General features: G+C 63.1%; 300 protein-coding genes, 3 tRNA genes, 2 other RNA genes and 1 pseudogene. 149 read left to right on the top strand and 157 right to left on the bottom strand.

Features of this window, described 5'->3' with window-relative positions:
* Window positions 1-217 precede the first annotated feature (217 nt).
* Window positions 218-3,157 (bottom strand): FAD-binding and (Fe-S)-binding domain-containing protein, encoded by a 2,940-nt coding sequence (locus tag HXS65_RS11170; protein ID WP_176493861.1) that lies wholly within the window; start codon window positions 3,155-3,157, stop codon window positions 218-220.
* A gap of 64 nt (window positions 3,158-3,221) precedes the next feature.
* Window positions 3,222-4,928: an L-lactate permease gene (locus HXS65_RS11165; protein WP_176493860.1), complete on the bottom strand. Its 1,707-nt coding sequence runs from the start codon at window positions 4,926-4,928 to the stop codon at window positions 3,222-3,224.
* A 412-nt stretch (window positions 4,929-5,340) separates the two neighbouring features.
* On the opposite strand from HXS65_RS11165, the gene HXS65_RS11160 reads away from it, so the two are divergent.
* From HXS65_RS11160 to HXS65_RS11150, 3 genes are all read left to right on the top strand, one after another.
* Complete coding sequence (locus HXS65_RS11160) at window positions 5,341-6,108, top strand: FCD domain-containing protein (protein WP_077379971.1); 768 nt, start codon at window positions 5,341-5,343, stop codon at window positions 6,106-6,108.
* A 77-nt stretch (window positions 6,109-6,185) separates the two neighbouring features.
* Entirely contained in the window at window positions 6,186-8,546 is a 2,361-nt protein-coding gene (locus HXS65_RS11155) for an ATP-binding protein (protein WP_167592950.1), read from the top strand.
* Window positions 8,543-9,988: a sigma-54 dependent transcriptional regulator gene (locus HXS65_RS11150; RefSeq protein ID WP_176493859.1), complete on the top strand. Its 1,446-nt coding sequence runs from the start codon at window positions 8,543-8,545 to the stop codon at window positions 9,986-9,988. Before HXS65_RS11155 ends, HXS65_RS11150 begins: the two co-directional genes overlap by 4 nt.
* A gap of 36 nt (window positions 9,989-10,024) precedes the next feature.
* Here the strand turns inward: HXS65_RS11150 and HXS65_RS11145 are convergent, their stop codons facing one another.
* From HXS65_RS11145 to HXS65_RS11135, 3 genes are all read right to left on the bottom strand, one after another.
* Window positions 10,025-10,732 (bottom strand): metal-dependent hydrolase, encoded by a 708-nt coding sequence (locus HXS65_RS11145; RefSeq protein ID WP_077379967.1) that lies wholly within the window; start codon window positions 10,730-10,732, stop codon window positions 10,025-10,027.
* A 247-nt stretch (window positions 10,733-10,979) separates the two neighbouring features.
* Window positions 10,980-11,522 carry a gamma carbonic anhydrase family protein gene (locus HXS65_RS11140; RefSeq protein WP_077379965.1) on the bottom strand — a complete coding sequence of 181 codons (543 nt, stop codon included), beginning with the start codon at window positions 11,520-11,522 and terminating at the stop codon, window positions 10,980-10,982.
* Window positions 11,523-11,689: 167 nt separating this feature from the next.
* On the bottom strand, window positions 11,690-13,033 hold the full coding sequence (locus tag HXS65_RS11135; protein WP_176493858.1) for a sodium-dependent transporter: 1,344 nt from the start codon (window positions 13,031-13,033) through the stop codon (window positions 11,690-11,692).
* A gap of 282 nt (window positions 13,034-13,315) precedes the next feature.
* On the opposite strand from HXS65_RS11135, the gene prlC reads away from it, so the two are divergent.
* Both prlC and HXS65_RS11125 read left to right on the top strand, forming a co-directional pair.
* The gene (gene prlC / locus HXS65_RS11130; RefSeq protein WP_084207739.1) at window positions 13,316-15,364 is read left to right on the top strand and encodes an oligopeptidase A; all 2,049 of its coding nucleotides are present in this window, start codon (window positions 13,316-13,318) and stop codon (window positions 15,362-15,364) included.
* A 172-nt stretch (window positions 15,365-15,536) separates the two neighbouring features.
* Window positions 15,537-15,788, top strand: coding sequence for a YheV family putative zinc ribbon protein (locus tag HXS65_RS11125; protein WP_141392221.1), 252 nt, complete (start codon window positions 15,537-15,539; stop codon window positions 15,786-15,788).
* 121 nt (window positions 15,789-15,909) lie between these two features.
* On the opposite strand, the gene sodC is transcribed toward HXS65_RS11125, so the two are convergent.
* Together sodC and metF are read right to left on the bottom strand one after the other, a co-directional pair.
* Window positions 15,910-16,479: a superoxide dismutase family protein gene (sodC, locus tag HXS65_RS11120; protein ID WP_084207737.1), complete on the bottom strand. Its 570-nt coding sequence runs from the start codon at window positions 16,477-16,479 to the stop codon at window positions 15,910-15,912.
* 159 nt (window positions 16,480-16,638) lie between these two features.
* Complete coding sequence (gene metF / locus HXS65_RS11115; protein ID WP_077379955.1) at window positions 16,639-17,490, bottom strand: methylenetetrahydrofolate reductase [NAD(P)H]; 852 nt, start codon at window positions 17,488-17,490, stop codon at window positions 16,639-16,641.
* A gap of 347 nt (window positions 17,491-17,837) precedes the next feature.
* Here metF and HXS65_RS11110 point away from each other — a divergent pair, with 347 nt between their 5' ends.
* The gene (locus HXS65_RS11110) at window positions 17,838-18,767 is read left to right on the top strand and encodes an AEC family transporter (protein WP_176493857.1); all 930 of its coding nucleotides are present in this window, start codon (window positions 17,838-17,840) and stop codon (window positions 18,765-18,767) included.
* 3 nt (window positions 18,768-18,770) lie between these two features.
* Here HXS65_RS11110 and HXS65_RS11105 read toward each other — a convergent pair whose 3' ends face one another.
* The 3 genes from HXS65_RS11105 to HXS65_RS11095 form a co-directional block, all read right to left on the bottom strand.
* Window positions 18,771-19,664, bottom strand: a complete 894-nt coding sequence (locus HXS65_RS11105) for a UDP-2,3-diacylglucosamine diphosphatase (RefSeq protein ID WP_176493856.1) — start codon at window positions 19,662-19,664, stop codon at window positions 18,771-18,773.
* A 139-nt stretch (window positions 19,665-19,803) separates the two neighbouring features.
* Complete coding sequence (locus HXS65_RS11100) at window positions 19,804-20,952, bottom strand: GGDEF domain-containing protein (protein ID WP_167592949.1); 1,149 nt, start codon at window positions 20,950-20,952, stop codon at window positions 19,804-19,806.
* A 210-nt stretch (window positions 20,953-21,162) separates the two neighbouring features.
* Window positions 21,163-22,638 (bottom strand): NCS1 family nucleobase:cation symporter-1, encoded by a 1,476-nt coding sequence (locus HXS65_RS11095; RefSeq protein WP_077379947.1) that lies wholly within the window; start codon window positions 22,636-22,638, stop codon window positions 21,163-21,165.
* Window positions 22,639-23,031: 393 nt separating this feature from the next.
* Here HXS65_RS11095 and HXS65_RS11090 point away from each other — a divergent pair, with 393 nt between their 5' ends.
* A complete protein-coding gene (locus tag HXS65_RS11090; RefSeq protein WP_176493855.1) occupies window positions 23,032-23,772 on the top strand; it encodes an aspartate/glutamate racemase family protein in 741 nt (246 codons plus the stop codon).
* 99 nt (window positions 23,773-23,871) lie between these two features.
* Here HXS65_RS11090 and HXS65_RS11085 read toward each other — a convergent pair whose 3' ends face one another.
* The 3 genes from HXS65_RS11085 to metK all read right to left on the bottom strand — a co-directional run bounded on the left by HXS65_RS11085 (window position 23,872) and on the right by metK (window position 27,219).
* The gene (locus tag HXS65_RS11085; protein ID WP_077379943.1) at window positions 23,872-25,143 is read right to left on the bottom strand and encodes a sodium:proton antiporter; all 1,272 of its coding nucleotides are present in this window, start codon (window positions 25,141-25,143) and stop codon (window positions 23,872-23,874) included.
* A 175-nt stretch (window positions 25,144-25,318) separates the two neighbouring features.
* Window positions 25,319-25,822, bottom strand: a complete 504-nt coding sequence (locus HXS65_RS11080) for a M48 family metallopeptidase (RefSeq protein WP_176493854.1) — start codon at window positions 25,820-25,822, stop codon at window positions 25,319-25,321.
* A gap of 176 nt (window positions 25,823-25,998) precedes the next feature.
* A complete protein-coding gene (gene metK, locus HXS65_RS11075) occupies window positions 25,999-27,219 on the bottom strand; it encodes a methionine adenosyltransferase (protein WP_077379939.1) in 1,221 nt (406 codons plus the stop codon).
* Between the two features lie 446 nt (window positions 27,220-27,665).
* On the opposite strand from metK, the gene tkt reads away from it, so the two are divergent.
* The 8 genes from tkt to HXS65_RS11035 all read left to right on the top strand — a co-directional run bounded on the left by tkt (window position 27,666) and on the right by HXS65_RS11035 (window position 36,622).
* On the top strand, window positions 27,666-29,660 hold the full coding sequence (tkt, locus tag HXS65_RS11070) for a transketolase (protein ID WP_176493853.1): 1,995 nt from the start codon (window positions 27,666-27,668) through the stop codon (window positions 29,658-29,660).
* 435 nt (window positions 29,661-30,095) lie between these two features.
* A complete protein-coding gene (locus HXS65_RS11065) occupies window positions 30,096-31,232 on the top strand; it encodes a type I glyceraldehyde-3-phosphate dehydrogenase (protein WP_077379935.1) in 1,137 nt (378 codons plus the stop codon).
* Entirely contained in the window at window positions 31,229-32,392 is a 1,164-nt protein-coding gene (locus HXS65_RS11060) for a phosphoglycerate kinase (protein WP_084207733.1), read from the top strand. The genes HXS65_RS11065 and HXS65_RS11060 overlap by 4 nt, the downstream gene beginning before the upstream one ends.
* 181 nt (window positions 32,393-32,573) lie before the next feature.
* Window positions 32,574-33,638 carry a class II fructose-bisphosphate aldolase gene (fba, locus tag HXS65_RS11055; RefSeq protein ID WP_077379931.1) on the top strand — a complete coding sequence of 355 codons (1,065 nt, stop codon included), beginning with the start codon at window positions 32,574-32,576 and terminating at the stop codon, window positions 33,636-33,638.
* A gap of 154 nt (window positions 33,639-33,792) precedes the next feature.
* Complete coding sequence (locus HXS65_RS11050; protein WP_084207732.1) at window positions 33,793-34,167, top strand: translation initiation factor Sui1; 375 nt, start codon at window positions 33,793-33,795, stop codon at window positions 34,165-34,167.
* A gap of 74 nt (window positions 34,168-34,241) precedes the next feature.
* Window positions 34,242-34,691 carry a YbaY family lipoprotein gene (locus HXS65_RS11045; protein ID WP_136939537.1) on the top strand — a complete coding sequence of 150 codons (450 nt, stop codon included), beginning with the start codon at window positions 34,242-34,244 and terminating at the stop codon, window positions 34,689-34,691.
* 34 nt (window positions 34,692-34,725) lie between these two features.
* Complete coding sequence (locus tag HXS65_RS11040; RefSeq protein ID WP_077379925.1) at window positions 34,726-35,646, top strand: nuclease-related domain-containing protein; 921 nt, start codon at window positions 34,726-34,728, stop codon at window positions 35,644-35,646.
* A 139-nt stretch (window positions 35,647-35,785) separates the two neighbouring features.
* Complete coding sequence (locus HXS65_RS11035) at window positions 35,786-36,622, top strand: RimK family alpha-L-glutamate ligase (RefSeq protein WP_084207730.1); 837 nt, start codon at window positions 35,786-35,788, stop codon at window positions 36,620-36,622.
* Window positions 36,623-36,726: 104 nt separating this feature from the next.
* Here the strand turns inward: HXS65_RS11035 and HXS65_RS11030 are convergent, their stop codons facing one another.
* The 7 genes from HXS65_RS11030 to HXS65_RS11000 form a co-directional block, all read right to left on the bottom strand.
* A complete protein-coding gene (locus HXS65_RS11030; RefSeq protein WP_176493852.1) occupies window positions 36,727-38,478 on the bottom strand; it encodes a BCCT family transporter in 1,752 nt (583 codons plus the stop codon).
* Window positions 38,479-38,828: 350 nt separating this feature from the next.
* A complete protein-coding gene (locus HXS65_RS11025) occupies window positions 38,829-40,166 on the bottom strand; it encodes a deoxyguanosinetriphosphate triphosphohydrolase (protein WP_084207729.1) in 1,338 nt (445 codons plus the stop codon).
* 227 nt (window positions 40,167-40,393) lie between these two features.
* Window positions 40,394-41,803 (bottom strand): nitrogen regulation protein NR(I), encoded by a 1,410-nt coding sequence (gene ntrC / locus HXS65_RS11020; protein ID WP_077379917.1) that lies wholly within the window; start codon window positions 41,801-41,803, stop codon window positions 40,394-40,396.
* Complete coding sequence (glnL, locus tag HXS65_RS11015) at window positions 41,800-42,879, bottom strand: nitrogen regulation protein NR(II) (protein WP_077380022.1); 1,080 nt, start codon at window positions 42,877-42,879, stop codon at window positions 41,800-41,802. Before glnL ends, ntrC begins: the two co-directional genes overlap by 4 nt.
* Before the next feature lie 313 nt (window positions 42,880-43,192).
* On the bottom strand, window positions 43,193-43,834 hold the full coding sequence (locus HXS65_RS11010; RefSeq protein WP_255304486.1) for a DUF4124 domain-containing protein: 642 nt from the start codon (window positions 43,832-43,834) through the stop codon (window positions 43,193-43,195).
* A 417-nt stretch (window positions 43,835-44,251) separates the two neighbouring features.
* Window positions 44,252-45,658 (bottom strand): glutamate--ammonia ligase, encoded by a 1,407-nt coding sequence (gene glnA, locus HXS65_RS11005; RefSeq protein WP_065392424.1) that lies wholly within the window; start codon window positions 45,656-45,658, stop codon window positions 44,252-44,254.
* Complete coding sequence (locus HXS65_RS11000; RefSeq protein WP_136939534.1) at window positions 45,651-45,944, bottom strand: hypothetical protein; 294 nt, start codon at window positions 45,942-45,944, stop codon at window positions 45,651-45,653. Before HXS65_RS11000 ends, glnA begins: the two co-directional genes overlap by 8 nt.
* Before the next feature lie 373 nt (window positions 45,945-46,317).
* On the opposite strand from HXS65_RS11000, the gene typA reads away from it, so the two are divergent.
* The 3 genes from typA (at window position 46,318) to rnk (ending at window position 50,209) form a co-directional block, all read left to right on the top strand.
* Window positions 46,318-48,126, top strand: coding sequence for a translational GTPase TypA (gene typA, locus HXS65_RS10995; protein ID WP_077379915.1), 1,809 nt, complete (start codon window positions 46,318-46,320; stop codon window positions 48,124-48,126).
* 626 nt (window positions 48,127-48,752) lie between these two features.
* Window positions 48,753-49,643: a WYL domain-containing protein gene (locus HXS65_RS10990; RefSeq protein WP_077379913.1), complete on the top strand. Its 891-nt coding sequence runs from the start codon at window positions 48,753-48,755 to the stop codon at window positions 49,641-49,643.
* A gap of 152 nt (window positions 49,644-49,795) precedes the next feature.
* Complete coding sequence (gene rnk / locus HXS65_RS10985; protein ID WP_176493851.1) at window positions 49,796-50,209, top strand: nucleoside diphosphate kinase regulator; 414 nt, start codon at window positions 49,796-49,798, stop codon at window positions 50,207-50,209.
* A 6-nt stretch (window positions 50,210-50,215) separates the two neighbouring features.
* Here rnk and HXS65_RS10980 read toward each other — a convergent pair whose 3' ends face one another.
* The gene (locus tag HXS65_RS10980; RefSeq protein WP_176493850.1) at window positions 50,216-51,673 is read right to left on the bottom strand and encodes a coniferyl aldehyde dehydrogenase; all 1,458 of its coding nucleotides are present in this window, start codon (window positions 51,671-51,673) and stop codon (window positions 50,216-50,218) included.
* Between the two features lie 293 nt (window positions 51,674-51,966).
* A tRNA-Arg gene (locus tag HXS65_RS10975) sits at window positions 51,967-52,043 on the bottom strand.
* Between the two features lie 145 nt (window positions 52,044-52,188).
* On the opposite strand from HXS65_RS10975, the gene HXS65_RS10970 reads away from it, so the two are divergent.
* Window positions 52,189-52,683, top strand: a complete 495-nt coding sequence (locus HXS65_RS10970) for a cytochrome c5 family protein (RefSeq protein ID WP_077379909.1) — start codon at window positions 52,189-52,191, stop codon at window positions 52,681-52,683.
* 13 nt (window positions 52,684-52,696) lie between these two features.
* Here HXS65_RS10970 and rep read toward each other — a convergent pair whose 3' ends face one another.
* From rep to pyrE, 4 genes are all read right to left on the bottom strand, one after another.
* The gene (gene rep, locus HXS65_RS10965) at window positions 52,697-54,778 is read right to left on the bottom strand and encodes a DNA helicase Rep (protein WP_077379907.1); all 2,082 of its coding nucleotides are present in this window, start codon (window positions 54,776-54,778) and stop codon (window positions 52,697-52,699) included.
* A gap of 75 nt (window positions 54,779-54,853) precedes the next feature.
* Window positions 54,854-55,327: a tRNA (uridine(34)/cytosine(34)/5-carboxymethylaminomethyluridine(34)-2'-O)-methyltransferase TrmL gene (gene trmL / locus HXS65_RS10960; protein ID WP_176493849.1), complete on the bottom strand. Its 474-nt coding sequence runs from the start codon at window positions 55,325-55,327 to the stop codon at window positions 54,854-54,856.
* 145 nt (window positions 55,328-55,472) lie between these two features.
* A complete protein-coding gene (locus HXS65_RS10955; RefSeq protein WP_077379903.1) occupies window positions 55,473-56,033 on the bottom strand; it encodes a YfaZ family outer membrane protein in 561 nt (186 codons plus the stop codon).
* 55 nt (window positions 56,034-56,088) lie between these two features.
* A complete protein-coding gene (gene pyrE / locus HXS65_RS10950; RefSeq protein ID WP_077379901.1) occupies window positions 56,089-56,763 on the bottom strand; it encodes an orotate phosphoribosyltransferase in 675 nt (224 codons plus the stop codon).
* Between the two features lie 86 nt (window positions 56,764-56,849).
* Between pyrE and HXS65_RS10945 the strand changes: the two genes are divergently transcribed.
* A complete protein-coding gene (locus HXS65_RS10945) occupies window positions 56,850-57,617 on the top strand; it encodes an exodeoxyribonuclease III (protein ID WP_077379899.1) in 768 nt (255 codons plus the stop codon).
* A 133-nt stretch (window positions 57,618-57,750) separates the two neighbouring features.
* Here HXS65_RS10945 and rph read toward each other — a convergent pair whose 3' ends face one another.
* Entirely contained in the window at window positions 57,751-58,497 is a 747-nt protein-coding gene (gene rph / locus HXS65_RS10940) for a ribonuclease PH (protein WP_077379897.1), read from the bottom strand.
* A gap of 198 nt (window positions 58,498-58,695) precedes the next feature.
* Here rph and HXS65_RS10935 point away from each other — a divergent pair, with 198 nt between their 5' ends.
* The 3 genes from HXS65_RS10935 (at window position 58,696) to HXS65_RS10925 (ending at window position 60,969) form a co-directional block, all read left to right on the top strand.
* Entirely contained in the window at window positions 58,696-59,559 is an 864-nt protein-coding gene (locus HXS65_RS10935; protein WP_141392226.1) for a YicC/YloC family endoribonuclease, read from the top strand.
* A 24-nt stretch (window positions 59,560-59,583) separates the two neighbouring features.
* The gene (locus HXS65_RS10930; RefSeq protein WP_176493848.1) at window positions 59,584-60,441 is read left to right on the top strand and encodes a DUF3883 domain-containing protein; all 858 of its coding nucleotides are present in this window, start codon (window positions 59,584-59,586) and stop codon (window positions 60,439-60,441) included.
* Window positions 60,442-60,540: 99 nt separating this feature from the next.
* On the top strand, window positions 60,541-60,969 hold the full coding sequence (locus HXS65_RS10925; protein WP_054556341.1) for an organic hydroperoxide resistance protein: 429 nt from the start codon (window positions 60,541-60,543) through the stop codon (window positions 60,967-60,969).
* A gap of 96 nt (window positions 60,970-61,065) precedes the next feature.
* Here the strand turns inward: HXS65_RS10925 and HXS65_RS10920 are convergent, their stop codons facing one another.
* Window positions 61,066-62,646, bottom strand: a complete 1,581-nt coding sequence (locus HXS65_RS10920; protein ID WP_176493847.1) for a BCCT family transporter — start codon at window positions 62,644-62,646, stop codon at window positions 61,066-61,068.
* Between the two features lie 340 nt (window positions 62,647-62,986).
* The gene (locus HXS65_RS10915; RefSeq protein WP_176493846.1) at window positions 62,987-64,567 is read right to left on the bottom strand and encodes a BCCT family transporter; all 1,581 of its coding nucleotides are present in this window, start codon (window positions 64,565-64,567) and stop codon (window positions 62,987-62,989) included.
* A 294-nt stretch (window positions 64,568-64,861) separates the two neighbouring features.
* Between HXS65_RS10915 and HXS65_RS10910 the strand changes: the two genes are divergently transcribed.
* Window positions 64,862-65,863 carry a GlxA family transcriptional regulator gene (locus tag HXS65_RS10910; protein ID WP_255304485.1) on the top strand — a complete coding sequence of 334 codons (1,002 nt, stop codon included), beginning with the start codon at window positions 64,862-64,864 and terminating at the stop codon, window positions 65,861-65,863.
* A 115-nt stretch (window positions 65,864-65,978) separates the two neighbouring features.
* Here HXS65_RS10910 and HXS65_RS10905 read toward each other — a convergent pair whose 3' ends face one another.
* The gene (locus tag HXS65_RS10905) at window positions 65,979-67,166 is read right to left on the bottom strand and encodes an MFS transporter (RefSeq protein ID WP_077379879.1); all 1,188 of its coding nucleotides are present in this window, start codon (window positions 67,164-67,166) and stop codon (window positions 65,979-65,981) included.
* Window positions 67,167-67,712: 546 nt separating this feature from the next.
* Between HXS65_RS10905 and gmk the strand changes: the two genes are divergently transcribed.
* From gmk to HXS65_RS10885, 4 genes are all read left to right on the top strand, one after another.
* Window positions 67,713-68,369: a guanylate kinase gene (gene gmk, locus HXS65_RS10900; protein ID WP_077380016.1), complete on the top strand. Its 657-nt coding sequence runs from the start codon at window positions 67,713-67,715 to the stop codon at window positions 68,367-68,369.
* A gap of 346 nt (window positions 68,370-68,715) precedes the next feature.
* Window positions 68,716-68,967: a DNA-directed RNA polymerase subunit omega gene (gene rpoZ, locus HXS65_RS10895; RefSeq protein WP_077379876.1), complete on the top strand. Its 252-nt coding sequence runs from the start codon at window positions 68,716-68,718 to the stop codon at window positions 68,965-68,967.
* A gap of 111 nt (window positions 68,968-69,078) precedes the next feature.
* Window positions 69,079-71,244 (top strand): bifunctional (p)ppGpp synthetase/guanosine-3',5'-bis(diphosphate) 3'-pyrophosphohydrolase, encoded by a 2,166-nt coding sequence (locus tag HXS65_RS10890; protein ID WP_077379874.1) that lies wholly within the window; start codon window positions 69,079-69,081, stop codon window positions 71,242-71,244.
* A 208-nt stretch (window positions 71,245-71,452) separates the two neighbouring features.
* Window positions 71,453-71,842, top strand: coding sequence for a RidA family protein (locus HXS65_RS10885; protein WP_077379872.1), 390 nt, complete (start codon window positions 71,453-71,455; stop codon window positions 71,840-71,842).
* Window positions 71,843-72,036: 194 nt separating this feature from the next.
* Here HXS65_RS10885 and HXS65_RS10880 read toward each other — a convergent pair whose 3' ends face one another.
* Window positions 72,037-72,924 carry an NAD-dependent epimerase/dehydratase family protein gene (locus HXS65_RS10880; RefSeq protein WP_077379870.1) on the bottom strand — a complete coding sequence of 296 codons (888 nt, stop codon included), beginning with the start codon at window positions 72,922-72,924 and terminating at the stop codon, window positions 72,037-72,039.
* 71 nt (window positions 72,925-72,995) lie between these two features.
* On the opposite strand from HXS65_RS10880, the gene HXS65_RS10875 reads away from it, so the two are divergent.
* Window positions 72,996-73,961 (top strand): hydrogen peroxide-inducible genes activator, encoded by a 966-nt coding sequence (locus tag HXS65_RS10875; RefSeq protein WP_077379868.1) that lies wholly within the window; start codon window positions 72,996-72,998, stop codon window positions 73,959-73,961.
* Window positions 73,958-76,099, top strand: coding sequence for an ATP-dependent DNA helicase RecG (gene recG / locus HXS65_RS10870; RefSeq protein ID WP_077379866.1), 2,142 nt, complete (start codon window positions 73,958-73,960; stop codon window positions 76,097-76,099). Before HXS65_RS10875 ends, recG begins: the two co-directional genes overlap by 4 nt.
* 79 nt (window positions 76,100-76,178) lie before the next feature.
* Here recG and yccS read toward each other — a convergent pair whose 3' ends face one another.
* Complete coding sequence (gene yccS / locus HXS65_RS10865) at window positions 76,179-78,431, bottom strand: YccS family putative transporter (protein WP_084207716.1); 2,253 nt, start codon at window positions 78,429-78,431, stop codon at window positions 76,179-76,181.
* A 202-nt stretch (window positions 78,432-78,633) separates the two neighbouring features.
* On the opposite strand from yccS, the gene HXS65_RS10860 reads away from it, so the two are divergent.
* Window positions 78,634-79,050, top strand: coding sequence for a DUF2780 domain-containing protein (locus HXS65_RS10860; RefSeq protein ID WP_077379862.1), 417 nt, complete (start codon window positions 78,634-78,636; stop codon window positions 79,048-79,050).
* Window positions 79,051-79,133: 83 nt separating this feature from the next.
* On the opposite strand, the gene HXS65_RS10855 is transcribed toward HXS65_RS10860, so the two are convergent.
* From HXS65_RS10855 to HXS65_RS10845, 3 genes are all read right to left on the bottom strand, one after another.
* A complete protein-coding gene (locus tag HXS65_RS10855) occupies window positions 79,134-79,490 on the bottom strand; it encodes a hypothetical protein (RefSeq protein ID WP_077379860.1) in 357 nt (118 codons plus the stop codon).
* A 178-nt stretch (window positions 79,491-79,668) separates the two neighbouring features.
* Window positions 79,669-79,944 (bottom strand): HU family DNA-binding protein, encoded by a 276-nt coding sequence (locus tag HXS65_RS10850; RefSeq protein WP_024952843.1) that lies wholly within the window; start codon window positions 79,942-79,944, stop codon window positions 79,669-79,671.
* A gap of 274 nt (window positions 79,945-80,218) precedes the next feature.
* Entirely contained in the window at window positions 80,219-81,403 is a 1,185-nt protein-coding gene (locus tag HXS65_RS10845; RefSeq protein ID WP_176493845.1) for an NAD(P)/FAD-dependent oxidoreductase, read from the bottom strand.
* Between the two features lie 79 nt (window positions 81,404-81,482).
* On the opposite strand from HXS65_RS10845, the gene HXS65_RS10840 reads away from it, so the two are divergent.
* The 4 genes from HXS65_RS10840 (at window position 81,483) to phoR (ending at window position 85,334) form a co-directional block, all read left to right on the top strand.
* Window positions 81,483-82,202: a chorismate lyase gene (locus HXS65_RS10840; protein ID WP_255304484.1), complete on the top strand. Its 720-nt coding sequence runs from the start codon at window positions 81,483-81,485 to the stop codon at window positions 82,200-82,202.
* A gap of 30 nt (window positions 82,203-82,232) precedes the next feature.
* Entirely contained in the window at window positions 82,233-83,114 is an 882-nt protein-coding gene (gene ubiA / locus HXS65_RS10835) for a 4-hydroxybenzoate octaprenyltransferase (protein ID WP_176493844.1), read from the top strand.
* 227 nt (window positions 83,115-83,341) lie between these two features.
* Window positions 83,342-84,031, top strand: a complete 690-nt coding sequence (phoB, locus tag HXS65_RS10830) for a phosphate regulon transcriptional regulator PhoB (protein ID WP_077379851.1) — start codon at window positions 83,342-83,344, stop codon at window positions 84,029-84,031.
* A 7-nt stretch (window positions 84,032-84,038) separates the two neighbouring features.
* A complete protein-coding gene (phoR, locus tag HXS65_RS10825) occupies window positions 84,039-85,334 on the top strand; it encodes a phosphate regulon sensor histidine kinase PhoR (protein WP_136939518.1) in 1,296 nt (431 codons plus the stop codon).
* 94 nt (window positions 85,335-85,428) lie between these two features.
* On the opposite strand, the gene cysZ is transcribed toward phoR, so the two are convergent.
* The 6 genes from cysZ to HXS65_RS10795 all read right to left on the bottom strand — a co-directional run bounded on the left by cysZ (window position 85,429) and on the right by HXS65_RS10795 (window position 93,132).
* On the bottom strand, window positions 85,429-86,157 hold the full coding sequence (cysZ, locus tag HXS65_RS10820) for a sulfate transporter CysZ (protein WP_084207711.1): 729 nt from the start codon (window positions 86,155-86,157) through the stop codon (window positions 85,429-85,431).
* A 186-nt stretch (window positions 86,158-86,343) separates the two neighbouring features.
* Window positions 86,344-87,069 (bottom strand): phosphate signaling complex protein PhoU, encoded by a 726-nt coding sequence (gene phoU / locus HXS65_RS10815; RefSeq protein ID WP_077379844.1) that lies wholly within the window; start codon window positions 87,067-87,069, stop codon window positions 86,344-86,346.
* Between the two features lie 256 nt (window positions 87,070-87,325).
* A complete protein-coding gene (pstB, locus tag HXS65_RS10810) occupies window positions 87,326-88,171 on the bottom strand; it encodes a phosphate ABC transporter ATP-binding protein PstB (RefSeq protein WP_176493843.1) in 846 nt (281 codons plus the stop codon).
* On the bottom strand, window positions 88,168-89,967 hold the full coding sequence (gene pstA, locus HXS65_RS10805) for a phosphate ABC transporter permease PstA (protein WP_176493842.1): 1,800 nt from the start codon (window positions 89,965-89,967) through the stop codon (window positions 88,168-88,170). Before pstA ends, pstB begins: the two co-directional genes overlap by 4 nt.
* Complete coding sequence (locus HXS65_RS10800) at window positions 89,964-91,994, bottom strand: ABC transporter permease subunit (RefSeq protein ID WP_176493841.1); 2,031 nt, start codon at window positions 91,992-91,994, stop codon at window positions 89,964-89,966. The genes pstA and HXS65_RS10800 overlap by 4 nt, the downstream gene beginning before the upstream one ends.
* 139 nt (window positions 91,995-92,133) lie before the next feature.
* A complete protein-coding gene (locus HXS65_RS10795; RefSeq protein WP_176493840.1) occupies window positions 92,134-93,132 on the bottom strand; it encodes a PstS family phosphate ABC transporter substrate-binding protein in 999 nt (332 codons plus the stop codon).
* Between the two features lie 388 nt (window positions 93,133-93,520).
* Between HXS65_RS10795 and HXS65_RS10790 the strand changes: the two genes are divergently transcribed.
* Complete coding sequence (locus tag HXS65_RS10790) at window positions 93,521-93,946, top strand: acyl-CoA thioesterase (protein WP_077379833.1); 426 nt, start codon at window positions 93,521-93,523, stop codon at window positions 93,944-93,946.
* 129 nt (window positions 93,947-94,075) lie between these two features.
* Here HXS65_RS10790 and HXS65_RS10785 read toward each other — a convergent pair whose 3' ends face one another.
* The 3 genes from HXS65_RS10785 to hexR form a co-directional block, all read right to left on the bottom strand.
* Window positions 94,076-95,176 (bottom strand): TRAP transporter substrate-binding protein, encoded by a 1,101-nt coding sequence (locus tag HXS65_RS10785; RefSeq protein ID WP_176493839.1) that lies wholly within the window; start codon window positions 95,174-95,176, stop codon window positions 94,076-94,078.
* A gap of 206 nt (window positions 95,177-95,382) precedes the next feature.
* Window positions 95,383-97,605 carry a DNA helicase II gene (gene uvrD, locus HXS65_RS10780; RefSeq protein ID WP_136939512.1) on the bottom strand — a complete coding sequence of 741 codons (2,223 nt, stop codon included), beginning with the start codon at window positions 97,603-97,605 and terminating at the stop codon, window positions 95,383-95,385.
* Between the two features lie 143 nt (window positions 97,606-97,748).
* Window positions 97,749-98,615, bottom strand: coding sequence for a transcriptional regulator HexR (gene hexR / locus HXS65_RS10775; protein ID WP_043331730.1), 867 nt, complete (start codon window positions 98,613-98,615; stop codon window positions 97,749-97,751).
* 166 nt (window positions 98,616-98,781) lie between these two features.
* Here hexR and HXS65_RS10770 point away from each other — a divergent pair, with 166 nt between their 5' ends.
* Complete coding sequence (locus HXS65_RS10770) at window positions 98,782-99,000, top strand: PA3496 family putative envelope integrity protein (protein ID WP_077379827.1); 219 nt, start codon at window positions 98,782-98,784, stop codon at window positions 98,998-99,000.
* Window positions 99,001-99,483: 483 nt separating this feature from the next.
* Here HXS65_RS10770 and HXS65_RS10765 read toward each other — a convergent pair whose 3' ends face one another.
* Together HXS65_RS10765 and HXS65_RS10760 are read right to left on the bottom strand one after the other, a co-directional pair.
* Window positions 99,484-100,851, bottom strand: a complete 1,368-nt coding sequence (locus tag HXS65_RS10765) for a sodium-dependent transporter (RefSeq protein WP_077379825.1) — start codon at window positions 100,849-100,851, stop codon at window positions 99,484-99,486.
* A gap of 406 nt (window positions 100,852-101,257) precedes the next feature.
* A complete protein-coding gene (locus HXS65_RS10760; protein WP_240704349.1) occupies window positions 101,258-102,085 on the bottom strand; it encodes a DUF72 domain-containing protein in 828 nt (275 codons plus the stop codon).
* 333 nt (window positions 102,086-102,418) lie between these two features.
* Here HXS65_RS10760 and HXS65_RS10755 point away from each other — a divergent pair, with 333 nt between their 5' ends.
* Window positions 102,419-103,111: a YitT family protein gene (locus HXS65_RS10755; RefSeq protein WP_176493838.1), complete on the top strand. Its 693-nt coding sequence runs from the start codon at window positions 102,419-102,421 to the stop codon at window positions 103,109-103,111.
* Here the strand turns inward: HXS65_RS10755 and rluF are convergent.
* The 22 genes from rluF to argC form a co-directional block, all read right to left on the bottom strand.
* Window positions 103,108-104,412: a 23S rRNA pseudouridine(2604) synthase RluF gene (rluF, locus tag HXS65_RS10750; protein ID WP_176493837.1), complete on the bottom strand. Its 1,305-nt coding sequence runs from the start codon at window positions 104,410-104,412 to the stop codon at window positions 103,108-103,110. The two genes, HXS65_RS10755 and rluF, sit on opposite strands and share 4 nt — an antisense overlap.
* A 169-nt stretch (window positions 104,413-104,581) precedes the next feature.
* Entirely contained in the window at window positions 104,582-106,429 is a 1,848-nt protein-coding gene (glmS, locus tag HXS65_RS10745; RefSeq protein ID WP_077379814.1) for a glutamine--fructose-6-phosphate transaminase (isomerizing), read from the bottom strand.
* Window positions 106,430-106,440: 11 nt separating this feature from the next.
* Complete coding sequence (locus HXS65_RS10740; protein ID WP_077379812.1) at window positions 106,441-107,220, bottom strand: DeoR/GlpR family DNA-binding transcription regulator; 780 nt, start codon at window positions 107,218-107,220, stop codon at window positions 106,441-106,443.
* A gap of 208 nt (window positions 107,221-107,428) precedes the next feature.
* Window positions 107,429-108,799, bottom strand: coding sequence for a bifunctional UDP-N-acetylglucosamine diphosphorylase/glucosamine-1-phosphate N-acetyltransferase GlmU (gene glmU, locus HXS65_RS10735; protein WP_077379809.1), 1,371 nt, complete (start codon window positions 108,797-108,799; stop codon window positions 107,429-107,431).
* Window positions 108,800-109,125: 326 nt separating this feature from the next.
* Window positions 109,126-109,548, bottom strand: a complete 423-nt coding sequence (locus tag HXS65_RS10730; RefSeq protein WP_054556360.1) for a F0F1 ATP synthase subunit epsilon — start codon at window positions 109,546-109,548, stop codon at window positions 109,126-109,128.
* Between the two features lie 29 nt (window positions 109,549-109,577).
* A complete protein-coding gene (gene atpD, locus HXS65_RS10725; RefSeq protein ID WP_077379807.1) occupies window positions 109,578-110,951 on the bottom strand; it encodes a F0F1 ATP synthase subunit beta in 1,374 nt (457 codons plus the stop codon).
* Window positions 110,952-111,007: 56 nt separating this feature from the next.
* A complete protein-coding gene (gene atpG, locus HXS65_RS10720; RefSeq protein ID WP_065392631.1) occupies window positions 111,008-111,874 on the bottom strand; it encodes a F0F1 ATP synthase subunit gamma in 867 nt (288 codons plus the stop codon).
* Window positions 111,875-111,941: 67 nt separating this feature from the next.
* Window positions 111,942-113,486: a F0F1 ATP synthase subunit alpha gene (gene atpA, locus HXS65_RS10715; protein WP_065392630.1), complete on the bottom strand. Its 1,545-nt coding sequence runs from the start codon at window positions 113,484-113,486 to the stop codon at window positions 111,942-111,944.
* Window positions 113,487-113,502: 16 nt separating this feature from the next.
* Window positions 113,503-114,045 (bottom strand): F0F1 ATP synthase subunit delta, encoded by a 543-nt coding sequence (locus HXS65_RS10710; protein ID WP_077379805.1) that lies wholly within the window; start codon window positions 114,043-114,045, stop codon window positions 113,503-113,505.
* A gap of 13 nt (window positions 114,046-114,058) precedes the next feature.
* Complete coding sequence (locus tag HXS65_RS10705; protein ID WP_065392628.1) at window positions 114,059-114,529, bottom strand: F0F1 ATP synthase subunit B; 471 nt, start codon at window positions 114,527-114,529, stop codon at window positions 114,059-114,061.
* A gap of 64 nt (window positions 114,530-114,593) precedes the next feature.
* A complete protein-coding gene (atpE, locus tag HXS65_RS10700) occupies window positions 114,594-114,842 on the bottom strand; it encodes a F0F1 ATP synthase subunit C (RefSeq protein ID WP_011508579.1) in 249 nt (82 codons plus the stop codon).
* Between the two features lie 100 nt (window positions 114,843-114,942).
* Entirely contained in the window at window positions 114,943-115,806 is an 864-nt protein-coding gene (gene atpB / locus HXS65_RS10695; RefSeq protein WP_077379803.1) for a F0F1 ATP synthase subunit A, read from the bottom strand.
* Between the two features lie 9 nt (window positions 115,807-115,815).
* Window positions 115,816-116,220, bottom strand: coding sequence for an ATP synthase subunit I (locus HXS65_RS10690; protein ID WP_176493836.1), 405 nt, complete (start codon window positions 116,218-116,220; stop codon window positions 115,816-115,818).
* Window positions 116,221-116,612: 392 nt separating this feature from the next.
* Window positions 116,613-117,578 (bottom strand): ParB/RepB/Spo0J family partition protein, encoded by a 966-nt coding sequence (locus tag HXS65_RS10685; RefSeq protein ID WP_176493835.1) that lies wholly within the window; start codon window positions 117,576-117,578, stop codon window positions 116,613-116,615.
* 18 nt (window positions 117,579-117,596) lie between these two features.
* Window positions 117,597-118,364, bottom strand: coding sequence for a ParA family protein (locus HXS65_RS10680; protein WP_077379799.1), 768 nt, complete (start codon window positions 118,362-118,364; stop codon window positions 117,597-117,599).
* 148 nt (window positions 118,365-118,512) lie between these two features.
* A complete protein-coding gene (gene rsmG, locus HXS65_RS10675; protein ID WP_176493834.1) occupies window positions 118,513-119,163 on the bottom strand; it encodes a 16S rRNA (guanine(527)-N(7))-methyltransferase RsmG in 651 nt (216 codons plus the stop codon).
* Window positions 119,160-121,082 (bottom strand): tRNA uridine-5-carboxymethylaminomethyl(34) synthesis enzyme MnmG, encoded by a 1,923-nt coding sequence (gene mnmG, locus HXS65_RS10670; RefSeq protein WP_077379795.1) that lies wholly within the window; start codon window positions 121,080-121,082, stop codon window positions 119,160-119,162. Before mnmG ends, rsmG begins: the two co-directional genes overlap by 4 nt.
* Window positions 121,083-122,472: 1,390 nt before the next feature.
* Window positions 122,473-123,219 carry an amino acid ABC transporter ATP-binding protein gene (locus HXS65_RS10665; protein WP_077379793.1) on the bottom strand — a complete coding sequence of 249 codons (747 nt, stop codon included), beginning with the start codon at window positions 123,217-123,219 and terminating at the stop codon, window positions 122,473-122,475.
* Window positions 123,220-123,313: 94 nt separating this feature from the next.
* Window positions 123,314-123,985 (bottom strand): amino acid ABC transporter permease, encoded by a 672-nt coding sequence (locus tag HXS65_RS10660; protein ID WP_077379791.1) that lies wholly within the window; start codon window positions 123,983-123,985, stop codon window positions 123,314-123,316.
* 157 nt (window positions 123,986-124,142) lie between these two features.
* Window positions 124,143-124,904 carry a transporter substrate-binding domain-containing protein gene (locus HXS65_RS10655; protein ID WP_077379789.1) on the bottom strand — a complete coding sequence of 254 codons (762 nt, stop codon included), beginning with the start codon at window positions 124,902-124,904 and terminating at the stop codon, window positions 124,143-124,145.
* A 206-nt stretch (window positions 124,905-125,110) separates the two neighbouring features.
* Window positions 125,111-125,464, bottom strand: coding sequence for an iron-sulfur cluster insertion protein ErpA (gene erpA / locus HXS65_RS10650; protein WP_077379786.1), 354 nt, complete (start codon window positions 125,462-125,464; stop codon window positions 125,111-125,113).
* A gap of 146 nt (window positions 125,465-125,610) precedes the next feature.
* Window positions 125,611-126,654 (bottom strand): N-acetyl-gamma-glutamyl-phosphate reductase, encoded by a 1,044-nt coding sequence (argC, locus tag HXS65_RS10645; protein WP_176493833.1) that lies wholly within the window; start codon window positions 126,652-126,654, stop codon window positions 125,611-125,613.
* A gap of 245 nt (window positions 126,655-126,899) precedes the next feature.
* On the opposite strand from argC, the gene HXS65_RS10640 reads away from it, so the two are divergent.
* From HXS65_RS10640 to HXS65_RS10615, 6 genes are all read left to right on the top strand, one after another.
* The gene (locus tag HXS65_RS10640; protein WP_375782213.1) at window positions 126,900-128,660 is read left to right on the top strand and encodes a chloride channel protein; all 1,761 of its coding nucleotides are present in this window, start codon (window positions 126,900-126,902) and stop codon (window positions 128,658-128,660) included.
* A gap of 189 nt (window positions 128,661-128,849) precedes the next feature.
* The gene (gene hemJ, locus HXS65_RS10635) at window positions 128,850-129,281 is read left to right on the top strand and encodes a protoporphyrinogen oxidase HemJ (RefSeq protein ID WP_084209561.1); all 432 of its coding nucleotides are present in this window, start codon (window positions 128,850-128,852) and stop codon (window positions 129,279-129,281) included.
* A gap of 14 nt (window positions 129,282-129,295) precedes the next feature.
* Window positions 129,296-130,135 carry a hydroxymethylpyrimidine/phosphomethylpyrimidine kinase gene (locus tag HXS65_RS10630; RefSeq protein ID WP_176493832.1) on the top strand — a complete coding sequence of 280 codons (840 nt, stop codon included), beginning with the start codon at window positions 129,296-129,298 and terminating at the stop codon, window positions 130,133-130,135.
* A 251-nt stretch (window positions 130,136-130,386) separates the two neighbouring features.
* A complete protein-coding gene (hemL, locus tag HXS65_RS10625; RefSeq protein ID WP_176493831.1) occupies window positions 130,387-131,679 on the top strand; it encodes a glutamate-1-semialdehyde 2,1-aminomutase in 1,293 nt (430 codons plus the stop codon).
* Window positions 131,680-131,807: 128 nt separating this feature from the next.
* Complete coding sequence (locus tag HXS65_RS10620; protein ID WP_240499628.1) at window positions 131,808-133,385, top strand: bifunctional aminoglycoside phosphotransferase/ATP-binding protein; 1,578 nt, start codon at window positions 131,808-131,810, stop codon at window positions 133,383-133,385.
* Between the two features lie 120 nt (window positions 133,386-133,505).
* Window positions 133,506-133,916: a hypothetical protein gene (locus tag HXS65_RS10615; protein ID WP_077379774.1), complete on the top strand. Its 411-nt coding sequence runs from the start codon at window positions 133,506-133,508 to the stop codon at window positions 133,914-133,916.
* Between the two features lie 149 nt (window positions 133,917-134,065).
* Here the strand turns inward: HXS65_RS10615 and HXS65_RS10610 are convergent, their stop codons facing one another.
* The 7 genes from HXS65_RS10610 to HXS65_RS10580 all read right to left on the bottom strand — a co-directional run bounded on the left by HXS65_RS10610 (window position 134,066) and on the right by HXS65_RS10580 (window position 140,070).
* Window positions 134,066-135,172, bottom strand: a complete 1,107-nt coding sequence (locus HXS65_RS10610) for a hypothetical protein (protein ID WP_176493830.1) — start codon at window positions 135,170-135,172, stop codon at window positions 134,066-134,068.
* Between the two features lie 266 nt (window positions 135,173-135,438).
* The gene (locus HXS65_RS10605; RefSeq protein ID WP_136939501.1) at window positions 135,439-135,927 is read right to left on the bottom strand and encodes a hypothetical protein; all 489 of its coding nucleotides are present in this window, start codon (window positions 135,925-135,927) and stop codon (window positions 135,439-135,441) included.
* A gap of 355 nt (window positions 135,928-136,282) precedes the next feature.
* Entirely contained in the window at window positions 136,283-137,119 is an 837-nt protein-coding gene (locus HXS65_RS10600; protein WP_077379767.1) for a CsgG/HfaB family protein, read from the bottom strand.
* A 27-nt stretch (window positions 137,120-137,146) separates the two neighbouring features.
* Complete coding sequence (locus HXS65_RS10595) at window positions 137,147-137,560, bottom strand: curli assembly protein CsgF (protein WP_077379765.1); 414 nt, start codon at window positions 137,558-137,560, stop codon at window positions 137,147-137,149.
* Window positions 137,561-137,638: 78 nt separating this feature from the next.
* Window positions 137,639-138,142, bottom strand: coding sequence for a CsgE family curli-type amyloid fiber assembly protein (locus HXS65_RS10590; protein WP_077379763.1), 504 nt, complete (start codon window positions 138,140-138,142; stop codon window positions 137,639-137,641).
* A gap of 11 nt (window positions 138,143-138,153) precedes the next feature.
* Window positions 138,154-138,819 (bottom strand): LuxR C-terminal-related transcriptional regulator, encoded by a 666-nt coding sequence (locus tag HXS65_RS10585; protein ID WP_255304487.1) that lies wholly within the window; start codon window positions 138,817-138,819, stop codon window positions 138,154-138,156.
* Window positions 138,820-139,419: 600 nt separating this feature from the next.
* Complete coding sequence (locus tag HXS65_RS10580) at window positions 139,420-140,070, bottom strand: LuxR C-terminal-related transcriptional regulator (protein ID WP_077379759.1); 651 nt, start codon at window positions 140,068-140,070, stop codon at window positions 139,420-139,422.
* A gap of 483 nt (window positions 140,071-140,553) precedes the next feature.
* On the opposite strand from HXS65_RS10580, the gene rdgB reads away from it, so the two are divergent.
* From rdgB to HXS65_RS10560, 4 genes are all read left to right on the top strand, one after another.
* Window positions 140,554-141,174, top strand: coding sequence for an RdgB/HAM1 family non-canonical purine NTP pyrophosphatase (gene rdgB / locus HXS65_RS10575; protein WP_077380010.1), 621 nt, complete (start codon window positions 140,554-140,556; stop codon window positions 141,172-141,174).
* The gene (gene hemW, locus HXS65_RS10570) at window positions 141,174-142,373 is read left to right on the top strand and encodes a radical SAM family heme chaperone HemW (RefSeq protein ID WP_176493829.1); all 1,200 of its coding nucleotides are present in this window, start codon (window positions 141,174-141,176) and stop codon (window positions 142,371-142,373) included. Before rdgB ends, hemW begins: the two co-directional genes overlap by 1 nt.
* Before the next feature lie 84 nt (window positions 142,374-142,457).
* Window positions 142,458-143,120, top strand: a complete 663-nt coding sequence (locus HXS65_RS10565) for an OmpA family protein (protein ID WP_077379755.1) — start codon at window positions 142,458-142,460, stop codon at window positions 143,118-143,120.
* A 240-nt stretch (window positions 143,121-143,360) separates the two neighbouring features.
* Window positions 143,361-144,995, top strand: coding sequence for a 23S rRNA (adenine(2030)-N(6))-methyltransferase RlmJ (locus HXS65_RS10560; RefSeq protein ID WP_084209556.1), 1,635 nt, complete (start codon window positions 143,361-143,363; stop codon window positions 144,993-144,995).
* A 136-nt stretch (window positions 144,996-145,131) separates the two neighbouring features.
* On the opposite strand, the gene HXS65_RS10555 is transcribed toward HXS65_RS10560, so the two are convergent.
* The 6 genes from HXS65_RS10555 to rpmH form a co-directional block, all read right to left on the bottom strand.
* Window positions 145,132-146,976 carry an ABC transporter ATP-binding protein gene (locus HXS65_RS10555; protein ID WP_255304483.1) on the bottom strand — a complete coding sequence of 615 codons (1,845 nt, stop codon included), beginning with the start codon at window positions 146,974-146,976 and terminating at the stop codon, window positions 145,132-145,134.
* Window positions 146,973-148,871 carry an ABC transporter ATP-binding protein gene (locus tag HXS65_RS10550; protein WP_176493828.1) on the bottom strand — a complete coding sequence of 633 codons (1,899 nt, stop codon included), beginning with the start codon at window positions 148,869-148,871 and terminating at the stop codon, window positions 146,973-146,975. The genes HXS65_RS10555 and HXS65_RS10550 overlap by 4 nt, the downstream gene beginning before the upstream one ends.
* Window positions 148,872-149,007: 136 nt before the next feature.
* A complete protein-coding gene (mnmE, locus tag HXS65_RS10545; protein ID WP_084209553.1) occupies window positions 149,008-150,426 on the bottom strand; it encodes a tRNA uridine-5-carboxymethylaminomethyl(34) synthesis GTPase MnmE in 1,419 nt (472 codons plus the stop codon).
* A gap of 215 nt (window positions 150,427-150,641) precedes the next feature.
* Complete coding sequence (gene yidC / locus HXS65_RS10540; protein WP_077379744.1) at window positions 150,642-152,306, bottom strand: membrane protein insertase YidC; 1,665 nt, start codon at window positions 152,304-152,306, stop codon at window positions 150,642-150,644.
* Window positions 152,307-152,424: 118 nt separating this feature from the next.
* Complete coding sequence (gene rnpA / locus HXS65_RS10535) at window positions 152,425-152,814, bottom strand: ribonuclease P protein component (RefSeq protein ID WP_077379742.1); 390 nt, start codon at window positions 152,812-152,814, stop codon at window positions 152,425-152,427.
* 11 nt (window positions 152,815-152,825) lie between these two features.
* Window positions 152,826-152,960 (bottom strand): 50S ribosomal protein L34, encoded by a 135-nt coding sequence (gene rpmH, locus HXS65_RS10530; RefSeq protein ID WP_043331656.1) that lies wholly within the window; start codon window positions 152,958-152,960, stop codon window positions 152,826-152,828.
* An 841-nt stretch (window positions 152,961-153,801) separates the two neighbouring features.
* On the opposite strand from rpmH, the gene dnaA reads away from it, so the two are divergent.
* The 4 genes from dnaA (at window position 153,802) to gyrB (ending at window position 160,288) form a co-directional block, all read left to right on the top strand.
* Window positions 153,802-155,289, top strand: coding sequence for a chromosomal replication initiator protein DnaA (gene dnaA, locus HXS65_RS10525; RefSeq protein WP_077379738.1), 1,488 nt, complete (start codon window positions 153,802-153,804; stop codon window positions 155,287-155,289).
* Window positions 155,290-155,437: 148 nt separating this feature from the next.
* Window positions 155,438-156,541, top strand: a complete 1,104-nt coding sequence (dnaN, locus tag HXS65_RS10520; RefSeq protein ID WP_077379736.1) for a DNA polymerase III subunit beta — start codon at window positions 155,438-155,440, stop codon at window positions 156,539-156,541.
* A gap of 224 nt (window positions 156,542-156,765) precedes the next feature.
* Window positions 156,766-157,851, top strand: a complete 1,086-nt coding sequence (recF, locus tag HXS65_RS10515) for a DNA replication/repair protein RecF (protein WP_077379734.1) — start codon at window positions 156,766-156,768, stop codon at window positions 157,849-157,851.
* Window positions 157,852-157,870: 19 nt separating this feature from the next.
* Window positions 157,871-160,288 carry a DNA topoisomerase (ATP-hydrolyzing) subunit B gene (gyrB, locus tag HXS65_RS10510; RefSeq protein WP_084209549.1) on the top strand — a complete coding sequence of 806 codons (2,418 nt, stop codon included), beginning with the start codon at window positions 157,871-157,873 and terminating at the stop codon, window positions 160,286-160,288.
* A gap of 150 nt (window positions 160,289-160,438) precedes the next feature.
* Here the strand turns inward: gyrB and HXS65_RS10505 are convergent, their stop codons facing one another.
* The 5 genes from HXS65_RS10505 to glyQ form a co-directional block, all read right to left on the bottom strand.
* Complete coding sequence (locus tag HXS65_RS10505; RefSeq protein ID WP_176493827.1) at window positions 160,439-161,368, bottom strand: alpha/beta hydrolase; 930 nt, start codon at window positions 161,366-161,368, stop codon at window positions 160,439-160,441.
* A 186-nt stretch (window positions 161,369-161,554) separates the two neighbouring features.
* On the bottom strand, window positions 161,555-162,067 hold the full coding sequence (gene luxS, locus HXS65_RS10500) for an S-ribosylhomocysteine lyase (RefSeq protein WP_077379728.1): 513 nt from the start codon (window positions 162,065-162,067) through the stop codon (window positions 161,555-161,557).
* Between the two features lie 138 nt (window positions 162,068-162,205).
* Window positions 162,206-162,835: a D-glycero-beta-D-manno-heptose 1,7-bisphosphate 7-phosphatase gene (gene gmhB / locus HXS65_RS10495; protein WP_077379725.1), complete on the bottom strand. Its 630-nt coding sequence runs from the start codon at window positions 162,833-162,835 to the stop codon at window positions 162,206-162,208.
* A gap of 377 nt (window positions 162,836-163,212) precedes the next feature.
* A complete protein-coding gene (gene glyS, locus HXS65_RS10490; protein ID WP_077379723.1) occupies window positions 163,213-165,282 on the bottom strand; it encodes a glycine--tRNA ligase subunit beta in 2,070 nt (689 codons plus the stop codon).
* A complete protein-coding gene (gene glyQ / locus HXS65_RS10485) occupies window positions 165,279-166,241 on the bottom strand; it encodes a glycine--tRNA ligase subunit alpha (RefSeq protein WP_103751491.1) in 963 nt (320 codons plus the stop codon). The genes glyS and glyQ overlap by 4 nt, the downstream gene beginning before the upstream one ends.
* A 170-nt stretch (window positions 166,242-166,411) precedes the next feature.
* Between glyQ and rfaD the strand changes: the two genes are divergently transcribed.
* The 3 genes from rfaD to HXS65_RS10470 all read left to right on the top strand — a co-directional run bounded on the left by rfaD (window position 166,412) and on the right by HXS65_RS10470 (window position 169,449).
* Complete coding sequence (gene rfaD, locus HXS65_RS10480) at window positions 166,412-167,368, top strand: ADP-glyceromanno-heptose 6-epimerase (protein WP_077379721.1); 957 nt, start codon at window positions 166,412-166,414, stop codon at window positions 167,366-167,368.
* Between the two features lie 153 nt (window positions 167,369-167,521).
* Window positions 167,522-168,541 carry a lipopolysaccharide heptosyltransferase II gene (gene waaF / locus HXS65_RS10475; RefSeq protein ID WP_176493826.1) on the top strand — a complete coding sequence of 340 codons (1,020 nt, stop codon included), beginning with the start codon at window positions 167,522-167,524 and terminating at the stop codon, window positions 168,539-168,541.
* Window positions 168,542-168,543: 2 nt separating this feature from the next.
* Window positions 168,544-169,449, top strand: a complete 906-nt coding sequence (locus HXS65_RS10470; RefSeq protein ID WP_176493825.1) for a hypothetical protein — start codon at window positions 168,544-168,546, stop codon at window positions 169,447-169,449.
* 150 nt (window positions 169,450-169,599) lie between these two features.
* Here HXS65_RS10470 and HXS65_RS10465 read toward each other — a convergent pair whose 3' ends face one another.
* The 3 genes from HXS65_RS10465 to HXS65_RS10455 form a co-directional block, all read right to left on the bottom strand.
* Window positions 169,600-170,733 (bottom strand): glycosyltransferase family 4 protein, encoded by a 1,134-nt coding sequence (locus tag HXS65_RS10465; RefSeq protein ID WP_176493824.1) that lies wholly within the window; start codon window positions 170,731-170,733, stop codon window positions 169,600-169,602.
* A 2-nt stretch (window positions 170,734-170,735) separates the two neighbouring features.
* Window positions 170,736-171,593: a glycosyltransferase family 2 protein gene (locus HXS65_RS10460; protein ID WP_136939488.1), complete on the bottom strand. Its 858-nt coding sequence runs from the start codon at window positions 171,591-171,593 to the stop codon at window positions 170,736-170,738.
* 156 nt (window positions 171,594-171,749) lie between these two features.
* Window positions 171,750-172,532 (bottom strand): 3-deoxy-D-manno-octulosonic acid kinase, encoded by a 783-nt coding sequence (locus tag HXS65_RS10455; protein WP_308483180.1) that lies wholly within the window; start codon window positions 172,530-172,532, stop codon window positions 171,750-171,752.
* A gap of 4 nt (window positions 172,533-172,536) precedes the next feature.
* On the opposite strand from HXS65_RS10455, the gene HXS65_RS10450 reads away from it, so the two are divergent.
* The 3 genes from HXS65_RS10450 to waaA are packed head-to-tail and all read left to right on the top strand — an operon-like array spanning window position 172,537 to window position 176,455.
* Window positions 172,537-173,700, top strand: coding sequence for a glycosyltransferase family 9 protein (locus HXS65_RS10450; RefSeq protein WP_077379708.1), 1,164 nt, complete (start codon window positions 172,537-172,539; stop codon window positions 173,698-173,700).
* Window positions 173,700-175,130 carry a bifunctional D-glycero-beta-D-manno-heptose-7-phosphate kinase/D-glycero-beta-D-manno-heptose 1-phosphate adenylyltransferase HldE gene (hldE, locus tag HXS65_RS10445; protein ID WP_176493822.1) on the top strand — a complete coding sequence of 477 codons (1,431 nt, stop codon included), beginning with the start codon at window positions 173,700-173,702 and terminating at the stop codon, window positions 175,128-175,130. The genes HXS65_RS10450 and hldE overlap by 1 nt, the downstream gene beginning before the upstream one ends.
* 2 nt (window positions 175,131-175,132) lie before the next feature.
* Window positions 175,133-176,455: a lipid IV(A) 3-deoxy-D-manno-octulosonic acid transferase gene (gene waaA / locus HXS65_RS10440; protein WP_176493821.1), complete on the top strand. Its 1,323-nt coding sequence runs from the start codon at window positions 175,133-175,135 to the stop codon at window positions 176,453-176,455.
* Window positions 176,456-176,632: 177 nt separating this feature from the next.
* On the opposite strand, the gene HXS65_RS10435 is transcribed toward waaA, so the two are convergent.
* Entirely contained in the window at window positions 176,633-177,409 is a 777-nt protein-coding gene (locus tag HXS65_RS10435; protein WP_077379702.1) for a DeoR/GlpR family DNA-binding transcription regulator, read from the bottom strand.
* Window positions 177,410-177,716: 307 nt separating this feature from the next.
* On the opposite strand from HXS65_RS10435, the gene HXS65_RS10430 reads away from it, so the two are divergent.
* Both HXS65_RS10430 and HXS65_RS10425 read left to right on the top strand, forming a co-directional pair.
* Entirely contained in the window at window positions 177,717-178,985 is a 1,269-nt protein-coding gene (locus HXS65_RS10430; protein ID WP_077379699.1) for a NupC/NupG family nucleoside CNT transporter, read from the top strand.
* 279 nt (window positions 178,986-179,264) lie between these two features.
* A complete protein-coding gene (locus HXS65_RS10425) occupies window positions 179,265-180,119 on the top strand; it encodes an outer membrane protein OmpK (RefSeq protein WP_077379697.1) in 855 nt (284 codons plus the stop codon).
* A gap of 119 nt (window positions 180,120-180,238) precedes the next feature.
* On the opposite strand, the gene HXS65_RS10420 is transcribed toward HXS65_RS10425, so the two are convergent.
* Both HXS65_RS10420 and rpiA read right to left on the bottom strand, forming a co-directional pair.
* Window positions 180,239-180,946 (bottom strand): DUF3157 family protein, encoded by a 708-nt coding sequence (locus tag HXS65_RS10420; RefSeq protein ID WP_170877494.1) that lies wholly within the window; start codon window positions 180,944-180,946, stop codon window positions 180,239-180,241.
* A 13-nt stretch (window positions 180,947-180,959) separates the two neighbouring features.
* Complete coding sequence (rpiA, locus tag HXS65_RS10415; RefSeq protein WP_077379692.1) at window positions 180,960-181,631, bottom strand: ribose-5-phosphate isomerase RpiA; 672 nt, start codon at window positions 181,629-181,631, stop codon at window positions 180,960-180,962.
* A gap of 256 nt (window positions 181,632-181,887) precedes the next feature.
* On the opposite strand from rpiA, the pseudogene ilvA reads away from it, so the two are divergent.
* Window positions 181,888-183,423, top strand: a pseudogene (gene ilvA, locus HXS65_RS10410) (threonine ammonia-lyase, biosynthetic); the annotation flags it as partial.
* A gap of 673 nt (window positions 183,424-184,096) precedes the next feature.
* Here ilvA and HXS65_RS10405 read toward each other — a convergent pair.
* The 3 genes from HXS65_RS10405 to HXS65_RS10395 form a co-directional block, all read right to left on the bottom strand.
* Window positions 184,097-184,825: a 5-formyltetrahydrofolate cyclo-ligase gene (locus HXS65_RS10405; RefSeq protein ID WP_176493820.1), complete on the bottom strand. Its 729-nt coding sequence runs from the start codon at window positions 184,823-184,825 to the stop codon at window positions 184,097-184,099.
* 22 nt (window positions 184,826-184,847) lie between these two features.
* Window positions 184,848-185,030: non-coding RNA, 6S RNA (gene ssrS / locus HXS65_RS10400), on the bottom strand.
* Between the two features lie 88 nt (window positions 185,031-185,118).
* Window positions 185,119-185,481, bottom strand: a complete 363-nt coding sequence (locus tag HXS65_RS10395) for a cell division protein ZapA (protein WP_077379686.1) — start codon at window positions 185,479-185,481, stop codon at window positions 185,119-185,121.
* A 259-nt stretch (window positions 185,482-185,740) separates the two neighbouring features.
* On the opposite strand from HXS65_RS10395, the gene HXS65_RS10390 reads away from it, so the two are divergent.
* From HXS65_RS10390 to HXS65_RS10375, 4 genes are all read left to right on the top strand, one after another.
* Window positions 185,741-186,382 carry a UPF0149 family protein gene (locus HXS65_RS10390; protein WP_077379685.1) on the top strand — a complete coding sequence of 214 codons (642 nt, stop codon included), beginning with the start codon at window positions 185,741-185,743 and terminating at the stop codon, window positions 186,380-186,382.
* A 152-nt stretch (window positions 186,383-186,534) separates the two neighbouring features.
* Window positions 186,535-187,878 carry a Xaa-Pro aminopeptidase gene (pepP, locus tag HXS65_RS10385; RefSeq protein WP_375782212.1) on the top strand — a complete coding sequence of 448 codons (1,344 nt, stop codon included), beginning with the start codon at window positions 186,535-186,537 and terminating at the stop codon, window positions 187,876-187,878.
* A 4-nt stretch (window positions 187,879-187,882) separates the two neighbouring features.
* A complete protein-coding gene (gene ubiH / locus HXS65_RS10380) occupies window positions 187,883-189,130 on the top strand; it encodes a 2-octaprenyl-6-methoxyphenyl hydroxylase (RefSeq protein WP_176493819.1) in 1,248 nt (415 codons plus the stop codon).
* A 157-nt stretch (window positions 189,131-189,287) separates the two neighbouring features.
* On the top strand, window positions 189,288-190,616 hold the full coding sequence (locus HXS65_RS10375) for a UbiH/UbiF/VisC/COQ6 family ubiquinone biosynthesis hydroxylase (RefSeq protein WP_176493818.1): 1,329 nt from the start codon (window positions 189,288-189,290) through the stop codon (window positions 190,614-190,616).
* A 138-nt stretch (window positions 190,617-190,754) separates the two neighbouring features.
* Here the strand turns inward: HXS65_RS10375 and HXS65_RS10370 are convergent, their stop codons facing one another.
* The 3 genes from HXS65_RS10370 to gpmI all read right to left on the bottom strand — a co-directional run bounded on the left by HXS65_RS10370 (window position 190,755) and on the right by gpmI (window position 195,166).
* Complete coding sequence (locus HXS65_RS10370; RefSeq protein WP_176493817.1) at window positions 190,755-192,152, bottom strand: S41 family peptidase; 1,398 nt, start codon at window positions 192,150-192,152, stop codon at window positions 190,755-190,757.
* 169 nt (window positions 192,153-192,321) lie between these two features.
* Entirely contained in the window at window positions 192,322-193,611 is a 1,290-nt protein-coding gene (locus tag HXS65_RS10365) for a murein hydrolase activator EnvC (RefSeq protein ID WP_167593070.1), read from the bottom strand.
* Complete coding sequence (gpmI, locus tag HXS65_RS10360) at window positions 193,604-195,166, bottom strand: 2,3-bisphosphoglycerate-independent phosphoglycerate mutase (protein WP_176493816.1); 1,563 nt, start codon at window positions 195,164-195,166, stop codon at window positions 193,604-193,606. Before gpmI ends, HXS65_RS10365 begins: the two co-directional genes overlap by 8 nt.
* Window positions 195,167-195,623: 457 nt before the next feature.
* Between gpmI and HXS65_RS10355 the strand changes: the two genes are divergently transcribed.
* The 11 genes from HXS65_RS10355 to HXS65_RS10305 all read left to right on the top strand — a co-directional run bounded on the left by HXS65_RS10355 (window position 195,624) and on the right by HXS65_RS10305 (window position 204,196).
* Window positions 195,624-196,043 carry a rhodanese-like domain-containing protein gene (locus tag HXS65_RS10355; RefSeq protein ID WP_077379673.1) on the top strand — a complete coding sequence of 140 codons (420 nt, stop codon included), beginning with the start codon at window positions 195,624-195,626 and terminating at the stop codon, window positions 196,041-196,043.
* Window positions 196,044-196,107: 64 nt separating this feature from the next.
* Complete coding sequence (secB, locus tag HXS65_RS10350) at window positions 196,108-196,611, top strand: protein-export chaperone SecB (RefSeq protein WP_176493815.1); 504 nt, start codon at window positions 196,108-196,110, stop codon at window positions 196,609-196,611.
* Window positions 196,612-196,811: 200 nt separating this feature from the next.
* A complete protein-coding gene (locus HXS65_RS10345; RefSeq protein ID WP_084209531.1) occupies window positions 196,812-197,558 on the top strand; it encodes a 16S rRNA (uracil(1498)-N(3))-methyltransferase in 747 nt (248 codons plus the stop codon).
* A gap of 203 nt (window positions 197,559-197,761) precedes the next feature.
* Complete coding sequence (gshB, locus tag HXS65_RS10340) at window positions 197,762-198,733, top strand: glutathione synthase (protein WP_077379666.1); 972 nt, start codon at window positions 197,762-197,764, stop codon at window positions 198,731-198,733.
* 111 nt (window positions 198,734-198,844) lie between these two features.
* On the top strand, window positions 198,845-199,750 hold the full coding sequence (locus HXS65_RS10335; RefSeq protein ID WP_077379664.1) for a TonB family protein: 906 nt from the start codon (window positions 198,845-198,847) through the stop codon (window positions 199,748-199,750).
* Window positions 199,751-199,765: 15 nt separating this feature from the next.
* Window positions 199,766-200,323 carry a YqgE/AlgH family protein gene (locus HXS65_RS10330; protein WP_176493814.1) on the top strand — a complete coding sequence of 186 codons (558 nt, stop codon included), beginning with the start codon at window positions 199,766-199,768 and terminating at the stop codon, window positions 200,321-200,323.
* A complete protein-coding gene (ruvX, locus tag HXS65_RS10325) occupies window positions 200,316-200,771 on the top strand; it encodes a Holliday junction resolvase RuvX (RefSeq protein ID WP_077379660.1) in 456 nt (151 codons plus the stop codon). The genes HXS65_RS10330 and ruvX overlap by 8 nt, the downstream gene beginning before the upstream one ends.
* 82 nt (window positions 200,772-200,853) lie before the next feature.
* Window positions 200,854-201,402, top strand: coding sequence for a bifunctional pyr operon transcriptional regulator/uracil phosphoribosyltransferase PyrR (gene pyrR, locus HXS65_RS10320; protein ID WP_176493813.1), 549 nt, complete (start codon window positions 200,854-200,856; stop codon window positions 201,400-201,402).
* On the top strand, window positions 201,399-202,451 hold the full coding sequence (locus HXS65_RS10315; RefSeq protein ID WP_077379658.1) for an aspartate carbamoyltransferase catalytic subunit: 1,053 nt from the start codon (window positions 201,399-201,401) through the stop codon (window positions 202,449-202,451). The genes pyrR and HXS65_RS10315 overlap by 4 nt, the downstream gene beginning before the upstream one ends.
* Window positions 202,448-203,713 carry a dihydroorotase gene (locus HXS65_RS10310; protein WP_176493812.1) on the top strand — a complete coding sequence of 422 codons (1,266 nt, stop codon included), beginning with the start codon at window positions 202,448-202,450 and terminating at the stop codon, window positions 203,711-203,713. The genes HXS65_RS10315 and HXS65_RS10310 overlap by 4 nt, the downstream gene beginning before the upstream one ends.
* Before the next feature lie 297 nt (window positions 203,714-204,010).
* A complete protein-coding gene (locus tag HXS65_RS10305; protein WP_136939473.1) occupies window positions 204,011-204,196 on the top strand; it encodes a 4-oxalocrotonate tautomerase family protein in 186 nt (61 codons plus the stop codon).
* A gap of 237 nt (window positions 204,197-204,433) precedes the next feature.
* Here HXS65_RS10305 and serA read toward each other — a convergent pair whose 3' ends face one another.
* The gene (gene serA, locus HXS65_RS10300) at window positions 204,434-205,684 is read right to left on the bottom strand and encodes a phosphoglycerate dehydrogenase (protein WP_077379652.1); all 1,251 of its coding nucleotides are present in this window, start codon (window positions 205,682-205,684) and stop codon (window positions 204,434-204,436) included.
* Between the two features lie 312 nt (window positions 205,685-205,996).
* On the opposite strand from serA, the gene xseB reads away from it, so the two are divergent.
* The 5 genes from xseB to HXS65_RS10275 all read left to right on the top strand — a co-directional run bounded on the left by xseB (window position 205,997) and on the right by HXS65_RS10275 (window position 211,866).
* Window positions 205,997-206,281 (top strand): exodeoxyribonuclease VII small subunit, encoded by a 285-nt coding sequence (gene xseB / locus HXS65_RS10295; RefSeq protein WP_176493811.1) that lies wholly within the window; start codon window positions 205,997-205,999, stop codon window positions 206,279-206,281.
* 26 nt (window positions 206,282-206,307) lie between these two features.
* A complete protein-coding gene (locus HXS65_RS10290; protein WP_084209853.1) occupies window positions 206,308-207,207 on the top strand; it encodes a polyprenyl synthetase family protein in 900 nt (299 codons plus the stop codon).
* 12 nt (window positions 207,208-207,219) lie between these two features.
* Window positions 207,220-209,142: a 1-deoxy-D-xylulose-5-phosphate synthase gene (dxs, locus tag HXS65_RS10285; RefSeq protein WP_136939472.1), complete on the top strand. Its 1,923-nt coding sequence runs from the start codon at window positions 207,220-207,222 to the stop codon at window positions 209,140-209,142.
* 188 nt (window positions 209,143-209,330) lie between these two features.
* Window positions 209,331-209,954 carry a glutathione S-transferase family protein gene (locus tag HXS65_RS10280; protein WP_176493810.1) on the top strand — a complete coding sequence of 208 codons (624 nt, stop codon included), beginning with the start codon at window positions 209,331-209,333 and terminating at the stop codon, window positions 209,952-209,954.
* Between the two features lie 607 nt (window positions 209,955-210,561).
* Complete coding sequence (locus HXS65_RS10275) at window positions 210,562-211,866, top strand: Fic family protein (protein ID WP_176493809.1); 1,305 nt, start codon at window positions 210,562-210,564, stop codon at window positions 211,864-211,866.
* Between the two features lie 167 nt (window positions 211,867-212,033).
* Here HXS65_RS10275 and HXS65_RS10270 read toward each other — a convergent pair whose 3' ends face one another.
* The gene (locus HXS65_RS10270) at window positions 212,034-212,732 is read right to left on the bottom strand and encodes a hemolysin III family protein (protein WP_077379642.1); all 699 of its coding nucleotides are present in this window, start codon (window positions 212,730-212,732) and stop codon (window positions 212,034-212,036) included.
* A gap of 134 nt (window positions 212,733-212,866) precedes the next feature.
* A complete protein-coding gene (gene ribA, locus HXS65_RS10265; RefSeq protein WP_077379640.1) occupies window positions 212,867-213,502 on the bottom strand; it encodes a GTP cyclohydrolase II in 636 nt (211 codons plus the stop codon).
* Between the two features lie 339 nt (window positions 213,503-213,841).
* Between ribA and hemE the strand changes: the two genes are divergently transcribed.
* The 7 genes from hemE to HXS65_RS10230 all read left to right on the top strand — a co-directional run bounded on the left by hemE (window position 213,842) and on the right by HXS65_RS10230 (window position 221,303).
* A complete protein-coding gene (gene hemE / locus HXS65_RS10260; RefSeq protein WP_077380000.1) occupies window positions 213,842-214,939 on the top strand; it encodes a uroporphyrinogen decarboxylase in 1,098 nt (365 codons plus the stop codon).
* A 56-nt stretch (window positions 214,940-214,995) separates the two neighbouring features.
* Complete coding sequence (locus HXS65_RS10255; RefSeq protein WP_136939468.1) at window positions 214,996-215,367, top strand: VanZ family protein; 372 nt, start codon at window positions 214,996-214,998, stop codon at window positions 215,365-215,367.
* Between the two features lie 271 nt (window positions 215,368-215,638).
* Window positions 215,639-216,502 carry a polyamine aminopropyltransferase gene (gene speE / locus HXS65_RS10250; RefSeq protein ID WP_077379636.1) on the top strand — a complete coding sequence of 288 codons (864 nt, stop codon included), beginning with the start codon at window positions 215,639-215,641 and terminating at the stop codon, window positions 216,500-216,502.
* A 413-nt stretch (window positions 216,503-216,915) separates the two neighbouring features.
* Window positions 216,916-217,941 carry an amino acid ABC transporter substrate-binding protein gene (locus HXS65_RS10245; protein ID WP_077379634.1) on the top strand — a complete coding sequence of 342 codons (1,026 nt, stop codon included), beginning with the start codon at window positions 216,916-216,918 and terminating at the stop codon, window positions 217,939-217,941.
* A 229-nt stretch (window positions 217,942-218,170) separates the two neighbouring features.
* On the top strand, window positions 218,171-219,361 hold the full coding sequence (locus HXS65_RS10240; protein ID WP_136939467.1) for an amino acid ABC transporter permease: 1,191 nt from the start codon (window positions 218,171-218,173) through the stop codon (window positions 219,359-219,361).
* 10 nt (window positions 219,362-219,371) lie between these two features.
* Entirely contained in the window at window positions 219,372-220,496 is a 1,125-nt protein-coding gene (locus HXS65_RS10235) for an amino acid ABC transporter permease (protein ID WP_084209521.1), read from the top strand.
* 78 nt (window positions 220,497-220,574) lie between these two features.
* Window positions 220,575-221,303 (top strand): amino acid ABC transporter ATP-binding protein, encoded by a 729-nt coding sequence (locus tag HXS65_RS10230; RefSeq protein ID WP_043331784.1) that lies wholly within the window; start codon window positions 220,575-220,577, stop codon window positions 221,301-221,303.
* Window positions 221,304-221,447: 144 nt separating this feature from the next.
* Here HXS65_RS10230 and HXS65_RS10225 read toward each other — a convergent pair whose 3' ends face one another.
* Window positions 221,448-221,984: a hypothetical protein gene (locus tag HXS65_RS10225; protein ID WP_176493808.1), complete on the bottom strand. Its 537-nt coding sequence runs from the start codon at window positions 221,982-221,984 to the stop codon at window positions 221,448-221,450.
* A 290-nt stretch (window positions 221,985-222,274) separates the two neighbouring features.
* On the opposite strand from HXS65_RS10225, the gene HXS65_RS10220 reads away from it, so the two are divergent.
* A complete protein-coding gene (locus tag HXS65_RS10220) occupies window positions 222,275-222,703 on the top strand; it encodes a host attachment protein (RefSeq protein WP_077379624.1) in 429 nt (142 codons plus the stop codon).
* A 147-nt stretch (window positions 222,704-222,850) separates the two neighbouring features.
* Here HXS65_RS10220 and HXS65_RS10215 read toward each other — a convergent pair whose 3' ends face one another.
* The gene (locus HXS65_RS10215) at window positions 222,851-223,798 is read right to left on the bottom strand and encodes a LysR family transcriptional regulator (protein WP_077379622.1); all 948 of its coding nucleotides are present in this window, start codon (window positions 223,796-223,798) and stop codon (window positions 222,851-222,853) included.
* Window positions 223,799-224,079: 281 nt separating this feature from the next.
* On the opposite strand from HXS65_RS10215, the gene HXS65_RS10210 reads away from it, so the two are divergent.
* Window positions 224,080-224,856, top strand: coding sequence for a ferredoxin--NADP reductase (locus HXS65_RS10210; RefSeq protein WP_077379620.1), 777 nt, complete (start codon window positions 224,080-224,082; stop codon window positions 224,854-224,856).
* A 191-nt stretch (window positions 224,857-225,047) separates the two neighbouring features.
* Here the strand turns inward: HXS65_RS10210 and glnK are convergent, their stop codons facing one another.
* From glnK to HXS65_RS10195, 3 genes are all read right to left on the bottom strand, one after another.
* Window positions 225,048-225,386: a P-II family nitrogen regulator gene (gene glnK, locus HXS65_RS10205; protein WP_024951507.1), complete on the bottom strand. Its 339-nt coding sequence runs from the start codon at window positions 225,384-225,386 to the stop codon at window positions 225,048-225,050.
* A gap of 150 nt (window positions 225,387-225,536) precedes the next feature.
* The gene (locus tag HXS65_RS10200) at window positions 225,537-226,784 is read right to left on the bottom strand and encodes an ammonium transporter (protein WP_077379618.1); all 1,248 of its coding nucleotides are present in this window, start codon (window positions 226,782-226,784) and stop codon (window positions 225,537-225,539) included.
* Between the two features lie 32 nt (window positions 226,785-226,816).
* Window positions 226,817-227,155, bottom strand: a complete 339-nt coding sequence (locus HXS65_RS10195; protein WP_065392452.1) for a P-II family nitrogen regulator — start codon at window positions 227,153-227,155, stop codon at window positions 226,817-226,819.
* 437 nt (window positions 227,156-227,592) lie between these two features.
* Here HXS65_RS10195 and HXS65_RS10190 point away from each other — a divergent pair, with 437 nt between their 5' ends.
* The gene (locus HXS65_RS10190; RefSeq protein ID WP_084209517.1) at window positions 227,593-227,967 is read left to right on the top strand and encodes an accessory factor UbiK family protein; all 375 of its coding nucleotides are present in this window, start codon (window positions 227,593-227,595) and stop codon (window positions 227,965-227,967) included.
* 86 nt (window positions 227,968-228,053) lie between these two features.
* Here the strand turns inward: HXS65_RS10190 and HXS65_RS10185 are convergent, their stop codons facing one another.
* Entirely contained in the window at window positions 228,054-228,332 is a 279-nt protein-coding gene (locus tag HXS65_RS10185; RefSeq protein WP_205632716.1) for a hypothetical protein, read from the bottom strand.
* 525 nt (window positions 228,333-228,857) lie between these two features.
* Between HXS65_RS10185 and HXS65_RS10180 the strand changes: the two genes are divergently transcribed.
* Both HXS65_RS10180 and HXS65_RS10175 read left to right on the top strand, forming a co-directional pair.
* On the top strand, window positions 228,858-229,115 hold the full coding sequence (locus HXS65_RS10180) for a hypothetical protein (RefSeq protein WP_176493807.1): 258 nt from the start codon (window positions 228,858-228,860) through the stop codon (window positions 229,113-229,115).
* 352 nt (window positions 229,116-229,467) lie between these two features.
* A complete protein-coding gene (locus HXS65_RS10175) occupies window positions 229,468-231,006 on the top strand; it encodes a YifB family Mg chelatase-like AAA ATPase (RefSeq protein ID WP_077379610.1) in 1,539 nt (512 codons plus the stop codon).
* Between the two features lie 28 nt (window positions 231,007-231,034).
* On the opposite strand, the gene HXS65_RS10170 is transcribed toward HXS65_RS10175, so the two are convergent.
* The 4 genes from HXS65_RS10170 to HXS65_RS10155 all read right to left on the bottom strand — a co-directional run bounded on the left by HXS65_RS10170 (window position 231,035) and on the right by HXS65_RS10155 (window position 234,845).
* The gene (locus tag HXS65_RS10170) at window positions 231,035-232,066 is read right to left on the bottom strand and encodes a DUF4105 domain-containing protein (RefSeq protein WP_176493806.1); all 1,032 of its coding nucleotides are present in this window, start codon (window positions 232,064-232,066) and stop codon (window positions 231,035-231,037) included.
* A gap of 10 nt (window positions 232,067-232,076) precedes the next feature.
* Window positions 232,077-233,228 (bottom strand): histidinol-phosphate transaminase, encoded by a 1,152-nt coding sequence (locus HXS65_RS10165; protein ID WP_176493805.1) that lies wholly within the window; start codon window positions 233,226-233,228, stop codon window positions 232,077-232,079.
* An 88-nt stretch (window positions 233,229-233,316) separates the two neighbouring features.
* On the bottom strand, window positions 233,317-233,847 hold the full coding sequence (locus HXS65_RS10160; RefSeq protein ID WP_176493804.1) for a hypothetical protein: 531 nt from the start codon (window positions 233,845-233,847) through the stop codon (window positions 233,317-233,319).
* Complete coding sequence (locus HXS65_RS10155) at window positions 233,835-234,845, bottom strand: alpha/beta hydrolase (RefSeq protein WP_084209512.1); 1,011 nt, start codon at window positions 234,843-234,845, stop codon at window positions 233,835-233,837. Before HXS65_RS10155 ends, HXS65_RS10160 begins: the two co-directional genes overlap by 13 nt.
* Before the next feature lie 282 nt (window positions 234,846-235,127).
* Here HXS65_RS10155 and HXS65_RS10150 point away from each other — a divergent pair, with 282 nt between their 5' ends.
* On the top strand, window positions 235,128-237,308 hold the full coding sequence (locus HXS65_RS10150; protein WP_176493803.1) for a malate synthase G: 2,181 nt from the start codon (window positions 235,128-235,130) through the stop codon (window positions 237,306-237,308).
* Between the two features lie 279 nt (window positions 237,309-237,587).
* Window positions 237,588-238,004: a PaaI family thioesterase gene (locus tag HXS65_RS10145; protein ID WP_077379595.1), complete on the top strand. Its 417-nt coding sequence runs from the start codon at window positions 237,588-237,590 to the stop codon at window positions 238,002-238,004.
* 27 nt (window positions 238,005-238,031) lie between these two features.
* Here the strand turns inward: HXS65_RS10145 and HXS65_RS10140 are convergent, their stop codons facing one another.
* Window positions 238,032-238,451, bottom strand: a complete 420-nt coding sequence (locus HXS65_RS10140; RefSeq protein WP_084209510.1) for a DUF423 domain-containing protein — start codon at window positions 238,449-238,451, stop codon at window positions 238,032-238,034.
* Between the two features lie 115 nt (window positions 238,452-238,566).
* Here HXS65_RS10140 and thiS point away from each other — a divergent pair, with 115 nt between their 5' ends.
* From thiS to HXS65_RS10120, 4 genes are all read left to right on the top strand, one after another.
* Window positions 238,567-238,767, top strand: coding sequence for a sulfur carrier protein ThiS (gene thiS / locus HXS65_RS10135; protein ID WP_077379591.1), 201 nt, complete (start codon window positions 238,567-238,569; stop codon window positions 238,765-238,767).
* Between the two features lie 67 nt (window positions 238,768-238,834).
* The gene (locus tag HXS65_RS10130; RefSeq protein WP_077379589.1) at window positions 238,835-239,668 is read left to right on the top strand and encodes a thiazole synthase; all 834 of its coding nucleotides are present in this window, start codon (window positions 238,835-238,837) and stop codon (window positions 239,666-239,668) included.
* Window positions 239,669-239,729: 61 nt separating this feature from the next.
* Entirely contained in the window at window positions 239,730-240,554 is an 825-nt protein-coding gene (gene trmB / locus HXS65_RS10125) for a tRNA (guanosine(46)-N7)-methyltransferase TrmB (protein ID WP_077379587.1), read from the top strand.
* A 128-nt stretch (window positions 240,555-240,682) separates the two neighbouring features.
* Complete coding sequence (locus tag HXS65_RS10120; RefSeq protein WP_255304482.1) at window positions 240,683-241,573, top strand: putative RNA methyltransferase; 891 nt, start codon at window positions 240,683-240,685, stop codon at window positions 241,571-241,573.
* A gap of 258 nt (window positions 241,574-241,831) precedes the next feature.
* Here the strand turns inward: HXS65_RS10120 and HXS65_RS10115 are convergent, their stop codons facing one another.
* Complete coding sequence (locus HXS65_RS10115) at window positions 241,832-242,761, bottom strand: AEC family transporter (RefSeq protein ID WP_077379585.1); 930 nt, start codon at window positions 242,759-242,761, stop codon at window positions 241,832-241,834.
* A gap of 228 nt (window positions 242,762-242,989) precedes the next feature.
* Here HXS65_RS10115 and HXS65_RS10110 point away from each other — a divergent pair, with 228 nt between their 5' ends.
* Both HXS65_RS10110 and HXS65_RS10105 read left to right on the top strand, forming a co-directional pair.
* Entirely contained in the window at window positions 242,990-243,583 is a 594-nt protein-coding gene (locus HXS65_RS10110) for a hypothetical protein (protein WP_077379583.1), read from the top strand.
* Between the two features lie 58 nt (window positions 243,584-243,641).
* Window positions 243,642-244,301, top strand: coding sequence for an SCO family protein (locus tag HXS65_RS10105; RefSeq protein WP_176493802.1), 660 nt, complete (start codon window positions 243,642-243,644; stop codon window positions 244,299-244,301).
* 424 nt (window positions 244,302-244,725) lie between these two features.
* On the opposite strand, the gene HXS65_RS10100 is transcribed toward HXS65_RS10105, so the two are convergent.
* Both HXS65_RS10100 and HXS65_RS10095 read right to left on the bottom strand, forming a co-directional pair.
* On the bottom strand, window positions 244,726-245,433 hold the full coding sequence (locus HXS65_RS10100) for an FKBP-type peptidyl-prolyl cis-trans isomerase (RefSeq protein ID WP_077379579.1): 708 nt from the start codon (window positions 245,431-245,433) through the stop codon (window positions 244,726-244,728).
* Window positions 245,434-245,566: 133 nt separating this feature from the next.
* A complete protein-coding gene (locus HXS65_RS10095; protein WP_176493801.1) occupies window positions 245,567-246,172 on the bottom strand; it encodes a TIGR02444 family protein in 606 nt (201 codons plus the stop codon).
* 128 nt (window positions 246,173-246,300) lie between these two features.
* On the opposite strand from HXS65_RS10095, the gene HXS65_RS10090 reads away from it, so the two are divergent.
* A complete protein-coding gene (locus tag HXS65_RS10090; protein WP_176493800.1) occupies window positions 246,301-248,235 on the top strand; it encodes an ABC-F family ATP-binding cassette domain-containing protein in 1,935 nt (644 codons plus the stop codon).
* A 3-nt stretch (window positions 248,236-248,238) separates the two neighbouring features.
* On the top strand, window positions 248,239-249,027 hold the full coding sequence (locus HXS65_RS10085; RefSeq protein WP_176493799.1) for a pseudouridine synthase: 789 nt from the start codon (window positions 248,239-248,241) through the stop codon (window positions 249,025-249,027).
* Window positions 249,028-249,037: 10 nt separating this feature from the next.
* On the opposite strand, the gene HXS65_RS10080 is transcribed toward HXS65_RS10085, so the two are convergent.
* Both HXS65_RS10080 and HXS65_RS10075 read right to left on the bottom strand, forming a co-directional pair.
* Window positions 249,038-250,261: a patatin-like phospholipase family protein gene (locus HXS65_RS10080; RefSeq protein WP_176493798.1), complete on the bottom strand. Its 1,224-nt coding sequence runs from the start codon at window positions 250,259-250,261 to the stop codon at window positions 249,038-249,040.
* Window positions 250,262-250,475: 214 nt separating this feature from the next.
* Window positions 250,476-250,925 (bottom strand): YqaA family protein, encoded by a 450-nt coding sequence (locus HXS65_RS10075; protein WP_375782211.1) that lies wholly within the window; start codon window positions 250,923-250,925, stop codon window positions 250,476-250,478.
* A 120-nt stretch (window positions 250,926-251,045) separates the two neighbouring features.
* On the opposite strand from HXS65_RS10075, the gene thiD reads away from it, so the two are divergent.
* Window positions 251,046-251,846, top strand: coding sequence for a bifunctional hydroxymethylpyrimidine kinase/phosphomethylpyrimidine kinase (gene thiD / locus HXS65_RS10070; protein ID WP_077379570.1), 801 nt, complete (start codon window positions 251,046-251,048; stop codon window positions 251,844-251,846).
* A gap of 169 nt (window positions 251,847-252,015) precedes the next feature.
* On the top strand, window positions 252,016-252,546 hold the full coding sequence (locus HXS65_RS10065; protein ID WP_254696393.1) for a chalcone isomerase family protein: 531 nt from the start codon (window positions 252,016-252,018) through the stop codon (window positions 252,544-252,546).
* Between the two features lie 160 nt (window positions 252,547-252,706).
* Here HXS65_RS10065 and dctP read toward each other — a convergent pair whose 3' ends face one another.
* On the bottom strand, window positions 252,707-253,798 hold the full coding sequence (dctP, locus tag HXS65_RS10060) for a TRAP transporter substrate-binding protein DctP (RefSeq protein ID WP_255304481.1): 1,092 nt from the start codon (window positions 253,796-253,798) through the stop codon (window positions 252,707-252,709).
* Between the two features lie 444 nt (window positions 253,799-254,242).
* Between dctP and HXS65_RS10055 the strand changes: the two genes are divergently transcribed.
* The 3 genes from HXS65_RS10055 to dtd all read left to right on the top strand — a co-directional run bounded on the left by HXS65_RS10055 (window position 254,243) and on the right by dtd (window position 256,873).
* A complete protein-coding gene (locus HXS65_RS10055) occupies window positions 254,243-254,905 on the top strand; it encodes a TRAP transporter small permease (protein ID WP_176493797.1) in 663 nt (220 codons plus the stop codon).
* Between the two features lie 124 nt (window positions 254,906-255,029).
* Window positions 255,030-256,304: a TRAP transporter large permease gene (locus tag HXS65_RS10050; RefSeq protein ID WP_077379566.1), complete on the top strand. Its 1,275-nt coding sequence runs from the start codon at window positions 255,030-255,032 to the stop codon at window positions 256,302-256,304.
* A gap of 119 nt (window positions 256,305-256,423) precedes the next feature.
* The gene (gene dtd, locus HXS65_RS10045; protein ID WP_077379564.1) at window positions 256,424-256,873 is read left to right on the top strand and encodes a D-aminoacyl-tRNA deacylase; all 450 of its coding nucleotides are present in this window, start codon (window positions 256,424-256,426) and stop codon (window positions 256,871-256,873) included.
* Between the two features lie 133 nt (window positions 256,874-257,006).
* Here the strand turns inward: dtd and HXS65_RS10040 are convergent, their stop codons facing one another.
* The 6 genes from HXS65_RS10040 to HXS65_RS10015 form a co-directional block, all read right to left on the bottom strand.
* Entirely contained in the window at window positions 257,007-258,053 is a 1,047-nt protein-coding gene (locus HXS65_RS10040; protein WP_240499768.1) for a TRAP transporter substrate-binding protein, read from the bottom strand.
* Between the two features lie 251 nt (window positions 258,054-258,304).
* Window positions 258,305-259,711 carry a TRAP transporter large permease subunit gene (locus HXS65_RS10035; RefSeq protein WP_077379560.1) on the bottom strand — a complete coding sequence of 469 codons (1,407 nt, stop codon included), beginning with the start codon at window positions 259,709-259,711 and terminating at the stop codon, window positions 258,305-258,307.
* Window positions 259,711-260,280, bottom strand: a complete 570-nt coding sequence (locus tag HXS65_RS10030; RefSeq protein WP_084209503.1) for a TRAP transporter small permease subunit — start codon at window positions 260,278-260,280, stop codon at window positions 259,711-259,713. The genes HXS65_RS10035 and HXS65_RS10030 overlap by 1 nt, the downstream gene beginning before the upstream one ends.
* 503 nt (window positions 260,281-260,783) lie before the next feature.
* Entirely contained in the window at window positions 260,784-261,620 is an 837-nt protein-coding gene (locus HXS65_RS10025) for an endonuclease/exonuclease/phosphatase family protein (protein ID WP_176493796.1), read from the bottom strand.
* On the bottom strand, window positions 261,620-262,264 hold the full coding sequence (locus tag HXS65_RS10020; RefSeq protein ID WP_084209502.1) for a thiol:disulfide interchange protein DsbA/DsbL: 645 nt from the start codon (window positions 262,262-262,264) through the stop codon (window positions 261,620-261,622). The genes HXS65_RS10025 and HXS65_RS10020 overlap by 1 nt, the downstream gene beginning before the upstream one ends.
* A 261-nt stretch (window positions 262,265-262,525) precedes the next feature.
* Window positions 262,526-263,209, bottom strand: a complete 684-nt coding sequence (locus HXS65_RS10015) for a cytochrome c (protein ID WP_255304480.1) — start codon at window positions 263,207-263,209, stop codon at window positions 262,526-262,528.
* A 314-nt stretch (window positions 263,210-263,523) separates the two neighbouring features.
* On the opposite strand from HXS65_RS10015, the gene yihA reads away from it, so the two are divergent.
* Window positions 263,524-264,213 carry a ribosome biogenesis GTP-binding protein YihA/YsxC gene (gene yihA, locus HXS65_RS10010; protein WP_077379554.1) on the top strand — a complete coding sequence of 230 codons (690 nt, stop codon included), beginning with the start codon at window positions 263,524-263,526 and terminating at the stop codon, window positions 264,211-264,213.
* Window positions 264,214-264,424: 211 nt separating this feature from the next.
* Here yihA and HXS65_RS10005 read toward each other — a convergent pair whose 3' ends face one another.
* The 8 genes from HXS65_RS10005 to argH all read right to left on the bottom strand — a co-directional run bounded on the left by HXS65_RS10005 (window position 264,425) and on the right by argH (window position 271,593).
* Window positions 264,425-264,874, bottom strand: a complete 450-nt coding sequence (locus HXS65_RS10005) for a hypothetical protein (RefSeq protein ID WP_176493795.1) — start codon at window positions 264,872-264,874, stop codon at window positions 264,425-264,427.
* 222 nt (window positions 264,875-265,096) lie between these two features.
* Window positions 265,097-265,819 (bottom strand): HAD family hydrolase, encoded by a 723-nt coding sequence (locus tag HXS65_RS10000; RefSeq protein WP_084209499.1) that lies wholly within the window; start codon window positions 265,817-265,819, stop codon window positions 265,097-265,099.
* Window positions 265,819-266,877 carry a tyrosine recombinase XerC gene (locus HXS65_RS09995; RefSeq protein WP_176493794.1) on the bottom strand — a complete coding sequence of 353 codons (1,059 nt, stop codon included), beginning with the start codon at window positions 266,875-266,877 and terminating at the stop codon, window positions 265,819-265,821. The genes HXS65_RS10000 and HXS65_RS09995 overlap by 1 nt, the downstream gene beginning before the upstream one ends.
* Window positions 266,874-267,665, bottom strand: coding sequence for a DUF484 family protein (locus HXS65_RS09990; protein WP_077379546.1), 792 nt, complete (start codon window positions 267,663-267,665; stop codon window positions 266,874-266,876). The genes HXS65_RS09995 and HXS65_RS09990 overlap by 4 nt, the downstream gene beginning before the upstream one ends.
* A gap of 70 nt (window positions 267,666-267,735) precedes the next feature.
* On the bottom strand, window positions 267,736-268,566 hold the full coding sequence (gene dapF / locus HXS65_RS09985; protein ID WP_077379544.1) for a diaminopimelate epimerase: 831 nt from the start codon (window positions 268,564-268,566) through the stop codon (window positions 267,736-267,738).
* Complete coding sequence (gene lysA, locus HXS65_RS09980) at window positions 268,566-269,837, bottom strand: diaminopimelate decarboxylase (RefSeq protein WP_176493793.1); 1,272 nt, start codon at window positions 269,835-269,837, stop codon at window positions 268,566-268,568. Before lysA ends, dapF begins: the two co-directional genes overlap by 1 nt.
* Before the next feature lie 59 nt (window positions 269,838-269,896).
* Window positions 269,897-270,118 carry a lipoprotein gene (locus HXS65_RS09975; RefSeq protein WP_077379540.1) on the bottom strand — a complete coding sequence of 74 codons (222 nt, stop codon included), beginning with the start codon at window positions 270,116-270,118 and terminating at the stop codon, window positions 269,897-269,899.
* Between the two features lie 80 nt (window positions 270,119-270,198).
* Complete coding sequence (argH, locus tag HXS65_RS09970; protein ID WP_084209847.1) at window positions 270,199-271,593, bottom strand: argininosuccinate lyase; 1,395 nt, start codon at window positions 271,591-271,593, stop codon at window positions 270,199-270,201.
* 282 nt (window positions 271,594-271,875) lie between these two features.
* On the opposite strand from argH, the gene hemC reads away from it, so the two are divergent.
* The 5 genes from hemC (at window position 271,876) to HXS65_RS09945 (ending at window position 277,517) form a co-directional block, all read left to right on the top strand.
* Window positions 271,876-272,823 (top strand): hydroxymethylbilane synthase, encoded by a 948-nt coding sequence (hemC, locus tag HXS65_RS09965; RefSeq protein WP_255303209.1) that lies wholly within the window; start codon window positions 271,876-271,878, stop codon window positions 272,821-272,823.
* Complete coding sequence (locus HXS65_RS09960) at window positions 272,816-273,751, top strand: uroporphyrinogen-III synthase (protein WP_308483178.1); 936 nt, start codon at window positions 272,816-272,818, stop codon at window positions 273,749-273,751. Before hemC ends, HXS65_RS09960 begins: the two co-directional genes overlap by 8 nt.
* Window positions 273,752-275,305 carry a uroporphyrinogen-III C-methyltransferase gene (locus HXS65_RS09955; RefSeq protein WP_136939445.1) on the top strand — a complete coding sequence of 518 codons (1,554 nt, stop codon included), beginning with the start codon at window positions 273,752-273,754 and terminating at the stop codon, window positions 275,303-275,305.
* Window positions 275,302-276,525 carry a heme biosynthesis HemY N-terminal domain-containing protein gene (locus HXS65_RS09950; protein ID WP_077379537.1) on the top strand — a complete coding sequence of 408 codons (1,224 nt, stop codon included), beginning with the start codon at window positions 275,302-275,304 and terminating at the stop codon, window positions 276,523-276,525. Before HXS65_RS09955 ends, HXS65_RS09950 begins: the two co-directional genes overlap by 4 nt.
* A 407-nt stretch (window positions 276,526-276,932) precedes the next feature.
* Window positions 276,933-277,517, top strand: a complete 585-nt coding sequence (locus HXS65_RS09945) for a DUF2780 domain-containing protein (protein WP_077379535.1) — start codon at window positions 276,933-276,935, stop codon at window positions 277,515-277,517.
* A gap of 139 nt (window positions 277,518-277,656) precedes the next feature.
* Here the strand turns inward: HXS65_RS09945 and ybiO are convergent, their stop codons facing one another.
* Window positions 277,657-280,116: a mechanosensitive channel protein gene (gene ybiO / locus HXS65_RS09940; RefSeq protein WP_176493792.1), complete on the bottom strand. Its 2,460-nt coding sequence runs from the start codon at window positions 280,114-280,116 to the stop codon at window positions 277,657-277,659.
* A gap of 427 nt (window positions 280,117-280,543) precedes the next feature.
* On the opposite strand from ybiO, the gene HXS65_RS09935 reads away from it, so the two are divergent.
* The 4 genes from HXS65_RS09935 (at window position 280,544) to HXS65_RS09920 (ending at window position 284,770) form a co-directional block, all read left to right on the top strand.
* On the top strand, window positions 280,544-281,500 hold the full coding sequence (locus tag HXS65_RS09935; RefSeq protein ID WP_176493791.1) for an ABC transporter substrate-binding protein: 957 nt from the start codon (window positions 280,544-280,546) through the stop codon (window positions 281,498-281,500).
* A gap of 155 nt (window positions 281,501-281,655) precedes the next feature.
* Window positions 281,656-282,624 (top strand): iron ABC transporter permease, encoded by a 969-nt coding sequence (locus HXS65_RS09930; protein ID WP_077379982.1) that lies wholly within the window; start codon window positions 281,656-281,658, stop codon window positions 282,622-282,624.
* Between the two features lie 49 nt (window positions 282,625-282,673).
* The gene (locus HXS65_RS09925) at window positions 282,674-283,777 is read left to right on the top strand and encodes an iron chelate uptake ABC transporter family permease subunit (protein WP_191236456.1); all 1,104 of its coding nucleotides are present in this window, start codon (window positions 282,674-282,676) and stop codon (window positions 283,775-283,777) included.
* 132 nt (window positions 283,778-283,909) lie between these two features.
* Complete coding sequence (locus HXS65_RS09920; RefSeq protein ID WP_176493790.1) at window positions 283,910-284,770, top strand: ABC transporter ATP-binding protein; 861 nt, start codon at window positions 283,910-283,912, stop codon at window positions 284,768-284,770.
* A gap of 87 nt (window positions 284,771-284,857) precedes the next feature.
* On the opposite strand, the gene ssrA is transcribed toward HXS65_RS09920, so the two are convergent.
* Both ssrA and smpB read right to left on the bottom strand, forming a co-directional pair.
* Window positions 284,858-285,212, bottom strand: a transfer-messenger RNA (tmRNA) gene (gene ssrA / locus HXS65_RS09915).
* A gap of 181 nt (window positions 285,213-285,393) precedes the next feature.
* On the bottom strand, window positions 285,394-285,870 hold the full coding sequence (gene smpB, locus HXS65_RS09910; protein WP_077379524.1) for an SsrA-binding protein SmpB: 477 nt from the start codon (window positions 285,868-285,870) through the stop codon (window positions 285,394-285,396).
* A gap of 162 nt (window positions 285,871-286,032) precedes the next feature.
* Between smpB and HXS65_RS09905 the strand changes: the two genes are divergently transcribed.
* Together HXS65_RS09905 and HXS65_RS09900 are read left to right on the top strand one after the other, a co-directional pair.
* Complete coding sequence (locus tag HXS65_RS09905) at window positions 286,033-286,470, top strand: type II toxin-antitoxin system RatA family toxin (RefSeq protein WP_077379522.1); 438 nt, start codon at window positions 286,033-286,035, stop codon at window positions 286,468-286,470.
* 72 nt (window positions 286,471-286,542) lie between these two features.
* Entirely contained in the window at window positions 286,543-286,851 is a 309-nt protein-coding gene (locus HXS65_RS09900; RefSeq protein WP_077379521.1) for an RnfH family protein, read from the top strand.
* Window positions 286,852-287,010: 159 nt separating this feature from the next.
* Here the strand turns inward: HXS65_RS09900 and HXS65_RS09895 are convergent, their stop codons facing one another.
* A complete protein-coding gene (locus HXS65_RS09895; RefSeq protein ID WP_077379518.1) occupies window positions 287,011-287,439 on the bottom strand; it encodes an outer membrane protein assembly factor BamE in 429 nt (142 codons plus the stop codon).
* Between the two features lie 78 nt (window positions 287,440-287,517).
* On the opposite strand from HXS65_RS09895, the gene fur reads away from it, so the two are divergent.
* Window positions 287,518-287,940, top strand: coding sequence for a ferric iron uptake transcriptional regulator (gene fur / locus HXS65_RS09890; protein WP_077379516.1), 423 nt, complete (start codon window positions 287,518-287,520; stop codon window positions 287,938-287,940).
* A 155-nt stretch (window positions 287,941-288,095) separates the two neighbouring features.
* Here the strand turns inward: fur and recN are convergent, their stop codons facing one another.
* Window positions 288,096-289,766, bottom strand: a complete 1,671-nt coding sequence (recN, locus tag HXS65_RS09885) for a DNA repair protein RecN (RefSeq protein WP_077379980.1) — start codon at window positions 289,764-289,766, stop codon at window positions 288,096-288,098.
* A gap of 364 nt (window positions 289,767-290,130) precedes the next feature.
* Here recN and grpE point away from each other — a divergent pair, with 364 nt between their 5' ends.
* The 3 genes from grpE (at window position 290,131) to dnaJ (ending at window position 294,219) form a co-directional block, all read left to right on the top strand.
* On the top strand, window positions 290,131-290,760 hold the full coding sequence (grpE, locus tag HXS65_RS09880; protein ID WP_077379514.1) for a nucleotide exchange factor GrpE: 630 nt from the start codon (window positions 290,131-290,133) through the stop codon (window positions 290,758-290,760).
* Window positions 290,761-290,976: 216 nt separating this feature from the next.
* Entirely contained in the window at window positions 290,977-292,899 is a 1,923-nt protein-coding gene (gene dnaK / locus HXS65_RS09875) for a molecular chaperone DnaK (RefSeq protein WP_077379512.1), read from the top strand.
* 168 nt (window positions 292,900-293,067) lie between these two features.
* Complete coding sequence (gene dnaJ / locus HXS65_RS09870) at window positions 293,068-294,219, top strand: molecular chaperone DnaJ (RefSeq protein WP_176493789.1); 1,152 nt, start codon at window positions 293,068-293,070, stop codon at window positions 294,217-294,219.
* Between the two features lie 133 nt (window positions 294,220-294,352).
* On the opposite strand, the gene HXS65_RS09865 is transcribed toward dnaJ, so the two are convergent.
* Window positions 294,353-295,378, bottom strand: coding sequence for an esterase-like activity of phytase family protein (locus tag HXS65_RS09865; protein ID WP_077379508.1), 1,026 nt, complete (start codon window positions 295,376-295,378; stop codon window positions 294,353-294,355).
* 210 nt (window positions 295,379-295,588) lie between these two features.
* On the opposite strand from HXS65_RS09865, the gene dapB reads away from it, so the two are divergent.
* The 4 genes from dapB (at window position 295,589) to greA (ending at window position 301,888) form a co-directional block, all read left to right on the top strand.
* On the top strand, window positions 295,589-296,395 hold the full coding sequence (dapB, locus tag HXS65_RS09860; RefSeq protein WP_176493788.1) for a 4-hydroxy-tetrahydrodipicolinate reductase: 807 nt from the start codon (window positions 295,589-295,591) through the stop codon (window positions 296,393-296,395).
* Window positions 296,396-296,971: 576 nt separating this feature from the next.
* Window positions 296,972-298,117, top strand: a complete 1,146-nt coding sequence (gene carA / locus HXS65_RS09855) for a glutamine-hydrolyzing carbamoyl-phosphate synthase small subunit (protein ID WP_176493787.1) — start codon at window positions 296,972-296,974, stop codon at window positions 298,115-298,117.
* Window positions 298,118-298,184: 67 nt separating this feature from the next.
* Window positions 298,185-301,415 (top strand): carbamoyl-phosphate synthase large subunit, encoded by a 3,231-nt coding sequence (gene carB / locus HXS65_RS09850; protein WP_084209488.1) that lies wholly within the window; start codon window positions 298,185-298,187, stop codon window positions 301,413-301,415.
* Window positions 301,412-301,888, top strand: coding sequence for a transcription elongation factor GreA (greA, locus tag HXS65_RS09845; RefSeq protein ID WP_077379500.1), 477 nt, complete (start codon window positions 301,412-301,414; stop codon window positions 301,886-301,888). Before carB ends, greA begins: the two co-directional genes overlap by 4 nt.
* A 252-nt stretch (window positions 301,889-302,140) precedes the next feature.
* Here greA and yhbY read toward each other — a convergent pair whose 3' ends face one another.
* Entirely contained in the window at window positions 302,141-302,455 is a 315-nt protein-coding gene (gene yhbY / locus HXS65_RS09840) for a ribosome assembly RNA-binding protein YhbY (RefSeq protein ID WP_077379496.1), read from the bottom strand.
* A gap of 175 nt (window positions 302,456-302,630) precedes the next feature.
* Between yhbY and rlmE the strand changes: the two genes are divergently transcribed.
* The 15 genes from rlmE to pnp all read left to right on the top strand — a co-directional run bounded on the left by rlmE (window position 302,631) and on the right by pnp (window position 318,869).
* Window positions 302,631-303,359, top strand: coding sequence for a 23S rRNA (uridine(2552)-2'-O)-methyltransferase RlmE (gene rlmE / locus HXS65_RS09835; RefSeq protein ID WP_084209486.1), 729 nt, complete (start codon window positions 302,631-302,633; stop codon window positions 303,357-303,359).
* Window positions 303,360-303,808: 449 nt separating this feature from the next.
* Window positions 303,809-305,812 (top strand): ATP-dependent zinc metalloprotease FtsH, encoded by a 2,004-nt coding sequence (gene ftsH / locus HXS65_RS09830; RefSeq protein WP_065392485.1) that lies wholly within the window; start codon window positions 303,809-303,811, stop codon window positions 305,810-305,812.
* A gap of 390 nt (window positions 305,813-306,202) precedes the next feature.
* A complete protein-coding gene (folP, locus tag HXS65_RS09825; RefSeq protein ID WP_255303210.1) occupies window positions 306,203-307,096 on the top strand; it encodes a dihydropteroate synthase in 894 nt (297 codons plus the stop codon).
* Window positions 307,093-308,445, top strand: a complete 1,353-nt coding sequence (gene glmM / locus HXS65_RS09820; RefSeq protein ID WP_077379492.1) for a phosphoglucosamine mutase — start codon at window positions 307,093-307,095, stop codon at window positions 308,443-308,445. Before folP ends, glmM begins: the two co-directional genes overlap by 4 nt.
* Before the next feature lie 173 nt (window positions 308,446-308,618).
* The gene (gene tpiA / locus HXS65_RS09815; RefSeq protein WP_136939438.1) at window positions 308,619-309,365 is read left to right on the top strand and encodes a triose-phosphate isomerase; all 747 of its coding nucleotides are present in this window, start codon (window positions 308,619-308,621) and stop codon (window positions 309,363-309,365) included.
* A 5-nt stretch (window positions 309,366-309,370) separates the two neighbouring features.
* On the top strand, window positions 309,371-309,757 hold the full coding sequence (secG, locus tag HXS65_RS09810) for a preprotein translocase subunit SecG (protein ID WP_077379488.1): 387 nt from the start codon (window positions 309,371-309,373) through the stop codon (window positions 309,755-309,757).
* A gap of 63 nt (window positions 309,758-309,820) precedes the next feature.
* Window positions 309,821-309,907 (top strand) — tRNA-Leu (locus tag HXS65_RS09805).
* Window positions 309,908-310,010: 103 nt separating this feature from the next.
* A tRNA-Met gene (locus tag HXS65_RS09800) sits at window positions 310,011-310,087 on the top strand.
* Window positions 310,088-310,210: 123 nt separating this feature from the next.
* Complete coding sequence (rimP, locus tag HXS65_RS09795; protein ID WP_077379486.1) at window positions 310,211-310,669, top strand: ribosome maturation factor RimP; 459 nt, start codon at window positions 310,211-310,213, stop codon at window positions 310,667-310,669.
* Window positions 310,670-310,745: 76 nt separating this feature from the next.
* Entirely contained in the window at window positions 310,746-312,239 is a 1,494-nt protein-coding gene (nusA, locus tag HXS65_RS09790) for a transcription termination factor NusA (RefSeq protein ID WP_077379484.1), read from the top strand.
* 28 nt (window positions 312,240-312,267) lie between these two features.
* Window positions 312,268-314,718 carry a translation initiation factor IF-2 gene (infB, locus tag HXS65_RS09785; protein ID WP_077379481.1) on the top strand — a complete coding sequence of 817 codons (2,451 nt, stop codon included), beginning with the start codon at window positions 312,268-312,270 and terminating at the stop codon, window positions 314,716-314,718.
* 27 nt (window positions 314,719-314,745) lie between these two features.
* On the top strand, window positions 314,746-315,171 hold the full coding sequence (rbfA, locus tag HXS65_RS09780) for a 30S ribosome-binding factor RbfA (RefSeq protein ID WP_065392581.1): 426 nt from the start codon (window positions 314,746-314,748) through the stop codon (window positions 315,169-315,171).
* Window positions 315,171-316,100 carry a tRNA pseudouridine(55) synthase TruB gene (gene truB, locus HXS65_RS09775; protein WP_176493786.1) on the top strand — a complete coding sequence of 310 codons (930 nt, stop codon included), beginning with the start codon at window positions 315,171-315,173 and terminating at the stop codon, window positions 316,098-316,100. The genes rbfA and truB overlap by 1 nt, the downstream gene beginning before the upstream one ends.
* A 98-nt stretch (window positions 316,101-316,198) precedes the next feature.
* The gene (rpsO, locus tag HXS65_RS09770; protein ID WP_065392421.1) at window positions 316,199-316,468 is read left to right on the top strand and encodes a 30S ribosomal protein S15; all 270 of its coding nucleotides are present in this window, start codon (window positions 316,199-316,201) and stop codon (window positions 316,466-316,468) included.
* 247 nt (window positions 316,469-316,715) lie between these two features.
* Window positions 316,716-318,869: a polyribonucleotide nucleotidyltransferase gene (gene pnp / locus HXS65_RS09765; protein WP_176493785.1), complete on the top strand. Its 2,154-nt coding sequence runs from the start codon at window positions 316,716-316,718 to the stop codon at window positions 318,867-318,869.
* A gap of 112 nt (window positions 318,870-318,981) precedes the next feature.
* Here pnp and HXS65_RS09760 read toward each other — a convergent pair whose 3' ends face one another.
* From HXS65_RS09760 to dksA, 9 genes are all read right to left on the bottom strand, one after another.
* Complete coding sequence (locus tag HXS65_RS09760) at window positions 318,982-320,163, bottom strand: acetyl-CoA C-acetyltransferase (protein WP_084209482.1); 1,182 nt, start codon at window positions 320,161-320,163, stop codon at window positions 318,982-318,984.
* A gap of 278 nt (window positions 320,164-320,441) precedes the next feature.
* Window positions 320,442-320,822 (bottom strand): aspartate 1-decarboxylase, encoded by a 381-nt coding sequence (gene panD, locus HXS65_RS09755; RefSeq protein ID WP_077379473.1) that lies wholly within the window; start codon window positions 320,820-320,822, stop codon window positions 320,442-320,444.
* A 99-nt stretch (window positions 320,823-320,921) separates the two neighbouring features.
* Window positions 320,922-321,776 carry a pantoate--beta-alanine ligase gene (gene panC / locus HXS65_RS09750; RefSeq protein ID WP_176493784.1) on the bottom strand — a complete coding sequence of 285 codons (855 nt, stop codon included), beginning with the start codon at window positions 321,774-321,776 and terminating at the stop codon, window positions 320,922-320,924.
* On the bottom strand, window positions 321,776-322,567 hold the full coding sequence (panB, locus tag HXS65_RS09745) for a 3-methyl-2-oxobutanoate hydroxymethyltransferase (protein WP_176493783.1): 792 nt from the start codon (window positions 322,565-322,567) through the stop codon (window positions 321,776-321,778). Before panB ends, panC begins: the two co-directional genes overlap by 1 nt.
* Before the next feature lie 181 nt (window positions 322,568-322,748).
* The gene (gene folK, locus HXS65_RS09740; protein ID WP_176493782.1) at window positions 322,749-323,246 is read right to left on the bottom strand and encodes a 2-amino-4-hydroxy-6-hydroxymethyldihydropteridine diphosphokinase; all 498 of its coding nucleotides are present in this window, start codon (window positions 323,244-323,246) and stop codon (window positions 322,749-322,751) included.
* 29 nt (window positions 323,247-323,275) lie between these two features.
* Window positions 323,276-324,676: a polynucleotide adenylyltransferase PcnB gene (gene pcnB, locus HXS65_RS09735; RefSeq protein WP_176493781.1), complete on the bottom strand. Its 1,401-nt coding sequence runs from the start codon at window positions 324,674-324,676 to the stop codon at window positions 323,276-323,278.
* Window positions 324,677-325,781: 1,105 nt separating this feature from the next.
* Window positions 325,782-327,281, bottom strand: coding sequence for a sigma-54 dependent transcriptional regulator (locus tag HXS65_RS09730; RefSeq protein ID WP_176493780.1), 1,500 nt, complete (start codon window positions 327,279-327,281; stop codon window positions 325,782-325,784).
* A gap of 128 nt (window positions 327,282-327,409) precedes the next feature.
* On the bottom strand, window positions 327,410-328,324 hold the full coding sequence (gluQRS, locus tag HXS65_RS09725) for a tRNA glutamyl-Q(34) synthetase GluQRS (RefSeq protein WP_176493779.1): 915 nt from the start codon (window positions 328,322-328,324) through the stop codon (window positions 327,410-327,412).
* Window positions 328,325-328,460: 136 nt separating this feature from the next.
* Window positions 328,461-328,898 (bottom strand): RNA polymerase-binding protein DksA, encoded by a 438-nt coding sequence (gene dksA, locus HXS65_RS09720; protein WP_077379460.1) that lies wholly within the window; start codon window positions 328,896-328,898, stop codon window positions 328,461-328,463.
* Window positions 328,899-329,173: 275 nt separating this feature from the next.
* Here dksA and HXS65_RS09715 point away from each other — a divergent pair, with 275 nt between their 5' ends.
* The gene (locus tag HXS65_RS09715; protein ID WP_084209477.1) at window positions 329,174-330,358 is read left to right on the top strand and encodes an aminotransferase class I/II-fold pyridoxal phosphate-dependent enzyme; all 1,185 of its coding nucleotides are present in this window, start codon (window positions 329,174-329,176) and stop codon (window positions 330,356-330,358) included.
* The gene (locus HXS65_RS09710) at window positions 330,358-331,224 is read left to right on the top strand and encodes a DNA/RNA nuclease SfsA (RefSeq protein WP_176493778.1); all 867 of its coding nucleotides are present in this window, start codon (window positions 330,358-330,360) and stop codon (window positions 331,222-331,224) included. Before HXS65_RS09715 ends, HXS65_RS09710 begins: the two co-directional genes overlap by 1 nt.
* A 33-nt stretch (window positions 331,225-331,257) precedes the next feature.
* Here HXS65_RS09710 and HXS65_RS09705 read toward each other — a convergent pair whose 3' ends face one another.
* A complete protein-coding gene (locus HXS65_RS09705) occupies window positions 331,258-331,632 on the bottom strand; it encodes a Rieske 2Fe-2S domain-containing protein (RefSeq protein ID WP_176493777.1) in 375 nt (124 codons plus the stop codon).
* 200 nt (window positions 331,633-331,832) lie between these two features.
* Here HXS65_RS09705 and HXS65_RS09700 point away from each other — a divergent pair, with 200 nt between their 5' ends.
* Complete coding sequence (locus tag HXS65_RS09700) at window positions 331,833-332,894, top strand: ChaN family lipoprotein (protein WP_176493776.1); 1,062 nt, start codon at window positions 331,833-331,835, stop codon at window positions 332,892-332,894.
* Between the two features lie 171 nt (window positions 332,895-333,065).
* Here HXS65_RS09700 and HXS65_RS09695 read toward each other — a convergent pair whose 3' ends face one another.
* From HXS65_RS09695 to HXS65_RS09670, 6 genes are all read right to left on the bottom strand, one after another.
* A complete protein-coding gene (locus HXS65_RS09695) occupies window positions 333,066-333,560 on the bottom strand; it encodes an acyl-CoA thioesterase (RefSeq protein ID WP_077379450.1) in 495 nt (164 codons plus the stop codon).
* 235 nt (window positions 333,561-333,795) lie between these two features.
* Window positions 333,796-334,410, bottom strand: coding sequence for a methionine biosynthesis protein MetW (metW, locus tag HXS65_RS09690; RefSeq protein ID WP_077379447.1), 615 nt, complete (start codon window positions 334,408-334,410; stop codon window positions 333,796-333,798).
* Complete coding sequence (locus HXS65_RS09685; protein WP_077379977.1) at window positions 334,403-335,596, bottom strand: homoserine O-acetyltransferase; 1,194 nt, start codon at window positions 335,594-335,596, stop codon at window positions 334,403-334,405. Before HXS65_RS09685 ends, metW begins: the two co-directional genes overlap by 8 nt.
* 270 nt (window positions 335,597-335,866) lie before the next feature.
* Entirely contained in the window at window positions 335,867-336,445 is a 579-nt protein-coding gene (locus tag HXS65_RS09680; protein ID WP_077379444.1) for a YggT family protein, read from the bottom strand.
* Window positions 336,446-336,614: 169 nt separating this feature from the next.
* A complete protein-coding gene (gene proC / locus HXS65_RS09675; RefSeq protein WP_084209472.1) occupies window positions 336,615-337,457 on the bottom strand; it encodes a pyrroline-5-carboxylate reductase in 843 nt (280 codons plus the stop codon).
* Between the two features lie 194 nt (window positions 337,458-337,651).
* Window positions 337,652-338,404, bottom strand: a complete 753-nt coding sequence (locus HXS65_RS09670) for a YggS family pyridoxal phosphate-dependent enzyme (RefSeq protein WP_077379440.1) — start codon at window positions 338,402-338,404, stop codon at window positions 337,652-337,654.
* A gap of 195 nt (window positions 338,405-338,599) precedes the next feature.
* On the opposite strand from HXS65_RS09670, the gene HXS65_RS09665 reads away from it, so the two are divergent.
* Window positions 338,600-339,631, top strand: a complete 1,032-nt coding sequence (locus HXS65_RS09665) for a type IV pilus twitching motility protein PilT (RefSeq protein WP_084209471.1) — start codon at window positions 338,600-338,602, stop codon at window positions 339,629-339,631.
* Window positions 339,632-339,835: 204 nt separating this feature from the next.
* Window positions 339,836-340,990 (top strand): PilT/PilU family type 4a pilus ATPase, encoded by a 1,155-nt coding sequence (locus HXS65_RS09660; RefSeq protein WP_077379436.1) that lies wholly within the window; start codon window positions 339,836-339,838, stop codon window positions 340,988-340,990.
* 106 nt (window positions 340,991-341,096) lie between these two features.
* Here the strand turns inward: HXS65_RS09660 and HXS65_RS09655 are convergent, their stop codons facing one another.
* Window positions 341,097-342,254: an anhydro-N-acetylmuramic acid kinase gene (locus HXS65_RS09655; protein WP_176493775.1), complete on the bottom strand. Its 1,158-nt coding sequence runs from the start codon at window positions 342,252-342,254 to the stop codon at window positions 341,097-341,099.
* A 183-nt stretch (window positions 342,255-342,437) separates the two neighbouring features.
* Here HXS65_RS09655 and tyrS point away from each other — a divergent pair, with 183 nt between their 5' ends.
* Window positions 342,438-343,646, top strand: a complete 1,209-nt coding sequence (gene tyrS / locus HXS65_RS09650; RefSeq protein WP_084209468.1) for a tyrosine--tRNA ligase — start codon at window positions 342,438-342,440, stop codon at window positions 343,644-343,646.
* Here tyrS and HXS65_RS17485 read toward each other — a convergent pair.
* The coding region (locus tag HXS65_RS17485) for a hypothetical protein (protein ID WP_218015073.1) at window positions 343,597-343,977 on the bottom strand (381 nt) is incomplete at its 5' end. The genes tyrS and HXS65_RS17485 overlap by 50 nt on opposite strands.

Below are 343,977 nucleotides of genomic sequence, written 5' to 3'. Positions count from 1 at the left end.
CGCCCGGAATTGTCAATCGATGATTTGGAAGCGGACTTCAAAAACATCAAACAAAACAATCACCTGCAAACCTCTTTTACCGCTGGTAACGCCATGCGTCCCCGGCAGCGGATGCGTACTTTACGCACGAACCGGGCTGAGGGCAAGGGCTTTTTCAAGAGATTGTCATCACGCTGTCACGGAGCGTCACACTCCCTTTTCTCCCTATCCTTGCCCTCTATCCTTGCCTTGATGCCGAGGCACGATCCACCAGGCCAAGAATCGACTGATAACTGAGCCCTGAGTGCTCACTCAGCCCTATCTCACAGGTGCGCGAGTTGGAGACACCATAGTCACAGTCGGCGACCACGTCCTTCAGCCCTTTCAGCGCCGAAGCATTGAGCTCCGGTGTCGCGAAGCCCTTGTCTCCCGCGAAACCACAGCAGGTGATCTCTTCCGGCACGACGATCTCGGTCGCACACTGGCGCGCCAGTGCCACGAAACGCTCCGCCAAGCCCATGCGAACACTGGAGCAGGTGACATGCACCGCGACTCTTGCCTTGAGCGGTGTGATCGAGAGGTGTGGCAATAGATAGTCGAGCACCAGCTGCACCGGCTCGACCAGCGTCAGCGATACCTCGAGATGTTCACGTGCGTAGGCCTGTGCCTGGGCGAGACACGGGCTGGTATCACAGAAGATCGGCAGATGCCCGCCATCACTCGCTTCCACCAGCGCGGCTGCCAACTCGGCGGCCTTGGCATCCCCGGCCTCGAACTGGCCCTTGGACTGGAAGGCCATTCCGCAGCACAGAGCATCCACTCCCTTGGGCAGAACGACTTCGAATCCCGCCTTGTCCATCAGGGCCAGCGCCATCTCGGTGGCGCTGCGCGGATCGATGTCGTCAGTGGCGACCCCGAAGACACGCGTGGCACAGGACGGAAAATAGACGACATGCCCATTGGGCGTCTCGTTGCGCCCCAATGGCTGCGCCAGACGTTTGAGATAGGGACGCGGAGCGGCGCCTGGCATGCTGGGAGTCCATTGCTGCACCCTGTCGCCGGAGACCTTGCGTGCGGCCTGAGTCAGCCGTCGCATGTTGCGCGTACCGACCACACCATGCAGCCCATCTGCCAGGCGCAAGACACCGCGCATGCCACTGGTGACATGGGTGAAGTGCTCGCCGGCCCAGTGCGCCACCTTCACCTTGCCCGGATGATCGGCACCGGCGTTCTCCTCGTGGCGCAGACCGCGGATCAGATCCCCGGTATTGATGCCGACCGGACACTGGGTCGCACACAGACCATCTCCCGCGCAGGTCTCCATGCCTTGATAGGCGTAATCCTTCTTGAGCGCCGCCAGCTGAGCGCGCTGCTCGTCCGTCGGCATATCGAGGGCGGCGAGTCGTGCGATCTCACGCCGGATGACGATGCGCTGACGTGGAGTGAGGCTGAGATTCTTCGACGGACAGACCGACTCACAGAATCCGCACTCGATGCAGCGATCCACCAGCGGGTCTGCTGCCGGGAGAGGCTTGAGGTTCTCCAGATGCAGACGGGAATTGCGCGTCAGGATGACTTCCGGATTGAGCAGATTGTCCGGGTCGAAAGCCTCCTTGATACGCCACATCAGGGCGTAGGCCTCCTTGCCCCACTCAAGCTCTACATAAGGTGCCATGTTGCGACCGGTGCCATGCTCGGCCTTGAGCGAACCACCGTACTCCTGCCCCACCAGCCGTGCGACGTCATCCATCAATGCCTGATAGCGCTCCACCTCGCCTTCACGCTCGAAGCCCTGCGGGAAGACGAAATGCAGGTTGCCTTCCAGGGCGTGGCCGAACAGGATCGCCTGAGGGTAGCCATGACGCTGGAAGACCTCCGTCAGCGCCCCGACCCCTTCCGCCAGCCGCTCGATGGGGAAGGCGACATCCTCGATGATCACGGTGGTCCCCAGGTCCCGTACCGCACCGACCGCCGGAAACAGCCCCTTGCGGATCTTCCAGTACAACGCATAGCGCTGCGCATCCTGGGTGAAGGCCCACGCTTCACAGGTCTCGATGCCTTCCAGCACGCGGGCGACCTCCGCCATGCGCGCCTCCAGCTCCTGCTGATGCGCGCCGCGCACATCCACCAGCAGCGCGACCGCCGCTTCCGGCAGGGTGCGCAGCACCTCCGGCATGCCCGGCGCGTCCTCGACGGAGCGCAGCGCCGCGCGATCCATCAGCTCCACCGCCGCGACCGGCGCCGTCTTGAGCAGCATGGTGGCGCGACAGGCCGCATCGATGTTCGGGTAGTAGACCAGCGCCGCCGCCTTGTGTGACTCCTCGATCACCGTGCGATAGGTGATCGAGGCGATGAAGCCCAGCGTGCCTTCCGAGCCGATCATCAGATGCTTGAGGATCTCGAGACCATCGGCATAGTCGACCAGCGCATTGAGGCTGTAGCCGGTCGTGTTCTTGAGGCGGTACTTGTGACGGATGCGCTCCGCCAGTTCAGGGTCCGCCCGCACATCGCAGGCCATCCTTTCCAACGCTGCCAGCAGGCCAGCGTGGCTTGCACGGAAGGCCTGTACGCTCTTCGGCACCGCCGTATCCAGGCAGGTGCCATCGGCGAGAATGACGCGAATGTCCTCCACGGTGCGATAACTGTTGTGTGCCGTGCCGCAGCACATGCCGGAGGCGTTGTTGGCCGCGATGCCACCAATCATGCAGCTGTTGATGGAGGCCGGGTCCGGGCCGATCTTGCGCCCGAAGGGGGCCAGCAATTGATTGGCACGCGCGCCGATCACCCCCGGCTGCAGGCGGATACGACTGCCCTGTTCCAGCACCTGCGCCCCACGCCACTCACCGCCCAGCTGGATGAGCACCGAATCCGTCAGCGCCTGACCGGACAGCGACGTCCCGGCCGCCCGGAAGGTTACCGGCAGCTTGCGCGCTCGGCACTCGCGCAGCACATGTCCCAGCTCCTGCTCGTCATGCACGCGCACCACCAGCTGCGGCACCAGGCGATAGAAGCTGGCATCCGTGCCGTAGGCCAGCGTCCGCAACGCGTCATGAATCAAGCGCTCAGCGGGAAGGTGCAATGCCAGCGCCTCGCGCAATGCCAGATAGGCAGCTGCACGCTCAGTCGCCGATGGGGTCTCGCTCAAGGCATCTCGTGCAATGGCGTCAGGAGCAGTCATGGCCAATCTCTTTTTGAAAAAACGGTGTGGATGTCAGTCAGGGCGGCATCACGAAAAGGCTCTGTCACTTGAGCAATGGGTCACTCAGGCCAAGCAAGTGGAACGCCAGCAAGCCAAGCACGCCAGAAGCCAACAGATAGTAAGCCGTCGGAATCGCCGTCATGCGCAGGGTGCGTCCCTCACGCCCCAGCAGGCCGACGGTCGCCGAGGCCGCCACCACATTGTGGATGGCGATCATGTTGCCGGCCGCCGCCCCGACCGCCTGCAGCGCCACCATCAGCGCTCCCGACAGCCCGAGCTGGGCAGCGACATTGAACTGGAACTGGGACAGCATCATGTTCGAGACCGTGTTGGAGCCGGCGATGAAGGCCCCCAGCGCCCCGATGCCGGACGCGAACAGCGGATACGCCTGACCGAGACTGTCGGCCACCACGTCCGCCATCACTACCGGCATCGAGGCCAGGTCGTTCAGATTGACGCCGGAGTTGATCAGGATGCGCACCATGGGAATGGTGAACACCAGCACGAATCCGGCCCCGACCAGCGTGCGCCAGGATTCACTGGCCGCCGCCACCAGCTGACGCGTCTGCATGCGATGCAGCATCAGGGTGATCAGTGCCACGAAGACCATGATGCCGCCCGGCAGGTAGAGCGGTTGTATCGACCCCGACACACCGCTGGCCCCCAGCAGGTCCGTGGCACTGAACTGCACGCTGACCAGCCACGCCTTGACGTCGCCCGACACGCGCGAGGCGACCAGCAGCAGCGCGATCAGGCCATAGGGCAGCCATGCCAGCCACAGTGGTAGCGGGCGTCTGCCGGCGGCAGCCATCTCGACCTCATCACGCTCCAGCGTCAGGTCGCCCAGCCAATGCCTGGGCCATTCGGCCTCGGGCGGAAAATCCCAGCTGTCCTTCGGCAGCAGAAAACCGACACGCGCCGCCGGCACCACGATGGTCAGACCGACCAGGGCGCCGATCAGTGACGGGAATTCCGGGCCGAGGAAAACTCCCGCCGCCACGTAGGGCAGCGTGAAGCACAGCCCGGCGAACAGCGCGAACGGTGCGATCGACAACCCTTCACTCCAGCGTTTCTTCGCGCCGAAGAAGCGCGTCATCATCACGATCATGAACAGCGGCATCAGCAGGCCGACGATGCCATGCACGATGGCGACTTCCGAGGTGATCAGCTGCAGGAAGGCCTCCCAGCTGGAATGATTCGCCAGCAGCTGCTCGCTGAGGCTGGCCTTGTCGAGGCCTGCGTTCACGCCGATCACGATCGGCGTGCCCACCGCACCGAACGATACCGGCGTCGACTGGATCATCATGCCCACCATCACCGCCCCCAGCGCCGGGAAGCCGATGGCGACCAGCAGCGGCGCCGCGATGGCCGCAGGCGTCCCGAAGCCGGAAGCGCCCTCGATGAAGCTGCCGAACAGCCAGGCGATGATGATCGCCTGTACGCGCCGGTCGGGACTGACGGTGGTGAAGGCACCACGGATCACCGCGATCGCCCCGGAATGCTTGAGGGTGTTGAGCAGGAAGATGGCGCCGAAGATGATCCACAGCACCGAGACGGTGACCATCAGTCCCTGCAGCGTGGAGGCCAGAATGCGCGTCAGCGACATCTGCCACACGAAATAGCCGATGGCAGCGGTGACGAGGAAGACCAATGGCATGGCGCGGCGCGCGGGCCATTGCAGGCCGACGAGCAGGATGCCCGCCAGCAGAATGGGGGCAAAGGCCAGCAAGGCCAGGAGGGGCTCGGACATGACGGAAACTCCGCAGGCGAATTGTTGTGATTGTTGTCGGGCACAGCAGTGAAGCACTCGGGGTTGGCGCACCCTCTGGTCAGGTCTTCACATAAATTGGTCATACCAATTTACCCTGCTGCACCTCGGCATAATCTAGGCGTCGCCCTCATGGCGGTCAAACATCATGAGCTGCCTGATATCTAGACATTGGTCAAAGCACCACCGCCCTTTAAAATTGGTATTACCAATTGCTGGCAATCCCAATCAGCCACGCGAGGCGTGGTTGTCATACATATTGGTAAGACCAATGTCGGCTGTAGCGCGAAGTCGCCACACGCCACACTGATTCTCGGTCGCGCCTCTTCTGCATGCCGCACACCGGCTTGCAGCACTCGGCGCCACCTTTCACTTCTGCCGCAAGGACACTTCCATGCGTTACGCCCCCGTCCGCCAACCCCGTATCGCCGATGTGCTCACCGAACGCCTCGAGAGCATGATTCTCGAGGGCAGTCTGAAGCCCGGTGAGCGGCTTCCTCCGGAGCGCACCCTCGCCGAGCAGTTCGAGGTCTCGCGACCGTCCGTGCGGGAAGCCATCCAGAAGCTGGCGGCGCGCGGGCTTTTGACCTCACGTCAGGGTGGCGGCACCTACGTATCCGAAGAGTTGGCGCGCGCCTGGTCCGACCCGCTCAGCGCGCTGCTGGGTCGGCATTCCGAGTTCAATCTCGACCTGCTGGAGTTTCGCGACGCCCTGGAAGGCATCAGTGCCTATTACGCTGCCATGCGCTCCACCCCGGCCGACAAGGAGATGCTGCGTCAATGCTTCGAGACGCTGGAGAAGAGTTTCGAGGGACGTGATCCGGAACTGGAAGCCGGCGCGGATGCCGCCTTCCACCTCGCCATCGCCGAGGCCGCACACAACGTGGTGCTGCTGCACTCGATGCGCAGCCTGTTCCAGTTGCTGGAGAAGAGCATCGTGGCCAACCTGCGCCACCTGTTCGAGAAGCCCGAATCGCGTCCGCGCCTGATTCAGCAGCACCGCACCCTGTTCGAGGCGATCATGGAAGGACGCGCCGAAGACGCCCGCAACGCGGCCCACGAGCACCTGGTGTTCGTCGAGGATTCACTGCTGGAGCTGGAGCGCGCCGAAACCCGTGCACAGCGTGCCCTGCGCCGTGCCCAGGCCATGCCGGAGCGCTGAGGGTGCAACGCTGATGGATCAGTGAGGGTGGCCGCCCCCCCCCTTCCCCTTGAGCCCTTGCCCAGAAAGGCCTGCCGATGAAGGACACGCGTCTGCCTCACCACTGGCGTCTGCTGCTGGCGATCGTGCTACCGATCGGTCTGATGCTGTGCGTCTGGCAGGCGGTGGCCGTCGCGCGCAGCCAGTCACTCGAGCGCCTGACCCATGAAGCAGACAACGAGTTGCGCCTGACCGCCGCCAGCCTGCGTGGTCAACTGAGCCAGCATGCCTACCTGCCACGGCTGGTCGCCGAGAACGATCAGCTGCGCGCCTTCCTTGATGCCCCCGATGACCCCAGCGCCGAGATGGCACTCAATCAACGGCTCGATCGCATGCGCGCGCTCGCGAAGGTGTCCGACCTCTACCTGGTCAACGACGTCGGCACCACCATCGCCGCCAGCAACTGGCGCTCGGCATCCACCTTCATCGGCCAGAACTATCGCTTCCGCCCCTATTGGAAGGACGCCATCGACGGCGGCGAAGCACGCTTCTACGGGCTGGGGACCAGTTCCGGCGAGCGTGGCTACTTCTTCAGCGCCAGCGTGGTGAGTCCCCGCGGGCGGCGCGGCGTGGTGGTGGCCAAGGTGCAGATCGCCGCGCTGGAAGCGGCATGGCTGGATCAGAATGCCGACATCATGGTCACCGACCCCCACGGCGTGATCTTCATCGCCAGTCAGCCCGACCGGGTACTGCGCACGCTGGACCCCCTCAGTGACGAGACCCGCAACCGGCTGCTCGACACCCAGCGCTATGCCAATCAACGCCTGCGCCCCCTGCGGCTTTATCACCGTGAAGCCTTGTCCGATCTGTCGACGCCCGAGCCGCCCTTGCGTCTCGACGCCGTCACCACGGTCGAGCTGCTGCAACTGACGCCGGGCGATCTCTGGCAGCACGCCTGGTTGAGCCTGTCACGCCCGCTGCCGGACATCGGCTGGCGCCTGCATGTGCTCAAGCCCCTGGCCCCGCTGCGCGGCAGCATCTGGCAAGCCGCCGGACTGGCCGCCGGTGGCTACGTACTGCTGTGCCTGCTGGCGGGGCTGGGCTGGCAACGGCTGCGCATCCTGCGCGAGCGGCGTCTGTTCGCCGAACGTGAACGACAGTCGCTCGCCGCCAGTCAGCAACGGGTGCGGGGCATCATCGACCGCACTCAGGCGGGGCTGTGCATCCTCGATGAACGTGCTCACCTGGTGTACCTCAATCCTACCGCCGTGGCGCTGTTCGGTTCGCCCTTGAGCGCCGATGCCTCACGGGACGACAGCCCCCGGCAGCCCAGCGCACGCGAAGGGCGTGACCTGCGCGAACTGTTCCTGCCGGCCGAGCGTGCGCTGCTGGACCACCTGACCCGCCCCCGCCCGATCGGGCCGCTGGAAGTGCATGGCCTGCGCAGCGGAGTGGCCGTGCCGCTGGAGCTGTCCTGCGCCCCGCTACCGAGCCCCAATGGCCCGCGCTGGCTGGTGACGGTCTTCGATGTCAGCGAGCGGCGCGCCCAGGCCGAGGCCCTCGCCCAGGCACGCGATGCCTTCGAGCAACGCGTGGTCGAGCGCACCCGTGACCTCGCTGCCAGCAATGCGCGCCTGAGCGCGGAAGTCGAGGAACGCACCCGCGCCGAGCGTGAGCTGCGCGCGACCCGCGATGAACTGATCCAGACCGCCAAGCTGGCAGTGCTTGGCGAGCTGGCCGCCGGCATCAACCACGAGCTCAACCAGCCGCTGGCCGCCATCCGCGCCTATGCCGAGAATGCCAGCGCCTTCCTCGCCCGTGCCCAGACACCTCAGGTCGAGAGCAACCTGCGCCAGATCACCGAGCTGACTCAGCGCATGGGCGAGATCAGCGCCCAGCTGCGCCAGTTCTCGCGCAAGAGTGGTGACCGCCTGGAAGCGGTCGACCTCGCCACCAGTCTCGACTATGCCCTGCGCCTGCTGCAGCCACGCCGTGATGCCCAGGCAGTCGACATCACGCGTGAGCAGAGCACCGCCCTGCCCAGGGTGCGTGCCGAACCGGTACGCCTCGAGCAGGTACTGGTCAATCTGCTCAGCAATGCACTGGATGCGCTGGCTGACAGACCGTCAGCGCCAGCCTGCCTCCAGCTGAACCTGCATGAACGAGCCGGCAGTGAAGGCACGCAAGTGGTGCTGGAAGTGCATGACAACGGCCCGGGGCTTGCGCCAGCCCAGCTGACACGGGTCTTCGAACCCTTCTATACCCAGCGCGCCGATGGCAAGGGACTGGGACTGGGGCTGTCGATCAGCGCGCGTATCGTGGCGGATCTCGGCGGCACCCTCGAGGCGCATCCCTCACCACTGGGGGGCGCACTGTTCCGGCTGACGCTGCCGGCGTCGGGCACGCCCTCACAGCCCCTTTCCCCATCCGCCGCCGCCAATTCACAGGAGCCGTCATGAGTGATGTCACGAATGCTGACATGCAGGTGCTGGTCGTGGATGACGAACCACATCTACGCGACAGCCTGAGCCAGAGCCTGATGCTGGCCGATTACCTCACCCGGCCGCTGGCCAGTGCCGAGGAAGCGCTTGAGATCCTGAACACCGAAGCCCCCTTCGAGGGCGTGGTGATCACCGACATCCGCATGCCGGGCATGGATGGTCTGAGCCTGCTGCGCGCTGCCCGTGAGCTGGATGACGAGCTGCCGGTGATCGTGATGACAGGGCATGGCGATGTCGATACCGCCGTCTCCGCCATGCAGGGCGGCGCCTGGGACTTCATCGAGAAACCCTTCGATCGTGAGCGGCTGCTGGACGGGGTGCGGCGTGCGGTGGCCGCCAGGCGTCTGGCGCTGGAGAACCGCTCGCTGCGCGAGCAGCTGGATACCCAGCGCAACAGCGCCGGGCCGCGCCTGGTCGGCAGCAGCGAGGTGATTCAGCGCCTGGATGCCCAGGTCTCACGGCTGGCGGCGGTGGATGCCGATACCCTGCTGTACGGCGAGACCGGAGCCGGCAAGGATCGCGTGGCCCGCTGTCTGCACGAGCGCAGTCTCCGTGCCAGCAAGCCCTTCGTGGCACTCAATTGTGGCGGCATGCCGGAAACGTTGATCGAGTCGGAGCTGTTCGGCCACGAAAAGGGGGCCTTTACCGGCGCCAGCGAGCGCCGGATCGGCAAGCTGGAACACGCCGACGGCGGCACCCTGTTTCTCGATGAGATCGAGTCCATGCCGATGTCGTTGCAGATCAAGCTGTTGCGTGTCCTTCAGGAGCGCAGTATCGAGCGACTGGGCAGCAATACACCGCGCCCCATCGATATCCGCGTCATCGCGGCCACCAAGCGTGACCTGCGTGAAGCGGCCAGCGCCGGCGACTTCCGTGAAGACCTCTACTACCGCCTGAATGTCGTCACGCTGTATCTGCCGCCACTGCGTGAGCATCGCGAGGATATCCTGCAGCTGTTTCGACACTTCGCCATTCTGGCCAGCGAGCGCACCAGTCTGGAGGTTCCGCCGCTGGATTCGCGTACGCTGCAGGCGCTGCTCGACCATGACTGGCCAGGCAATGTGCGTGAGCTGAGAAACTGTGCGGAGCGTCATGTGCTGCTGGGGGGACTGGAGGGCAATATCGGCGACAGCATGGCGGAGGGGCAGCCGCCGGGAGGGTCCACTGAACAGCGCAGCCTGCAGGCGGAGATGTCACTGGAAGAGAGCGTCAGCCAGGCAACCGAAGGGCAGGCACTGCCGACACGCATGGAGGCCTTCGAGGCCGCGCTCATCCGTGACGCGCTGGCCGCGTGCCGCGGGCAGGTCGTGATGGCCTGCGAACGACTGGGACTGCCGCGCAAGACACTTTACGACAAGCTCAAGAAGCATGGCCTGAGTGCCGAACCCTACCGGCGCTGAAGCGCATGGCGGGCTGCGGGAGAGGTAGCCGTCGTGTCAGACACCGGCCATCAGGCGAGACAGGCTGGCGCCGAAGACGGACAGCGGTCCCTGCAGGTGCATGATGTCCACCAGCACCGCCAGCGGCGGTAGCCAGGGAGTCATCGCGGCGATCACCGCCACCATCGCCAGCGAGTTGCCCGGCTCGCGGTAATCGAACAGCTTGAAGGCGGTGCCGAAACTTTTCTTGAGACGCGCTCCGACCATGTCGACGCTGTACATCTCATCCAGCAACAAATGGATCATGGCGCCGAACAACAGGGCGGCGCCCTGCCACCAGGCCTGCTCCTCACTCTGGCCGAGCAGATGCAGACTGGCGGCCGTCACGCCCAGCGAGCACAGCAATGAGGCCAGCAGGGAATGCCAGATGCCGCGATGGACGGTGAAACGCTTGAAGATGGCGCTGGCCACATAGCGCACGCCCAGATAGGTCGCGCCACCCGCCATCATCAGCGGCCCCGCCAGCAGGCGGTCCTGCAGCAGCAGCACGCAGGCCATGGTCGCCAGCACCGCAAACAGCGTGAACAGGATACGGATGGCGCGCGAGTTGTCTGAGTCGATGTCCGGCAGGATGCCACCGAAGGTCGTCAGGCTCGCCAGCGGCACACCCTCCGCCAGCGACCACAGGCCGCCTTGCCAGCCTGCCGCCGCCACGATACCGCCGGCAAAGGCTGCCACGGTGATATGGGTACGAAAATTGGCCATGAGATACGGGTCGCGAGCCCTCGACGATGTCACTGGACCAGTCACCACACGCTGGCACTGGATATATGTCCAGATTATGACGCAAGCATTTCATGAAAAACAATGGCTTGTCCGGGTTTGTGAGTGCAGATGCTGCCTCCACCGTCAACGCTCGGGAAATGCAGCCCCCGAAACGCGCACTCCCCCGCCAGCCTGGGCCGACGGGGGAGTGCTCATTGCTGCGCTCGGGGAACTCCTTGAAGGAGGTTCAGCCGGCGTAATCCTCAGCCAGATGCTGATCCTTCAGCTTGACGTAGTTCACCGCCGAATAGGTGAAGAACTCACGCTCGCTGTCCTTGATGGGACGCAGCGCACGCGCGGGATTGCCCGCATACACATGCCCGCCTTCGAGACGCTTGCCAGGCGGCACCAGTGCGCCCGCCGCGATGATGACCTCATCCTCCACCACCACACCGTCCATCACGATGGCTCCCATGCCGACCAGCACGCGGTCATGGATGGTGCAGCCGTGCAGCACGGCCTTGTGGCCGATGGTGACGTCGTCACCGATTTCCAGCGGATGGCCGCCCGGATTGAAGTCGCTGGCGTGAGTGATGTGCAGCACTGCCCCGTCCTGCACGCTGGTACGCGCGCCGATACGGATACGGTGCATGTCGCCGCGGATCACGGCCAGTGGCCATACCGAGCTGTCATCACCGAGGGCGACATCGCCCAGTACGACACTGCTGGGGTCGATGAAAACCCGTTCGCCCAGCCGCGGCGTCAGGCCCTTGAAGGATCGAATGCTCATGCCTTGCCTCCTGAATTAGGCCACCAGCCTACTGCTCCCATCGTCATGATGCCAATAGCGCGGCAGCCTGAATCGCGTTGCGGTTTGCTCGACGACGCTCATTTCCCCGCCTTGCGGCACCGCCCCTCCCGAGGACTAAACGCCCTGCTCACGTAACCCTTGGCGGCCTACTTGAAGAAGCTCCACCCCAGCACGACCAGCACCAGCGGAATCGAGATCCAGCGCAGCACCCAACGCCAGCGACGGAAGAAACGACGCGACGTCCCCAGCCCCGCCAATGCCAGATTCTGCGGCATGATCCAGCCCGCGAAGATGGCGATCAGCAGGCCGCCGATCGGCAGGAAGAAGTCCGGCGGAATCGTCGTCACCACATCGAAGGCGTTCATCTCGCCCAGCAGGTGCACTTCCTTGAGGCTCGAGAAGGACAGCACCGACAACAGGCCCATCGCCCAGACCGCGATGCCCACCGCCAGCGCGGCACGCCGACGTGTCATTCCCCAGCCCTGCAGCACCTCGACGATGGGCTCGGCGATGTTGATCGAGCTGGTCCAGGTCGCCAGCAGCAGCAACAGGAAGAACAGCGCCAGCAGCAGGCTGCCGCCCGGCAGATTGGCAAAGGCGATGGGCAGGCTGACGAACATCAGGCCGGGCCCGGAAGCCGGGTCCAGCCCCTGACTGAACACCGCCGCGAAGATGGCGATCCCCGCCAGCAATGCCACCCCGATGTCCAGCGCCGCCACGGCGATCGCGGCCGTCGGCAGACTCTGGCGCTCCGGCATGTAGGCGCCATAGGCCATCAGCGCACAGGCGCCGACCGCCAGCGTGAAGAAGGCATGTCCCATGGCATTGAGCACCACGTCCAGCGTGATGGCGTCGGGATTGGGCATGAACAGCCAGCTGATGGCGGGACCGAAGCCCGGAGTACTGATGCTGTAACCGGCCAATGCCAGCAACAGCACGTAGAGCAGCGGCATCATCAGGTTGTTGAGACGTTCGAGCCCCGAGGAGATGCCGGCGGCCACCACGCTCATGGTCATCAGCATGAAGACGGTGTGGTTGAAGGTCATGGTGACCGGGTCTTCCAGAAAGGCACCGAAGGAGGCGCCGATCTCCGGCGGGCTCATGCCGCTGAAGTCCCCCTTCAGTGAATCGACCAGATACTCGATCGACCAGCCCGACACCACCGAATAGAACGACAGGATGAAGAACATGGTGATGGCACCGAAGAAGCCCAGCCAGCGCCAGTTCGGCGTACGGCCAGCGCTGGTCGCCAGATGGGCGAGCGCCTGCATCGGCCCACGCCGACCGGCGCGACCGATCATGATCTCGGCCATCATCACCGGCAGGCCCAGCAGCAGCACGAAGCCGATGTACAGCAGCAGAAAGGCCGAACCGCCGTTCTCGCCCGTCATGTACGGGAAGCGCCAGATGTTGCCCAACCCGACGGCAGCGCCGGTGACGGCCAGAATGAAGGCGCGGCGACTGCCCCAGCGTTCGGTGGTTTCGCTCATGTCTGCTCTCGTGGTGAAGAATCGATAGTCAATGAAGGCTCATCAGGGGCTGCAAGATAGCAGCCGCGTCGTTCAGGGCCAATGCGGGCTCGGCTCGTGCGTCCCACGCGGAGAGGTCCGGGCCGCCTCCTATCGGGTCGATAGATTGAATAACACGCGCCAAGGCCTCACATTCTAGGTATCCCCGCGGCGACGGTGACACCGTTCTCGTGGCGCCTCCGATGCGCCAGTCTTCCTTTACCGTTCACCGCTGCCGCCCATCCGAATGACGCGAGGTACACGATGTCGATCAATCCCCTGCTGGAACGCAACACTCTGCCCCCCTTCGACACCCTCAAGGCCGAGCATGTCGAAGACGCGATCAGCGAACTGCTGGAGCACAACCAGCAGGAGATCGAGCGCCTGATCGAGGCCACCCGCGACGACACGCGCTGGGACAACTTCGCCGCGCCGCTGGAAGCGCTGGGCGACCGCCTGAGCCAGGCCTGGTCACCGGTCTCGCACCTCAACTCGACCATGAATTCCCCCAAGCTGCGCGAGGCCTATCAGGCCTGTCTGGCCAAGCTGTCGGCCTACTCCACCTGGGTGGGTCAGAACAGCGATCTGGCTGCGGCCTATCAGCGCCTTGCGGACAGCGACGAATTCGCAAGCCTCGATGAAGCCCAGCAGAAGGCGATCACCAACAGTCTGCGCGATTTCCGTCTCGCCGGTGTCGATCTGCCCCAGGACAAGAAGCAGCGTTATGGCGAGATCCAGGCGCGCCTGTCCGAACTCTCCAACACCTTCTCCAACCATGTGCTGGATGCCACCCAGGCCTGGCACAAGGATGTCGAGGAAGAGGCGCTGGCGGGCGTGCCGGAAAGCGGCCTCGCGGCGCTCAAGGCCAACGCCGAGGCCAAGGGGCTGGAAGGCTATCGCATTACCCTGGACTTCCCGAGCTTCTTCCCGGTGCTCAGCTACGCCGACAACCGCGAGCTGCGCGAGGAGGTCTACACCGCCTTCGTCACCCGCGCCTCGGAAAAGGGTCCCAACGCCGGTGATTTCGACAACGGTCCGGTGATCGAGGAGATTCTGGCCCTGCGTCAGGAACTGGCCAGGCTGATCGGTTTCGACGATTACGCCTCACTGTCACTGGCGACCAAGATGGCCGACTCGCCGGCACAGGTCATCAGCTTCCTCGAGGACCTCGCGACCCGCGCAGTGCCCCAGGCGCGTGAAGAGTTCAACGAGCTGGCGGCCTACGCCACCGAAAGCCTCGGCATCGATGACCTGCAACCGTGGGATGTCGGCTACGCCAGCGAGAAGCTGCGCGAATCACGCTACGCGATCAATCAGGAACAGCTGCGCCCCTACTTCCCGGCGCCGCAGGCCATCGACGGGCTGTTCGAGGTGGTCAATCGCCTCTACGGCATCACCTTCCAGCAGCGTGAAGTGCCGGTGTGGCACGACGACGTCAGCTACTACGAGGTGATCGAGAATGACACGCCGATCGCCGGCTTCTATCTCGATCTCTATGCCCGCGAAGGCAAGCGTGGCGGCGCCTGGATGGATGAGTGCCGCGTGCGTCGTCGCCGCGAGGATGGCAGCCTGCAGTTGCCGGTCGCCTATCTGACCTGCAACTTCACCCGCCCGGTGGGTGGCCGCCCGGCGCTGCTGACCCACGATGAAGTGGTCACGCTGTTCCACGAGTTCGGCCACGGTCTGCATCACATGCTGACCCGTCAGGAAGTCGCCGAAGTCTCCGGCATCAATGGCGTGGCGTGGGACGCCGTCGAGCTGCCCAGCCAGTTCATGGAGAACTTCTGCTACGAGCGTGAAGGGCTGGATCTGATCGCGCGTCACGTGGATACCGGCGAGCGCCTGCCCGACGACATGCTCGAGCGCCTGCAGGCGGCACGCAACTTCCAGGCGGCGATGACCATGGTCCGCCAGCTGGAATTCTCGCTGTTCGACTTCCGCCTGCATCACGAGCTCGACACGCCGTCCGCCGGCGATGTCCAGACGCTGCTCGACGAGGTACGCAGCAAGGTCGCCGTGGTCCCGGCGGTCGAGTTCAACCGCTTCCAGAATGGCTTCAGCCACATCTTCGCCGGCGGTTACGCCGCGGGTTACTACAGCTACAAGTGGGCCGAAGTGCTGTCGGCGGATGCCTTCAGCGCCTTCGAGGAAAGCGCCGTCTTCGACACCGCCACCGGTCAGCGCTTCCGGGAAGAGGTACTGGCCAAGGGTGGCTCGCGTGATGCCGCCGAGCTGTTCCGCGCCTTCCGGGGCCGTGACCCGCAGGTCGATGCCCTGCTGCGTCACTCCGGTATCGGTGCCCAGGCGGCCTGAGCCTCGCCCAGACGCCGATCTTGATGACGGCGCAAGCCTGATCACACACCGCTGTCCTTGCGCCCCTGACCTTTGCCGGTCGGGGGCGTATCATATGGCGCATCGTCCGCCTGACGCTCGCATTGCCCGGTGCCGAGCGGCCTGACACAACCAGATCCTGACTGGAGGCACCATGTCTACCATCAAGCGCTTCATCGCGGGTGCCGTCTGCCCACGCTGTGGAGCAATGGACCGCCTGCGCACCTGGGAGCAGAACGAGACACGCTACCGTGACTGCGTGTCCTGTGACTTCTTCGAGCAGCAGGCCATCGAGGAACCGCCCACCCTCGGGGAGCTGTCCACGCGCGTGAACGCGCCACGCGACGAGCCCGCGAGTGATGAGGTCCAGCCGGTGCGTATCCTGGACCCCGGCAAGCGGCACTGACCGCATGTGATATCGCGAGCCCCCCGTGGCATCCATGCTTGCTGCATGAAAAAGCCCCGCCAGATGGCGGGGCTTTTGCGTATCAGCTCGACGGACTGTCAGCTCGACTGGTCCACGGCTTTCATTTGACCACGCCGCAGGCAACGCGCGAGCCGCCACCACCCAGCTTGGGCGTATCGGTGTAGTTGTCACCGCCGGAGTGGATCATCAGCGCATGACCGCCGAGATCGCTCTCCTTGAGGCGCGGAGCCAACACCGGCAGCGAGATCTTGCCATCGGCATCGACGCTCAGCGCCGGAAGATCACCCAGGTGGCCATCGCCATACGGGCCCTGGTGGGTGCCGGTCTCCTCTGGGTCGAAGTGGCCACCTGCCGCGGCACCGGCCACGGCCTCACCGTCCTTCTCGGCGGGTTCGCAGCTGGCATTGGCATGCAGGTGGAAGCCATGGATGCCGCTTTCGAGCCCTTCGATCTTCGGCGTCAGCAGCAGACCATCAGCGGTGTCCTCGGCCATGATGCTACCGACGGTCTCGCCCACCCCGTCACTGCTGACACGATGCATTTCCACCTCGGTGGCCGCCTGGGCGACACCCCCGAACAACCAGGCACCCAGCGCCACCGCAGCGGCGCTCTTGAAGGGCTTTCTGGTAGATGACGCAAAGGATGCCGTGTGCTGTGTCTCGTGATTCATGAGCAATCTCTCCTTCACTGAGGCCGGCTTCACTGCCGACGCCTTGAGTGGCTTGCGGGCCGCTGTCGCAAGCGGCTACCCCTCAGACCTCAGGGCGAGAGACGTCACATTCAATGCAATTCTGCCAATGACTTGCCGCGCACGCCGGGCGAGCACACCTCAGCGAGAAGAGATCCCCAGGTTTTCCAGCACCTTGAGACACGGCCCGGCCTGGTTGAGGGTATAGAAATGCAGACCCGGCGCGCCGCCATCCAGCAGACGCTGACTCATCCGCGAGATCACCTCGGTACCGAAGGCCTGGAGACTCTCGCTGTCATCGGCGTAGCTCTCGAGCTGCCTGCGAATCCAGCGCGGAATCTCGGCACCGCAGGAGTCGGAGAAACGCGCCAGCTTGGTGTAATTGGTGATCGGCATGATGCCCGGGATGATCGGCTGCTGGATGCCCAGATCACGTGCTCGCTCCACGAAGTGGAAGTAGGCATCGGCATTGAAGAAATACTGGGTGATGGCGATGTCGGCCCCGGCATTCATCTTGCGCGCGAAGTTCTCCAGATCCATACGGTAGTTGTCAGCCTGCGGGTGACACTCCGGGTAGGCGGCCACCGCGATCTCGAAATGATCGCCGGTCTCGTCACGCACGAACTCCACCAGCTCATTGGCATGGCGCAGTTCACTGCGCGCGCCCATCCCGGACGGCAGATCACCGCGCAGCGCCACCAGGCGCTTGATGCCCTGCTCGCGATACTCGCCGAGAATCTCGCGCAGCTCACCACGGTCGCTGCCGACACATGACAGATGCGGCGCCGTGCAGATACCGCTGCTGCGCACGGACTGCACGGTATTGAAGGTGCGCTCACGCGTGGAGCCACCAGCGCCATAGGTGACCGAGAAGAATGCCGGGTCCAGCGCGGCCAGGCGGTCACGGACACCCATCAGCTTTTCACGTCCCACCTCGGTATTCGGTGGAAAGAACTCGAAACTGATGCCTGAGGGGTGTTCGCTGGCGCTCATGGGGCGGCCTCCTGGTCGGTCGTGTCCGGCATTGATGTTCTTGTGCCGCACACGTCGCGGTGTGCGTGCTGCCGTGTGGCGCTGCGCTGATGACACAAGCACGCGCACGGTGCATGTCATGCATCATGACCTGCGCCTCGATCCACGGCCAATGAAAGGTTTTCGCCTCAACATCAATATCATTCATATAAGAAACTGCTTTCTTATAACCACAACGCCTTACCCGGCTCACCTGCTGCGCGACACCCTCCCTGCAGCCCGAGCGGGCGCCGTTTTCAAGATGACGTCGGCACATGACTCACGGCATGATGGCTCGCACGCCCCGCCCCACTTCACAAGGAACCGTGATGGATCACCTGGATCTGCAGCAACCGCTCTGGATGCTGATCACCTTCGTTGCCATCGGCGCACTTTGCGCCCGCAAGCTGGCCATCGACCCACGCCCCATCGCCACCTTGCTGATCTACGTGATCGCGCCGCTGACCTTCTTCCGCGGACTGGTGCTGGGCGAGCCCTCCTTGAGCGATCTGGGTCTGACACTGGGCCTGTTCACGCTGTCGAGCCTCATCTGTCTGCTGGTGCGTCCACTGGCCGCGAAGTTCTTCCCGCCGCAGGAGGCCGCCTTGCTCGCCTTCTCTTCCGGCACCGGCAACACCGGCTACTTCGGCCTGCCGGTCGCGATGCTGTTGCTGCCGCCGGAAGGCGTGACCCAGTACCTGTTCTGCCTGCTCGGCATCACCCTGTATGAGTTCACGCTGGGCTTCTACGTCAGTGCGCGCGGGCAGTTCTCGATGCAGCAAAGTCTGGTGAAGATCGCGCGGCTGCCGCTGATCTACGCCTTCATGGCCGCACTGCTGGTCGGCACGCTGGGGCTTCAGGTGCCGGGGGCGGTCATGGAGGGGCTCGACTACTTCAAGTACAGCTACACGGTGCTGGGCATGATGATCATCGGCATGACGCTGGGGGGCATCAGCCTGCGCGAGGTCGACCCGCGCTTCATCCTGGCCGCGACTGCCCTGCGTTTCGTGATGTGGCCGCTGCTGAGTCTGGGCAGCGTGATGCTGCTGGGCAGCCTGTTCGCACTCGACCCGGTACTGGCGCAGGTCCTGCTGCTGCTGGGGGTGGTGCCGATGGCCGCCAATGTGGTCGTGCTGGCCATCGAGCTGAACATCCAGCCGGCCAAGGGCGCGATCGCGGTGATGCTGACTACCCTGGCGGCCCCGCTGATCATCCCACTCTACCTGTCATGGATGCTGACGATCAGCCGGCTGGGGTGAGGCTCAGGCCCCGGCCATCTCGGGGGTGACGGCCTCGGTGGCGGGTGGCACGGCCTGACGCGGCATCACATGACGCGGGGCGCTTTCGAGAATCTGCCCCTGCCAGTCGATCAGATGCAGTGCGCCGTCGCCATCTTCCGCCAGCGCAGTGCAGTGCTCTACCCAGTCGCCGTCGTTGCAGTAGAGCACGCCATCCTCGACCCGAAAGCCCGCCTGGTGGATATGCCCACCGACATAGCCATCCAGGCCTTCGAGACGGGCCTGGCGCATGGCCGCCTCCTCGAACTGGGCCACGTAGCGCTGGGCGACGCCACTGCGGCGCTTGAGCGCGCTGGCCAGCGACCAGTAAGGCAGACCGAACATGCCACGCGCGCGGTTGCACCAGCGATTGAGCGACAGGATGAAGCCGTGCATGCCATCCCCCAGCGTGAGCAGCCACGGCGCGATGCGCACATGGGTATCGAATTCATCGCCGTGGGAGACCAGCAGGCGACGTCCACTGCCCGTGGTATGAATCGCGCGCCGCTCGATGCTGACGTTGTGTAGCTTCAGACCGCACAGACGACGGAAGGCGGCATCGTGATTGCCGGGAATGTAGATGACCTCGCAGCCACTGCGTGCCAGGCGCAGTACCCGCGCCACCAGCGCCTGCTGGTCCTTGTCGAGCACCGCACGCTTGCGCATCGCCAGCAGATCCACGATATCGCCGACCAGATACAGACGCTCAGGGCGCACGCGCCGCAGCAGCTTCGCGAGCAGCGCCGCTTGACAGTCCGGCGTGCCCAGATGCACGTCCGAGATGAACAATGTCCGCACCTGGCCGAGTGACGCATGCCGTGGCGCCGCCTCTGCAGAAGACGCCGGAGAAGACGGGGGAGCGAAGTGCGGCACGGGCATGTCAGTTACCTCTGATCAATCACCTCGGGATCGGCGAGCGCAGACAGACATGGCTACGCCCCGGATTGCCGGACCAGAGTGACCGCGTGCGATGACGCCTCCATAACAGGACCATGACCGGGCGATGACAACCCGCCGCTCACGCCTGCTGATTGCTCCCCTTTACCACCGCATGCCGGCCGGCGCGCTTCTGGCGGTACATGCGATCATCCGCGATGTGGATGAGATCCTGCACGCTGATCTCGCCCTGCAGTACCGAGTCATGCGTGACCCGCCCGATGCTCACCTCGACCGGAAAGGCGATCTGCTCCTCGAGACGTTGCGCCTCCAGGTGATGCATCAGCTGATTCGCCGCCTGCTGACTGGCCATATCGCAGGCCCCGGGCAGCACGACCAGAAACTCGTCTCCGCCCAGACGGCAGGCCATCCCTTCCTCTCCCGCGGCCTGTGCCGCGCCTGCGGCGACCAGCTGGATCAGCCGGTCCCCCTGGGGATGGCCAAAGGTGTCGTTGACGTACTTCAAGCGATCGACATCCACGAACAGGATGGATAGACACCGGCGTTCTCGCAGGCTGGCGGCCAACGTCCTGTCGAGAAACTCGAGACCACAGCGGCGGTTGGGCAGGCTGGTCAGCAGGTCATGGTTGGCACGGTATTCCAGCTCATGCTGCTGCGTGAGCAGCTGCTGATTCATGTGGCTGAGCTCGGCGTTGCGCACCTCCAGTGCCCGGCGCAGCTTGACGGTACGCAGGAAGGTGGAGCTGCGAGCGTGCGCCAGCGCCGGCGCCATGATCATCGTCGCGATCATGTAGGCACCTCCCGCGCCGGCAAGGTCCTTGAGCGAGAGCGGGCTCAGCCATAGAAAGAGCGGCAGATAGCCCAGTATCAACGGCAGACTGCTGACCAGCTGGTACCGCCAGCCCCACACCAGCCACGCCGGCATGGCGATCAGCATGGAGGTCGAGAAGCTCAGGTTCCACAGCGATAGCGTGATGGCATCCTGGATCATCGTCGCGCCGAAGCAGAAATACAGATTGGCGCAGACGGCGCCGAGCAATGCGATATCGTCGGGTCGACGTGGCTGGCGACGCAGTAGCGTCACACACAGCACACAGACACCGAGAAGCAGGAAGCGCCCGAGCCACAGAGTCGGCCAGGCGTCAGGGACCTGGAAGTAATCGAACAGCAGAAAGCACGCCAGACCCGCCATCGCGAACAGCACGAAGGTATGATTGAGTCGCGCCCGATAATGGCGAGACTCCTCATCCTCCATCTCACTGCATGGCATGAGGTGATCATGGAACGACACGGCACGTCCTCTCGGAAAGCTGGGGCATGGCCTCATGCTACACCTGCCGCCAGCCTCCCCCTATCCCGACGGCTCGCGTCCCGCCAACGCTACTGCCACGTGTCCTGCCGGCGAGATGCACTCAGGGCCCGATACCGGGAAGGTACGGGCCCTGAGCGTCTCGACGTGACTCGCGCCTTTCGCCTGCGGTCAGACGACCTTGCCGCGTGAACCAGCAGGCACATAGATGCGCGCGGAGGCGGCATCTCCCAGCCAATATCCCGAGAAGATGCCATACAGCCCTGCCGCCATCAGGCCGCCGATGAACAGCGTGAAGTGGGTGATGTCACCCAGCGGCAGGAAGCTGATGACCAGCGTCACCGCCGAGGAGGCCAGCAACGCCTTGACCGCCGCGACATTGACGCCCTTCTCGAAGAAATACTCTCCCTGCGCGCTGTCGGTAAACAATGCCCGGGTGTTGATGCCGCCCTTGTGGATCAAGTAGTGATCGAACAGGATCACGCCATACACCGGACCGATGGCCGCGGCGAGAATGCCCACGGTGTACTGGATGATTTCCGGATTGTTGAACAGATTCCACGGCGTGATGAAGATGGAGCCGACGGCGGCGAGCATGCCGCCCATGCGCCAGCTGATGCGCGACGGCGCCACATTCGAGAAATCGAACGCCGGTGACACGAAGTTGGCCACGATGTTGATGCCGATGGTCGCCAGCACCAGGGTCAGGATACCCAGCGCCGCCGCGACACCGTTGTCGATGCGCGCGACAGTCTCCATCGGGTCATGCAGCATCTCGCCGAAGATGGGCTGGGTGCCGGACACCACTACCACGGTGATGACGGCAAACAGCAGGAAGTTGACCGGCAGGCCCCAGAAGTTGCCACGCTTCACGTCACCAGGCGTGGCGCAGTAACGCGAGAAGTCACCGAAGTTGAGCGTCGGACCCGCGAAGTAGCCCGCCACCAGGGCCGCGGCGATCACCATCTGCCACAGGGCATCACTGCCGGAGAGTGTCTTGCTGCCCAGCGTGAAGCTGATGTTGTCCCAGCCGGCCTGCCAGACGATCCAGCCCGCCAGCGCGAACATCACCACATAGACCGCCGGCCCGGCGAAATCGATGAAACGGCGCACCGCGTTCATGCCCCACCAGAACACCAGCGCCTGCAGCACCCACATGAACAGGAAGCAGTACCAGCCAAGCTGCGAGAGGCCGAGGTACTGGACCTCGGTCAGCCCCTCCAGCGACGGCACGTAACGCAGCAGCACCAGCATCAAGGCATGTGCCGCCAGATACGTCTGGATGCCGTACCACACCACCGCGATCAGCCCGCGGATGATCGCCGGGATATTGGCGCCATAGATGCCGAATGACTGGCGGCAGACCACCGGAAACGGTACCCCCGTCTGCTGGCTGGGCCGCGAGATCAGATTGGCGAACACCTGCACCACCAGAATCCCCACCAGCATCGAGACCAGAATCTGCCAGCTGGCCAGGCCCAGGGTGAACAGACTGGCGGCGAAGACATAGCCACCGACGCTGTGCACGTCGGACATCCAGAACGAGAAGATGTTGTACCAGTTCCAGTTCTGCTCGCAGGGCGCGAGGTCGTCGTTGATGAGCCGCTTGCTGGCGTTGCTCAGGTCAGGGGGAGTCTGGGGTGTCATTGTTGTCTCCAGAGGGGGCTTGGTGCCCGAGTGGACGTTCCGTCCGTGGGCCGGTCACGAGGCATCACGCCTCGCCATGCCTATCCCCCTATCAACAAGCATGCCAATGAAACACATGTTGCGGCTTTTCAATCTCCCAGCGTTTCCCCCAACCCCCGCTCTGCCTGCACCTCCTGCCAGTAGTGCCTCTCAAGCCGAAATCGCTGCCCCCTCAAGCACCATCGATTCCCCCTGAATTCGCCATATGCACCACCAGGGCGCACCAACGATGAAACGAACGTTGCTGAAGCGGTGATTGCCCGTCTGGCACGAATGCTGCTCACGTATTGACCATCCTGCTCGAACGTCTCACCCATCCCCGCGAGCCGAACCTCATCACAGGAGACACGCGCCATGTTGCGTCTCAAGGTCATCAATCCCAACACCAGCCAGGCGATGAGCCAGCAGATGGCGCACTCGCTGCAACGACAGCTCGCGGACGACGTCCGACTCGAGGTACTGACCGCCGAGCATGGCGCCCCCAGCATCGAGACGGCCGTCGAGGAAGCCATGGCGGTGGTCGCGCTGCTGAGTCTGATCGCCCGGGACAGAGAAGGCCTGCTGGACACGCCCCCCGCCGATGGCTATCTGCTGGCCTGCTTCGGTGACCCCGGCCTTGAGGCCGCCCGCGAACTGAGCCCCGTGCCGGTGATCGGCATCGCCCAGGCCGCCATGCACATGGCCACGCTGGCGGCTCCCTCCTTTGCCATCGTCACCAGCATGACCAGCACGCTGCCGATGTCCGAGCAGCTGCTGGAGCGCTATGCGATGCGTCCGCTGTGCAAGGCACTGCTGGCCTGTGACGTCCCGGTACTGGCGCTGTCCGAGGCGCGCACTCCCCCGCAGGCGCTGCTTGAGAGCTGTGAGCAGGCCAGGGCGAGCGGTGCCGGCAGCATCGTGCTGGGCTGCGCCGCGATGGGCCCGCTGCGCGACGCCATCGCTCGGGATATCTGTCTGCCGGTGGTCGACCCGCTGCTGGCGGGACGGGATCTGCTGCTGACATTGATGCGCCAGCCCGCCGTCACCCGCGCGGCACCGGGCGGCGAGGCCAAGCCGCTCAGCGGCGTCTTTGCCCGGGGGCTGGCCGCCCTCTGACCTGCCATTGCGATGCCCTTGGCTTGCCTCTCTCGACAGCAACGAAAACGCCCCCTCACTGCTGTCAGTGAGGGGGCGTTTCTCTTGGCAGGCTCTGACTCAATGCTGGTCGTGCGGCGCCTCCGAGCGAGAGCGATCCCCGACGACTGCGGTCACCAGCTTGCCGATGCTCAGGCCCTGCACGAGGATCGAGAACAGCACGATGATGTAGGTGGTGACCACCAGCGGCTCGCGGAAGTCACCTTCGGGAATCGCCAGGGCCAGTGCCACCGAGATGCCGCCACGCAGTCCCCCCCAGGTGAGCACGCGCGTGGTGCCGGCCCGGAAGGTATACCAGCGCCGCAAGATGCTCAGCGGAATGCCGATCAGCGCCAGACGCGAGAGCAGGATGACCGCCACCAGCGCCAGGGCGATGCCGATCGAGGTCAGGGTGATCGGCATCAGCACCAGCTCGAGGCCGATCAGCACGAACAGCACCGCGTTGAGGATCTCGTCGACCAGCTCCCAGAAACCGTCCAGATAGCGGCGGGTGTTGTCGGACATGGCGCCATCACGCGCCATGTTGCCGATGATCAGCCCCGCCACCACCATCGCGATGGGGCCGGAGACGTGCAGCGCCGAGGCCAGCGCGTAGCCGCCCAACACCAGCGCCAGGCTCAGCATCACCTCGACCTGATACTGGTCGATGCTGCGCATCAGCTGATAGACCAGCGCCCCCAGTGCCAGCCCGAGCAGAATCCCGCCGCCGGCTTCCTCGAGGAACAGGAGCCCCATGTGGCCGAGCTCGACCTCACCGCTGCCCGCCGAGGCCGCGCTCAACAGCGCGGTGAACAGCACCACCGCCACGCCATCATTGAACAGTGACTCGCCGACGATGCGGATCTCCATGTCGGCAGGCGCTCCGGCGCTGCGCATGATGCCGAGCACGGCGATCGGATCGGTGGGCGAGATCAACGCGCCGAACACCAGGCAATACAGGTAGGGCACCTCGATGCCGGCCCACTGGAACAGCCACCAGGCGGCGGAGCCGATCACCAGGGTCGAGACCAGCACGCCCAGCGTGGCCAGCAGGCCGATGGAGCGGCGATAGGCCTTCAGACGCGAGAGATCCACGTGCAGCGCACCGGCGAACAGCAGGAAGGACAGCATGCCGTCCATCAGCAGGCTGTTGAAGTTGATGCGCCCCAGCCAGTCTTCCGCGATGTCGGCCACGACGGTGGTCACCGCGAAGTGATCCAGCCCGATCACGCCGAGTGACAGCACCAGACCGATGGCCATCACGCCGATGGTCGGGGGCAGGCGCAGGACCCGGTGGTTGAACCACATGCACACGGCAGTGATGGTAATGAACAGTGCAGCGAGATTGAGCATCCGAAAACGATCCTTTGCAGTGGCGCCGATACCCTGGCGGGCATGACGTCCTTGTCATTCGTCTTTCATACGAGCTGGTGTGGTGAGCCACTCGCGTGGCCAGCAGCGCTGATCGTGACTGCCAGCACTGGCCGTGATTCCCAGCACTGGCCGTGATTCCCAGCACTGGCCGTGACTACCAGAGATCGCCGTGACGTTCACGGTGACAGAGATAGAGACGCAGCTCGAACTCACGTTGATGATACTCCGGCTGCATGTGACAGCAGAGTCGATAGAACGCCTTGTCGTGGGCCTTCTCGCGCAGATGCGCCAGCTCATGGACCACGATCATGTTCAGCAGCGGCTCCGGCAGGCGCCGAAACAACGACGAGATGCGGATCTCGTGCTTGGCCTTGAGCTTGTTGCCCTGCACCCGCGACACGAAGGTGTGCAGCCCCAGGGCGTTGTCGATGACGTGAATCCGGTCGTCATAGATCACCTTGCTGATCGGCGCCGAGCTGCGCAGGTACTGATTCTTCAGCGCCATGGTGTAGTCATGCAGCGCACGGGCCCCCTGCAGCTGATGTGGCTCGGGATATCTAGCGAGAAAGAAGGCTGCCGTCTTGCCCGACGCCAGCAGTTCACTCGCCTGCTGTTGGATCTCGGGGCCGTAGCCCTTGAGATAGCGTAGATCAGCCACTGGGCCTCTCTCCTGTTGCTGTCCCACAAAGGGTCAGACCTGCGTGTCAGTCGGGCTCGCGCCGCTAACGCTCCACCAGAGACAAGAAAACCCGCCGAAGCGGGTTTTCCTGTCATGACACTGAGCCGGTGGGGGCGAGATGCCCCTCCCCTGCCAGGCCTGTCGAGCTGACGACCTTACAGGCCGGCAGCAGCCTTGAGGCCAGCGGCACGGTCGGTCTTTTCCCACGGGAAGGCGGTGAAGGTTTCGGTCTTCTTCTCGCCGGTCACGTCGGTCCAGCTGTAGCTGTGCTCGAACGGCTCACGACCGAAGTGGCCGTAGGCAGCGGTCAGCTGATACATCGGGTGCGCCAGATCCAGCATGGTGGTGATGGCATACGGACGCAGGTCGAAGTGCTCGCGCACCAGCTCGACGATCTTGGCATCGCTGATCTTGCCGGTGCCGAAGGTGTTGATCGAGACGGAGGTCGGCTCGGCGACACCGATGGCGTAGGAGACCTGGATCTCGCACTTGTCGGCCAGACCGCTGGCGACGACGTTCTTGGCCACGTAACGACCGGCATAGGCGGCGCTGCGATCGACCTTGGACGGGTCCTTGCCGGAGAAGGCACCACCACCGTGACGGGCCATGCCGCCGTAGGTGTCGACGATGATCTTGCGGCCCGTCAGACCACAGTCACCCACCGGGCCACCGATGACGAAGTTGCCGGTCGGGTTGATGTGGTATTCGGTGGTCTCGGACAGCCACTCGGCCGGCAGGACCTGCTCGATGATCTCGCGCTTGACCATCGCGCGCAGGTCTTCCTGGGACACTTCCGGGTCATGCTGGGTGGACAGCACGACGGCTTCGACGGCGACCGGCTTGCCGGCTTCGTCGTAGCGGAAGGTGACCTGACTCTTCGCATCCGGACGCAGCCACGGCAGCATGCCGTTCTTGCGCAGTTCCGCCTGACGCTCCACCAGACGGTGAGCGTAGTGGATCGGCGCCGGCATGAAGGAGTCGGTCTCGTTGGTGGCATAGCCGAACATCAGGCCCTGGTCGCCCGCGCCCTGATCTTCCGGCTTGGTGCGATCGACGCCCTGGGCGATATCGACGCTCTGCTTGCCGATCAGGTTCAGGACACCACAGGTCTCGCCGTCGAAACCGACATCGGAAGAGGTGTAGCCGATATCCGTGATGACACGACGTACCAGCTCCTCGAGATCGACCCACGCGCTGGTGGAGATCTCACCGGCCACGATGGCCACGCCTGTCTTGACGAGCGTTTCGCACGCCACGCGTGCCTGCTTGTCGCGCGCGATGATGGCATCGAGCACGGCATCGGAAATCTGGTCGGCAATCTTGTCCGGGTGCCCTTCGGACACGGACTCGGATGTGAAGAGTGAGTATTCGCTCATTGGTCCTCGACCCTCTTTTCGGATGCGGGGATGATTCGGCCACTGACGGCAGATGGCTGCTTGAGACCGAGTAGAAACACGCTTGCGGCGCACGTTGAGGACTGACACAGACGGCCCGGCCTCGGGGGGGCGAGTTTACACGCCACTTATGTGAGTGCCTAGCGCCATGCGGACTGCACGACGGCCGTTTCGAGACCTTTTTGCCACAAGAAGGACACCAACCGGCATAAGTCAGCAAGACGCATGGACGGCTGCGGGGCCCGGATGCGATTTGCCGCGCCCCGTCATCTCGGTGACAATACTGGCCCGGAGATCGCGTACGGGCGAAGCTTCGTACGCACAAGGTTCACGCGACGCACTGTCCTTTCCGGCGCGCTGCGCACCACAGGCAGAACGCCGTGATTCATTGCCACACTCTTGACGCCCCGCAGGCGAGGAGCTATTGCATGCCTTCCCGTTTTGACCTGGCCAACGCCATCCGTGCACTTTCCATGGACGCCGTTCAGAAGGCCAAGTCTGGCCACCCCGGCGCCCCCATGGGCATGGCCGACATCGCTGAAGTGCTCTGGAACGACCACCTCAAGCACAACCCGGCCAACCCGAACTGGGCCGACCGTGACCGCTTCGTGCTGTCCAACGGCCACGGCTCCATGCTGCTCTACTCCCTGCTGCACCTCACGGGCTACCAGCTGAGCCTTGAAGATCTGCAGAACTTCCGCCAACTGCATTCCAAGACCGCCGGTCACCCGGAATACGGTTATGCGCCGGGTATCGAGACCACCACCGGCCCGCTGGGCCAGGGGCTGGCCAATGCCGTGGGCATTGCGATCGCCGAGAAGACACTGGCGGCGCAGTTCAACCGTCCGGGCCACACCGTCGTCGACCACACCACCTGGTGCTTCCTGGGCGATGGCTGCCTGATGGAAGGCATCTCCCATGAGGTCGGCTCGCTGGCCGGCACCCTGGGTCTGGGCAAGCTGATCGCCCTGTATGACGACAACGGCATCTCCATCGATGGGGAAGTCGAAGGCTGGTTCACCGATGACACCGCCAAGCGCTTCGAAGCCTATGGCTGGCACGTCGTGGCCAACGTCGACGGCCACAAGCCGGAAGAGATCAACGCCGCCATCGCCCTGGCCAAGAGCCACGACGACAAGCCGAGCCTGATCATCTGCAAGACCGTCATCGGCTTCGGCTCCCCGAACAAGGAAGGCACCGAGTCCTGCCACGGCGCTCCGCTGGGTGACGACGAAGTCGCGGCGACCCGCGAGAAGCTGGGCTGGACCCACGCACCCTTCCACATCCCGGAAGACATCTATCAGGGCTGGGATGCCAGCGAGCGCGGCGCCAAGCTCGAGAGTGACTGGGATGCGCGCTTCGCCCGTTACGCCGACGCGCACCCGGAACTGGCCGCCGAGTTCACCCGTCGTCTGGAAGGCAAGCTGCCGCACGCCCTGAGCAGCGAGAAGATGATCGAGGACGCTCAGGCCGCCGGCGACAGCCCGGCATCGCGCAAGGCCTCCTTCGAGTGCCTGAACCAGCTCGGCCCGCAGCTGCCGGAACTGCTCGGCGGCAGCGCCGACCTCGCCCCGTCCAACCTGACCTTCTGGAAGGGCGCCCAGGCGATCACCCGCGAAGACTTCAGCGGCAACTACCTGCATTACGGTGTGCGTGAGTTCGGCATGGGCGCGATCATGAACGGCGCCGGTCTGCACGGCGGCTTCATCCCGTACGGCGCGACCTTCCTGATCTTCATGGAATACATGCGCAACGCCGTTCGCATGGCCGCCCTGATGGGTCAGCAGGCCGTCTACGTCTTCACCCACGACTCCATCGGTCTGGGCGAAGATGGCCCGACGCACCAGCCGATCGAGCAGCTGACCAGCCTGCGCACCACGCCGAACCTGTCCACCTGGCGTCCGGCGGATGCCGTGGAGACCGCAGCCGCCTGGGATGCGGCCATCAAGCGTCACTCCGGCCCGACCGCGCTGATCCTGTCGCGTCAGAACCTGCCGCACCAGAACCGCGACAAGGCCCAGCTGGCCAACATCAGCCGTGGCGGTTACGTGCTGAAGGACGCCGCCAACGGCCAGCCGGAACTGATCCTGATCGCCACCGGCTCCGAAGTCGGTCTGGCGATGGATGCCGCCGCCGAGCTGGAAGCCGCCGGTCGCGCCGTGCGTGTCGTGTCCATGCCGGCCACCGACCTGTTCGATGCCCAGGACGCGGAATACCGCGAATCCGTGCTGCCGTCCTCCGTCACCGCGCGCGTGGCGATCGAAGCCGGGCATCGTGACTACTGGTTCAAGTATGTCGGCCTGAACGGCGACATCATCGGCATGGAGACCTTCGGGGAATCCGCGCCGGCTGGCGACCTGTTCAAGCACTTCGGCTTCACGGTCGAGAACGTGGTCGAACGCGCCAACACGCTGCTGGGCTGATCACCGCCTGACTCACCCCGTCGATGACGGAGTGGGATGCAGATCGACGCCGCCGCCTCCCGCTGGGAGCGGCGGCGTTTTCGTCTGTGCGACACTCGAGAAGCCCTCCACCGTCACCGGCTGTCGCCTGTAGTCGACGCGCTCCATGTCAGTCACAGCTTGATGACACGATTCATCCTGCATGAACGGTCATTCTCCGGCGATCCAGCCCTCGACAGACAGCGTGGATGGCGACTACACAACCCCTCCAGTTGGGTAGTGTGACTACGTGTTCTTAGACGAAAAAAACCAGAAATCAGGCGCTTGCGCGCCTTTCGCTCCCTCCGCCCAGCAAAGCGATGCGCTACCATGGACCCCCTGAAAAACACCCGGAACGAGACCTCATTGAGCCATCAGTCCCCTCTGCCCACCTCCGACGCCTCCCAGGAGGCCAGCATGCGTCTTCGCCAGGGGAACGCCCCCTTGCGAGTGGCCATCAATGGCTACGGACGCATCGGTCAGTGTGTGCTGAGAGCGCTGGTGGAACGTGAAGCACGTGGCGAGACGCTGCCACTGGAAGTGGTGGCGATCAACGAGCTGTCAGACCTGGACACCATCACCTATCTGACACGCTACGACACCACCCATGGCCGCTTCCCCGGCACGGTGGAGCAGCGCGACGGCCAGCTGGTCGTCAACGGCCATGCGATCAGCATCCTGTCCGAGGCCAATCCAGACTGCCTGCCCTGGCGGGCACTGGGGATTGACCTGGTCCTGGAGTGCTCCGGCAGCTTCAAGGACCGCGCCACCGCCGAGCGCCATCTGTCGGCAGGCGCGGGACGGCTGCTGTTCTCCCAGCCCGGCGATACCGACGCCGATGTCGATGCCACCATCGTGTGCGGCATCAACCAGTCGGCGCTGGCCCCCGCCGGGACAGGGCAGGACGCTGGCGGCATGCGCATCGTCTCGGCGGCGTCGTGTACGACCAATTGCCTGATCCCGATCCTCACGGTGCTGGAGCAGGCCTTCGGGCTGGAGCGTGGCGTAACCACCACGGTGCATTCGGCGATGAACGACCAGCCGGTGATCGACGCCTACCACCAGACGGACCTGCGCCTGACGCGCTCCGCGATGAGTTCGATCGTGCCGGTGGATACGGGGCTGGCCAAGGGCATCAACCGCCTGATGCCGCATCTGGAAGGACGCTTCGAGTGTCTGCACCTGCGGGTGCCGACCATCAACGTGTCCTGCATGGACATGTCCATCGAGGTGAAGCGCGACGTGAGCGCGGACGAGGTCAATGACCTGCTGCGCGAGGCCTGCGCACGACGCCTGCAGGGCCTGATGGGGTTGAGCGAGGAACCGACGGCGTCCATCGACTTCAACCACGATCCGCGCTCGGGTATCGTGGATGCGACCCAGACCCGTGTTGCCGGCGGCCGGCTGATCAAGATGCTGTGCTGGTTCGACAACGAATGGGGCTTTGCCAATCGCATGCTGGACGTCGCCACCCATTGGCACGCCTGCGAGATGACAACGCCTCTGGCGACGGGAGCTCTCTCCACCGATTCACGACCAAGGAACCCGTCATGAACGTGCAAACGATGACCGCCCTCGACCTGTCAGGCAAACGCGTGCTGATCCGCGAAGATCTCAACGTGCCGGTTCGCAATGGTCAGGTGACCAGCGACGCGCGTATCCGCGCCAGCCTGCCGACCATCACGGCGGCCCGCGATGCGGGAGCGCGCGTCATGCTGATGAGCCATCTGGGCCGTCCCACCGAAGGGCAGCCGGAAGAGCAGTTCTCTCTGGCACCGGTCGCGGCACACCTGGGCGAGCTGCTGGGCAGCCCGGTGCGTCTGATCACCGACTATCTCGACACGGCACCGGACGTCGCCGAGGGCGAGGTCGTGCTGCTGGAAAACGTGCGCTTCAATGCCGGCGAGAAGAAGGACGATGAAGCGCTGTCTCGCGCCTACGCCGCCCTGTGCGACATCTACGTGATGGACGCCTTCGGCACTGCGCACCGCGCCCAAGCCTCCACCCATGGCGTGGCACGCTTCGCCCCGGACGCCTGCGCCGGCCCGCTGCTGGCTGCCGAGCTGGAAGCCCTCGAGAAGGCACTCGCCGCGCCGCGCGCGCCGATGGTCGCCATCGTCGGCGGCTCCAAGGTCTCCACCAAGCTGGACGTGCTCAAGGCGCTGTCCGACAAGTGCCATCAGCTGATCGTCGGTGGCGGCATCGCCAACACCTTCATCGCCGCCGCCGGTTACAACGTCGGCAAGTCGCTCTACGAGGCTGACCTGCTCGAGACCGCTCGCGCGCTGATGGACAAGGTCGAGATCCCGCTGCCCACCGACGTCGTCGTCGCCACCGAGTTCTCCGACAAGGCCGAGGCCATCGTGCGTGACGTTGCCGACGTGCGTGATGACGAGATGATTCTGGATATCGGCCCGGACACCGCCTCCCGCTTCGGGGCGCTGCTCAAGGATGCCGGCACCATTCTGTGGAACGGCCCGGTGGGCGTGTTCGAGATCGACCAGTTCGCCAACGGTACCGAGAAGCTGGCCATGGCCATCGCCGAGAGCGACGCCTTCTCCATCGCTGGCGGCGGGGACACCCTGGCGGCCATCGACAAATACGCTGTCGAGTCCCGCGTGTCCTACATTTCTACCGGTGGCGGTGCCTTCCTCGAGTACGTGGAAGGCAAGACGCTACCGGCCGTGGCGGCATTGGAAGCCGCTGCAAGCTGACCCGGGCTGCGCTCGAATGGCGCAGCGACAAGGTCCTCATCGACTGTCCCGGTACCCTGAGCCAGCCACATGCCCGGGGTACCCGGTAACTGGGTCACGGTAACAGGGCCATCCTCTGCCTGCGGCACAGGGTGGCCAGACGCTACTCCCTTTTCCATTCCCCAAGAAGACAGGTGATGTCATGGCATTGATCAGCATGCGCCAGATGTTGGACCACGCAGCCGAGTACGGATACGGCATTCCCGCGTTCAACGTCAACAACCTCGAGCAGATGCGCGCCATCATGGAAGCCGCCGACCACACCGACTCTCCGGTGATCGTCCAGGCCTCTGCAGGCGCTCGCAAATACGCCGGCGCGCCGTTCCTTCGCCACCTGATTCTGGCCGCGATCGAGGAATTCCCGCATATCCCGGTGGTCATGCACCAGGATCACGGCACCTCGCCAGCCGTCTGCCAGCGCTCCATCCAGCTGGGCTTCAGCTCGGTGATGATGGACGGTTCGCTGGGGGAAGATGGCAAGACCCCGACAAGCTACGAATACAATGTCGATGTGACCCGTCGCACCGTCGAGATGGCCCACGCCTGTGGCGTGTCCGTCGAAGGCGAGCTGGGTTGCCTCGGCTCGCTGGAAACCGGCATGGCCGGTGAAGAAGACGGCATCGGTGCCGAAGGCAAGCTGGACCACGACCAGATGCTGACCGACCCCGAAGAAGCCGCCGACTTCGTCAAGAAGACCCACGTCGATGCCCTGGCCATCGCCATCGGCACCTCCCACGGCGCCTACAAGTTCACCAAGCCGCCGACGGGTGACACCCTGTCCATCCAGCGCATCAAGGAAATCCACGCCCGCATCCCCGAGACTCACCTGGTGATGCACGGCTCTTCCTCCGTGCCACAGGACTGGCTGGAAATCATCAACGAATACGGTGGCAAGATTCCGGAAACCTACGGGGTTCCGGTCGACGAGATCGTCGAAGGCATCAAGCACGGCGTGCGCAAGATCAACGTCGATACCGATCTGCGCCTCGCCTCCACCGGCTCCATCCGTCGTTTCATGGCCCAGAACCCGTCTGAATTCGACCCGCGCAAGTACCTGAAGGAATCCGTGAAGGCGATGCGCGACATCTGCATCGCACGCTACGAAGCCTTCGGTGCTGCCGGCCACGGCAGCAAGATCGACCCGATCAACCTCGAAGCGATGTTCGAGCGTTACCACCGTGGCGAGCTGGACCCGAAGATCAACTGATCTGACGGCCATGCGCACGACGGCATGAACGAAAGGCGGCCCGCAGGGGCCGCCTTTTTTTGACGCATCAGGGTGCCGCTGCCGACGCGCACGGGTATCCTTTCCTCAGACACCGCCGACAACGCATCATTTTTCTGGTACCGCAGGAGACATCATGGCCTCGCTCAAGGATCAACTTTCCGGGCTTGTCTATTCCACTGAACACGGCGCCACCTGCCCCGAATGCCGCCGCGCCGAAGCCGACTGCGAGTGCGCGGACCTCGCCGAGCGCGAACGGCTCGACAGCCTCGATGGCGTGGTGCGTATCCGCCGCGAGACCAGCGGCCGCAAGGGCAAGGGCGTGACCACCGTGAGCGGGATTCCGCTGGCGGAGAAGGAACTCAAGGCGCTTGCCAAGACTCTCAAGCAGCGGTGTGGCACCGGCGGCAGCCTCAAGGACGGTATCGTGGAGATCCAGGGCGATCACCGCGAGACGCTCAAGACCGAGCTGACGCGACGCGGCTATACCGTCAAGCTGGCCGGCGGCTGAACCTGCACGCCCCGGCATCCGTCTCATCAGACATCTCGGTTGGCGGCGTATCGCCGACCGCACAAGGGACCTCCATGCTGAAACTCTCCATGCCTCATCCTTCCCGCTCTCTGGCCATCGGCGCACTGCTGCTCGGCACGCTGGGGCTGGCGGGCTGCATGACCGGCCCTGACTTCGCTCAGCTGGAGGCACGCGTGGTGCCACAGCAGGCCTTCCAGGCACCGGGTGATGCGCTGCTGGAGGTCCGCCTGGTGGATATCTCCAGAGCCGATGCACCGGCCAACCTGATCGCCAGCACCCGCTTCGGCGGTCTGCGCCAGGGGCCTTTCCCAGTCAGCCTGCAATATGATCGCAATGCCATCGAGGATGGCCATCGCTATGCACTGCAGGCCGACGTGCGCAGTGACGGCAAGCTGTACTGGATCAATGACAGCGTGGTGCCGGTACTGGACACTACCCACAACGCAGCGCAGGGTGAGGTCGAGGTGCCGATCGTGCCGCTGCCACGTGCGCTGGGCCACTGAATACGCTCCCCTCTCCTGTAGATAGGACATCCCGATGGATTGGCTGGAATACCTGTTACCTGTCTTCTTTCTCACCCCGCTGGGCGCCATCGCGCTGGTGGTGCTGGGCATGCGCGGCCTGCATGAGCGCCGCATCCAGTCACCCCTGACCCGCCGCCAGCTGCGCGAGCCGGGCCAGAGCCTGCGAGACCGCCTCGATGATGCCTTCCAGTCATTGTTTCTCGATGGCGCACTGGGACCGCTCATCACCCTGAGCCCGCTGATCTATGGCATGGGACGCATGGTGTTCGGCGAAGAGCAGAACTGGCTGGAGTGGGCGGGCTATGGACTGGCCTGCGCGCTGTTCGTGTTGATCTTCGCGCTGCGCCTCACCCGCCACTTCCAGCGCATCCGCAAGTTGAAGCTGGGGCTGGCCTGCGAGCTGTCCATCGGCCAGGAGCTGGATCAGCTCATTCGCCCGGAGCAGTTGAGCAGCGTGGTCTATCATGACGTCCCCGCCGACGGCTTCCATATCGACCATCTGGTGCTCACGCCGCTCGGTGCCTATGCCATCCGCACCAAGGCGCGCTCGCGTCCGCTGGATGCTCTGGGAGCGATCAAGAACGAGGTCAAGCTGGAGGATGGGCGCCTGCACTTCCCCGGCGGGCGCGAGCGCAAGCCGCTGCGCGAGACACGCGTCGCGCGTGACTGGACTGCCGCCTGGCTCAAGCGCGAGTGTGGTGTCGAGGTACCGGTACACGGCATTCTGGCGCTGCCGGGCTGGCAGATCATCCGGCGTGGTGAACAGCGCAAGGGCGACCCGGACGTCGTCAATGGCGAAGGGCTGGCCGAGTGGCTCAGCACCCATTGCATGACCCCGGAGGATGGCTGCCCGGCGCTGGATGAGGCACTCAAGCAGCGCATCAACGAGGCGATTCTGCTGCGGGTACAGGCCGAACGCATGGAAACGCCCTAGGCCAGCGACTGGCGGCCTCCCATCCGCCCGTCACAAGGACTTGCCAAGCGGGCCGGCGCGACGTTAAATACGCGCCGGTCCAGCCCTGGCTCCTTGATCGCGCCATCGCAATGATGGCGCTTCTGGCGACATATCCCCCATGAAACTCATCACCTTCGACGCATTTCGCACCCTCGGTATCGCCGGCGTTCGCTACATCAAGCCGGAACGCATGCTGGATCACCTCGACGAGATCCGCGCCGCCGACATCCTGCTGTTTCCCGAATACTGGCAGATCACCACCTTGGTCTACGGCCTGGGAAAACGCATCTTCCCGAGCCTGCCCAGCTACGCCATCGGCCACGACAAGGTCGAGCAGACGCGCGTCTTTCAGGCCATCTGCCCGGACAATGTGCCGCCCACCGAGATTCGGGGTGCCAGCCGTCAGGCAATCGACGACATCGAGGCACGCTTCGGCTATCCGCTGATCGTCAAGGAAGTGAAGAGCTCCATGGGGGCCGGGGTGAAGCTGATCCAGTCACGTGGCGAGCTGGAAGCCCACGCAGCCGAGCACCCGGTGCTGTATGCCCAGCCGCGGCTGGATATCGATCGCGACCTGCGCATCGTGGTGGTCGGTGGCGAAGTCATCACTGCCTACTGGCGCGTCACGCCGCTGGGCGGCTATCGCTCCAATGTCAGTCAGGGCGGCGAGACGGCCTATGACAACATCCCGGCGCCCGCCATCGAGCTGGCGCTGCAGCTGGCCGAGGCGCTGAGTGTCGACCACGCCGGTTTCGATATCGCGATGGTCGATGGCCATCCGATGGTCTTCGAGTTCAATCGTCTGTTCGGCAACCAGGGCATTCAGGACAGTTCACGGCGTATCGGTGCCGCCATCAGTCGCTATCTGGCCCTCGACAATGACGACAAGGACCCGACGCCGCCGGTGCTGACACCGCGCCGCTCCCGCAGCGAGACACTGCAGGAAACCGCCTGAGTCATCGCCCCTGAGACTCACCAGCTCCGTCATCCAGACGACAGAAAGCCGCCCCGAGGGGCGGCTTTCTGTCGTCGGCGGCCTGATCCTTCAGGCCGGCCGGATCACAGTCGGGAAGGACGGCTGTGCGGGTCGCCTTCGACATGATCCTTGGGCGTGTCCTGCTGCGGCTTGCCCGCCGCAGGCACGTCCTCGTCCGGAATCTCCCAGGTGCCCTCTTCCGTCCAGGGGTCGTCTTCCGGGAATTCCTCGATATTGATCTCCTTGACCGTGTAATCCGGCTGATAGCGCAGGTCATAGTGCGCGGCGCGCACGATGGAGATGCACAGCAGCAACGCCACCGCCAGCAACGGCACGCCACCGATGATCGAGGCCGTCTGCAGGGTTTCCAGCCCGCCGACGAACATCAGCACGATCGGCATGAACGACAGCGCGAAGGCCCAGAAGAGACGGTTCCAGCGCATCGGCTCCTCATCCACTTCCTTCTGGACCACGGCCGCCAGGATGTAGGAGATGGAGTCGAAGGTGGTGGCCGTGAAGATCAGTGCCAGCAGCGTGAAGGCAAAGATCACCACATAGTCCAGCGGCAGGGTATGCAGCATGGCGAAGATGGCAGCGGTCGGGCTCTGCTCGTTGAGTATGGTCACCACGTCCAGCTCACCTGACAGCTGCAGGTACAGGCCGTAGTTGCCCATCACCATGAAGAACAGGAAGCAGCCCATGGTGCCGAAGAACATCGAGCCCGCCACCATCGCGCGAATGGTGCGACCCCGCGAGATGCGCGCGATGAACAGCCCCACGCTGGGCGCGAACACCAGCCACCAGGCCCAGTAGAAGATGGTCCAGTCCTGCGGGAAGTGGGTGTTCTCGAAGCCCTTGAACTCGGCGAACGGCTCAAGCCAGGTCGCCATGTGGATCAGATTGCTCATCACGCGCCCCAGCGCGTCCAGACCGGTATTGGCCATGAACAGGGTCGGACCTGCGATGAAGATGAACAGCAGCAACCCGACCGCCAGCCAGAAGTTGATATCCGACAGCAGCTTGATGCCCTTCTTGAGCCCCACGTAGGCGCTGTAGCCGAACAGCGCGGTACACACCAGCAGCACGACGACCTGGGTCATCAGCGACTTGGGTACGCCGAACAGCTCATGCACCCCCTCGTTGATCATCGGAGCCGCCAGACCGAGCGTGGTCGCCCCGCCACCCAGCATGCCGAAGACGAAGCTGATGTCGACCAGCTTGCCCAGCCAGCCACGCGCCAGCTTTTCGCCGAGCACCGGCATCAGCGCCTCGGAAATCTTCAGGACACTGTGGTGACGCACGTAGTAGAAGTAGGCGATCGGCACGGCGGGAATCAGATAGATCGCCCACGCCAGCGGCCCCCAGTGGAAGATACCGTAGGCGGCGGCCCATTCCGCGGCCTCCGGTGTCTGGCCTTCCACATGGAACGGCGGCGACTGGTAGTAGTAGACCCACTCGATCATCGACCAGTAGAGGATGGAGGCCCCGATACCGGCGCAGAACAGCATGGCCGCCCACGACACGATCGAGAACTCGGGCTTCTCTTCGGCGTCGCCCAGCTTGATCTGCCCGATATCACTGAAGATGATGTAGATCATGAAGCCACCGGCTCCGACACCCAGCATCAGGTAGAGCACACCCAGCTTGCTGGTGACGAAATTCTTGGCCGCCGATACCCACATCGCACCCTGCTCGGGGAAGATGACCAATGGCAACGTCACTGCCAGCAGCAGAAAGATCGAGCCGAAGAAGGTCGGCTTGTCGATCATGTCGAAGGCCTTCTCTGGCTTGTTCTCCGCGTTGTCAGCGGTTCCTCCGGGGGTTTTCTTGCTCATAAATAAGCCTCGTTTATCGTTATTGCCCTGCATGATAATAGCTTATCATGAATGAAAAGTGACCTGCGCGTTCACACTTCGTACAAAGCTAGTACAACAACCCGATAGGCTACGTAAAGAAAATTTACCGCTTGTCAGCGCAAGGACGTCACGCGAGACAGCAGCCGGCCAGGATGACGTCGACGGAGACATCGAGGAAAAGAGGGACGGAGGGAAAGCGGGAAAGGAGTTGCCGGAACAGATGGGGCGCGTGACCGGCAGGAGGCCGGCAAGGCAACGCGGAAATGACACGGCAGACCACGACTGCCCGGCACGGCTTGCCGGGCAGTCGTCATGCTCGAGCGGAAGGCTCAGTCGCCGCGCAGGCGGCCACCCATCTCCTGAGCGAGATCCACGGCGAAGTGATCGGTCATGCCGCCGATGAAATCGAGCATGCGCCGGTAACTGCGGTAGAGATCCCAGTCACGCGTCGGGGTGTTCTCGCCGATCAGCGCCAGCACGCGCTGATGCTTGAAGCTGGAGCGCCCCGTGGTGTGCAGCTCATGGGCAGCCCCGATGAAGGCTTCAAGCAGGATGCCCAGCGTGGTGTAGGCGCCGATTTCCAGCTTGGCCTTGCGCTCGTTGCGAAAGATCTTCTGGCGCGCCAGATTCTTGGCTTCCCGCACGCCCCAGCCGAGATCGGGATGACACAGATCCAGCAGGTCCTCACTGAGGGTGCCCGCCAGCAATTCCGCCTCATGCTGCACGAAGGCCTGGGCCACGTCATTGACCGCCCGCTCCATCGCCGCGCCCCTGAGGGCCGCCACCTTGCGCCGCTGTGACGTGCCACGCGCGACCATGTCGTCATACTCCCGCGGCGCGCCACCACTGATGCCGGTCAGAATCTCGTAGACCTCCTCGAACTGCAGTATGCCCATCTCGAGGCCATCCTCGAGATCGAGCAGCGCATAGCAGATGTCATCGGCGGCCTCGACCAGCCATGCCAACGGGTGGCGACACCAGCGGCCATCGTCACGCGCCAGCAGCCCGCAGCGCTCGGCCACCTGATCCAGCAGTTCACGCTCACTCTGGTAGCAACCGAACTTGCCGCCTGCCGTGGCGTGCTTCACCGTCCAGGGATACTTGAGCAGGGTGCCCAACGTCGCCGCCGTCAGGCGCATGCCGCCATGAAACTGGTTGTATTCGATCTGGGTGACGATACGAAAGCCCTGGGCGTTGCCTTCATAGGTGAGCAGGTCTTCGCGCTCGGCCTCGCTCAAGCCTGACAGACGCCCGTGGTCACTGGCGGCCTCTGCGGCAAACCAGTCACGGATGGCATATTCTCCGGCATGCCCGAAGGGTGGGTTGCCGATGTCATGTCCCAGACAGCCGGTCTGGACGATGACGCCGAGGTCGGCGGGCGTGACCCACTCGGGCAGATGGTCCTTCAACTTCTCGCCGACCATCATGCCTAGCGAACGCCCGACGCAGCCGACCTCCAGGGAGTGGGTCAGACGCGTGTGGATGTGGTCGTTGTCGGTCAGCGGGTGCACCTGGGTCTTGCGACCCAGCCGTCGGAAGGAGCCCGCGAACACGATCCGGTCGTGATCCTTGTGGAAGGGCGTACGGCCCATCTCACGCGATACGGTGCCCGGTGCGTCATGCAGGCGACTCGGCTCCAGCAGTCGTTCCCAGTTCATTGATGACATCAGGCAACTCCTTGGCAGGCGCCCGAGAAACGACGCCGGCGAGCAGACAACGGTGAATGACGGGCAGAAAAAAAGAGAACAGGGATTGTGGCACCCTGTTCTCTTTCTCTCCAGACCGCTGGGCGGTTCTCCTGTCCGCCCAGACGGTTTCTCGACCCGCTCAGGCGGTTCATCTCCCGCTCAGCCTGATGATAAGGGCGCTCGAGACTGTCTGGCGCCGGGGCGGCTCAATCCTCGGCCAGTGCCGGCAACAGCACCTTGAGCTTGCGCGTCAGCGTGTTGCGTCCCCAGCCCAGCAACTCGGCGGCTTCGCCCTTGCGACCGCCGGTATGCTTTAGCGCCGTCTCGATCAGGATGCGCTCGAAGTCGGGCACCGCCTCTTCCAGCAGATGGGTGTGGCCGGCGGCGAGCGCGCGGTCCGCCCACTCACGGAAGGCACCACGCCAGTCCCCGGACGCGGCCTCGGTGCCACTGACGTCACGCAGTTCCGGCGGCAGATCCTCGACCATCACCTCGCGGCCCGAGGCCATCACCGTCAGCCAGCGACAGGTGTTCTCCAGCTGACGTACGTTGCCCGGCCAGTCGAAGCGCGTGAGGTGCTTCTCGGCCGCCTCGGTGAGCACCTTGGGGTCCGTGGCCAGCTCGCGTGCGGCTTCGGCGAGGAAGTGCTGCATCAGGCGCGGGATGTCCTCACGGCGCTCTGACAGCCGCGGCAGGTGGACGCGAATCACGTTGAGGCGGTGGAAGAGATCCTCACGGAAGCGACCATCCTCCACCAACGCCTCCAGGTGCTGGTGGGTCGCGGCGATGATACGCACATCCACCTTGACCGGCGTGATGCCCCCCACGCGGTAGAACTCGCCATCCGCCAGCACCCGCAACAGGCGTGTCTGGGTTTCCGCCGGCATGTCGCCGATCTCGTCCAGGAACAGGGTGCCACCATCGGCCTGCTCGAAGCGTCCGCGACGCAGAGCGGTGGCACCGGTGAAGGCGCCCTTCTCGTGGCCGAAGAGCTCTGACTCCATCAGGTCCTTGGGGATCGCCGCCATGTTCAACGCGATGAACGGCTTGGCCTTGCGGGGCGAATGCTGATGCAGCGCCTGGGCGACACGCTCCTTGCCGGTCCCGGATTCGCCGTTGATCAGTACGGTGATGTGCGACTGGGACAGGCGACCGATGGCCCGAAAGACCTCCTGCATCGCTGGCGCTTCCCCGATGATCTCCTTGGTCAATCCTTCCGGCACCACCGCGGGGGCCTTGGATTCCCGCGCGTGCGCCACGGCACGCCGCACCAGCGCCAGCGCCTCATCGACATCGAAGGGCTTGGGCAGATACTCGAAGGCACCGCCCTGATAGGAGGCCACGGCACTGTCGAGGTCGGAATGGGCCGTCATCACGATCACCGGCAGGTCCGGATAACGCTCGCGGACTCGTGCCATCAGATCGAGGCCATCGATACCGGGCATGCGGATGTCGGTGATCAGCACATCCGGGCACTGGCGCATGATGCTGGCTTCTGCCTGATCCGGGCGCTCGAAGCTTTCCACCTCGAGGTCAGGCTGGGCCAGAGCGCGCTCCAGTACCCAGCGGATGGCGCGGTCATCATCGACGATACAGACGCGTGCAGTCTCGCTCATGAGGGATCTCCAGAAGTGCCGGCAAGCGGGATTAATAGTCGGAATTCGGTATGGCCGGGGCGCGAGTCACACTCGATCAACCCCTGATGCTGGTGCAGGATGCCCTGGGCGATGGAAAGCCCGAGCCCTGAGCCTTCGGCGCGCCCCGAGACCATCGGGTAGAACAGCGTCTCGCGCAGCGCCTCGGGAATGCCCGGGCCGTTGTCGCTGATCGCCAGCTCACAGACCAGACGATGGCGCTCATGACCCAGCGTGAACTGCCGCCGGGCCCGCGTGCGCAGGGTGATCTCCCAGGGCGCCTCATTGCCATCGGCTGATTCGGGCTGCGGCTGCTCGTTGAGGGCCTGGGTCGCGTTGCGCGCGATGTTGAGCACCGCCTGGATCAACTGGCCTTCATCGCCGATGACTTCAGGAAGGCTCGGGTCATAGTCGGCCGTCAGCTTGATGTGATGCCCTTCCGCCGCCAGCAGGGAGCGCACCCGCTCGGTCACCGAGTGGATATTGACCGGCGACTGCAGCGGTGGCCGATTCGGCCCCAGCATGCGATCGACCAGATCGCGCAGGCGATCCACCTCCTCGATGATGATGCGCGTGAACTCCACCATCTGCGGTTCCGGCAGATCGCGCTCCAGCAACTGGGCCGCGCCCCGGATACCGCCAAGCGGGTTCTTCACTTCATGCGCCAGCCCGCGTGTCAGCACCTTGACGGCTTCCTGCCGAGCGATCAGCGCCTCCTCGCGGGAGATCTGCATCAGACGATCACGCGGCTCGATTTCCACCAGCAGCTCATTGGCGCTGACCGGGGTCGCGGTGAAGTCCACCGTCAGCGGCTCGTTGGCCGCATTGACGATCTCGGCCTCACGCTGGGTATAGGGATGCTGTTCTTCCAGCGCCTTGCGCAGCACCTTGATGGGCTCTTCATCCAGCCCGGTCAGATGTTCAGGGGAGCTGCCCTTGACGCGCACCAGGCTGACCGCCAATAGCGTCTCGGCCGCCGGGTTCAGCCATACCACGCGCAGCTGTGCATCCAGCACCACCACGGCAGTATTCAGGTGTTCGAGCAGTCGTTGATGCATGCCTTTATCCGCCATTCGCAGTACGTCTCCCTGTTCTGCAATAACCGCGCCAGTCTGGTGCAAATGCCGCGTGCATGGCACCCGCGCCGATGCACCTCTTTCGGGCGTCGATTTGAAGCACCATTATGGTGCACCAAAGGATCGCACTGCCAACCCGATGCAGCAGACCTGCTCATCAGCGGGCGTGCTGCTGCATCGCGGGCGATACCGTTGCCAGACCTGGCGACAAAAAAGGCCACCCGAAGGTGGCCTGATGACCTGGCGCGCGAGTCACGTGTCGTTCGCAAGCCAGGAGGACTGTCACCCCCGTCTCTCAGCCACCCCCGGCATTGGCCGGGTTGTTGGGATTGCGCGGGAGATTGACGCTGGCGCGTTGCACGTAGACCACTCGGGGCTCGGTGGTCTGGCGCACTCGTCCGGAGGCATCCAGCAGCTCCGCCTGGATGACGTGCTTGCCACGCTCGAGCCCCGGCACCATGAAGACACTGCTGTTCATGGCCGATTGCGACGGCGCGCCATCCACGGTCACGCGTACCTTGTGCTCGGGACGCAGCTGCGGCTCGATGGCCAGGCGCACCGCCAGGTTGCCGGCCTGCCCCGTAGGCAGCGTCTCTTCATTGCTCGGGCTCTGGATGAAGAAGCGGGTATAGCCACGGAAGCTGACATCCACGGCAGGCGCGGAGGGTCGGCTACGGGAAGCGGTCTCGGACGGGGAAGATGACACGCCACGCGAAGCAGGCGCGCGCGAGGGAGCAGACTCGGTGGAAGGCACCACACTCAGCGGCGTCAGCTTGACCTTGCTGCCACCCGCCGGCTGATCACTGAACACCACGTTGCCGTTGGCATCCACGTGCCGGTAGACCTGAGCCGCCTCGAGCTCCGCCGAGACGCTGCTCAGGGCCAGCACCGCTGACAGGCAGAGACCGAGCGTCGTCATGCCGGGCAGGCGAGCCATCCGCCGCATTCCCTTGACCGGCAAGGACCTGCTGTCACCCACTGAACCGATGCCACGCGAAGAAGAAGTGAAGGGCCACATCCGGGAATTCCTGAAGAAGTCATGGGAAGCCAGAAGCGCGCATCCGCTCCTGCCAGTCGTGTCACTCACTCGGACGCTACCAGCGTGCCAGAAGTGACATATCCTGCTGCCAAGTTACAAAGCTTCCCGCGTTGATACCAGCCCTGCTTGTTGCGACGCGACTTTCCGCGACGGGTCACGGGTCCTGGACAGCCGGGAGTCAGCTCTTAGAGCACATGTCTCAGAAACGAGAACAGGGCCATACCTGTCGGTATGACCCTGTGTGTCTCGCCTCACGCATGCCCCGCGCTCAGACTGCTCCGGGCGGGGCCGTGAGCGACATGCGCCGTCGGTAGATCAGACGCTGTAGTACATGTCGAATTCGAGCGGGTGAGTCGCCATGCGCAGGCGCTGGATGTCTTCGCCCTTCAGCTCGAGGTAGGCATCGATCATGTCGTCGGTGAAGACGCCACCCTGGGTCAGGAACTCACGATCGCCGTCCAGCGCGGTCAGTGCCTGTTCGAGGCTCTCGGCCACGGTCGGAATGGACTTGGCTTCTTCGGCCGGCAGGTCGTAGAGGTTCTTGTCCATGGCATCGCCCGGGTGGATCTTGTTCTTGATGCCGTCGATACCGGCCATCAGCATCGCGGAGAACGCCAGGTACGGGTTGGCCGTCGGATCCGGGAAGCGAGCCTCGACACGCTTGCCTTTCGGGCTGGCGGTGTACGGGATACGGATGGAAGCGGAACGGTTGCGGGCAGAGTAGGCCAGCATGACCGGGGCTTCGAAGCCCGGCACCAGACGCTTGTAGGAGTTGGTGGACGCATTGGTGAAGGCGTTCAGCGCACGAGCGTGCTTGATGATGCCGCCAATGTAGTAGAGGGCCATTTCGGACAGACCCGCGTACTCGTCACCGGCGAACTGGTTGTCGCCATCCTTCCAGAAGGACTGGTGAACGTGCATGCCGGAACCGTTGTCACCGACCAGCGGCTTGGGCATGAAGGTCGCGGACTTGCCGTAAGCGTGCGCCACGTTGTGGATCACGTACTTGAGTTCCTGAACCTCATCGGCCTTCTTGACCAGGGTGTTGAACTTGACACCGATCTCGTTCTGGCCGGCGTTCGCCACTTCGTGGTGGTGAACTTCGACTTCCTGACCGATGGCTTCCAGGGTGTTGCACATGGCAGCACGGATATCGTGGAAGCTATCGATCGGCGGGACCGGGAAGTAGCCGCCCTTCAGACGCGGACGGTGACCCAGGTTGCCGCCTTCCGGCGTGGAATCGGTCGCCCATGCACCTTCTTCGGAAGAGATCTTGAACATCGCGCCGTTCATCTCGTTCTTCCAGTGCACTTCATCGAAGATGAAGAATTCCGGCTCCGGACCGAAGAAGGCAGTATCGCCCAGACCGGTGGACTTCAGATATTCCTCGGCACGCTTGGCGACGGAACGCGGGTCGCGCTCATAGCCCTGCATGGTGGCCGGCTCGATGACGTCACAGCGCAGCACCAGAGTGGTGTCTTCGGTGAACGGGTCAAGGAAGGCAGTGCCGTCGTCCGGCATCAGGATCATGTCGGACTCGTTGATGCCCTTCCAGCCTTCGATAGAAGAACCATCGAACATCTGACCATTCTCGAAGAATTCTTCGTCAACCGTGCGCGCCGGGATGGAGACGTGCTGCTCCTTGCCCTTGGTGTCGGTGAAGCGCAGATCAACCCACTTGACTTCGTGTTCTTCAATCAGGGCAAGTGTCTTCTCAGCCATGGTAATTCTCCGATGGAGCCGGCGGCTCGGTTGCAGTTGGTGTCAGCGTTGTCTGTTCAGGTCTTTCGTTGTCTGTCTTTTTTCTCATGGTCAGCCAATGGATGCCAGCCATGAAGAGGATGACCTGATAATGCATCGAGCGTGCCAGAATGAAGCACACCAGAACATCAACAACAATAACTAACTGAAAACAATGAAGAAATACATGCACCCAAAGATGACATGCTGGATTTTGCAGCGAGAAACATGACCCCACAAGGTGCAGAAAAGAGGATTGCGCAGGCACGAATTATCATATTGGTGCATCAAAAAATGCCCTGGCACCAATATGGTGCACGGCGAGCCATCAGGCCGATCTGACCGGTCGCATCAGCCTCACGCTGGCCGCGTCAATTCGAGAGAACTCGCTGTCGATGACGGTCTTTTTCGCTCGTGATCGTCATGGCAGCCCCTGGCCACAAGTTTTTTTTCATCTGTCACAAGCGCGCGGAAAAGACTTGAGAGACAATCATTTGGGCACTTCAGGCCAATCCATGGCCCTCACTGACCCGCCTCGTGAATGCACGATGCTGGCAGGAGGCATGCCATGCCCCCTATAATGCGCCCCAAATCACAAGCGCCCGGTACGCGAGCGCCCATTTTCCGCACAGGTTCCCGTCGTGATCGAGAAACTTCGCAACATAGCCATCATCGCCCACGTTGACCACGGTAAAACTACCCTGGTCGACAAGCTCCTGAGTCAGTCTGGCACCCTGGACCGCAAGGCCGAGGGTCAGGAACGCATCATGGATTCCAACGACCAGGAAAAAGAGCGCGGCATCACCATTCTCGCGAAGAACACCGCGATCCAGTGGAACGATTACCACATCAACATCGTGGATACCCCTGGGCACGCTGACTTCGGTGGCGAAGTCGAGCGCGTGATGTCCATGGTCGATTCCGTGCTGCTGCTGGTCGATGCTGTCGATGGCCCGATGCCGCAGACTCGCTTCGTGACCCAGAAGGCTTTCGCCCAGGGTCTGAAGCCGATCGTCGTCGTCAACAAGATCGACCGTCCGGGCTCTCGTCCTGACTGGGTCGTCGACCAGATCTTCGATCTGTTCGACAACCTGGGCGCGACCGACGAGCAGCTCGACTTCCCGATCATCTACTGCTCTGCCCTCAACGGCATTGCCGGCATGGATCCGGAAGACCTGCAAGACACCATGGACCCGATGTTCCAGTCCATCGTCGACATCGTCGAGCCGCCGAAGGTCGAGCTGGACGGTCCGTTCCAGATGCAGATCTCCGCACTGGACTACAACAGCTACGTCGGCGTCATCGGTCTGGGCCGCATCAAGCGCGGTTCCGTCAGCCCGGGTCAGCAGGTTTCCATCGTCACCAAGGAAGGCGCTGTCCGCAAGGGCAAGATCGGCCAGGTCATGACCCACATGGGTCTGGACCGCGTGCAGACCGACAAGGCGACCGCCGGCGACATCGTCTGCATCACCGGTATCGAGAACCTCGCGATCTCCGACACCATCTGCGACACCGCGACCGTCGAAGCGCTGCCGCCGCTGACCGTCGATGAGCCGACCGTCTCCATGACCTTCCAGGTCAATGACTCTCCGTTCGCCGGCCAGGACGGCAAGTTCGTCACCAGCCGCAACATCCGTGAGCGTCTGGACCAGGAACTGATCCACAACGTCGCCCTGCGCGTCGAGCAGGGTGAGACGCCGGAGAAATTCGTCGTTTCCGGCCGTGGTGAGCTGCACCTCTCCGTGCTGATCGAATCCATGCGTCGTGAAGGCTTCGAGCTGGCCGTGGGCCGCCCGGAAGTCATCATCAAGGAAATCGACGGCAAGAAGCAGGAGCCGTACGAAGAAGTCATCATCGACTGTGAAGAGCAGCACCAGGGCTCCATCATGGAAGAGCTGGGCTACCGCAAGGGTGAGCTGACCAACATGAACCCGGATGGCAAGGGTCGTGTGCGTCTGGACTTCATCATCCCGTCACGTGGTCTGATCGGCTTCCGTGGCCAGTTCCTGACCCTGACCTCCGGTACCGGCATCCTGACCAGCCGCTTCGATCACTACGGTGACCTGAAGGAAGGCGCAGGCGTCGAGCGTCGCAACGGTGTCATGATCTCCATGGTGCCGGGCAAGGCACTGTCCTACGCCCTGTACACTCTGCAGGAGCGCGGCAAGCTGATCATCGGTCACGGTACCGAAGTCTATGAAGGCATGCTGGTGGGTATCCATAACCGTGCCAACGACCTGGTCGTCAACCCGACCAAGGCCAAGAAGCTGGACAACATGCGCTCCACCGGCAACGACGAGAACATCGTGCTGACCCCGCCGATCCGCTTCACTCTGGAACAGGCGATCGAGTTCCTGGATTCCGATGAGCTGGTGGAAGTCACTCCGCTGCACATCCGTATCCGCAAGAAGTACCTGAAAGAGAACGAGCGCAAGCGCGCCAGCAAGTAAGACGCTGCCCGTGCAGCCCTCCACCCCAAGTGGAGGGCAAGCTTGAAACGCAAAAGACCCGCCTCCCGGCGGGTCTTTTGCGTTTCAGGCGTTAACAACGCCACTTCCCTAATACTCGAGCATGTCATTGCAGATAGTGCGTCGCCATTAGGGCCGGCAGTTTCCCCCCTCAAACGTCCGTTCCTTGGCCTAACGCGTTCTAACCTCTTAAATGTGAGTCATATCAAGCTTCTGTTGTTGCGCATATCGCAGTGCTGCTCTCTTCCACCCGGCGATAGTGGTTTTCGGATGCGCCAACTTGTTGCCCGTAATGGCCAGAAGCCGCAATAGAAAACTGGAACCTGTTTATATGGCAACAGATTATTTCAATGCGTCACTTTCATGCGACGCAATGAAGTCGCGCCTTTCGCGGACACTGGGGTCAACGCATCCGAACAGGTATCTTCTGCCGGAGCTTTTTTCATGCCTACCCAGCATTTAAGAAGTCCTCAGCCATCACAGGAAGCCCGGAACCGGGTCATCTTCCCGATCATCAATGACGCCTGCCACGCGTTGCCATTGCCAGGGCCCTCTCCAGCAATCTCGCATTTCGGCGCCATAGAAGACCCGTATGAAAGGATTCATCAATGAGCATCAAGGAACGCCTGGAAACCCTGCCCTGGGACACGCTGGCACGCTACCGTCTGATCGAGATCATCGCCCTGTGGGAAGGCCGCGTCACGTCACGTCATCTGGGCAACGCCTTCGGGATAGCACGCCAGCAGGCGTCACGCGTCATGAAGACCTATCGCGAGACCGTCGCCGAACACAATCTTGAATATGATCCCGTGATCAAGGGCTACCGCCCCTCCGCCAATTTTCACCCGATGCTGACGCGGGGTGAGGTGGATGAATATCTGCAGCTGCTCGGCAATCATGACAATCTGAATCCCCACTTCACCGGACTCGGACTCGGTCAGGCCAACACCGAGGCGCTCCGCTTGCCGTCTCGCAGCGCCAGCCCGCCCGTGGTCCGGACATTGATTGAAGCGGCCAGCCAGGGAGCACGCCTGGAGGTCACCTACGCCTCTTTGAACTCCCCTCAGGGGGAAGAGCGTATCCTGTGTCCACATACGCTGGTCTATGCCGCAGGTCGCTGGCATGTGCGGGCCTTCTGTGAGAAGAACCGGGCTTTTCGCGACTTCGTGCTGTCTCGATTCCGCGATGTCCCTGAGCTGTTCGGCGAGGCACTTGAAGGCAGTCAACGTGAATTCGATGACGGCTGGGAAACCCGGGTCACCCTGCGCCTGGGGGCAGACCCTCGCCTGACGCCAGATGAGCGTGGCCTGATCGAACAGGACCACGGCATGGTCGACGGCGAGCTTCACCTGCCGACTCGCGGCGCCCTCGTCCAGTATGTGCTGCGTGAGCTGGGCATCAATCCGGATTATCTGGATGAGTCGCCCCGTGCGCAGCAATTGGTGGTGTTGAATCATGCCGAGATCAGCGACTGGTTGTTCGTCAGCTCCAGCGCCTGAAACGATGGCTTGCAGGACTATCCAGCGCTGAGTGAAGTTTATATGATGACTTCTGCACACAGTCCTTCGCCTACCCGGCGGAGGGCTGTTTTTTTGGTAACTCGCCAGGCCTTGTCAGCAAGGCGCGGATACCACACCTGACAGGAGGTCACATGGCCACACTTCCCTCGATCATCATCAATCGTCTGGATGCCGAACGCCTCGAGCGCCTGATTGATCGCGTCTCGGCTGCCGACCGCCAGGTGGCGGAACAGCTTGAGGACGAACTGGAGCGCGGCGATATCGTCGAGCCTCACGAGGTGCCCGCCGATATCGTCAGCATGAACAGCCGCGTGGAGTTCACGGATCTGACCCGCCAGCAGACCCTGATACGCACGTTGGTCTATCCGCACGCCCTGTCAGACCAGCAGGATGGCCTGTCAGTACTGGCGCCTCTGGGAGCCGCTCTGCTGGGGCTGCGGGTCGGTAGCCTCATCGAGTGGCGGCTGCCGGATGGCAGCCTGCACGAGGTACGCATCGAGGCGCTCCACTACCAGCCGGAAAGCGCGGGCGATCTGCACCGCTGATACCGCCTAGCGCATCAGCAGGCGGCGGATCAGACCATGGATGGCGCGTGCTGCCGGCCCGTCGGCATAGGGCGGATACATCAGCTTCGCGCCATTCATGCGCCCCTTGGCAAAGACGCCCTTGGCCTTGCTCAGCGTCTGGAATCCTTCCCGCCCGTGGTAATGCCCCATGCCGGATGGCCCGATGCCGCCGAACGGCATGTCATCCTGCGCCACATGCAGCAGGGTGTCGTTCAGACACATTCCGCCTGCATGCGTGCCCTCGGTGACCCGCTGCTGTTCGTGCTTGTCGTGGCCGAAGTAGTAAAGCGCCAGCGGGCGTGGGCGCGCATTCACGTAGGCCATCGCAGCGGACAGCTCATCCACCGCCGCGTCCGGCAGCGCGACAATCGGCAGCAGCGGCCCGAAGATCTCCTCCTGCATCACCCGCATCTCATCCGTCACCTCAAGCAGTGCCAGCGGCGGCATCAGACGCTTCTCGACCAGCGCCGGGTCATCCCAGTCAGGGCTGTCGAGCAGTGGCCTGAGCGTCGCACCCTTGGCCAGTGCATCCTCGAGCACTTCCCTCACGCGCTGGTATTGACGCTGATTGATGATGCGCGAGTAATCCTGCGTCTCGGCGAAGCGCGGATAGAAGCGCTGGAAGCACTCCCCCAACGCCTGAACCAGCGACTCGATCTGATCTTCCGCACACAGCACGTAATCCGGAGCGACACAGGTCTGGCCGGCATTCATGCCCTTGCCGAAGGCAAGACGTGAGGCCGCCTCGCGGCGCTGCGCATCGTCCGCCATCAACTGGCGCGACATGATCACCGGCGACTTGCCGCCCAGCTCCAGCGTGACGGGGGTCAGATTCTCCGCCGCGGCGCGCATCACATGCCGGCCCACCGCCGTGCTGCCGGTGAACAGCAGATGGTCGAAGGGCAGTGCCGAGAAGGCCGCCGCGACCTCGGCCTCGCCGGTCACCACCGCGACCTGCGCTTCCTCGAAGGCATCCGCGAGCATGCCGCGCAGCGCCTCGGCGGTTTCCGGCGTGAACTCGCTCATCTTGATCATCACCCGATTGCCGGCGCTCAGCGCGCTGATCAAGGGGCCGATCGCCAGATACAGCGGATAGTTCCACGGCACGATGATGCCGGCCACACCAAGTGGCTGGTAGACGACACTTGCACTGGCTGGCTGGAAGGCGGCGCTGACGTGGCGCTTCGAGGGCTTCATCCAGCCCTTCAGGTGACGGCGTGCATGGCGAATGCCCTCGTAGCTCGGTACCAGTTCCGCCAGGCGTGTCTCGTGAGCACTGCGATGACCGAAATCTCGGCTGATGGCCGCGACCAAGGCCTCCTCGTGCGCCTTGAGCGCATCACGCAGCGCTGCCAGCCAGCCACGCCGCTCCTCGGCACTCGGCATCGGCGCGTGGGCGAAGGCTGCTCGCTGAGCGTCCAGCAACTCACGCATGCGAGCCATCTCGGCCTCTCCCTCGTGGTCTGATGAGGCAGTCGCAGCGTCGGAGGTGGCAGGCAGGTCGTCAACAGCACGGGGGTCTTCAGGGGAAGCAGGCGTCATGAGCGTATCCGGTGGGAGCTGTCGAGAATGACAGACGTCGTCGTGGCTCACTCCGTTTTAGAACACTCGTTTGATGGCGTCAAAGAAAGTCTGCACGACAGTCCACGCAAGCCAGAATGCAAGAAGCCCCCGCACCGTGAGGTGCGAGGGCTTCTCGGATGTCATCCTGCCGATCGGCCGATGACGGAATTCGTTGGCGCGCCCAGCAGGATTTGAACCTGCGACCCCTGCCTTCGGAGGGCAGTACTCTATCCAGCTGAGCTATGGGCGCGCATGCCATGGTTGCGGAGAACCAAGGCGCGCTTATGGTAACGTCTTGATTCTACGTTGTCGAGATATCACGCCCGTCACACGGTTGCCGCCCCCTCGGCCAGCGCTATACTGGCTCGATACACAGCCTTCAAAAGGTGCACCTCATGCAAGCTCGCCAGCCATCCGCGTCATTCCTCACGCGCTCATCCCTGCCGGTTTCCCTGAGCGCGATGCTGTTCAGCGTGCTTGTCAGTTCACAGGCGCTCGCCGCGGACAATTCGCATGACGCCATCGCCGAGCGCCTCAAGCCGGTGGGTGAGCTATGCCTGAAAGGTGAGAGTTGCGCAGGTGACATGGCCGGAGCGGGCCAACAGCCGTCTGCGGCGGCGGAGACTGACTCCGCCCGTGCTGCCAGCGCGATCGACGGTGAGAAGGTCTACGGCGGTATCTGCATGGCCTGCCATACCACGGGCGCGGCAGGCGCACCGCGTCTGGGTGAGGCCGGCGACTGGGAAGCGCGTCTCGCCAAGGGCGACGAGACGCTCTACACCCATGCCATCGAAGGTTTCAATGCCATGCCGGCCAAGGGCGGCAACCCGGCGCTGTCCGATGAGGAAGTGAAGGCCGCCGTGGACTATCTGCTCGACTCCGTGCGCTGACCCTCGAACGCGACTAACCGAGCAGGGAACGCAGGCCCGCGATGGCATCCCGTCCGCGGGCCACCTTCTTCTCCTGATCCTGCGGCTTGTCGGCACGCCCTTCCCACTCGAGATCCTCGGGGGGCAGCTCGTCCAGGAAGCGACTCGGCACACAGTCCATCATCTCGCCATAGGTCTTGCGCTGCCGGGCCAGTGTCAGCACCAGCGTGCGCCGTGCCCGCGTGATGCCGACATAGGCGAGGCGACGCTCCTCCTCCACCGTCTCCATCTCGATGGAGTTGCGGTGCGGCAACAGGTCTTCCTCCAGCCCCATCACGTAGACGTGCGGGAATTCCAGGCCCTTGGAGGCATGCAGCGTCAGCAGCTGCACACGGTCCGAATCGTCCTCCTCGGCCTGCTGCTCGAGAATGTCGCGCAGCACCAGACGTGAGATGGCCGCCGCGACATCACCGGTCTCGGTGTCACCGACCATCGCCTCGCTGCCCTCAAGCTCTTCCACCTCCTCCTGGGGATTGCCGCTGATCGACTTCTCCAGCTGGTCGATCAGGATCCAGACGTTGGCCATGCGCCGCTCGGCGATCTTGGGGGCACTGGCGTTCTGATACAGCCAGCCCTCGTAATCCACTTCATGAAACAGCTCGCGGATCGCGCTGATCGACTGACCGGCGTCCATCTCGCGACGCACGCGGTCCAGCGTGTGGGTGAAGCGACCCAGCCTGTCCAGGGCGCGCTCGCTGAGCTGCTCACGCAGGCCCATCTCGCTGCAGGCGGCGTAGAGTGACACGCCACGCCCGGTGGCGTAGTTGGCCAGCTTCTCCAGCGTGCCCGGCCCGACTTCGCGCCGCGGCACGTTGACGATGCGCAGGAAGGCATTGTCGTCCGCCGGGTTGATCAGCAGACGCAGATAGGCCATCGCGTCCTTGATCTCGTTGCGCCCGAAGAAGGAGGTGCCGCCGGAGAGCTTGTAGGGAATCTGATAGTGCTGCAGCTTCAGCTCCAGCAGGCGCGCCTGGAAGTTGCCACGATAGAGCACCGCGAAATCACGCCACTCGGCGCCTTCCTTGATGCGCCGCGTCAGGATCTCCCCCGCCACGCGCTCGGCCTCGGCCTCTTCGTTGCGATTCATGATGATGCGGATCGGGTCGCCATCGCCCATCTGCGACCACAGCGTCTTGTCGTAGACGTGCGGGTTGTTGGCGATCAGGGTGTTCGCCGCGCGCAGGATGATGCCGGTGGAGCGATAGTTCTGCTCCAGCTTGATCAGATTGAGGCGCGGGAAATCCTCGCCGAGGGTGACGAGGTTCTCGGGGCGCGCGCCGCGCCAGGCGTAGATCGACTGATCATCGTCCCCCACCACGGTGAAGGTCTGACGCTCCTGCATCAGCATCTTCACCAGCAGATACTGACTGATGTTGGTGTCCTGATACTCATCGACCAGCATGTAGTGGATGCGCCGCTGCCAGCGCGCCAGCACCTCGGGATGGTCACGGAACAGCACCACCGGCAGCAGGATCAGGTCATCGAAGTCCACCGCGTTGTAGGCCTTGAGATGCCGGTTGTAGGCCTCGTAGATCACCGCGGCGTACTGGGCATCTTCATCCTCGGCATGCGACAGCGCCGCCCCGGGCAGGATGAGGTCATTCTTCCAGGTGGAAATCTGACTCTGCACCGCATTGATCTGCTCGGCGTCGGTGTCGGCTTCCTTGTGCATCAGTTCCTTGATCAACACCTTGGCGTCATCGGTGTCGAACAGCGAGAAGCCCGGCTTGTAGCCCAATGTCTTCAGCTCGCCGCGGATGATGGTCAGGCCGAGGGTGTGGAAGGTCGAGACGATCAGCCCGTGGCCCTCGCGGCCCTTGAGCATCTTGCCGACTCGCTCCTTCATCTCGCGCGCCGCCTTGTTGGTGAAGGTCACGGCGGCGATGTTGCGTGCCTTCATGCCGCATTCCTGCACCAGATAGGCGATCTTGGTCGTGATCACGCTGGTCTTGCCGGAACCGGCCCCAGCCAGTACCAGACAGGGGCCATCGATGGCGCGCACGGCTTCCTGCTGGCGGGGATTGAGCTTGGCGAGGCGATCACGGATCTCGGTCATCACGGTGTCCTGCTGGGCGAGGAAATCAATCGAAGAAACATCTCTGGTGGTGCCGGGCACGACCGGGCAGCGCACTCAATCGAGCTGCACGGCCCCGGCAAAGTCGAGCTGACGCCAGCTTTCGTAGACGACGACGGCGACGGCATTCGACAGATTCATGCTGCGGCTGTCGGCCAGCATCGGCAGGCGCAATACCTGCTCGCGGGGGAGACTGTCGAGCATCGCCTGTGGCAGGCCGCGCGTCTCGGGGCCGAACACCAGCGCATCACCGGCCTGGAAGCTGGCCTCATGCGGCGCGGTGCGGCCCCGCGTCGAGAGCGCGAAGATCCGCGCAGGCTTCACGGTTGCGACGAAGTCATCGAGGCTGGCATGGCACTGCACACGTGCCCACTCATGATAATCGAGTCCGGCACGCCGCAGGCGCTTGTCCTCCAGCTCGAACCCGAGCGGCTCGATCAGATGCAGGCGAAAGCCGGTATTGGCGCACAGGCGGATGATGTTGCCGGTATTGGGCGGAATCTCGGGCTGATAGAGCACGATATCGAGCATGAGCGAACTCGCGGCAGATGACGAAACAGGGCGTTGGCAGGCCAGCATTCCCCTCATGGCAGCACCGCCCGCCAGGACAACGCAAAGCGGGCCCCGAAGGGCCCGCCATCTTACCGCAATGCGCATCCGTCGCGCAGGGCGAGAATCAGAACTGCAGACGCATGCCGACCAGCGGGCCGGAATCCAGCGTGCGCTCGTCACGGTTGTCGAAGTCCGCCTTCACCTTGCGGTAGCCGACATAGCCTTCGACGTTGTCGATGACCTGGTAGCGGGCGCGCAGACCGTATTCGTAGCTGTGCTCCAGCTCGTCGCTGGTCACGACGTTCGGGGTGACGTAGCCATAGCCACCCAGCGAGACGCGCGGCGCGCCCGGCAGGTAGTAGTAGCCATAGCCGCCCAGGCCCAGACCGCCGCCGTCACCGTGGTCGGTGTCGTACTGGCTCCAGCGTGCGCCGAGGCCCACGTCGTATTCGCTGGTGCGCTCGGTGCCCAGCAGCTGGACGTGACCGGCGGTGACATCATCGTGGTCATCGCTGGACAGGATACCGCCGCCGAGCTGGACGCCGTTGCTGATCTCGCCGTTCAGCTCGCCCTGGACGGCTTCACTGTTGAGGTTGAGATCGGCGTTGCCGGCGAGTGCCGGGGCGGACAGGCTAGCGGCAAGGATAGCTGCCGAAAGGCCGAGAATGTTACGGTAAGCTGTCATGTGCATGTCTCTCTACGTGACTGGGAAATGTGGTGTGCGCGGGTCATGAGCGCTCTCAGGCGCTCTGGAGACCGTACTGCGCACGATAGTCGCGGATAGCTGCCGCGTACCCAGACAGTTCCTGCTGTGCGTATTGCTCAAGATACTCCAGCACCTGGTCGAGCGTCACGATACTGACCACGGGCATGGAGAAACGTGCTTCCACTTCCTGGATGGCACTGTTCGCTTTCAGGCCACCCTGTCCATCCGGAGCACGCTCCTGACGGTCCAGAGCGATCACGACCCCCGCCGCCTTGGCACGCTCGGCGTGGATGATCTCCATCACCTCGCCGATGGCGGTACCGGCGGTGATGACGTCATCGATGATCATCACGCGGCCTTCCAGGGGCGCGCCGACCAGCGAGCCGCCTTCACCATGCGTCTTGGCTTCCTTGCGATTGAAGGTAAACGGCATGTCGCGCTGATGGTGGTCGGCCAGCGCGACGGCCGTCACGGCACCCAGCGGGATGCCCTTGTAGGCAGGGCCGAACAGCACGTCGGCCTCCAGGCCCGAGTCGACGATGGCGCGGGCGTAGAAACGACCCAGGCGCGCCAACGCCTGACCGGAGCGGAACAGGCCAGCATTGAAGAAGTAGGGGCTCACCCGCCCGGACTTGAGCGTAAACTCGCCAAACCGCAGCACGTCCTGCTCGATGGCAAACTCAATGAACTCCCGCTGGTAGTCCTGCATCCGATATCACCTTTGAATTCGTTAGCCATTTACCAAATCGTCTAAAGCTCGGGTATCATACAGGCGCGACGAACCAGGGACCACGTATGAAAATCGCTACAGTTAACGTCAATGGTATTCGAGAAGCGGTCAGCCGCGGCTTCCTCGACTGGCTTGCCAGTCAGGACGCCGACGTCGTCTGCATCCAGAACCTCAAGGCCAAGAGCTTCGAGCTCGACGACAGCATCCTCTATCCGGAAGGGTATGAAGGCTACTTCCTTGACGCCGAGAAAGACGGCTTCTCGGGCGTAGGCCTCTACTGCCGCCAGATTCCCAAGGCCATCATGTATGGACTGGGCTTCGAGCAGTGCGACAACGAAGGCCGCTACCTGCAGGCCGATTACGACCGCTTCAGCATCTGCTCCTTCCTGATGCCTGACGGCAGTGATCCGGACGCCAAGGGCGCCTTCATGGAGCAGTATCAGGAATACCTCAGCAAGCTGCGCCGCAAGCGTCGTGATTACATGATCTGCGGCACCTGGCATGTGGCCCACAAGACCGTCGATCTCGCCAACTGGTCCGACAACCAGATGACGCCCGGCTTCAAGCCGGAAGAGCGCGCCTGGATGGATCAGGTCTTCGGCCCGATCGGCTTCATCGATGCCTTCCGCGAGGTCAATCGCGAGGCTCACCAGTACTCCTGGTGGCCGGCGCTGGACAGTGACCAGCCGCGCGCCCGTCAGGAAGGCTGGCGCCTGGACTATCAGGTCATCGACCCGAACCTGCGTCGTCACATCAAGGACGCATGGATCGATACCGACGCGACCTTCAGCGAATTCGCACCGGTGATCGTCGAGTACGACCTCGAACTGTGATCCGTCGCGTCTCGCCTTGAGCGCTCGGCCTCGGGCCACCCTGCCAGTCGCATGATGTGCCATCCGGCACTGACGAAAACGCCCCCACCGCGCAAGCGATGGGGGCGTTTTCCGTCGGGTCCCGAAAAAGGACTCAGGCCTCGGCGGGCATGCCCAGCGCCGCACGCTGCGCGGCGAACAGCTCCGCTCCGGTCCGCTCGGCGAGATCCAGCAGCGCGTTGAGCTCGGCGCGATCAAAGGCTGCGCCTTCGGCCGTGCCCTGCACCTCGATCAGCCCCTTGCCTTCCGCCATCACCACGTTCATGTCGGTATCGGCCTTGCTGTCTTCCGGATAGTCGAGATCCGTGACCGGCACGCCCTTGTAGATACCGACGGACACGGCGCTGACCAGACTCACCAGCGGGTCCGTCTTGATCTTGCGCTCACGCTGCAGGCCCTGCAGCGCATCGACCAGCGCCACACAGCCACCGGTGATCGCCGCGGTACGCGTGCCGCCATCGGCCTGCAGCACATCGCAGTCGATGGTGATGGTGTATTCGCCCAGCTTCTTGAGGTCCACCGCAGCGCGCAGCGCACGGCCGATCAGACGCTGGATCTCCACCGTACGACCACCCTGCTTGCCACGCGCCGCCTCACGATCACTGCGGGTGTGGGTCGCGCGCGGCAGCATGCCATACTCGGCGGTCAGCCAGCCCTTGCCGGAACCGCGCAGCCAGCGCGGCACGCCCGCCACGACAGAGGCGGTGCACAGTACGCGGGTATCCCCGAACTCCACCAGCACCGAGCCCTCGGCGTGACGAGTGAACTCACGGGTCAGGCGGATCTCGCGCGGCTGCTCCGGGGTGCGGCCACTGGGGCGGATCACGTTGGCTTCGCTCATGGGGATTCCTTTGTTGCAGTCTTCGGGAGGCCAGAGTCTACACGCCACGCCCACGGGCGACGACCTTCACCGCACACCGGGCCGCCCGCCCGAGAGCACTGGGCGCTCAAGAGCGGCGAGCGTACACTTCAAGACAATCATCACGGACGCTTCATGCTCCGCCCCTTCTTCCCGACTGCCAACCGACAGGAGCACGTCATGGTCCACAGCATGACCGCCTTCAGCCGCCAGACCCATGAAGCCGACTACGGCACCCTGACACTGGAACTGCGCTCGGTGAATCAGCGTTATCTGGAACCGCACTTCCGCCTGCCCGACAGCCTGCGCGAACTCGAAAGCGCCTTCCGCGAAGGCCTGCGCAAGCGCCTCAATCGCGGCAAGGTCGAACTCTCGCTGCGCTTTGACGCCGAAGCCGGTGCCGACAGCCTCGCCGTCGATGCCAGACGCCTTGGCGAACTCAGTCGCGTGCTCGCCGAAGTCGGCCAGCACTGCCCGGACGCCCCTCAGCCCTCACGCCTCGCCCTGCTCGACTATCCCGGCGTACTGGTACGCGAAGGAGCTGATCAGGAGCGCATCAAGGCCGATGCCTTGAGTCTGTTCAAGCGCGCGCTGGACGAGCACATCGAAGGCCGCGCCCGCGAAGGCGAACGCCTCGCCGAACTCATCACCGCTCGCCTCGACAGCGTCGACAGCCACGTCGCCGAAGTCCGCCGCCTGATGCCGGACATCCTCGCCCGACAGCGTGAAACCCTGCTCGCTCGCCTCGAGGAAGTTCGCGCCACCCTCGAACCGCAACGCCTGGAAGCCGAACTGACCCTGATGGCCCAGAAGGCCGATGTCGATGAAGAGCTCGACCGCCTCGACACCCACGTCAGCGAAGTCCGTCGTCAGCTCACCCAGAAGGGCCCCATCGGCCGCCGCCTCGACTTCCTGATGCAGGAACTCAACCGCGAAGCCAACACCCTCTCCTCCAAATCCGTCGTCGCCGACACCACCCGCTGCGCCGTCGAGCTCAAGGTACTGATCGAACAGATGCGCGAGCAGATTCAGAATATCGAGTGATATCCCGCCAAAGGAGTTAGCCGGATGAGCAGACCCGAACCATGGAGTGGTGAAGAAGTCACAGCGATTGTCGAAACGTACAAGAAGATGCTGGTTGCAGAACTGTGTGGCCAGCATTACGTGAAAACAGACCACAATCGTGAGCTAGCCGAGAAATTAAATAATCGCTCAAAGGCTTCTATCGAATTTAAGCATCAAAACATCAGTGCCGTGCTACGAGATGCTGACTGCCCCTATATCAATGGCTACAAGCCGATGAGCAATTATCAGGGCATGCTGGTCGATGTTGTTGAGCGCCACCTACTTCGTACTGAGCTATTCGATCAGGCAGCACGCAATGCAGCAGACCGGCCAGTCATTGATGCGCCGGCCCCAAGAGATATTTCCATCATTGTCACACCGCCGGAATCTAAAACACCTCAGACCAGCGTGCAGGAAGCCAAACAGCGTTACACGACGCCCACGCCGGTTAAGCGCGACTACTTGGCACGAGAAGCCCGCAACCATGCACTAGGGAGTGCTGGCGAGCGCTTTGTGGTGGCCTTTGAAAAGATGCGCCTTAGAAAAGAAGGCCTGACATCGCTAGCCGAGAAGGTCGAGCATGTGGCGGAAACCCAGGGCGATGGCTTGGGCTATGACGTCCTATCCTTTGATGCGGATGGACGAGAGCGCTGGATCGAGGTGAAGACGACGGCATTCGCCAAAGAGTGCGCTTTTTTCATCACGCCAAATGAACTCAAATGCTCGCAAGCCAATCCTGAGCACTACCATCTTTTCCGCATCTTTAGCTTCTTAACCCAACCCAACATGTACTGCTTGAGGGGGGATCTTTACCCGCAATTGACGCTCAATCCGCAAAGCTATCGCGCACATCTACTGTGAATGGCTGGCTCCCGTGTCCTAGCAATTGAAACTCTGCCCCACAGCCACAATCTTGTCTGCATCCCTCGACTGAGGGCTTTTCCGCTCAAGGAGTCAGGCATGTCTATCGAACAAGTGCTGTACCGTGCAGAAGCCACCACCACTGGGGGTCGTGAGGGCAAGTCGCGTTCTTCCGATGGAGCGCTGGATGTCACCCTGAGCACGCCGAAGGAGCTGGGCGGTGGTGGCGGTGAAGGCACCAACCCGGAGCAGCTGTTCGCGGCGGGGTATTCTGCCTGCTTCATCGGTGCCATGAAGCACGTGGCCAGCACTGACGGCGTGACGCTGCCGGAAGGCCTGGAGATCACCGGCAAGGTGGGTATCGGCCAGATTCCGGCCGGTTTTGGTATCGAAGTGGCGCTGGATATCAGTCTGCCGGGCATGGACAAGGCCGAGGCGGATGCGCTGGTCGAGAAGGCGCACCAGGTGTGCCCTTACTCCAACGCGACGCGTGGCAATATCGATGTGACGCTGAACGTCAGCGTCTGATGACTGGCGACTGATCGCCAGACACGAAAACGCCGCCCCTCGGGGCGGCGTTTTTGATGGTGCGACACGCTCATTGCTCTCGAGCGTGCGAGCCGATCAGACGCCCTGCTCACGCGCCATGCGGCGGGCAATCAGCGGAGCGTTCCACAGGCTGGGCAGCAGAATCAGTGACACCGGCACGGCGGTGACGACGATGAAGGATTGCAGCGCATTGATGCCGCCATCGCCCATCGAGATCAGCAGCGCCGCGACCACGCCCATCATCAGGCTCCAGAACACGCGCACACCGCGCGGCGGATTGTCGTGGCCGCTCATCACCATCGAGACGGCGTAGGTCATCGAGTCACCGGTGGTGGCGACGAACAGCGTGGTCAGCACCAGGAACAGCACCGAGATGGTGAAGCCGAACGGCAGTTGCTGGGTGATGGCGATCAGCGCTGCCGGCAGGTTGAAGCCGGTGAACGGGCCGGAGACGCTGCCCGGGTTGCTCAGCTCGAAGGCGAGACCGCTGCCACCGATGATGGTGAACCACAGGCAGGTGACCAGCGGCGAGATGACCGCGATCAACAGCACCATCTGACGCAGGGTACGGCCACGCGAGATGCGCGCGACGAACATCGCCATCAGCGGACCATAGCCGATGAACCAGCCCCAGAAGAACAGCGTCCAGCCATTCAGCCAGCCATCGTCAGCACGGAAGGTGGACATGGAGACGAAGTCGCCGACGTAGCGCACCAGCCCTTGCGGGAAGGCATCCAGCAGGAAGCCGGTCGGGCCCATGATCAGGATGGACAGCAACAGCGCGCCGCCGAGCAGGACGTTGGTGCTGCTCAGGAACTGGATGCCACGGGTCACGCCGCTCACCGCTGACAGGGTGTAGATGACAGTCAGCACGAGCAGCAGGGTGAGCTGGGTCGCGTAGGTATCGGGAATGCCGAACAGCGCGTTGAGTCCATAGCTGACCTGCAGGCCGAGGAAGCCGATGGGGCCGACGGTACCGGCGACTACCGCCAGCACGCAGCAGGCATCCACCAGTGCGCCGACGGGGCCACGCATGACGCGGTCGCCGAACAGCGGATAGAGCAGCGTGCGCGGCTTGAGCGGCAGGCCCTTCTCGTAGTGCAGGTACATGAAGATGATGCCGGTCAGGCTGCCGAGCATCGCCCAGGCCAGGAAGCCCCAGTGCATGAAGCTCTGCGCCAGCGCGTTGTAGGCGGCATCGGCGTTGCCCGTCGGGGCATCGGCGCCGAACACCGGCGGCGGCGAGGTGAAGTGAGCGATCGGCTCGGCCGCTGCCCAGAAGACACCACCGCCCGCCAGCAGCGTGCACAGGATGATGGCCATCCAGCGCAGCGTCGAGATATCCGGCGCGGCGAGTCCGCCCATGCGCACCCGTCCGGTGCGGCCGATGGTCAGCACGATGGCGATGACGAAGGTCGCCAGCATCAGCGCTTGCCAGTAGGCACCGAAGTAGTGGGTCGAGACACCGAAGGCACTCTGGATGAGCGCGGAGACACCGTCGAGATCGACCAGTGCGGCGATGGCGAACAGCGCCAGCACGCCACCACTGATGATGAAGACAGGCCAGTCGATACCTTGCGGGGAGTGTGCGGAATCAGCGGGGGGAGTTACCGGTGTGGCGGAGCCGGACGAAACAGTCCGGGAAGAATCCGTCATTAGTCAGCCTCTGGGCATGATCTGAGTGACGGTGCAGTGTATCAGTCGAGACAGGAGGAAATAGGCGATAAGCGGTTGTTTTTACACCTATGTAACGCGACGTATCATCAAGCCTACAGCCGTTTTACATTCTTGGCGCGCCGTAACAAGACGCATCCTTCGAGTCGTGCCCCTTCGCGCCGCTTGTGCCCTCACTCCCTCTCCTCATGAAGACGCCGCCCTGGAGGGCGGCGTCTTCTTTCTCGTCATCGGATGACATGGCCCTGCCCATCCTGCCGGACGAATCATGCCGGGCGAACCATGTCAGCCAAAGTCATGTCGGATGAGTCATGAGGATGAATCAGAGTCCTTGCTCGCGGGCCATCCTGCGCGCGATGCCGGGCGCATTCCACAGGCTCGGCAACAGGATCAGCGAGACCGGCACGGCGGTGACGACGATGAAGGATTGCAGCGCATTGATGCCACCATCGCCCATCGAGATCAGCAAGGCTGCCACCACGCCCATGATCAGACTCCAGAACACGCGCACGCTGCGTGGTGGGTCGTCGTGCCCACTCATCACCATCGAGATGGCATACGTCATCGAGTCGCCAGTGGTGGCCACGAACAATGCCGACAGAATCAGGAACATCACGGACATGATGAAACCGAACGGCAGCTGCTGGGTGATGGCGATCAAGGCCGCCGACAGGTTGAAGCCGGTGAACGGGCCGGACACGCTGCCGGGATCGGCCAGCTCGAAGGCCAGGCCGCTGCCACCGAGAATGGTGAACCACACGCAGGTCGCCAGCGGCGACAGGAGAGTGATCAACCACACCATCTGGCGCAGCGTGCGGCCCCGCGAGATACGCGCGACCAGCATCGCCATCAGGGGCCCGAAACCGATGAACCAGCCCCAGAAGAACAGCGTCCAGCTGTTCAGCCACCCAGTGTCCGCGCGAAAGACCGCCATCGGCGCGATGTGTTTCAGGTAGTCCACCATGCCCAGCGGGAAGGCCTTGAGCAGGAATTCCGTCGGTCCCATGATCAGGATGAACAGCAACATCGCGCCGCCGATCAGCACATTGGCGCTGCTCAGGAATTGAATGCCGCGCATGACACCACTCACCGCTGACAGGGTGTAAACGGCGGTCAACATGGCCAACAGCACCAGTTGCGTCGTGTAGGTGTCGGGAATGCCGAACAGCGCGTTGAGCCCGAAGCTGAGCTGGATGCCGAGAAAGCCCACTGGCCCCACGGTGCCCGCGATGACCGCCAGCACGCAGCAGGCATCCACCAGCGCTCCCGCAGGTCCACGCATCACCCGGTCGCCGAACAGCGGATAGAGCAGCGTGCGCGGCTTGAGCGGCAGGCCCTTCTCATAGTGGAGATGCATGAAGACCACGCCGGTCAGGCTGCCCAGAACTGCCCAGCCGAGAAATCCCCAGTGCATGAAGCTCTGCGCCAGCGCGTTGTAGGCAGCATCGAGATTGCCCACGGCGGCGTCCGGGCCGAACACCGGTGGCGGCGAGGTGAAGTGGGCGATCGGCTCCGCCGCTGCCCAGAAGACGCCGCCCCCCGCCAGCAACGTGCACAGGATGGTCGCCATCCAGCGCGGCGTGGAAATGTCCGGCGCGTCCAGGCCACCCAGCACCACCCGTCCCGTGCGACCGAACGTCATGCCGATGGCGACAAGGAAGGTGGCGATCATCAGCGCCTGCCAATAGGCACCGAAGTAGGTGGTCGAGAGATCGAAGGCATGCTGGATGAGCGACGAGACGCCCTCGAGATTGACCAGTGCGGCGATCACGAACACCGCCATCACGCCACCGCTGAGGAGGAAGACGGGCCAGTCGAGGCCCCGGGAGGAAGCGCGGGAAACAGGGGTAGGGGCTGCTGAAGTTGCGGCGCCGGACGAAAGAGTCCGGGTGGTATCCGTCATTTATCTGCCTCTGGGCATGGTCTGATTAGCCGGGCAGTCTATCAGCCACACCCTTGGCATCGCTGTGACAAGTCCATGATTTTACTGCTGTGTTACGCGAAGTATCACCAAGCCCACAGCGGCATTACATTCTGCCCAACACAAGGACACCGGATTGCCACTCGCCGTGCCTGCCAACTCCTGAGAGGATGAAGCTGACACGTGAGGCATTGCCTGCCCCGCCCCCTCCTTCATCCGCGATAGTGCTCCCTCGATACCATGACATCGCCTCGCCGCCGTGATTTCACCCCCTCGATGAAACTGCGCAACCAGCGCCTGCTTCAGGACGTGACCTGCTCCCGGAGCGCACCGCTCGATGTGGCCTTCGTGCTGCTGGAGCACTTCTCCCTCCCCGCCTTCACCTCCGGGCTGGATGCGCTGGTGACTGCCAATCTGCTCCGTGACGATCCCTTCTATCGCCTGCACACCTGTGGCCTGAACGATGGCAGCGTACGCAGCGATCTGGGCATCGACATCATGCCCGGCCTGACGCTTGCCGAGCTGGACCCCGCCCAGTGCGATCTGCTGATCGTGTGCGGAGGCTATCGCGTGATGCTGGAAGAGATCCCGAAGCTCAACGACCTGCTGCGCCGTGCCGCCCAGCAGGGCTGTCGCCTGGGCAGTCTGTGGAACGGCAGCTACTTCCTGGCCTCGGCCGGGGTGATGGAGGGCCATCGTTGCACCATTCACCCCGAGAACGCGGCGCTGTTCAGCGAGACCTTCCCCGCGCTCGAGCTGTCCCGAGCCCCGCTGGTCGTCGAGGAAGCGCGTCTCAGCAGCGCCAGCGCCGCCAGTGCGCTGGACATGATGCTGGAAGGCATGCGTCAGCGTCACGGAGAGGATCTGGCGCGCAGCGTCGAGGAGATTCTGGCCTGCGAGCGCCCGGCCACGCCCAGTCCGTGGCATGTCGAGCAGACGCTGCCCGCACCGGACAGTCACCTTCCCGAGGCACTGCGCTCCATCCTGGAGTTGATGAGCAGCAACCTCGAGGAGCCGCTGAGCATGACCGACATCTCGCACTGCGTCTCCCTGTCGCGGCGCCAGATAGAGCGGCTTTTCACGCGACATCTGGATACCACGCCATCTCGCCATTATCTGGAGATGCGCCTGACACGCGCCCGCCAGCTGCTGACCCAGGGCAATGCCAGCATCACCGATGTCACCGTGGCCTGCGGCTTCGTCAGCACCACACATTTCAGTCACTGCTTTCGGGATTACTTCGGCATGTCACCAACGCGCGCTCGCCAGAGATGCTGACAGTCCCTTGCCACTGATGAGCCCCAGAAACGCAGAACGCCGCCCCGAAGGGCGGCGTTCTGCGTTGCGACGTCTTGTGCTCACGGGGCTTTCACGGCCTCGCTTCATGCACACATCAGGCGGAAGCCGTCTGCAACTCGCGGCGCTCATGGCGCTGCCCGAGCAGGAAGACGATCAAGCCGGCGATGGCCATGGCCACCCCGACCAGGCCGATGGAGGAGTGGGACGGGCCATACGCGAAGGCCAGGCCACCACACCAGGCGCCCAGCGCATTGGCGATGTTGAAGGCCGCATGATTGAGGGTCGCCGCCATGGTCTGGGCGTCTTCCGCCACATCCATCAGGCGCATCTGCAGCGCCGGTGCCAGGCCGATGCCCGTGCCGACCAGTCCGACGAACAGGATACCGCTCCAGACACCGTCGGCGGCGAAGTAGAAGCCACCCTGTACCAGCGCGCTCCAGATCAGCACGGCAGGAATGGTGCGCATCAGGTCGATGTCCGCAGCACGGCTGCCGATCAGGTTGCCGATGATGGTGCCTACCCCGAAGACGGCCAGCACCATCGGCACCAGATTCTGGGACAGTCCGGCCTGGACGTTGAGCGTCTCCACCGCATAGCTGTAGACACTGAACATGCCGCCGAAACCGATGCAGGCGATGCCAAGGGTATAGAGCACCCGCGGCTTGATCAGCGCGGCCAGCTCGGTCAGCGGCGTCGCGTTCTGATTGCCTGCCTGATAGGGCACGAAACCACGCACCAGCACGGCCGTCGCCAGCGCCAGCAGGCCGACGAGGAGGAACGCGGAATGCCAACCGAACAGACTGCCGAACCAGGTCGCCGCTGGCGCCCCGATGAGAATCGCCACCGTCAGCCCCATCATCACGCGCCCGACGGCACGGCCACGCTCGCCGGCAGGAGCAGCATCCGCCGCCACCAGTGCGGCCACCCCCAGATAGACGCCATGCGGCAGCCCCGCGATGAAGCGCAGCGCGGCGAAGCTGGTCAGTGAGGGGGCCATCAGGCTGGCCACGTTGCTGAGCGCGAACAGCAGCATCAGGCCGATCAACAGGCCACGCCGCGGCAGGCGTGCGCCAAGCGCAGAGATCAGCGGAGCACCGACCACCACCCCCATCGCATAGGCGCTGATGGCATAGCCGACCTGCTGGGATGACACCTGAAAGTCCGCGGCGATGTTGGGCATCAGCCCCATGATCACGAATTCGGTAGTGCCGATGGCAAAGGCACCGAGTGCCAGCGCCAGTTCGGCGATGCGCGGATGGCGCGCAACGGGGGAGGCAGACATGTCCGGGTCTCCTGAAACTTGAAAGGGGATATCACCCGTGTCCGTGCTCATCCGCAGCACCGCTGACAGGTGCAGGCCACGGATGGCATTGCCTGCGCATGGCTGGCGCTACGCAAGGCAAAAGACCGCGCGCCATTCATCATCTGCCAGAAAGGCGGGAATGAATGGCGCGCGGGACAGGTAACAGGTGATGCGCTCGTGCGTGGCGTCTCTCTTGGACGCCTGCTGCACGTCATGGCGCTGCTCTATCGTCTGGCAAACGGTATTGCGGCAACCCTCCTCAAGTTGCCTTGGGCGAGACGTCAGCAAACCGTGCGATCCCTCATGGGGCCGAGCCGACTCGCGGGCTGGCCGATGCTTGAGCGATCAATGAAATATACGACCATTGTTGCAGATAACGCCACGCCGGCCCAACCGATTCATCACGACAACTGTGGTGCCGGAAGTGCAACATCGGTACATGACACCGTCATGTCTGCCTGCAGCCCAAGCAGGGGTGAGTGTGCGATAATGCGCCGATTCAGCGACAGCAAGCGGATCCCTTCCATGTCTTCGACATCATCAGCACCCTCCACTGCCGCCAGCAACGCCCGTGGCACTCTCTACATCATTTCCGCGCCCTCCGGCGCCGGCAAGACCACACTGGTCAAGGCATTGCTGGAGCGCATGGACGGCATCGGCGTATCCGTCTCGCACACCACCCGCGGCCAGCGCCCGGGCGAGCAGGATGCCGTCAACTACCACTTCGTGGATGTCGATCACTTCAAGACGATGATCGAGCAGGGCGACTTCTTCGAGCACGCCCAGGTCTTCGACAACTTCTATGGCACCTCGCGTCCGGCGGTCGAAGCTCGCCTGAGCAAGGGCGAGGACGTCATCCTCGAGATCGACTGGCAAGGCGCCCAGCAGGTACGCGCCCAGGTGCCGGAAGCCGTCTCCATCTTCATCCTGCCGCCGTCGCGTGAAGCGCTGCTCGAGCGTCTGTCCGGCCGCGGTACCGATGGGGAAGACGTCATCGCCCGGCGCATGCGTGACGCCGTCAGCGAGATGTCCCACTACGACGAATACGACCTGATCGTCATCAACGATGATTTTACTCAGGCATTGGACGAGCTGTGCAGTCTGATCACCGCCGAGCGCGCACGCCGCCCGCGCGTCCAGGCGCGCCATGCCGCCCTGCTGGACTCCCTGCTCGCCGGATGACGCCCGTGCACGAAGTCCAGGCATGACAAGGACTTGTTGCGGCCTACGGTGCTGATCATGCGCGCTCTGGTCGCTTACGCCGCCGAGAGCGCGCCATGTCGCGCCACCGGATAGCGCCCTACTTGTCACGCCACAAGGGCGTCGAGTAGACTCGATTCCCTTTCAGAATCATTGGCCGCTGCGCTGTCTCGCCCCTGGCGGGCTGGCGCAGCGGCATTGTGCTTGCGTCGTGTGCGAGATACTGTCAGATGATCAGGGTATGCGGCCCCTAGCGGTCGCGGCACTCTGCGCTGATTACACGCCGACAGCGAACCCCCGAATATCCCGCTATTGAAGGTGCACTGCCATGGCCCGCGTAACCGTAGAAGATTGCCTCGAGAACGTCGACAACCGCTTCCAGCTGGTGATGATCTCCACTCGTCGTGCCCGTCAGCTGTCACGTGGCAGCCGCAACGCCCAACTGCCGTGGGAAAACGACAAGCCGACCGTGCTGGCCCTGCGCGAAGTGGCGGCAGGTCTGGTCAACCGCGACATCCTGAATGAGCCGGTCGAAGCTCCGATCCAGCGCAAGCCGGTGCTGCCGCAGATCGAGGACTGAGCCCCGGCTCTCCCTCTCCTGTACGTGTGCTGATCCGCACCTCCAACGTCGCGCCATCATGGCCATCACGCGGGGTGCGGGCCCGGAACCACCTTGAGCCAAGGCCGCTGAATGTTCACGATCGATGACCTGGCAGACCGCCTGGGCGGTTATCTTCCCGAGGAAGAGATCCGTCAGGTTAGGCGCGCCTTCTATTACGCCGAGCAGGCCCACGATGGCCAGCGCAGGCGTTCCGGTGAACCCTATGTGACCCACCCGCTGGCGGTGGCGAACATTCTCGCCAACATGCACATGGACCATCAGAGCCTGATGGCGGCCATGCTGCACGATGTCATCGAAGACACCAGCGTGACCTTCGAGGCACTGGCCGGCCAGTTCGGCGAGCCGGTGGCCTTGCTGGTCGATGGCGTCTCGAAGCTGACCCAGATCACCTTCGAGGACAAGGCCGTCGCTCAGGCCGAGAACTTCCAGAAGATGGTGCTGGCGATGTCCCAGGACATCCGCGTCATCATCGTCAAACTGGCCGACCGTCTCCACAACATGCGTACCCTTGGTGCCCTGCGCCCCGAGAAGAAGCGGCGCATCGCCCGTGAGACGCTCGAGATCTACGCCCGCGTCGCCAACCGCCTCGGTATCAACACCATCCGTGTCGAACTGGAAGATCTGTCCTTCCAGGCGCTGCACCCGATGCGCTCCGAACGCATCAAGCGTGCCGTCACCGCCGCGCGTGGCAATCGTCGTACCCTGATGCGCGAGATCCAGGCCAGCCTGCAGAACGCGCTGGAGCGCGATCAGCTGCCCGGCTCGGTGATCGGCCGTCAGAAGCATCTGCTGTCCATCTACCGCAAGATGCGTGACCAGCAGAAGCCCTTCAATGAACTGATGGACGTGTTCGGCTTCCGCATCATCACTGATGACGTGGACAGCTGCTATCGCATCCTCGGCGTGGTGCACAATCTCTACAAGCCGGTACCGGGACGCTTCAAGGATTACATCGCGATCCCCAAGGCCAATGGCTACCAGAGTCTGCACACCACGCTGTTCGGCATGAACGGCATGCCCATCGAGGTGCAGATCCGCACCCGCGAGATGGAAGCGATGGCCAACAACGGCATCGCGGCCCACTGGCTGTACAAGGCCGGGCAGACCGACCGTCCCATCGGCGCCGGCAGCCACGCGCGTGCCCGCGAGTGGGTACGCGGCCTGCTCGAGATGCAACGGCATGCCGGCAACTCGCTGGAATTCATCGAGCACGTCAAGAACGACCTGTTCCCCGATGATACCTACGTGTTCACCCCCAAGGGCGACATCATGGAGCTGCCGCGCGGTGCGACGGCGGTCGATTTCGCCTATGCGGTGCACACCGATGTCGGCAACAGCTGCATCGCCTGTCGCATCGATCGTCATCTGGCGCCGCTATCCTCGCCACTGGAGAGCGGTCAGACCGTCGAGGTCATCACCGCACCGGGTGCCAAGCCCAATCTGGCGTGGCTCAACTTCGTCACCACCGCCAAGGCGCGTTCCGCCATTCGCCACTACCTCAAGCATCAGCAGCGCAGCGAGTCCGTGGCATTGGGCCAGCGCCTGCTGATCAAGGCACTCGCCGGCCTGGACATCACCCTCGAACAGCTGCCGCCCCAGCGCCTGGATACCCTGGCGGCGGAGCTTGAGCTGGAAGGCGGGCGTGATGATCTGCTCGAGTCCATCGGTCTCGGTACCCGCGCCGCCTACAGCGTGGCGCAGAGCCTGCTGAACGACAGGATGAGTCCCGCGGCACAGCAGCCCAAGTTCTCGGCCAAGGATGGCAACGTCCAGCCGGAGGACAGTGGCATCGGGCCGATGCAGGTCAGTGGCGGCGACAGCATGGTCACCAGCTATGCACGCTGCTGCCACCCGCTGCCGGGAGAGCCCATCATGGGCCACCTGTCAGCCGGCAAGGGCCTGGTGGTCCATCGTCAGGAATGCAGCAATCTGACCGAGCTGGCCAGCGATCCGGAGCGTGTCTTCCCGCTGACCTGGGCCGAGCAGATCGAAGGCGACTTCACCGTCGCCCTGCGCATCGAAGCCCAGACCCAGCGCGGGCTGATCGCCGAGCTGGCCGAACTCGTCACCGACGCGGAAGCCAATATCGAACGCATCGGCATCGAGGAGCGCGACGCACACCTGGCCATCGTCAATCTGACCCTGGCGGTACGTGATCGCATTCATCTGGCACGCATCATCAAGCGCATGCGCAACCTGTTGCACGTGGAGCGCATTACCCGCGTCATCAGTTGATCGGATTCAAGGCCGCGTCGTTCGCCACCGGCGGGCGGCGCGGTTTTCGTTTTTGGGACTTCCGCAAGGTCGTCCATGGACACGACGGGCCTCTGCCCGGCACCTCGCCGAGACAGGCGAGCAGCGCACTCACAAACACAATCGCAATTCACTGTCACAAGGCAACTGGCACAAGACCAGTAGGAAAGACAGTCACAAGGAGCACAACATGAGCAATCGCGCGATCATCAACACCGACAAGGCACCCGCTGCCATCGGGCCGTACTCCCAGGCCATCAAGGCGGGCAACACCGTCTATCTCTCCGGCCAGATTCCGCTGGACCCGCAGACGATGGAAGTCGTCGAAGGCGGTATCGAGGCGCAGGCGCGTCAGGTGTTCACCAACCTGAGCGCCGTGTGTGAAGAGGCCGCCGGCAGCCTGGGCGACATCGTCAAGCTCAACCTCTACCTGACGGACCTCGATGACTTCGCTCGCGTCAACGCGGTGATGGAAGAGTTCTTCAGCGCGCCCTTCCCGGCGCGTGCCGCCGTCGGCGTCAAGGCACTGCCCAAGGGCGTGGCCTTCGAAGCCGAGGGCGTGATGGTCATCGGCGACTGATCACGGTGGATCTTGCCGCCTGACCTGCTGAAACGTGGTCTGCTGAAACGACAGTGCCCGCCCCGGAAACCCGGGGCGGGCACTGTCAGTTATCGGGCCAGGCAGCCCTGGCTCCCGGCGCCTCGACTTGTCCACAGCCGGTCAGGATGCGTCACGCGCGACCTCCTGTGGACAAGTCAATCGCCGTGCGGCGCTCAGCGTCCGGAAAGCTCGCTCTCCGGTACCGTCACGCCATGCTCCTTGAGCACCTCGGCATAGCCCTCGCGGAAGGTCGGGTAACGGAAGCGATAGCCACTCTCGAGCAGCAGCGCATTGCCGCAGCGCTTGCTGGAGCGACGCCGCAGCGGCGACTGGATCACCTCGGTGGATTCGACCTTGAGCTGACGTGCCAACCACGCCATCACCTCGTGCAGCGGTGCACCATCACAGTCGGTGGCCAGGTAGATCGGCTCGACCGGCTTGCCCTCGAGACTCAGTGCGATCAGGTGCGCCAGCACCCCCGCGCAGTCGTCACGATGGATGCGGTTGGAGTAGAGTGGCGGATTGCTGGCGGCGATGCGCCCATCGCGCGCCTGACGGATCAGCATGTCGCGACCCGGCCCGTAGATACCGGAGAAGCGCACCACGGTGCCATTGAGCGAGGAGTCGAGCAGGACCTGCTCGCCTTCCCGCATCAGCTGCCCCGAGAAGCTGGTGGCGTCGGTGGGGGACTGCTCGTCGACCTCTTCGCCTTCCTTCTGGGCGTAGACGGAGGTCGAGGACACGAAGAATACGCGTGTCGGCGGGTTGGCACGCGATTCCAGCTCCGCGACCAGCGCACGAATGCCATCGACGTAGGCGGCCCGATAGGCGTCTTCGTCGAAGTGGTCAGCGCTCAGCACGTGTACCACGGTGTCGGCATCTGGCAAGCTGGCCAGAGCACCTTCCGCGGTGATGTCCAGTGCCAGCGTCTCGATACCGAGATCCGCCAGCCTGGACACATCGCGTCTGACACCGATGACGTGCTGATCGGCCTTGAGCAGCTCGCGCGCCAGCGCGCTGCCAACGTCGCCACAACCGAGGATGAGACTCGTCTTCTTCACCTTTGCCGTGCTCCTTGGTAAAACGAATCGGTACCCACCGCATCCCAGGATGCCAGTTCCGGGCAGGAATCATGACTCTAACAGAACTCCGCTACATCGTAACCTTGGCCCAGGAGCGTCATTTCGGACGCGCCGCAGAGCGCTGCTTCGTCTCGCAGCCGACCCTGTCGGTGGCCGTCAAGAAGCTGGAAGAGGAGCTGGGAGTCGCACTGTTCGAGCGTTCCAAGTCCACCGTACAGGTCACACCGCTCGGCGAGAAGATCGTTCAGCAGGCCCAGCGCGTGCTGGAACAGTCCAGCGTGATCAAGGAGCTGGCCAATGCCGGCAAGGATCAGCTCTCCAGCCCGTTGCGCATCGGCGCCATCTATACCATTGGACCTTACCTGTTTCCGCATCTGGTGCCGGAACTGACGCGGCGTGCGCCGAAGATGCCGCTCTACATCGAGGAAGGCATGACCGGCGATCTGCGCCGCAAGCTCAGAAACGGTGAGCTGGACATCATCATCGTGGCGCTGCCCTTCACCGAAACCGACGTGCTGACCAAGACGCTCTACGAAGAACCCTTCGAGGTGCTGTTGCCGTCGGGTCACGCGCTGCTCGAACAGGACAGCATCGCCAAGGAGCAATTGATCAATGAGCGTCTGCTGATGCTGGGCGAGGGCCACTGCTTCCGTGATCAGATTCTCGAGGCGTGTCCGGCCATCGGCCATCAGATCAACAACCCCGAGAATACCCTGATCGCCGAGGGGGGCTCGCTGGAGACCATTCGTCACATGGTCGCCTCAGGCCTCGGTATCACCGTGCTGCCCTACTCGGCCACCGGTACCGGCCATTACGAGAGCGGCGTGCTCGAGACACGTCCCTTCAAGGACCCCGCCCCCAGCCGCAGCGTGGCGCTGGCATGGCGTGCCAGCTTCCCGCGCCCCAAGGCGATTGACGTGATCAGCCAGGCGATCGCCGAGTGCTCGACCCGCGCCCGCCAGAGCAACGAGAACGGCATGCAGGGTTCCGCTTCCCAGAGCCACGAACCGGCATGAGCAGGGCGGGCACGGACGCCTCATCTGCCGGGCCCGCCAGCGCCGGTGTCTTTGCCACCGGCGCGCTGGCGCAACCGCTGGACAGCCTGAGCGGGGTCGGCCCCGCGCTGAGCGAGAAGCTGTCGCGGCTGGGACTGGAGCGCGTGGCGGACCTGCTCTTCCACCTGCCGCTGCGTTATCAGGACAGGACTCGCGTCACCCCCATCGGCACGCTCAAGAGCGGCATGGAGGCCGTGGTGGAAGGCGAGGTGACGGCCTGCGACATCGTCAAGGGTCGCAGGCGCAGCCTGCTGGTGCGCCTGCGCGATGGCAGCGGCATCCTCAGTCTGCGCTTCTTCCACTTCTCTCCCGCCCAGCAACAGCAGTTCCAGCGTGGCCACAGCGTGCGCTGCTTCGGTGAGGCGCGTGCCGGGGCCACCGGTCTCGAGATCTATCATCCGGAATACCGTCTGCTGGGTCAGGGCGCGGCCCCGGTGGAAGACCACCTCACCCCCATCTATCCGGCTACCGAAGGACTCAATCAGGCGCGCCTGCGCGGCTTGATCGGCCAGGCCCTCAAGCAGCTCGAGGAAACACCCCACGAACTGCCGGACCTGATCCCCGAGGCCCTGCGCGCACGCTTTCGCCTGCCCGGGGTGATCGAGTGCCTGCGTTTCCTGCATGAGCCGCCGCCGGATGCGCCCGTCGATCAGATGAGTGACGGCGTGCATCCCAGTCAGCGGCGTCTCGCCCAGGAAGAACTGCTCGCCCATCAGCTGAGCCTGCGGCAGGTGCGAGCGCGCATCCAGCAGGATGGCGCCCCCTCGTTGAGCGCCAGCGGTGGCCTGAGCACCCGCTTTCTTGCCCAGTTGCCCTTCTCGCTGACCGGCGCCCAGCGCCGTGTGCTGGATGAGGTACGCCGTGACCTGGCGCGCGAAGTGCCGATGCTGCGCTTGGTGCAGGGCGACGTGGGCTCGGGCAAGACGGTGGTGGCGGCAATGGCGGCCCTGATCGCCATCGGTGGCGGCTGTCAGGCCGCCTTGATGGCCCCCACCGAGATTCTCGCCGAGCAGCACTATCGCAACTTCCGCGAATGGCTGGAGCCGCTGGGCATCGAGGTCGCGTGGCTGGCCGGCAAGCTCAAGGGCAAGGCGCGGCTGGATGCCAAGGCGGCCATCGCCGATGGCCGGGCACGCATGGTGGTCGGGACTCACGCACTGTTCCAGGCCGACGTGACCTTCCAGCGCCTGGGGCTGGCGATCGTCGATGAGCAGCATCGCTTCGGCGTGCATCAGCGCCTCGCCTTGCGCGAGAAGGGCGAGGCTGGCGGCCTGACCCCCCATCAGCTGATCATGACCGCCACGCCGATCCCGCGCACTCTGGCGATGAGCGCCTACGCGGATCTCGATCTCTCGGTGATCGACGAGCTTCCCCCGGGGCGTACCCCGGTACAGACCGTGGCAGTGGCCGACCCGCGGCGTCCCGAGGTGGTCGAGCGCATTCGCGCCGCCTGCGCCGAGGGTCGTCAGGCCTATTGGGTATGCACGCTGATCGAGGAATCCGAGGTGATGACCTGTCAGGCCGCCGAGGTGACGCGTGACGAGCTGACCGAGGCGTTGCCGGAGCTGTCCATCGGTCTGGTGCACGGCCGCATGAAGGCGGCCGAGAAGGCCGAGGTGATGGCGGCGTTCAAGGAAGGCGAACATGACCTGCTGGTGGCCACCACGGTGATCGAGGTCGGGGTCGATGTGCCGAATGCCAGCCTGATGGTGATCGACAACCCCGAGCGTCTCGGCCTGTCGCAGCTGCACCAGCTACGCGGGCGTGTCGGGCGTGGCAGCACCGAGAGCTTCTGCGTGCTGCTCTATCATCCGCCGCTCTCTCAGCACTCCAGGCAACGCCTGGCGGTGATGCGCGAGACCACCGACGGCTTCAAGATCGCCGAGAAGGACTTGGAGCTGCGCGGGCCCGGCGAAGTGCTGGGCACGCGTCAGACGGGACTGGCGGGGATGAAGATCGCCGATCTCGAACGCGACAGCGACCTGATCGCCCCGACCACCACCCTGGCCGACGCCATCCTCACTGAAGCCCCCCAGGCCGCGGAGCCCCTGATCCGCCGCTGGCTGGGGGAGGCGGCTGGCCAATACGGCGCCGTCTGAGCGCCCTGCCCACCTGTCCCCCAACGCACTCGTTCACCTGGTCACTCGTTCACCTGCCACTTGCCAGCCGCGCCAGCCCTCAGCTGGCGCGGCTGGCCTTGATCAGCTGGGTGCCGGCACTTTCCAGCGGCTGCAACAGCCGCAGCACCAGAATCAGCTGTGACAGCGCCAGGCGCCCGGTGGTGGACTCGACCTGCTCGATCTCGGCCTCCAGCGCCGCGATCTCATGATCGCTTTCCAGCGTGAGGGTGATCTCGCCGCCCGCCTCCAGCTGCTCACCCAATGTCGTCAGCTGCTGACTCAGACGCTCGCCATGGCGCAACAGCGTCTCGATGCCGCTGCTGGCGGACGAGGTGGATTCCAGCTCGCCACGATGCGCCGCCAATGCCGACAGATACCCCAGCGCGGTATGGGCATGGAGCAGGAAGCCGAAGCCCGGTTCCACGTCACGCCGGAAATGGCCCGGCTCCTTGCGCGCCGTCGCCAGCAGGCTCGAGAAGGCGGCGTCGGCATTGTGGGCATTGCGCCGCGCCAGGCGATAGGCCAGGTCATCGCGCTTGCCGTGGCGATACTGGGACAGCACCTCCCCCAGATAGCGCCCGCTGGTCTTGAGGCTGACACCGGCCTGACGATAGAGCTTGCGGCCTTGCCAGTCCGGCAGGATCAACACCACGGAAAGCCCCGCCAGCAGGCCACCGACCAGCGTATCGAACAGTCGCGGCCAGATGAGATCGAAGCCATCACCGACCTGGTTGAAGCAGGCCAGCACCATCAGGGTGATGGCCGCCGTCGCCAGGGTGTAGCGTGACCCGCGCGTGGCGAAGAACAGCACCCCCGCGACCACGGCGATGCCGGCCTGGAGGGTGGGGGCCGGGAACAGGCTGATCAGCGCCCAGCCAGCCAGCAGGCCGATCAAGGTACCGACGATGCGCTGAGCCAGGGTGCGCCGGGTATCGCCGAAGCTGGGCCGGCAGACGAACAGCCCCGTCAGCAGAATCCAGTAGCCCTGGGTCGGGTGGACCGCCAGCAGCACGCCATAGCCGGCCACCAGGGTCGCGGTCAGGCGCAGCGAGTGACGGAAGATCGGCGAGCGCGGGGTCAGATGGCTGCGAATGCGCTCGAGCATGTCCCGCGTGCCGTGAGGCGAGCGATCCAGCAGGCTGTTGTCGCTTTCACTGCTGCTGGCTTCCAGATCGCCGAGTCGCTCGATCTGCCCTTCGATCAACCGCAGGTTGCCCGCCAGCGCCTCCAGCGCCTGCATCAGATGACGCCATTCAGGCCGATGCTGCTGCTTGAGATACTCGAGCGAGGCGTTGAGGTCTTCCAGCGCCTGCTGGCTGTCACTGGCCTCGAAGGGCTGACGCATCAGCAGCGCCCGGCCCAGCCCCTTGCAGGCGCCGCCCTGCTGCTCCAGCAGGCGCTGACAGCGGAACAGGATATCGTGATGGAAGAAGGCATCACTGAGCTGGCCATAGGGGTAATGGCTCGAACTGGCCCGCTCATGAAGGTCCTGGGCGATGAAGTAGAGCCGCAGGTAGCGATCCAGCTTGCTGGTGTCGCGCCGCCCGGCAAGACGCCGGAAGACCATCTCCTTGGTCTGGTTGAGCGCCACGACCACGCGACCATTCTGCTCCGCCAGCGCCAGACGACGCGCCGAGCGATCCACGTTGCGCAGTGGCTCGAACAGCTGAGCCTTGAGAATCAGATAGCGGCCCAGTTCACGGTAGAGGGTCGCCATGCTGTGCTTGAGCGGCTGACGCGAGAACAGCGCGCACCACAGTACCGACAGCAGTCCGTACCAGGTCGCGCCGATCACCAGCAGCAACGGCTGGACCAGATTGATGCCCAGTCCCGGCTCACGCAGCCACTCGGGCAGGCTGCGCTCCAGCAGCGCGATCTGCCCATCGCCATGCTGCTGCTCGAGACTGATCATGGTGTACACGGCCAGAATCAGCGAGGCGCGGGCGATGGCCCCGTAGCGGGCATCGATCGCCGCCAGCATCGGCAAGGTGAAGGTGGCCAGCGCCAGGCCGATCACGAAGGGCAGCGGCATGCCGAACAGCAGCTCCACCGAGACGGCGGCGATGCTGAAGCAGGCCAGTGTCATGCCCAGCGCGCGCAGTCGCCCGCGCCAATGGTCATCCGTTTCCGCCAGTCCCGAGGCAATCACGCCGAGAAACAGCGGGATCACCAGCGCCATCTCGTCCAGCCAGAACCCTACCGCCATCACACCGCCCAGCGCGATGAGCATGCGCAGCGAATAGCTGAAGGCATCCAGCGTCCACAGTCGACGCAGGGAGTGGATGAGCGAGTGTTGCAGGGAGCGTGTCATGAAGTGTTCCGTGACCAGGGCGCGAGCAGCGCATTAGACTTTAGATTTATGCCGCTAGCATACCACCCTGTTCTGCCGTGTCCGATAGCTCCGGCTCACACAAGCGTTGGCAAGCGCTTCAGGCGCCAAACTCTCCGTCCGTGCCACTCTACCCACTCATGCTACCCACTCATGCCTACCCCGGATTTCATGGAGAATACCGATGCACCCACTCATCGAACGTGTCACTGGCGCCCTCGGGCTGTCACCGGAGATTGCCGAACAGGCGGTCGGCCTCATTCTCAAGTTCGTGCGTGAACAGGGCCCGGATGGGCCGGCGGCATCACTGCTGGGGGCCATTCCGGGCGCCGAAGGGTTGATCGGCAGCGCTGGCGAGGAAGCCGCCGAGTCCGGGGGCGGTGGCCTCATGGGCGGCCTGATGGGGGCGGTCAGTGCATTCACCGGAGGCAGCGGAGGGGGAGCACTGGAGCTGGGCCAGAAGCTGATGGGACTGGACCTGAACATGGATCAGGCACGTGGCGTGGCCGATGAGACGCTGAGCTATGCGCGCGAGCAAGCCGGCGATGGTGTGGTCGACCAGGTCATCGAGGGCATCCCGGGCCTCAAGCATCTGCTGTGACACCTTGCGTGCCCTCACGAAAAACGCCCCGCTGAGCAGATCAGCGGGGCGTTTTTTTCGGTCACTACGGCATGGCCGTCGGTTCAGCGAATCCGCTTGAGCAATGACTGCAGACGATTGAGCTGGGCGGAATCCCCGACCAGACGCACGCGCTGCTCCATCATGCCATTCAAGAAGGCCTTGGGAGACGGCTTGAGCAGGAAGGCCACCGCACTCTCAGCATCCGCGAAGCGCAGCTCAAGCTCCGTATCCACCGGCAGACCGGTGCCGGAGGTCACGCCTTCCCGAGACATCCGATAATGACGCGCGATGCTCAGATCCTCCGTGGCAACGCCCCAATCCAGCGAACGCGTCTCGAGCTGAGCGCGAAATTCGGGGTCGCGCCGGAAGGCACGCTTGAGCAACAGGCCCAGTACCCACAACAGCAACTTGAGCTTCATGGCGTCATTCCTTCCTTGAGAGGCGGCACGGTCAAGCGGTCAGCCGCGAACAGCCATCGATACCGTCCATGACAAAATGCCACCGGGCCCGAGTGGCGGAGCCGGTGGCATCGATACTGACATCGGGCAAGCATGGCGGGCCGCCACGCCAGCAGGGGCGCGGCGGCGTGGACCAGACTTACTTGGTCACCGCATCCTTCAATGACTTGCCCGGCTTGAAGGCCACTGTCTTGCTGGCCGGGATAGTCAGGGGTTTGCCTGTCTGGGGGTTCTTGCCGGTACGCGCTGCACGCTGACGCACCGTGAAGGAGCCAAAACCAATCAATGAAACATCGTTGCCCTTGGCGACCGTGTGGGTGATCTCGTCGAGAATCACGTTCAACACCTGACTAGCCTTGTCCTTGGACAGATCCGCACGCTCGGCGATGGCCGCAGCGAGTTCTGGCTTGCGCATGAAAAGCCCTCCTGGTTTGGCATTCTGCACGGGCGGCTCAGCCGCCGATTCATTGTTGTTCTTGCACGGATGTTGTTCTTGCACGGATGTTGCTGCACTTGCTGGCATTGCATGGCGCTTGGGCGATGCGATACCGGGTCCCCCTTTTTCGGGGTGAACGTCACCGGTAACACGTCGTCCCTGATTCTCGCCTGACGCTCTGTGACGGAAACTTCACTATCGTGCCTGACTACGCTGGCTTCAAGGGGTCTGCGACCATCGGCCATGGCATCGCCTAGCCTAGCAACGGCGGTGCCTGCCGCGCCAGCTCGACTTTCCTGCGAACGGAGGCGCCTGTCAACGCATATCCAATCAAGCGTTCGTTCGCATCGAGAGCGCGTGCATCGAGATCATCTCCCTCGCCCGTGATGTCCCAGCGCGCCACGGCCGTCCGAGGCGGGTAGGCCACGATGGGCAGCGCCGGTGTCTTGACCAGCACGGGCCAGGCCTTCCAGTCGAGCTCGACCGCCTCGCCGCACAGATTGGCGGCCAGCACCCGAGCCGCGGCCTGCAGGGGCTGCACGTACATGGCATTGACCCCTTCGACACTGGCGCAGTCTCCCAGCGCCCAGACATGCGGCCGGGAGGTCGCAAGGTGACGATCGACGCGGATGCCGTCCCCGCCAGCACTCAACCCCGCGCCCTGTGCCAGCTTGATGCGTGGCGCGAGCCCCGTAGCCAGCAGCACCAGCGAGCCCTCCACCGCATGACCACTCTGCAGCACCACGCTGACAGGTGCCTGCGTTGCCTTGCCGGCGGTGATGGTCTCGACCATCTCGCCTTGCAGCCGACGCACGCCGATGGCATCGAAGGCCTTGCCAAGTCGCTGGCCGAGCGCCTGGGGAAGCAAGCCATCCAGCGGAGTGTCTTCCGCCGCGATCAGGGTGACCTCATGTCCTGCGGCTTTCAGGTCATTGGCGTATTCACACCCCACCAGACCGGCACCGACGATCACGACACGGCCACTCTCCCCCGCCTCACGCGCTGCCGTCAGCGTGGCGCTGAAGGCGGCGTAGTCATCGAGATCATTGATGCTCATCACGCGCGAGCCGACCGAGTCATCGATGGGGAAGGGTCGCCGCGGCGCGGCACCGAGTGCCAGCACCAGCTCGTCATAGGCCAGGCATTCCTCGCCCAGCCAGACCTGTCGCGCGTGGGTATCGATGCTCGTCACTCGCTGATGGGTGCGCAGCTCGGCGTCCAGTTCATCCACCAGTGCCACGGAGGTCTGCCGTGCCAATGCCCGGGCGCTCATGCCCTTGGCAAAGGCGGTGGACAGCAGAGGCTTGGCGTAATCGTGGCCACTGTCCTGACTGACCAGGATCAGTCGACTGTCCTTGTCACGCGCACGCAGGGCACGCGCCAGGCCAATGCCGGCCATGCCGGTGCCGATGATGACAAGGGTACGAGGGTCGCGCATGGCGCCATCTCCTGAGATCGATCCGAGAGGAAAAGAGGGTAGTCGGGCCCCAGCATACCAGCCTGCCACTGGCGCGGGCATGCTCACGCTGCAGGCCTTGCGGTTCGGGCGTGCTAGACTCGCCACTTGTCATCCTGACAGGGAATTCATCGTGGTCTGTCACTCCCACTCGGCAGCGTTTGCCGGCAAGATCGCCATCCGGGCCATGTCTCGCTCGGAACTCAACACTCCCTGCGCTCACCAGAGAGCGATGGACTCGGCGGTCCGCCGCCACTGGCAGCCCGCCGCGAGCCTGCAAGGCGTCATGCCGGCCGGCTGGTGGCCATGGCTGTCCTCCAGCGACTCGCTGACCCAGCGTCTCGATCACGCCATGCGCATGCTCGATGGTCAGGGGCTGCGCGTGCGCCTGCTGCTGCAGGACACCGGCCCTGCCCGGCGTGATGAGGCGCGGATGCTGGGTATCGCGCCACGACGCCATGTCTGGCGGCGCGAAGTGGCCCTGTGTCATGGCGATGAGCCCTGGGTGATCGCGCGCTCGCTGGCGGCGCTGGACCTGGCCCATGGCCACCGTCTTTCGACGCTCGGCGAAGGCTCGCTGGGCCATTGGCTGTTCCGCCAGCCCGACCTGAACCGCAGCGCCATCGATGTCAGCCGGGCGCCACTGAGGCTTGCCAGCACGCAGCCGCTGGCACGCACCGCCAGCCTGTGGATGCGCCGCTCGATGTTCTCGCATGGTCGCTTCCGGGTACTGGTCCAGGAAGGTTTCACCCCTCGGTTCCAGCACGCTCTGGAACTCTGATTCCCCACTGCCGTTCGATCAGGAGTCCTGATGTCAGCGTCATCCGCTTCCCGCCCGTCCAAACTGGCCGATTACCTCGCCCTGACTCGTCTGGACCGCCCCATCGGCACCTGGCTGCTGATGTGGCCGACCCTCTGGGCCCTGTGGCTGGCGGCCGATGGGCTACCGGACCGCGATACGCTGCTGATCTTCGTGGCTGGTGTCTATCTGATGCGTGCCGCCGGCTGCGTGATCAACGACTACGCGGATCGCCACTGGGACAAGCATGTCGAACGCACCCGGGACCGCCCGCTGACCTCAGGACGCATCACGGAGCGCGAGGCGCTGACCCTGTTCGGTGTGCTGGTCGCGGCCGCCTTCGTGCTGGTGTGCTTCACCAACCTGACCACGGTGCTGCTGTCGATCGTCGCCGTGCTACTGGCGGCCAGCTATCCGTTCATGAAGCGCTTCCATCATCTGCCGCAGGTGGTGCTGGGTGCCGCCTTCGGCTGGGCGATTCCGATGGCCTTCGCGGCGACGCTTGAGGAGGTGCCGACCTATGGCTGGTGGCTGTTCGCGGCCAACCTGATGTGGACGGTGGCCTACGACACCGCCTATGCGATGGTCGATCGCAATGACGATCTCAAGGTCGGCATCAAGTCCACCGCCGTGCTGTTCGGCCGCGCCGACAAGCTGATGATCGGTCTGCTGCAGCTGGGCATGCTGGCGGTGTTGATCGGCATCGGCCTGCACCTGGCGCTGGGCATCTTCTACTGGCTGGGGCTGGCCGCGGCGGCCGTGACCTTCGTCTGGCAGCAGCGCCTGATTCGCGAGCGGGAGCGTGGCCCCTGCTTCCAGGCATTTCTCAACAACCACTGGTCCGGCCTGCTGATCTTCGCGGGCATCGCGCTGGCGACCTGGCCAGCTGCCTGACCCCTCTTTCCGGCCAACGGGCCCGCGTCCTCATCCGGTCTGCCAGCGATCTTCCTCGTGCGGCGAGGCGTGACATTCACGCCTTGAGAGAGTTGAGGGACTCGCTGGCAAGCCGGGCGGCAAGCTGCCAAGCTGGCGATTGTCATCTCACTGTCATATAAGCAGGTTGTAATCGTCATCGACTTGTCATTCTGGCGCGTGCGCCGACTGCTGCATGGGATCTAGCGATGAGCTCCAAGACCGTACTGATTGTCGACGACGAATCCTCGATACGCGAGATGATCGCCGTCGCCCTGGAAATGGCGGATTACCGCGTGCTGGAGGCCGACAATGCCCAGGACGCCCACGCCATCGTCGTCGATGAAAAGCCCGATCTGCTGTTGCTGGACTGGATGATGCCCGGCACCAGCGGGCTGGAACTGGCGCGCCGCCTCAAGCGTGACGAGACCACGGCGGAGCTGCCGATCATCCTGCTCACCGCCAAGGGCGAGGAAGACAACAAGATCCAGGGGCTCGAGGCCGGGGCGGACGATTACATCACCAAGCCCTTCTCGCCACGCGAGCTGGTGGCACGCCTCAAGGCCGTGCTGCGCCGCACCACGCCCAAGGGCGTCGAGGAGTCGGTGGAAGTCGAGGGTCTGATGCTCGACCCCGCCAGCCACCGCGTGACCGCACACGGCAACTCCCTGGAGGTCGGCCCCACCGAATACCGCCTGCTGCAGTTCTTCATGACCCATCAGGAGCGCGCCTACACCCGTAGCCAGCTGCTGGATCAGGTCTGGGGCGGCAATGTCTATGTCGAGGAGCGCACCGTGGACGTGCACATTCGTCGTCTGCGCAAGGCGCTGGGCGAGGGGCATCAGCACTTGATCCAGACCGTCCGCGGTACCGGTTATCGCTTCAGCGCCCAGGCCTGAGACGCGGATGCGCTACTGGACGAACGAGCTATGGCGGCTGGGCTATCTGGCGGGCGGCTTCGGGCTGGTCGGCGGACTGCTCGGCCTGCTGGGCTGGGGCCTGGCGCTGGGGCTGGCGCTGTACCTGTTCGTCCATCTCAAGCATCTCAAGAGCCTCTACACCTGGCTGATCACCAACCCCCATGAAGAGCCGCCGCCCGGCGATGGCGTCTGGGGGGATCTGCTCGATCGTCTGTATCGCTACCAGAAGGGTCAGCGTCAGGCGCAGGAGCGACTGCGCAGTATCCTCAACCGCATCCAGGAGTCCTCGGAAGCGATGCGCGATGGCCTGGTGATGCTCGACAACCACGGCGACATGGAGTGGTGGAACAGCGCTGCCGAGCAGTTGATCGGCCTCAAGGCCAGTCACGACCGCGGCCAGCACGTCACCAACTACCTGCGTGACCCCGTGTTCATCGATTACTTCAATCGGCTGGCCTATCGTGAGCCGCTGACCCTGCAATCGCCGCTCTCCGACAACCTGACCCTGCAGATCTCCATCACCCTGTTCGGTGACAACGAGCGCCTGGTGATGGTGCGCGATGTCACCCGTCTCTACCGTCTCGAGGAAATGCGCCGCGATTTCGTGGCCAATGTCTCCCATGAGCTGCGCACGCCGCTGACGGTACTGGCCGGCTACCTCGAGACCTATTCCGACTATGCCGATGACCTGCCCCCGCGCTGGCAGCGTGGCCTGGGACAGATGCAGAGTCAGACCGACCGCATGCAGCACCTCGTCGAGGATCTGCTGACCCTGTCGCGCCTGGAGACCGACGAGCTGTCGGGCGAAGGACGTCGCATCGACATGGCACAGCTGCTGACACGTATCCGGGAAGATGCCGAAGGCCTCTCGAAGGAGCGGCATGTCATCACGGTGGAGGTCGAGCCCGGACTGGCCCTGATGGGTGAGGAGCAGGAGCTGAGAAGCGCGATCTCGAATCTGGTCTTCAATGCGGTGCGTTACACGCCGGAAGACTGCCACATCACGCTGCGCTGCCAGAGCACCAGCGAGGGCGTGATGGTCGAGGTGGAGGATGACGGTGACGGCATTGATCCCGTGCATCTACCGCGCCTGACGGAGCGCTTCTATCGCATCGACAAGGGACGCAGCACCGCCACTGGTGGCACCGGGCTGGGACTGGCCATCGTCAAGCATGTGCTGATCCGCCATCAGGGCCGCCTGGAGATCGACAGCCTGCCCGGCGAGGGCGCACGCTTCCGTTGTCATTTCCCGGCGGAGCGTCGCTGCGCGACGACTGCCTGACGGTAGACACGAACGCCCCGCCGCGCCCTCTGCATGAGGTCACGGCGGGGCGTCGTGGTATCTGCGTTCGTCAACGCTCGCGATAAAGCCTGGCTCAGCGGCGCGGGGCAGGCAGCTGTCGGTAGTGGCTCTGCCACATCAGGACGGCACCCGCCACGGCCCCGGGAATGAACAGCAGGTTGGCCAAGGGCACCAGCGTCAGCACGAACACGGCACCACCGAAGGTCAGTGACGGCCACCAGCGCGCCTTGAGACGCTGCTTCATGTCACCGAAGCTGACCTGATGGTTGTCCATCGGATAGTCCAGATACTGGATCGCCATGCTCCAGGCCGAGAACAGCCCCCACAGCAGCGGTGAGAGCAGATTCAGGCCCGGAATGAAGCCGAGAATGAACAGCGCGATCATGCGGGGAATGAAGTAACCCAGTTTGGCCATCTCGCGCCCCAGCGAGTCGATCCCGATCTTCACCAGGCCACGCTCATCCTCGATCAGGGTGCCATCCAGACGATGCTCAACCTTCTCGGCCAGAATGCCGTAGAACGGCGCCGCGATCAGATTGGTCACCAGGCTGAAGGTGAAGAACACCGCCAGCAACAGACTCAGCACCAGCACCGGCCAGATCAACCAGCTCAGCCATTCCAGCCAGCTGGGCACCTTGAGCATCCAGTAATCGATCCAGCCCTCGAACTGGCTGAACAACAGCCACAGCGTGGCACTGTAGAGCACCAGGTTGATCGCCAGTGGTACGAACACGAAACGGCGTAGCCCGGGGGTATAGACCATGCGGGTCCCGCGGACCAGCGCCGATACGGCATCAATCATGCGACGTCCTCGTCATCTCGTGAAAGGCGGCTGCCCTCGGGCGGCCGGAGCCACACCCTAGCACTACCACCCGCCCCACGCAGCTGTCGGCGCATCAAATGGCAGACGCCCCGCACTCCGTCGGCGGGACAGAGGCGGGGCGTCATCGGCAGACAGGCGTCAGGCCCCGGGGAAGGGGCCTGCACGTCAGGGCTTGTCGAGATCCTGCGGCTGGAGGTCATGGGTGTCGGTGTGACGCACGTCCACGCCCTTGACCAGGAAGATGACGTACTCGGCGAGGTTGTCGGCGTGATCCCCGATACGCTCCAGCGCACGCAGAATCCACATCACGTTGAGCACCGGGGTGATCTGGCGCGCGTCTTCCATCATGAAGGTCATCAGCGAACGCATCGCACTCTGGTATTCCAGGTCCACCGAGGCGTCCTCACGCAGTACCTTGAGCGCCAGATCCGTGTCGAAGCGGGCGAAGGCGGTCAGCGAGTCACGCACCATGCTGCGCACATGCTGACTGAGGTGACGCACCTCGACCATGCCACGCGGGCTCTGGCCGTTCTCGACCAGCGAGATGGCATTGCGCGCGATCTTGCTGGACTCGTCACCGATGCGCTCCAGATCGGAGGTGGCGCGAATCACGGCCAGCACCAGACGCAGGTCAGAGGCCGCCGGCTGACGGCGCGCCAGCACGCGGGTGCACTCGTCATCGATCTTCAGCTGCATGTCGTTGACGGCCTTGTCATTGTCACGCACGCGTGTCGCCGTCTCGCTGTCACCCTCCAGCAGGGCCGTGACGGCATCCTGCAGCTGCTTCTCCACCAGACCGCCCATGGCCAGCAGGTGTGTCTTCAGCGCATCCAGCTCGTGATTGAACTGCTGGGATATGTGCTTGCCGTGCGAATCGCTGGTGATATCCATTACCCTCTCCCGGGAAGTCATCCGCCGAGGCAGGCGGTCTCTGACATGTGGCATTGATGTAGAAGCGCTGCAGCAGGGTCTGGCGCAGGCGGCTCCCTCCTAGCATGACGCCTCTTGATTGCAGTTATATTTCACTCGAGCGCCGGGACGCCAATCGAATCTCGCGCCGCGCTGAAATATCCACGACGCGATGGCCCATCCGCCAACGTCCCGCGCGAGACACGTGTCAGCCACCTGCAGTGCCGCTTTGGTGATCTCACCCGAAACGGCCGGTGATGTAGTCCTCGGTCTGGCGACGACGCGGATTGGTGAACAGCTGATCGGTCGGGGCATATTCCACCAGCCGTCCTTCATGCAGAAAGGCCGTGGCATCCGAGACACGTGCTGCCTGCTGCATGTTGTGGGTGACGATGACCAACGTCAGGCGTGAGCGCAGCGAGCGGATCAGCTCCTCGATCTTGAGCGTCGAGATCGGATCCAGCGCCGAGGCTGGCTCATCCAGCAGCAGGACTTCCGGCTCCACCGCCAGCGTGCGCGCGATCACCAGGCGCTGCTGCTGGCCACCGGAAAGCCCCAGCGCGCTGTCGAACAGCCGGTCCTTCACTTCCTCCCACAGCGCCGCGGCCCGCAGACAGGATTCGACCTTGTCATCCAGATGGCGCTTGTCATTCTCGCCGACCAGCCGCAGCCCGAAGGCCACGTTCTCGTAGACCGACATCGGGAAGGGGTTGGGCGTCTGGAACACCATGCCGACGCGCCGGCGCAGCATGGGGACATCCACGCCCCGGGCATGGATGTCCTCGCCTTCCAGCCAGACCTTGCCGCTCAGGCGTGACTGCTCATCGAGATCGGTCATGCGATTGAAGGTGCGCAGCAGGCTCGACTTGCCACACCCCGAGGGGCCGATGAAAGCCGTCACGCGCTTGCGCGCGATGCGCAGGCTGATATCGTCAAGCGCACGCCGTCGGTGACGCTCCTTGCCCACCTGCGCCTGATAATCGAGGCACAGGTGGCGGGTTTCCAGGCACGTGTCCTGCGGATTGACGACCTCGGGATGCTGCGAGCTCGACTGGACGCTCTCACGTGCAGAGTCACGCTTCATTCGGTGGCTCCCTTGTAACGTTGTGCCAGCATGTGACGCAGGCGAATGGCACTCAGATTGAGGCACAGGATCACGACCACCAGCACCAGCGCGGTCGCGTAGACCAGCGGGCGACTGCTGAAGGCATCGCTGCTCTGGAAGGCCAGATCATAGACCTGATGGCCGAGGTGCATGAACTTGCGATCCAGATGCAGCCACGGGAAGCTGTCATCCAGCGGCAGGTCCGGTGCCAGCTTGACCACGCCGACCAGCATCAAGGGCGCGACCTCGCCTGCCGCACGCGCCACCGCCAGAATCAGCCCGGTCATCAAGGCCGGAGATGCCGCGGGAATCACCACGCGCCTGAGAGTCTCGAAGCGCGTGGCACCCAGTGCCAGCGCGCCTTCGCGCAGGCGATGCGGCACCCGCGCCAGCCCCTCCTCCGTGGCCACGATCACCACCGGCAGCGTCAGCAGCGCCAGCGTCAGCGATGCCCACAGCAATCCACCGGTGCCGAAGGTGGGGGTCGGCAGACGCTCGGAAAAGAACAGTTCATCCAGGCCGGCCCCCAGCCCGTAGACGAAGAACCCCAGCCCGAAGACCCCATAGACGATGGAAGGCACGCCGGCGAGATTGCGCAGCGCGATGCGGGTCAGTCGCGTGAGACGCCCCTGATGCGCGACCTCGTGCAGATAGAGGGCCGCCATCACGCCGAAGGGCATCACCAGAATCGCCATCAGCACCACCATCAGCACGGTACCGAAGATGGCGGGCCAGATGCCGCCACTGCCTCCATTGGGCGAGCCGGAGACGAAGTCACGAAAGCGCTCCAGCGTCAGCAACAGTCGTCCGCCAAAGCCCATGGCATTCGGCTGCCAGACATGACGGATGTCATTCAGCGCGATGCGCCCCTCATGACCGCCATTGCCCCCGAGCAGCAGCTGGCCGGCGTCCAGGGCTCCCCGGAGGGCCAGCAGTTGCCCCTCACGGGTGATCAGTGCCTCGCGTGTCGTCTCGAGCTCCGCGATCAAGGAGGCATCCGCCTCGTCCTGCGTCGTGACAGGCCCTTGTCGAGCGGACAGTTGCTGCTGCAAGGCCAGCAGGCGCGCACTCAAGGCCTCGCTGTCAGCGCGCAGTGCCGCCAGCTGACGGCGCTGCCCCTCAAGCGCCGCCAACCGCGCATGCAGTGCCTCGGCATTCTGGTGCAGTGAAGGAGTCGGTGCCCCCGGGACCGCACTGTCGGAAGAGAGCTGCGGAGAATGATCCAGCTCACCGGTGAGCGGATCACTCAGCGCTCTGGCCATGCCATACAACACTCGCCCGTCGCGCATTTCCAGCATCAGTGCCTGGCGAGGAAAGCGGATATTCTCCATCAGGGTATCCGGCAGCCACTGCCAGCTCGCCGAGGCCCCATCCTGAGAGGAGGTCTGCAGCAGCCACCAGCGCTGCGACTGTCGCTCACGTTGCTGATCACCGGTGTCCGCTGCCGAGGGACGCAGCTCCTCATGCATCAATTCGCCCAGCAGGTGACGGTTGTCCGCCGCCGGCTCGCCACGGGTGGTCTTGAGCGCCGTGACGCTCTGCCCCGGCTGGGTGGTGAGTTCGACCTCGACCAGCCGTGAGGGCCAGAAGTGACTGAGCGAGCCCACCACCAGCAGGCTGATCAGCCCCAGCACCAGTACCAGCGAGACACTGACCGCCATGGCATTCAGCCAGCCCCAGGGGCCACCATCACGCCAGTAACGTGCCAGACGCGCCGTCACAGGCTCACGAGGTCTGAGCAACGAGGACGGCGGTACCGCATCAGGACGACTCATCCCCAGCCTCCACGTTGCGGCGGCATGAAGCGCAGCCGCAGCACTTCCGCCAGCGTATTGACCACGAAGGTGAAGAGGAACAAGGCCAGCGCGGCAAGGAACAGCAGGCGGTAATGGCTGCTGCCGACCTCGGCTTCCGGCAACTCGATCGCCAGGGTCGCCGCCAGTGAGCGCACTCCCTCGAACAAGCTGGCATCCACCAGCGGCGTGTTGCCGGCGACCATCAACACGATCATCGTCTCGCCCACGGCGCGCCCCATGCCGATCATCATCGCGGAGAACAGCCCGACGGCGGCGGCCGGCAGGATCACGCGGCGCAGACTCTGCCAGGGTGTCGCCCCCAGTGCCGCGGACCCCGCCGCCAGTCCGCGAGGGACTGAGGACAGCGCATCCTCACTGAGCGTGAAGAGTGTCGGCATCACCGCCAGCCCCAGCGCCATACCGGTCACCAGGGTATTGCGCTGGGCGTAATCGATGCCGTGATGGGCAAACAGCCATTGACGGATGTCGCCCTCGAACCACCAGGCTTCCAGTTGATGAGCCAGCGTCACATCCAGCCACAGCAGCAGCATCAGCAGCGGCAACAGCCCGAAGGCGGCCATGTTTTCCGGCATCAGGCTGCGTAGTGCGCGCGGCGACAGGGTCCACACGAAACCGGCCACCATGGTGCCCAGCGGAATCAGTACCAGCCCCAGCAGCACGGCCATCAATTCACGCTCGACGAAGGGCGCGACCACCAGCGCCGCGATGAAGCCGATCACCACCGTGGGCAAGGCCTCCATCATCTCCAGCATCGGCTTGATGCGCGCCCGCTGGCGCGGGGCCATGAAACAGGCCACATGGATGGCACAGCCCAGTCCCAACGGCACGGCAAACAGCAGGCCGACCAGCGCGACCTTGAGCGTCCCCCACATGATGGGTACCAGCGACAGGCGGGGTTCATGGGCACCGGTGCTCTCTAGCTGCCAGACCCAGGCCGGTGCGTCACGCCCCTCATACCAGACCTTGCCGAAGATCGCGCCAAGCCCCACGACCTGATGCGGATCACGGATCTCGAGACCCGCATAGGCCTGTTCAAGAGCCCCCAGACCACCTGCCACGGACGTTGGCCGTGCCAGCAGACGACGATCCGCCTGCTGGAAGCTCAACTCGACTCCTGCCGCCACCTGTGCGGGTGACAGCCAGTCCACCAGCTGCCGACGACGCTCGGCCGTGGCGAGATACAGCCCGAGTCGGCCATCCGCGTCGAGTGCCGCGAAGCCCAACCCATGATGTGCCGCGGCGATGGTTCTCACCGGGGCCGACAGGCCACTGTCGAAGTCTCCCGCCTTGATCAGCGGGCTGGCATGCGCGGGCAGCAGGTAATGACTCAGTCCACCGCCGGCATCCCCCAGGATCAGGCTCTTGCCGCCGCGCAGGACACTCAGGGCGGTGATCGGCTGGGCAGCATGCTCCTGCCGGCCCAGCTTGCGGGCCAGAGGTACCTGGCCGGCGGACGCATCGTTCAACTGCCATTGAGTGAAGGCATGCGGCCCTGCCGTGACCAGCAACTGCCCCTCCAGGGCCGAAAGGCTGGCCGGACCGGGCAGCCATTGCTGCTGCCAGCTGCCTTGCGGCGTGGTCGAGGCCAGTCTTGCCAGCCACAGACGATCACCTTGTCGATCGGGCATGCGCAGCCATAGCTGCTGTCGGCTCTGCGTGAGGTGAGCCTGCCGATGATCCAGTCCCTCGGGTACCTGGAGGGAACTCGATCGACGCAGACCGTCATCGGTGTGCTGGATCAGCTGCAACCGGTTGCCGGCCAGCCACTCGATCCGCCACTCGTCCATGTCCGCGGCGCGAGTGTCCAATGCTCGAGATTCCAGTACCTGCGAGCTGCTCGGCGTCGTGCCGGGCGGTTTGAGCAGCGGCCATGACACGCTGATCAGATAGCCGAGCATCACCACCACCAGCGCCATCACGCCAAGACCGGCAACCGTCAGCCACAGGCTTGCCAGGCGATCGCGACGTAGACGGCGAGATTGCATTCGTGAGGCTTCAGCAGCAGCCGGCATGAATATTCACCACAAGAGAAGAAGCGCGCGGGGAGGGATCACTCCCGCGAGCGAAAGATGGGGTCTGCCTCAAGATTATGTCCATGAGATGACAGCGAGATGACAAGCGTACTCAGAGACCCTCGCCCTCATCCAGCCCCAGACGTTCACGCCACTGGTTCAGCTGATCGTCCGGCAACGGTACATAGCCTTCCCGCAGGATGGCCTGTTGTCCCTGACGCGACATGATCAACGACAGGAACGCCTGCTCCAATGACGGCAGCGGCTTGTCAGGCACACGATTGACGTAGATGTACAGGGCGCGTGTCAGCGGGTAACGCCCGTCGCGGATACTGGCCCGACTCGGAAATATCGCCATGCTGCCGGCGTCACGACTCACCGACAGCTGTTTGACCATGGGAGATGAGGTGCTGAAGCTGGCGTAGCCGATCCCGCCCGGCGAGGAGCCCACGGCGCCGATGATCGACGCCGAACCCGGTTGCTCGCTCACGTCCAGTCGGAAGTCGCCGCCACACAGGGCGACACGCCGGAAGGCACCGTAGGTCCCGGAGGTGGCACTGCGCCCGAAGCGGCTGATCTGACGCTCAGCCCAGTCTCCCGACAGCCCCAGTTGCCCCCACCGATCGGCCCGCTGACTGCCACACTCATGACTGGCCGAGAAGATGGCATCGAGCTGCGCGATGCTGATCGACTCCAGCGGATTGCGGCGATGTACGAGGATGCCCATGGCATCCAGCGCCACGGGGACTTCCAATGGCGGATACCCGAATGCCCGGATGAAGTCCTGGCGCTCCTGATCGCTCATCGGCCGCGACATCAGCCCCACCCGTGTGGTGCCGGCAATCAAGGCAGGCGGCGCCGTCGAGGACCCCGCTGCCTGCAACTGGACCCGCACCCCTGGATGGTAGCGACGCAGCTGAGCCGCCCACCGCGTCACCAGCACCGAGAGGGTATCGGAGCCCACGGCCGTCAGGTTGCCGACGACCCCCGGCACGGGGCGATATTCAGGTACCTCGGCAAACGCGGGCACGACCGGCATCAGCAGGCAGGCCAGCAACGCAAGGCGACTCGAGAGCCAACGGGGACGACGCAAGGATGCGATGAAGAACATGACGATTTCAGGCCTGAAAGATGAATGATGCGCTCATTGGCGGTGATGACTATCGCGTTGTTCCTTCAACTCCTGCCACTCCTTCAATACCACTTCCCTGCGTGAGGCTGCCTCACCAGCGGCATTGCTGCGCCGAGTATCCTTCATTGCAACGTTGAGGCACGAGACCAACATGCTGCAATGCAAGAAAATTCCCGCTGCAACGCCTGGCGAGAGAGGACATCCCTTCCACTGGCAGAGTAGGATACCGGACATGAGATGCCTTTCGTGAGCCACTGCCCGCTCGGGCTCTCCTTCCATCGCCACTAGGCAAACCATCGACGCCACTGGGCAAACCGCCGACGCCAGTGCACCCTGAAGACATAACAACAAGACAGCGAGTGACGACATGCAAGCCCTGGATGATGCCCCGGTGCCGAACGGCACGCTGACGCTCAAGCTGATCGCTCAGCGTCACGATACCAATCTTTATGGCGATATCAGCGGTGGCTGGTTGATGCATCGCATGGATGAGGCCTGCGAGCTGGCCGCCGGCCGTGTGGCCAACGGACGGACTGCCACTGTCGCCGTGGAGGGCCTCGACTTTCTCTCACCGGTGCGCGTCGGCTCGGTGGTCAATATCTTCACGCACGTCACGGAAGTCGGACGCAGCTCGGTACGGCTCACGGTCGAGGTCTGGATTCGGCCGCCTCAGGAGCGCAACCATCGTGCGCTGACCAAGGTGACCGAGGCCAACTACGTGATGGTGGCCCTGGACGACAATGGCCGAATCCGCGCGGTGCCGGAACAGGGCAACGACGAGGAAAGTGTCTGACGTGATGGACACCGCCATTCATGAAGAAGCCGCCCCGAGGGGCGGCTTCTTCATTTCCCACCAGAGCCCGCCTGACACCGCCTGACGAGCGAGTCGCGATGTCCCCACACACGGCGGCGGGCGGTCACTTCAGCTCTCGCCCAGCACCCGGGCACGCGCATCAAGGAAGCCCTGCTCACCGATGCGCGTCCAGGGGGCGACCTGCTGCTGGAAGGCACGGTAGGACTCGTAGACACGCCTGGCGTCCTCATCCTTGGCGATGAACTCGTCCAGCACTTCGTTGGACGCCTTGAACAGCGCCGCGTAGACATCCTGCGGAAATTCGCGCAGCTCAACGCCATGTTCCTCGACCAGCGAGGTCAGGGCGGTGGCATTGCGCAGCGCGAATTCATCCACCATCGCATGATTGGCAATCCTGGCTGCCTGGATCACTACCTGCTGGAGGTCTTCCGGCAACGCCTGCCAGGCCTCGAGATTGACGGTGCCTTCGAGAATGGCGGAGGGCTCGTTCCAGGCCGGGGAGTAGTAATACTTGGCCACCTGATGCAGACCGAAGGCCAGATCATTGTAGGGACCGACCCAGTCGGTGGCGTCGATCACACCGGTCTCCATCGCAGTGAAGATCTCGCTGCCCGGCAGATTCACCGCGCTGGCACCGATGCGGTTCATCACTTCACCCGCGAGCCCCGGAAGACGGATCTTCAGGCCCTTCATGTCCGAGAGACTGTTCACTTCCTTGTTGAACCAGCCGGCCATCTGGGTGCCGGTGTTGCCCACCGCCAGCGGCTTGAGGTTGTGACGCGCGTAGATCTCGTCCCACAGCTTCATGCCATCGCCGTGATACAGCCAGGCGTTGGTCTCGGTGGTATTCATGCCGAAGGGCACGGCGGTGAAGAACTGGGCGGCAGGTACCTTGCCCTTCCAGTAATAGGACGCCGAGTGGCCCATCTGGGCAGTCCCGGAAGACACGGCGTCGAAGACTTCCAGCGCCGGCACCATCTCACCGGCCCCATAGACCTTGACCTGAAGACGACCACCGGAAAGCTTCCCGATCAGACTGGCGAACTCATTGGCACCGGTGCCCAGCGCCGGGAAGTTCTTCGGCCAGGAGGTCACCATCTTCCAGTGGATGGTTTCCTCCTCGGCGGCATTGGCCGTGGAGACGAAAGGTGCAGCGGCGAGACCGGCAGCACCGGCCCCCAGAGCAAAGAGAAAACGGCGGCGTTGCATGGGGCGTTCCTTGTTCGAGTTGTGGGCAATGCATGACGCGGCATCAAGACAGCAGATTATCTGCCACTATGCCGCGACCCATGGATGGCCCACAACTGCACCAAGGCCGTAATGGCGCACGAATACCGCGCCCCCTGCACCGCTTTTCACTTCTCGCCAGCGCCTGCTGTCAGCGCCTCATGCCTGCGTCTGCCATCAATGCAGGATCAGCTGAGTACTTCCAGCTTGGCGAAGCCCAGCACCAGCCACTTGTCGCCTTCGCCCTCGAAGCTGATCTGGACACGCGCGCGCTCGCCCTGGCCTTCGGCGTTGATGACCACGCCCTCGCCGAACAGCGGATGACGCACCAGGCTGCCGAGCGACAGCGCCGGCATGTCGCCATTGGCCTCGACACTCTCCTGACGCGGCCCGGAGGGGCGACGATTCGGCGTAGCACGCTGGGTCGAGACCGGACGCGAGACCTGGCCACGCAGGCGCACTTCCTCCAGCAGCTCTTCCGGCAGCTCACGCAGGAAGCGCGACGGTCGCTGGAAGGTCTCCTTGCCGTGCATGCGCCGCAGCTCGGCGTAGGTCAGGTAGAGGCGCTGCATGGCGCGGGTGACACCGACGTAGCACAGGCGACGCTCTTCCTCGAGACGCCCCGGCTCCTCCAGTGACATCTTGTGCGGGAACAGCCCTTCCTCGACCCCGGCGACGAACACCACCGGGAATTCGAGCCCCTTGGCGGAGTGCAGCGTCATCATCTGTACGCATTCCTCGCCTTCGGCGGCTTCATGATCACCGGCATCCAGCGCGGCTTCGGCGAGGAAGGGCTCCAGCGCCTCGGCCCCTTCGCTGGGGGCTTCCGGGTCCATGCGCTCGCCCTGACTGAAGGCACGACAGGCGTTGACCAGCTCGGCAAGGTTCTCGAGACGCGCCTGGCCCTTCTCGCCCTTCTCGGCGGCGTGGTGCTCGCGCAGGCCGGAGACGTGGATGACGTGCTCGACCAGCTCATGCAGCGCCATGCCGGCGGTGTCGTTGTCGAGGCCATCGATGATGTCGGCGAAGGCACGCACGGCGGTGGCGGCGCGCCCCTTGAGGGCGCCGTCGGAAACCGCATCGCTCATCGCCTGCCACATGGTCAGGTTGCCGTAGCGCGCACGCTCGCGCAGCTGCTCGACGGTGCGCATGCCGATGCCACGCGCCGGCACGTTGATCACGCGCTCCAGGGCGGCATCGTCCTCGCGGTTGTTCATCAGACGCAGGTAGGCGAGCGCGTTCTTGATCTCGAGACGCTCGTAGAAACGCTGCCCCCCGTAGATGCGATACGGCATGCCCTGGCGGATCAGCGTCTCCTCCAGCACGCGTGACTGGGCGTTGGAGCGATACAGGATCGCGATCTCGTCGCGACTGTAACCATGCTCATTGACCAGTTCGCGGATGGTATCGGCGATGTAGCGCGATTCGTCGATGTCGTTGAAGCCGGCATAGACCCGAATCCGCTCGCCACGGCCGCTGTCGGTCCACAGCTCCTTGCCCATGCGCCCGCCGTTGTGGCTGATCAGGGCGTTGGCAGCCTCCAGGATGGCGCTGGAGGAGCGGTAGTTCTGCTCCAGACGCACCACCCGGGTATTGGCGAATTCCTCGGTGAAGCGCTGGATGTTCTCGACCCGTGCGCCACGCCAGCCGTAGATGGACTGGTCATCATCGCCGACCACGGTCATGCATTCGCGATCACCGGCCAGCAGCTTCAGCCAGGCGTACTGCAGGGTGTTGGTATCCTGGAACTCGTCGACCAGCAGGTGGGCGAAGCGCTCGCGGTAATGCGCCAGCAGATGCGGCGTGTCACGCAGCAGCTCCAGCGAGCGCAGCAGCAGCTCACCGAAATCCACCAGTCCGCCACGCTCGCAGGCGAGCTGATAGAGCTCGTACATCTCGACCATCTTGCCCATGTAGGCGTCGCCGTGGGTCTGGACCTGATGGGCCCGCAGCCCCTCTTCCTTGCAGCCGGCGATGAAGTACTGGACCTGCTTGGGCGGCCAGCGCTCGTCATCGACGTTGTGCTCCTTGAGCAGCCGCTTGACCATGCGCAGCTGGTCATCGCTGTCGATGATCTGGAAGTGCTCGGGCAGACGCGCCTCCTGCCAGTGGGTGCGCAGCAGACGGTGACTGATGGAGTGGAAGGTGCCGACCCACATGTGGCGCAGACTGCTGCCATTGAGCGCCTCGAGACGCGTGCGCATCTCGCGGGAGGCCTTGTTGGTGAAGGTCACCGACAGGATGGCATAGGGCGAGAACTGATATCGGTCCATCAGCCAGGCGATGCGATGGACCAGCACGCGGGTCTTGCCGGAACCGGCGCCCGCCAGTACCAGCATGTTGCCCGGCGGCGCGGACACGGCCTCACGCTGATGCGTGTTGAGGTGATCGAGGAGGGGCGATTCGGACATGCAGGGCTCACCACAGGGCAGAGAAGTCGAGGGGCGGGGCAGCGGGTCGGGGGCTGCCCTGTTCAGGCATCCACCTTATCACAGCGGCCTGCCCTGCTCTTCCCTGCACGCGTCATCCCTGACAGGTGACGCTTGTATGGCACTCAGTGCGTATCGAAGTCGTGATCATCGATGCGCAGGGTGGCAAGGCTCTTCTTGACCGCTTCCAGCTGCTCCTTGAGCTTGGGACCACGTGCCTTGGCGACCCCCACCGCCAGCGTATCGACGATCACCAGATGCGCGATGCGTGAGCTCATCGGCGTATAGATCTCGGTGTCTTCATGCACATCGATGTGCAGCGGCAGCGTGACTTCATCCGCCAGCGGCGAGCCGCTGGGACACAGGCCGATGACGGTCGCGCCGGCATCCCGTGCCAGACGCACGCTGGCGATCAGCGCCTTGGTGCGTCCGGTCTGGGAGATGGCGACCACCACGTCGCGCGGCCCCAGCGTCACCGCTGACATGTTCTGCATGTGCGGGTCGGTGTAGGCGGCAGTGGAGATCTGCAGACGAAAGAACTTGTGCTGGGCATCGTGGGCCACGGCACCCGAGGCGCCATAGCCGTAGAACTCGACCCGGCTGGCGGAGGCCAGCGAGTGGATGGCACGTGCGACGGCTTCGGCATCCAGACGGTCACGCACTGACAGCAGCGTGCCGATGGTGGAATCGAACAGCGAGTGAGAGAACTCCGCCACGCTGTCGGAGTCATTCATCGAGAACTGGGCGAACTGGGTGCCCGTGGCCAGGCGTTGCGCCAGCTGGAGCTTGAAGTCCTGGAAGCCGGCAAAGCCCATCGCACGACAGAAGCGCACTACCGTCGGTTCACTGACCGAGGATTCACTGGCCAGATCGACGATCCGCATGTGAATCACCTCCTCCGGATGGCGGAGGACGTAACGGGCAACCTTCTGTTCAGAGCGGCGGAAATTCTCCATCCGGCTCCTCAGGTCGTCGAAGATGGCATGACTCACGGCACACTCCTTGCAGACTTCATGGGCATGCCTGAGCTTACGACATCCCCCGGGGGGTGTCGCCATCACAGGCGGTCTATGGTCACAATTTTGTCAAGTGAGCTATAGTAAAACGGTGTGGCGCCAGTGAAAGCCCACATCCTTTGGATGCCATGGAGGTCGAATCATGCGTAATTCAGAGCAGGTAGATACGCTCAAGAACGAGCTTCTCGATATTTTCATGACCCTCGGTGCCGACGAACATCAGGCCCGCAAGAAACAAAGCGCAGTCCGCCACCTCCGCGCCAGACGCGGAATCGAAATGCACAACGAAATCAAGCGCCTGAGCGAGGATTTAAGCGACATCGAAGTGCTGGAAACGGAAAGCGATATCGATACCCACTGATTCTCGGGCGGGGAGCGATACGCCTCCCCGCCGAGCAGTCCCCCATCTCCCTGCCAGCTCAGGGACGAGGGCTTCTGTCTTCCTTGCCGCCATCTCTGATGAGCATGGTCAGCCCCCCTCGCGACATTTTCTTCTGCCTTCGGGCCCTCAGCCTTCATTTCCCTCTGCAATGACTCTGCCTTCTGCCGCGCGCTCGCCACGGTGTCACTCTCGATCATCCTCCATCTGCACCGACACTCTCTGCCTCATTGTCATGTCATCGCCCAGGACGATGCACCAACAGGGTGCAAGTACACACTGACATGAACGTGACGCCCGCCATCTCCCACACTGAGCATCGAGTCGCCGCCTGGGTGTCGTGCACGGGCCATCTCGGCCAGAAACGCGAGAGGCTCGCCGGATAGGCGAGCCTCTTGTCGTTCTTCAATGCCGTCAGATCCGTGCTGACAGAACATCAGGACAGCCTGAAGAGTGGGGCCGGGATTACAGGCTGGAGGCGAAGACCACCACCACGCCGATCGGGGCGATGAAGCGCGCCACGAAGCTCCACAGCTTGAAGGCCGAGTCGCTCATGTTGAGCTGACTGCGCACTTCATCACGCCCCATGAACCAGCCGACGAAGACGATGGTCGCCAGGCCGGTCAGCGGCAGCATCAGCTTGCTGGTCGCGTAATCGAGCAGGTCGAAGATGGTCATGCCCTCGAACTTGGCGAACATGCCCAGCGGCGCCACATCACTCCACAGATTGAAGGACAGGATGGTGGCGATCCCCAGCAGCCAGGTCGCGATCCCCGCCACCCAGGCAGAGGCCACGCGTGACATCGGCGTCTTCTCTTCCAGCCATTCGACGATGGGTTCCAGCAGCGAGATGCCTGAGGTCCAGGCCGCGAAGACCAGCAGCACGAAGAACACCACGCCGAACACTTCTCCGCCCGGCATGTGGCCGAAGGCCAGCGGCAGGGTCTGGAAGATCAGGCCCGGGCCCGCAGCGGCGTCGAGACCATTGGAGAACACCACCGGGAAGATGGCCAGCCCCGCCAGCAGAGCGATGACGGTATCCAGCACCACCACGATCAGCGCGGTACGCCCGATGTTGACGTCATCGGAGAGATAGGAGCCGTAGGCCATCATGATGCCCATGCCCAGTGACAGGGTGAAGAAGGCATGCCCCATCGCCGCCAGCACGCCATCCTTGTCGAGCTTGGAGAAGTCCGGTGTCAGCAGCCAGGCAGCCGCTTCGGCGAAGCCATCAGTGGTCGCCGCATACCCGACCAGCATGACCAGCATGACCGCCAGCAGCGGCATCAGGATCTTGGCGGCACGCTCCAGACCACCCGCGACGCCCCCGGCCACGACCAGGATCACCATCAGCATGAAGGCACTGTGCCAGGCCAGCAGGGTGGTCGGGTCGCCCAGCAGACCACCGAACAGACTGCCTGCCGTGTCAGAGGTCAGGCTTTCGAAGCTGCCACTGGCGGCGTCGGCGATGAAGGCCAGTGCCCAGCCACCGATGACACTGTAGAAGGACAGGATCAGATAGGCGCCGAGCACACCGGCCACCCCGATCAACACCCAGGCGGGGCTACGCTTGAGGCGCGCACTGATGTGACTCATGGTCGAGATCGGGTTCTTCTGTCCCAGGCGGCCCAGCAGCCACTCGGACATCAGGATCGGCAGGCCGATCAACAGAATGCAGACCAGATAGACAAGAACGAAGGCACCGCCGCCGCTCTCACCGGTCATGTACGGGAATTTCCAGATGTTGCCCAGTCCGACGGAGGAACCGACGGCGGCCAGGGTAAAGGCCAGGCGAGAAGACCACTGAGCGTGGGAATGCGGTTTGGATGACATGTGAGTCCCTGATTCGTCGCGATGATGCCAGCCACGGGTAGCGGCCTGTGGCATCTTGTTGTGCTTGTTGCATCATGCTGGCGATACGGAAGGATGAACCGTGGCCGACAGGATGGCGTCGCAGGATCACTGCTGTGGTGCATCTGGCCGTCATCATGGCCGGATAGGCCCGAATGACAGACAGACAGACTGGTGTCGATAGACACGCCGGAATGGACACGCTGCCCGCCCCGGTAAATATCGCCGTGGTAACGACAATAGGTAGGTAAAGTTACTCGATTGACCCGATATCTACCAGCAAGCCACCCTCAGACAATGGCCTCACGATAGAAAACAGCAACTGAGGCCGGCAGGCCACTTCCCCCCGTCCCGCAAGACACTGAAGCGCGACAGGCAGCGGATGGCGCTAGAAGAGACGTCCTTGTCCTTCCCCGGGGAAGGCACCGATCAATGGCCGATCAAGCCGCTCCAGCACCTGATTGGCCAGACGACGCGCCAAGGCCGGAGCCGCCTTGTTGTCAGGAGTATGCACAAACAGGAAAGGGCTTTTCCCCTGACTTATCCACAGAGAAAGGCGTTCCACCCAGGGCTGGAAGAAGGCCAGATTGGTCGCGTCGTCATGATGCCCGATGAAGCGGACCAGCGGTTGGCGTGCGCTGGAGAACACATGCAATGGGCGATGCGGCTTTTCCGAGCGTGCCACGGCAAGCCCTGGATGCGCGGTATCAGGGCCACTGAAGAGTGGACGGACATCCAGCATCACGCGATCGACTCCGTGACTTATCAACAAGCGATTCAACTGTCGTTCCACCGAGCCCTTGGCAAAGAAACTCGGGGCACGGGGCTCCACGGCCCAATCAAGGCCAGCACCCTCCACATGCGCGAAGAATTGCGCAAGACGCGGGAGTACCTCCTCCCCCAGGTCGCGTGGCAGCTGGATCATGATCGGCCCCATGCGCGACTTAAGCGGCGCAAGCCGCGCCAGGAATTCCGCCAGCTCCTCCTCGATTCCCTGAAGCCTCAACTCATGGGTCAGTCGTCCCGGCAACTTGAAGCAGAAGCGGAAGTGCTCGGGCGCCTGGCGGGCCCAGCTGGCCACGGCGCTCTCCGGCGGCAGAGCATAGAAGCTGGTATTGCCTTCGACACAGTCGAAGACCTGCGCGTAATCCGCCAGATGCTCGCGCGGGCCACTGCCCGGCAGCAGGCTGCCGCGCCAGTCATCGTTGGCCCACATCGCGAGCCCTAGATGAAGATGCCCCGCCTCGCAAGCTCTGTCATGGCCCGCAGCGTGCGGAACATTCGTCTCCGTCGGTGCGGAGGATGCATGAAAATGGTGCATGAAGGCGCCATAGCTAGAGGAATGTGAGGGTCAAAGGCCCAATACACCGAATAATATCGTCTGCTAGAGCGACGTAAGCACAATAAAAACTGTCATCACGGCGTGCTATGGTCCGCTTCCTGCATGAACCGTCACAGGCGAACCACCCCTCGCCGCGACATCGCTTTCTGCCCGCCACAAGCAGGTCGGAAGCCATCATTGTTGACTGCCCATACCCCGGAGCCTGTCATGACTGCTTTCCAACGACTCATCCTGCGTGCCAACGACAGCCGCTCCCGTGCGGCCAATGCCATCACGCTGCGTAGCCTGATCACGCTCTTCGAGGGCTGTCTGCTGGTGGCACTCGGCGTGCGCCTGCTGCAGGCCGGCGGCTTGCTGGTCAGTGGTACTGCCGGGATGTCATTGCTTGGCTCGGACCTGACGGGCTTGAGCTTCGGCAGTCTGTTCTTCCTGATCAACCTGCTCTTCTACGGGCTGGCTTGGAAGCAGCTGGGGCTCAACTTCACGCTGCGCACCCTGGGATGCGTCAGTCTGCTCTCGATCCTGACGGATCTACTGGCGGTCAGTCTGCCGCTGGGCGACGTCAATCTGCCGGTGGTGGCGATTGCCGCAGGCCTGCTCATCGGGCTGGGGGTCACCCTGCTGTTTCGCGAGAACGCCTCCCTCGGCGGACTCAACATTCTCGCGCTGGATCTGGAGCGACGCTTCGCCATCCATGCAGGCCGCACGACTTTCGCCTTCGACCTGCTGCTGATCGCGCTCGCCGCACTGGTCTATCCCTGGCCGCAGGTCATCTGCTCGGCACTGGCGTTCGCCACGCTGTCCTTCGTACTGGGGCGCTACCACCGCCGCACGCCTCAAGGCTCAGATGCCAGCACCACCGCTCAAGACGATGGCAAGCAGGTGCAGGCAGCTCACTAGCGGCGACCACGCCCGCCATTGGAGCCGCCGCCGCCCTTGTACGACGAGCTCTTGCCCCCGGCACTTCTGCCGCCAGGATTCTTCTTGCCAAAGGTCGTGTTGCCAGAGGTCTTGCTACCAGAAGACTTGCTACCAGAAGACTTGCTACCAGAGGACTTTTCGCCAGCCCCCCTGCTCGCCGCATCGCGCTCATCGCGACGCTCTCCGGCCTTGCCACGCGTGCGTGGCTTGAGGCCGCTCGCGAGCTTGCCCGCGCCATTGGCGTTCTTGCTGCCCGGCTGGGAGCCGCCCTTGCCGGCGCTGCTGCGTTCCTGATTGCCACGAGCGGATCTGGACTCATCGGTACGCTCCCGCCGCCCCGCCCCTTCCTGGCGAGCACCCGAGCGTTGGCCTGTCTTGGGCTGACCTGAGCCGCGCTGATCCGAGCTGCGCTGGCCCATGGCGCGCTTGCTGCTGTCCTCGCGCCGAGCACCACCACGCCGGCCGCTATCCGTATCCTGCGCGGCACGCTGATGGCGCGCGGCAGTCGCGTGCTGGGAAGGCGTCGGCGCCTCCGCCAGTCGTGAGGCCTCCTCGGTACCACTGGAGCCTTCGATCATCCGATGGATGTCGTCCATCTCGCGCTGGGTGAGATAGCGCCATTCGCCGATGCCCAGCCCGTCCAGACTGACATTCATGATGCGCACCCGCTTGAGCTTGAAGACCTCATAGCCCAGCGCCTCGCACATGCGGCGAATCTGGCGATTGAGCCCCTGCGTCAGGATGATGCGGAACACATAGGTGGAAATCTGCTCGATGCGGCACGGCTGGGTGATGGTATCCAGAATCGGCACGCCGGCTGCCATGCGCTTGAGAAAGTCCGGGTTGATCGGCTTGTCGACCCGCACCACATATTCCTTCTCGTGGGCGTTGCCGGCCCGCAGGATCTTGTTGACGATGTCGCCGTCACTGGTTAGGAAGATCAGGCCATCGGAAGGCTTGTCGAGGCGACCGATCGGGAAGATCCGCTTGGGATGGCCGATGTAGTCAATGATGTTGCCTTCCACGTGGCGCTCGGTGGTACAGGTGATGCCCACCGGCTTGTTGAATGCCAGATAGACCGCTTCCTGCTTGGCCTTCAACGGCTTGCCGTTGACCAGCACCTCATCGCCCGGCGCGACCTTGGTGCCCATCTCGGGGACGACACCATTGATGGTCACTCGCCCTTCGGCGATATGGCGATCCGCCTCGCGCCGCGAGCAGAAGCCCGTTTCGCTGATGAACTTGTTGAGGCGGGTAAGCGATGCGTCGCGATCAGTCATGGCAGGTCACGTGCGTGCGCCGGGCGATGAACGCGCAGCGGACGGAAGGGGATAAGAAGGCAGGCGCACAGGATACCAAAAACGGCAGCCCTGAGGCTGCCGTTGGCACGATGAGACTGAGCTCATCTGCTGCTGCGCCAGACATGACGCAGCCGTCTTGCAGCGCGGATCACTCGACCGTGACGCTCTTGGCCAGGTTGCGCGGCTGATCGACATCGGTGCCCTTGAGCACGGCGACATGGTAGGACAGCAGCTGCAGCGGCAGAGTGTAGAGAATCGGTGCCAGCACTTCGCTGACATGTGGCATGCGCAACACACGCACGCCTTCGCTCTCTTCGAGACTGATGTTCTCGTCAGCGAAGACGAACAGCTCCCCGCCACGTGCACGCACTTCCTGCAGGTTCGACTTGAGCTTCTCGAGCAGCTCATCGTTGGGTGCCACCGCAACCACCGGCATGTCGGCATCCACCAGCGCCAACGGGCCGTGCTTCAGCTCGCCCGCCGGATAGGCCTCGGCGTGGATATAGGAGATTTCCTTGAGCTTGAGCGCGCCTTCCAGCGCGATGGGGAACTGGGTGCCACGCCCGAGGAACAGCGCGTTGTGCTTGTCAGCGAAGGCCTCTGAGAGACGCTCGATCTCGCTGTCCATGGCCAATGCCTTGGTGACCAGTGACGGCAGCTGACGCAGCTCACGCACCACCTCGGCTTCTCCGGCCTCATCGCCACCCCGCACGCGACGCAGCGACAGCGTCAGCAGCATCAGGCCGACCAGCTGGGTGGTGAAGGCCTTGGTGGAGGCGACGCCGATTTCCGGTCCGGCCATGGTCATCAGGCTGAGGTCCGATTCACGCACCAGCGAGCTGCCCGGCACGTTGCAGATCGCCAGACTGCCGAGGAAGCCGCCCAGCGACTGGGCATAGCGCAGTGCGGACAGCGTGTCGGCGGTCTCGCCGGACTGGGACAGGGTGACGAACAGGGTGCCATCGGCCACCACCACCGGACGGTAGCGGAACTCGGAGGCGACCTCGACCGCCGCCGGAATGCCGGCCAGACGCTCGATCCAGTAACGCGCCACCATGCCGGCGTGGTAGCTGGTACCACAGGCGACGATCTGCACCTGCTTGACCTGACGGAAGAGGTTTTCCGCCTCGCTGCCGAAGCTGCGCACCAGCACGTGATCACCGTTCAGGCGACCTTCCAGCGTGGCAGCCAGCACACGGGACTGCTCGTGGATTTCCTTGAGCATGAAGTGGCGATAGTCGCCCTTGGAGGCGGCATCCTGCGCGTGCTCGAAGGTCTGGACCGGGCGCTCGTTGGCCTCGGTGATCAGACGCTCGCCCTGCTCGAAGATCTCGATCTGCTCGGCGGTCATGCGCACCAGATCGCCTTCCTTGAGATAGATGAAGCGATCGGTGACCTGCAGCAGCGCCAGCTGATCGGAGGCCAGGAAGTGCTCGTCGATCCCGACACCGATCACCAGCGGGCTGCCCTGACGCGCGCCGATCAGCACGTCCGGCTGGGCACGATGCACCACGCCCAGCGCGAAGGCGCCATCCAGCAGGGCGACGGCCTTCTGAACGGCGGTCAGCAGGTCCTGGCTCAGGGTGTATTCACGCGCCAGCAGGTGGGCGACCACCTCGGTGTCGGTCTCGGAGGTGAAGACATACCCCTGACCTTGCAGCTCGCGCTTGAGCGTCTCGTAATTCTCGATGATGCCGTTGTGGACCACGGCCAGGCTGTCACCGGACTGGTGCGGGTGAGCATTGGCTTCACTCGGCGCCCCATGCGTGGCCCAGCGAGTGTGAGCGATACCCACGCGTCCCTTGAGCGGTGATTCTTCGAGACGCTCCTGCAACGCCGCCACCTTGCCCAGCGCACGCACGCGATTCAAGCGGCCCTCTTCGGACAGCACGGCCATGCCGGCACTGTCATAGCCACGGTATTCGAGGCGGTGCAGACCCTCGAGCAGGATGTTCTGGACGTTACGACTGGCGACGGCGCCTACGATGCCACACATGAGCAATCTCCTTATGCTGTTGCTGGCGCCACGAGCGGGGCGATCAACACCTCGACTCCATGAGCGCGAATCTGGTCACGCGCAGCATCAGGCAACGCGTCATCGGTTATCAGGGTACTGATGCTGGACCAGGCCAGCTCCAGGTTGGGAATGCGACGGCCCAGCTTGTGGGATTCCGCCATCACCACGACTTCTCGCGACACCTCGGCCATCACGCGTGACAGGCCGATCAGCTCATTGAAGGTGGTAGTGCCACGTTCGAGGTCCAGACCATCCGCGCCGAGGAAGACCTGGTCGAAGTCGTAACTGCGCAGCACCTGCTCCGCCACCTGTCCCTGGAAGGAATCGGAGTGCGGATCCCAGGTACCACCGGTCATCAGCAATACCGGCTCGTTTTCCAGCTCGCGAATGGCATTGGCCACGCTCAGCGAGTTGGTCATCACGATCAGGTCATCACGCCCCTTGAGCTCGGGGATCAGCACCACCGTGGTGGTACCGCTGTCGATGATGATGCGCTGATGGGCGCCGATACGGCTGGCAGCCAGGCGGGCGATGGCCTGCTTGGCGGCACTGACCGGTTCGTCATGCACCAGCAGTTCACGCGGCATGGCCACGGCGCCGCCGTAGCGCCTGAGCAGCAGGCCGCTCTTCTCGAGAAAGGCCAGATCCTTGCGGATGGTGACCTCGGAAGTGGCGAGTTCCCGCGCCAGTGCCTCGACACTGACTTCACCGTCACGTCCCAGTTGTTCGAGGATCTGGTGACGCCGTTGTGGTGTCAGACGCTTGGACATCAGGGCCCCCTATAAAGTTTCGAAACGAAAGATAAGTGAGGCATAACGAAACATCAAGTGAAAGACGAGACAGGATGAGACGATTCATTCCTGCACGCCGTTCCACAGAGCTGACCGCGATGACAAAACGGGGAGACACCTGTCGGTGCCTCCCCGTTTCTGATGCCCACCTTCACTCACCAGCAAGCATCGCGACTGAAGCTGCCGTTCACTTCTTGGTCGGACGCGGCCATTCCGGCTTGTCGATACGCTTGCCACGCGCCACGCTCAACGCACCTTCGGCGACATCGCGGCTCAGGGTCGAGCCAGCGCCCACGGTGGCACCCGCGCCGATCTTGAGCGGCGCCACCAGCGCGGAGTTGGAGCCGATGAAGGCATTGTCGCCAATTTCGGTTCGGAACTTGTTGGCACCGTCATAATTGCAGGTGATGGTGCCGGCACCGACGTTGACCGCCTCGCCGAGGGTGGCATCACCGACATAGCTCAGGTGATTGATCTTGGCGTTCACGCCCACCTGGGCATTCTTGGTCTCGACGAAGTTGCCGATGCGCGCGCCGCGCGCCAGTTCGGTTCCAGGACGCAGACGCGCGAAGGGCCCGACATTGTTGTCACCTTCCAGTACCGCACCATCGATGACGCTATGCGGCGCGATGTTGGCGCCGGCACCGATGGTGGCATTGCGGATCACGCAGTGGGCGCCGATGACCACGTCATCTCCGAGACTCACTTCGCCCTCGAAGACACAACCGACGTCGATGCTGATATCGGTACCGATGGACAGCTTGCCGCGCACGTCGATGCGCGCCGGGTCCGCCAGGCTGGCACCTTCGGTCATCAGGCGGTTGGCCTCACGACGTTGGAAGGCGCGCTCGAGATCGGCCAGCTGCAGACGATTGTTGACGCCCTGCACTTCCTCGACCGCCGCCGGCTGGGCGGTGGCGATGTTGACACCTTCGCTGGCCGCCATGGCGATGATGTCGGTCAGGTAGTACTCGCCCTGGGCGTTGTCGGCGGACAGCGCCGGCAGCCAGCGCTTGAGCTGGGCACCGGTGGTGGCGAGGATACCGGTGTTGCCTTCCTGGATGGCCAGCTGCTCCGGCGTGGCATCCTTGTGCTCGACGATGGCGCTGACGCGACCTTCGCTATCGCGCACGATACGGCCATAGCCTGTCGGGTCTTCCAGAATCACCGTCAGCAGGCCCAGAGTCTGCTCACTGACTTCGGCCAGCAGCGCCTCGAGAGTCTCGCGACGAATCAGCGGCACATCGCCATACAGGATCAGCACCTTGCCATCGCCGATGGCTTCCAGTGACTGGGCCACGGCGTGACCGGTGCCCTTCTGCTCTGCCTGAACGGCAAAGCTCGCGCCGGTGTCGGCCAGCTGCTGCTGCACACGCTCACCACCATGACCGATGACGACATTCAGATGCGCACCGTCCAGGCCTGCAGCGGTGTCAGCCACATGACGCACCATCGCCTTGCCTGCCAACGGGTGCAGCACCTTCGGCAATTTGGAACGCATGCGGGTGCCCTGGCCTGCAGCAAGAATAACGACGTCGGTACGCTCTGCACTGCTCATCGGTGAACTCCTGTAGAAAGCGGGTCTTCATACCTGAAGCCCCTGAAAATAATGGCGCCATCATAGCAGCTGAACCCTGAGCTGCCAGTGACGAGGTTTACCCACGGCCCTGTCGCCGAGAACAGACCCGCGAAAGCATCAGTCGCCCGCAAGACACCTGAGCCATCTCTCCGATGGGCTCGGCACCCTTCCTGATGAGCCCGGTCAGTCTCCGGCGTCAAAGGGACGACCTTCGATGGCTAGAGGCATCAGTCCTCTCGGGCATAAAAAAAGGCGACCCGAAGGTCGCCTCTTTCCTGTCACTGGCCGTCATGGCCCAGTGCATCTCAGCGCGTGTGACGACGCATCTGCTGCACGGTGCGCAGCTTGGCCATCGCCTCGGCCAGTTCGGCCGTGGCGCGTGAGTATTCCAGTTCGGAAGCCTGATCGTTCATGGCCTTCAAGGCCACTTCCTTGGCTTCCTGGGCTGCCGCCTCATCCAGATCGTCGGCACGTACTGCGGTGTCGGCGAGGACTGAAACGAGGTTCGGCTGCACTTCGAGGAATCCACCACTGACGTAGTAGATTTCCTCAGCCCCACCCTGACGCTGAACGCGAATCGGGCCGGGTTGCAGCTCGGTCAGCAGCGGTGCGTGACCCGGCATGATGCCGAGGTCACCTTCGCTGCCGGCAGCCACGAGACGCTCGACCAGGCCGGAAAAGATGCCTTTCTCAGCGCTGACGATGTCGCAATGGACGCTCATAGCCATACCTGTTTCCTCATGCCTGAACAGGGAAATTACATGCCCTTGGCTTTCTCGACAGCTTCGTCGATGGTGCCGACCATGTAGAACGCCTGCTCCGGCAGTGCGTCATATTCGCCGTCCAGGATACCCTGGAAGCCGCGGATGGTGTCCTTGAGGGACACGTACTTGCCCGGCGCGCCGGTGAAGATTTCCGCCACGAAGAACGGCTGTGACAGGAAGCGCTGGATCTTGCGCGCACGTGCCACGGTCTGCTTGTCTTCGTCAGACAGCTCGTCCATCCCGAGGATGGCGATGATGTCCTTCAGCTCCTTGTACCGCTGCAACACACCCTGAACGTTACGGGCAGTGTTGTAGTGCTCCTCGCCGACGACCAGCGGGTCGAGCTGACGAGAGGTGGAGTCGAGCGGGTCAACGGCCGGATAGATACCCAGCTCGGCAATCTGACGAGACAGTACGACAGTCGCGTCAAGGTGCGAGAAGGTGGTCGCCGGAGACGGGTCGGTCAAGTCATCCGCGGGGACGTAGACGGCCTGCACGGAAGTGATCGAGCCGGTCTTGGTAGAAGTGATGCGCTCCTGCAGGACGCCCATCTCTTCCGCCAGTGTCGGCTGATAACCCACCGCGGACGGCATACGACCCAGCAGTGCGGACACTTCGGTCCCTGCCAGGGTGTAACGATAGATGTTGTCGACGAACAGCAGAACGTCACGACCTTCGTCACGGAACTTCTCGGCGATGGTCAGGCCGGTCAGTGCTACGCGCAGACGGTTGCCGGGCGGCTCGTTCATCTGACCGTAGACCAGGGCAACCTTGTCGAGAACGTTGGATTCCTTCATTTCGTGGAAGAAATCGTTACCTTCACGAGTACGCTCACCCACGCCCGCGAACACGGAGTAACCGCTGTGCTCGGTGGCGATGTTGCGGATCAGCTCCATCATGTTGACGGTCTTGCCGACACCGGCGCCGCCGAACAGGCCGACCTTGCCGCCCTTGGCGAACGGGCAGACCAGGTCGATGACCTTGATGCCGGTTTCCAGCAGCTCGTTTGATGCTGCCTGTTCCGCGAAGCTCGGGGCTGCACGGTGGATCGGCATGTGCTCATCCGCACCCACGTCACCCGCTTCATCGATCGGCTGACCCAGCACGTTCATGATGCGACCCAGAGTCGCCGTGCCGACCGGCACGGAGATCGGAGCACCAGTGCTCTCAACTGCGAGACTGCGCTTGAGGCCTTCGGTCGAACCCATTGCGATAGTACGGACCACGCCGTCGCCCAGCTGCTGCTGGACTTCGAGTACGGTCTCGCTATCGGCGACGTTCAGGGCGTCGTAGACCTTGGGCACTGCGTCCCGCGGAAACTCGACGTCAATCACCGCGCCGATGATTTGTACGATACGTCCGCTCATTCCTGGTTCCTCTTAAACCTGCGATTGAAACCTGCTTGCCTGTTGCCACGCTGTCATCAGACGGCGGCGGCACCGGATACGATCTCGGAGATTTCCTGAGTGATCGCTGCCTGGCGGGCCTTGTTGTAGACCAGCTGGAGGTCGTCGATCAGGTCGCCGGCGTTATCGGTCGCACTCTTCATTGCGATCATTCGCGCTGCCTGTTCGCAGGCGATATTCTCGACCACGGCCTGATAGACCTGGGCCTCGACATAGCGCTTGAGCAGCTTGTCGAGCAACGAGACGGCATCCGGCTCATACAGGTAGTCCCATGTAGTGGGACCGGTTTCTTCGTCGTTCTGATCAGCTTCGAGAGGAAGCAGCTGACGCACGACCGGCTTCTGCGTCATGGTGTTGACGAACTCGTTGAACACCACGTACAGACGGTCGAGGCTGCCCTCGTCGAATGCGTCCAGCATGGCCTTGACGCTACCGATCAGATCCTGGGTACCCGGGGAATCCCCGAGACCGGACTTGGCGGCAAGCAGGTTGCCACCGTAGTTGCGGAAGAAGGTACCGGCCTTGGAGCCGAGGGCACAGAAGTCCACCTCGACACCCTGGTCGCGCCAGCTCTTCGCATGCTTGGTGACAGCCTTGAACAGATTGGCGTTCAGGCCACCACACAGGCCGCGATCACTGGAGACCACGATATAACCGACACGCTTCACATCGCGTTCCATCAGATACGGATGGCGATATTCCGGGTTGGCCCGGGCGATGTGTCCTACAACCTTGCGGATCTGATGGGCATAAGGCTGGCTGGCCGCCATGCGATCCTGCGCTTTACGCATCTTCGACGCAGCCACCATTTCCATGGCGCTGGTGATCTTTTGCGTATTTTTGATGCTCCCGATCTGGGAGCGAATCTCTTTTGCAGCTGCCATAGCGATCTGCCTTATTCATGCCACCCGAAGGGAAACGACAAGGCCCGGACTGGCCGGGCCATGTCACTTACCAGCTCTGGGTCGCCTTGAACTTCTCGACGCCAGCCTTGAGACCATTCTTGATCTCGTCATCGTAGCCGCCGGACTGATTGATCTTGTCCAGAAGATCCGCGTGCTCGGAGCGCATGTAGTCAAGCAGCGCTTTCTCGAAGCCCAGCACCTTGGCGACTTCGACGTCGTCCAGGTAGCCTTCGTTGGCCGCGAACAGCGAGATCGCCATGTCGGCCACGGACATCGGAGAGTACTGCTTCTGCTTCATGAGCTCGGTGACACGCTGACCGTGCTCGAGCTGCTTGCGGGTCGCTTCGTCCAGATCGGAGGCGAACTGCGAGAAGGCTGCCAGTTCACGGTACTGAGCCAGTGCCAGACGCACACCACCACCCAACTTCTTGATGATCTTGGTCTGGGCAGCACCACCGACACGGGAAACAGACAGACCCGCGTTGATGGACGGACGGATACCGGAGTTGAACAGGCTGGTCTCGAGGAAGATCTGACCGTCGGTGATGGAGATCACGTTGGTCGGAACGAACGCGGAGACGTCGCCACCCTGGGTCTCGATGATCGGCAGCGCGGTCAGTGAGCCGGTCTTGCCTTTCACTTCACCCTTGGTGAACTGCTCGACATAATCGGCGTTGACGCGTGCAGAACGCTCAAGCAGACGGGAGTGGAGATAGAAGACATCACCCGGGTAGGCTTCACGGCCCGGCGGACGCTTGAGCAGCAGGGAGATCTGACGATACGCCCATGCCTGCTTGGTCAGATCGTCATAGACGATCATCGCGTCTTCGCCGCGGTCGCGGAAGTACTCGCCCATGGTGCAACCGGCGTACGGTGCCAGGAACAGCATGGCAGCCGGGTCGGAGGCACCAGCCGCGACGATGATGGTGTGTTCCATCGCGCCGTGCTCTTCGAGCTTGCGCACGACGTTGGCGATGGTGGACTGCTTCTGGCCGACGGCGACGTAGACGCAGGTAATGCCCTTGCCCTTCTGATTGATGATGGCATCAATCGCGATGGCGGACTTACCGATCTGGCGGTCACCGATGATCAGCTCACGCTGACCACGGCCGATCGGCACCATGGCATCGATGGACTTCAGACCAGTCTGCACCGGCTGGTCGACCGGCTCACGGGCGATGACGCCCGGAGCGACCTTCTCGACCGCGTCAGTCAGCTTGGCGTCGATCGGGCCTTTGCCGTCAATCGGGTTACCCAGAGCATCGACCACACGGCCGACCATTTCCGGACCCACCGGCACTTCGAGAATGCGACCGGTGCACTGCGCGGTCATGCCTTCTTCGAGTTGCAGGTAGTCGCCCAGGACGACAGCGCCGACGCTATCACGCTCAAGGTTGAGCGCCATACCGAAGACGCCACCCGGGAATTCAATCATCTCACCGAACATGACGTCTGCGAGGCCGTGGATCTGCACGATGCCGTCGGAGACGCTGACGATGGTGCCCTGATTACGGGCTTCGGATGCGACGTCAAGCTTTTCGATACGCTGCTTGATGATGTCGCTGATCTCGGAAGGATTCAGTTGCTGCATGCCATGTCCCTCGGACTCAGGAGTTCAGTGCTTCGGAAAGCCGGGCCAGCTTGCCGCGCACGGAGCCGTCAATGACGGTATCTCCGGCACGGATGATGACGCCGCCGAGCAGCGTACTATCCACCTGAGTGGTAATGGAGATGTCGCGGTTCAGACGCTTGCGCAGGGCGGTGGCGAGCTTCTCTTCCTGCTCGCTTTCCAGTGCAAAGGCGGACACCAGGGTCACCTCGACACGCTGTTCCTGCTCGGCCTTCTGGGCCTCGAACAATTCGGCCACGGAGGGCAGGGCCGCGAGGCGGTCCTGCTCACCGAGAGTCCGGATGAAGTTGCGTGCGTTGTCGTCCAACGCGTCGCCGCACACGTCAATGAAGGTGTCGACCTTGTGCTCGGTAGAGAGCTTCGGGTTGTCGAGCACCGCCTTGACGGTCGCGTCGACAGCGACGTTCGCCGCTGTCGACAACATTCCGGACCAGGCCTCTAGCGCCTGCTGGCCGCGTGCAAACTCGAACGCCGCCTTGGCGTACGGGCGAGCCGCGGTGGAGGTAGACGTTTCAGCCATGGAATCAGTCTCCTCAGAGCTCAGCAGCGAGTTTGTCAATCAGCTCGCGGTGCTTGGCTTCGTCGATGGAGGATTCCAGGATGCGCTCTGCACCGATCACTGCCAGAGATGCGACCTGACCACGGAGCTCGTCCTTGGCCTGGTTGATCTCCTGGGTGATCTCTGCGCGCGCCTGAGCGACCATACGCTCGCCTTCGGCACGGGCAGCTTCACGAGCTTCCTCGATCATCTGGTTGGAACGCTTGTGCGCCTGCTCAATGATGCTTGCTGCTTCTTCCTTGCTTTCCCGCAGTGTCTCGCTGGCTTTTTCCTGCGCCAGTTCGAGGTCACGGGTAGCACGGCTGGCAGCATCCAGACCATCTGCAATCTTCTTCTGACGTTCTGCCAGAGCCTGTGTGACCGGCGGCCAGACATACTTCATGCAGAAGAAAACGAAGACCGCAAAGGCGATGGCCTGACCAATCAGGGTTAAGTTCAGATTCACGCCAGCACCTCTCGCTTCACGATTGTTGGGTCATAAACACGGTTGGCCTGTGGCCAGCCGATGTTTAACCGACAAACGGGTTGGCGAAGGTGAAGAACAGCGCGATACCGACACCGATCATGGTCACGGCATCCAGCAGACCAGCGACGATGAACATCTTGACCTGCAGCTGCGGGATCATTTCCGGCTGACGCGCGGCGCCTTCCAGGAACTTGCCACCGAGGATACCGAAACCGATGGCGGTGCCCAGGGCGCCCAGACCGATCAGCAGGGAGACGGCGATAGCGGTCATGCCAAGAACTTGTGCTTCCATTGTGGAACTCCAGTTTTAGTCAAGTTTAAGTCAAGGGTTGAGGGTGTGAGCAGAGCTCGGAAATCTTGCCCCGCGCCACGAATGGCACGGGGCGGGTACATCAGTGATCTTCGCTGGCCATGCTCAGATAGACGATGGTCAGCATCATGAAGATGAATGCCTGCAAGGTGATGACCAGGATATGGAAGACTGCCCACGGGAAGTGGAGCGGCAGCTGCCAGATACCGACCAGCGAGATCAGAATGAAGATCAACTCGCCTGCATACATGTTACCGAACAGACGCAGCGCCAGAGAGATCGGCTTGGCGATCAGCGTCACGAATTCAAGCAGGAAGTTGACCGGGATCAGCGCGATCTGTGCCAGCTTGTTCGGGGTATTGAACGGGTGCAGCGTCAGTTCGGCCACGAAGCCCTTGAGGCCCTTGACGCGAATGGAGTAGAAGATGATCAGCGCGAACACGGACAGTGACATGCCCAGTGTGGCGTTGATGTCGGTGGACGGTACCACCTTGAAGAACACGTGAGCCGGATCGGCGCCGAACATCTCGCCAACCTTGGCAGCAACGCCCGGCAGCCAGTCGACGGGGACCAGGTCCATCAGGTTCATCAGGAAGATCCAGCAGAAGATCGTCAGCGACAGCGGCGCGATCAAGCGGGAACGACCGTGGAAGGTCTCCTTGACGGACTGATCGACGAACTCGACCATCAGCTCGACGAAGTTCTGCAGACCACTCGGCACGCCGGTGGTCGCGGACTTGGCGACCTTGCGGAACAGGCACAGGAAGATCAGACCCAGCCCGATGGACCAGCCCATGGTGTCCAGATGGATGGCCCAGAAGCCCATGTCGGAGGCTTCCTGGGCACTGTGCGCCATGGACCACCCGTGTTCGGGGTGGTTACCGAACGTCAGATTCTGCAGGTGGTGCTGAATATATTCGGAGGGACTCGGGTTGGTGCCTGCCATTACTCTGCCTCAGGTTCGTGTGTACGGTGTTCGCTTCACCAGCCAGGGGCCCAGCCAGTGAACCGCCATTGCCGCCACGTAAGCGCAAAAAAATAAAGCGGGGTTTGAGGGCGGCACTGCAATGAAGAAGAATGCAAACAATACGGCCGTCAAACCGAACTTACCGGCCTCAGCCTGATAGAAGGCCTTGACCATCGCCTGGGCGTAACGTGCACCCGTCACGCGCAATGAACGCCAGGCAAAGAACAGGTTGGGCAGCAGGCAGACCAGGCCACCACACAGGGCAGACAATGCCGCGCCGCTTCCCTTGCTCACCCAGGACAGGAGTACGGCACACAGAACCACCAGCGCCTGGCCCCAGAGAAGTCGCGCGACCTGAGGGCGTCGCAAGGCAGCGGGTGTCGTCTTGTGCATCGTGAACCTGTCCATCGCAGTGATGACTCTCGCCAATCCCTGTCACTGCGCATCCTGCAGCCGGGGAGCAAACTCGCCGGATTATAGGGGAGCGCCGCATCGCCATCAACCAAACTGCCGGCTAAATTCCTTGATCTTTCGCAAGCTTACGACCAAAGCCTCACCATCTTGCGTGAAACAGATGACAGTTGGCTTACGTTGACAGTCGCTTGCGATGCAGGCGACGTAGGGTTGCGCCTATCACAACCCGCCGTCAAGACGATCTTGCCGCTCCGGTCAGAGAAACGCACTTCATGGCCCTGCGACAATGCGTCACAGGGCCACGAAAACGACCAGAAAAGCACGGAAAGGCTCGATGTCAGCCGATCACCTGCACCGAAGGCACGCCATGCCTAGTGGATATGACCGAGAATGCCATCCAGCTCATCCAGGCTGGTATAGGAGATGGTGACCTTGCCCTTGCCGCTCTTGCCATGACGGATATTGACCGCCGCCCCCAACTGCTCTGACAGCCGGGTCTCCAGGCGCTGGATGTCCGCATCTGGCCTGGGTGCGGAAGGCTTGGTCTGCTCCCCTTTCTGCACGCTTTTCACCAGCGCTTCCGTCTGGCGCACGGTCAGCTCACGCTCGACCACCTCATGAGCCAGCTTGCGCTGACGTGCAGGACTGAGCCCGATCAGGGTACGGGCATGGCCCATGTCCAGCTCACCGCGTTCCAGCAGTGTCTGCACTTCCTGGTCCAGCGTCAGCAGACGCAACAGGTTGGCCACTTGCGCACGTGAGCGACCGACGGCATCCCCGACCTGCTGCTGAGTCAGTTCGAACTCGTCGAGCAGGCGCTTGAGCGCCATGGCCTCTTCGACCGGATTGAGATTCTCGCGCTGGATGTTCTCGATCAGCGCCAAAGCCAGCGCGATCTCGTCACTGATGCCTTCCCGGATGACGGCCGGAATGGTGTCCAGTTCCGCCAGCTGAGACGCCCGCCACCGCCGTTCACCCGCGATGATCTCGTAACGTCCTTCCGCGATGGGCCGCACCACGATGGGCTGCATGACCCCCTGGGCACGAATGGAATCCGCCAGTTCTTCCAGCGCTTCCGGCTGGATGTCACGCCGCGGCTGGTACTTGCCACGTTGCAACTGCCCCAGCGGCAGTCGCTCGAGGCGCTCGCCGGACTGCACGGCTGCCTCGGCCCCGGTATCCGTCGCACCACCAGCGGCATTCCCGCCGTCGGGCGACAAGGCGTCAGTCGTGGCCGCCGGCAGGGCGCCTTCGGCATCAGATTCGGCATGGCGGCGGCGATTGCCAGCGCCGATCAGGGCATCCAGGCCCCTTCCCAGGGCACGCTTACGCGTCATGGACCTTCCTCGGTGAAGTTACAGCGAGAGACGACGAATCAATTCCTTGGCGAGCACGCGATAGGCCTGGCTGCCACGCGACAGACGCGCGTACTTGGTGACCGGCAGACCATGGCTCGGCGCTTCGGCCACCCGCACGTTGCGTGGAATGGTGGCCTTGATCAGGGTATCGCCAAAGTAATCGGAAAGTTGCTTGCTGACATCGCGGGTCAGACTGTTGCGGGCGTCGTACATGGTGCGCACGATCCCGAACACGTCGAGGGCCGGATTCACGTTGCCCTGTATCTGCTCGACGGTATCCAGCAGCGCTGACAGGCCTTCCAGAGCATAGAACTCGCACTGAAGGGGAATCAGGACGCCATGGGCGGCGGTCAGGGCATTGACGGTCAGCATGTTGAGCGAGGGCGGGCAGTCGATCAGCACCACGTCATATTCCGAGGCGATCGGGGCGAGTGCCTCGGCAAGACGCCGCTCGCGCCCTTCGACATCCAGCAGGTCGACTTCGGCAGCCGTGAGATCGCCATTGCCCGGCAACAGGGCATAGCCGGCATCCGGGCAGTCGAGAATCACGTCGCTGGCCCGCAGTTCACCCAGCAGCACGTCCAGCACGCTGCCTTCCAGGTCATGCTTGTCGATGCCACTGCCCATGGTGGCGTGGCCCTGGGGGTCGAGGTCGATCAGCAATACGCGGCGATCGAGCGCCGCCAGCGAAGCGGCGAGATTGACGGCTGTCGTGGTCTTGCCGACACCACCTTTCTGGTTGGTCAGCGCGATGATCTTGGTCACGAGCGACTTCCTTGGTTCCTTGAGAAGCGGGGCCTTTGGCACCAGCCGCATGCTCACGAGGGCAGATCATGGATCTGCCCTCCCAGAGCCTCAGGCTGCCTGCCTTTTGCGCCCGGCACAATCCCTGCACGCGCCGCGAGACGAGCGGTCAGTCGCGTTTCAAGCGCAGAAGGTGACGTTCACCTTCTTCTCCCGGGACACACAGTCTGAGCGTCTCGACCAGCGAGACACCCGCCGGCAACCGTGCGATCTCGTCATTGGGGATGCGACCTTTCATCGCCAGCCATTCGCCGCCTTCTGCCAGTACGGCGCCTGACAGATTGACGAAGGCGTCAGTATCGGCGAAGGCCCGCGAGATGATCTGCTCGAAGGGCGCGCCATCATAGGCTTCGATACGCACCTGAGTCGGGCTCAGGTTCTTCAGGCCCAGCTCGTGGCCGGCCTGAATCTGGAAACGCACCTTCTTGCCATTCGAATCCAGCGGTACGACAGCGATGTCGGGACGCATGATCGCGATCACGAGACTCGGCAGGCCCGGGCCGGCACCGACGTCCAGCAGGCGTGGCCCGCTGATGTGGGGCAGCACGCTGAGGCTATCCAGCAGATGGCGCGTCACCATCGCCTCCGGCTCACGTACCGCGGTGAGGTTATAGGCGCGATTCCACTTGTGCAACAGCACCAGCAGCGTCATCAGCTGCGCATGCTGCTCATCACTCAGCACCACTCCCATGGCGCTGGCACCGCGACTGAGCAACTGGGCGCAACGCGCACGCTGCGTCTCGTTGAGCGTCTGACTCATTGCGCGACTCCCGTGTCAGCCGTATCGGTATCTGCTGGAGTCTCCGCCTTGATCAACTGCCGTTTCTTCAAGTGAATCAACAGGATGGAAACCGCTGCTGGCGTGACACCGGAAATGCGGCCTGCCTGGGCAAGCGTCGCCGGGCGCGCTTCATTGAGCTTCTGCTTGATCTCGTTGGACAGGCCATCGACGGAGTCGTAATCGAGACTGGCCGGCAATTCGGTGTGCTCATGACGACGCAGGCGATCGATCTCTTCCTGCTGACGCTGGATGTAGCCCGCGTACTTGGCGGTGATCTGCACCTGCTCGGCGATGCGCCAGTCGTCGACTCCTTCCCCTTTCAGGCCTGCCACATCCGGATACTCGAGCTCCGGACGCTTGAGCAGCTCCATCAGGCTGGCTTCGCGCTTGAGCGGTGAGCTGAGCTTGTCGCTCAGCGGGGCCAGCTCCGGGCTCTTTGGCGTCAGCCAGGTGCTTTGCAGACGAGCGGTCTCGCGCTCGATCGCTTCGCGCTTCTGCTCGAACGCCGCCCAGCGCGCGTCATCGATCAAGCCGAGTTCGCGGCCCTTGGCAGTCAGACGCAGATCCGCATTGTCCTCGCGCAGCAGCAGACGATATTCGGCGCGTGAGGTGAACATGCGATACGGCTCGCGAGTGCCGAGGGTGATCAGGTCATCGACCATCACGCCGGTGTAGGCCTCGTCGCGCAGCGGATGCCAGGCCTCGTCGTCAGTGGCGCGCAAGGCAGCGTTGACGCCTGCCAGCAGCCCCTGGGCACCGGCTTCTTCATAGCCGGTGGTGCCGTTGATCTGACCGGCGAAGTACAGATTCTTGATGAAACGCGTCTCCAGGGAGTGATGCAAGTCCTGGGGATTGAAGAAGTCGTATTCGATGGCGTAGCCGGGACGCGTGATGTGCGCGTTTTCCATGCCACGAATCGAGCGTACCACCTCGAGCTGCGTATCGAAGGGCAGCGAGGTGGAGATGCCATTGGGGTACAGCTCGTGGGTATTCAGGCCTTCCGGCTCGATGAAGACCTGGTGGCTGTTCTTGTCGGCGAAGCGATGCACCTTGTCCTCGATGGACGGGCAGTAACGCGGCCCTATGCCATCGATGACGCCAGAGTACATCGGCGAGCGATCGAGATTGGCGAAGATGATCTCGTGAGTGCGCTCGTTGGTATGCGTGATGAAGCAGTTGACCTGCTCCGGATGCATTTCCCGACTGCCCATGTAGGACATCACCGGGCGCGGTGCGTCACCCGGCTGAGCTTCCATCTTGCTGAAATCGACGCTCTTGGCATCGATGCGCGGCGGGGTACCGGTCTTGAGCCGATCAACCCGGAATGGCAGCTCGCGCAGACGTGACGCCAGGCCATTGGCGGGCGGATCTCCGGCACGTCCACCGGCATGGTGATCCAGGCCGATATGGATCACGCCACCGAGGAAGGTCCCGGTCGCCAGCACCACCGTGGTGGCGTGGAAACGGATGCCGGTCTGGGTGACGACACCCCGTACGGTCTCGCCTTCGACGATCAGGTCTTCCGCCCCCTGCTGGAACAGCGTCAGGTTCGGCTGGTTCTCCAGCACGTTGCGAATCGCCGCCTTGTACAGCGCCCGGTCGGCCTGTGCTCGAGTGGCACGTACCGCCGGGCCCTTGCGGGCATTCAGCGTGCGGAACTGGATACCCGCCATGTCGGTTGCCAGGCCCATGGCACCGCCCAGCGCATCGATCTCCTTGACCAGATGGCTCTTGCCGATCCCACCGATGGCGGGATTGCAGGACATCTGCCCCAGGGTCTCGATGTTATGGGTCAGCAGCAGGGTCTGACGGCCCATGCGGGCAGCCGCCAGTGCGGCTTCCGTACCGGCATGACCGCCGCCGATGACGATCACGTCAAAGCGGTTCGGGTAATCCACGTTGGCACCTCGGGGTATCACGAAACTTGGATGAAGCGCTGTTCGCATGGTGGCGAATCAGGCAAATCGGCCAGACACGACGATGACTCGATGTCTGGATGAATCCGGGACTGACGAACGTCATGGCGAAGACAAGGCGCCGCAGACGGCATGAGCTCGACCCGATGGGGAGCCTGCAAGCCAATCGAATGACGTTCGGGCCGCACAGTATAAACCGCCTGTGGGTAAGCGTCAGGAGTTTTCCACAGTGCCATGGCAGGACGTGCCATGCAGTGGACTCGCGGATGTTTCTCTCAGGGCATCAATCACGACAGTGAGTCGAACCCGTGTCGAGAGTGTGTGGCGTAGGGGATTTTCCCGAGGACTGGGTCGGATCGTCTTGCCGTTCGTTATCCCGAACACCTTGGGAAGTGAGCTTCCTCGAACCCGGTCTTTCGGGGTGTCCGAACGTCCTTCGGGTTTCCGGATAACAAGATTATATAAAGAAAAGAAAAAGGGGTTCTGTTGATGTTGTAACTACTGTTGTGGACAAAATCAGTGGGAAATCGACTTTATCTCTTAAAAATCAGTATCTTACGATGTTGATATAGTTGGGGAGAAAATGCGTGCTACCTGAGGACGCCACCGGTGGCTTCCTGTGGATGAAACACCGCCTTGTCCACAAGCCCAGTTATCCTCGTTTTCATACCGTGCTGGTACCGGACTTTTCTGCCCTGCTGTGCACAAGTGACCAGTTTACCCACAACCCCTAGTGCTGCAAGGGCTAACGTACAGAAGGCCGCGGATGATGCCGCAAAATGTCCACAGAGGCAAATCGTCTTCACCTCGACACGCCAACTCTGTAGATAGTACGGGGATAAGCCGTGAGTGGATGGCTACGCTGCCCAGCAGTGGTGCCCTGAGAGATACGATGATACTGCTGTGGATAGTTGTTGGCGTGATTGAGGCTTGCTTACCGGTGCCTGGCCGGCCAGACGACTCATGGGCTGACATCAGGCGTGTGTTATCACCAGCCACGGCCCCTTGCAGGCGATGTTTCGAGCGCCTTTCGCGTCAGGACATGCGGTGTGAAAGACGGGTCCTTCGGCGACTGATGAAGTGAATCGAGAGCCTCAGCGAGGCTAGGGGCGTGACGTGAGAGGCAGCCAAGGTGGGGCGAATCATCTGATTTCATTGCATGAAAAAAGCGCGAAATCGTCAGTCGAGATCGAAAAACTTCATTTCGAATGCCAGAACTCCCGTCATTCGGGTCACAACAGACACGTCTATCGCCAGATGATGCTCTGGATTGGCCAGGAATTGCCTCTTCACGGCGTGGCATTCGGGCAAAAAAAAGCCCCGACCTGACGGTCGGGGCTTGGCCTCTCTCAAGAGGTGGTAGCGGGGGGAGTCAGTGCTTGAGGACGCGTGCCAGGAAGCTCTGGGTGCGCGGATGACGAGGGGTGTCGAAGACCTCGCTCGGAGTGCCTTCCTCGACGATGCTGCCCTGGTGGACGAAGACGACGCGATCCGCGACTTCACGCGCGAAGCTCATCTCATGCGTGACGATCATCATCGTCATGCCGTCGCGTGCCAGCTCACGCATCACGTCCAGCACCTCCCCGATCATCTCGGGGTCCAGTGCGGAGGTGGGCTCATCGAACAGCATCAAGCGGGGTTCCATCGCCAGTGAGCGGGCGATGGCGACGCGTTGCTGCTGGCCGCCTGACAGCTGGCCGGGGTACTTGTCGGCCTGCTCGAGAATATTGACCCGCTCGAGCAGCGTGTCGGCCTGTCGCTCGGCGGTCGCCCGGTCACTGCCGCGCACCTTGATGGGGGCCAGGCTGACGTTGTCACGTACCTTCATGTGCGGAAAGAGATTGAACTGCTGGAAGACCATGCCGACTTCGGTGCGAATCGTCTTCAGCGCTCGGTGGCTCTTGCCGTGGGGGATCAAGGACTGTCCGTCCACTTCGATGCTGCCGCCCTGGAACTCCTCGAGGCCATTCACGCAGCGGATCAGCGTCGACTTGCCGGAACCACTGGCGCCGATGATCACCACCACTTCCCCCTGGGCGACCTCGAGATCGATGTCCTTGAGCACATGCAGGCTGCCGAAGTGCTTGTTGATCTTTTGCATGTTCACGATGGCGGTCATCAGGCGCTCCTGGCCGGCGCGAAGGGCTGGCTGATCGGGAAAGAGGAAGAGGGTGTCAGCGCGGTTGTCGCCTGGTGGGAAAGCACGGTAGAGATCATTGGCCCACCAGTCCGCGACGCTCCAGCATCCGTAGCCCGAAGGACAGGCTCAGCGTGATGACGAGGTAGAGCATGGCGACCATGAAGTAGGTTTCCAGCGCGTTGAAGGTGGTGGCAATGTAGATCTGGCCCTGGCGGACCAGCTCACCGACACCGATCACCGAGAACAGCGAGGTGTCCTTGATGGACACGATCCCCTGATTGCCGAGCGCCGGGATCATGCGACGCAGTGCCTGCGGCCAGATGATGTAGCGGAAGGTCTGGGGGGTGGAAAGGCCCAGTGACAGTCCGGCCTCGCGTTGCCCGCGCGCGATGGACTGCACGCCACCACGCACGATCTCGGAGATATAGGCCGCGGAATTGAGGGCGATGGCAGCGATACCGGCGGTCAGGGCATCGATGGGACCCCCGATGATCTGCGGCAGACCATAGAAGATGAACAGGACCTGCACCAGCACGGGCGTGCCGCGGAAGATCTCGATGTAGGCGGTGGCGACCCAGCGCAGTATCCGGCTGGGGGAGAGGCTCAGCAGGCCGAACAGGATGCCGAGCACGAAGCCGATGGCCAGGCCACCGAAGGAAATGGCGAGGGTCCAGGGGATCCCCTCGAGCAGGTACGGCACGGAGGAAATCGCCGCCTGCCAGTCAAACTGGAATTGAACGTCCACGTGGGGCTCCTTGGCACCATCATCTCGCGCCTCAGGACATGGTGAGGGGGAGCTCGTCAGGACAGACGCCACGGCCATTGGCATGCCGTGGCGTCCGGATGGCAGAAATCATGGTTCGTGGTGAAGAAGGCGTCAGAGAACTCTGGCGAGGATGGCGTTATTCGCTGTCGCTCGGCAGGGCGCCGAACCACTTCTGATAGATCTCGGCGTAGCTACCATCGGACTTCATCTCGGCCAGTGCCTTGTTGGCGGCGTCGGTCCACTCACTGCCCTCGGTGAAGGCGATGCCGTACTGCTGACCTTCATAGAGCGGGCCCACTGTCTTCACGCGACCGTTGCCCTTGGTCTTGGCGAAGTAGCCGACATTGGGAGCGTCATAGAAGACGGCATCGACGCTGCCGGACATCAGTGCCATGTACATGTCGGCGCTGCCGGGATAGGGCGTGATGGTGGAGTCTTCCAGATTGGCGGTGAGGTAGTCATAGCTGGTGGAGCCGATCTTGGTGCCGATCTTCTTGCCTTCCAGCCCCTCGATGCCCTCGATGTCGCCATTGTTGGCCGCGGTCAGGATCCGCAGGCCGGAGTCGTAATAAGGATCGGTGAAGTCGACGATCTTCTCGCGGGCCTCGGTGATGGTGATGCCGGCGATGGCGACATCGACGCTGCCGGTCTGTACGGCCGGGATGATGCCATTGAAGTCCATGGTCTTGAGGTCGATATCGAAACCGGCGCGCTCACCGATGGCGTTGAGGATGTCGATATCGAAGCCGACCATCTTGCCGCTTTCCTGATCGAGCATCTCGAAAGGCACGAAGCTCGGGTCAGTCGCGGCCTTGAGGGTGACGGCATGGGCGGCACTGGCCATCAGGGTGGCGGCCGCGAGACCGGACAGCGAGGCCAGCAGGTGGGATCTACGCATTTTACATGCCTCTTTATATTTAGATTTTAGGATGTAGTGCGTTTTCAGAGTGACGAGAGCACAAGATCCCGTCAAGTCTGCGAGCGCCGCCGTGCGGCGGGTTGGCATTCGCAACCTGCTGAGATAGTGAAAAAAAATCGCCCCCTATCGGAAACCGATAGGGGGCGATCAGGTGGCGGCATCGCGCCGGATGTCATGCTGCGCCGTCAGACCATGAAGGACGAACCACAGCCACAGGTGCTGGTGGCATTCGGGTTCTGGATCAGGAAACGCGCCCCGGCCAGACCTTCCTCGTAGTCGATCGTCGAGCCGACCAGATACTGGTAGGACAGCGGGTCGATCACGACCGCGGCTTCGCCCAGCTCGACCACGGTGTCGTCCTCAGCCATGTCGGTGGCGATATCGAAACCGTACTGGAAGCCGGAACAACCACCGCCAGTGACGTAGACCCTGAGACGCAGCTCCGGGTTGGCTTCTTCCGCGCGCAGCGCAGCGATCCGGGCCTTGGCGCTCTCGGATAGATACAGCGGCGTGGGGATGAAGCTTTGTGCTTCGCTCATGCGGGCCTCCTCGAAGGAGTCGGAGGCCGGGCGCTGAAGACAGCGCCCGGCACGGTATAGAGAACGGAATGCTGCCTATTATCCCTATATCCGAGCAAAAGGGTCAACTTTGTCTGACGTGCTGCCTTGCTGGCGACGCTGGCGGCTCAGGGCATCATCGCCGGCGCCCCGATGCCGGTCATCTCATCCAGGCCGAACATCAGGTTGAGGTTCTGGATGGCCTGACCTGATGCGCCCTTGACCAGATTGTCGATCACCGACAGCACGACCAGGGTGTCGCCATTGCCCGGACGATGCAGGGCGATGCGACACAGGTTGGTGCCACGCACGCTGCGCGTCTCCGGATGGCTGCCCAGCGGCATGACATCGACGGCGGGGTGATCGGCGTAACGCTGCTCGAACAGCGCCTGCAGCTCTTCCAGCGTACCGCTGAAGCCGCTCAGGCGCGGATAGAGAGTGGAGTGGATGCCCCGGATCATCGGCGTCAGGTGCGGGACGAAGGTGAGGCCGACCGCGCTGCCCGCTGCCATGTCCAGCCCCTGGGTGATTTCCGGCAGGTGACGGTGACCGGAGGCGCCGTAGGCCTTCATGGACTCGCCGGCTTCACACAGCAGCGAGCCGACCTTGGCACCGCGACCGGCCCCGGAAACGGCGGACTTGCAGTCGGCGATGATGTTGTCGGTCTCGATCAGGCCGGCTTCCAGCAGCGGAATGAGCCCCAGTTGCACGGAGGTCGGGTAGCAGCCCGGCACCGCGATCAGACGGGCTTCACGGATGGCGTCGCGATTGACTTCCGGCAGGCCGTAGACGGCTTCGCCGAGCAGTTCCGGTGCACCATGCGGCTGGCCATACCATTCGGCCCAGACGTCGGCGTCCTTGATGCGGAAGTCCGCGGACAGGTCGATCACGCGAGTGCCGCGGGCCAGAAGGTCGCCGGCCAGCGCATGAGCGACGCCATGCGGCGTGGCGAAGAACACGGCGTCACAGGCTGCCAGCACCTCGGCATCCGGCTCGCTGAACGCGAGGGTGTCGTAGTGGCCGCGCAGATTGGGGTACATCTCGTCGACACGCACGCCCTTCTCGCTGCGTGAGGTGATCACGGTCACTTCCACCTGCGGGTGGCTGGCCAGCAACCTGAGGAGCTCCACTCCGGTGTAACCGGTGCCGCCGACGATACCTACCTTGATCATGCTGCCTCCCCGCTTTCGAGCGGTGTCCTGTTGATACGAATGTGACTCGTGTGTCCGGCTTGCTGATGCGACCTTTTGCGGCCTGTGCGCGAGACAGGCGTTGCGCCATGCTGTGCCGAGGTTGTCGGATTGTGCACGGTCGCGACGGTGCGCAATCGATATGATACACAGGTGTCAGGCGGGCAGTAATGTGCTGCCGACATGGATGTTCATCGTCATCGTCAGTGCCTTTCAAGGAGTCGTGAGTGTCACGCCTGTCGCGCCCGCATCTGCCTCGTCCCAGTCTCGACAATTTCCGGCGCAAGCTGGCGGCGGTCGATGCCCTTCCCCAGCTGTGTCTGCTGGGACTGATCGCTGGCCTGCTGACCGGCTCGTTGATGGTCGGTTTCCGACTGTTGCTGAGCGCGGGGGCACTCGGCTTCATGCCGGATGACAGCCCGGAAAACTTCGAGGGCCTGGCGCCCTGGGTGCGCGCGTCATTGCCCTTGCTGGCCGTGCTGGTGATCGGCATCGTGCTCGGTCGTCAGCATCCTGCTCAGCGCAAGCTTGGCATCGGTCATGTCATCGAACGCCTGACCTACCATCAGGGCAAGATGCCGCTGCGTGCCTGGCTCAATCAGATCGTGGTCGGCGTCGTGAGCGTGCTGGGTGGTCTGTCCGCCGGACGTGAAGGACCGGCCATCCACCTCGGGGCTGGCGCTTCCAGCTGGGTCGGGGAGCGTCTCAAGCTGCCCAACAACAGTCTGCGAGTGCTGGTTGCCTGTGGCACGGCAGCGGGAATTTCCGCCTCATTCAATACGCCGATCGCCGGTGTCATCTTCGCCATGGAAGTGGTGATGATGGAGTACACCCTGACAGGCTTCATGCCGGTGATTCTGGCTTCGACCGCGGGTGCGGTCGTCTCGCAGCTCGTCTATGGCGCCGAACCGGCGTTCGCGGTGCCTTCTCTGCTATTGCACTCGCTGCTGGATCTCCCCTGGGTCGTGATCACGGCACTGGTGATCGGGCTGCTGGCGGGAGGTTTCGTTCACCTGGCCCGGCAGCAGGAGCGTGCCGCGCGTCTGACATGGTCAGGACGGATGGTACTGGTGGGGCTCTCGACGGCCGCCGTGGCCTGGTGGTACCCGCAGGTGCAGGGAATCGGCTATGACAGCCTCGCCCAGCTGCTCGACGGTCAGCTGGCGCTGGATGTGCTGCTGGCGCTGGTCATCGGCAAGCTGATGCTGTCGGCGATATGCGTCGCCTGTGGAGTGCCCATCGGCATCATCGGCCCCGTCGTGGTGGCCGGTGCTGCCGCGGGTGCCCTGATGGGCATGCTGGGCGGGTGGATCTTGCCGGACCAGGCCTCGGACATCGCGCTCTACGCCCTGCTCGGCATGGCGGCGATGATGGGGGCAGTGCTTCAGGCTCCGCTGGCGGCGCTGATGGCACTGCTCGAACTGACGCATTCTCCCAATATCATCCTGCCCGGCATGCTGGCCGTGGTAGTGGCGGGGCTGACCTGCCGCCAGCTGTGCCATTGCCAAGGATTCTTCATCTCGACGCTGACGGCGCAGGGCTTGCACCCGCTTCAGCAACCCTTGATGCAGGCGCTTTCCCGAGTCGCGGTGCCGGCGGTGATGGAGCGCTCCGTGGTCAGCGTGCCGCGGCGCATCACTCGTGAGCGTGCCCGCGCCCTGCTCGAGAGCAAGCCTGTCTGGCTGGTGGTCACGCGTTCGACGCCGGAAAAGCCGATGGTGGCGCTGCCGGCGGCGGATCTGGTGCGTGTGCTGATGGATGAGCACTGGCGAGAGCAGGAAGCGCTCGACCTGCTCGAGATTCCCGCCCAGCGTCTGGATCTCGCCCCGATCCATCTGCAGGCAACGCTGTCGGAAGCCTATGAGCGGCTGCTGCCGAGCAATGTCGATGCGCTCTATGTGGAGCACACCACGGCCCCGATGATTCGCAAGATTTCAGGTATCATCACGCGTGATGCAATAGAGAGCTACTATCGATACAAGCCGTGAAAGGGGCGATCTCGACCCGAGCGTGGTTCAGGTCGTCGGTATCGGCGCTCGACATCCGGCAGGGCTTCGGGATGTGACCGGATACCGCATGTGCCCGGCGCTGCGAACATGGCACCTTGTCGGCCTGTCGAGATGAGTGACACTGCCCCTTTCCTTGTATCTTCCGCCCCTGACTGACGGAGTTTCCCCATGTATCTGTGGATCAAGGCGTTCCATCTGATTGCCGTGGTGTGCTGGTTTGCCGCCCTGTTCTATCTTCCGCGTCTTTACGTCTATCACGCCCAGGCGCGTGATGCCGGCGACATCAAGGCCATCGAGTACTTCAAGACCATGGAGCGCAAGCTCTACCGCGGCATCATGATGCCGTCGATGATCGCGACTCTGGTGCTGGGCATCTGGCTGCTGGCACTGGTGCCGAGCTTCATGAGCATGGGCTGGATGCACCTCAAGCTGGCCATGGTCGTGCTGCTGGTCGGCTATCACCATGCCTGTGGGCTGTACCTGAAGCAGTTCGCTGCCGATACCTGCAAGCGAACCTCACGCTACTTCCGCTTCTTCAATGAAGTACCGGTACTGATGCTGGTGGTGATCGTCATCTGCGTCATCGTCAAACCGTTCTGAGAGCCAGCGCTGCCATGACTGAGTGCCCAGCAAGACTGCCCTGTGTTCTGGTGCTGGCGGGACATGACCCCAGCGGCGGCGCGGGTCTGATCGCCGACAGTGAGGCGATTCGGGCCGGTGGTGGCTGGGCGCTGACGGTGCCGACGGCGCTGACGGTACAGAATTCCAGCAATGTCCAGGCAGTGATGGCGCAGTCAGGCGAGTCGATTCTGGCGATGGCGCATGCCCTGCTCGATGATTTTCGGCCTCGGGCGCTCAAGATCGGGCTTCTCGCCAGTCACGAAGCGCTGATGGCGACGGTCACGCTGATCGATGAACTTCGCCAGCGCTGGCCCGGGCTTCCGATGGTATGGGACCCGGTGCTCAAGGCCGGCGGAGGCCATGAGCTCTCCAGTGAAGCGCTGATCCAGCAGGCGCGCGAGATGCTGCTGGCGCGGGTGGATGTCATCACGCCCAATCGTGGCGAGCTTGCGCGTCTGGCAGCCTGTCCTGCGGGTGCCGGCGAGAATGAGCTCGCCGAGCGCTTGCTGATGGAAGGTGCAGGCGCCGTGCTGGTCACCGGGACTGACCCCCTGGATCATGATGACGCCTCGCTCTCTGAGCCATCCGTCACCCATCGTCTCTATCGTCGCAAGCATCGCAGGCTGTCTCTGGACTGTCCGCGGCTGCCGGGCAGCTTCCATGGCAGTGGCTGCACTCTCGCCTCGCATCTGGCCGTGCGCCTGGCTCGTGGCATGTCGCTGGAACCGGCATGGCGTGCGGCGCAGCAGGCGACCTGGCAGAGTCTGGTCGCTGGCCGGGAGCGCGAGCTCAAAGGCCTTGCGCCCGGAGCCCAGCAGCTGCCCTGGCGCTAGCGGTCCTGCTCCTTTCATACCGGCTTCCAGGCACTGCCGCGGCTGCATCCTGCCCGTGAGTCGCGTTAAGCTGTCGCCATCAAGCGCATCAGGTTATCCACAACGGCTGATGTCTCGCGGCTGGGTGCTCCCATCCTCGGCAGTTGTGGATAACGCGATGTCTCGTTTATCCACACCGTCTTGAGTCATCAATGACTCTTTCCCATTTTTCGCGGCCGTCGTGCCGCACCGTGTCCCTCAAGAGGTATGTCATGACCACGTCCGCTGCCCAGTTCGAACGCGCCAGCCGTCACATTCCCGGTGGCGTCAATTCGCCGGTTCGCGCCTTCAAGGGACTGCATCGTCCGCCGGTGTTCATCGATCATGCCAAGGCCGCCTATCTCTTCGATGTCGAAGACAAGCGCTATATCGATTACGTCGGTTCCTGGGGACCGATGATCACCGGCCATGCCGATGAAGACGTGCTCAACGCCGTGCGTGAGCGACTCGAGAGCGGTCTGTCCTTTGGTGCGCCCACCGAGATCGAATCCGAGATGGCCGAGCTGATCTGCGAGATGCTGCCAAGTCTCGACATGGTGCGCATGACCAACTCTGGCACCGAAGCCACCATGTCGGCGATCCGCCTGGCGCGTGGTTTCACCGGTCGCGACAAGATCGTCAAGTTCGAAGGCAACTACCATGGCCACTCGGACTCGCTGCTGGTCAAGGCCGGCTCAGGTGCATTGACCCATGGCGAGCCCAGCTCCCCGGGCGTGCCGGCCTCGCTCGCCGAGCACACCATCACGCTGGACTACAACGATGCCGAAGGTGTGCGTCGCTGCTTCGCCGAGCTGGGTGATCAGATCGCCTGCATCATCGTCGAGCCGGTGGCCGGCAACATGAATTGCATTCCGCCGGTGCCGGGCTTCCTGGAGAGCCTGCGTGAAGTGTGTGATGCCCATGGCAGCGTGCTGATCCTCGATGAGGTGATGACGGGCTTCCGTGTCGCGCTGGGTGGCGCTCAGGCGCATTACAACATCACGCCGGACCTGACCTGCCTGGGCAAGATCGTCGGCGGCGGCATGCCGGTGGGCGCCTTCGGTGGCAAGCGCGAGATCATGCATCATCTCTCGCCGCTGGGCCCCGTCTACCAGGCGGGCACCCTGGCCGGCAATCCGCTGGCGATGGCTGCCGGGGTCGCGCTGCTGCGCAAGCTCCAGGCACCGGGCTTCCATGCCGAGCTGACCCGCAAGGTCGAGATGCTGTGTGACGGCCTGGAGAGTCGTGCCAAGGCCGCCGGCATCGCCGCGATCACCCAGCGGGCAGGTGGCATGTTCGGACTGTTCTTCACGGATCAGTCCGCGGTCACCGATTTCCAGTCCGCCACGCGTTGTCGCCAGGAAGACTTCGCGACCTTCTTCAACGGCATGCTGGCAGAGGGAGTCTATCTGGCGCCGTCAGCCTATGAGGCAGGTTTCATGTCCGCCGCCCACAGCGAGGAGGATATCCAGGCCACTCTGGAGGCTGCCGAGCGCGTCTTTGCGCAGATGGCAGCCTCGGCCTGAGTCGGTCAGACGGTAGAAGCCGGTATCGACCCGCTCGGCAGGCTGCCGGGCGGGCCGCCATCCGGTACACTTGCCGCCAACGATAGCGATTGCGCTAATGACCCTATAGCCAGCTTGCCTTAGCGGAGATGACCTTGAGCCAGGCCCTGATTCGAGCCCTTCACACCGCCGATTGCTTCGATCACCCCGTGAAGGATATCGAAGTGCACGAGACGCACATCTCGTGGATCGTGCTGACCGGCGACTACGCCTACAAGATCAAGAAGCCGCTGGATTTCGGCAGCTTCCTGGATTTCTCCACGCTGGAGCGTCGCAAGCACCTGTGTGAACAGGAGGTGCGCCTCAACCGCCGTCTGGCACCGACGCTCTATCTGGATACCGTGCCGATTTCCGGCACGCCGGAGGCGCCACGCATCAATGATGAGAGTGCCGTCTTCGAGTATGCGGTGAAGATGCGTCAGTTCTCCAACCGGCACCTGTTCAGCGCCTTGCAGGCCAGCGGTGAGCTGTCGCTGGAGCTGCTGGACGACCTGGTCGATCAGCTGGTGGCCTTCCACGAGCAGGCTGAACGCATCCAGGGTGACAGTGATCTTGGCAGCCCGCAGATGGTCAGCCGTACCATCGACAATGAGTTCACGTTGATTCGTCCGCGCCTCGAAGAGGAGGCTGCGCTCAAGCGTCTGGCGCTGTTGCAGGAGTGGACGGAAGAGACCTTCCAGCGTCTCCAACCGGAATTCGAGCGTCGTTGGCAGGAAGGCTTCGTGCGCGAGACCCATGGCGACATCCATCTGGGCAACGCCGTACGTCACGAAGGCCGAGCCTTGCTCTTTGATGGTATCGAGTTCAATGAAGAGCTGCGCTGGAACGATGTCGGCTGTGATCTGGCCTTCCTGGTGATGGATCTGGAAGCCCGCGATGAGCCGGCCTTCGCCCATCACGCCCTGAATCGTTACCTGGAGCTTTCGGGTGATTACTCGCTGGTGCGTCTGCTGCCGTACTACAAGATCTATCGCGCGCTGATTCGGGCCAAGGTCGCGATGATTCGCTATCACCAGCCGGAGTTGAGTGACGCGGATCGTCTCGACGTGATGGCGGAGTATGAGCGCTATATCGAGCTGGCGGAGCGCTACAGCGAGATCCGCTTCCCGTACATGATCATCGGCGTGGGGGTCTCCGGTAGCGGCAAGAGTCGCTTCACCGAAGAAATGGTGCGTGAGCTGGGGGGTGTGCGTATCCGCAGCGATGTCGAGCGCAAGCGTCTGTATGGCTTTGCCGCGGATGCCGACACCGGCTCGGGTCTCAATGGTGGCATCTATACGCCGCAGGCGACGCATGCGACCTACGAGCGGCTGTCGAATCTGTCAGCCACCCTGCTGGAATCGGGAATCCCCGTGTGCATCGATGCCACCTGCCTGAAGAAATCACAGCGTGATCGTCTGCGTCACGAGGCAGAAGCCCGTGGCCTGCCCGTGCTGATGATCAGCTTCGAGGCCGATGAGGAGACGCTGCGCAGGCGCATCGTCAAGCGCAGTCAGCGTAGTGGCGAGGCGTCCGAGGCGGGGCTTGAGGTGCTGGACAAGCAATTGGCCAATCGTGAGCCGTTCGCGCCTGAGGAGCATGGTCAACTGATCCATATCGACACGACAGCGCCCAACGCTAACGTAACGTTGGCACGCTTGATCCGCGAGCAGCTTAGACTGCACTGAGCCCAACGACATGCTGAAAGGAGCATGGCGAGTGATCGTCATGCTCCTTTCATTTTTGGCAAATGCTTGCACGAATCCCCGATCTGCATTTGAGAACTCTGCATCAGATAAGGAAATACCATGCGTCATAATCTTGCACCTACCGCTGCCGTCGCCATCAGCCTTGCACTGCTCGCCGGTTGCTCAAGTCAGCCTTCCACGGCGGATCTGATGCGGGGGCAGGCAGAGGAAGCCAAGGCTGTCGCCCAGGTGCGCGATCAACTGGCCGACCAGTGGGAAGAGGGCAAATCACTGGTCGCGGCAGGTGAGAAACAGATCGTCAGTGGTGAAGATCTCGTCGATGACGGAGAAGCCAATATTCGCAAGGGCCAGGCCTTGATCGAAAAGGGCAACAAGCAGATCAAGAAAGGCAAGGGCCGTATCACCAGTGGCAACAAGCAGGTCGCCCAGGGTCGCAAGATGGTGGATGAGAGCCTCTCGACCTATCGCCAGTCTTTCCCGGAACAGTCCGTGACACTGGAAAAGAAGTAACCCGCCATCGCGATAATCATTTCGCAGCTGATACTGGAAGGCCGCTGACATTCGTGTCGGCGGCCTTTTCCTTTGATGGCATCACCAGAGCTTAAAAATGAAAAACCCCGCTTGCGCGGGGTTCTGTAAGACATCTTGGTTGGGCGTGATCAGTACTGCATCACGCTCGCCACGTTGCCACCGCCGGTCTGGGTCACGCTGGCGGTGTTCATCGCACCGGACTGCACGACGTGAGCACGGTTGGCGACGAAACTCAGGATGCCACCGGCCTGCTGAAGGACTTCGGAGCTGTGGCCAGAGCCAGTCTGTTGGACGCGGGCGTGATCGTTGTAGCCAGTCTGGGTGATCAGAGAGTCACTGTTGGTACCACCTTGCTCGACGATGGCGTAGTTGGAATATCCGCTCTGACTGTTGATGGCCAGATTCTCGCTTCCCGTCTGGCTGATGTCGGAGTACTGCAGCATGTCTGACTGAGTCACCCGCGCAGTGTTGTTCGCATTGCTCTGATTGACGAGCGAGTCATGGGAGCTGCCGTCCTGAGTGACTCGTGCGACTTGATTTGCACCGGCCTGGGTGACGGTTGAATCGATACGTGAGCCGGTCTGGGTCACGACGGCAAGGCCCAGTTCACCGGTCTGTGAAACCGTGGAGTTGTTGAAGCGTCCTTCCTGAGTGACACGTGCACGGTTGTACTCACCGGTCTGCATCACATCCGAGGCGTGCTGGTAGCCGGCCTGGGACACCCGGGCAATCGCATAACTGCCTTGCTGAGTGGCCATGGAATCATTGAATACCCCTGTCTGTGTCACGACCAGAGTATTTTCACGCCCTGCCGGCGAGCCGCTGGCACCCTGCCAGGATTCAGAGTGGTTGGCAAAACCATCCTGGGTGACGCGGGTGAGGTGCTTGTAGCTCTTCTGGTTCAGGTCAACGGAATTGTAGGCACCCGTCTGATTGACGATACCGGTGTTGGTGCTGCTGTACTGCTGTGATTTTACCTTGTTGGCACCCCCCAGCTGATTGACGCGAATCGTATGATTGACGCCGTTCTGATAGGTGTTGGCCTTGTTGAAAGCCCCTGTCTGGTCAATATCACTGTCATGTGAGCTGTTGAGCGAGCCGCCATCTCGAGACGTCTGACCTACCTTGGCCTTGTTCATGAAGCCGGTCTGGTCGACATCCGACGTGTTGTTGTCTGCCATGGCGTGAGAAGAGATGGCGATGGCAGCAGCGAGAAGGCTGATTTGAATCTTCATGGTAAGTTCCCTTGTATTGATATTGGTGTCTTCTGTTTTTTATTATGTATTACGTGTGATGCGTCCCCATGGCATGACGGAGATCATGCCGATACTGCTCGGTTGGCGCCGTACTTCAGCGCCGTGATATCAGAGGTTGGTAATGTCATCAGTCCAGCGTTGAAGGTGACATTCCCATTGAATTCGATGCCTTTGTTTCCGGCGTTTTATTCTCGTCTGTTCATTTTCAGCGCATGCACTCGAGAGCGTGATGAACTCAATCAGGTTCATTGTTGAATGACCTGGACCTGCATACGGCCGCGTGCATGCTGGATGATGCTGACGGGCACCTGACTGCTGCCCTGTTGAAGCAGCATCGCGCCTCCCCCCAGTCCGGTCTGCTGAATCAGCGCGGACTGGGAGATGCCCTGTTGCGCGATCAAGGCATCATGACCCTGGCCTTGCTGGAGTATGTTTGCCTCATTCAGGGTGCCATCTTGCAGGATATAGGCGCTGTTTCCGCTTCCCTGCTGCACACTGATCGCCGTATTCATGACGCCTTGCTGGGCGATCATCGAGACGTTGGCCAATCCATGTTGAGAGAGAGTTGCCTCATTGCGGAAGCCATACTGAGCAATGTCGGCGACGGAGCGGGATGACTCCAGTTCTGAACGGATCGCCAGGTCGCCCGCCATGGCAAGCAAGCTGAAGGTGGAAGCTGCGAATAATAATCCTGCCTGAGATAATCTCTGTCGCGGCTTGCTATCCAGACTCATGGTATCGACCTGTTTTGATCACGTTACTGATGGACTTACTATTGATCTTTACAGGAGCTGGTGCCATCAGCTGTTTTGAGGGTTATGAGAGTGAGAAGAGACTGTCTTTTATCGTCAATCTTGAGGAGGGAGTTAGTGAGTAATAATGGTGTCATTCCCAACAGAATGATGAGGTGGCTCGCTTCGCGAAGACTCAGACCATTAATACTTCAGAAATTCACTTTAATCTCATGTAATGTCAGGTGTTGTTTTCTCAATGGTATCAATATGTTCAATGATATATAAAAAAGGCACCCTATAGAGGGTGCCTTTCATTACAGAAGAGCCAGCCGGATGTCGAGTGTCTTCGCTCGCGTTACAGCATTGGCGTGGGCGCCTGGAGATAACTCATCAGTTCCGACTTCTGCATGTCCGCCGGGTCTGCCAAGGCCCATAGCTGGCGCTCCACCCCTTGAGCAATCAGGTGGATGACAGCGGCCTCGATGGCCGACATCACGGCTAGCTGGACTGGCTCATTGTTGGTATAGCCTGTCTCCATTTCCAGCAATCGACTGAAATCGATGAAGCGATAGACGCCCGCTCGAAGCTCGCGAGAGTAGATCGTCTTACTGGTATTGACGTTGGCGATGACCTGGCCGGTGGTGATATCCACTGCGCGCAGATTCACGGTCACCTGGTCGACCTGATACTGACCCGATGCCCCGATACCGAAGTACTCTGCCCCAGAGCCACCTGTCCTGACATTGGAATCAAAGGCGATGATGCCGCCTTCGAAAAGCAGGTTGGCTGCCTGCAATGCCTCAATATCCCCCTGGCCGGTTCTCTCCAGATTGGCCCGGATGATCTTGCGTTCCGTGAGCAGGTTCTGCAGGCCCACACGCTCCAGAGGAATGAACCAGCCGGAGTCGGAGAGAGCGGCACTCAGCATGGCCGCCCCTCCCTGGGTCACTGCCGTGGAGAAGGTACTGGCCGGAGCCGGTCGGTACTGGCCTGTCTGGTCCCGGAAATCGTAGATGGCGACGGGAATTCGCCCGGCTGGTGGCGGGAGATTGATCAGATCGTTGTAGGTGGTGGTTCTTGGCATCAAGGTGCTGGGCATCCCTGCCAGCCCCTCGGTATGCGCCACCATGGGAGCACAGCCCGCAAGCGCCAGGCCGGTCACGGCCATCAGCGAGGTAAGCATCTTCTTCATTCGCGATACCCTTCATCAGAAGTCGTGTCAGAACGCATTGCCTGAGGTGCCAAGATTGATGACGGTCGTTTCTCCGGTCGCACGATCCAGCACCTGCATGGAGAAACCGCCATTGCCGTTACTGACGACCTCGACACGCAACTGGGCGCTGTCGATCACGCTGGTACGGCCTGGCTCACTGGTATCGACGGCATCGGTGATGGCGTCGGAGACCAGGCTGTTGCGAAGGTCACTGATGAAGAGTTCTGTCTCTGAAAGACTGTCGAACGAGTAGGCATCGGGATCCTCATGGGTATCCTGTGCCTGGGCCTTGCTGAGCAGATAGCTGCCATTGAGAGGGTTGCCGCCGAAACTTGGATTGACGGGCTGATAGATGAGTTCGCCGGCATATAGCGGCATCGCCGATAACAGCAACGACACCGCGAGTGTCTGATGCTTCATGATGTTCCCCTGTTCCCTTGCACATTGTCAGGGTCTTCGTGATCGAAGCCCTTTTATTATGGATGCAACCTGTGCTTTTCAGAATTCATCGCCCGCCATGTCCGGATCGTCCTGGAGTGCTTCCAGCACCTTGCGACGCAGGAACTGGTTGGAGACGGTGGTAACGGCTGAGCTTGCGTAGAGGTCGACGTCATTCACTCTCGGGGGCAGGGTCGCCTCATAGAGAACGGTATTGCCCTCCGTGATCCAGATGAGGCTGCCCCAGCGTGCCGAAGGACGCTCGTGAATACTCAGAGAGGTGTTTCTCAGGGCTGGACTATCAAGGCGTTGCTGGCTGAATTGACGATAGAAGGTCTTGCCGATCATCGTCATGGTGCGATCTATCATCACCCCGTTCAGGCCATCACTGAGTCTGGCGCGAGGCCGCTGGATGGCGACCCCATCGTGGCCATCCGCCCGGGCCCCGCTGCCTTCGCTGGCAACCGAGACTTCTGGTTTCACCGCCTCCGGCGCTGATTGCGCGGAGGCATGCGACATCAGGGAAAGTGCCAGTCCCCATGCAAAGGCATGGTGAACAACCATGCCTGCGGCGCTCACGACATCTGTGCTCGACGAGCGATACGCGGTGTGCGTGATACCGGCATGGCAAGGTTCTGGCGAGCCCAGTTCATGGCCTGGATGCGATTGTGCACCTTGATCTTGCGGAAGATGTTGTAGAGGTGTGACTTGACCGTATGTTCGCTGACGAACAGCTGGTCTGCTATCTCGGTATTGGAGGCACCCGTGCCCAGCAGGCCGATGATCTCTACCTCGCGCTGCGTCAGACCGCAGACGGGGCGATAGGCGTTCAGCTGCTGACGACGGTAGAAGTCCAGCAAGCGAGTCATCAGCGGGCGGGACATCCACATGTCGCCTTCCAGCAATTTCGCGATTCCCTTGCTGATCAGCGACAGACTGTCCTGACGATAGAAGACACCCTGCAGGTGCGTGCTGACCAGCAGGCTTGCGGCCTCTTCCTCATCACTGATGTTGATCGCTGCCAGCTCGGCACTGGCATCCTGACTGGCATCAGCATCCCAGCGTTGCATCGTGGTCTCGTCGACGTGGTCGGTATCGAGAAGCACGATCGTCCTGTCTGCCTGCCCTGGGGTGTAATCCTCGTCGGGGCTTGCGGAAGCCACCTGACACTCAAGCTGCTGGCGAATGTAATCCATGAACAGCGCTGACTGCGGATTGCAGTCAGTCACCAGCAGCACCATTGCATTCCCTGTAATCATGGTGCGAGACCTCTGAGTTGTCTTACCGATTTTCTTGGCGGAGCCATTGCGAAAGTGGTTGGAGATGTTGCTGTGACGAGTGGCACTCCTCTGCGTCGGGCATTACGCATCGGGCACCCCTTTATATTTGCCTGATAGGCACGATAAGGCAACCTATATTCAGCACTTGCTAAACTATTAGATTTGTTATTGCTAAATTTGATATGGCGGATTCTGGAAAATAACAACGAAAACAGCACCTAATCCATGATAGGGGTATCTGTCGCCTGACCTTCATCCTGGTGAGTGCAATAAAAACCAGACCATTGCGCTTTTAGGGTTAGGGCTTCTGTTGGTACGAAGGTACCACAAGTCTAATGCCTTCGTGCATCGCTTCCATATCGTTGTGTAATAGGCCTTGTTTTTTTGTAACTGAAGGGTGCGGCCGTGACTGAAAAGCGACGCACTCTGCCAGGATTTCAGAACTAGATCACTCGAATGGAGTGCTTACTACCTGCAAGAGCCCTGCAGGAGTGCTGGTAGTCACTGTGTGATGCGTCGGTCTGGCCTACGCCAGTCGCTCGTATCAGATCGCCCCGAATTTCAGGTTTCCGGGTTCGGTGATCGATGGGGGGCGTGCTGCGGGAGGTAGAGATTGAGATGCTCGTGCGCCCACTCGATGGCCTGATGCCGGTTGTGAACCCTGATTTTACGAAAGATATTATATAAATGAGACTTTACCGTGTGCTGACTGAGGTTCAAACGTTGAGCAATATCGACATTACTCTGTCGAGTGGCGATCAGGGATAATATTTCCAGTTCCCTTTGCGTCAATCCCATGACAGGTTGGAAGGCGATCTGTTGTTGTTGACGATAATGACGAATCAGCGATTGCATCAATTTTCGCGATAACCATATCTCCTCGTCCAGCATCGCCTTTATACCCTGACTTATCTGAGAAAGATTATCATGTCGGTAGAAGATGCCGTTCAAGGGAACATGCAAAAGCAGGGCGATGGCAGCGTCCTCATGCTCGACATTGAATGCGGCTGACCTGGAAAGCGAGCTCCAGTGGGTCATCTTCGCCAGGTCGCATTGTGCGCTGTCGATCAGCACCAGATTCGGCGTGGCAGGCGTGTCGGCCTCCCTGTCGCAGGCTTCCACGGAGCATTGAAGCTGTTCATGCAGATAATCGACAAACAGCTCAGTCTGTGGAGACAAGGCGGTCACGAACAGGACTTTGGTCGTTTGCATGGGGCACTCCTGCCGTGGTGTCAGAACCTGATGGAACGGTGACAGACCGAAGGATGTAGTGCTTGCCAGGTCAGCGAGTCATCACTCTCAGTCTAGACAAGCGTGATGAGGCGATGCCGTCCTTGGATAGTGCCAGATGGCATAAGAATCTCTCCTTGTTATTCTTTGGATTATCCCTTTGGGATCAGTGGGTTGGGAGGAGCCCTGGGAAGGTGTCAGTCTTGGTGGGTAACAGGCATAGTGAAATCCCGTGTTGGGATGAGTGGAGATTGGTAAGCCATCGAGCATCCGGGGGCAGACGAGCTCAAGTGAGCCGGGTGATTTTCGTGAGGCTTCAATACCAGTTTGCTCAGTCAGAATGAAAGCTGCCCCGCGTGTACCTATCGGACTCACACGATAGAATGTGTCTTGTACCCTCTGCCTGTTTTCATGATGTTCTCGCAGGGTCGCACGTTTCTTCTGACACCACCCCCGGAGATGTTCATGTCTGCCTCATCACTTGTGCTGGCCAGCGGCAATGCTGGCAAGCTGCGGGAATTCGCTCGCTTGCTGGCTCCACTGGGTATTGCCCCGATTCCTCAGAGCCAGCTGGGTGTCAGTGATGCCGAAGAGACCGGGTTGACCTTCGTCGAGAATGCCTTGATCAAGGCGCGTCATGCCGCCGCCATCACCGGACTTCCGGCGCTGGCCGATGATTCGGGGATCGAGGTCGATGCGCTGGACGGCGAGCCCGGTATCTACTCGGCACGTTTCGCCTCGCGTCGTCAGCAAGGCCAGGGAGATCAGGACAACAATGCGGCCTTGCTGTCAGCGCTGGAAGGTGTGCCGGAGGAGGCGCGTACGGCGCGCTACTGGTGTGTGCTGGTCTACCTTCGGCATGCGGCAGACCCTGTCCCCATCATCGTGCAGGCCAGCTGGGAGGGCCGGGTGCTGACCGCTCCGAGTGGTGATGGCGGTTTCGGCTATGACCCCCTCTTCTGGTTGCCAGAGCAGGGCATGAGTGCGGCACAGCTTGAGGCATCCACCAAGAATCGACTCAGTCACCGGGGCCGTGCCATGCAGCAGCTGCTTCAAGCATTGACCGCTGCAAGTGAGAGCGCTTGATGTCCGTCGAGTCGTTGTCGCCGTTATCCCTCTATATTCATGTGCCGTGGTGCGTGCGCAAATGTCCTTACTGTGATTTCAACTCCCACAGTGTGGGCCGCGATGCCCATCTACCGGAAGTGGAGTACATCACGGCACTGCTGGCGGATCTGGACCAGGATCTCCAATGCCTCCAGGGGCAGCCTGAGCGTGAACTGCAAAGCATCTTCATCGGTGGCGGGACCCCGAGCCTGCTGAGCGGGCAGGCCTATCAGCGGCTGTTCGATGGCATTCGCGAGCGCGTGGCACTGTCCGAGGGATGCGAGATCACGCTGGAGGCCAATCCCGGCACGCTGGAACAAGGCCGCTTCGCTGCCTATCGCGCTGCCGGCATCAATCGGCTGTCCATCGGGGTACAGACCTTCCAGCCGGAACAGCTCAGCGTACTGGGGCGTATCCACTCCGCACAGGAGGCCGAACGGGCGGTTGCCAGCGCACGTGCCGCCGGTTTCGACAACTTCAACATCGACCTGATGCATGGCCTGCCGGGACAGACATTGGAAACGGCGCTGGATGACATCCAGCGCGCACTGGCGCTCAAGCCCACTCATCTCTCGTGGTATCAACTGACGCTGGAGCCCAATACCGAGTTCTACTCGCGCCCCCCGGTGCTGCCGGAAGATGATCTGCTGTGGGACATTCAGGATCATGGTCACGAGATGCTGGAAAGCGGCGGATTCCGTCGCTATGAAATTTCCGCCTACGCCCTTGAGGGGCGAGGGGCACGCCACAACCTGAACTACTGGAAATTCGGAGATTATCTCGGCATCGGTGCGGGCGCGCACGGCAAGCTGACGCTGGCGAAGACGGACAGCAGCGGGAACTTCACTGGCGAGCTGCAGCTCCAGCGACGCTGGAAGAGCCGGCAGCCCCAGGCCTATCTGCGTCGCATGCAGGACCCGCGTGGCTTCATTGCCGGTCAGCAGGAGATCGCCCCGGAAGAGCTGGCACTCGAGTTCATGATGAATGCGCTGCGTCTGACGGATGGCGTCAGCTTCGAGGAGATGCGCCGCACGACCGGGCTTGAGCGCGAGGCCTTGGAGCCGGGGCTGAGTCTGGCGCGCGCGCGCGGGCTTATCGTTGAGGATGACGCGCTGTTGCGTGCCTCGCCGCAGGGCTTATTGTTCCTCAATGACCTGCTGGCCATGTTCGACACCTGAACGATCAGGCATGATCACACCAGAATGTGGCACTACGCCGATGTCGTCTTGCCATCCATGAGAGTGAAGATAGGGAGCGTTACCATGAAGAAGTCCGTACTCCTGGCCCTGCCGCTGGCAGCTGCCGTCGCGATGGCGGGTTGCACCACGACCAACCCGTATACCAATGAGCAGCAGACCTCCAGTACGGCCAAGGGTGCCGGTATCGGGGCTGTCGTTGGTGCCATCGCCGGGGCGACCAAGAGTGGCAACCATCGTCTCGACAAGGCGCTGATCGGCGCGGCAGCCGGTGCGGCAGCCGGTGGTGGCATCGGGTATTACATGGATGTCCAGGAAGCCAAGCTGCGTGATCAGCTGCAGGGCACCGGCGTTAGCGTGACCCGTGTCGGCGATCAGATCATCCTCAACATGCCGTCCAACGTCACCTTCGGTTCCGATTCCAGCACTCTGTCCGGCCAGATTCAGCCGGTCATGGATGGTGTGATCACGGTCCTCAAGGAATATGACGAGACTCGCGTCAACATCGCGGGCTATACCGATTCCACCGGTGCCAGCAACTACAATCAGAATCTGTCCGAGCTGCGTGCCCAGGCGGTCGGCAACTATCTGGCCAGTGGTGGCATCGCCTTCAATCGTCTGAACATGCGTGGTTATGGCGAAGCCAGCCCGGTGGCATCGAATGATACCCAGTCCGGTCGTGCACAGAACCGTCGCGTCGAGATCACTCTGACTCCGCTGGAAAGCTGAGTCTCAGCCAGCTGTCCTGACGGCAGCGGGCCGCATCGATGTTTCAGACAAGGCCTGCGCTTCGGCGTGGGCCTTGTCGTCTGTGAAGGACGGCTTTTGGGGTGACAAGTGACCATCTCTGCTATCCTTCAGCCCCTTCAGCGGTCTTCATCCATCGGTCACTTTGGCTGAAGCCACCGCCCCCAGATTTCTGTCCAGCCGGCATCATGCCGCTGACATCGCCGTATCAAGGAGGCGCATTTGCTCGCCTATCAGCACGCCTATCACGCCGGCAACTTCGCCGATCTCCACAAACACCTGCTGGCCAATACGCTCGCCGAGCATCTATTACGTAAAGAGTCGCCTGTTACGTTCATCGATACCCATGCCGGACGCGGCTGGTATCCCCTGGCGGCACGTGAAACAGAGCAATTGCGCGAGTATGAGCAGGGCGTGTTGCCAGTGTGGCAGGTGCGCGATCGCTGGCTGACGGACGCGGGCGAACCTGCCCCAGGTGCAACGGACAAGCCACTGGCACGCTGGTTGGCCAGGCTGGCCGACATGCAGCCCGAGAGTGGCAAGGGAGCGCCGTCCACGTTGAGCGTCTATCCCGGCTCGCCCTGGTGGTTGAGCCAGGCGTTGCGTCAGGGGGACAGGCTGCTGGCGTATGAACTGCATCCGGGTGAGATCTACCACTTCGACCAGGCGCCGGTGCAGCGTGACAGTCTTGGCAAGGTGATGCGCCGCCAGCAGGACGGGCTGTCTGGCCTGTTGGCAGCAGTGCCGGTCACCACGCCGCGTGTCGCGGTGCTGATCGACCCCAGTTACGAGCTCAAGAACGATTACCGTGATGTGGCGGATGTCGTGGTCGAGACGCTGCGCAAGTCTCGTCATGCCACCATCATGATCTGGTATCCGCTGCTGCCGGCCGGTCGTCAGCATGACCTGCTCGAGCGCCTCAAGAAGCAGTCGCCCGCGCCGATGTGGCGCAGCGAGCTGGTGATTGACTCGCCCGAGGGCGATCACGGCATGTATGGCTCTGGCATGCTGGTGATCAATCCTCCGTGGCAGTTCGATCGTCAGTTCTCTGATGCCATGCAGGAGGTGGTCGAGGTGCTCAAGGGCGCACTGCCGGCTCCGCAGTCCGTTGCCGTCGAGCACAAGGGCCTGTGGTGGTTGTCGGAAGAGGTCGCACGAGCGCGCAGCGAACCCAAGCCGATGCCGCGCGAGCGGTTGCTGGCGCTGCGCAAGCTCAACCAGAAGGTCAAGCGCGACGCCGACGTGGAAGTGACTCAGGCCAAGCCCAAGCGTGAGAAGCTCAAGCGCGGAGAAGGCTGGGCCAAGCCGCGCGTCCGCAATGACAGCGCGACGCCCAAGGCCAAGGGCAAGCGTCATTCCGCGACGGCCAAGCCGAAGACCAGCATCAAGGCGCAGATCAAGGACCAGGTGCATGGGCATTCCGCCCCCAGTGAGAAGCGGGTCAGCGAAAAGCCCGCCGAGCGCAAGTCGACGTCACGCCCCGAGCCGGCACAACCGCGTGGCAAGGGCGAGATGGCGGGCAAGGCTGCAGGCAAGGATTCTGCCAGCTGGAGCGACTGGTCTTCCAGCATGCCGGGCAAGGGGCGCCGTGAAGGCTCCACTCGCGTCAGCAAGCGCAGTACGCCGGCGATTGGCCGCGATGGTCAGGTCAATTCTTCCAGCACCACCAAGTTGCCCAGGAAGTATGCCGCCAGGCAGCGTCCTGAAGACACCAGCGACGTCGGCAAGCCGCTGGATGCCCGTGAGGCGCGTGCCCTGCGTGAGAAGCAGGAACACAATGCCATGAAGGGCAAGGCGACCAAGGGAAGCCCCGACAAGGGGCAGGGCAGCAAGCCGCGCGGTCCGCGCAAGCCCTGAAGGTCGGCGTGAGAGCTGAAGGCGGAAGCCCGTCACTCAGGCTTCGCAGAACAGACGCCCCCACAGGCGAAGCCTGTGGGGGCGTCTTGCGTGATCCAGTTCATGTTCACATGAATGATCAAGGCGACGCCTCGCGTCAGTGGGGAATATCTTCCTGCCACAGGCGCTGGTAGAGGCCGGGCGTCGTCATCAATTCTTCGTGTGACCCCAACTGCGTGATGCGCCCCTGTTCCAGCACCAGCAATCGATCTGCGTCCCGCACCGTGGCCAGACGATGTGCCACCACGATCAGGGTCACCTCGCCGCGCAACTCCTGCAGCGCCTGCTGCAGCAGCGCCTCGGTATGGCTGTCGATGCTGGCGGTGGCCTCATCCAGCAGCAGGACGCGTGGGGTGGCCACCAGAGCACGGCCGAGCGCCAGCAACTGCCGCTCCCCGGTGGAAAGGCTCAGGCCTCGCTCGCCCAGCAGCGTATCGAGGCCCTCCGGCAGTCCGCGGATCAGCGGCGTCAGGTGTGCCTTGTCCAGCACCATGTCCAGCCGTGAATCGCTGATCTCGCGTCCCAGCAGCAGGTTGTCGCGCAATGTCGTGGCACGGATGAAGGGCTCCTGGGGAACGATGGCGATGGCCGCTGCGCGTTGGTGTGCTGACCACTCTCCCAGTGGCCGTCCATCCAGCCGGAGTTGCTCGCGGTGAGCCGGGCGCTGACCACTGAGCAGGTCGAGCAGGGTGGACTTGCCACTGCCGGTCGGACCGACGACCCCCAGAAATTCACCACTTTCGATCGTGAGCGTGATGCCATCCAGCGCAGGGGTTTCTGCTCCCTGGTGCCAGTGGGTCAGATGCTCGAGCTGATAGTGACCACTCGCCAACGTCGTGATGGCATCTGTCTCGCTCGCTCGTGCTGACGCCGGCGTGGAGGAGGGGGCAGCCTTTGCCCCGGACTCCGTCATCGTCCCCGCCGCTTCCCCTTCCCGTGGAGTCTCCAGCACTTCTTCCAGACGTCCGGCGGCTACCAGCGCTGACTGGAAGACCTGCAGGCGTTGGGTAATCTCGATCAGCGGTTCGCTGATGCGCCCCAGCCAGGCGATGAAGGCATACAGCACGCCCAGCTCAGCGCCTCCGCCCAGTTCACGCAGCCCGAAGACCGCGACCAGTGTCAGCGTGATCAGCATGGCCATCAGGTCGATGGCGGAACGCAGCAACAGGCCCGAGACGCGTACCGTGCGCATGCGCGCTGAATATTGCGCGAGATTGAGGCGATGATAGCGCTCGCCGAAGCGCGTCGTCTGGTGGCTGGCCTGCAGGACACTCATCCCGCCGATCGCCTCGGCGATACGTGCATTCTGAAAGGCGCGCAGTCGGCGTACTTCACTGGCAGCACGACCGGAGAAACGCTGATAGAGCCAGATCAAGCCGATGGAAAGCGGAATCAGTACCATCGCGATGAGCGCGAGGGTGCCATCCATCAACGCCATGGCCGACAGTATGCCAATCAGCAGCACCACGTTGCCGACCAGCGTGGCCAGCACTCCGACATACAGCTCCTTCAGGGACTCGGTATCGTTGGTCACGCGTGCCACCAGTTCACCGGCCGCCAGAGTATCCAATGTCGTCAGTGGCTGATGGAGCAGGTGAGTGAAGACTCGCTCACGCAGATCGCGCACACTGGCGAGGGCCAGGCGTGCGAAGCGCAGTTGCTGTAGATAGCGCCCGGCGGCTGCCCCACCCTGGGTGATCAGGTACAGACCCATCAGCCCTGCCAGCGCCTCGGGGGCCAGATTGCCGGGAATCAGGTGCTCATCCAGGTAACGCTGTGTCAGCCACGGGCCGAGGACGTCCAGCGCCGTGGCAACGATCAGGATCGACAGCGCGCGCAGGACATCCCCCAGGCGCTGCCTCAGTGGTTGCCACAGCAGTATCAGGCGACGACGGCTGAGCAAGCGTGATGTCACGGGAGCCTCGGATTGCGTGTGACTCATGAGCGCACTCCCTGCGGTGCATCGCTGTCCCGGTCTGCCTGCTGGGCCTGCCAGAGTCGCCAGTAGGCGCCACGTGCCTCGAGCAGCGTCTGGTGATTGCCCTGTTCGAGAATGCGCCCGTCCTCGAGGACCAGAATGCGCTGACAGCGCTGGACGGCTGACAGACGATGACTATTGATGATCAGCGTGCGCCGTCGTCCCTGGCGCTCAGAGTGTTGCAGACGTGCCAGTGTGGTCAGCAGGGTGCGCTCGGTGACCTGATCCACGGCGGACAGGGTGTCATCCAGCAGTAGGATGGGAGCCTCGGTGAGCAGACTGCGCGCCAGTGCCAAGCGTTGACGCTGGCCGCCGGAGAGCGTGATGCCACGCTCGCCGATCATGGTATCGAGCCCGGCGGGAAGACGCGCGAGATCATTGTCGAAGGCGGCGGCGCTCAACGCCTGGTGTATCCGCGCATGGCTGGCCTCGGGACACGCGAGGGCGACATTGTCGGCCACCGAGAGCGCAAACAGGAAGGGATCCTGCGGGACGAGCGAGAACTGGCCACGCCATGCGTGAAGTGTGTACTCACTTGCGGGGTGACCTCCCAGTGTCAGCGTTCCCTGGTCGTCTGACAGCGGCCAGCTGCGAGACAGCAGGCGCAGCAGCGTGGACTTGCCGCTGCCGGTCGCACCGACGATTCCCAGGCTTTCCCCTGCCGCCACCTCAAGCGAGATCGGTCCAAGAGCACGCTGCTGGCTTCCGGGGTAGTGGAATTCCTTGATCTCAAGGCGGAGTGAGTGGTTGCTCACCTCATCCCGTGTGCCGGTATCCTGTAGCGCTTCCGGGGCCGCATGGAAGATGGCCAGGCGACGAGCGGCCGCCGCACCACGCTGCAGGATGTTCAGGCACCAGCCGAGCGCGAACATCGGCCAGATCAACTGGGCGAGATAGAGCGAGAAGCTGGTCAGTTGTCCAAGCGTGATGGCCTCCTGGAGATAGCGCCAGCTGCCGATGCCCAGCGTCAACAAGGTGGCCATCGAGAGCGAGAGAAACACCACGGGGCTGAAGGCGGCCTCGAGTGTCTGGACGCGATAATCCACGCGTTCGGCGGCCGCGGCGCGTTTCGAGAAGGCGCGGGCTTCGTCATCGAGCAGCGCATGACTCCTGAGCATGCGAATGCCGGCGAAGGCTTCCTGGGTCTGGTCGTTGAGGTCCGAGAAGCGTTCCAGCGATTCGCGAAAACGCAGTCCGATACGTCGGGAGATTCGGGCAAAGGCCCAGGCCATGAAGGGGAACGGCAGCAAGGCAAGCAATGTCAGCGGCACATCGATCGCGAACAGCATGATGCCCAGCACCAGTACGAAGGTCATGGCGCCATCGACGCTGGACAGCACACCTTCTGCGGCGGCCATCTCCACGGCATCGATGTCCTGACTGGCGTGCGCCATCAGGTCTCCGGTGCGATGACGCTGATAGAAGCCGGGGTCCAGGCGTGTCAGCTTGGCGTGAAAGGCATCACGCTGCTCCGTCCCCAGCCGATAGGCGGTCCCGAACAGCGCCACGCGCCAGGCATAGCGCAGGGCGTAGAGCGCGAGGCCCGCTGCCACCAGCCACCACAGGCGGGTCAGCAGGGCATCATGATCCAGACTGCCATCACGCAGGGCATCGATGGTGGCGCCGATGGCCCACGGCAGCAGCAGATTCAGCCCCGCGACCCCGATCAGGAACGCGATGGCCAGCAGGTAGCGGGGCCAGTGGCGGGTGAAGAAATCGAGCAGCAGATGTCGCAATGGGGCCTCGGGAAGAGGCCCTGTGCTCAGCTCGGCGGCGGGGTTCGGCGGGAGTGAGGTGCTGGAGTCACGGGACTCGCGATGGGAATCCTGCGGCCTTTTCGATGTTGCGCGTCCCGCCATGTCGACTCCCTGTCTGCCCCTGCCCATCTTCGCCACTCGGAGATGTTCGGCAGAGGCAGTATAACGAGAGTCTGTCCGCCAGACGCAAGCGCTGGCGGCGGGAGGCTTTCGGGAGGAGAAGGTCAGTCCGGCGGGATCACTTGCCGATGCAGAAGCTGCCGAAGATTTCCCCGAGCAGATCATCGGCCGAGAATTCACCGGTGATCTCGGACAGCGCCATCTGGGCAGCACGCAGGTCTTCGGCCAGCAGCTCCCCCGCCGCGGCGCCAAGCAGCTGGGCCTCACCGTTGTCGAGAGACTCGCCGGCACGCTCCAGCGCATCCAGGTGACGGCGGCGGGCGCTGAAGCGACCTTCGGCCGTGCCGGTGAAGCCCATGATGTCCTTGAGGTGATCACGCAAGGCATCCAGGCCCTGATTGTCGCGCGCCGAGATGCGCACCACGCTGGCCTGATGACGTGCCTGCTCGGCATCGCCATCCTCGATGGCAGTGACGTTGGTCAACCCAGGCGTCTCGCCGCTGGTGTCGATCTTGTTGCGGACCAGCGTCAGGCGTGACGGATCCGGCAGGCGTGCGACGAATTCCGGCCAGATCTCCATCGGGTCGGTGGCTGGCGTGGTCGCGGCATCGACCAGCAACAGGACGCGATCCGCCTTCTCGATCTCGTCCCAGGCGCGCTGCACGCCGATGCGCTCGACGGCGTCCGGGGTGTCTCGCAGGCCGGCGGTATCGATGACATGCAGTGGCATGCCATCGAGGTGGATGTGCTCACGTAGCACGTCGCGCGTGGTGCCTTCGATGTCGGTGACGATGGCGGTGTCCTGCTCGGTCAGCGCATTGAGCAGGCTCGACTTGCCGGCATTGGGGCGGCCGGCGATCACCACCGTCATGCCCTCGCGCATCAGGGCACCCTGGTTGGCGGCGGCGCGCACGCCCATCAGCTCGGCCTTGACCTCATTGAGGCGCGCCGCGACATGCCCGTCGGCCAGGAAGTCGATTTCCTCTTCCGGGAAATCGATGGCGGCCTCGACGTAGATGCGCAGCTCGATCAGGCGTTGTACCAGCGCACTGACACGCGTCGAGAACTCGCCCTTGAGCGAACGCAGCGCATTCTCGGCCGCTGCGCGTGAGCTGGCATCGATCAGGTCGGCGATGGCTTCGGCCTGGGCGAGATCCAGCTTGTCGTTCAGGAAGGCACGCTCACTGAACTCACCGGGGCGTGCCAGGCGTGCGCCCAGCTGCACGCAGCGCTCCAGCAGCAGATCCATGATCACCGGGCCACCATGCCCCTGCAGTTCCAGCACATCCTCGCCGGTGAAGGAATTCGGGCCCTTGAAGTAGAGCGCGATGCCTTCGTCGAGGGCGATGGGGTTGCCCTGGGTGTCCAGTCCCATGAACGGGCCATAGTGGGCATGACGCGGCGGGGGGCACTGGCCCAGCATGGCCTGGGCGATGGCCTGGCAGGCCGGCCCGGAGACACGGATGATGCCGACGCCACCACGGCCGGGCGGAGTGGCCAGTGCCGCGATGGAGTCAGGCTGGTAGGCGGTAGACATGCAGAAACCTCGGGCACGAAGCCGGAATGAAGGTGTAGGGGATGGGCGCTATTGTCGCGGCTGACGCCCCGCGACAGCAAGCGAGGGTGTGTCCGGAAGCATCAGCTGGCAGCAGGGCGGTCACGATCGCTCGAGAAAACAGAGGCCTGAAACGCCACGACCCCCGCCAGAGGCGAGGGTCGTGGGTGAGTCATGTCAGGCGAACCTGAAAGGCATCATGCGCCTTTCTTGGTCGGCTCGGCATTCTCGATCTGACGGGTGATGACGTACTGCTGAGCGATCGACAGCGTGTTGTTGACGATCCAGTACAGCACCAGACCTGCCGGGAACCACAGGAAGAAGAAGGTGAAGACGATGGGCAGCATCTTCATGATCTTCGCCTGGGTGGGGTCCGGAGGCGTCGGGTTCAGCAGCTGCTGGATGAACATCGTGAGACCCATGACGATGGGCAGGATGAACAGCGGATCCTTCACGGAAAGATCCTGAATCCACAGCATGAACGGCGCGTGACGCAGTTCGACGGACTCCATCAGCATCCAGTAAAGGGCGATGAAGACCGGCATCTGGATCACGATCGGCAGACAGCCGCCCAGCGGATTGATCTTCTCCGTCTGGTAGAACTTCATCATCTCCTGGGAGACCTTCTGGCGGTCGCTGCCGTACTTCTCCTTGATGCGCTGCATCTCGGGGCCCATCTTGCGCATCTTGGCCATCGAGCGGTATGCGGTCGCGGAGAGCGGGAACAGCACGACCTTCACCAGCACGGTCAGCAGGATGATGGAGGCACCCCAGTTGCCGACCAGCGCGTGGATGTGCTCCAGCAGCCAGAACAGCGGATTGGCCAGGAACCACAGCCAACCGAAGTCGACCACCAGTTCCAGATAGGGCGCGGTCGCTTCCAGCTGGTCCTGATCCTTCGGTCCGACGTACAGGGTGGCACCGAGCTCAGCCTGCTGACCGGCCGCGACCTGAGTGGTCGGGCTGGCGAAGGCCGCCACGTTGCGGTTCTGCTTGTCGACGCTGGTGTAGTACAGATTCTTCTGATTGTCAGCCGGCACCCAGGCAGACACGAAGTAGTGCTGGATCATGGAGACCCAGCCACCCTGGATGTCGACATTCTTGAAGCTGCCGTCCTGGATATCTTCGAAATCCACCTTCTGGTAGTGGTTCTCTTCTGACGAGAAGGCCGCACCCAGATAGGACTTCATGCCCATGCCGCCACCGGTGGACGGGTCGGCACTGTTGTCGCGAGCCAGCTGACCGATGAAGCGTGCACCGACCGGCTGCTGGGACTGGTTGTCCAGCAGATAGTCAACCTTGAGCTGGTAGCTGTCCTTGCTGACGGTGAAGCGCTTGATGATCGCGACGCCGTTGACGTCGGCCTTCAGGTCCACCTGCAGGCTATCGTCATTCTCGCCCATGAGGTAGCTGTTGCTATCGGCGGAGAAGGCGATACGTCCCTTGTGACCATCCAGCTGCAGGCCGGACTTGGCCACGTAGCTGCGTGACTGATTGTCAGACAGCAGGACGAAGGGAGCTTCAGAGGTGTTGTTCTGCTTGTGCTCGAGCAGGGCGGCATAGACGACGTCGCCACCCTGCGGGTCGATACGCAGGTCCAGCACGTCGCTCTTGACTTCGATCAGGCTGTTGCTCGGAGTACTGGTCGCACTGTCCGGCGTTGCAAGACCGGTATCGCCGCTGGAAGCATTGCTGCTGCTCGGAGCCTCAAGGCCCTGGGCAGTGGCGTTGGCAGCCTGAGAGGCCACCTGGGGAGCCTGTGTCTCTGCAGCGGGCTGGTCGTAATCCTTGTTCCACTGGACGACCAGCAGATAGGCGACAACCGCAAGCGGAATCACGAGGAGTAATCGTTTGACATCCATTGTGTATACCCGGTGGAGGGTGAATCAATCTGGCGGGAGTCAGATGAGTCCGGGTACGAACGGTGGGGCGTATAACGAAAAAAACGCCACATGCCGGACGCACCGGAGAGGTGTCGCGTCAGGCAGGTGGCGTTGACTTGGCCGCTTTCAGACGTCTGGCATCCTTCTCCAGACGAGCCCACATGCCGTCAAGCTGGCGATGCAGTGTCTCGTTGTCCAGCTCATTCACACCTCGCTTGGCCAATACGACGATGTCGACGGCCGGAAGGCGATGCTGGCGGAGGCGAATGGATTCGCGTGTCAGACGTTTGAGGCGGTTGCGATCTACGGCACGGCGCACGTTCTTCTTGCTGAACACCAACCCCAGGCGGGCATGTCCCAGGTCGTTCGGACACGCCAGAGCCAGAAGCCCCTTGCCGTGTACCTTGAGGGTGGTGTGATCGAAGACGTGCCGGTAATCCCCGGCAGTCAGCAAGCGAAGCTGCCGGGGAAATCCCTGACGGGACATCCGGGCCTCGATCAGGCGCTCAGACGCTTACGGCCTTTCGCACGACGACGCTGGATGACCTCACGGCCACCTTTGGTCGCCATACGAGCACGGAAACCGTGTGTGCGCTTGCGCTTCAGGACGCTCGGCTGAAATGTGCGTTTCATAGCTGCTTCTTCCCACGTGGTTGTTTGGAAAAGGTCAACGAATGTTGCCCTGTATCCACATGAGGACAGGGCAGATTGGTCAGGGGCAGGGATTCTAGTGAATCTGCAAGTCGCTTGCAATGTCGCGTGAGAAGTTGTCCACAGCCGTTTCCCGACATTTCACTGCTGATTCGTGCCACGCCGCCCGTCAGCTGGCGTTTCTCACGGCTATCGAGCCAGCCACGGAGCACGTGTGCAGGGCCAAAAAAATCCTTGTCGAGAAAGGAGAGGAGAAACTGCGCCTCATGCTGACCGAGGGGAAGACTTGCGAAGGGGGGGGGCGGCGACTCGTGCATCGGGTCCCGCTCTTTCGGGGGATAGCCCCTGCCTCCCGGGCTGTCTTGCCCGACCAGCGAATGACAGATTCGCGGCAGGAAAGCACCGGTGGATAACCTTGCCTGTGCGTGCGTCGCCACCTCCTCGAGAGGGAAAGCGCATTCCCGAGCAAGGCCCTCGCTATCATTGCTACAGAAAGGGAGTTCTGAATATACAGTAACTATAAAGGAGGGAAGATTCTGTGGATAACCTGTTTTTGTCGAAGAAGTTCAATCTACTGCCCTCAGGATATCCCTGATGATAAAGGGTGAAGAACCTGAGTTCAGCCTGTGCATGACACTGTGCATAAGTATCGCCTTATCCCCAGCGGTCCAGATGGCCTCCATCACTCCCCAGAATGTCCAGATGGCAGAAGAATCTTGATACCCAGGTTGTCCACAGTGGATTTCCCTGCCGATGTCGTGTGGATAACTCGTGGCTTGGCCTATACAATGGCCGCCCCTTTGATCACTGGATGTGAGGTCGCGTGTCGCTCGCACTTTGGCAACAATGTCTTGACGCCCTGCAAGACGAGCTGAATTCACAGCAGTTCAACACCTGGGTTCGTCCCTTGCAGGCTGAGGAAGGTGACGGCGGAGAGCTGTGCCTGCTCGCCCCCAATCGCTTCGTACGCGACTGGGTCAATGACAAGTACCTCAAGCGGATTCATGAGCTTCTGCGTGAGCTTGCTCCGGGCAAGCCGCCCAAGGTCGAGCTCAGCGTGGGAAGCCGCCGCACGGTCTCCAATCCGCGGCCAGAGGGGGCATCGACTTCATCGGTGTCCGCTCAGGCCCCTGCGCCCGGCCAGATGCCGAGCCCGCGTGCGCCGTCAGTGCATACGCCCCCGCGTGGCAATTACGCAGAAGAGCGTGAGATGGCGGGTGACGGTGCGCAGGAGGCGGCACCGCGTCGCAATGCGCGGCAGGTGCAGGTAGAAGGCAGCCTCAAGCATTCCAGTGGCTTGAATCCGAATTTCACCTTCGAAACCTTCGTCGAAGGCAAGTCCAACCAGCTGGCACGTGCCGCCTCCCGTCAGGTCTCCGAGAACCCGGGTGGCGCCTACAACCCGCTGTTCCTCTATGGTGGCGTCGGTCTGGGCAAGACCCACCTGATGCATGCGGTGGGCAACCATCTGGCCAAGCAGGGTGGCGAGAATGCCAAGGTGGTCTATCTGCACTCCGAGCGCTTCGTGGCTGACATGGTCAAGGCGCTGCAGCTCAATGCCATCAATGACTTCAAGCGTTTCTACCGCTCGGTGGATGCGCTGCTGATCGATGACATCCAGTTCTTTGCCGGCAAGGAGCGTTCTCAGGAAGAGTTCTTCCATACCTTCAATGCCTTGCTGGAAGGGGGGCAGCAGATGATCCTGACCTCGGATCGCTACCCGAAGGAGATCAATGGTGTCGAAGAGCGCCTGAAGTCCCGCTTCGGTTGGGGGCTGACAGTGGCCATCGAGCCGCCGGAGCTTGAGACTCGTGTCGCGATCCTGATGAAGAAGGCGGACCAGGCGAAGGTCGACCTGCCTCATGATGCCGCCTTCTTCATTGCCCAGAAGATCCGTTCCAACGTGCGTGAGCTCGAGGGTGCCCTGAAAAAGGTCATCGCGGACTCCCATTTCATGGGGCGTGCGATCAACCAGGACTTCATCCGTGAATCCCTGAAGGATCTGCTGGCATTGCAGGACAAGCAGGTGGGTGTGGACAATATCCAGCGCACCGTGGCCGAGTATTACAAGATCAAGATTTCCGATCTGCATTCCAAGCGTCGCTCGCGCTCGGTGGCACGTCCGCGTCAGGTCGCCATGGCACTTGCCAAGGAGCTGACCAATCACAGCTTGCCGGAAATCGGCGATGCCTTCGGTGGACGCGACCACACGACGGTGCTGCATGCCTGCCGCAAGGTGGCCTCACTGCGCGAAGAGAACGCCGACATTCGCGAAGACTACAAGAATCTGCTGCGTCTTCTGACCAGCTGATTCAGTTGCCACGCAGCGCCGAGAGGGTGAGGTCAACCTGTCCGGCGCTTAGTGCACCGGGCCCTGTCGTGCGACGGCCCGGAATATTTGATGAGTGTGTGCTGGTCACCGGCAAGCACTTCTCCCGTTTCCAGAGAGTGGAGTCTCCATGAAATTTGCCATTTCGCGTGAAGCCCTGCTGCGCCCGCTGTCCCTGGTGGCGGGTGTGGTCGAGCGTCGTCAAACCCTGCCGGTGCTGTCCAACGTGTTGCTGGAAGTGTCTGATCAGCAATTGTCATTGACGGGAACCGACCTGGAGGTCGAGCTGATCGGGCGTGTCGAGCCCAGCCGTGTCGATGAGCCGGGTTCCGCGACGGTACCAGCGCGCAAGTTGATGGATATCTGCAAGTCGCTGCCGGAAGGCAGCGAGATCATCCTGGCGCTCGAGGAAGGCCGTGCCATCCTGCGCAGTGGTCGTTCGCGCTTCACGCTCTCGACGCTGCCGGTCGCGGAATTCCCCAACATCGATGATGGTCAGGGTGATATCACCATCAGCCTGCCGCGCGGCACGCTCAAGCATCTGATCGATGCCACTTCCTTTGCCATGGCGCAGCAGGATGTCCGTTATTATCTCAACGGCATGCTGCTGGAACTGACCAGCAATCTGGTGCGCACCGTGGCCACTGATGGACACCGCCTGGCGGTATGTGAGCAGGCCGCTGACATCAGTGTTGCCGAGTCCCAGAAGCTGATCATTCCCCGCAAGGGCATTCTGGAACTGACGCGTCTGCTGGACGGCAGCAATGAGCCGCTGACGCTCACCGTCAGCGGGACTCACGTCCGGGCGCAGACCGGCGACTTCACCTTCACTTCCAAGCTGGTGGACGGCAAGTTCCCGGATTACGAGCGTGTCGTGCCGCGTGGCGGTGACAAGGTCATCGTGGCGGAGCGTGCCGAGCTGCGGCAGGTACTGTCACGTACCGCGATTCTTTCCAACGAGAAGTATCGTGGTGTCCGCCTGTACCTGGAGGCCGGCAATCTGCGCGTGCTGGCCAACAACCCGGAGCAGGAAGAAGCCGAAGAGAACATCGCACTGGATTATCAAGGCGGTGGTCTGGAGATCGGCTTCAATGTCGGCTACCTGATCGACGTTCTGGGCGTGCTGGATTCGGATCGTGTCCAGTTGACGCTTTCCGATGCCAACAGCTCTGCACTGCTGGAAGAGCCGGGCGGCGGTGATGCACGTTACGTAGTCATGCCGATGCGTCTGTAATAATGTAAAATCGTTTGAAATCATGTGCTTGATTCGTAATTATCGCAAGGTGTACGCGAATTTCTTCAACACATGACTGACGACACCCGCCATCCTCTCCCGTGAGGTGGCGGGTGTCGTCACATTCAGGGCCAAGAGATGATGGCACGGCAAGCATCGTGTCGATCACAGGCTGAACGTGCATATCGTCTTCGTTTTCTTCATTTGTCCTGACTGAGGTCGCCATGGCGCTTGAACGTCTGCAATTCCAGAACCTGCGTAACCTTGCGCCTGTCGATATCGCGCCGGGTCCGAGGGTCAACCTGGTGAGCGGCGCCAACGGCAGCGGGAAATCGAGCCTGCTGGAAGGTGTGCATGTGCTGGGACTGGCACGTTCCTTCCGCACTCACAAGCTGAAGCATGCCATCGCTCACGATACGCCCGGCATGACGCTGTTCGGTCGGTTGGCAGGGGATCCCCCTCGCCCGCTGGGAGTGCGCCGTGAGCAGGCTGCAGATGGCCTCGAGATGCGACTGGATGGAGAGAAGGTCGAGCGTGTGGCGCAGCTGGCGCAGGCGCTTCCCTTGCAGCTGATCAATCCGGATGCATTCCGGCTGCTGGAAGGCTCTCCATCGGCACGCCGCGAGTTTCTCGATTGGGGCGTGTTTCACGTGAAACATGATTTCTTCGATGTCTGGCAGCGGGTTCGCCGTGCGCTCAAACATCGGAACGCGTTACTCAGACATGGTAAGATGGACGTTCAGGCATTGAACGTCTGGGATCGTGAGTTTGCTCATTGGAGTGAGCGTCTCGATGCCCTGCGCATGGAATATATGCAAGCGTTGGCCCCCCTGTTTCAGGCAACTCTCGCTGAGCTGATCGAGCTGCCGGATCTCAGTCTGCGTTATCAACGTGGCTGGGATGCGAAGCGCTCTCTAGGAGAGGTGCTGGCAGCAGGGCGTGACAGCGATAGCCACATGGGGTTTACCCAGACCGGACCGCAGCGCGCTGATCTACGCATTCGTCTCGGGCGCCGCCCTGCGGTAGAGGTGCTGTCCCGTGGCCAGCAGAAATTGGTCGTCAGCGCACTCAAGCTGGCCCAGGGGCGGTTGCTTGAGGAAATGAACGGACGTACCTGTGTTTATCTGATCGACGACCTGCCGGCAGAACTGGATGGCGAACATCGCCGACTCTTCTGCCAGTTGCTGGCCAGCCTCGAGTGTCAGGTCTTCGTGACCTGTGTCGAACCCGAAGCATTGGATCGGGTCTGGCTGCCGGGCACGGATGTCAGGATGTTTCACGTGGAACACGGGCGACTGCACACGGAATGACTTCACGACGGAGAAGCCAATGAGCGAACAGGCTTACGACTCATCGAGCATCAAGGTCCTCAAGGGCCTGGATGCCGTACGCAAGCGCCCCGGGATGTACATCGGCGATACCGATGATGGCACGGGGCTGCATCACATGGTGTTCGAGCTGGTGGATAATTCCATCGACGAGGCGCTGGCAGGGCACTGTAGCGAAGTCCGCGTGGTCATCCACGCCGATGAGTCGGTCTCCGTCAGCGACAACGGCCGTGGCGTGCCGACCGAGATTCATGAGGAAGAGGGCGTCAGCGCAGCTGAGGTCATCATGACGGTGCTGCATGCTGGTGGTAAGTTCGATGACAATTCCTACAAGGTCTCCGGCGGCCTGCATGGCGTTGGCGTATCCGTCGTCAACGCGCTGTCCGAAGAGCTGAAGCTGACCATCTGGCGTCAGGGCAAGGTCCATGAGCAGATCTATCGTCACGGCGTGCCAGAGGCCCCGTTGGCAGTGGTCGGCAACACCGAGAAGTCCGGCACCCTGGTGCGCTTCAAGCCCTCACCGCTGACGTTCGGCAACATCGCGTTTCACTACGAGATTCTGGCCAAGCGTCTGCGGGAACTCTCCTTCCTGAATTCAGGTGTGGCGATTCGTCTGATCGACGAGCGTAGCGGCAAGGAAGAGCTCTTCCACTATGAGGGCGGTCTCAAGGCGTTCGTGGATCATCTCAACACCAACAAGGCAGCCTTGAATCCGGTGTTCCATTTTGAAATGGAGCGCGAGGACGGTATCGGTGTCGAGGTGGCGATGCAGTGGAATGATGCTTTCTCCGAGAACATCTTCTGCTACACCAACAATATCCCTCAGCGGGATGGCGGAACTCACCTGGCGGGCTTCCGTGCAGCCTTGACCCGTACCCTCAACAGCTACATCGAGGCGGAAGGGCTGCTCAAGAAGTCCAAGGTCGGCACCACCGGGGATGATGCCCGTGAAGGCCTGACCGCGATCATCTCGGTCAAGGTGCCGGATCCGAAGTTCTCCTCGCAGACCAAGGACAAGCTGGTGTCCTCCGAGGTCAAGACAGCGGTCGAGCAGGAAATGGGCCGTCTGTTCTCCGAGTACCTGATCGAGAAGCCCAACGAAGCCAAGGCCATCGTCAACAAGATGCTGGATGCGGCACGTGCGCGTGAAGCGGCCCGCAAGGCGCGTGACATGACGCGTCGCAAGGGCGCACTGGATATCGCGGGGCTGCCGGGCAAGCTGGCTGATTGCCAGGAGAAGGACCCGAGTCTTTCCGAACTGTATCTGGTCGAGGGTGATTCTGCCGGCGGTTCCGCCAAGCAGGGTCGTGATCGTCGTACCCAGGCGATCCTGCCGCTGAAGGGCAAGATTCTCAACGTCGAGAAGGCGCGCTTCGACAAGATGCTGTCATCTGCAGAAGTCGGCACGCTGATCACGGCGCTGGGCTGCGGTATTGGTCGGGAGGAGTTCAATCCTGACAAGCTGCGTTACCACTCCGTGATCATCATGACGGATGCTGACGTCGATGGTTCGCACATTCGTACGCTGCTGTTGACCTTCTTCTTCCGTCAGATGCCGGAGCTGATCGAGCGTGGTCATATCTTCATCGCGCAGCCACCGCTCTACAAGATCAAGCGTGGCAAGCACGAGCAGTATCTGAAGGATGAGCAGGCGCTTCAGGATTACCTGACAGCCACGGCGCTGGACGGCGGCAAGCTGCACGTCAATGCCGATGCGCCGGGTATCGCTGGCGCTCAGCTCGAAGCACTGGTCAATCAGTATCGCGGCGTGATGAAGCGTATCGATCGTCTGGCGCGCGTCTATCCGTCTGCTGTGCTGCGCAAGATCGTGCACGCCCCGCATCTGGATGAGTCGGCACTGAAGGATGAAGCCATGGTGCAGGGCTGGATCGATGGTCTCCAGAAGGAAATGGATGACCTGATCGCCTATGAGGGCGGCCCGCACTACAGCTTCAGCCTCAGCCATGACAGTGAGCGTAACCTCTATCTGCCGGCAGTCACACTGACGGCGCACGGTGTCAGCAGTGACTATCTGTGGGACGTCGATTTCTTCAAGTCCGCGGACTACCGTGAGATCAGCGAGCTGGGCTCCATGCTGGAAGGCTTGCTGGAGGCGGGCAGCTATGTCTCACGCGGTGAGCGCAAGAAGGAGGTCGTCACCTTCTACGAGGCACTTGACTGGCTGATGAAGGAAGCGGCGCGTGGCTTCAGCATCCAGCGCTACAAGGGGCTGGGAGAAATGAATCCGGACCAGCTGTGGGAAACCACCATGGATCCGGAATCACGCCGCATGCTGCGTGTGACGGTCGAAGACGCGATCGGTGCCGATCAGATGTTCAACACCCTGATGGGAGATGAGGTCGAGCCGCGTCGTGACTTTATCGAGCGCTTCGCCCTGGTGGCCAATCTCGACGTCTGATGTCGTGATCGTCGCCAGCTGAAAAAAAGCCCTGATCCTTGATCAGGGCTTTTTTGTGCCTTGCTGCCAGAGCTGGAGCGTGCAGAAGGCGGCACAAAGGAGAAATGAGAAAGGGAAGAGGGGGATGACAGAATGAGGCACGGGGCCGTCTCAGGCTGCCGGATCGCTTGTCAGCCATTCAGCGATACGCTCTGCCGTGACGGTTGCCGTCGCCAGCCCCAGATGATCCACGTCCTCGAGTATCGTGACGTGCGCGGCGGGATGTTGCGGCTGCAGGCATTCCTCGAGTCGGTCGGCGTGAAACGCCTCATCCTGATCACCGATCAATGCCAGCAAGGGCACGTGATGCCGTGACAGAGTCTCGAGATCTCGTTGGTAATGGCGAGGATTGAGGCCTGTCATCAAGCGCCAGGAGTAAGCGCTCGTGGTGTTGGCATCGCGATATTCAGCGGGAATGTTGAAGGTGAGTACCTCGAGATGATCCAGGCGATGGATGGACAGCCTGTTCAAGAGCATGCATGTCAGCATGCGTGCTATCCGCGGTTGTGCCCAGCGGGAATCGCGACGCATGTTGGGAGCGAGGTGATCCAGATAGGGAGCCAGCAGAATGACGCCAGCCAGCGGGATGCCGGCAAGCCCGTTTTCCAGAGCGGATGCCGCGAACCGCAGTGCCAGGCCGCCTCCCGCAGAGTGCCCGGCGATCCACAAGCTGGCGTCAGCGGGGAGGTCCAGTGAGCGGATCAGATCTTCAAGATCCTCCTCGAGCTGCAGCGGGTGATCGATATCGCCGCGCCGGGCAGGCGTCGGGCCATGGCCACGCAAGTCAGGCGTGTGGACGTGATACCCCTCAGTGGCCAGATGCGTTGCCAGTGAGGCGAGGTAGCGACTGTCAGCACTGGAACCATGCAGCAGGATGAGGTGTGTCGTGATCGCTGGAATGCGCGTCGGGTGGTAGTGACGACAGCCCAGGCTGCTGCCATCGCGACAGCGGGAGGGGACGAGTTCATTCGGTGCTGACCACGCTTCCTTGTCTGCCAGGAAAGTCGTGAAATCAAAGGCATGGCTGTTGGAATCGGGCATTCGCGTCACTCGCTCGGGATGTTGCGGCATGAAAAAAGCCCGCTATCTGATCAGGTCAGATAGCGGGCTTTTTCGTTCAAGGACCCGGCGCACTCGACAGGCTGATCAAGTCCGGTGCCTCAAGGCTTGGTGTTTCAAGGCTTGGTGTTTCAAGGCTTGGTGTTTCAAGACTTGGTGTCTCAAGACTCAATGCGCCTGATTGAGGAAGCCTTCGTCCAGCTTCAGCTCATCATTGCGATTGATGCCGATATCGCGTGACAGGATGTTGCTGGCGATCTGCTTGGCTTCTTCCAGAGAATGCATCTGTGCAGTACCGCACTGATAGACGTTGAGCTCCGGAATCTCTTCCTGGCGTGCGACGTTCAACACGTCCTGCATGGCGGCAGACCAGGCAGCGGCAACCCGGGCTTCGTCCGGCTCGCCGATCAGGCTCATGTAGAAGCCGGTACGGCAACCCATCGGCGAGATGTCGATGATCTCGACGCCATCACCATTGAGGTGCTCGCGCATGAAGCCGGCGAACAGATGTTCCAGCGTGTGAATGCCCTTCTCGGAGAGAATCTCTTCATTCGGTACGCAGAAACGTAGATCAAAGACAGTGATGTTGTCGCCCTTGGGGGTTCCCATCTTCTTGGCCACGCGCACGGCAGGGGCTTTCATGATGGTGTGGTCGACTGTGAAGCTATCCAGCAGTGGCATACGAGGCCTCCAGCATGAGGGAGTGAGATGGGCAGGCCGTTGCCTGCCCGGATTCATGTCTGAAGGGTAGCATATCGCCGCTATTGAATAGAGGGGCAAGCACATGCCGGCGCAGGGAGTGCGCGCGGCATGTGTGTCTCACAGATAGCTCTCGGCAGCGGCTTCACAGCTCACGCAGCGGCGCTGGGACTTTCCCGGCTCACCATCCGACATGGCATGGTTGAGCTCGCCATCCAGCAGGCGGTTGGTGAAGTCGGCCAGGTTGGCGACCACCAGCACGTCCTTGAGGCCCTCGCCATCGGCCAGTGTCTTCTGGCCCTTGCCGGTCATCACCAGCGCGGCGCGACAGCCGGCCTTCTGGCCAGCGACCAGATCGCGCAGACTGTCGCCCAGCATCCAGGCGCCTTCGAAGTCCGGAATCTGCAGAGCGTCCTGAATCTGGTGCAGCAGGCCGGGTTCCGGCTTGCGGCAATCGCAGCCATCATCCGGGCCATGCGGGCAGTAGGCGATGTGGGCGATATCGCCACCGGCTTCCTTCACCAGCTGCATCATCTTGGCGTGCATCTGGTCGAGTTCCCGGTGACCGAAGTGGCCGCGAGCGATGCCGGACTGATTGGTCGCGACGGCCACGGTATAGCCCGCTCGCGTCAGGCGAGCGATGGCCTGAATGGAGGTGGGGTATTCGATCCACTCCTCGGCATTCTTGACGAAGGCATCGGAGTCTTCATTGATGACACCATCACGGTCGAGCACGATCAGTTTTTGCATGGTCAACTCTTCACCTCAGGGCAGTCAGGGGCGTCAGCCGGGCTGCTTGTCAGGGGGTCGCCGCTTTGCCTGGGAAATTGTGAGCCAAGTCACAAGATGACGCTCGCACGGGGATTGGGCAAATGGCGCCGAGTGACCGAAGAGCGTGGGTGCGACAGGCTGTCACGCTTTTCGAACACTGTTTCTATACTGGATTCTAGTGCGACCTAGGTAGGGGATCAAGGCAGAATTTGTGACATCGCGGCCACATTGCGTGTAATCCTGTCACGCAATACGTCATTTCGAGGAGGCTGGATGCAAAAGAACCCCGCCGTGGCGGGGTTCTTTTGCAGAGACTGCCGTTTACCGATGTCGGGGACACCGTGGGCCGGCAGTCCTTATTGGGTCAGCAGGCTGATGTCGGCCACACCCATGAACAGGCCTTGCAGACTGGCCAGCATCGCCAGGCGATTGGCGCGCACGGCGGCATCGTCGGCGTTGACCATGACCTGATCGAAGAAGGCATCGACCGGCTCGCGCAGGCTGGCCAGCGTATCGAGGGCTTCCTGGTAGCGTGCCGCCGCGAACAGCGGTGCCACTTCCGCGCCACGTGCCTTGAGGGCCTCTGCCAGTGCCTGCTCGGCCGGCTCACTCAACAGGCTCGTGTCCACCTCGGTGCGGCCATCGTGCTCGGCCTTGGCGAGGATGTTGGAGACGCGCTTGTTGGCGGCTGCCAGAGCGGCGGCTTCCGGGCGTTCGCCGAAGGCGTGCACGGCACGCAGACGACGCGCGAAGTCCAGCGGGTTGCTGATCTTCAGGGTACGCACGGCCAGGTACAGTTCGGCACCCATGCCCTCGTCATTGGCCCAGGCGCGGAAGCGATCGAGCATGTACTCGAGCACGTCCTCGACCAGTCCTTCAGCCTTGGGCAGGTCACGATGCTGCTCGGCGCTGACGGTCAGCAGCTCGCGCAGGTCGAGGTCCAGTTCGCCCTTGATCAGGATGTTGAGTACCCCGATGGTGGCACGACGCAGCGCGAACGGGTCCTTGGCGCCGGTCGGACGCTGACCGATGCCGAAGATGCCGGTCAGGGTGTCGAGACGGTCGGCCAGGGCGATCGCCATGCCGGCCTTGGTCGCGGGAATCGCATCGCCGGCGAAGCGCGGCAGATACTGTTCTTCCAGCGCACGCGCGACGGTGGCATCTTCGCCATCGTGACGGGCGTAGTAGTGGCCCATGATGCCCTGCAGTTCCGGGAACTCCAGCACCATCTCGGTGACCAGGTCGGTCTTGGCCAGCTGTGCGGCGCGTGCGGCGTGCTCGACATCGGCACCGATGCGTTCCGCGATGTGGCGGGCCACGGCTTCGCTGCGACGGGCCTTGTCGGCCATGCTGCCCAGCTTCTGCTGGAAGACGACGCTCTCGAGCTTCTCGCGACGCGATTCCAGCGTGCTGCGCAGGTCGGTCTCGTAGAAGAAGGCGGCATCGCCCAGACGCGGACGAATCACCTTCTCGTTACCGGAGATGACCTGTTGCGGGTCCTTGCTCTCGATATTGGAGATGGTGATGAAGGCCGGCTTGAGCTTGCCGTCGTTGTCCAGCAGGTGGAAGTACTTCTGGTTGGCCTTCATGGAGGAGATCAGACACTCCGCCGGCACTTCCAGGAAGCGCTCATCGAAGGTGCCCGTCAGTGCGACCGGCCATTCCACGAGACCGTTGACCTCGTTGAGGAGGGCTTCCTCGATGACGGCATTGGCGCCATAGACTTCCGCCTCGGCCTGGACCTGTTCGCGGATGCGCTCACGGCGTACTTCACGGTTGGCCAGCACGCGGGCATCTTCCAGCGCGTCGAGGTAGTCCTCGGCGTGCGCCAGCGTGATGGCCTGCGGGGCATGGAAGCGATGACCGAAGGTGGTGCGGCCTGCCTCGAGGCCCAGCACGCTGGCCTCGATCACTTCGCTGCCGTACAGCGCGACCAGCCAATGCACCGGACGAGAGAATTCGATGCGTGAGGCACCCCAGCGCATGTTCTTCGGCACCGGCAGGCGGGCGACGACCTGTTCCAGCATGGCCGGCAGCAGGGCGGAAAGATGCTCGCCCGGCTGGGTATGACGATAGCCGAGCCAGGTGCCCTTGTCGGTTTCCAGCTCGATCAGATCACTGACCTCGACACCGCAGGAGCGAGCGAAGCCCTGCACGGCGCGGGTCGGCTCACCATCCTTGAAGGCCGCAGCCTTGGCCGGGCCACGCTTCTCGATCTCGCGGTCCGGTTGACGCTCGGCCAGCGACTCGATCATCACCGCCAGGCGACGTGGTGTGGCGTAGGCGCGGACCTGACCGAAGGCGACTTCGGCCTCACGCAGGCCATCGGCCAGGCCATTGGCCAGGCCGTCGGCGAGTGCATCGATGGCACCCGGCGGCAGTTCTTCGCAGCCCAGTTCGATCAGCAGGGTATTCACGGAGGTCATGCTGACGCGTCTCCCTCGGTAGTGGTGTCATCGGCGGCGAGCAGCTCGTCACGCAGTGCCTGTGGTGCCAGCGGGAAGCCAGCGGCCTTGCGCGAGTCGTAATAGGCGTGGGCCACGTCGCGGGCGAGGGTGCGCACGCGCAGGATGTAACGCTGACGCTCGGTGACGGAGATGGCGTGACGCGCATCCAGCAGGTTGAAGGTGTGGGAGGCCTTCAGCACCTGCTCATAGGCCGGCAGCGGCAGGTTGGCCGCCAGCAGCTTCTGACATTCGCTCTCGCAGTGATCGAAGGCAGCGAACAGCTCCGGCACGGCAGCGTGCTCGAAGTTGTAGGCGGACTGCTCCTTCTCGTTCTGCAGGAAGACATCGCCGTAGGTGACCACGGAGCCGTCCGGTGCGGTGGTCCAGATCAGGTCGTAGACGCTGTCCACGTCCTGCAGGTACATCGCGATGCGCTCGAGACCGTAGGTCAGCTCGCCGGTGACCGGGAAGCACTCGATGCCGCCTGCCTGCTGGAAGTAGGTGAACTGGGTCACTTCCATGCCGTTGAGCCACATTTCCCAGCCAAGTCCCCAGGCGCCCAGCGTCGGGGATTCCCAGTTGTCCTCGACGAAGCGGATGTCGTGGACCAGCGGGTCAATGCCCAGACGCTCCAGCGAGCCCAGATAGAGCTCCTGCAGGTTGGCCGGTGACGGCTTCATCACCACCTGGAACTGGTAGTAGTGCTGCAGGCGATTGGGATTTTCGCCGTAGCGGCCGTCGGTGGGACGGCGGGAAGGCTGCACATAGGCAGCGTTCCAGGTTTCAGGACCGATGGAGCGCAGGAAGGTCGCCGGGTGGAAAGTCCCCGCGCCAACCTCCATATCCAATGGCTGCAGGATGATGCAACCCTGTTCGGCCCAGTATTGCTGCAGGGCCAGAATCAGGCCCTGGAAGGTTTTCACGTCTGGCTGTGTCATTGGTGAAGCCCGTTGGCCCATGAATTCGAGAACTGCCAAGTATACAATCCCCGCTTATCGGGTTATAGGCCGCAGACGTAACCGAGTGCGTGCCATTTCCAAATTCTGATGCGTCGCGTCCCTGCACGCGCGTATTGCCTACAAGCCTCTGAGAGGCTCTGGGAGCTCAAATGATCGTCGTTACCGGAGGCGCCGGCTTCATCGGTGCCAATATCGTCAAGGCACTCAATGATCGCGGCCGTACCGATATCCTGGTGGTGGATGACCTGAGTGACGGCACCAAGTTCGTCAATCTGGCGGATCTGACCATTGCCGACTATCTCGACAAGGACGATTTCCTGATTCGCGTCCAGTCGAGCCTGATGGGTGAGTATGCCGAGCTGCCGAAGATCGAGGCGATCTTCCACGAGGGCGCCTGCTCCGATACCACCGAGTGGGACGGCCAGTTCATGCTCGAGAACAACTTCGAATACTCCAAGGTGCTGCTCAACTTCTGTGAGGCGAATCAGATTCCCTTCCTCTACGCGAGCTCCGCGGCGACCTACGGCGACAGCCAGGTCTTCAAGGAAACACCGGAGTTCGAAGGGCCGCTCAATGTCTACGGCTACTCCAAGCTGCTGTTTGACCAGCACGTGCGCCAGCGTTGGGACAGCCTGACCACCCAGGTGGTCGGCTTCCGCTATTTCAATGTCTATGGCCCGCGTGAGCAGCACAAGGGCAAGATGGCCAGCGTCGCCTACCACCATCACACCCAGGTGAAGGCGGGCGAGAACCCGAAACTGTTCGGCGCCTACGATGGCTATGAAGCCGGCATGCAGAGCCGTGACTTCGTCTACGTCGGTGATGTGGTCGACGTCAATCTGTGGTTCCTCGACCACCCGGAAGCCTCCGGCATCTTCAACCTGGGCACCGGCCGTGCCGAGCCGTTCAAGGCGATCGCCGAGACCGTCATCGAGTACTACGAGAAGGGCGAGATCGAGTACATCGACTTCCCGGAAAACCTCAAGGGCCGCTACCAGAGCTTCACGCGTGCCGACATCGGCAAGCTGCGCAAGGCCGGCTGCAACGTCGAGTTCAAGACCGTTGCCCAGGGCACCCGCGCCTATCTCGAATGGCTGAATCGCTGAGTCTGAGCACGTGTGGACTGAGCACGTGTGGACTGAGCACGTGTGGACTGAGGGTAAGCGCGTGTGGAATGAGCATGGGCGCCTGCATCGCAAGTGCGATGGGGCAGGGCAAGCGCATCCGCAAAGAGGGTTGGCCGTGAAGAGGAGCAAGGCATGAGTGAGCGCATTCTGGTGGTCGGGCCCAGCTGGGTCGGCGACATGGTGATGGCGCAGAGCCTGTTCATGACGTTGAAGCAGCGCTCGCCCGGCTGCCGGATCAGTGTGCTGGCGCCCGCCTGGTCGCAACCGATCATCGAGCGCATGCCTGAGGTCGAGGAAGCGCTGGCACTGCCGGCGGGGCATGGCGACTTCGCCCTCAAGGCGCGCTGGCGACTGGGGCGCTCGCTGCGCGGGCGTTTCGATCGCGCCATCGTGCTGCCGCGCTCCTGGAAGTCGGCGCTGGTGCCATTCTTCGCGCGTATTCCAGTGCGGGTCGGCTTCACCGGTGAGCAGCGCCACGGCCTGCTCACCGAGTGCCGCAAGCTCGACAAGTCGATCCTCGATCAGACCGTCAAGCGCTTCACCTCACTGGGCCTGCCGCTGGACGAGTCCAACCCGCCGCAGCGCATCCCCGAACCCTGTCTCGTCACCGACAGCGCCAATCAGCGGCGTCTGCGCGAGGAGCTGGGCCTGAGTGCGCCACCGGCCCCCATCATCGGCATGATGCCGGGCGCGGAATACGGGCCGGCCAAGCAGTGGCCACTGGCGCACTTTCGCGAGCTTGCCGAGTCACTGACGCAGGCCGGGGCGGAGGTGCGTATCTTTGGCGGTCCCAAGGATGTGGCGGCCGGTGAGGAGATTGCCCAGGGGCTGGCCGGCGTCCACAACCTGTGTGGCAAGACGCGACTGGCGGATGCGGTGGATCTGATCGCCGAGTGTCGGGAAGTGGTCAGCAATGATTCCGGCCTGATGCATGTGGCGGCCGCGGTAGGGGCCCGTATCCAGGGCATCTACGGCTCCTCGTCACCACATTACACGCCACCGCTGACGGCCAATCGCGAGATTCACTGGCTGGCGCTGGAGTGCTCACCGTGTTTCAAGCGCGTCTGTCCGTTGGGGCATACCAACTGCCTGAATCACATCGCGCCTGAGCGATTGCTGACGGCGATCGCGCTGGATGAGGATGAGCGGTGAGCTTGCCGAAGAATCGTACGACGGATGATCTGATCCATCCGCGGATGCGCGGGGCCATGACGCGTGCACAGCGTATCGAGGCCTGGCGAGCCTGGTGTGAGCAGCACCTGGTACTGCCGTTCAGCCGGGCATGGCTGGCGCGCTGGTGCCGGCATCGCTCGCGCCATCGGGGGCTTGAGCAGCGTGGCTTGCCGCGACATGCCGTGGAAGACGTGATGGGACCAGAGGCGCTGACACTGTGGATCAATCCGCGTGAACTGGTGCGCGACGTCAACTTCGGGCGTGACAAGCGCAAGCGGCCTTCCTCCAACGCCTTCATCTGGGACGGCGACTGGGACCTGCGGCGTGGCGCCTTCCGCTTCGGCTCACGCTCGCGCCTGATGCGTGACCTGATCGAGCATGGTGATGACCTGACGGTGACCGAGCGTTATCAGCAGCTCAAGGCCTTGCTGGAGGCGGGCAAGCCCTGGGCATCGCCGCGTGATGGCCTGCTGATGGACAGTGAGGAACAGATTCTCGGTTACCTGCGCTGTTATCGCGGTTATCTGCAGGACATGGCCGCCAATGGCTTCCGCCAGGGCATCACCAAGGATGAGATGGGCGTCGCGGTGACGCGTGATGGCCGTCTGCTCAAGATCAATCGTGGCCTGCATCGCCTGGCGATGGCGCAGCAGGTGGGAGTGCCCCGCGTGCCTGTCGTCATCAAGGCGGTACATCGTGAGTTCTGGGACAAGGTGACCGCCGGTGCCGAAGGTGATGAGGCTCTGCGGCGTCTGCAGGCTGCGCTGCAAGAGTGTCGTCCCGAAAGCGAACCCGGCCCGCTGGACCCCAAGACCTATCCCGTGATGGGAGTGGATGAGGGGTGGCCGGATCTGCGTGGACTCGAGGATGCAAATTCCGGCAGTTGAGCCGATAACCTGTTGTTTATAAAAACTAAAAAAGCCCTGTTTCATCGTGATGTTTCACATGAAACAGGGCTTTTTCGTTCTCTCTGTTCGAGTGACAGTAGGTACTTGGGCGACAGGTGCCTGGGATAGATGTCTGAGGCGAAAAGCGGTCTAGCGTGCCAGTCGCTGATAAAGCCCCAGATAGGCCTCGCCCATGGCGCTGGGGGTGAAGCGAGTCAGATGCGCCCGCGCGCCCGCGACCAGCCGCTCCCGACGTGGTGCGTCATCGCCGAGTGCCACGATGGCGGCAGCCAGCGCGGGTGCATCGTCAGTGGGCACCAGCACGCCGGTGGCATCGTCATGCACGATATCGGGGATGCCATCCACCTCGCTTGCGATGATCGGTACGCCGTGGTCCATCACGTCGAGCAGGATCGAGCCAAGTCCTTCATTGCGTGACGGGAAGGCGAACAGATCGAAGGCTTCCAGATAGTCGCCGACATTGGTGTGGAAGCCCTCCCAGACAAGATTGTCCAGATCGGCGCTCTCCGCCTTGAAGGCGGCTTCATCCTCTCCCGCGCCCAGGCAGACGAACAGCAGCTGCGGGTGACTGTCGCGCAGCTGACGGGCCGCCTCGATCAGCACTCGCTGGCCCTTGTGGCGGTCCACCAGCGCGCCGACATGCCCGACGACGAAGCGACCCCCGGCGGGCGTATTGCCGAAGCGCTCCCGCAGTCTGCCCACGGCTGTCTCATCGCTGGGCAGGTGGGCGAGGGTGCTGGGAATCAGAGCCGTCTCCCCCCACTGGCGCTCACGCAGGTGTGACTCGATCACCGAGGAAATCGCCACCCGGCAGGCGGCGGCGCGATAGGTCAGACGATTGAACCACTTGTCCTTCACCGGCTGAGGCACCCGGCGGGTCAGCAGATAAGGCGTGCCGGTGAGGCGCTGATGCAGCCACGCCCAGTGCACGGCCTTGGCTTCGTGAGCATGCACGATATCGGCGCGAGGCTGACCGAGATGGCCCTTGAAGCGCCCGTGGATCTCGATCACGTCCACCGTGACGGCAAGCTCAAGCGCCGCCAGTTCGGTGATCAAGGGCGAGCCTTGCAGGCACACCAGCGACTGACGGATGGGCGTACCAGGCTCGCCGTTCTCTCCCGGGCTGGCGCGTCGCGCCAGGTCCGCGATCAGGTTGAGCGTCTGGCGCTCACCGCCGCGAAAGCCGCGGGCCAGATTGACGTGGCGCACGTGCAGCGGCCGAGACGAAGCTTGCGACGCCGCCTGCTCACAAGCAGAGGTCATGGTCACCATACCTTGTTGAAGTCTTCCGCCTCACGCACCTTGGCGTCGCGCTGGAATTCCAGCAGCTTGGCGTATTTCAGGTAGGCATTGACGCTGGCGGACAGCGCCACCGAGAAGCCATCGACGCCATCGCGGAAGCCGGCCTGGAAGACGAACTTGCGCATGAAGGCATTGCTGGCATGCAGGAAGGGCGTGAAGGCGTTGGCGCGTTTTCCCTTCTGATACATGATCTTGGCGGCTCGATTCGAGAAGCGGCCACTGGCCTTGACGAACAGCTCACCCAGATTGGCGAAGCTGTAATGCTCAAGGTCCGCATCCAGCTCGCAGGGGTGGCTGGCCTGAACGGAGCTGTGCTGGCGCGAATCGCGGAAGGCGAGCTTCTCGCGGTCATACAGGCGCAGGCAGTAATCGGGGTACCAGCCGGCATGTCGCACCCAGCGCGAGCCGATGAAGTTGCGACGGCGTAGCGCGAAGCCGTCGTGGGGCGTGCTGTCGAGTGCCAGTTCCCGTATGGCGCTGACGGCGCCGTCGGTCAGGCGTTCATCGGCGTCCAGTGACAGCACCCAGCGGTGGCTGGCATGGCTCGGTCCGACGTTCTTCTGCGGCCCGTCGCCCAGATAGGGCTGGTCGATCACCACGGCGCCCATGGCGCGCGCCAGCTCGCAGGTGGCATCCGTGGAGCCGGAATCGACCACGATCAGCTCATCGCAGACCTGGGCCAGCGAGCGCAGGCAATCCTCGATGTTGTGGGCTTCATTGAGAGTGATGACGCAGCCGGTGATGGGCACGGCGGTGCGCAGCTTGCCATCGGAAGGAGGGGCGGTCGGGGTGACGGCCGGGGCCTCGTCGCTCGGATTCATGACGGTCTCTGTCTTGAGAGCGCCTGGCTCACGTGTGTGACAGGCGCCGATGGGACGCAGTGGCAGGCGGGAATCGGATGATGCGCCTGCCGACGATTCATGTCGCTATCGTACACTGCATGGGCACCGATGCCTGCAGGGCGATACGCTGAAGCGTCAGGCGTGATAGGCGCTGCGAATGGCGGCCAGGCACGCCGCATGATGTGTCGGCGTGAAGCGCGCCAGCGAGCGCCCCAGGCGTGAGAGGTTGTTCTCGCGCCAGCGTGCGTCAGCGGGAGCCTCGTCATGCAGCTGGCAGCGATCGAGATCGATCACGTAGACGCGTCCGCCTTCATCGACCAGCAGGTTGCGTGCATTGAGATCGACATGCTCGAGCCCGGCGTCATGTACGGCGCGAATGGCGCGGCCTGTCGTCTCCAGCACTGTCAGCAGGGAATCGGGCAGCTCGGCCCCGGCAGGCAGGCGCTGTGCTTCGAGGGCGATCAGATCATCGGCGAAGGCGCGCGCGCCGGGAATCAGTACCGTGATCAGGGCGGCCTCGTAGCTCAGGCCATGCCGCCATACGCAGGCGCCGACAGGCTCTGGCACTGGCAGCCCCTGGCGATGCAGCGTTTCCGTCAGGCGTAGCTCGGCGAAGGCGCGGGTGCGCTCAAGGCCGGTGTAGAGGTAGCGCTGACGAGCGATCTTCGCGATCAGACCACCACGTCGATAGGGGCGCAGCGCCCAGCGTTGAGCCGGGGCGCCAGTGGCATGGACGGGGTGCAGCTCAGCGGGCAAACGACAGACATCGAGGAACAGACTCGCCCCGCGCCCCGGTGCTTCGCCGGTCACGGCGCCGTGTTCGCGCCAGAACGATGGCATGAACCAGTCCGGCGTCATTTGTGGCGCTGTTTCGCCATCATATAGAATGTGGGCATTCTCATTTCGGAAAACTGCCATCCGCATGAAGCATCCTCTCCCTGCCCAGCCCGCACATATCTGCGTGCTCCGGCTCTCCGCTCTCGGCGATGTCTGCAATCTTGTGCCAACGGTACGCGCCTTGCAGCGTCAGTGGCCTGAGGCCCGCATTACCTGGATCGTCGGCAAGGGGGAGCACAGTCTACTGTCCGGCCTGACCGGGGTCGAGTTCGTGGTCTACGACAAGTCCACCGGCCTTGCGGGCATGCGCGCCATCTGGCGTCAGCTCAAGGACACGCACTTCGATGTGCTGTTGCACATGCAGCAGGCGCTGCGGGCCAGCGCCCTGTCGTTGGGCCTCAAGGCCCGAGTGCGCATCGGTTACGACCGTGCGCGCGCCAAGGACTGGCAGTACCTCTTTACCTCCCATCAGCTGGCCCCGCGCGAGCGCGCTCACGTGCTGGAGTCGTTCATGGACTTCGCACGTGCCCTGGGTGTCGAGGACTGCCGGCTCGACTGGCGTCTCGATGTGCCGCCCGAGGCCTATGGTGAGGCGGCGCGCGTGACCGGTGAAGCGCCCTATCTGGTCATCAGTCCGTGTGCCAATCCGCGCCTGCGCAACTTCCGCAACTGGTCGGCCGAGGGCTATGCGGCGGTCGTCGATCATGCCTGGCAGCAATACGGCATCCGCAGCGTGATGACCGGCGGCGGCAGCCCGCAGGAACGCGAGATGGGCGCGCGCATCAAGGCGCTGGTCAGTGAAGGCGCGGTCATCGATGCCATCGGTGGTACCTCGCTCAAGGGCCTGCTGGCGCTGATCGATCGCGCCGTCGCGGTGATCGCGCCGGACTCCGGCCCCGTGCATATGGGCAATGCGCTCAATACACCGGTGATCGGCCTGTACGCCACCACCAACCCCGAGCGTGCGGCGCCCTATTGCTGGCAGCATCTGGTGGTCAATCGCTATCCGGATGCGGTGGAAACCTATCTGCACAAGCAGATGGACGAGATCCACTGGGGCCAGCGCGTACGCCATCAGGACGCCATGAGCCTGATCCGCGCCGAGGATGTCATCGCGCGCCTCGCTGAGCTGCTGGCGGACACCGATGGCGTCATTCGCGGCCAGAGTTGCGAACGACTGCCGGTCGCGGCTGTCTCGTCTACTGACACCTCTTCTTCTGAATTTCCCTCTGCACGCGGAGACGCCTGATGAAGCTTGATCTGACTGCGCTTGAACAGGCTCGCCTGCTGGTCGTGGGTGATGTGATGCTCGACCGCTACTGGCACGGTGGCACCTCACGCATCTCGCCGGAAGCCCCGGTGCCGGTGGTGCGCGTCGGCGAGAGTGAAGACCGCCCGGGCGGTGCCGCCAACGTCGCGCTCAACATCGCATCGCTCGGTGCGCATGCCACTCTCGCCGGTGTGGTCGGTCAGGATGACAACGCCGCCATCCTGACCCGCGCACTGGAAAACGCCAATGTCATCACGCGCTTCCAGGCCAGTGACAGCGTGCCGACCATCACCAAGCTGCGCGTGATGAGCCGCAATCAGCAGCTGCTGCGCCTTGATTTCGAGGAGCCGCTGCACGAGGTGGATACCAGCGCGCTGGTGCACCATGTCGAGGCCGAGCTGGGGGCCAGCGGCGTGATGATTCTCTCCGACTACGGCAAGGGCTCGCTGAATCAGGTCGAGGTGCTGATCGCCGCGGCGCGCGCGGCGGGCAAGCGTGTGCTGGTGGACCCCAAGGGCAGTGATTTCTCGCGCTATCGTGGCGCCAGCATCATCACGCCCAATCTGACCGAATTCGAGACCATCGTCGGGCCATGCCGCAGCGATGAGGAACTGGCCGAGAAGGGTGAGGCGCTGCGTGCCGAGCTCGAGCTGGAAGCTCTGCTGGTGACGCGTAGCGAGAAGGGCATGACCCTGATCCGCGAGGGCCATCAGCCGCTGCATCTGCCGACGCATGCGCGTGAGGTCTATGACGTCACCGGTGCCGGTGACACCGTGATCGGCGTGCTGGGTCTGGCGCTGGCGGCTGGCCATGCCTTCCCGGAGGCCGTGATGCTGGCCAATCTGGCCGCAGGCCTCGTCGTCGCCAAGCCGGGCACCGCGACCCTGTCGGTCGCGGAGCTCTACACCGCACTGCATGGTGACAAGCTGGCGGAATTCGGCGTGATCCAGGAGTCCGCGCTCATCCCGGCAGTGAAGGCCGCTCAGGCACGCGGCGAGCGCGTGGTGATGACCAATGGCTGCTTCGACATCCTGCATGCCGGTCATGTGGCCTACCTGCAGGAGGCGGCACGTCAGGGCGACCGTCTGATCGTGGCGGTCAATGACGATGCCTCGGTGGCACGCCTCAAGGGGCCGACGCGTCCGATCAACCCGGTACTGCGTCGCATGCAGGTGCTGGCGGGCCTCGGCGCGGTCGCCTGGGTCGTGCCCTTCAGCGAAGACACCCCGGCACGCCTGATCGAGGCCGTGCTGCCGGATGTGCTGGTCAAGGGCGGTGACTATCGTCCCGAAGAGATCGCCGGGGGCGAGGCGGTGATCGCCAACGGTGGCGAGGTGCGTGTGCTCGGTTTCGAGGATGGCGTCTCCACCACGGCGATGATCGCCACCATTCTCGATCGCGAGGACTAGGCGTGAGCCTTGCCCGTGGCCTCTACAGCACCGCACTGACCCTGCTGTCTCCCCTCATCTGGCAGCGGGTCTGGCGCGAGCACGATGATCGGCACTCGCGCCTGGAGCGGCTGGGCATCCTCCCTGCCACGCCTGCCGCCGCGCCGGACCGCGAGCGTCCCATCTGGCTGCATGCGGCCTCGTTGGGCGAGATGGTCATGATGGCCAGCGCCATCGAGGCGCTGCGGCGCCGCTATCCCTTCCGCCCGCTGATCGTGACCACCATGACCGCGACGGGGGCTGCCCAGGCGGCGCGTCTGCTGCATACCCCGGAAGGCTCGTCAGAACTTGCCCCTGCGCGGCATCATTATCTGCCACTGGACTTTCCCTGCAGCGCACGTCGCTTCGTGTCTCGCCTGCGGCCGGCCCTGGTCGTGCTGGTGGAAACCGAGCTGTGGCCGAATCTGATCGCAAGTTGTGCGGGCCAGAGGATACCCGTGAGCGTGGTCAATGCGCGGCTGTCACCGCGCGCCTTCACTCGCTACCGCAAGGTCGGGGCCTTGATGCGCGAGACGTTGTCGCAGGTGAGCGCGCTGACGGCCAAGGCGCCGGAAGATCTCGAGCGTTTCATCGCGCTTGGGCTTCCTGCGGCTCGGGGGAAGACGGTCGGTTCACTCAAGTTCGAGCTCGAGATATCGCCACAGGCCGTCGCGGCAGGCAAGGGACTGCGCGAGCAGTTCCAGGGGCGGCGGGTGTGGATCGCCGCCTCGACACACGAGGGGGAAGATGCCCTGATGCTGGACGCCCACGCAGCCGTGCGTGCTCGGCATCCTGATGCCTTGCTGCTGCTGGTGCCGCGCCATCCGCAACGCTTCGAGACGGTCGCCGCACAGAGTGCGAGCTGGTGTGAGTCACGCGGGGAAACCTGCCTGCGTCGCAGCCACATGCATGCGGAAAGCCGCCTCGAGCAGAGCCGTCTGTCGGTGCTGGTCGGCGATAGCCTGGGCGAGCTGCTCGCCCTGTATGCGGCGAGCGATGTCGCCTTCATCGGCGGCAGCCTGGTGCCCATCGGCGGGCATAATCTGCTCGAACCGGCCGCGCTTGGGCTGCCACTGTTGAGTGGCCCATCGCTTGAGAACTTCAGTGAGATCGCCGAGGTAATGACGGCGGAAGGAGCTCTGCAGGTCGTCGATGATGCCGAGGCGCTGGCCGAGGCCGTCAACACCCTGCTGGAAGATGAATCGCAGCGCCAACGGGCAGGGCAGGCGGCGCGTGAACGGGTAGCCCGCAATCGCGGGGCGCTGGCAGGGACACTGCAGCAGCTGGAAGACCTGTTGCCGAGCTGAGCCGACGAGAGACGGAGGTGAGCTCGCCATGCCGATTTCGGTCGTGGGGGATGCACGCCACTGGGGCATCAATGGGAAGATCATGCGCAGAAACGCCGCACCATCGTGCGGCGTTTCTGCGTATGGACCTCGCGTGGGGCGAGGTCAGCGCTCACTCACCGAAGCGCAGGCCCTGTCTCAGCACTCGATGAGCTGCGCCGTCACGCCCATGTCGGCATCCAGACCCTCCAGGCAATCGCGCGCTGCGGCGCTGGCATTGCTGATCACCACATCGAAGCTTTCCAGTGGCGCGATGAAGGCCGGGCGTACCATCTCGAACTTGCGGGCATCGATGATCAGGAAGCGCTGCATGGCGCTTTCCAGCGCGGCCTGCTTGGCCGCCACCTCATGAAAGTGGAAGCAGCTGACGCCGCGCTCGGCGTGCACGCCACCGGCCGAGAGAAATGCCTTGTTGATGCCCAGACGGCGAATGGCTTCCGGCATGTCGGTGGCGGTAAAGGACTGGGTGGCCGGATGAAACAGTCCGCCCAGCATGACCAGTCGCACGCCGGGCAGGTGGCCGACGGCATTGGCGACATTCAGGGCGCAGGTCACCAGGGTCAGTGTCATCTGACGATCCAGTGCCGCGGCCAGGTGGACCAGGGTCGTCCCGCAATCCACGTACAGGGTATCGCCGTCCTCGATGTGACTGGCCAGTCGCTGGCACAACGCTTGCTTGATAGGAGCGCTGGCATCGATCTCGCGGTCGAGACGATAGACGCTGCTGGCGGAAGATTCCGCCAGCAGCAGGCGTCCCCCCAGTATCTCCAACAGCCCGTTGCTGTGAGTGACATCACGACGAATCGTCATCTCGGACACGCCGCAGAGCTGCGCGGCGTCGCTGAGCTGCAGTGGGCTGCCCTCGCGCAGGATGGCCTGCAAGCGGTCAAGGCGTGCAGCGCTTTGGTTGTTCATGCGGCAGGGTCCTTTTTTGCCGATGGCGGTGAGAAAGCGTTGGAGAAGCCAACATGCCCTCGGGTCATGGTGTGATGATAACTCACTGACTGGCAGGGATAACTTTTCTCGCGTGAGAGATCCGCGCGGGCGTTGCAGGAAAGCAAGGCCCGAATCGCTCAAGCGTTTGCATTGACTCCTTGGTCAGTTTGTGACTCTTTTAACATGCTGAGAAAAAATCATAACACCGTGTCCCGTTGAGAATCGCGGCGACATCGCGCACAAGCGCATTCCATAACAAGCACAAGAACACATCAGGACCTTCCCAATGAATCCCCTCATGAGTCTGGTCGGGATGGCATCGCTCATCCTCATCGCCGTGGCGTTGTCATCGAATCGACGCGCCATCCGCCTGCGCACCGTCGGGGGCGCCTTTGCCATCCAGTTGGCCATCGGTGCCTTCGTGCTCTACACCTCCTTCGGCCAGGGTGTGCTGGCCGGTGTCTCAGGCGCCGTCAGTCAGGTCGTCAATTATGCCGATCAAGGCATCAGCTTCCTGTTCGGCAGTCTGGCCAATCCGGGCAGCGGTGTCGGCTTCATCTTCGCCATCAAGGTGCTGCCGATCATCATCTTCTTCTCGTCGCTGATCGCGGTGCTCTACTACCTCGGCATCATGCAGTGGGTGATTCGCCTGCTGGGGGGCGGCCTGCAGCGCGTGCTGGGAACGTCGCGCACGGAATCCCTCTCCGCGACCGCCAACATCTTCGTCGGACAGACGGAGGCACCGCTGGTGGTCAAGCCCTATCTGGCGAGCATGACGCGTTCCGAGCTGTTCGCCGTGATGTGTGGTGGTCTGGCATCCGTCGCCGGCTCCGTACTGGGTGGCTACGCGGCGCTGGGCATCCCGATGGAGTATCTGGTGGCGGCGTCCTTCATGGCAGCGCCCGGCGGCTTGCTGTTTGCCAAGCTTCTGTTCCCGGAGACTGACAAGCCGGATGACTCGATCGCCGTGGCGGATGCCTCGCTCAAGGATGACGACGCACCGTCCAACGTGCTGGACGCTGCGGCATCCGGTGCGTCTTCCGGCCTGAAACTGGCCGCCAATGTCGGCGCGATGCTGCTGGCCTTCATCGCCTTGATCGGGCTGATCAACGGCATTCTCGGTGGTGTCGGCGGCTGGTTCGGCATGGACACACTGAGTCTCGACATGATTCTCGGCTGGCTCTTCGCGCCGTTGGCCTTCCTGTTGGGCGTGCCATGGAGCGAGGCGACGCTGGCGGGGTCCTTCATCGGTCAGAAGCTGGTGGTGAACGAGTTCGTCGCCTACATCAATCTGGCGCCCTACCTGAGTGGCGACAGTCTCGTGGCCGCCACGGGTGCGGTGATGACGCCCTACACCATGGCTGTGCTGTCCTTCGCGCTGTGCGGCTTCGCCAACCTGTCGTCCATCGCCATTCTGCTCGGCGGGTTGGGCAGCCTGGCCCCGACGCGCCGGCATGAGATCGCCAGTCTGGGTCTCAAGGCGGTACTGGCCGGTACGCTTTCCAATCTGATGTCGGCAGCGATCGCCGGCTTCTTCCTGGCGCTGGCAGCCTGATCGGGATGTCGCCCATCTCACAGTGGATGGGCGATTCGAAGAGGTGTCGCCTTCGGTGTGTAAATGTTCACAAACCGGCCGTTGGTGACAGGGAAATCCGCCAAACGTCGCCCTATCGTTTTTGCGAGGAAGTGCTAACATCGCGCCCTTTGCAAATCCGGCGCAGCCCGACGACGAAGCGGGCGGCATGGGGCGACGCTGATGGCAGACGTCGTTCATGACGGGCAATAACCACAACAATTCAGAACAGTTGATTACTCAAGACAGGATCATTTCGCGATGACTATGCTCAAGACCGTCGCGGCCAGTGCACTGGCCGCCACTACCCTCCTGACGGCTGCCGCGCCAGCCCAGGCCACCGATTTCAATGGCGACATCCACGCCAATGACTACAAGTGGCTGACCTTCAATCTGATGCGCAGCGAGGACAACCGTCTGCCGTTCCGCAACAGTGAAGATACCTATCTGGAAATGGAATTCGGTGGCCGTTCGGGCATCGTCGATCTCTACGGCTATGTCGATTTCTTCGACATCTTCGATGACAGCTCGGATGACCTCAATGGCGGCGACAACTTCTTCGCCAAGCTGGCCCCGCGCTTCTCGCTGGACGCCATGACCGGTCACGACCTGTCCTTCGGCCCGGTGGACGAGCTTTACATCGCCACCGTCACCAACATCGGTGACAACGGCGCATTCGGCGGTCTGTGGGAGCACTATGTCGGTCTGGGCAGCGATGTGCAGGTGCCATGGTTCGGCAAGATGGGCTTCAACCTCTACGCCCGCTACGTGCGTGAGAACTACGGCGGTGAAGACGAGAGCAAGTGGGACGGCTACATGGCGTCCACCAACTGGTTCAAGCCGTTCGTCAACTTCGAGGACGGTAGCTTCATCGCCTATCAGGGCTATCTGGACTACAAGTTCGATGCCGATGAAGTGGGCAGCCAGGACGGTCGCAGCATCAACAGCATGGAGTGGTTCAACGGCATCTACTACCACACCCAGCGTTTCGCGGTGGGTTACGGCCTGAAGTACTACAACAACATGGCGTTCTTCACCGATGGCTCCACCGCCACTGGCGTGCGTCAGGACACCACCGGCTTCGGCAACTACTTCAGCATCAACTACAAGTTCTGATCACCGCTTCGCTCTCGATGAGCGACCGGCGCGCAAACAGAAACGGGAAGCCCCTCAGGGCTTCCCGTTTTTCGTCTGGCTGCTCTGGCGTCTGACACCTGGAAGCTGACACCTGGTGATCAGCGGAACTCGACCTCGCTGACTTCTACGCGCACCAGCTGGCGGGACCAGCTGCCGTCCGGCAGGGCGATGCGCACGCTGCGTCCCTCACGGGTCTGGCCGGGGCGCAGGTAGGTCTCGGGCAGCCGATACTCGCCGACCCACAGCGGCGCCTCGCGCGTCGCCAGCAGACGGCCATCGTCGCCATAAAGACGCAGTCTTGCCCGGGTGGCGATGACGTTCTGCCCGGCGGTGTTCTGGATCTCGAAGCGCAGCACGGCGTCGCCATCGTCGATGTCCACGGCGGTCAGTCGTGCGACGACCCCATCACGATGTCCCTCGCTCAGCAGCGTCGGATTGGCCAGTGCGCTGGCATTGAGGCGTGCCTGGGCCGGAGCCGGAGCCGGGGCAGAGACGTTGGCGCGGGCCGGCACTGGTTGCCCTGCATCGCCAGCGGCAGGTGTATTCGCGGGTACCACCGGCAGGGCGGACGAGGTGGGTATCGTCGCGCTGCCGAGCGTCGAGCGTGGGCTCTGCTCGTCGGAGACTTCCAGCAGATACTCCCAGCTGTGGTCCGGCTTGAGCAGCACCTTGACGCCATTATCCAGCGTGATGGTCGTCGGAGAGCTGATCGGCAGGCTGTCTGCCATCAGCACCGGGCTGAGCAGTGCAGCGGCCAGAAGCGACAGGCCTCGGGTGCCAAGGTGGCGCGTGATTTTCCATGTCATCAGGCGAGCCTCCTCAGGCAGTGATGCGCTCGACACCTGTCTCGCGACCGACCAGCAGCACATCGGCGCCACGGGCGGCGAACAGACCATTGGTGACGACGCCGACGATGGCATTGATGCGGGCTTCCATGGTGATCGGGTCTTCGATCAGGAAGTTGTAGCAATCGAGGATGCGGTTGCCGTTGTCCGTCAGAACGCCTTCACGATAGACCGGGTCCGCGCCCAGCTTGACCAGTTCGCGCGCGACGTAGGAACGTGCCATCGGAATGACTTCCACCGGCAGCGGGAAGCCACCGAGGATGTCGACCTGCTTCGAGCCATCGGCGATGCACACGAAACGCTCAGCGCAGGCCGCGACGATCTTCTCGCGGGTCAGCGCCGCACCACCGCCCTTGATCATCGCCAGACGCGGGTCGATCTCGTCGGCACCATCCACGTACACCGGCACGGTGCCCACATGGTTGAGCTCGTAGACGTCGATGCCGTGGCCCTTGAGGCGCTGGGCAGTGGCTTCGGAGCTGGCGACGGCGCCGGCAAAGTCGTGGCGAACCTCCGCCAGAGCATCGATGAACAGGTTGGCGGTGGAGCCGGTGCCGACGCCGATGATGGTGTCGCGGTTCAGCAGCGGGCGGATCTCATCAAGGGCAGCGCGGGCCACGGCTTGCTTCAGCTCATCCTGGGTCATGTCATACCTCGGGTCGGTGGGGCAGGGGTGGAGAGTGGCGGTCATCGCGTCGGCAAGGGTGCCTGGCGCGTATCCCGATGTGTCTGTGCCTCATGCTGCTGCACGGCAACCAGAAGCGCAGACAGGAAGCGAGTCGGGCGACGCAACGCGAGAAAACGCCACATTATAACGGCAAACGTCGCGATGGCGCTGGACGCTCTCGCCGGCGGTCTGATAACAATGGGGGTTCGGTCGCACCCATGCGGCCCGCGCTGCGACACATCAGGACATTCCTATAATGCTCGAACACTACGTCAAGAAAATCCTGTCGGCTCGTGTCTATGAAGCCGCCCATGAAACCCCGCTCTCGTCAGCCCCGATGCTGTCACGTCGTTTCAGCAACCAGATCTTCATCAAGCGGGAAGACCTGCAGCCCGTCTACTCCTTCAAGATTCGCGGCGCCTACAACAAGATGGCGCAGCTGAGCGATGAGCAGAAGGCCTGTGGCGTGATTGCCGCCTCGGCGGGCAACCATGCCCAGGGGCTGGCGATGGCAGCCAAGCTGATGGGCGTGAAGGCCGTCATCGTCATGCCGCGCATCACGCCGGAGATCAAGGTGCAGGCGGTGCGTGAACGCGGCGCACGCGTGGTGCTCAAGGGCGATGCCTTTCCCGAGGCGCTCGCGCATGCCCAGGCATTGATGCAAGAGCATGGCTACACCTTCATTCCGCCCTTCGATGACCCGGACGTGATCGCCGGGCAGGGGACGGTGGGCATGGAGATCCTGCGTCAGCACCCGGGCAAGATCGATGCGATCTTCGTGCCGGTGGGCGGCGGTGGCCTGATTGCCGGTGTCGCGGCCTACGTGAAGTATCTGCGCCCGGACATTCGTGTCATCGGTGTCGAGGCTGAGGATGCGGCCTGCCTCAAGGCGGCCATGGAGGCCGGCGAGCGTGTGGTGCTGGACCAGGTCGGCGTGTTCGCCGAGGGAGTGGCCGTGGCGCAGATCGGCGAGGCGCCGTTCGAGATCATCCGCCATACCGTCGATGAAGTGATCACCGTCAATACCGATGAGATGTGCGCGGCGGTCAAGGATATCTTCGAGGACACGCGCGCCGTGTCAGAGACCAGCGGCGCTCTGTCGCTGGCGGGCCTCAAGAAGTACATCCAGCAGACTGGCGCGGAAGGGCAGACGCTGGTCTGCATCAACTCCGGGGCCAATACCAACTTCGATCGCCTGCAGCATATCGCCGAGCGCACCGAGCTCGGCGAGCAGCGGGAAGCCATTCTGGCGGTCACCTTGCCGGAGCGCCCCGGGGCCTACAAGCAGTTCTGCAAGGTGATCGGCAAGCGCATGGTCACCGAGTTCAACTACCGCTATGCCAATCCGGAGGAGGCGCACGTCTTCGTCGGTGTCCAGGTCAAGCCGGGCGGGGAAGACCGCGCAGCGGTGGTCGAGAAGCTGCGTGAGGCGGGCTACGCGGTGGAGGATCTCACCGACAACGAGCTGGCCAAGCTGCACACGCGTCATCTGGTCGGGGGGCGCACCAGCAGCGACCTCGAGGAGGAGGTCTATCGCTTCGAGTTCCCGGAACGTCCTGGTGCCCTGATGAACTTCCTGACCCATCTGCCTGCGGACTGGAACATCTCGCTGTTCCACTATCGCAATCACGGCGCGTCCCATGGGCGAGTCCTGATCGGCATGCAGGTGCCCAATGGGGATCGCGCCGAGGTCGAGAAGTATTTCGCGGAGATCGGCTATCGCTTCTGGAAGGAAAGCGACAATCCGGCCTATCGCCTTTTCCTGTCATGATGTCGGCCATGCCTCGCCTACCTGGATGAGGTCGCTCTGAATCAAGTGGGCATCAGGCGGATGGCATTCATGATTGGCAGTATGAAAAAGCCCCTGTTCTCGTCTGAGAGCAGGGGCTTTTCTCGTCATGATGGTGAATGGCATGACTGATGACTTGTACTCAGGTGGGGCGTCAGAGATATCGAACGTTGTTTTCCCTCCAGGCCTTGCCAGCCCTCGCCTGCAGCGCGAAATGCAAGCGTGGAAAAACGTTCATTCATACGGCTGCATGGTGATTGTCATACGCAGGTCAGATGCCTATCATCGTGGGCACTGTCAGGAAGACAGTCATCGACAACCGTCACGCGAAAGCCACTGACGATATAAGAAGAAGCCCGCTCTCATGAAACGCAAGCCCGATCTGGTCATGGCCCTGGTATTCATTTTCGGGATTGGTGTCGTCGCCACCGGCTACGCCCAGACCGTCATGGGTTCCTGAATCGTGCACTGCCGCCTTCGGGCGGCAGTGGCGTTTTCAGAGGGAGAGTCGTTCTCGCGCTCTGCCTTTCTGCCCCCCTTTCCCTCCCGCTCTTCTCCTTGATCTCCAGGCACGTCTGCTCCCCCTCAAGTCCGAGCACGCCCGCGACATGCTGGCGCCGTTGACCGCCCCTGCGTGACTGCCCCTGCGTGAGCATCATGACGATGCGTTCCCATGCCTGCGGCCTGGGCGCACGATCTCGCGATCACTGACGATGGCATCCAGCGGTATGTCCCAGGCTTGTACCGGCAAGGCCGGCACCTTCTGACAGTGATGGGCGAGGCCGATCAACCTCGGTCTTGGCCCGGCGCGACGGGTGAAGGCGAAGCTGCGGTCATAGAAACCGCCCCCCATGCCGATCCGTGAGCCAGCCTCATCGAACCCCACCAGCGGCATCAGCACGATATCCAATGCCCAGGCCGGCAGGCGGCGGCCCTTGTGGGCTCCGAAGCGCGTGTCAGGTTCGGCGATGCCGAAGCGATTGCTCACCAGTGGGGTATGGTCGTCGTAGCGGACGAACCAGAGTGAGTTGACCGCGAAGGGTCGCAGGACCGGTAGATAGACGCGTGCTCCCCGACGTTGCAGCCATCGGCACAGACGGGTGGCGTCGATCTCGCCATCATTGGGCAGGTACAGGGCGATGTCCCGGGCACGCAGCAGTTCCGGCAGACGCTTCAGTCGTCGCAACAGGGCCTGCTCGGCATTACGGCGCTCGGGGGCCGTCAACTGGCGTCGCCGTTGGCGTAGCAAGCGTCTCAGGGCGCGGCGATCCGCAGTGGGGTGATCAAGCTCGCTGGACAATGGCCAGAGCGTGACATCACGTGAAAGCGAGGGAGGCGAATAGTGATTCGCGAGGGCGGCGCGAGCCGCAGGGGGTTTGAGCATGCCTGACATTCTCCGTCAGACAGGGTTCTCCAAGGTGCCGGTGTTACCGGGGGCCCTTGAACCCAGCGGTTCAAGGTGGGTAGTCCCGCGCAGCGCATCAGGCTTTCCGACGCACGGACATGCACACAGCACTGCGCAGTGGACTCCCTGGGAATAGCTTATAAGCTCGAGGGACATCGGCAACTGTCGTACACCCCAGAGAACCCCTTCAGTCTACCAAACCCCGTCTGCCGGCCCAAGGCTTAATCCTGTCGGGAACAGACTGTTGCTGAAATTTATCAGTTGTTTGATTCTCAAGCGTTTTTTGCTTCATCAGCACGCGCCTTCGCACGTTGGACAGACTCGGCTGGTACCTGCTTGAGGGCCGCATCCAGCTGACGATCCAGCGCCGTGAGGCGTGTCTCGAAATCCTGCTGCATGGCGCGTTCGCTGTCGCGGCTGTTGATCAGTTCGTGAGAGATGTTGAGCGCGGCCATCAGGGCGACCTTGTCGGCACTGATGGTATTGCCACGTTGCTGGATGCCTTGCATGGCGAGATCCAGGTAGGCCGCCGCACGGGTCAAGCCATCTTCCTCGCCGGGTTGGCAGCTGACGGTATAGCTGCGGCCGAGCAGGCTGATCTCGGTGGTATTGCGGGGAGTCGTGGAGTCGCTCATGTCAGTCCTCTCGGGCCATGTCCGGCGTCGTCCTGATTGACGGCGGCGTCCTTGACTGGGCGTCACCTCGCAGTGAGGACGGCAAGCCAGAAGGAGGGCCAGTGCGGTAAGATGGGGGCATTCTCGAGCCACTATAGAGAGCCGCTTCTGGAGGGTCAACGCGCTGCGCAGTGCGGCTGTCACCCAGCATGGCGCTCAGGGTTCGAGCGGTAATCGTCGATTGCCGATGCCTTTCTCACCGACTCAATGGACCCGCACCATGGCCATCATCAACGATACCTTCGACTTCTCTCTCGTCGCGGACCAGTTCCTGGTTCACGGCAGCCTGAACAACCCTTCCTTCCTTGATGGACAGCTGGTCGCTGCCCTGGCGATGGATGACATCAGCGCGGAAGACTGGTTGAGCCGCGTCTGTGCCGCATTGGGAGTGGAGCAACCGGCCACCCGTGAAGCGGGCGAGGTGTTCCTCAGCTGGCGCACGCGCAACCAAGAGCGCCTGGCGGCCAGCGAGATGAGCTTCGAGCCGCTGTTGCCGGACGACATGTTCTCCCTGGCCGAGCGTGGCCAGAGCCTGCGTGAGTGGACGCTGGGCTTCCAGGAAGAGCTGGCAGGCGTCGATGGCGAGGTCCGCAAGGGCTGGAGCCAGGCATTGCGTGATGCGCTGAGCGATGTCGAGGCCATCTCGAGCGGTCTGGCCAACGCCGAGGACCTGGATGACGACAATGCCGAGGACGAGGCGGATCTGTTCGCGCTGGCCGACCACGTGCGCATGGCGGCCCTGCTGCTGTATACCGAGCAGCACCCGGGCAACCCGGACGTCGAGAAGCCCAGTGACGATCAGTTGCCGGAAGGCGGACTTGAAGGCAGTCTCGGGGTCAGCTCGCGCAACGACACTCACTGAGTGAGGCAGTTTGCCGCTCGCAATACCCGGCGGCCGACCCCATTTCGGGAAGGATTGTCCCTTCGGGAGCCTCGTCCTTTCCCGCCACATTCTGATTCGTGTCGGGCAGGCCATGACATGCCTGCCCGACACGGACCCCGACGGAGAACGCCATGATCGTCCCTGAAATCCTGCCTGCGCCGGCGGCGCTGACTGCTGATGACTTCTCGGCGCGTCGCCAGCGTCTGATGACGCAGCTGCCTCGTGATGCCGCGGTACTGGTGTTGTCGTCCGGCCTGGCGCAGCGCAACCGTGACAGTGAGTTCACCTTCCGTCAGAACAGTGACTTTCATTACCTGACCGGCTGGCCGGAACCGGAAGCGGCATTGTTGCTGTTGCCGGGGCGCGCGGAAGGCGAGAGCGTACTGTTCTGTCAGGAAAAGGATCCGCTGGCGGAAGCCTGGACCGGTATCCGTATCGGTGCCGAAGGGGCCGTGACGCAGGCGGGATTCGACCAGGCCTTCACCAATGATCAGCGTGAGGATGTCATGGCCGGTCTGCTGGATGGCCGTGGGCGTCTCTTCGTGCTGTTCGAGGACGACGAAGCACTGGCGCTGGCGCAATCGCTGCGCGAGGAGCTGGCCGCGGCCGTGCGTCGTGGTGCCCGCCCGCCGGTCGCCTTTGAAGACCTCGCCCCGCTGTTGCATGAGCAGCGCCTGATCAAGGATGAGCGTGAGCTGGCGCTGATGCGTCACGCGGCGGAGATTTCCGCTCGCGCCCACATCCGTGCCATGCGGGCCAGCCGCCCCGGGCTGCACGAGTATCATCTGCAGGCCGAGATCGAGCATGAATTCCAGTGGCAGGGCGCCCCGGCACCCGCGTATACCAGCATCGTCGGTGGTGGCGTGAATGCCTGTGTGCTCCATTACATCGAGAACCGTGCTCCGCTGATCGATGGCGAGCTGGTGCTGATCGATGCTGGCGCGGAGTACGCACTCTATGCCGGCGACATCACCCGTACCTTCCCCGTCAATGGCCGCTTCAGCGAGCCCCAGAAGCGTCTCTACGAGATCGTGCTCAAGGCCCAGGAACGTGCAGTGGCCGCCGTGGTGCCAGGGGCGACGTTGGTGGGCATTCACCAACAGGTGGTGCATGACCTGACCGCCGGCCTCGTCGAACTGGGCCTGCTGCAAGGTGAAGTGGAGGCGTTGATCGCCGATGAGGCCTATCGCCGCTTCTATCTGCATTCCACCTCGCACTGGCTGGGACTGGATGTGCACGATGTCGGCAGTTACCGCGAGAACGGTGAGCCGCGTCCGTTGCTGCCCGGTATGGTGCTGACGGTCGAGCCGGGGCTTTATGTGCCGGACGCCAGTGACATTCCAGCCGAGTATCGGGGGATCGGGATTCGCATCGAGGACGATGTGGTGGTCACTGCGGACGGGCACGAAGTGCTGAGTGCCACGGTTCCCAAATCCGTCGAGGCCATCGAGGCACTGATGCGCGAAGGAGCCTGACATCATGAGTGAGCCAGCGGCAGCATCCCCGGTAACGTCTGCGCCGGAGCGATTCGATGTCGTCATCATCGGTGGTGGCCTGGTGGGCGCGAGCCTGGCCTGTGCCCTTGCACCCTTGATGAACGGGCAGCAGGAGGATGGGCTGCGCGTGGCGGTGGTCGAGGCCAATCCCTTGCCTCCCGCGGAGGATACCGGGCGTTTCCAGCCCAGTTTCGATGCGCGAGCCAGTGCCATCGCTGCCGGTTCACGCCAGCGCTTCATCGCCTTCGGGCTGTGGGAGGCGATGCGTGAGCACGCCACGCCGATTCGTACCATCCATGTCAGCGAGCGCGGCCATCTCGGGGCCACACGTATGCGGGCCGAGGAACTGGGGGTTCCCGCGCTGGGGCATGTGATCCCCAATGCCTGGATGGGGCGCGTGCTCCATCGGCGTCTGGCGGAACTGCCGCTGACCTGGTACTGCCCGGCACGCGTGGCACAGATCAGCGTCAGCGCGCAGGGGCACCGCCTGCTGCTGGAGGATGGCCGCCTGATCGAGGCGGGACTGACCGTATTGGCAGATGGCGGGCGCTCGGGGCTCAAGGAGCGTCTCGGCATCCATAGCGAGACGCATGCCTACGAACAACAGGCGCTGATCGCCACCGTCGAGATGAGCCAGCCCCACGCAGGGGTGGCCTATGAGCGTTTCACCAGCGAAGGACCGATGGCGCTGCTGCCGCTGGGTGGCCGCCGAATGGAGTTGATCTGGACGCGTTCTCCCGACGAGACGGCTGTGCTGATGGACATGCCGGAGCCCGAGTTTCTCAAGGCGCTTCAGGCTGCCTTCGGCGAGCGGGCCGGCCGTTTCCGGCGGGTCGGGCAGCGCCATGCCTATCCCCTGTCGTTGATACGTGCCAGCGAGGGGACGCGTCCCGGACTTGCGGTGCTCGGCAATGCCGCTCACTCGCTGCATCCGGTGGCAGGGCAGGGCTTCAATCTGGCGCTGCGTGGCGTGACGGATCTGGTGGCCGCCATCGCGGCGGGACAGGCACGTGGTGATGCCGCTGGCGATGTCAGCGTGCTGAGTGATTTCGAGTCGCGGCGCGGTGCGGACCGCGACAATGTCGTGTTGTTCAGTGATGGCTTGATCCGCCTGTTCGGCGTCGAGAGTCGTTGGCTGGGGCATGCTCGGGCGGCAGGGCTGATCGGCCTGAATCTGGTGTCACCGCTCAAGCGCCTGCTGGCAAGGCGCTCGATGGGCATTGAGCGCTAGGCGTAGCGAGTACTTGCCAACGGGTCAAGCGATGTCGTGAGTTGCATCTCAGGCTTGCGCCCCAGGGTGGTGTCGATGAGTGACCAAATCGCCGCCGGATTCACGAGACTCTCGCCAGGAGAGCGACGCGCGACAGGCGTCATACAAGGGAGCAGGCATGAACGAGCATCGGAGATTGGATGCACCGCATGAGGTGGATGTCGCCATCGTGGGCGCCGGTATCGTCGGCGCCACGCTGGCGCTGCTGTTGGGGCAGGGCGGCCTGCGCGTCCTTCTGATCGAGGGTCGCGAGGGCATCGTCGACTGGCAGCCGGCGCTGGCACCGGAGCCGCGTGTCAGTGCGCTGACGCCGGTTTCGCGTCAATTGCTCAGCGGCCTGGGGGTCTGGAAGGACATCGCACAGAGTCGTCTGATGCCCTATACCGGCATGCAGGTCTGGGATGCCGAAGGCAATGGCGAGATAGGCTTCAGTGCCGAGCAAAGCGGTGTGTCGGAGCTTGGGCACATCGTCGAGAATCGGGTCACTCAGGCCGCGCTTGAGCAAGCGATTTCCCGGTGTCCCTCGATCACGCGCCGTTATGGTGTCCGGGTCAGCGGTCTGGGATTGCCCAGGACGGGGTCAGCTTCAGTGGTAAGTGCTTACCAACTTGAGGGGGCCGAGGCAGCAAGCCTGACACTGAGCGACGGTAGCAGCGTCGCGGCGGGGCTGGTGGTGGCGGCTGACGGGGCGCGTTCCCGTCTGCGCGAGCTGGCGGGCATCGAGACCCGTGAGCACGATACCGGCCAGGTGGCGTTGGTCACCACGGTGCGCACGGCGCATTCGCATCAGGGCGTCGCCCGCCAGCGCTTTCTGCCCACCGGGCCGCTGGCCTTCCTGCCGCTGGCGGTCAATTCCGCCCTGGCACATCCCGAGGGCGAGGCATCCGGCGCCCAGCGCCATTGCTCCATCGTCTGGTCCACCACTCCGCAGGAAGCCGAGCGCCTGCTGGCATTGCCCGAGACGGACTTCTGTCATGAGCTCGAAGCAGCCTTCGAGGGAAAGCTCGGCACGGTGGAATACAGTGCCGAACGCTTCAGCTTCCCGTTGCATCAACGTCATGCGCAGGAGTATGTGCTACCGGGGCTGGCGCTGGTGGGGGATGCCGCGCATGCCATTCACCCGCTGGCGGGGCAGGGGGTCAATCTTGGCCTGATGGATGTCGCCGTGCTGGCGGAAGAACTGCTGGATGGGCACCGCCGCGGCGTCGCACTGGGCGATGAGCGCTGGTTGAAGCGCTATCGTCGACGCCGGCGCAGCGACAATGCCGTGATGCTGAAGATGATGGATGGCTTCCGCCTGCTGTTCGGCAGCCGGAAGCCAGGGGTACGCCTGGTGCGTAACCTGGGACTTGGCTGGGTGGATGGCAGCGTCGAGCTCAAGCGCCTGCTGATGCGCCAGGCGATGGGGGAGCGTGGGGAGTTGCCGGAGAGCTGCCGGCCACGGTGACAGTGAGCGCTCACCTCTGACGTGACAGTTAGCACGACGACAGGCCAGGCGGGAGATGGCAGACCTGCCGATTGGCGCGCGAAAGACGACACGACCCCGCCAGTTGGCGGGGTCGTGTCGTTTACGGCGAAAGAGAGACTATTGCTCCGAGGTGGCGGGAAGCGTGGCCTTGAGAGCGGCGCTGCGACCCAGCACGTTCATGCCCTTGAGCAGGTTGAGTGCTTCCCCCAGCTGGTAATCACTTTCGGCGACCACCGGGCTGTCCGGTGCCTTGCTGGAAGGCGTCGATGAGTCGCCATTGGCATTGTCGAGACGTCCGTCGAGATCCGCCTCGCGCACGCTGAAATCACGCCGCGTGTCGCGCTCCAGTCGTCCGCGCACCACCTCGACATCCGGGCGGATGCCCTCTGCCTGGATCGAGCGCCCGTTGGGCGTGAAGTAGAGTGCCGTGGTCAACTTGAGGCCGTCGCCGTTGCCCAGTGGCATCACGTTCTGTACCGAGCCCTTGCCGAAGCTCTCGGTGCCCATGATGATGGCGCGGCGCTGGTCCTGCAGGGCACCTGAGACGATTTCCGCGGCGGAGGCCGTCCCGCCGTTGATCAATACCACCAGCGGCGTATCACCGGCCGGTGTCTCGGCTCTGGCCGAGAAGGACAGCTCGCTGTCCGGCAGGCGCCCCTCGGTATAGACGATGCGGCCGCTCGTGAGGAAGAGGTCGCTTATCTCGACGGCCGCTGACAGCAGCCCCCCGGGGTTGTTGCGCAGATCCAGCACCAGACCCTTCAGCGCGACATCGCCGCTTTCCTCGCGCAGCTCCGTAAGGGCGCGTTTCGCCTCATCGCCCGTCGCGCTCTGGAACTGGCTGACGCGCAGGTAGCCATATCCCGGCTCCAGCAGGCGCTGACTGACACTGCTGCTCTTGATGATGGCCCGCTTGAGCACGACCTCGCGGGGCATGTCGGCGCCTTCCGAGAGTACCAGCAGACGAATGGTCGATCCTTCCTCGCCACGCATCAGCTTGACGGATTCCGTCATCGACAGACCCTCCATCGGCGTGTCGTCGATCTTGAGGATCACGTCACGTGGTTGGAGGCCGGCACGTGAGGCCGGGGTGTCGTCGATGGGGGCGATGATGGTCAGCTGGCCATCCTCCTCCATGCCGACCTCGATGCCGATACCGCCGAATTCCCCATCGGTGTTCTCGCGCAGGTCCTGCCAGTCATCCTGATCCAGATACGCCGAGTGCGGATCCAGCCCTGCCAGCATGCCACGCATGGCATTCTTGAGCAGCGTGCGGTCATCCACTTCATCCACATAGGTGCGCTTGATGCGCTCGAAGACTTCGGCAAAGGTGCGCAGTTCCTCCAGCGGCAGGCCATTGGCCGATTCGCTGGAGGAGGCAGACGTGGCTCCCTGCCGCGCATCTTCAGCATGGGCCGGCACTCCGCCGCCCAGTAGAACAAGGCTCAGCGGCACGCTGACCGCCAGCTGACGCAGGCGACGCGGGGCAGGACGGAATGACGACGATGCGGACATGCGATTTCCTTCTCGACGGAGACTGGCTCGACTGATGCCGAAGCGCCTGGCAGTTCAGCCAGAGGGGAAGAGGCGACCCCGACGCTCGCAGTCACGAATGACTGCGAGCATATCCCGCCCGGGTACCTGCCGCCTAGCCTGTCGCCATGTTGCGCCATGGCTGACTGGCTCAGCGGCTCGACAGCCAGCGTTGCGGGTTGACGGGCTTGCCGGCGCGGCGTACTTCGAAATACAGCGCGGCACCGTCACGGCCACCACTGCTGCCGACACTCCCCAGCTGCTGGCCGCGTGACAGGCTGTCACCGGGGCCGACGCTGAAGCTTGCCAGATGTGCGTAGAGCGTCAGCACGTTGTCGCCGTGGTCGATGATCAACAGGTTGCCGTAGCCGCGCATCCAGTCCGCGAAGACGACACGACCGGCATGCGGCGCCGTCACAGGCGTGCCCTGAGACGCCTGGATCAGCACGCCATCACGATTGACGCCTTCTCCCCCGCCGTAGGCCGAGATGACCCGCCCGGGGGCCGGCCAGTCCATCTTGCCCATCGCACGCGTGATGCGTGTCCTGGGGGGCGGGGCACTCTTGATGGCCTTGAGGCGCTTCTCGAGCGTCTGGATCATCTGGTTGGCATGGGCGCGGTCCTGATCCAGCTCGGCGATCTTCGCCTCATGGCTGGCATAGCGGGCATCCAGGGTGCGCAGCAGGGCGGCGCGCTCATTCTGCTGGGCCATCAGTTTGCTGGCTTGCTGCTTGAGGCCTTGCTGCACCTCCTCCAGTCGTGTCTGGCGTGCCAGCAGACTGGCGCGGGTACTGGCCAGTGAGGCATCCAGCCTGGCGAGACGCTCAAGCGCCTGCCGGCGCGAATCGCTCAAGTGATTCAGATAGACCTGCAGGCGTTCGAGACGCGCCGGATCATCCTGATTGAGCAGCAGCTTCAATTCGGGTTGGCGACCCAGCCGATACAGGGCGGCCATCTCCTCGGCCACGGCAGCCTTCTGCGCCGTCTGCTGCTGGATGAGGGTCTCACGCTGGCGCGTGAGCCTGGTCAGTTGCTGCGTGATGTCGTCGCGCTCATCCTCGAGTCTGCCGGTCTGCTGGCGAGTCTCGTTGAGCTGGCGCTCGATCTTCTCCAGGCCATTGCGCGTATCGCTGCGCCGCGCGGCAGTGGCCTTCAGCTCGCCCTGCATCGCCTGTATCTCGTGTTTGAGACGCTTGAGGTCGGCTTCGGAGGCTTGCTTCTTCTGGGTCAGGGTCGCGCTGCTGTCCGCGGCCAGTGCCGAGGAGGGGGCCAGCAGCGGAGTCATGAGCAGCAGGCAGGCAGACAGCACAACGCCGGAGACAGGGCTCCGGCGTTTGAAGAATCGGTAGCGCCTGCCCGGTCCGGATGCCAGACAGGCATCCGGACCGGGGGAGGCGCCGGGCACGCCACTCGGCGCGCCCTGCAAGGGGCTATCAGGCACCGGCATAATCGACCAGCACGTTGCCGTCCATTTCCTCGGGGACAGCCTGCCCCATCATGGTCAGCAGGGTCGGGGCGAGGTCACACAGGCGTCCCTCGGAGGCCAGCTTGACGTCACGCTGGGTGACGTAGATCAGCGGCACTTCAAAGGTGGTGTGTGCCGTCTGCGGGTTGCCGGTCTCCGGGTGCACCATCTGCTCGGCATTGCCGTGGTCCGCGGTGATCAGGCATTCGCCACCGACCTTCTCCAGCGCTTCGACCACGCGGCCGACGCAGCCATCCAGATATTCGATCGCCTTGACGGCCGCATCGAACTTGCCGGTGTGTCCGACCATGTCGCCATTGGCGTAATTGCAGACGATCAGATCATAGCCGCCGGATTCGATGGCCTCGACCAGCTTGTCGGTGACCTCCCCGGCGCTCATTTCCGGCTTCTCGTCGTAGGTCTTCACGTCCTGCGGCGAGGGCACGAGGGTGCGGGTCTCGCCCTCGAATTCGTCTTCGCGGCCGCCGGAGAAGAAGAAGGTCACGTGGGCGTACTTCTCCGTCTCGGCGATACGCAGCTGAGTGAGGCCGCGATTGGAGACCACTTCCCCCAGGGTATTGGGCAGGTCGGAGGGCGGGAAGGCAGCCGGCGCCGGAATGTCGGCGGCGTACTGGGTCAGCATCACCAGACCGTCATGGGCCAGCTTGGGCGGCGTGCGCTCGAAGCCGGAGAAGTCCGGCTCGACGAAGGCGCGGGTCAGCTCGCGGGCACGGTCGGCACGGAAGTTCAGGAACAGGGCAGCATCGCCTTCCTGCATGGGGACGGCGTCGCCGATACGCGTGGCGCTGACGAATTCGTCGGTCTCGTCACGCTCGTAGGCGGCGGCAAGTCCTTCCACGCCGCTGGCGGCTTCGTGGAGGCCCTGCCCTTCGGCGATCACGCGATATGCCTGTTCGACACGGTCCCAGCGGTTGTCACGGTCCATCGCGAAGTAGCGACCGACGAGGGTGGCGACACGGCCTTCCTCGAGTCCGAGACCTGCCAGGTGTTCATCGGCACGCGCGATGGATGCCTCGGCGCTCTTGGGCGCGGTGTCGCGGCCATCGAGAATCGCGTGGAGGTAGATGCGCTTGGCGCCCCGCTCGGCGGCCAGATCGGCCATGGCGAGGATGTGGTCTTCATGGGAGTGCACGCCCCCGGGAGACAGCAGGCCGATCAGGTGCACGGCACGGCCAGTCGCGATGGCGGCATCGAGAGGCGCGGTCAGGACGGTGTTGTCCTTGAGGGCATTCTCTCGCACGGCCTTGGTGATGCGGGTGAAGTCCTGGTAGACGATGCGCCCGGCTCCCAGGTTCATGTGCCCGACCTCGGAATTGCCCATCTGGCCATCCGGCAGGCCGACATGGCCACCGTCGGTATGGATCAGATCGCTGGGATACTGCTGGCGCAGGCGATCCATGACCGGCGTGTTGGCGGCAAGAATGGCGTTGTCCTTCTCTTCCTCGCTGTGGCCGTAGCCATCGAGAATGATGAGGGCGACGGGACGCGGACCTTGTGCTTGAGCTGCCATGACTTCCTCGCTGTGATGACGAATGAATCCTCTGGAGCAGGACGGCAGGGGCAATCGCGCAGGGTGGCTGTCAGGCGATCACGTGCCTGTCATGTCCTGCGGGCATCCTCTGCCGTCTTCCTCATCCGGTGCGTTCACCGCTTGCTGCACGGGTGAGGCAAGATGTAGTGATAAAACTACCTGCTCATTCTGACCTCTATTAGAGAGGCGGTAAGGTGCCGAGTGCAAGTGCTGGAAGCGTATCGGCAAGATTGGATTCCCCTATCGCGGGCAAGTTCAGTGCGTCCCCGTGGCGCAGGCGAGGGCAGGGCAGCGTTACGCCTTTTTGATGCCATGTCGCGGGCATTCATGGCAGGGGCTCTCATGTATAATGCTGGCTCCGTTACCTCGGGTAGCGGTCTATTTCCTTTGCCGCGTACGTACCGGCATGCACGTCACAGCGGAGTTAGCCCGTCTCATGATCGAACAGCTGCTTCAGTTCGCGCAGAATCATCCCTTGCTGGTGGGCGCCTTCGTCGCCCTGCTGGTCGCCCTCATCGTCATGGAAACCATGCGTGGCAACCACGGGGTCAGCGTCAGCGAGGCCACGCGACTGGTCAATCGCGAAGAGGGTGTCTTCATCGACATCCGCGACAGCAAGGAATACAAGGCCGGCCACATCGCCGGTGCCGTCAATGTTCCCAGCAGTCAGCTTGCCAGCGCGACCACGCCGCTGGACAAGTACAAGGACCGTCCGGTGATCATCGTCTGCAAGCATGGTCAGACCGCTGGACCGCTGGTGGCGCGCCTGGAGAAGGCCGGCTTCAAGCAGGCGGTCAAGCTCAAGGGTGGCATGGGTCAGTGGGAAGCCGACAGTCTGCCGGTCGTGACTCGCTGAGCGACCTGCGGGAAGCAGGCCGATGGCCCAACAATAATTCTCCGTACATTCAAGGATATGTCTCATGGCTGAAGAACAGAACGCACAGGCGGCACAGGGTGCCGAACAGGCTCAGGATCAGCTCCAGTTCGCCCTGCAGCGCATCTATGTGAAGGACGTGTCCTTCGAAGCGCCGAATTCTCCGGCGGTCTTCTCCCAGCCGTTCCAGCCGAAGGTCAGCCTGGAACTGGATACCGAGCACCAGCAGGTCGGTGAAGAGCTCTTCGAGGTGTCCATCAAGGTCACCGCCCAGGTCTCCAACGGTGAAGATCAGACCACCGCCTTCCTGGCCGAGGTCGAGCAGGCCGGTCTGTTCCGCATCGCCGGTCTGTCCGCCGACCAGCTGGATCACACCCTGGGGGCCTTCTGCCCGAACGTGCTGTTCCCGTACGCGCGTGAAGCCGTCGACAATCTGGTCAATCGTGGCAGCTTCCCTCCGCTGATGCTGGCACCGGTCAACTTCGAAGCCATGTACGCTCAGCGCAAGCAGCGTGAAGCGCAACAGGCGGGTGAAGCCACCGCTCACTGATCCGTGAGACGGCCAGCAATGGCCGTGAGATGGCAATGACAGTGACGGGCCCCAGTGGCCCGTCACTGCGTTGGTGGCCACCATGATGGCCGTGCTTTCCTGAACCTATTTCTCTTTCCCTTTCCCTTTCATCTCCGTGTCGGCGTGCTGAGTGTCTCTCACGGCGCTGCCGCGCGGCGCATTGCTCGCGAGACTTTCCCATGGCCATTCGTCTGCACTGTCCCGATCTTGATCTCCATGTCAGCGCCGGGGCGACCTTTGCACTGCCCGAGGGGCCTGCACGCCATCTCGGTCTGGTGTTGCGGGCCCGGGTGGGCAGCGAAGCACAGCTGTTCGATGGACACGGGCAGGAAGTGCGCGTGTCGCTCGAGGAGGTGTCCCGCAAGGGGGTCAGCGTGCGGGTGATCGAGGCGGTCGCCAATGACAGCGAGTCGCCACTGGCAGTGCATCTGGGCCAGGCGATCTCCAAGGGCGATCGCATGGATTACGCCATCCAGAAGGCCTGTGAGCTCGGGGTCGCTGCCATCACCCCGCTTTACACCGCGCGTGGCGACGTCAAGCTCAAGGGCGAGCGCGCCGACAAGAAACTCGCGCATTGGCAGGGCGTGGCGGCAAGCGCCTGTGAGCAGTGCGGTCGCAGCGTGGTGCCGGTGGTGCATGCGCCGATTCCCATGGCCCAGTGGCTGGATGAGCGCGATGAGCCACTTCGCCTGATATTGCAGCCGGGCGGTGCCGAGGCGCTGAATGCCGCCGAGAGCGAGGGCGGCGTGACGCGTGCCAGCCTGCTGATCGGCCCTGAGGGCGGCTTCACGCCGGAAGAAGTCACCCAGGCGGCTGGCGCGGGGTGTGACGTCCTGGGGCTGGGCCCACGGATACTGCGTACCGAGACGGCGCCGGTGGTCGCGCTGACGCTGTTGCAGCAGCGCTTCGGCGATCTGCCGCGCTAGGCAGGATGACACCAGCATTGTTGAAGCCCCGGCAACACTGCGTGAGGCCTTGAGCGTCCTCATGTCAGTGGTGGGCAGCGTGGTGCTGCTGCATACTTGTCCCATCTTCCCGCGCAACCCGTTTCGGGGTATCGCGCCGGGTAACATCCGCTTTTCTCATTGCCGGCCGGCTGGGTCGGCAGTGTCGTCAGAAGGTTGCCTCGATGACTGCTCGCAAGCTCAAGATCGGCGTGGTGATGGACCCGATGTCCAGCGTCACCTACAAGAAGGACACCACCCTGGCCATGCTGTGGGCCGCCGCCCAGCGTGGCTGGTCGCTGCATTACCTGGAGCAGGAAGATCTCTATCTCGAGAATGGCCGTGCGATGGGGCGGATGCGGGATCTCGAGGTCTATCGGGATCCTGATCACTTCTATCAGCTGGGCGAGGTCGTCGCGACGCCGCTGGCCGAGCTTGACGTGATTCTGATGCGCAAGGACCCGCCCGTCGACGAGCACTTCCTGAACGCGGTCCACCTGCTGGGCTTCGCCGAACGTGAAGGCGTGCTGGTCGTCAATCCGACGGCCGCGCTGTTGACCTGCAACGAGAAGCTGTTCGCGCAGCAGTTCACCCAGTGCATTCCGCCGACGACCGTCTCGGCCAATGACAAGGTGTTGCGCGCCTTCCACGCGGAGCATGGCAATGTCATCTTCAAGCCGCTCGATGGCATGGGCGGCAGCGGTATCTTCCACGTCGCCGAAGATGGTCGCAATCTGGGATCGGTAATCGAGCAGCTGACCCTGCGTGGCCAGCGTCAGATCATGGCACAGCGTTACGTGCCGGAGATCAGTGCCGGCGATACCCGCATCCTGCTGGTCGATGGTGAGCCGGTGCCGTTCGGTCTGGCGCGCATTCCCAGCGCCGGGGAAACGCGTGGCAATCTGGCGGCTGGAGGACGTGGTGAGTCGCGTGAGCTGACGGATCGCGATTACTGGCTGGTCGAGCAGGTCAAGCCGGTGGTGAAGTCGCTGGGACTGATGTTCGTCGGTCTGGACGTGATCGGGGATTACATCACCGAGATCAACGTCACCAGCCCGACCTGCGTGCGTGAAATCGATGACCAGCGCGGTACGGACATCGCCGGGCTGCTGATGGATGCCATCGAGGCACGCCTCACGGCGCAGCAGTCCGCTTGATTGCCGCCGTCAATGGCGTCGGTGGCGTCAGATGGCGGCCAGCAAGTTCGCAGTAAACGGCAGGGATGCCGAAGCTGACACGACAGCGGTTTCGCAGACAGGGAGTGGGGCATGGCAGCACCCGTCGAGTGGTGGGGAGTCAACCATAGCGTGACCGATCCGATCACCTACGTGCCGGTGACCCGGATGCATCGTCGCGTGGTGGCCTGGGGCGCGGCACTGGGGGTGCATGCGGTAGTCGGCTGGTGGCTGCTGGGGAGTGGCCTGATGGTGCCCCCTCAGGTGCCGCCATTGCCTGACCCGGTGATGCTCGACGTCACGCTGGTCAGCCAGGCCAGCTCACGTGCCGTCACATCGGATGTCGTCGCCGAGCAGGATCAGCAGGCCAGTGGAAGCGGCCGTGAGGCGGCGGTGCAAGCCGGGCCAGCCAGTCAGACGCCCCCCCGGGCGGGTGAGCAGAGAGCTCCCGTCAGCGGCGAGGCCCCGGTGCCCGAGGCAGCTGCCGTGCCCCTGGTGTTGCCGGAGCGCATCCCGGAGGTCATCGCGACCCGCAATGATTCGCCACAGCAGGTCTCGCATTCCGAGATCCTGCCGGATACGCCGGACAATGAGCAGGAAGCCATCGAGCAGGATGTCGGGGCGATCCAGGCCTCGGGCCAGACCCGCGAGGTGGCCGGTGATGTGGCCTCGCGCAAGGCGGCCCGCGCCTCGGCGCGGGCTCGCTACATCAATGACTGGACCGGCACGGTGCAGTCCTTCGGCAATCTCCACTATCCCGCGCCCGCCAATCTGAGCGGGGAGCTGCGCATTCGTGCCGTCGTGTTGCCCAGCGGTCAGCTTGAGTACGCGGAAGTGTTACAATCCTCGGGACATGCCGAGCTCGACCAGGCGGCTCTGGATACGGTCTATGGCGCGGCCCCCTATGCTCCCTTCGATGAGAGTCTCAGGGGCATGAGCCAACTGACCATCACCCGCATCTGGCGATTCGGCCCCGGCAACGATTCTGGCGCGCCCTGACGCCTCGGGAGGACCATGCAAAGTCTGCGAGACCATTTCCTGCTGGCGATGCCTCATCTCGATGATGACAACTTTTCCGGCTCGCTGAGTTACCTCTGTGATCACGATGAAAAGGGCACCTTGGGTGTCATCGTCAACAAGCCCATCAAGCTGACCATGCGTGGTCTGTTCGAGCAGCTCGAGATCGCGGCGGACAGCTGCGAGTGCCTGGAAGACGTCGTCTATTATGGCGGCCCCGTGCACAAGGACCGCGGCTTCATCCTGCACCGTGGCCAGGCCGCGGAATGGGATTCCAGTCTGCAGGTGACGGATGAGCTGGCCCTTACGACCTCGCTGGATATTCTCAAGGCGATCGCCGACAACAAGGGGCCGGAAGATTTCATGGTCTGCCTCGGCTGTGCTGGCTGGGAGCCTGACCAGCTGACGAATGAGCTCAAGGAGAACAGTTGGCTGATCGTCGAAGGCGACAGCGGCATTCTCTTTGATGCCGACAGCGAGTCGCGCCTTGATACAGCGGCCCGCAAGCTGGGTGTCAACATGAGCCTGATGTCACGGGAGATCGGGCATGGCTGAGCGGGTCGTCAGCCGGACGGTACTGGCCTTCGATTTCGGTACGCGCCGTATCGGGGTGGCAGTGGGCACCGAGATGCTGGGCACGGCCTCACCGCTGGTGCCCCTGCACGTGCGTGACGGCATCCCGGACTGGAATGTGGTCACTCGTCTGATCGAGGAGTGGCAGCCGGATCTGTTCGTGGTGGGATTGCCACTGGAGCTGGACGGCACCGAAAGCCTGATGTGCAGCCGTGCCCGCAAGTTTGGCAAGCGTCTGTACGGCCGATATGGCAAGCCGCTGGAGATGTGGGATGAGCGTGGTTCTACCAAGGCGGCCAAGGGGCTGGCACGTGAACGCGGTCACCGCGGCAACTATCGTGATGATGGCGTGGATGGCCTCGCCGCTCAGCTGATACTCGAGAGCTGGTTTGCAAGCCAGCGAGGCGAGGGCGACCTTGTCGGTTACTGAATACCCCACCCGCTTCCTTCACGGAAGCGGGTTTTTTTTGTCTGTCTGCCGCCGCTGGCGGAAGTATGAGGATGCGATACCCATGCAACATTCCGAGGTACACGACGACCACGAGACGCTGCCCGATGTGGAAGCGCTTCTCGAGGCGATGACCGAAGAGCTCGAGTTGTTGTTCGAGCGTCGTGAGATCGAGCGTGAGCGGCTGATTCCTGTCGGCATTCATACCGGCGGGGTATGGATCGCCCAGGCACTGCGTGAGCGTCTGGGGCTCAGCGAAGCGTTGGCGACGCTGGACATCGGTTTCTGGCGAGATGATTTCGGGCACAAGGGGTTGCCGGACGCCGGCAAGGGCTCACAGCTGCCGGATATCGAGAATCGCGATCTTCTGCTGGTCGACGATGTGTTGATGAGTGGCCGCACCGTGCGTGCTGCGCTCAATGAACTGTTCGATTACGGGCGTCCACGACGCGTATTGCTGGCCTGTCTGCTGGAGCTGCCGGGGCGTGAACTGCCGGTTCAGTCGGATGCGCTGGGCGCCAGTCTGGCCCTGGCGCCCGGCAAGCGCATCAAGCTGGAAGGGCCGGATGCCTTGCGTCTGACGTTGGTGGATACCGGGGAGAGTGCGGCATGAACCTGTTCGATCTCACCCAGGCCAGCGCAGAGGTGCGTGCGGCCTCCCCGTCCCAGGTCCAGCTTGACGAGCAGGGGCGTCTGCGCCACTTCCTGGATATCGAAGGCTTGCCGCGTGCAGTCCTGACCGAGATTCTCGACACGGCGGATCACTTCCGCGGCATCGGTGATGCGGAGGTCAAGAAGGTGCCTCTGCTGCGGGGGCGTACGGTGGCCAATCTGTTCTTCGAGAACTCCACGCGTACCCGGGCCACCTTCGAGCTCGCCGCCAAGCGCCTGTCGGCGGATGTGCTCAACCTGGACATCAAGACGTCTTCCGCAGCCAAGGGCGAGTCACTGATGGACACGCTGGTCAATCTCGAGGCTATGCAGGCGGATGCCTTCGTGGTGCGCCATGGTGACTCGGGCGCGGCGCACTTCATCGCCAGCCAGATCACGCCCCATGTGGCGATCATCAACGCCGGTGACGGGCGTCATGCCCACCCGACCCAGGCGATGCTCGACATGCTGACCATTCGTCGCCACAAGGGTGATTTTGCCAACCTGCGCGTCGCCATCGTCGGTGACATCCTGCATTCGAGAGTCGCGCGCTCGCAGATTCTGGCACTCAACACCCTGGGGGCAGCCGAGGTGCGTGTCGTGGCCCCCAGGACACTGCTGCCCGTGGGCGTCGAGACATTGGGCTGCCAGGTGTTCACCGAGCTTGAAGCCGGGCTCAAGGATGTCGATGTCGTCATCATGTTGCGTCTGCAGAAGGAGCGCATGGATGGCGCGCTGCTGCCCTCGGAGTCGGAATACTATCGTCGCTACGGCCTGACCCGCGAAAGCCTCGCCCACGCGCATCCTGAGGCGGTAGTGATGCATCCGGGACCCATCAATCGAGGTGTCGAGATCGAATCCGCCGTCGCGGATGGTCCGCGCTCGCTGATCCTCGATCAGGTCACCAATGGCATCGCCGTCCGGATGGCGGTGCTGTCGATGGCGGTATCAGGCCAGATGAAGGCGCGCGCTGAGCGCAGAAATGAACGTTCTCGAGGAGCTGGAGCATGAAACTCAGCCTCATCAATGCTCGGGTCATCGACCCCTCCAGTGGCCGCGATGGCCAGTATGACCTGCACCTCGAAGAGGGACGTCTGGTCGCGATCGGTGCGCCACCGCGTGGCTTCGTCGCGGATGAGCAGCAGGATCTCTCGGGCAAGCTTGTCGTGCCGGCCTTCGCTGACCTGGGGGCCCATCTGCGTGATCCCGGACCGCGCTACAAGGGCAGTCTTGCCAGTGAATCGGCCGCGGCACTGGCAGGGGGATACAGCGTCATCCTGCCTCGTCCGGATACCAGTCCGGTGCTCGACAGTGCCTCTCACGTGCGCACCCTGCTTGATCGCGCTCGCGATGTGGCTGGTGTCAGGGTGGCCCCCCTGGGAGCGCTGACCCAGGGGCTGGAAGGGGAGCTGCTCGCCAACATGGCCGCACTCAAGTCCGCCGGTTGTGTCGCCTTGACCAACCTGCGCAGGCCGATCCGTGATCTTGGTGTGCTGCGACGTTGTCTGGAATATGCACGCACCTTCGATATCACGGTGGTCTTCCAGGCACAGGAAGCCACCTTGGCGGGGCAAGGATGTGCGCACGAGGGGGCCATCGCGTCACGCCTCGGATTGGCGGGAATTCCCGAATCGGCAGAGACCATCGCGCTGACTCAATGGCTGCTGCTGATCGAGCAGACCGGCGTGAGGGCGCATGTCTCGCTGCTTTCCAGTGCTCGCGCGGTGGAGCTGGTACGTGATGCCAAGGCCCGAGGGCTGGATATTACCGCGGATGTCTCGATCGCCCAGTTGCATTGGACCGATGAGCAGCTGGAAGGCTTTGATGCCAACTTCCATCTTCAGCCGCCTCTGCGCAGTGCCGATGATCGTGAGGCACTTCGTGCCGCTGTCGCGGATGGCACCATCGATGCGATCGTCAGTGACCACCTGCCACATGAGGCGGCCGCGAAATGTGCGCCTTTCGCGGTCTCCGAGCCCGGCATGACCAGTCTGGAAACCGTGCTGCCGCTTGGGCTGGCGCTGGTCAAGGCCGAGATGATCAAGCTGCCGCGCCTGATCGAGACCCTGACGTTCAGCGCCCGGCGCTTCGGGCTCAAGGGGGGCATGCTGAAGGAAGGTGAGTATTGTGATCTCGCGGTGATTGATATGGAGCAGAAATGGCGTGTCTCCAGCGAGACGCTGGCAAGTGCTGGACATAATACGCCACTGCTCGGCATGCGGTTGACCGGGCGTGTCGAACGCGTGCTGTTGGGCGATACGCGCTACGCTTGAAAGATGTTTCACGTGGAACATCCATGCTTCACCAGGAGGCCGGTCTCTTGAGGTCAGTCTCCGGGTGGCTGGTTACAACTTGCTGATAAGCCTGTGATTTCATGGCTTGTGGTGCTTGGGAGCTGTCGGTTGCTTCGCAGAGAAGCCAGTGCCGACCTGGGCAACATGTCCGCCACGATCAGCAGATGTTTCACGTGGAACATCGATGCCCGGCATCACGGCACATGGCCAGCATGTCGTTGCGCGAGCCTCGAGTGCTGGGAAAGAGAATGTTGGAACACATAGGAAGTCGAAAGCATGCCCATGATTCGTGCGGAATTCATCAGTGGCAAGACAGAGGCACAGAAACGGGAACTGGTCGAAGCCTTGACCCGTGAGACAGCTCGCGTACTGGAGGTGCGCAAGGAGTCGGTATGGGTCGTACTGCAGGAAGTCGAGCCGGAAAACTGGGCGGTTGCGGGTACGCCATTGTCAGACCGCTGAGTGCAATGGGCGCGATGGTCACTGCTGTTCACAAGCGTCGTGTCGTGACACAAGTGGTTGAATATATTTGGTTTTACCAAAAAATCGAAGATGTTCCACGTGAAACAGTCAGTGCGTCATCGCCTCTCTGTACCGAGGCGTATTGAAAAAAACGCCGCAGCCTGATGGCTGCGGCGTTCTTGTATCAGCGACATCCCCACGGCCATGGTTCCGTCACTGTGACGTGCACTGTCGGATTCACCCTTCGAAATCAGCTTCCGAGTAGAGAGTACGAATGCGCAGCGTGTGGTCGACGGTCTTGAGGGCCTCGAGTGCCTTCTTGCCGTAGGCCTTGTCGACATCGATGACCACGTAACCGACGGTATTGTTGGTCTGCAGGTACTGACCGGAAATGTTGATGCCTTCCTCGGACAGTACGCGGTTGATGTGGGACATCACGCCCGGCACGTTGTCGTGGATGTGCAGCAGACGGTGCTTCTCCGGGTGGGCCGGCAGCGCGACCTCCGGGAAGTTGACGGAGCCGATGGTGGTGCCGTTGTCGGAGTAGGTCACCAGCTTCTCAGCCACTTCCACGCCAATGTTTTCCTGAGCTTCCATGGTGGAACCACCCACGTGCGGCGTCAGAATGACATTGTCGAACTCGCGAAGCGGGGAGACGAACTCTTCACCATTGCCTTTCGGTTCGACCGGGAAGACGTCGATGGCCGCGCCCAGCAGCTTGCCGCTGGAGAGGGCTTCGGCGAGGTCCTCGATCACCACGGTGGTACCGCGAGCGGCGTTGATGAAGACACTGTTCTGCTTCATCAGCGCGAACTGCTGCTTGCCCATCATCCACTTGGTGGAGGGGATTTCCGGGACGTGCAGGGTGACGATGTCAGCGCGCGCCAGCAGTTCTTCCAGGCTTGCCACCTGGCGGGCGTTGCCCATGCCCAGCTTGGTGACCGCATCGTAGTAGATGACATCCAGACCGAGAGACTCGCTCAGTACGGACAGCTGCGAGCCGATGCTGCCGTAGCCGACGATGCCCAGTGTCTTGCCCCGGACTTCATGGCTGTTCTTGGCAGTTTTCATCCACTGGCCACGGTGCGCCTTGGCGCTCTTTTCCGGCACGCCACGCATCAGCATGATCGCTTCTGCCAGTACCAGCTCGGCGACGGAGCGGGTATTGGAGTAGGGCGCATTGAAGACCGGGATGCCGCGCTTGAGTGCAGCTTCCAGGTCCACCTGATTGGTGCCGATGCAGAAGCAGCCGATGGCGGTGAGCTTCTCGGCAGCGCTGATCACGCGCTCGTTGAGCTGGGTGCGGGAGCGGATGCCGATGAAGTGCACATCACGGATCTTCTCGATCAGTTCGTCCTCGGCGAGCGAGGTCTGAAGCAGCTCGATGTTGGTGTAACCCGCGTTGAGGAAGTTATCCACGGCGGATTGGTGGACACCCTCGAGCAATAGAATCTTGATCTTGCTCTTGTCCAGGGACGTCTTGGCCATTGTCGAATCAACCCTCTCGCCGGTCATGCCGACGTTTCTGTTCGTTTGGTCTTTTTCATGTCCTGCTGGCGTGTCACGCCTTTAGAAAATGCCAGAAAAACAGCGGGGCGTGCTGTCAACAGGGGGGCAAAGAATATCACAGCTGGTGCGGGCCCCGGTTGAAATGTCCAATCGGTCAGCATGAAAAATGCACAGCTTGAAACGAGTGGTCACGCCGGTCTCGGGTGGGCAGCGTCACAGGGCCCATCAGGTTATACTGGCATATCACATGGACATCCCGGGTTCAGCCCGGTCTGATCAGCGAGAGCACTCATGGCCGAACAGGAAGCGCCGCAGGATTTCGCCGCCACCCTTGCGCGTCTTGAGGGATTGGTGACGCAACTGGAAGTCGGCGACATGTCGCTGGAAGCGTCATTGGGCGCTTTCGAGGAGGGAGTGCGTCTGGCGCGTGAAGCACAACGACGGCTCGACGACGCCGAGCTGCGTCTGCAGGCCTTGGTCGAAGGGCCTGATGGCACGCTGGTGTCCACTGCATTCGAAGCGCCCGAGATGCCCGGCAGTTCCGTCGGCGCAGGGGATGAGGAGAACGATTGGTGATGTCAGGTGCATCGACGACGCAAGCCATGCCGTCCGCGCAGGCAAGCGAATTGATTCGTGGTGGGCAGGCGCGTAGCGAGGCCGTGCTCGAGGCATTGCTCAGTCCAGCGGGGGCGGTCAGTGATCGGCTGGAAGAGGCCATGCGTTACAGCGTGCTGGGAGGTGGCAAGCGACTGCGGCCTGTCCTGCTGTACGCTGCCGGACGTGCGCTGGGAGGCGATGAGGACGAGGCAGGGCGTGCAGCGCTGGATGCCACTGCGGCCGCTCTGGAGCTTGTCCATGCCTATTCACTGGTTCACGATGACCTGCCGGCGATGGATGACGACGACCTGCGCCGTGGCCAGCCCACCGTCCATCGCGCCTTCGATGAGGCGACCGCGATTCTGGCGGGCGATGCCCTGCTGAGCCTGGCCTTCGAGGTCATTGCCGATACCGCACATGCGAGAACGCCAGCCCTGATACGCACCCTCGCGGAGGCTTCCGGTCGACGTGGCATGGTGGCGGGGCAGGCGCTGGATCTCGAGGCGGTGGGGCAGTTCCGAGAGGTCGAGGCGCTGTCACGCATGCACGCCTACAAGACTGGCGCGCTGATTCGCTCGGCTGTTCGTCTTGGCGGGCTGGTGGCGGTCGAGGAATCGGATTCGCGTCTTGAGGCTCTCGAGCGCTACGCTTCTGCCATCGGCCTGGCTTTCCAGATTCAGGATGACATCCTGGATGTGACCGGCGATACCGCCACGCTGGGCAAGACTGCCGGTGCGGATGCTGCACGCGACAAGCCGACCTACCCGTCATTGCTTGGCCTGGAAGGAGCCCGAACCCGGGCAGGTCAGTTATTGGACGAGGCCCTGGATGCCCTGGCACCGCTGGGAGAGGCCGCAGAGCCTCTCGCGGTGCTGGCGCGCTACATGATCGAGCGAGACCACTGATTCCTGACGCCTATGAAGCTGTTTGACGAGATACCTGAGGCGCGCCCCGCGACGCCATTGCTCGATGCGGTCGAGACACCAGACGCACTGCGGACCATGAGTCCGGCACAGCTGCGCCAGCTGGCCGATGAATTGCGCGCCTTCCTGCTTTACAGCGTCGGCTGCACCGGGGGGCACTTCGGTGCCGGCCTCGGTGTCGTCGAGCTGACGGTTGCCCTGCATCATGCGCTGGAAACCCCGCGTGATCGCCTGGTGTGGGATGTCGGTCATCAGGCCTATCCCCACAAGATCCTGACCGGCCGGCGCGACGCCATGCACAGCATGCGTCAATACAACGGCCTGTCTGCCTTCCCCAAGCGCGCCGAGAGTGACTACGACACCTTCGGGGTGGGGCATTCCAGCACCTCGATCAGCGCCGCGCTGGGCATGGCACTGGGCGCGCGTACCGCGGGAGAATCCCGTCGCGCCTGTGCGGTGATCGGTGATGGCGCCCTGACGGCCGGCATGGCCTTCGAGGCGCTGGCGCATGCCGGGCACGTCAAGGCCAACCTGCTGGTCGTGCTCAACGACAACGAGATGTCTATCTCGGAAAATGTCGGCGGTCTGGCGAGCTATCTGGCGCGTATCCTGGCCAGCAAGCCCTATACCCAGATGCGCGCCAACGGCAAGAAGCTGCTGTCGCCGCTCCCGGGGGCGCTGGAGCTTGCCAAGCGTACCGAAGAGCACATGAAGGGCTTCATCAGCCCGGCGACGTTGTTCGAGGAGATGGGCTTCAATTACATCGGTCCCATCGATGGGCATGATCTGCCGACACTGGTCCAGACACTGCGCAACATGCGCGATCTCGAGGGCCCGCAGTTCCTGCATGTGGTGACGCGCAAGGGCAAGGGCTTCCTGCCGGCCGAGCGCGACCCCATCGGCTACCACGCGATCACCAAGCTGGAGAAGGCCTCGTCGGAGCAGGCACGGCAGGCGCCTTCCGTGACGGATGCACCGGCACCCAGGCCGCAGAAGTACTGCAGCGTCTTCGGCAACTGGATCTGTGATGCCGCCGCGGCTGACCCTCGTGTCATCGGTGTCACGCCTGCCATGCGGGAAGGCTCGGATCTGGTGCGTTTCTCGAAGGAATATCCTGATCGCTACTACGATGTCGCCATCGCGGAGCAGCATGCCGTGACGGTGGCGGCCGGCATGGCCTGTGAAGGCATGAAGCCGGTGGTGGCGATCTATTCCACCTTCCTGCAGCGTGGCTATGATCAGTTGATCCATGATGTCGCGGTACAGAAGCTGGATGTCACCTTTGCCATCGATCGCGCGGGACTGGTGGGTGAGGATGGACCGACCCACCACGGCAGCCTCGACATGTCCTTCCTGCGTTGCGTGCCGGAGCTGGTGGTGATGGCGCCGGCGGACGAGAGCGAGTGTCGTGGCATGTTGAGTGCGGCGCTGGCACATCCCGGTCCGGCGGCCGTGCGTTATCCGCGTGGCACCGGACCCGGCGTCGCCACGGGCCATGACCTGACGCCACTGACGATCGGCAAGGGCGAATATCGTCGTCGCATCAGTGCCAGTCCCGACGTGCGTATTGCCATCGTTGCCGTAGGCAGCATGAACACGCCGGTGGCGGAGGTCGCCGAGGCGCTGGACGCGACCCACTTCAATCTGCGCTCCATCAAGCCGCTGGATCGCGAGGCCCTGCTGGAGATCGCCGACGAGCATGACCTGGTCGTCACGGTGGAAGAGAATGCCGTGGCCGGTGGTGCGGGTGCCGGCGTGGCAGAGCTCTACCTGAATGCCGGTCTCGCGCAACCCATGCTGCTTCTGGGGCTGCCGGATGACTTCGTCGAGCATGGCAAGCCGGCAGAGCTGCTGCGTGATTGCGGGCTGGATGCGGCTGGCATTCGCGCCAGTATCGAAGGGCGTCTCGCACGCTGAAGTTGCCACCTGGCTCACAGGAACGCCTGTGGATGATTCGAACATTCGAGTTGTCCACAGGCGTTTTTTCTTGCGTGAAAAACGCGCCTGATGCGCCGCACTCTGCTGGCATGATCGACGCTGGCGCGCCACGCTGGGACGGACTGCCGATCCCCTTTTCGCAATGTTGCCAAGGAACGCCCGCCACGATGCTGACTCTCTACAGCTACCCCAATTCCCGCTCACTGCGCGTCGCCTGGACGCTGGAAGAGCTGGAGCTCGACTATCGGATCCACAGCCTCGATCTCAAGGCAGGAGAAGGACGCAGCCCCGAGTATCTGGCCATTCATCCCGATGGCAAGGCGCCCGCCATCGTCGAGGGAGAGTTGGTACTGTTTGAATCCAGTGCCATCTGTCGCTATCTCGCCGCCCGTGAAGGCCGCCTGATACCGTCTTCGCTGGAAGGTCAGGCGCAGCTAGACCAGTGGCTGAGCTTTCTGACCACCGAACTTGAGCAGCCGCTGTGGACGCTGGCCAAGCACACCTTCGCATTGCCGGAAGAACGACGCTGTGAAGACGTGAAGCAGACCGCGCAGTGGGAATTCCAGCGTGCATTGGGCGCGCTCCAGCGCCGCTTCGAGGGACAGGGTTGGTTGTTGGGCGACGACTTCACCCTCGCTGATCTTTTCCTCGCTCAGGTATTGGGCTGGGCCCACAAGGCGCAGCAGCCGATCCCCTCGTCGCTTGCGCGCTGGATGCAGGAAGTTCTTGCGCGTCCGGCCTGCGCACGGGCGCGTGAGCGTGAGGCCCAGGCTGCCGCCAATCGCCCCTGACACATATGAGACATCCACATCGAGAGATGCCTCTCGCTCTGTCACAGCCATGAAATGAGGCGCGTGAGACAAGGCCTCTGAAAGCTCGCACAAGCGCCAAGGCGCCACCCTGATATCAGGGTGGCGCCTTTTTTGTTTCCAGGCCTCAGGCGGACTCTCCGGGCGTTCTGTCGCGTCCAAAATCGTGGGGCCAGGCGAAGCCTCACGACAGCGGGGCGGGCCACGTGCCGCGGGTGGGGCTGCAGGCGAGGCCGCGGCATCCGAGACCTGTCAGGCGTCATCCGCACTGCCGGAATGGCAGTTGATCCGATCTTGAGCGCTTTTCGTATCTAAATGTGATGTGTAATCATCAATATAATATTGAGTTGATTGGTTGTTGATCGGTCGTGAGGTCTGAGAGGGCCAGGGAGTCCGGTGCAGCCGCTAAAACGCCATGTGAATCAGTCGCTTGCCTATGACGTGGCGATTGTCAGACATGGATTTGAGTAAAAGTTGATCGGATATCGCAAATTATGATTCTTTCGCATCATTTATTGATTCGATATATCGTTAATTGCGAATCCTCGTGGTATGATTTGCACAGAAACCTCAATGGGGATAACGACTTATGTGGATCTGGCAGCAGCCTGACTGGCCGCAGGGACGACTGGCGATCACGCCTCTGTTGAGCGAGATGAGCGCAACGCAGGCGGTGATGTCACCGTTGGTGGCGCAAGGGCAGCAATTGAAGGCTCGCCAACGTCTGCGCCTCGAAGCCACCTTGCTCAGTGAAGAGATGGAGGCCTGTGCCCGCCTGTCCGGCGTGGTATTTGGCAGGGCCGCATTGCGCGATGCCCTTTACCAGGCATTGGGGCTGGAATCCGGACAGCTGGAGGCGCCCCGTGGGCAGGTGCCGGGGATTGATGTCTTCGTGGATGTCATGCTCGAAGTGGTGCGGACGGCCTTCCAGCCGCTGGCGCGTGAGCAGGTACTGGAATGGCATCGCCGGCTGGGCCCCTTCCTGCCGCGCAGCAGTGGTCAGCGTCTCGGTGAATGGCGTGATGGGCCCCATGAAGCGGTCAGCGGACGTTATGGCCTCAAGCGATTGCGCTACCGAGCGCCTGGCATGACCGGTGATGAACTTGCGGATGAGCTGGAGCGTTTCTGGCAGCGTCTGGAAGAGGAGGAGCCGGAGGCTGGCAATCCCGGAGTGATCAACGCCCTCAGGCTGCATGCCCACTGGCAGGCGCTCTCACCACTGGCGCTGGGCAACGGGTTGATCGGACGCTTGCTGCTGACTCGCTGGTTGACGCGCGTCGATACGCTGGCGGCATTGCAGCAGCAGGGAGAGTGGACGGGGCAGGTGGCGAAACACTGGGAAGCAGAGGCGTTGGAGCAGCTCTGCTGGCGTCGCCAGACATTGTTCACGGTGGTGGCGGAGCGTCAGGAGGAGCTGCGTGAGCTCGAACAGCATTGTCTTGGTACGCCGGGCACCTCGCCGAGTGGGCAAGCGCTTCCACCTGAGCTCAACCGTGCCTTGAATGGCGATGCGGCCGATGAGGTGCTGCCGGGCGACATGAATGCCTGGGTCGCGTGGTGGTTGAGACAGCTGCGCGATGGCGGACGACGGACGGCATCCCACTACCTGAGAGTGCAGCGTGCCGAGCGCCTGTGGATGGAACATGCCAGAACGCCACTGAATTCCCGTCAGCGCGAACTGGTGTTGACCCTGCTGGAGCGTGATGACGACGAGGGTATCGGGCGTGCGGAGTATCGCGCGCTTGTCGAGACCTCAGACCCGACGGCAGCGCGAGATCTCGCCGATCTGACCGCCAAGCAGGTGCTGGAAAGCTATGGTGTCGGGCGCGGCACGCGCTATCGGCTGCCGGTCTTCGCGCCGCAGGAAGACAGCGCCGTGAGAAACGAGTCCTGAAAAGCGCGCCTTGAAAGCGCGCCTTGAAAGCGCGCCTTGAAAGCGGGAACATCGCGAAAAAAAGCGGGAAGGGTCATGACGACCTTTCCCGCTTTTTTTCATCTGGCTTGCCAGTGCTCTCAAGTCAGTGCTCTCAAGCCAGTGTGCTCAAGAGAGCCGGCCTCGTGTCAGACCTCATACGGCAGCACACCTGTGTAGATCGCGAAGAAGTGGCAGGTGCTGCCGCCGAGCACGAACAGATGCCAGATGGCGTGGTGATAGCGCAGGCGTGTCATCAGGAAGAAGATGACGCCCAGGGTATAGGTGATGCCTCCGGCCACCAGCAGGATGAGCCCCGTCTCGGAGAGCTGCTCGACCAGCAGGGGTGACGCGAACACGATCAGCCAGCCCATCAATAGATAGACGGTGACGCGTAGCGCACTGAAACGCGCTGGCCAGCGCAGCTTGAGAAAGATGCCGCCCAGCGCGAGGGACCAGATGATGGCAAACAGTGTCCAGCCTGTCGGACCCCGCAGATTGACCAGCAGAAAGGGGGTATAGGTGCCAGCGATGAGCAGATAGATGGCGCAGTGGTCCATCAACTGGAAAGCGGACTTGAGGCGTGGGTGGCGGATGCCATGATAGAGCGTCGAGGCAGCGTAGAGCGCGACCAAGGTGGTGCCATAGAGGCTGATGCTGATGATCTTCCAGGGATCGGCCTCTGCCGCCAGACAGGCCATCACGATCAGCACCACGGTGCCGATGAGTCCCATGACAGCGCCGAGACCGTGGCTGGCACTATGTAGCCATTCTTCAAACCGGGTATAGAGAGCGGGACGTGACGATGTCTCGGAAGACGATGTCGGTGAGGGAGAGGGCTTGCGCATGGTGATGTCTCCGGCGCGGATTCCTCTCAAGCCTACTCTCTATAGGATGACGCCGTCATGTCACGCTCTTTCGCCGCCTTCATGGGCTCTCGATGGGCGGGAGCACATCAGTGCCCCCTCCCGCATCTCGATCTCTACTCGCTGCGCTCGATATCCACGTCGCTGGCGTGGGTGAAGTCATCGAGTGCCATCATGTGGCCAAGCTTGCCGGCCTTGGTCGAGAGGTATTGCTCGTTGTGCGGGTTCAGACCGGTGGTGATCGGCTGACGCTCGCTGATGGTGACGCCATCGCGGGTGAGCGCATCGACCTTGCGCGGGTTGTTGGTCATCAGCTTGAGGGTGCTGACCCCGAGATGCTCCAGCATCGGGACGCAGATATCGTAGCGACGCATGTCAGCGCCGAAGCCCAGGCGCTCATTGGCTTCGACGGTATCGGCACCGCCATCCTGCAGCTCATAGGCGCGAATCTTGTTGAGCAGGCCGATGCCGCGCCCTTCCTGACGCAGGTAGAGCAGCACGCCACGCCCTTCGGCGGCAATGCGCTTGAGCGCTTCCTGCAGCTGATAGCCGCAGTCACAGCGCATGGAGAAGAGGGCGTCGCCGGTCAGGCACTCGGAATGCACACGGCCCAGCACCGGGGCACCGTCATCGATGTCGCCCAGGGTCAGAGCGATGTGGTCCTTGCCGGTGGTTTCGTCCTCGAAACCGTGCATGGTGAAGGTCGCCCAGGGGGTTGGCAGCCGCGAGGCGGCGATGAATCGAATGGTCACTGTTCACCTCGAACGCCCGAACAATCGCCGGGCTGAAAAAGCACGGGCATGCAGGGTCTCGGCAATGTCTCGATGAGTGATTCACGTCATTGGCGGCCAGCATGCAATCATCAGGCGAGTTTACCAGTCTGAAGCGTGCGACTCATCGCCTGCGATGGAAAAGCGTTGTTGCCGACACCACCACAATCCGTGGAAGCACTTCAGGAGGAGAGGCCGGGCGGGTGTCTGGGCGGAAAGCGAGGGGAAAGCCAATGCATTTGTTGCATCGTCGCGATGGGCGGGATTTTGCTCAGGCTCTGATAGAATGCCGGGACATTCCCGAGCTGATGTGTGATTCCGATGACCCTGAAGAATGATCGCTTCCTGCGCGCGCTGGCCCGTCAGCCGGTTGACCGTACCCCTGTCTGGATGATGCGCCAGGCGGGCCGTTATCTGCCGGAATACCGTGAAATCCGCGGTCAGGCCGGTGGCTTCATGGACCTGTGCATGGACACCGCGCGTGCCTGCGAGGTGACGCTGCAGCCGCTGGAGCGTTTCCCGCTCGATGCCGCCATTCTGTTCTCCGACATCCTGACCATCCCGGATGCCATGGGCCTCGGGCTTTACTTCGAGACAGGTGAAGGTCCGAAATTCCGCAAGACGGTGCGCACCGCCGCGGAAATCGAGGCGCTGAGCGTTCCGAACGTCGAGCGTGATCTCGATTACGTCATGCGTGCCGTCTCGACCATCCGCCGCGAGCTGAACGGTCGCGTACCGCTGATCGGGTTCTCCGGCAGTCCCTGGACACTGGCGACCTATATGGTCGAGGGCGGTTCCAGCAAGGACTTCCGCCACGTGAAAGGCCTGATGTATTCCAGCCCCGAAGCCATGCATCAGTTGCTCGACACCCTCGCTCAGGCCGTCACCGATTACCTGAACGCCCAGATCGCGGCGGGTGCCCAGGCAGTGCAGATCTTCGATACCTGGGGCGGCACCCTGTCCACACCGGCCTATCTCGAGTTCTCGCTGCGTTACATGGAGCAGATCGTCGCTGGCCTCAAGCCTGACAGCGAAGGCAATCGCGTGCCGGTGATCCTGTTCACCAAGAATGGCGGCCAGTGGCTCGAGCACATCGCCGCCAGCGGTTGTGACGGTGTCGGCCTGGACTGGACTACCGAGATGTCGGATGCGCGCGCGCGCGTCGGCCATCGCGTGGCCTTGCAGGGCAATCTGGACCCGAATGCGCTGTTCGGCACTCCCGCCGCGATTCGTGCCGAAGTCGGCCGCATTCTCGATAGCTACGGTCAGGGGCCTGGCCACATCTTCAACCTGGGGCATGGCATCAGCCAGTTCACTGACCCGGGCAACGTCAATGCTCTGATGGACGCTCTGCATGAGCTGAGCCCCGCCTATCATCAGGATGACACCGCCAACGCCACGCCGCTGGCGCGCGATTGAACCATGTCACTGATGGCTGACAGCCCCGCCGTGTCTTTCATGGCGGGGTATCACGCATGACGCCGCTGGAGCAGCGCCTCGCGCCGAGACGAGGCTGGGCGTGCGTGGCACTGTTCTGTCTGCTGCTGATCCTGTTCGGCACGCTCTCGCCGGGTGAGCCTCACCCGGAGCAGACCTTCCCCTGGGACAAGCTGCAGCATTTCTCCGCCTTCGCCTTGCTGGCATTGACCACGCGGCTGGCCGGGTTGAGCAGTCTTGTCATCCTGCCCGCCTTGCTGCTGCTGGGCGTTGGCATCGAGGGGCTGCAGCTGGTGATTCCCTATCGCGGGGCAGAAGTGCTGGATGCGCTGGCGGATTTCCTCGGCATTCTTGCCGGGCTTGGCTGCCACCTGGGCGGACGTCTGATGGTGCGCCTGAGCCGCCTGTGACGGGCCGTGTGCCAGGCCTCTACCCGCCAGAAGAGGCCTGGCGGGTGAGTCGTTGGTCATCGCGCGTCAACCCCAGTGCCTCGAGATCGTGCACAAGCTCTTTCCACTCCGCGTGTCTTTGGCTATGGTGCTGCGCCTGAGTCCTGTTGATTGATCAGGACTGCATCGCCCGATGACGCGTGCGTCGATGATTCAGGCCTTGAGGGTCTGATGTCCCGTCCTCTTATTCATACCTTGATATCCGACTCCGATATCCCTTGTGAGGGTTCTCATGACCGAACATCTCGATGGCTCCTGGTTCACCGAAATCTTCGACCGCCACGGCAGCGCCTTCTCGCTCAAGGTCAGCCACAAGCTGCATGACGAGCAGACGCCTTATCAGCACCTTGAGGTCTATGCCACCGAGACCTACGGCAATCTGATGGTGCTGGACGGCTGCGTGATGCTGACCGACCGCGACAACTTCCTCTATCACGAGATGATGTCGCATCCGGCGCTGTTCACCCACGCGGCCCCCAAGCGTGTCGTCATCATCGGGGGGGGCGACTGTGGCACCCTGCGTGAGGTGCTCAAGCACCCGGGCGTGGAGAAGGTCACCCAGATCGACATCGATCCGGCGGTCACGCGGGCTTCCGAGCAGTTCTTCCCGGCACTGGTCGAGTCCAATGATGACCCGCGTGCCGAGCTGCTGTTCGAGGATGGCGTCAAGTGGGTCGACAACTGCCCGGACGAGAGCATCGACGTGCTGATCGTCGATTCCACGGATCCGGTCGGTCCGGCGGAAGGTCTGTTCAAGACCGACTTCCTCAAGCGCTGCCACCGTATCCTCAAGCAGGGGGGGGTGATGGTGCAGCAGAGCGAGTCGCCGCTGTATCACACCGACTCCATCATCAAGGACCTGCGCAACGACATGGGCGAAGCGGGCTTCGACAGCGTCGCGACCCTGCCGTTCCCGCAGCCGGTATACCCGTCCGGCTGGTGGAGCTGCACCCTAGCGGGCAAGGGATGTGACGTGAAGTCCTTCCGTGAGGAAGACGCGGCTGCGGCCAGCTTCGCGCGCGATTTCTATACCGTGGAAGGCCATCGTGCCGCCCTGGTACTGCCTCCCTTCATGCAGCGTCTGCTGGAAGACTGAGTCATCCAGAAGCGCATCGGGGCGTGAAGAATGCGTTTCAGTGCGCGGTAGCGTTGAGTCAGGGTGGCTGCGACATTGGTCGCAACTCCCCAGACCGGAGCGCAGGAAAGTTCAAGAACGGCCGTTTCGTCATGAAACGGCCGTTTTTATTTTGCACCGATATGAAGCGAACGAGGCGTCAGACGCCACTATCTGCACGCTTGTCTCGCCATATTATCGACGGTCGGCATCGGGAGGTTTGGCCGTTTTCACTGCCGTTCGGCTGTTTTTTCAGCGTTGAACGCAGCGGATCACACGATAGGCGGAAATTGGAACGGAGCTTGCTATTGTCGAGGGGTGCCATGCACAGCATTGCACCATCACCGTCTCGGGGTGTTTCCGAGCGGATTCCAGACATACGCGAGGGATTCAAGATGCATAACAACAAGAAGCCACTGCTGATCGCTAGCGCCGCCCTCCTGGCTGCCTCGGTAGCCAGTGGTGCCAGTGCCGCGACTCTGGATAGCGTCAAGGAAAAGGGCTTTGTCCAGTGTGGTGTCAGCACCGGTCTGCCGGGCTTCTCGGCGCCGGATGACGCCGGCAACTGGCAGGGCCTGGATGTCGATGTCTGCCGTGGTGTCGCGGCGGCTGTGCTGGGTGATGCCAGCAAGGTGCGCTACGTCCCGCTGACGGCCAAGGAACGCTTCACCGCGCTGCAGTCCGGTGAAATCGATGTCCTGTCGCGCAACACCACCTGGACCGCCACGCGTGACACGTCTCTGGGCCTCAACTTCGCCGGCGTGAACTATTACGACGGCCAGGGCTTCATGGTCAGCAAGGACCTGGGGGTCTCCAGTGCCAAGGAGCTGGATGGCGCGGCGGTCTGTATCCAGTCCGGTACCACCACCGAGCTGAACCTGGCGGATTACTTCCGCCTCAACGAGATGTCCTTCGAGCCGGTCGTCTTCGACACCTCCGACCAGACCGTCAAGGGCTTCGAAGCGGGCCGCTGTGACGTCCTGACCTCCGACCAGTCCCAGCTCTACGCCCTGCGCATCAAGCTCTCCGATCCGGCGTCCGCCATGGTACTGCCGGAAGTCATCTCCAAGGAGCCGCTGGGCCCCGTCGTCCGTCAGGGCGATGACCAGTGGTTCAACATCGTCAAATGGACCCTGTTCGCTCAGATCAACGCCGAAGAGATGGGCCTGACCTCCGACAACATCGAAGCCAAGAAGTCGGATACCAATCCCAATGTCGCGCGTCTGGTCGGTGCCGATGGCAACTACGGCGAAGCCATGGGGCTGCCGGCTGACTGGGCCTATCAGGTCATCAAGCAGGTGGGCAACTACGGGCAGATGTTCGAGCGCAATGTCGGCACTGGTTCCGCTCTGGGGATCGAGCGTGGTCTGAACGCGCTGTGGACCGACGGCGGCGTCCAGTACGCACCGCCCGTTCGCTGATGCCTCGGCTCGCCTGGAGGTCCAGCGCGAGCCGGGTGAACCGTGACGCAGGCTGAGCAAGGACGCTGGCCAGGGAGAAGTGGCCATACGGTCATTTCCCCTGGCCAGCGTCGTGAGGGGCTTGGTCTGTTCCCCGTGATCCTTTCCTCGAGTGCCGAGAGATAACTGATCTGCCGTTCGATAGGGCGGCAGGCGGAAGTCGCATAGCTTTCCGGCGGAGATTGCCTGTATGACACAACCTGCTTCTCGCCCGCCGGCCACGGTCAAGCCGCCATTCTGGCGTGACCCGGCCAAGCGAGCACTGATCTTCCAACTTCTGATGCTGGCAGGCGTGTTCGGCGTGTTGGCGATCATCGTCAGCAATACCCTGACCAACCTCGAAAGCCGTGGCATCACCACCGGCTTTGCCTTCCTGGACAACACCGCAGGCTTTGGCATTCTGCAAAGTCTGATCGACTATTCCGAGCAGTCCACCTATGGCGATACCTTCATCGTCGGTCTGCTCAACACCCTGCTGGTATCCGCACTGGGCGTCATCGCGGCCACCGTGATCGGCTTCATCATGGGGATCGCCCGTCTCTCCCCCAACTGGCTGATCTCGCGGCTGGCGGCGGTCTATATCGAAGTCTTCCGCAACATTCCCCTGCTGCTGCAGATCTTCTTCTGGTACTTCGCCGTTCTTCGCACTCTGCCGAGTCCGCGAGGTTCGCTGTCGCTGGGCGAGGCCTTCTTCCTTAACGTGCGCGGTCTGTTCGTGCCGGCACCGATCACCTCCAGCGGCTTCTCGGTGGTGATTGCCGTGTTCGTGCTGGCCGTCGTCGCCAGCGGCATCTTCAGCTACTGGAACCGCCAGCGTCAGGCCCGTACCGGTCAGCGCTTGCCGGCGGGCTGGATCTCGCTCGGTCTGATCATCGTGGCGCCGCTGCTGGCCTACTTCGCGATGGGCATGCCGCTGAGCTGGGAGCTGCCGGAACTCAAGGGCTTCAACTTCCGTGGCGGCATCACGGTCGTTCCCGAGTTCCTCGCCCTGTGGGTCGCGCTGTCGGTGTACACCGCGGCGTTCATTGCCGAGATCGTGCGTTCCGGCATCGAAGCGGTACCGCACGGCCAGACGGAAGCCTCACGGGCGCTGTCGCTGACCGGTGGCATGACGCTGCGCCTCGTGGTGGTGCCACAGGCACTGCGCGTCATCATCCCGCCGCTGACCAGCCAGTACCTGAACCTGATCAAGAACTCGTCGCTGGCCACGGCCATCGGCTATCCCGATCTGGTCTCGGTCTTCGCGGGTACCACGCTCAACCAGACGGGTCAGGCCATCGAGGTGATCGCCATGACGATGCTGGTGTATCTGACCATCAGTCTGCTGGTCTCCATGTTCATGAACTGGTTCAACGCCCGCATGGCGTTGGTCGAGCGCTGAGGGTCTGCCCATGTCGATTGAAAAGACCCTGTCACGGGTTACCGAGAAGATGATCGATTCCCGCCCGGCGCCAAGCGACAGCATCGGTGCGGTGGCCTGGCTGCGAGCCAATCTGTTCGCCGGACCGATCAATACGCTGTTCACGCTGTTCGCGCTGTATCTGGTCTACCTGCTGGTGGTGCCCAGCCTGCAATGGGCGCTGATCGATGCCGACTGGAGTGGCACATCGCGTGCTGATTGCACGGGTGAGGGGGCGTGCTGGGTCTTCATCAGCGCCCGCCTCGATCAGTTCATCTATGGCTTCTATCCGAGTGAGGAGACCTGGCGGGTCGATATCGTGTTCGCCATCTTTGCCGTGCTGATCGCCTGGCTGGCGATTCCGAAACTGCCGGCAAAGGGCTGGGTCGCCATCGTCACGCTGGCGGTCTTCCCCTTCATCGCCTACTTCCTGCTGCATGGTGGCAGCTTCGGGCTCGAGGTCGTCGGCACCCACGAGTGGGGCGGCCTGATGCTGACTCTGGTGCTGGCGGTGGTGGGTATCGTGGCGGCATTGCCGCTGGGGATCCTGCTGGCGCTGGGACGGCGTTCCGAGATGCCGATCGTGAAGAGCATCTGCGTGGTGTTCATCGAGTTCTGGCGCGGGGTACCGTTGATCACCGTGCTGTTCATGGCCTCGGTGATGTTGCCGCTGTTCGTGCCCGGTGAGGTCAATCTGGACAAGCTGGTGCGTGCGCTGATCGGCATCACCCTGTTCCAGAGTGCCTACATGGCGGAGGTGGTGCGTGGTGGCCTGCAGGCGATCCCGAAAGGGCAGACCGAGGCCGGCATGGCGCTGGGGCTGGGCTACTGGCGCAACATGGGGCTGATCGTGCTGCCCCAGGCGCTCAAGATGATGATCCCCGGCATCGTCAACACCTTCATCGCCCTGTTCAAGGACACCTCGCTGGTACTGATCATCGGGCTCTTCGATCTGCTCGCCATCGTGCAGGCCGGTCTCGCCGACCCCAAATGGCTGGGCTACTCCATCGAGGGCTATGCCTTCGTGGCACTGGTCTTCTGGGTCTTCTGCTTCAGCATGTCGCGCTACAGCCAGTATCTCGAGCGCCTGCTGCATACCGGTCACAAGAAGCGCTGATCACGGCGCCAAGGAATCTTCATCATGACAACGACAACATCTGCCTCGCAGGGCAACACCGGTGCCGATGAGCGCCCGATGATCGAACTCAAGGGCCTCAACAAGTGGTACGGCGACTTCCACGTGCTGCGTGACATCAACCTGAGCGTGCGCAAGGGCGAACGTATCGTCATCTGCGGGCCTTCAGGGTCCGGCAAGTCGACGATGATCCGCTGCATCAACCATCTCGAGGAGCATCAGGAAGGCGATATCGTGGTCAACGGCATGCCGCTGACCCAGGACATCAAGCAGATCGAGGCGATCCGTCGCAACGTCGGCATGGTCTTCCAGCACTTCAATCTGTTCCCGCATCTGACGGTGCTGGAGAACTGCTGTCTGGCGCCGATCTGGGTACAGAAGCGGCCACGCCGCGAGGCGGAAGCCGAAGCCATGAAGTATCTGGAGCGGGTGCGCATCGCCGATCAGGCTCACAAGTTCCCGGGGCAGCTGTCCGGTGGCCAGCAGCAGCGTGTCGCGATCGCACGCTCGCTGTGTCTGAGCCCGGAGGTGATGCTGTTCGATGAGCCGACGTCGGCGCTGGACCCGGAGATGATCAAGGAAGTGCTGGATGTCATGGTCGAACTGGCCAATGAAGGCATGACCATGCTGTGCGTGACCCACGAGATGGGCTTCGCCAAGACGGTGGCGGATCGTGTCATCTTCATGGATCAGGGGCAGATCATCGAAGAGAACGCGCCGGAGCCGTTCTTCAACAATCCGCAGTCCGAGCGGACCCAGCTGTTCCTCAGCCAGATACTGGGGCATTGAGGCCACGGACTGATCGGATGATGTGAGCCGCAGAAAAGACAACGCCCTGCGTGATGACAATCACGCAGGGCGTTGTCGTATGTCTTCCACAAGGACGTCAGTGAGTGCTTGCTTCGTCCGAGCGTCACTCATCGTGAAGTGTCATCAGAGGCTAGGCTCCGTCCTGCGTGCCTCGGTGCTGCTGGTGTCCGGAAGCTCATTGTCGCCGCCCAGGCTCGGTTCCTGCGGCTTGGCGGCGGCCTTGGACGATGCTTCGGCAGGCGTCGGTGCCGCCGGTGTGGCAGCTGATGCCTCTTCGCCCTCGCGCGGCCAGGTGACACTGCGCGGCTTGCCGACCCAGCTGTCGTCATCGTCATGCACGGCAGGGCGACGTGAGATGGAGCGCGTGACAAGCGCGGCTGCATCCAGCGAGTGGTTGGCGCCACGTACGCTCATCACGTGATGCGGTGCCATCAACAGCTCGAACAGTAGACGCGTGAGAACGAAGGCCAGCAGGAAACCGCCGACACCCTGAGACAGGACTGGCCATTGTGCCAGCAGTGAATTGTCCGGCCCGATGGGCGTCAGGTGCTGCAGCGTCCAACCGGTAGCCGTGACCAGAAGGCCCAGCTGAATCGACAGGTGAGCGGTGACCAGCACACGGCGGGGCAGTGGGCGGCGCATCAGGAGCAGATCGCGCATCGAGACATCTCCGGAACAGAGCAAAAGAGTGAGAGGGCGAGAAAGAGGGCAGAGCGGGCCCTGTGTGCAGCGGATGTTAGCACGCACTTCGCCAGCCGCGTCATGTCCGGGAGTGGCGACGGCCATGTCGTCATGTCGGCAATTCTCCTCGCTTGGGTGTGGAAAAATTACCCCCACAGTCCGGTAAGGGTTGAATGTTCACTCCGCTGCCAGCATGTCCTCTGATGAACGCAGAAGATGATCGTCAATATCTGATCAACGACGCCTCACGAGAGACAGGGAGTGTGTAAATGGTTACTTACATCGTTGCTGCTGATGCCGCCCGCGCTCGTATCTTTGCCCGTGCTGCCGGCAAGGTCACTGAAGTGGACAGCCTCGTACATCCTGAAAGCCGTCAGCATACCGGTGACTTGAGAACCGGTGGCAAGGGCGAGTCCAGTGGCGGGCACGGTAGCCTGCATCAGACGGGAGATGATGGCGCGACCTCGGACAAGCATCAGGACTTCTTCGCCAAGGAAGTGGCGCAATATCTCAAGCAGGCGGCCAACGACGGCAAGTTTGATCAGCTGATCATCGCTGCCGCACCCAAGTTCCTCGGTGCGCTGCGTGACAAGCTCGACAAGCCGGTGGCCAAACTGGTCAGCGAGACCGTCGACAAGGATCTCTCCCATGAGAGTGCCGACGACATCAAGCAGCGCTTCACTGGCCTGAATCACTGAAGTCGGTGACATGACGGCAGGGCGTTACACGGCCTGCTGAATCTGAAAGCACCGTCAGCGGACTCGCTGGCGGTGCTTGTGCGTTGGCGTCATGCAATATGGAGAGCAAGTGAGTGCTTGCGTACCTGTAGCCATGCTGCTTGATGGTCACGGTACCTGATGCATCTCGATCTCGTCGCTGCGTGAGGCGGAGCCACTCAGGGTGCGGCAGCTCGTCACGAACTCGCGCATGGCCTGGGTAATGAAGCGGTCGCGATGATGGACGAAGCGATAGGCGCGAGTCAGTTCCAGCCATGGGGTAGGCAGCTCGACCAGGCTACCGCGCCGGAAGGCGTCTCGTAGCGCCAGTCGTGAAACGCAGCCGATTCCCAGGCCGGCCTCCACCGCGCGCTTTATCCCCTCGGTGTGCTCTAGCTCCATCATGATGTCGAGTCGCTGGGCCACGCTGTCCGAGGGACTCTCGAGGTGTGGGCGCAGTGCCTGCTCGAAAGTGCTGCGGGTGCCAGAGCCCCGTTCACGCATGATCCAGCGCGCCTCCAGCAGACGTGCGAGCGTCACCTCTCCTCGGGCCAGAGGATGCGAGGGAGCGCAGAAGATGCTCAGGCGATCACTTACCCAGTGCGTGGCTTCCAGCAATGGGTGCTCCACCTCGCCTTCCACCAGCCCGATATCGAGCTCGAAATGCGCCAGCTTCTCGATCAGCTGGTGGGTGTTGAGGACATGCAGCTCCACACGGCTGGCCGGATGATGCTCGAGGAAGCTGCCGACGATCTGGGGCGCCAGGTAGTTGCCGATGGTCAGAGTGGCGCCGATTTCCAGTGAACCGGTGGCATCCTGCTGGCCGAGCAGCTGCTCGAGTTCTTCCGCCTGATCCAGCAAGGCGATGGCCTTGGGAAGCAGTTCGCGGCCAAGGCCATTGAGGCGCAGGCGTTTGCCATGCCGGTCGAACAGGCGACAGTCGAACTGGCGCTCCAGTTCGGCCAAGGCCGTGCTGGCGGCGGACTGTGACATCGCGAGGCTTTCGGCTGCCAGCGAGACGTTGTCGTGGCGTGCCACGGCAACGAAGACCGCCAGTTGTCGCAGGCTGTAACGCATTCCGCCTCCTTGTGCATGCAGGCAGTGTCGAGAGGAGCTCGCTGGCCAGCGCAACACCCGGTTCGCGCTGCAATGTGAAGCAGGCCATTGCCGGGCTTGTAATGCGATTCATTCGCAATCAATATTGATAGTCTGGATAACCTATATCCAGATAAACCATTTAACGCATAACCCAACAGTGACTACAATCGCTGCATAGTTCATTGGGTCATAAGCTGTTATTTGCTTATTCCATAATAGAATGCTTGATTTCAAGGGGCGCGACCCCGGGAGGCCACCAGGTGAGCAGTCTGACCACTACCGAAGTCATCGACGTCCATCATTGGAACGACTCGCTGTTCAGCTTCCGCACCCAGCGGGAAGACAGCCTGCGCTTCAAGAATGGCCAGTTCGTGATGATCGGCCTGGAAGTCGAAGGCAAGCCGCTGATGCGCGCCTACTCGATCGCCAGCCCGAACTACGAAGAGCATCTGGAATTCTTCTCCATCAAGGTGCAGGACGGCCCGCTGACCTCACGCCTTCAGCACCTCAAGCCGGGTGACCAGATCATGGTCTCGCGCAAGCCCACCGGAACGCTGGTGCTGGACGATCTGCTGCCGGGCGAGAATCTTTACCTGTTCTCCACCGGAACTGGCCTGGCGCCCTTCCTGAGCGTGATTCAGGACCCGGAGACCTATGAGCGCTATGACAAGATCATCCTGATGCACGGTGTGCGCCATGTCTCAGAGCTGGCCTATGCCGACATGATCGCGGAAGAGCTGCCCAAGCACGAGTATCTTGGGGAAGAGATCGCCGAGAAGCTGATCTACTACCCGACCGTGACGCGCGAGGAGTTCCGCAATCAGGGCCGCATCACCGATCTGGTCGAGAATGGCAAGCTGTTCGAGGACATCGGCCTGCCGCCGCTGGACCCGAAGCGTGACCGCGCGATGATCTGCGGCTCGCCGGCGATGCTCGACGACATCAGCGCCATGCTGGATGCCCGTGGCTTCGCCATCTCGCCGAAGATGGGTGTGCCGGGTGACTATGTGATCGAGCGTGCCTTTGTTGAGAAGTGAGCGTGTTGAGACGTGAGCGTGTCGAGACGTAAGCATGTCGAGACGTGATGCCCTGAGCATGAACCACGAGCATCACGCATGAACGGCACGTGCTGAAACGAAAAAAACCGCAGGCCAATGGCCTGCGGTTTTTTGTGTGCTCATGTCACCCGTCGGGGCAGCACGTCATCGCCAGGGCTTGCGCCAGGGGCTTAGACGGCGTCCTTGCCGGTCTCGCCGGTACGGATGCGAATGACCTGCTCCAGCGGCGAGACGAAGATCTTGCCGTCGCCGATCTTGCCGGTGTTGGCGACATTGGTGATCGCCTCGATCACGGAATCGATCATGGCGTCATCCACGGCGACCTCGAGCTTCACCTTGGGGAGGAAGTCGACCACATACTCGGCACCCCGATACAGCTCCGTGTGGCCCTTCTGGCGGCCAAAACCCTTGACCTCGGTCACGGTGATACCCTGGACGCCAATCTCGGACAGGGATTCGCGTACGTCGTCGAGCTTGAATGGCTTGATGATGGCAGTGACCAGTTTCATCGTCTCTCTCCTTGGGTGATGGTGCGGGTGGCGTTGCTGCTCGCCACGCCAGCCCCTATTGCTCAAGCATACACCGCTTATCCGGTCAGGAAAAAAGACTCCCGCCAGGTGGCGGGAGTCTTTGGGTGTCGCGTGAGTCTCGATCCTTGATTACTTGCGGCTGGAGGTGAATTCCGGATACGCCTCCATGCCACATTCCGCCAGATCGACGCCTTCGTACTCTTCCTCTTCGCTGACGCGCAGTCCCATGATGGTCTTGATGACCAGCCAGACCACGAAGCTTGCGATGAATACCCAGGCGAAGATGGACACGGCGCCCAGCAGCTGTGCGGAGAAGGTGGCATCGTCATTGGTCAGCGGCACTGCCATCAGACCCCAGAGACCGACCACACCGTGGACGGAGATGGCACCGACCGGGTCGTCGAGCTTGAGCTTGTCGAGGCCGACGATGGAGAACACCACCAGCAGGCCACCGACGGCGCCGATCAGGGTGGCAGCACCGACACTCGGTGCCAGCGGACCAGCGGTGATGGCGACCAGGCCAGCCAGGGCGCCGTTGAGGGCCATGGTCAGGTCAGCCTTGCGGAACCACAGGCGGGCGAGGATCAGGGCGGCGATGACACCCCCGCAGGCAGCGGCGTTGGTGTTGACGAAGACCTGAGCGACCGCGTTGGCTTCATCGATATTGGACAGCACCAGCTCGGAGCCGCCGTTGAAGCCCAGCCATCCCAGCCACAGGATGAAGGTGCCCAGGGTCGCCAGCGGCAGGTTGGAGCCCGGGATGGCGTTGATCTCACCGTTCTTGCCGTACTTGCCCTTGCGAGCCCCCAGCAGGAGCACGCCAGCCAGAGCGGCGGAAGCGCCTGCCATGTGCACGATGCCGGAGCCGGCGAAGTCACTGAAGCCCGCTTCGCTCAGGAAGCCGCCACCCCAGGTCCAGTAACCCTGGACCGGGTAGATGACGCCCGTCATGACCACGGCGAAGGCCAGGAAGGCCCACAGCTTCATGCGCTCGGCGACTGCACCGGAGACGATGGACATGGCGGTCGCCACGAACACCACCTGGAAGAAGAAGTCGGAACGCGCGCTGTAGTAGATGTCGCCACCGGAAGCGAGCGCTTCCTCAGCGGTATTCTCGGCGCCGATCAAGAAGCCCAGGCTCGGCAGGAAGCCGCCTTCGGCGCTTGAGTACATGATGTGGTAACCGACCACCATGTACATGGTGCAGGCGATGGCGAACAGCGCCACGTTCTTGGTCAGGATCTCGGTAGTGTTCTTGGCGCGTACCAGGCCAGCTTCCAGCATGGCAAAGCCGGCAGCCATCCACAGCACCAGGGCGCCACAGACCAGGAAATAGAAGGTATCAAGTGCGTACTTGACCTCGATGATCTCGTTCATGCGGGATTCTCCTTTATTATTGTGCGCGGGGCTCAGACAGCATCGGCGCCGCGTTCACCGGTACGGATACGGATCACGTCATCCAGCGGGGTGACGAACAGCTTGCCGTCGCCGATCTTGCCGCTGTTGGCTGCCTGGGTGATGGCGTCCAGCACCGTTTCCACACTGCTGTCATCAACAGCCACTTCAATCTTGACCTTGGGAAGGAAGTCGACGACATACTCGGCGCCGCGATACAGCTCGGTGTGGCCCTTCTGTCGCCCGAAGCCCTTCACTTCCGTGACCGTGATGCCTTGCACGCCGTTGTCGGCCAGCGCTTCACGCACGTCGTCCAGCTTGAAGGGTTTGATGATGGCGGTGATCAGTTTCATGTGCTGCCCCCGTTTGCTACCGCAATGATCTGTCATGTTGAGTGCGGCCAATCAGACACTGCTGGTGGCCTGTTCCTGACAAGTGCATCGCACGAGGTATGCCATGAGGTTAAAAAATCTTTAAATTCATCTAGTTGTGCTGAGGGAAAAAGCAGCTCCGCAGCAAGGCCAAAAATGACGGCAAGGAGAACGCCATGGCGATGCACCGCTTTGGTGCCTGAATTGCGGCTTTCGAGGTAGGAGATAGCGCTAATATGGTGCACAAGGGCCGGTGCCTGCCGTCAGTGGCAAGAGATTCGGGGTCGAGACATGCGTCAGGCCAGCGGGTTGCGTATCCTTGCAACATGACATGATGTCCCCCACGTTTCGGGGAGATCCTTTTCTCTGACCGACAGCCCCATGATGGGCCCGTCGGCTTGCAATGGCTGAGGTGGAGCATGTTCAAGAACGACGTCATCGGGCGTATGGCCCAGCAGATCGGTGAGCGCCTCCAGGACGCCTCGCACGGCCCGGAAGAGCTGCAGAAGTCCGTACAGGGCGTGATGCGCAGCGCCTTTGATCGCATGGAACTGGTGTCGCGCGAGGACTTCGACATCATGATGGATGTGCTGACGCGGACTCGCGGGCGTGTGGAGTCGCTGGAGAAGCAGGTCATCGCACTTGAGGCGCTGCTGGAGAAGCAGGGACTGGTGGCGGGTGCTGCGTCGACCACCGAGCCTGCCGTGGCGGTGGACGATGAGGGAGAGACCGCGCTGGCAAAGCGGGAAGCCGCCAGCCACGCCGAGGAGATCGAGCGTCAACGCGATGCCTGAATGGCATGCTGCCAAAAAAAACCGCCACACCTGTCGAGGTGTGGCGGTTTTTTTGTGTCCGTCGCATGAGGCGGGTGCCGGGCAGGTCAGACCGTCTGTGGACGAGACCCCATCAACCAGCGAACCAGGCCCACCAGAGATGCCACGATCCAGAACACCTCGATCACGAAGCTGGCGAGATTGAAGTTGATGCACAGGCTGATCAACAAGAGGATCGCCCCGCTCAGATTCATGAGGTTGTAGGTCAGGCTACGTGCATCGAGTCTGCCAATCTGCAGCAGAAAGAAGGCACCGACCACCAGAGAGGTGCCGAGCATGCCGATGATGTCCGCCATGGGTGCCAGCGAGGCAAGCATGTCTTGCATGGGGTGTTACTCCTGAAACAAGCCGAAGTCGTCCTGAATGGCTGGCCCTTTCCGTGGGTTGGACGATTCTCTGCCACCCTTGGGTGGCCTCCTTGAGACAGCTTGGCGGTTGTATCAGCAGGGCCGAGACAACCGATCAAATATACCAGCAGTCCCCCTCTTGAGGCACTCCTGTAGCGCCTGGAGTACCGCCTTGCATGTTCCATGAGCACTCTTCTGGTGCAGGCCCGAGGGCTGGCGATCCGTCAGGTGCTCCATGTCGCCAACTTCGTGAAATATCTGCTAGAACGCGCGTTATTTCATGGAAAAAGCCGGTTGATGGGCTATTTTTCAACGTTCAGTCCGCATGAATGTTTCGAGCTGAACAGACACGGCAGCCAGTCCGGCGCATCGAAGGAGGCTGGCATTGGGTGGGGCCTGCGTGACTCTCGGGAAAGGCACTCCCTTCCCGCGCCTCTTCTCTTGAGCCCAGCCTCCTGAGTCATGCCAGGGCGTTTCTCCATTCACTTCTTCATGAACTTCTCCGTGAAACTCTTCATGAAGTTCATGCCGCGATGTCGTCGGGAAACGCTGCCGTTGGTTCATCGTGCGGGTGCCTCGCCCGTTCCGGGTGACGATATTGCCTCTCTGCCGCCTGTTTCGCCGGTCTGGCCGGGTGCTGGAGGAGGGCTGATGTCGCCCTCAAGTGTTGATTCAGAGTGTAATGCGTCACGCTTCGATGAGGTGGTGCGGATCGGTGTCCATATCGATAGGGTTTGGCGTTGCCAGATGATGGATATTTGAGCGCTGGGAAATGCCCTGTCGAGGGGTTTATGTAATGTTATCCACAGCCGGTATTTTCCTTACGTATCCAGTAATTCTAGGGGTTGGTGGCGTAATGAAAATTATGAAACGGGTGGCTGGAATCGCTGATAATACCGTTGCGGTGCAGTGAGGACATGCCGTGTCCGGCAGCGCGAGTGACATTTGAGGAGTGCCGCATCGCCAAGCGTTGAGTCGTGTGCACGCTGGCAGGTATGAGATTTGCCATGCTGGAGGAGGTGGCACCGGTATCGTGCCCTCGCGCTCATGGCAGGCGGGTGCCTGCTCCGATTGCGCCGTGCAGCAGAGAGGCGGCATCACGCAGGGAAGACTCATGTCATTGGCAATGTTGCGCACGCGCGCATCTCTTGGTCTTGAAGCTCCGGAGGTGCAGGTAGAGGTACACCTCTCCAACGGGCTGCCGGGGCTCTCCATCGTTGGCTTGCCGGAAGCGGCGGTGAAGGAAAGTCGTGAGCGAGTGCGCAGCGCATTGCTCAATGCAGGCTTCGAGTTTCCAGCGCGCCGAATCACCCTCAATCTGGCCCCGGCTGACCTGCCCAAGGAGGGGGGGCGCTTTGATCTGCCGATCGCACTGGGCATCCTGGTGGCATCCGGTCAGGTGCCGGAAGAGGCCGTGGCGCAGATCGAGTGTCTGGGCGAGTTGGCACTCGATGGCAGCATTCGCTCCGTCACTGGCGTACTGCCTGCTGCGCTCTGCTGTCGCAAGGCCGGGCGCACCCTGGTGGTGCCGCGTGGCAATGCCGATGAGGCCGCGCTGGCGGAACAGCTGGATGTGCTGTCCGTGGGCCATCTGCTGGAGTTGGTGGCGCACCTTCTCGGGCGTGAGAGGATCACGCCGCATGTCTGTTCCGTCACTCCTCAGGCGCGACTCCCGGAGCCGGACCTGAGCGAGGTGCGTGGCCAGCATCAGGCGCGGCGTGCGCTGGAGATTGCCGCTGCGGGAGGCCACAACCTGCTGTTCGCGGGGCCGCCGGGTACGGGCAAGACGATGCTGGCCAGTCGCCTCTCCGGCATTCTGCCGCCGCTGGGGGAGGCCGAGGCCCTGGAAGTCGCGGCGGTACGCTCGGTCTGCGGGATGCCGATCATGGAGCGCTGGGGCCAGCGGCCCTTCCGGGCGCCGCATCATACCGCCAGTGGTGTCGCGCTGGTCGGGGGTGGCTCCAGGCCGCGTCCGGGAGAGGTGTCGCTGGCCCATCATGGCGTGCTGTTTCTGGACGAGCTGGCGGAATTTGATCGTGGTGTACTGGAAGTGATGCGTGAGCCGCTGGAGAGCGGTCGCATCCTCATCTCGCGTGCCAGCCATCAGCGGCGCTTTCCGGCACGTTTCCAGCTGGTGGCGGCGATGAACCCCTGCCCGTGCGGCTATCTTGGTGACAGCCGTCGCAACTGCAGTTGCACGCCGGCCCAGATCCAGCGCTATCAGGCGCGCCTGTCTGGCCCGCTGCTGGACCGTATCGATCTGCAGGTCGAGGTACCGGGACTGCCTGCCGAGGAGCTGACGTCCGCGACCCCCGGTGAGGCCTCGGACGCAGTGCGCGAACGGGTGCTGGCGGCCCGCGCTCGTCAATTGGCCCGCGGCGGGCTCAATGCCCATCTCGACACCCATGCCCTGGAAGCCGCCTGCCAGCTGGAGGACGGCGAGCGTCAGTGGCTGGCCGGTGTGCTGTCACGCCTCAATCTCTCGGCGCGTGCCTATCACCGGGTCTTGCGTGTCGCGCTGACGTTGAGCGATCTCATTGCGCAGGATGGCGTGCAGCGGCCCCAGCTGATGGAAGCCATCGGCTATCGTCAGCTGGACCGAATGATGGGGAGAGATCCGGCCCGCCCGGGAGCGGAACAGCGCAGCGCCTGAGCACTGCCTGTCGGGCCGCGTCGCCCGTTCAGAAGGACGGGCTATCCGCGCCGGGAATGCCCTCACGGATCAGGCGCGAGAAGTCGCCGTCCGGGTGCTCGTCGGCGGCGATGGCGGCAGGGTTGATCAGACTTCTGGCCTTGAGCTCGGCGAAGGGCGCGGCGTCACTGAGGGCATCCTGGTCCGCGACATATTCCGGCAGATAGCCGGAGAGCAGCAGCCGATAGTCCAGCGGCAGGCCGTCGGTGAGGCGCGTCATCATCGCGTAGACGAGGGTGGTGCAGTTGCTGGTGGCGGTGTTGTAGAAGCGTGGCTGAGTGCGCAATGTCTCGGCTTCGTCGACGTAGGCCAGCAGCAATTCGCGGATCAGTTCGCGCGGCATCTGCACCCGATAGAGATGCACCTGCTCCCCGCGCACGTTGCTGCGCACGCGGATGATGTCGCGCTCGTCAGCGGCGATCACCGCCAGTTCGTACTCCTTGAACATCCCGCCCAGTGTCGAGAAGGCCTCGTCACGCTCCTTGCGGATTTCCACCGAGAAGGCCAGATGGCGTCCATCGGCGAAACCGAAGCTGACCAGCGTATGAGCGATCTGCGGCCCCATCCAGTGACTGGTCAACAGATCCACCGAGGTCAGTTGATCCAGAGGATAGTCCCGACTCTCCCAGCGCGGCGTGTAATCCTCAGGCGTGCGCCACTCGAAGTTGCGCACCTGTTCGAGGTGCAGGATGTCATCTTGGCTGACGCTCCCCTCGACCAGATGTTCGACCTCCGGTGCCCAGTCGCGGTCCGCCCGCGGGGTGATGCTGTTCCACCAGCCGAGGCTGGCGACCAACAGCATCAGGTAGCTGCCCGCCAGTCGCCAGCGAATCGCATGGAGTTGCGGCCACCACAGCGCAATGACGCAGATGAGGCTCAGCGCACCCGCGAGGACGGCCAGTGTCGTGCGAAGCCCCTCCGGTCCCGGCAGGCGGAACCACAGGGCAGGCATCAGCCACAGGCTCGCCCCCAGCAAGGCAAGGCTGGTGACGCTGCGGAGCACGATGCTGGTCAGGCTCATCGGCCGGCACTCATGCGCGCTTCTCTTCGACGATGGCCTGCTCGAGACGCGCCAGTCGACCCGGCACCAGGCTGTCCTCCAGGGTCGAGATGCGCAGGATATGGCCGAGCGCCGGGTGAGGGGAGCGGGTGATCAGCACGCCCTGCGCCATCAGTTGCTGCTGAACCTGAGCGGCCCGCTCGGCGCTCTTGAGGCGCACGCAGAGGAAGTTGGTGGCACTGGGGAGGACGTCAGCCCCCAGCGAGCGCAGGTGCTCGGCAAGCTGATCACGAGACTGGATGACCGCGGCGACGTGAGTCGCGGCTTCTTCGGGATGCTCCAGCAGCAGCTCGCCGGCTGCCAGTGCCGGCGCGCTGACGGCATAGTGGATCCGAACCTTGGTCAGAAGGGCGAGATCCTCACGCTCGGCGATCATGAAGCCGAGACGCAGGCCCGCCAGTCCATAAGCCTTGGAGAAGGTGCGCAGCCGGAAGGTACGAGCCATCGGGGCATTGTCGGCCTGCGCCGCATCGGGGCGGAAGTCGTGATAGGCCTCGTCCAGTAGCAGGCTGCAGTCCGCTGGGAGCGCATCACGCAGTGCTCGGACATCCTCATCCGAGTGCAGGTGCCCGCTGGGGTTGTCCGGGTTGGCGAGATAGACGACACGGGCCGCATGCTGACTTGCCGCCGCGGCGAGTGCGGCGAGATCCGGTGCCAGCTGGGCAGAGTGGGGGGCATCGTCAGAGGCATGGGCTTCGGTATATGGCACTTCAACGACCTCAGCACCGAGACCGCGCGCAAAGTACGCCAGTGTGGGGTAGGTGCCGGCACTGGTGATCACGCGCTCTCCCGCACAGATGGTGGCGCGCATCACCAGCGCCAGCAGGCTGTCGGCGCCGGCGTCGACCAGCAGCGTCTCGTAGGCGACGCCCAGGCGCTCGGCCAGTTGATGGCGCAGTTGCCAGGCATCGGCGTCCGCGTAGCTGCGGCTCAGGTCTGCTAGGGCATGGCCCAGCTCCCCGCCGAGTACCGCGTGGGGCATGTCGAGCCCTTCATTGGAGCCGTACTGATGCGGCAGCGTATGCCCCAGTCTGCGTTCCAGCGCCTTGATGCCGGGGAACGGGTTGTGCGGTCCCTCCTGATAAAGGTGGGCCAGGAAACGGCGGGGAGTGGCGGTAGTCATCTTGGCTCCAGAGGCGGTAACGGATGACGCCGGGAGGCAGGAGGTGGCCATGCGGCGTCAGAGAGTGAGTCGAGGAGACAGTGGGCGCTCAGGAGGCAGGTCGCGCACTGGCAAGGGCGTCAAGCGCAGCCTGATCGAAGGCGCCGCTGAGCGTGAATGTCCGGGTCTGCTGGCGCTCCACGCTGAGACGGCGCACCAGCTCCAGTGTCAGCTGGTAGGGCTGCAGGGTGCGGTCGGAGAGCCTCAGGGGGCCACCGCTGGTATCCAGGCGTGCCACGAGGCGCCATTGCAGACTGTCGATGCCGGGGCGATCGTTGCTCCAGTTGAGCACCTGCGGGCCATCCTTGAGCGCCAGCAGGGCACGTGTCAGCGCTTCATTGAGTGCGCCGGGCTGCACCTCGAGACTGGTATCCACTTCAGGAGGTGCCAGCAGCAGGACCTGCTCGCCCAGTGGCGGGGTCCAGCTCTGCTCATCCAGCAGGCGGGCAGCACTCTGGCCCAGGCCATAGATGGGGTCGCGCTCCGCGCGTGGCACCTGATCCAGTCCCATGCAGCCGGTCAGACCGGTGATCAACATCAGGCTCGCCAGTGTTCGCAGCCCGCGACTCATTCGTGACATGCCGGGGCGCCTCCCCTGCCATCAGGGGCCTCAAGTTCCGGGCGCGGCGACAGCGCATCGAGGAAGGCATCCAGCTCGGCGAACAAGGCCGTGCGAATCGGCTCGGCCTCATTGACCAGATGATGCTGCGCCTCGGGGTGGCGATGAATCCGCGCGTTGGGGAACTTGCTGGCCAGCACGTCGAGATTCCACTGCCAGTCCACCGTGGTGTCCTGTTCGCCCTGCAGTATCAGGGTGGGTAGCGAGCAGGGCGGGAGGGCCTGCAGGCGTGGAATCCAGGCGCGCATGGCCGAGACCCACTTCACGGCGAGTCGATCCGCCTGAAGCGGGTCGTTGGTGCTCAGGAACTCGTAGAACGCCGCGTCATTGGTATTCGCGCGGTACTTGCGCGGAATGGAGTCGATGAAGGGGCGCGCCATGCTATGCAGCCAGCGGGACTGCGGCCACCCCCAGGGGCGGACCAGCGGGGCGAGCAGCGCGATTCCCTGCCAGCGCGAGTCACTGCCACGCATCAGGGCGTCGGTGGCCAGCACGGAGCCGCCGGTGCTCTGACCGATCCCGAACCAGGGATGCGGCGCCAGGTCGTGGACTTCCAGGTACTCCTGAAACGCCTGCAGGCAGCCGACATAGTCACCGAAGTCATCGATGGAAGCCGGCTCGCCGGAGGACAGGCCATGCCCCGGCAGGTCCCACAGCGCGACCTGCCAGCCCTGCTTCAGCAGGTGGGCCAGCAGGTGACGATACAGCGCGAGGTGATCGAAATATCCATGCACCACGAAGATGGTGCCGCGCGGACTCGGGGGAGTCCACAGCTGTGCCCACAGGCGAAAATCGCCAGCATCGAGGTGTCCGGCATGTACGGTGACATGTGCGCTGCGCAGTTCATCCAGGCCATAGTGGCTCAGGTAACAGGCCAGCGGGCTGGTCGTCTGACCGGGCAGACACTCAGGCAGACGAATGAAAGGGCCATAATCGAGCAGTGCGCTGAAGTCGGGCATGGTGATCTCCATAATGCTGCCATGCTAGCGGCTGGAGCTGTCGTGAGCCATAGGAAAAAACAGTGTTTCTTCATACAAGGGCTGCGTGTCGCGAACTGCCAGCATTCGTCATGCCATTTCCAGAACACGGTAATCCGGTTTCAGCCTCTTGTTCATTGGTCAAAGCCCCGCTTCCGCCAGCCACGGCATCGGGTATGGTGAAGTGATCCACAACCGCCCGGCAGATGATTCATTCCACGTACGGTTCGTCAGTTGATATTCGTTTCCAGGGAGAGCACACGCATGACCGATCGCATTCAACTTGAACGTCTGGCCATTGATGCCGGACTGCACCGCTTCATCGAGGAGGAAGCGTTGCCCGGTTCCGGTATCGCCTCGGCCGACTTCTGGTCCGGCGTCGATGCGTTGCTGCACGAGCTGGCGCCACGCAATCGCGAGCTGCTGGAAACGCGCGAACAGCTGCAGGCCAGCATCGACCAGTGGCACCGTGAGCATCCCGGCAAGGTCGAACTGCCCGCCTACAAGGCCTTCCTGAAGGAGATCGGCTACCTGGAAGACGAGCCGGCCAGTGTCGAGGCCACCACCGCCAACGTGGACAGCGAGATCTGCCAACAGGCAGGACCGCAGCTGGTCGTGCCGGTGATGAATGCCCGTTACGCCCTGAACGCCGCCAATGCGCGCTGGGGCTCACTCTATGACGCCCTCTACGGCACCGACGCGATCAGTGATGACGATGGCGCCGAGCGCGGCAAGGACTACAACCCGGTGCGGGGTGCCAAGGTGGTGGCCTACGCACGTCAGGTGCTGGATACCATCGCGCCGCTGGCTGGCGGTACGCACCATGACAGCGAGGGGTACTCCATTCGTGACGGCCACCTGCTGGTGCGGGTCGGCGGGCGTGACCTGAGCCTCAAGTCGCCGGAACGCTTCCTCGGCTATCGCGGCGACGAAAGCGCGCCAAGCGCGATCATCTTCGCGCACAACGGGCTGCACGCGGAGCTCGTGATCGATGCCGAGCACCCCATCGGCAAGACCGACCCCGCCAACGTCAGTGACCTGATCATGGAGGCTGCGCTCTCCACCATCATGGACTGCGAGGACTCGGTGGCCGCGGTGGATGCCGACGACAAGGTGACCGTCTATCGCAACTGGCTGGGCCTGATGAAGGGCGATCTGACCGAGACGCTGGAGAAGAAGGGTCGCCAGATGACGCGCAGGCTGAACGCGGACCGTGAATACACCGGCGCCGATGGCACCACCCGCGTGCTGCATGGTCGCTCGCTGATGCTGATCCGCAACGTGGGCCATCTGATGACCAACCCGGCCATCCTGCTGGAAGATGGCAGCGAGGCGCCGGAAGGCATCATGGATGCCATCTTCACCAGTCTGATCGCGCTGCATGATCTCAAGGGTGACAAGGACAGCCGTGGCGGTATCTGCAACTCGCGCACCGGCTCCGTCTACATCGTCAAGCCCAAGATGCACGGTCCGTCCGAGGTCGCCTTCGCTGACGAGCTGTTCTCGCGTGTCGAGCAGCTGCTGGGCCTGCCGAATGCCACGCTCAAGATGGGCATCATGGACGAGGAGCGTCGTACCACCGTCAACCTCAAGGCCTGCATCGCCGCGGCCAGTTCCCGTGTGGCCTTCATCAATACCGGCTTCCTGGATCGCACTGGTGACGAGATGCACACCTCGATGGAAGCTGGTCCGATGCTGCGCAAGGGCGACATGAAGGGGGCGGCCTGGATTCAGGCCTATGAGAAGTGGAACGTGGATATCGGGCTGGAATGCGGTCTGCGGGGTCGCGCCCAGATCGGCAAGGGCATGTGGGCGATGCCGGACCTGATGGCGGCGATGCTGGAGCAGAAGATCGGCCATCCCCGCGCCGGTGCCAATACCGCCTGGGTCCCGTCACCGACCGCGGCCGTGCTGCATGCGCTGCATTATCACCAGGTCTCGGTGAAGGACGTGCAACATGACCTGCTCAGTCGCCCGCGCGCCAGTCTCGATGACCTGCTGACCATTCCGCTGGAGCTTGATCCCCAGTGGAGTGCCGAGGAGATCCAGGCCGAGCTGGACAACAACGCCCAGGGGATTCTCGGCTATGTGGTGCGCTGGATCGATCACGGCACCGGTTGCTCCAAGGTGCCGGACATTCACGATGTCGGCCTGATGGAAGACCGCGCCACGCTGCGCATCTCCAGCCAGCACATCGCCAACTGGCTGCATCATGGCATCGTCGACAACGCCCAGGTGCAGGACACGCTGGAGCGCATGGCGGGCGTGGTGGATCGTCAGAACGCTGCGGACCCCAGCTATCAGGCGATGACGGCGGATCTCGAGGGCTCCATCGCCTTCCAGGCAGCCTGCGAGCTGGTGTTCCAGGGACGAGTGCAGCCGAGTGGCTATACCGAGCCGGTACTGCATCGCCGCCGCCTCGAGAAGAAGCAGCAGGCTCACTGAGGCAGCGTCGGCGCTGCGCCATGAGCGTGGCACTGCGGATGCGGATCTCGGACAAGCACGACGGCGGCTCTCGAGCCGTCGTCGTGCTTTCTGGCGATGCCATATTTCCCGAGGCGGCATTTGACGCTAGCCTTGCCCCCAGTAGCGCGCAACCGTACGATCAGCGCCCGCTCAGCCACTGCAGCGCCTGAAACGCGATGGTGTGGCGATCCCTGGTCACCACGCCTGTGCGTGTCGGTGCCACCAATCTGTCGTAGTCATCCTGTCGAGGAGAACGTCATGCCCGTCATGCACGCTGCTGCCATCGAGGACTTTCTCGATGATGTCTTCCCCCAGCGCCTGGGCACCATAGAAGCCGTGGGGGATGGCTGGGCCACCATGGGACTGGCCATCGAGGACGAGCATCTGCGTCCCGGAGGCAGCGTCTCCGGTCCGGCGATGATGGCGTTGGCCGATGTCTGTCTGTATGTCGCGATCCTGGGGGAGATCGGCCCGGAGCCGATGGCCGTGACCAGTGATCTCAACATCCATTTCCTGCGCCGTGCCCGCGGTGACCGGGACCTGATGGCCACCGCACGCCTCCGCAAGCTCGGGCGGCGTCTCGCCGTGGGCGAGATCGAACTGTTCAGCCATGGCGACACGGACCCGGTCGCTCTCGTGACCGCAACCTATGCCTTGCCGGATCGCGATGACTAGCGGCAGGTGGTGGGGGTGATCGCCCCGCTACAGCTTGTTGGCATCCTTTTCCTCGCTGCCGCGCTGACGCCAGCCGGTGACGGCCAGGCTCAGCCAGCCTGCGATCAGCAGCAAGCCACCGATGGGCGTGATGATGCCCAGCTGGGTGCGCGCCGTGGTGGCCAGCGCATACAGTGAACCGGAAAACAGCAGCATCCCGGCCGCCCACAGCCCCAGCGTCAGCATCTGCCCGCGCAGGGGCTGCACCGAGCGCCAGGCCAGCACGCCGACCGCCGCCAGCACGTGCCACATCTGATAGCGCACGCCGGTCTCGAAGACGCGCAGCATGTCCGCGCTCAGAGTGCCGCGCAGGCCATGACTGGCGAAGGCGCCCAGCGCGATGGTGGACATGCCGGCCAGGCCCATGGCCAGCCACCAGTGGCGGGAGTGGGAGTCGTTGTGACGCATAGAGAGAAAATTCCTTGAGGGCAGGTGGCGAGGGCATATCGTACCGACGATGTTGTACCTACGCCTGTCCACGTAAAGCCGCTACAATGGCGGCCTCTTTTCGCGGGAGGACAGCATGCAGATACAGCTAAACGGTGAAGATCATGTGGTGGCGGATGCCATGACAGTCGCCGCTCTGGTCGAGAGTCTCGGACTTCAGGGCCGCCGCCTGGCAGTCGAGCGCAACGAGGACATCGTGCCACGTAGCGCTCACGCCGACACCCTTCTGCAGGCCGGTGATCGCATCGAGATCGTCCACGCCATCGGTGGTGGTTGAACGTCCCGCTGCCAGGGTCGATAGCTTTCACTTCACGCTCGCTCACGTCCAGCTCGATGAGGTCATCATGACAGACAGTTCTGCCCAGACGCTTAACGCCCCCGTCACCCAGGTCGCCGGTGACAGTCCGCTGGTCGTCGCCGGTCGCGAGTTCTCCTCGCGCCTGCTGGTCGGCACCGGCAAGTACAAGGACATGGATGAGACCCGTTCCGCCATCGAGACCTCCGGCGCGGAAGTGGTCACCTTCGCGGTGCGTCGCACCAATCTGGGCCAGAATGCCGATGAGCCGAATCTGCTCGACGTGCTGTCGCCCAGTCGCTATACCTTCCTGCCCAATACCGCCGGTTGCTACAACGCGCGTGACGCGGTGCGTACCTGCAAGCTGGCGCGTGAACTGCTGGATGGCCACAATCTGGTCAAGCTGGAAGTGCTGGGCGATCAGGACACGCTGTATCCCAATATCGTCGAGACCCTCAAGGCCGCCGAGGAGCTGGTCGCCGATGGCTTCGACGTGATGGTGTATACCTCCGACGACCCCATCGTCGCCCGTCAGCTCGAGGAAATCGGCTGCTGCGCCATCATGCCGCTGGGCTCTCTGATCGGCTCCGGCCTCGGCATCCTCAACCCGCATACCCTGTCGCTGATCATCGAGCGCGCCAACGTGCCGGTGCTGGTGGATGCCGGGCTGGGCACGGCGTCCGAGGCGGCCTTCGCGATGGAGCTCGGCTGTGATGGCGTGCTGATGAACAGCGCCATCGCCCATGCTCGCCAACCGCTGCTGATGGCGGACGCCATGCGCCAGGCCGTGATCTCCGGCCGTGGTGCCTTCCTGGCAGGGCGCATGCCGACTCGCCTGACGGCGCGCGCTTCCTCGCCGGGTGCCGGCCTGATCACCGGCTGACCTCCTGAATCATTCGAATCCGATGCTCGCGCATCGCTCATGCAAAGACCAAGACGACCCCATGACTGACGAGACTTCCAAGCCGCAGGACGACACGTCCACTTCTGCTCCTGCTGACGATGCGCAGCAAGAGAGCGTGCAGAACGAGAGCGTGCAGAACGAAAGCGCGCAAGCGACCCCTTCCGTGGCGGATGAAGCCGTCGCCCGCAAGCGTGGCATCAAGAGCTACGTGATCCGCGGTGGGCGCATGACACAGGCCCAGACCCGCGGGCTCGAAGAGGTCTTCCCGCGCCTTGGTCTGCGTCACGAGCAGGGCGAGCTGGACCTCGAGGCGCTGTTCGGTCGCCGTGCGCCGCTGGTGATCGAGGTCGGCTTCGGCATGGGCAAGTCGCTGTGCGAGCAGGCTCAGGCCAATCCGGGCACCGACTTCATCGGGATCGAGGTGCATGCCCCGGGTGTCGGCAAGCTGCTGGATGATGTCGACAAGCTGGGTCTGACCAATCTGCGCGTCTATCGTCACGATGCATTGGAAGTGCTGGCTGACTGCGTGCCGGCGGGGTGTGCCGATACCTTCCAGCTGTTCTTCCCGGACCCGTGGCCGAAGAAGAAACACCACAAGCGTCGCATCGTGCAGCCGGCCTTCGTCGAGCTGGTGCGTCGTGTGCTCAAGCCGGGCGGTCACTTCCACATGGCTACCGACTGGGAGAACTACGCCGAGGCCATGGCCGAAGAGATGGCCGAGGCACCGGGCTTCGTCAACACGGCTCCGGCCGAGAGCGCCCCCTATGTGCCGCGTCCGGATTTCCGTCCGCTGACCAAGTTCGAGCAGCGCGGCGAGCGTCTCGGTCACGGCGTGTGGGATCTGATCTTCGTCAAGCAGGACTGATTCGCGCCTCGTGCGCAGTGGCGGCATCATCACGATGCTGCATCGCGGCCGCCTTCGGGTGGCCGCTTGCGTCTGAGACCCGCCGCTTTTGCCTTTCTCTTCCCACCTCGTCTCGAGAGCTGATGACCATGACGACGCCCACCCCTGAACCGGCTGACCGGCCGACCATGACGCCACTGACGACCCTGACCTGCCCACTGGATGCCCAGCGGCTGATGCGAGATGGCCAGAGCTGGTGCTGCGCCGATGGCCATCGCTTCGATATCGCGCGTCAGGGGCACGTCAATCTGCTGCCGGTGCAGCGCAAGCGCAGTCTGGACCCCGGCGACAGCAAGGCGATGGTCAGCGCTCGCCAGCGGCTGTTCGCCCTCGGTGGCTATCAGCCTCTCGCCTCGGCGCTGGCACGACGAGTGCTGGCGCTGGCAGGGCAGGCAAGTGCGCTGGCCGTGCTGGATGCCGGCTGTGGGGAAGGCTTCTATCTGCGTCAGCTGGCAGGCGCTGCCGATGAGCAGCGGCGCTCGCTGACGGCGGCGGGACTGGATATCTCCAAGCACGCGGTGCTGGCGGCAGCGAAGCAGTCACGCGATGCCGCCTGGCTGGTGGGCACCAACGCGGCACTGCCGTTGGAAGACGCCTGTGTGGATGTGGTGATCTGCGCCTTCGGCTTCCCCGTCTGGCAGGAGTTCGCGCGTGTGCTCAAGCCCGGGGGCCATGTGGTGCTGCTGGAGGCGGGAGCCGAGCACCTGCTGGCGTTGCGCAGAATTCTCTACCGGGAGCTGAAGCCCGCGCGTGGCGAGGCCGGGGTGATGGCCGCCGAAGCTGCAGGTTTCGTGGTGGAGGGGGAGGTCGAGCATCTGCATGCAGGGCTTTCATTGACCAGCAATGAGCAGATCCGGGATCTGCTGACCATGACCCCGCATCTGTATCGTGCCGAGCGTGATGGTCTGGCACGAGCCGAATCCATGACGGCCTTGGCGGTCGAGTTGCACGCGGAACTGAGGGTGTTCACGCGCGAGTAGGCACAAGGCGCGGCGTAAATAGAAATTCTTCGCATTTGGCTTGCAAAAGCAAATGAGAATGATTATCTTGTCTGTGCGGTGTCCGGGCAGACATCGCAGGGCGCAAGCCCATCCGCGGCGGCGGAGTCAGGCCCCCGCTGCGGAGTTTCTCCTCATCAAGCTAGTCACGGTCTTGGGCATCCTCATCTGGGATGCCCTTTTTCTTGTGTGCGGTTCATGCCGAGAGCCCTCAGGTCGCGAGCCGCGACGGAGCCTCCGTCAGGTCGCCAGCCACAGGGGCAGGGTCAGCATCGCCAGCAGCGTCTGCGCGGTGATCAGCGCCGCCATCAGTTCGGCATTGCCACCCAGCTGGCGCGCCAGGATGTAGGCTGACGTAGCCGTGGGCAGCGCGGCAAACAGGATGGCGACATCGCGTGCCACACCAGTCAGGCCAACGCCGGCGCACAGCCCCACCACCAATGCCGGCATCGCCAGCAGCTTCAGCAGACTCGCCAGCCATGCCACGCTGCCACTGTTCATCAGTACTCGTGGTCGCAGCGCCACGCCTACCGCCACCAATCCCAGTGGCAACGCCGCGCGCCCCAGCAATGTCAGCGCATCGCCGCTCCAGCCCGGCAGGCCGATGCCGCTGAGATTGAGCGCCGTTCCCGCCAGACAGGCCAGCACCAGAGGGTTGCGGGTCAGCGCCTTGAGTGAGCGCAGCAGTCCGCCGTCACCCAGAGTGCCGGCGCCGATGAACGCCAATACGCACAGCAGGTTGGCCGCTGGCACCATCAGGGCCAGCGCCACCGCCGCGACGGTCGCACCGGCACTGCCATGCAGCGCTGCCGCGCCGGCCACGCCGACGTAGCTGTTGAAGCGGATGCTGCCCTGGAAGAGTGAGGTGAAGGACGCGGCATCGCCCAGCTGTCGGCTCAGCCAGTCGGGGGCATGACGCCACCCCAGCCACAGCGCGGCAGCGAACAGCAGCATCGAGCCCAGCATCACGCAGGCCAGAGGGATGACCGGGACGCTGGCCATGTCAGCGCGCGCCAGGGTGGACATCAGCATGGCAGGGAACAGCACGTAATAGATGAGGCGTTCCAGCTCGCTCCAGAACCCCTCGCCCGGGAAGCGCTTCCAGCCCAGCAAGGCGCCCGCGACGATGAGCAGGAAGAGAGGACCGAGCGCCTGTTGTACACTTGCCATTCTGTCTCCTGGGCGTGCTCACGGTGCGGATGGTGCGTCGTGGCCAAGAACGTCTCGTGCCTCGACGTGACACGATGTCTCGGCGGCTGCGCCCGCCGGGGGGCCTGATAAGCTTGTCATGAGTGGCTCACCTGCGCATTCATTCATGTGTCTTAGCCTGTCGACCTGTTTGCCACGCGACTGTCTCCTCCTGTTCCGGCGTGCTGCCGGATTGTCATCGGAACCGCCATGTATCGCGCCGAAGAAGAAAATGCCCGCCCGCCCTTGCTCAACCTGCTGATCATGGTGACGCTGCTCACCATCGTCGTATCGCTCTATTACCTGATCGACTACTACCTTGTACGTGACGGCAGCAACGGCAAGGTCACCTGGTTCGCCCCCAACCAGTCCTGCGAACTCAGCCATGCGCCCTGCAGTGCCGAGCTGGGGCGCTTCGGGCGTATCACGCTCGCACTCGATGGTGACATCAGCCCGCTGACGCCGCTGGGTATCCGGGTGATCACGGAAGATGTGGCACCCGAGGGCGTGGAGGTCGATTTCATCGGTCGCCACATGGACATGGGGGTCAAGCGCAGTCTGCTGACCACCCGGGATGCGCCGACGCAGGCACGTCAGCACTGGTCGGGGGAAGGACAGCTCGGTTTCTGCAGCAGTGCCACCATGGCATGGCGAGCACAGGTGATCGTGACCACTGAACGTGGCCGCCTGGGCAGCTGGTTCGACTTTGACAGCCATCCGCCTGCCTCCACGGCGGAGCAGCTCGAAAGCTCGGTCAACCAGCTGTTCTCCCCTGACGAAAGAAGCGTCCGACGAGACAGCTAGCGCGCGGCGAGGCGTGGGGCGTCTGACCGGCAGGCCACCACTGACAAGGAGTCCAGGCATGCAGGAGGAGAACAGGCAGACCCTGCGCTGGCTGATGCTGGGCGTGGTGGGTGTCGTGGCACTGGTGGGCGCGGGGGTGACATGGCAGGCCCTTCACCGACCGTCGGCGCCGGTGTCCGGCATGCAGGCGTGGGCGAGCCTTGGCGGGCCCATCCAGTTGACATCGGCACGGGGCGACTTCCGGCTCGCCGAGGTCAGCATGGGGGAGGCCGCACCACCGGATGCCACGCCGGTGGTGGCACTCTATTTCGGCTATACCCAATGTCCGGATGTCTGCCCGATGACGCTGGCGGCCCTGCGCCAGGTGCTGACCGAGTTGCCGGCGTCGGCGGCCGCTCGCGTGGTACCGGTGCTTGTCTCTCTGGACCCTGAGCGTGATACGCCAGCACGTCTTGCCACCTATGCCGGGCACTTTGGTCCGCGTTTCATCGGGGTCACGGGCAGCGATACCGAACTGGCCGAGATCGCGCGTCGCTACGGGGTCAGTCATCGGCGTGTCGATGCCCCGGATTCCGCGCTGGGCTACACCGTGGATCATGGTGCGGCGCTGTATCTCGTCTCCGCGCAGGGGCGCATCTACGATCGCATTCCCTTCACGCCAGGCGCGGCCGGCATTCGTGCCGGCCTGACTCGCGTGCTGAGCGAGACCGCTCCCTGACGTCTCCTTGTCGTGCTGTCATGTGCGTCTCGGACATGAGGGAAATACACATTGTCCACAAGTTGGCAAGAGCCTGTGACGAGAATTGTGGATAATCATTCCGCCATCTTTCAGCAACCTGCTGTTTTTGAAGGTAGACTTTTGTATTTCAACAAAATCAACAAGTTAAGGCGTACATTGCCGATTTCGGGAGTCAGTGTTCACTTTGCCACCACCCCTGACGGCCGCTGAGTTGCCATGTATCACGGCCGGTTGTCAACCTGTGGTCAATAGCTTCCCCACAGAATTATCCACAGGCAGGTCGCTCACCTGGAGGCCCGTTTCACGCTGCCTGACCCGTCGCGGGATGCCTCCTGTACAATGAAAAAGCCGCCCCTGAGGGCGGCTTTTTTCTGGCTGACGGCGCGCATTCGCGCGTCAGGGATTACTTCGCGGCATCTGCCTTGGTCACGTCGAGCAGCTCGACCTTGAAGGTCAGCGTCTCGTTCGGGCCGATCGGGCCGCCAGTGCCAGCCTTGCCGTAGGCGAGGTCGGCCGGGATGTAGAGCATCCAGGTATCCCCGACGCTCATTTCCTGCAGCGCTTCCTGCCAGCCCTTGATGACCTGGTTGACCTTGAAGCTGACCGGCTCGCCACGCTGGTAGGAGCTGTCGAAGACGGTGCCGTCCAGCAGCTTGCCTTCATAGTTCACCTTGACGGTGTCTTCCGCGTCCGGGCTCTCGCCGTCACCGGATTTCAGCACCTTGTACTGCAGGCCGGAATCCAGGGTCTTCACGCCATCCTGCTTGGCGTTCTCGGCGAGGAACTTGTCACCGGCCGCCTTGTTGTCGGCCGCCTGCTGTTCGGCCATCTGCTGCTGCTCTTCCATCTTCTTCTGCTGGAACTTCGAGAGCGCATCGGCAATTTCCTGATCGCTCATCTTCATGTCGCCCTTGGCATAGACGTCACGCACGGCTTGCGTGAAGGCATCCAGGTCAAGATCAGTGATGTCCTGAGACAGGCTCTTGCCCAGTGTCGCACCGATGCCGTAGCTGAGCTGTGCCTGATCGTCAGAGAGGCTGTCGTCGGCGGCAAAGCTGAACGGGGTAACCAGGAGGGCGCCGAGCGCGACGGCACTAACCAGCTGTTTCATGAAAACTCCTTCAGGATGGGATGGGCCTGAGACGGGCCCGAAACGCATATGCGGCACGCAGCGTGGCATGACCATGCTGATGCTCCGGTGCTACTGGGACTCTAACAGTCGCGTACAAGTTCCGCATCTGCCATTAGGGTTGAGACGAGCTTCGCCCGGCGCGGCTCGTGGCCAGCAGGTGCAGGGCACGTGCGATGCTGTCGTCGCCCTCGTCGAGCGCCACCTGACCGGTAAGCTGTCGCAGCGACTGCAGGAAGGCGCGTCGGGGGTCATGGCATGACATGAAAGGTGACGTGGGAGCATGGGCCGGAGGGCTGAGGGCTTCCAGGCGTGCCAGCGCTTCCTCCTCCGCCGACAGTTCACAGGCCTTCAATTGCTGATACAGCGTTTCCAGCCGGCGTGTGGTGGCCGCGCTTCGCGTGTCGGTTGGCTCCATCAGGTGCTGCTTGAGCTGTCGGCGACGCTCGCGCAGTGTCACGGTCATCCCGCGTTGCCAGTCACGCACCTTACCGAGCATCAGGCACGGCGAGGCACCCAGCGCCACACCGCGTGCGGCCAGCCAGTGAATCCATAGAAGCTCGCAGACATCGAGACCGGCCTCGTCCTGCAACAGCAGACAGGCACTCATCACGTCAGTCGGCTCTGCGCCATCTTCCTGGTCGTAGGGCAGGCCCTGAGGAGCAGGCTGTGCGTAGAGGGACAGCGCGTAGTCCCACAATCCGGTAGAATGTGCGCCCATCAAGTCGGCTTTCCTGTGGTTCATGGCGGTCAAGCCTGTGGTTCATGGCGGTCATGCCTGTGGTTCACGGCGGTCATGCATGCTGCGCGCGGGAGCCGACGCCCCCGGATTTTCTGATCGAGGTTGTCATGATTGCACTGCGCCAGCTCGCCCTGCAACGCGGCGGAGCCCCGCTGATCGACGAAGCGGACCTGACGTTGCATGCCGGTCACAAGGCGGGCATCGTCGGCCCCAACGGGGCCGGCAAGTCCAGCCTGTTCGGGCTGATTCTCGGTGAGCTGATCCCCGACAGCGGCAGCGTCTCGCTGGCCGGTGGCGTGCGGGTCGCGCACATGGCACAGGAAATCGATGCGCTGGAGCGCCCGATCGTCGACTACGTCATGGACGGGGATCACGCCCTGCGCGAGACGGAGCGGGCTCTGGCCGCCGCCGAAGAAAGCGGCGAGCATCAGCGTCAGGCCGAGCTGCACGCTCACTTCGACACCCTCGATGGCTATACCGCGCGTGCGCGTGCCGAGCAGCTGCTGGTAGGGCTCGGTTTCCGCCAGGCCCAGCTCAGTCAGCCGCTGGCGGCCTTCTCGGGGGGCTGGCGGATGCGGGCCAATCTGGCGCGCACCCTCTTCACGCCGTCTGACCTGCTGCTGCTGGATGAGCCGACCAACCACCTGGATCTCGATGCGCTGCTGTGGCTGGAACAATGGCTGGCACGCTACCCCGGCGCGCTGCTGCTGATCTCCCACGACCGTGACTTCCTCGATGCGGTGTGTGATCACATCATCCACTTCGATCGTCGCAAGCTGGTGGTCTACAAGGGCAACTACAGCCGCTTCGAGCGAACGCGTTCCGAGCGCCTGGTGCGTGAGCAGGCCGAGCACGAGAAGACCATGGCGCGTCGCGCCGAGATCGAGGACTTCGTGCGTCGCTTCAAGGCCAAGGCCACCAAGGCACGCCAGGCCCAGAGTCGCCTGAAGATGCTGGAGCGCATGGAGGAGACGGCGGCGGTGAAGGCCGATTCGCCGTTCCACTTCACGATTCCCTGCTCTGACAAGATCTCCCGTCCGCTGCTGGGACTGGACCGTGCGGTGATCGGCTATCCCGGTCAGCCGCCGCAGCTGTCCGGGGTGCGCTTCTCGCTGCTGCCGGGCCAGCGCATCGGCCTGCTCGGCCCCAACGGCGCGGGCAAGTCGACCCTGATCAAGGCGCTCACCGGTGAACTGGCTCTGGTCGAAGGCCAGCGCACCGCCGGCGAGCATCTGGCCATCGGCTACTTCGCCCAGCACCAGGTCGATGGGCTCGACCTGACCTCGACTCCCTTCAATCATGTGCTGCGTCTCTCGCCGGGGGCCGGGGATCTGGAGATCCGCACCTTCCTCGGCAGCTTCGGCTTCCATGGGGATGAAGTGTACGCTTCGGTGGAATCGTTCTCCGGTGGCGAGAAGGCACGCCTGGCGCTGTCGCTGATCGCGTGGCAGAAGCCCAATCTGCTGCTGCTGGATGAGCCGACCAACCACCTGGATCTCGACATGCGCGAGGCGCTCACCGATGCGCTGGCGACCTTCGAAGGCACCGTGATTCTGGTCTCCCACGACCGCCACCTGCTGCGCGCCTGCGTGGATGAATTCTGGTGCATCGCCGATGGCCGCGTGACGCCCTTCGATGGCGATCTCGACGACTATCGTGCCTGGCTCAAGGCGCGGGTCGAGGGCGAGCGGCGTGAGGCGCGCGCCCAGAAGGATGCCGAGGCTGGCAGCGAGGGCACGCGCACGCCGGACCGCAAGGAAGCGCGTCGTCAGGCCGCCGAGCTGCGCGAGAAGCTGCGCCCGCTCAAGAAGCTCAGCGACAAGGCCGAGCAGAAGATGAGCAAGGCGCAGGGGGAGCTGGACAAGGTCGAGGAAGCGCTGGGCGATGCCACGCTCTATGAGGCGGACCGCAAGAGCGAACTGACCCGGCTGCTGGCCAGTCAGGGCGAGATCAAGGGACGTCTCGAGGACGCCGAAGCCGAATGGTTCGAGGCGCAGGAAGCGCTGGAAGAGATGGAAGCCCAGCTCAAGGCGGCGGACTGAAGCATGCGGCTGGATCGCTGGCTGACGCGCCAGCCGCAGCTCAATCGCCGCTTGGCGTTGCATGCGCTGGCGGCGGGGCGTGTGCGGATCAATGGCCAGACGGTCCGCGATCCGCTGCACGAGGTCGGTCCCTTTGATGCCATCGCGCTGACAGCCGATACGCTGGCGGACAATGACGCGCCGCCAGGCGAGATACGCCTGCAGGCGCCACGTCGTCCACGCCATGTGCTGCTCAACAAGCCTGCCGGGGTCGTGACGGCCTGTCATGACCCCGAACATCCCACCGTCATCGATGTGCTGCGCGATTCGCTTGAATCACGTGGAGAGGATGACGGCTGGCTCGAGGAAATCCATCACGTCGGACGACTGGATCGCGCCACGACCGGTGCCTTGCTGCTGACCAACGACGGTGATGTCTCGTCACGCATCAGTGATGCCGGACTGGATGGGCCCGCCAAGCGCTACCGCATGGGGCTGGAGCAACCGCTGTCGGAGGCGGCGCAGGCCGATGCGATCTCGCGGGTGGCGCAGGGCGTCCTGCTCGCCAATGACGCTCGGCCGACGCTGCCCGCGCGGCTCGAGTTTCTGGCCGCGGACGAGGCGCGCCTGACACTGCACGAAGGGCGCCACCATCACGTCAAGCGACTGTGGCGCACTCTGGGCAGTCGCGTGGTGTGGCTGCATCGCGAGTCGGTGGCGGGGCTGAGTGTCGCCGGGCTTGCGGTGGGGGACTGGCGAGAGCTGACGCGTGACGAGTGCCTGCGGCTCGGCGCGGCGCAGGCACATGAGTGAGGCCGCTGCCTCAGCGGCCGCTGGCCTGGCTCGGCAGACCCTCATTCTCCTCTTCGCTCTCCGTCGGGGGGACATCCGGGGCTGACAGGCTGATCAGCTCACCCCGCGAGTTGCGGGTGAAGTTGCGGACGATGACCCCGATGTTGCGCGGCAGGGGGTCGAACTGCTCGCAGCGGTTCAGCACCTCATGCATGTCCCCATAGCCGCTGCGACGACGTGAATCGATGGTCGCACGCGAGAAATCGATATCCTTGAGTGAGGTCTCGTCGGGGCGAGCCGCCGCCAGCAGGCGCACGACATTGATGGACGGTTGCTGGGTCATGGCCAGGATGTCGTGTATTTCCTGAGACTGGCGCAGGTCTTCCGGCAGCAGGTCGGCCAGGTGCTCCAGGCCCATGCGCAGTGCCTGATTCTCTTCCATCAGATGCAGATGCTCACCGGCGCGGCTGGAGTACTGGATGTCCTTTTCGCGTAGCTGGGCTTCCTGCAAGGTTTCCGGCACCTTCCCGTAGGCGCTCCACAGGTCGATGACGTAGCAGTTGACGATCGTCTCGCTGTGCGCGCGCTCCGACAGCACCCAGCTGATCGGCGTGTTGGAGTAGAGGCCGCCATCCCAGTAGGCCTGACCGTCGATCCACACCGGCGGGAATGCCGGCGGCAGGGCACCACTGGCCAGTATGTGGCGGTGATCCAGCGCCTCTTGTGACGAATCGAAGTAACGCAATGCGCCGCTGCCGATATTGACCGCCCCGACCGATAGCCGCACGTTCTCCGGGTGACGGGCGTCGAGGCGCTCGAAGTCCACCAGGCGATTGAGGGTGTCTCCCAGCGGTTCGGTGTCGTAGAGACTGGGCGGTTCGCCGAAGAAGCTCTGCCAGATGGGAACTGTCCACAGGGGGCGCGGACGGAAGAAGCCCGGGATACCCCACAGCATGGCGGAGGAGCGCGCGACGCTGCGCTCCCAGGGGTGGAAGGCCGGCCCGAGACTGTTGGCCGGTTGCGCGATGCCATACCAGAACGCTTCGAGGGCCTTGAGGCGCTCGCCATCCGGATTGCCCGCGATCAGTGCGCCATTGATGGCACCGACGGAGGTCCCGACGACCCAATCGGGCTGGATGCCGGCCTCTGCCAGTGCCTCGAACACGCCGATCTGGTAGGCGCCAAGGGCTCCGCCGCCTTGCAGGACCAGAATATTGAGCGCGTCAGCGCAGAAGTCGCAGGATGTATCACGCATGAAACCTTCTCCTTTCCGGTAGCGCCACGCTGATGGCCTGCACGGCCTCGGCTACCTGATTGGCAGGTGATCGGCTTGTGGCAATGAAAGCGAACACGAATTGTGCAGTGCAGCATAGCAGCTGTCAGCATAGCACGCTCCTGTGGCTCCTGTGGCTCCTGTGGCTCCTGTGGCTCGTGCATGGGCGGCCTGTGCGCGTGGCCTGACGGGTGATTCACGTACACCAGGGGGTCAGCCAGTGGTCCGCGATCACCAGCAGCAGGGCGTAGCGGCCGCCCTTGGCGACCAGGATCAACAGCACGCTCTTCCACCAGGGCAGGCGGAAGACGCCTGCCAGCACCGTCAAGGGGTCACCGATCACGGGTGCCCAGCTGAGCAGCAGGCTCCAGGCACCGATGCGGCGATACCACAGCGTGCTGCGCGCCAGCGCTCGCCGCGAGACCGGGAACCAGCGACGAGTCCGCAGACGCCGTGCACCGCGTCCCAGGGCGACATTGATCAGGCTGCCCAGCGTGTTGCCAAGCGTTGCGGCAAGCCATAGCGCCCATGGGGCGACCCCCTCGCACCACAGCCCCGCCAATGCGGCCTCCGACCCGCCCGGCAGCAGCGTGGCGCTGGCCAGTGCTATCAGGCCCAGCGACAGCAGGGCGACCACGTCATCCATGCCGCGATTTTCCTGAACCGCAGGGGCCGAGCCGAGGGTGAAGCAGCTGGGTGGCTTTCTTCCCCTCGCCGCTCGGGTATGCTGTTGGCAAATTCATGTCATTTTCCGGGAGTCTCGTGCATGCATATTCCGTGCGTCCTGACGATTGCCGGCTCAGACCCATCGGGCGGGGCCGGCATTCAGGCGGATCTCAAGACATTCTCCGCGCTGGGGGCGTATGGAGCCAGCGTGATCACGGCACTGACCGCCCAGAATACCTGTGGCGTGCGCAGCGTCGAGCCGGTGTCGTGCGCCTTCATCGGAGCACAGCTGGATGCCGTGCTGGATGATCTCGATATCATCGCCATCAAAATCGGCATGGTCGCGGACCCGGCCGTCGTGGAGCTGCTGGCGGACAGGCTCCGTCAGCGTCGCCCGCGCTGGATCGTGCTCGACCCGGTGCTGGTGGCCAAGAGCGGCGATGCGCTGGTCAATGACGCGGCCATCCAGGCGGTGGCAGAGCATCTGGTGCCATTGGCGGACATCATCACGCCCAACCTGCATGAAGCGGCGGTGCTGCTGGGCGAGCGTCGTCTGATCGGGCGGGAGGACATGCCTCAGGTCGCGCGTGAGTTGCGCGCACGCGGTGCCAATGCTGTCCTGATCAAGGGGGGCGCACTGGAGGGCCAGGCCTGCGATGACCTGCTGGTCAGTGATGCCGGTGAGCAATGGCTGTGCGCGCCACGGATCGAGACCGACAACCTGCACGGCACCGGCTGCTCGATGTCCTCGGCGATCACGGCGCGACTGGCGCAGGGGCTGTCACTGACGAGAGCCGTGGAGGAATCGCGGGAATGGCTGCTGGGGGCGCTGCGTGCCTCGGATCAGCTGAATGTCGGCAAGGGGCGTGGCCCCGTGCACCACTTTCACGCACTCTGGTGAGACCGTGCGTCGCGAGAGCCTGAGCTGACCCCTCGCGCGTGAGAGGAACGCCTCCCTGTCACTTCCTTGAAGAGTCGATGCCATGTCCCGCTCCCGGATTCGCCTGCCCTTGCCAAGGGCTTTCTCGTCTCGATGGTTGCGCACCAGCCTGATGGCTGGAGTGCTTGCCATGCTTCCCTCCTGGGCGTTTGCCGCCGAGATAAAGGGAGTGACCTTCGCGGATCAGGCCGAGACGCAAGGCGGCCAGCCGCTTGAGCTGATCGGTACCGGGCTGTTTACCTATCTGGTATGGGACGCCTACGTCGGTGGCTATTATCAGGATGCCCGGCGACCGCGGCCTGCACCACTCAGCGATGTCTCGCGACGTCTGGTGCTGGAGTATTTCCATGCCATCGAGGCGGCTGACTTCGCCAAGGCGACCACCAGGGGCGTGCGCCAGAATCTTTCCGAAGCGAATTTCGCGGCGATCGAGGCGGAGCTGTCGCGCTTCAATGCAGCCTATCGGGACGTGTCGCCGGGAGATCGCTATGCGCTGGAATGGCAGGCAGAGGAGGGTGGCAAGGGACGGCTGACGCTGGCGCTCAACGATACCTTGCTCTTCGAGAGCGCTTCGCTGGCATTGGCCAACGGGGTGTTCGCGATCTGGCTTGGCGACTCCCCCGCGCGCGACGACTTTCGTTCACAACTGCTGGGGCGTTAGCCGTCAGCCTCTGAACTTCCGGGCGGCTCGCGCCCATGGCGAGCCCTGCCTCATCAAGACGCCCCTGCCGGTTACCCGGCAGGGGCGTCTTGTCATCTGACACGGCCATCGTTGCCGTCAGGAAGGTCTCCCGTGGCAACTCGCTGGCCAATGCTGCGGCTTACTTGGCTTCTGCCGCCTTGATGTCGGCCTGCAGCGTGTCGAGGATCTTGCTGCCGCGCTCGCCGGCCTGCTCCCGGAAGACCTCCCAGCCTTTCTCGCCGACCGGACGGAAGGCTTCACGCTGCTCGTCGTTCAGCGTGATGATCTTGATGTCGCTGTCCTGCTTGATCTTCTCGAGACGGTCCGCGTTGTACTCCTCCTGCTTCTCGAAGATATACGGGCGCATCTCGTTGGTGACCTTGTCGAGCATCTGCTGCTGCTCGTCATCCAGACTGGAATAGAAATCGCTGGAGGCCACCAGCGTGGTGATGAACTGCGCCTGCTTGGCCTGGATCATGTAGTCCTGAACTTCATAGAAGCTCATTTCCTGAATGGCGAACACCGGGTTCACCTGGCCGTCTATCTGCCCCAGCTGCAGGCCGGAATAGACCTCCGAATACGGCAGCGGCGTCGGGTTGGCGCCATAGGCGCGATAGCTCTCCACCAGAATCGGTGACGTCATGGTGCGAATCTTGAAGCCTTTCATGTCCTCAGGCGTCTCGATGTCACGGTTGCCGGTCCAGACCATCCAGCCCTCCGGAATCACGCCCAGCAGCTGAAGGTTCTGCTCGGTGTAGGCCTCGGACAGCATGTCGATGGCCTTGGAGTTGCCGAGCACCTCTTCATTGACGGCGTTGTCGTCGGAGAACAGGAAGTGCAGCGTGAAGACGCCTGATTCAGGAATCACCGAGGCCAGGTGACCCGGTGACGCAAAGGTCAGCTGGATGGCGTCGCTCTGCACCAGTTCGGTGAGCTGTGAGGAGGTACCCAGCGCGCCGTAGGGGTAGATCTCGACATCGATGTCACCGCCGGAGGCCTCTTCGATGCGTTTCTTGAATTCCTGAGCGTAGGCATCCTGCACGCTGCCGGAGACTTCCTCCAGCGCGAAACGCCAGGTGTCAGCCTGTACGCCCGCGGAGGCCAGTGCCGCCATGCCGAGGCCGGCCGTGAGGGCGCCTCCCTTGAGGAACGCGGCAAGACGAGAAAGGTGAACAGGAGTTCTGGGCGTCTCGCGATTCTGCTCGGGTGACGGGTTCCATTGCATCGTCATCTTGTTCTCCTTGTGTGATTTCCATCAGCGCCGGGTGGTATGGGGCGAACCCGGCGTGCAACTTGCATCATTTAGATAATATTGCCATTCTTAATATAATAAAAAAATTACCAAATCGGATAGTGTGATTAGAATTTATTATGAATGGGCTGAGCCTGTCCGCATGAGATTCTGGTACTCGATGACCCCTGCTCCGGGTCGGTGGCATGCCCTGCCAGATGGCTCGGTAGAGGCAGGCTGCGTGCTGGTCCACAGTGTCGCTAATAAAGGATGCCGTCAATAAAGCTAGATCATGACTCACCAAAGTGAAAATCACGGCGGTGTCTCGGAAAACTTCAATGGATCGTACTGGCAAATGCAGACGGCGTGGCGCAAATCGCTGTGCGTGCGTCGCCTGACAGAAAGCCTGCCTGGCAGGAAGCCACATCAACAGGAAGCCGCTTCATGAATTCGCCCCCCTCCAAGTCTCCCCCCGCTGATGAGACCCGGCCCACCCCGGCCGAGGCGCAAGACGCTCAGGATCCCCTCGCACATCTGCCTGCACCGCTGCGCCGCCTGGCGGCGATATTCGAACGCGGTGATCAGGGCCTGGCACACGTCGAACGCTGGCTGATCGCGCTGTGCGTGCTGGGCATGGCGACGGCCAGTATCGCCAATGTGATCGGGCGCAACGTCTTCAACTACAGCCTGCCGTTCACTGAAGAGCTGATGCAGATCCTGCAGCTGTGGCTGACCTTTCTCGGCATCAGCTACGGCGCGCGCGCCGGACGCCATATCCGCGTGACGGCACTGCTGGACTTCATGCCGCCGTGGTTGCGCAAGGTGCTGTTGATCGCCGGACAGGTCATCACCTGTGCGCTGCTGGCCTACCTGGCCTGGCTGGCGGTGGATTATCTGCAGAGCCTGGCCAGGTCAGGGCGTGTCACGCCGTCGTTGCGCTGGTCGCTGGCGGCACTCTATGCCGTGGTCCCGCTGGGACTGGCGCTGGGCGCCCTCCAGTATCTGATGGCGATTCTGCGCAATCTGCTGGCACAAGGTGCCTGGCTGTCGTGGCGTACGGCGGAGATAGACGAGAACGAGGAAGTCGACGGCAGCGGTGCGCTCTAGCACGTCTCTTCCACTTTGGATGCGAGACTGTGGCGCGGGAGTGAAGGCAAGAGATGCCTTGGCTGATGCGTGTTGCAGGGCTCGTGATTGATCACACTACATTGACCCAGGGACGGAAGCTGCGATGTGGATTCTGCTCGTGATGGTGGGGCTGCTGTTGCTTGGGGTACCCATGATGGTGCCATTGAGTGTCGGCACCTTCTTCTTGTTGTTCAGCGATTTCCCTTTTCTCAAGCCAGAGCTGGTGATCCAGCAGATGATCGGTGGCCTGCAACCGGTGGTACTGACGGCGGTCCCCATGTTCATTCTGGCGGCCGATATCATGCTCAAGGGCTCCACCGCCCAGCGTCTGCTGGATGTGGTCGAGCGTTTCGTCGGCCACTGGCGTGGCGGTCTGCCGGTGACCACCGCGCTGGGCTGTACCCTGTTCGGCGCGGTGTCCGGCTCCACCCAGGCCACAGTGGTCGCGATGGGGCGCCCGCTGCGCCCGCGGCTGCTGGAAGCCGGTTACAGCGACAAGTTCACCATCGCGTTGATCATCAATGCCTCTGACATCGCGCTGCTGATTCCGCCGTCCATCGGCATGATCATCTACGGTGTCGCGACCGGTACCTCGGTGGGGGATCTGTTCATCGCCGGTATCGGTCCGGGGCTGATGATCCTGGTGCTGTTCTCGCTCTACTGCATGTGGAAGTCGTGGAAGCTGGGCATTGCGCCGCAGCCCAAGGCGGACTGGCCTGCGCGCCTCAAGGCATTGAAGCGCGCCAGTCTGCCCGCCGGCTTCCCGGTGATCATCATCGGCGGCATCTACTCGGGGATGTTCTCGCCGACGGAGGCCGCCACGGTCTCGGTGATCTATGCGCTGATTCTCGAGATGCTCATCTACCGTGGCGTCACGCTCAAGGACCTGCCCGGCGTGGCCTTCTCCACCGGTCTGATCACCGCGGTGGTATTCATTCTGGTGGCGGCGGGCGCCGGCTTCTCGTGGATGATCTCGTTCGCCAAGATTCCGGATGCCATTCTCGGCGGGTACATCCCGTACCTGTCAGAACACGCCCTGGCGCTGCTGGCGGTGATCGCGGTGGCCTATTTCGTCGGTTGCATGTTCGTCGATCCCATCGTGGTGATCCTGATTCTGGCGCCGGTATTTGCCCCGGCCGTCGATGCCGCCGGACTGGACCCGGTGCTGGTCGGTACCCTCGTCACCCTGCAGGCGGCGATCGGTTCGGCGACGCCACCCTTCGGCTGTGACATCTTCACGGCGGTGGCGGTGTTCCGGAAGCCTTACATGGAGGTTATCCGTGGCACGCCACCCTTCATTGCCCTGCTGTTGCTGGCGACGGTGCTGCTGATGCTGTTCCCGCAGATCGCGCTCTTCCTGCCCGGCCTGGCCAGCTAGCCACCGATACGGCGCGTTGGACATGCGCATCACGAACGCCCCGCAGACCGAGTCTGCGGGGCGTTCGTGTCTGGTATGCTCCTGCTCATCATCATTCATCTCTTGAAGGAGCAAGTGGCATGCGAGCATTGATCCAGCGCGTCACCCAGGCACAGGTCGTGGTGGAGAACGAGACGGTCGGCGCCATCGCGGGCGGTCTGCTGGTGCTGGTGGGGGTCGAGAAGGGCGATGATGAGGCGCGCGCCGACAAGCTGCTGCACAAGCTGCTGCACTACCGTGTCTTTGGCGACGAGAACGACAAGATGAATCTCAACGTCCAGCAGGCGGGTGGCAGTCTGCTGCTGGTCTCGCAGTTCACGCTGGCGGCGGACACCGGCAGTGGCATGCGTCCCAGTTTCTCCTCGGCAGCGCCACCGGCGGAAGGCGAGCGGCTGTTCGCGTATCTGGTCGACAAGGCGCGTGAACGCGGGGAGGAGCTAGGCGTGGGAATCGAGACCGGACGCTTCGGGGCCAACATGCAGGTCTCGCTGCTCAATGATGGGCCGGTGACCTTCCTGCTCGAGAGCTGATCTCGCGGCAGATAGTCGGCTCACGCATTCTGCAGGCCCAAAAAAGCCGCTCCCGAGGGAGCGGCTGCAAGCATTGGATGACAGGCCTGCGCCGTCTCGCACGGGAGAGAGGCGCAGGTAAAGCAGGGACTCGTTACTGAATGCCTTCCGGATTACGGGCGTTCAGGAAGGCCTGTTCGGAGACTTCGTGCCACTTCTCGACCTTGCCTTCGAAGGTGGTGTAGGACTCGTAGATGCGGCCTGCCAGCTCATTGGAGTCGCCAAGCTTCTTGACCACTTCGCCTGACAGTTCACGTGCCTTGTCGAGCACGTCCTGCGGGTAGCGACGCAGCTCGACCTTGTGCTCGTTGAGCAGTGTCTCGAGGGCATCGTTGTTGCGCGCGGTGTACTCGTCGAGCATGTCCTGGTTCACGTCACGTACCGCGGAGCGCAGGATGGCCTGCAGGTCCTTGGGCAGCTCGGCCATGGCGTCGTCATTGACGATGGCCTCGAAGGTGACGGTCGGCTCGTGCCAGCCCGGATAGTAGTAGTACTTGGCGGCCTGATAGAGACCGAAGGCCAGGTCGTTGTACGGCCCGATCCATTCGGTGGCATCGATGGCGCCGGACTGCAGCGAGGTGAAGATCTCGCCGCCCGGCATGCTGACGGTCGCCACGCCCATCTGCTGCATGACATCGCCACCCAGCCCCGGCATGCGCATCTTCAGGCCGTCGAGATCGGCAACCGAGTTGATCTCCTTGTTGAACCAGCCGCCCATCTGCACGCCCGAGGCACCACCGGCCATGACTTCGACACCGAACTTGTCATAGACCTCGTTCCAGAGCTCCAGACCCCCGCCGTAATGCAGCCAGGCGTTCATTTCCTGTGCGGTCATGCCGAAGGGGACGGCGGCGAAGAACTGGGCTTCCGGCGCCTTGCCTTTCCAGTAGTAGGAGGCCGAGTGGCCGATCTGCGCCGTACCGGAAGAGACGGTGTCCAGTACCTCGAAGCCCGGCACCAGCTGTCCGGCGCCGTAGACCTTGATCTTGAGGCGTCCATCAGACATCTCATCGACGAGACGCGCGAGGCGCTCGGGACCCTGGCCTACGCCCGGGAAGTTCTTCGGCCACGAGGTGACCATCTTCCAGGTGTAGGTATCCGCGGCATTGGCGATGGCCGGCAGGGTGCCCATGGCGGTCATGGTGCCGACGGCGATGCCGAAGGCGAGTTTGTTGAGTTGCATGGCATGCTCCTTGAAGTGCCCGATTGTTGTTGTGCACCGGTCAGGGACTGGCGCTGGGCAAGAGGTGGGCCGCGAACGGCTCCCGTGCATCTGCATGAGCCGACTGGCGGCTCTCCCATCAGCTGGCGGGGCGAGCCCCGCCAATTCAGTTGCTGCTCTGTATTTGCTCTGTCCGTGTTCTGTCCTTGTACTGTCTCGTCAGTCGTGGCCTAGAACTGGGCCGGCAGCCAGGTGGCCAGGCCCGGGAAGGCGGCCAGTGCCCCCAGCATGCACAGCTGGATCAGGATGAACGGAATGACGCCCTTGTAGATCTGCTTGGTGCTGACTTCCTTGGGCGCGACGCCGCGCAGATAGAACAGCGCGAAACCGAAGGGCGGCGTCAGGAAGGAAGTCTGCAGGTTGATGGCGATCATGATGCCCAGCCAGATCGGGTCGAGGCCCATGGCCAGCAGCACCGGGCCGACGATCGGCACCACCACGAAGGTGATCTCGATGAAGTCGAGGATGAACCCGAGCAGGAAGATCACCAGCATCACCACCAAGGTGGCACCGATGACGCCACCGGGCATGTTCTCGAAGATCTCGGTGACGACCTCTTCGCCGCCGAAACCACGGAACACCAGCGAGAACAGCGCCGCACCGATCAGGATCAGGAAGACCATCGTGGTGACGTTGGTGGTGGAGCGCACGACTTCCGTCAGCGTCTTGAAGCTCAGCTTGCGGTTGGCGACGGCCAGCATCAGCGCGCCGAAGGCACCCACGGCAGAGGCTTCTGTCGGCGTGGCCAGTCCGCCGAGAATCGAGCCCAGTACGCAGACGATCAACACGATCGGCGGCACCAGTCCCTTGAGGAGCAGCCAGCCGATGCCACCGGTGTGGCCCAGCTCCTTCATCAGCGCGTCACGGTCCACGGCCGGCGCCTTCTCGGGCTTGAGCCAGGCGATGATGGCGATGTAGACGATATAGGCGACCACCAGAATCAGGCCCGGCACCAGGGCGCCGATGAACAGGTCGCCCACCGAGACGGTCTTCGGGCTCCAGATGCCCATCGACAATTGCGCCTGCTGATAGGCGGAAGACAGTACGTCGCCCAGCAGAACGAGTGCGATGGACGGCGGAATGATCTGTCCCAGGGTGCCGGTGGCACAGATGGCGCCAGTGGCGAGCGACGGGTCATAGCCACGCTTGAGCATGGTGGGCAGTGACAGCAGGCCCATGGTCACGACGGTCGCGCCGACGATACCGGTGGAGGCCGCCAGCAACATGCCGACGATGGTCACGGAGATGCCCAGGCCGCCACGCAGTGAGCCGAACATCAGCGCCATGGCGTCGAGCAGCGTCTCGGCGACCTTCGATTTTTCCAGCAGCACGCCCATCAACACGAACAATGGCACGGCCAGCAACGTCTGATTGGTCATGGTGCCGTAGAGGCGATTGGGCATCGCCGACAGGAAGCTGGCATCGAATACGCCCTGGGTAATGCCCAGCGCGTCCAGCCCCATGCCCAGCCCGGCGAAGGCCAGCGCGGTACCGGCAAGCGACAGCGCCACCGGATAGCCCAGCATGAGAACGACACAGATACACACGAACAGCAGCAGCGGCATGATCTCGAGCATTACACCAGCTCCTCATCGTGATCAGGGGTGTCATCGCTCGCATGCGGCGACGGCAGCCGCCCGCACAGGAACAGGAGGTGGCGACCAGCTTCAGCGACACCTTGCAGCATCATCAGGATGGCGACCGCGGGGATCAGGCTCTTGAGCAGATAGACGCCAGGCAGGCCACCGGATTCGGGGGAGGCTTCCTTGATGCTCCACGAGTCGCCGACATAACCCAGGCTCGAGAGCAGGATGAAGATCATCACCGGGAACAGCAGGAACAGGGTGCCGCCGAGGTCGATCCACGACTTCCCGCGATGGGACATGCGCTGGTAGAAGATATCCACGCGGACATGGTTGTCATGCTTGAGCGTGTAGCTGGCAGCGAGCAGGAAGACGGTCGCGTGCATGTACATCACGGATTCCTGCATCGGAATGCTGTTGATGTTGAAGGCGTAGCGCAGCATCACGATGGCGAATTCGACCAGCATCATGATGACGACCAGCCAGGACACGCAGCGTCCCAGCCCTTCGGTCATGCGGTCGAGCCCTGTGAGCCAGCCGGGGGTAGAGGCAGTGGCAGACATGGAATCCCCTTGGCCTGCGGGTAGCAGGTGATATTTGTTGGCGTTGTTGTTGCCGAGTCTGGCGTTGCGTGTGCCGTCATCGTAGTCGGGGCGATCTCGTGTGCACGCTGACGATCGTCACATCAGTTCAGGCTTTGCTCATGTTGTAGCTTTGATGAGACGTCGGCAATCCGGCAATCGTCGTTTCAGACAACGCTATTCCACGCTGGTGGATGGCAGATGCCAGTGAGGCCATGCAGGCTCTCAGCAGTTATCAGCGTTGCTTTCACGATTAATCCACGCCCTCGGACAGGCCAAGAGTAGCGAGTGGCTGGCCAGTGACAAATGGATCATTGGTCTGACAGGCGAGATATATCTTTCGATTCAGTCACTTGGATTGAAAAATCCATACAGGACGGGAACGGGAAGGTGGCAATCAAGGTGACGGACAGGCGGGTCCCGGCGGATATCGAGGGTGATATCCAGGCACCCGTGAGAGGACTGAGAATTGAGGTGAGGGCGTGTCAGGCCAGACCAAGCGCCTTCTGACAGGCCACGGGGAGGTGCACTTCCACCGCAAGAGGCAGATGGTCGGAGAAGAGGTGGGACAGGGTGCTGGGGTGCTCGATGTGCAGGGTGGAGGAGGCCAGAATATGGTCCAGACCCCGCCGTGGCTGCCAGGCAGGATAGCTGTTGATCGCCTTGCTGGGCCGCGAGTCGAGCGCCTCGCAGAATCCCTTGTGCTGGCGCAGTTGAGCCAGGGTGCAGTTCAGGTCGCCCATCACGATGACGTGCTTGAGCGGTGCGATCAGCTCTCCGAGATAATCGAGCTGCTTGCGCTGGATTCGCGCGCCAAGTGCCAGATGCGTGACGAAGACATGCAGCGCATGCTCCCCCTCGCCGAAGCGAGCATGGATGGCACCGCGCCCCGGCAGGGTGCCGGGCAGGCTGTGCTCTTCGAGATGGCTGATCGGCAGGCGCGACAACAGGCCGTTGCTGTGCTGTGCCAGCCGGCCGAGGTTGCGATTGAGCTGCTGATAGCGATGCGGGAAGTGAGCCGTCTCGGCCAGCGCGTCCACCTGATTGACGTTGCCGGAGCGGAAGCTGCCGCCGTCGACTTCCTGCAGCCCGACGATGTCGTAAGGTGTGATGGCCCCGGCAATCAGTTCCAGGCGGCGGTGGCGCTTGGGATGTGGCAGCAGATGTTGCCAACCGCGGGTGACATAGTGATGCCACGCCGCGGTATGGATACCGACCTGCATGTTGAAGGTCAGCAGACGTAGCGGCGAACCCGACAATCCATGCCCGGTATCATCCGCTGCGTCGGCGGCCACTGGGGAGTCGTCAGCGGCCTCTGCCATCAGGCGGCGTCCTTGTCGCCAGCCTTCTCTTCACGCACCTGCTCGACCAGCTCATCGGTGATCTTGAGCATGTTCTTGAGCGAGCCAGCCGTGCTCGGAGAGACGACATAGCGACCGTCGACGATCAGTGCGGGGACACCCATGATCTTGTAGGCGCGCATCTGTGCGTGTGCCTGATTGACCTGGCTCTTCACGCCGAAGGAGGTCAGGGACTTCTCGGCGTCTTCTTCGCTGACACCGTAGTCGCTGTAGAAGGCGGCGATGTCTTCCGGGTCGGTGAGACGCTGGTGGTCCTTGTGGATGGCATCGAAGAAGGCCTTGTGGGTCTGATCGAGAATGCCCAGATCCTTGGCGGCATAGAAGGCATAGGCGTGCTTGACCCAGTCCTGCCCCATGGTGGCCGGCAGACGATGGAAGGTCACGTCACCGGGCAGCTCATCGACCCAGGGCTCGAGGCTGGATTCCAGTGCGTAGCAGTGCGGGCAGCCATACCAGAATGCCTCGACCACTTCGACGTTGCCGGCCGGTGCATCGGTCTTCACCGGTTCGTCGAGTACCTGATAGTCCTTGCCAGCTTCAGCGGCGAACACGCTTGCTGACAGGCCAAGGCCCGCCACCAGAGTCAGTAGGGGTTTCCACTTCATGGAACATCTCCATCGGGTTGAGGCATGCCCGGGCATGAGACCCGGCAACATTAGTGATGCATCGAGTATGCGTGTCAGCCACCACCGCTGTCGAGACTGCCGGGCGGGACACGGCGGATCACTGTCTGGCCAGCCTAGCGTGACAAGGTTGACCGCTGGATGAACGCCGTTCGACCACGTTGCCGTGCAGAGCACGCCACGCCGTGCCGGAGCCGGTCGCCATCGCAGATGTCATACGTGACATCAGCCTGACTGGATGCCTCAGCGCAGGCCGTGAAGATACTCGGCGACCTGCTGCATGTCGCTGTCACTCATGCGTGCGGCGATGCTGCTCATGATGTCATTGGGGTCGTTGTCACGCGTGCCGTCACGAAAGGCCTTCAGCGAGGTGATGGTGTAGGCGGGGAATTGCCCAGCCAGCGCAGGATAGCCTGCTGAATCAATCCCCTCGCCGCGAGGGCCGTGGCAGGCGGTACAGGCCGCGATACCTCGCTCAAGCGAGCCGGCCCGGTACAGCACCTCACCTGCTTTCGCGGCGTCGGGCTCTGCCTGGCCGCGGTTGGCGGGCTGCTCGGCATAATAGGCCGCGATATCGGCAATGTCCTGATCGCTCAGGGTGTCGGTGAGGCCTGCCATCTGGGGAACCGCGCGACGACCCTCGCGGATATCCGTGATCTGCTTGCGCAGATAATGGGCCTGCTGTCCGGCGAGGTGCGGGAAGGCGGAGGCTGGGGACACGCCCTGCGCGCCATGGCAGGCAGCACAGACGGCTGCCTTGGCCTGGCCGGCGCTGGCATCCGCGGTGATCTCGTCTGCGCCAGCGCGGGGCGAGAGGCCGAGCGCCAGCAGGGCGCTCAAGGTGGCGAAAATCGTCGTGGCAAGTACGCCCCAGCTCGAGCTCTGCGGCCCTTCACGGTGCTGCGGTGATCTCATCAGCTTGTTCATGTCACTGGTCCCTGTTTGCGCAAATCCCGCAGTGGAGTCATCCCGGCGCTGGTGGCAAGCATCACCCGAGGAGAAGTACGTCAGACGCCTCGCAGCCCGTGAGAGCTGGGTGGTACACTAGCGCATCATGAGCGTGATGCTTGTCATTTCGGCAGTATAGCGAATCCCCTTCAGGGCGCGTTAATGTGCCTGCCGCCTGCCTGTCGAGCTGACAGCGCCAGTGGTGCTCTATTCCGTTTCACCGGCCGTTTCTTCTGCTCTCACGTGATGTCGCGCGGGCGAGACGTCCGCCATCAACAGGTATTCAGATTCTCATGGCCGAGTCAGCCACTCCGTCCCCCAAGCTTCACTATCGTCAGGCACGCTTCTTGATCAGCGCCGCCACCCTGGCCCAGTGCCCGACGGATGTCGGTGCCGAGGTGGCCTTTGCCGGTCGCTCCAACGCCGGAAAGTCGAGCGCCATCAATGCCCTGACGTCCCAGAAGGCGTTGGCGCGTACCTCCAAGACGCCTGGCCGCACTCAGCTGATCAACTATTTCACCATCGGTGAAACGGGCCGCCATCTGGTCGACCTGCCCGGCTATGGCTATGCCAAGGTGCCGGACAAGGTGAAGCGTGAGTGGCAGTCCCATCTGTCCAACTACCTGCGCAACCGCCAGTCGCTGCGCGGCCTGGTGCTGCTGATGGATGTGCGTCACCCGCTGTCCGAATTCGACCAGATGATGCTGGGCTGGGCCGATGAGGCACAGATGCCGGTGCATATCCTGCTGACCAAGGCGGACAAGCTGAAGCGTGGACCGGCAGCGGCGAGCCTCCAGAAGGTACGGCACGCCCTCAAGGAGTGGGAAGACCTCGTCACCGTGCAGCTGTTCTCGTCGCTCAAGTATTCGGGAGTCGAGCAGGTGCACGCCAAGCTCGATGAGTGGCTGGCGGACCCGGCGGTGATGGAAGGTGTCACGGAGGGTGAGGCCGATGAAGCCCCCCAGGACCCGTTCGACGACTGAGTCGTCCGTGTCATGACATGTGCTGCTGCATAAAAAGAGACGCCGGTCACCCTTGGGTGACCGGCGTCTCTTTTGTGGGGCGTCTCTTTTGTGGGGCGTCTCTTTTGTGGGGCGTCCAGTTATGGGGCATCCAGTTAAGGGGCGTCCAGATCTCTGTCCTGGCAAGCAGTCGGTCACCTGTGGCCGACCGCCTGTCACCGTTCATCACTGCTCACATGAACAGGCTGGGAGCGGTGTTTTCTGACAGCAGTCGCTGAGGGACCTGCGGCATCGCAGCCTGGCTCGCCCGCACCTCGAAACGTGTCAGGTGGCCACCCTGGGAGCTGTCGACAGGGGCATTCATGCTGCGTGCCCGTGGATCACCGCCCGACATGTCGATGATCGCTGCCGGTACCGAGGTCACGCCTCGCGTGGCGTTTTCCATGCTGGTTCGCGCACTGTAGACCGCCAGTACGATCAGCATGGCGCAGAGCACGACCTGTCCTGTGCCGATCAACACTCCCTGCCAAGCACTGGCATGCGGCAGGGCCAGCGGACCGGGATCCTGCTGGAATCTCTCGATGATGTCGGTGGCGTCGCGGGACTCGGCGTCGTCACTGATGGCGCGGGAATATTGCCAAGTCTGGCAGATGACACGCCGAGATGATGATTGAGTGCTCATGCTGTCCTCTCCAGTCGCGACGACATCGAACGTGAGTTCTCGGATGACCCTGGCAGGCCCGTGGAAGCCTGGGTCGTCAGGCACGAGAAACTTGTACAACAAATATGGTCTCCGCCATAAAGTTGTACAAGTTTTAATTTGTGTATCGCTTTTCTGGAACGTCAGTCTAGGTGACAGCAGGTAACCGACGGTCAGGTCTGGAAGGTCAGAAGCGCTGTCGTTTCATCGTGATGCATTCAGGTGCCGCAACAGTTCCGGAAGCTCCCGGACATGCGAGATGACATGGACTCCGGCGGGAACCGGCTCCGGCGCGCCACGCCCCTTCACGTCGATCCATGCCGCCTGCATGCCGAGACGTACTGCCGGCAGGGCATCTTCCTTCCATGAGTCGCCGACATGCAGCGTGGTGGAGGGGCGGCTGCCCAGACGTGCCATGGCGGCGAGGAAGGGGCGTGCATCCGGCTTGGGCGCCAGCCATTCGCCGGCGGCGATGCTGAACTCGAAATGATGGTCCAGCGCCAGGCGTGTCAGGTCGACATTGCCATTGGTGATGGCGCCGAGGCGGTAATGCCGGGCCAGTGAGTCGAGCAGCTCGCTGGCTTCCGGAAAGGGCTGCAATTCGTGGCGCAATGCCAGGAAGCGTTCGACGGCCGCATGTGACCAGTGATGGGCTTCCTTTTCGCCATGGCCGGCATCACGCAGCATGATGCGCATGGCTTCACGGCGCAGCCAGGTGAAGTCACCACGCCGCAAGGGATGTTCCAGCCCGAGTGCCATGCGGCGACGGGTATATTCCTCGAGGGGAAAATCAGTGGCATGACCGATCTCACCGTCCAGCCAGGCGTAGTGTTCCGTCTCGGCGCGCTCCATGATCGGGCGATTGGCCCACAGGGTGTCATCGAGATCGAAGGTCAATGCGGTCAGCGAAGGCGTCGTTACGGGCATCACAGGGGATCATCCTTGAGCGGAACATCAGCAGGGGAGGCGGCGTCAATGTCAGCCGGCGTTGCCTCTTCTGGCCCACGCTGGCGACGTGCACGGGGGTGCGCCTGGTCGTAGGCGCTGGCTAGCTGTTGCCAGTCGAGTCGGGTATACACCTGGGTCGTGGAGAGATGGGCATGGCCCAGCAACTCCTGCACGGCGCGCAGATCGCCACTGGATTCCAGCAGATGGCTGGCGAAGGAATGGCGGAGTCGGTGGGGGTGCAGGTGCTCCGGCAGGCCGCGTGTCTTCGCTTGCGTCACCAGACGAAGCTGCACGCCGCGTTGTCCCAGCCGCTGGCCTCGCTGGCCGACGAACAGGGCAGTCTCGTCAGCAGGCGCGAGTTGGCCACGCACCTTCAGCCAGGCATCCAGCGCCTGACGCGCTCGCGAGCCGATGGGCAGCTGGCGAGGCTTGTTGCCCTTGCCGCGCACGCGCAGGCGGCGTGTCTCCAGCATGTCAAGGTCGAGACTGACCAGTTCCGAGAGTCGCAGCCCCGAGCCGTAGAGCAGCTCCAGCATGGCCTGATCGCGGATCGCCAGTGGCGTGCCGTCGTGCGGGCAGTCGAGAAAGCGTGACAGGCTGTCGATGTCCACCGGGCGAGGGAGGTGGTCCGGCAGGCGCGGTGTCTGTACCAGGCCCGCCGGGTTGTGCGCCAGAATGCCGTGATCGACCAGCCAGCCACAGAAACGACTGATCGCCGCGCGACGTCGGGCCAGTGAACGGGGGGCGAGCCCACGACTGCGTTCAGCGCCCAGGAAGCGACGCAGTGTCGGCACATCCAGGGCCTGCCAGTCTGCAGGAGACCGAGCGGTGGTGCTGGTGTCGGCATCCACCGTGGTCTCGGCCGGTGAGGGGCGCAACATGAAGTGGATCAGTGCCTCGAGATCGCGCTGATAGGCGCTCACGGTCGCCGCGCTGCTGTCCTGGGCAAGATGGGCGAGAAACTGCTGGCAGGGGCGGGTCAGCGCCTGGCGCCTCGCAGTATCGAGGGAGTCATCCGGGAGGTCAGAGGCGCTCATCGCGCGGCCTGATCATCACGCGAGGCAGCGGAGTCTGAGGTGTGACTCGTCGCATGACGCCCGAGGCAGCGCGCCAGCACATCGCCGAGATATTCGGGGAAGAGAGTGTCGAGTCCGGCACGGAACTGCTCGGCCTCGGCACTGGCGACCACCAGATAGCCCAGACATTCGCCACGGGTCAGACGCACGATGACGGCGGAGCCGCGCGTGGCATCCGCCTGGCTGGCCTCGACCAGATCGTGGCACTCCGCCCCCAGCGGCCAGTCATGGTCCGGCAGCAGGGCTTCCCAGCGCGTGCGTGGCATCGCCAGACAACGGCTGGCGCGGCCTTCGAGCAGGCGCTCGAATTGCTCGGCACGCGCATCATCGAGCACCTGACGCGGTGGCTGGGTCGCGGGGCCGGCGCCGCGCTGCCACAGGCAGACGGCGGCGATGTCGAACAGCTCGCTGAGACGGGTTGCCAGAGTCTCCGCAAGGGCATCATCCGATTCGGCATCCATCAGATCCAGCACGATCTGACGCAGTCGCTGATAGCGGCTTTCATTGTCGCGGGCGGTATTGAGCAGCTCCTCGAGACGCGCTTCGGCCTGCTCGGTACGTCCGCGCAGGTCATGCACCAGCCGCTCCAGCAGCGAGACGCTGCCACCGCGTGCCTCGGGGTGTGGCACGCGCAGCTGCTGGAGCAACCCTTCCCGACCCTCGAAGAAATCCGGATGCGTGGCCAACCACTCGGCGACCCGGTCCGGGTCCAGCGTGCGCGGGCGACGTGAGGCGGATGGCTCGGCCATATGGCTCTCCTTGCGAGGGTTGGCGACGGGATGCCGGCGCTTCGCGCAGGCGTCCCCTGTCAGCGGCGGCTTACAGGATGATGCGGCCTTCGAAGACGGTCTCGGCAGGACCGGTCATGAAGACAGGGTGACCTTCGCCGCCCCATTCGATGCTCAGGGTGCCGCCAGGCAGCGTGACATCGACAGGACTGGCGAGCAGGCCACGACGAATGCCGGAAGCGACGGCTGCACAGGCACCGGTGCCACAGGCCAGCGTCTCGCCGACGCCACGCTCGAAGACGCGCAGGCGCGCTTCGTGGGGCGAGACGACTTCCAGGAAGCCGGCATTGACGCGCCTGGGGAAGCGCGGATGCGCTTCGATCAGCGGACCGACCTCTCGTACCGGTGCCTCGTCGACGCTGTCGACCAGCAGCACCGCATGGGGGTTGCCCATCGAGACGACACCGATCTCCAGGGACTCGCCGCCGACCTCCAGCGCATGCACCGGCAGATCCGTCTCGGCCTCGAAGGGCAGCGCGGCGGGGGCGAAGCGCGGAGCACCCATGTCGACGCGGACTCGCCCGTCATCGGCCACCACCAGTGTCAGCGGGCCACCGGCGGTCTCGACGCGGATCTCGCGCTTGGTGGTCAGGCGCTGATTGAGCACGAAGCGCGCAAAGCAGCGGGCCCCGTTGCCGCAGTTCTCGACCTCGCTGCCATCGGCATTGTAGATGCGATAGCGGAAGTCCATATCCGGGTCACGGGGTGGCTCGACCACCAGCAGCTGGTCGAAGCCGATACCGAAATTGCGATGCGAAAGCCGTCGGATATCGGCATCGCGCAGGCGGCCACGCTGGGAGATCAGGTCAATGACCATGAAGTCATTGCCCAGACCGTGCATCTTGGTGAAGTGCACCAGCATCAGTCATCACCTTCCGGCAGCAGTTGCTCACCGGTCCACAGTTCTTCCAGACGTTCGCGGCGACGCACCAGGTGCATCTGGTCGCCATCCACCATCACTTCGGCGGGACGACAGCGGCTGTTGTAGCTGGAGGCCATCACGAAGCCATAGGCGCCGGAGGAGCGAACGGCAAGCAGGTCGCCCGGCGCGATGGCCAGTTCGCGGTCCTTGCCCAGGAAGTCGCCTGTCTCGCAGACCGGGCCGACCACGTCGTAGCTGGCGCTTGCACGTGACTCGCGCGTGTCGACGGGCACGATGTTCTGCCACGCCTGATACAGCGACGGACGGATCAGGTCATTCATGCCGGCATCGATGATGGCGAAGTTCTTCTCTTCGCCGGGCTTGAGGTACTCGACACGCGTCAGCAGGACGCCGGCGTTGGCGGCGATGGAGCGACCCGGCTCGAACAGCAGTGTCATCTCGTTGCCATGCTCGTAGCGCGCCAGGCGTTCCAGCAGGGCGCTTGCGTAGGCGAAGGGCTCCGGCGGCGTCTCGTTCTGGTAGGGCACGCCGAGGCCGCCGCCGAGATCCAGATGCTCGATGATGATGCCGCGCTCGCGCAGGCGATCCAGCAGCACGAGCAGGCGCTCGAGGGAGTCGAGGAACGGCGCCAGCTCGGTCAGCTGGGAGCCGATATGACAATCGACGCCTACCACCTTGACGTGCTCCATGGCGGCGGCGGTCTCGTAGACCTCCAGCGCCTGCTCGACCGGAATGCCGAACTTGTTGGCCTTGAGGCCGGTGGAGATGTACGGGTGGGTGCCGGCATCGACGTCCGGGTTGATGCGCAGCGACACCGGTGCGATACGCCCGAGGCGACCGGCGACGGCATTGAGGCGCTCAAGCTCGGGCAGCGATTCGACGTTGAAGCACTTGATGCCCAGCTCCAGCGCGCGCTGCATCTCGGCGGCCTGCTTGGCGACGCCGGAGAACACGACCTTGGCGGGGTCTCCGCCGGCCTTGAGGACGCGCTCCAGCTCACCGGCGGAGACGATGTCGAAGCCGGCACCCAGACGTGCCAGCACGTTGAGCACCGCCAGGTTGGAGTTGGCCTTCACGGCGTAACAGATCAGATGCGGGTGGTCGCCCAGCGCATCCTGATAGGCCTTGAAGTGGCGCTCCAGCGTGGCACGGCTGTAGACGTAGCAAGGCGTGCCGAACTGCTCGGCCAGCGTGGCGAGAGAGGCGTCTTCGGCGTGCAGCACGCCATCCTGATATACGAAGTGATCCATGATCCGGCCTGCAAGATGTCGCGCCGGCGGGTATCACCCGCCGGAGATGTAAGGGGGGCTCAGGCGTCGCTGCCGGAAGTCTCGGTAGCGGCGGTGCGCTCTGTCTCGGCGGCAGCCGGTGCAGGGGCGGGTGCCTCGGCACGTTGACCGCCGGCATCGGCGTCCGCCGGCAGATACAGCGGGCCCTTCTGACCGCAGCCGGTCAGAAGGCCTGCACCCAGCAGCAGGCCCGCAAGGGTACGAAGGGCGTGACGGGCGGACTGGCTCATCAGATGACGCATCGGGCGGCCTCCTGGCAGCTGACGATGAAGCGGTGAGGGCCTGACGGTGCATTACACGGTCAGGCCCCGACTTGACGGTTTCAGGCGCGGCTGGTCAGCGCCTCACGTGCACGCTGCACGGCAGCACGCACCTGATTCGGCGCGGTGCCCCCGATGTGATTGCGCGCCGCGACGGAACCTTCCAGCGTGAGCACGTCGAAGACGTCCTGTTCGATGGTGTCGGAGAACTGCTTGAGTTCATCCAGCGTCATCTCGGACAGGTCACGCTTCTGCTCGATGCCGAAGGCGACGGACTTGCCGACGATCTCGTGGGCATCCCGGAAGGCGACACCCTTGCGCACCAGGTAATCTGCCAGGTCAGTCGCGGTGGCGAAGCCCTTGCTGGCCGAGGCGTACATGTTGTCGGACTTGGCGCGGATCGCCGGAATCATGTCGGCGAAGGCGCGCAGGCTGCCGCGTACGGTATCGATGGTATCGAACAGCGGCTCCTTGTCTTCCTGATTGTCCTTGTTGTAGGCCAGCGGCTGGGACTTCATCAGGGTCAGCAGGCTCATCAGGTGGCCATAGACACGGCCGGTCTTGCCACGCACCAGTTCCGGCACGTCCGGGTTCTTCTTCTGCGGCATGATGGAGGAACCGGTGCAGAAGCGATCCGGCAGATCGATGAAGTCGAACTGGGCGCTGGTCCACAGCACCAGCTCTTCGCTCATGCGTGACAGGTGCATCATCAGCAGGCTGGCGAAGCTGGTGAATTCGATGGCGAAGTCACGGTCGCTGACGGAGTCGAGGCTGTTCTCGGTCGGGCGATCGAAGCCGAGCAGCTCGGTGGTGACGTGGCGGTCGATGGGGAAGGTGGTGCCGGCCAGCGCCGCGGCGCCCAGCGGGAGCACGTTCATGCGGGTACGGCAGTCACGCAGGCGGTCCTGGTCACGGGCGACCATTTCCTGCCACGCCAGCAGATGGTGGCCGAAGGTGACCGGCTGAGCGCTCTGCAGGTGAGTGAAGCCCGGCATGATGGTGTCGGCTTCCTGCTCGGCCAGGCCCAGCATGCCTTCCCGCAGACGCGTCAGCTCGGCGTCGATGACGTCGATCTCGTCGCGCAGGTAAAGGCGGATGTCGGTGGCCACCTGATCATTGCGTGAGCGACCGGTGTGCAGCTTCTTGCCGGTGTTGCCGATCTTGGCGGTCAGACGTGCCTCGATGTTCATGTGCACATCTTCCAGCGCGACGGACCACTCGAATTCGCCGCGAGCGATCTCTTCGCTGATCTCCTTCAGTCCTTCGATGATGGTGTCGCGCTCTTCCTCGCTCAGCACGCCGACGCCGGCCAGCATGGTGGCGTGGGCGATGGAGCCACGAATATCGTGCTGCGCCATGCGCTGATCAAAATCGACGGACGCGGTGAAGCGGGCCACGAAGGCATCGGTCGGCTCGCTGAAGCGGCCGCCCCAGGACTGATTGGTAGATTCGCTCATCGGGATCTCGAATTGTGGTGACATGTCCAGAGTTCGGCGTCCGGTGCACGGTCGCGCAGCCGGTATCGTTGACCTTGGAGTGTACCAGACTCCGTCGGATGGGCGAGGGGGGCGCGCACCAAGATGCGTTGCGGCCAGGGAGGCGTGTCATCGTGACGCTTCCGGGGATTTTCCCCTTGGCCATCAGTGGCTTTATGATGACGGTATCCGGTGGCGGTCAATGTTGGCCGTCACGAACGTTTCGACTGTCGCGCCAGCGTCGCGCGTCCCAAGGAGAATGCCGTGTCCCGCCGTGAGACCCTGCGTATCGCGACCCGCAAGAGCCTGCTTGCCCTGTGGCAGGCTGAACACGTCAAGGCACGTCTGGAAGCCCTGCATCCCGGCTTGACGGTCGAGCTGGTGCCGATGTCCACGCGGGGCGACAAGATTCTCGACACGCCGTTGGCCAAGATCGGCGGCAAGGGCCTGTTCGTGAAGGAACTGGAAGAAGCCATGCTGGATGGTCGCGCCGACATCGCCGTGCACTCCATGAAGGACGTGCCGATGCATTTCCCGGAATCGCTGGGGTTGGCCGTGATTCTCGAGCGCCATGCGCCCACCGATGCGTTCGTCTCCAACGACCACGCCAACTTTGACGCGCTCCCCCAGGGGGCTCGTCTGGGCACCTCCAGCCTGCGTCGTGGCCTGCAGGCCAAGGCCGCCCGTCCGGATCTCGAGGTGCTCAGCCTGCGCGGCAATGTCCAGACGCGTCTCGGCAAGCTGGATGCCGGTGAGTTCGACGCCATCATCCTCGCCACCTCCGGCCTGCAGCGCCTCGAACTGGATGCACGCATCACCGCCGAGATGGACGCCGAGACCTGTCTGCCGGCCTGTGGACAAGGCGCGCTGGGCATCGAATGCAATCTGCAGGACGAGGAGATTCTCGCCCTGCTGGCACCGCTGGCTCATGAAGACTCCAGTCGTTGCGTGCTGGCCGAGCGCGCCATGAATACGCATCTGGAAGGTGGCTGCCAGGTACCGATCGGTGGCTATGCCGTGCTGGAAGAGGGTGGCAGGCAGCTGTGGTTGCGGGCACTGGTCGGCAATCCCGATGGCAGCGTCATCCTGCGTGCCGAGGCGCGTGGTCCGGCCGATACGCCCGAAGCGCTGGGCATCGCCGTGGCGGAAGATCTGTTGCAGCAGGGGGCCGGCGAGATTCTGGCGGCGGTCTATGGCGATGCGCGTGACTGATGGTGCCCGCCATGCGGAGGTGGATGACCGGGCGATGCCTCGCGCGGCATCGAGTGCGCGGTCGTCTCTTGAAGTGCTGACGACGCGTCCGGGCTCGCGCGGTGCCGTGCTTGATGCGATGCTGAGAGACGTTGGCTGCGCCGTGGAGTGCCTGAAGCTGATGGCGCTCGAGCCGCTGCCGCTGGAGCCCGCCGGGCGTCAGGCGATTCTCGACATCGACCTCTATCGAGGGGTGGTGGTCATCTCGCCTCAGGCCGCCGGCTACCTGGCGGACTGGCTGGAAGACTGGTGGCCGCAATTGCCCGAGGGGCTTGCCTTCTACGCGGTGGGCTCCGCGACGGCAGAGGTACTCCACTCACGCCTCGGCGTTCGGGTGAGAGTGCCGCCACACGCCACGCGTGGCGCACATGTCGAGGTGGATGCCCCGGTCGGCACGACCAGCGAGGCCCTGCTCTCGCTGCCGTCCCTGCAGCAGCTTCAGGGGCAGCGCTGGCTGCTGGCGGCCGGAGAAGGCGGGCGCGCCCTGCTGGAGGACACCCTGGTGGTACGCGGTGCCCAGGTGACGCGTCTGGCGCTTTATCGACGCCTTCCGTTGGCTTTGTCCTCTCAACAGGCTGGCCGTCTGGCGGCGGGCGCGTATGATGCAATGGTGGTGACCAGCAATACGCTGCTTGAGGCGGTAGTGACCTCGGCAACGACGCGGACCTTGAACCAACCGCTAATCGTGTCGAGCAACCGTTTGGCTACACTGGCACACGCTCATGGGTTCGAGCGCGTGACGGTCGCCGCGGATGCCTCACCCGGGGCCCTGAGGCAGGCAGTGCTGGATGCCTGCGCCCCGACTCGCCATGCGAGAGAGACCGGCGCCACTGCGCCTGGTCCGCGCGAGGCCATCGATTCCCAAGAATCCGGAAAAGGGCAAGCGTAGATGAGCAACCGAGAACACGATCAGGAAGACCACGGCTCTGCCGGCACCACGCCAGGCAAGCCGAGCGACAAGGATGCTGCCGCTCGCGCATCAGATGCCTCTTCCGCTCCCGGCGAACACGCCGAAGACACTGCCTCTGGCCGCCCTGGCGCCGAGGCCTCCCGTTCGTCCTCCTCTTCCTCGTCATCCGCCACGGCTGACGCCCCACGTGAGCGACGCTCGCGTGGCGGGCGCAACCGTCGCGGACGGGGAAAGGGACAGGGCAGCTCCTCCTCTTCATCCTCCACTGCCAGCGAGTCCACGCCCGTGAGCCAGACTTCCGACGATAACGCCTCGACGCCTTCCGGCGCGAAATCTCCCTTCCCGAAGCAGACCGATACCGCGCCTGCCGCCGAGACGACCACTGCCTCGACGGCGTCCGGCAAGGGCGCTGCCTCAGGCAAGGGAGGGGCTTCAGACAAGAGCGGCGTGACGGGCAAGAGTGCCGGTGGCGCGGGAGGAGGCACGCCGCCGAGCGAGCCGCAGGGCAGCAAGAAGAGTGCTGCCGGCGGCATCGCACTGGTGCTGGTCATTCTTCTTGCCATCGTCGTCGCGGTACTGGCCTGGTTCGGCTGGCAGCGTCTGAACGCCCTGCCGGATGCCCAGGGCCTCGACAAGCAGGTCAGCGAATCCGTGACCCAGCAGGTCGGCCAGGTCGAGAGCAAGGTCGCCAGCCTGTCCGGCAAGCTCGACAAGAACGCCTCGCAGGTCAGTGATCTCGACAAGCGTCTGTCCGGCGAGAGCCAGCAGACCGAGCAGGCGCTCAACAAGGTGCTCGAGGAGCTCAGCAAGACCCAGCAGACCGATGCCCGCGACTGGCATTACGCGGAGGCCGAATACCTGCTGCGTCTCGCCAATCAGCGCCTGCAGCTGGAGCGTGACGTGAACGGTGCCGACGCACTGCTCGAGAACGCCGATGCGCGTATCGCCGAGGCGGACAACCCCGCCCTGCTGCCGGTTCGCAAGGCGATCCAGTCCGAGCTGGCCAGCCTCGACAGCGTGCCGCGTGTCGACCGCAGTGGCATCTACCTGGCGCTGCTCGCCGAGCAGGAACAGCTGGCGCGTCTGCCGCTCAAGCAGGACGTGGCCGAGATCGCCGCCAAGGTCGAGAACGACGCTCCGCCCACCGGCGGCTGGCAGCAGCAGCTGGCGCGCTTCGGCAATGAGCTGAAGAATCTGGTCACCGTGCGTCGTCATGATGAGGCACTGGAAGCCCTGATCACGCCGGAGCAGGAATCCTATCTGCGCCAGAACGTGCGTCTGGTGCTCGAGCAGGCCCAGCTGGCGCTGCTCAAGGAAGAGCCGAAGCTGTATCAGGCGGCCATCGACAAGGCGATCACGCTGGTCAACGGTTACTACGACACCAAGACTGATGGCGTGCAGAATGCCGTCGCCAAGCTGGAAGACCTCAAGGGCAAGACCATCCGCCCGGAGCTTCCGGATATCTCCGCGTCTCTCAACACGCTGCGTGAGCTGATCGAACGCCGCGCCCAGTCCGGGGGTGGTGAGGCATGAGAAAACTGATACTGCTGATCATCATCGGCCTGGCCATCGGTGCGCTGTTCGGTCAGCTGATGCAGTCGTTCCCCGGCTATTGGCTGATTCGTGTCGGTGATACCTCGGTCCAGACGTCCTTCTGGTTCGGGCTGGTGCTGTTGCTGGGCGCCTTCGTGGTGCTGCATTTCGGCCTGCGTCTGCTGTCGCGTTTCGCGCATCCGTTCTCGCGCCTCAAGGTGTGGAACAGCCGCACGCGCCATCGCAATGCCACCCGCAAGACCGTGCGTGGCCTGGTGGCGCTGGCCGAAGGCCGCTGGAAGCGTGCCGAGAAGTCGCTGACCCATTCCGCGGAAGACTCCAGCACACCGCTGGTCAACTATCTGTCCGCAGCACTCGCTGCCCACTATCAGGGGCGTTTCGAGCAGGCGGATACGCTGCTCAAGCGTGCTCATGAGTCCACTCAGGGCTCCGAGAGTGCCGTGGGGCTGGTGCAGGCGCAGCTGATGCTGGATCGCCAGCAGCACGAGCAGGCACTCGCGACGCTGACGCGTCTCGACAAGCAGCTCGGCGAGCACCCGCAGGTCCTCAAACTGCTCAAGCAGGCGTATCTGGCGGTGAATGACTGGGATGGCCTGCGTCGCCTGATGCCGCGTCTCGACAAGCAGGACCTCATCTCACCGGAAGAGAAGAAGGAGCTGGAACAGCGCGCCTACGTGGCACTGATCCAGCAGGCCGCGCGCAATCCGGAAGACATCGAGCGCGTGCGCAACCTGTGGGCCGACATGCCGGACCACCTGCGCAGCGACGTGAATCTGGTCGCCCTGTATGCCGAGGCATTGATCGCCGGTGGGCAGGAAGGGCTGGCAGAGCGCCTGCTGCGTCACTCGCTGAAGGAATGCTGGGATTCACGTCTGGTGCTGCGCTATGGCCTGCTGGACGTGGATGCGCCGCGTCAGCTGGTGTATGCCGAGAAGTGGCTGCAGGAGCGTCCGAATGATCCGGACCTGCTGCTGTCGCTGGGTCGACTGGCATTGCGCAACGCCAACTGGGGCAAGGCGCAGGAGTATTTCGAGGCCAGTCAGCGTCAGCGTCCGAGCGGCACGGTGTGTGCTGAGCTGGCACGTCTGTTCGCCAACCTTGGCGAGCACAACAAGAGTCAGCTCTACTATCGCCAGAGCGTCGAGCTGCTGGATCGTTCACTGCCGGCGCTGCCGCAGCCCAGCAAGGACAACGCCTGATCGACGCCGCCCGTCGGGCGGCGCTGCACATTGTTTCCTCATTTCGCGAGAAGATGAAAAACTGCCGCCGGCCAGGTCTCTGGTCGGTGGACATTGGTTACTCTCCGGGTATCCGCGTTCATGCCATGGCGTGACGGGATACCCTTCTTTTTGCCTGTCAGATGGCGCTTTTCCCCCTCCGTGGTGGTGCGGGTCTGAGCCGGTAGCGGTCTCGGGCGGCCCTGCAAGACTCGGGGTTGCAGACCCTGCAACCGGCGATCCATGCCCGCCGTGGGGCGCTGGGCACCCATGGCGCTGGCTGTCGGCATTTCCTCCGTGCGATGATTCCGCGTGATGAATGATCTGCCGTCACGGCAGGCCATTCCTGAGCCTTGTTCGGCTTATCCCCAAGACATAATGGAGTCTGCATGTTGCAAAAGTCCCTGGCCCTGATGGGCGCCTCCGTACTGGCCGTGTCACTTGCCGGCTGTGCCGCTACCGGCAACAGCTCTTCCGGCAACACCGCCAGTTCCTCCAGCTCCTCCAGCTCCATGATGAGCCTGGCCAGCAGCATGCTGAGCAGCCAGACGGGCCAGTCCCTGCCGGCAGCCGACCTGATGTCCAGCCTGACCTCCCAGCTGGGCGTGTCTTCCACCCAGGCGCTGGGTGGCTCCGCTGCCATGCTGGCACTGGCTCAGTCCCAGCTGGGTTCCAGCGCGACCTCCGAGCTGTCCAGTGAAGTGCCGCAGCTGTCCAGCCTGACCAGCAGCAGCTCTCTCTCGACCCTGTCCAGCCTTGCCAGCCTGAGCGGCAATGACAATGCCACGGCATTGGCCAGCACCGTCGGCAATGTCGATGACAGTGCGTCTCTGGACAGCGCCTTCTCCGCGCTGGGCATGGACAGCAGCATGGTGTCCCAGTTCGCGCCGGTGCTGCTCAGCTACATGGGTGGCGAAGGTGTCAGCTCGACGCTGCTGAGCTCACTGTCTGGCCTGTGGGGCACCGGCTCCTGAGCCAGCCTCGCGCATGAGGTGTGAGGCATCGGTTTACGCCCGCACATGAAAACGCCCCCGAGCCATTGGCTCGGGGGCGTTTTCGTTTCAGTCCGGCGCCCATCGCAGGCAGCCGTGTCGGGATACCCCGGGCGCGCGATCAGTCGCCGTCGGCATCCGGTTGGGTGGTCTGACGGATGCGCTGTTCCTCGGCATCCACGACTTCGCCGTCCTTGGTGGCATGGCGGGTCAGCGGGGTCTCCTCGCGACGCTGAGCCACCTTGGCGGCGGCCTCACGCTGCTCGGGAGTCTTCGGCTGACCGGCGGCGGAGCCATCGATCACGAATGGTTCATGCATGGTGCGAACGTTGGCCGGCGGCGCACCACCGTCCTTGTCCTGACCGAAGTACATGGTCATGTGCGGGAACGGGATCTCGATGCCGGCGGCGTCGAAGTGCTGCTTCACGAGCTTGTTGTACTCGCGGCCGATGGCCCACTGGTTGCCCGGGCTGGTCTTGATCATCACACGGATGTTGACCGAGCTGTCGGCGAGCGACGAGACGCCAGCGATGGTGACCGGTTCGAGAATCTCCGCGCCATAACTGCTTTCCTGGAGTTCATCGAAGGCCGCACGCAGGTGCACGATGGCGTGATCGACGTTCTCGCGGTAGGAAATGCCGTACTCGCCGACATGGTAGGCGAAGTCACGCATGTAGTTGGAGACGGTATCCACCGAGGAGAACGGCACGATATGGAAGGTGCCGGACAGATCGCGGATGCCCACCGAGCGGATGGTCAGGCGTTCCGCCGTCCCGGTCACGCCACCGGCGGTGACCACGTCACCGGTGTTGATGGCATTCTCGAGCTGGATGAACACGCCGGTGATGATGTCCTGCACCATCTTCTGGGCCCCGAAACCGATCGCCAGACCGAGCACCCCGGCACCGGCCAGCAGCGGCGCGATGTCGATGCCGATCTCCGACAGCACGATCATCGCGGTGAAGACGATCATCGCGATGGCGATGGCATTGCGGAACAGTGCCAGCAGGGTTTCCACGCGTGAGGAGGGCTTGCCCTTGCCGGTATCCGGATTTAGCTTGTGCTCGATCAGGCTGGCGATGCCGACCCAGATCACGACCGCGAAGGCGAGGATGAACAGCACATGGAAGATGCGTGACAGCAGCAGGGCCCCGGCGTCCGTTGCCAGCCAGTCGCCAAGCGCCACGATGCTCCAGGCATTCAGCACCATGCCGACCACGACGACCAGGATGATGGCGCGCATGATGCGCAGCGCGGTCGGGATGTAGGAGTTGAGGCGCGTCTCCAGCATCGGCAGCTGACCACGCAGCTTGTCGGACACCTGGATGCGCTTGCCGATCAGCTGCGTCAGCACGCGAGACAGCAGTGCCCCGCCACCGATGGCGAGCAGCGTCTTGAGCGTCGCGGCCATCATGAAGGGCAGCGCCTCTTCCGGTGTCGTCTGCGAGATGATGAACAGGGTCGCGAAGTAGGCCAGCGCGATCAGGTGCCAGGTACGGGCCAGAATGCGCAGGCAGACGGCGATGAAGGCATTGTGGGTCTCGCGGGCCTGATCGAGCAGGCGGTCACGCAGCAGAACACGGTTGCGGCTGATGACCACGATGGCCCAGATCAGCGCGATACCCATGATCAGCAGGCTGACGAAGCTGCCCACGGCCGGTGCCAGATTGTTGTTGATCATCGGTACCACGACGAGGATGCCGTAGCCGATGAAGCCGGCGAGCAATGCCAGTGAGCGATTCCAGTAGCGGGCGACCTCATCTCGCATCGGCATCAGGCGCAGGCCCTGGTAGCCGGAGGAGAACAGCATGCGCATCAAGGCCTTGACCAGCTCGATCACCAGATAGGCATTCAGGAACATCGACTCGCGCTGTCCTATCACGCCCTGTTCGCCATAGGCGAAGATGGCCAGCAGATAGCCCCCCAGGAACGCCAGACCGATCACGGCCACGTCGACGATCGCCGCGATGATCACTGCCATCAGGGTGCGCAGCAGCGGGCTGCGGTGCTGACCATCCAGCGACCATTGGCTGACGCGACTGAAGAGCGGATGGGCCAGCCGGCGCAGGACCAGGAACAGCCCGATGGTGGAGATGACCACCAGCCCCAGACTGATGGCTTCGGTCATGAAGCGCTCCCAGTCGATGCTGCTGGCATCTTCACTGCCGAGGCCGCTGAGCGTCTGGATCATGCGGTCCAGGGTCGCGGAAAGCTCTGCGACAAGCTCCTGGCTGATCTCGGCCAGCTGGCGGGACAGTGACGGTGAGTCCTCGCTCAGCGTGACTTCCGTCCCCGCCACCTCGGCTGCCTGTTCGCTCGTCTTGCTGTCCAGCTGGCGCAAGCCTTCAATCAGTGCCTCACGCTGGTCGGGGTCCTCGAGTAACGTCGCCAGACTCTCATAGGACGAGCTGGCGGCGTCAGCATCGCTGGCGGGGGCGGCATGCGCCAGGCCACTGACGCTGAGGCACAGCATGATCGCCAGTGCCATCAGGCCCTGTAACCAGCCGGCACTCAGGCGCGAGGCGATCGATGACGTTGCGGTTTGCGCGGGAGGGGAGTGGGGGGGGATCGGGGTCGCCACTGATGGCTTCTCCTGTCTGGTGAATGTCGGATGGAGATGGAGTCGAGTCATGCGGGCTCCCTGAGGTGACTCAGAGGCACCCGGATAGCTGAGCGTCTGCGCCTTTTGGACATCGGCATGGCCACGTCATACGTCAGGCGCTGTCGATTGGATGTGGGAGCGTGATGTGCGCATCCCGCGCACGCACTCTCCTGTGTTATCGGGGCGATTGCAGGTAACCCAACCCCCGATGACGGTATGCGAGAGATTCTTCAGCGCCACAGCCTGCGGCAGCGCTGCGCATCCTTCAAGCCTTGCTCACCGGATTGTTGCAATGTCGCGTTGCAGGAACTGATGTGGCCCGATGGCTGGACAGGCGGTATTGTTGCGATCAATTATTATTACCATCCGATCTCGCCGCCCTGATATTCGCTCCCTGGAGAAACGAATGACCCACTCTTCCCATGTGTTTGCTATTCCTGCCCTGTCCCGCCTGCGTCGTGGGCTGGTGGCGTCACTGGCGGTCGTGTTGATGGGAGCCGCGGTGTCTGCCGAGGCTCGTGAGGTCCAGACCGCCTATGGTGAACTGGAGCTCGAGGGCACTCCGCAGCGCGTGGTGACGCTCTATGAAGGGGCATTGGATGTGGCGGTCGCCAGCGAGGTGACGCCGCTGGGCGCGGTCACCACGCGCGGCGGTGATGGCGTGGCCAGCTATCTCCAATCTCGGGTGCCAGAGATCGAGATCGTCGGTACACCGCGAGAGTTCAATCTCGAGGCCATCGTGGCGCTCAAGCCGGACATGATTCTGGCTCCCCCGGGGCTGGACAAGGCGCAATATCAGCTGATGTCGCGCCTGGCGCCGACCATCGTGCCAGGCGGGGAGGCGCTCAGCCGGGAGGCCTGGAAGCAGCAGAGCCGAGTCTATGCCCTGGCGCTCGGGGAAGAGGCCGAAGCGGAGCTCGAGGCGCGTCTGGCCGCCATCGACGCTCACGCGGCGCGCCTGAAGGCCGAGATGACTACACCGCAGACTGCCAGCCTGGTGCGTCGCATGCCGGGTGGCCTGATGGCGATGTCCGATGAGCTGTTCGCGACCGGCTTGCTCGCCGCGACCGGCTATCAGCTGGTGGGCGGGGATCTGGTCAAACTGGGGCGTCCGCACTCCGACCCGCTGAGCGATGAGAACATGGCGCGCATCGATGCCGACACACTCTTCCTGGCGACCCTGGATGATTCCTCTGAGGCTGCCGCTGACGCCCTGGCGAAGGAGCCGGCCTTCCAGCGTCTCGAGCACGCATCGCGTGACAGTCTGGTCGGCGTCAATGGTCAGTTGTGGACCAGTGCCAGTGGCCCGCTGGCGGCCGAGGCGCTGCTCAAGGACATCGAGCAGGCGCGCAGTGATGGGTAAGCGGGACTGGCCCGTCTCGACTCATCAGGCGTCATGCCGTCAGGTCGGGAGGCAGCATGGCGGCTGAAGGAGCGTCCTCACGGCCTGGCTCCCCACAGACAGCTCTTCGCCCGGCGACCCGCAAGGTCGCCGGGCGTCTGTCGTTGGGGCAGGTCATGCCAGTGGCGTGTCTGGCGGCGGTACTGGCCTGCCTGGCCAGTCTGTTGTGGGGCGCGGGAGATATCGGCCCTGCCCAGGCGTGGGCGGTATTGATGGGGCAGGGCAGCGAGGAGGCCCGCTTTGTGGTCACCGAGCTGCGTGCACCGCGTACCGTGATCGGCATCGCCGTGGGCATGATGCTGGCCTGCGGCGGCGCATTGATGCAGGTGGTCGCACGCAATCCCCTGGCGGAGCCGGGGCTGCTGGGTGTCAGCGCAGGCGCGGCCTTTGCCGTCGCCATCGCCCTGTTGCTGGGGATGGAGGCCGCAGGCCTGCATGTGCTGGTGGCTCAGGCTGGCGCCTTGCTGGGCTGCCTGTTCGTGATGAGCACGGTGCGGCTGAGTGGTGCACGCCAGGACCCCGTGCGCCTGGTACTGGCCGGTGCAGCGCTTTCCAGCCTGCTGGTGGCTCTCACGTCGCTGGTATTGCTGATCGACCAGCGCGCGGCAGACGAGATCCGTTTCTGGGTCATCGGCAGTCTGGCAGGGCGTTCGCTGGAGGCGCTGGGTGGCAGCCTGCCGAGCCTCATGCTCGCCCTCGCGTTGACGCTGTGGCTGGTCAGGCCGCTGGCGGCATTGGCGCTGGGAGAGGCGGTGGCCAGTGGACTTGGCCATCATCCGGGGCGCGTGCGCAAGCTGACGGTACTGGTGGTCGCGTTGCTGGTCGGGGCCGCCACGGCCCTCGCGGGGCCGATCGCCTTCGTGGGACTGGCCGTGCCTTATGTCGCCCGTGCGCTGTGTGGTGCGGATATCCGCCGCACCTTGTGGTTGTGCCTGCCGCTGGGCGTGGTGATGCTGGTGAGCGCCGACGTGGTCTCGCGTCTACTCGTTCGTCCTTCCGAGTTGCCGCTGGGCGTGCTGACCACGCTGCTGGGCGCGCCGGTACTGATTGCCGTGGTGCGCGCTCGTCGCCTGCCGATTCTGTGAGTCAGGCTTCAATGCGCCGTTCTTCATGACAGATAACCCGGAAATGCCCATGTATCGCTCCGCTCCTTCTTCATCGGCCTCTTCTGATGCCGGGGTGCCTCGGCGCCAGGCATCATGCCCTGTCGCCACGGCACCGGCCGATACGTTCTGGTGGCGCTGCGGGCCCCTGTCGTTGCTGTGGCATCGGGCGCCATTGCTGGCCAACCTCGGTCTGCTGCTGGCACTGCTGAGTGCCTGCGTGGCCGCCTTGATGCTGGGCAGCGCGGGCCTGGGCCCCTACGCCGCCCTGAAGGCCGCGTTCGGCCATGGTGAATTCGCCGATGTCTTCGTGGTCCGGGAGCTGCGGCTGCCGAGACTGCTGGCCGGCCTCGGAACGGGCGCCGCCTTCTCGTTGGCTGGCTGTCTGATGCAGACACTGGCCAGCAACCGTCTCGCCACGCCGGGCATCATCGGCATCGACAATGGCGCGACCGCCTTTGCGGTTGCCTCCGTCGTCGGGCTCGGCGCCTCGCTGGCGCCACCGGCGATGGCACTGAGCGGCGCCGTGGTCGCCACGGCGCTGGCCTTCGGGCTTTCCGGTGGCATCGGCACGCGCGGCTATCGCTTCCTGGTCGCGGGGATCGGCGTCGGGGCGCTGTTCGGTGCCGGCACCCAGTTGATGCTGGCGCGGGTGTCCATCGATGTCGCCAACAGCGCCTATCCGTGGACGGTGGGGAGCCTCAACGCACGGGATGTCTCCTCGCTCGAATGGCTGGGCATTGCCTTGCTGCTGACGGTGCCGGCGGCGTTGTGGCTGGGGCGAGGGCTCAATACGCTGCGCTTTACCGATTCTGTCGCCATCGGACTTGGTCAGCATGTCGCCCGTGTGCGCATGGCGACGCTGTGGCTCTCGGTACTGCTGACGGCCGCCGCGGTGGCCGTGGCCGGCCCGGTGGGCATGGTGGCGTTGGTCGGTCCCGAGATCGCCCGCTACCTGTCGCGCCACAAGGGAGTGCCCTTGCTGGGTTCGGCATTGGCAGGGGCGCTGGTGATGGTGCTGGCGGACCTCGCGGGACGCACGTTGCTGTCACCTCTCGAGATTCCGGTCGGTATCGTGATGGCGGTGGTCGGCAGCCCCTATCTGCTGTGGATCCTGCTGCGCAGCCCGCGCTAGTCAGGCTGTCCTGTCCGGCCGATGCCCCCATTCACCGTGTGGCTGCCATGTCTGCATCACCGACATGAGAGTCGCCCGCAGCCCTCGCGGACCAACCGGGTCACGAGGGTCATCGTTTCAGGAGAATGCGCCATGAGCGCTGAACATCATCCACGCTGCGGGGACACCGTGGCCGCCACTCTCAAGGCCAGTGAGCTGTCGCTGGGGTATGGCAGCGGACAGCGGCATGTGGCCGTGATCGATGCGCTGACGCTGGCGCTGCCGGATGGCAAGGTGACGGCCATCGTCGGGCCCAACGGCTGTGGCAAGTCCACGCTGCTGGCCGGTCTGGCTCGCCTGCAGGCACCGCATGCCGGCGCGGTATTGCTGGAGGGCCAGGACATACGACGTCTCGGGCGCCGTGATGTCGCGCAGCGCATCGCGTTGCTGCCCCAGGAGACGCACTCGCCGGAAGGCGTGACGGTGCATGAGCTGGTGCGCTTCGGTCGCCAGCCGCATCAGGGAGCCTTCCGTCAGTGGTCGCAGGAGGATCAGGAGGTGGTCTCGGCGGCGATCGCGGCCGCTGACATCGAGAGTCTGGCCGACCGTGAGCTGGCCTCCATGTCCGGTGGCCAGCGTCAGCGTGCCTGGATCGCGATGGCGCTGGCGCAGCAGACGCCGCTGCTGTTGCTGGATGAGCCGACCTCGGCGCTGGATCTCGGCCATCAGATCGAGGTCTTCGAACTGATCCAGCGGCTGGCCCACGAGGAAGGCAAGACCATCGTGATGGTGGTGCATGACCTGGCCAGTGCCTGTCGCTATGCCGACCACCTCGTGGCGATGCATGCGGGCAGCGTGGTCGCGGAAGGTCCGCCCTCCGAAGTGGTGACACCGGCGCTGGTGCGCAAGCTCTACGGTGTCGAATGCCGGCTGATTCCTGACCCCGAGACCGGTACCCCGCTGTTGATCGGCGTGCGGCGCACGGACGAGCGCCTGAGTGGCAGTGCTACCTGAGAGCGCCTGGCACGACTCGGCGCGCGGAATATCAGACAGCAGAAAACAAGAAGGCCTCCCCGAGGGGAGGCCTTCTTGTCACGGATATGGTGGAGGCGACGGGAGTCGAACCCGTGTCCGCCGGCACTCCGCCTTCGGCTCTACATGCTTAGTTTCATTATTTGATTTAACACGACTGCCGCCAATGAACAGGCTGCAGCAATGCGATTCTCTGAGTTTTAATCTCGACCTTAGAGACGTCGGCCAAGACGATCCTGTTTATACGGGCTCGTTCTCAATCCACCTTGAACAGGCGCAACGGTATCATGAGCAGCTTATGCAGCTAGAGCGTAGTTGTCGTCGTTTGCGACTATATATTTGCAACGTTTTATTTACGAGATACGTTACGATCTCGGCATGCACCTCAGGGTTTGCCACCAGCGTCGAATGCCAGAACGCCCCCATAACAGTGTTACTGCTTGCTGCTTTGCTACGGTGTCATCATAACAGGTGGAGACTGTGCTACGCCAGTTCAAGGCCTCAGGAATTTTTTCTGATCTGACAGTGATTTGCCGTGATTCAAAGCCCTTGTCTCCCACATCGCAACGGCGCAGGCGCGGGGCGTGATCATGGCGCTGACAGTCTCAGCGATCCCGCAGGATGCGTGCCTTCTGGCGATTCCAGTCACGGTCCTTCTCGGTGGCACGCTTGTCATGCATCTTCTTGCCTTCCACCAGCGCGATCTCGCATTTCACGATCGCGTTCTTCCAGTACAGCTTGATGGGGACACAGGTGTGACCCTTGTCCTGGGTGCGCGAGAAGATGCGCGCGATCTGCTTCTTGTGCAGCAACAGCTTGCGCGTGCGTTGCGGGTCCGCCACCGCGTGGGTGTTGACCGTCTCCAGCGGATGGATATGACAGCCGAGCAGCCAGGCCTCACCGTTCTTGATCACGATGTAGGTGTCCGTCAGCTGGCCCTTGCCCGCCCGCAGCGCCTTGACCTCCCAGCCTGCCAGTACCAGCCCCGCCTCGAAGGCTTCCTCGATGTGGTATTCGTGGCGTGCCTTCTTGTTCTGGGCGATCAGGTTGCCGCCCTGTTGGGGTTTCTTTTTCTTGCCCATGTTGCCTCGTTTGTCGTGTGCTCCTGCCACTGCCCGACGGACAGCTGGCGCATCCTTCTGGATGGGGGGAGGCGTGTTACCATTCAAGGCCAGACGGCACTTCATGCGCCGGCCCATTGTTCATGATACGCAAGGCGCGTATCCAAGTCAGCGGAGAGCTAGATGCCTACGGTCAACCGGTCTGCCCTGGTTCGGCACTCGGCCCAGGCGATGTTCGATCTGGTCAATGATTTCGAGCGTTACCCCGAATTCCTGCCGGGCTGCAGTGATGCCCAGTTGCTTGAGCAGGATGACGCCCATCTGGTGGGCAGGCTGACTCTGTCCAAGGCGGGCATGGAGCAGAGCTTCGTGACCCGCAATGATCTGTTCGCCCCCCAGCGCATAGAGTTGAGTCTGGTCGACGGCCCTTTCAAGCGTCTCGAGGGACGCTGGCTGTTCACGCCGCTGAGCGAGGATGCCTGCAAGGTCTCGCTGGAGCTGGATTTCGAATTCAGCAATCGCCTGCTGGGCATGGCCTTCGGCAAGTTGTTCAGTCAGGTCGCCGGTCAGATGGTCGAGGCGTTCACGCGGCGTGCTGACCAGCTGTACGGCGCGAATTGATGTCCGCCACAGGCAAGGCCGTAGAGAAGGCCTGATGACGTGGTCTGAAAGGTGAGTCCGACAGGAGCAAGCATGAGCGACAGAATCACGGTCGAGGTGGCCTATGCGCTGCCGGAGAAGCAGAAGATCGTCTCCCTGGCCGTCGCGCCGGGAACCACGGCGCGCGAGGCCGTGCGCATGGCACATCTCGAGCAACATTTCCCGACACTGGGCGCCGAGGTCTTTCTCGAGGCGGATCTCGGGATCTTCGGCAAGGCGCTGCGCAAGCCCGATGAGCACGTGCTGGATGCCGGTGACCGGGTCGAGGTCTACCGTGCCTTGATCAACGACCCCAAGCTTGCTCGCAAGCGCCGAGCCGACAAGGCACGCGCCGAGAAGTAGCGGTGTCCTCACCGGGCATCGGCGACCGTACGCAAGACGGGGCACCCTGGGGTGCCCCGTCTGTCATCACGACTCGGTCCATCGTGCTGTCCGAGCGCTTGCGGGCATGCCGTTTCCCGCCAGCCGGCCCCGTCGATGACGGGCCCGCTGGCGGTCGACTTACAGCTCGTCCGGCAGGTCAGCGGCGCCTGCACCACTGTCGTTGCGGTTCGGCTGTGCGGCACGCGGGTCGATGTCGAGGTCCGGCACGATGACGGTCTCCTTGTCGATGTCGCCGCTCTTGTCGATGGTGGAAAGCACATCGCCGTCGAAATTCAGCGTGACGCGCTTGTTGATGATCTCGCCGTCCGCTTTCTTGAGGCGATATACGTAGTCCCAGCTATTCTCACTGAAGGGAGCGGTTAGCAGCGGTGAACCCATCACATAGATGACCTGTTCGCGGCTCATGCCCGGCTTCAATTGCTCGACCATTTCCGGCTTGATCAGGTTGCCCTGTGGAAGGTCGCGCTTGTAGACGCTGAAGTAGCTACACCCGGTGAGCAGCGACAGGGCGCTGCAAAAGGCGACTGTTTTGATCAAGTTTTGCATTTGCCCTGAAGATTCCCTATCGTTTTGCCTTGGCCGATCATACCTGATACATCAAGCGACTGCGAAGAGTACCCCAGCATGGCCGATCAGAACCATGAACTGCGCAAGGCGGGACTCAAGGTAACCCTACCGCGAGTCAAGATCCTGCAGATCCTCGAGAAATCGATGGATCGACACCTGAGTGCCGAGGACGTGTACAAGGCGTTGCTTGAGGCTGGCGAAGATGTCGGTCTGGCGACGGTTTATCGTGTGCTCACCCAGTTTGAAACTGCTGGACTGGTGATGCGTCACAATTTCGATGGCGGCCATGCTGTCTTCGAATTGTCCCAGGAAGAACACCATGACCACATGGTATGTCTGGACAGCGGCGAGATCATAGAGTTCTGTGATCCCGAGATCGAGCGCCGCCAGCGCGAGATCGTCGAGGAGCATGGCTATGAGCTGGTCGAGCATGCGCTGGTGCTCTACGTGCGTCCCAAGGACACCAAGAGCGACAGCTGATGCTCAGGCCTCGCCTGTGTCAGGGATGACAAGGTTCGCTGCAGGACAGAAACACCAACGGCCGCCCCACAGGGGCGGCCGTTGGTGTTTCTGGCGTTCGAACTGCCAGGAGGTTCATTGGACGAATGGACGTCGGGAAGGCGGCCTGTCGGGGCTCAGTGACGGCTGTCCGCCGCGCTGAGCATCTCGCGAGCGTGTGCCAGGGTCTGCTCGGACAGGTGAATGCCGCCCAGCATGCGTGCCAGCTCCCGCACGCGGCCACTCTCGTCCAGCAGTGCCATGTGGGTACGTGTGGTGTTCTTCTCTGCCTGCTTCTCGATATGCAGATGTTGATGCGCCTGGGCCGCGACCTGAGGCAGGTGGGTGACGGTCAGCACCTGACCCTTGTCGCCCAGTCGGCGCAGCAGCTGACCGACGATCTCGGCGGTCGCACCGGAGATGCCGACATCCACTTCATCGAAGACCAGGCTCGGAATGGTCGAGCGACTGGCGGCCACCACCTGAATGGCCAGCGAGACGCGGGACAGTTCACCGCCCGAAGCGACCTTGGCCAGCGCCCGCGGCGGCTGCCCCGGGTTGGCACTGATGCGGAAGTGGATGCGCTCCATGCCTTCGGGTTGCGGGCGCTCGCGTGGCTCGACGGCAACCTCGAACGTCGCCTTACCCATGCCGAGGAAGGCCAGTTGATCCTGGATGTCGCTGGCCAGCTGAGGGGCGGCAGCGGCTCGTGACGTCCCGACCTCAGTAGCCAGGATCTTCCAGGCATCCCGGCGGGCCGCCACTTCCTGACGCAGGGCCTCGATGGCCTCCTCGTCACCCCCGAGCCCTTCCAGCTCCTCGCTCAGTCGCTGGTGCAGGCCATGCAGCTCCTCGGGCAAGACATGATGCTTGCGGGCGATCTGGTGGATGCGCCCAAGGCGCTCATCGACGAAGGCCAGGCGCTCCGGGTCGAGTTCGGTGACTTCGACGAAGCGGTTCAGCTCGCGTGCCGCTTCTTCTATCTGGATGCGTGCCTCTTCCAGCATGCCCAGTGCGCTGGCCAGCGAACCCTGCTCGCTGCCCGGCAAGTGTGTCAGTCGCGCCACGGCCTGATTGAGGCGCGCGAGGGCGCCTTCATCATCATGATCGCAGCACTCGGCGGCGGCCTGTGCCTCGCTGAGAATCTGTTCGGCATTGGCCAGGGTTTCCTGCTCCTGCTCCAGTGCCTCCAGCTCGCCTTCGCTGAGTGCCAGCTCATCAAGCTCCTCGACCTGATAGCGCAACAGCTGGCGACGAGCGCGTACCTCGTCGCCATCATTGCTCATGCGCTTGAGGCGGCGATGTGCCTCCTGCCAGTGGCGGAAGTCCTCGCGCAGCTGGGTGACCTGCGTCTCGATCCCGGCGTACTCGTCGAGCTGACGCAGGTGCGTCTCTTCCTTCAGCAGCGAGTGGTGGGCGTGCTGGGAATGGATGTCGATCAGGTGCTCACCCAGTTCCCGCAGGTCCGCGATGGTGCAGGGGGTGCCGTTGATCCAGGCCTTCGAGCGTCCGCTGGCGGTGATCACCCGGCGCAGCAGGCAGTCGTCGCTGCCCAGCTCGCGTTCGTCCAGCCATTCACGCGCGTCGCTGAGGCTTGTGATATCGAAGCGTGCGATGAGATCCGCGCGATCCGCGCCGTGTCGCACGCTGCCGGCATCGGCACGTTCGCCCAGGCACAGACCGAGCGCACCGAGCAGGATGGACTTGCCGGCCCCCGTCTCGCCGGTGATGGCGGTCATGCCGCGGCGAAAATCGAGTTCCAGTGTCTCGACGATGGCGAAATCTTGAATGGCGAGCTGTAGCAGCATGACTACCTCCGAAGGGAAGCTGGGGCGTACGCCGTGCCGATCATTGCCCGTTTCGGGGGTGACTACGGAGTCGCCATACAGGATGTACATACAGTGTATATGGCTTTTTATACAGCACGCTCCGTCGGCCTTCAATCCATGCCGGACTCAGCTGGCAGAAAAGCCGCATCGAAGGCTTGAGAAGCCGAGTGCCGGCCCCATATAAAGGCCCTGACACTCATCGTCGGCAGCAATGGCGCGGCCTTGCTGCCCTACAGGCAACTCATGGCCTGTCTTCAGGGGTTTGCCTTCGTCGTCTCGAGGCAGGCTCCGCAGGCCACGAACAGGGCAATGGCGCACAGACGTCGGCCCGCAGGAGAACAGCATGGCTCAGGATCCGCAGACCCCGATGGATGAAGAACTTCAGCGTGCCGCTCGCGACGCCGAGCCGCAGCCGGAAACTCCGGAAGGCGAAGTGATTGAAGACATACTGGATGCCACCGATGTCGCCGCCGAAAGCGAAGGTGAGCTGATCGACAATCCGGAAGCCGAGATGCTGGCCGCTCAGGTCGAGGAACTCGAGCAGGCGGTGAAGGAGGCGAAGGACCAGGCGCTGCGTTCAGCTGCCGAGGCGCAGAACGCGCGCCGTCGCGCCGAACAGGATGCCGAGAAGGCTCGCAAGTTCGCGCTGGAGAAGTTCGTCAAGGAAATGCTGCCGGTGGTGGACTCGCTCGAGAAGGCGCTTGAGTCCATGAGCGACGACGAGGCAGCCAAGGCACATGTCGAAGGTATCGAGATGACCTTGAAAATGCAGCTGGATGCCCTGAACAAGTCAGGCGTCGAGCAGCTGGACCCCCACGGCGAGCCCTTCGACCCGGAATACCATCAGGCGGTCGCCATGGTGCCATCTCCGGATGCCGAGCCGAACAGCGTCATCGACGTGATGCAGAAGGGCTACACCCTCAATGGTCGTTTGGTGCGTCCGGCGATGGTCGCGGTCAGCAAGGCCAACTGAGGCCCTGCGGGGTCGAGTGGCCATGAGGGCATGTGTCGTGATGGCACATGCCCGCCCTGCGGGGCTTCAAGGAGGATCAGGGCGGCAAAAAATGCCAGCACACCCTTGAAAGCCTGACGCGCGACCCCACTTATTGAAGCAAGTTCAGGTGCCGACACAAGGTACCGACAACCAGACTCATCTTTCAGGCTAGCAACAGATTCGAGGTATACGATTATGGGACGCATCATCGGTATTGACTTGGGTACTACCAACTCTTGTGTGGCAGTGCTCGACGGCGACAAGACCAAGGTCATCGAAAACGCTGAAGGTGGCCGCACCACGCCGTCCATCATCGCTTACACCGACGACAACGAGATCCTTGTCGGTCAGTCGGCCAAGCGTCAGGCAGTGACCAACCCGGAGAACACCCTGTTCGCGGTCAAGCGTCTGATCGGTCGCAAGTTCAAGGATGATGTCGTCCAGAAAGACATCAAGATGGTGCCGTACAAGATCGTCGAAGCCGACAATGGCGATGCCTGGGTCCAGGTGAAGGACAAGAAGATGGCACCGCCGCAGATCAGTGCGGAAATCCTCAAGAAGATGAAGAAGACCGCGGAAGACTACCTCGGTGAAGAAGTCACCGAAGCGGTCATCACCGTGCCGGCCTACTTCAACGACTCCCAGCGTCAGGCGACCAAGGACGCCGGCCGCATCGCGGGTCTCGAGGTCAAGCGCATCATCAACGAGCCGACTGCCGCGGCACTCGCCTACGGCATGGACAAGTCTCGTGGTGACAAGACCATCGCGGTCTACGACCTGGGTGGCGGTACCTTCGATATCTCCATCATCGAAGTCGCGGACGTCGACGGTGAGACCCAGTTCGAAGTGCTCGCCACCAACGGCGACACCTTCCTGGGCGGTGAAGATTTCGACATGCATCTGATCAACTACCTCGTTGACCAGTTCAAGTCCGACAGCGGCATCGACCTGTCCGGCGACAATCTCGCCATGCAGCGTCTGAAGGAAGCTGCCGAGAAGGCCAAGATCGAGCTGTCCAGCGCTCAGCAGACCGACGTGAACCTGCCGTACATCACCGCAGACAACACCGGTCCGAAGCACCTGAACGTCAAGGTGACCCGTTCCAAGCTCGAGTCGCTGGTCGATGAACTGGTCGCTCGCTCCCTGAAGCCGTGCCAGACCGCTCTGGCCGATGCCGGCCTGTCCGCTTCCGAGATCGACGATGTCATCCTGGTCGGTGGTCAGACTCGCATGCCGCTGGTGCAGTCCAAGGTCGCTGAATTCTTCGGCAAGGAAGCGCGCAAGGACGTCAACCCGGATGAAGCGGTCGCCGTCGGCGCCGGTATCCAGGGTGGCGTGCTGGGTGGCGACGTCAAGGACGTGCTGCTGCTGGACGTGACGCCGCTGACGCTGGGCATCGAGACCATGGGTGGCGTGCTGACTCCGCTGATCGAGAAGAACACCACCATCCCGACCAAGAAGTCTCAGGTGTTCTCCACCGCTGACGACAACCAGGGCGCGGTGACCATCCACGTCCTGCAGGGTGAGCGCAAGCAGGCGGCACAGAACAAGTCCCTGGGGCGTTTCGACCTGGCCGACATTCCGCCGGCCCCGCGTGGTGTGCCGCAGATCGAAGTCGCCTTCGATCTGGATGCCAACGGTATCCTGAACGTGTCCGCCAAGGACAAGGCCACCGGCAAGGAACAGTCCATCGTCATCAAGTCTTCCGGCGGCCTGTCCGACGAAGAGATCGAACAGATGGTGCGTGACGCGGAAGCCAACGCCGACGAAGACAAGAAGTTCGAGGAAATGGTTCAGCTGCGCAATCAGGCCGATGGCATGATCCACGCGACCAGAAAGACCCTGACCGAAGCCGGTGACAAGGCCGAGGCCAGCGAGAAGGAAGCCATCGAGACGGCGATCTCCGAGCTGGAAGAAGCCCTGAAAGGCGACGACAAGGACGCGATCCAGGCCAAGCTGGATGCGCTGACCGAAGCCTCCGGCAACCTGGCGCAGAAGATGTATGCCGAGCAGGGTGCCCAGGGTGAGCAGGCTGGCGACGGTCAGGCTGACAAGAAGCAAGACGACGACGTGGTTGACGCCGAGTACGAGGAAGTCAACGACGACAAGAAGTCCTGAGGGATCTCTTGAACGACGTCTGATGACAGCGCGGGAGCCTTGCGAAGGTGTCCCGCGTTGTCGTTTGCACCGGTAGCGTATCGCGTGGGCGCACGCTGTCGGTGACAGCCGATATCCCAGAACAGACAGGCAGCCTTGGGCTGCCAGCAATCCAGGCGGACCTGATCCATGTCCAAGCGTGATTATTACGAAGTGCTTGGTGTCGAGCGTGGCGCCGACACCAAGGACATCAAGAAGGCGTACCGACGCCTGGCTCAGAAGCATCACCCTGACCGCAATCCGGATGACGAGGCCTCGGCGGAGAAGTTCCGCGAAGTGTCGGAAGCCTATGAAGTGCTGTCCGATGCGGACAAGCGCGCGGCCTATGACCAGTTCGGTCATGCCGGTGTCGACGGCCAGGGCGGCGGTGGCTTCGGCGGCGGTGGCTTTGGTGGTGGTGGTGCCGGTGGCTTCGGCGACGTGTTCGGCGATGTCTTCGGTGACATCTTCGGTGGCGGCGGTGGCCGTCGCAATCCGAACGCTCCTCAGCGTGGCAGCGACCTGCGCTACAACCTTGATCTCGATCTGGAATCGGCGGTCGCCGGTACCACGGTCGACATCCGTGTGCCGCGTCTGGCTGCCTGTGGTCACTGTGATGGTGACGGCGCCGAGCCGGGTTCCACTAAGGAAACCTGCCCGACCTGCAACGGCATGGGCAAGGTGCGCATGCAGCAGGGCTTCTTCGCGGTCGAGCAGGCATGTCCGACCTGCCACGGGCGTGGCGAGAAGATCAGTGTGCCGTGCCGCAAGTGTCACGGCGAAGGCCGCGTGCAGGAATCCAAGACCCTCTCGGTCAAGATTCCGCCGGGCGTCGATACCGGTGACCGCATCCGCCTGAACGGCGAAGGCGAGGGCGGTGTCAACGGCGGGCCGTCAGGTGATCTGTATGTCCAGGTCAATCTGCGCGAGCACGAGATCTTCAAGCGTGATGGGCGTCACCTGCAGTGTGAAGTGCCGATCAGCTTCGTGGATGCAGCGCTCGGTGGTGAGCTCAACGTCCCGACGCTGGATGGTCGTGTCGTGCTCAAGATTCCGGCCGAGACCCAGACGGGCAAGTTGTTCCGACTGCGCGGCAAGGGCGTCAAGCCGGTGCGTGGTGGCCCTGCCGGCGATCTGCTGTGCAAGGTGGTCATCGAGACACCTGTCAGCCTGAACGAGGAGCAGAAGGAGCTGCTGCGCCAGTTCCAGCAGAGCCTTGGCGATACCGGCAAGAGCCACTCGCCGAAGGAGAACAGCTTCTTCGATGGCGTGAAGAAGTTCTTCGAGGACATGAAGCCCTAGGCTGCGTCTTCCTTCTCCTTCGCGCTGGCGGATGCGCAACGCGAAAGCCCCACCCCGATGACTCGGGAGTGGGGCTTTTTCATTGTCAGGGTTCGCCTGACATGTCATCAGCGATGCGCTGTCAGGCGATGTTTCACTCTTGAGAGGCTGGCGTGAAGGCCTCGGGCTCGATCACCGCGAAACAGCTCAGCAGCGTGGTCTGGAAGCTGCTGAAGTTGTCATCCGAGACCATCAGGAAGCGATTGCCCTCCAGGTGCGTGAGCCCTTCGAAGTTGTCCAGTGACCACCCCTCGCCACTCGACAGGCGGGCAAGGGTGCGGACCTCGACAGTCGTCCCCGGCTCTCCCAGATGCGCGCGACGCAGGCTGATGACCAGCGGATAGGGCGGCGAGAAGGCGCGCTCCAGCATCAGGATGTCCCCGTCCGGCAGCATCTCCATGGCGGTCAGGCTCGAGCCCGTGTCGCTGGCCAGTGGATAGCGCCATTCCTGCTTGCCATCCAGCGTGAACAGGCGCGTGGTGCCTTCGTCCATGCCCTCCGGGGTGGCTTCCAGACCGGCGAGCAGGCCGTACTCGGGGTGCAGGGTCAGCGCCTCCATGCCATTGTTGGGGGCGGCACCGCGTACGCCCACGGGGGTGGCGGGTTCGCTGATCGCCAGTCCGCTGGGCAGGAAGTGCTCGACTCGGGGTTGCTGCTCGAAGCTGATGACCAGACGGGTATCGCCGCGCCGGCCGTTGTGGTCCTTCAGCAGCTGCATGCCTTCGGCATCGCTCAGGGCGCCTTGCAGGGAGATGTCGGTCTCGTCGCGCAGCGTATAGGTCTTGAGTGCCTTGGCACCGACCAGCTCCCCATGGCGGAAGGCCAGACGCAGGCGGTGCAGCCAGCCTCGGTCCGACACGGCGTACAGCAGGGATTCATCCTTGTCCCAGCCGATATCGGACAGGCCGCCGACGGGGGTGCCATCCAGCCACTTGCCTGGCAGCTTGAGGGTGCCGCACCACTGGATCTCCGGCAGCTGGCTCATCTGCTCCGGCGAGGCCAGCGAGTAGGGGCGCGGGTGAACGCCACAGGCACTCAGCAGGCCGGCAACTGCCGTGGCAAGGGTTGCGAGGCGCAGCAGGCGCCAATGACGAATGGCATAACGATGAAGTAGCGACATGCTGACTCCGGGAACTGAGCGGTGAAGAGGGAGTGGCGTGGACGGGCAGGAACTCAGTCTCCCGCTACTCTAGCGCGTAACGGGGGCAAATACATGACGTCAGCCAACGCTGCAGGCGGCTGATATACTCGCGGGGACAGCACAGGTGGTACACCCTCATCATCGCCGTGGGGTGGCTGCCCTCAAGACCCACAACAGGCAGGAGTCAGCATGACCCGTATCGCAATCATGGGCGTCGCCGGACGCATGGGACGCACGTTGGTCGAGGCCGTCGGTGCCGTGGAAGGCCTGACGCTGACAGCGGGCATCGTCGAGGCCGGTAGCTCCCTGGCAGGTGCCGACATCGGCGAGCTGGCGGGGCAGGGGCGTCTGGGTGTGGTCGCCAGTGACAGTCTGGCCGCCGTGGTGGATGACGTTGATGTCGTGATCGATTTCACCGCGCCGCAGGTGACGCTGGCCAACCTGGCGTTGTGCTCGGAGCACGGCAAGCGCATGGTCATCGGCACGACCGGTTTCAGCCCGGAGCAGCTCGAGCAACTGGATGGCTATCGCGACAGCGTGCCCTTCGTGTTTGCCGCCAACATGAGCTCCGGCGTCAATCTGACGCTGAAGCTGCTGGAAACGGCAGCCCGGGCACTGGGGGATGCGGGGTATGACATCGAGATCATCGAGGCGCACCACCGCCACAAGGTCGATGCCCCCTCCGGCACGGCACTGGCGATGGGCGAGGCGGTGGCACATGCCATCGGTCGTGATCTCGAGACCCACGGTGTCTTTGCACGCGAAGGGCAGTGTGGTCCGCGCACCGACAAGGAAATCGGCTTCGCCACCGTGCGTGCCGGTGACATCGTCGGCGAGCATACCGTGATGTTCGCCACCGAAGGCGAGCGCATCGAGATCACCCACAAGGCCTCAAGCCGCATGACCTTCGCCAAGGGCGCGGCGCGTGCCGCCGAGTGGCTGTCAGCGCGTGGCGTCGGACGCTACGACATGCAGGACGTGCTGGGTCTCAAGTGATGTCCCGTCGGGGGCTCGGGTCGAGATCGCGTCCCGGGCACTCGATTTGCCGCGTTCGAGTGGCTTCCGGGCGCATCGTGGAAGCTGTCACCGCCGACAGGATATTGTCGGTCGGCGGTGATGGATGTTGCACCTTGCGGCGGGAAACGTTCCTGGCAGGTGATTCGGGGGACAGGCTCGCGATCACTCCCGATGCTCCGCAAGCTGACTGCTGTGACGAAACGACCGTATGGTGGGCACTGCCGCCCGCTCGCGGTGCAGTCATGGGGTGGTCAGCACCGCAGGATTCGGGTAATCTCTACCCAATTTGGCCGCACTCTTGGGGCCGCTGTGACAAGCAATATTCCGAAGAATGATAACAAGCGGGATGAAGCCTGATTTTTCGGTTTCGTCCCGCTTTTTTGCAGCCTGAATTTGCCGCTTCCGGCGAGCGCTCCTCACATGGGGAAGGCGCGTGGGAAGAGTGGCAGCGGGACCCAGACTCGGCGTCAGCCGAGTACGACAATCAAGCAGCATGTCCGGTGTTCGACCGCGGATTCCGGGCAGGAAAGTGGACACTTAGGGGAGGACGTTGCGTTGATCAAACCCGCGATACTGGCCTTGGAAGACGGCAGTGTATTTCACGGCAGCGCCATCGGCGCTGATGGGCAGACCAGTGGCGAGGTGGTGTTCAACACTGCCATGACCGGCTACCAGGAAATCCTGACCGATCCCTCCTACACCCGACAGATCGTCACTCTGACGTATCCGCACATCGGCAATACCGGCATCAACGACGAGGACAACGAGTCCGATCATGTCGCGGCCGCCGGCCTGGTCATCCGCGACCTCCCGCTGCTGGCCAGCAACTTCCGCTCCACTCGCTCTCTCGATCAGTACCTGCGTGACGAGAATGTCGTCGGCATCGCGGATATCGATACGCGTCGTTTGACGCGCATCCTGCGCGAGAAGGGCTCGCTGAACGGCGCCATTCTCGCCGGTGAGGATGCTCAGGGAGATGACGCCGTCGAGCGTGCGCTGGAAGCCGCTCGTGCCTTCCCGGGCCTCAAGGGCATGGACCTGGCCAAGGAAGTCTCCTGCCGCGAGTCATTCGAGTGGCACGAAGGCGAATGGACCCTGGGAGAAGGCTACGCCGACACCCGTGAGTCAGAGCGCCCCTTCCACGTGGTCGCCTACGACTACGGCGTCAAGCACAACATCCTGCGCATGCTGGCCTCGCGTGGCTGCCGTCTGACCGTCGTGCCGGCGCAGACGCCTGCCGCCGAGGTGCTGGCGCTCAACCCGGATGGCATCTTCCTGTCCAACGGTCCGGGCGACCCCGAACCCTGCGACTACGCCATCACCGCGATTCGTGAAGTGCTCGAGACCGAGACGCCGGTCTTCGGCATCTGCCTCGGTCACCAGCTGCTGGCCCTGGCCTCCGGTGCGACCACCGTCAAGATGGGCCACGGTCACCATGGTGCCAATCACCCGGTGCAGGATCTCGACAGTGGTGTGGTGATGATCACCAGTCAGAATCACGGCTTCGCGGTGGATGAAGCCGGTATGCCGAGCCATCTGCGCGCGACCCACAAGTCGCTGTTCGATGGCAGTCTGCAGGGCATCGAGCGCACCGACCGTCCGGCCTTCAGCTTCCAGGGTCACCCGGAAGCCAGCCCCGGCCCGCAGGACGTCGCCCCGCTGTTCGATCGTTTCATCGAGATGATGCGCGCGCGACGCTGAGCCGAGCGCAGGCCCGAGGGCCTGATCCATCGTTGAGTTCAGTCACCAGATCATTGCGGGAAGAGACATGCCGAAACGTACAGACCTGAAAAGCATCCTGATCATCGGCGCCGGCCCCATCGTCATCGGCCAGGCGTGCGAGTTCGACTATTCCGGCGCACAGGCCTGCAAGGCCCTGCGTGAAGAGGGTTACCGGGTCATCCTGGTCAACTCCAACCCGGCCACCATCATGACCGACCCGGTGATGGCCGACGCGACCTACATCGAGCCGATCACCTGGGAGACCGTGGCGCGCATCATCGAGAAGGAGCGTCCGGACGCCATCCTGCCGACCATGGGTGGCCAGACCGCACTGAACTGTGCACTGGCCCTGGAGCGCGAAGGCGTGCTCGAGAAATTCGGCGTCGAGATGATCGGTGCCAACGCCGATACCATCGACAAGGCCGAAGACCGTGATCGCTTCGACAAGGCGATGAAGAAGATCGGCCTGGCGTGCCCGAAGGCCAAGGTCGCACACTCCATGGAAGAGGCCTGGGAAATCCAGGCCGAGCTGGGCTTCCCGTCCATCATCCGTCCCAGCTTCACCATGGGCGGTTCCGGCGGCGGCGTGGCGTACAACCGTGAAGAATTCGAAGAGATCTGCCATCGCGGTTTCGAGCTGTCGCCGACCCGTGAGCTGTTGATCGACGAATCGCTGCTGGGCTGGAAGGAATACGAGATGGAGGTCGTTCGTGACAAGAACGACAACTGCATCATCGTGTGTGCCATCGAGAACTTCGACCCGATGGGCGTGCATACCGGTGACTCCATCACTGTCGCCCCGGCACAGACCCTGACCGACAAGGAATACCAGCTGATGCGTGATGCATCGCTGGCCGTCCTGCGCGAGATCGGTGTCGAGACCGGTGGCTCCAACGTCCAGTTCGGCATCTGCCCGGACACCGGTCGCATGGTCGTGATCGAGATGAACCCGCGCGTGTCGCGCTCCTCTGCACTGGCCTCCAAGGCGACCGGTTTCCCGATCGCTAAGATCGCCGCCAAGCTGGCCATCGGGTATACCCTGGACGAGCTGCAGAACGACATCACCGGTGGCAAGACGCCGGCGTCCTTCGAGCCGTCCATCGACTATGTCGTCACCAAGATTCCGCGCTTCACCTTCGAGAAGTTCCCGCAGGCCAATGACCGTCTGACCACGCAGATGAAGTCGGTCGGCGAAGTCATGGCCATCGGTCGTACCTTCCAGGAATCCCTGCAGAAGGCACTGCGTGGCATGGAGACCGGTGTCGATGGTCTCGATCCCATCGTGGCCGACTACGGCGACGAGAACATGGCGCGCATCAAGGGCGAGCTGCAGGCCGCCGGTGCCGAGCGTATCTTCTACATCGCCGATGCCATGCGTGCCGGCCTTGGCATCGAAGAGATCTTCCGTCTCACCAACATCGACCGCTGGTACCTGGTGCAGCTGGCCGACCTGATCGCTCAGGAAGGCGAAGTGGCGGCAAGTTCTCTGGGCGAGATGGATGCCAATCGTCTGTTCCGTCTCAAGCGCAAGGGCTTCAGTGATGCCCGTCTGGCGCGCCTGATGGGCGTGTCCGAGAAGGCCTTCCGCAAGCATCGTCAGCAGCAGGGCATCCGCCCGGTCTACAAGCGTGTCGATACCTGTGCCGCGGAGTTCGCTTCCGACACCGCCTACATGTACTCCACCTACGAGGAGGAGTGTGAGGCCGAGGTCAGCGACAAGAAGAAGATCATGGTGCTGGGCGGTGGTCCGAACCGCATCGGTCAGGGCATCGAGTTCGACTACTGCTGCGTCCACGCCTCCCTCGCCATGCGCGCGGACGGCTACGAGACCATCATGGTCAACTGCAACCCGGAAACCGTGTCCACCGATTACGACACCTCCGATCGCCTCTACTTCGAGCCGGTGACGCTGGAAGACGTGCTGGAGATCGCCGACAAGGAACAGCCTGTCGGTGTCATCGTCCAGTTCGGCGGTCAGACGCCGCTGAAGCTGGCCCGTGAGCTCGAGGCCGCCGGTGTGCCGATCATCGGTACCACGCCGGACGCCATCGATCGCGCCGAAGACCGCGAACGTTTCCAGCAGATGATCGAGAAGCTCGGTCTCATCCAGCCGGAAAACGCCACCGCACGCAGCTTCGAGGAGGCCTTCGTCAAGGCCGAAACCATCGGCTACCCGCTGGTGGTGCGTCCGAGCTACGTGCTGGGCGGCCGCGCGATGGAAATCGTCTACTCCGCCTCCGAGCTCGAGAACTACATGACCCACGCGGTCAAGGTCTCCAATGACTCGCCGGTGCTGCTGGACCACTTCCTGAATGCCGCCATCGAGGTCGACATCGACGCGGTGTCCGATGGCAAGCAGGTCGTGATCGGCGCCATCATGCAGCACATCGAGCAGGCTGGTATCCACTCCGGTGACTCGGCGTGCGCACTGCCGCCTTACTCGCTGCCGGCAGACGTCCAGGAAGAGATGCGTGAGCAGGTCAAGCGCATGGCGCTGGAGCTCAACGTCGTCGGTCTGATGAACGTTCAGCTGGCTTGGCAGGATGGCGTGATCTACGTCATCGAGGTCAACCCGCGTGCCTCGCGTACCGTGCCGTTCGTCTCCAAGTGCATCGGCCAGTCACTGGCGCAGATCGCCGCGCGTTGCATGGCCGGCCAGACCCTGGAAGAGATCGGTTTCACCCAGGAAATCGTGCCGACCTTCTACAGCGTCAAGGAAGCGGTGCTGCCGTTCGCCAAGTTCCCGGGTGTCGATCCGATCCTGTCACCGGAAATGAAGTCCACCGGTGAAGTGATGGGCTCTGGCGATACCTTCGCCGAGGCCTTCTACAAGGCGCAGCTGGGCGCCGGGGAAGCCATCCCGACATTGACGGGCGATCGCAAGGCGTTCCTGTCCGTGCGCGAGTTCGACAAGGCGGGCGTTATCGAGGTGGCCCGCTCTCTGGTAACATTGGGCTTTACGCTTTGTGCTACCCGTGGCACGGCAGAGGTGATTGCCGCTGCCGGGCTCGAGGTTGAACCCGTCAACAAGGTGTTCGAGGGGCGGCCGCATATCGTCGACATGATCAAGAACGGCGAGATCGCCTACATCGTCAACACCACTGAGGGGCGTCAGGCCATCAATGACTCGTCCGTGATTCGCCGCACTGCGCTGGCGCACAAGGTGCCCTATGCCACGACGCTGGCGGGTGCCAATGCCGTGTGCATGGCGCTCGAGTACGGAAACGATGTCAAGGTCCGTCGTCTCCAGGATCTGCATGCAGGAGTCATGATATGAGTAGAAGTCCGATGACCGTCGAGGGCGAAGATCGCCTGCGCAAGGAGCTCGAGCACCTCAAGGGCACGGAACGCCCCAAGGTCATCGCTGACATCGCGGAAGCACGTGAGCACGGCGATCTCAAGGAGAACGCCGAGTATCACGCCGCGCGTGAGCAACAGGGTTTCATCGAGGGGCGTATCCAGGAGATTGAAGCCAAGCTCTCGATGTCCCAGGTCATCGATGTCACCAAGCTGCCCAAGACAGGCAAGGTGATCTTCGGTACCACGGTTGATCTGATGAACCTCGATGACGACAGCGAAGTGCGCTATCGCATCGTGGGTGAGGATGAGGCCAGCATCAAGGACGGCAAGATCTCCGTTACCTCACCGATCGCGCGTGCGCTGATCGGCAAGGAAGAAGGGGATGTCGTGGTCGTGCGTACCCCGGGTGGCGATGTGGAGTATGAAATCTCCGAAGTGCATCACATCTGAAGCACTTCACATCTGAAGAGCATCGCCTCTGATTCGTCAGATCCTGATGTCGTGACAGCCCTGCCGGTCATCCCGGCAGGGCTGTTTTTTTGCCTGCGGGCACGGAATCCTTCAGACAGACGGCTCTCAGCGTCATAAGGTCGTGATTGTCAGTCACAGAAAACAGAAACGCCGCCCTCATCGAGGGCGGCGTTTCTGTCTGCGGCAGGCGTGGCGTGCGAGGTGAGCCTCGTCAGGCCTGGGCCCGGCGGCTTACTTCTCGCTGAAGCGCTGTACGTTGGACAGCTTCGGCTTGGCCTGCGGGTTGCGGCGATACAGCAGGGCGATCTTGCCGATGCTCTGGATCAGGGTCGCGCCGGTTTCGCTGCACAGGTGGCGAGCCACCTCGCCGCGCGCTTCGCGATCATTGATCGCCAGCTTCAGCTTGATCAGCTCGTGATCGTGCAGCGCGCGCTCGAGTTCGGTCACGACGCCGTCGGAAAGGCCGTTTTCCGAGACGGTGACGATCGGGTCAAGATGGTGCCCGATGCTGCGAAATGCTTTCTTTTGTGACTGTGACAAGCTCATGGTATCGTAAAGTTTCCCTGTTGGCGTCCGATGGGAGCGGGGAGCGTAGCGAAAGACAGGGTCGACTCCAGGGCTTGAAATCCAGGGGTGTGAACCCGTCTGTTGCGCAGGCAATGTCTGTGCCCGCGGGCGGAACCGCGCGCAGGACCCGCCATTCTACTCCATGACGACGCTCATGACACGACCCGTGCGCAAGCTTGCCACGCCTTTCGTGTCGTCGTTATCCCCCCGCACCATCTCCCGCCAGTATTCGATTTCCCCCGACATTCCAGGTGACAACGTGGCTCACCCCAGCAAGAGCAGCGCTGGCTGGATGAAGGAACACTTTGATGACGCCTATGTCCAGCGCAGCTGGGCCGATGGCTATCGTTCCCGTGCCAGCTACAAACTGATTGAAATCGATGACAAGGACCGCCTGCTCAAGCCGGGCGCTACCGTCATCGACCTAGGTGCCGCCCCCGGTGGTTGGAGCCAGATCGCCGCGGATCGCGTCGGCATGGAAGGCGTGGTCATCGCCTCCGACATCCTTGAGATGGACGCCCTGGCCGGTGTCGATTTCATCCAGGGTGACTTCACCGAAGAGGCCGTGCTGAACCAGATTCTGGCCACCTTGGGGGATCGCCCGGTGGATCTCGTGATCTCCGACATGGCACCCAACATGAGCGGCATGAGCGCGATAGATCAGCCTGCCGGCATGTATCTGGTCGAGCTGGCGCTGGATCTGGCGCGCCAGACGCTCAAGCCGGGTGGCAACTTTCTGGTCAAGGTCTTCCAGGGAGAGGGCTTCGATGCCTACCTGAAGGACATGCGTGGCAGCTTCAACAAGGTCGTCACGCGCAAGCCGGAAGCGTCGCGCGCCCGCTCGCGCGAGGTCTACCTGCTTGGGCAGGGGTTCAAGGGCTGACGTTGCCCTCGATGCCAGGCGATCCCGATTTCTGCCCCGGACGACGACTTCATCACCGGTTAAGGCGGCCGATGGCATACTTGGTCAGGCTGGAATCATTGTGCCTCGGTCGAAGTCGTTGTATCTCTGATATAGGCCGACTATCGGCTGAATAGTCCGGTGCCGGCCTTTAAGCAATGGTTGCCGGCCCCCATCTGGTGTAGTGTCGATAGCATTGGGCCTTGAGCACGGAGGGCCGGTAACAGGTTGATGAGATGCCAAGGTCGCATCATCATCGATCGGCAAGCAGAACAACGCAGGCAAGCTTTGAGTGACTCGGTAGGCAAGGCGGCGTGTTGCGTCGTTTGATACCCCGCAGGCACGATCAGATAGCATGGCAGGCCACCACAAGACGGCAGTCGGAGTATTCACGGCATGCCAAGACAGATTCATGCAATGAGGGTGTCCCCTTGAACGACATGGCGAAGAACCTGATTCTCTGGTTGATCATCGCGGCAGTGCTGCTGACGGTGTTCAACAACTTCAGCGTCGATACCTCGCCGCAGGCGATGAACTATTCACAGTTCGTCCAGCAGGTGCAGAACGACCGGATCAAGAGCGTGACCATCGATGGTTACACCATCGAGGGTGAGCGGGCCGACGGCTCCAGCTTTACCACCATCCGGCCGGCGGCGTCCGATCCCAAGCTGATGGATGACCTGCTCTCCAACAAGGTGGAGGTCATCGGCAAGAAGCCTGAGCAGCAGTCGCTGTGGACACGTCTGTTGATTGCCAGCTTCCCGATTCTGATCATCCTGGCCATCTTCATGTTCTTCATGCGCCAGATGCAGGGTGGTGGTGCCGGCAAGGGTGGCCCGATGAGCTTCGGCAAGTCGAAGGCCAAGCTGCTGAGCCAAGATCAGATCAAGACCACCTTCAGCGACGTCGCGGGCTGTGACGAAGCGAAGGAAGAGGTCGAGGAACTGGTCGACTTCCTCAAGGACCCCAGCAAGTTCCAGCGTCTTGGCGGTCAGATTCCGCGTGGCGTACTGATGGTGGGTCCGCCGGGTACCGGCAAGACTCTGCTCGCCAAGGCGATTGCCGGCGAGGCCAAGGTGCCGTTCTTCAGCATCTCCGGTTCTGACTTCGTCGAGATGTTCGTCGGTGTCGGTGCCTCCCGTGTGCGTGACATGTTCGAGCAGGCCAAGAAGCAGGCGCCGTGCATCATCTTCATCGATGAGATCGACGCCGTCGGCCGCCACCGTGGCTCCGGCATGGGCGGTGGTCACGATGAGCGCGAGCAGACCCTGAACCAGCTGCTGGTCGAGATGGATGGCTTCGAAGCGAATGACGGCATCATCGTCATCGCGGCAACCAACCGTCCAGACGTGCTTGACCCCGCACTGCTGCGCCCGGGCCGTTTCGATCGCCAGGTCATGGTAGGCCTGCCGGACATTCGTGGCCGCGAGCATATCCTCGGCGTTCACCTGCGCAAGGTGCCGATGGGCGACGACGTGGTGCCGGTCAATATCGCACGGGGTACGCCGGGCTTCTCTGGCGCCGATCTGGCCAACCTGGTCAATGAAGCGGCCCTGTTCGCTGCACGTCGCAACAAGCGTCTGGTCGGCATGGAAGAGCTCGAGCTGGCCAAGGACAAGATCATGATGGGCGCCGAGCGCAAATCGATGGTCATGTCCGAGAAGGAGAAGCGCAACACGGCCTATCACGAGTCCGGTCACGCCATCATCGGTCTGGTGATGCCAGAGCATGATCCGGTCTACAAGGTCTCGATCATTCCGCGAGGCCGTGCGCTGGGTGTGACGATGTTCCTGCCGGAAGAGGATCGCTACAGCTATTCTCGCCAGCAGATCATCAGTCAGATCTGCTCGCTGTTCGGCGGTCGTATCGCCGAAGAGATGACGCTGGGGCCGAATGGTGTCACCACCGGGGCTTCCAACGACATCAAGCGTGCCACCGAGCTTGCCCACAACATGGTCGCCAAATGGGGTCTCTCCAGTGAAATGGGCCCGATCATGTACGATGAGGACGAGTCTCACCAGTTCCTCGGCGGTCCGGGTCAGGGCGGCGGCAAGCTGAAGTCGGGCGACACCACCTCACGTCTCGACAAGGAAGTGCGTCGTATCATCGACGAGTGCTACGCCAAGGCGCAGCAGATCCTTGAGGAGAATCGCGACAAGCTGGATGCGATGACCGAGGCGCTGATGACCTACGAGACCATCGATGCCGAGCAGCTGGCCGACATCATGGCAGGGCGCACTCCGCGTCCGCCCAAGGACTGGGGTGGCCCGGCCGGTGGTGGTGACAGTGGTCTCGTCGCACCGGTGGCCGACACGCCGAAAGCTGAGGCGCCTGAGGCCCCCGGGTCAGACGGTGATGACGCAGACACTGACGACGGTGAGGAAGATACGCGCCGCCGTCCGTCAGATCCGCTGGGTGGTCCAAGCGGTCACTGAGCCATGAATCAGCCATCATCGCGCTGACTCTCACAACGCCCGAGCGGACATTCCGCTCGGGCGTTGTCGTTTTCGGGGCAGACATTCGCGGCGCCCTGGATGCCCGGAGGCGGCTGATGGCGGGTGATGCCATCCGCGATCAGGCGTCGGGGTGAGCCGGGTAAGTGTGGGTGAGGCGGTGTGACTCACTATCCTGCGCGGCGCGGCTCAGGTTCCTGATCCTGATCAGATGATTTGCCTGGGCAGATGGCGTTGCCATCTGCTGACGCCCCATGTGGCGGCCGTTCGACGCCTTGCGCGGCCGATGAGGCCTCTTTAAAGTGGGTGCCCGATTCCTTCTCCGGCAGCCATGATGTTCGTCCTGGCTGCCCGTTTTCTGCATGGGTGATCATGTCGACTTACGCTGATTCACTGCCACGCGAGCCCGTGGTGGGCCATTCAATGGCGCTTGACTGCGGTGGACATACGCTTGACCTGTCACGCCCGCGTGTCATGGGGATTCTCAATGTGACCCCGGACTCCTTCTCGGATGGTGGGCGCAGCGCGACCCTGGATGCCGCGCTGCGCCATGCCGAGCGGATGCTGGCCGATGGCGCCGCCATCATCGACGTGGGCGGTGAGTCGACCCGCCCGGGGGCGAGCCCTGTCAGTGCGGATGAGGAGCTGGCACGTGTCTGTCCGGTCGTCGAGCGGCTGGTGAGCGAGCTGGGGGCGCTGGTGAGCGTCGATACCAGTACCCCGGAGGTGATGCAGGAAACGGCGCGTCTCGGGGCTGGCATGATCAATGACGTGCGTGCATTGCGTCGTGAGGGCGCCCTTGAGGCGGCCGCGCGCAGCGGCCTGCCGGTGTGCCTGATGCACATGCGTGGCGAGCCGGACACCATGCAGCAGGATACCGCCTATGCGCAGTCGATCGAGGATGAGGTCAGTGACTTTCTAGCCGAGCGCATCACCGTCTGTGAGGCCGCAGGGATCGAGCGTTCGCGTCTGTTGCTGGACCCCGGCTTCGGCTTCGGCAAGTCCCTGCAAGACAATCTGCGTCTGTATCACCGCATGGCGCAGCTGCACGAATTCACCCTCCCGCTGCTGATCGGCACCTCTCGCAAGAGCATGATCGGCAATGCGCTCGGGCGCGCGGTAGAGGATAGACTGGCTGGCAATCTGGCGCTGACGGCACTTGCCGTCCGTGAAGGTGCCCGATTGCTACGCGTTCACGACGTGGCCCCGACTGTCGATGCTGTCGACATGACGTGGGCCGTGCTACAGGAAGGCACGATACGATGAGTCGACGTTATTTTGGTACGGATGGTATTCGCGGCACGGTCGGTGAATTCCCGATCACGCCAGACTTCATGCTCAAGCTGGGCTGGGCGGCCGGGCGTGTCTTTGCACGCCATGGCCGCGGCAAGGTACTGATCGGCAAGGACACGCGCATCTCGGGGTACATGTTCGAGTCGGCGCTCGAGTCCGGTCTTTCTGCCGCAGGCGTGGATGTCTCCCTGCTGGGGCCGATGCCGACACCGGGCATCGCCTATCTGACGCGGACCTTCCGCGCGGATGCCGGTATCGTGATCTCGGCCTCGCACAATGCCTATCCGGACAATGGCATCAAGTTCTTCTCCGCGGCCGGCACCAAGCTGGATGACGCGCTGGAAGCCGAGATCGAGGCCGAGCTGGATCGCGATATCGAGATCGTCGGGCCGGATAGCCTCGGCAAGGCCTCGCGCATCCAGGATGCCGCCGGCCGTTACATTGAATTCTGCAAGTCGACCCTGCCGGGCCGTCTGGGCCTGCATGGCATGAAAGTGGTGCTGGATTGCGCGCATGGCGCGACCTACCACATCGCGCCGAATGTCTTCCGTGAGCTGGGCGCCAAGGTCAGCGTCATCGGTGGCGAGCCGGATGGTCTGAACATCAACCAGGATGTCGGCTCCACCAACCCGCAGGCACTGCGGGCGGCCGTGATCGAGCAGGGCGCCGATCTTGGCGTGGCCTTCGATGGCGACGGGGACCGTCTGATCCTGGTCGATGCCGATGGCCGGGTCATCGATGGCGATGACATCCTCTACATGATCGCGCGGGATCGTCACGAGCGTGGGGTGCTGGGGGGCGGTGTCGTCGGTACGCTGATGTCCAACTTCGGTCTGGCGGCAGCGCTGGAAGGTCTGGGAATTCCCTTCGAGCGTGCCAAGGTCGGTGACCGCTACGTCATCGAGCGTCTGGAAGCCAATGGCTGGCAGTTGGGGGGGGAATCCTCCGGTCACATCGTCTGCAGCCATATCCAGAGCACCGGCGATGGCATCGTCTCCGCGCTGCAGGTGCTGGCGATCATGGCGCGTGAGGAATGTTCTCTCAGTGAGTTGCTGGTCGGTTTCGAGAAGGCGCCGCAGGCGTTGATCAACGTGCGTCTGACTCCGGGCTGTGACAACCAGGCGCTGATGGCGGCGGATGCCGTCCAGGCCGCGGTAGCGGAAGTGGAAGAGACGCTGGGCAGCGAAGGTCGCGTACTGTTGCGTCCCAGTGGTACCGAGCCACTGATCCGTGTCATGGTCGAGGGGCGGCCGCACTTTGATGTGCAGGCACTGGCCCGTCAGATCGCCTCGGCGGTCGAGGCCAGCATGCAGGCCCGCTGATATCACCCGCGGTCATCAGAATCGACGACAGGCGCCCAGTGCGCCTGTCGTCGATTCTGAGCGTCATGAAAGGCCCGATCGAGCGTGCCTGCAGGGCTTGACAGTTCGCGATGAGGTTGTCAGTCAGGGGCCGCTCCATTACCATCCTCGCACTGCTCATAAGGGAGAAGCACATGCGTACACCGCTGATTGCCGGTAACTGGAAGATGAATGGCGATCTTGCCCTGATCGACGAGTTCGCCGACGCACTGGGGGCTGCAGCGCTGCCCCAGGGGGTTCAGGTGGCGTTGGCATTGCCTTTCCCTTATCTGAGCGCTGCGCGCGAGCGGCTGCCGGCGACGGTCCTGCTGGGCGCCCAGACGTTGAACCCGGCGGAATCAGGCGCCTTCACCGGTGAGGTGGCAGGCAGCATGCTCAAGGATGTGGGCATGACGCTGGTGCTGGTCGGGCACTCCGAGCGTCGCAGCCTGTATGGCGAGGACGATGCTGCCGTGCTTGCACGAGTCAATGCGGCTCTCGCGTCAGGCCTCACGCCGGTGCTGTGCATCGGTGAGACACTGGAAGAGCGTGAAGCCGGTGAGTCGGAGCGTGTCGTGCTGGGTCAGCTGGAGGCCGTGTTCTCCGAGCTGTCCGCTGAGGCGCGTGCCCGTCTTGTCGTGGCCTATGAGCCGGTCTGGGCGATCGGTACCGGCCGCACGGCATCGCCTGAGCAGGCGCAAGCCATGCACGCCGCTATCCGTGCACGCCTGGGCGAGTGGTCCGCGTCTCTCGCGGATGCCATGCAATTGCTGTACGGCGGTAGCATGAAAGCTGCCAATGCCGCCGAGCTGCTCGCGCAGCCGGATATCGACGGCGGCCTGGTGGGAGGTGCTTCTCTCCAGGTCGACGAATTCCTAGCCATTTGCCAGTCTGCAGGTTGAATCTCATGCAAGTAGCCGTTCTGATGGTCCATGTGGTACTCGCGGTCGCACTGATCGTGCTCGTCCTTCTCCAGCAGGGCAAGGGCGCCGAAGCTGGCGCTGCCTTCGGTGGTGGTGGTGCTTCCCAGACCGTTTTCGGGTCCAGCGGTAGTGGCAACTTCCTCGCGCGCTTCACCGGCGTGCTGGCAGCAGGCTTCTTCGCGACGTCCCTGACCCTGGCCTGGTTCGCCTCCAATGCCAACCAGACCTCCGTGGAAGCGGGCATCCCGAATGCCACCGTGATCGAGCAGCAGAAAAATTCACTGCCATCACTTGACGACTCCAGTGAAAGTGTGGAGAATACGTCGCCAGTGCTCGAGGAAAGCGGCAACGCAGACCAACCAGTACTCTAAGGAATTCAAGGCATTATCGTTTGAATTCTTCCGGGTAACGTCTCAGGCGATACCCGCCCCCGTGCCGAAGTGGTGGAATTGGTAGACACGCTATCTTGAGGGGGTAGTGACCTTATGGTCGTGGGGGTTCAAGTCCCCCCTTCGGCACCATCCTGTTAGATCGATTGGCAGTCTGGACGCAACTCTGCCACCTTTGAAAGACGTCATTCCTTGACCTCCTTTTACGGTGACATTACCATCGTCCGACTATTGTTGCGGGGTGGAGCAGTCTGGTAGCTCGTCGGGCTCATAACCCGAAGGTCATCGGTTCAAATCCGGTCCCCGCTACCAAGTTTCTTGAAAGGCCCCTTCCTATGAAGGGGCTTTTTGTTAGCACCAGTGCCAATCAGCCACCTAGCTCTCCTCTCTACTCCCGGTCAGGTGCCTGATGCAACTGCTGTAGGAGCCTCGTCTGTGTCAACCAAGGACGCTACGCTTAAAGCGCTTATCGATCCCGTCGTTTCTGCTCTGGGCTTCGAGCTCTGGGGTATCGACTATCTCTCCCAAGGCAAGCAGTCCCGTCTGGTGATCTATATCGACCATTCCGATGGCATTTCCGTGGATGACTGCGCAAGCGTCAGTCGTCAGGTCGGAGCCGTGCTGGATGTCGAGGACCCCATCACGGGCCAGTTCCAGCTTGAAGTTTCATCCCCAGGCATGGATCGTCCGCTGTTCACGCTTGATCAGTACGAGCGCTACATCGGTCATGTGGTGGCACTGCGACTGCGTCAGGCCTTCGATGGCCAGCGCAAGTACCAGGGGCTGGTGACTGGCACCGAAGACGGTGATGTCGTGATCCGGGTCGACGAAGAAGAATACTGCTTTCCGATCGAAAGCATCGACCAGGCACGCATTGTGCCGCAGTTCAAATAACTGACGTTGTCGGCACATTGCTCGCTTGGCGAGCTCGAGTCGATGCGCAAGGACAGGTTTCTGGCGAGGCAAAGTCATGAGCAAAGAGATTCTGCTGGTCGTTGACGCCATCTCCAATGAGAAGGGCGTGCCGCGGGATGTGATTTTCGAGGCCGTCGAGGCGGCACTGGCTTCGGCTTCACGCAAGCGTTTCGATCAGGAAGAGGCGGATATCCGCGTCAAGATCGATCGTGTCACCGGTGATTATGCGACCTTCCGTCGCTGGACCGTCGTGGAAGACGACGAGTTCGAGACGCCGGACTACGAGATCAAGGCCAGTATCGCCGAACAGCGCGAAGAGCCGCTGGCGCTGGGCGCCGTGGTCGAGCAGCAGATCGAGTCCGAAGCCTTCGGTCGTATCGCTGCCCAGACGGCCAAGCAGGTCATCGTGCAGAAGGTGCGCGAAGCCGAGCGTGCCGAAGTCGTTCGCCTGTACGCGGAGCGTGAAGGCGAGCTGGTCGCGGGGATCGTCAAGAAAACGACACGTGACGGCCTGATCATCGACCTGGGCGACAACGCCGAAGGCTTCCTGCCGCGCGGCGAGATGATCCATGGCGAGCGTTACCGCTTGAACGAGCGAGTACGCGCATTGCTCTGGAAGGTTGATACCGAGGCGCGTGGATCCCAGTTGATACTCTCGCGGACGCGTCCGGAGCTGATCATCGAACTGTTCAAGATCGAGGTGCCGGAAATCGCCGAGCAGCTGATCGAGATCAAGGGCGCGGCTCGCGATCCGGGCTCGCGGGCCAAGATTGCGGTCAAGAGCAATGACAAGCGCATCGACCCGATCGGTGCCTGTGTCGGCATGCGCGGCTCGCGTGTGCAGGCCGTGTCAAACGAACTGCGTAATGAACGCGTGGATATCATCCTGTGGGATGACAATCCTGCCCAGTTGGTCATCAACGCCATGGCACCGGCCGATGTCGGCTCCATTCTGGTCGACGAAGACACCCATTCCATGGATGTCGCTGTCGCCGCGGACAATCTGGCACAGGCCATTGGTCGTAGCGGTCAGAACGTGCGCCTGGCCAGTGAGCTGACAGGTTGGTCGCTCAATGTCATGACCGAGGCGGAAGCCGAGGGCAAGCGCGAGCAGGAAATCGACAGCTTTGTCGAATATTTCATCACTCATCTCGAGATTGAAGAGGATCTAGCCCGTGTCCTGGTGGACGAGGGCTTCACCTCACTCGAGGAAATCGCCTATGTCCCGCTCGAGGAAATGCTCGAGGTCGAGGGCTTTGACCAGGATCTGGTCGAGGAGCTGCGCGCTCGGGCCAAGGATGAACTGCTGAATCTCGCCATCGCCACTGAAGAGCAGCTGGACGGCGCACAGCCGGCCGAAGATCTGCTCAACATGGAAGGCATGGAGAGTCATCTGGCATACATCCTGGCCAGCAAGGGTATCGTCACCATGGAAGACCTTGCCGAGCAGGCCATCGATGATCTGAAAGACATCGAAGGCGTCGACGAAGAGCGAGCAGCGGCGTTGATCATGACCGCCCGCGCGCCCTGGTTCGCAAGCGAACAGTAACTAGGTCACGGGCTCAGGAGGGTCGTACATGTCAGAAATGACAGTCAAAGAATTCGCCAAGAAGGTGGGCCGCGAGTCAGCCCGCCTACTGGAACAGATGCACGAAGCTGGTTTGAAGCACAAGTCAGAGAACGACGCCGTGTCCGAGGTCGACAAGCAGAAGCTGCTTGACCACCTCACCAAGAGCCACGGCGGTGGTGCTGCCCCGGCAGCGCCGAAGAACCGCATTACCCTGACCCGCAAGACCAAGTCACGCATCAACACTGGCGGCGGTCGCGGCAAGTCCATCGAGGTGCAGGTCCGCAAGAAGCGTACCTACGTCAAGGATGGTGAAGAGCAGGCCGCAGATGCGCCGGCGACTGAGGCACAGGCTGCCAAGGCGCCTGCCGCCGAGAAGCCGGCTGCTGCCCCGCAGCGTGATGAGCGTCGTGGCAACGACAACCGTCGCGAAGAGCGTCCGCGTCAGAGTGCTCCGGCCGCTGCCGCTGCACCGGTCGCGGATGCTGCGCCGGAAGTCAATGCGCCGCCGAAGGAGCCGCGTGGTGATGCACCGCGTCGTGCCAAGGCTGCGCCGCGTGATGAATCACGTGATCGCCGTGAGGCCCGTGAAGATCGCAGCGAGCGCAAGCGTGGCGGGGCCAAGAAGGTCAAGCGCGCAGAGCGTCGCGGCGGTCGTCGTGGTGGTCGCGATACCAATCGCCAGCCGCCGAAGCCGGTCCAGACCTTCGTGCGTGAAGTCTCCATCCCCGAGTCCATCTCGGTGGCAGACCTCGCCGACAAGATGGCCGTCAAGGCGTCTGAAGTGATCAAGGCCATGTTCAACATGGGCGCTGCGGTCACCATCAATCAGACGATCGATCAGGAAACCGCGACCATCGTGGTCGAGGAAATGGGTCACACGCCCAAGCTGATCAAGGATGACGCGCTCGAGACAGCCGTTCTCGAGGGTATCTCCTACGAGGGTGAGCAGATCACTCGCGCGCCGGTCGTCACTGTCATGGGTCACGTTGACCACGGCAAGACCTCGCTGCTGGATTACATCCGCCGTACCAAGGTGGCCACAGGTGAAGCGGGTGGTATCACCCAGCACATCGGTGCCTACCACGTCGAGCACGACAACGGCGATGTGACCTTCCTGGATACTCCGGGCCACGCGGCGTTCACCGCCATGCGTGCTCGTGGTGCCAAGGCGACTGACGTGGTCATCCTGGTGGTGGCTGCCGATGACGGCGTGATGCCGCAGACCATCGAGGCTGTCGAGCACTCCAAGGCCGCGGGTGTCCCGCTGGTCGTGGCAGTGAACAAGATCGACAAGGAAGGCGCTGATCCGGACCGCGTGAAGAATGAGCTGTCCCAGCACGGCGTCATCTCCGAGGAATGGGGTGGTGATACCCAGTTCGTCCACGTTTCCGCCAAGACTGGCGAAAACATCGACGCGCTGCTGGAAGCCGTCCTGCTGGTCTCCGAAGTGCTCGAGCTTCAGGCCGTGCCGTCCGCGCCGGGTAAAGGCGTCGTGGTCGAGTCGCGTCTCGACAAGGGCCGTGGCCCGGTCGCGACCGTGCTGGTCCAGAACGGTACCCTGAAGAAGGGCGACATCGTCCTCGCTGGCCTGCACTACGGCCGCGTGCGTGCGCTGATCAACGAAGTCGGCAAGCAGGTCGATTCCGCGGGTCCGGCCATGCCGGTCGAGATCCAGGGCCTGGGTGGCACGCCGGAAGCCGGTGAAGAGTTCACCGTGGTCCCGGACGAGAAGAAGGCGCGTGAAGTCGCCAACTTCCGCCAGGGCAAGTACCGCGAGGTGCGTCTGGCGCGTCAGCAGAAGGCCAAGCTGGAGAACATGTTCTCCCAGATGGGTCAGGAAGAAGTCGCCAAGGTCAACGTCGTCCTCAAGGCCGACGTGCAGGGGTCTCTGGAAGCCATTCGTGGCGCTCTGGAAGAGCTCTCCACCGACGAAGTCAAGGTGGCCGTGGTCTCTTCCGGCGTCGGCGGCATCACCGGCACCGATGCCAACCTGGCACTCGCTTCCGAAGCGATCCTGGTCGGCTTCAACGTCCGTGCTGACGCTTCCGCCCGTGAGATCGTCGAGCGTGAAGGCCTGGATCTGCGCTACTACAGCGTCATCTACCAGCTGATCGACGAGGTCAAGCTGGCCATGAGCGGCATGCTGGCACCGGAATTCCGCGAGCAGATCGTGGGTGTGGCCGAAGTGCGCGATGTCTTCAAGGCACCGAAGATTGGCGCCATCGCCGGTTGTATGGTCGTCGAAGGCACCATGTACCGCTCCAAGCGCATCCGCGTGCTGCGTGACAACGTGGTCATCTACGAAGGCGAGCTGGAATCCCTGCGTCGCTTCAAGGATGACGTCAACGAAGTCCGCAACGGCATGGAATGTGGTATCGGCGTCAAGAACTACAACGACGTGCAGGTGGGCGACAAGATCGAGGTGTTCGACCAGATTCAGGTCGAGCGTAGCCTCTGATAGCGCCCCTGCGAGGAGAGATCACGGATGCGTGAATACAGCCGTACTGACCGCGTGGCGGACCAGATCCAGCAGGAGCTCGCGCTGTTGATTCAGCGCGAGGTCAAGGACCCGCGCCTTGGCATGCTGACGGTCAGCGCCGCCAAGGTCAGCCGCGACCTGTCCTACTCCGATGTCTACGTGACCCTGCTGGGTGACGACAGTCCGGAACGCATCAAGGAAAATCTTGCCGTGCTCAAGCGCGCGGCAGGTTTCCTGCGCTCCCAGCTGGCGCGCACCATTCAGCTGCGTCACGTGCCGGAACTGCGCTTTCATTACGATGAGAGCGTCGTTCGTGGCCATCACCTGTCTTCACTGATCAATACGGCGGTCGCTGATGACCGCAAGCGCAGTGCAGAACGTGGTGATGATGACAGCGAAGACGGTGCCCCGGGCACCACGCCGGACGCCTGATGGGCCGTCGTCGTCGCGGCCTGCCGATTGACGGCGTACTGTTGCTGGACAAGCCCAAGGGCATGTCCAGCAACTACGCGCTTCAGAAGGCACGCCGCCTCTACCAGGCACAGAAGGCAGGGCATACCGGCACGCTCGATCCGATGGCAACCGGCTTGCTGCCGGTCTGCTTCGGTGAGGCCACCAAGTTCTCCTCGCATCTGCTCGAGGCGGACAAGGTCTATCGGGCACGGATCAAGTTTGGCCAGGTCACCGACACCGGTGATGCGGAAGGCGAGATACTGCGTGAGCGGGAGATTCCCGAGCTTGCGGAGTCCGAGCTGGAAGCGGTGCTGGTCCGGTTCCGTGGCGAGATAGATCAGGTGCCGCCGATGTACTCCGCGCTCAAGCACCAGGGACGTCCGCTCTATGAGCTGGCGCGCCAGGGAATTGAAATCGAGCGTGCAGTCCGTCGCGTTACCATCTACAATATGGCGCTTCTTGCACGGCACTCCGATGGTATCGAGATCGAAGTGGCGGTCAGCAAGGGCACCTACATACGCAGTCTGGCCGAGGATATCGGCGAGGCGCTGGGCTGTGGAGCCCACCTCACGGCACTGCGTCGTCTCAAGACAGGCCCGTTCACGGGTGATGCCATGCTGGATTTCGAGCGCCTCGAGGCGCTGGCAGATCAGCAGGCACGTGAAGGCGTTCTGTTGCCTGTCGACATCCTGCTCGATCATCTTCCACGTCTCGACATCACTGCCGAGATGGCTCGGAAGATATTGCGTGGTCAACAGGCTGAAACGACGACAGGGTCGCTGGAAGTGGACTCCCTGGCTCGTGTGTATCAGGACCAGCAGTTGCTCGGGCTGGTCCGGATTGCGGCGGAGGGCATCATCGCTCCTCGCCGACTGCTCAGCTCCGCTGTCGAGGCGGCGGCTGGGTGAGCTGATTGCGGCCTGGCCGCAAGCCGCATGAAGACTGCAAATATGCGTGGTCTTCGACATTTCTTATCTACCAAGCATATTGCTTACTGGAGAGACAGATGGCACTTACCGCTGAGAAGAAGGCTGAGATCGTTAGCGAATTCGGCCGTGGCGAGAACGACACCGGTTCCCCGGAAGTTCAGGTTGCACTGCTGAGCGCCAACATTGATGGCCTGCAGGGCCACTTCAAGGCCAACAAGCAGGATCACCACTCCCGTCGTGGTCTGATCCGCATGGTCAACCAGCGCCGCAAGCTGCTTGACTACCTCAAGCGCAAGGATTTCGAGCGTTACACCGCTCTGATCCAGCGTCTGGGTCTGCGTCGCTAATCAGCGATGTTGCCGCCATGCATTCCGGTGCATGGCGGGCCCCCGGTGGGCACAGGAAAACCGACACTGCCTGCGGGCGGTGTCGGTTTTTTTGTGCCTGATACCGTGGGGAGAAGCGGGCGGGCAATCGCCTCCCGATCCGGCTGCAGCCCGCATGCTGCGTGAGACTCACTCGCTTTTCATTGTCTGCGCCGCGCATTACCATGAGCGCCGGACATCGACGACATCAGACTAAAGGACATGCGCCGTGAACCCGGTTACGCACAGCTTCCAGTACGGTAATGACACCATCACGCTCGAGACCGGTCGCATCGCGCGTCAGGCCACCGGCAGCGTGATGGTGACCATGGGCAATACCTCGGTGTTGTGCACGGTAGTGGCCAGCAAGTCCGCCAAGCCTGGACAGTCCTTCTTCCCGTTGTCGGTGCATTATCAGGAGCGCTCCTACGCGGTCGGCCGCATCCCCGGCAGTTTCTTCAAGCGTGAAGGGCGCCCGACGGAAAAGGAAACGCTGACCTCGCGGCTGATTGATCGCCCGATCCGTCCGCTGTTCCCGAAAGGCTTCATGAATGAGGTGCAGGTGGTCTGCACGGTGATGTCGGCAGAGCGCAATGTCGATCCGGATATCGCGGCGCTCATCGGTACCTCGGCGGCGCTCAGCATCTCGGGTGTGCCCTTTGCCGGCCCCGTGGGAGCGGCGCGTGTCGGCTTCAGTGAGCAACGGGGCTACTTCCTGAATCCCGGCTACAGCGAGCTTGCCCACTCCGAGCTGGACATGGTGGTGGCAGGTACCGAGCAGGCAGTGCTGATGGTCGAGTCCCAGGCGCAGGAACTCCTGGAAGACGAGATGCTGGGCGCGGTGCTCTACGGCCATCATGAGATGCAGAAGGTGATCACGGCGATCGAGATGTTTGCCGCCAAGGTCAATCGTCCCCAGTGGTCCTGGGTCGCCCAGACGCACGATAGCGTGTTGATGGAGGCGCTGGCGCGTGAGGTGGGCGAGGAGATCGGTGAGGCCTACCGTCTGCATGACAAGATGGAGCGTCAGGATGCGCTTGCATCACTCAAGGCTCGGGCGATTCAGGCGCTGGAGACGCAAGGGGATGCACGCTTCGAGGCGAGTGCGGTGGCCAGTGCCTTCGCTGCACTGGAGAAGCGCATCGTCCGTCAGCGTGTGATTGCCGGTGAGCCGCGCATCGATGGTCGTGATGCACGCACCGTGCGTCCGCTGGACATCGCCGTTGGCGTCCTGCCCAAGGCCCACGGCTCTGCGCTGTTCACGCGCGGCGAGACACAGGCCATGGTGACGGCAACATTGGGCACCACGCGTGACGCCCAGCTGGTGGAGGGGCTGTCAGGTGAGAAGCATGATCGCTTCATGCTGCACTACAACTTCCCGCCTTACTGTGTCGGCGAGACGGGCTTCATCGGTTCTCCCAAGCGTCGCGAGATCGGTCATGGGCGTCTGGCGCGACGTGGGATCGAGTCGATGTTGCCTACCGTCGAGGACTTCCCCTACGCGATCCGTGTCGTCTCCGAGATCACCGAGTCCAATGGTTCAAGCTCCATGGCGTCCGTGTGTGGGGCGTCGCTGGCATTGATGGATGCCGGGGTACCGCTCAAGGCGCCGGTGGCGGGGATTGCCATGGGGCTGGTCAAGGACGCCGACGGCGTGGCCGTGCTGACCGACATTCTCGGGGATGAAGACCACCTGGGGGATATGGACTTCAAGGTCGCGGGGACGGCAGAGGGCGTCACGGCATTGCAGATGGACATCAAGATCGAGGGGATCGATGAGGCCATCATGGAGCAGGCGCTGGAGCAGGCCCTTGAGGCGCGCCTGACCATTCTCGAGCAGATGAACGCTGTCTTGAAGGGTAGCCGCGAAGAGGTGTCCGACAACGCCCCGGCGATGCTGTCGCTGAAGATCGCGCCGAACAAGGTCCGTGACGTGATCGGCAAGGGTGGCTCGACCATTCGCAAGATCTGTGAAGAGACCGGTGCCAATGTCGATCTCGACGATGACGGCAGCGTGCGTATCTATGCCGAGCACAAGGCCCAGGCCCAGGCGGCCGCTCACTATGTCGAGGGCATCATCGCCGAGGCGGAGATCGGCAAGCTGTACGCCGGCAAGGTCGCTCGCATCGCCGATTTCGGGGCCTTCATCACCTTCATGCCGGGCACCGATGGCCTGCTGCATATCTCCCAGATCGTCGAGGAGCGCGTCAATGACGTGCGCGATTATCTCAATGAAGGCGATGAGGTCGTGGTCAAGGTGCTCGACATCGACAACCGTAATCGCGTCAAGCTGTCGCTGAAGGAGATCAGCGAGGAAGAGAAGGCGGCTTTCGTGGCACGTCAGGCAGCCGAGAAGCTTGCTGAGGCGGCAGACGGCCAGTAAGGCCACCATCCCCTCAGTCCAATGAAAAGCCCCCGCCAGCAGGACTGGCGGGGGCTTTCTTGTCTCCTGGTGCCCGTGATCGCGGGGGCAGCGGGAGATCATCCGTGAGCGATCAGCTGCGCTCGATGGCCAGTGCGACACCCTGGCCGCCGCCGATGCACAGGGTCGCCAGACCCTTCTTGGCATCGCGCGCGATCATCTCGTGTACCAGCGTGACCAGTACACGGCAGCCGGATGCCCCGATCGGGTGGCCCAGCGCGATGGCACCGCCATTGACGTTGACCTTGTCGACATCCCAGCCCAGCTCCTTGTTGACGGAGAGCGCCTGGGCGGCGAAGGCTTCGTTGGCTTCGACGAGATCGAGATCTTCCAGGCTCCAGCCGGCCTTCTTGAGGCACAGGCGGGTGGCGGGAGCCGGCCCGATGCCCATGATCTTCGGGTCGACACCGGCGTTGGAGTACGCCTTGATGGTCGCCAGCGGCGTCAGGCCAAGTTCGCGGGCCTTGTCGGCGGAACACAGCATGACCACGGCGGCACCATCATTGAGCGCCGAGGCGTTGCCTGCGGTGACGGTACCATCCTTCTTGAAGGCTGGACGCATGCCGGCGAGTTTCTCGGCAGTGGTGCCGGCACGCGGGTTCTCGTCGGTGTCGAAGACGATCGGGTCGCCCTTGCGCTGCGGAATCTCGACCGGAACGATCTGGCTCTTGAAGCGGCCCGCCTCGATGGCCTCGCAGGCCTTCTGCTGGGATGCGGCAGCGAAGGCATCCTGCGCTTCGCGGGTGATCTCGTACTTCTCTGCCAGGTTCTCGGCGGTGATGCCCATGTGGATATCATTGAAGGCATCCCAAAGTCCGTCGTGGACCATGGTGTCGATCGCCTTCCAGTCGCCCATGCGCTTGCCATTGCGGGAGTTGGGCAGCACATGAGGAGACAGTGACATGTTCTCCTGACCGCCGGCCAGAATCAGCTGGGCATCGCCACAGCGGATGGCCTGGGTGGCCAGATGCAGTGCCTTCAGGCCAGAGCCACAGACCTTGTTGATGGTCATCGCCGGCACGCCTTCCGGCAAGCCTGCCTTGATGACGGTCTGACGAGCCGGATTCTGGCCGCAGCCTGCCGTCAGCACCTGGCCGAGCAGAACTTCGTCGACCTGATCACCGCTCACCCCTGTGCTGGCGAGGATATCCTTGATGACATGAGCCCCGAGGTCAGCGGCGGAAATGCCGGCGAGGCTGCCACCGAAGGCACCTACGGCGGTACGACGAGCTGCTACGATCACCACATCTTGCATCTGAACGCTCCTGTTCTCTCGCGAGACTGTCTGAGTCAAAGACGCTGCGCCCTGCACTGTCGAATCGGGTAGAGGGCTTGCAGCCTTGCTGATGCGAGATTCCAGCATAAGGCAGTGTTGTGCAATGCGGCAATCGTCAAAGCGTCGTGGGTCTGTCAGCCATTTGCCATACGTGCTTCGGGTGCGCCCCTTTGCGTGGCCATCAACGACGACGCCAGCTCCGCTTTCGCGGGGCTGGCGTCGTCGTTGCGTGTTTCATTGCCGTGGGAGGACGGCGATCAGGCCATCTGCACCGGAATGGCGTTGGCCGTGTGGCTGACCTCATTGCCTTCCATCAGATAGACCATGGAGGGCTTGTGGGCCTCCAGCTCGCTCTCGGCATAGTTGGCGAAGGCGCAGATGATCACGCGGTCGCCGACGTCGGCCTGGTGGGCCGCGGCACCATTCACCGAGATGATCTTCGAACCTTCTTCACCGCGGATGGCATAGGTGGTGAAACGCTTGCCATTGTCCACGTTGTAGATCTGGATCTGTTCATACTCACGGATGCCTGCCATGTCGAGCAGGTCACCATCGATGGCGCAGGAGCCTTCGTAATTGAGAACGGCATGGGTCACGCGGGCCATGTGCAGCTTGGCCTTGAGCATGATGGCTTGCATCGGGATATCTCCGGTTGAGCGCCGCCGGGCGCAGGAGGCCTTGATGACCGGAACGCGGGACACGGTCGTGAAGGCAGGGCGGCGCAGTCTATTCAGGCATCAGGCCACCGGCAAGGCGACCTTCAGGTTATCGAGCAGACGGGTACGTCCCAGGTGTGCCGCGACCAGAATCACGGCATCACGGGTGTCGTCCTGCACCGGGCCCAGGTCCTCGGCGCGGCGCAGTTCGAGATAGTCCGGCTTGAAGCCGCACTCGCTGATGGCGGCCAGCGCGACGCGCAGGGCCTCGGCAGGCGCGGTGCCACTTTCGAGGCTGTCCTTGAGCGCATTCAGGCATTGCGCAAGGCGAGGGGCGATGGCGCGTTCCTCGGCGCTCAGGTAGCCGTTGCGCGAGGAGAGTGCCAGACCATCCTCGGCACGCACGATAGGCACGCCGAGGATCTCGATCCCGAAGTGCAGATCACGATTGAGCTTGCGGATCACCGCCAGCTGCTGGAAATCCTTCTCGCCGAAACAGGCGACATCGGGACGCACCAGATGGAACAGGATGCTGACGACGGTGGCCACGCCATCGAAGTGTCCCGGTCGGTTGCCACCGCACAGGCCTTCGGAGACCCCCGGGACCTGCACGTTGCACAGTCCGGTGCGCCCTTCGGGGTACAGCTCCGCTGTCGACGGGGCGAACAGCAGATCGCAGCCCTCTGCGGTCAATGCGTTCTGGTCATCGACAAGCGTGCGCGGGTAGCTGTCGAGGTCTTCGCCCGGCCCGAACTGCAGCGGGTTGACGAAGATGCTGGCGACGACGAAGTCCGCCTGTCGGCGTGCCGCGCGCACCAGGGACAGATGGCCTGCATGCAGATTGCCCATGGTGGGCACCAGCGCGATGCGCAGGCCCTTGCGGCGCACCTCGTCCAGGCGCTCGCGCAGGGCGCTGATGTGAGTGAGGGTCTCCATCAGAAGGTGTGCTCCGCTGCCGGGAAGCTGCGTTCCTTCACGGCCCGATGATAGGCAGCGAAGGCGTCCTGCACGCTGCTGGCCTCAGCCATGAAGTTCTTGACGAAGCGCGGCTTGCGGCCCGGTGTCAGGTCGAGCATGTCATGCATGACCAGAATCTGGCCGTCCACCTCGACGCCTGCGCCGATACCGATCACCGGCACCTCGACCGCATCACGAATGCGTGCGGCGAGCTCGGCAGGCACGCACTCGAGCAGAATGATCGCGGCACCGGCGGCTTCAAGCGTGCGGGCGTCGGCGATCATCTGCGTGGCGCGCGCTTCCTCGCGGCCCTGCACCTTGTAGCCTCCGAAGGCATGGACATGCTGCGGCGTCAGGCCCATGTGCACGCAGACCGGCACGCCACGCTGGACGAGGGCCGTGACGGCCTCGGCGAGCCAGGCTTCGCCTTCCACCTTCACCATCTCGGCACCGGCACGCATCAGACGTGCGGCATGGTCGAGAAGTATCTCGGTGCTGGCATTGCTCATGAAGGGAAGATCAGCCATGACCAGGCTGCCCTGTTTGCCACGCGCGACGGCCGCGGTGTGGTAACAGATGTCATCGATGGTGACAGGCAGGGTGCTGGTGTGGCCTTGCAGGACCATGCCGAGGGAATCGCCGACCAGCAGTACTTCAATGCCGGCTTCTCCAGCGAGGTGGGCGAAGGTCGCGTCGTAGGCAGTGAGGCAACTGAACGTCTCACCGTCGGCCTTGAGGCGGCGCAGGGTGCTCAGGGTGACGTTTTTCATCAGGAAGCGTACTCGTTGCGGCGCGTGTGCCTTGTCGTGTCCGTGGCGTCGGACGGACGACGTGGCCAGGATCGTCGCAGGCGGGGAGCCATGTACGCGACCTGACAGGACGAGCCGGTGTTACCAGAAAGTGTTACCGAGCCACGATCAGTGGGCGCATCGGTAACAATGTGGCGAAACTCTACTCCCGAGGCCCGAGGGGGAGCAAGTCATCTCCTTCAACCCGCTGTGCCAGCGTCTCCAGGTCATCTTCGCTCAGGGAGGAAACGCGCACGGGGCCCAGCAGGTCCGCCAGTGGACGCAGCACGAAACCTCGTGTGAGCATCTCGGGGTGCGGCACTGACAGGCGCGGGGTAGCGATGGAGCGATCATCGAACAGTAGAAGGTCCAGATCCAGGGTGCGAGGCCCCCAGTGGCGCAAGCGCACGCGACGGTGCTGCTGTTCGAGTGCCTGCAGTTGATCCAGCAGCGCCAGGGGGGAGAGGCGTGTGGTGAGCTCGGCGACGGCATTGACGAAGTCAGGTTGATCCTGAGGCCCGACCGGCTTGCTGGTATACAGGCGCGAGTGGCGCGTGCAGCGGGTCAGCGGCAGGCGGTCCAGCGCCTCAAGTGCGCGCTCGAGTTGAGCGCGCGGATCGTCAAGATTGGCACCGAGGCCGATCAAGGCTGTCGAAGTCATGCGAGGTTCCTGCGTCGGCACGTCAGTGCTCAGCCTTGTCCACGACCATTGCGACGGCGTTTGCCGCGACGTTTGGTGCCCGCGGGCTTGCTGCCTGCCGGCCCCTCATCGGACACGCCCTCGATCATGGCGACCTGAGCACGGGAATCGACTTCCTGGAAGTCGGTCCACCACTTGCCCAGTCCCGGCTTCACTTCGCCGGCGAATTCCCGCAGCAGCAGGAAGTCATAGGCGGCGCGGAAGCGTGGATGCTCGCGGGTCTGGAAGGCGCGCTTGCCACGGCGACGCGGCAGCTTGGCCTGCATGTCCCAGATCTCGCGCATCGGGATGCTGAAGCGCTTCGGAATCGAGGTGTGGTTGAGCTGACGGGCGATCGCCTGCTGAGCCGCCTGGTGGGCGGCCGGGATATCCGGCATGCCACTGGCGATCAGCTGGTCGGTGCGTGCCTTGACGCCAGGCCACAGCAGCGCAGCGTAGAGGAAGGCCGGCGTGACCGGTTTGTCGTCACGGATACGATCATCCGTGCTCGCCAGCGCCTTCTCGATCAGCGGCATGGACCAGTGATAGTGCGCGAAGCTCTCTTCCGTTTCCGGGAACAGCATCTGGAACAGACCGAACTCACGCAACAGGTGGAACGTTTCCAGAGCGTAGCCGGACATGAACAGCTTCAGCACTTCCTCGAACATGCGTGCCGGCGGAATCTGCAGCAGCAGCGGTGCCAGCTCGTACATCGGTTCGGCGGTGGCTTCCTCGATGTCGAAGTCCAGCTTGCCGGCGAAGCGGACCGCCCGCAGCATGCGGACCGGATCTTCGCGATAGCGCGTTTCCGGGTCACCGATCAGGCGGATCATGCGCGCTTCGATGTCACGCACGCCATGCGCCCAGTCGTGGATCGTGAAGTCGGACACGTCGTAGTAGAGGGCGTTGATCGTGAAGTCGCGGCGCAGCGCGTCCTCCTCGATGGAGCCCCAGACGTTGTCGCGCAGCAGCATGCCATCTTCCGACTGCTGGGTATGCTGGCTCGGCGTGCTGTCGGCAGGCTTGCCACGGAAGGTGGTGACCTCGATCACCTCACGGCCGAAGCGTACATGCACGATGCGGAAGCGTCGGCCAATGATGCGTGCGTTGCGGAACAGCTCGCGGACCTGTTCCGGCGTGGCGTTGGTCGCCACGTCGAAGTCCTTCGGGCGCTCGCCGAGCAGGGCATCACGGATGCAGCCACCGACCAGATAGGCCTGATAGCCGCCGCTCTGCAGGCGATAGAGCACCTTCAGCGCGTTTTCGCTGAGCTGGCGGCGGGACACGGGATGCTCATCCCGCGGTATCACACGCAGGCTGGGCAGGGTGGCCTCGGGCGCGTCAGTTGCATTGAAAAGCGTCTTCAAGCGGTCACCGGGGCGTTGGAGAAAGCGGGTAAATCCTTTGAACATGCAGCGATTCGACTCGTGCGTAGCAGGCCGCCCAGTGTAGCGGAGGGCAGATACCTTGGCAAAGCGCCGGTCTGCCACTGATGGGCCGAGACTGCACTTCAAGGTGCCTGATGAGGGAAGAAATGCCTCTCGGGCAAGGAAAAAGGGAGACCGATTTCTCGGTCTCCCTTTCAGGTAGAGTACACGCATCCTTGAGCAGATGTTCTTTTTCGTGAAGGCGCATCGCCTTGAATACGCACCACAGTCGCCAATCACGCAGACAGATGAAGCTATTGTTGTTATCTGACCGTCTGTTCAGTGACCATCTCGTATTCAAAACAATCTTCCATTCACCGACGGCTGAATAGCCTCCCCCCGCGAGTTGTTGTTGGGTCGGGGGTGACCCGGGGTCGAGTATCTTGTTGTTGTTGGCACTCGAGGCCGGATTCGTCGCGTCCTGGTCAGTAGATTCCGGACTGCCGATATCTTGTTGTTGTTGGTTCGGCGGATGATGACGTGCGGCCGCTTGTTCTTGTTGTGGCTCCAGCATCCGGCCATGAATCTCGGCCGTGCTTGCCTGTCATCATCAATGTCACTCGCTCGACGAATCTTGTTGTTGTTGGTGTCGAGGGTTTTCGAAGCCTTGCGCAATCTTGTTGTTGTTGGACGCGCTTCGTATTTCCGGTTGTTCTTTTTCTTGACCGTGTTATTGCATCGGATGTGCCACAGCTTAAAAAAAACACGTAATTCAGTCATTTAGACATAGGTCGCTGAGACGTGAGGCGTAGGTGAGGCTGAGGTGTTACCTGACGTGGCCGTTACCGCGCTGGATGGGGGCACTGTTTGGGGTCGATGGTAACAATTGGTGCGAAGGTCTAACGGAGTGACTCGCAAGCTAATGATTGGGAAGTGTTTTCCGGCATGGATTCGGCACTAAAGTCTAGCGAGGCCGGCAGGCAGCCTGCCGAGTCCTGAAGGGTTTGAGTGTTGATGTCTCGAAGACGGCCAGGTGAGTCGTGGGGGCGAGCACCCGCTTGGTGCAATACGGATGGGGAGCCCGCAGGTCGGCTGGTGATCGTGAGCCTGCCCATGCGCCTGCTCGAGGGAGACATGTGCTGATGATGCCTCAGGACGTCGCGCTGCCACGGCGTGCCTTCTTGCGCGGGATACCCAGCCGCTGACGGCGCTCCCACAGATTCTTGCGGCTGATGCCGAGTCGACGGGCTAGCTCCGTTTCGCTCATGTGGTCCTGATGTTCGAGAACGAAATGCTGGAAGTAGTCCTCGAGGGACAGGTCTTCCTCTTCCGGTGTCGGGGTGGCGAGGGGAGGCGCGGGTCGAGGGGGGGCGGTCTCCCGTGCCGGAGAGGCACCTTCAGCCTGCGGACGCGGTGCTGAGGTGACGGGAGGCGGCTGGTGGGCGAGGGGCTCCTGTGGACGGCCGCCAGCAGTATCGCTTCGCAGGACATGCTCGGCGCGCAGGCCCAGGTCTTCCGGGGCGATGATCCGACGGTCTGCCAGGATCACGCCGCGCTCCAGGGCATTCTCGAGCTCGCGCACATTGCCGGGCCAGCCGTACTGATGGATCTCCTGGCGCGCACGCTGTGACAGCCGCATCCCCTCCCGGGCATGCCGGCGCGCGATGCCCTTCAGCAGGTGTTCGGCCAGTTCCAGCACGTCATCTCCCCGCTCACGCAGCGCAGGCAGGTCAATCTCCATGACGTTGAGGCGATAATAGAGATCCAGGCGGAATTCGCCGGTCGCGGAGAGGCGGTGCAGGTCGCGGTGAGTGGCCGCGATCAGGCGGACATCCACATGGCGCGTCTCGATGGCGCCGACGCGACGTATCTCACCCTCCTGAAGGACACGCAACAGGCGAGCCTGAGCATCCAGCGGCAGTTCCCCGATCTCATCCAGGAACAGGGTGCCGCCATCCGCGGCTTCGATCAGGCCGGTGCGTGAATTCGTCGCGCCGGTGAAGGCGCCCTTTTCATGCCCGAACAGCTCGGATTCGATCAGGGTTTCCGGAATGGCGGCACAGTTGACGCAGATCAGCGGTGCCTGATGCCGTCCGCTCTGGCGATGGATCGCACGTGCGACCAGTTCCTTGCCGGTACCGGATTCGCCAAGTACCAGTACGGTGACATCCGCGGGGGCCACCTTGCGGATGCGGGTATAGACCTGCTGCATCGCACGGCAGTGGCCGATCATCTCGACGTGCGAGCCGGTAGCTCCGGAATGAGAGGAGGGGCGCGATGAGGGGGACGGCGCATCGTCATTGCGCGGCAAGGCCAGCGCCTCACGTACGCTGCGCGCGAAGGCCTCCTGATCGAAGGGTCTGGGCAGATAATCCGCGGCGCCGGCTTTCAGGCAGGCGATGGCGCCATGCAGGCTGGGGGGATCCGCCAGCAGGATCACCGGGGCAGGGTGACTGGCCTCGAGAACGGGCTTGGCGTGTTCTCCGGCGAGCGCGACATCGCAGATGACCAGTGCAAACTCGCCGGGTTTCTGACGACAGGCGTCTTCAAGTCCATTGGCATGCACCACGCCGTGCCCGTCGCGCTCCAGCAGATGCTGAAGGGCAGTGCGTGTGGCACCTTCCTTTTCGATGATCAGAATCCGGGCCATGGAATGCTATCGCTCGCCTGATGGAGTGCGTGAAGAAATGAGATGGCGCTGATGCCTTGGCTATCTCGTACAAAGTCTCCCCTGTTCCCCGTGGACTGGCAATCCGACAATCGTGGCTGGCCTGGTCGTCATGGAAATGGCGTGGCCATGCGCAGTGACTGGGCCGCGCCAACGTTCGCGAGCGACCAGCGTGGCGTGGCGTGCGCCAGTTGTTCCGCGGTGCTGGCAGTGGCCAGCTCGGCTGGCGGTGCCTGCCCGAGCAGCGTCAGCGTGTGATGCAGCAGTTGGCGAATGGCGACTTCATCGACCGGCAGGGCCGGGGCCAGGTTCTGCTTGGAGAGCTTCTGCCCATTGTCGGCGGTGATCAGTGGCAGGTGCGTCAGGCGCGGTGTGGGGAGACCAAGGGACGCCTGCAGGAGGCGTTGCCAGGGCGTGTTGTCGAGCAGGTCCAGGCCGCGTACGACGTCGGTGATTCCCTGTTCGGCATCATCCACCACCACGGCCAGCTGATAGGCCCACAGGCCATCGCGACGCTTGAGCACCACGTCGCCGAGTGCCGCCAGTTCCTGCTGGATCGGGCCTTGCAGGCGATCGTGCCAGCCGGCGATGGCACCGGCTCCACCGAAGCGCTCTGCCGCTCGCACGTCCAGACGCCAGGCGTGCTCGCCAGCGGGTGGCTCATCGCGATCGCGACACCAGCCCGGGTAGACCGCGAAGTCCCGCCACTGCTTGCGGGAGCAATCGCAGGGATAGGCGATACCCGTGGCCTTGAGCTTCGCGAGCGCCTCGTCGTAGGCGGCATGGCGATCACTCTGATAGCGCACCGCGCCGTCCCAGTGCAGCCCGAAGGCCTCCAGCTGACGCAGGATGGTGTCGGCGCTGCCTGCGGGGCAGCGTGGCGGGTCGATGTCCTCGATGCGCACCAGCCATTGGCCAGCGTGATGCCGGGCATCCAGGTAGCTGGCCACGGCCGCCAGCAGTGAACCGGCGTGCAGTGGGCCAGAGGGGGTCGGGGCAAAACGGCCACGGTAGGTGGTGGGCATCGGCAGGGCTCCGGCGTCCGTGATTGGGGGAATGTCTGGCTGTCCGGACCCCAACGCATACGGGCACCGCTCCAAGGAGGGTGCCCGTATGGGGGATGAGGTCGACGGCGGGCCGTCGGTTCACCGACAGCGGGGCTTAGCGGCCCAGCTGCTTTTCCTTCAGCTCGGCCAGTGTCTTGCAGTCGACACACTGGGTCGCGGTCGGGCGTGCTTCCAGTCGGCGGATACCGATCTCGACGCCACAGGCTTCGCAGAAGCCGTAATCGTCCTCATCGATGTTCTCGATGGTCTCGTTGATCTTCTTCAACAGCTTGCGCTCGCGGTCACGCGTTCTCAGTTCGAGACTGAAGCCCTCTTCCTGAGTGGCACGGTCTGCAGGGTCCGCGTAGTTGTTGGCATCTTCCTGCAGGTGACGCACGGTGCGATCAACCTCTTCCATCAGCTCCTGTTTCCAGTCCAGCAGGATTTGACGGAAGTGCGCTAGCTGCTTCTCGTTCATGTACTCTTCACCCGCTGCCGGCTCGTACGGGGTGAATTTCTTAAGCGCTTCCGGCTTGGTTTCAGCTACTGGCATGGGACCGCCTCATTCCGCAAGGTGACTTGGGCCGTCGACAGTCTGTTGCACTGCCTCCTTGGCCACGGCGAGGGGGCTGTCCTGACTGCTGCCCTCGCGAGAAGATCAGCTTATTTAGCGTAAAAATGACAAGTTTGCAACCGAACTCCGACGATAGTTTGTGCCGGCTCATGAACAGGCCTGTTCACGCAAACATGCATTTTCCTGTGAAAAGGGGGTGGGAATGGGCCTTGGCAGGTGCCTAGAATGAAGCTTCCGTCACGAGGAGTGCCATCATGCAGTTTGCCCGCCGTCTTGAATCCGTTGCCGCCTTTCGCGTGATGACGCTGCTGGAAGCCGCCCAGGCGCGAGAGGCTGCCGGGCATGATGTCATCCATCTGGAAGTGGGCGAACCCGACTTCCCGACCCCTGCGCCGGTGATCGCGGCCGGCCAGGCGGCATTGGCCGCCGGCCAGACTCGCTATACGCCCGCCTGTGGCCTGCCCGCGCTGCGCGACGCCATCGCGGCAGACTACCAGCGCCGTCACGGTGTCACGGTCTCGCCCTCGCGCATCATCGTCACGCCCGGTGCCTCTGGCGCTCTGCTGCTGGCCACCCTGCTGTGTGCCGAGCGCGGTGACAGCGTGCTGATGGCGGATCCGACCTACCCGTGCAATCGCCATTTCATGGGGCTGGTCGATGCCCAGCTCGACGTGGTGCCTGTCAGCGCCGAGAGCGGCTGGCAGCTGACCGCGGAGCTTGCCGATGAGGTCTGGCGCGAGAACACCCGTGCGGTGATGGTGGCATCTCCTTCCAATCCCACCGGGCACGTGTTGTCGCCACAGGAGCTGCAGGCGCTGGGGGAGCTGTGCAGAGCCCGAGACGCTCACCTGCTGGTCGATGAGATCTATCAGGGCCTGACCTATGGCGTGCCTGCACATACGGCGTTGGCGGAATGTCCGGATGCCTTCGTGATCAACAGCTTCTCGAAATATTTCGGCATGACCGGCTGGCGACTGGGCTGGCTGGTGGCGCCGGAAGCGGCGGTCGAGCCGTTGTCGCGCCTGGCCCAGAATGTCTTCCTGGCCGCCTCCACCCCCGCGCAGCATGCGGCGCTGGCGGCCTTCACGCCGGAGTGCGAGGCCGAGCTCGAACGCCGCCGCCAGGTGCTGGAGGCGCGGCGCGGCGTGCTGCTGGCCGGACTCGAGCGTCTCGGGCTGGCACCGTCGGTTCCCCCGCAGGGCGCCTTCTACGTCTGGCTGGATATCTCGCACTTGAGTCATGACAGCGAGGCCTTCTGCCGTGCCTTGCTGGAGGAAGAGAACGTTGCCATCACGCCGGGGACCGATTTCGCGCTGGCAGATGGACGTCGCCATGTGCGGATCGCCTTCACGGCCGATGAGGCGCGTCTGCGCGAAGCCCTGACGAGACTTGAGCGCTTCCTGGAGCGGCGTGCTGCCCCGGCGGGAGCATCTGCCTGATGCAGTTGACAGGGTTGTATCGTGGTCGGCTGATCCGGCGCTACAAGCGCTTCTTCGCTGAAGTGGAGCTGCTCGAGGGGGAACGGGCAGGCGAGGTGGTGACGGCGCATTGTCCGAATACCGGCTCGATGCGTGCCGTGTGCATGGAAGGCTGTGAGGTGTGGCTGTCACCGTCCAACAATCCGAAGCGCAAGCTTGCCTGGACCTGGGAGCTGATTCGCCTGCCCCTGGACCCTCCCGGGGCTGGCGGTCGGCGTGAGGCCTTGGTGGCGGTGCATACCGGGCGTGCCAATGCGCATGTCGAGGCGGTCCTGCGGGAGGGTGACTCGTCAGAGTGCCCGCCTGTACTGCATGCTGCGCTGCGTGAGAGAGGGCTGACGAATCTGGCGCGAATCGAGCGGGAGGCGCGGGTCGAGGTCATGCCAGCAGGCAGTGAGGTCGCGGAGCGCTCGCGGCTCGATTTCCAGCTATGGCCGCGCGATGAGCAGGCCGCCTCGATCTATGTCGAGGTCAAGCAGCTCACCCTGCGTGAGTCGGATGGGCATGGGTATTTTCCGGACTCGGTCAGTACGCGCGCGCGCCGTCACCTTGCCAGTCTTGCCGCGCTGGTCGCGGCCGGTCATCGCTGTGTGCTGGTGTTCTGCGTCGCGCACGATGCCATCGAGGATGTCGCGCCGGCGGCTCACCTGGACCCGGCCTATGCCGAGGCCTTCGCCGCGGCCCAGGCCGCCGGTGTCGAGGTGCTGGCGCTGAGGATGCAGGTCGCACTGGCGCCCTGTCACGATGACGCGAGGCAGCCGCTCTGGCAGGCGTCGTTGACCCTCAAGGAGGTGCTGCCGCTGCACGAGGCGCGCTTCTGCGGGTAACGCCTGAGCTCACTCTGATCATCGCGGGGCACTTCAGTGCCGACTCTTCAGCACCAGCTGCGCCGGCGAGCCGTCAGGCCGCTCGATCGTCATGTCCAGCGCGGTCAGTCGCTGCCCCGTGCAGGGGCCACTGAGGCACAGGCCCTGCTGCGGCTCGAAGCAGGCCTGGTGACGATGACACAGGATCAGTCCGCCGGTGGCGTCCAGATAGGGGTCGCGGTGTTCGCGCTCGTCGTGGGCGGGGTCAGCGATCAGGCGGCTGCCGCGGTGCGGACAGGCGTCGAGATAGGCGTGCAGTCCATCGGCCAGCCGGATCAGCATGGCCGGGCGGCCATCCTCGAGCCTGATCGGCAGGCTGCAGCCGATGCGCAGCTCCGGCAGTGGCAGGCGGAGCAGGCGGCGTGTCATGCGGGTCTCCTCTGAGTGGGCGAGCGGCGTTGGTGAAGAACGCGGTGCGTTCGGGCATCAGGGGGCTCGCATCGGGTATCATGGGGCAATGACGGCCAGCAGGGAATGCTCGGCTGCCGCTGGCAGTGCTCGACCTTCCGTGCGCGATGGACTGTGTCGCCGTTGGCCATTATCGCCTTTCTTCACGCCTGGTTATCTTCATGTCGCTATTTCATCGTCCCGCCTTCCTCCGTCCTGCCCCAGCTGGGCAGGCAGGCCTCACGCGTCGCCAGTTGCTGGCTGGCCTGGTCGCCGGCGTCGGCGGTCTCTCGTTGCTGGGGAGCGGGGCGCTGCAGGCGGCTCAGGCGCCGCCGGGGCCGCTTCCGCCCTTGCCTGCCTGGCATGATCCCGACGCCTCACATCCGTTGCTGGGCAGCATTCTCGTGGCGCAGGGCAATCGACGCCTGTCACCGGCGGCACTGGTGGACTGGGCGCAGGCGCATCCGCTGGTGCTGCTGGGAGAGCATCACGACAACCCGGATCATCATCTGCTGGAGCGCTGGCTGATCGATGCACTGGCGGCACGTCGTCAGTTGGGTGGCGTGGCAATGGAAATGCTGGATTCCCGTCAGGATGCGGCGCTGTCACTGGTCAATCGCACCTCGCTGGCCGTGGCGGGCCTGCCGGATGAGGAGCTGATGCGCCTGCTGGCATGGGATGCACGCTGGAAATTCACCGATTACTCGAGCGTGTTGCGTGGTGTGCTGGACAGCGGCGCCCCCCTGTCGTCCGCCAGTCTGACCAGAGAGCAGGTGCGCGCGGTGATGGCCCAGGACCAGACGGCGCCAGCACTGCCGGAGGCCGTGCTGAGGCTGCAGCGCGAGGCGCTGGATGAAGGCCACTGTGGTCTGCTGGGGGCAGAGCGCCTGGATGGTCTGCTGCGTGCCCAGCTGGCGCGTGATCAGCAGATGGCGGAGCGTCTCGAGGCGCTGGCCAATCGCGATGCCACGGCGTTGCTGGTGGCCGGCAGTGGCCATGCGCGGCGCGATATCGGCGTGCCGCGCTGGCTGACCCGGGATTCGCTCTCCATCGCACTGATGCCGGTGGCCTGGGGGGAGGAAGGTCAGCCGCTGACCCAGCTCGATGACTATCTTCCGGAAAGTGCGGGGGCGGCCCCGGCGTACGACCTGGTGTGGTTCACCCCGGCCGTCGCTCAGACGGAGGATGCCTGCGCGGGACTGCGTGAGGCGGCGGATATCGCCACGCCGGATCTGCCAGGCTGAGAAAGCGGGCCGGGCGAGCAACGCTGGCATGAAAAAAGGCACCTCCTGTGAGGTGCCTTTTGCGTTCTTGCATCGCGTCGCTCAGTCGGGCTGCGCTCAGTCGGGCTGCGATCAGTCGGACTGCGATCAGTCGGACTGCGATCAGTCGGGCTGCGGTCAGTCGGGCTGCGCTCAGCCGCTCTTGACGTCGACCTGGCCTTCCGCGCGACGACGGGCCGCTTTCTGCGGCGTGGCATCCCCGTCGGCGTCATTGGCCTGGCTGTCGTTGCTGCCGGCCTGCTCGCGGAAGCGATCCTCGATATACGTGATACGAGTGCGTCCGTGGGGCACCGGCTTGAAGTCGGCATCGACACTGACCAGCACGATGCGGTCGATGGTCAGGATGCGTTCACGCGTGATCTTGTTGCGGATCTCGACGCACAGCGAGATGGACGTGCGGCCAAAGGCGCTGGCGGTGATGCCCAGCTCGATGATATCGCCCTGGCGCGCACTGGAGACGAAGTTGATCTCCGACATGAACTTCGTCACCACGCGGGAAGTCCCCAGCTGGACGATGGCGTAGATGGCCGCTTCTTCGTCGATCCAGGCCAGCAGACGTCCACCGAACAGGGTGCCGTTGGGGTTGAGGTCTTCGGGCTTGACCCATTTGCGGGTATGGAAGTTCATGCACTCTCTCCTCGGGATGCCGGCGCACCTCACCGGAAGTGCGAGCCGTGATCCTCAGCTGCGTTTACCCCGAAAGTATATAGACTTTAGTTGCGACTGTCTGTGCATGGCCCGGATAGCGCAACGCTATCGCGCCGCGGGGAGAGCGCGGGGAGAATTGACGGCGTCATGACGCGAAACGGCCGGCAGGGACTCCATGTCGGCCGTCTTTCCAAAGGCGGTGTGGCGAGTGTGATCAGCGCTTGTCGGGCGGACAGTTGTCGCGGCAGACGCGGAAGATGGCCACCTCTCCGAACAGATTCGGCCACCAGGTCGCCGCCGGATGTGGCTCGTGATCGCCATTGCCGACTGCGCGGTCGATGATCTTGAGGCCCTGGGCACGACACAGCCGCTCGAAATCCGCAAAGGTCGAGAGGTGGATGTTGGGGGTGTCGTACCAGGCGTGCGGCAGTGACTTGGAGACCGGCATGCGCCCCTTGAGCCCCAGGTGCAGGCGGTGACGCCAGTAGGCGAAATTGGGGAAGGTGATGATGGCTTCACGTGAGACGCGCATCATCTCTTCCAGCGCACGGTCCGGGCGGCGCAGTACCTGCAGGGCCTGGGACATCACCACGCGATCAAAGGTGTCATCGGCGAAATTGGCCAGACCATCATCGACGTTCTGCTCGATGACGTTCACGCCGCGCGCCACGCAGGCGCTGATGTTGTCGGGATCGATCTCCAGTCCGTAGCCGAACACCCCCTTGGTCTCCTTGAGCGAGGCCAGCAGGGTGCCATCCCCACAGGCGAGATCCAGCACGCGGCCACCTTCGGGAATCCAGTCGTGGATCTGGGCGAGGTCGTTACGCATGGCTGGCCTCCTGGGGAGCGGTGTGCAGGGGAGAGGCTGCGTTGCAGGCCTTGTCGTATGCGCGGGTCAGGAAGTTGCCCAGCACTGCCTGATAGCGCTCTCCCGGCAGCAGGAAGGCGTCATGGCCGTGAGGAGAATCGATGTTGGCATAACTGACGTTCTTGCCGGCATGGATCATGGCGTTGACCAGCTCGCGCGAGCGTGAAGGAGCGAAGCGCCAGTCGGTGGTGAAGCTGACGACGAGCACCGGGCAGCTGATCGGTGCCATGGCCGCGGCCAGATCATCGCCGGCCGTGGCGGCGGGATCGAAGTAATCGAGTGCCTTGGTCATCAGCAGGTAGGTGTTGGCGTCGAAGGCGGTGGAGAAGGTGTCGCCCTGATGGCGCAGATAGCTCTCGACCTGGAAGTCGACGTCGTAACCGAAGTTGAGGCGGTCCTGGCGCAGGTCACGCCCGAACTTGGTCCCCATCGAGTGCTCGGAAAGATAGGTGATGTGACCGACCATCCGGGCCAGCTTGAGACCGCGCTTGGGCACGGCATCGACGCGTGAGTACCAGCCGTCATGGAATTCCGGGTCCGAGCGGATGGCCTGGCGCGCGACTTCGTTGAAGGCGATGTTCTGCGCCGAGAGCTTGGGGGTACAGGCGATGATGGCGACGTGCCCGACGCGCTCGGGATGATCCATCGCCCACTGCAGTGCCTGCATGCCGCCCAGTGAGCCACCGACCACCGCGGCGAAGCGCGTGATGCCGAGACGTTCGGCGAGGCGCTTCTGACTCTCGACCCAGTCCGGCACGGTCACCAGCGGGAAATCGGGGCCCCATTGTTCGCCCGTTTCCGGGTTGATCGAGGTCGGGCCGGTACTGCCGTGACAGCCGCCGATATTGTTCAGCGCGATGACGAAGAAGCGTGAGGTATCGATGGGCTTGCCGGGGCCGATGTAGTCGTCCCACCAGCCGGGCTTGCGATCACTCATCGCGTGGTAGCCGGCGGCGTGATGGTGTCCGGTCAGGGCGTGGCAGATCAGGAGGGCGTTGCTGGCATCAGCGTTCAGCTCGCCATAGGTCTCGTAGACCAGCGAGTACTGTTCGAGGCGTCTGCCGCAGGCCAGCTCCAGCGGTGTATCGAAGTGGGCAGTCCGGGGCGTGACGAGACCGACCGAATCCGGGGGAAGGGAATCAGGCATCGTGGTGAAGGTTTCCAGCATCATGTCCAGCAGAGTGTTCGGGCAGAGCCCGTGTCCGGGGCGCGAAGCCGCGGTGATGCGCCTTGTGGGCGTCTCGTGCACCGTGGTTCTGGCTTCGGCCGAGGGATCACTCTAGCACAGCGTCGGGCGCGCGTGAGCCAGTGGCGCGGGCAGGAAGCACAGGCGCCCGCAGCGGAGGTTCCGTTGCGGGCGCCTGGGGGGGACACCGCGAAGCGGCGATGTCACGTCTGGCAGGGAGGAGCGTGCGTATCAGCCGAAGACGCTACGCAGCATGCCGATGGTCGGCAGCGTCTGACTGACCAGACTGCCGATCAGGTTGAGGGCGATGAACACGAAGATCGGCGACAGATCGAGCATGCCGATCGACGGGATCACCTTGCGCACCGGCTTCATGATCGGGTCCACCAGCTGATGGACCAGGATGGCGCCCGGGTGGTTGGCCTGGGGGGCGACCCACGACAGGATGATCATCGCGATCAAGGCGAAGAAGTAGATGTTGATGATGCTGTCGAGCATGGTGCCCAGTGCCGTCAGCGCGATGAAGCCGATCGGCAGCATGCCGCCGAACAGCGCGCCGATGGCGACCAGCACCAGGCTGACGACGATGAAGGCGGCCGCCAGCGTGGCGATGTCGAAGCGCCCCAGCGGGCGCAGGATGCCCTGCAGCGGTGCCACCAGCGGATTGGTCGCCTTGACCACCGACTGGGTGACCGGATTGTAGAAATCTGCACGAGACAACTGCAGCAGGAAACGCAGCATCAGTATATAGACGAACAGTTGCAGCAGGATGGTGACCAGCTGAAGTCCGATGTTACCCATAGCACCCATGGGGCCTTCCTTAAGACGGTGAGTTGAGGACGCGAATCTGGTGTCGGCGTGTCATGCCATCAGCATGCCAATCCGAGATGAACGCAGCATGATGGCGGTTTCCCGAGTGGGCTGCCAGTCAGGCGCTCTGCACGCTGCCACTCGTGGCGTGGCAATCCCGCCACAGGGGTTACTGGTCCAGCTCACGCGCCAGCTCTGCAGCCCTTGCGCTGGACGCCTTGGCCGCACGGCTGACGATCTCGCGCAGGCCATCTCCCTCGAAGCTGTTGATGGCGCGTTCGGTGGTGCCATTCGGCGAGCAGACACGGCGACGCAGCTCTGCCGGCTCGTGCTCGCTGGTGAAGGCCATCTGCGCGGCGCCGCGTCCGGTCTGGATCGCCAGTCGGCGCGCCGTCTCGGCATCCAGTCCCAGTTCGATACCGGCGGCTTCAAGCGCTTCGATGAACAGGAAGAAGTAGGCCGGGCCGGAACCGGAAATTCCGGTGACCGCTTCCAGCAGACCTTCTTCCTCGACCCATTCGACGATACCGACCGCGGTCAGCATCTCGTCCATCAGCGCACGTTGCTCATCGGTCACGCGCGAGGTGGCGTAGAGGCCGCTGGCACCGACGCCCACCAGCGAGGGGGTATTGGGCATGCAGCGGATGATGGCAAGCTCTCCCCCCAGCCAGCGCTCGAGACTGTCGCAGGTGATGCCGGCCGCGACCGAGATGACCAGCGGCTTGCGCTCCTGTACGGCAGGCGCCAGTGCCTGGCAGACGTCATGCATCATCTGGGGCTTGACGCCCAGCACGATGACATCGGCACGTGCGACGGCGTCAGCGTTGTCCTGGGTCGTGGTCACGCCGTAGCGTTGCTCGAGCGCCTCGAGGGTATCGCGTGAACGGGCCGTCGCGATGATGCGGTCTGCCGGATAGCCGGCCTCGATCATGCCGCCGAAGATGGCGCTGGCCATGTTGCCGGCACCGATGAAGGCGATGGTGCGGGGAGTGGCGGAGGTCTGGTGCGTCATGCGGTGCTCCTGATCGTTCGGATGGGATGGACCGGCGAGCGGTGAGTCTGTGCACTTTACCGCGGCTGCTTCGCGAGAGTGACGTTCGTGGCAGTGAACCGTGCGTCCGAGGCTGCCGGAGGTGACTCGTCCGCGGGCTGCGCATGCGTCAGTGGCGTGCGTGAATCGTGTGCGGGCGGCATCAGTGAGTGGTATCAGTGGGCGCTGGAATAGTCACGCGCTCCGAAGAGGGCCGTGCCGAGACGGACCAGCGTCGCGCCTTCGGCGACGGCGGCCTCGAGGTCACCACTCATGCCCATGGACAGGGTGTCGAGCTTGGCCTGAGGGTAGCGGGCCGCGGGGAAGCGAGCCTGCAGCTGCTCCAGCAATACGCGCAGTGTCCTGAAGGGCGCCTGCCTTTCCTGCAGGTCAGCCTCGGATGAGGCGGGGGCGGGAATCGCCATCAGGCCTCGCAGTCGCAGGTTGGGCAGTGCCAGCACCGTCTCGGCCAGGGCAATCAATTCCTCGGGTGTGACGCCTGCCTTGGTGGCCTCGCCGGAGACGTTCACCTGCAGACAGATGTCGAGTGGCGGCAGGGTCTCGGGGCGTTGCTCGCTCAATCTGCGAGCCACCTTCTCACGCTCGACGGCATGTACCCAAGAGAAGTGTTCGGCAATCGCGCGGGTCTTGTTGGACTGGATGGGGCCGATGAAGTGCCATTCGATATCGGTGAGGTCCGACAGCGCCTGCTGCTTGTCCAGCGCTTCCTGCAGATAGTTCTCGCCGAAGGCCCGCTGGCCATTGCGCCAGGCAGCACGAATCATCCGGTCGGGCTTGGTCTTGCTCACCGCCAGTATCCGGGCTGCCTCTACGTTGCGTTTACTTGCCAGCAGTGCCTTTTCCAGCCGCGCACGGGCCTCTAGGATACACTGAGTAACACAAGCTTCGTCGTCGGGGACTGCAGTCATGCGGCTCGGCTCCAGAATTTGCGAAATATCTTCACGGTTGATGGCTCGGCGTCGTGGGCGCCACCGGTAGTATGGGCTGGATAGGGCGTTCGTCATGATATCCACCGCACCATCTGCTGAAGAGCCACATCACACTTACACCCGAGTCCACGGGACTCGTTGGTACAAGAGCTTCGGTCTTCGCGAGGGATCTGCATGGATATTACCGAACTGCTGGCTTTTTCGGCAAAACAGAACGCATCGGATCTGCACCTGTCCGCCGGCCTGCCACCGATGATTCGCGTCGATGGTGACGTACGACGCATCAACGTCCCTTCGATGGATGACAAGCAGGTGCGTGCGCTGATCTACGAGATCATGAACGACAAGCAGCGTCGCGACTTCGAGGAGTTCCTCGAGACGGATTTCTCCTTCGAGGTGCCGGGCGTCTCGCGCTTCCGTGTCAATGCTTTCCATCAGGGGCGGGGGGCGGGTGCCGTCTTCCGTACCATCCCGTCGGAAGTGCTGACGATGGAAGATCTGGGTCTCGGCGAGGCGTTTCGCAAGATGTGCATGCTGCCGCGTGGCCTGATTCTGGTCACCGGTCCGACGGGGTCGGGCAAGTCGACCACGCTGGCGGCAATGATCGATTACATCAACGAGAACAAGTACGACCACATTCTCACCATCGAGGACCCGGTCGAGTTCGTCCACCAGTCCAAGCGTTGCCTGGTCAACCAGCGTGAAGTGCATCGTGATACCCACGGCTTCGCGCCGGCTCTGCGTTCGGCACTGCGTGAGGACCCGGACGTCATTCTGGTCGGCGAGCTGCGAGATCTCGAGACCATCCGTCTGGCACTGACGGCCGCCGAGACCGGGCACCTGGTCTTCGGCACCCTTCACACCACCTCGGCGACCAAGACCGTCGACCGCATCATCGACGTCTTCCCGGGCGAAGAGAAGGCGATGGTGCGTTCGATGCTGTCCGAATCCCTGCAAGGGGTCATCGCGCAGACGCTGCTCAAGAAGGTGGGCGGCGGGCGCGTTGCAGCGCACGAGATCATGCTTGCCACTCCTGCCATCCGCAACCTGATCCGTGAGGACAAGGTGGCGCAGATGTATTCCTCCATCCAGACAGGTGGTGCGTTGGGGATGCAGACGCTGGATTCGGCGCTGACGCGACTGTTGGCCGAGGGGCTGGTGACCAGCGAAGACGCGCAAGCGAAGGCCAAGGGGCTGCTGGGATAGTGCGCGACGGCCGTGCAGTGGTGTTGCCAGACGACATCAGTGACAGGGCAATGCCCATGGCCGAATCCAGGTCGAGACAGGCGAGACGGCACGCCTGAAGACCATCACGGGCGTTGTCTTCGTCGGGACGGATGGTCGTTGCGATAAACGATAATAAAACCGTAGTTTGAATGTGACTTCACAGAGTGGATCGGGACACGGCTCATGACTCCTCATGAATGGCTGCAGGAACTCCTGCAGTTGATGGTCAGCAAGGGCAGCTCGGATCTTTTCATCTCGACGGGGACTCCGCCGCAGATGAAGGTCAATGGGCGAATGGCGGCGCTGGGTGACAAGAAGCTCGGTGTCGATCAGGTGCGAGAACTGGTGCTTGCGCCGATGAGCGACATGCAGCGAGAGCGCTTCGAACAGGAGCGTGAGGCCAATTTTGCCCATAGTTTGCCGGGGGTGGGGCGTTTCCGGATCAGCGCCTTCTATCAGCGTAGCCAGATGGGCATGGTCATCCGTCGCATCCAGCTGTCGATTCCCAGCCTGGAAGAACTGCGCCTGCCGGAAATCATCAAGAGTCTCTCGGAGACCAAGCGTGGTCTGGTGATCTTCGTCGGGGGCACGGGTGCCGGCAAGTCGACCTCGCTGGCGTCGATGATCCAGCACCGCAACCAGACCTCAAGTGGCCATATCATCTGCATCGAGGATCCGATCGAGTACATCCATCCCCATCAGCGCTCCATCGTGACCCAGCGCGAAGTGGGGATCGACACCGAGTCCTTCGAGGTGGCGCTGCGCAACACGCTGCGCCAGGCGCCGGACGTGATCATGATCGGCGAGATCCGTTCGCGTGAGACCATGGAGCATGCGCTGACCTTTGCGGAAACCGGTCACCTGTGTCTGGCGACCTTGCACGCCAACAACGCCAACCAGGCGCTGGATCGCATCATCCACTTCTTCCCGGAAGAGCGTCACGAACAGGTATGGATGGACCTGTCACTGAATCTCAAGGGCATCGTGGCCCAGCAGCTGCTGCCTCACAAGAGTGGCAATGGCGCACAGCGAGTGCCGGCCATCGAGGTGATGCTGCGCTCGCCGCTGATCGTCGATCTGATCCGCAAGGGTGCGGTGGTGGAGATAAAGGACGTGATGAAGCGCTCCCAGCAACAGGGCATGATGACCTTCGATCAATCGCTCTATGCGTTGCATCAGCAGGACCTGATCACCGAGGAAGTGGCATTGGCGCATGCCGATTCCGCCAATGACCTGCGTCTGATGATCAAGTTCGGCGATTCCGACAGTGCTCAGGAAGCGCAGCTGGATGTGATGAATGCCGCCAGTCGCTTCTCGCTGCAGGACGACGATGGCTGAAGGCCGTGGAGAATCTGGCCTGCGACGGTAGATGTCCCAGGTACTCGATGAAGCCGCGCTTCTGTTTTGCCAGGAGCGCGGCTTTTTCATGTCTGCGCGCGATGGGTCAGCGTGCGTAGAGGCCCCCCAGGACTCTGGGGCCGCGTGCTCCCGTCACGCTGACGAGATTGCCGGGGCGCTCCAGCACTCTGCGGGCGGCCAGCCACGCGAAGGCGCTGGCTTCGAGGAGATCGGCATTCCAGCCAAGCGAGGAGCAGGTGGTCAGGCCGGTGGGGTGGCTTGCATGCGCAAGGCGCCGTTCGAGCGCGGCCATCAGGGCGGTGTTGCGCGCTCCGCCACCACAGGGTGTCAGTCCCGCCAGTGATACGCCGGTATGCTCAAGTGCACGCGCGATGCTCTCTACCGTCAGACTCAGCAAGGTGGCCTGCACATCGACAGGGGCCTCGCTGCCTGTCAGGTGCTGCTCCAGCCAGTCGAGATGGAAGTCCTCGCGTCCGGTACTCTTCGGCAGCGGTCGAGTGAAGTAATCCGCGCTGAGCAGACGATCCAGCAGCTCCTCGATGACATGGCCGCTGGCGGCCCAGCTGCCCTGCGGATCAATCGCGGCCCCCTGATGGCGTGCATGCCAGGCATCCAGCAGGCAGTTGGCCGGGCCGGTATCAAAGCCGATCACTGCCGCCTGCGTGTCCAGTGGCGGGAGCAATGTCAGGTTCGCGATCCCCCCCAGGTTCAGCAGTCCCCGCCACTGGTCTGGCTGAGCGAACAGCGCTGAGTGAAATGCCGGTGCCAGAGGCGCTGCCTGCCCACCGGCCGCCAGATCCCTGCGGCGGAAGTCTGCCACCACGGGGATGCCGGTCAGCTCGGCCAGCAGGCTGGGGTTGTCGAGCTGCAGGGTGTAAGGCGTCTGACAGGGCTGATCGCTGAAGCCATGCGGGCGATGCTCGATGGTCTGTCCATGACTGCCGATGGCGCGAATGTCTTTCGGTTCCAGTCGCTGGCGAGACAGCAGCTGGCGGATCGCGTCGGCGGCCAGTTCGGCCAGCGCCAGCTCGGCTGCGGCAAGATCACGAAAATGCGCATGGTCCTCGTGCATCAGACGCCAGAGGCGAGTGCGCAGGGGGTCCGGAAGCGGCAGATCCAGACCGTCGATGAAGCGGATGTGCTCGCGCAGCGCAATGCAGTCCTGATGGGGTTCGATATCGAGCAGGGCGACATCGAGGCCGTCGAGGCTGGTGCCTGTCATCAGGCCGAGGTAAAGCGCCATGGAGATCTCCCGGGCAGTGAAACGTGGGTCAGCGAGTCTGCCGTGCGCCCCCGAGTCGCGGAAGTCTGGTTGGCATCCTCATGGCCAGAGGCAGAGCAGGGGTGCATGGTCTGCGTGTCATGCTAACATTCTCGGCCAACATGCCCCGTTACGAGGGGAGCAGCAACGGTCAGAGAGGGCAGGATGAGCGACAAGTCAGTAGTGGAAGCGCTGGAGATCATCAAGCGCGGTACCGATGAGGTGCTGGTCGAGGAAGAGCTGATCAAGAAGCTCGAGTCCGGACGCAAGCTCAGGGTCAAGGCGGGTTTCGATCCGACGGCGCCGGACCTGCACCTCGGGCATACCGTGCTGATCAACAAGCTGCGTCAGCTGCAGGATCTTGGCCACGAGGTCATCTTCCTGATCGGGGACTTCACCGGACGCATCGGTGATCCGACCGGCAAGAGCGTGACGCGCAAGCCGCTGACCGAAGAGGACGTGAAGGCCAATGCCCTGACGTATCAGGAGCAGGTCTTCAAGATTCTCGACAAGGATCGCACGCGAATCGCCTTCAACTCCGAATGGATCAGCAAGCTCTCTGCCAGCGACATGATCGAACTGGCGGCTTCCAGCACGGTGGCTCGCATGCTCGAGCGCGATGATTTCGACAAGCGTTACACCGGCAACCAGCCGATCTCCATTCACGAGTTCCTCTATCCCCTGATCCAGGGCTATGACTCCGTGGCGCTGGAGGCGGATATCGAACTCGGCGGTACCGATCAGAAGTTCAACCTGCTGATGGGCCGTGAGCTGCAACGCCAGCGTGGCCAGGAGCCGCAGGTCGTGATCACCATGCCGATCCTCGAAGGTCTGGATGGCGTGCAGAAGATGTCCAAGTCGCTGGGCAACTACATCGGTATCAATGACCGTCCGGGCGAGATGTTCAACAAGATCGTCTCCATGCCGGACTCGCTGATGTGGCGTTACTTCGAGCTGCTCTCGCTGCGCCCCATGGAGGAAGTGAAGGCGCTGATGGCCAGCATCGAGAATGGCGCCAATCCGCGCGACATCAAGATGGAGCTGGCTCGCGAGCTGGTGGCGCGTTTCCACGATGAAGAGGCGGCTGCCACGGCTCACCTCTCCAGTGGCAACCAACTGGCAGAAGGTGAGCTGCCCGCGGACATGCCGGATGTCACCGTGAGCCTTGAAGGGGCAGAGGTCGCGCCGATCGCCGCCGTGCTCAATCGTTCAGGTCTGGCCAACAACAGCGCTCAGGCCAAGGACATGCTCAAGAATGGTCGCGTGAAAGTCGATGGAGACGTGATCGAGCCTTCCTACATGGCGCCTTTCGATACGGCCATCGTCATCCAGGCTGGCAAGAAGCGCTACGCACGTGTGACGGTGACTCGCTGATCCGACGCGAGATGTCTGACCGACCATTCGGCCCCGCCATTTCTGGCGGGGCCGAATGTGTTTCTGGCCAGGGAAGAAAGGTGTCAGCAAGCGACGGCGAGACGAGGCCAAAGGAGCAAGAAGAGGTGATAAGGGAAAAGGTGTCGCCCGCATGTCCTCGAAATGACAATCGATGGAAAAAGCCCTTGCCCTCAGCCAGGATCGTGCGTAAAGTACGCATCCGCTGCCGGGGACGCATGGCGTTACCAGCGGTAAAAGAGGTTTGCAGGTGATTGTTTTGTTTGATGTTTTTGAAGTCCGCTTCCAAATCATCGATTGACAATTCCGGGCG

It is taken from the genome of Cobetia sp. 5-25-4-2, from assembly GCF_013374075.1.
Lineage (GTDB): Bacteria > Pseudomonadota > Gammaproteobacteria > Pseudomonadales > Halomonadaceae > Cobetia > Cobetia marina.
This window is presented reverse-complemented; position numbering and strand designations above follow the sequence as displayed.

Bases quoted from the DNA above. Each gene is read 5' to 3' on its own strand.
- HXS65_RS09995 (WP_176493794.1), bottom strand. From the start codon at position 266,877: ATGAGCGCCTCTGACCTCCCGGATGACTCCCTCGATACTGCGAGGCGC.
- pstA (WP_176493842.1), bottom strand. From the start codon at position 89,967: ATGAGTCGTCCTGATGCGGTACCGCCGTCCTCGTTGCTCAGACCTCGT.
- yhbY (WP_077379496.1), bottom strand. From the start codon at position 302,455: ATGAGCTTGTCACAGTCACAAAAGAAAGCATTTCGCAGCATCGGGCAC.
- secG (WP_077379488.1), top strand. From the start codon at position 309,371: ATGCAAGTAGCCGTTCTGATGGTCCATGTGGTACTCGCGGTCGCACTG.
- HXS65_RS10685 (WP_176493835.1), bottom strand. From the start codon at position 117,578: ATGACGCGTAAGCGTGCCCTGGGAAGGGGCCTGGATGCCCTGATCGGC.
- HXS65_RS11035 (WP_084207730.1), top strand. From the start codon at position 35,786: ATGAAACTCATCACCTTCGACGCATTTCGCACCCTCGGTATCGCCGGC.
- HXS65_RS10330 (WP_176493814.1), top strand. From the start codon at position 199,766: ATGCAAAGTCTGCGAGACCATTTCCTGCTGGCGATGCCTCATCTCGAT.
- HXS65_RS10420 (WP_170877494.1), bottom strand. From the start codon at position 180,946: ATGACATGGAAAATCACGCGCCACCTTGGCACCCGAGGCCTGTCGCTT.
- HXS65_RS10655 (WP_077379789.1), bottom strand. From the start codon at position 124,904: ATGCGTAGATCCCACCTGCTGGCCTCGCTGTCCGGTCTCGCGGCCGCC.
- HXS65_RS11090 (WP_176493855.1), top strand. From the start codon at position 23,032: ATGTTGCGTCTCAAGGTCATCAATCCCAACACCAGCCAGGCGATGAGC.
- HXS65_RS10970 (WP_077379909.1), top strand. From the start codon at position 52,189: ATGCAAGCTCGCCAGCCATCCGCGTCATTCCTCACGCGCTCATCCCTG.
- erpA (WP_077379786.1), bottom strand. From the start codon at position 125,464: ATGAGCGAAGCACAAAGCTTCATCCCCACGCCGCTGTATCTATCCGAG.
- HXS65_RS09665 (WP_084209471.1), top strand. From the start codon at position 338,600: ATGGATATTACCGAACTGCTGGCTTTTTCGGCAAAACAGAACGCATCG.
- folP (WP_255303210.1), top strand. From the start codon at position 306,203: ATGTCGACTTACGCTGATTCACTGCCACGCGAGCCCGTGGTGGGCCAT.
- HXS65_RS10990 (WP_077379913.1), top strand. From the start codon at position 48,753: ATGAGCATCAAGGAACGCCTGGAAACCCTGCCCTGGGACACGCTGGCA.
- HXS65_RS11045 (WP_136939537.1), top strand. From the start codon at position 34,242: ATGCTGAAACTCTCCATGCCTCATCCTTCCCGCTCTCTGGCCATCGGC.
- HXS65_RS10755 (WP_176493838.1), top strand. From the start codon at position 102,419: ATGACTGCTTTCCAACGACTCATCCTGCGTGCCAACGACAGCCGCTCC.
- HXS65_RS10085 (WP_176493799.1), top strand. From the start codon at position 248,239: ATGCGGCTGGATCGCTGGCTGACGCGCCAGCCGCAGCTCAATCGCCGC.
- tkt (WP_176493853.1), top strand. From the start codon at position 27,666: ATGCCTTCCCGTTTTGACCTGGCCAACGCCATCCGTGCACTTTCCATG.
- HXS65_RS10215 (WP_077379622.1), bottom strand. From the start codon at position 223,798: ATGCGTTACAGCCTGCGACAACTGGCGGTCTTCGTTGCCGTGGCACGC.
- HXS65_RS10145 (WP_077379595.1), top strand. From the start codon at position 237,588: ATGCCCGTCATGCACGCTGCTGCCATCGAGGACTTTCTCGATGATGTC.
- hemW (WP_176493829.1), top strand. From the start codon at position 141,174: ATGTCCGTCGAGTCGTTGTCGCCGTTATCCCTCTATATTCATGTGCCG.
- folK (WP_176493782.1), bottom strand. From the start codon at position 323,246: ATGACTTCGACAGCCTTGATCGGCCTCGGTGCCAATCTTGACGATCCG.
- fba (WP_077379931.1), top strand. From the start codon at position 32,574: ATGGCATTGATCAGCATGCGCCAGATGTTGGACCACGCAGCCGAGTAC.
- HXS65_RS09945 (WP_077379535.1), top strand. From the start codon at position 276,933: ATGTTGCAAAAGTCCCTGGCCCTGATGGGCGCCTCCGTACTGGCCGTG.
- pyrE (WP_077379901.1), bottom strand. From the start codon at position 56,763: ATGCAGGACTACCAGCGGGAGTTCATTGAGTTTGCCATCGAGCAGGAC.
- yccS (WP_084207716.1), bottom strand. From the start codon at position 78,431: ATGACACGCTCCCTGCAACACTCGCTCATCCACTCCCTGCGTCGACTG.
- HXS65_RS11125 (WP_141392221.1), top strand. From the start codon at position 15,537: ATGTCTACCATCAAGCGCTTCATCGCGGGTGCCGTCTGCCCACGCTGT.
- HXS65_RS10885 (WP_077379872.1), top strand. From the start codon at position 71,453: ATGAGCAATCGCGCGATCATCAACACCGACAAGGCACCCGCTGCCATC.
- gmk (WP_077380016.1), top strand. From the start codon at position 67,713: ATGTCTTCGACATCATCAGCACCCTCCACTGCCGCCAGCAACGCCCGT.
- HXS65_RS10935 (WP_141392226.1), top strand. From the start codon at position 58,696: ATGGTCCACAGCATGACCGCCTTCAGCCGCCAGACCCATGAAGCCGAC.
- HXS65_RS10000 (WP_084209499.1), bottom strand. From the start codon at position 265,819: ATGCCCGTAACGACGCCTTCGCTGACCGCATTGACCTTCGATCTCGAT.
- HXS65_RS11060 (WP_084207733.1), top strand. From the start codon at position 31,229: ATGAACGTGCAAACGATGACCGCCCTCGACCTGTCAGGCAAACGCGTG.
- atpD (WP_077379807.1), bottom strand. From the start codon at position 110,951: ATGAGCGGACGTATCGTACAAATCATCGGCGCGGTGATTGACGTCGAG.
- HXS65_RS10015 (WP_255304480.1), bottom strand. From the start codon at position 263,209: ATGAACAAGCTGATGAGATCACCGCAGCACCGTGAAGGGCCGCAGAGC.
- smpB (WP_077379524.1), bottom strand. From the start codon at position 285,870: ATGGGCAAGAAAAAGAAACCCCAACAGGGCGGCAACCTGATCGCCCAG.
- rpmH (WP_043331656.1), bottom strand. From the start codon at position 152,960: ATGAAACGCACATTTCAGCCGAGCGTCCTGAAGCGCAAGCGCACACAC.
- HXS65_RS10110 (WP_077379583.1), top strand. From the start codon at position 242,990: ATGTATCGCGCCGAAGAAGAAAATGCCCGCCCGCCCTTGCTCAACCTG.
- glnK (WP_024951507.1), bottom strand. From the start codon at position 225,386: ATGAAACTGGTCACTGCCATCATCAAGCCATTCAAGCTCGACGACGTA.
- HXS65_RS09905 (WP_077379522.1), top strand. From the start codon at position 286,033: ATGCCTACGGTCAACCGGTCTGCCCTGGTTCGGCACTCGGCCCAGGCG.
- recF (WP_077379734.1), top strand. From the start codon at position 156,766: ATGGCGCTTGAACGTCTGCAATTCCAGAACCTGCGTAACCTTGCGCCT.
- HXS65_RS10595 (WP_077379765.1), bottom strand. From the start codon at position 137,560: ATGAAGCATCAGACACTCGCGGTGTCGTTGCTGTTATCGGCGATGCCG.
- HXS65_RS10170 (WP_176493806.1), bottom strand. From the start codon at position 232,066: ATGAGCCTGACCAGCATCGTGCTCCGCAGCGTCACCAGCCTTGCCTTG.
- hemJ (WP_084209561.1), top strand. From the start codon at position 128,850: ATGTATCTGTGGATCAAGGCGTTCCATCTGATTGCCGTGGTGTGCTGG.
- hldE (WP_176493822.1), top strand. From the start codon at position 173,700: ATGAAGCTTGATCTGACTGCGCTTGAACAGGCTCGCCTGCTGGTCGTG.
- HXS65_RS10585 (WP_255304487.1), bottom strand. From the start codon at position 138,819: ATGGTGCTGCTGGTGACTGACTGCAATCCGCAGTCAGCGCTGTTCATG.
- gyrB (WP_084209549.1), top strand. From the start codon at position 157,871: ATGAGCGAACAGGCTTACGACTCATCGAGCATCAAGGTCCTCAAGGGC.
- HXS65_RS10185 (WP_205632716.1), bottom strand. From the start codon at position 228,332: ATGCAAGACATGCTTGCCTCGCTGGCACCCATGGCGGACATCATCGGC.
- carB (WP_084209488.1), top strand. From the start codon at position 298,185: ATGCCGAAACGTACAGACCTGAAAAGCATCCTGATCATCGGCGCCGGC.
- rnk (WP_176493851.1), top strand. From the start codon at position 49,796: ATGGCCACACTTCCCTCGATCATCATCAATCGTCTGGATGCCGAACGC.
- HXS65_RS10615 (WP_077379774.1), top strand. From the start codon at position 133,506: ATGCGTCATAATCTTGCACCTACCGCTGCCGTCGCCATCAGCCTTGCA.
- trmL (WP_176493849.1), bottom strand. From the start codon at position 55,327: ATGCTCGATATCGTGCTCTATCAGCCCGAGATTCCGCCCAATACCGGC.
- HXS65_RS10155 (WP_084209512.1), bottom strand. From the start codon at position 234,845: ATGCCCGACTTCAGCGCACTGCTCGATTATGGCCCTTTCATTCGTCTG.
- HXS65_RS10860 (WP_077379862.1), top strand. From the start codon at position 78,634: ATGCACCCACTCATCGAACGTGTCACTGGCGCCCTCGGGCTGTCACCG.
- HXS65_RS10065 (WP_254696393.1), top strand. From the start codon at position 252,016: ATGCTTCCCTCCTGGGCGTTTGCCGCCGAGATAAAGGGAGTGACCTTC.
- HXS65_RS11095 (WP_077379947.1), bottom strand. From the start codon at position 22,638: ATGACACCCCAGACTCCCCCTGACCTGAGCAACGCCAGCAAGCGGCTC.
- HXS65_RS10195 (WP_065392452.1), bottom strand. From the start codon at position 227,155: ATGAAACTGATCACCGCCATCATCAAACCCTTCAAGCTGGACGACGTG.
- HXS65_RS10355 (WP_077379673.1), top strand. From the start codon at position 195,624: ATGATCGAACAGCTGCTTCAGTTCGCGCAGAATCATCCCTTGCTGGTG.
- hemE (WP_077380000.1), top strand. From the start codon at position 213,842: ATGACCCTGAAGAATGATCGCTTCCTGCGCGCGCTGGCCCGTCAGCCG.
- uvrD (WP_136939512.1), bottom strand. From the start codon at position 97,605: ATGTCCGAATCGCCCCTCCTCGATCACCTCAACACGCATCAGCGTGAG.
- HXS65_RS09710 (WP_176493778.1), top strand. From the start codon at position 330,358: ATGCAGTTGACAGGGTTGTATCGTGGTCGGCTGATCCGGCGCTACAAG.
- pstB (WP_176493843.1), bottom strand. From the start codon at position 88,171: ATGAAGCGTGACTCTGCACGTGAGAGCGTCCAGTCGAGCTCGCAGCAT.
- dxs (WP_136939472.1), top strand. From the start codon at position 207,220: ATGAAGCTGTTTGACGAGATACCTGAGGCGCGCCCCGCGACGCCATTG.
- HXS65_RS10955 (WP_077379903.1), bottom strand. From the start codon at position 56,033: ATGACAGCTTACCGTAACATTCTCGGCCTTTCGGCAGCTATCCTTGCC.
- glyQ (WP_103751491.1), bottom strand. From the start codon at position 166,241: ATGACACAGCCAGACGTGAAAACCTTCCAGGGCCTGATTCTGGCCCTG.
- HXS65_RS10590 (WP_077379763.1), bottom strand. From the start codon at position 138,142: ATGGTTGTTCACCATGCCTTTGCATGGGGACTGGCACTTTCCCTGATG.
- greA (WP_077379500.1), top strand. From the start codon at position 301,412: ATGAGTAGAAGTCCGATGACCGTCGAGGGCGAAGATCGCCTGCGCAAG.
- HXS65_RS09900 (WP_077379521.1), top strand. From the start codon at position 286,543: ATGAGCGACAGAATCACGGTCGAGGTGGCCTATGCGCTGCCGGAGAAG.
- phoB (WP_077379851.1), top strand. From the start codon at position 83,342: ATGAGCTCCAAGACCGTACTGATTGTCGACGACGAATCCTCGATACGC.
- HXS65_RS11160 (WP_077379971.1), top strand. From the start codon at position 5,341: ATGCGTTACGCCCCCGTCCGCCAACCCCGTATCGCCGATGTGCTCACC.
- HXS65_RS11085 (WP_077379943.1), bottom strand. From the start codon at position 25,143: ATGCTCAATCTCGCTGCACTGTTCATTACCATCACTGCCGTGTGCATG.
- HXS65_RS10465 (WP_176493824.1), bottom strand. From the start codon at position 170,733: ATGACCTCTGCTTGTGAGCAGGCGGCGTCGCAAGCTTCGTCTCGGCCG.
- hemL (WP_176493831.1), top strand. From the start codon at position 130,387: ATGACCACGTCCGCTGCCCAGTTCGAACGCGCCAGCCGTCACATTCCC.
- HXS65_RS10915 (WP_176493846.1), bottom strand. From the start codon at position 64,567: ATGACGGATACCACCCGGACTCTTTCGTCCGGCGCCGCAACTTCAGCA.
- HXS65_RS10315 (WP_077379658.1), top strand. From the start codon at position 201,399: ATGAACCTGTTCGATCTCACCCAGGCCAGCGCAGAGGTGCGTGCGGCC.
- dksA (WP_077379460.1), bottom strand. From the start codon at position 328,898: ATGCCAGTAGCTGAAACCAAGCCGGAAGCGCTTAAGAAATTCACCCCG.
- HXS65_RS10040 (WP_240499768.1), bottom strand. From the start codon at position 258,053: ATGACCGCCATGGGCACCCTGCCGGCCATCGCCAATGCCGCGGATACC.
- HXS65_RS10140 (WP_084209510.1), bottom strand. From the start codon at position 238,451: ATGCGTCACAACGACTCCCACTCCCGCCACTGGTGGCTGGCCATGGGC.
- rbfA (WP_065392581.1), top strand. From the start codon at position 314,746: ATGCGTGAATACAGCCGTACTGACCGCGTGGCGGACCAGATCCAGCAG.
- HXS65_RS09660 (WP_077379436.1), top strand. From the start codon at position 339,836: ATGACTCCTCATGAATGGCTGCAGGAACTCCTGCAGTTGATGGTCAGC.
- HXS65_RS09695 (WP_077379450.1), bottom strand. From the start codon at position 333,560: ATGAACTTCCATACCCGCAAATGGGTCAAGCCCGAAGACCTCAACCCC.
- glmU (WP_077379809.1), bottom strand. From the start codon at position 108,799: ATGAGCAGTGCAGAGCGTACCGACGTCGTTATTCTTGCTGCAGGCCAG.
- HXS65_RS10945 (WP_077379899.1), top strand. From the start codon at position 56,850: ATGAAAATCGCTACAGTTAACGTCAATGGTATTCGAGAAGCGGTCAGC.
- recG (WP_077379866.1), top strand. From the start codon at position 73,958: ATGAGCAGGGCGGGCACGGACGCCTCATCTGCCGGGCCCGCCAGCGCC.
- HXS65_RS10120 (WP_255304482.1), top strand. From the start codon at position 240,683: ATGACGACGCCCACCCCTGAACCGGCTGACCGGCCGACCATGACGCCA.
- HXS65_RS10505 (WP_176493827.1), bottom strand. From the start codon at position 161,368: ATGCCCGATTCCAACAGCCATGCCTTTGATTTCACGACTTTCCTGGCA.
- atpB (WP_077379803.1), bottom strand. From the start codon at position 115,806: ATGGCAGGCACCAACCCGAGTCCCTCCGAATATATTCAGCACCACCTG.
- HXS65_RS10290 (WP_084209853.1), top strand. From the start codon at position 206,308: ATGCCGTCCGCGCAGGCAAGCGAATTGATTCGTGGTGGGCAGGCGCGT.
- HXS65_RS10855 (WP_077379860.1), bottom strand. From the start codon at position 79,490: ATGAAGCTCAAGTTGCTGTTGTGGGTACTGGGCCTGTTGCTCAAGCGT.
- tpiA (WP_136939438.1), top strand. From the start codon at position 308,619: ATGCGTACACCGCTGATTGCCGGTAACTGGAAGATGAATGGCGATCTT.
- HXS65_RS09705 (WP_176493777.1), bottom strand. From the start codon at position 331,632: ATGACACGCCGCCTGCTCCGCCTGCCACTGCCGGAGCTGCGCATCGGC.
- HXS65_RS11170 (WP_176493861.1), bottom strand. From the start codon at position 3,157: ATGACTGCTCCTGACGCCATTGCACGAGATGCCTTGAGCGAGACCCCA.
- HXS65_RS10730 (WP_054556360.1), bottom strand. From the start codon at position 109,548: ATGGCTATGAGCGTCCATTGCGACATCGTCAGCGCTGAGAAAGGCATC.
- dnaJ (WP_176493789.1), top strand. From the start codon at position 293,068: ATGTCCAAGCGTGATTATTACGAAGTGCTTGGTGTCGAGCGTGGCGCC.
- HXS65_RS10550 (WP_176493828.1), bottom strand. From the start codon at position 148,871: ATGGCGGGACGCGCAACATCGAAAAGGCCGCAGGATTCCCATCGCGAG.
- thiS (WP_077379591.1), top strand. From the start codon at position 238,567: ATGCAGATACAGCTAAACGGTGAAGATCATGTGGTGGCGGATGCCATG.
- HXS65_RS10230 (WP_043331784.1), top strand. From the start codon at position 220,575: ATGATCGAACTCAAGGGCCTCAACAAGTGGTACGGCGACTTCCACGTG.
- HXS65_RS10605 (WP_136939501.1), bottom strand. From the start codon at position 135,927: ATGAGTCTGGATAGCAAGCCGCGACAGAGATTATCTCAGGCAGGATTA.
- glmS (WP_077379814.1), bottom strand. From the start codon at position 106,429: ATGTGTGGCATCGTAGGCGCCGTCGCCAGTCGTAACGTCCAGAACATC.
- HXS65_RS10785 (WP_176493839.1), bottom strand. From the start codon at position 95,176: ATGCAACGCCGCCGTTTTCTCTTTGCTCTGGGGGCCGGTGCTGCCGGT.
- HXS65_RS10150 (WP_176493803.1), top strand. From the start codon at position 235,128: ATGACCGATCGCATTCAACTTGAACGTCTGGCCATTGATGCCGGACTG.
- HXS65_RS10430 (WP_077379699.1), top strand. From the start codon at position 177,717: ATGAATCCCCTCATGAGTCTGGTCGGGATGGCATCGCTCATCCTCATC.
- HXS65_RS10910 (WP_255304485.1), top strand. From the start codon at position 64,862: ATGAAACTGCGCAACCAGCGCCTGCTTCAGGACGTGACCTGCTCCCGG.
- HXS65_RS09955 (WP_136939445.1), top strand. From the start codon at position 273,752: ATGAGCAACCGAGAACACGATCAGGAAGACCACGGCTCTGCCGGCACC.
- HXS65_RS11150 (WP_176493859.1), top strand. From the start codon at position 8,543: ATGAGTGATGTCACGAATGCTGACATGCAGGTGCTGGTCGTGGATGAC.
- HXS65_RS10905 (WP_077379879.1), bottom strand. From the start codon at position 67,166: ATGTCTGCCTCCCCCGTTGCGCGCCATCCGCGCATCGCCGAACTGGCG.
- metW (WP_077379447.1), bottom strand. From the start codon at position 334,410: ATGCGTAACGACCTCGCCCAGATCCACGACTGGATTCCCGAAGGTGGC.
- HXS65_RS10620 (WP_240499628.1), top strand. From the start codon at position 131,808: ATGACCTTGAGCCAGGCCCTGATTCGAGCCCTTCACACCGCCGATTGC.
- thiD (WP_077379570.1), top strand. From the start codon at position 251,046: ATGCATATTCCGTGCGTCCTGACGATTGCCGGCTCAGACCCATCGGGC.
- HXS65_RS10760 (WP_240704349.1), bottom strand. From the start codon at position 102,085: ATGTGGGCCAACGATGACTGGCGCGGCAGCCTGCTGCCGGGCAGTGGC.
- HXS65_RS10055 (WP_176493797.1), top strand. From the start codon at position 254,243: ATGAATTCGCCCCCCTCCAAGTCTCCCCCCGCTGATGAGACCCGGCCC.
- HXS65_RS09865 (WP_077379508.1), bottom strand. From the start codon at position 295,378: ATGTCGCTACTTCATCGTTATGCCATTCGTCATTGGCGCCTGCTGCGC.
- proC (WP_084209472.1), bottom strand. From the start codon at position 337,457: ATGACGCACCAGACCTCCGCCACTCCCCGCACCATCGCCTTCATCGGT.
- rfaD (WP_077379721.1), top strand. From the start codon at position 166,412: ATGATCGTCGTTACCGGAGGCGCCGGCTTCATCGGTGCCAATATCGTC.
- rdgB (WP_077380010.1), top strand. From the start codon at position 140,554: ATGTCTGCCTCATCACTTGTGCTGGCCAGCGGCAATGCTGGCAAGCTG.
- HXS65_RS10770 (WP_077379827.1), top strand. From the start codon at position 98,782: ATGCGTAATTCAGAGCAGGTAGATACGCTCAAGAACGAGCTTCTCGAT.
- xseB (WP_176493811.1), top strand. From the start codon at position 205,997: ATGGCCGAACAGGAAGCGCCGCAGGATTTCGCCGCCACCCTTGCGCGT.
- mnmE (WP_084209553.1), bottom strand. From the start codon at position 150,426: ATGTCTACCGCCTACCAGCCTGACTCCATCGCGGCACTGGCCACTCCG.
- glyS (WP_077379723.1), bottom strand. From the start codon at position 165,282: ATGACCTCCGTGAATACCCTGCTGATCGAACTGGGCTGCGAAGAACTG.
- sodC (WP_084207737.1), bottom strand. From the start codon at position 16,479: ATGAATCACGAGACACAGCACACGGCATCCTTTGCGTCATCTACCAGA.
- HXS65_RS10450 (WP_077379708.1), top strand. From the start codon at position 172,537: ATGAAGCATCCTCTCCCTGCCCAGCCCGCACATATCTGCGTGCTCCGG.
- HXS65_RS10200 (WP_077379618.1), bottom strand. From the start codon at position 226,784: ATGAACGAGATCATCGAGGTCAAGTACGCACTTGATACCTTCTATTTC.
- HXS65_RS11030 (WP_176493852.1), bottom strand. From the start codon at position 38,478: ATGAGCAAGAAAACCCCCGGAGGAACCGCTGACAACGCGGAGAACAAG.
- HXS65_RS10130 (WP_077379589.1), top strand. From the start codon at position 238,835: ATGACAGACAGTTCTGCCCAGACGCTTAACGCCCCCGTCACCCAGGTC.
- recN (WP_077379980.1), bottom strand. From the start codon at position 289,766: ATGCTGCTACAGCTCGCCATTCAAGATTTCGCCATCGTCGAGACACTG.
- HXS65_RS10175 (WP_077379610.1), top strand. From the start codon at position 229,468: ATGTCATTGGCAATGTTGCGCACGCGCGCATCTCTTGGTCTTGAAGCT.
- HXS65_RS09930 (WP_077379982.1), top strand. From the start codon at position 281,656: ATGCCAGTGGCGTGTCTGGCGGCGGTACTGGCCTGCCTGGCCAGTCTG.
- yidC (WP_077379744.1), bottom strand. From the start codon at position 152,306: ATGGATGTCAAACGATTACTCCTCGTGATTCCGCTTGCGGTTGTCGCC.
- rluF (WP_176493837.1), bottom strand. From the start codon at position 104,412: ATGACTGATCGCGACGCATCGCTTACCCGCCTCAACAAGTTCATCAGC.
- HXS65_RS10235 (WP_084209521.1), top strand. From the start codon at position 219,372: ATGTCGATTGAAAAGACCCTGTCACGGGTTACCGAGAAGATGATCGAT.
- HXS65_RS11010 (WP_255304486.1), bottom strand. From the start codon at position 43,834: ATGGCTCGCCTGCCCGGCATGACGACGCTCGGTCTCTGCCTGTCAGCG.
- panB (WP_176493783.1), bottom strand. From the start codon at position 322,567: ATGAAAAACGTCACCCTGAGCACCCTGCGCCGCCTCAAGGCCGACGGT.
- metF (WP_077379955.1), bottom strand. From the start codon at position 17,490: ATGAGCGCCAGCGAACACCCCTCAGGCATCAGTTTCGAGTTCTTTCCA.
- HXS65_RS11155 (WP_167592950.1), top strand. From the start codon at position 6,186: ATGAAGGACACGCGTCTGCCTCACCACTGGCGTCTGCTGCTGGCGATC.
- HXS65_RS10100 (WP_077379579.1), bottom strand. From the start codon at position 245,433: ATGAAACAGCTGGTTAGTGCCGTCGCGCTCGGCGCCCTCCTGGTTACC.
- truB (WP_176493786.1), top strand. From the start codon at position 315,171: ATGGGCCGTCGTCGTCGCGGCCTGCCGATTGACGGCGTACTGTTGCTG.
- glnA (WP_065392424.1), bottom strand. From the start codon at position 45,658: ATGGCTGAGAAGACACTTGCCCTGATTGAAGAACACGAAGTCAAGTGG.
- HXS65_RS10245 (WP_077379634.1), top strand. From the start codon at position 216,916: ATGCATAACAACAAGAAGCCACTGCTGATCGCTAGCGCCGCCCTCCTG.
- HXS65_RS10255 (WP_136939468.1), top strand. From the start codon at position 214,996: ATGACGCCGCTGGAGCAGCGCCTCGCGCCGAGACGAGGCTGGGCGTGC.
- argC (WP_176493833.1), bottom strand. From the start codon at position 126,654: ATGATCAAGGTAGGTATCGTCGGCGGCACCGGTTACACCGGAGTGGAG.
- HXS65_RS10840 (WP_255304484.1), top strand. From the start codon at position 81,483: ATGCTCACGCTGCAGGCCTTGCGGTTCGGGCGTGCTAGACTCGCCACT.
- secB (WP_176493815.1), top strand. From the start codon at position 196,108: ATGGCTGAAGAACAGAACGCACAGGCGGCACAGGGTGCCGAACAGGCT.
- yihA (WP_077379554.1), top strand. From the start codon at position 263,524: ATGGCCGAGTCAGCCACTCCGTCCCCCAAGCTTCACTATCGTCAGGCA.
- HXS65_RS10435 (WP_077379702.1), bottom strand. From the start codon at position 177,409: ATGAACAACCAAAGCGCTGCACGCCTTGACCGCTTGCAGGCCATCCTG.
- HXS65_RS09680 (WP_077379444.1), bottom strand. From the start codon at position 336,445: ATGGGTGCTATGGGTAACATCGGACTTCAGCTGGTCACCATCCTGCTG.
- gmhB (WP_077379725.1), bottom strand. From the start codon at position 162,835: ATGCAAAAACTGATCGTGCTCGACCGTGATGGTGTCATCAATGAAGAC.
- HXS65_RS10075 (WP_375782211.1), bottom strand. From the start codon at position 250,925: ATGGATGACGTGGTCGCCCTGCTGTCGCTGGGCCTGATAGCACTGGCC.
- rph (WP_077379897.1), bottom strand. From the start codon at position 58,497: ATGAGCGAAGCCAACGTGATCCGCCCCAGTGGCCGCACCCCGGAGCAG.
- HXS65_RS10930 (WP_176493848.1), top strand. From the start codon at position 59,584: ATGAGCAGACCCGAACCATGGAGTGGTGAAGAAGTCACAGCGATTGTC.
- HXS65_RS10035 (WP_077379560.1), bottom strand. From the start codon at position 259,711: ATGCTCGAGATCATGCCGCTGCTGCTGTTCGTGTGTATCTGTGTCGTT.
- HXS65_RS10710 (WP_077379805.1), bottom strand. From the start codon at position 114,045: ATGGCTGAAACGTCTACCTCCACCGCGGCTCGCCCGTACGCCAAGGCG.
- HXS65_RS09670 (WP_077379440.1), bottom strand. From the start codon at position 338,404: ATGACTGCAGTCCCCGACGACGAAGCTTGTGTTACTCAGTGTATCCTA.
- HXS65_RS10665 (WP_077379793.1), bottom strand. From the start codon at position 123,219: ATGACCGCCATCGTGAACATGCAAAAGATCAACAAGCACTTCGGCAGC.
- phoR (WP_136939518.1), top strand. From the start codon at position 84,039: ATGCGCTACTGGACGAACGAGCTATGGCGGCTGGGCTATCTGGCGGGC.
- serA (WP_077379652.1), bottom strand. From the start codon at position 205,684: ATGGCCAAGACGTCCCTGGACAAGAGCAAGATCAAGATTCTATTGCTC.
- HXS65_RS10800 (WP_176493841.1), bottom strand. From the start codon at position 91,994: ATGCAATCTCGCCGTCTACGTCGCGATCGCCTGGCAAGCCTGTGGCTG.
- HXS65_RS10030 (WP_084209503.1), bottom strand. From the start codon at position 260,280: ATGTCTGCCACTGCCTCTACCCCCGGCTGGCTCACAGGGCTCGACCGC.
- ubiH (WP_176493819.1), top strand. From the start codon at position 187,883: ATGAGTGAGCCAGCGGCAGCATCCCCGGTAACGTCTGCGCCGGAGCGA.
- HXS65_RS09760 (WP_084209482.1), bottom strand. From the start codon at position 320,163: ATGCAAGATGTGGTGATCGTAGCAGCTCGTCGTACCGCCGTAGGTGCC.
- HXS65_RS10925 (WP_054556341.1), top strand. From the start codon at position 60,541: ATGTCTATCGAACAAGTGCTGTACCGTGCAGAAGCCACCACCACTGGG.
- rlmE (WP_084209486.1), top strand. From the start codon at position 302,631: ATGACACGACCCGTGCGCAAGCTTGCCACGCCTTTCGTGTCGTCGTTA.
- rpiA (WP_077379692.1), bottom strand. From the start codon at position 181,631: ATGACCCAGGATGAGCTGAAGCAAGCCGTGGCCCGCGCTGCCCTTGAT.
- atpE (WP_011508579.1), bottom strand. From the start codon at position 114,842: ATGGAAGCACAAGTTCTTGGCATGACCGCTATCGCCGTCTCCCTGCTG.
- glnL (WP_077380022.1), bottom strand. From the start codon at position 42,879: ATGCATCAACGACTGCTCGAACACCTGAATACTGCCGTGGTGGTGCTG.
- ntrC (WP_077379917.1), bottom strand. From the start codon at position 41,803: ATGAGCGAGACTGCACGCGTCTGTATCGTCGATGATGACCGCGCCATC.
- HXS65_RS10090 (WP_176493800.1), top strand. From the start codon at position 246,301: ATGATTGCACTGCGCCAGCTCGCCCTGCAACGCGGCGGAGCCCCGCTG.
- HXS65_RS10050 (WP_077379566.1), top strand. From the start codon at position 255,030: ATGTGGATTCTGCTCGTGATGGTGGGGCTGCTGTTGCTTGGGGTACCC.
- HXS65_RS10310 (WP_176493812.1), top strand. From the start codon at position 202,448: ATGAAACTCAGCCTCATCAATGCTCGGGTCATCGACCCCTCCAGTGGC.
- HXS65_RS11135 (WP_176493858.1), bottom strand. From the start codon at position 13,033: ATGAGCGAAACCACCGAACGCTGGGGCAGTCGCCGCGCCTTCATTCTG.
- argH (WP_084209847.1), bottom strand. From the start codon at position 271,593: ATGAGCGAATCTACCAATCAGTCCTGGGGCGGCCGCTTCAGCGAGCCG.
- HXS65_RS11040 (WP_077379925.1), top strand. From the start codon at position 34,726: ATGGATTGGCTGGAATACCTGTTACCTGTCTTCTTTCTCACCCCGCTG.
- HXS65_RS11050 (WP_084207732.1), top strand. From the start codon at position 33,793: ATGGCCTCGCTCAAGGATCAACTTTCCGGGCTTGTCTATTCCACTGAA.
- HXS65_RS10190 (WP_084209517.1), top strand. From the start codon at position 227,593: ATGTTCAAGAACGACGTCATCGGGCGTATGGCCCAGCAGATCGGTGAG.
- rep (WP_077379907.1), bottom strand. From the start codon at position 54,778: ATGACCGAGATCCGTGATCGCCTCGCCAAGCTCAATCCCCGCCAGCAG.
- panD (WP_077379473.1), bottom strand. From the start codon at position 320,822: ATGCAAGCCATCATGCTCAAGGCCAAGCTGCACATGGCCCGCGTGACC.
- HXS65_RS10270 (WP_077379642.1), bottom strand. From the start codon at position 212,732: ATGCGCAAGCCCTCTCCCTCACCGACATCGTCTTCCGAGACATCGTCA.
- HXS65_RS10690 (WP_176493836.1), bottom strand. From the start codon at position 116,220: ATGCACAAGACGACACCCGCTGCCTTGCGACGCCCTCAGGTCGCGCGA.
- HXS65_RS10025 (WP_176493796.1), bottom strand. From the start codon at position 261,620: ATGGCAGAGGCCGCTGACGACTCCCCAGTGGCCGCCGACGCAGCGGAT.
- HXS65_RS10460 (WP_136939488.1), bottom strand. From the start codon at position 171,593: ATGAATCCGAGCGACGAGGCCCCGGCCGTCACCCCGACCGCCCCTCCT.
- HXS65_RS09715 (WP_084209477.1), top strand. From the start codon at position 329,174: ATGCAGTTTGCCCGCCGTCTTGAATCCGTTGCCGCCTTTCGCGTGATG.
- ruvX (WP_077379660.1), top strand. From the start codon at position 200,316: ATGGCTGAGCGGGTCGTCAGCCGGACGGTACTGGCCTTCGATTTCGGT.
- luxS (WP_077379728.1), bottom strand. From the start codon at position 162,067: ATGCCACTGCTGGATAGCTTCACAGTCGACCACACCATCATGAAAGCC.
- dnaK (WP_077379512.1), top strand. From the start codon at position 290,977: ATGGGACGCATCATCGGTATTGACTTGGGTACTACCAACTCTTGTGTG.
- prlC (WP_084207739.1), top strand. From the start codon at position 13,316: ATGTCGATCAATCCCCTGCTGGAACGCAACACTCTGCCCCCCTTCGAC.
- HXS65_RS10335 (WP_077379664.1), top strand. From the start codon at position 198,845: ATGGCAGCACCCGTCGAGTGGTGGGGAGTCAACCATAGCGTGACCGAT.
- HXS65_RS09655 (WP_176493775.1), bottom strand. From the start codon at position 342,254: ATGGCGCTTTACCTCGGCCTGATGACAGGCACCAGCCTCGACGGCCTC.
- HXS65_RS09925 (WP_191236456.1), top strand. From the start codon at position 282,674: ATGTATCGCTCCGCTCCTTCTTCATCGGCCTCTTCTGATGCCGGGGTG.
- HXS65_RS09895 (WP_077379518.1), bottom strand. From the start codon at position 287,439: ATGCAAAACTTGATCAAAACAGTCGCCTTTTGCAGCGCCCTGTCGCTG.
- HXS65_RS10165 (WP_176493805.1), bottom strand. From the start codon at position 233,228: ATGACTACCGCCACTCCCCGCCGTTTCCTGGCCCACCTTTATCAGGAG.
- HXS65_RS10600 (WP_077379767.1), bottom strand. From the start codon at position 137,119: ATGAAGAAGATGCTTACCTCGCTGATGGCCGTGACCGGCCTGGCGCTT.
- HXS65_RS10005 (WP_176493795.1), bottom strand. From the start codon at position 264,874: ATGAGCACTCAATCATCATCTCGGCGTGTCATCTGCCAGACTTGGCAA.
- fur (WP_077379516.1), top strand. From the start codon at position 287,518: ATGGCCGATCAGAACCATGAACTGCGCAAGGCGGGACTCAAGGTAACC.
- pepP (WP_375782212.1), top strand. From the start codon at position 186,535: ATGATCGTCCCTGAAATCCTGCCTGCGCCGGCGGCGCTGACTGCTGAT.
- HXS65_RS10980 (WP_176493850.1), bottom strand. From the start codon at position 51,673: ATGGCTCGCATGCGTGAGTTGCTGGACGCTCAGCGAGCAGCCTTCGCC.
- lysA (WP_176493793.1), bottom strand. From the start codon at position 269,837: ATGGATCACTTCGTATATCAGGATGGCGTGCTGCACGCCGAAGACGCC.
- trmB (WP_077379587.1), top strand. From the start codon at position 239,730: ATGACTGACGAGACTTCCAAGCCGCAGGACGACACGTCCACTTCTGCT.
- HXS65_RS09975 (WP_077379540.1), bottom strand. From the start codon at position 270,118: ATGCGTCATCTGATGAGCCAGTCCGCCCGTCACGCCCTTCGTACCCTT.
- dapF (WP_077379544.1), bottom strand. From the start codon at position 268,566: ATGCTGGTGCACTTCACCAAGATGCACGGTCTGGGCAATGACTTCATG.
- gluQRS (WP_176493779.1), bottom strand. From the start codon at position 328,324: ATGCCCACCACCTACCGTGGCCGTTTTGCCCCGACCCCCTCTGGCCCA.
- HXS65_RS11145 (WP_077379967.1), bottom strand. From the start codon at position 10,732: ATGGCCAATTTTCGTACCCATATCACCGTGGCAGCCTTTGCCGGCGGT.
- HXS65_RS10115 (WP_077379585.1), bottom strand. From the start codon at position 242,761: ATGGCAAGTGTACAACAGGCGCTCGGTCCTCTCTTCCTGCTCATCGTC.
- HXS65_RS10240 (WP_136939467.1), top strand. From the start codon at position 218,171: ATGACACAACCTGCTTCTCGCCCGCCGGCCACGGTCAAGCCGCCATTC.
- HXS65_RS09700 (WP_176493776.1), top strand. From the start codon at position 331,833: ATGTCGCTATTTCATCGTCCCGCCTTCCTCCGTCCTGCCCCAGCTGGG.
- HXS65_RS10095 (WP_176493801.1), bottom strand. From the start codon at position 246,172: ATGGGCGCACATTCTACCGGATTGTGGGACTACGCGCTGTCCCTCTAC.
- rpoZ (WP_077379876.1), top strand. From the start codon at position 68,716: ATGGCCCGCGTAACCGTAGAAGATTGCCTCGAGAACGTCGACAACCGC.
- HXS65_RS10455 (WP_308483180.1), bottom strand. From the start codon at position 172,532: ATGGCAGTTTTCCGAAATGAGAATGCCCACATTCTATATGATGGCGAA.
- infB (WP_077379481.1), top strand. From the start codon at position 312,268: ATGTCAGAAATGACAGTCAAAGAATTCGCCAAGAAGGTGGGCCGCGAG.
- cysZ (WP_084207711.1), bottom strand. From the start codon at position 86,157: ATGATTGATGCCGTATCGGCGCTGGTCCGCGGGACCCGCATGGTCTAT.
- HXS65_RS10080 (WP_176493798.1), bottom strand. From the start codon at position 250,261: ATGCGTGATACATCCTGCGACTTCTGCGCTGACGCGCTCAATATTCTG.
- HXS65_RS10765 (WP_077379825.1), bottom strand. From the start codon at position 100,851: ATGTCATCCAAACCGCATTCCCACGCTCAGTGGTCTTCTCGCCTGGCC.
- HXS65_RS09990 (WP_077379546.1), bottom strand. From the start codon at position 267,665: ATGGCCGAGCCATCCGCCTCACGTCGCCCGCGCACGCTGGACCCGGAC.
- HXS65_RS10370 (WP_176493817.1), bottom strand. From the start codon at position 192,152: ATGTCCGCATCGTCGTCATTCCGTCCTGCCCCGCGTCGCCTGCGTCAG.
- HXS65_RS10875 (WP_077379868.1), top strand. From the start codon at position 72,996: ATGACTCTAACAGAACTCCGCTACATCGTAACCTTGGCCCAGGAGCGT.
- HXS65_RS11065 (WP_077379935.1), top strand. From the start codon at position 30,096: ATGCGTCTTCGCCAGGGGAACGCCCCCTTGCGAGTGGCCATCAATGGC.
- gpmI (WP_176493816.1), bottom strand. From the start codon at position 195,166: ATGGCAGCTCAAGCACAAGGTCCGCGTCCCGTCGCCCTCATCATTCTC.
- HXS65_RS09935 (WP_176493791.1), top strand. From the start codon at position 280,544: ATGACCCACTCTTCCCATGTGTTTGCTATTCCTGCCCTGTCCCGCCTG.
- HXS65_RS10305 (WP_136939473.1), top strand. From the start codon at position 204,011: ATGCCCATGATTCGTGCGGAATTCATCAGTGGCAAGACAGAGGCACAG.
- HXS65_RS10565 (WP_077379755.1), top strand. From the start codon at position 142,458: ATGAAGAAGTCCGTACTCCTGGCCCTGCCGCTGGCAGCTGCCGTCGCG.
- pcnB (WP_176493781.1), bottom strand. From the start codon at position 324,676: ATGTTCAAAGGATTTACCCGCTTTCTCCAACGCCCCGGTGACCGCTTG.
- HXS65_RS11165 (WP_176493860.1), bottom strand. From the start codon at position 4,928: ATGTCCGAGCCCCTCCTGGCCTTGCTGGCCTTTGCCCCCATTCTGCTG.
- panC (WP_176493784.1), bottom strand. From the start codon at position 321,776: ATGGAGACCCTCACTCACATCAGCGCCCTGCGCGAGCGCCTGGACGAG.
- HXS65_RS10920 (WP_176493847.1), bottom strand. From the start codon at position 62,646: ATGACGGATTCTTCCCGGACTGTTTCGTCCGGCTCCGCCACACCGGTA.
- waaF (WP_176493826.1), top strand. From the start codon at position 167,522: ATGAGTGAGCGCATTCTGGTGGTCGGGCCCAGCTGGGTCGGCGACATG.
- HXS65_RS10630 (WP_176493832.1), top strand. From the start codon at position 129,296: ATGACTGAGTGCCCAGCAAGACTGCCCTGTGTTCTGGTGCTGGCGGGA.
- HXS65_RS11100 (WP_167592949.1), bottom strand. From the start codon at position 20,952: ATGCCATGCAGTGAGATGGAGGATGAGGAGTCTCGCCATTATCGGGCG.
- HXS65_RS10890 (WP_077379874.1), top strand. From the start codon at position 69,079: ATGTTCACGATCGATGACCTGGCAGACCGCCTGGGCGGTTATCTTCCC.
- metK (WP_077379939.1), bottom strand. From the start codon at position 27,219: ATGAGCGAATACTCACTCTTCACATCCGAGTCCGTGTCCGAAGGGCAC.
- phoU (WP_077379844.1), bottom strand. From the start codon at position 87,069: ATGGATATCACCAGCGATTCGCACGGCAAGCACATATCCCAGCAGTTC.
- tyrS (WP_084209468.1), top strand. From the start codon at position 342,438: ATGAGCGACAAGTCAGTAGTGGAAGCGCTGGAGATCATCAAGCGCGGT.
- HXS65_RS10105 (WP_176493802.1), top strand. From the start codon at position 243,642: ATGCAGGAGGAGAACAGGCAGACCCTGCGCTGGCTGATGCTGGGCGTG.
- HXS65_RS10845 (WP_176493845.1), bottom strand. From the start codon at position 81,403: ATGCGCGACCCTCGTACCCTTGTCATCATCGGCACCGGCATGGCCGGC.
- HXS65_RS10375 (WP_176493818.1), top strand. From the start codon at position 189,288: ATGAACGAGCATCGGAGATTGGATGCACCGCATGAGGTGGATGTCGCC.
- dapB (WP_176493788.1), top strand. From the start codon at position 295,589: ATGACCCGTATCGCAATCATGGGCGTCGCCGGACGCATGGGACGCACG.
- HXS65_RS10850 (WP_024952843.1), bottom strand. From the start codon at position 79,944: ATGCGCAAGCCAGAACTCGCTGCGGCCATCGCCGAGCGTGCGGATCTG.
- dctP (WP_255304481.1), bottom strand. From the start codon at position 253,798: ATGACGATGCAATGGAACCCGTCACCCGAGCAGAATCGCGAGACGCCC.
- HXS65_RS10225 (WP_176493808.1), bottom strand. From the start codon at position 221,984: ATGCGCGATCTGCTCCTGATGCGCCGCCCACTGCCCCGCCGTGTGCTG.
- HXS65_RS10405 (WP_176493820.1), bottom strand. From the start codon at position 184,825: ATGCTCAAACCCCCTGCGGCTCGCGCCGCCCTCGCGAATCACTATTCG.
- HXS65_RS11025 (WP_084207729.1), bottom strand. From the start codon at position 40,166: ATGTCATCAATGAACTGGGAACGACTGCTGGAGCCGAGTCGCCTGCAT.
- HXS65_RS11110 (WP_176493857.1), top strand. From the start codon at position 17,838: ATGGATCACCTGGATCTGCAGCAACCGCTCTGGATGCTGATCACCTTC.
- HXS65_RS10275 (WP_176493809.1), top strand. From the start codon at position 210,562: ATGTGGATCTGGCAGCAGCCTGACTGGCCGCAGGGACGACTGGCGATC.
- pyrR (WP_176493813.1), top strand. From the start codon at position 200,854: ATGCAACATTCCGAGGTACACGACGACCACGAGACGCTGCCCGATGTG.
- HXS65_RS10395 (WP_077379686.1), bottom strand. From the start codon at position 185,481: ATGAGCGACTCCACGACTCCCCGCAATACCACCGAGATCAGCCTGCTC.
- HXS65_RS10220 (WP_077379624.1), top strand. From the start codon at position 222,275: ATGGTTACTTACATCGTTGCTGCTGATGCCGCCCGCGCTCGTATCTTT.
- speE (WP_077379636.1), top strand. From the start codon at position 215,639: ATGACCGAACATCTCGATGGCTCCTGGTTCACCGAAATCTTCGACCGC.
- HXS65_RS10020 (WP_084209502.1), bottom strand. From the start codon at position 262,264: ATGAAGTGGAAACCCCTACTGACTCTGGTGGCGGGCCTTGGCCTGTCA.
- HXS65_RS10280 (WP_176493810.1), top strand. From the start codon at position 209,331: ATGCTGACTCTCTACAGCTACCCCAATTCCCGCTCACTGCGCGTCGCC.
- gshB (WP_077379666.1), top strand. From the start codon at position 197,762: ATGACTGCTCGCAAGCTCAAGATCGGCGTGGTGATGGACCCGATGTCC.
- glmM (WP_077379492.1), top strand. From the start codon at position 307,093: ATGAGTCGACGTTATTTTGGTACGGATGGTATTCGCGGCACGGTCGGT.
- HXS65_RS10425 (WP_077379697.1), top strand. From the start codon at position 179,265: ATGACTATGCTCAAGACCGTCGCGGCCAGTGCACTGGCCGCCACTACC.
- rpsO (WP_065392421.1), top strand. From the start codon at position 316,199: ATGGCACTTACCGCTGAGAAGAAGGCTGAGATCGTTAGCGAATTCGGC.
- HXS65_RS10555 (WP_255304483.1), bottom strand. From the start codon at position 146,976: ATGAGTCACACGCAATCCGAGGCTCCCGTGACATCACGCTTGCTCAGC.
- HXS65_RS09950 (WP_077379537.1), top strand. From the start codon at position 275,302: ATGAGAAAACTGATACTGCTGATCATCATCGGCCTGGCCATCGGTGCG.
- grpE (WP_077379514.1), top strand. From the start codon at position 290,131: ATGGCTCAGGATCCGCAGACCCCGATGGATGAAGAACTTCAGCGTGCC.
- HXS65_RS09685 (WP_077379977.1), bottom strand. From the start codon at position 335,596: ATGCCTGATTCCCTTCCCCCGGATTCGGTCGGTCTCGTCACGCCCCGG.
- HXS65_RS10790 (WP_077379833.1), top strand. From the start codon at position 93,521: ATGCAAGCCCTGGATGATGCCCCGGTGCCGAACGGCACGCTGACGCTC.
- HXS65_RS10390 (WP_077379685.1), top strand. From the start codon at position 185,741: ATGGCCATCATCAACGATACCTTCGACTTCTCTCTCGTCGCGGACCAG.
- HXS65_RS10740 (WP_077379812.1), bottom strand. From the start codon at position 107,220: ATGTCCAAGCGTCTGACACCACAACGGCGTCACCAGATCCTCGAACAA.
- HXS65_RS10580 (WP_077379759.1), bottom strand. From the start codon at position 140,070: ATGCAAACGACCAAAGTCCTGTTCGTGACCGCCTTGTCTCCACAGACT.
- dnaN (WP_077379736.1), top strand. From the start codon at position 155,438: ATGAAATTTGCCATTTCGCGTGAAGCCCTGCTGCGCCCGCTGTCCCTG.
- HXS65_RS10610 (WP_176493830.1), bottom strand. From the start codon at position 135,172: ATGAAGATTCAAATCAGCCTTCTCGCTGCTGCCATCGCCATCTCTTCT.
- atpG (WP_065392631.1), bottom strand. From the start codon at position 111,874: ATGGCAGCTGCAAAAGAGATTCGCTCCCAGATCGGGAGCATCAAAAAT.
- rsmG (WP_176493834.1), bottom strand. From the start codon at position 119,163: ATGAGTCAGACGCTCAACGAGACGCAGCGTGCGCGTTGCGCCCAGTTG.
- HXS65_RS09730 (WP_176493780.1), bottom strand. From the start codon at position 327,281: ATGGCCCGGATTCTGATCATCGAAAAGGAAGGTGCCACACGCACTGCC.
- HXS65_RS10345 (WP_084209531.1), top strand. From the start codon at position 196,812: ATGGCCATTCGTCTGCACTGTCCCGATCTTGATCTCCATGTCAGCGCC.
- HXS65_RS09920 (WP_176493790.1), top strand. From the start codon at position 283,910: ATGAGCGCTGAACATCATCCACGCTGCGGGGACACCGTGGCCGCCACT.
- atpA (WP_065392630.1), bottom strand. From the start codon at position 113,486: ATGCAGCAACTGAATCCTTCCGAGATCAGCGACATCATCAAGCAGCGT.
- HXS65_RS10160 (WP_176493804.1), bottom strand. From the start codon at position 233,847: ATGTCACGAATGAGTCGCGGGCTGCGAACACTGGCGAGCCTGATGTTG.
- nusA (WP_077379484.1), top strand. From the start codon at position 310,746: ATGAGCAAAGAGATTCTGCTGGTCGTTGACGCCATCTCCAATGAGAAG.
- HXS65_RS11140 (WP_077379965.1), bottom strand. From the start codon at position 11,522: ATGAGCATTCGATCCTTCAAGGGCCTGACGCCGCGGCTGGGCGAACGG.
- ubiA (WP_176493844.1), top strand. From the start codon at position 82,233: ATGTCAGCGTCATCCGCTTCCCGCCCGTCCAAACTGGCCGATTACCTC.
- dtd (WP_077379564.1), top strand. From the start codon at position 256,424: ATGCGAGCATTGATCCAGCGCGTCACCCAGGCACAGGTCGTGGTGGAG.
- rnpA (WP_077379742.1), bottom strand. From the start codon at position 152,814: ATGTCCCGTCAGGGATTTCCCCGGCAGCTTCGCTTGCTGACTGCCGGG.
- HXS65_RS11105 (WP_176493856.1), bottom strand. From the start codon at position 19,664: ATGCCCGTGCCGCACTTCGCTCCCCCGTCTTCTCCGGCGTCTTCTGCA.
- HXS65_RS10795 (WP_176493840.1), bottom strand. From the start codon at position 93,132: ATGTTCTTCATCGCATCCTTGCGTCGTCCCCGTTGGCTCTCGAGTCGC.